The 456,664-nt window shown below is 75.9% G+C and carries 430 protein-coding genes, 1 tRNA gene, 6 pseudogenes and 2 riboswitches (2 of these 439 only partly in view); of the genes and pseudogenes, 200 read left to right on the plus strand and 237 right to left on the minus strand.

Features of this window, described 5'->3' with window-relative positions:
- The 8 genes from CHB98_RS03780 to CHB98_RS03815 form a co-directional block, all read left to right on the plus strand.
- Window positions 1–250, plus strand: partial view of a pyruvate, water dikinase regulatory protein gene (locus CHB98_RS03780; RefSeq protein WP_089304773.1) — the final stretch only. It extends 644 nt beyond the left edge of the window; 250 of the gene's 894 nt are visible here — the last part of the coding sequence; its start codon lies beyond the left edge, outside the window; its stop codon occupies window positions 248–250.
- Entirely contained in the window at window positions 247–2,667 is a 2,421-nt protein-coding gene (gene ppsA, locus CHB98_RS03785) for a phosphoenolpyruvate synthase (RefSeq protein WP_089304287.1), read from the plus strand. Before CHB98_RS03780 ends, ppsA begins: the two co-directional genes overlap by 4 nt.
- Before the next feature lie 207 nt (window positions 2,668–2,874).
- Window positions 2,875–3,642: a TVP38/TMEM64 family protein gene (locus CHB98_RS03790; RefSeq protein ID WP_089304288.1), complete on the plus strand. Its 768-nt coding sequence runs from the start codon at window positions 2,875–2,877 to the stop codon at window positions 3,640–3,642.
- Window positions 3,615–5,141, plus strand: coding sequence for an L-piperidine-6-carboxylate dehydrogenase (gene amaB, locus CHB98_RS03795; protein ID WP_089304289.1), 1,527 nt, complete (start codon window positions 3,615–3,617; stop codon window positions 5,139–5,141). The genes CHB98_RS03790 and amaB overlap by 28 nt, the downstream gene beginning before the upstream one ends.
- A gap of 89 nt (window positions 5,142–5,230) precedes the next feature.
- On the plus strand, window positions 5,231–5,725 hold the full coding sequence (locus CHB98_RS03800) for a DUF2975 domain-containing protein (RefSeq protein ID WP_089304290.1): 495 nt from the start codon (window positions 5,231–5,233) through the stop codon (window positions 5,723–5,725).
- Entirely contained in the window at window positions 5,725–5,970 is a 246-nt protein-coding gene (locus CHB98_RS03805) for a helix-turn-helix domain-containing protein (RefSeq protein WP_089304291.1), read from the plus strand. Before CHB98_RS03800 ends, CHB98_RS03805 begins: the two co-directional genes overlap by 1 nt.
- Window positions 5,971–6,122: 152 nt before the next feature.
- Window positions 6,123–7,283 carry an FAD-dependent oxidoreductase gene (locus tag CHB98_RS03810; protein ID WP_089304292.1) on the plus strand — a complete coding sequence of 387 codons (1,161 nt, stop codon included), beginning with the start codon at window positions 6,123–6,125 and terminating at the stop codon, window positions 7,281–7,283.
- Window positions 7,284–7,381: 98 nt separating this feature from the next.
- Complete coding sequence (locus CHB98_RS03815) at window positions 7,382–8,704, plus strand: ATP-dependent 6-phosphofructokinase (RefSeq protein ID WP_089304293.1); 1,323 nt, start codon at window positions 7,382–7,384, stop codon at window positions 8,702–8,704.
- A gap of 13 nt (window positions 8,705–8,717) precedes the next feature.
- On the opposite strand, the gene CHB98_RS21370 is transcribed toward CHB98_RS03815, so the two are convergent.
- Entirely contained in the window at window positions 8,718–8,894 is a 177-nt protein-coding gene (locus CHB98_RS21370) for a hypothetical protein (protein ID WP_179224164.1), read from the minus strand.
- A 132-nt stretch (window positions 8,895–9,026) separates the two neighbouring features.
- Here CHB98_RS21370 and CHB98_RS03820 point away from each other — a divergent pair, with 132 nt between their 5' ends.
- Window positions 9,027–9,407, plus strand: coding sequence for a hypothetical protein (locus CHB98_RS03820; RefSeq protein WP_089304294.1), 381 nt, complete (start codon window positions 9,027–9,029; stop codon window positions 9,405–9,407).
- Between the two features lie 15 nt (window positions 9,408–9,422).
- Here the strand turns inward: CHB98_RS03820 and CHB98_RS03825 are convergent, their stop codons facing one another.
- Window positions 9,423–9,806 (minus strand): PGPGW domain-containing protein, encoded by a 384-nt coding sequence (locus tag CHB98_RS03825; protein WP_089304774.1) that lies wholly within the window; start codon window positions 9,804–9,806, stop codon window positions 9,423–9,425.
- Window positions 9,807–9,902: 96 nt separating this feature from the next.
- Window positions 9,903–11,354 carry an amino acid permease gene (locus CHB98_RS03830; RefSeq protein ID WP_089304295.1) on the minus strand — a complete coding sequence of 484 codons (1,452 nt, stop codon included), beginning with the start codon at window positions 11,352–11,354 and terminating at the stop codon, window positions 9,903–9,905.
- Between CHB98_RS03830 and CHB98_RS03835 the strand changes: the two genes are divergently transcribed.
- The gene (locus CHB98_RS03835) at window positions 11,353–11,805 is read left to right on the plus strand and encodes a BatC protein (RefSeq protein WP_143424931.1); all 453 of its coding nucleotides are present in this window, start codon (window positions 11,353–11,355) and stop codon (window positions 11,803–11,805) included. The genes CHB98_RS03830 and CHB98_RS03835 overlap by 2 nt on opposite strands.
- On the opposite strand, the gene CHB98_RS03840 is transcribed toward CHB98_RS03835, so the two are convergent.
- The 7 genes from CHB98_RS03840 to CHB98_RS03870 form a co-directional block, all read right to left on the minus strand.
- Window positions 11,765–12,529, minus strand: coding sequence for an MBL fold metallo-hydrolase (locus tag CHB98_RS03840; RefSeq protein WP_089304297.1), 765 nt, complete (start codon window positions 12,527–12,529; stop codon window positions 11,765–11,767). The genes CHB98_RS03835 and CHB98_RS03840 overlap by 41 nt on opposite strands.
- A gap of 152 nt (window positions 12,530–12,681) precedes the next feature.
- Window positions 12,682–13,272, minus strand: a complete 591-nt coding sequence (locus CHB98_RS03845) for an Rv1733c family protein (RefSeq protein WP_089304298.1) — start codon at window positions 13,270–13,272, stop codon at window positions 12,682–12,684.
- Between the two features lie 121 nt (window positions 13,273–13,393).
- A complete protein-coding gene (locus CHB98_RS03850) occupies window positions 13,394–14,368 on the minus strand; it encodes an NAD-dependent epimerase/dehydratase family protein (protein WP_089304299.1) in 975 nt (324 codons plus the stop codon).
- A 10-nt stretch (window positions 14,369–14,378) separates the two neighbouring features.
- Complete coding sequence (locus tag CHB98_RS03855; RefSeq protein WP_245820911.1) at window positions 14,379–16,952, minus strand: alpha/beta fold hydrolase; 2,574 nt, start codon at window positions 16,950–16,952, stop codon at window positions 14,379–14,381.
- Window positions 16,949–17,974, minus strand: coding sequence for a 3-oxoacyl-ACP synthase III (locus tag CHB98_RS03860; protein WP_089304300.1), 1,026 nt, complete (start codon window positions 17,972–17,974; stop codon window positions 16,949–16,951). Before CHB98_RS03860 ends, CHB98_RS03855 begins: the two co-directional genes overlap by 4 nt.
- A 286-nt stretch (window positions 17,975–18,260) precedes the next feature.
- A complete protein-coding gene (locus CHB98_RS03865; protein ID WP_089304301.1) occupies window positions 18,261–19,643 on the minus strand; it encodes a CopD family protein in 1,383 nt (460 codons plus the stop codon).
- Window positions 19,640–20,203: a copper resistance CopC family protein gene (locus CHB98_RS03870; RefSeq protein ID WP_089304302.1), complete on the minus strand. Its 564-nt coding sequence runs from the start codon at window positions 20,201–20,203 to the stop codon at window positions 19,640–19,642. The genes CHB98_RS03865 and CHB98_RS03870 overlap by 4 nt, the downstream gene beginning before the upstream one ends.
- Before the next feature lie 272 nt (window positions 20,204–20,475).
- Between CHB98_RS03870 and CHB98_RS03875 the strand changes: the two genes are divergently transcribed.
- Both CHB98_RS03875 and CHB98_RS03880 read left to right on the plus strand, forming a co-directional pair.
- The gene (locus tag CHB98_RS03875; RefSeq protein WP_089304303.1) at window positions 20,476–21,246 is read left to right on the plus strand and encodes a hypothetical protein; all 771 of its coding nucleotides are present in this window, start codon (window positions 20,476–20,478) and stop codon (window positions 21,244–21,246) included.
- 125 nt (window positions 21,247–21,371) lie between these two features.
- A complete protein-coding gene (locus CHB98_RS03880) occupies window positions 21,372–22,076 on the plus strand; it encodes a class F sortase (RefSeq protein ID WP_245820912.1) in 705 nt (234 codons plus the stop codon).
- A gap of 37 nt (window positions 22,077–22,113) precedes the next feature.
- Here the strand turns inward: CHB98_RS03880 and CHB98_RS03885 are convergent, their stop codons facing one another.
- The 3 genes and pseudogenes from CHB98_RS03885 to CHB98_RS03895 all read right to left on the minus strand — a co-directional run bounded on the left by CHB98_RS03885 (window position 22,114) and on the right by CHB98_RS03895 (window position 24,199).
- Window positions 22,114–23,028, minus strand: a complete 915-nt coding sequence (locus CHB98_RS03885; RefSeq protein ID WP_089304304.1) for a LysR family transcriptional regulator — start codon at window positions 23,026–23,028, stop codon at window positions 22,114–22,116.
- A 232-nt stretch (window positions 23,029–23,260) separates the two neighbouring features.
- A pseudogene (locus CHB98_RS22960) lies at window positions 23,261–23,899 on the minus strand (SDR family NAD(P)-dependent oxidoreductase); the annotation flags it as partial.
- 96 nt (window positions 23,900–23,995) lie between these two features.
- Window positions 23,996–24,199, minus strand: a complete 204-nt coding sequence (locus CHB98_RS03895; RefSeq protein WP_089304305.1) for a hypothetical protein — start codon at window positions 24,197–24,199, stop codon at window positions 23,996–23,998.
- A 101-nt stretch (window positions 24,200–24,300) separates the two neighbouring features.
- Between CHB98_RS03895 and CHB98_RS03900 the strand changes: the two genes are divergently transcribed.
- The 12 genes from CHB98_RS03900 (at window position 24,301) to gcvP (ending at window position 36,229) form a co-directional block, all read left to right on the plus strand.
- Window positions 24,301–24,501 (plus strand): DUF1918 domain-containing protein, encoded by a 201-nt coding sequence (locus CHB98_RS03900; protein WP_089304306.1) that lies wholly within the window; start codon window positions 24,301–24,303, stop codon window positions 24,499–24,501.
- 5 nt (window positions 24,502–24,506) lie between these two features.
- Entirely contained in the window at window positions 24,507–26,594 is a 2,088-nt protein-coding gene (locus tag CHB98_RS03905) for an elongation factor G-like protein EF-G2 (protein WP_089304307.1), read from the plus strand.
- A 96-nt stretch (window positions 26,595–26,690) separates the two neighbouring features.
- Window positions 26,691–27,350: a cardiolipin synthase ClsA gene (clsA, locus tag CHB98_RS03910; RefSeq protein ID WP_089304308.1), complete on the plus strand. Its 660-nt coding sequence runs from the start codon at window positions 26,691–26,693 to the stop codon at window positions 27,348–27,350.
- Window positions 27,347–28,267 (plus strand): DUF881 domain-containing protein, encoded by a 921-nt coding sequence (locus CHB98_RS03915; protein WP_089304309.1) that lies wholly within the window; start codon window positions 27,347–27,349, stop codon window positions 28,265–28,267. Before clsA ends, CHB98_RS03915 begins: the two co-directional genes overlap by 4 nt.
- A 3-nt stretch (window positions 28,268–28,270) precedes the next feature.
- Window positions 28,271–28,603, plus strand: coding sequence for a small basic family protein (locus tag CHB98_RS03920; protein ID WP_089304310.1), 333 nt, complete (start codon window positions 28,271–28,273; stop codon window positions 28,601–28,603).
- A 35-nt stretch (window positions 28,604–28,638) separates the two neighbouring features.
- A complete protein-coding gene (locus tag CHB98_RS03925) occupies window positions 28,639–29,454 on the plus strand; it encodes a DUF881 domain-containing protein (RefSeq protein ID WP_245820914.1) in 816 nt (271 codons plus the stop codon).
- 51 nt (window positions 29,455–29,505) lie between these two features.
- Window positions 29,506–29,910: a glycine cleavage system protein GcvH gene (gene gcvH / locus CHB98_RS03930; RefSeq protein WP_089304312.1), complete on the plus strand. Its 405-nt coding sequence runs from the start codon at window positions 29,506–29,508 to the stop codon at window positions 29,908–29,910.
- A 274-nt stretch (window positions 29,911–30,184) separates the two neighbouring features.
- Window positions 30,185–30,697 carry an oxoglutarate dehydrogenase inhibitor Odhl gene (odhI, locus tag CHB98_RS03935; RefSeq protein ID WP_089304313.1) on the plus strand — a complete coding sequence of 171 codons (513 nt, stop codon included), beginning with the start codon at window positions 30,185–30,187 and terminating at the stop codon, window positions 30,695–30,697.
- A 49-nt stretch (window positions 30,698–30,746) separates the two neighbouring features.
- Window positions 30,747–31,490: a transcriptional regulator FtsR gene (gene ftsR, locus CHB98_RS03940; protein WP_245820915.1), complete on the plus strand. Its 744-nt coding sequence runs from the start codon at window positions 30,747–30,749 to the stop codon at window positions 31,488–31,490.
- 130 nt (window positions 31,491–31,620) lie between these two features.
- On the plus strand, window positions 31,621–32,112 hold the full coding sequence (locus CHB98_RS03945) for a bifunctional nuclease family protein (RefSeq protein WP_089304314.1): 492 nt from the start codon (window positions 31,621–31,623) through the stop codon (window positions 32,110–32,112).
- Between the two features lie 315 nt (window positions 32,113–32,427).
- Window positions 32,428–33,000, plus strand: coding sequence for a MerR family transcriptional regulator (locus CHB98_RS03950; RefSeq protein WP_089304315.1), 573 nt, complete (start codon window positions 32,428–32,430; stop codon window positions 32,998–33,000).
- Window positions 33,001–33,217: 217 nt separating this feature from the next.
- Window positions 33,218–36,229, plus strand: coding sequence for an aminomethyl-transferring glycine dehydrogenase (gene gcvP, locus CHB98_RS03955; protein ID WP_089304316.1), 3,012 nt, complete (start codon window positions 33,218–33,220; stop codon window positions 36,227–36,229).
- Between the two features lie 165 nt (window positions 36,230–36,394).
- On the opposite strand, the gene coaA is transcribed toward gcvP, so the two are convergent.
- Window positions 36,395–37,357 (minus strand): type I pantothenate kinase, encoded by a 963-nt coding sequence (coaA, locus tag CHB98_RS03960; RefSeq protein ID WP_089304317.1) that lies wholly within the window; start codon window positions 37,355–37,357, stop codon window positions 36,395–36,397.
- A 123-nt stretch (window positions 37,358–37,480) separates the two neighbouring features.
- On the opposite strand from coaA, the gene CHB98_RS03965 reads away from it, so the two are divergent.
- Window positions 37,481–38,299 (plus strand): GNAT family N-acetyltransferase, encoded by an 819-nt coding sequence (locus tag CHB98_RS03965; RefSeq protein WP_089304318.1) that lies wholly within the window; start codon window positions 37,481–37,483, stop codon window positions 38,297–38,299.
- 6 nt (window positions 38,300–38,305) lie between these two features.
- Here CHB98_RS03965 and CHB98_RS03970 read toward each other — a convergent pair whose 3' ends face one another.
- Window positions 38,306–39,181: a serine hydrolase gene (locus CHB98_RS03970; protein WP_089304319.1), complete on the minus strand. Its 876-nt coding sequence runs from the start codon at window positions 39,179–39,181 to the stop codon at window positions 38,306–38,308.
- A gap of 112 nt (window positions 39,182–39,293) precedes the next feature.
- Window positions 39,294–39,830 carry a YbhB/YbcL family Raf kinase inhibitor-like protein gene (locus CHB98_RS03975; protein WP_089304320.1) on the minus strand — a complete coding sequence of 179 codons (537 nt, stop codon included), beginning with the start codon at window positions 39,828–39,830 and terminating at the stop codon, window positions 39,294–39,296.
- Window positions 39,831–39,971: 141 nt separating this feature from the next.
- Between CHB98_RS03975 and CHB98_RS03980 the strand changes: the two genes are divergently transcribed.
- Window positions 39,972–40,703, plus strand: a complete 732-nt coding sequence (locus CHB98_RS03980) for a beta-phosphoglucomutase family hydrolase (protein WP_089304321.1) — start codon at window positions 39,972–39,974, stop codon at window positions 40,701–40,703.
- Window positions 40,700–43,060, plus strand: coding sequence for a glycoside hydrolase family 65 protein (locus CHB98_RS03985; RefSeq protein WP_089304322.1), 2,361 nt, complete (start codon window positions 40,700–40,702; stop codon window positions 43,058–43,060). The genes CHB98_RS03980 and CHB98_RS03985 overlap by 4 nt, the downstream gene beginning before the upstream one ends.
- A 9-nt stretch (window positions 43,061–43,069) precedes the next feature.
- Here the strand turns inward: CHB98_RS03985 and CHB98_RS03990 are convergent, their stop codons facing one another.
- Window positions 43,070–43,774 carry a M50 family metallopeptidase gene (locus CHB98_RS03990; protein WP_089304323.1) on the minus strand — a complete coding sequence of 235 codons (705 nt, stop codon included), beginning with the start codon at window positions 43,772–43,774 and terminating at the stop codon, window positions 43,070–43,072.
- 373 nt (window positions 43,775–44,147) lie between these two features.
- Between CHB98_RS03990 and CHB98_RS03995 the strand changes: the two genes are divergently transcribed.
- The 3 genes from CHB98_RS03995 to CHB98_RS04005 all read left to right on the plus strand — a co-directional run bounded on the left by CHB98_RS03995 (window position 44,148) and on the right by CHB98_RS04005 (window position 45,818).
- Complete coding sequence (locus CHB98_RS03995) at window positions 44,148–44,549, plus strand: LysE family translocator (RefSeq protein WP_218822235.1); 402 nt, start codon at window positions 44,148–44,150, stop codon at window positions 44,547–44,549.
- 152 nt (window positions 44,550–44,701) lie between these two features.
- Window positions 44,702–44,929, plus strand: a complete 228-nt coding sequence (locus tag CHB98_RS04000; protein ID WP_245820916.1) for a type II toxin-antitoxin system Phd/YefM family antitoxin — start codon at window positions 44,702–44,704, stop codon at window positions 44,927–44,929.
- A gap of 643 nt (window positions 44,930–45,572) precedes the next feature.
- Window positions 45,573–45,818 carry a hypothetical protein gene (locus CHB98_RS04005; protein ID WP_143424933.1) on the plus strand — a complete coding sequence of 82 codons (246 nt, stop codon included), beginning with the start codon at window positions 45,573–45,575 and terminating at the stop codon, window positions 45,816–45,818.
- A gap of 18 nt (window positions 45,819–45,836) precedes the next feature.
- Here the strand turns inward: CHB98_RS04005 and CHB98_RS04010 are convergent, their stop codons facing one another.
- Window positions 45,837–46,256 carry a hypothetical protein gene (locus CHB98_RS04010; protein WP_245820917.1) on the minus strand — a complete coding sequence of 140 codons (420 nt, stop codon included), beginning with the start codon at window positions 46,254–46,256 and terminating at the stop codon, window positions 45,837–45,839.
- Window positions 46,257–46,391: 135 nt separating this feature from the next.
- On the opposite strand from CHB98_RS04010, the gene CHB98_RS04015 reads away from it, so the two are divergent.
- The 3 genes from CHB98_RS04015 (at window position 46,392) to CHB98_RS04025 (ending at window position 49,252) form a co-directional block, all read left to right on the plus strand.
- Window positions 46,392–47,177 carry a glycerophosphodiester phosphodiesterase family protein gene (locus tag CHB98_RS04015; RefSeq protein WP_089304325.1) on the plus strand — a complete coding sequence of 262 codons (786 nt, stop codon included), beginning with the start codon at window positions 46,392–46,394 and terminating at the stop codon, window positions 47,175–47,177.
- 69 nt (window positions 47,178–47,246) lie between these two features.
- Window positions 47,247–48,599: an MFS transporter gene (locus CHB98_RS04020; protein ID WP_089304326.1), complete on the plus strand. Its 1,353-nt coding sequence runs from the start codon at window positions 47,247–47,249 to the stop codon at window positions 48,597–48,599.
- 308 nt (window positions 48,600–48,907) lie between these two features.
- Complete coding sequence (locus tag CHB98_RS04025) at window positions 48,908–49,252, plus strand: RNA polymerase-binding protein RbpA (RefSeq protein WP_089304327.1); 345 nt, start codon at window positions 48,908–48,910, stop codon at window positions 49,250–49,252.
- A 213-nt stretch (window positions 49,253–49,465) separates the two neighbouring features.
- Here the strand turns inward: CHB98_RS04025 and CHB98_RS04030 are convergent, their stop codons facing one another.
- The 4 genes from CHB98_RS04030 to CHB98_RS04045 form a co-directional block, all read right to left on the minus strand.
- On the minus strand, window positions 49,466–50,008 hold the full coding sequence (locus CHB98_RS04030; protein WP_089304328.1) for an FxsA family protein: 543 nt from the start codon (window positions 50,006–50,008) through the stop codon (window positions 49,466–49,468).
- Window positions 50,009–50,052: 44 nt separating this feature from the next.
- Complete coding sequence (locus CHB98_RS04035) at window positions 50,053–50,835, minus strand: polyprenol monophosphomannose synthase (RefSeq protein ID WP_245820918.1); 783 nt, start codon at window positions 50,833–50,835, stop codon at window positions 50,053–50,055.
- Window positions 50,836–50,840: 5 nt separating this feature from the next.
- Entirely contained in the window at window positions 50,841–52,445 is a 1,605-nt protein-coding gene (gene lnt, locus CHB98_RS04040) for an apolipoprotein N-acyltransferase (protein ID WP_089304330.1), read from the minus strand.
- 123 nt (window positions 52,446–52,568) lie between these two features.
- Window positions 52,569–54,086, minus strand: coding sequence for an amidohydrolase (locus CHB98_RS04045; protein ID WP_089304331.1), 1,518 nt, complete (start codon window positions 54,084–54,086; stop codon window positions 52,569–52,571).
- 128 nt (window positions 54,087–54,214) lie between these two features.
- On the opposite strand from CHB98_RS04045, the gene CHB98_RS04050 reads away from it, so the two are divergent.
- A complete protein-coding gene (locus tag CHB98_RS04050; protein WP_089304332.1) occupies window positions 54,215–54,745 on the plus strand; it encodes a GNAT family N-acetyltransferase in 531 nt (176 codons plus the stop codon).
- A gap of 1 nt (window position 54,746) precedes the next feature.
- Here CHB98_RS04050 and CHB98_RS04055 read toward each other — a convergent pair whose 3' ends face one another.
- Both CHB98_RS04055 and CHB98_RS04060 read right to left on the minus strand, forming a co-directional pair.
- Window positions 54,747–55,607 carry a lysophospholipid acyltransferase family protein gene (locus CHB98_RS04055; protein ID WP_089304333.1) on the minus strand — a complete coding sequence of 287 codons (861 nt, stop codon included), beginning with the start codon at window positions 55,605–55,607 and terminating at the stop codon, window positions 54,747–54,749.
- Window positions 55,608–55,642: 35 nt separating this feature from the next.
- Complete coding sequence (locus CHB98_RS04060) at window positions 55,643–56,797, minus strand: glutamate--cysteine ligase (RefSeq protein WP_089304779.1); 1,155 nt, start codon at window positions 56,795–56,797, stop codon at window positions 55,643–55,645.
- A gap of 134 nt (window positions 56,798–56,931) precedes the next feature.
- On the opposite strand from CHB98_RS04060, the gene CHB98_RS04065 reads away from it, so the two are divergent.
- Window positions 56,932–57,789 carry a hypothetical protein gene (locus tag CHB98_RS04065; RefSeq protein ID WP_089304334.1) on the plus strand — a complete coding sequence of 286 codons (858 nt, stop codon included), beginning with the start codon at window positions 56,932–56,934 and terminating at the stop codon, window positions 57,787–57,789.
- Window positions 57,790–57,904: 115 nt separating this feature from the next.
- Here the strand turns inward: CHB98_RS04065 and CHB98_RS04070 are convergent, their stop codons facing one another.
- Together CHB98_RS04070 and CHB98_RS04075 are read right to left on the minus strand one after the other, a co-directional pair.
- Window positions 57,905–59,023 (minus strand): Rv2578c family radical SAM protein, encoded by a 1,119-nt coding sequence (locus CHB98_RS04070; RefSeq protein WP_245820919.1) that lies wholly within the window; start codon window positions 59,021–59,023, stop codon window positions 57,905–57,907.
- A gap of 53 nt (window positions 59,024–59,076) precedes the next feature.
- Window positions 59,077–60,222, minus strand: coding sequence for a M24 family metallopeptidase (locus CHB98_RS04075; RefSeq protein WP_245820920.1), 1,146 nt, complete (start codon window positions 60,220–60,222; stop codon window positions 59,077–59,079).
- A gap of 68 nt (window positions 60,223–60,290) precedes the next feature.
- On the opposite strand from CHB98_RS04075, the gene CHB98_RS04080 reads away from it, so the two are divergent.
- Entirely contained in the window at window positions 60,291–61,208 is a 918-nt protein-coding gene (locus tag CHB98_RS04080; RefSeq protein WP_089304782.1) for a 5'-3' exonuclease, read from the plus strand.
- Between the two features lie 4 nt (window positions 61,209–61,212).
- On the opposite strand, the gene CHB98_RS04085 is transcribed toward CHB98_RS04080, so the two are convergent.
- From CHB98_RS04085 to CHB98_RS04115, 7 genes are all read right to left on the minus strand, one after another.
- Entirely contained in the window at window positions 61,213–61,755 is a 543-nt protein-coding gene (locus CHB98_RS04085; protein ID WP_089304335.1) for a DUF4333 domain-containing protein, read from the minus strand.
- 60 nt (window positions 61,756–61,815) lie between these two features.
- On the minus strand, window positions 61,816–64,674 hold the full coding sequence (locus CHB98_RS04090; RefSeq protein ID WP_089304783.1) for a DEAD/DEAH box helicase: 2,859 nt from the start codon (window positions 64,672–64,674) through the stop codon (window positions 61,816–61,818).
- A 118-nt stretch (window positions 64,675–64,792) separates the two neighbouring features.
- Window positions 64,793–65,680 carry a twin-arginine translocase subunit TatC gene (gene tatC / locus CHB98_RS04095; protein WP_245820921.1) on the minus strand — a complete coding sequence of 296 codons (888 nt, stop codon included), beginning with the start codon at window positions 65,678–65,680 and terminating at the stop codon, window positions 64,793–64,795.
- Window positions 65,681–65,780: 100 nt separating this feature from the next.
- Complete coding sequence (gene tatA / locus CHB98_RS04100) at window positions 65,781–66,107, minus strand: Sec-independent protein translocase subunit TatA (protein ID WP_089304337.1); 327 nt, start codon at window positions 66,105–66,107, stop codon at window positions 65,781–65,783.
- Window positions 66,108–66,185: 78 nt separating this feature from the next.
- Window positions 66,186–66,380, minus strand: coding sequence for a hypothetical protein (locus CHB98_RS04105; RefSeq protein WP_089304338.1), 195 nt, complete (start codon window positions 66,378–66,380; stop codon window positions 66,186–66,188).
- 10 nt (window positions 66,381–66,390) lie between these two features.
- On the minus strand, window positions 66,391–67,386 hold the full coding sequence (locus CHB98_RS04110; protein ID WP_089304339.1) for a helix-turn-helix transcriptional regulator: 996 nt from the start codon (window positions 67,384–67,386) through the stop codon (window positions 66,391–66,393).
- Window positions 67,383–68,366 carry a helix-turn-helix transcriptional regulator gene (locus tag CHB98_RS04115; RefSeq protein WP_089304340.1) on the minus strand — a complete coding sequence of 328 codons (984 nt, stop codon included), beginning with the start codon at window positions 68,364–68,366 and terminating at the stop codon, window positions 67,383–67,385. The genes CHB98_RS04110 and CHB98_RS04115 overlap by 4 nt, the downstream gene beginning before the upstream one ends.
- Before the next feature lie 55 nt (window positions 68,367–68,421).
- Between CHB98_RS04115 and CHB98_RS04120 the strand changes: the two genes are divergently transcribed.
- Window positions 68,422–69,522 carry a DUF3866 family protein gene (locus tag CHB98_RS04120; RefSeq protein WP_089304341.1) on the plus strand — a complete coding sequence of 367 codons (1,101 nt, stop codon included), beginning with the start codon at window positions 68,422–68,424 and terminating at the stop codon, window positions 69,520–69,522.
- A gap of 103 nt (window positions 69,523–69,625) precedes the next feature.
- Here the strand turns inward: CHB98_RS04120 and pafA are convergent, their stop codons facing one another.
- Entirely contained in the window at window positions 69,626–70,984 is a 1,359-nt protein-coding gene (gene pafA / locus CHB98_RS04125; RefSeq protein WP_089304342.1) for a Pup--protein ligase, read from the minus strand.
- Window positions 70,985–71,060: 76 nt separating this feature from the next.
- Here pafA and CHB98_RS04130 point away from each other — a divergent pair, with 76 nt between their 5' ends.
- On the plus strand, window positions 71,061–72,302 hold the full coding sequence (locus CHB98_RS04130; RefSeq protein WP_089304784.1) for an FAD-binding domain-containing protein: 1,242 nt from the start codon (window positions 71,061–71,063) through the stop codon (window positions 72,300–72,302).
- A gap of 36 nt (window positions 72,303–72,338) precedes the next feature.
- Here the strand turns inward: CHB98_RS04130 and prcA are convergent, their stop codons facing one another.
- The 7 genes from prcA to CHB98_RS04165 form a co-directional block, all read right to left on the minus strand.
- On the minus strand, window positions 72,339–73,193 hold the full coding sequence (gene prcA, locus CHB98_RS04135) for a proteasome subunit alpha (protein ID WP_245820962.1): 855 nt from the start codon (window positions 73,191–73,193) through the stop codon (window positions 72,339–72,341).
- 10 nt (window positions 73,194–73,203) lie between these two features.
- On the minus strand, window positions 73,204–74,046 hold the full coding sequence (gene prcB, locus CHB98_RS04140) for a proteasome subunit beta (protein ID WP_089304344.1): 843 nt from the start codon (window positions 74,044–74,046) through the stop codon (window positions 73,204–73,206).
- Between the two features lie 88 nt (window positions 74,047–74,134).
- Window positions 74,135–74,524, minus strand: coding sequence for an endonuclease domain-containing protein (locus CHB98_RS04145; protein WP_143424934.1), 390 nt, complete (start codon window positions 74,522–74,524; stop codon window positions 74,135–74,137).
- Between the two features lie 249 nt (window positions 74,525–74,773).
- Window positions 74,774–74,983 (minus strand): ubiquitin-like protein Pup, encoded by a 210-nt coding sequence (locus CHB98_RS04150; RefSeq protein ID WP_089304346.1) that lies wholly within the window; start codon window positions 74,981–74,983, stop codon window positions 74,774–74,776.
- Between the two features lie 83 nt (window positions 74,984–75,066).
- Window positions 75,067–76,572, minus strand: coding sequence for a depupylase/deamidase Dop (gene dop, locus CHB98_RS04155; protein WP_089304347.1), 1,506 nt, complete (start codon window positions 76,570–76,572; stop codon window positions 75,067–75,069).
- A gap of 123 nt (window positions 76,573–76,695) precedes the next feature.
- The gene (gene arc, locus CHB98_RS04160; protein ID WP_089304348.1) at window positions 76,696–78,477 is read right to left on the minus strand and encodes a proteasome ATPase; all 1,782 of its coding nucleotides are present in this window, start codon (window positions 78,475–78,477) and stop codon (window positions 76,696–76,698) included.
- Window positions 78,478–78,567: 90 nt separating this feature from the next.
- A complete protein-coding gene (locus CHB98_RS04165; protein ID WP_281251829.1) occupies window positions 78,568–79,458 on the minus strand; it encodes a tRNA (adenine-N1)-methyltransferase in 891 nt (296 codons plus the stop codon).
- A 70-nt stretch (window positions 79,459–79,528) separates the two neighbouring features.
- Here CHB98_RS04165 and CHB98_RS04170 point away from each other — a divergent pair, with 70 nt between their 5' ends.
- Together CHB98_RS04170 and CHB98_RS04175 are read left to right on the plus strand one after the other, a co-directional pair.
- On the plus strand, window positions 79,529–80,593 hold the full coding sequence (locus CHB98_RS04170) for a RecB family exonuclease (RefSeq protein WP_281251830.1): 1,065 nt from the start codon (window positions 79,529–79,531) through the stop codon (window positions 80,591–80,593).
- 60 nt (window positions 80,594–80,653) lie between these two features.
- Complete coding sequence (locus CHB98_RS04175) at window positions 80,654–81,835, plus strand: amidohydrolase family protein (protein ID WP_089304349.1); 1,182 nt, start codon at window positions 80,654–80,656, stop codon at window positions 81,833–81,835.
- Here CHB98_RS04175 and CHB98_RS04180 read toward each other — a convergent pair.
- The 3 genes from CHB98_RS04180 to metH all read right to left on the minus strand — a co-directional run bounded on the left by CHB98_RS04180 (window position 81,832) and on the right by metH (window position 87,540).
- A complete protein-coding gene (locus CHB98_RS04180; protein WP_245820922.1) occupies window positions 81,832–82,551 on the minus strand; it encodes an HAD family hydrolase in 720 nt (239 codons plus the stop codon). The two genes, CHB98_RS04175 and CHB98_RS04180, sit on opposite strands and share 4 nt — an antisense overlap.
- Window positions 82,552–82,604: 53 nt before the next feature.
- Window positions 82,605–83,585 (minus strand): patatin-like phospholipase family protein, encoded by a 981-nt coding sequence (locus tag CHB98_RS04185; RefSeq protein ID WP_143424935.1) that lies wholly within the window; start codon window positions 83,583–83,585, stop codon window positions 82,605–82,607.
- Window positions 83,586–83,730: 145 nt separating this feature from the next.
- Window positions 83,731–87,540, minus strand: a complete 3,810-nt coding sequence (gene metH, locus CHB98_RS04190) for a methionine synthase (RefSeq protein WP_089304352.1) — start codon at window positions 87,538–87,540, stop codon at window positions 83,731–83,733.
- 113 nt (window positions 87,541–87,653) lie between these two features.
- On the opposite strand from metH, the gene CHB98_RS04195 reads away from it, so the two are divergent.
- Window positions 87,654–88,517 (plus strand): PAC2 family protein, encoded by an 864-nt coding sequence (locus CHB98_RS04195; RefSeq protein ID WP_089304353.1) that lies wholly within the window; start codon window positions 87,654–87,656, stop codon window positions 88,515–88,517.
- 111 nt (window positions 88,518–88,628) lie between these two features.
- Here CHB98_RS04195 and CHB98_RS04200 read toward each other — a convergent pair whose 3' ends face one another.
- Together CHB98_RS04200 and mshC are read right to left on the minus strand one after the other, a co-directional pair.
- A complete protein-coding gene (locus CHB98_RS04200; RefSeq protein ID WP_089304354.1) occupies window positions 88,629–89,666 on the minus strand; it encodes an HD domain-containing protein in 1,038 nt (345 codons plus the stop codon).
- The gene (gene mshC / locus CHB98_RS04205; RefSeq protein ID WP_089304355.1) at window positions 89,666–90,958 is read right to left on the minus strand and encodes a cysteine--1-D-myo-inosityl 2-amino-2-deoxy-alpha-D-glucopyranoside ligase; all 1,293 of its coding nucleotides are present in this window, start codon (window positions 90,956–90,958) and stop codon (window positions 89,666–89,668) included. Before mshC ends, CHB98_RS04200 begins: the two co-directional genes overlap by 1 nt.
- 91 nt (window positions 90,959–91,049) lie before the next feature.
- On the opposite strand from mshC, the gene CHB98_RS04210 reads away from it, so the two are divergent.
- Window positions 91,050–91,766, plus strand: a complete 717-nt coding sequence (locus CHB98_RS04210) for a maleylpyruvate isomerase family mycothiol-dependent enzyme (RefSeq protein WP_089304356.1) — start codon at window positions 91,050–91,052, stop codon at window positions 91,764–91,766.
- A gap of 38 nt (window positions 91,767–91,804) precedes the next feature.
- Here CHB98_RS04210 and CHB98_RS04215 read toward each other — a convergent pair whose 3' ends face one another.
- From CHB98_RS04215 to CHB98_RS04235, 5 genes are read right to left on the minus strand one after another with little or no spacing between them, the layout of a single operon-like run.
- Window positions 91,805–92,191 carry a VOC family protein gene (locus CHB98_RS04215; protein WP_089304357.1) on the minus strand — a complete coding sequence of 129 codons (387 nt, stop codon included), beginning with the start codon at window positions 92,189–92,191 and terminating at the stop codon, window positions 91,805–91,807.
- A gap of 49 nt (window positions 92,192–92,240) precedes the next feature.
- Window positions 92,241–92,975 (minus strand): SCO1664 family protein, encoded by a 735-nt coding sequence (locus tag CHB98_RS04220; RefSeq protein ID WP_179224168.1) that lies wholly within the window; start codon window positions 92,973–92,975, stop codon window positions 92,241–92,243.
- A gap of 29 nt (window positions 92,976–93,004) precedes the next feature.
- Window positions 93,005–93,556 carry a DUF3090 family protein gene (locus CHB98_RS04225; RefSeq protein ID WP_089304359.1) on the minus strand — a complete coding sequence of 184 codons (552 nt, stop codon included), beginning with the start codon at window positions 93,554–93,556 and terminating at the stop codon, window positions 93,005–93,007.
- 50 nt (window positions 93,557–93,606) lie between these two features.
- Window positions 93,607–94,308: a histidine phosphatase family protein gene (locus tag CHB98_RS04230; protein WP_089304360.1), complete on the minus strand. Its 702-nt coding sequence runs from the start codon at window positions 94,306–94,308 to the stop codon at window positions 93,607–93,609.
- 45 nt (window positions 94,309–94,353) lie between these two features.
- On the minus strand, window positions 94,354–95,187 hold the full coding sequence (locus tag CHB98_RS04235) for an undecaprenyl-diphosphate phosphatase (RefSeq protein ID WP_089304361.1): 834 nt from the start codon (window positions 95,185–95,187) through the stop codon (window positions 94,354–94,356).
- A gap of 168 nt (window positions 95,188–95,355) precedes the next feature.
- Here CHB98_RS04235 and CHB98_RS04240 point away from each other — a divergent pair, with 168 nt between their 5' ends.
- Window positions 95,356–96,336 carry an aldo/keto reductase gene (locus tag CHB98_RS04240; RefSeq protein ID WP_089304362.1) on the plus strand — a complete coding sequence of 327 codons (981 nt, stop codon included), beginning with the start codon at window positions 95,356–95,358 and terminating at the stop codon, window positions 96,334–96,336.
- Complete coding sequence (locus CHB98_RS04245) at window positions 96,333–98,255, plus strand: AAA family ATPase (protein ID WP_089304363.1); 1,923 nt, start codon at window positions 96,333–96,335, stop codon at window positions 98,253–98,255. The genes CHB98_RS04240 and CHB98_RS04245 overlap by 4 nt, the downstream gene beginning before the upstream one ends.
- A 57-nt stretch (window positions 98,256–98,312) precedes the next feature.
- Here CHB98_RS04245 and CHB98_RS04250 read toward each other — a convergent pair whose 3' ends face one another.
- Together CHB98_RS04250 and CHB98_RS04255 are read right to left on the minus strand one after the other, a co-directional pair.
- A complete protein-coding gene (locus CHB98_RS04250) occupies window positions 98,313–99,065 on the minus strand; it encodes a DUF2470 domain-containing protein (RefSeq protein WP_089304364.1) in 753 nt (250 codons plus the stop codon).
- Window positions 99,066–99,298: 233 nt separating this feature from the next.
- The gene (locus CHB98_RS04255; RefSeq protein WP_089304365.1) at window positions 99,299–99,565 is read right to left on the minus strand and encodes a hypothetical protein; all 267 of its coding nucleotides are present in this window, start codon (window positions 99,563–99,565) and stop codon (window positions 99,299–99,301) included.
- Window positions 99,566–99,703: 138 nt separating this feature from the next.
- On the opposite strand from CHB98_RS04255, the gene CHB98_RS04260 reads away from it, so the two are divergent.
- Together CHB98_RS04260 and CHB98_RS04265 are read left to right on the plus strand one after the other, a co-directional pair.
- The gene (locus CHB98_RS04260; protein ID WP_089304366.1) at window positions 99,704–99,910 is read left to right on the plus strand and encodes a DUF5703 family protein; all 207 of its coding nucleotides are present in this window, start codon (window positions 99,704–99,706) and stop codon (window positions 99,908–99,910) included.
- An 81-nt stretch (window positions 99,911–99,991) separates the two neighbouring features.
- On the plus strand, window positions 99,992–100,561 hold the full coding sequence (locus tag CHB98_RS04265) for a class I SAM-dependent methyltransferase (RefSeq protein WP_089304367.1): 570 nt from the start codon (window positions 99,992–99,994) through the stop codon (window positions 100,559–100,561).
- Between the two features lie 3 nt (window positions 100,562–100,564).
- On the opposite strand, the gene CHB98_RS04270 is transcribed toward CHB98_RS04265, so the two are convergent.
- The gene (locus CHB98_RS04270) at window positions 100,565–101,368 is read right to left on the minus strand and encodes an SDR family oxidoreductase (protein WP_089304368.1); all 804 of its coding nucleotides are present in this window, start codon (window positions 101,366–101,368) and stop codon (window positions 100,565–100,567) included.
- Window positions 101,369–101,375: 7 nt separating this feature from the next.
- The gene (locus CHB98_RS04275; RefSeq protein ID WP_089304369.1) at window positions 101,376–102,074 is read right to left on the minus strand and encodes an aspartate/glutamate racemase family protein; all 699 of its coding nucleotides are present in this window, start codon (window positions 102,072–102,074) and stop codon (window positions 101,376–101,378) included.
- Window positions 102,075–102,157: 83 nt separating this feature from the next.
- Between CHB98_RS04275 and CHB98_RS04280 the strand changes: the two genes are divergently transcribed.
- Window positions 102,158–103,030 carry a LysR family transcriptional regulator gene (locus CHB98_RS04280; RefSeq protein ID WP_089304370.1) on the plus strand — a complete coding sequence of 291 codons (873 nt, stop codon included), beginning with the start codon at window positions 102,158–102,160 and terminating at the stop codon, window positions 103,028–103,030.
- A 7-nt stretch (window positions 103,031–103,037) separates the two neighbouring features.
- On the opposite strand, the gene CHB98_RS04285 is transcribed toward CHB98_RS04280, so the two are convergent.
- Window positions 103,038–104,357, minus strand: a complete 1,320-nt coding sequence (locus CHB98_RS04285) for a M20/M25/M40 family metallo-hydrolase (RefSeq protein ID WP_089304371.1) — start codon at window positions 104,355–104,357, stop codon at window positions 103,038–103,040.
- A gap of 123 nt (window positions 104,358–104,480) precedes the next feature.
- On the opposite strand from CHB98_RS04285, the gene CHB98_RS04290 reads away from it, so the two are divergent.
- From CHB98_RS04290 to CHB98_RS04305, 4 genes are all read left to right on the plus strand, one after another.
- On the plus strand, window positions 104,481–105,497 hold the full coding sequence (locus CHB98_RS04290) for a GGDEF domain-containing protein (protein WP_089304372.1): 1,017 nt from the start codon (window positions 104,481–104,483) through the stop codon (window positions 105,495–105,497).
- A gap of 61 nt (window positions 105,498–105,558) precedes the next feature.
- Window positions 105,559–105,646, plus strand: a tRNA-Leu gene (locus tag CHB98_RS04295).
- A 191-nt stretch (window positions 105,647–105,837) separates the two neighbouring features.
- The gene (locus CHB98_RS04300; RefSeq protein WP_089304373.1) at window positions 105,838–106,602 is read left to right on the plus strand and encodes a hypothetical protein; all 765 of its coding nucleotides are present in this window, start codon (window positions 105,838–105,840) and stop codon (window positions 106,600–106,602) included.
- Between the two features lie 62 nt (window positions 106,603–106,664).
- Window positions 106,665–107,978, plus strand: a complete 1,314-nt coding sequence (locus CHB98_RS04305) for a site-specific integrase (protein WP_089304374.1) — start codon at window positions 106,665–106,667, stop codon at window positions 107,976–107,978.
- Window positions 107,979–108,619: 641 nt separating this feature from the next.
- Here the strand turns inward: CHB98_RS04305 and CHB98_RS04310 are convergent.
- The 17 genes and pseudogenes from CHB98_RS04310 to CHB98_RS04385 form a co-directional block, all read right to left on the minus strand.
- Entirely contained in the window at window positions 108,620–110,578 is a 1,959-nt protein-coding gene (locus CHB98_RS04310; RefSeq protein ID WP_425432510.1) for a tetratricopeptide repeat protein, read from the minus strand.
- Window positions 110,567–110,674: pseudogene (locus CHB98_RS22965) on the minus strand (hypothetical protein); the annotation flags it as partial. The pseudogene CHB98_RS22965 and the gene CHB98_RS04310, both read right to left, overlap by 12 nt.
- A 558-nt stretch (window positions 110,675–111,232) precedes the next feature.
- On the minus strand, window positions 111,233–112,138 hold the full coding sequence (locus CHB98_RS04315) for an NB-ARC domain-containing protein (protein ID WP_179224174.1): 906 nt from the start codon (window positions 112,136–112,138) through the stop codon (window positions 111,233–111,235).
- Between the two features lie 7 nt (window positions 112,139–112,145).
- Entirely contained in the window at window positions 112,146–112,703 is a 558-nt protein-coding gene (locus CHB98_RS21380; RefSeq protein WP_179224176.1) for a hypothetical protein, read from the minus strand.
- Window positions 112,704–112,926: 223 nt separating this feature from the next.
- Window positions 112,927–113,535, minus strand: coding sequence for a tetratricopeptide repeat protein (locus CHB98_RS04330; RefSeq protein WP_089304787.1), 609 nt, complete (start codon window positions 113,533–113,535; stop codon window positions 112,927–112,929).
- Window positions 113,532–114,428 carry an IS3 family transposase gene (locus CHB98_RS04335; RefSeq protein WP_089304379.1) on the minus strand — a complete coding sequence of 299 codons (897 nt, stop codon included), beginning with the start codon at window positions 114,426–114,428 and terminating at the stop codon, window positions 113,532–113,534. The genes CHB98_RS04330 and CHB98_RS04335 overlap by 4 nt, the downstream gene beginning before the upstream one ends.
- A gap of 36 nt (window positions 114,429–114,464) precedes the next feature.
- Window positions 114,465–115,568 (minus strand): annotated as a pseudogene (locus tag CHB98_RS04340) (IS30 family transposase).
- Entirely contained in the window at window positions 115,456–115,935 is a 480-nt protein-coding gene (locus CHB98_RS22195; RefSeq protein WP_089304380.1) for a transposase, read from the minus strand. Before CHB98_RS22195 ends, CHB98_RS04340 begins: the two are co-directional and overlap by 113 nt.
- Before the next feature lie 547 nt (window positions 115,936–116,482).
- A complete protein-coding gene (locus tag CHB98_RS04350; protein ID WP_089304381.1) occupies window positions 116,483–117,442 on the minus strand; it encodes a hypothetical protein in 960 nt (319 codons plus the stop codon).
- An 84-nt stretch (window positions 117,443–117,526) separates the two neighbouring features.
- Window positions 117,527–118,471 carry a PGN_0703 family putative restriction endonuclease gene (locus CHB98_RS04355; RefSeq protein WP_089304382.1) on the minus strand — a complete coding sequence of 315 codons (945 nt, stop codon included), beginning with the start codon at window positions 118,469–118,471 and terminating at the stop codon, window positions 117,527–117,529.
- A gap of 195 nt (window positions 118,472–118,666) precedes the next feature.
- On the minus strand, window positions 118,667–119,884 hold the full coding sequence (locus tag CHB98_RS04360; RefSeq protein ID WP_089304383.1) for a response regulator: 1,218 nt from the start codon (window positions 119,882–119,884) through the stop codon (window positions 118,667–118,669).
- Window positions 119,881–122,925: an ATP-binding protein gene (locus tag CHB98_RS04365; protein WP_143424938.1), complete on the minus strand. Its 3,045-nt coding sequence runs from the start codon at window positions 122,923–122,925 to the stop codon at window positions 119,881–119,883. The genes CHB98_RS04360 and CHB98_RS04365 overlap by 4 nt, the downstream gene beginning before the upstream one ends.
- A 309-nt stretch (window positions 122,926–123,234) precedes the next feature.
- Window positions 123,235–123,408, minus strand: coding sequence for a hypothetical protein (locus CHB98_RS21925; protein WP_218822237.1), 174 nt, complete (start codon window positions 123,406–123,408; stop codon window positions 123,235–123,237).
- Between the two features lie 48 nt (window positions 123,409–123,456).
- Window positions 123,457–124,080, minus strand: coding sequence for a metallophosphoesterase (locus CHB98_RS04370; protein WP_218822238.1), 624 nt, complete (start codon window positions 124,078–124,080; stop codon window positions 123,457–123,459).
- A gap of 311 nt (window positions 124,081–124,391) precedes the next feature.
- Entirely contained in the window at window positions 124,392–124,682 is a 291-nt protein-coding gene (locus tag CHB98_RS04375; RefSeq protein WP_218822239.1) for a hypothetical protein, read from the minus strand.
- 31 nt (window positions 124,683–124,713) lie between these two features.
- On the minus strand, window positions 124,714–125,088 hold the full coding sequence (locus CHB98_RS04380) for a DoxX family protein (protein ID WP_089304385.1): 375 nt from the start codon (window positions 125,086–125,088) through the stop codon (window positions 124,714–124,716).
- A gap of 71 nt (window positions 125,089–125,159) precedes the next feature.
- Window positions 125,160–128,069, minus strand: coding sequence for an ATP-binding protein (locus CHB98_RS04385; protein ID WP_089304386.1), 2,910 nt, complete (start codon window positions 128,067–128,069; stop codon window positions 125,160–125,162).
- A 562-nt stretch (window positions 128,070–128,631) separates the two neighbouring features.
- On the opposite strand from CHB98_RS04385, the gene CHB98_RS04390 reads away from it, so the two are divergent.
- Together CHB98_RS04390 and CHB98_RS21385 are read left to right on the plus strand one after the other, a co-directional pair.
- Window positions 128,632–129,996, plus strand: coding sequence for a carotenoid oxygenase family protein (locus CHB98_RS04390; RefSeq protein WP_089304387.1), 1,365 nt, complete (start codon window positions 128,632–128,634; stop codon window positions 129,994–129,996).
- Window positions 129,997–130,326: 330 nt separating this feature from the next.
- Window positions 130,327–130,503 (plus strand): hypothetical protein, encoded by a 177-nt coding sequence (locus tag CHB98_RS21385; protein WP_179224180.1) that lies wholly within the window; start codon window positions 130,327–130,329, stop codon window positions 130,501–130,503.
- On the opposite strand, the gene CHB98_RS22970 is transcribed toward CHB98_RS21385, so the two are convergent.
- On the minus strand, window positions 130,461–130,628 hold the full coding sequence (locus CHB98_RS22970; protein ID WP_179224182.1) for an integrase core domain-containing protein: 168 nt from the start codon (window positions 130,626–130,628) through the stop codon (window positions 130,461–130,463). The two genes, CHB98_RS21385 and CHB98_RS22970, sit on opposite strands and share 43 nt — an antisense overlap.
- Window positions 130,574–130,975: pseudogene (locus tag CHB98_RS21395) on the minus strand (DDE-type integrase/transposase/recombinase); the annotation flags it as partial. The pseudogene CHB98_RS21395 and the gene CHB98_RS22970, both read right to left, overlap by 55 nt.
- Window positions 130,976–131,489: 514 nt before the next feature.
- Here CHB98_RS21395 and CHB98_RS04405 point away from each other — a divergent pair.
- The 3 genes from CHB98_RS04405 to CHB98_RS04415 are packed head-to-tail and all read left to right on the plus strand — an operon-like array spanning window position 131,490 to window position 135,147.
- Window positions 131,490–132,317 carry a hypothetical protein gene (locus CHB98_RS04405; RefSeq protein WP_143424940.1) on the plus strand — a complete coding sequence of 276 codons (828 nt, stop codon included), beginning with the start codon at window positions 131,490–131,492 and terminating at the stop codon, window positions 132,315–132,317.
- Window position 132,318: 1 nt separating this feature from the next.
- Entirely contained in the window at window positions 132,319–133,020 is a 702-nt protein-coding gene (locus CHB98_RS04410) for a hypothetical protein (protein ID WP_089304391.1), read from the plus strand.
- 6 nt (window positions 133,021–133,026) lie between these two features.
- Window positions 133,027–135,147, plus strand: a complete 2,121-nt coding sequence (locus tag CHB98_RS04415; RefSeq protein ID WP_089304392.1) for a glycoside hydrolase family 31 protein — start codon at window positions 133,027–133,029, stop codon at window positions 135,145–135,147.
- Window positions 135,148–135,405: 258 nt separating this feature from the next.
- Here the strand turns inward: CHB98_RS04415 and CHB98_RS21930 are convergent, their stop codons facing one another.
- Both CHB98_RS21930 and CHB98_RS04425 read right to left on the minus strand, forming a co-directional pair.
- The gene (locus CHB98_RS21930) at window positions 135,406–138,705 is read right to left on the minus strand and encodes a M28 family metallopeptidase (RefSeq protein WP_218822240.1); all 3,300 of its coding nucleotides are present in this window, start codon (window positions 138,703–138,705) and stop codon (window positions 135,406–135,408) included.
- Between the two features lie 101 nt (window positions 138,706–138,806).
- Complete coding sequence (locus tag CHB98_RS04425; protein ID WP_089304394.1) at window positions 138,807–139,169, minus strand: hypothetical protein; 363 nt, start codon at window positions 139,167–139,169, stop codon at window positions 138,807–138,809.
- Window positions 139,170–139,400: 231 nt separating this feature from the next.
- Between CHB98_RS04425 and CHB98_RS04430 the strand changes: the two genes are divergently transcribed.
- On the plus strand, window positions 139,401–140,396 hold the full coding sequence (locus tag CHB98_RS04430) for an endonuclease/exonuclease/phosphatase family protein (RefSeq protein ID WP_089304395.1): 996 nt from the start codon (window positions 139,401–139,403) through the stop codon (window positions 140,394–140,396).
- A gap of 211 nt (window positions 140,397–140,607) precedes the next feature.
- Here the strand turns inward: CHB98_RS04430 and CHB98_RS04435 are convergent, their stop codons facing one another.
- The 4 genes from CHB98_RS04435 to CHB98_RS04450 form a co-directional block, all read right to left on the minus strand.
- Window positions 140,608–141,498: a dihydrodipicolinate synthase family protein gene (locus CHB98_RS04435; RefSeq protein ID WP_089304396.1), complete on the minus strand. Its 891-nt coding sequence runs from the start codon at window positions 141,496–141,498 to the stop codon at window positions 140,608–140,610.
- Window positions 141,495–142,475: a sugar kinase gene (locus tag CHB98_RS04440; protein WP_281251832.1), complete on the minus strand. Its 981-nt coding sequence runs from the start codon at window positions 142,473–142,475 to the stop codon at window positions 141,495–141,497. The genes CHB98_RS04435 and CHB98_RS04440 overlap by 4 nt, the downstream gene beginning before the upstream one ends.
- A complete protein-coding gene (locus CHB98_RS04445; protein WP_245820924.1) occupies window positions 142,472–143,878 on the minus strand; it encodes an Nramp family divalent metal transporter in 1,407 nt (468 codons plus the stop codon). Before CHB98_RS04445 ends, CHB98_RS04440 begins: the two co-directional genes overlap by 4 nt.
- Before the next feature lie 125 nt (window positions 143,879–144,003).
- Window positions 144,004–145,242 (minus strand): alpha-hydroxy acid oxidase, encoded by a 1,239-nt coding sequence (locus CHB98_RS04450; protein ID WP_245820925.1) that lies wholly within the window; start codon window positions 145,240–145,242, stop codon window positions 144,004–144,006.
- A 216-nt stretch (window positions 145,243–145,458) separates the two neighbouring features.
- Here CHB98_RS04450 and CHB98_RS04455 point away from each other — a divergent pair, with 216 nt between their 5' ends.
- Window positions 145,459–147,258: an IlvD/Edd family dehydratase gene (locus CHB98_RS04455; protein WP_179224184.1), complete on the plus strand. Its 1,800-nt coding sequence runs from the start codon at window positions 145,459–145,461 to the stop codon at window positions 147,256–147,258.
- A gap of 24 nt (window positions 147,259–147,282) precedes the next feature.
- Here CHB98_RS04455 and eda read toward each other — a convergent pair whose 3' ends face one another.
- Entirely contained in the window at window positions 147,283–147,933 is a 651-nt protein-coding gene (gene eda, locus CHB98_RS04460; RefSeq protein WP_089304791.1) for a bifunctional 4-hydroxy-2-oxoglutarate aldolase/2-dehydro-3-deoxy-phosphogluconate aldolase, read from the minus strand.
- Between the two features lie 364 nt (window positions 147,934–148,297).
- Between eda and CHB98_RS04465 the strand changes: the two genes are divergently transcribed.
- The 4 genes from CHB98_RS04465 (at window position 148,298) to CHB98_RS04480 (ending at window position 152,766) form a co-directional block, all read left to right on the plus strand.
- Window positions 148,298–149,785, plus strand: a complete 1,488-nt coding sequence (locus CHB98_RS04465) for an amidase (protein WP_089304398.1) — start codon at window positions 148,298–148,300, stop codon at window positions 149,783–149,785.
- Between the two features lie 114 nt (window positions 149,786–149,899).
- Entirely contained in the window at window positions 149,900–150,301 is a 402-nt protein-coding gene (locus CHB98_RS04470) for a DoxX family protein (protein WP_089304399.1), read from the plus strand.
- A gap of 88 nt (window positions 150,302–150,389) precedes the next feature.
- Complete coding sequence (locus CHB98_RS04475) at window positions 150,390–151,943, plus strand: FAD-dependent oxidoreductase (RefSeq protein WP_218822241.1); 1,554 nt, start codon at window positions 150,390–150,392, stop codon at window positions 151,941–151,943.
- 310 nt (window positions 151,944–152,253) lie between these two features.
- Window positions 152,254–152,766 carry a hypothetical protein gene (locus tag CHB98_RS04480; protein WP_143424941.1) on the plus strand — a complete coding sequence of 171 codons (513 nt, stop codon included), beginning with the start codon at window positions 152,254–152,256 and terminating at the stop codon, window positions 152,764–152,766.
- Window positions 152,767–152,781: 15 nt separating this feature from the next.
- Here the strand turns inward: CHB98_RS04480 and CHB98_RS04485 are convergent, their stop codons facing one another.
- The 3 genes from CHB98_RS04485 to recD2 all read right to left on the minus strand — a co-directional run bounded on the left by CHB98_RS04485 (window position 152,782) and on the right by recD2 (window position 157,662).
- The gene (locus CHB98_RS04485; RefSeq protein ID WP_089304402.1) at window positions 152,782–153,852 is read right to left on the minus strand and encodes a PD-(D/E)XK nuclease family protein; all 1,071 of its coding nucleotides are present in this window, start codon (window positions 153,850–153,852) and stop codon (window positions 152,782–152,784) included.
- Window positions 153,849–155,282, minus strand: a complete 1,434-nt coding sequence (locus CHB98_RS04490) for a DEAD/DEAH box helicase family protein (RefSeq protein WP_089304403.1) — start codon at window positions 155,280–155,282, stop codon at window positions 153,849–153,851. Before CHB98_RS04490 ends, CHB98_RS04485 begins: the two co-directional genes overlap by 4 nt.
- Before the next feature lie 112 nt (window positions 155,283–155,394).
- The gene (gene recD2 / locus CHB98_RS04495; RefSeq protein ID WP_089304404.1) at window positions 155,395–157,662 is read right to left on the minus strand and encodes an SF1B family DNA helicase RecD2; all 2,268 of its coding nucleotides are present in this window, start codon (window positions 157,660–157,662) and stop codon (window positions 155,395–155,397) included.
- Between the two features lie 143 nt (window positions 157,663–157,805).
- Between recD2 and CHB98_RS04500 the strand changes: the two genes are divergently transcribed.
- The 5 genes from CHB98_RS04500 (at window position 157,806) to CHB98_RS04520 (ending at window position 163,813) form a co-directional block, all read left to right on the plus strand.
- Window positions 157,806–158,309, plus strand: a complete 504-nt coding sequence (locus tag CHB98_RS04500; protein ID WP_089304405.1) for a single-stranded DNA-binding protein — start codon at window positions 157,806–157,808, stop codon at window positions 158,307–158,309.
- 740 nt (window positions 158,310–159,049) lie between these two features.
- Complete coding sequence (locus CHB98_RS04505; protein ID WP_179224186.1) at window positions 159,050–160,432, plus strand: eCIS core domain-containing protein; 1,383 nt, start codon at window positions 159,050–159,052, stop codon at window positions 160,430–160,432.
- An 89-nt stretch (window positions 160,433–160,521) separates the two neighbouring features.
- The gene (locus CHB98_RS04510) at window positions 160,522–160,731 is read left to right on the plus strand and encodes a hypothetical protein (RefSeq protein ID WP_143424942.1); all 210 of its coding nucleotides are present in this window, start codon (window positions 160,522–160,524) and stop codon (window positions 160,729–160,731) included.
- Between the two features lie 756 nt (window positions 160,732–161,487).
- Window positions 161,488–163,344 (plus strand): eCIS core domain-containing protein, encoded by a 1,857-nt coding sequence (locus tag CHB98_RS04515; RefSeq protein ID WP_218822242.1) that lies wholly within the window; start codon window positions 161,488–161,490, stop codon window positions 163,342–163,344.
- 91 nt (window positions 163,345–163,435) lie between these two features.
- On the plus strand, window positions 163,436–163,813 hold the full coding sequence (locus CHB98_RS04520; RefSeq protein ID WP_089304409.1) for a hypothetical protein: 378 nt from the start codon (window positions 163,436–163,438) through the stop codon (window positions 163,811–163,813).
- 267 nt (window positions 163,814–164,080) lie between these two features.
- On the opposite strand, the gene CHB98_RS04525 is transcribed toward CHB98_RS04520, so the two are convergent.
- From CHB98_RS04525 to CHB98_RS04605, 16 genes are all read right to left on the minus strand, one after another.
- Window positions 164,081–166,453 carry a hypothetical protein gene (locus CHB98_RS04525; protein WP_089304410.1) on the minus strand — a complete coding sequence of 791 codons (2,373 nt, stop codon included), beginning with the start codon at window positions 166,451–166,453 and terminating at the stop codon, window positions 164,081–164,083.
- Entirely contained in the window at window positions 166,450–169,281 is a 2,832-nt protein-coding gene (locus CHB98_RS04530) for a baseplate J/gp47 family protein (RefSeq protein WP_143424943.1), read from the minus strand. The genes CHB98_RS04525 and CHB98_RS04530 overlap by 4 nt, the downstream gene beginning before the upstream one ends.
- Before the next feature lie 164 nt (window positions 169,282–169,445).
- Entirely contained in the window at window positions 169,446–172,517 is a 3,072-nt protein-coding gene (locus tag CHB98_RS20985) for a putative baseplate assembly protein (RefSeq protein WP_143424944.1), read from the minus strand.
- Window positions 172,514–172,876, minus strand: coding sequence for a GPW/gp25 family protein (locus tag CHB98_RS04540; protein ID WP_089304413.1), 363 nt, complete (start codon window positions 172,874–172,876; stop codon window positions 172,514–172,516). Before CHB98_RS04540 ends, CHB98_RS20985 begins: the two co-directional genes overlap by 4 nt.
- A 5-nt stretch (window positions 172,877–172,881) precedes the next feature.
- A complete protein-coding gene (locus CHB98_RS04545; RefSeq protein WP_089304414.1) occupies window positions 172,882–173,223 on the minus strand; it encodes a hypothetical protein in 342 nt (113 codons plus the stop codon).
- A gap of 11 nt (window positions 173,224–173,234) precedes the next feature.
- Window positions 173,235–173,783, minus strand: a complete 549-nt coding sequence (locus tag CHB98_RS04550) for a phage baseplate assembly protein V (RefSeq protein WP_089304415.1) — start codon at window positions 173,781–173,783, stop codon at window positions 173,235–173,237.
- Window positions 173,780–174,916: a hypothetical protein gene (locus tag CHB98_RS04555; protein WP_089304416.1), complete on the minus strand. Its 1,137-nt coding sequence runs from the start codon at window positions 174,914–174,916 to the stop codon at window positions 173,780–173,782. Before CHB98_RS04555 ends, CHB98_RS04550 begins: the two co-directional genes overlap by 4 nt.
- A complete protein-coding gene (locus tag CHB98_RS04560) occupies window positions 174,913–175,287 on the minus strand; it encodes a LysM domain-containing protein (protein ID WP_218822243.1) in 375 nt (124 codons plus the stop codon). Before CHB98_RS04560 ends, CHB98_RS04555 begins: the two co-directional genes overlap by 4 nt.
- A complete protein-coding gene (locus CHB98_RS04565) occupies window positions 175,284–175,946 on the minus strand; it encodes a hypothetical protein (RefSeq protein WP_089304793.1) in 663 nt (220 codons plus the stop codon). Before CHB98_RS04565 ends, CHB98_RS04560 begins: the two co-directional genes overlap by 4 nt.
- 265 nt (window positions 175,947–176,211) lie before the next feature.
- Entirely contained in the window at window positions 176,212–176,481 is a 270-nt protein-coding gene (locus CHB98_RS04570; protein WP_089304417.1) for a hypothetical protein, read from the minus strand.
- The gene (locus CHB98_RS04575; protein ID WP_089304418.1) at window positions 176,478–178,586 is read right to left on the minus strand and encodes an ATP-binding protein; all 2,109 of its coding nucleotides are present in this window, start codon (window positions 178,584–178,586) and stop codon (window positions 176,478–176,480) included. Before CHB98_RS04575 ends, CHB98_RS04570 begins: the two co-directional genes overlap by 4 nt.
- Entirely contained in the window at window positions 178,583–179,818 is a 1,236-nt protein-coding gene (locus CHB98_RS04580) for a Pvc16 family protein (RefSeq protein ID WP_089304419.1), read from the minus strand. The genes CHB98_RS04575 and CHB98_RS04580 overlap by 4 nt, the downstream gene beginning before the upstream one ends.
- A gap of 1,249 nt (window positions 179,819–181,067) precedes the next feature.
- Window positions 181,068–181,787 carry a T4 family baseplate hub assembly chaperone gene (locus tag CHB98_RS04590; RefSeq protein ID WP_089304421.1) on the minus strand — a complete coding sequence of 240 codons (720 nt, stop codon included), beginning with the start codon at window positions 181,785–181,787 and terminating at the stop codon, window positions 181,068–181,070.
- Between the two features lie 4 nt (window positions 181,788–181,791).
- Window positions 181,792–182,310, minus strand: a complete 519-nt coding sequence (locus tag CHB98_RS04595; RefSeq protein ID WP_089304422.1) for a phage tail protein — start codon at window positions 182,308–182,310, stop codon at window positions 181,792–181,794.
- Window positions 182,311–182,320: 10 nt separating this feature from the next.
- Window positions 182,321–183,829, minus strand: a complete 1,509-nt coding sequence (locus CHB98_RS04600) for a phage tail sheath family protein (RefSeq protein WP_089304423.1) — start codon at window positions 183,827–183,829, stop codon at window positions 182,321–182,323.
- Window positions 183,830–183,842: 13 nt separating this feature from the next.
- Window positions 183,843–184,736 carry a coiled-coil domain-containing protein gene (locus CHB98_RS04605; RefSeq protein WP_089304424.1) on the minus strand — a complete coding sequence of 298 codons (894 nt, stop codon included), beginning with the start codon at window positions 184,734–184,736 and terminating at the stop codon, window positions 183,843–183,845.
- Window positions 184,737–185,391: 655 nt separating this feature from the next.
- Here CHB98_RS04605 and CHB98_RS04610 point away from each other — a divergent pair.
- The 7 genes from CHB98_RS04610 (at window position 185,392) to CHB98_RS04640 (ending at window position 194,218) form a co-directional block, all read left to right on the plus strand.
- Window positions 185,392–186,747: a cytochrome P450 gene (locus CHB98_RS04610; RefSeq protein ID WP_089304425.1), complete on the plus strand. Its 1,356-nt coding sequence runs from the start codon at window positions 185,392–185,394 to the stop codon at window positions 186,745–186,747.
- A 1-nt stretch (window position 186,748) separates the two neighbouring features.
- Window positions 186,749–188,104: a hypothetical protein gene (locus CHB98_RS04615; RefSeq protein ID WP_089304426.1), complete on the plus strand. Its 1,356-nt coding sequence runs from the start codon at window positions 186,749–186,751 to the stop codon at window positions 188,102–188,104.
- A gap of 14 nt (window positions 188,105–188,118) precedes the next feature.
- Window positions 188,119–189,561, plus strand: coding sequence for a Dyp-type peroxidase (locus tag CHB98_RS04620; protein ID WP_089304427.1), 1,443 nt, complete (start codon window positions 188,119–188,121; stop codon window positions 189,559–189,561).
- Between the two features lie 43 nt (window positions 189,562–189,604).
- On the plus strand, window positions 189,605–190,363 hold the full coding sequence (locus tag CHB98_RS04625) for a glutathione S-transferase C-terminal domain-containing protein (protein ID WP_143424945.1): 759 nt from the start codon (window positions 189,605–189,607) through the stop codon (window positions 190,361–190,363).
- Between the two features lie 532 nt (window positions 190,364–190,895).
- Window positions 190,896–192,176, plus strand: coding sequence for a tyrosinase family protein (locus CHB98_RS04630; protein WP_143424946.1), 1,281 nt, complete (start codon window positions 190,896–190,898; stop codon window positions 192,174–192,176).
- 25 nt (window positions 192,177–192,201) lie between these two features.
- Complete coding sequence (locus tag CHB98_RS04635) at window positions 192,202–193,185, plus strand: HEAT repeat domain-containing protein (RefSeq protein ID WP_089304429.1); 984 nt, start codon at window positions 192,202–192,204, stop codon at window positions 193,183–193,185.
- Complete coding sequence (locus tag CHB98_RS04640; protein WP_089304430.1) at window positions 193,178–194,218, plus strand: SCO family protein; 1,041 nt, start codon at window positions 193,178–193,180, stop codon at window positions 194,216–194,218. The genes CHB98_RS04635 and CHB98_RS04640 overlap by 8 nt, the downstream gene beginning before the upstream one ends.
- 92 nt (window positions 194,219–194,310) lie before the next feature.
- Here the strand turns inward: CHB98_RS04640 and CHB98_RS04645 are convergent, their stop codons facing one another.
- Together CHB98_RS04645 and CHB98_RS04650 are read right to left on the minus strand one after the other, a co-directional pair.
- Complete coding sequence (locus CHB98_RS04645; RefSeq protein WP_089304431.1) at window positions 194,311–194,469, minus strand: LysM peptidoglycan-binding domain-containing protein; 159 nt, start codon at window positions 194,467–194,469, stop codon at window positions 194,311–194,313.
- 204 nt (window positions 194,470–194,673) lie between these two features.
- Window positions 194,674–195,450: a PIG-L family deacetylase gene (locus CHB98_RS04650; protein ID WP_089304432.1), complete on the minus strand. Its 777-nt coding sequence runs from the start codon at window positions 195,448–195,450 to the stop codon at window positions 194,674–194,676.
- A gap of 280 nt (window positions 195,451–195,730) precedes the next feature.
- Here CHB98_RS04650 and CHB98_RS04655 point away from each other — a divergent pair, with 280 nt between their 5' ends.
- Window positions 195,731–197,908, plus strand: a complete 2,178-nt coding sequence (locus CHB98_RS04655) for a N,N-dimethylformamidase beta subunit family domain-containing protein (RefSeq protein WP_089304433.1) — start codon at window positions 195,731–195,733, stop codon at window positions 197,906–197,908.
- A 95-nt stretch (window positions 197,909–198,003) separates the two neighbouring features.
- Here the strand turns inward: CHB98_RS04655 and CHB98_RS21400 are convergent, their stop codons facing one another.
- From CHB98_RS21400 to CHB98_RS04675, 4 genes are all read right to left on the minus strand, one after another.
- A complete protein-coding gene (locus CHB98_RS21400; RefSeq protein WP_089304434.1) occupies window positions 198,004–198,462 on the minus strand; it encodes a hypothetical protein in 459 nt (152 codons plus the stop codon).
- A 250-nt stretch (window positions 198,463–198,712) separates the two neighbouring features.
- Window positions 198,713–199,561, minus strand: a complete 849-nt coding sequence (locus CHB98_RS04665) for an AfsR/SARP family transcriptional regulator (protein WP_218822244.1) — start codon at window positions 199,559–199,561, stop codon at window positions 198,713–198,715.
- Between the two features lie 133 nt (window positions 199,562–199,694).
- Window positions 199,695–199,919 (minus strand): hypothetical protein, encoded by a 225-nt coding sequence (locus CHB98_RS04670; RefSeq protein WP_089304435.1) that lies wholly within the window; start codon window positions 199,917–199,919, stop codon window positions 199,695–199,697.
- A gap of 156 nt (window positions 199,920–200,075) precedes the next feature.
- On the minus strand, window positions 200,076–200,906 hold the full coding sequence (locus CHB98_RS04675; RefSeq protein WP_089304436.1) for an AfsR/SARP family transcriptional regulator: 831 nt from the start codon (window positions 200,904–200,906) through the stop codon (window positions 200,076–200,078).
- A gap of 455 nt (window positions 200,907–201,361) precedes the next feature.
- Between CHB98_RS04675 and CHB98_RS04680 the strand changes: the two genes are divergently transcribed.
- Window positions 201,362–202,291: a helix-turn-helix transcriptional regulator gene (locus CHB98_RS04680; protein ID WP_245820926.1), complete on the plus strand. Its 930-nt coding sequence runs from the start codon at window positions 201,362–201,364 to the stop codon at window positions 202,289–202,291.
- A gap of 55 nt (window positions 202,292–202,346) precedes the next feature.
- Here CHB98_RS04680 and mscL read toward each other — a convergent pair whose 3' ends face one another.
- The 4 genes from mscL to CHB98_RS04700 form a co-directional block, all read right to left on the minus strand.
- The gene (gene mscL, locus CHB98_RS04685; RefSeq protein WP_089304437.1) at window positions 202,347–202,757 is read right to left on the minus strand and encodes a large conductance mechanosensitive channel protein MscL; all 411 of its coding nucleotides are present in this window, start codon (window positions 202,755–202,757) and stop codon (window positions 202,347–202,349) included.
- A 137-nt stretch (window positions 202,758–202,894) separates the two neighbouring features.
- The gene (locus tag CHB98_RS04690) at window positions 202,895–203,992 is read right to left on the minus strand and encodes an NAD-dependent epimerase/dehydratase family protein (protein ID WP_089304438.1); all 1,098 of its coding nucleotides are present in this window, start codon (window positions 203,990–203,992) and stop codon (window positions 202,895–202,897) included.
- Between the two features lie 244 nt (window positions 203,993–204,236).
- Window positions 204,237–205,145: an NAD-dependent epimerase/dehydratase family protein gene (locus CHB98_RS04695; protein WP_089304439.1), complete on the minus strand. Its 909-nt coding sequence runs from the start codon at window positions 205,143–205,145 to the stop codon at window positions 204,237–204,239.
- 64 nt (window positions 205,146–205,209) lie between these two features.
- Window positions 205,210–205,380, minus strand: a complete 171-nt coding sequence (locus CHB98_RS04700) for a DUF1059 domain-containing protein (protein ID WP_089304440.1) — start codon at window positions 205,378–205,380, stop codon at window positions 205,210–205,212.
- A 180-nt stretch (window positions 205,381–205,560) separates the two neighbouring features.
- Between CHB98_RS04700 and CHB98_RS04705 the strand changes: the two genes are divergently transcribed.
- The 7 genes from CHB98_RS04705 (at window position 205,561) to CHB98_RS04730 (ending at window position 210,790) form a co-directional block, all read left to right on the plus strand.
- The gene (locus tag CHB98_RS04705) at window positions 205,561–205,914 is read left to right on the plus strand and encodes a GYD domain-containing protein (RefSeq protein WP_089304441.1); all 354 of its coding nucleotides are present in this window, start codon (window positions 205,561–205,563) and stop codon (window positions 205,912–205,914) included.
- Between the two features lie 65 nt (window positions 205,915–205,979).
- Window positions 205,980–207,407, plus strand: coding sequence for an APC family permease (locus CHB98_RS04710; protein WP_089304442.1), 1,428 nt, complete (start codon window positions 205,980–205,982; stop codon window positions 207,405–207,407).
- A gap of 1 nt (window position 207,408) precedes the next feature.
- Window positions 207,409–207,888, plus strand: a complete 480-nt coding sequence (locus CHB98_RS04715; protein WP_089304443.1) for a universal stress protein — start codon at window positions 207,409–207,411, stop codon at window positions 207,886–207,888.
- A gap of 40 nt (window positions 207,889–207,928) precedes the next feature.
- Window positions 207,929–208,261: a hypothetical protein gene (locus CHB98_RS04720; protein WP_089304444.1), complete on the plus strand. Its 333-nt coding sequence runs from the start codon at window positions 207,929–207,931 to the stop codon at window positions 208,259–208,261.
- Window positions 208,262–208,376: 115 nt separating this feature from the next.
- On the plus strand, window positions 208,377–209,864 hold the full coding sequence (locus CHB98_RS04725; protein WP_089304445.1) for an MFS transporter: 1,488 nt from the start codon (window positions 208,377–208,379) through the stop codon (window positions 209,862–209,864).
- 25 nt (window positions 209,865–209,889) lie between these two features.
- Window positions 209,890–210,057, plus strand: coding sequence for a hypothetical protein (locus CHB98_RS21405; RefSeq protein WP_179224188.1), 168 nt, complete (start codon window positions 209,890–209,892; stop codon window positions 210,055–210,057).
- A 373-nt stretch (window positions 210,058–210,430) separates the two neighbouring features.
- A complete protein-coding gene (locus tag CHB98_RS04730; protein ID WP_089304446.1) occupies window positions 210,431–210,790 on the plus strand; it encodes a carboxymuconolactone decarboxylase family protein in 360 nt (119 codons plus the stop codon).
- Window positions 210,791–210,814: 24 nt separating this feature from the next.
- On the opposite strand, the gene CHB98_RS04735 is transcribed toward CHB98_RS04730, so the two are convergent.
- The 4 genes from CHB98_RS04735 to CHB98_RS04750 all read right to left on the minus strand — a co-directional run bounded on the left by CHB98_RS04735 (window position 210,815) and on the right by CHB98_RS04750 (window position 216,358).
- The gene (locus tag CHB98_RS04735; RefSeq protein ID WP_218822245.1) at window positions 210,815–213,271 is read right to left on the minus strand and encodes a glycoside hydrolase family 3 protein; all 2,457 of its coding nucleotides are present in this window, start codon (window positions 213,269–213,271) and stop codon (window positions 210,815–210,817) included.
- A gap of 45 nt (window positions 213,272–213,316) precedes the next feature.
- On the minus strand, window positions 213,317–213,505 hold the full coding sequence (locus CHB98_RS04740; protein WP_089304447.1) for a hypothetical protein: 189 nt from the start codon (window positions 213,503–213,505) through the stop codon (window positions 213,317–213,319).
- 119 nt (window positions 213,506–213,624) lie between these two features.
- Window positions 213,625–214,158, minus strand: a complete 534-nt coding sequence (locus tag CHB98_RS04745; RefSeq protein ID WP_089304448.1) for a GrpB family protein — start codon at window positions 214,156–214,158, stop codon at window positions 213,625–213,627.
- A gap of 49 nt (window positions 214,159–214,207) precedes the next feature.
- Window positions 214,208–216,358: a DEAD/DEAH box helicase gene (locus CHB98_RS04750; protein ID WP_089304449.1), complete on the minus strand. Its 2,151-nt coding sequence runs from the start codon at window positions 216,356–216,358 to the stop codon at window positions 214,208–214,210.
- Between the two features lie 370 nt (window positions 216,359–216,728).
- On the opposite strand from CHB98_RS04750, the gene CHB98_RS04755 reads away from it, so the two are divergent.
- From CHB98_RS04755 to CHB98_RS04765, 3 genes are all read left to right on the plus strand, one after another.
- Complete coding sequence (locus CHB98_RS04755) at window positions 216,729–218,588, plus strand: glycoside hydrolase family 15 protein (RefSeq protein WP_218822246.1); 1,860 nt, start codon at window positions 216,729–216,731, stop codon at window positions 218,586–218,588.
- Entirely contained in the window at window positions 218,585–219,958 is a 1,374-nt protein-coding gene (locus CHB98_RS04760) for a glucose-6-phosphate dehydrogenase (protein ID WP_089304451.1), read from the plus strand. Before CHB98_RS04755 ends, CHB98_RS04760 begins: the two co-directional genes overlap by 4 nt.
- A gap of 75 nt (window positions 219,959–220,033) precedes the next feature.
- Window positions 220,034–221,413, plus strand: coding sequence for a cytochrome P450 (locus CHB98_RS04765; protein WP_089304452.1), 1,380 nt, complete (start codon window positions 220,034–220,036; stop codon window positions 221,411–221,413).
- A gap of 8 nt (window positions 221,414–221,421) precedes the next feature.
- Here CHB98_RS04765 and CHB98_RS04770 read toward each other — a convergent pair whose 3' ends face one another.
- The 5 genes and pseudogenes from CHB98_RS04770 to CHB98_RS04795 form a co-directional block, all read right to left on the minus strand.
- Entirely contained in the window at window positions 221,422–222,147 is a 726-nt protein-coding gene (locus tag CHB98_RS04770; RefSeq protein ID WP_089304453.1) for an HpcH/HpaI aldolase family protein, read from the minus strand.
- Window positions 222,148–222,230: 83 nt separating this feature from the next.
- Complete coding sequence (locus tag CHB98_RS04775) at window positions 222,231–222,737, minus strand: hypothetical protein (protein ID WP_143424948.1); 507 nt, start codon at window positions 222,735–222,737, stop codon at window positions 222,231–222,233.
- A 70-nt stretch (window positions 222,738–222,807) separates the two neighbouring features.
- Window positions 222,808–224,001: an FAD-dependent monooxygenase gene (locus CHB98_RS04780; RefSeq protein ID WP_089304455.1), complete on the minus strand. Its 1,194-nt coding sequence runs from the start codon at window positions 223,999–224,001 to the stop codon at window positions 222,808–222,810.
- Window positions 223,998–224,558 (minus strand): annotated as a pseudogene (locus CHB98_RS22640) (UGSC family (seleno)protein). Before CHB98_RS22640 ends, CHB98_RS04780 begins: the two are co-directional and overlap by 4 nt.
- Complete coding sequence (locus CHB98_RS04795) at window positions 224,555–225,949, minus strand: thiol reductase thioredoxin (protein WP_089304458.1); 1,395 nt, start codon at window positions 225,947–225,949, stop codon at window positions 224,555–224,557. The pseudogene CHB98_RS22640 and the gene CHB98_RS04795 overlap by 4 nt, the downstream one beginning before the upstream one ends.
- Window positions 225,950–226,051: 102 nt before the next feature.
- On the opposite strand from CHB98_RS04795, the gene CHB98_RS04800 reads away from it, so the two are divergent.
- The 4 genes from CHB98_RS04800 (at window position 226,052) to CHB98_RS04815 (ending at window position 227,630) form a co-directional block, all read left to right on the plus strand.
- Complete coding sequence (locus CHB98_RS04800) at window positions 226,052–226,252, plus strand: hypothetical protein (RefSeq protein ID WP_089304459.1); 201 nt, start codon at window positions 226,052–226,054, stop codon at window positions 226,250–226,252.
- A gap of 57 nt (window positions 226,253–226,309) precedes the next feature.
- On the plus strand, window positions 226,310–226,507 hold the full coding sequence (locus CHB98_RS04805; protein WP_245820927.1) for an OsmC family protein: 198 nt from the start codon (window positions 226,310–226,312) through the stop codon (window positions 226,505–226,507).
- 516 nt (window positions 226,508–227,023) lie between these two features.
- Window positions 227,024–227,368, plus strand: coding sequence for a hypothetical protein (locus CHB98_RS04810; protein ID WP_089304461.1), 345 nt, complete (start codon window positions 227,024–227,026; stop codon window positions 227,366–227,368).
- A 25-nt stretch (window positions 227,369–227,393) separates the two neighbouring features.
- A complete protein-coding gene (locus CHB98_RS04815) occupies window positions 227,394–227,630 on the plus strand; it encodes a hypothetical protein (RefSeq protein WP_089304462.1) in 237 nt (78 codons plus the stop codon).
- A gap of 24 nt (window positions 227,631–227,654) precedes the next feature.
- Here CHB98_RS04815 and CHB98_RS22645 read toward each other — a convergent pair whose 3' ends face one another.
- On the minus strand, window positions 227,655–229,544 hold the full coding sequence (locus CHB98_RS22645; RefSeq protein WP_089304463.1) for a DUF4407 domain-containing protein: 1,890 nt from the start codon (window positions 229,542–229,544) through the stop codon (window positions 227,655–227,657).
- Window positions 229,545–229,768: 224 nt separating this feature from the next.
- Here CHB98_RS22645 and CHB98_RS04825 point away from each other — a divergent pair, with 224 nt between their 5' ends.
- From CHB98_RS04825 to CHB98_RS22655, 8 genes are all read left to right on the plus strand, one after another.
- On the plus strand, window positions 229,769–230,536 hold the full coding sequence (locus CHB98_RS04825) for a ParA family protein (RefSeq protein ID WP_089304464.1): 768 nt from the start codon (window positions 229,769–229,771) through the stop codon (window positions 230,534–230,536).
- Complete coding sequence (locus CHB98_RS21410; RefSeq protein WP_179224190.1) at window positions 230,533–230,829, plus strand: hypothetical protein; 297 nt, start codon at window positions 230,533–230,535, stop codon at window positions 230,827–230,829. The genes CHB98_RS04825 and CHB98_RS21410 overlap by 4 nt, the downstream gene beginning before the upstream one ends.
- A 68-nt stretch (window positions 230,830–230,897) precedes the next feature.
- The gene (locus CHB98_RS04830) at window positions 230,898–232,076 is read left to right on the plus strand and encodes an MFS transporter (RefSeq protein WP_179224192.1); all 1,179 of its coding nucleotides are present in this window, start codon (window positions 230,898–230,900) and stop codon (window positions 232,074–232,076) included.
- 73 nt (window positions 232,077–232,149) lie between these two features.
- A complete protein-coding gene (locus CHB98_RS04835) occupies window positions 232,150–233,865 on the plus strand; it encodes a PHA/PHB synthase family protein (protein WP_179224194.1) in 1,716 nt (571 codons plus the stop codon).
- 123 nt (window positions 233,866–233,988) lie between these two features.
- A complete protein-coding gene (locus tag CHB98_RS04840) occupies window positions 233,989–234,936 on the plus strand; it encodes an ABC transporter substrate-binding protein (RefSeq protein WP_089304466.1) in 948 nt (315 codons plus the stop codon).
- A gap of 27 nt (window positions 234,937–234,963) precedes the next feature.
- Window positions 234,964–235,371, plus strand: a complete 408-nt coding sequence (locus CHB98_RS04845) for a ferric iron reductase (RefSeq protein WP_089304467.1) — start codon at window positions 234,964–234,966, stop codon at window positions 235,369–235,371.
- Window positions 235,368–236,111 carry a type I glutamate--ammonia ligase gene (locus CHB98_RS22650; RefSeq protein WP_218822248.1) on the plus strand — a complete coding sequence of 248 codons (744 nt, stop codon included), beginning with the start codon at window positions 235,368–235,370 and terminating at the stop codon, window positions 236,109–236,111. Before CHB98_RS04845 ends, CHB98_RS22650 begins: the two co-directional genes overlap by 4 nt.
- Window positions 236,089–236,712, plus strand: coding sequence for a type I glutamate--ammonia ligase (locus tag CHB98_RS22655; RefSeq protein ID WP_218822249.1), 624 nt, complete (start codon window positions 236,089–236,091; stop codon window positions 236,710–236,712). The genes CHB98_RS22650 and CHB98_RS22655 overlap by 23 nt, the downstream gene beginning before the upstream one ends.
- A 13-nt stretch (window positions 236,713–236,725) precedes the next feature.
- On the opposite strand, the gene CHB98_RS04855 is transcribed toward CHB98_RS22655, so the two are convergent.
- The 4 genes from CHB98_RS04855 to CHB98_RS04870 form a co-directional block, all read right to left on the minus strand.
- Window positions 236,726–237,523: an alpha/beta fold hydrolase gene (locus tag CHB98_RS04855; protein WP_245820928.1), complete on the minus strand. Its 798-nt coding sequence runs from the start codon at window positions 237,521–237,523 to the stop codon at window positions 236,726–236,728.
- Between the two features lie 71 nt (window positions 237,524–237,594).
- Window positions 237,595–239,553, minus strand: a complete 1,959-nt coding sequence (locus CHB98_RS04860) for a 3-oxoacyl-ACP synthase III family protein (protein WP_179224196.1) — start codon at window positions 239,551–239,553, stop codon at window positions 237,595–237,597.
- On the minus strand, window positions 239,550–245,084 hold the full coding sequence (locus CHB98_RS04865) for an ATP-binding protein (protein ID WP_089304468.1): 5,535 nt from the start codon (window positions 245,082–245,084) through the stop codon (window positions 239,550–239,552). The genes CHB98_RS04860 and CHB98_RS04865 overlap by 4 nt, the downstream gene beginning before the upstream one ends.
- 43 nt (window positions 245,085–245,127) lie before the next feature.
- Window positions 245,128–245,943: a 3-oxoacyl-ACP reductase family protein gene (locus CHB98_RS04870; protein WP_089304469.1), complete on the minus strand. Its 816-nt coding sequence runs from the start codon at window positions 245,941–245,943 to the stop codon at window positions 245,128–245,130.
- A 581-nt stretch (window positions 245,944–246,524) separates the two neighbouring features.
- Between CHB98_RS04870 and CHB98_RS04875 the strand changes: the two genes are divergently transcribed.
- A complete protein-coding gene (locus CHB98_RS04875; RefSeq protein ID WP_089304470.1) occupies window positions 246,525–246,860 on the plus strand; it encodes a WhiB family transcriptional regulator in 336 nt (111 codons plus the stop codon).
- Window positions 246,861–246,877: 17 nt separating this feature from the next.
- On the opposite strand, the gene CHB98_RS04880 is transcribed toward CHB98_RS04875, so the two are convergent.
- Complete coding sequence (locus CHB98_RS04880) at window positions 246,878–247,363, minus strand: acyl-CoA thioesterase (protein ID WP_089304471.1); 486 nt, start codon at window positions 247,361–247,363, stop codon at window positions 246,878–246,880.
- A gap of 326 nt (window positions 247,364–247,689) precedes the next feature.
- Between CHB98_RS04880 and CHB98_RS04885 the strand changes: the two genes are divergently transcribed.
- Window positions 247,690–248,079 (plus strand): universal stress protein, encoded by a 390-nt coding sequence (locus CHB98_RS04885; RefSeq protein WP_089304472.1) that lies wholly within the window; start codon window positions 247,690–247,692, stop codon window positions 248,077–248,079.
- Between the two features lie 93 nt (window positions 248,080–248,172).
- Window positions 248,173–248,433 (plus strand): hypothetical protein, encoded by a 261-nt coding sequence (locus CHB98_RS04890; RefSeq protein WP_089304473.1) that lies wholly within the window; start codon window positions 248,173–248,175, stop codon window positions 248,431–248,433.
- Window positions 248,434–248,441: 8 nt separating this feature from the next.
- On the opposite strand, the gene phaZ is transcribed toward CHB98_RS04890, so the two are convergent.
- From phaZ to CHB98_RS04920, 6 genes are all read right to left on the minus strand, one after another.
- Window positions 248,442–249,320 carry a poly(3-hydroxyalkanoate) depolymerase gene (gene phaZ / locus CHB98_RS04895; RefSeq protein ID WP_089304474.1) on the minus strand — a complete coding sequence of 293 codons (879 nt, stop codon included), beginning with the start codon at window positions 249,318–249,320 and terminating at the stop codon, window positions 248,442–248,444.
- Between the two features lie 10 nt (window positions 249,321–249,330).
- On the minus strand, window positions 249,331–250,593 hold the full coding sequence (locus CHB98_RS04900) for an acyl-CoA dehydrogenase family protein (protein ID WP_245820929.1): 1,263 nt from the start codon (window positions 250,591–250,593) through the stop codon (window positions 249,331–249,333).
- A gap of 28 nt (window positions 250,594–250,621) precedes the next feature.
- Entirely contained in the window at window positions 250,622–252,316 is a 1,695-nt protein-coding gene (locus CHB98_RS04905; RefSeq protein ID WP_089304475.1) for a PHA/PHB synthase family protein, read from the minus strand.
- Between the two features lie 145 nt (window positions 252,317–252,461).
- A complete protein-coding gene (locus tag CHB98_RS04910; protein ID WP_089304476.1) occupies window positions 252,462–254,918 on the minus strand; it encodes a polysaccharide deacetylase family protein in 2,457 nt (818 codons plus the stop codon).
- 108 nt (window positions 254,919–255,026) lie between these two features.
- Window positions 255,027–256,166, minus strand: coding sequence for an acyl-CoA dehydrogenase family protein (locus CHB98_RS04915; RefSeq protein WP_089304477.1), 1,140 nt, complete (start codon window positions 256,164–256,166; stop codon window positions 255,027–255,029).
- A 24-nt stretch (window positions 256,167–256,190) separates the two neighbouring features.
- Entirely contained in the window at window positions 256,191–257,894 is a 1,704-nt protein-coding gene (locus CHB98_RS04920) for an AMP-binding protein (RefSeq protein ID WP_089304478.1), read from the minus strand.
- Window positions 257,895–258,051: 157 nt separating this feature from the next.
- On the opposite strand from CHB98_RS04920, the gene CHB98_RS04925 reads away from it, so the two are divergent.
- Together CHB98_RS04925 and CHB98_RS04930 are read left to right on the plus strand one after the other, a co-directional pair.
- Window positions 258,052–258,969 carry an alpha/beta fold hydrolase gene (locus CHB98_RS04925; protein WP_089304479.1) on the plus strand — a complete coding sequence of 306 codons (918 nt, stop codon included), beginning with the start codon at window positions 258,052–258,054 and terminating at the stop codon, window positions 258,967–258,969.
- Window positions 258,970–259,043: 74 nt separating this feature from the next.
- Window positions 259,044–260,636 carry an acyl-CoA synthetase gene (locus tag CHB98_RS04930; RefSeq protein ID WP_089304480.1) on the plus strand — a complete coding sequence of 531 codons (1,593 nt, stop codon included), beginning with the start codon at window positions 259,044–259,046 and terminating at the stop codon, window positions 260,634–260,636.
- Between the two features lie 12 nt (window positions 260,637–260,648).
- On the opposite strand, the gene CHB98_RS04935 is transcribed toward CHB98_RS04930, so the two are convergent.
- From CHB98_RS04935 to CHB98_RS04950, 4 genes are read right to left on the minus strand one after another with little or no spacing between them, the layout of a single operon-like run.
- Window positions 260,649–261,026: a hypothetical protein gene (locus tag CHB98_RS04935; protein ID WP_089304481.1), complete on the minus strand. Its 378-nt coding sequence runs from the start codon at window positions 261,024–261,026 to the stop codon at window positions 260,649–260,651.
- Window positions 261,027–261,032: 6 nt separating this feature from the next.
- A complete protein-coding gene (locus CHB98_RS04940; protein ID WP_089304482.1) occupies window positions 261,033–261,599 on the minus strand; it encodes a hypothetical protein in 567 nt (188 codons plus the stop codon).
- Window positions 261,596–262,222 (minus strand): class I SAM-dependent methyltransferase, encoded by a 627-nt coding sequence (locus CHB98_RS04945; RefSeq protein ID WP_089304483.1) that lies wholly within the window; start codon window positions 262,220–262,222, stop codon window positions 261,596–261,598. The genes CHB98_RS04940 and CHB98_RS04945 overlap by 4 nt, the downstream gene beginning before the upstream one ends.
- A 58-nt stretch (window positions 262,223–262,280) precedes the next feature.
- Window positions 262,281–263,192 (minus strand): VldE C-terminal domain-containing protein, encoded by a 912-nt coding sequence (locus CHB98_RS04950; protein ID WP_089304484.1) that lies wholly within the window; start codon window positions 263,190–263,192, stop codon window positions 262,281–262,283.
- 288 nt (window positions 263,193–263,480) lie between these two features.
- A riboswitch (cyclic di-AMP (ydaO/yuaA leader) is annotated at window positions 263,481–263,631 on the minus strand.
- 281 nt (window positions 263,632–263,912) lie between these two features.
- Between CHB98_RS04950 and CHB98_RS21415 the strand changes: the two genes are divergently transcribed.
- The gene (locus tag CHB98_RS21415; RefSeq protein WP_179224198.1) at window positions 263,913–264,065 is read left to right on the plus strand and encodes a hypothetical protein; all 153 of its coding nucleotides are present in this window, start codon (window positions 263,913–263,915) and stop codon (window positions 264,063–264,065) included.
- Window positions 264,066–264,074: 9 nt separating this feature from the next.
- Here CHB98_RS21415 and CHB98_RS22660 read toward each other — a convergent pair whose 3' ends face one another.
- Both CHB98_RS22660 and CHB98_RS04970 read right to left on the minus strand, forming a co-directional pair.
- Window positions 264,075–265,289 carry a LysM peptidoglycan-binding domain-containing protein gene (locus CHB98_RS22660; protein ID WP_218822250.1) on the minus strand — a complete coding sequence of 405 codons (1,215 nt, stop codon included), beginning with the start codon at window positions 265,287–265,289 and terminating at the stop codon, window positions 264,075–264,077.
- Between the two features lie 362 nt (window positions 265,290–265,651).
- On the minus strand, window positions 265,652–266,500 hold the full coding sequence (locus tag CHB98_RS04970) for an alpha/beta hydrolase (RefSeq protein ID WP_089304486.1): 849 nt from the start codon (window positions 266,498–266,500) through the stop codon (window positions 265,652–265,654).
- Between the two features lie 93 nt (window positions 266,501–266,593).
- Between CHB98_RS04970 and CHB98_RS04975 the strand changes: the two genes are divergently transcribed.
- Window positions 266,594–267,145, plus strand: coding sequence for a DNA-directed RNA polymerase subunit alpha C-terminal domain-containing protein (locus tag CHB98_RS04975; protein WP_089304487.1), 552 nt, complete (start codon window positions 266,594–266,596; stop codon window positions 267,143–267,145).
- A gap of 29 nt (window positions 267,146–267,174) precedes the next feature.
- The gene (locus CHB98_RS04980) at window positions 267,175–268,143 is read left to right on the plus strand and encodes an NADPH:quinone oxidoreductase family protein (protein ID WP_089304488.1); all 969 of its coding nucleotides are present in this window, start codon (window positions 267,175–267,177) and stop codon (window positions 268,141–268,143) included.
- 76 nt (window positions 268,144–268,219) lie between these two features.
- Here CHB98_RS04980 and CHB98_RS04985 read toward each other — a convergent pair whose 3' ends face one another.
- Window positions 268,220–268,690: a hypothetical protein gene (locus CHB98_RS04985; protein WP_089304489.1), complete on the minus strand. Its 471-nt coding sequence runs from the start codon at window positions 268,688–268,690 to the stop codon at window positions 268,220–268,222.
- Between the two features lie 91 nt (window positions 268,691–268,781).
- Between CHB98_RS04985 and CHB98_RS04990 the strand changes: the two genes are divergently transcribed.
- The 5 genes from CHB98_RS04990 (at window position 268,782) to CHB98_RS05010 (ending at window position 274,807) form a co-directional block, all read left to right on the plus strand.
- Window positions 268,782–271,106 carry an MMPL family transporter gene (locus CHB98_RS04990; RefSeq protein WP_089304490.1) on the plus strand — a complete coding sequence of 775 codons (2,325 nt, stop codon included), beginning with the start codon at window positions 268,782–268,784 and terminating at the stop codon, window positions 271,104–271,106.
- Window positions 271,103–271,846 carry an LmeA family phospholipid-binding protein gene (locus CHB98_RS04995; protein ID WP_179224200.1) on the plus strand — a complete coding sequence of 248 codons (744 nt, stop codon included), beginning with the start codon at window positions 271,103–271,105 and terminating at the stop codon, window positions 271,844–271,846. The genes CHB98_RS04990 and CHB98_RS04995 overlap by 4 nt, the downstream gene beginning before the upstream one ends.
- Before the next feature lie 78 nt (window positions 271,847–271,924).
- On the plus strand, window positions 271,925–272,392 hold the full coding sequence (locus tag CHB98_RS05000) for a hypothetical protein (protein WP_089304491.1): 468 nt from the start codon (window positions 271,925–271,927) through the stop codon (window positions 272,390–272,392).
- A 61-nt stretch (window positions 272,393–272,453) separates the two neighbouring features.
- Complete coding sequence (locus CHB98_RS05005; protein ID WP_089304492.1) at window positions 272,454–273,962, plus strand: flavin-containing monooxygenase; 1,509 nt, start codon at window positions 272,454–272,456, stop codon at window positions 273,960–273,962.
- 5 nt (window positions 273,963–273,967) lie between these two features.
- A complete protein-coding gene (locus CHB98_RS05010; protein WP_245820930.1) occupies window positions 273,968–274,807 on the plus strand; it encodes an SDR family NAD(P)-dependent oxidoreductase in 840 nt (279 codons plus the stop codon).
- A gap of 4 nt (window positions 274,808–274,811) precedes the next feature.
- Here the strand turns inward: CHB98_RS05010 and CHB98_RS05015 are convergent, their stop codons facing one another.
- Window positions 274,812–276,002: a site-2 protease family protein gene (locus tag CHB98_RS05015; protein ID WP_089304494.1), complete on the minus strand. Its 1,191-nt coding sequence runs from the start codon at window positions 276,000–276,002 to the stop codon at window positions 274,812–274,814.
- A gap of 147 nt (window positions 276,003–276,149) precedes the next feature.
- Between CHB98_RS05015 and CHB98_RS05020 the strand changes: the two genes are divergently transcribed.
- The 7 genes from CHB98_RS05020 to CHB98_RS05050 all read left to right on the plus strand — a co-directional run bounded on the left by CHB98_RS05020 (window position 276,150) and on the right by CHB98_RS05050 (window position 283,028).
- Window positions 276,150–276,929 carry a sporulation protein gene (locus CHB98_RS05020; protein ID WP_089304495.1) on the plus strand — a complete coding sequence of 260 codons (780 nt, stop codon included), beginning with the start codon at window positions 276,150–276,152 and terminating at the stop codon, window positions 276,927–276,929.
- A 16-nt stretch (window positions 276,930–276,945) separates the two neighbouring features.
- Window positions 276,946–277,623 (plus strand): response regulator transcription factor, encoded by a 678-nt coding sequence (locus tag CHB98_RS05025; RefSeq protein ID WP_089304496.1) that lies wholly within the window; start codon window positions 276,946–276,948, stop codon window positions 277,621–277,623.
- Complete coding sequence (locus tag CHB98_RS05030; protein WP_089304497.1) at window positions 277,620–279,083, plus strand: sensor histidine kinase; 1,464 nt, start codon at window positions 277,620–277,622, stop codon at window positions 279,081–279,083. Before CHB98_RS05025 ends, CHB98_RS05030 begins: the two co-directional genes overlap by 4 nt.
- Window positions 279,080–279,712 (plus strand): GerMN domain-containing protein, encoded by a 633-nt coding sequence (locus CHB98_RS05035; protein ID WP_089304498.1) that lies wholly within the window; start codon window positions 279,080–279,082, stop codon window positions 279,710–279,712. Before CHB98_RS05030 ends, CHB98_RS05035 begins: the two co-directional genes overlap by 4 nt.
- A 63-nt stretch (window positions 279,713–279,775) precedes the next feature.
- The gene (locus tag CHB98_RS05040) at window positions 279,776–281,251 is read left to right on the plus strand and encodes a phosphatase PAP2 family protein (RefSeq protein ID WP_089304499.1); all 1,476 of its coding nucleotides are present in this window, start codon (window positions 279,776–279,778) and stop codon (window positions 281,249–281,251) included.
- Window positions 281,248–282,162 carry an alpha/beta fold hydrolase gene (locus tag CHB98_RS05045; protein ID WP_143424949.1) on the plus strand — a complete coding sequence of 305 codons (915 nt, stop codon included), beginning with the start codon at window positions 281,248–281,250 and terminating at the stop codon, window positions 282,160–282,162. The genes CHB98_RS05040 and CHB98_RS05045 overlap by 4 nt, the downstream gene beginning before the upstream one ends.
- 53 nt (window positions 282,163–282,215) lie before the next feature.
- Window positions 282,216–283,028, plus strand: coding sequence for a metallophosphoesterase (locus CHB98_RS05050; protein WP_143424950.1), 813 nt, complete (start codon window positions 282,216–282,218; stop codon window positions 283,026–283,028).
- On the opposite strand, the gene CHB98_RS05055 is transcribed toward CHB98_RS05050, so the two are convergent.
- On the minus strand, window positions 283,012–283,983 hold the full coding sequence (locus CHB98_RS05055) for a mechanosensitive ion channel family protein (protein ID WP_089304502.1): 972 nt from the start codon (window positions 283,981–283,983) through the stop codon (window positions 283,012–283,014). The genes CHB98_RS05050 and CHB98_RS05055 overlap by 17 nt on opposite strands.
- A gap of 144 nt (window positions 283,984–284,127) precedes the next feature.
- Between CHB98_RS05055 and CHB98_RS05060 the strand changes: the two genes are divergently transcribed.
- The 5 genes from CHB98_RS05060 (at window position 284,128) to dhaM (ending at window position 287,532) form a co-directional block, all read left to right on the plus strand.
- Window positions 284,128–284,640: a hypothetical protein gene (locus CHB98_RS05060; protein ID WP_089304503.1), complete on the plus strand. Its 513-nt coding sequence runs from the start codon at window positions 284,128–284,130 to the stop codon at window positions 284,638–284,640.
- Between the two features lie 45 nt (window positions 284,641–284,685).
- On the plus strand, window positions 284,686–285,303 hold the full coding sequence (locus tag CHB98_RS05065; RefSeq protein WP_089304504.1) for a copper chaperone PCu(A)C domain-containing protein: 618 nt from the start codon (window positions 284,686–284,688) through the stop codon (window positions 285,301–285,303).
- A 171-nt stretch (window positions 285,304–285,474) separates the two neighbouring features.
- Entirely contained in the window at window positions 285,475–286,476 is a 1,002-nt protein-coding gene (gene dhaK / locus CHB98_RS05070) for a dihydroxyacetone kinase subunit DhaK (RefSeq protein ID WP_089304505.1), read from the plus strand.
- Window positions 286,477–286,478: 2 nt separating this feature from the next.
- The gene (dhaL, locus tag CHB98_RS05075; protein ID WP_089304506.1) at window positions 286,479–287,117 is read left to right on the plus strand and encodes a dihydroxyacetone kinase subunit DhaL; all 639 of its coding nucleotides are present in this window, start codon (window positions 286,479–286,481) and stop codon (window positions 287,115–287,117) included.
- A gap of 4 nt (window positions 287,118–287,121) precedes the next feature.
- Window positions 287,122–287,532: a dihydroxyacetone kinase phosphoryl donor subunit DhaM gene (gene dhaM / locus CHB98_RS05080; RefSeq protein WP_089304507.1), complete on the plus strand. Its 411-nt coding sequence runs from the start codon at window positions 287,122–287,124 to the stop codon at window positions 287,530–287,532.
- An 83-nt stretch (window positions 287,533–287,615) separates the two neighbouring features.
- Here the strand turns inward: dhaM and betT are convergent, their stop codons facing one another.
- Window positions 287,616–289,697, minus strand: a complete 2,082-nt coding sequence (betT, locus tag CHB98_RS05085) for a choline BCCT transporter BetT (protein WP_089304508.1) — start codon at window positions 289,695–289,697, stop codon at window positions 287,616–287,618.
- Window positions 289,698–289,944: 247 nt separating this feature from the next.
- Between betT and CHB98_RS05090 the strand changes: the two genes are divergently transcribed.
- The 4 genes from CHB98_RS05090 to CHB98_RS05105 all read left to right on the plus strand — a co-directional run bounded on the left by CHB98_RS05090 (window position 289,945) and on the right by CHB98_RS05105 (window position 295,624).
- On the plus strand, window positions 289,945–291,489 hold the full coding sequence (locus CHB98_RS05090) for an ATP-dependent DNA ligase (protein ID WP_089304509.1): 1,545 nt from the start codon (window positions 289,945–289,947) through the stop codon (window positions 291,487–291,489).
- A gap of 72 nt (window positions 291,490–291,561) precedes the next feature.
- The gene (locus CHB98_RS05095) at window positions 291,562–292,908 is read left to right on the plus strand and encodes a M20 family metallopeptidase (RefSeq protein ID WP_089304510.1); all 1,347 of its coding nucleotides are present in this window, start codon (window positions 291,562–291,564) and stop codon (window positions 292,906–292,908) included.
- Window positions 292,905–294,470 carry an AbgT family transporter gene (locus tag CHB98_RS05100; RefSeq protein WP_089304511.1) on the plus strand — a complete coding sequence of 522 codons (1,566 nt, stop codon included), beginning with the start codon at window positions 292,905–292,907 and terminating at the stop codon, window positions 294,468–294,470. Before CHB98_RS05095 ends, CHB98_RS05100 begins: the two co-directional genes overlap by 4 nt.
- A gap of 548 nt (window positions 294,471–295,018) precedes the next feature.
- Window positions 295,019–295,624: a maltokinase N-terminal cap-like domain-containing protein gene (locus CHB98_RS05105; RefSeq protein ID WP_089304512.1), complete on the plus strand. Its 606-nt coding sequence runs from the start codon at window positions 295,019–295,021 to the stop codon at window positions 295,622–295,624.
- Here CHB98_RS05105 and CHB98_RS05110 read toward each other — a convergent pair.
- Window positions 295,621–296,649 (minus strand): LLM class flavin-dependent oxidoreductase, encoded by a 1,029-nt coding sequence (locus CHB98_RS05110; RefSeq protein ID WP_089304513.1) that lies wholly within the window; start codon window positions 296,647–296,649, stop codon window positions 295,621–295,623. The genes CHB98_RS05105 and CHB98_RS05110 overlap by 4 nt on opposite strands.
- A 198-nt stretch (window positions 296,650–296,847) precedes the next feature.
- Here CHB98_RS05110 and CHB98_RS21950 point away from each other — a divergent pair, with 198 nt between their 5' ends.
- The 10 genes and pseudogenes from CHB98_RS21950 to CHB98_RS05155 all read left to right on the plus strand — a co-directional run bounded on the left by CHB98_RS21950 (window position 296,848) and on the right by CHB98_RS05155 (window position 305,577).
- A complete protein-coding gene (locus tag CHB98_RS21950) occupies window positions 296,848–299,433 on the plus strand; it encodes an MDR family MFS transporter (protein ID WP_218822251.1) in 2,586 nt (861 codons plus the stop codon).
- Between the two features lie 180 nt (window positions 299,434–299,613).
- Window positions 299,614–300,312: an ABC transporter ATP-binding protein gene (locus tag CHB98_RS05120; RefSeq protein WP_089304514.1), complete on the plus strand. Its 699-nt coding sequence runs from the start codon at window positions 299,614–299,616 to the stop codon at window positions 300,310–300,312.
- Between the two features lie 255 nt (window positions 300,313–300,567).
- Window positions 300,568–301,350 (plus strand): annotated as a pseudogene (locus CHB98_RS22975) (DUF6297 family protein); the annotation flags it as partial.
- A gap of 40 nt (window positions 301,351–301,390) precedes the next feature.
- Window positions 301,391–301,909 carry a hypothetical protein gene (locus CHB98_RS05125; RefSeq protein WP_089304515.1) on the plus strand — a complete coding sequence of 173 codons (519 nt, stop codon included), beginning with the start codon at window positions 301,391–301,393 and terminating at the stop codon, window positions 301,907–301,909.
- Window positions 301,910–301,954: 45 nt separating this feature from the next.
- Window positions 301,955–302,239 carry an SH3-like domain-containing protein gene (locus CHB98_RS22860; RefSeq protein WP_089304516.1) on the plus strand — a complete coding sequence of 95 codons (285 nt, stop codon included), beginning with the start codon at window positions 301,955–301,957 and terminating at the stop codon, window positions 302,237–302,239.
- Window positions 302,232–302,522, plus strand: coding sequence for an SH3-like domain-containing protein (locus CHB98_RS22865; protein ID WP_218822252.1), 291 nt, complete (start codon window positions 302,232–302,234; stop codon window positions 302,520–302,522). Before CHB98_RS22860 ends, CHB98_RS22865 begins: the two co-directional genes overlap by 8 nt.
- Window positions 302,519–303,112, plus strand: a complete 594-nt coding sequence (locus tag CHB98_RS05140; protein ID WP_089304518.1) for a nitrile hydratase subunit alpha — start codon at window positions 302,519–302,521, stop codon at window positions 303,110–303,112. The genes CHB98_RS22865 and CHB98_RS05140 overlap by 4 nt, the downstream gene beginning before the upstream one ends.
- A gap of 78 nt (window positions 303,113–303,190) precedes the next feature.
- Window positions 303,191–304,153 carry an asparaginase gene (locus CHB98_RS05145; RefSeq protein WP_089304519.1) on the plus strand — a complete coding sequence of 321 codons (963 nt, stop codon included), beginning with the start codon at window positions 303,191–303,193 and terminating at the stop codon, window positions 304,151–304,153.
- Between the two features lie 31 nt (window positions 304,154–304,184).
- Window positions 304,185–305,081 carry a polysaccharide deacetylase family protein gene (locus CHB98_RS05150; protein WP_089304520.1) on the plus strand — a complete coding sequence of 299 codons (897 nt, stop codon included), beginning with the start codon at window positions 304,185–304,187 and terminating at the stop codon, window positions 305,079–305,081.
- 4 nt (window positions 305,082–305,085) lie between these two features.
- On the plus strand, window positions 305,086–305,577 hold the full coding sequence (locus CHB98_RS05155; RefSeq protein WP_089304521.1) for a hypothetical protein: 492 nt from the start codon (window positions 305,086–305,088) through the stop codon (window positions 305,575–305,577).
- Between the two features lie 652 nt (window positions 305,578–306,229).
- On the opposite strand, the gene CHB98_RS05160 is transcribed toward CHB98_RS05155, so the two are convergent.
- Window positions 306,230–308,092 carry a DUF7846 domain-containing protein gene (locus CHB98_RS05160; RefSeq protein WP_089304522.1) on the minus strand — a complete coding sequence of 621 codons (1,863 nt, stop codon included), beginning with the start codon at window positions 308,090–308,092 and terminating at the stop codon, window positions 306,230–306,232.
- A gap of 11 nt (window positions 308,093–308,103) precedes the next feature.
- On the minus strand, window positions 308,104–308,832 hold the full coding sequence (locus CHB98_RS05165) for a CPBP family glutamic-type intramembrane protease (protein ID WP_245820931.1): 729 nt from the start codon (window positions 308,830–308,832) through the stop codon (window positions 308,104–308,106).
- Between the two features lie 2 nt (window positions 308,833–308,834).
- On the opposite strand from CHB98_RS05165, the gene CHB98_RS05170 reads away from it, so the two are divergent.
- The 3 genes from CHB98_RS05170 (at window position 308,835) to CHB98_RS05180 (ending at window position 311,054) form a co-directional block, all read left to right on the plus strand.
- The gene (locus CHB98_RS05170; RefSeq protein ID WP_089304524.1) at window positions 308,835–309,215 is read left to right on the plus strand and encodes a hypothetical protein; all 381 of its coding nucleotides are present in this window, start codon (window positions 308,835–308,837) and stop codon (window positions 309,213–309,215) included.
- Window positions 309,212–309,397, plus strand: coding sequence for a DUF6186 family protein (locus CHB98_RS05175; protein WP_089304525.1), 186 nt, complete (start codon window positions 309,212–309,214; stop codon window positions 309,395–309,397). Before CHB98_RS05170 ends, CHB98_RS05175 begins: the two co-directional genes overlap by 4 nt.
- 76 nt (window positions 309,398–309,473) lie before the next feature.
- Window positions 309,474–311,054: an alpha-amylase family glycosyl hydrolase gene (locus CHB98_RS05180; RefSeq protein ID WP_089304526.1), complete on the plus strand. Its 1,581-nt coding sequence runs from the start codon at window positions 309,474–309,476 to the stop codon at window positions 311,052–311,054.
- Between the two features lie 33 nt (window positions 311,055–311,087).
- Here the strand turns inward: CHB98_RS05180 and CHB98_RS05185 are convergent, their stop codons facing one another.
- From CHB98_RS05185 to CHB98_RS05200, 5 genes are all read right to left on the minus strand, one after another.
- Window positions 311,088–311,864 carry an alpha/beta fold hydrolase gene (locus CHB98_RS05185; protein ID WP_245820932.1) on the minus strand — a complete coding sequence of 259 codons (777 nt, stop codon included), beginning with the start codon at window positions 311,862–311,864 and terminating at the stop codon, window positions 311,088–311,090.
- A 158-nt stretch (window positions 311,865–312,022) separates the two neighbouring features.
- The gene (locus CHB98_RS21420) at window positions 312,023–312,190 is read right to left on the minus strand and encodes a hypothetical protein (protein ID WP_179224202.1); all 168 of its coding nucleotides are present in this window, start codon (window positions 312,188–312,190) and stop codon (window positions 312,023–312,025) included.
- A gap of 111 nt (window positions 312,191–312,301) precedes the next feature.
- On the minus strand, window positions 312,302–313,135 hold the full coding sequence (locus CHB98_RS05190) for an ABC transporter permease (RefSeq protein WP_089304527.1): 834 nt from the start codon (window positions 313,133–313,135) through the stop codon (window positions 312,302–312,304).
- Window positions 313,132–314,109, minus strand: a complete 978-nt coding sequence (locus tag CHB98_RS05195; RefSeq protein ID WP_089304528.1) for an ATP-binding cassette domain-containing protein — start codon at window positions 314,107–314,109, stop codon at window positions 313,132–313,134. Before CHB98_RS05195 ends, CHB98_RS05190 begins: the two co-directional genes overlap by 4 nt.
- Before the next feature lie 95 nt (window positions 314,110–314,204).
- Window positions 314,205–315,197, minus strand: coding sequence for a YihY/virulence factor BrkB family protein (locus CHB98_RS05200; protein WP_089304802.1), 993 nt, complete (start codon window positions 315,195–315,197; stop codon window positions 314,205–314,207).
- 107 nt (window positions 315,198–315,304) lie between these two features.
- Between CHB98_RS05200 and CHB98_RS05205 the strand changes: the two genes are divergently transcribed.
- The gene (locus CHB98_RS05205) at window positions 315,305–315,763 is read left to right on the plus strand and encodes a heme-degrading domain-containing protein (RefSeq protein ID WP_245820933.1); all 459 of its coding nucleotides are present in this window, start codon (window positions 315,305–315,307) and stop codon (window positions 315,761–315,763) included.
- Between the two features lie 209 nt (window positions 315,764–315,972).
- Here the strand turns inward: CHB98_RS05205 and CHB98_RS05210 are convergent, their stop codons facing one another.
- The 3 genes from CHB98_RS05210 to CHB98_RS05220 all read right to left on the minus strand — a co-directional run bounded on the left by CHB98_RS05210 (window position 315,973) and on the right by CHB98_RS05220 (window position 322,109).
- On the minus strand, window positions 315,973–320,496 hold the full coding sequence (locus CHB98_RS05210) for a cation-translocating P-type ATPase (protein WP_089304530.1): 4,524 nt from the start codon (window positions 320,494–320,496) through the stop codon (window positions 315,973–315,975).
- A 90-nt stretch (window positions 320,497–320,586) separates the two neighbouring features.
- Entirely contained in the window at window positions 320,587–321,363 is a 777-nt protein-coding gene (locus CHB98_RS05215) for an alpha/beta hydrolase (RefSeq protein WP_245820934.1), read from the minus strand.
- 29 nt (window positions 321,364–321,392) lie between these two features.
- Window positions 321,393–322,109: a GDSL-type esterase/lipase family protein gene (locus tag CHB98_RS05220; RefSeq protein WP_179224204.1), complete on the minus strand. Its 717-nt coding sequence runs from the start codon at window positions 322,107–322,109 to the stop codon at window positions 321,393–321,395.
- Window positions 322,110–322,319: 210 nt separating this feature from the next.
- Between CHB98_RS05220 and CHB98_RS05225 the strand changes: the two genes are divergently transcribed.
- A complete protein-coding gene (locus CHB98_RS05225; protein WP_089304532.1) occupies window positions 322,320–322,589 on the plus strand; it encodes a YciI-like protein in 270 nt (89 codons plus the stop codon).
- A 20-nt stretch (window positions 322,590–322,609) separates the two neighbouring features.
- Here CHB98_RS05225 and CHB98_RS05230 read toward each other — a convergent pair whose 3' ends face one another.
- Complete coding sequence (locus CHB98_RS05230) at window positions 322,610–323,197, minus strand: hypothetical protein (RefSeq protein ID WP_089304804.1); 588 nt, start codon at window positions 323,195–323,197, stop codon at window positions 322,610–322,612.
- A 246-nt stretch (window positions 323,198–323,443) separates the two neighbouring features.
- Here CHB98_RS05230 and CHB98_RS22980 point away from each other — a divergent pair, with 246 nt between their 5' ends.
- On the plus strand, window positions 323,444–324,337 hold the full coding sequence (locus CHB98_RS22980) for a cold-shock protein (RefSeq protein ID WP_089304533.1): 894 nt from the start codon (window positions 323,444–323,446) through the stop codon (window positions 324,335–324,337).
- A 52-nt stretch (window positions 324,338–324,389) separates the two neighbouring features.
- On the opposite strand, the gene CHB98_RS05240 is transcribed toward CHB98_RS22980, so the two are convergent.
- Complete coding sequence (locus CHB98_RS05240) at window positions 324,390–325,766, minus strand: FAD-dependent oxidoreductase (RefSeq protein ID WP_089304534.1); 1,377 nt, start codon at window positions 325,764–325,766, stop codon at window positions 324,390–324,392.
- A 77-nt stretch (window positions 325,767–325,843) separates the two neighbouring features.
- Between CHB98_RS05240 and CHB98_RS21425 the strand changes: the two genes are divergently transcribed.
- The 3 genes from CHB98_RS21425 (at window position 325,844) to CHB98_RS05250 (ending at window position 327,192) form a co-directional block, all read left to right on the plus strand.
- The gene (locus CHB98_RS21425) at window positions 325,844–325,987 is read left to right on the plus strand and encodes a hypothetical protein (RefSeq protein WP_179224206.1); all 144 of its coding nucleotides are present in this window, start codon (window positions 325,844–325,846) and stop codon (window positions 325,985–325,987) included.
- Between the two features lie 219 nt (window positions 325,988–326,206).
- On the plus strand, window positions 326,207–326,875 hold the full coding sequence (locus tag CHB98_RS05245; RefSeq protein ID WP_218822253.1) for an AzlC family ABC transporter permease: 669 nt from the start codon (window positions 326,207–326,209) through the stop codon (window positions 326,873–326,875).
- Entirely contained in the window at window positions 326,872–327,192 is a 321-nt protein-coding gene (locus CHB98_RS05250; RefSeq protein WP_089304536.1) for an AzlD domain-containing protein, read from the plus strand. The genes CHB98_RS05245 and CHB98_RS05250 overlap by 4 nt, the downstream gene beginning before the upstream one ends.
- A 7-nt stretch (window positions 327,193–327,199) precedes the next feature.
- On the opposite strand, the gene mug is transcribed toward CHB98_RS05250, so the two are convergent.
- Window positions 327,200–327,706 (minus strand): G/U mismatch-specific DNA glycosylase, encoded by a 507-nt coding sequence (gene mug, locus CHB98_RS05255; protein ID WP_089304537.1) that lies wholly within the window; start codon window positions 327,704–327,706, stop codon window positions 327,200–327,202.
- A 54-nt stretch (window positions 327,707–327,760) separates the two neighbouring features.
- On the opposite strand from mug, the gene CHB98_RS05260 reads away from it, so the two are divergent.
- Both CHB98_RS05260 and CHB98_RS05265 read left to right on the plus strand, forming a co-directional pair.
- On the plus strand, window positions 327,761–329,377 hold the full coding sequence (locus tag CHB98_RS05260; protein ID WP_089304538.1) for an RNA polymerase sigma factor: 1,617 nt from the start codon (window positions 327,761–327,763) through the stop codon (window positions 329,375–329,377).
- A 75-nt stretch (window positions 329,378–329,452) separates the two neighbouring features.
- Window positions 329,453–330,628, plus strand: coding sequence for an LLM class flavin-dependent oxidoreductase (locus tag CHB98_RS05265; protein ID WP_089304539.1), 1,176 nt, complete (start codon window positions 329,453–329,455; stop codon window positions 330,626–330,628).
- 37 nt (window positions 330,629–330,665) lie between these two features.
- Here CHB98_RS05265 and CHB98_RS05270 read toward each other — a convergent pair whose 3' ends face one another.
- Both CHB98_RS05270 and CHB98_RS05275 read right to left on the minus strand, forming a co-directional pair.
- Window positions 330,666–331,733: a DUF3616 domain-containing protein gene (locus tag CHB98_RS05270; RefSeq protein ID WP_089304540.1), complete on the minus strand. Its 1,068-nt coding sequence runs from the start codon at window positions 331,731–331,733 to the stop codon at window positions 330,666–330,668.
- A gap of 106 nt (window positions 331,734–331,839) precedes the next feature.
- Window positions 331,840–332,805, minus strand: coding sequence for a LysR family transcriptional regulator (locus tag CHB98_RS05275; protein ID WP_089304541.1), 966 nt, complete (start codon window positions 332,803–332,805; stop codon window positions 331,840–331,842).
- Window positions 332,806–332,943: 138 nt separating this feature from the next.
- Here CHB98_RS05275 and CHB98_RS05280 point away from each other — a divergent pair, with 138 nt between their 5' ends.
- From CHB98_RS05280 to CHB98_RS05290, 3 genes are all read left to right on the plus strand, one after another.
- Entirely contained in the window at window positions 332,944–333,351 is a 408-nt protein-coding gene (locus CHB98_RS05280; protein WP_089304542.1) for a hypothetical protein, read from the plus strand.
- A gap of 15 nt (window positions 333,352–333,366) precedes the next feature.
- Window positions 333,367–334,230, plus strand: a complete 864-nt coding sequence (locus CHB98_RS05285) for an alpha/beta fold hydrolase (RefSeq protein WP_089304543.1) — start codon at window positions 333,367–333,369, stop codon at window positions 334,228–334,230.
- A gap of 146 nt (window positions 334,231–334,376) precedes the next feature.
- Window positions 334,377–334,814 carry a VanZ family protein gene (locus tag CHB98_RS05290; RefSeq protein ID WP_089304544.1) on the plus strand — a complete coding sequence of 146 codons (438 nt, stop codon included), beginning with the start codon at window positions 334,377–334,379 and terminating at the stop codon, window positions 334,812–334,814.
- 33 nt (window positions 334,815–334,847) lie between these two features.
- Here the strand turns inward: CHB98_RS05290 and CHB98_RS05295 are convergent, their stop codons facing one another.
- Window positions 334,848–335,054, minus strand: a complete 207-nt coding sequence (locus CHB98_RS05295; RefSeq protein ID WP_143424953.1) for a hypothetical protein — start codon at window positions 335,052–335,054, stop codon at window positions 334,848–334,850.
- A 249-nt stretch (window positions 335,055–335,303) separates the two neighbouring features.
- On the opposite strand from CHB98_RS05295, the gene CHB98_RS05300 reads away from it, so the two are divergent.
- Complete coding sequence (locus CHB98_RS05300; RefSeq protein WP_089304546.1) at window positions 335,304–335,651, plus strand: hypothetical protein; 348 nt, start codon at window positions 335,304–335,306, stop codon at window positions 335,649–335,651.
- A 148-nt stretch (window positions 335,652–335,799) separates the two neighbouring features.
- Here the strand turns inward: CHB98_RS05300 and CHB98_RS05305 are convergent, their stop codons facing one another.
- From CHB98_RS05305 to CHB98_RS05325, 5 genes are all read right to left on the minus strand, one after another.
- The gene (locus CHB98_RS05305; protein ID WP_143424954.1) at window positions 335,800–336,537 is read right to left on the minus strand and encodes a hypothetical protein; all 738 of its coding nucleotides are present in this window, start codon (window positions 336,535–336,537) and stop codon (window positions 335,800–335,802) included.
- 355 nt (window positions 336,538–336,892) lie between these two features.
- Window positions 336,893–337,222, minus strand: a complete 330-nt coding sequence (locus CHB98_RS05310) for a type II toxin-antitoxin system PemK/MazF family toxin (RefSeq protein ID WP_089304548.1) — start codon at window positions 337,220–337,222, stop codon at window positions 336,893–336,895.
- A complete protein-coding gene (locus CHB98_RS05315) occupies window positions 337,219–337,443 on the minus strand; it encodes an antitoxin MazE family protein (protein ID WP_089304549.1) in 225 nt (74 codons plus the stop codon). Before CHB98_RS05315 ends, CHB98_RS05310 begins: the two co-directional genes overlap by 4 nt.
- Before the next feature lie 115 nt (window positions 337,444–337,558).
- Entirely contained in the window at window positions 337,559–338,230 is a 672-nt protein-coding gene (locus CHB98_RS05320; protein WP_089304550.1) for a response regulator, read from the minus strand.
- A complete protein-coding gene (locus CHB98_RS05325; protein ID WP_089304551.1) occupies window positions 338,227–339,852 on the minus strand; it encodes a sensor histidine kinase in 1,626 nt (541 codons plus the stop codon). Before CHB98_RS05325 ends, CHB98_RS05320 begins: the two co-directional genes overlap by 4 nt.
- Before the next feature lie 130 nt (window positions 339,853–339,982).
- On the opposite strand from CHB98_RS05325, the gene CHB98_RS05330 reads away from it, so the two are divergent.
- The gene (locus CHB98_RS05330; RefSeq protein WP_089304552.1) at window positions 339,983–341,419 is read left to right on the plus strand and encodes a cation:dicarboxylate symporter family transporter; all 1,437 of its coding nucleotides are present in this window, start codon (window positions 339,983–339,985) and stop codon (window positions 341,417–341,419) included.
- A 66-nt stretch (window positions 341,420–341,485) separates the two neighbouring features.
- Here CHB98_RS05330 and CHB98_RS05335 read toward each other — a convergent pair whose 3' ends face one another.
- The 4 genes from CHB98_RS05335 to CHB98_RS05350 form a co-directional block, all read right to left on the minus strand.
- Complete coding sequence (locus tag CHB98_RS05335; protein ID WP_089304553.1) at window positions 341,486–342,979, minus strand: MFS transporter; 1,494 nt, start codon at window positions 342,977–342,979, stop codon at window positions 341,486–341,488.
- Between the two features lie 114 nt (window positions 342,980–343,093).
- Window positions 343,094–344,533, minus strand: a complete 1,440-nt coding sequence (locus CHB98_RS05340) for an ATP-binding protein (RefSeq protein WP_089304554.1) — start codon at window positions 344,531–344,533, stop codon at window positions 343,094–343,096.
- Entirely contained in the window at window positions 344,530–346,188 is a 1,659-nt protein-coding gene (locus CHB98_RS05345; RefSeq protein ID WP_089304555.1) for an NAD(P)/FAD-dependent oxidoreductase, read from the minus strand. Before CHB98_RS05345 ends, CHB98_RS05340 begins: the two co-directional genes overlap by 4 nt.
- Window positions 346,189–346,320: 132 nt before the next feature.
- Window positions 346,321–346,689, minus strand: coding sequence for a thioredoxin family protein (locus CHB98_RS05350; RefSeq protein ID WP_089304556.1), 369 nt, complete (start codon window positions 346,687–346,689; stop codon window positions 346,321–346,323).
- A 108-nt stretch (window positions 346,690–346,797) separates the two neighbouring features.
- Here CHB98_RS05350 and CHB98_RS05355 point away from each other — a divergent pair, with 108 nt between their 5' ends.
- Window positions 346,798–347,145 carry a UBP-type zinc finger domain-containing protein gene (locus CHB98_RS05355; RefSeq protein WP_089304557.1) on the plus strand — a complete coding sequence of 116 codons (348 nt, stop codon included), beginning with the start codon at window positions 346,798–346,800 and terminating at the stop codon, window positions 347,143–347,145.
- 9 nt (window positions 347,146–347,154) lie between these two features.
- Here CHB98_RS05355 and CHB98_RS05360 read toward each other — a convergent pair whose 3' ends face one another.
- A complete protein-coding gene (locus CHB98_RS05360; RefSeq protein WP_218822254.1) occupies window positions 347,155–347,841 on the minus strand; it encodes a TetR/AcrR family transcriptional regulator in 687 nt (228 codons plus the stop codon).
- A gap of 107 nt (window positions 347,842–347,948) precedes the next feature.
- Complete coding sequence (locus CHB98_RS05365; protein WP_179224208.1) at window positions 347,949–349,340, minus strand: MFS transporter; 1,392 nt, start codon at window positions 349,338–349,340, stop codon at window positions 347,949–347,951.
- Between the two features lie 245 nt (window positions 349,341–349,585).
- Between CHB98_RS05365 and CHB98_RS05370 the strand changes: the two genes are divergently transcribed.
- Together CHB98_RS05370 and CHB98_RS05375 are read left to right on the plus strand one after the other, a co-directional pair.
- Window positions 349,586–350,464, plus strand: a complete 879-nt coding sequence (locus CHB98_RS05370) for a shikimate dehydrogenase (protein WP_089304559.1) — start codon at window positions 349,586–349,588, stop codon at window positions 350,462–350,464.
- Window positions 350,454–352,388 carry a sugar phosphate isomerase/epimerase and 4-hydroxyphenylpyruvate domain-containing protein gene (locus CHB98_RS05375; protein ID WP_245820935.1) on the plus strand — a complete coding sequence of 645 codons (1,935 nt, stop codon included), beginning with the start codon at window positions 350,454–350,456 and terminating at the stop codon, window positions 352,386–352,388. Before CHB98_RS05370 ends, CHB98_RS05375 begins: the two co-directional genes overlap by 11 nt.
- On the opposite strand, the gene CHB98_RS05380 is transcribed toward CHB98_RS05375, so the two are convergent.
- The 10 genes from CHB98_RS05380 to CHB98_RS05425 form a co-directional block, all read right to left on the minus strand.
- On the minus strand, window positions 352,385–353,098 hold the full coding sequence (locus CHB98_RS05380) for a dienelactone hydrolase family protein (protein WP_089304560.1): 714 nt from the start codon (window positions 353,096–353,098) through the stop codon (window positions 352,385–352,387). The two genes, CHB98_RS05375 and CHB98_RS05380, sit on opposite strands and share 4 nt — an antisense overlap.
- Before the next feature lie 43 nt (window positions 353,099–353,141).
- A complete protein-coding gene (locus CHB98_RS05385; protein ID WP_089304561.1) occupies window positions 353,142–353,927 on the minus strand; it encodes an NAD(P)-dependent oxidoreductase in 786 nt (261 codons plus the stop codon).
- 28 nt (window positions 353,928–353,955) lie between these two features.
- Complete coding sequence (locus CHB98_RS05390; RefSeq protein WP_089304562.1) at window positions 353,956–354,189, minus strand: hypothetical protein; 234 nt, start codon at window positions 354,187–354,189, stop codon at window positions 353,956–353,958.
- A gap of 61 nt (window positions 354,190–354,250) precedes the next feature.
- Window positions 354,251–355,537: a S8 family serine peptidase gene (locus tag CHB98_RS05395; RefSeq protein WP_089304563.1), complete on the minus strand. Its 1,287-nt coding sequence runs from the start codon at window positions 355,535–355,537 to the stop codon at window positions 354,251–354,253.
- Between the two features lie 84 nt (window positions 355,538–355,621).
- Window positions 355,622–357,259, minus strand: a complete 1,638-nt coding sequence (locus tag CHB98_RS05400) for a thiamine pyrophosphate-binding protein (protein WP_089304564.1) — start codon at window positions 357,257–357,259, stop codon at window positions 355,622–355,624.
- A complete protein-coding gene (locus CHB98_RS05405) occupies window positions 357,256–358,032 on the minus strand; it encodes a cyclase family protein (RefSeq protein WP_089304565.1) in 777 nt (258 codons plus the stop codon). Before CHB98_RS05405 ends, CHB98_RS05400 begins: the two co-directional genes overlap by 4 nt.
- Window positions 358,033–358,108: 76 nt before the next feature.
- A complete protein-coding gene (locus CHB98_RS05410; protein ID WP_089304566.1) occupies window positions 358,109–359,755 on the minus strand; it encodes a PP2C family protein-serine/threonine phosphatase in 1,647 nt (548 codons plus the stop codon).
- Between the two features lie 79 nt (window positions 359,756–359,834).
- A complete protein-coding gene (locus CHB98_RS05415; protein ID WP_089304567.1) occupies window positions 359,835–360,434 on the minus strand; it encodes a YceI family protein in 600 nt (199 codons plus the stop codon).
- 87 nt (window positions 360,435–360,521) lie between these two features.
- Window positions 360,522–361,283: a crotonase/enoyl-CoA hydratase family protein gene (locus CHB98_RS05420; RefSeq protein WP_089304568.1), complete on the minus strand. Its 762-nt coding sequence runs from the start codon at window positions 361,281–361,283 to the stop codon at window positions 360,522–360,524.
- Between the two features lie 12 nt (window positions 361,284–361,295).
- Window positions 361,296–362,450: a CaiB/BaiF CoA transferase family protein gene (locus CHB98_RS05425; RefSeq protein ID WP_089304569.1), complete on the minus strand. Its 1,155-nt coding sequence runs from the start codon at window positions 362,448–362,450 to the stop codon at window positions 361,296–361,298.
- Window positions 362,451–362,482: 32 nt separating this feature from the next.
- Between CHB98_RS05425 and CHB98_RS05430 the strand changes: the two genes are divergently transcribed.
- A complete protein-coding gene (locus CHB98_RS05430; RefSeq protein ID WP_089304570.1) occupies window positions 362,483–362,944 on the plus strand; it encodes a MaoC family dehydratase in 462 nt (153 codons plus the stop codon).
- A gap of 17 nt (window positions 362,945–362,961) precedes the next feature.
- Here CHB98_RS05430 and CHB98_RS05435 read toward each other — a convergent pair whose 3' ends face one another.
- The 5 genes from CHB98_RS05435 to CHB98_RS05455 form a co-directional block, all read right to left on the minus strand.
- The gene (locus tag CHB98_RS05435; RefSeq protein WP_089304571.1) at window positions 362,962–363,330 is read right to left on the minus strand and encodes a hypothetical protein; all 369 of its coding nucleotides are present in this window, start codon (window positions 363,328–363,330) and stop codon (window positions 362,962–362,964) included.
- Window positions 363,331–363,371: 41 nt separating this feature from the next.
- Window positions 363,372–364,496 (minus strand): NDMA-dependent alcohol dehydrogenase, encoded by a 1,125-nt coding sequence (locus CHB98_RS05440; protein ID WP_089304572.1) that lies wholly within the window; start codon window positions 364,494–364,496, stop codon window positions 363,372–363,374.
- Between the two features lie 121 nt (window positions 364,497–364,617).
- The gene (locus tag CHB98_RS05445; RefSeq protein WP_089304573.1) at window positions 364,618–365,373 is read right to left on the minus strand and encodes a helical backbone metal receptor; all 756 of its coding nucleotides are present in this window, start codon (window positions 365,371–365,373) and stop codon (window positions 364,618–364,620) included.
- Window positions 365,370–368,606: a fused isobutyryl-CoA mutase/GTPase IcmF gene (gene icmF, locus CHB98_RS05450; RefSeq protein WP_089304574.1), complete on the minus strand. Its 3,237-nt coding sequence runs from the start codon at window positions 368,604–368,606 to the stop codon at window positions 365,370–365,372. The genes CHB98_RS05445 and icmF overlap by 4 nt, the downstream gene beginning before the upstream one ends.
- A 102-nt stretch (window positions 368,607–368,708) precedes the next feature.
- Entirely contained in the window at window positions 368,709–369,236 is a 528-nt protein-coding gene (locus tag CHB98_RS05455) for a GNAT family N-acetyltransferase (RefSeq protein WP_089304807.1), read from the minus strand.
- Window positions 369,237–369,451: 215 nt separating this feature from the next.
- Between CHB98_RS05455 and CHB98_RS05460 the strand changes: the two genes are divergently transcribed.
- Both CHB98_RS05460 and CHB98_RS21430 read left to right on the plus strand, forming a co-directional pair.
- On the plus strand, window positions 369,452–370,072 hold the full coding sequence (locus CHB98_RS05460) for a TVP38/TMEM64 family protein (protein ID WP_089304575.1): 621 nt from the start codon (window positions 369,452–369,454) through the stop codon (window positions 370,070–370,072).
- Between the two features lie 105 nt (window positions 370,073–370,177).
- Window positions 370,178–370,324 carry a hypothetical protein gene (locus CHB98_RS21430; RefSeq protein ID WP_179224210.1) on the plus strand — a complete coding sequence of 49 codons (147 nt, stop codon included), beginning with the start codon at window positions 370,178–370,180 and terminating at the stop codon, window positions 370,322–370,324.
- Between the two features lie 13 nt (window positions 370,325–370,337).
- On the opposite strand, the gene CHB98_RS20990 is transcribed toward CHB98_RS21430, so the two are convergent.
- Both CHB98_RS20990 and CHB98_RS05470 read right to left on the minus strand, forming a co-directional pair.
- Entirely contained in the window at window positions 370,338–370,640 is a 303-nt protein-coding gene (locus CHB98_RS20990; protein WP_143424955.1) for a hypothetical protein, read from the minus strand.
- 145 nt (window positions 370,641–370,785) lie between these two features.
- The gene (locus CHB98_RS05470; RefSeq protein ID WP_089304577.1) at window positions 370,786–371,973 is read right to left on the minus strand and encodes a cysteine--tRNA ligase; all 1,188 of its coding nucleotides are present in this window, start codon (window positions 371,971–371,973) and stop codon (window positions 370,786–370,788) included.
- A 38-nt stretch (window positions 371,974–372,011) separates the two neighbouring features.
- Here CHB98_RS05470 and pdxY point away from each other — a divergent pair, with 38 nt between their 5' ends.
- Window positions 372,012–372,863 (plus strand): pyridoxal kinase PdxY, encoded by an 852-nt coding sequence (pdxY, locus tag CHB98_RS05475; RefSeq protein ID WP_089304578.1) that lies wholly within the window; start codon window positions 372,012–372,014, stop codon window positions 372,861–372,863.
- A gap of 64 nt (window positions 372,864–372,927) precedes the next feature.
- Window positions 372,928–374,418: an APC family permease gene (locus tag CHB98_RS05480; RefSeq protein ID WP_218822256.1), complete on the plus strand. Its 1,491-nt coding sequence runs from the start codon at window positions 372,928–372,930 to the stop codon at window positions 374,416–374,418.
- Window positions 374,419–374,888: 470 nt separating this feature from the next.
- Here CHB98_RS05480 and CHB98_RS05485 read toward each other — a convergent pair whose 3' ends face one another.
- The 4 genes from CHB98_RS05485 to CHB98_RS05500 are packed head-to-tail and all read right to left on the minus strand — an operon-like array spanning window position 374,889 to window position 379,415.
- Window positions 374,889–375,821 carry a quinone oxidoreductase family protein gene (locus tag CHB98_RS05485; RefSeq protein WP_089304580.1) on the minus strand — a complete coding sequence of 311 codons (933 nt, stop codon included), beginning with the start codon at window positions 375,819–375,821 and terminating at the stop codon, window positions 374,889–374,891.
- A complete protein-coding gene (locus CHB98_RS05490) occupies window positions 375,818–377,239 on the minus strand; it encodes an NADP-dependent succinic semialdehyde dehydrogenase (protein WP_089304581.1) in 1,422 nt (473 codons plus the stop codon). Before CHB98_RS05490 ends, CHB98_RS05485 begins: the two co-directional genes overlap by 4 nt.
- 41 nt (window positions 377,240–377,280) lie before the next feature.
- Window positions 377,281–378,354: a glycosyltransferase gene (locus tag CHB98_RS05495; RefSeq protein ID WP_245820936.1), complete on the minus strand. Its 1,074-nt coding sequence runs from the start codon at window positions 378,352–378,354 to the stop codon at window positions 377,281–377,283.
- 5 nt (window positions 378,355–378,359) lie between these two features.
- Complete coding sequence (locus tag CHB98_RS05500) at window positions 378,360–379,415, minus strand: glycosyltransferase family 9 protein (RefSeq protein WP_245820937.1); 1,056 nt, start codon at window positions 379,413–379,415, stop codon at window positions 378,360–378,362.
- An 89-nt stretch (window positions 379,416–379,504) separates the two neighbouring features.
- Here CHB98_RS05500 and CHB98_RS05505 point away from each other — a divergent pair, with 89 nt between their 5' ends.
- The 4 genes from CHB98_RS05505 to CHB98_RS21440 are packed head-to-tail and all read left to right on the plus strand — an operon-like array spanning window position 379,505 to window position 383,717.
- Complete coding sequence (locus CHB98_RS05505) at window positions 379,505–380,692, plus strand: glycosyltransferase family 4 protein (protein ID WP_089304584.1); 1,188 nt, start codon at window positions 379,505–379,507, stop codon at window positions 380,690–380,692.
- Window positions 380,689–382,527: a glycosyltransferase gene (locus CHB98_RS05510; protein WP_089304585.1), complete on the plus strand. Its 1,839-nt coding sequence runs from the start codon at window positions 380,689–380,691 to the stop codon at window positions 382,525–382,527. Before CHB98_RS05505 ends, CHB98_RS05510 begins: the two co-directional genes overlap by 4 nt.
- Window positions 382,528–382,554: 27 nt before the next feature.
- A complete protein-coding gene (locus tag CHB98_RS21435; protein WP_179224212.1) occupies window positions 382,555–383,190 on the plus strand; it encodes a glycosyltransferase family protein in 636 nt (211 codons plus the stop codon).
- Window positions 383,187–383,717, plus strand: coding sequence for a glycosyltransferase (locus CHB98_RS21440; RefSeq protein WP_179224214.1), 531 nt, complete (start codon window positions 383,187–383,189; stop codon window positions 383,715–383,717). The genes CHB98_RS21435 and CHB98_RS21440 overlap by 4 nt, the downstream gene beginning before the upstream one ends.
- Before the next feature lie 78 nt (window positions 383,718–383,795).
- Here CHB98_RS21440 and CHB98_RS05525 read toward each other — a convergent pair whose 3' ends face one another.
- Together CHB98_RS05525 and CHB98_RS05530 are read right to left on the minus strand one after the other, a co-directional pair.
- Window positions 383,796–384,260 carry a hypothetical protein gene (locus tag CHB98_RS05525; protein ID WP_089304588.1) on the minus strand — a complete coding sequence of 155 codons (465 nt, stop codon included), beginning with the start codon at window positions 384,258–384,260 and terminating at the stop codon, window positions 383,796–383,798.
- Window positions 384,261–384,386: 126 nt separating this feature from the next.
- The gene (locus CHB98_RS05530) at window positions 384,387–385,493 is read right to left on the minus strand and encodes a zinc-dependent alcohol dehydrogenase (protein ID WP_089304589.1); all 1,107 of its coding nucleotides are present in this window, start codon (window positions 385,491–385,493) and stop codon (window positions 384,387–384,389) included.
- A gap of 84 nt (window positions 385,494–385,577) precedes the next feature.
- On the opposite strand from CHB98_RS05530, the gene CHB98_RS05535 reads away from it, so the two are divergent.
- The 5 genes from CHB98_RS05535 to CHB98_RS05555 all read left to right on the plus strand — a co-directional run bounded on the left by CHB98_RS05535 (window position 385,578) and on the right by CHB98_RS05555 (window position 388,947).
- Window positions 385,578–386,711: a zinc-binding dehydrogenase gene (locus CHB98_RS05535; RefSeq protein ID WP_089304590.1), complete on the plus strand. Its 1,134-nt coding sequence runs from the start codon at window positions 385,578–385,580 to the stop codon at window positions 386,709–386,711.
- Between the two features lie 91 nt (window positions 386,712–386,802).
- Window positions 386,803–387,342, plus strand: a complete 540-nt coding sequence (locus CHB98_RS05540) for a superoxide dismutase family protein (RefSeq protein ID WP_089304591.1) — start codon at window positions 386,803–386,805, stop codon at window positions 387,340–387,342.
- Window positions 387,343–387,388: 46 nt separating this feature from the next.
- Window positions 387,389–387,571 carry a hypothetical protein gene (locus CHB98_RS05545; RefSeq protein ID WP_089304592.1) on the plus strand — a complete coding sequence of 61 codons (183 nt, stop codon included), beginning with the start codon at window positions 387,389–387,391 and terminating at the stop codon, window positions 387,569–387,571.
- A 12-nt stretch (window positions 387,572–387,583) separates the two neighbouring features.
- Complete coding sequence (locus CHB98_RS05550) at window positions 387,584–388,246, plus strand: phosphoribosyltransferase (RefSeq protein WP_089304593.1); 663 nt, start codon at window positions 387,584–387,586, stop codon at window positions 388,244–388,246.
- A gap of 29 nt (window positions 388,247–388,275) precedes the next feature.
- Window positions 388,276–388,947 (plus strand): haloacid dehalogenase type II, encoded by a 672-nt coding sequence (locus CHB98_RS05555; protein WP_218822258.1) that lies wholly within the window; start codon window positions 388,276–388,278, stop codon window positions 388,945–388,947.
- On the opposite strand, the gene CHB98_RS05560 is transcribed toward CHB98_RS05555, so the two are convergent.
- Window positions 388,875–389,573: a pyridoxamine 5'-phosphate oxidase family protein gene (locus CHB98_RS05560; protein ID WP_342744011.1), complete on the minus strand. Its 699-nt coding sequence runs from the start codon at window positions 389,571–389,573 to the stop codon at window positions 388,875–388,877. The genes CHB98_RS05555 and CHB98_RS05560 overlap by 73 nt on opposite strands.
- Here CHB98_RS05560 and CHB98_RS21970 point away from each other — a divergent pair.
- Complete coding sequence (locus CHB98_RS21970) at window positions 389,506–389,697, plus strand: hypothetical protein (RefSeq protein WP_218822276.1); 192 nt, start codon at window positions 389,506–389,508, stop codon at window positions 389,695–389,697. The genes CHB98_RS05560 and CHB98_RS21970 overlap by 68 nt on opposite strands.
- A 3-nt stretch (window positions 389,698–389,700) precedes the next feature.
- On the opposite strand, the gene CHB98_RS05565 is transcribed toward CHB98_RS21970, so the two are convergent.
- Together CHB98_RS05565 and CHB98_RS05570 are read right to left on the minus strand one after the other, a co-directional pair.
- Window positions 389,701–390,057: an ester cyclase gene (locus CHB98_RS05565; RefSeq protein ID WP_089304596.1), complete on the minus strand. Its 357-nt coding sequence runs from the start codon at window positions 390,055–390,057 to the stop codon at window positions 389,701–389,703.
- Between the two features lie 56 nt (window positions 390,058–390,113).
- Window positions 390,114–390,302: a hypothetical protein gene (locus tag CHB98_RS05570; RefSeq protein WP_143424956.1), complete on the minus strand. Its 189-nt coding sequence runs from the start codon at window positions 390,300–390,302 to the stop codon at window positions 390,114–390,116.
- 96 nt (window positions 390,303–390,398) lie between these two features.
- Between CHB98_RS05570 and CHB98_RS05575 the strand changes: the two genes are divergently transcribed.
- Window positions 390,399–390,812: a pyridoxamine 5'-phosphate oxidase family protein gene (locus CHB98_RS05575; RefSeq protein ID WP_089304598.1), complete on the plus strand. Its 414-nt coding sequence runs from the start codon at window positions 390,399–390,401 to the stop codon at window positions 390,810–390,812.
- A 13-nt stretch (window positions 390,813–390,825) separates the two neighbouring features.
- On the opposite strand, the gene CHB98_RS22870 is transcribed toward CHB98_RS05575, so the two are convergent.
- Complete coding sequence (locus CHB98_RS22870; RefSeq protein ID WP_342744012.1) at window positions 390,826–391,971, minus strand: phosphodiester glycosidase family protein; 1,146 nt, start codon at window positions 391,969–391,971, stop codon at window positions 390,826–390,828.
- Between the two features lie 143 nt (window positions 391,972–392,114).
- Between CHB98_RS22870 and CHB98_RS05585 the strand changes: the two genes are divergently transcribed.
- The 3 genes from CHB98_RS05585 to CHB98_RS05595 all read left to right on the plus strand — a co-directional run bounded on the left by CHB98_RS05585 (window position 392,115) and on the right by CHB98_RS05595 (window position 394,180).
- A complete protein-coding gene (locus CHB98_RS05585; RefSeq protein ID WP_089304599.1) occupies window positions 392,115–392,963 on the plus strand; it encodes a maleate cis-trans isomerase family protein in 849 nt (282 codons plus the stop codon).
- A gap of 159 nt (window positions 392,964–393,122) precedes the next feature.
- Window positions 393,123–393,527, plus strand: coding sequence for a PRC-barrel domain-containing protein (locus tag CHB98_RS05590; protein WP_089304600.1), 405 nt, complete (start codon window positions 393,123–393,125; stop codon window positions 393,525–393,527).
- Between the two features lie 59 nt (window positions 393,528–393,586).
- Complete coding sequence (locus CHB98_RS05595) at window positions 393,587–394,180, plus strand: CAP domain-containing protein (protein WP_245820938.1); 594 nt, start codon at window positions 393,587–393,589, stop codon at window positions 394,178–394,180.
- 15 nt (window positions 394,181–394,195) lie between these two features.
- Here CHB98_RS05595 and CHB98_RS05600 read toward each other — a convergent pair whose 3' ends face one another.
- Genes CHB98_RS05600 through CHB98_RS22220 form a run of 5 tightly spaced genes read right to left on the minus strand, consistent with a single transcriptional unit; the run spans window position 394,196 to window position 399,598 of the window.
- Window positions 394,196–394,711 carry a DUF421 domain-containing protein gene (locus CHB98_RS05600; RefSeq protein ID WP_089304602.1) on the minus strand — a complete coding sequence of 172 codons (516 nt, stop codon included), beginning with the start codon at window positions 394,709–394,711 and terminating at the stop codon, window positions 394,196–394,198.
- Between the two features lie 2 nt (window positions 394,712–394,713).
- On the minus strand, window positions 394,714–395,925 hold the full coding sequence (locus CHB98_RS05605) for a cation:proton antiporter domain-containing protein (protein ID WP_089304603.1): 1,212 nt from the start codon (window positions 395,923–395,925) through the stop codon (window positions 394,714–394,716).
- A gap of 24 nt (window positions 395,926–395,949) precedes the next feature.
- Window positions 395,950–396,666, minus strand: coding sequence for a GPR1/FUN34/YaaH family transporter (locus tag CHB98_RS05610; protein ID WP_179224216.1), 717 nt, complete (start codon window positions 396,664–396,666; stop codon window positions 395,950–395,952).
- A complete protein-coding gene (locus tag CHB98_RS05615) occupies window positions 396,663–397,148 on the minus strand; it encodes a hypothetical protein (RefSeq protein WP_089304605.1) in 486 nt (161 codons plus the stop codon). The genes CHB98_RS05610 and CHB98_RS05615 overlap by 4 nt, the downstream gene beginning before the upstream one ends.
- Window positions 397,145–399,598, minus strand: a complete 2,454-nt coding sequence (locus CHB98_RS22220; RefSeq protein WP_089304606.1) for a molybdopterin oxidoreductase family protein — start codon at window positions 399,596–399,598, stop codon at window positions 397,145–397,147. Before CHB98_RS22220 ends, CHB98_RS05615 begins: the two co-directional genes overlap by 4 nt.
- Before the next feature lie 120 nt (window positions 399,599–399,718).
- Here CHB98_RS22220 and CHB98_RS05625 point away from each other — a divergent pair, with 120 nt between their 5' ends.
- From CHB98_RS05625 to argG, 3 genes are read left to right on the plus strand one after another with little or no spacing between them, the layout of a single operon-like run.
- Window positions 399,719–400,654 (plus strand): helix-turn-helix domain-containing protein, encoded by a 936-nt coding sequence (locus tag CHB98_RS05625; RefSeq protein ID WP_089304607.1) that lies wholly within the window; start codon window positions 399,719–399,721, stop codon window positions 400,652–400,654.
- Entirely contained in the window at window positions 400,651–401,214 is a 564-nt protein-coding gene (locus CHB98_RS05630; protein ID WP_089304608.1) for a dihydrofolate reductase family protein, read from the plus strand. Before CHB98_RS05625 ends, CHB98_RS05630 begins: the two co-directional genes overlap by 4 nt.
- A 28-nt stretch (window positions 401,215–401,242) precedes the next feature.
- Entirely contained in the window at window positions 401,243–402,691 is a 1,449-nt protein-coding gene (gene argG / locus CHB98_RS05635; RefSeq protein WP_089304609.1) for an argininosuccinate synthase, read from the plus strand.
- A gap of 83 nt (window positions 402,692–402,774) precedes the next feature.
- On the opposite strand, the gene CHB98_RS05640 is transcribed toward argG, so the two are convergent.
- Both CHB98_RS05640 and CHB98_RS05645 read right to left on the minus strand, forming a co-directional pair.
- Window positions 402,775–403,566 (minus strand): putative hydro-lyase, encoded by a 792-nt coding sequence (locus tag CHB98_RS05640; protein WP_089304610.1) that lies wholly within the window; start codon window positions 403,564–403,566, stop codon window positions 402,775–402,777.
- Window positions 403,563–404,324: a GntR family transcriptional regulator gene (locus CHB98_RS05645; protein WP_179224218.1), complete on the minus strand. Its 762-nt coding sequence runs from the start codon at window positions 404,322–404,324 to the stop codon at window positions 403,563–403,565. Before CHB98_RS05645 ends, CHB98_RS05640 begins: the two co-directional genes overlap by 4 nt.
- Window positions 404,325–404,490: 166 nt before the next feature.
- On the opposite strand from CHB98_RS05645, the gene CHB98_RS05650 reads away from it, so the two are divergent.
- From CHB98_RS05650 to pgi, 6 genes are all read left to right on the plus strand, one after another.
- Window positions 404,491–405,750, plus strand: coding sequence for an NRAMP family divalent metal transporter (locus CHB98_RS05650; protein WP_245820939.1), 1,260 nt, complete (start codon window positions 404,491–404,493; stop codon window positions 405,748–405,750).
- A 14-nt stretch (window positions 405,751–405,764) separates the two neighbouring features.
- Window positions 405,765–406,532: a LamB/YcsF family protein gene (locus tag CHB98_RS05655; RefSeq protein WP_089304611.1), complete on the plus strand. Its 768-nt coding sequence runs from the start codon at window positions 405,765–405,767 to the stop codon at window positions 406,530–406,532.
- A complete protein-coding gene (locus CHB98_RS05660) occupies window positions 406,532–407,143 on the plus strand; it encodes a 5-oxoprolinase subunit B family protein (RefSeq protein WP_089304612.1) in 612 nt (203 codons plus the stop codon). The genes CHB98_RS05655 and CHB98_RS05660 overlap by 1 nt, the downstream gene beginning before the upstream one ends.
- Window positions 407,143–407,979, plus strand: coding sequence for a 5-oxoprolinase subunit C family protein (locus tag CHB98_RS05665; protein WP_089304613.1), 837 nt, complete (start codon window positions 407,143–407,145; stop codon window positions 407,977–407,979). Before CHB98_RS05660 ends, CHB98_RS05665 begins: the two co-directional genes overlap by 1 nt.
- Window positions 407,976–409,196: an MFS transporter gene (locus CHB98_RS05670; RefSeq protein WP_245820940.1), complete on the plus strand. Its 1,221-nt coding sequence runs from the start codon at window positions 407,976–407,978 to the stop codon at window positions 409,194–409,196. The genes CHB98_RS05665 and CHB98_RS05670 overlap by 4 nt, the downstream gene beginning before the upstream one ends.
- Before the next feature lie 279 nt (window positions 409,197–409,475).
- Complete coding sequence (pgi, locus tag CHB98_RS05675) at window positions 409,476–411,152, plus strand: glucose-6-phosphate isomerase (protein WP_089304614.1); 1,677 nt, start codon at window positions 409,476–409,478, stop codon at window positions 411,150–411,152.
- 10 nt (window positions 411,153–411,162) lie between these two features.
- Here the strand turns inward: pgi and pcaC are convergent, their stop codons facing one another.
- From pcaC to CHB98_RS21445, 7 genes are read right to left on the minus strand one after another with little or no spacing between them, the layout of a single operon-like run.
- Window positions 411,163–411,582 carry a 4-carboxymuconolactone decarboxylase gene (gene pcaC, locus CHB98_RS05680; RefSeq protein WP_089304615.1) on the minus strand — a complete coding sequence of 140 codons (420 nt, stop codon included), beginning with the start codon at window positions 411,580–411,582 and terminating at the stop codon, window positions 411,163–411,165.
- Entirely contained in the window at window positions 411,582–412,361 is a 780-nt protein-coding gene (gene pcaD, locus CHB98_RS05685; protein WP_089304616.1) for a 3-oxoadipate enol-lactonase, read from the minus strand. The genes pcaC and pcaD overlap by 1 nt, the downstream gene beginning before the upstream one ends.
- A complete protein-coding gene (gene pcaB / locus CHB98_RS05690) occupies window positions 412,358–413,683 on the minus strand; it encodes a 3-carboxy-cis,cis-muconate cycloisomerase (RefSeq protein ID WP_089304617.1) in 1,326 nt (441 codons plus the stop codon). The genes pcaD and pcaB overlap by 4 nt, the downstream gene beginning before the upstream one ends.
- On the minus strand, window positions 413,680–414,339 hold the full coding sequence (gene pcaG, locus CHB98_RS05695) for a protocatechuate 3,4-dioxygenase subunit alpha (RefSeq protein ID WP_245820941.1): 660 nt from the start codon (window positions 414,337–414,339) through the stop codon (window positions 413,680–413,682). Before pcaG ends, pcaB begins: the two co-directional genes overlap by 4 nt.
- The gene (gene pcaH, locus CHB98_RS05700; protein WP_089304618.1) at window positions 414,336–415,082 is read right to left on the minus strand and encodes a protocatechuate 3,4-dioxygenase subunit beta; all 747 of its coding nucleotides are present in this window, start codon (window positions 415,080–415,082) and stop codon (window positions 414,336–414,338) included. The genes pcaG and pcaH overlap by 4 nt, the downstream gene beginning before the upstream one ends.
- 29 nt (window positions 415,083–415,111) lie before the next feature.
- Window positions 415,112–416,869 (minus strand): NAD(P)/FAD-dependent oxidoreductase, encoded by a 1,758-nt coding sequence (locus CHB98_RS05705; RefSeq protein ID WP_179224220.1) that lies wholly within the window; start codon window positions 416,867–416,869, stop codon window positions 415,112–415,114.
- Window positions 416,866–417,744 (minus strand): hypothetical protein, encoded by an 879-nt coding sequence (locus CHB98_RS21445; protein ID WP_179224222.1) that lies wholly within the window; start codon window positions 417,742–417,744, stop codon window positions 416,866–416,868. The genes CHB98_RS05705 and CHB98_RS21445 overlap by 4 nt, the downstream gene beginning before the upstream one ends.
- Before the next feature lie 151 nt (window positions 417,745–417,895).
- On the opposite strand from CHB98_RS21445, the gene CHB98_RS05715 reads away from it, so the two are divergent.
- A complete protein-coding gene (locus CHB98_RS05715; protein ID WP_179224224.1) occupies window positions 417,896–420,523 on the plus strand; it encodes an ATP-binding protein in 2,628 nt (875 codons plus the stop codon).
- Here the strand turns inward: CHB98_RS05715 and CHB98_RS05720 are convergent.
- Window positions 420,512–421,339, minus strand: coding sequence for an acetoacetate decarboxylase family protein (locus tag CHB98_RS05720; RefSeq protein WP_089304622.1), 828 nt, complete (start codon window positions 421,337–421,339; stop codon window positions 420,512–420,514). The two genes, CHB98_RS05715 and CHB98_RS05720, sit on opposite strands and share 12 nt — an antisense overlap.
- 119 nt (window positions 421,340–421,458) lie before the next feature.
- On the opposite strand from CHB98_RS05720, the gene CHB98_RS05725 reads away from it, so the two are divergent.
- Entirely contained in the window at window positions 421,459–422,235 is a 777-nt protein-coding gene (locus CHB98_RS05725; protein WP_089304623.1) for an IclR family transcriptional regulator, read from the plus strand.
- A gap of 51 nt (window positions 422,236–422,286) precedes the next feature.
- Window positions 422,287–423,456 carry a 4-hydroxybenzoate 3-monooxygenase gene (locus tag CHB98_RS05730; RefSeq protein WP_089304624.1) on the plus strand — a complete coding sequence of 390 codons (1,170 nt, stop codon included), beginning with the start codon at window positions 422,287–422,289 and terminating at the stop codon, window positions 423,454–423,456.
- A 13-nt stretch (window positions 423,457–423,469) separates the two neighbouring features.
- On the opposite strand, the gene CHB98_RS05735 is transcribed toward CHB98_RS05730, so the two are convergent.
- The 3 genes from CHB98_RS05735 to CHB98_RS05745 form a co-directional block, all read right to left on the minus strand.
- Window positions 423,470–423,772 (minus strand): hypothetical protein, encoded by a 303-nt coding sequence (locus CHB98_RS05735; protein ID WP_089304625.1) that lies wholly within the window; start codon window positions 423,770–423,772, stop codon window positions 423,470–423,472.
- A 72-nt stretch (window positions 423,773–423,844) separates the two neighbouring features.
- The gene (locus CHB98_RS05740) at window positions 423,845–424,663 is read right to left on the minus strand and encodes a hypothetical protein (protein WP_089304626.1); all 819 of its coding nucleotides are present in this window, start codon (window positions 424,661–424,663) and stop codon (window positions 423,845–423,847) included.
- Window positions 424,664–424,689: 26 nt separating this feature from the next.
- On the minus strand, window positions 424,690–425,064 hold the full coding sequence (locus CHB98_RS05745; protein WP_089304627.1) for a TFIIB-type zinc ribbon-containing protein: 375 nt from the start codon (window positions 425,062–425,064) through the stop codon (window positions 424,690–424,692).
- 168 nt (window positions 425,065–425,232) lie between these two features.
- Here CHB98_RS05745 and CHB98_RS05750 point away from each other — a divergent pair, with 168 nt between their 5' ends.
- From CHB98_RS05750 to CHB98_RS05770, 5 genes are all read left to right on the plus strand, one after another.
- A complete protein-coding gene (locus tag CHB98_RS05750) occupies window positions 425,233–426,408 on the plus strand; it encodes an acyl-CoA dehydrogenase family protein (protein WP_089304628.1) in 1,176 nt (391 codons plus the stop codon).
- A 7-nt stretch (window positions 426,409–426,415) separates the two neighbouring features.
- Complete coding sequence (locus CHB98_RS05755; RefSeq protein WP_089304629.1) at window positions 426,416–427,567, plus strand: acyl-CoA dehydrogenase family protein; 1,152 nt, start codon at window positions 426,416–426,418, stop codon at window positions 427,565–427,567.
- A 280-nt stretch (window positions 427,568–427,847) separates the two neighbouring features.
- Complete coding sequence (locus tag CHB98_RS05760; protein WP_089304812.1) at window positions 427,848–429,437, plus strand: Re/Si-specific NAD(P)(+) transhydrogenase subunit alpha; 1,590 nt, start codon at window positions 427,848–427,850, stop codon at window positions 429,435–429,437.
- A gap of 3 nt (window positions 429,438–429,440) precedes the next feature.
- On the plus strand, window positions 429,441–430,847 hold the full coding sequence (gene pntB / locus CHB98_RS05765; RefSeq protein WP_089304630.1) for a Re/Si-specific NAD(P)(+) transhydrogenase subunit beta: 1,407 nt from the start codon (window positions 429,441–429,443) through the stop codon (window positions 430,845–430,847).
- A gap of 42 nt (window positions 430,848–430,889) precedes the next feature.
- On the plus strand, window positions 430,890–431,321 hold the full coding sequence (locus CHB98_RS05770) for a hypothetical protein (RefSeq protein ID WP_089304631.1): 432 nt from the start codon (window positions 430,890–430,892) through the stop codon (window positions 431,319–431,321).
- On the opposite strand, the gene CHB98_RS05775 is transcribed toward CHB98_RS05770, so the two are convergent.
- Both CHB98_RS05775 and CHB98_RS05780 read right to left on the minus strand, forming a co-directional pair.
- A complete protein-coding gene (locus CHB98_RS05775; RefSeq protein ID WP_089304632.1) occupies window positions 431,318–431,860 on the minus strand; it encodes a GXWXG domain-containing protein in 543 nt (180 codons plus the stop codon). The genes CHB98_RS05770 and CHB98_RS05775 overlap by 4 nt on opposite strands.
- A gap of 75 nt (window positions 431,861–431,935) precedes the next feature.
- On the minus strand, window positions 431,936–432,145 hold the full coding sequence (locus CHB98_RS05780) for a DUF4177 domain-containing protein (RefSeq protein WP_089304633.1): 210 nt from the start codon (window positions 432,143–432,145) through the stop codon (window positions 431,936–431,938).
- 48 nt (window positions 432,146–432,193) lie between these two features.
- On the opposite strand from CHB98_RS05780, the gene CHB98_RS05785 reads away from it, so the two are divergent.
- Window positions 432,194–432,577, plus strand: a complete 384-nt coding sequence (locus CHB98_RS05785) for a VOC family protein (RefSeq protein WP_089304634.1) — start codon at window positions 432,194–432,196, stop codon at window positions 432,575–432,577.
- 13 nt (window positions 432,578–432,590) lie between these two features.
- Here CHB98_RS05785 and CHB98_RS05790 read toward each other — a convergent pair whose 3' ends face one another.
- Window positions 432,591–433,016 (minus strand): hypothetical protein, encoded by a 426-nt coding sequence (locus CHB98_RS05790; RefSeq protein ID WP_089304635.1) that lies wholly within the window; start codon window positions 433,014–433,016, stop codon window positions 432,591–432,593.
- Between the two features lie 75 nt (window positions 433,017–433,091).
- Here CHB98_RS05790 and CHB98_RS05795 point away from each other — a divergent pair, with 75 nt between their 5' ends.
- Window positions 433,092–433,505, plus strand: coding sequence for a DUF2784 domain-containing protein (locus CHB98_RS05795; protein WP_089304636.1), 414 nt, complete (start codon window positions 433,092–433,094; stop codon window positions 433,503–433,505).
- Here the strand turns inward: CHB98_RS05795 and CHB98_RS05800 are convergent.
- Window positions 433,438–434,160 (minus strand): DUF72 domain-containing protein, encoded by a 723-nt coding sequence (locus tag CHB98_RS05800; protein WP_218822261.1) that lies wholly within the window; start codon window positions 434,158–434,160, stop codon window positions 433,438–433,440. The two genes, CHB98_RS05795 and CHB98_RS05800, sit on opposite strands and share 68 nt — an antisense overlap.
- Before the next feature lie 2 nt (window positions 434,161–434,162).
- Window positions 434,163–434,807 (minus strand): class I SAM-dependent methyltransferase, encoded by a 645-nt coding sequence (locus CHB98_RS05805; RefSeq protein WP_089304637.1) that lies wholly within the window; start codon window positions 434,805–434,807, stop codon window positions 434,163–434,165.
- Window positions 434,808–434,866: 59 nt separating this feature from the next.
- Here CHB98_RS05805 and CHB98_RS05810 point away from each other — a divergent pair, with 59 nt between their 5' ends.
- Window positions 434,867–435,196 (plus strand): YnfA family protein, encoded by a 330-nt coding sequence (locus tag CHB98_RS05810; RefSeq protein WP_089304638.1) that lies wholly within the window; start codon window positions 434,867–434,869, stop codon window positions 435,194–435,196.
- Between the two features lie 72 nt (window positions 435,197–435,268).
- Here the strand turns inward: CHB98_RS05810 and CHB98_RS05815 are convergent, their stop codons facing one another.
- From CHB98_RS05815 to CHB98_RS05835, 5 genes are all read right to left on the minus strand, one after another.
- Window positions 435,269–436,150, minus strand: a complete 882-nt coding sequence (locus tag CHB98_RS05815; protein WP_089304639.1) for an aggregation-promoting factor C-terminal-like domain-containing protein — start codon at window positions 436,148–436,150, stop codon at window positions 435,269–435,271.
- A 217-nt stretch (window positions 436,151–436,367) separates the two neighbouring features.
- Window positions 436,368–436,526: riboswitch (cyclic di-AMP (ydaO/yuaA leader) on the minus strand.
- A gap of 150 nt (window positions 436,527–436,676) precedes the next feature.
- Entirely contained in the window at window positions 436,677–438,254 is a 1,578-nt protein-coding gene (locus CHB98_RS05820; protein WP_089304640.1) for an FMN-binding glutamate synthase family protein, read from the minus strand.
- Window positions 438,255–438,329: 75 nt separating this feature from the next.
- The gene (locus tag CHB98_RS05825) at window positions 438,330–439,880 is read right to left on the minus strand and encodes a gluconokinase (RefSeq protein WP_089304814.1); all 1,551 of its coding nucleotides are present in this window, start codon (window positions 439,878–439,880) and stop codon (window positions 438,330–438,332) included.
- Window positions 439,881–439,925: 45 nt separating this feature from the next.
- The gene (locus CHB98_RS05830; RefSeq protein WP_089304641.1) at window positions 439,926–440,573 is read right to left on the minus strand and encodes a DivIVA domain-containing protein; all 648 of its coding nucleotides are present in this window, start codon (window positions 440,571–440,573) and stop codon (window positions 439,926–439,928) included.
- A 205-nt stretch (window positions 440,574–440,778) separates the two neighbouring features.
- A complete protein-coding gene (locus CHB98_RS05835; protein ID WP_089304642.1) occupies window positions 440,779–442,107 on the minus strand; it encodes an MFS transporter in 1,329 nt (442 codons plus the stop codon).
- 185 nt (window positions 442,108–442,292) lie between these two features.
- Here CHB98_RS05835 and CHB98_RS05840 point away from each other — a divergent pair, with 185 nt between their 5' ends.
- Complete coding sequence (locus CHB98_RS05840) at window positions 442,293–442,694, plus strand: cupin domain-containing protein (RefSeq protein WP_089304643.1); 402 nt, start codon at window positions 442,293–442,295, stop codon at window positions 442,692–442,694.
- A gap of 55 nt (window positions 442,695–442,749) precedes the next feature.
- Here CHB98_RS05840 and CHB98_RS05845 read toward each other — a convergent pair whose 3' ends face one another.
- Window positions 442,750–443,397, minus strand: coding sequence for a phosphoketolase family protein (locus CHB98_RS05845; protein WP_281251833.1), 648 nt, complete (start codon window positions 443,395–443,397; stop codon window positions 442,750–442,752).
- A 287-nt stretch (window positions 443,398–443,684) separates the two neighbouring features.
- On the opposite strand from CHB98_RS05845, the gene CHB98_RS05850 reads away from it, so the two are divergent.
- The gene (locus tag CHB98_RS05850) at window positions 443,685–444,980 is read left to right on the plus strand and encodes a hydroxyacid-oxoacid transhydrogenase (RefSeq protein ID WP_089304644.1); all 1,296 of its coding nucleotides are present in this window, start codon (window positions 443,685–443,687) and stop codon (window positions 444,978–444,980) included.
- A 105-nt stretch (window positions 444,981–445,085) separates the two neighbouring features.
- Here the strand turns inward: CHB98_RS05850 and CHB98_RS05855 are convergent, their stop codons facing one another.
- Window positions 445,086–446,354 carry a GAF domain-containing protein gene (locus CHB98_RS05855; RefSeq protein ID WP_089304816.1) on the minus strand — a complete coding sequence of 423 codons (1,269 nt, stop codon included), beginning with the start codon at window positions 446,352–446,354 and terminating at the stop codon, window positions 445,086–445,088.
- Window positions 446,355–446,486: 132 nt separating this feature from the next.
- Between CHB98_RS05855 and CHB98_RS05860 the strand changes: the two genes are divergently transcribed.
- A complete protein-coding gene (locus CHB98_RS05860) occupies window positions 446,487–448,310 on the plus strand; it encodes an NAD(P)/FAD-dependent oxidoreductase (protein WP_089304645.1) in 1,824 nt (607 codons plus the stop codon).
- A 100-nt stretch (window positions 448,311–448,410) separates the two neighbouring features.
- Here CHB98_RS05860 and CHB98_RS05865 read toward each other — a convergent pair whose 3' ends face one another.
- The 10 genes from CHB98_RS05865 to CHB98_RS05910 form a co-directional block, all read right to left on the minus strand.
- A complete protein-coding gene (locus CHB98_RS05865) occupies window positions 448,411–449,034 on the minus strand; it encodes an SGNH/GDSL hydrolase family protein (protein WP_089304646.1) in 624 nt (207 codons plus the stop codon).
- A 120-nt stretch (window positions 449,035–449,154) separates the two neighbouring features.
- The gene (fabG, locus tag CHB98_RS05870) at window positions 449,155–449,925 is read right to left on the minus strand and encodes a 3-oxoacyl-ACP reductase FabG (protein WP_089304647.1); all 771 of its coding nucleotides are present in this window, start codon (window positions 449,923–449,925) and stop codon (window positions 449,155–449,157) included.
- A 98-nt stretch (window positions 449,926–450,023) separates the two neighbouring features.
- The gene (locus CHB98_RS05875) at window positions 450,024–450,443 is read right to left on the minus strand and encodes a DUF350 domain-containing protein (RefSeq protein WP_089304648.1); all 420 of its coding nucleotides are present in this window, start codon (window positions 450,441–450,443) and stop codon (window positions 450,024–450,026) included.
- A gap of 113 nt (window positions 450,444–450,556) precedes the next feature.
- The gene (locus CHB98_RS05880; protein WP_089304649.1) at window positions 450,557–450,958 is read right to left on the minus strand and encodes an AAA family ATPase; all 402 of its coding nucleotides are present in this window, start codon (window positions 450,956–450,958) and stop codon (window positions 450,557–450,559) included.
- 35 nt (window positions 450,959–450,993) lie between these two features.
- Window positions 450,994–451,257, minus strand: a complete 264-nt coding sequence (locus CHB98_RS05885; protein WP_089304650.1) for a hypothetical protein — start codon at window positions 451,255–451,257, stop codon at window positions 450,994–450,996.
- An 88-nt stretch (window positions 451,258–451,345) separates the two neighbouring features.
- Window positions 451,346–452,614: an AI-2E family transporter gene (locus CHB98_RS05890; RefSeq protein ID WP_245820942.1), complete on the minus strand. Its 1,269-nt coding sequence runs from the start codon at window positions 452,612–452,614 to the stop codon at window positions 451,346–451,348.
- A 178-nt stretch (window positions 452,615–452,792) separates the two neighbouring features.
- On the minus strand, window positions 452,793–453,206 hold the full coding sequence (locus CHB98_RS05895) for an ankyrin repeat domain-containing protein (protein WP_218822262.1): 414 nt from the start codon (window positions 453,204–453,206) through the stop codon (window positions 452,793–452,795).
- Between the two features lie 59 nt (window positions 453,207–453,265).
- Window positions 453,266–453,808 carry a hypothetical protein gene (locus tag CHB98_RS05900; RefSeq protein WP_089304652.1) on the minus strand — a complete coding sequence of 181 codons (543 nt, stop codon included), beginning with the start codon at window positions 453,806–453,808 and terminating at the stop codon, window positions 453,266–453,268.
- A gap of 92 nt (window positions 453,809–453,900) precedes the next feature.
- Window positions 453,901–454,371, minus strand: a complete 471-nt coding sequence (locus CHB98_RS05905; protein ID WP_179224228.1) for a hypothetical protein — start codon at window positions 454,369–454,371, stop codon at window positions 453,901–453,903.
- Between the two features lie 38 nt (window positions 454,372–454,409).
- The gene (locus CHB98_RS05910) at window positions 454,410–454,877 is read right to left on the minus strand and encodes a PPOX class F420-dependent oxidoreductase (protein WP_089304818.1); all 468 of its coding nucleotides are present in this window, start codon (window positions 454,875–454,877) and stop codon (window positions 454,410–454,412) included.
- Window positions 454,878–454,953: 76 nt separating this feature from the next.
- Between CHB98_RS05910 and CHB98_RS05915 the strand changes: the two genes are divergently transcribed.
- Together CHB98_RS05915 and CHB98_RS05920 are read left to right on the plus strand one after the other, a co-directional pair.
- Window positions 454,954–456,306, plus strand: a complete 1,353-nt coding sequence (locus tag CHB98_RS05915; protein ID WP_179224230.1) for an AI-2E family transporter — start codon at window positions 454,954–454,956, stop codon at window positions 456,304–456,306.
- Between the two features lie 70 nt (window positions 456,307–456,376).
- A protein-coding gene (locus CHB98_RS05920) for a proteasome assembly chaperone family protein (protein ID WP_089304653.1) crosses the window boundary here: on the plus strand, window positions 456,377–456,664 show its start. Its footprint extends 654 nt past the window's final position; only the first 288 of its 942 coding nucleotides appear in the window; the start codon lies at window positions 456,377–456,379; its stop codon lies beyond the right edge, outside the window.

Consider the following 456,664-nt stretch of genomic DNA (forward strand, 5'->3'; position numbering starts at 1 on the left):
CCGGCTCAGCCGGGTGCGGCAGGAGCGGCGCCCGGACTCGCGGTACGCCTCGGAGGACCAGTGCCGGTTCGAGCTGCGGCGGGCGATCGCCATGTACGACCGGCACCACCTGCCCACGGTGGACACCTCCGCGGCGTCCGTGGAGGAGATCGCCGCCGTGGTGATCCAGACCCTGGCCCGGCAACGGCGCCGCCCCGGCGCGCGCCCGCAGTCCGGCCGCGACCCACGGCGAGGAAGGACCCCCCGATGAGCACCGACACCGCACCCGAGGCACCGGCCGGCGGCGCGCAGGGCACCGGCGACACCGTCCGGTGGTTCGCCGAGCTGGGGCTGGCCGACCTGGAGGTGGTCGGCGGCAAGAACGCCTCGCTGGGCGAGATGATCTCCCACCTGGCCGACGCCGGCGTCAGCGTCCCCGACGGCTTCGCCACCACCGCGGCCGCCTACCAGCGCTTCCTGGGCGAGACCGGGCTGGCCGCCCGGATCGCCGAGCAGCTGCGCGCGCTGGACACCGACGACGTCCGCGCGCTGGCCGCGGCCGGCCGGGAGATCCGCCGGGCCGTCGTCGAGCAGCCCTTCCCGGCGGACCTGGAGGCCGACATCCGGGCGGCCTACCAGCGGCTGGCCGGGGACGACGCCGAGGTCTCCTTCGCGGTGCGCTCCAGCGCCACCGCCGAGGACCTGCCCGACGCCTCCTTCGCCGGGCAGCAGGAGACGTTCCTCAACGTGCGGGGCGTCGACGCGGTGCTGCAGGCGGTCCGGGAGGTCTACGCCTCGCTGTACAACGACCGGGCCATCGCCTACCGGGTGCACCACGGCTTCGACCACGAGGCGGTGTCGCTGTCGGCCGGGGTGCAGCGGATGGTCCGCTCGGACGTCGGGGCCTCCGGGGTGCTGTTCACCATGGACACCGAGTCCGGGTTCCGGGACGCGGTGTTCGTGACGTCGGCCTACGGCTTGGGCGAGGGCGTCGTGCAGGGGGCGGTGAACCCCGACGAGTTCTACGTCTACAAGCCCGCCCTGCAGGCCGGCCGCCCGGCGATCCTCAAGCGGGGCGTGGGGGAGAAGGCCACCAAGATGGTCTACACCGACTCCGCCGAGGTCGGCCGCACGACCGCGTTCGTCGACGTCGACCCCGCCGAGCGCCGGCGGCTGTCGCTCACCGACGACGAGGTGACCGAGCTGGCGCGGCAGGCCTGCCGGATCGAGGACCACTACGGCCGGCCCATGGACATCGAGTGGGGCAAGGACGGGCTCACCGGGCAGCTGTACGTCCTGCAGGCCCGCCCGGAGACCGTGCAGTCCCGCTCCGGCACCAGCAGCGAGCGCTACCGGCTCACCGGCACCGGTCCCACCCTGGTCGAGGGGCGCGCCATCGGGCAGAAGATCGGCGCCGGGCCCGTGCGGGTGCTCACCGACATCGACCGGATGGACGCCTTCACCCCCGGCGAGGTGCTCGTCGCCGACATGACCGACCCCGACTGGGAACCGATCATGAAGCGCGCCTCGGCCATCGTCACCGACCGCGGCGGGCGCACCTGCCACGCGGCGATCATCGCCCGCGAGCTGGGCATCCCGGCCGTCGTCGGTACGGGGACCGCCACCCGGGTGCTCACCGACGGCGACCCCGTCACGGTCTCCTGCGCGGAGGGCGACACCGGCGTCGTGTACGCCGGCGAGGTGGGCTTCGAGGTGGAGGAGACCCGGCTGGACGCCATGCCGGACATCCCCACCAAGATCATGATGAACGTGGGCACCCCCGAGCAGGCCTTCGCCTTCTCCCGGCTGCCGCACGCCGGTGTCGGGCTGGCCCGGCTGGAGTTCGTCATCAACCGGCAGATCGGCATCCACCCGCGCGCGCTGCTGGACTTGCCGGAGCTCGACGCGCCGCTGCGGGCGCAGGTCGAGGAGCGGATCGCGGCCTACCCCTCGGCGCGGGACTTCTTCGTGCAGCGGGTCGCCGAGGGGGTCTCGATGATCGCGGCGGCGTTCGCCCCCGAGCCGGTCATCGTGCGGATGAGCGACTTCAAGTCCAACGAGTACGCCAACCTCCTCGGCGGGGAGCTCTACGAGCCGCACGAGGAGAACCCGATGATCGGCTACCGCGGGGCGTCCCGGTACCTGTCGGCCGACTTCGCCGACTGCTTCGCGATGGAGTGCGAGGCGCTGCGGTACGTCCGCGACGAGATGGGTCTGACCAACGTCAAGATCATGATCCCGTTCGTCCGGACGGTCGCGGAGATCGAGGGGGTCGTGCGCCTGCTGGGCGAGCACGGCCTGCGCCGCGGGGACAACGACCTGTCCGTGGTGATGATGTGCGAGCTGCCGTCCAACGCGCTGCTGGCCGACGCCTTCCTCGACCACGTCGACGGGTTCTCCATCGGCTCCAACGACATGACCCAGCTGGCGCTGGGGCTCGACCGCGACTCCGCCCTGGTCGCCGCAGGCTTCGACGAGCGCGACCCCGCGGTGCTCGCGCTGCTCGGGATGGCCATCCGGGCGTGCCGGGAGCGCGGCAAGTACGTCGGCATCTGCGGCCAGGGTCCCAGCGACCACCCCGACCTGGCCGAGTGGCTGGTCGAGCAGGGGATCGAGTCGATGTCGCTGAACCCCGACACCGTCGTGGACACCTGGCTGCACCTGGCCACGGTGCGCCGCCCGGCCTGAGCGGAGGCGCCCCTGCGGCCGGCGACGCCGCACGGGCGCCGGGACGGCGGTCCGCGCGCTCCAGCAGCCAGCCGGGGACGCCGTCGGAGGACGCGCTGCGGTTCCTGGCCGGCTGGGCGGCGGCCGCTGCCCCGGTCGGCACCCACGGGACCTCCCGGCCCTGGGTCGCAGCCCGGCCCCCGGCACCGGGTGGGCCATCATCGGCCCATGTGCAGCACCGCGCCGCCCCGCCTCGCGTGGGCGCGGCTCGCCCTGCTGGTCCTCGCCGTCGCGCTGGCGGCGGTGGTCGCCGCCGTGGTGGGGCTGCCCGACGTCGCGCAGCTGCGCGCCGACGTCGACCGGCTGGGGTCGGCGGCCCCGGCGGTCGTCGCCCTGCTGTACGCCGTGGTCACCCTCACCCCGCTGCCGAAGACGGTGCTGAGCGCGGCCGCCGGCGCGCTGTTCGGGCTGGCGACGGGGGTCGCGGTCGTGCTCGTGGGCGCGGTGCTCGGGGCCGTCGCCGCGTTCGCGCTGGCGCGCGCGCTGGGCCGCGAGGTCGTCGAGCGGGTCACCGGCACCCGGGTGGCGCGGCTGGACGCCCTGCTGGGCCGCCGCGGCCTGGTGGCGGTCCTGGCGGTGCGCCTGGTGCCGGTGCTGCCCTTCACCGCGGTCAACTACCTGGCCGGGCTGACCGCCGTCCGGTTCCGCGACTACCTGGCCGGCACCACCCTCGGCGTCGTCCCCGGCACGGTCGCCTTCGTCGCCCTGGGCGCCTACGGCACGACGCCGGGGTCCTGGCCGTTCGTGCTGGCCGTCCTGGTCCTGGTGGCGCTGAGCGCCGGGGGCGCCGCCGCGGCGCGGCGGCACCGCAGCCGGCAGCCCGAGGCCGGTGCGGCACCCTGCACGGGAGCCGCCGACGCCGTCCCGCAGCCCCGGGGACCCGCCGTCCCCCGACCCGAGGAGCGCCCGTGCCCATCCCCACCGCCGAGGAGCTGAGCCGCCGGGCCCGGGACGCCGCCGCCCGCTGCGGCGTCGACCTGGACGCGCTCGCCGGGGACTCCCCGGTGACCTCGCCGGTCAACGGCCGCCCGCTGCTGTCGGTCCGCCGGCACACCGCGGCCGACGTCGAGCCCGCCGTCGCCCGCGCCGGCGAGGCCTTCGCCGCGTGGCGCACCGTGCCCGCCCCGCTCCGCGGCGGGCTGGTGCGCCGCCTCGGCGAGCTGCTGCGCGCGCACGCCGACGACCTCGCCACCCTGGTCACCCTGGAGGTCGGCAAGACCGCCTCGGAGGCGCGCGGTGAGGTCCAGGAGATGGTCGACGTCTGCGAGTTCGCCGTCGGCCTGTCCCGGCAGCTCTACGGGCGGACGATCAGCTCCGAGCGGCCCGGCCACCGGCTCATGGAGACCTGGCACCCCCTCGGCGTGGTCGGGGTGATCAGCGCCTTCAACTTCCCGGTGGCGGTCTGGTCGTGGAACGCCGCCATCGCGCTGGTCTGCGGCGACCCGGTGGTGTGGAAGCCCTCCGAGCTCACCCCGCTGACCGCGGTGGCCTGCACCGCCCTGCTCGACCGGGCGGTCGCCGACACCGGCGCGCCCGCCGCACTGGGCCAGGTGCTGCTCGGCGGGGCCGACGTCGGGGAGGCCCTGGTCGCCTCCCCGGGGGTGGCGCTGCTGAGTGCCACCGGGTCGACCCGGATGGGGCGGACGGTCGGCCCGCGGGTCGCCGACCGGTTCGGCCGCGCGCTGCTGGAGCTGGGCGGCAACAACGCCGCGATCGTGACGCCGTCGGCCGACCTGGACCTCACCACCCGCGGCGTCGTCTTCTCCGCCGCGGGGACGGCCGGGCAGCGGTGCACCACGATGCGCCGGGTCATCGCTCACGTCGACGTGGTCGACGCGCTGACCGACCGGCTGGTCGAGGCCTACCGGCGGCTGCCCGTCGGCCCGCCGACCGACGAGGGCACGCTCGTCGGCCCGCTGATCCACGCCGGGGCGCACACCGCCATGCAGGAGGCCCTCACCGCCGCCCGGGAGCAGGGCGGGACCGTCGTCGTCGGCGGCGGGCGCCGGCTGGCCGAGGAGGCGCCGGACGCCTGGTACGTCGAGCCGGCGATCGTCCGGATGCCCGGGCAGACCGACGTCGTGCGGCAGGAGACCTTCGCGCCGGTGCTGTACGTGCTGCCCTACCGGACGCTGGAGGAGGCGATCGCGCTGAACAACGACGTCCCGCAGGGGCTGTCGTCGAGCATCTTCACCTCCGACCAGGCCGACGCCGAGCGGTTCCTGGCCGCAGACGGCTCCGACTGCGGCATCGCCAACGTCAACATCGGCACCTCGGGGGCCGAGATAGGCGGGGCGTTCGGCGGGGAGAAGCAGACCGGCGGGGGCCGGGAGTCCGGTTCGGACGCCTGGCGGGGCTACATGCGCCGGGCCACGAACACCGTCAACTACTCCGGCGAGCTGCCGCTGGCCCAGGGGGTGGAGTTCCCCCTCTGACCGGGCGGGCATCACCTGCCAGGGTGGGATGCGTCGATCTGTGATGGATACCTGTTGACTCTCGATAGGTATCGCGCGACGGTCGGTGCATGCAGACAGTGCGCCGGGCCGTCGGCCCGCTCCGGGTCCTCCTCGTGGTGGTCTTCCTGGCCCTGGTGGCCGCCCAGCTGTGGGCGGTGCCGGGGATGGTGCCGGACCTGACCGCCCCGTCCCTGGAGCAGACGGTCGTGCGGGGGACGATGCTCACCGTCTCGGCCCTGGGGCTGGTGTGCGTCCAGGTCGTGGTCGTGTGCACCTGGCAGCTGCTCGCCCTGGTCACGCGGGACCGCATCTTCAGCGCGGACGCGCTGCCCTGGGTGGACGCCATCGTGTGGGCGATGGCCGCCGGCTGGGCGATGCTCCTGGGCACCTTCGTCTGCGCCTACTACTTCGTCATCGACGAGGTCAGCGATGGCCCGGCGCTGCCCGTGCTGCTGCTGGTGCTGCTGCTGGTCGGCGCCGTGGTGGGGCTGCTCATGGTCGTGATGCGGGCGCTGCTGCGGCAGGCCACCAGCCTGCAGACCGACCTGGAGGCGGTCATCTGATGCCGATCGTGGTTCGCATCGACGTCGAGCTGGCCCGGCGCAAGATGAGCGTGGGCGAGTTCGCCGACCGGGTCGGCCTCACGCCGGCGAACGTGGCGGTGCTGAAGAACGGCCGCGCCAAGGCGGTCCGCTTCAGCACCCTGGAGGCGATGTGCCGGGTGCTGGACTGCCAGCCCGGCGACCTGCTCGAGTGGGTCCCCGACGACCGCGACGCGACGCAGGCCCTGCGCGGGGCCCAGCAGTGATCGAGGTCCGCGGGCTGACCAAGCGCCACGGCCGAGTCCTGGCCGTCGACGACCTGAGCTCCGACGTCCCCCCGGGCGAGGTCACCGGCTTCCTCGGGGGCCGGCGGCGCGCTCCTGCTGGGCTGGCTGCGGCTGGTCCGGGACGACGTCCGGTGACCGCCGACGTCCTGGTGGTCGGCGCCGGGCTGGCCGGGCTGCACACCGCCACGCTGCTGGCCCGCCGCGGCCACGACGTGCTGCTGGCCGAGCGGCGCCCCGCGCTCACCGGCGCGATCCGCACCACGGGGATCTTCGTGCGCAAGACGCTCGACGACTTCCCGCTGCCCGAGGACCTGCTCGGGCCGCCGATCCGGCGGGTGGTGCTCTACCCGCCCGGGCTGCGCCGCCCGGTCACCCTGGACAGCGCCCGCGACGAGTACCGGGTGGGCGACATGGCGCCGCTGTACGCCGCGGCCGCCCGCACCGCCGCCGGTGCCGGTGTGCGCCTCGCGCTGGGCACCCGCTGCGCGGGCCGGTGCGACGGCGGCTGGCTGCTGGCCGGCCCGGAGGGGCCGGTGCGGGTCCGGGCGCGGTACGTCGTCGGCGCGGACGGGGCGCGCTCGCGGGTGGCCCGCGACCTCGGCCTGGACCGCAACCGGCACCTGCTCGTGGGCGCCGAGGAGGTGTTCGGGGTCCCCGCCGGGGACCGGACGCCGACGTTCCACTGCGTCCTGGACCCCTCGCTGGCGCCGGGCTACCTGGCCTGGGTGGTGGACGACGGGCGGCACGCCCACGTGGGCGTCGCCGGCTACGCCGACCGGTTCCCCGACGGGCTGCGCCGGGCCCTGGCCCGGTTCCGCGCCGGCGCCCCGGGCCTGCCGCCGGGCGGGGCCCCGGCGGAGGTGGAGCGGCGCGGCGGCCCGATCCCGGTCGGCGGCCTGCTGCGCCGGATCGGCGGCAGCGACGGGCTGCTGGTCGGCGACGCGGCGGGCGCGGTCTCCCCGCTCACCGCCGGCGGCCTGGACCCGTGCCTGCGGCTGTCCGAGCTCGCCGCCGACGTGCTGGACGACGCGCTGCGCGCCGGGCGGCCCGACCCGCTGGCCCACTACGACGGCGCCGCGCTGCGCGCCCGCTTCCGCGGCCGGCTGGCGCTGCGCCACGGGCTGGCGCAGGTGCGCACGCCGGCGGCGGCGCGGGCGGCGTTCGCCGTCCTGCGCACGCCGCCCGGCCGGGCCGCGGCCCGCCGCGTGCTGTTCGGCGACCGGTCCTTCCCCGCGCCCGGCCGGTCCCCCCGGGCGACCGCCTCCGAGGAGGCCGGCGCCGCCCGGCCGTGACCGGCATCGCCCGGCCGTGACCGGCATCGCCCGGCCGTGACCGGCATCGCCCCGGGGGGCCGGTCCGAGGCCGGGCGCGGTGTGGCAGCGTTCCGGGCATGGTCAGCCAGGAGGACCTCGCCGTCCGGACGCTCGGACCCTGCCGGATCGACTCGCCGCTGGCCGCCCGGCTGGGCGAGCGGCAGACGACCCAGCACTCCGTGGTCGAGGAGGACCGGATCCTCTTCGACGACACGATCTCCATGGTGGGCGGCCGGGGCCTGCCGATCGACCAGCTGCCCAGCCTGGAGCCCGGCGGCCCCCGCAAGCAGATCTACTTCGACCCGGCCAAGACCCGGGTCGGCATCGTCACCTGCGGGGGGCTGTGCCCCGGCCTCAACGACGTCATCCGCGGGCTGGTGCTCGAGCTGTCCCGGCACTACGGGGTGCGCCGCATCGTCGGGTTCCGCAACGGCTACCGCGGCTTCATCCCGCGCTACGGGGAGGACGTCCTCGACCTCACCCCGGAGGTCGTGATGGACATCGACGACGAGGGCGGCACGATCCTCGGCACCTCCCGCGGCGAGCAGGACGCCGAGGAGGTGGTCGACGCGCTGGAGCGCCTGGGCATCAACATCCTGTTCGTCATCGGCGGCGACGGCACGATCCGCGGGGCGATGGACGTCGTCCGCGTCATCGGCGAGCGCGGCCTGAAGGTCGCCGTCGTCGGCATCCCCAAGACGATCGACAACGACATCCCCTACATCGACCAGAGCTTCGGCTTCCAGACCGCGATGGCCGAGGCCACCAAGAGCATCCACGCGGCCAGCGTCGAGGCCCGCTCGGCCCCCGGCGGGATCGGGCTGGTCAAGCTGATGGGCCGGCACTCCGGGTTCATCGCCTGCTACTCCACCCTGGCCAAGGACGACGCCGACTACGTGCTCATCCCCGAGGTGCCCTTCGCCCTCGACGGGGAGCGCGGGTTCCTGGAGCACCTGCGCCGCCGTGTCGAGGACCGCGGGCACGCCGTCGTGGTCGTGGCCGAGGGCGCCGGGCAGGAGCACATCCAGGGCGAGGAGCCGGGCCGGGACGCCTCGGGGAACATCCGGTTCGGCGACATCGGCCGGCTGCTGCGCCGGCTCGTCGTCGACCACTTCGACGCCCACGGCACCGAGACGAACGTCCGCTACTTCGACCCCAGCTACGCCATCCGCAGCGTCCCGGCCAACCCGTTCGACAGCGCCTACTGCCTGCGCCTGGCGCACGCCGCGGTGCACGCGGCGATGGCCGGGCGCACCGAGGTGATCGTCGCGCGGCGGCGGCGCCGGTTCGTGCACATGCCGATGCCGCTGGCGGTCAGCCGCCGCAACCACGTCGACCCGATGGGCGACCTGTGGCTGTCGGTGCTGGAGGCCACCGGGCAGCCGGTGCGCTTCGAGTGAGCCGCCGGCGCGGTCACTCCGCCCGCGGGGGCACCGGCTCCTCGATCCGGTCCCAGCTGTGGTGGCTGAACAGCGTCTTGTGGCCGGTGGCGTCGTAGACGACGAGGTGGCCGGTCGCGGTGAAGCTGAACCGGGCGCCCTCGCCGTAGCGGGTGATCTCGCCGCCGGCGCGGTGCAGGTCGAAGGCCATGCCCGGAGCGTGGCACGCCGCCCGCCCGGAGGGGCACCGGCCACCCGGGCTCCCCGTGGTCGCGCTGGGCGGTCGCGGACAGGCGGGGGGCAGGGCGGCGGACCGTCGGACGCGGCGGCGAGGATGGCCGGCGTGGCTGCCTTCTTCCTCCCGCGCGCCGGCGACGCCGAGCAGGCCGAGCGGCTCTACGACGCCCTGGCGGAGTTCGCCGGGTGCGAGCCGGCGCCGCCGGCGCGCCGCGTGCAGGCGATCGGGTTCAGCGCCGACGGGGTCCGCTGGGTGGCCGCAGTGGGGGAGGAGCTCTCCGGCCGGCGGACGACGCAGCGGCTGCGCCGCGGGGAGCTGGTCGAGCACACCGAGGAGCTGTCGTCGTGCACCCGGGTGCTCGCCGTGTACCCGGGCACGCCGTTCACCGTGGTGACCGACGCCCAGCCGATCACCGGCGCGGCCTCGGAGTGGGCCAACCCGTTCACCGCCGCGCCGGACGAGGTCACCTGGTTCGACCCGGCGTGACCCGCCGGCCGCCGGTCAGCGCACGCCGCCGGCGCCCCGGAGGCGGGCGTAGCCGACGGTGCCGAGCAGGAAGACGCCGCTGACCACCAGCAGCACCGCGCTGAAGGCGTTGACCAGGGGCAGGTCCACCCCGGCGAGCGCGGCGACACCCAGGCCGACGAGCACCGCGGCGCACAGCACGGCGCCGACGGCCCGCCAGGGGCTGCGGGCCACCTCCTCGATGCCCTCGCGCGCCTTGTCCTTGGCGTAGTCCAGCGGCCGGCGCGCCCAGGCGAACCGGGTGGACAGCACCGCCAGGCCGGCGGCCACCAGCACGAAGCCGGGCCCGGGGAGCACCAGCAGCGCGATCCCGGCCAGGGTCAGCAGCCCGCCGAGCACGGCGACGACGGCCTGTCGCATCGAGGGGTCCTCCACGGCGTGGGTGCCGGCCGCCGTGCGCACGCGGCCGGTACCGCCAGGCTGCCCCGCCGGTGGGCCCGCCGTCCACCTCCGCGCTCAGGGGGTGGCGGTCGGCCGCCGGTGGTGCGGGCTGTCCGGGTTGAGCAGCGAGTGCCGGCGGCCGTAGGCGACGTAGATGACGAACCCGATGACCAGCCACGCGCCGAAGCGCGCCCAGGTCTCCGGTGACAGCTGCGCCATCAGGAACAGCGAGGAGAGGACCCCGAACGCGGGGACCACCGGCATGAGCGGCAGCCGGAAGGACCGGGGGGCGTCGGGCCGGGTGTGGCGGAACAGGATCACCGCGAGGCACACGACGACGAACGCCGACAGGATGCCGATGTTCGTGAGGTCCGCGACGGCGCGGATCGGGAAGACGCCGGCGAGCAGCGCCGAGCCGATCCCGGCGATCCAGGTCACCCGCTGCGGGGTGCCGTTGCGGTCGACCCCGGCGAACCACCGGGGCAGCAGCCCGTCGCGGCTCATGGAGAACCACACCCGGGTGACCCCGAGCAGGAAGGTCAGCATGACGGTGAGGATGGAGAGCACGGCGAACACCGAGATGATGCCCGCGACCACCGGCAACCCGACGCTGGTGAAGGCCGAGGCGAAGCCGGCGGTGGGGTCGATCTCCCGGTAGTCCTGCATGCCGGTGAGCACCAGGGTGGCCGCCACGTAGAGGACCATCGCGACGACCAGGGACAGGATGATCGCCCGGGGCATGTGCCGGCGGCCGTCCTCGGCCTCCTCGGCCGCGGTGCTCATGGCGTCGTAGCCGAACACCGCGAAGAAGACGGTGGCCGCGCCGGTGAGCACCGGGCCGAAGCCGGCCGGGAGGAACGGGTCGTAGTTCCCCGCGTCGACGTAGAAGACGCCCAGGCCGACGATGAACAGGATCAGCGCGATCTTGACCGCCACGGCCACCAGCTCGAACCGGCCGAAGGTCCGGGTCCCGCGGCTGAGGATGAAGGTCACCAGCAGGCAGATGACGACGGCGGGCACGTTGACCACCCCGCCCTCCTCGGCCGACGCGGTGAGCGCGGCGGGCAGGGCCACGCCGAAGCCGTCGAGGAACGCCTCCAGGTAGCCGGAGATGCCGATCGCCACCACGGCGACGATGGCGATGTACTCCAGCAGCAGGTCCCAGCCGATGAACCACCCGACCACCTCGCCGAGGGCCACGTAGCCGTAGGTGTAGGCCGAGCCGGCGCGCGGCACCATCCCGGCGAACTCCGCGTAGGACAGCGCGGCGGCCGCCGACGCCAGGCCGGCGACGAGGAAGGCGATCAGCACGGCCGGCCCCACGCCGGGGTTCTCGTCGTCCCCGGCGGCCACCAGCCCGGCGAGGGAGAAGATGCCGACGCCGATGATGCCGCCGACGCCTATGGCGGTCAGCTGCCACAGGCCCAGGCTCTTGGCCAGCGTGCCCGCCCCGCCGCCCCCGTCGTCCTCGCTCACCTGCTCGATCGGCATGCGCCGCCAGACGGAGTGCCGTGCCCGATCGCTCATGGTGTCCCCTCGGTGGTCGTGGCCCCCCGGCGGCGTGGTCGGCGGCGTGGTCGGCGGCGTGGTCGACGGCGTGGTCGACGGCGTGGTCGACGGCGTGGTCGACGGCGTGGTCGACGGCGTGGTCGACGGCGTGGTCGACGGCGTGGTCGACGGCGTGGTCGACGGCGTGGTCGACGGCGTGGTCGACGGCGTGGTCGACGGCATGGTCGACGGCGTGGTCGACGGCGTGGTCGACGGCATGGTCGACGGCATGGTCGACGGCATGGTCGACGGCATGGTCGACGGCATGGTCGACGGCATGGTCGACGGCATGGTCGACGGCATGGTCGACGGCATGGTCGACGGCATGGTCGACGGCATGGTCGACGGCATGGTCGACGGCATGGTCCCGGGGGCGGCGGGACCGCGGCTCAGGCGGGCTGCAGGCGGTCGGCGAGCCCGGCGGCGGTGAAGGCGGCCACGACGTCGTCGCGGCCCTCGCTGAAGTGCGCCCAGCTGTCGCAGTGCGCGGCCACGACCCGGCGGGCGCCGAGCAGCGCCGCGGCCTCGGCCGCCCCGCCGCCGTCGACGGTGAGCAGCGCGCCGTCGAACAGGGCGGTGCGGGCGGCGCCGGCGAACAGCACCGCGGTGTCCACCGGACCGACCCGCCCGGCGATCTCCCGGACCACGTCCAGCGAGGCGTTGTCCCCGCTGACGTGCACGGTCGGCAGGCCGTCGGCGGTGAGCAGGAAGCCGACCACCTCGCCGGTGACCGGCTCGCAGCCCTCGGGCCCGTGCCGGGCCGGCGTCGCCGTCACGGTCACCGGGCCGCCGCCGGGGCGCTCCAACTGCACCGACTCCCAGGGCGCCAGCCCGCGGACGCCGCCGCCCAGCCGCCCGGCCGCGCTGCGGGTGGTCAGCACGACGGGGACGTCGGCCAGCAGGGCCCGGCCGGAGGCGTCGAGGTTGTCCGGGTGCTGGTCGTGGGACAGCAGCACCACGTCCAGCGCGCCCAGGTCGGCCGGGTCGGCGGCCGGCGGGGCGGTCTTGGTGAGCACCCGGCCCCCGCCCAGCGGGTACTCGCCCGGGCCGTCGAAGGTGGGGTCGGTGAGCACGCGCAGCCCGCCGTACCCGATGAGCACGGTCGGCCCGCCGAGGACGCGCACGGGGACCTGCTCGTCGGCGGCGTCGGTCACGGGGCACCTCACGGGGGTCGGCGGCGGCTGTGCGCGGGGCGCCGGGCAGTCTGCCAGCCGCGGGCGGTGCCCGCCTGCCCACCGGCCCGGTCCGGCGTCTCGACCGTTATGCCTCACTGCAGGACAGCACCGGTGCGGCTGGCCCCGGCGGCTCAGGGGACCCGCCGGCTCCAGGTGGGCTCGACCCGGGCCCACTCGCGGGTCCAGTACCGGTCGCGCTGCCGCTCCAGCAGCCGGCACAGCGCGGCGTGCAGGAGGACGACGGTGCCGAGGCCGCCGGCCCACCCGACGACGACCAGCACCAGGGTGCTGCGGCGCACCTCCGCCGGGCTGATCGGCTCGTCGGCGCGGCGGCCGTCGGCGGTCGTCCACAGCGTCAGGGTGTCGCCGGCGCGGGTGTGCGGCGAGGCGGGGACGGCGCCGGTCGCCGGGGTCCCGGCGGGGGAGGTCCACCGCGCCGGGACGGGGACGCGCAGCCGGGGCGGGGCGTCCCGGGGGGCCACGGCGTCGGCGGTCGCGACGGCGGTGACCCGGGTGCGCTCCTCCGCCTGCGCCGCGGCCATGGCGGCGAGGTCGGACCGGACGACGGTGCCCACGGTGAGCGCGACCGGCACGGACAGCAGCACGACGAGCAGCACGAGCAGCCGGGACACCCGCTCCACCGTGTCGACCCCGCGGCCGGCCGGGACGCAGCCGAGGGCGAGCCGGCGGACCCGGCGGGCGAGCGGACCGCGGGGTGCCATCGCCTCGCCTCCCCCGTCGCCGGACCGCTGCAGCGTGCGACCGGCCGCGCCGGCCGGGAAGGGTCGCAGGTCCCGGGTTCACCCTCCCCGGTGACGACCGGCGCCGCCCTCGCCCGCGCGCTCAGGCCGGGGCGCCGCCGGCCCAGGCGCGCAGCCGGGCGAACCCCTCGTCCAGGCCCACCCGCGGCACCCAGCCGAGGGCCGCCCGCGTGCGCCGCTGGTCGAACCAGTGCGCGGTGGCCAGCTGCTCGGCCAGGAAGCGGGTCATCGGCGGCGTCGCCCGGCGCCGGGACACCGCCCACACCGCCTCCACCACGGCACCGGCCGCGTACGCCGCGGCGAAGGGGACCCGGCCGCGCGGCCCGGGCACCCCGGCGGCCCGGCACAGCCGGTGCAGCACCTCGGCGACCGGGCGGGGTTCGCCGTTGGACACGACCAGGGCCTCCCCGTGCACCGGCCCGCAGGCGTCGACGGCGGCCACCAGGGCGGCCGCGGCGTTGTCGACGTAGGTGGTGTCGATCAGCGCGGCGCCCGAGCCGATGACCGGCAGCCGCCCGGCCCGGGCCCGCGCGACGATGCGCCCGACCAGCTGGGTGTCGCCCGGGCCCCACACCAGGTGCGGGCGGACGGCGAGCACCGCCAGGGCGGGGGAGTCCGCGGCCAGCGCGTCCTGCTCGGCGACGGCCTTGGAGCGGGCGTAGCGCCCGCGGGCGCGCGCCGGGTCGGCCGGCCCCGCGCCGACCCCGACCAGCGCGGTCCCGGCGTGCGCCACGGACGGGGAGGAGACGTGCACCAGCCGGCCCACCCCCTCGGCCCGGCAGGCGCCGACGACGGCGCGGGTGCCGCCGACGTTGGCCGCCGCGTACTCCGCCCACGGCCCGGTCACGTCGACCTTCGCGGCCAGGTGCAGCACGGCGTCCTGCCCCCGGGCGGCGCGCCGCACGGCGGCCGGGTCGGCGACGTCGCCGAGCACCTCCCGGCACGGCAGGCCGGCCGGCCGGCGCTGCAGCACGGTCACCTCGTCGCCCCGGTCGAGCAGCGCGCTGGCGGTGGCCCGGCCGAGCATCCCGCTCGCCCCGGTGACCAGCACCCTCACGCCGGCGCGCTCACGGCCGGCGGGCTCCGGCCAGCAGCCGCGCGGCGCGGCGGGCGACCTCGGCGCGGTCCACCTTCGACTGGTGGCGGACGTCCACCGGCAGCCGGCCGGTGACCAGCACGGCGGCGACGTCGACGCCGGCGGCGGCGCGCACCGCGTCGGCGAGGTCGGTGCCGGCCGGCCGCAGCCGGCCCGACCGGCCCGTGCCGCCGGCGGGGACCACGACCACGACCACGACCTGCGTGCCCGCGGGGCCCACGCCGACGGCCGCGGCGGACGCGACGCCGGCCACCCGCTCCACCCGCTGCTCGACACCGACGGGGGTGACCGGGCCGGACGCGGTGGTGACGACGTGCGGCAGGCGGCCCTCGACCCACAGCCGGCCCTCGGCGTCCAGGTGCCCGACGTCGCCGGTGCGGTGCCAGCCCGGGTCCCGGGACGAGGCGCGCTCGACCACCCACACGGCGTCGTAGCGGTCCTTGACGTGGGCGGCCCGCACGCACACCTCGCCGGTGGTGCCGGGGGTGCCGGTGAGCGGGCCGTCGGCCGCGCCGGCCGCCGACAGCGGGCTGACCCGGACGTCGACGCCGGGCAGCGGCCGGCCCACGCAGACCCCGTCCCCGTCGCCGGCGGCCTCGATGCCGGCCAGGGACACGTCGGTGACCGGCAGCACCTCGGTCATCCCGTAGGGGGTGTGCGGCTCGGCGGCCGGCAGCACCTGCCGCAGCCCGCGCAGCAGCGCGGCGGGGACCGGCGCCCCGGCCGACATGAGCAGCCGGACCCGCCCGAGGGCGGCCCGCCGGTCGCCGGGGAGGTCCGCGGCGGTGGCCGCGACCCGCCGCAGCGCGGCCGGCGAGGCGAACACCACCGTGGCGTCGACGGCGGCCGCGGCGTCGGCCAGCGCGGCGGCGGTCAGCGAGCCAGGTGCGGTGACGTCGACGTCGGGCACCGCGGAGCCGATGCCGAGGGCGGGGCCGAGGATGGCGAACGGCGCGAAGGCGGCGACCAGCCGGTCGCCGTCGCCCAGGCCGTAGGTGGCCGCCACCAGCTCCAGCTGGGCGGCGGCCTGGCGGTGGGTGTAGACGACGCCCTTGGCCGGGCCCGTGGCCCCGGAGGTGAACAGCACGGCGCAGTCGGCGTCCACCGGTGGCTCGGCCGGCGCGGGGGAGGTGCGGCCGAGCGCCGCCAGCCCGGCCAGGGTGTGCCCGGCCCGCAGCGCCCGCCGCGCGGCCGGTGGCACGTCGCCGGCGGCGATCCACGTCCCGGGCAGGCGCATGAGGCGCGCGGCGGCCAGCCCTCGCGCGCTGCCGACGACGTGGTCGACGGCCGCGCTGTGCAGGGCCCGGCGCATGCCGGCCAGGCCCAGGCCCTTGTCCGCGACGACGACCACCGCGCCGGCCCGCCACACCGCGTACACGGTGGCGGTGAGGTCGGCCGAGGGCTCCACCAGCAGCGCCACCCGCTGCCCCGGGCGCACCCCGGACGCGGCCAGCCCGGCGGCCAGGTCGGCCACCCGGCGGGACAGCGCCGACCAGCTGACCGTCGTCCCGCCGACCTCGACCACGGCCGGCGTGTCGTCGTCCGCCCGCCGGTCCAGGGCCGACCACAGCCGGCGCCCGGCGTCCCCGGCCGGGCGGGCGGCCACCGCGTCGTGCCCGGCGTCGCGCCCGGCCTGCAGGTCCGCGACCCACCGGGCGACCGCGCCGGCGTACTCCGGGGCGTCCTCGGGCAGCAGGTGCGAGGCGCCCTCGTAGCGGTGCAGCCGGGCGTGCGGCAGCCGGCCGCGCAGGTCGGTGAGGTAGCGCTCGCCGAAGACCGGGTCGCGCGGGCCCCACAGCAGCAGCGCCGGGACGTCCAGGGTGCGCACGCCCTCGGCGATCGCCTCCTGCACCGGCCGGGAGGGGTGGTCGGCGGCGAAGGGGATGTCGGCGACGAAGTCCCCGACGGCGTGCCGCCGCGCCGCCGACCGGTAGGGGGCCGCGAAGGCGTCGCGCACGTCGGCGGGCAGCGCCGGCCGGGACAGCGCGGTGGTGGCCCGGACGAACACCGGGGTGCCGACGGTGACCGCCGCCCGCACCCCGGGGGCGGAGGCCAGCCGGATCAGCGCCGGCCCGAGGTCGCCCTCGGGCATGGCGACGGCGGTGTTGGCCAGCACGACGCCGCGCAGCTGCGGGCGGTGCGCCAGCGCCCAGCCCAGGGAGATGACCCCGCCCCAGTCGTGGCCGACGGTGACCACCGGGCCGGTGACGCCCAGGGCCGCGGTGAGGTCGCCGAGGTCGGCCACCCGCTGCGCCAGCGACCGCGGGGCGGGGAGGCGGTCGGAGAAGCCCATGCCGAGGTGGTCGGGGGCGACCACCCGCCAGCCCGGCGGTGCGGCGGCCACCAGCCGGCGCCACAGGTAGGACCAGGTGGGGTTGCCGTGGACGCACAGCAGGGTGCCCACCGGGTCGGCCACCCCGTTGTCGAGGACGTGCCAGCAGTGCTCGGCGCCCCCGGCGTCGGTGACGCGGACGGTGCGCGACCAGGCGGGGTCCAGGCCCGGGAGCGCCGGCGGGACGGCGGTGGGGGTGCCGGCGGCCCTCACCAGGCGATCTCGAGGCAGGAGGCGTTCAGGCCCGAGCCGATGCCCATGAGCAGCACCCGGTCGCCGTCGACCAGGGAGTCCTGCCGGTCGGCCAGCGTGAAGGGCACCGACGCCGGGCCCAGGTTGCCGCGGGTGGGGAAGGTCGTGGGCACCCGTGCCGGGTCGATGCCGAACCGGTCGCACATGGCCTGGGTGTGCACCTTGGAGACCTGGTGGACGATGTAGCGCTCCATGCCGCGGGACCAGTCGAACTCCGCGGCGGCCTCCTCCCAGAGGTCCGCGGACAGGTTCAGCCCGGCGTCCAGCAGCCCCTTGAGGTCGGTGCGCATGAGGTCGTTGTCGCCGATGCACAGCCCGTGGTGCTCGCTGCCCGACCGGCTGGCCGAGCCGACCAGCCGGTGCCCGCCCGGGTGCTCGTCGGCGCGGCCCAGCACCATCGCCGCGGCACCGGAGCCCAGGGTCAGGGTGGCGAACTGCGCGAGCACGTCCTTGGAGGTGGTGTCCGGGCCGTCGAGGCGCTCGAGGGTGCGCTCCTGCACCGGCCGGGAGTCCTCCCCGTTGACGATGAGGGCGTACTCGACCATCCCCGAGTCGATCATCGCGGCGGCCAGCTCCATGCCGTTGACGAACCCCAGGCAGGCGTTCGTGACGTCGAAGTTCTGGCAGGAGCGGGGCAGGCCCAGCGCGTGGTGCACCTCGACCGCGGTCGAGGGCTCCAGGTGCCGGCGGCTCACCGAGGTGTTCACCATCAGGCCGATGGCCGCGGGGTCCACGCCGCTCTCGCTGATGGCCTTGGCGCCGGCGGTGGCCGCGCCGTCGACGAAGGTGACGCCGTCGGCCCACCAGCGCCGCTCCCGGATGCCGGCCAGCCGCTCGAGCAGGCCGGGCCGCAGCCCCACCCGCCGGTAGGTGCCGGCGAGGGCCTCGTCGAACGCGTCGGAGGTCACCACCCGGGAGGCGTCGGCCGTCTGCACGGCCAGGACCGCCGTGTTGGTGAACCGGTGCGTGGCGTTACCGCTCATCTGCTCGTATCAGTCCTCGGAGGGAGTCGTCTGTCGTGCCGGTGGCGCGTCGTCGGGTGGGGCTCGGGTCGGGCGTCGGGTGCGATGGGCCGCCGGTGGCGGGTACCCCGCCCGCGGCCCCGGTACCCGGCGCGCCGCGGTGGCGGTCCGCCAGGGGCGGGCCACCGGTCCGGTGCACGTCGCCGGGGCAACGACGGGCTGCGGATCGGTGTTCCTGGTGCCCGAGCGTCCCACTGCGGTGTGACGGCCGCGTTCCGCACCCGTCGGTCGGCGCCGCGGGTGCCGGTCAGCGGACGACCAGCACGTCCCCGAAGCCGGCCGCGTGCCGGCTGGTGAAGGGGTAGCTCCCGGGGCGGTCGGGCGCCGGGAAGGTCAGCAGGCTCCCGGCCGGGACCACGACGTCGAAGGAGCCGTCGTCCGCGGTGAGCGTGACCCCGGTGTCGGTCGGGTTGTGCACCGACACCTGCGCGCCCGCGGCGACGGGTGCCCCGACGTGGAACCGCGCCGGGTCGACCAGCACGGTCACCGACAGCTCCCCGTGGTCGTGGCCGGCCATGCCCGCCGCCGGGGCCGATGCCGCCGGCGGCGGGCCGGCGGCCGGGACCGGCGCGGCACCCGCGGCCGGGGGAGGGGAGGCCGCCAGCGCCACGGCCACGGCGACGGTGGCCAGCATGACGGCGACCTCGACGGCGGCGAACCGCCGGAAGGCCCCCGGCCGCCCGCTGCGCAGCCGGGGCAGCGTGTGCCGCCGGTGCGCCCGGCCCAGGACGCCGAGGGCCACCAGCGCCGCCGTCTTGGCCAGCAGCAGGACCCCGTAGCCGCTGCCCAGGACGGCCCCCGGCGCGGCACTGCGGCCCAGCACGAGCCAGGCGGCCAGCAGGCCGGAGGCCCCCGTGGCCAGGGAGCAGGCCAGCGCCACGGTGCTGAACCGGCCCGCGGCGGCCACCTGGTCCGGCACGGACCGGCCGTGCAGCAGCAGGGCGAGCAGCCCGCCCACCCAGGCGGCCGCGGCCACCACGTGCACCGCCAGGGTGGCCACCGCCGGCACGTGGTCCGCGGCCGCCGCGGAGTGGCCGGTCAGGACGGCGGGGACGACCAGCCCGCACACCGCGACCGCCAGCAGCAGGCCGGCCGGCAGCGCACCGGTGCACCGCCGGGCGAGCACGGCCACCAGGCCGGCCGCGCCCAGGACCACCGCCGCCGCGCGCCCCGCGGGCAGGTCGGTGAGGAAGACGCCCACGGCCGCCGCCGGGACCGCGGTGGGCGCGGTGCCGAGCACGTCGGCCACGGTGAGCAGGGCGGCGGCCGCGGCGCAGGCGGCCCAGGCCAGCGCCCACGGCGAGGCCGCCCGCACCGCGCGGCGCGACGCCGCGGGCAGCCGGCCGCCGGCGCCGGGGAGCAGCACGGCGGCGAACAGCAGCGACCCGACCGTGCCGACGGCGGCGACCCGCCCGGCCAGCGTGGCCACCGGCAGCCCCCAGGCGACCAGCGGCCCGGCCTGCGCCAGCGCGGGCGGCGGCGTGGCCGGGCGGCCCCCGCCGAGCACGAGGGCCAGCACGAGCACCCCGAGGAGCCCGGCGGCGGCCGCCACGAGGGCCGGCAGCGGGGAGGGCGGCGCGGCGGGAGGGGAGGCCGGCCCGGCGGTCAGCGTCCCGGGCCCGGTGCTCACGCCCGCCGCCGGGACCGCAGCAGGAGCAGCCCAGCCGCCGCGACGACGACCCCGGCCGCGCCGGCCACCAGCGGGCCGGTCCCCGGCGACGGCGCGGGCGGCGGCGGGACCGGCGCGGCGACCGCCCGGCCGGCGTCCGGCGGCCCGCCGGCGGCTGCCGGCGCCCCGGCCACGGTGAACGAGAAGGCGCCCGACACCGGGTGCCCGTCGGCGGAGGTCACCCGCCACGCGACGGTGTGCACCCCGCCGGCCGGGCCGGTCGCCAGCGGCTGGACCACCGTGCGGCCGCGCACCACCACCGCGCCCTGCGACACCACCGCGCCGTCCGGCCCGGTCACCACCACCCGGGTGCCCAGCGCCTGCGCCGGCGCGCCGAGCTCCAGCTCCACCTGTGCCGGCGGCACGGGCACCGTGGCGTCCGCTGCCGGCACCGTGGCGACCAGCTCGTCGTGCGCCCGGGCGGCCGGCGCACCGGCGCCCAGCAGGGCGAGGACGGCGGCGGTGAGCACCACGGCCACGCGGGCGGCCGGGCCGGCGGTGGGGACGGGGTGTCGTGGCATGCCCGGCGTTCGTCCGCGGCGGCCCGCCCGGTTCTCCGGGGTGCGGCGACCGGCCGTCAGTGAACCGTTCGGGACCCGCGCCGCGAAGGTCGGTCACGGACGGCAACGGGCTCCCGGCGGACCAGCCGGGACCCGCCGTCCCAGGGCACTTCCCCGGCCCGGATCCACGGTGGGTGCTCCCCGGCCCACCCGTCCCACCGGTCGCGGTACCGAACCGCGGCCGGGCACCCCGCCGGCCGGCGGCGGTGTCGCACCCGACTCGAGGAGTCCCCATGCGCAAGGCACTCGCACTGCCCGCCGTCGCCCTGGCCGCGGCAGCGTTCCCGCTGCTCACCATGTCCCCGGCCCTCGCCGACCACAACGGCAGCTACCAGGCCGACCTGAGCGCGCTGAACCAGTCCGGCGTCACCGGGACCGGGATGGTCACGCTGAACGAGGACTCGGCCACGGTCGTGATCGAGGCCTCCGGCCTGCTGGCCGGCGCTCCCCACGCCCAGCACTTCCACATCGGCGCCGAGGGCACCTGCCCGACCGACGCCGAGGACGGGGACGGCGACGGCTTCCTGAGCACCACCGAGGGTGCGCCCTTCTACGGGGCGATCGGGACCTCCCTGACCACCGGGGGCGACACCAGCCCGGACAGCGGCCTGGCCGTCGACCGGTTCCCGACGGCCGACGACGGCACGGTCACCTACGAGCGGACCTTCGACATCACCGAGGACGTGCAGGAGGCGTTCGCCGGCGGCACGGCGGTGCTGGTCCTGCACGGTGTCGACGAGGACGGCAGCGGCACCTACGACGGCGACGTCAAGAGCGACCTCGACCCGTCGCTCCCGATGGAGGCCACCGCTCCGGCCGCGTGCGGCGCGCTGGAGATGGCGCAGATGGGCACCACGCCCGTCGGCGGTGCCGAGACCGGTGGTGGCAGCACCACCGGCACCGAGCAGCAGGCCGCGATCGGCATCGGCGCCCTGGCGCTGACCGGTGCCGCTGCGGCCGGTGCGCTGGCCTACCGCCGTCGCCAGGCCGCCGACCGGGCCTGACCGGCGACCCGCGCCGCGCGGGGGTCCCCGGACCCCCGCGCGGCGCGGGCCCCGCACCCCGCGGCCGTGACCCCGCCGCACCCCACGGCCCTGATCCCGCCGTGCCCGAAGCCGGAGGCCCCCCAGTGACCGACCGCCCACCCCGCCGACCGGGCCCGCGCGCCTGGGCAGCGCTGGCCCTCGCCCTCGCCGCCGTGGCCGTCGTGGCCCTCGTGGTCGCGGTCACCGGGCAGCAGCGGGCCCCGCAGCCCCCGGCCGCCGCGGCGACGAGCGCTCCCGCCGCCCCGGACGCCGCGTCCCGGGACGCGGTCCCCGCGCCGGCCCCCGCGCCCGCCGCCCCGACCGGGGCCGCTCCCGCCGGGCCGGTCGCCGCCCCCGTGTCGCTGGAGATCCCGGCCATCGACGTCCGCAGCGACCTGCTGCGCCTGGGCGTGGACGGCGACGGCACCGTGCAGGTGCCGCCGCTGACCGCCGACGACCGGGCCGGGTGGTACGAGCGCGGCCCGGCGCCCGGCGCGGTGGGCCCGGCGGTGGTCCTCGGCCACGTCGACTCCGCCGAGTGGGGCCCCGGGGTGTTCTTCGACCTCGGCGCGCTGCGGCCCGGGGACGAGGTCACGGTCACCGGCGAGGACGGCTCGGTCGCGGTGTTCGCCGTCGACCGCGTCGAGCGGCACCCCAAGGACGACTTCCCGACCATCGCGGTCTACGGCAACACCGACGACGCCCAGCTGCGGCTGATCACCTGCGGCGGGGACTTCGACGGCGGGGCGGGCAGCTACGAGGACAACGTGGTCGCCTTCGCCTCGCTGGTCGACACCCGGCGGGCCTGACCGGCGGCGGCGCGCCGTCTCCCTCCCGGCGGCCGCGTCAGTCGCGGCGGTACGTGGGCCGGGCCCGGCGGGCGTGGTCGACGCAGGCGGCCACGAGGTCGTGCACGGCCGGCCGGGGGTCCCCGGCCCGCCACGCCACCGCGAGCTGCGCGGGGGCCAGGCCCGGCACCGGGCGCACCACGTACTCCGGGCGCCGGTAGATCTCCGCGTTGCCCGCCGCGATGAGGGCCACCCCGGTGCCCCGGCCCAGCGCCTCGACGACCTCCTCCGGCCCGTGGACGACGGCGGCGACCCGGGCCGGCCGCCCGCCCCGCGCGTCCTCGCCCAGCCAGAAGGCGCGCAGCGGGCCCGCGGACTCCGGCAGGGCGAGGAACGGCTCGTCGCGCAGGTCCTCCATCGTCACCTCCGACCGCGCGGCCAGCCGGTGCTGGGTGGGCAGGGCGACCATCCGGGGCTCAGTGAACAGCACCCGGGCCTGCAGCCGAGGGTCCTCGGGCAGCGGCAGCCAGCAGAATCCCACGTCGCTGTCGCCGGCGGCCAGGCCCACGGTGGGGTCGCCGAAGCGGGCCTGCCGCAGCTCCAGGCGCCAGTCCAGGTGACGCTCGCCGAAGGCCTCGCCGACCGCGGCCAGCAGGCCGCGCCCGACGCTGACCGACAGCCCGAGGACCAGCACCCGGGCGTCGGCGGCCACCACCTCGGCCAGGGCGGACCGGCCGGCGTCCCACTCGGCGACGACCGCGCGGGCGTGCGGCAGCAGCGCCCGGCCGGCGGCGGTGAGGGACACCCCGCCGGGGCCCCGGGCGAACGGCGGCGCCCGCACGGCCGCCTCCAGGGCGCGGATCTGCTTGCTCAGCGCCGGCTGGGAGACGAACATCCGCGCGGCCGCCCGGGTGACGTGCAGTTCGTCGGCCACGGCGAGGAAGTAGCGGAGGTCGCGCACGTGGACGTCCATGCGCGCCTGGGTACCACCGCCGCGACCGGGCCGACAGGTGCACGCCGGGGGCGCTCACCAGGGGATGGGCCGCCCGTCGCGGGTCAGGGTGCCGGTGGGCCCGTCGTCGGGCAGGTCGACGGCGTACAGCACGCCGGCCACGCCCTCGGCCACCGGCCGCCCGCCCGCCCGGGCCGCCCATGTCGGTGGCCACCCAGCCCGGGCAGACGGCGTTGACCAGCACGCCCCGGCCGGCCAGGTCGGCGGCCAGCTCGACGGTGAGCATGTCCAGCGCCGCCTTGGACACCGAGTACGCCGGGACGCCGCCGGCCCCGCCGGTCTCCCCGAAGGAGCCCGCGCCGCTGGAGACCTTGACGATCCGCCCGCCGCGGGGCACCAGCGGGGCCAGCGCGATCGCCGTCCGCCACGCCCCGACCAGGTCGGTCTCCAGGGCCTCGCGCACCACGCGCAGGTCCGCCGTCACGGCGGACTGCCCGGTGTCGTAGTGCACGCCGGCGTTGTCCACCAGGACGTCGAGCCGGCCGGGCCCGGCCCGCAGCTCCGCGGCGAGGGCGTCGACGTCGTCCTGGAGGGTGACGTCCAGCCGGCGCACCAGCACGTCGCCGGCCAGGCCGCGGGCGGCCGCCCGCCCCCGCTCCACGTCCCGGGAGCCCAGCACCGTGCGCACCCCGCGCGCGGCCAGGACGCGCACCAGCTCCCGGCCGATGCCCCGGTCGCCGCCGGTCACGACGGCGACGCTGCCCTCGCCCGGGGCGCTCACCGCCGCGTGCCGGACGTCGTGCACCGCACCCGGCCCACCTCCTCCTGCCCCTGCGACCTGCGGCACCCACCGTGACCCCCCGGCGCCGGCGGCGCCGATGACCGCTGCCATGACCGCCGGTCATGAGTGGTCATCGACCGTTATCACCAACTCGGCAACCGACCGGTCACCACCGCCGGACGGCCACGACCGGGGGACCCGGCCGCCTCAGCCGGGCGCGCGGGCGGCGCACTCCGGGCAGGGCGCCGCCGAGCCCAGGCCGCGCCGCCCGGCCCAGCTGCCCTGGACCACGCCCACCGGGGTGCCGCAGACGGCCACCCAGGGCGGCGGCCCGTCGGCGGCCTCCCGGGGGACGGCGTGGGCCGCCCCGCCGTCCTGGTCGCGGCCGGCGGCGTGCTGGGCGGAGCTCACGCGCCCAGCATGGCGGCGGCCCGCGGTCCCTTGATCGGTGCCCCTCCCCGGGAGCAGGCTGTGACCCACGACACACGAACGGACAGGCCCAGGAGGTCGTCGTGCAGGCACGCGTCGGGGATCGGATCGTCGTCCGGTCCACCCACCAGGGGGAAGCCGAGCGCACCGGCAGGGTGCTCGAGGTCAGGGGAGCGGACGGCGGGCCGCCCTACGTGGTCCGGTGGGACCCCGACGGGCACACCGGGGTCTTCCACCCGGCGGCGGGCACCTGCGCCGTCGTCCCCGAGCCGGCGAACGGCTGAGCGGCGTGGGCAGGGAGACCCCCGCCGCACCCGCCCCGCGGCCGGCCGCGCAGGTGCGCAACGTGGCCCTGGTGGGCCACGCGGCCGCGGGGAAGACCACCCTCGCCGAGGCGCTGCTGGTCGCCACCGGCGCCCTGGCCCGCGCCGGCCGGGTCGAGGACGGCACCACCTGCCTGGACAGCGAGGAGGTGGAGGTCCGCCAGCAGCGCTCGGTGTCCCTCGGCGTGGCCACCGTGGAGCACGCCGGCCACCGCATCACCCTGCTGGACACCCCGGGCTCGCCGGACTTCGTCGGCGAGCTGCGGGCCGGCCTGCGCGCCGCGGACGCCGCCCTGTTCGTCGTCTCCGCGGCCGGCGGGGTGGACGCCACCACCGTGCAGCTGTGGGAGGAGTGCGCCGCGGTCGGCATGCCGCGCGCGGTCGTGGTCACCCAGCTGGACCGCCCGCGCGCCGACGTCGAGGACGCCGTCCGCTCCTGCCGCACCGCGCTCGGCGACGGCGTGGCGCCGCTGCACCTGGTCCGGCGCGGCCCGGACGGCGCGGTCACCGGCCTGGTCTCCCTGCTGGAGCCGCACCCGGGCACCGGGTGGGAGGCGGGGGAGCAGGAAGCCGACCGGCTCCGCGCCGAGCTCATCGAGGGGATCATCGGCGAGAGCGAGGACGAGACCCTCATGGACCGCTACCTGGGCGGTGAGGAGCTCTCCGTCGCCGACCTGGTCGCGGACCTGGAGACCGCGGTGGCGCGCGGCCACTTCCACCCCGTGCTGTGCGTGGCCCCGCTGACCGGCGTCGGGGTGCCCGAGCTGCTCGACCTGCTGGTCGCGGCCTTCCCGTGCCCGATGGAGCACGGCTGCCCGCCGGTCACCCGCCCCGACGGGTCGCCCGCGCCCCCGCTGTCCTGCGACCCCGACGGGCCGCTGGTCGCCGAGGTGGTCAAGACCACCACCGACCCCTACGTGGGCCGGGTCTCGCTGGTGCGCGTCTTCTCCGGCACGCTGCGCCCGGACACCCCCGTGCACGTCTCCGGGCACGGCCTGGCCGACCGGGGGCACCCCGACCACGACACCGACGAGCGGATCGGCGCGGTGTCCTCCCCGCTGGGCCCGGTGCTGCGCCCGGTCGCCGCCTGCCCGGCGGGGGACGTCTGCGCCGTCGCCCGGCTGACCACCGCCGAGACCGGGGACACCCTCTCCCCGCCGTCGGACCCGCGGCTGGTGCCGCCCTGGGACCTCCCCACCCCGCAGCTGCCGGTGGCGCTCGAGGCGGTGTCCCGGGCCGACGAGGACCGGCTGGCCACCGCGCTGTCCCGGCTGGTCGCCGAGGACCCCACCGTCCGGCTGGAGCGCCGGCCCGACACCGGGCAGCTGCTGCTGTGGTGCGTCGGCGACGCGCACGCCGAGGTGCTGCTCGAGCGGCTGCGCACCCGGCACGGGGTCGCGGTCACCACCGTGCCGGTGCGGGTGCCCATGGTGGAGACCCTCGCCGGGCCGGCGCGGGTCACCGGCCGGCTGGTCAAGCAGTCCGGCGGGCACGGCCAGTACGCCGTCGTGGTGGTCGAGGCCGAGCCGGGGGAGCCGGGCTCGGGCATCGTCTTCGCCCAGCGCATCGTCGGGGGCACCGTGCCCAGCCAGTACCACGGCAGCGTGGAGAAGGGCATCCGCGCGCAGGCGGCCAAGGGCGTCTCCGGCGACCGGCCGCTGGTCGACGCCCGGTTCACCCTGGTCGACGGCAAGGCGCACTCGGTGGACTCCTCGGACGCGGCGTTCCAGGCCGCGGGCGCGCTCGCCGTCCGCGAGGCCGCCGCCGCGGCCGGCACCCGGGTGCTCGAGCCGTGGTGCGCGGTGGCCGTGGTGGTGCCGGGGGAGTACGTCGGGGCGGTGATGAGCGACCTGTCCGGGCGGCGGGCGCGGGTCACCGGCAGCGACGCCGACCCCGAGCGCGACCGGACGACGGTGCACGCCGAGGTGCCCGAGGTGGAGCTGCTCGCCTACGCCGGGGCGCTGCGCTCGGTCTCCCACGGCACCGGGTCCTTCACCCGCCGCCCGCTGGGCCACGAGCCGGCGCCGGCGTCGCTGGCCGCCGTCCCCGCCTAGCGGCTCGCGCCGGGCTCGCCGCGGGCCGCGACCGGGAGGGCGACGGGGGTCCGTCGACTAGCCTCGGAGGCGGTGTCCAGCGGGTGCGGAGGTGTCGTGACGTCGTCCAACGGGCCGTCGGCCGCGGCCTCGGCCCGGCCAGGGGCGGGCGGGTCCCGCCGGTCGGTCACCGCGGACCGCAACGACCTGCCCGACCGGGTCTGGACGGTGCCCAACGCCCTGTCGGTGCTGCGGCTGCTCGGCGTCCCGCTGTTCCTGTGGCTGCTGCTCGGGCCGGAGGCCGACGGCTGGGCCGTCCTGGTGCTCATGGTCGCCGGCGCCACCGACTGGCTCGACGGCGTGCTGGCCCGCGCCTTCGGCCAGTCCAGCCGGCTCGGGGCGCTGCTCGACCCGGCCGCCGACCGCCTCTACATCGTCGCCACGCTGGTCGCCTTCGTGCTGCGCGACGTCGTCCCGCTGTGGGTGGTCGCCGTCCTGCTCGGCCGCGAGCTGGTGCTCGGCCTGGCCCTGCTGGTGCTGCGCGTGCACGGCTGGCCGCCGCTGCAGGTCCACTACCTGGGCAAGGCGGCCACCTTCGGCCTGCTCTACGCCTTCCCGCTGCTGCTGCTGGCCGACGGCGAGGGCCCGGTGGCCGCCGTGGTCACGCCGATCGGCTACGCCTTCGCCATCTGGGGCGGGGTCCTCTACGTCCTGGCCGGGGTCCTCTACGTCGTGCAGGCCGCCGCCATCGTGAGCGCGGAGCGGGCCGCCCGGTGACGGCCGTGCCGCTCGGGGGAGGACCCCGCTCGCTGGGCGCCTCGCTGCTGGACCAGGTGCTGGCCGAGACCCTCGACCCGGCCTACGCCGCGGCCGCCCGCGACCGGGCGGCGCGCGCCGCGGGGACCGGTCCCGGCCCATCGCCGCGGCGCGGCGGCCAGGTCGCCGTCGCGGCGGTGATGGTCGTCGCCGGCCTGCTCGCCGCGGTCACCTACACCCAGGCCGCCGCCGGCGCCCAGGGCCGCGAGCAGGTGCGCGCGGCGCTGGTCGGGGACATCCAGCGGGAGTCCGAGGCCACCGACGCCCTCGCCGCCGAGCTGGCGGCCGCCCGCGCCGAGCTGACCGCCGCCCGGGACGACGCGCTGGCCGCCAGCGCCGTCGGCACGCGGGCGCTGGACCGGCTCGACGCCGCCGAGGAGGCCGCCGGCGTGCGGCCGGTGACCGGCCCCGGGCTGCTGGTCACCCTCGCCGACGCCGAGCCCGACGCCGACGCCGACCCGGTCGGGGGGACGGCGGAGCCCGACCCGCGCGGCCTGGTGCGCGACGGCGACCTGCAGCTGGTGGTCAACGCCCTGTGGGCCGCCGGCGCCGAGGCGGTCGCCATCGACGGCCAGCGGCTGGGCCCCACCTCGGCGATCCGGTTCGCCGGCGAGGCGGTCCTCGTGGACTTCCGGCCGGTGACCAACCCCTACCTGGTCAGCGCGGTCGGCGACCCCGCGACGCTGCGCGAGCGGTTCCTGACCAGCCCGGAGGTCGGCGCCCTCGCCGCCATCTCGGAGTCCTTCGGACTGCGCTTCGAGTTCGCCCAGGAGGACGAGCTGTCCCTGCCCGCCGCCAGCCCGCCCGAGCTCCGCTCCGCCGCCCCGCCGTCCGGCGCCACGCCCGGCGCCGTCCCCGAGCCGGCACCGGGGGGCTGAGCCGTGATCCCGATCCTCGGCCTGGCCCTGGGCATCGTGCTGGGCCTGGTCCTCGAGCCGACCGTGCCGCTGTGGCTGCAGCCCTACCTGCCGATCGCCGTCGTCGCCGCCCTCGACGCGGTCTTCGGCGGCTTCCGCGCCCGGCTGGACGGGATCTTCGACGCCAAGGTGTTCGTCATCTCGTTCGTGTCCAACGTGGTCGTCGCCGCCCTGGTGGTGTTCCTCGGCGACCAGCTCGGCGTGGGCGCCCAGCTGTCCACCGCGGTCGTCGTCGTCCTCGGCATCCGCATCTTCGGCAACGCCGCGGCCATCCGCCGGCACGTGTTCCGGGCGTGACCGGGCAGCGGCCGGGAGCGGGACCCGGTGAGCCGGTGGCCGGCGACGTCCACCCGGGGGACGACGCCCCCGACCTGCCGGCCGCCGACGCCCCTGCCGCGGACCCCGGCACGCCCGCGGCCGCGGACCCCCCCGCCGCGGAGGGGCCCCGGGCGCGGCGGCGCCGCGGCCGCGACCCGCTGGCCGCCGCCCTGATCGGTGTCCTCACCCTGCTGCTCGGCTTCGCCTTCGCCGTGCAGGTGCGCACCACGGGCACCGGCGAGGACTACTCGACCCTCCGCGAGGAGGACCTCGTCCGCATCCTGGACACCCTCGACGCCCGCGAGGACCGGCTGCGCGAGGAGATCGCCGACCAGCGCTCCCGGCTGCGCGACCTGGCCAGCGACGACGGCCGCTCGGAGGCGGCGCTGGCCGAGACCCGGGAGCGCGCCGAGGCGCTGGGCATCCTCAACGGCACCGTCGCCGCCCAGGGCCCGGGGCTGGTGATGACCGTCCGCGACCCCGAGGGCCGGGTGCGGGTGGCCGACCTGCTGGACGCCGTGCAGGAGCTGCGCGGCGCCGGCGCGGAGACGATGCAGATCGACGACGTCCGGGTCGGGGTGTCCACGGCGATCACCGGCGAGCCCGGGCAGCTGCGCGTCGACGGCGTCGAGGTGGAGAGCCCCTACGAGTACCGGGTGATCGGCTCCCCCCAGGACCTGGCGACGGCGATGGCCATCCCGGGCGGCGTGGTCGACCGGATCGGCCGGCAGGGCGGCAGCGTGGACATCGTGCAGTCCCCGGCCGTCGTCGTGGACGCGTTGCGGCAGCTGGACCGGCCTCAATACGCTGCGCCCGGTGACGGCGACTGACGCCGCACCGCCGCACCCACCCACCCACCCCACCCCAGGAGACGACGCCGCATGAGCACGCCCGACGACCGCCGCTACACCGAGCAGCACGAGTGGGCACAGCTGCAGCCGGGTGGGGGCGAGGGCGCCGTCGTGCGGGTCGGCATCACCGACCACGCCCAGGACGCGCTGGGTGACATCGTCTTCGTGCAGCTGCCCGAGGTCGGCACGGAGGTCTCGCCGGGCAACCCCATCGGCGAGGTGGAGTCGACCAAGTCGGTGTCCGACGTCTACGCCCCGGTCGCCGGTGTCGTGGCCGCGGTCAACGAGGCCCTCACCGACGCGCCGGAGACCATCAACGGCGACCCCTACGGCGCCGGCTGGCTGGTCGAGATCACCGTCCCCGGCGACGGCGCGGACCCCACGCAGGACCTGCTGGACGCCGCCGCCTACCAGGCCCTGGTCGACGCCGGCTGACCGGCGGCGCGGCGCCCGGCAGGGGCCACGACCGGCGCCCCGGGGGTCACTATGCTGCCCGCCGAGGCACCGCCGAGCCTCCCGGGCGACCGCGGAGCCTCACCCTGTACGTTCGGTTGACCCTCGGGTCGGCCGACTGGTTCCATGACCCACGGCCCGCCGTGCACCCTGCGGCGACCGACCCGCGACGGGCCGTCCGGCCCGCCGTCCGGCGGCCGCCCGCAGCCGGACCCCCGTCCGCGGCGGTGCCACCCCTGCACCGGAGGAGACAGACGTGCACTGCACTCGTTGTGGCCACAACAACCCCGAGGGCAGTCGCTTCTGCGCGCAGTGCGGCGCGGCGCTGTCCCAGGAGCGGATCGGCGAGTCGACCAGCGTCATCCCCAAGGTGGGCGGCGAGGACTCCGCGGAGACCCCCGAGGTCACCGAGGCCGACGCGCACGCCGGCGCGGTGGAGTCGCTGCCCGCGGGCTCGGCCCTGCTGGTCGTCAAGCGCGGCCCCAACGCGGGCAGCCGCTTCCTGCTCGACCAGGACGTCACCACCGCCGGCCGGCACCCCGACAGCGACATCTTCCTCGACGACGTCACCGTCAGCCGCCGGCACGTGGAGTTCCACCGCGAGGGCGGCGGCTACTCGGTGCATGACGTCGGCAGCCTCAACGGCACCTACGTCAACCGCGAGCCGGTCGACGTCGCCACGCTGGCCGGCGGCGACGAGGTGCAGATCGGCAAGTTCCGCCTCGTCTACCTGACCGGCCCGCGCACGGGCGAGCCCGCCGGCGCGTGAGCCGGCGGGCACGGGGGTCGGGGCCGGTGCCGGCAGCACGGACGGCGGCGTGAACGCGGTGCCCTCGCGCGCCGACGCGTCCGGCGAGCGCAGCGACACGTCCGGGGGGCCCGACGGCCGGCACGCGCCCCGCCTGACCATCGGCGAGGTGCTCACCGTGCTGCGCGAGGACTTCCCTGACGTGTCGATCAGCAAGATCCGCTACCTGGAGGCCGAGGACCTCGTCCACCCCCAGCGCACGCCGTCGGGGTACCGCAAGTTCTCCTCCGCCGACGTGGCCCGGCTGCGGTACGTGCTGGCCGCCCAGCGCGACCAGTACCTGCCGCTGCGGGTCATCAAGGAGCACCTCGCGGCGCTCGACCGGGGCGAGCCGCTGCCCGGCGGCACCCCGCCGGCCGCGCCGCCGCCGGGCGAGGGCGAGGTCGGGGCCCTGACCGCTGCGGAGTTCGCGCGGGCGTCCGGGCTGGAACTCGGCCAGCTCGCCGACTGCGTGCAGTTCGGGCTGCTGGCCACCGACGCCGACGGCCGGCACCCCGCGGCCGACCTGCCGATCGCCCGGGCGGCCGCCGGGCTGGCCCGGCACGGCATCGAGCCGCGGCACCTGCGCGTCTACCAGAACGGCGCCGAGCGCGAGGCCGGACTGGTCGAGCAGCTGGTCGCCCCGGTGCTGCGGGCCCGCTCCGAGGAGGCCCGCAGCCGGGCGACCGAGAAGCTGCGGGAGCTCGCCGCGCTGTCCGCGCAGCTGCACGGTGCGCTGCTGGAGGCGCGCCTGCGCGATCTCCTGCGCCCCTGACTCCGGCGTACCGTGGTCCCGGTCGGGCCCCGGGTCCAGTCCCGGGTCCGGGCCCCCCGCCGACGCCGTCCACCAGCCGCCCCTACCGATCCACCGCCCGCCCCCGGGCCGCAGCTGAGGGAGTCCCACCGTGCAGGAACTCAGAGTCGTCGGCGTCCGGGTCGAGCTGCCCGGGAACCAGCCGATCCTGCTGCTCAAGGAGACGCAGGGGGAGCGGTACCTGCCCATCTGGATCGGCGCCGTCGAGGCGGCGGCCATCGCCTTCGAGCAGCAGGGCGTGCGCCCGGCCCGGCCGATGACCCACGACCTGCTGCGCGAGGTGGTCAAGGCGCTGGGGGCGACGCTCGAAGCGGTCAACATCACCGAGATGCGCGACGGCATCTACATCGCCGAGCTGGTGTTCGGCGACGAGCGGGTGGTCAGCGCCCGCCCGTCGGACGCCGTCGCCCTCGCCGTCCGCACCGGCGCGCCCATCTACGGCGCCGAGGCGCTGCTCGACGAGGTCGGCATCGAGATCCCCGACGAGCAGGAGGACGAGGTCGAGAAGTTCCGCGAGTTCCTCGACCAGATCTCCCCGGAGGACTTCGGCGCCGGCTCGGGCTCCGGCGGCAACCCCTCCTGAAGCGCAGGCCCCCGCCGGTGCGCGTGGCCGGTGGGGCCGCTGTGACGGCAGGTGCACGAGGGGTGAGCAGGGCCCCGTCGGGCAGCCCGTCGGGTCAAGTCCGGGCCGCGGCGCGCCGATACCCTCCCGATGGGTGAGTGCCGCGACACGCCGCCCGCCTCAGTTGACCCACCCCAGGGCCCGGCTTACGGTCGGCGAACAACAGCGGTGGAAGTCCCGGCACGCGACACGGCAGCCCGCCTGCAGTGACACGAGCCCGGTGCCCCACCGCGGGGGACCGCGGCGACAGCTGCGGGAGCAGAGGAGGACGCTGACGTGAGCGACCAGAGCAAGGGCTCCCAGGGTCAGCTCTTCAGCGACGCTGCCGTGGGTGCGCAGTCCTACGACGAGGTCGACAGCGACCTCGTCGGGTACCGCGGCCCGACGGCGTGTGCCGCTGCCGGCATCACCTACAGGCAACTGGACTACTGGGCCCGTACCGGCCTGGTCGCCCCCTCCGTGCGCAGCGCCACCGGCTCGGGCACCCAGCGGCTCTACTCCTTCCGCGACATCCTGGTGCTCAAGGTCGTCAAGCGGCTGCTGGACACCGGCGTCTCCCTGCAGAACATCCGCAAGGCCGTCGACCACCTCCGCAACCGCGGCACCAGGGACCTCGCCAACGTCACCCTCCTGTCCGACGGCGCCACCGTGTACGAGTGCACCTCCGCCGAGGAGGTCGTCGACCTGCTGGCCGGCGGCCAGGGCGTCTTCGGCATCGCCGTGTCCGGCGCGCTGCGGGAGCTGACCGGCGAGCTCGCCGAGCTGCCCGCCGAGCGCGTCGACGGCGCCCCCCTGCACGCCTCGGACGACGAGCTGTCCCTGCGCCGCCGCCGCCGCGCCGCGGTGTGATCGGTCGGCCTCCGGCCGACACCCGCGGCCAGGTGCCGTCCCCGGCCTGAGCTGAGCCCTCCCCGGCCCTCCTCGGGGAGCCCTGCGGGCCCCGCCTCGTCGGGTCGCCCTCGCGGGGCGGCTCCCGTCCCAGCGTCTTCGTCTCCCGTCCCGTCCCTCCTCGGGGGACCCTCCGGGCCTCCGCTCGTCGGGACGGCACGCTGGTACCGTCCGCGTAATGGCGGACCGTGCCCCTGAGCCCCTGCCCGCACTCGCCGCGCTGGACCCCGCCGGGTCCTTCGCCGCCCGGCACATCGGCCCCCGACCGGACCAGACGCAGGCGATGCTGGCCGCCGTCGGGCACCCGACGCTGGAGTCCCTGGTCGACGCCTGCGTGCCCGAGGCGGTCCGCGACCGGGCGCCGCTGGACCTGCCGCCGGCCGCCGACGAGGCCACCGTGCTGCGCCTGCTGCGCGAGCGCGCCGCCGCCAACGAGGTCCTCACCTCGATGATCGGCCTGGGCTACTCCGGCACGGTCACCCCGGCGGTCGTCCAGCGCACCATCCTGGAGAACCCCTCCTGGTACACCGCCTACACGCCCTACCAGCCCGAGATCAGCCAGGGCCGGCTCGAGGCGCTGATCAACTTCCAGACGGTGGTCGCCGACCTGACCGGCCTGCCCGTCGCCGGCGCCTCCATGCTCGACGAGGCCACCGCCGCCGCCGAGGCGATGACCCTGCTCCGCCGGGCCGGCCGGGCGAAGGCGGACGCGGTGTTCGTCGTCGACGCCGACACCCTGCCCCAGACCCTCGCCGTGCTGCGCACCCGCGCGGAGCCGCTGGGCATCGGGCTGCACGTGGCCGACCTGTCCGCCGGCTGGCCCGCCGACCTGCCCGCGGCCGGCGCGTTCGGCGTGCTGCTGTCCTACCCCGGCGCGAGCGGCGCCGTCCGCGACCACCGCGCGCTCGCCGCGGCCGCGCACGAGGCCGGCGCGGCGGTCGTCGTCGCCGCCGACCTGCTCGCGCTCACCCTGCTCGAGGCGCCGGGGGAGTGGGGCGCCGACGTCGCCTGCGGCAGCTCGCAGCGCTTCGGCGTCCCCCTGGGCTACGGCGGGCCGCACGCCGGCTACCTGTCGGTCCGCGAGGGCCTGGCCCGGCAGCTGCCCGGCCGGCTGGTCGGCGTCTCGGTGGACGCCGACGGCGACGTCGCCTACCGGCTGGCGCTGCAGACCCGCGAGCAGCACATCCGCCGGGAGAAGGCGACCAGCAACATCTGCACCGCGCAGGTGCTGCTCGCCGTCATGGCCGGCGCCTACGCCGTCCACCACGGCGCGGAGGGGCTCACCGCGATCGCCGCCCGCGTCCACCGCAGCGCGCAGACCCTGGCCGGCTGGCTGCGCGCCGGGGGCGTGGACGTCGTCCACGACCGGTTCTTCGACACCGTGCAGGCCCGCGTCCCCGGACGGGCCGCCGAGGTGGTCGCCGCCGCGGTGCAGCGGCGGATCAACCTGCGGCTGGTGGACGCCGACACCGTGGCCGTGGCCTGCGACGAGACGACGACGGTCGAGGTCCTGCGGGCCGTCGCCGGGGCGTTCGGCGTCCCGGCGGACAGCACCGACGAGGGCAGGGCGCTGCTCGACGACGCCGGGCCGGACGCGCTGCCGGCCGGGCTGCGCCGCCGCACGCCCTTCCTCACCCACCCGGTGTTCTCCGCGCACCGCTCGGAGACCGCGCTGCTGCGCTACCTGCGCTCCCTGTCGGACAAGGACCTGGCGCTGGACCGCACGATGATCCCGCTGGGCTCGTGCACGATGAAGCTGAACTCCGCGGTGGAGATGGCCGCTGTCAGCTGGCCGGAGTTCGCCCACCTGCACCCCTTCGCCCCCGTGGAGCAGGCCCGCGGGTACCGGCAGCTGATCGACGAGCTGTGCACCGCGCTGGCCGAGGTCACCGGCTACGCGGCGGTCAGCGTGCAGCCCAACGCCGGCTCGCAGGGGGAGTTCGCGGGGCTGATGGCGATCCGCGGCTACCACCACAGCCGGGGAGAGGCGCACCGCGACGTGTGCCTCATCCCGTCCTCGGCGCACGGCACCAACGCCGCGAGCGCGGTCATGGCCGGCATGCGGGTGGTCGTCGTGGCCTGCGACGAGGCGGGCAACGTCGACGTCGCCGACCTGCACGCCAAGGTCGCGCAGCACGCCGACCGGCTGGCCGCGATCATGATCACCTACCCGTCCACGCACGGGGTGTTCGAGGCCCAGGTGCGCGACATCTGCGCCGCGGTGCACGACGCCGGCGGGCAGGTCTACGTCGACGGCGCCAACCTCAACGCGCTCGTCGGGCTGGCCCGCCCCGGCCGGTTCGGCTCCGACGTCAGCCACCTGAACCTGCACAAGACCTTCTGCATCCCGCACGGCGGCGGCGGCCCCGGCGTCGGGCCGATCGGCGTCCGCGAGCACCTCGTGCCGTTCCTGCCCGGCCACCCGCTGGTGGACACCGGCGCGCAGGGCCCGACGGTGTCGGCGGCACCCTGGGGGTCGGCGGGCATCCTGCCGATCTCCTGGGCGTACGTGCGGCTGATGGGCCCCGACGGGCTCACCCGGGCCACCGAGCACGCGATCCTGGCCGCCAACTACGTGGCCGCCCGGCTGCGCGGGCACTACCCGGTGCTCTACACCGGCGCCGACGGGCTCGTCGCCCACGAGTGCATCCTGGACATCCGGCCGCTGACCAGGGCCACCGGGATCACCAACGACGACATCGCCAAGCGGCTGGTCGACTACGGCTTCCACGCGCCGACCATGAGCTTCCCGGTCGCCGGCACGCTGATGGTCGAGCCCACCGAGAGCGAGGACCAGGCGGAGATCGACCGCTTCGTCGACGCCATGATCGCCATCCGCGGGGAGATCGAGAAGGTCGCCACCGGCGAGTACGACCGCACCGACAACCCGCTGCGCAACGCCCCGCACACGCTGGCCATGGTGGCGGGGGAGTGGGACCGGCCCTACCCGCGGGAGACCGCGGTGTACCCGGTGCCGGCGCTGCGCGGCCGCGGCTACCTCGCGCCGGTGCGCCGGATCGACCAGGCCTACGGCGACCGCAACCTGGTCTGCTCCTGCCCGCCGCTGGAGGCGTTCGCCGAGCCGGAGCCCGCGCCGGGCGCGGTGGCGCACGTGCCGGACCGCTCCGAGGGGGCGCCGGACGACCTGGGGACGACGGCCGACGCCGTCCCCGCGGGCGCCCGGGCCTGACCCGACGACGCCGCGGGCGCGGCGTCCCGAGGGGCCACCCGGCCGACCGTCGGCCGGGTGACCCCTCGTCATCGTCGACCCGTCGGTGCCATACCGCCGTTATCCCCAACAAGGCGCGCACCACTCCACGGCGACGGCACCGGCGCCGACCGGGGGAGGGACCGGTCAGATCTTGCGCAACAGCACGCGGCGGACCTCGTGGTCGGCGGCCTTCTGCAGCACCAGGCGGGCGCGGGAGCGGGTGGGGGCGATGTTGTCGCGCAGGTTGGGGCCGTTGACCGTGGACCAGATGCCCAGCGCCGTCTCGCGCGCCTGCTCGTCGGTGAGGCCGGCGAACCGGTGGAAGTAGGCGCTGCTGTCGGCGAAGGCGGTGCGGCGCAGCGCGAGGAACCGCTCGACGTACCACCGCCGGATGTCGGACTCGGGGGCGTCGACGTACACGGAGTAGTCGAAGAAGTCCGACAGGAAGACCTCCGGGGCGCGGCCGTCGGCCGAGCGCCCGGCCTGCAGCACGTTGAGCCCCTCGAGCACGAGGATGTCCGGGCGGTCGACGACCTGCCGCGCGCCGCGGACGACGTCGTAGGCCTGGTGGTCGTAGAGCGGGGCGCTGACCTCGCCGCGGCCGGACTTCACCTCCGCGAGGAAGCGCAGCAGCGCCCGCCGGTCGTAGCTCTCGGGGAAGCCCTTGCGGCTGAGCAGCCCGCGGGCCTCGAGCTCGGCGTTGGGCAGCAGGAACCCGTCGGTGGTGACCAGGTCGACCCGCGGGTGGCCGGGGCCGGCGGCCAGCAGGGTCTGCAGCAGCCGGGAGGTGGTGCTCTTGCCGACGGCGACGCTGCCGGCGACCGCGATGACGTAGGGCACCTTGGCGGTGGAGTCGCCGAGGAACTCGCTGCGGGCTGCCCACAGCCGCCGGCTGGCCTCCACGTGCAGCCGCAGCAGCCCGGCCAGCGGCAGGTACACCGTGGCCACCTCGTCGAGGTCGATGCGGTCGCCGAGGCTGGCCAGCGACGCCAGGTCCGCGGCGTCCAGGGGGAGGGAGGTGCCCGCCGCCAGCGCCCGCCACGAGTCGCGGTCGAAGACCGCGTAGGGCGTCACCTGGGGCCGCGCCGCTGCCGTCACGCCGCCCATCCCAGTGCCGTCACGGGGCACATCGTGCCGTCCGGTCCCGGGGCCACATCCGACCGGGTGGGCCGGGCGGGCGGCGGACACCGAGCGACGGCCGCCCCGGGCACCGGCGTCTAGGGTGCCCGTGTGTCCCTGCCCCCCGGGCTGCTCGACCGCGTCGAGCGGTACCTCGCCGCGGCGCCGCTGCCCGACGCGCGGATCGAGAGCGCCGGCGGCCTGGACGTGCCGGTGGGCAGCCCGACGTGGCCCTACCCGGCCCGGCCGCGGCCGGGGGAGCGGGTCACCGCCGACGACGTCCGCGCGGCCGTGGCGCTGCAGCAGGCCGCGGGCCTGCCGGCGGCGGTGGAGTGGGTGTGCGAGGACTCGCCCACGACCGAGGCCGCCGTCCGGGCCGCCGGGCTGGTGGTGGACTCCGCACCGCTGCTCGTGGCCGCGGACCCGGTGGAGCTGCTGATGCCGACCGGCGTCCGGCTGTACCTGGTCGGCGCCGACGACCCGCAGCTGCCACGCTACGAGCGGCTGGCGTCGATCGCGTTCGCCCACCCCGGCCCGCACCAGGAGGCCGGCGGGTCGACGGTGGTCCCCGCCGTCGGCACGCCCCTCGGCTCGCCGCGGACCGCCGTGCTGCGCGAGCGGATCGCCACCGGCCGCACGGTCATGATGGTCGCGGTGGAGGGCGGCGAGCCGGTCGCGGTCGGCACGCACCACCCGGTGGACGTCGACGGCGTCGAGGTCACCGAGATCGCCGGCGTCGCCACCCTGCCGCGGCTGCGCGGGCGGGGGCTGGGCGCGGGGCTGGCCTCGGCGCTGACCGCGCACGCCCGCGAGACCGCCGGGCTGGTCTTCCTGGTGGCCGGGGACGACGACGTGGCGCGGGTCTACGAACGCACCGGGTTCGCCCGGCTGGCGACGGTGGGCCTGGCCGACCTGTCCCGCGGCGGCTGAGCCGGGTCAGGGCCCGGCGGGCACCGCGGCAGCGGCGGTGTCCAGGGCGGCGGCCGCAGCGGCCCAGCCGACCGACGAGCGCACCTCGCTGAGCAGGACCACCACCCGGCCGTCGACGACGCCCACCGAGTGCAGGTGCCGCTGCCCGGCGAGGCAGCACATCCAGCCCTGCTTGACCGCGGCCCCGGGCAGTGTGCCGAAGACGCCGAACTCCTGGTCGAAGCCGTCGGAGGCGATCGGGGTGGCCGTGCCCATCCAGCCCAGCAGCGCGGCGGCGTCGTCCGGGTGGGCGACCACCGGCAGGCGGACGAGGAACCAGGCGAGGTCGTTCGCGGTCGTCGTCGTCTCGCCCCACTGCCCCCACCGGCGGGGCGGGTCGGTGCCGGTGAGCCCGTAGCGGGCGGCGACGTCCCGCACGGCCCGGGCTCCGTCGAACCGCACCCAGAGGTCCGAGGCGGCGGGGTCGTCGGAGCTGCGGATCATCACCTCGAGCTGCGCGCGGTCCCCGGGGGTGAGGGTGACCGCACCGGTGCGGGCCCGGTGCAGCGCGTCCTCGGCGAGGTAGAGCTTGACCATGGAGGCGGTCGGGAACGGCCGGTCGGCCAGCTCGCTGCCCGCCCGGGCGGCCAGCACCCGGGCGCTGGCCGCCTCGGCGGCGCGGATGGACAGGTCCCCGAGGCGCTCCTGCTGCCGGGCGACCACCACCGCGAGCGCGCCCACGTTGCCGTAGGCGGCGGTCACCGACGGGACGACGGCCGACGGCGGCAGGGCGTCCTGGGCGGCGGCGACCCGCGGCGTGACCAGGCCGGAGAGGACCAGGGCGAGCAGCACGACGGGCACCAGGACCCGGGGCGTGCGCAGCAGAGCCCGCCCCGTCGACATGCCGTCATCGTCCGCCGGGCCGGTGACGGGGACCTGCCCCCTCCGGGTGACACCGTGTGTCGTGCGCCGACCGCGTCCGGGCCGTCACCGGTCCGTGACGGGACGGGACGGGTCAGTGCTGCTCGTGGGTGCCCACCAGCACCGCGCGGGCCAGGGTGTGGCTGAACAGGGTGAAGCCGAGGACGGCCGGGGTGGTGTCGGGCGTGACCTCGAGCCGGTCGACGTCGACGGCGTGCACCGTGACGAAGTAGCGGTGCGGCCCGTGGCCGGCCGGGGGTGCCGCGCCGACGTACCCGGCGAACCCGGCGTCGTTGCGCAGCTGCACCGCGCCCTCGGGCAGAGCGCCGTCGGAGGCGCCGCCGGGCAGCTCGGTCACCGAGACCGGGACGTTGGCGACCGCCCAGTGCCAGAAACCGCTGTGGGTGGGGGCGTCGGGGTCGTAGACGGTGACCGCGAAGCTGCGGGTGCCCTCCGGGAAGCCCGACCAGGACAGCTGCGGCGAGCGGTCCTCCCCGCCCGCCCCCATGACGCCGCTCACCTGCGGTGTCTGCAGCGGCGCCCCGTCGGTGACGTCGGTGCTCGTGACCTGGAAGTCCGGCACGCGCGGCAGGAAGTCGTAGGGGCTCGGGGGCGTCGGGCGCTCGGCCATGGATGTGCTCTCCTCGCGGGTGGGGTCTGCGTGGCCGACAGTAGGCAGCGCGGCGCCCGGTCGCCCGCCGGGTGCCCCGGCCCGGTGAACTGCGGATTCCCGGCCCGGCGTGGGCGGGCCGGCGCCGGTAGCGTCGCAGCCGTGCTCGGACTCCCCGGCAAGATTTGCGCGTGCCTGTTCGACCTCGACGGCGTCCTCACCCGGACGGCGACGGTCCACATGGCCGCCTGGAAGCGCACCTTCGACGAGGTGCTGCGCCAGGTCGACCCGGCCGCCGGGGAGTTCACGCAGGAGGACTACAACCGGTACGTCGACGGCAAGCCGCGGCTCGACGGCGTCCGCGACTTCCTGGCCGGCCGGGGCATCACCCTGCCGGAGGGGACGCCGGACGACCCGCCGGACGCCGCCACGGTGCACGGCGTCGGCACCCGCAAGAACGACCTGGTGCACGCCCAGCTCGCCGAGCACGGCGTCGAGGTCTACCCCGGCTCGGTGCGCTACCTGCGGGCGGTGAAGGAGGCCGGGCTGGCGACGGCGGTGGTCACCGCGTCCCGCAACGGCGGACAGGTGATCGCGGCCGGCGGCTTCGCGGACCTGATCGACGCCCGGGTGGACGGCGAGGTCGCCGCGGCCGAGGGGCTGCGGGGCAAGCCGGCGCCCGACACCTTCCTGGCCGGCGCCCGCGCGCTGGGGGTGAGCCCGGAGGAGGCGGTGGTCTTCGAGGACGCCCTGGCCGGGGTGGCCGCGGGCCGGGCCGGCGGGTTCGGCCACGTCGTCGGGGTGGACCGGGTCGGGCAGGCCGCGGCGCTGGCGGAGTCCGGCGCGGACGTCGTCGTGCAGGACCTCGCCGAGCTGATGGGGGAAGGGCCGTGACCGAGGGGCGGCCGACCTTCCCGGTCGAGCCGTGGGCGCTGACCGAGACCGGACTGGACCACGCCTCGCTGGCCGTCCACGAGTCGGTGTTCGCGCTGTCCAACGGGCACATCGGGATGCGTGGCTCGTTCGAGGAGGGCGAGCCGGTGGTCGTCGCGGGCACGTACCTCAACGGCTTCTTCGAGGAGCGGCCGCTGCCCTACGCCGAGGCCGGGTACGGGTTCCCGGAGCAGGGGCAGACCGTGGTCAACGTGACCGACGGCAAGCTGGTCCGGCTGCTGGTCGGCGACACCCCGCTGGACCTGGACTACGGCGAGATCGTCGAACACCGGCGCACCCTGGACCTGCGCCGCGGCGTGCTGCGCCGGCACACCGAGTGGCGCTCGCCCAACGGCCGGGTGGTGAACGTGACGAGCACCCGCCTGGTCTCGCTGCGCCGCCGGTCGATCGCCGCGATCGAGTACACCGTCGAGTGCAGCGACGGGCAGGGCGACCTCTACATCGCGCTGCAGTCGGACCTGCTGGCCAACGAGCCGGTGGACAGCACCGGTACCGACGACCCGCGGGTGTCGGCCGCGCTGGACCGCCCGCTGACCGGGGAGATGGCCGTGGCCCGCGGCCAGCGGGCGGTGCTGGTGCACCGCACCCGGCGGTCGCGGCTGCGCATGGCCGCCGGGATGGACCACGCGGTGGAGGTGCCCGACACCTCCACCGCCGACATCGAGGCCACCGGCGACCTCGCCCGCTTCACCCTCGCCGCCCGGCTGCCGCAGGGCTCGTCGGTCAGGCTGGTCAAGTACCTGTCCTACGGCTGGTCGTCGCGGCGCTCGGCGGCGGCGCTGCGCGACCAGGTCGAGGGGGCGCTGGCCACCGCGAAGCTGGCCGGGTTCGAGCGGCTGCTGCGCGAGCAGCGCGAGGTGCTCGACCAGCACTGGCAGCACGCCGACGTGGAGATCGAGGGCGACGAGGAGCTGCAGCAGGCGGTGCGGGTGGGCATGTTCCACCTGCTGCAGGCCGGGCTGCGGGCCGAGCGCCAGCCGATCCCGGCCAAGGGGCTGACCGGTCCCGGCTACGACGGGCACACCTTCTGGGACACCGAGACCTACGTGCTCCCGGTGCTCACCTACATCGCCCCGGTGGCGGCCCGCGACGCGCTGCGCTGGCGGCACTCGACCCTGGAGCTGGCCCGGGAGCGGGCCCGGGTGCTGGGGCTGGCCGGCGCGGCCTTCCCCTGGCGGACGATCCGGGGCGAGGAGACGTCGGGGTACTGGCCGGCCGGGACGGCGGCCTTCCACATCAACGCCGACATCGCCGACGCCGTCGTGCGGTACTGGCACGCCACCGGCGACGAGGAGTTCGACCGCGACCACGGCGCCGAGCTGCTGATCGAGACCGCCCGGCTGTGGGCGTCGCTGGGCCACTTCGACGACGAGCACGGCTTCCGCATCGACGGCGTCACCGGCCCGGACGAGTACACCGCGGTGGTGGACAACAACGTGTACACCAACCTCATGGCGCAGCGGAACCTGCGCGAGGCGATCGCCGCGGTGCACCGGCAGCCCGACGTCGCCGGCCGGCTGGACGTCGCCGAGGACGAGACCGCGCTGTGGGAGCGGGCGGCGGCGCTGATGGCGGTGCCCTACGACACCCGGCGCGGGGTGCACATGCAGTCCGACGCCTTCACCCACCACGAGGAGTGGGACTTCGCGAGCACGCCGCCGGACTGCTACCCGCTGCTGCTGCACTACCCGTACTTCGACATCTACCGCAAGCAGGTGGTCAAGCAGGCCGACCTGGTGATGGCGCTGCACCTGCGCGGGGACGCCTTCACCCCCGAGGAGAAGGCCGCCGACTTCGCCTACTACGAGGCCCGGACGGTGCGAGACTCCTCGCTGTCGGCGACCCAGCAGGCGGTGGTGGCGGCCGAGACCGGCCACCTGGCGCTGGCCTACGACTACTGGGGGGAGGCCACCCTCACCGACCTGCAGAACCTGCACGGCAACTCCGGGCACGGCCTGCACCTGGCCTCGCTGGCCGGCGGCTGGACCGTCGCCGTCGCCGGGTTCGGCGGGATGCGGGACCACGACGGGCAGCTGACGTTCGCCCCGCGGCTGCCCGAGCGCATCAGCCGGCTGCGCTTCCGGCTCAACTACCTGGGCCGGCTGCTCGTGGTCACCGTGACGCCGACCCGCGCCACCTACCGGCTGGCCGACGGCGAGCCGCTCGACGTCCACCACCACGGCCGGCGGCTAACCGTGGGGGAGCAGGAGGTCGGCGCGGACATCCCGCCGGCGCCCGAGGTGACGCCGGTGCACCAGCCGCACGGCGTGGCCCCCCGGCGGCGCGGCCGCGGTTGAGGGAGGGCCTCAGCCGAGGATCCACCAGCCGCCGAGCAGCAGCGCGCCCACGTCGACCAGCAGGAAGACCGCCACCCACAGCAGGGCGGGCAGTCGGGTGAGGCGGGCCAGCTGGTCGGCGTCGGAGTCCGGCGCGGCCCGACGGCGGCGGGTGCGGTGCAGCTCGAGCACGGTCTTCGGGGCGGCCAGGAGCAGGAACCAGGTGCCCGCGGCGGCGAAGGCGGCCTGCCCGGCCGGCGGCAGCCACCCGGTCACGGCGAGGACGACGGCGCCGGTGGCCAGCACCGTCCACAGCCCGTACCAGTTGCGGATCTGCACCAGCAGCAGCGCGAGCAGGGCCAGCAGCGCCCACAGCAGGAGTGCGGCGTGCCCGGCGGCCAGCAGCGCCGCGGCGCCGAGCCCGAACAGCGCCGGGCCGGTGTAGCCCGCGGCGCAGGTCAGCACCATCCCGATGCCGGTGGGGCGCCCGGCGGAGACGGTCAGCCCGGAGGTGTCCGAGTGCAACCGGATGCCGGCCAGCCGGCGTCCGGCGGCCAGGGCCACCAGCCCGTGCGCGCCCTCGTGGGCGATGGTCACCACGGTGCGCGCCGGCCGCCACAGGGCGGGGGAGAGGACGACGGCGACGGCCGCGACCAGGGCGCCGAGCAGGACGGCCGTCGGCAACGGGGGCAGGGGAGTGCTGACCCGGGCCCAGAGCTGCGCGACGAGGTCCACGAGCGGAGTCAACCCCAGCCGGCTGTGAACGCCGGTCCACCCGGTCGTACGGGCTGCCGATGTCGGGAGGACACCGTGGTCCCCTGCCGTGCTTATCCGTTATCCCGAACACATCAACTAACGAATTCGGCGGGAAAGCACAAGACGACGACCACCGGAGGCCGGCCGGCGAAACCCGTCGGCCACACGGGGGAGGGGGGGCCACCATCCCCGTCATCGACGTCGTCACCTCGCTGCCCGCGTTCGTGCTGGCGGTGCTGCTCATCTCGGTCTCACCCGGGCCGGCGATGGCGCTCGTCATCCGGCGGGCGGCGCTGCGCGAGTTGCCGGCCGCCGTCCCGACCGTCCTGGGCCTGGAGGCCGGGCTGTACGTGTGGGCGCGGCGGTGCTGCTGGTCCTCGGCGTCCGCGCCTGGTGCGCCGCCTGGCGGGACCGCGGCGAGGTCGTCGTCGCGCCCGAGCCGGTGGCGCGACGCGGCTGGTGGAGGGCCTTCGGCGAGGGCCGGCTGGTGCAACTGGCGAACCCGAAGGCCGCCGTCTCCATGATGGCCTTCCACCCGCAGTTCGTGCCGGCCGACGGGTCGGTGTTCGCGACGACCGCGCTGCTGGGCCTGCTGCAGGTCACCCTGGAGACCGGGCTCTACCTGACCCTGGCCGCCGGCGTCGCGCGGGCAGGGGACTGGTTCCGCCGGCCGCGGACCCGCCGCCGGCTGGAGGCGGTCAGCGGGACGGTGCTCGTCGCGCTCGGGTTGCGCGTGGCCGTCTCCAGCCGCTGAGTCGGAGGCGCGGACGCGCGTCAGGTGCGGGACCAGGTCCCGGCCCGTCCGTCTCGGTGCAGGGCATCTCGTCACGTGACGAAGAAGAGGTGAGGGGGGTGGTCCGCCGCTCGACGTGCTGACCTGGTCCGACTTGGTCATAGGCTGGTCACGTGTCCACGACCGTCGACGTCCACGAGGCGAAGACCCACCTCTCCCGGCTGTTCGAGGCGGTCGCGGCAGGGGAGGACGTCGTCATCGCCCGTGCCGGCAGACCGGTCGCTCGGCTCGTCCCGGTCGGCATCCGCACGCAGCCGCCCGGGGGCATGGCGGGGTCAGGGCTGGATGGCGGACGACTTCGACGAGACGCCCGAGGAGCTGATCGCCGCCTTCAGCGGTGACGCGGACACGTGACCCTGCTGCTGGACACGCACGTCCCAGGCGGTGCGCCGAGGCTGGTGATCGTCACGGCCGACCGGCGCTTCGCGGCCTACGGCGTGCGCACGCTCGGCTGACGGAGGAGTGGTTTTGCCCTCCACTACCTGACATAATGTGCATTATCGGCGTTGGAGGTCCGGAGGTGCCGAGCGGGGCTCGAGGCCTACCGGACGGTCGTCCTGGTGTCATGCCGACTCGCCGACACGTCGACCTGTTCGTGCGCTGATCCGGTGCGCCGATCGGTCGACGTCGGAGCCGCGTCGGCCGCCGTGCACCGACGGCGACCCGGCGACGGTGACCCTGGAACCGCCGCCGCCGCCGCACGTCGTCCCGGCGCGGCCGGCGCCGGCCGGAGGTGCCGGCGCCGTCCGGCGCCGGCACCTCCGGCACCTCCGGCCGTCGTCGCCGACCCGGCCGACACGTCGGTCAGCCACCATCCCACCCCGGGGACGGTCCGGCGGCACGTGTGGATGACGCGGACGGCACCGGGGTCGTCCTCCCCCGGACCCGCTCACACCAGGCCACTTACGTCACTGTGACGTTATACCGGGAGGATCGGTGTCCTTCGACGGGCACGCGGCACGGCTGCTGCATAGGGTCGATGCCATGCAACTCCGACGCCCGACCGCCGCGCTCCTGACCGCCCTGGCGTTGTTCGGAGGTGGCACGACGATGACGGCCTGCTCGGCTGCTGGCAGCGGCGAGCAGAGCGACGGCACCACTGACGGGACCGCTCCCAACACCGAGAACAACGACGAGAACGACCCGTCGCGGGACAACCTGCCCGACAACAACGACCAGGAGGACGGCGTCGAGCAGGGCAACGGCAACGACGACTCCGACGACGGCTGAGCCCGGCTGCGGGCCCGCTCAGCCGGCGGCGCGCTCGCTGACCCAGAGCCGGTCGAGCCGGCCGGTGGCGCGCACCAGGTCGTGCAGGGACCGCTCCAGCTCCGCCTTGGTGTGCCGCTCCCCGAGCAGGGTCTGCACGTCCTCGATGGCACAGCGCAGCTGGTAGAGCCTGTCCTGCAGGCCGTCGAGCTCGGCACGGGTGACCAGGACGACGTCACCGGACAGCCCGGCGCGGGTGGTCGCGGCGCGCTGCTCGTAGGCCCGCTGGCGGCAGGCCTGGCCGCAGTACTGGCGCGGCCGCCCCACCGACCCCTGCTGGGGCAGCACCCGGCGGCACCAGCCGCAGCGGCGCTCGCCGCCGGCCCCCCGGTCCGCGGCGGGCGGGACCGCTCCGGGGGACGCCTCGTGGATCGCCCGGACCCCGTCTCGCTGTGCCACGCTGCGCACGGTAGACGCCGGTACCGACAGGACCGCAGGACACGCCGGGTCGGTGCTCCCGGCACACCTCCGCACCAGCGCGCGATGGGTCGAGGCCGCGGCCGGCGCCCGGACCTGCGGCGTTAGCGTGTCGGGGTGGTCCCGGCCCGGTACGCCTTCCTGGACGGGCCGACGCCCCTGGCGATGGCCCACCGCGGCGGGGCCATCGAACACCTGGAGAACACCCTGCCGGCCTTCGAGGCCTGCGTGGCGATGGGGTACCGGTACCTGGAGACCGACGTCCGGGTGACCGCCGACGGCGTGCCGGTGGTCTTCCACGACGCCGTCCTCGACCGGGTCACCGACCGCACCGGCCGGGTCGACCAGCTGACCTGGGCGGAGCTCTGCGCGGCCCGCATCGGCGGGCGCGAGCCGGTGCTGCGCCTGGAGGACCTGCTCGGCGCCTGGTCCGACGTCCGCTTCAACCTCGACGTCAAGGCACCCGGCGTGGTGGCGCCCCTCGCCCGGACGGTCCGCCGGCTGGGCGTCGCCGACCGCATCTGCGTGGGGTCCTTCTCCGACGCCCGGGTGGCCGCGGCACGGCGGGTGTTCGGCCCGGAGGTGTGCACCTCGCTGGGCCCGCGGGGGGTCGCGGCCCTGCGGCTGTCCTCCTACTCCCCCCGGGCCGCGGGCCTGGTGCGCATCCCGGCCGGCTGCGCGCAGGTGCCGCTGCAGCTCGGTGGCCGGGCGCTGGTGGACGAGCGGTTCATCGCCGCGGCGCACGCGCAGGGCCTGCAGGTGCACGTGTGGACCGTCGACACCGAGGAGGAGGCGACGCGGATGCTGGACCTCGGGGTGGACGGCGTCATGACCGACCGGCCCGCGATGCTGCGCGACCTGCTGCTGCGCCGCGGGCAGTGGACCGGGCGGCCGGCCGCGTGACCGGCGGCGACATCCCGGCGTGACCAGCCCCTGCTGGACGGCCCCCACCCCGGCTGACACCCTGCGGCCGTGACGACCGCCGCCACCACCGGGCACCCGCCGCCCCCGGCCGACCAGGCCCTCCGCCGCGAGCGCTTCGGCTGGTACTCCTACGACTGGGCGATGTCGGTGTTCAACACCAGCGTCACCACGGTCTTCCTGGGCCCGTACCTCACCGCGGTGGCCGAGGACGCGGCCGGCCCCGACGGGAGGCTGGGGTTCCTCGGGCTGGGCATCCCCCCGGGGAGCTGGTTCTCCTACGTGCTGTCGGCGTCGGTGCTGCTGCAGGTGCTGGTGCTGCCGCTGACCGGGGCGGTCGCCGACCGCACCGGGCGCAAGCGCCAGCTGCTGGCCGGCTTCGCCACCCTGGGGGCGCTGGCCACGACCGGGCTGTTCTTCGTCGCCGACGGCCGCTACGTGCTCGGCGCGGTGCTGTTCGTCGTGGCCAACATCAGCTTCGGCGCGGCCACCGTCGTCTACTACTCGTGGCTGCCCGACCTGGCCGGCCCCGAGGAGCGCGACGTGGTGTCCAGCCGCGGGTGGGCGTTCGGCTACGTCGGCGGCGCGCTGCTGCTCGCCGTCCACCTGGGCCTGGTCCTCGGGGCGCCGTCCCTGGGCCTGAGCACCGGGGAGGCGGTGCGGATCTGCCTGGCCACCGCCGGCCTGTGGTGGGGGGCGTTCACCGTCTTCACCGTCTCCCGGCTGCGCAACCGGCCGGTGCGCGGCGCCGCCGGGCGCCCGCGCAGCGGGTTCCACCAGCTGGCGACGACGATGCGCGAGATGCGGGCCTTCCCGCTGACCCTGTGGTTCCTCGGCGCCTACCTGCTCTACAACGACGGCGTCCAGACGGTGATCTCGCTGTCGGCCACCTACGCCGTCGAGGAGCTGGACCTGGAGCAGTCGGTGCTGACCGGCGCGCTCCTCATGGTCCAGGTGGTGGCGATCGCCGGTGCGCTGGGGCTGGGCCGGCTGGCCGCCCGCTACGGCGCCAAGCGGGTCGTGCTCGGCGCGCTGCTGGCCTGGATCGGCGTGCTGGTCGCCGCCTTCTCCCTGCAGGCCGGCGCGGTCGGGCAGTTCTACGCGCTGGCCGCCGTCATCGGCCTGGTGCAGGGCGGCACCCAGGCGCTGTCCCGGTCGCTGTTCAGCCACCTCATCCCGGCCGGCAAGGAGGCCGAGTACTACGGCTTCTACGAGATCAGCGACCGCGGCACAAGCTGGCTGGGCCCGCTGGCGTTCGGGCTGACCTACCAGCTGACCGGCTCCTACCGGCTGGCCATCGTCAGCCTGGTGGTGTTCTTCGTGGCCGGCTTCGCCGCGCTGGCCGCGCTGCCGGTCCGCCGCGCCGTGCTCGCCGCCGGCAACACCCCGCCGGAGCGCCTGTGACGGCCCTGCCCCTGGACCCGGCGCCACCCTGCTGTCCGTCGTCCCCGCCGCGGGAGGACCGGACCGTCGTGGTGGCCGGTCCGCGGCAGCTGCCCCTCCCCTGAGCGGCGCCGGGAGGCCCGGGACTCCCCCGTCAGGGGGGGCGTCGGCGGTCGCAATACCACCCCATGCGATGATTCGGGACCGATTGCGCGGAATCTCTTCGCGAACTCTGTCGTTGGTCCTCGTGATCCCGCCGCTCAGTGGGTAGTGACCTGCTGCGACGGTGCGTACGGACCACCACCATCAGCACGAGAGGACGGTGTGCCATGGGCGAGCGTTCCCTGCGGGGCAGCCGACTGGGCAGCGTGAGCTACGAGACCGAGCGGAACACCGCGCCGATCGAGCGGCAGTACGCGGAGTACCGGTGCCCCTCGGGCCACCTGTTCACCGTGCCCTTCGCGGACGACGCCGAGCTCCCCGACACCTGGGAGTGCAAGTTCGACGGGTCGGCCGCCAAGCTCGTCGGGGGCACCGAGCCGGCCCCCAAGAAGGTCAAGCCCCCGCGGACGCACTGGGACATGCTCCTGGAGCGCCGCTCGGTGGAGGACCTCGAGGAGGTCCTGGCCGAGCGCCTCGAGGTGCTCCGCGGCCGGCGCACCCGCGCCAGCTGAGCGACCCGCACGACGCAGGACGGCCCCGGTGGGATCCCCACCGGGGCCGTTCCGCGTCTCGGGTCCGGAGCCCGTCCCCTCGCCCGGCCGAGCGGTCCTCGCCCGTTGGTCATGGAGTTGTTGCGGGAGACACGCGCGGTGACACGCCGTCCGGTCGGGCACCCACCCCATGACCAACTCAGCGAGACGGGCGGGGGCGACCCCCCGGCCCGGTCAGGCGCGGTCGTCGCGGACCGGTTCGTCCCGCACGACCTCGCCCTCGATGACCAGCGGCCGCCCGAGCCCCGAGGCGTGCGACCCCGAGGCCCGCGGCCCGGCGCCGGGCGGGCCGCCCGGGTACCGGGCCCACTCGGCGCGGGCGCTGCGCACCCGGACCGGGCCGCGCAGCTCGACCGGCAACCGGGACACGACGGCCCGCGCCAGCAGCCCGCGCACGAGGAACCGCGTCGGCGGCAGCAGGCACAGCAGCCCGACGACGTCCCCGATGAAGCCCGGCAGCACCATGAGCAGGCCGCCGGCGGCGATCAGCCCGGCGTCGCCCAGGGCGCGCCCCGGCGGGCGCCGCTCGCGGGCCCGTTCGCGCAGCTCGGCCAGTGCCCGGGTGCCCTGCCGGGCCAGCAGCGCCCAGCCCAGGGCGGTCGTGCCCAGGGCGGCCAGCAGGGTCCAGCCCACGCCGATCCAGGAGGACACCAGGACGAGGACGACGACCTCGGCCACGACCCACAGGGCGGCCAGCACGCGCACGCGGTGTCCCACGGCTCTCCCTCTCCCCCGCACCGGCCCGCGGCCGCCGGGTCCGCTCACCGGACCCCGGTCGACCGCCCGCCGTCGCGGACGCGTCCGGGCACGGGACGGCGGACCCGGCCCGGCAGCCGGTCGGCCAGCCGGTCCTGCAGGCCCCACCAGGTGACCCGTACCAACGCCTCTTGAACGATCGAACGGCTCATCTTGCTCCTGCCGTACGCCCGCTCGGTGAAGGTGATGGGCACCTCGACCACTCGGGCGCCGGCCCGGACCGCCCGCCAGGCCCAGTCCACCTGGAAGCAGTAGCCCTGGCTGGCCACGTCGTCGAACGGCAGCCGGTCGACCAGCTCGCCGCGGACCGCGCGGAAGCCGCCGGTCGCGTCGGCCAGCGGCAGCCGCAGTGACCAGCGCGTCCAGGTGTTGCCGGCCCGGGAGAGCAGCAGCCGGTGCAGCGGCCAGTCCTCCACCGCGCCGCCGGGGACGTACCGGGAGCCCAGCACCAGGTCGGCGTCGGCGAGGGCGGCCAGCAGGCCGGGGAGCTGCTCGGGGTGGTGCGAGCCGTCGGCGTCCATCTCCACCAGGACGTCGTAGCCGCGCTCCCGGCCCCAGCGGAAGCCGGCCACGTACGCCGGGCCCAGGCCGGTCTTCGCGGCCCGCCGCAGCGCGTGCACCCGGGGGTCGCGGGCGGCCAGCTTCTCGGCGAGCTCCCCGGTGCCGTCCGGCGAGCCGTCGTCCACCACGAGCGCGTGCGCGTCCGGGACGCTGGCGTGCAGCCGCTCCAGAGTGGGCTCGAGGTTCTCCACCTCGTCGTAGGTGGGGACGACGACGAGTACCCGCATGCCGCTCATGCCGCCGCCCGCCCGGCCCGCCGGCGGCGCAGCCCCGGCCCGGCCACCGCGAGCAGCGCGCCGGCGCCCAGAGCCGCCAGCAGCCACTCGGGACCGGCCCCCAGCCACTCGGCGGGGGTGGCGGTGTCCCGCTGCGCGATCTCCTCGACGAACACCGCGGACTCGAACAACCTCGAGGAGGCGGCCAGCGAGCCGTCGGGGGCGATGACCGCGGAGATGCCGCTGGTGGAGGCCAGAGCGACCGGGCGGCCGAACTCGACCGCCCGCACCCGGGCGGCGGCGACCTGCTGCTCGCTCTCGGCGGTGTAGCCGAAGGTGGCGTTGTTGGTCTGGACGACGATCATCCCGGCGCCGGCCCGGACGCCGTCGCGCACCAGGCCGTCGTAGACGACCTCGAAGCAGATGACGTCGGCGACCCGCGCCCCGCCGAGCTCGAGCAGGCCCACCTCGTCGCCGGCGGCGAAGTCCCGGCGGACCAGGTCGACCTTGTCGCTGAACAGCCGGAAGAAGTCCCGGTGCGGGATGTACTCGGCGAACGGGACGGGGTGCCGCTTGACGTAGGTGTCCCCCGGCCCGGTCTCTGGGTCCCAGACGACCGCGGTGTTGCTGACATACTCCCCCGGCCCGCCGACGACCGCCCCGACCAGGATCGGTGCGCCGATCGCCCGCGCGGCGGTGGTGATCTGGGCGGCCGCGTCGGCGTTGCGGTAGGGGTCGATGTCGGAACTGTTCTCCGGCCAGACGACGAGGTCCGGCCGGGGCTGCTCGCCGGCGGCGACGGCCTCGGCGAGCGCGACCGTCTGCCCGACGTGGTTGTCCAGCACCGCCCGGCGGCGGGCGTTGAACTCCAGGCCCGGCTGGGGGACGTCGCCCTGGACCACCGCGACCGTCCGCACCGGCCCGCCCTCGGTGAGCGAGGACCCGGGCAGCGGCAGCCAGGCCAGCCCGCCGAGCGCCGGGACGGCCAGCGCGCCGGCCAGCGCCAGCGCGGCACCCCTGCGCGCGCCGCGGGCCGACGACCGGGCGGCGGCGGCCAGCAGCGTGCCGGTGAGGGCGATCGCGAAGCCGACGAGGGGCACCCCGCCGTAGGCGGCGAACGCGAGGAACGGGCCCTCGGTCTGACTCAGCCCCAGCCGGCCCCAGGGGAACCCGCCGAACGGCACCCGCCCGCGCAATGCCTCCTGGGCCACCCACAGCGCGGCCGCCCACAGCGGCCACAGCGGCAGCCGGGACGTGGCCGCCGTCGCCGCGCCGAGCAGCGCCAGGAAGACCGCCTGCGCGCCGGCCAGCGCCAGCCACGGGACGGCGCCGACGAAGATGCCGCTCCACGACAGCAGCGGCACGAACCAGCACAGCCCGCAGACCAGGCCCAGCCAGGCGCCGGCGCGGGCACGCTGCCCGGAGACGGCCAGCGTCAGCGCTGCCGGCCCCAGCGGCGCCAGCCACCACAGCGACCACCCGGGGAAGGCCAGCAGGAGCAGCAGCCCGGCGGCGGCGGCCAGCGCGGTGCGCCAGGGCAGCCGCCGGGGGGTCCGCGCCCGGGCCGGCCCGGCGGCCCCGGCAGGCCGCGGCAGGGTGCCGGTCGGTGTCGCTGACGGCACCCGCGCCTCCCTGCACCCGTGCGGCCGGGGACCCCCGGCCACTGACCTGACCCAGCATCCCATCCCGATCACCGCGCGTGGCTCCCGCGCGCGGGAGGGCACGCGGGAACACCGTCCGCGCCGCTACAGCGGCTGTAGCGAGTGACCACCGACGACCAGCAGTCGGCAGGCGGGGCGGCTGCGGCCGGCGAGGACGGCCGACAGCGTCTCCCCCGTCGCCCACAGCGCCAGGTCGGCCGGCGCGCCCACGGCGAGCGGCCCCTGCGGGTGCTCGGCGCGGGCGGCGTACCAGCCGCCGTGGGTCGCGGCGTCGAACGCGTCGAAGGGCCGCAGCCCCGACGCCGGCGTGCGGTGGTCGACCGCGGCGTGCACCCCGCCCCACGGGTCCAGCGGGGTGACCGGGGCGTCGCTGCCCAGGGCGAGCGGCACACCGGCGTCGGCGAGGTCGGCGAAGGGGTTGGCGGCCAGCGCGCGGTCGACGCCGAGCCGCTCGGCGTACATGCCGGCGTCCCCGCCCCAGGCGGCGTCGAAGGCCGGCTGCACGCTGGCGACCATCCCCCACTCCCGCATCCGCCCGACGGCGTCGGGACCGGTCAGCTCGACGTGCTCCAGGCGGTGCCGGCAGGCGCGCACCGCGGCCGCGCCGAGCTCCTCGACGACGGCGCCGACGGCGGCGAGCACCTGGTCGACCGCGGCGTCCCCGATGACGTGGAAGCCGGCCTGCACGCCGGCGCGGGTGCAGGCGCGGACGTGGTCGACCAGCGACGACGCGTCGAACCTCAGGTGCCCGGCGGTGTCGGGCCGGTCGCTGTAGGGCCGGTGCAGCGCCGCGGTGTGCGAGCCCAGCGCGCCGTCGCAGAACAGGTCGCCCCCGGCGCCGGCCAGGCCCAGCTCGCGCACCACGTCCAGCCCGCCGCGCTCGGCGAGCTCGCCCCAGTAGCCGAGCACCCGGGGCCCGGGCTCGGCGGCGGCGAGGGCCAGCAGCCCGGCGAGGTCGTCGGCGCCGGACACCTCCGGGCCGGCCATCTCGTGCAGGCTGCCGACGCCCAGGGCCGCGGCCGCCGCGCGGGCCGCCCGCTGGGCGGCGCGGCGCTGCCCGGGGTCCACCGCGCCGTAGGCGGCCCGGCGGGCGGCGTGGTGGGCGTCCAGGCGCAGCTGCCCGCCGGGGTCGGAGCCGGGCATCCCGGCGATGCCCGGCACCCGGTCCAGCAGCGCCGTGGAGACCGCCGCGGAGTGGACGTCGACCCGCGCCAGGTAGGCCGGCCGGTCGCCGACGGCGGCGTCCACGTCGTGCCGGGTGAGGCCGCGGCCCTCCGGCCAGCCGGTCTCGTCCCAGCCGGTGCCCAGCAGGATCCCGGACGGCGTGGCAGCGGCGTGCGCCCGGAGCGCCGCCACGGCGTCCCGGAGGCTCAGGCTCGAGTGGAGGTCGAGGCCGGTGAGGGCCAGGCCGGTCGCAGTGGCGTGCACGTGGGCGTCGACGAACGCCGGGGTGAGCAGCGCCCCCTCCCCCGCGACCCGCCGGTCGGCGGCCGGTGCACCGGCGGCGTCGCCCAGCCAGGCGACCCGGCCGTCCCGCACCAGCAGCGCCCGGCCGGCGCGATCGCCCACCGTCACGTCGGTGACCAGCAGGCTCTCGGTCACAGGCCGCCCCTCCGTCGCGGGCGCCGTCCGCGCCCGGGGAGGAAGGACACCACGGCCCCGTCCGCGGCCGGTGGGCGGGGTCCGGCGTCCGGTGGCCGCCGCGGGGTCCCGGCGGTAGGCAGGACGGCGTGGGGGCCGACGGTCCGGAGCTGCGCACCGCCCGGCTGCGGCTGCGCGCCTGGACGACCGGCCGGGCGGACCTGGCGCGCCTGCTGGACCTCTACGGCCGCGACGAGGTCACCCGCTGGCTGGGCGGCCCGCCGTCGGTGCCGCCGCTGGAGCTGGTCGCCCGCTGGCGTGCGGTCGGCCGGGCCGACGGCCGCTCCGGCGTGTGGGCGCTGGAGGTCGCGGGGCACGGGACGGTGGCCGGCACGGTGCTGCTCAAGCCGCTGCCCCGCGGGGTGGGCGAGGTGGAGGTCGGCTGGCACCTGCACCCGGACAGCTGGGGCCGCGGCTACGCCACCGAGGCCGCGCGGGCGGTGGTCGACCGGGCCTTCGCCGCGGGACTGCCGGAGGTCTACGCCGTCGTCCGGCCCGGCAACACCGCCTCGGCGGCCGTCTGCGCGCGGCTGGACATGACCCCGTTGGGCCGGGTGCGCCGGTGGTACGACGTCGAGCTCGACGCCTTCCGGCTGGTGGCCCCGGCGGTGGTGGAGTAGCTCAGCGGGTCGGGCGGCGGCGCACCAGGGCCCTGATCCGGCCCAGCGGGCTCGTCCGGGGGCGGGTGCCGCGCACGTCGCCGTGGTCCAGCCGCGCGGCCTCCTCCATCGTCGGCGCCGTGCCGCCCAGGTGCGCCGGCTGCCACCACCGGTCCTCCGGGCCGGCCGGCTGCTGTGGGTAGGTCCGCTGCGCGTGGTCCACGAGCTCCTCCATCGCCGCGCGGATGCGCTGCAGCAGCCGGCGCGGCTCCTCCCCCGGCTCGGGGTGGATCGGCTCGCCCAGGACCACCGTGACCGCGACGCCGCGCCGCAGCTCGATCGGGTGGTGCTTGGTGAACACCCGCTGGCCGCCCCACACCGCCGCGGGGAGCACCGGGACGCCCGCGTCGATCGCCATGCGCGCCGCCCCCGCCTTGAGGTCCTTCACGCGGAAGCTGCTGCTGATCGTCGCCTCCGGGAAGACGCCGACCACCTCGCCGTCCTTGAGCGCGCGGACGGCGAGGTCGAAGGCCGCCGCCCCGGCCCGGCGGTCGACCGGGATGTGGTGCATCGACCGCATGAGCGGCCCGGAGACGCCGTGACGGAACACCGACTCCTTGGCCATGAACCGCACCAGCCGCTGCCGCGGCAGCGCGGCCAGCCCGAGGAAGGTGAAGTCCAGGTAGCTGACGTGGTTGCTGCAGACCACCGCGCCGCCGGTCGCCGGCACGTGCTCGGCGCCGCGGACGTCGAAGCGGAAGCCGAGCAGCCGGAACGCGACGAGCACCAGCCGGATGACCGTCCGGTAGGCGCGGTCGCGGGGGTCCGGGCGGCGGCCGAAGAGGTCCCGGCGGACGGCGTCGCGCCAGCGGGCGGTGTGCATGGCGGGACAGTAGCCGCCGTCCCCCGGCGCCGCCCTCAGGAGTGGGTCGCCTCCACCGCGGCGCGCACGACCGCGGTCAGGTCCCCGGTCTGCGCGAACACCCGCCGCTGCAGGTCCGCGCCGGTGCCCCGGTCGAGGACGGCGGCGACCCCGTCGGCCACCCGCCGCTCGTCGCCGGCGGTCGCCAGCGCGGGCCGCACGTGCCCCAGCAGCGCGGTCACCACCTCCACCGCCGGTGCGGGCCGGCCGGTGGCCGGGTGCACGAGGTCCCCGCCCAGGCCGGAGCGGCTGGCCCGCCAGGCGGCCATGCGCACCACCTCGCTGCGGACGGCGGGCGCCGGAAGCCCGGCCCGCCACTCCCCCGCCGCGGTCTCCACCAGCCCGCGCACCAGGCCGGCGAGGGTGACCGCGTCCTCGGCGTGCAGCGCGACGTCGGCGACCCGCACCTCCACCGTGGGCCACCGCTCGGACAGCCGGGCGTCGAAGTAGACCATCCCGGCGTCCACGATCGTCTCCGTCGCGAGCAGGTCCGCGACCAGCCGGTGGTAGCCGGCCGCGTCGCCGAACAGCTCGTTGGGGCCCGAGGACGGCCAGCGGCCCCACGCCTGGGCCCGGTAGCTGGCGTGGCCGCTGTCCTCGCCCAGCCAGAACGGCGAGTTGGCGGTGAGCGCGGTCAGCACCGGCAGCCAGACGCGGACCCGGTCGAGCACCGCCACGCCCTCCTCGTCGTCCTCGACCGAGACGTGCACGTGGCAGCCGCAGGTCAGCTGGTCGGCGGCGGTGAGGCCGAAGGTGTCGGCCATCCGCGCGTACCGCCGCCCGGGGGTGTCCAGGGGTTCCACGCGCACCGGGGAGCTGGCCAGCGCCGCCACCCGGGCGCCCGCGCCGCGGGCCGCTGCGTCCGCCCGGTCCCGCCAGTGCCGCAGGTCGCCGGCGACGTCGTCCAGGGCGGTGCAGACGCGGGTGCCGAACTCCAGCTGCTGGGCCTTCAGCTCGGGCACCAGCCTGCCGACCGGGTCCGCCGCCGCGTCGTCCTGCTCCTCGGCGCGGTCGTGCTCGGACACGGTCTCGCCCTCCCCCCGGCCGGCCGCCACCTCGAGCGCGGCCGGACCCAGCGGTACCGGCCGCCCCGCGGGGTCGACGACCAGCAGCTCCTCCTCGACGCCCACCGTCCGCACGGCGACCAGCATCGTCACCGGGCGGGATCGCCGCGCGCCGGCGCCCACCACCGGGTCGGTCGTCGCGGTGGCTTTCCCTGTCGGTGTTGGTCTTCCTCCTGTGTGTATTTTGCTCACTTGTTCGGCATAACGGTAGTGTGCACGGCATGGTCGCCCGTTGGACGCCGCCCCTGCCCGCGATGCCGGCCCCGCCACCGGAGCGGGCCTGGCAGCGCCTCCCCGTCCCGCCGGGCTACGAGGTGCAGTGGCGCCGGCTGGTGGACGCCGCCCTCGAGGTGGGCATGGGCCCCGACGCCCTCGCCGAGGAGGGCATGGACCCGGTCGCGGCGGCGCGCGGCTGGAAGCCGGCCACCGTGGCCCTCTACAGCAAGGTGGCCCGGTACGGCGGCATCGCGCTGCCGACGGTCCGGACGCCGGAGCCCGACCCGCTCACCCTGGAGCTGCGGCCGCTGTCCCAGGTGCGCAGTGAGGACCCCGAGCACCTGCGCACCGTCGCGTGGTGCGCGCTGGCCCTGGGCTGGCCGGCGACCGTGGGCCAGTTCCGCACGCTGCGCCGCGACCAGGTGTCCCCCACCGCCCGGCGGGTCGTCGTCCGCACCGACGACGGCGAGTGGTCGGTGCCCGGCGCGCTCACCGCCTGGCACGCCTGGGAGGACTGCCGGGCCCGCTTCCCCGCCCTCGCCGACAGCCCGTGGGTGCTGCCCGCACTGCGCCGCGGACCCGGCCCGGCCTCGGCGGTCGGCGCCCGGCTGTCCAGCCAGGCGCTGCAGGTCACCTTCGCCAAGCACGCCGTCCGGACCGCCCACCACCTCCGGCTCACCGCCCCCCCGTCCCGGCGCGAGGAGGTCGACGCGCTCGCCGTGCAGTACCTGACGCTCTCCTACGACTCCTACCGGCGCCTGGCCCTCGCGGCGGGAGCCGAGCCGGTCGCCCCCCGCGGGGCCGTCCGCGCCCGGCGCAGCATCGCGCGGGCCGCCCGGGAGGCCATCGGCCGCCGGGCCTGACCTGCGGCCGTTCTCCCCGTCGTTGCGTGTGCCGTCTTCCCGGTGATGGTGACGCGTCAGTTGGGGATAACGGCAGTACGCCGCGCGGGGCCCGCCCGTGCTGCCACCACCGGCCTCAGAGCAGCGTCAGCTGCTCGACGGCGGGCGGCGGCGCCGGCCGCGACCGCGGGGCCGCCGGGCGGGTCGCCGGCAGGCTGCCGGCCGGGAAGTCGCTGTCCCCGTCGCCGGGGATGCCCGCCGGTGTGCCGCCGGCGCCGCGGGCCGCTCCCCCGGCCTGCCGGTCCAGGCCGTGCCGGGCCAGCAGCGGGGCGACCCGCTCGGTCAGCCGGCTGCGGTACTCCGGCGCCGCGAGCGCCCCGCGGCGGTAGAGCTGCCGGTAGCGCGGGACGAGCTGCGGGTGCTCGCGGGCCAGCCAGGCGGAGAACCACTCCCGGGCGCCGGGGCGCAGGTGCAGCGGGACGACGGTGACACCGGTCGCGCCGGCCTCGGCGATGTCCCGCAGGGTGGCGTCCAGGTCGGCCGGCCCGTCGGTGAGCCCGGGCAGCACCGGGGCGAGGAAGACCCCGCAGGGCAGGCCGGCGTCGGTGATCGCCCGCACCAGCTCCAGGCGGGCCCGCGGGCTGGGCACCCCGGGCTCGAGCGAGGCGTGCAGCGCGTCGTCCCGGACCGCCAGCGAGACGCCGAGCCCGACCGGGACGTCGCGGGCCGCGGCGGCCAGCAGCGGCAGGTCGCGCCGCAGCAGGGTGCCCTTCGTCAGGATCGAGAACGGCGTGCCCGAGCCGGCCAGCGCGGAGACGATGCCGGGCATCAGCCGGTAGCGGCCCTCGGCGCGCTGGTAGGGGTCGGTGTTGGTGCCCAGCGCCACGTGCTCACGCCGCCAGGAGGGCCGGGCCAGCTCGCGGCGCAGCACGTCGGCCAGGTTGGTCTTGACGACGACCTGGGTGTCGAAGTCCCGGCCGGTGTCCAGCTCCAGCCACTGGTGGGTGCTGCGGGAGAAGCAGTACACACACGAGTGACTGCATCCGCGGTAGGGGTTGATCGTCCAGCGGAACGGCATGGGCGAGTCGCCGGGCACCTCGTTGAGCGCGCTGCGGCTGCGCACCTCGTGGAAGGTCAGCCCGGGGAACTCCGGCACCTGGACGCTGCGCAGCAGCCCGCGCACCGACGGCATGCCGGGCAGCGTCCCCGGCTCGTCGGCGTCCAGCCGCTGCGCGTCCCACCGCATGCCGGCCATCCGAACACATGTTCGACCAGGTGTCCAGCCGGGCCCGCGCGGGCTCCCCGGGGTCAGCCGGGGAGGACGGCGAGCTCGCGGGGCCCCACGTTGAGTGCGGTGACGCCGTCGTCCGTGCAGACGACGATGTCCTCGATGCGGGCCCCGCAGCGGCCGGGCAGGTAGATGCCCGGCTCCACGGAGAAGGCCATCCCGGGCTCCAGCGGCAGGTCGTTGCCCGCGACGATGTAGGGCGCCTCGTGGGTGTCCAGCCCGATGCCGTGCCCGGTGCGGTGGATGAAGTACTGCCCCCACCCGGCGGCGGCGATCACGTCGCGCGCCGCGGCGTCCACCTGCTCGGCGGTCACGCCGGGGCGGACGGCGGCGGTCGAGGCGGCCTGGGCCTGCTGCAGGACGGCGTACCACTCCGCGACCTCGGCCCCGGGCGCCCGGCCGACGGCGTAGGTGCGGGTGCAGTCCGACCGGTAGCCGGTGGCGGTCTGCCCGCCGATGTCGACGACCACGACGTCGCCCTCGGCCACCTGCCGCCCGGAGAGCTCGTGGTGCGGGCTGGCCCCGTTGGGCCCGGACCCGACGATCGTGAAGTCCACCGCCACGTGGCCCTCGGCGAGGATCGCCGCGGCGATGTCCGCGCCCACCTCCGCCTCGGTGCGGCCCACCCGCAGCCACTCGCCCATCCGGGCGTGCACCCGGTCGATGGCCGCGCCGGCCGCGGCGAGCTCGGCCACCTCCGCCGGCGTCTTCACCCTCCGCAGCCGGTCGAGCACCGGGCTCGCCAGCTCCAGCCGCGCGCCGGGCAGCGCGCCGGCCACCCCGAGGGCGTGCAGCGCCCAGGTGCGGTCCCCGACGGCGACCCGCGCCGGTGCGGACCCCAGGCGGGCCGTGGCCACGTGCGCCAGCAGGGCGAACGGGTCGTCGGTCTCGTCCCAGGCCAGCACCTCCAGGCCGAGCCCGCCGGCCGGGCTGGCCCGCACCATCGGCGCCTCGAGCCGGGGGACGACGAGGAACGGCTCGCCCTGCCGCGGGACCGCCAGCGCGGTGAGCCGCTCCATCGCGTGGGCGTCGTAGCCGCACAGGTAGCGCAGGTCCGAGCCCGGGGTCGTGACGAGCAGGTCGACGCCTGCCGCGGCGGCCAGGTCGCGCGCGGCGGACACGCGGTCGGGGGTCACCAGCGGCGCGGCGGCGATCGGCGTGGGCACACTGCGCAGCGTAACCAGGGGCTGGGACCGCGGGCGCCGGGTCGTTACCGTCCCGGGTCGTGACCACGATGCTGCTGGACGCCGCGAGCCTCTACTTCCGGGCCTTCCACGGCGTCCCCACCAGCGTCACCTCCCCCGACGGGCGCCCGGTCAACGCCGTCCGCGGCTTCCTGGACATGACCGCCCGGCTGGTCGGCGCGCACGCCCCCGGCCGGCTGGTGGCCTGCTGGGACGACGACTGGCGGCCGGCGTTCCGGGTCGCGGCGCTGCCGTCCTACAAGGCGCACCGGCTGTCCCCCGACGGCGGCGAGGAGGCGCCCGACGAGCTCGCCCCGCAGGTGCCGGTGCTGGTCGAGGTGCTCGCCGCGGCCGGCATCGCGCGGGTCGGCGCCCCCGGCTACGAGGCCGACGACGTGATCGGCACGCTGGCCACCCGCGCCCGGGGCCCGGTGGACGTGGTCACCGGCGACCGGGACCTGTTCCAGCTGGTGGACGACGAGCGCGGCGTGCGGGTGCTCTACACCGCCCGCGGGATCGGCGACATCGAGCTGGTCGACGAGGCTGCGGTGACCGCGAGGTACGGCATCCCCGGGCGGTCCTACGCGGACTTCGCGGTGCTCCGCGGGGACCCAAGCGACGGCCTGCCCGGCGTGGCCGGCATCGGCGCCAAGACCGCCGCCGCGCTGGTCACGGAGTTCGGCGACCTGGCCGGCGTGCGGGCGGCCGCCGCGCGCACCGTCGTCCCGAAGCCGCCCCTGACGGCCGCGGTGCTCAAGCGGCTGCACGCGGGCGCGGACTACCTCGACGCCGCCCCCGTGGTCGTGGCCGTGGCCCGGGACGTCGACCTGCCGGCGGTGGACGGTGCGCTCCCCCGCCGTCCGGCCGACCCCGGCGCGCTCGCCGGCCTGGCCGCCGCGCACGGCATCGGGTCCTCGCTGCGCCGGCTGGGGGCCGCCCTGGGCTGGCCGGCCGACGCGCTCGGCTAGGCGCTCAGACCTCCTCCCAGGTGTAGGCCGCGGTGTCCTCGTCGGTGATGACGATGCGCAGGGTGACCGGCTCGTCGTCGGCGGTGGTGCCGGTGCACTCGTAGGCCGCGCCCTGCTCGACCTGCATCTCGTCGTCGCAGCTGAGCTCCACCGCCACGCCCTCGCGCCGTTCGAACTGCTCGGCGACGGCCTCCTCGACCGCGCCGGTGTCCAGCACGGTGTCGCCGAGCAGCCGGGCGGCCACGACGGCGACCAGCAGCAGCACCGCCGGCACGACGATGCCGGTGACCAGGCCGCGGCGCGGCGGGCGCGGGCCGGCCGGCGGCGCCGTTCCCCGTGGCGGCCCGTCCGGCTGCCAGGGGTACGGCTGCTGGGGGTGGCCGGGGCCGGGACCCGGCGGGCCGTACGGACCCGGTGCCGGCGGGCCCCAGCCCGGCTGGGGGGCCGCCGGCTGCTGACCCCACGGCGGGGCCGGCCACGGCGGCGGCTGCGCCCCCGCTGGGCCGGGCTCGCCCGGCGGGGGGCCGCCGTGCGGCGGGTGGGTCATCGTCGCTCCCGTCGGGGGTCCGCAGGGCACCGGAGCCGGGCCGATGGTGCCACGCCGGCCTCAGCCGCCCACCGCGACGGCGACCACGCCGCGCCGGACCCGCTCCACCGCCGTCCGGGCGGTGGCGGCCAGCGGCCTGTCGGCGACCTTCGCCAGCTGGTCCAGCAGGTCCAGCAGCTGCCGGGCCCAGCGCACGAAGTCCCCGCCGGACAGCTCCGTGCCGGCCTGCTCGGCGCCGGCCAGCACCCGGTCCAGGCTCTGCCCGTCGGTCCAGCGGTAGGCCGCCCAGGCGAAGCCCAGGTCCAGGTCGCGGGTGGGCGGGACGCCGTGGTCGAGCTCGACGTCCTGCAGCCGGGAGCGGATCCGCCGCATCTCCCCGATCGCCGCACCGGCGCGGCCGCTGGGGACGGCGGGTTGGCCCGGGGTCTCCCGCCGGGCCTCGAAGACGACCGTGGACACCGCCGCGGCCAGCTCGGCGGGGGTCAGCCCGCGCCACACCCCCGAGCGCAGGCACTCCGCGACCAGCAGGTCCGCCTCCGACCAGATCCGCGCCAGCCGCCGGCCGTCCTCGGTGGCCACCGGGGACTCGTCGGCGACCTCGTGGTCCACCGGGTCGGCGCCCTCCACCAGCGACGGCGCCGCGGGGTCGGGCACCAGGTAGCCCAGCTCCTCGAGGACGTCGCAGGTGCGGTCGAACTGGCGGGTCAGCGAGCCGGTGCGCTCGGCCATCCGGCGGTGGGTCGCCTCGGCCTCCCGCGTCGCGCGCAGCCAGCGCTCGGCGGCGCGTACCCGCTCCTCCCGGTCGGGCAGGGCGTGCACGGGGTGCGCCCGCAGCGCCCGGCGCAGGTCGTGCAGCACCGGGTCGTCTGCGGCCGCCGACCGCTGCCGGACCCGCCGGGCGCCCAGGTCGTTCTCCACCCGGGCGTTGCGCAGCGTCGCGGCCAGGTCGCGGCGGGCGTGCGGGCTGCGGTGGTTGAAGTTCCTCGGCACGCGCACCCGGGCCAGCGCGGACACCGGCGTCGGGAAGTCGACGGTGCCCAGCCGGCCGGCCCACTTGTCCTCGGTGAGCACCAGCGGGCGCGGCTCGCCGAGGTCGGTGACGCCGGGGTCCAGGACGACGGCCAACCCCTGCCGCCGTCCCGACGGCACCCGGATGACGTCCCCGGGGCGCAGCGCGGCCAGCGCGTCGGAGGCCTCCAGCCGGCGCTTGGCGGCCGAGTCGCGGGACAGCTCCTTCTCCCGGTCGGCGATCTCCTGGCGCAGCCGCGCGTACCCGGCGACGTCACCGCCCGCGGACTGCATCTCGGCGGCCCAGCGCCCGGCGTCCTGCTCGTGCCGCGCCGCGGCGCGGGCCAGCCCGACGACCGACCGGTCGGCCTGGAACTGGGCGAAGGAGGAGGCCAGCAGCTCGCGCGCGCGGGCCCGGCCGAACGAGCTGACCAGGTTGACCGCCATGTTGTAGCTCGGCCGGAAGCTCGACCGCAGCGGATAGGTGCGGGTGCTGGCCAGCCCGGCGACCACCGCCGGGTCCGTGCCCGGCGCCCAGACGACGACGGCGTGCCCCTCCACGTCGATGCCCCGCCGGCCGGCCCGGCCGGTGAGCTGGGTGTACTCCCCCGGCGTCACGTCGACGTGCGCCTCGCCGTTCCACTTGACCAGCCGCTCCAGGACGACGGTGCGCGCCGGCATGTTGATCCCCAGCGCCAGGGTCTCGGTGGCGAAGACCGCCTTGACCAGGCCGCGGACGAAGCACTCCTCGACGGTCTCCTTGAACGCGGGCACCAGGCCGGCGTGGTGCGCGGCGATCCCGGCCAGCAGGCCCTCGCGCCACTCCCAGAAGCCGAGGACGTGCAGGTCCTCCTCGGGCAGCGAGCCGGTGCGCTCGTCGACGATCGCGGCGATCTCCGCGCGCTCGTGCTCGTCGGTGAGCCGCAGCCCGGCCCGCAGGCACTGGTCGACCGCGGCGTCGCAGCCGTTGCGGCTGAACACGAAGGTGATCGCCGGCAGCAGGCCGTCGCGGTCCAGCCGCTCGATGACGTCGGGGCGCGCCGGCGGCCGGTACCGCGGCTTGTGCCAGTCGCCCCGGTCGCGGCGGGCCCCGCCGTTCCCGCCGCCCCAGGAGTCGATCCGCCGCTCGTACTCGCGCACGTAGCGCACCAGCTCGGGGTCCACGACGCTGGCGCCGCGCTCCCGGGTGGACTGCCCGCGCGGGGTGTCGCCCTGCTCGGCGGCGTGCGCGGCCGGGCGGAGGCTGAACAGGTCGAACACCCGGTTGCCGACCAGCATGTGCTGCCACAGCGGGATCGGCCGGATCTCGCTGACCACCACCTCGGTGTGGCCGCGGACGGTGACCAGCCAGTCGGCGAACTCCTCGGCGTTGCTCACCGTCGCCGACAGCGACACCAGGGTCACCGAGGCCGGGAGGTGGATGATCACCTCCTCCCACACCGCGCCGCGGAAGCGGTCGGCCAGGTAGTGCACCTCGTCCATGACGACGTAGCCCAGCCCGTCGATCGCCGGGGACTCCGCGTAGAGCATGTTGCGCAGCACCTCGGTGGTCATCACCACCACGGGCGCGTCGCCGTTGATCGCGTTGTCGCCGGTCAGCAGGCCGACCCGGGCCTCGCCGTAGCGGCCGACGAGGTCGTTGTACTTCTGGTTGGACAGCGCCTTGATCGGGGTCGTGTAGAACGCCTTGCGCCCCTCGGCGAGGGCCTTGTGGACGGCGAACTCCCCCACCACCGTCTTGCCGGCGCCGGTCGGGGCGCAGACCAGGACGCCGGCGCCCCCGTCGAGGGCCTCGCAGGCCTGCACCTGGAACGGGTCGAGGGAGAAGCCGAGCTCCGCGGTGAAGTCGGCCAGCGCGGGATGGGCGCTCCGCCGCCGGGCAGCCGCGTAGCGCTCAGCGGGGCTGGACATGCCCTCCACGTTAGGCGTGTCGCCGCCGCACGGCGCGTCCGGTGCATCCCGCGCCCTAGTTGGGGATAACGGTCGTGGCGGCAGTAGGGGCCGCCGGCTGACCGCCGGGCGCCCGGGCTCAGCGGCCGCCGGACCCCAGCCGCGGCACGTCGTCGGCCCGCTCCCGGTCGCCGTACGCCGTCGGCGCCACGTCCAGCTCCGACGGCGCGGCGTCCAGCGGCGAGGCGGCGTCGTCGTCCAGCTCGTGGAAGTGCTCCGCGGCGTCCCGCCGGGCCCGCCGGCGGTCGACGAACCGCGCCAGCTGGATGGCCAGCTCGAAGAGCACGATCATCGGGCAGGCCATGAGGATCATGGTGAACGGGTCCTGCGTCGGGGTGACGAAGGCGGCGAACACGACCGTGAGGAAGAAGATCCACCGCCGGGCGGCGCGCAGCGCCTCGTAGCTCAGGACGCCGACGAGGTTGAGGGCCACCGCCACCAGCGGCACCTCGAAGCTGACCCCGAAGGCCACCAGCAGGGAGAGCATGAACCCGATGTAGTCGGGGGCGGTGAGCGCGATCACCGTGCCTTCGCCGGCGAGGCCCAGCAGCAGCTCCAGGCCGGCCGACAGCGAGACGTAGGCCAGCACCGCGCCCAGCGCGAACAGCGTCGTGGACACGGCGGCGAAGGCGACCCCGTAGCGCTTCTCGTTGCGCTTGAGGCCGGGGGTGATGAAGGCCCAGAGCTGGTAGAGCCAGACCGGCGCGGACAGCACCGCCCCGGCCAGGAAGCTGACCTTGAGCCGGATGAACACGCCGCCGAACACGTCGGTGATCAGCAGCCCGCACCCGCCGTCGGCCGTCCCGCCGTAGCGCAGGTCGGGCGGCAGGCCGCAGTACGGCGCGCGGATGAAGTCGCCCAGGCCGTGCTCGTACCACCAGAACGCGACGGCGGTGGCGAGCAGCAGCGCCAGCAGCGCCTTGGCGATGCGGTTGCGCAGCTCGGTGAGGTGCGCGATCAGGGTCATCGTCGCGGCCTCGTCCCGGGGGGCGCGGCGCCGCCGCCGGCCCGCCCGGCGGGCACCGCCCCCCGGGGTGCTGTCGCTCATGGTGCTGCCGCCAGCGGCGTCAGCGGGTGCTGTCGGCCGGGCCGCCCTGGGTGGCGCGGGCGCGCAGCTCGGCGGCCCGGGCCTCCGCGGCGCGCGCCTCGGCCTCGAGGGCCTCCCGCTCGCGGTCGGCGGCGGTCACCGGCGGGAGCACCTCGCCGCGCACCGGGGAGGTCGTCGCGGCGTCCTTGGTGCGGACGTCGTCGTCCTTCATGCCCTTCATCTCGCCCTTGAAGATGCGCAGCGAGCGGCCCAGCGAGCGCGAGGCGTCCGGGAGCTTCTTGTAGCCGAAGAGCAGCAGGATGGCCAGGATGATCAGGCCGATCTCCAGCGGTCCGAGACTGGGCATGGCTGGTCCTCCGTAGGTGGGTGACGACGACGATGCTACGTCCCGGGCGCGGCCGCGCCGTCCCCCGGAACGGGCGGGTCAGGAGGGTTGCTGCACCTGCGCGGCCCGGGCGGCGGTGGCCTGCGCCTCGGTGAGCAGCGGCCGCAGCTCCCGCTCCAGCGCCGCGACCTCCCGGCGCAGCCGGCCGGCGGCGCCGAGGACCCCGTACACCAGCGAGCCGAGCACGACCACGGCCAGCACGGCGACGGCGGTGAACACGACGGTCAGCAGCACGGCCGCGACCCTAGTGCCCGGAGGTGGCCGGGAGCTGTCCGGCAGCCGGATAGCGGGTGAGGGCGGCCCGGGCGTCGGCGGCCACGGCCGCGGCCAGCGCGGCCGGCTCGTCGACGGTGACGGCCCCGCCCAGGGAGGCGACCAGCCGGCGGGCCCACGCCACGTCGGCGGTGCGGACCGCGACGGCCAGCCCGCCGGGCGGGTCGTCGACCTCGCGCACCTCCTCCACCGGGTAGTACTCGGCCACCCAGCGCGCGGTGCGGGACAGCCGCAGGCGCACCACGGGCGCGCCCGGCTCGGGCTGGTAGAGCCCGGCGTCGACGTCGCGCAGGGGCACCCCGGGCGGCGGGGCGGAGGGCTCGTCGAGGACGCGGACGTCGTCGATGCGGTCCAGCCGGAACATCCGGACGGCGGCGACCTCGCGCGACCACGCCTCCAGGTACCAGCGGCCGTCGACCAGGTGCAGGCGCAGCGGGTCGACGGTGCGCTCGGTGCGCTCGTCGCGGGTGGGCACGTAGTAGTGCAGGTGCAGCGCGCGGCCGCGCTCCAGGCCCTCGCGGACGACGGCCAGCGCCTGCTCCTTGGCGTCGACCGACAGCGTCACCGGCGTCCCGCGGTCCGCGGCGTGCCCGGCGGCGGCGGACACCTTGGCCAGCGCCCGGCCGACCGCCTCCCGCTCGGCCAGTCCCGGCAGCTCGAGCAGGGCGCGCAGCGCGACGACGAGGGCCACCGCCTCGTCGGTGGTCAGCCGCAGCGGGCGCACCAGGCCCGCGGTGGAGGTGACCCGCACCCGGTCGCCCTCGAAGGCGAGGTCGATGAGGTCGCCGGGCCCGTAGCCGGGCAGCCCGCACATCCACAGCAGCTCCAGGTCGCGGCGCAGCTGCCGCTCGGGGACGCCGAAGTCGCGGGCCACCTCGGCCAGCGGCACCCCCTCGGGGCGCGCGGTGAGGTAGGGCACCAGGGAGAGCAGCCGGGTCATCCGCTCGGTGGTGGTGGGCGCGCTCACGCGACACCCTCCGGGGACATGGCGGCCAGCCGGGTGAGCCGCTCGACGACCGCCTCGCGGACCGCGGCCGGGGCCTCGACGACGACGTCCGCCCCGTAGGAGGCGATCTCGCCGGCCAGCCGCATCGGCTCGGTGGTGCGCAGCTGCAGCCGGTCGTCCCCGTCGTCGGCCGCCCCCAGCGGGACGGCGTGCCGGCGCAGGCCGACCGCGGTGCCGGGCCGGGCGCGCACCACCACGAGCTGCTCCTCCCCGCGGACCTGCCCCGCGACCATGGCCGCGAGGTCCACGTCGGTCGGCGGCTCGAAGGCGCCGGCGGGTCCGGACGCCCGCGGCGTCCCGACGACGCGGGACAGCCGGAACACCCGCGGCGCCCGGCGGTCGAGGTCCAGCCCGCCGAGGTACCAGCGGCCGTGCCAGGCGACGACCCCCCAGGGCTGCACGCGGCGGCGGGCGGGGGCGTCCTCGTCGGGGCGGCGGTAGTCGAAGTGCAGCTCCCGGCGGTCGCGGGCCGCGGCGTAGCTGGGCTCGAAGGCCGGTTCGTCGGAGTCCAGCCGGGGCCGCAGCGGGATCGCGCGGGAGGTGTCGACGTCCACCCCGGCGGCCTTGAGCTTGACCAGCGCGCTCTGCGCGGCGCCGGCCAGCTGCGCGGACTCCCACAGCCGCAGCGCCAGGCCGACCGCGGCGGCCTCCTCGCCGGTCAGGGTGATCTCGGGCAGCTCGTAGTCCGCGCGGGCGATGCGGTAGCCGTCCTCGGTGTCGAAGACGCTGGTGCGGCCGGTCTCCAGCGGCACGCCCATCTCGCGCAGCTCGGCCTTGTCCCGCTCGAACATCCGCTTGAAGGCCTCGTCGGCGCGGGCGGTGCCGTCGTCGGGCTCGTAGCCGGGCACGGTGGCGCGGATCTTCGCCGCCGTGACGTACTGCCGGGTGCCGAGCAGCGCGAAGACCAGGTTCACCAGCCGCTCCGCCCGCTTCGCCGCCACAGGCCCAGGCTAGTCAGGAGCGGCAGCGCGTGAGGGTGCTGGCTAGCCTGCCCGGGTGGGGGATGCAGAGGCGGCACGGCAGCGGATCCGGTGGCGCCGGGGCACGGTGACGGCGCTGGGCCGGGCCTGGCGCGACGCGCAGGAGCTCACGGCCCGGGTCGAGGGCGACGGCGAGGTGCGGGCGCTGGCGCACCCCTCGCTGGTCGGCGTCCCGGAGGTCGGCGACACGGTGCTGCTCAACACCACCGCGTGGGCGCAGGGCCTGGGCACCGGCGGGTACGCGCTGGTGGTCGCCGTCCCCGACCGGCTGCCGCCGGACCCCACCGGCCCCGGCCACCTGGTCAAGGCCCGGTACACGCCGCTGCAGGTGAGCGTGCAGGGCGTCGACGAGCAGGGCACCGAGCACCACCGCACGATCGCCGACGCCGAGGACGTCGCCGGGATGCCGGTCGTGGTCGCCGACCTGCACTCCGCGCTGCCGGCCGCGCTGATCGGCGTCCTGGCCACCGACCCGGACCTGCGGGTGGCCTACGTCATGACCGACGGCGGCGCGCTGGTGGCCGGCTTCTCGCGGACGTTGTCGGCGCTGGCGCCCTCGCTGGCCGGCGTGGTGACCGTGGGCCAGGCGTTCGGCGGCGACCTGGAGGCGGTCACCCTGCACACCGGGCTGCTGGCCGCCCGGCACGTGCTCGGCGCGGACGTGGCGATCGTCAGCCAGGGCCCGGGCAACCTGGGCACCGGGACGTCGTGGGGGTTCTCCGGGGTGGCCGCCGGCGAGGCGTGCAACGCGGTGACCGTGCTCGGCGGGGAGCCGGTGGGGGCGCTGCGCATCTCCGACGGCGACCCGCGGCCGCGGCACCGCGGGGTGTCCCACCACTCGCTGACCGCGTTCGGCCGGGTGGCCCTCGGCGGGGTGACGTTGGTGGCGCCGCGCGGGCTGGGCTCGGAGCTGGGCAGCCAGGTCGAGGAGGACCTCGCCGGCCAGCCGCAGCGCAACCGGGTGGTGTGGATGGACGTCGACGGCCTCGAGGACGCCCTCGGGCTGTCCCCGGTGCCGCTGTCGACGATGGGCCGCAGCTTCCCCGAGGAGCGCGCCTACTTCCTGGCCGCGGCCGCCGCCGGCCGCTACGCCGCCCTCCAGGTGCCGCTGGACTGATCGTCGGCCCACCGGCCGACACCGCGCGGTGCCACGGCGACATCGGCGATCTCGCACGCCGTAGACGTCCTGAGCGTGCGAGATCGCCGATCTCGCCCACGGCTCACATGCTGGCGATGAGCTTGTCCACGCGCTCGTCGACGGCCTTGAACGGGTCCTTGCACAGCACGGTGCGCTGGGCCTGGTCGTTGAGCTTGAGGTGCACCCAGTCGACGGTGAAGTCGCGGCGCTTCTCCTGCGCCTTGCGGATGAACTCCCCGCGCAGCCGGGCGCGGGTGGTCTGCGGGGGCACGTTCTTGGCCTCGAACACCCGCGGCTCGTGGGCCACCCGGTCGACCTGGTCGTTGCGCTCGAGCAGGTAGTACAGCCCGCGGGTGCGGCTGATGTCGTGGTAGGCGAGGTCCATCTGGGCGATCCGCGGGTGGCTCATCGGCAGGTCCCGCTTGGCCCGGTAGCGCTCGATGAGCTGGTACTTGGTGGCCCAGTCGATCTCCCGCTCGATGAGCGACAGGTCGCCGGTGTCGACGGCCTTGAGCACCCGCCCCCACAGCTCGAGCATCTGCCGGTGCACCGGGCCGAAACCCTCGCGGTCGACGAACTCCGCCGCCCGGGAGTGGTACTCCGACTGGATCTCCAGCGCCGACATCTCCTTGCCGTTGGCCAGCCGCACCCGGCGCCGTCCGGTCATGTCGTGGCTGATCTCGCGGATGGCGCGGATCGGGTTCTCCAGCGTCATGTCCCGGATGGGGACCCCGGCCTCGATCATGCGCAGCACCAGGTCGGTGACGGCGACCTTGAGCAGCGTCGTCGTCTCGTTCATGTTCGAGTCGCCGACGATGACGTGCAGCCGCCGGTAGCGCTCGGCGTCGGCGTGCGGCTCGTCGCGGGTGTTGATGATCGGCCGGGAGCGGGTGGTGGCGGAGGAGACGCCCTCCCAGATGTGCTCGGCGCGCTGGCTGATGCAGTAGATCGCCCCGCGCGGGGTCTGCAGCACCTTGCCCGCGCCGACGACGATCTGACGGCTGACCAGGAAGGGGATGAGCACGTCGGCCAGCCGGCTGAACTCCCCGTGCCGGCCCACCAGGTAGTTCTCGTGGCAGCCGTAGCTGTTGCCGGCGGAGTCGGTGTTGTTCTTGAACAGGTAGATGTCGCCGGTGACGCCCTCCTCGGCCAGCCGCTGCTCGGCGTCGACCAGCAGCCCCTCCAGGATCCGCTCGCCGGCCTTGTCGTGGACCACGAGCTCGGTGAGGTCGTCGCACTCCGCGGTGGCGTACTCCGGGTGGCTGCCCACGTCGAGGTACAGCCGCGAGCCGTTGCGCAGGAAGACGTTGGAGCTGCGCCCCCACGACACCACGCGGCGGAACAGGTAGCGCGCCACCTCGTCCGGGGACAGCCGGCGCTGGCCGCGGAAGGTGCACGTCACCCCGTACTCGGTCTCGATGCCGAAGATGCGTCGCTCCACGTCCCGAGCCTAGGCGCCGCGACCGACATCAGCGTGCCGCGACGTCCCGTCACACCCCACCGGCACAGTGGGCCGGGTGCCCCTCCTGCCCGCGCCCCCCTCCCCCGCCGACGGCGCGACGCCCGCCGACACCGCCGCGTGGGTGTCCGCCCACCTCGGGGACCTCACCCTGGAGGGCCCGGACGGCGTCGCGCCCGGTGCGTTCCGCGGCGGGCAGTCGGCGGCCGACGCGGCGCTGGCCGCGCTGGACGTCACCGGCTACGCCCGCGACCGCAGCACGGTGCTGCCCGTGCGGCGGCGCGGTGCGAGCCGGGTGTCGCCGTACGTGCGGCACGGCCTGCTGCCGCTGCCGCGGGTGTGGGACGCCGTGGCCGGCGCCCCGCCGCGCGACCGCGCCAAGTACCGCGACGAGCTGCTCTGGCAGGAGTACGCGCGGCACCTGTACGCGCGGGTCGGGCGTGGCCTGCGCGACCACCTGCGCTTCGACCAGCCACCCGCGGCGCGCTGGGACGACGAGCCGTGGCCGGAGCGGATGAACTGCATGGCGACCGTGGTGGAGGAGCTGCACCGCGACGGGTGGCTGGTCAACCAGACGCGCATGTGGCTGGCCTCGCAGTGGGCGGTGCGGGCCGGGGCGGACTGGCGCGACGGCGAGGCGGAGACCTATCGGCACCTGCTGGACGGGTCGCGGGCGGCCAACGGGCTGGGCTGGCAGTGGACGGTGGGCACCGGCAGCGGCAAGCCCTACGGGTTCAGCCGGTGGCAGGTGGAGAAGCGGGCGCCGGAGCTGTGCGCCGGGTGCGCGCTGCGCCGGGCGTGCCCGATCGAGCAGTGGCCGGAGGCCTCCCCCGGCCGGCGGGTGGACGGGCCCGAGCTCGGCCGGGGCCCGGTGCCCGGCGGGCCGCCGGCGGCCGAGGGCGCCGGGGCGGGCGAGTGGGTGTGGCTGACCGCGGAGTCCCTCGGCGACGAGGACCCGGCGCTGGCCGCCGACGCGACGCGCCCGGCGGTGTTCGTGTTCGACGAGCCGCTCCTGGCGCGGCTGCGGCTGTCGGGCAAGCGGCTGGTGTTCCTCGCCGAGACGCTGGGCGAGCTGGCCGCGCACCGGCCGGTGGAGGTGCGGCGCGGCCCGGTGACCGGTGAGCTGGCCGGCCGGCGGCTGGCCGCCACGTGGGCGCCGGTGCCCGGCTGGGGCCGGCGGGCCGCGGGACTGGACGTCGCCGAGGTGCACCCGTGGCCGTGGCTGGTGCGGCCGGGCACGACGTCGGTGAATTCGTTCAGCGCCTGGCGGCGGGACGCCGGCCGCGCCGTGCCCCGCTGACGCGCGCGGGGCCGGGCGGTCCCCCCGGCGGTGCGGTCAGCCGGCGTCCGGTGCGGTGGCCTCGCCGGTGCCGCCCGCGGTGTCCGGCACGTCCGGGTCACCGAGCCCGGCCGGGGTGCCGGGCTGGGGCACGCTCGGGGCGTGGGCGGCGGTGTGCGGCTCCTCGGCGGCGACGGTCCCGCCCTCGTCGGACCGGTCCAGCAGGGTGCGCAGCGCGGCGCCGGTGATCCGCCGGAAGGCCCGCTTGGGGCGGCGCCGGTCGAGGACGGCGACCTCCAGCAGCTCGCCGGACAGCAGTCCGGGGCCGCCGTTGCCGGCGGTGGCCGGGCTGACCGCGGACAGCGCCTGGACGCCGACCCGCAACGCCTCGGCCAGGCCCATGCCGGGGAGGAAGTGCTCGCGCAGGTTGGCGCTGACCGCGTCGGCCTGGCCGCCCATGACGATGAAGTCCGGCTCGTCGACGACCGAGCCGTCGAAGGTCAGCCGGTAGAGCTGGTCGGACTCCGGGGTCTCCCCGACCTCGGCGACGCACAGCTCGACCTCGAAGGGCTTGGTCTGCTGGGTGAAGATCTCGCCGAGGGTCTGCGCGTAGGCGTTGGCGATGACCCGGCCGGTGACGTCGCGGCGGTTGTAGCTGTAGCCGCGGACGTCGGCCAGCCGGACGCCGGCCACCCGCAGGCTCTCGAACTCGCTGTACCGGCCGACGGCGGCGAAGCCGATGCGGTCGTAGAGCTCGCCGACCTTGTGCAGCGTGGAGCTGGGGTTCTCGGCGATGAACAGCACGCCGTCGGCGTAGGTGACGACGGCGACGCTGCGGCCGCGGGAGATGCCCTTGCGGGCGTACTCCGAGCGGTCGCGCATGACCTGCTCGGGCGAGGCGTAGTACGGCATGGTCACGTCGTCAGCCCTGCCCGTCCGCGGCGGCCCGCTCGTCGGTGATGCCGGAGGCGACCGCGGCGACCTCGTCGTCGGCCAGCCGGACCGCCCCCTCGGCGTCCACCCGGTAGACGATCGGGTACAGCCGGCGCACCGGGTCCGGACCGCCGGTGGCGGAGTCGTCGTCGGCCGCGTCGTACAGGGCCTCGACCAGGCTGCGCGTGGCCGCGTCGCCGCCCAGGCCGGGCCGCCAGGTCTTCTTGAGGGAGTTGCGGGCGAACAGCGAGCCGGAGCCCACCGAGGCGTAGCCGCGCTCCTCGTAGTTCCCGCCGGTGACGTCGTAGCTGAAGATGCGGCCCGGGCTGGTGCCCGGTGCGGCGTCGAGGTCGAAGCCGGCGAACAGCGGGACGACGGCCAGGCCCTGCAGCGCGGCGCCGAGGTTGCCGCGGATCATCTGGGCCAGCCGGTTGGCCTTGCCGTCCAGGGAGAGGGTGAGGCCCTCGATCTTCTCGTAGTGCTCGAGCTCGACCTGGTAGAGCCGGACCATCTCGATGGCGATGCCCGCGGCGCCGGCGATGCCGATGACCGACCAGGCGTCGGCCGGGTAGACCTTCTCGATGTCCCGGCTGGAGATCAGGTTGCCCATGGTGGCCCGCCGGTCGCCGCCCATGAGGACGCCGCCGTCGTAGGTGACCGCGACGATCGTGGTGCCGTGCGGGGCCAGCTCACCGACCGGCAGCTGCGGCACCGGACGCCGGCTGGGCAGCAGGTCGGGGCTGGTCGCCGCCAGGAAGTCGGTGAAGGAGGACCCCACCCGGTCCAGGTAGGCGGGCGGGAACCCGCTCCGGCCAGCTGACGTCTCGCTCACCCATCCGCCTCTCTCGCCGCCGGAGACCGGCGGCCTCCGCTCGTTCCGACACCGCGCCGAGGCCCGCACGGGGCCGGTCAGGACGTCGTCACGACCCTACCGGCGGGTGCCCGTCCGGGCGCTCGGGAGCCGGACCGACGCACGTCTGCCGGATCCGGGCCAGGAGCTGGCGGTCCCGGTGGGCGTCGACGTGGAGCGCGGCCGCGTACAGCAGGCCCGGCTCGTCGCGGAACAGCCCCAGGCCCTGGTTGCACCGCTGGCACAGCAACTGGCGCGTCGCCCCGGTCGCGTGGTCGTGGTCCAGGTGCTGCGCCGGGTCCCCGCAGATGGCACAGCGGCCGCCCTGGGCCACGTGCATGTCAAGGACCTGCTTCTTGATCAGCTGGTGTCCACGGCGGAAGTAGTACTCGCTGTTGGCGGCGTTGTGACACGACGTGCAGCGGCTCCCGAAGCCGGACGCCGTGCGGCTGCTCCGCATGTAGGCGTCGTGCGCGACCGGCTGCCGGCACGACGGGCACCAGCGGAAACCTCGGGTACCCACGAGTGATCGCGGATCTTCTCGCCCATCGCTCCTCGCGATACCAGGCGTTGTTGCGGGACCGGTTGCACGCGAGGCAGTAGAACGAGAGCCCGTCCTTCAGCGTGCGGTTCTGGCCGAACTCCGACGCCGGCTTCGACTCCTCGCACGAGGGGCACCGCTCTATGATCACTCTTCGGAGTCAGATGGTCACTCTCCGCCCTTCTGTACGTAGCTCCGAACGAACTCTTCACTGTTCTCCTCGAGGACCTCGTCGATCTCGTCCAGGATCGAGTCGAGGTCCTCGGTGACCTCCTTGTGGCGCTCGGCGACCTCGGCGTCGACCGACGCCTCGACCTCCTCGGTCTCCTCGCGGTTGCGCGTGGAGCGCTGCTGACCGCCGCTGTCCCTCGTGGCCATGGGTCCTCCCGGTGCAGGTCGTGGCTGGTGCCTGCTGCTGAAGCTACCCGCGGGGTGCGACGCGGGGGACCCGACCGACCGGGTCAGCCACCCGTGATGGTGTCCACCAGCTCCTGCGCCGAGGACGTCGACTCGAACAGCTCGCCCACGTGGTCGCGGGTGCCGCGCAGCGGCTCCATGGTGGGGATGCGCACCAGGTTCTCCCGGCCGAGGTCGAAGACCACCGAGTCCCAGGAGGCGGCCGCCACCTGGGCCGGGTACCGGCGCAGGCACTCCCCGCGGAAGAACGCCCGGGTGTCCGACGGCGGGCTCAGCACCGCGCGCGCCACCTCCTCGTCGGTGAGCAGCCGCTGCATCGAGCCGCGGGACACCAGCCGGTGGTACAGCCCCTTCTCCGGCCGGACGTCGGAGTACTGCAGGTCCACCAGGCGCAGCCGGGAGTCGCCCCAGGCCAGGTCGTCGCGGGAGCGGTAGCCCTCCAGCAGCCGCAGCTTGGCCGGCCAGTCCAGCCGGTCCGCGCAGCGCATCGGGTCCGCGGCGAGGTCCTCGAGCACCTCGGCCCACCGGCGGAGCACGTCGGCGGTCTGCGCGTCGCCGTCCCCCCGCCGGTCGACGTGCCGCTGCGCCATCTCCAGGTAGGACTGCTGCACCTCCAGGGCGGTCATCCGGCGCCCGTCGCGCAGCCGCACCCGGTGGGTGAGCGACGGGTCGTGGCTGACCGCCTGCAACTCGGCCACCGGTTCCTCCAGCGACAGGTCGCGGGTGAGGGTGCGGGCCTCGATCATGTCCAGCACCAGCGCCGTCGTCCCGACCTTGAGGTAGGTCGACAGCTCGGCGAGGTTCGCGTCCCCGATGATCACGTGCAGCCGGCGGTACTTGTCGGCATCGGCGTGCGGCTCGTCGCGGGTGTTGATGATCGGCCGCTTGAGCGTGGTCTCCAGCCCCACCTCGACCTCGAAGAAGTCCGCGCGCTGGGACAGCTGGAAGCCCTGCGTGCGGCTCTCGGTGCCGATGCCCACCCGGCCGGAGCCGGCGAACACCTGTCGGGTGGCGAAGAACGGGATGAGCCCGCGGATGATGTCCAGGAACGGCGTCCGCCGGTCCATGAGGTAGTTCTCGTGGGCGCCGTAGGACGCGCCCTTGCCGTCGGTGTTGTTCTTGTACAGCTGGATCGCACTCGTGCCGGGGACGCGCGCGGCCCGCCGGGCGGCCTCGGCCATCACCTGCTCACCGGCCTTGTCCCACAGGACGACGTCGCGCGGGTTGGTGACCTCCGGCGTCGAGTACTCCGGGTGCGCGTGGTCGACGTAGAGGCGGGCCCCGTTGGTGAGGATGACGTTGGCCATCCCCGAGTCCTCGTCGAGGTCGTTGTGGTCCAGCGCCTGGGCCGGGGAGAGGTCGAACCCGCGGGCGTCGCGCAGCGGCGACTCCTCCTCGAAGTCCCAGCGCGGGCGGCGCGGCGAGGGCGCCTCGGCCACCGACCAGGCGTTCACCACCTGGCTGGACAGCGTCGTCGGGTTCGCCGTCGGCTGCCCGGGCACCGAGATGCCGTACTCGACCTCGGTGCCCATGACCCGCCTGACGCTCATGCGGCCAACCCTAGGCGTCCGGCGCGACCCGGCCGGGGACGGGCCGCGGGGCCGTCCGGGGACGGCCGGACGCCGGCGGCCCGGCCCCGCGACGGGGCCGGGCCGCCGGACGGCGTCCGCCTGTTACAGGTACTGGCCGGTGTTGGTCGCGGTGTCGATCGCCCGGCCGCTCTCGGTGCCCTTGCCGCTGATGAGCGTGCGGATGTAGACGATCCGCTCGCCCTTCTTCCCCGAGATGCGTGCCCAGTCGTCGGGGTTGGTGGTGTTGGGCAGGTCCTCGTTCTCCTTGAACTCGTCGACGCAGGCCTGCATCAGGTGGCCGACCCGCAGGCCGGCGGCGCCGGTCTCCAGCCGCTCCTTGATGGCCATCTTCTTGGCGCGGTCGACGATGTTCTGCAGCATCGCGCCGGAGTTGAAGTCCTTGAAGTACAGGACCTCCTTGTCACCGTTGGCGTAGGTCACCTCGAGGAAGCGGTTCTCCTCGCTCTCGGTGTACATCCGCTCGACGGTGCGCTGGATCATCCCGGCGACGGTGGCCTCCCGGCTGCCGCCGTGCTCGGCCAGGTCGTCGGGGTGCAGCGGCAGCGTGGTGGTCAGGTACTTGCTGAAGATGTCGCGGGCGGCCTCCGCGTCCGGCCGTTCGATCTTGATCTTCACGTCCAGCCGGCCGGGCCGCAGGATCGCCGGGTCGATCATGTCCTCCCGGTTGGAGGCGCCGATGACGATGACGTTCTCCAGCCCCTCCACGCCGTCGATCTCGCTGAGCAGCTGGGGGACGATCGTGCTCTCGACGTCGGAGGACACCCCGGACCCGCGGGTGCGGAAGATCGAGTCCATCTCGTCGAAGAAGACGATGACCGGCGTGCCCTCGCTGGCCTTCTCCCGGGCCCGCTGGAACACCAGCCGGATGTGCCGCTCGGTCTCCCCGACGTACTTGTTGAGCAGCTCGGGGCCCTTGATGTTGAGGAAGTAGGACTTCGCCTGCCCCTCCCCCTTCACCGCGGACACCTTCTTGGCCAGCGAGTTGGCCACCGCCTTGGCGATCAGCGTCTTGCCGCAGCCGGGCGGGCCGTAGAGCAGGATGCCCTTGGGCGGGCGCAGCTCGTACTCGCGGAACAGGTCGGCGTGCAGGAACGGCAGCTCGACGGCGTCGCGGATCTGCTCGATCTGCCGGGCCAGCCCGCCGATGTCGGTGTAGTCGATGTCGGGGACCTCCTCGAGCACCAGCTCCTCGACCTCGCTCTTGGGGATCCGCTCGTAGGCGTAGCCCGAGCGGGTCTCCAGCAGCAGCGAGTCCCCGCTGCGCAGCGGCGAGTCGGCGAGGGACTCGGCGAGGTGCACCACCCGCTCCTCGTCGGTGTGCCCGATGACCAGCGCCCGCGGCGCCTCGCCCTCGACCGGCTCGAGGAGCTCCTTGAGCATGACGACGTCGCCGGCGCGCTCGAAGCCGCACGCCTCCACGACGTTCATCGCCTCGTTGAGCATGACCTCCTGGCCGCGCCGGAGCTCGTCGAGCTCCACCGCCGGGGACACCGAGACGCGCAGCTTGCGGCCGCCGGTGAAGACGTCGACCGTGCCGTCGTCGTGCCGGGTCAGGAAGACGCCGTAGCCCGACGGGGGCTGGCCGAGCCGGTCCACCTCCTCCTTGAGCGTGACCAGCTGGTCACGCGCGTCGCGCAGGGTGGTGGCGAGCTTGTCGTTGCGCTCGGACAGGAAGGCCGCCCGGCCCTCCGCCTCCGCGACCCGCTCCTCGAGCAGCCGCAGCTGGCGGGGGCTGTCGGCCACCTTGCGGCGCAGCAGGCCGATCTCCTCCTCCAGGTAGGAGATCTGGCTGAGCAGCGCGGTCGCGTCACGCTCGCGCCGTGCCCTGAACTCGTCGGGACCATTGCCAAGACCGGGGCCCATCGCGCACCTCCGACACATCGGGAGAGCCAGGAGGCAAATCTATACACGCCCGGCGACGCCCTGCCGGGGGCTCGCGGGGCAGCGCGGCGGCTACGCCTTGTGGGCGCGGCGCTGCCGCACCGGCGCCACCACGCCCTGCGCCAGCCGCCGCGCGGTGACCAGGAAGGCGGTGTGCGCCACCATCCGGTGCTCGGGGCGGACGGCGAGGCCGACGGCGTGCCAGGGCCGCACCAGAGTCTCCCATGCGTACGGCTCGGTCCACACGCCCTGCGCCCGCAGCGCCTCGACGTAGGTGGACAGCTGGGTGGTGGTGGCCACGTAGCCGACGAGCACGCCCCCGGGGCGCAGCGCGGCGGCCACGGTGGGCAGCACCGCCCACGGCTCCAGCATGTCCAGCGTCACCCGGTCCACCACCTCGGTGGCCGGGTGCTGGTCGAGGTCGCCCAGCCGCAGCGACCAGGTCCCGGGGACCTCGCCGAAGAAGGCGGCCACGTTGGCGCGGGCCACGTCGGCGAAGTCCTCCCGCCGCTCGTAGCTGGTCACGCTGCCGCGCTCCCCCACCGCCCGCAGCAGCGAGCAGGTCAGCGCCCCGGACCCGGCGCCGGCCTCGAGCACCCGCATGCCGGGGCCGATGTCGCCGGCGCCGACGATCTGCGCGGCGTCCTTGGGGTAGATGACCTGGGCGCCGCGCGGCATGGACAGCACGAAGTCGGCCAGCAGCGGGCGGAACGCCAGGTAGCCGGTGTTGGCCGTGGAGTGGACGACGGAGCCCTCCGGGGCGCCGATGAGGTCGTCGTGCGCGATCGCGCCGCGGTGGGTGTGGAACTGCTTGCCGGGGGTGAGGACGACGGTGTGCAACCGGCCCTTGGGATCGGTGAGCTGCACCCGGTCCCCGGCGACGAAGGCCCCGGGCACCGGTCCCCCGGACGGCGCCTCGGCGGCGGGGTCGGTCGTCCCGGGGGTGTGCTGGTGGTCGTCCACGGGCGGCCAGCCTACGGACGCCCGGCGCGGGCTCCCGGGACTGTCGGTGCCCCCGCCTAGCCTCGTGGGCATGACGGCGACGGCGCAGGACTCGGCGCAATCGAGCTCGGCGCAGGACCCGGCGCGGCTGAGCACCGCGCAGGACCCGGCGCGGCTGGGCACCGCGCAGGACCCGGCGCGGTCGGGCCCGGTCAGCGGCCGGACCGCCAGCGGCGGCGAGGAGCGGGGCCCGCGCCGCCCGTCGCTGTCGCCGAGCCGGGCGGCCGACTTCAAGACCTGCCCCCTGCTCTACCGGTTCCGCACGATCGACCGGCTGCCCGAGCGCCGGAGCCCGGCGGCGGTGCGCGGCACGCTGGTGCACGCGGTGCTCGAGCGGCTCTACGACCTGCCCGCCTGCGAGCGCACCGCCGAGGCCGCCCGCGAGCTGGTCGCCCCGGCGTGGGAGGAGCTGCGGGCCGACCCGGAGGTCGCCGCCCTCTTCACCTCCGACGGCGCGGCCGGGGGCGCACCCGGCGCCGCGGCACCGGACGGCCCCTCCCCCGAGGTCCCCGCCGCGGAGGTCACGTCCCTGGAGGAGTGGCTGGCCTCGGCCGGGGAGCTGGTGCAGACCTACTTCTCCCTCGAGGACCCGTCCCGCATCGAGCCGCACGGCCGCGAGGAGCTGGTCGAGGTCACCCTGCCCGACGGGCTGCTGCTGCGCGGCTACGTCGACCGGCTGGACGTGGCGCCCAACGGCGCGCTGCGGGTGGTCGACTACAAGACCGGGTCGGTGCCGCGCGAGGCGTTCGAGGGCAAGGCCCTGTTCCAGATGAAGTTCTACGCGCTGGTGCTGTGGCGCACCCGCGGCGTGGTGGCCAGCCAGCTCAAGCTGCTCTACCTCGGCAACGGCGACGCGCTCACCTACTCCCCCGACGAGGCGGAGCTGGTCCGCTTCGAGCGCACGCTGCAGGCGATCTGGGCGGCCATCGAGCGGGCGGTGGCCACCGGCGACTTCCGGCCCAACCGCACCCGGCTGTGCGGCTGGTGCGACCACCAGGCGCTGTGCCCCTCGTTCGGCGGCACGCCCCCGCCGTTCCCCGCGGAGGCCGCGGCCGCCGCCGGCTGGGCGACGCTCCCGGTCGTCGATCGGGACTGACGGGGCCGCGCCGGTCGTGACCCCCTGGACCGGCCCGGTCCGCCCGCGGGAGCATCGCCCATGCGCGCCTACCGGGCCCCGCGGGCCTTCGACGGTGAGCGCTTCGTCCCCGGCGGGGCTCTCGTGCTGGTCGAGGGCCGCACGGTGGTCGGCGTCGAGCCCGCCTCGGCCGCCGTCCCGGACGGGTGCCCGGTCACCGACGTCCCGGGCGGGACGCTGCTGCCCGGGCTGATCGACACCCACGTCCACCTGTGCGGCGACGGTGGCCCACGGGCGCTGGAGCAGATCCCGGAGCTGGACGCGGCCGCCCTGGACGCGGTCGTCACCGCCGCCGAGCAGGAGACGCTGCGCGCAGGGGTCACCACCGTCCGGGACCTCGGCGACCACCACTGGACGGTCCTCGACCGCGCGAGGCGGGACGGCGAGCGTCCGACCGTCGTCGCCGCTGGGCCGCCGATCACCTCGCCGGGCGGGCACTGCTGGTCGATGGGCGGCGAGACCAGCGGGGTGGACGCGTTGCGCCGTGCCGTCCGCGAGCGGGCCGAGCGGGGCGCGGGCGTCGTGAAGGTGATGGCCAGCGGCGGCGTCCTCACGCCCGGCACCGACCTGACCGCCTGCCAGTTCGGCCTCGGCGAGCTGCGGGCGGTGGTCGACGAGGCGCACCGGCTGGGCCTCCCGGTCGCCGCGCACGCACACGGCCTGGCTGCGGTCGAGCGCGCGCTGGCCGCAGGCGTCGACGCCATCGAGCACTGCAGCTGCTCCACCGCCGACGGCCCGCACCTGCCGGCCCGGCTCGGTGCGGCACTGGCCGCGGCCGGCACACTGGTGTGCCCGACCGTGGGTTCCCTGCCCGGCGTCGACCCGCCGCCGCACGTGCGCGCCCGGCTGGCCGCGGTGGGCGCGACGATCGAGCAGCACCTGCCGCACGTCGCCCGGCTGCACGAGGCGGGGGTGACCCTGCTGGCCGGCACCGACGCCGGCATCGGCCCGACCAAGCGGCACGGGCAGGTGGCGTACGCGGTGGCCGACCTGGCCGGCCCCTGTGGTGTGCCGCTGGACCAGGCGCTGACCGCGGCGACCGCCCGGGCAGCCCGGGCCTGTGGGCTGGGCGGCACCGCCGGGCGGCTGGCGGCCGGGTACGACGCCGACCTGCTGGTGGTCGACGGTGACGTCAGGGCCGACGTCAGCGCCCTGCAGCGCCCGCGGGTCGTCCTCTCCCGCGGCCGGGAGGTACCGCTCTAGGCCCGGGCGTCCGCCGCGGCGCGGGCGGCGAGCAGCCCGTCCAGGTCGGCCAGCCGCACGCCGGCCAGGGTGTCCCGGCGGACCAGGCCGGGCAGCTCCGGCAGCGGCTGCAGGGAGGGGATGCCGAGCACCGCCAGCCCGGCGGCCAGCCCGGCCGTCGCACCGACCAGGGAGTCCTCGAGGGCCACGCAGCCGCCGGCGTCCACCCCGAGGGCCGCCACGGCCTGCCGGTAGGGCGCCGGGTCCGGCTTGCGGGCGGGCACCTCGTCGCCGCAGACGGTGACGTCGAACGGCGGGCCGCCCAGGTCGCGTCCGACCTTGGCCAGCACCACGTCGGTCAGCCGCCGCGGGGTCGTCGTGACCAGCGCGGTCGGCAGCGCGGCGTCGCGGGCCTCGGCGAGCAGCTCCCGGGCGCCGGGCCGCCAGTGCAGCGGACCGGCCAGCATCTCGGCGACGGCGTCCACGACCCACCGGGAGTCCGCGGCGAGCTCGGCCTCGGTGCGGCTGATCCCCAGGTCGGCGTACAGCACGCCCATCGACGTCCGCATGCTCGTGCCGACCGTGCGCTCGCGGGCCGCGGCGGACATCTCCCCGCCGAGCCGGCGGGCGAGGGCGAACAACGCCTCCCCCCAGTGCTGCTCGGTCTCCACCAGCGTGCCGTCCATGTCGAACAGGACGGCCTGCAGCAGGCAGCGGGGTCGCACGTCGACGCTCACCACCACCATGGTGCCCCGGTGGCCGCCGTCACCCGGAGGCGGCCCGCGGGTGCTCAGCCCCGGCTGACGGCGGCCGGCACCAGCTCGGGCCGGGCGTCCAGCCACTGCCGGGTGACCTCGCGGCCGGCCCGCACCAGGTCGGCGGTGCGGCTGACGTCGCGCGGGCCCAGCGGCAGGGCGTCGAGCAGCCCGGCGGCCCAGGCGTCCGCGACGTGCGGGACGACGTGCACCCGCGGGTCGGCCAGGGCGTCGCGGACGGCCGCCCGGTTGGCCACGGCCCGCGCCACGGTGAAGGCCTGCAGGACCGCGTCCAGCGCCCCGACGCCGCCCTCGACCGGCGGGACGTAGCGGGTCCGCCCCACGGCGACCGGCACGCCGCAGGCCTGGGCGGGCAGCACGTCGGAGGCGGCCGCGCAGACGTCGATGGGCCCGGTCACCGGCGCCAGGCCGCAGTCCAGCACCAGCACCCGGTCCCCCGGGCCCGCCGCCTCCAGCGCCGAGGCGATCGGCACGCCGTCGACGATGCCGCCGTCCACGTGCCGGTGGCCGTCGGGCAGGACGACGGTGCGGAACAGCCCGGGCAGCGCGCAGCTGGCGGCGAGGGTGTCGGCGACGTCCCCGGAGTCGTGCCGGTGCGCGCTGCCGCAGTCCAGGCAGGTGGTGGTGACCGTGACCGGGACGGCGAGGCCGGCCAGGTCGGGGACGGGCACGTGCCGGGTGACCACCCGGCGCAGCGGCCGGTCGTCGAGCAGGGCGCCGCCGGGCCGCAGCGAGCGGGCGAGCCCGCGGGCCCGCGCCGGCCAGCCCGGCCGCAGCACCCGGGCCATCAGCGGGTCGCCCCACAGCCGGGCCAGCTCGGCGGCGCGCTCCCGGTCCGGGCGGACGGCGAGGAACGCGGCGTTGACCGCGCCGACCGAGCTGCCGTGCAGCGCGTCGACGGGCACGCCGGCCTCCAGCAGGGCCAGCAGGCCGCCGGCCTGGAAGGCCCCCATCGCGGCACCGCCGCCGAGCACGACGTGGGTCCGCGGGAGCACGCCCCCAGCGTGCCAGGTGCTGAACCCGCGGTGAACGAACGGACGCCGGGTGACGTGCCGGAACGGTCCCCTCGCAGGGTCCCGCCGCGAGCGTCAGCGAGGGGCGAGGGGCGAGGGGCGAGGGGCGGGGGGCGAGGGGGTCCCCTCATTCGTCGTCGGTGCGGTACCCCAGGTTCGGCGACAGCCACCGCTCCGCCTCGGCGAGCGTCCAGCCCTTGCGCCGCGCGTAGTCCTCGACCTGGTCGCGGCCCAGCCGGCCCAGCACGAAGTAGCGCGACTGCGGGTGGGAGAAGTACAGCCCGCTGACCGCGGCGCCGGGCCACATGGCCATGCTCTCGGTGAGCGAGATGCCGGTGGTCGCCTCCACGTCGAGCAGCTCCCAGATGGTGCGCTTCTCCGTGTGCTCCGGGCAGGCCGGGTAGCCCGGGGCCGGGCGGATGCCGACGTACCGCTCGGCGATCAGCGCCTCGCTGTCGAGGTGCTCGTCGGGCGCGTAGCCCCAGAACTCGGTGCGCACCCGCTGGTGCAGCCGCTCGGCGAACGCCTCGGCGAGCCGGTCGGCCAGCGCCTCCAGCATGATCGCGGCGTAGTCGTCGTGGGCCGCCTTGAAGGCCGCCACCCGCTCGGCCGAGCCCAGCCCCGCGGTGACGGCGAACGCGCCGACGTGGTCGCGCAGCCCGGTCCCCTCCGGTGCCACGAAGTCGGCCAGGGACTTCCGCGGCGACCCGTCGCGGCCCCGGGTCTGCTGGCGCAGCTGGTGCAGCGTGGCGCGGACGGCGGTGCGCGACTCGTCGGTGTAGACGCGGATGTCCTCGCCGTCGACGCGGGCGGCCGGGAACAGGCCGAGCACGCCGGAGGCCCGCAGCCAGCGCTCGGCGACGATCCGGTCGAGCATCTCCTGCGCGTCGGCGTACAGCCGGCGGGCGGCCTCGCCGGTCGCCGGGTTGTGCAGGATGTCGGGGAACCGGCCGCGCATCTCCCAGGCGTTGAAGAACGGCTGCCAGTCGATGTAGCCGCGCAGCTCCTCCAGCGGGTAGTCGTCGAGCACCCGGGTGAACCGGGTGGCCGTGCCGTGCCGGTGGTCGCAGCCCGGCCCGGTGCACAGGTCCCGCGCCTGCTGCAGCAGCATCCGGGGCCGCGGCGGCGTGTAGCCCGACCAGTCGATCGGCGGCGCCGCGGCCCGGGCGTCGGCCAGGGACAGCAGCGGGCGGGTGTCCTGGCGGGCGGCGTGCCGCTCCCGCAGCCCGGCGTACTCGGTCCCCACGTCGGCGAGCAGCTTCGGCCGCTGCTCGTTGGACAGCAGCGCGGCCACGACCGGCACCGACCGGGAGGCGTCCTTCACCCAGATGACCGGCCCGTGGTAGCGCGGGGCCACCTTGACCGCGGTGTGCGCGCGCGACGTGGTCGCCCCGCCGATGAGCAGCGGGATGTCGAAGCCCTGCCGCTCCATCTCCGCGGCCAGGTTGCTCATCTCGTCCAGCGACGGGGTGATCAGCCCGGACAGGCCGATGACGTCGGCACCCTCGGCCTTGGCGGCGTCCAGCACCTTCTGCGCCGGCACCATGACGCCGAGGTCGACGACGTCGTAGTTGTTGCACTGCAGGACGACGCCGACGATGTTCTTGCCGATGTCGTGGACGTCGCCCTTCACGGTGGCCATCACGACCCGCCCGTTGCTGCGGTCGGCGTCCCCGGGCTGCTTCTCCGCCTCGATGTACGGGATGAGGTGGGCGACGGCCTTCTTCATCACGCGGGCGGACTTGACCACCTGCGGCAGGAACATCTTCCCGGCGCCGAACAGGTCGCCGACGACGTTCATCCCGCCCATGAGCGGGCCCTCGATGACCTCGATCGGCCGGCCGCCGCGCCCGGCGATCTCCAGGCGCAGCTCCTCGGTGTCGGCCTCGACGAACTCGTCGAGGCCCTTCACCAGCGCGTGGGTGATCCGCTCGCCCACCGGCAGCGACCGCCACTCCTCGTCAGCGGCCTCGGCGACCGCGCCGCTCGCCGCGTACTCGCCGGCGACCTCCAGGAGGCGCTCGGTGGCGTCCGGCCGGCGGGCCAGGACGACGTCCTCGATGCGCTCGCGCAGCTCCGCCGGGACCTCGTCGTAGACCTCCAGCGCCCCGGCGTTGACGATGCCCATGTCCATGCCGGCGGCGACGGCGTGGTAGAGGAACACCGCGTGGATCGACTCGCGGACGCGGTTGTTGCCGCGGAAGGAGAACGACACGTTGGAGACCCCGCCGGACACCAGCGCGTGCGGCAGGGCCTGCTTGATCCAGCGGGTGGCCTCGATGAAGTCCAGCCCGTAGCGGGCGTGCTCCTCGATGCCGGTGGCGACGGCGAAGACGTTGGGGTCGAAGATGACGTCCTCGGCCGGGAGGCCGACCTGCTCGACCAGGATGTCGTAGGCCCGGCGGCAGATCTCCTGGCGGCGCTGCAGGGTGTCGGCCTGGCCCTGCTCGTCGAAGGCCATGACGACGACGGCGGCGCCGTGCTTCCGGCACAGCCGCGCGTGCCGGACGAACTCCTCCTCGCCGGCCTTGAGCGAGATGGAGTTGACGATCGACTTGCCCTGCACGCACTTCAGGCCGGCCTCGATGACCTCCCACTTCGAGGAGTCGACCATCACCGGCACGCGGCAGATGTCGGGCTCGGCGGCGACCAGCTTGAGGAAGCGGTCCATGGCCGCGACGCCGTCGATCATCCCCTCGTCCATGTTGACGTCGATGACCTGAGCGCCGGCCTCCACCTGCTGGCGGGCCACGGCGAGCGCGGTGGTGTGGTCGCCCTCGCGGATCAGCCGGCGGAAGCGGGCCGAGCCGGTGATGTTGGTGCGCTCGCCGACGTTGACGAACAGCGAGTCCGCGTCGACGGTCAGCGGCTCCAGGCCCGACAGCCGCAGCGCCGGGCGCACCTGCGGCGGGGTCCGCGGTGCCCGTCCCTCGACGCCCGCGGCGATCGCCGCGACGTGCGCCGGCGTCGTCCCGCAGCAGCCGCCCACCAGGTTGACGAAGCCGGCCTCGGCGAACTCGGCGAGGACCGCCGCGGTCTCCTCCGGTGACTCGTCGTACTCCCCGAAGGCGTTGGGCAGCCCGGCGTTCGGGTAGCAGGAGATGAACGTGTCGGCGACCCGCGACAGCTCGGCCAGGTAGGGCCGCATCTCCGCCGCGCCCAGCGCGCAGTTCAGCCCCACCATCAGCGGGCGCGCGTGCCGCACCGAGTTCCAGAACGCCTCGGTGGTCTGCCCGGACAGGGTGCGGCCGGAGGCGTCGGTGATCGTGCCGGAGACCATCACCGGCCACCGCCGGCCGCGCTGCTCGAACAGCGTCTCCAGCGCGAACACCGCCGCCTTGGCGTTGAGCGTGTCGAAGACCGTCTCGACCAGCAGCAGGTCGACCCCGCCGTCGACCAGCCCGTCGGCCTGCTCCAGGTAGGCCTCGGCGAGCTCGTCGAACGTGACGTTGCGGGCGCCGGGGTCGTTGACGTCCGGGGAGATGGACGCCGTCCGGCTGGTCGGCCCCAGCGCCCCGGCGACGTACCGCGGCCGGTCCGGCGTCCGGGCGGTCGCCGCGTCGGCCTCCCGGCGGGCCAGCCGCGCGGCGGCCACGTTGATCTCGTAGGCGAGGTCGGACATGCCGTAGTCGCGCAGCGAGATGGCGGTGGCGTTGAACGTGTTGGTCTCGATGACGTCCGCGCCGGCGTCGAGGTACTCGCGGTGGATGCCGGCCACCAGCTCGGGCCGGGTCAGGACGAGCAGGTCGTTGTTGCCCTGGACGTCGCTGGGCCAGTCGGCGAACCGCTCGCCGCGGTAGCCGGCCTCGTCGGGCCGGTCGCGCTGGATCGCCGTCCCCATGGCGCCGTCGAGGACCAGGATCCGCTGCCGCAGCGCCGCCGTCAGGTCCGCGGTCGCGTCCGGTCGGAGGTCGGGCGACGGGATGGGGGACGGCACCCGGTCAGGGTAGCCGCCGGTCGGGGCGCCCCGGTCGCTCCCGGGGGGATGCGGCCCGCACCGTCGGGCCGACCGGCAGGGGCGCGGCGGCCGACCGACGTAGGCTCGCAGGGGTGATCGACCCGAAGTCCACCCCTGAGGACCTGCCCCGGCTGAACGACCCGGTGGTGGTCGTCGCCTTCGAGGGCTGGAACGACGCCGGGGACGCGGCCACCGGGGCGCTGGAGCACCTCGAGCTGACGTGGGACGCCACCCCGCTCGCCGCGCTGGACCCCGAGGACTACTACGACTTCCAGGTCAACCGCCCCACCGTCTCCCTCGTCGGCGGGCTGAGCCGGCGCATCGAGTGGCCCACCACGCGCATCTCCGTGGCCCGCCCGCCCGGCTCCGAGCGCGACGTCGTGCTGATCCGGGGCATCGAGCCGAACATGCGCTGGCGCGGGTTCTGCCAGGAGCTCATCGACCTGTGCCACGAGCTCGAGGTGGGCACCGTCGTCGGCCTGGGCGCGCTGCTCGCCGACACCCCGCACACCCGGCCCACGCCGGTGAGCGGCTCGGCGTACGACCCGGAGTCCGCCGAGCACTGGGGGTTGCAGACCTCCAGCTACGAGGGGCCCACCGGCATCCTCGGCGTCTTCCAGGACGCCTGCGTGCAGGCCGGGCTCCCGGCGATCAGCTTCTGGGCCGCCGTCCCGCACTACGTCTCCCAGCCGCCGTCGCCGCGGGCGACCGTCGCGCTGCTGCAGCGGGTCGAGGAGGTCCTGGAACTCACCGTGCCGCTGGGCGAGCTGCCCCGGCAGGCCGACGAGTGGGTGAAGACCGTCGACGAGATGGCCCAGGAGGACGCCGAGGTCGTGGAGTACGTGCGGTCGCTGGAGGAGCGGGCCACCGAGACCGACCTGTCCGAGGCCGACGGCGACCAGATCGCCCGCGAGTTCGAGCGCTACCTCCGCCGCCGGGGCTCCTCCCCCAACTGAAGGAGGACCCTGCAGCCTTTCGCGCGCGGAAGGCGGTTGCGGCGTCGCGCCGAGAGTTGGGGATAACGGTCGCGCTGGGACCGTGGCGGGTCCGCGGCGGGACGGCGGGGGTCAGCGGCTGCGCAGCAGCGGGAGCATGCGGGCGGTCGCGTCGTCGTCGAACAGCCGGTCGTGCGTGGCCAGCGCGTACCGGTCGGTCATGCCCGACACGTAGTCGACGACCTGGGTGACCGGGTCGGCGGAGGTGTCCCGGTAGGTCGCCGGGATGAGCCCGGGGTGGGCCAGGTGGTGGTCGACCAGCCGGCGGGTGACGTCGATGGCCAGTTGCTTCTGCCCCGCCGCGGTCTGCGACAGGTACACCCGCTCGAACATGAAGGCCCGCAGCTCCTGCATGGCCGCCAGCGGCTCGGCCGCCATGACCACCGCTCCCCCGTCGGCGAGCGAGCCGGCGACGACGGCGTCGATCATCGCGCCGACCATCCGGCTGCCCGGGTCGCCGAACACCGCCCGCGCCCGGGCGGGCAGGTCGCGCACCTGCAGCACGCCGGCGCGGACGGCGTCCAGCGCGTCGTGGGACAGGTAGCCGATCCGGTCGGCGTAGCGCACGCACTCCGCCTCGCGGGTGGTCGGCGGCGGGGTGATCTTCCAGCTGTGCGCGCGGATGCCGTCGCGCACCTCCCAGGTGAGGTTGAGGTGCTCGAGCACCTCGACGATGCGCACGCCCTGCGCCGCGTGGTGCCACCCGCCGCGGACGTAGGGGCCCAGCGCGTCCTCGCCGATGTGGCCGAACGGCGAGTGGCCCAGGTCGTGGCCGAGCGCGACGGCCTCGGCGAGGGTCTCGTTGAGGCCGAGCGCGCGGGCCAGCGACCGGGCCACCTGGGTGACCTGCAGCGTGTGGGTCAGCCGGGTGACGAAGTGGTCGCCGTCGGGGTTGAGGAAGACCTGCGTCTTGTGCTTGAGCCGGCGGAAGGCCTTGGCGTGCAGGATGCGGTCGCGGTCGCGCTCGAAGGCGGTGCGCAGGCGGTCCTCGGGCTCCGGGACGGCGCGGCCGCGAGACGCCGTGGAGCGGGTCGCCGCGGGGGCGAGGGCCGCGGCCTCGGCGCGCTCCCGGGCGGCCCGGTCGACCAGGGAGAAGCCCTCGGCGCGCATCAGCGCCGGGTGCCCGCGTCCACGGTCACGCCGAGCAGCGCGTCCACCGCGTCGGCGACCACCGTCGGGGCGCAGTCCTCCTGCTCGTCGCCGGTGTCGCGGCCGGAGCCGGCGGCCAGGGTGCGGGCGGCCCAGGCGTCGACCAGCGCGATCGCCGCCGGGGTGTCCAGGTCGTCGGCCAGCCGCTCGCGCAGGCCCTGCAGCACCGGGGCGGCCGGCGCGCCGGCGTCCCGGGCCACGGCGCGGCGCCAGGTGTCCAGCCGCCGCTCGGCGTCGGCGAGCAGCGCGGGGGTCCACGCCCGGTCGGTGCGGTAGTGCCCGGCCAGCAGGGCCAGCCGGATGGCCATCGGGTCGACGCCCTCGCCGCGCAGCTTGGACACGAAGACCAGGTTGCCGCGGCTCTTGCTCATCTTCTCGCCGTCCAGGCCGATCATCGCCGCGTGCACGTAGGCCCTGGCGAAGGGCTGCTTGACCCCGGTCGCCACCGCGGTCAGCGCCTCGGCGTGCACGGCGGAGAACTCGTGGTGCGGGAAGACCAGGTCGCTGCCGCCGCCCTGGACGTCGAAGCCGGTCCCGATGGTCTCCAGGGCGATGGTGGCGCACTCGATGTGCCAGCCGGGGCGCCCGTCGATGCCGCGCGGCCCGGGCCAGGACGGCTCCCCCGGCCGGCGGGCGCGCCACAGCACCGGGTCCAGCCGGTTGCGCTTGCCGGGGCGGTCGGGGTCGCCGCCGCGCTCGGCGGACAGCCGCAGCATGGTCGCCTCGTCGTAGCCGGACTCGCTGCCGAACCCGGGGGCCTGCGCGACGTCGTGGTAGACGTCGCCGGTGCCGTCGTCGAGGACGTAGGCCAGGCCCTCGTCGAGCAGGGTCTCCACGTGCGCGACGATCCGCGGCACCGACTCCACCGCGCCCACGTAGTCGTCCGGCGGCAGCACCCGCAGCGCGGTCATGTCCTCCCGGAACAGCGCCGTCTCCCGCATGCCGAGCACCACCCAGTCCTCGCCGTCCCGCTGCGCCCGCTCCAGCAGCGGGTCGTCGACGTCGGTGACGTTCTGCACGTAGTGGACGGCGTGCCCGGCGTCCCGCCACACCCGGTTGACCAGGTCGAAGGCCAGGTAGGTGGCCGCGTGGCCGAGGTGCGTGGCGTCGTAGGGGGTGATCCCGCAGACGTACATCCGCGCCACCGTGCCCGGATGGGTGGCGGCGACCTCGCCTCGTGCGGTGTCGTACAGCCGCAGGACCGGGCCGGGGCCCGGGAGGGTCGGCAGGAGCGGGGCGGGCCAGGCGAGCACGCCTGCGAGCCTAGAGGCGGGTGCCCCCGCACCCGGACGGCCCTCGTCCTGCGGGGAGACCGCGGCACCGGCCGCGGGGAGGGGGGACGGGATGCAGCCCGACGAGTACCTGCCGGCCCTGCGGCGGACCGACGCGCGGTTCGCCGACGCCGCCGCGGCGGCGGTGCTGGCCTCCGGGTGGCGGGCCCCGGTGGCCGGCTGCCCCGGGTGGACGCTGGCCGACCTGGTCTGGCACCTGGCCGAGGTGCAGCACTTCTGGGCGTGGGTGGTGCGCACCCGCGCCCCCGACCCGGGCGCCTACACCGCGCCGCCCCGGCACCCCGACGACGAGCTGCTCGGCTTCGGCCTGGCGCAGTCCGCGGAGCTGGAGACGGTCCTCGCCGGCGCCGACCCCGCCGAACGGGTGTGGACCTGGGCGCCGCGGCGCGACGTCGGGTTCGTGCTGCGCCGCCAGCTGGCCGAGGCGGTGGTGCACACCGCCGACGTCGAGCAGGTGCTCGGCGACCCGCGGCCCATCCCGCCCGACGTCGGCCTGGACGGGCTGGACGAGTGGCTGGAGGTGGTGGTCCCCGGCGTGCTGCCGCACGGGCCGCCGGACGGCGCGCACCCCGTCGTCCTGCACGCCGTGGACGCCGGTGTCGAGCGCACGCTGTTCCCCGGGACGCGGCCGGTGCCGGTCGCCCGGCTGACCGGCACCGCCGGGGACCTGCTGCTCGCCGTCTGGCGCCGCGTGCCGCTGGAGGTGCTCACCGTGCACGGCGACGGCCCGCAGGCCGCGGCGGTGATCGGCCTGGTCCGCGTGGAGTAGCCCCGGTGCCTCCCGCGCGCGGGAGGCACCTCGCTGGCTCAGGGCCAGGTGGTGGCGTGCCGGTCGAAGTCCTCGCCGGTCTGCACGCCGACGACGTCGAACACCAGCCCGGCGGGGTCGCGCATCTGCCAGAAGCCGCCCATGTCCTGCAGCGGGGTGGCGCCGAGCTCCACCAGCCGGGCGACCTCCGCGTCGACGTCGTCGGTCTCGACGTCGACGTGCCACCTCGGCGGCGTCCCGTGCCCGGTGCGCTGCACCTCCAGGTGGAAGCCGCCGGCGAAGGAGCCCAGCGAGGACCAGTTGTCGTCCATCCGGTCCGGTGCCACCCGGTGGCCGGTCGCGGCCGCCCAGAAGGCCTGCCCGGCGCCGTGCACCTCCGGCGGCAGGTCGAGCATCAGGACGGCCAGGCGGCTGCGGTGCGGCACGGCGGCAACCTAGCCGGGGACGGTGCCCATCGGTAGGCCGACGGGTGACTCAGAACGGCGGCCAGGGCAGTGCGGGCCACTCGCCGCTGGGCTGCGGGTGCCGGCCGCTGCGCAGCAGGTCGGCCACCCGCTGCTGGGTGCGGCGCACCTCGCGGCGGGTGAGGTGCTCGTGCAGCTGCTCGCCGAGGTCGCCGAGCAGGTCGCCGGTGAGCTCCTCCAGCACCTCGACGGCCTCGGCGGTGAGCGGCTGCCCGGCCCAGCGCCACAGCAGGGTGCGCAGCTTGGGGTCCACGGAGAAGCAGATGCCGTGGTCGACGCCGTACACGTGGCCGGCCGAGGTCGGGATGATGTGCCCGCCCTTGCGGTCGGCGTTGTTGACGACCGCGTCGAAGACGGCCATGCGGCGCAGGCCGGGGTGGTCCGACCGCACGAACGCGGCGAGGTCGACGTCGGGGTCGCCGTCGACCCACAGCTGCACCATGCCCGGGCCGAAGGGCCCCTCGCGCAGCACGGTGGGGGGCACGACCCGCCAGCCGGTCGCCTCGCTGACCAGCGCCGCGGCCACCTCACGGCCGGCGAGGGTGCCGTCGGGGAAGTCCCACAGCGGCCGCTCGCCGGCGACCGGCTTGTAGACGCACTCGGCGACCAGCTCGCCGCACTGCACCGCGCCGACCAGGGTGACGTTGGACGCGTCGAGCATCCGGCCCTCGAGGTCGATCTCCCCCTCGCGCAGGAGCAGCAGCGCCTCCGCGTCGTCGGCCGGCGGGCGCAGGTCCGGCTGCACGGGCCGCCCGCTCGCCGGGCCGGTGCCGCTCAGCGGCGGTAGCCGTTCTGCCGCGGGCACACGTGCCCGGCCGGGTCCAGCGGGAGGGAGCACAGCGGGCAGGCCGGGCGGCCGGCGGCCACCACGCGGCGGGCGCGGACGACGAAGGCGCGGGCTGCGGCGGGGGTGATGGTCACCCGCAGCGCGTCGGGGCCCTCGTCGCTGTCGGAGAGGATCACGTCCTCCTCCACCGGCTCGTCGCCGGCGGCCACGGCCTCGACCACGACGGCCTGCGCGTCGCCGTCCCAGGCCAGGCCCATCGCCGCGACCCGGAACTCCTCGTCGACCGGCGCGGTGAGCGGCTCGAGGTCGTCGACCTCGGCGTCCGGCGGGACGACGGTGTTCGGCCGGCTGGCGATCTCGTCGAGCAGCTCGTTCATCCGGTCGGCGAGCACCTGCACCTGGGCCTTCTCCAGCGCGACGCTGACCACGCGGCCCGCGGCGTCGGCGGCCTGCAGGTAGAAGGTGCGGTCGCCGGGCTGGCCCACCGTGCCGGCGACGAACCGGGACGGGCGGTCGAAGAGGAAGACCTGGCGGGGCACGGGCCCAGGTTACGCGGGCGGCCCGGGCCTTCGCCCCGGCGACGCGGAGGTCAGGCGGGCGCGCCCGCGCCGCCGCCGACGACCGCGTCGGAGTCCCGTCCCCGCCGGCGCCGGGGCCGCTTCCTCGGGGGGACGAGCGGCGCGACGTCCCCGCCGGTGTCGTTCATCCGCACCACGAACGGCCGGGTGTCGGTGTAGGTGACCACCGACACCGAGGCGGGGTCGACGACGATCCGCTGGAACTGGTCGAGGTGCAGGCCGAGGGCGTCGGCGAGGATCGCCTTGATCACGTCGCCGTGGCTGCAGGCCAGCCAGACGGCGTCCGGGCCGAGCCGGGTGTTCCACTCCCGGACGGCGGCGACCGCGCGGGCCTGGGTCTGCGCCAGCCCCTCCCCCTCCGGGCCGGGGAAGACCGCGGCGGAGGGGTGCTGCTGCACGACCTTCCACAGCGGGTCCTTGACCAGCTCCTTGAGCGGGCGGCCGGTCCAGTCGCCGTAGCGGGCCTCGCCGAGCCGGTCGTCGGTGCCGAGCTCGAGGTCCCGGCCGGCCAGCACGGCGGCGGCGGTCTGCCGGCAGCGCTCCAGCGGGCTGCTGACGACGGCCGCCAGCGGCACCGGCGCCAGCCGCTCCCCCACCGCCCGCACCTGCTGCTCGCCGGTCTCGTCGAGCTGCACGCCCGGGGTCCAGCCGGCCAGGACGCCGCCGGCGTTGGCCGTCGTCCGGCCGTGCCGCAGGAGGAGAACGGTGGTCACGACGTCCGAGCGTATGCGGCGTCGGGCCAGGTCACCCGGGCCGAGTCACTGGGGCGCGAGCACCCCGGCGCCGACGAGGGCGAGCAGCAGCAGGCCCAGCACCACCCGGTAGACGACGAACGGCGTGAAGCTGCCGCGGTCCAGGTAGCGCAGCAGCCAGGCGATGACGGCCAGCCCGACGCCGAAGGCCAGCACGGTGGCCAGCACCGTCTGCGGCCAGGACACCGCCTCCCCCGCCACCCCGCCGGTGAGCGCCTCGTAGACCTGGAAGAACCCCGAGGCCAGGACGGCGGGGACGGCGAGCAGGAAGGAGTAGCGGGCCGCGGCCGCCCGCGAGTAGCCGAGGAACAGGCCCATGGTGATCGTGCCGCCGGAGCGGGAGACCCCGGGCACCAGCGCCATGGCCTGGGCGAACCCGAAGGCGACGCCGTGCCCGACGGTGAGCTGGTCCAGCTCGCGCACCTTGGCCCCCACCCGGTCGGCCCAGTAGAGGACGACGGAGAAGGCGACCAGCGCGACCGCCACGATCCGCAGGTCGCGGAAGGTGGTCTCGATGCTGTCCTGGAACAGCAGCCCGAGGACGCCGATCGGCAGGGTGCCCACGATGATCAGCCAGCCCATCCGGGCGTCCGGGTCGCTCCACCGCGAGCGGTCGGCCAGCGACCGGACCCAGGCGGTGAGGATCCGGCCGATGTCGCGGCGGAAGTACAGCAGCACCGCGGCCTCGGTGCCGATCTGGGTGATCGCGGTGAACGCCGCGCCGGGGTCGCCCCAGCCGAAGGCCTCCCCCACCACCCGCAGGTGCGCGCTGGAGGAGATCGGCAGGAACTCCGTCAGCCCCTGCACCAGCCCCAGGACGACGGCCTCGAGCCAGCTCATCGGCCGCTGCGCCCCCGTCGGGCGGCGGGCGTCGGGCGGGGGGCGCGGGCGGGCAGCAGGAGCACGGGAGGCCACCCTAGGCGCGCCCGTCCGGGCCCCCGGCGCGGCACGCAGGGACCGGCCGCGGTCCCCGGCCGGCACCCCGACCCGCCGGTAGGTTGGCCCCCCGTGGAACAACGCGCACTCGGGCGCAGCGGGCTGGTCGTCTCGCGGCTGGCCCTGGGCACCATGACCTGGGGGCGGGACACCGACGAGGACGACGCCGCGGTGCAGCTGGCCGCGTTCGTCGACGCCGGCGGCACGCTGGTCGACACCGCCGACGTCTACTGCGACGGGGAGAGCGAGCGCACCCTGGGCCGGCTGCTGGCCGACGTCGTCCCCCGCTCGGACGTGCTGGTGGCCACCAAGGCCGTCGGGCGCACCGGGCCCGGGCCGATGGGCCGCGGCGCCTCCCGCGGGCACCTGCTCGCCGCGCTGGACGCCTCCCTGGACCGGCTGGGCACCGACCACGTGGACCTCTGGCAGCTGCACAGCTGGGACGACACCACGCCGCTGGAGGAGACCCTCGCCGCCTGCGACGCGGCCGTCTCCTCCGGCCGGGTGCGCTACGTGGGGGTCAGCAACTACACCGGCTGGCAGACCGCCCAGGCCGTCACCTGGCAGCGGGCCTGGCCGGGGCGGGTGCCGGTGGTGAGCACCCAGGTGGAGTACTCGCTGCTGCAGCGCGGCGTGGAGCGCGAGGTGCTGCCGGCCGCGGAGGCGCTGGGCGCCGGCGTGCTGGCCTGGTCCCCGCTGGGCCGCGGGCTGCTCACCGGCAAGTACCGGCAGGGCCCGCCGGCGGACTCCCGGGGCGCGTCCCCGCAGTGGCAGGCGTTCCTCGACGGGCTGCGCTCGGCCACCGCCGACCGGATCGTGCAGGCCGTGGTCACCGCCGCCGACGGGCTGGGCACCACCCCGCTGGCGGTGGCGCTGGCCTGGGTGCGGGACCGCCCCGGGGTCACCGCGCCCGTGGTCGGGGCGCGCACCGCGCAGCAGCTGCAGGCCTCGCTGGACGCCGAGGCGGTGCGGCTGCCGGCGGCGATCCGCACCGCGCTCGAGGACGTCTCCGCGCCCCACTTCGGTTACCCCGAGCGGCGGTACGACCGGTGAGCGCCCCCGACCCGGTCTTCGCCGCCTTCTGCGCGGCCGGCCTGTGGCCCGGCCTGGGCAGGCGGGCGGCCGCCGAGCTGCCCGCCGCCGGCATCACCTCCCCCGACGACGTCACCGCCGACCGGCTCCTGAAGCTGCCGCGGGTGGGCCGGCAGCGCGCCGAGCGGCTGTTCTCCGGTTTCCTGTCCGCCGCGCCCACCTACGAGGTCGTGGGGCTGCTGGTCGGGGCCGGCCTGGAGGCGAGGCTGGCCGCGACCGCCGCCGACGCCCTGGGCAGCGACGCCGCCCGCCGGCTGCGCGACGACCCGTGGGCGCTGCTCGGCCTGACCGGGGTCACCCTCGCCGACGCCGACCGGCTGGCGGTCTCCGTCCTGCCCGGCGCGGACAAGCAGGACGCCCGGCGCGGGCGGGCCGTCGTCGCGCACACCCTGCGGACGGCGACCCGCGACGGGCACACCGTGCTGCCGGCCGACCTGGTCGTCGCCGCGCTGCGCGCCGAGGGGGTGGCCGACCCGGTGGCGGCGATCGTCGCGGCCGTGGAGTCCGGCGAGGTCCTCGACCACGAGCCGCCCGAGCCGGAGGACCCCGACGCCGAACCGGACCCGGCGCTGCGCACGCTGTCGCTGGCCCGCTACGGGATGGCCGAGGAGGCGCTCGCGGAGAACGTGGCCCGGCTGGCCGCCACCGCCGGGCGGATCGCCGACCCCGCCGCCGTCCGCAGCGTGGCCACGGGCCTCGACGACGCGCAGAGGCAGGCGGTGGCCCAGGTGCTCGGCGCCGGCGTCTCGCTGCTCACCGGCGGCCCGGGCACCGGCAAGAGCCGCACCGTCGCCGCCGTCGTCGCGCTGCTGCGCAGCCGCGGCACCGACGTGGCGCTGGCCGCCCCCACCGGCCGGGCGGCCAAGCGGCTGGAGGAGCTGACCGACCACCCGGCGGTCACCGTGCACCGGCTGCTCGGCGCCCAGGGCACCTCCGGCGGGTTCGCCCGCAACGAGGAGTGGCCCCTCGACGCCGACGTCGTCGTGGTCGACGAGGCCTCGATGCTCGACGTCGAGCTCGCCGCGGCGCTGCTGGAGGCCTGCCCGGACGGCACCCACCTGCTGCTGGTCGGCGACCCGGCGCAGCTGCCCTCGATCGGCCCGGGCCACGTGCTCGGCGACCTCATCGACTCCGGGGTCGTGCCGGTCACCGAGCTGACCACCCTCTACCGGCAGGCCGAGGGCGGGGCGATCGCCCGGCTGGCCAACGCCGTCCGGGCCGGGCAGCTGCCCCCGGTGGACTCCCCCGACCGCGAGGTCGTCGTCGTCCCGGCCGCCGGCAGCGCGGAGGCCGCCAAGCGGGTGGTGCAGCTGGTCACCGACTCGATCCCGCGGGCGCTGGGCATCGACCCGGCCACCGTGCAGGTCGTGACGCCGGTGCACCGCGGCCCGGCCGGGACGATCGAGCTGAACCGGGCGCTCAAGGCGCGGCTGAACCCCGGCGACGGCACGGTGTGGGGCTTCGACGTCGGCGACCGGGTGGTGGCCACCGCCAACCACCTGGACCTGGAGCCCGTCGGCTTCGCCAACGGGGAGACCGGCGTGGTCACCGGCACCGGCGACGGCAGCCTGGACGTCGACTTCGCCTCCGGGCCGGTGACGGTCAGCGGGTCGGCGATGGGCGACCTGCGCCACGGCTGGGCGATCACCGTGCACCGGGCGCAGGGCTCGGAGTGGCCCGGCGTGGTCGTCGTGCTGCCGCCGGAGGCCGGCGGGATGCTGTCGCGGCCGCTGGTCTACACCGCGCTGACCCGCGCGCAGCGGCACCTGTCGGTCGTGCACGCCAGCGGGGCGGCGCTGGCCCGGGCGGTCAGCCAGGTCGACGTCCGGCCGCGGCGCACCCGGCTGGCCCGGCTGCTCGCCGAGTCCCTCGGGGCATAGGAGGCTCTGCCCCCGTCCGGAGGGCCGAGGACGGGAGCACGGCCTCCTGTGCCTGCGTCAGCCGCGGGCGGCGCAGACCAGCCGGCGGGTCGCGGCCGCCAGCTGCCCGGGGCAGGTGAGCGGCCGCGGGAAGGGCACCCGGACGTCGCGGTGGCCGGTGGGCCGCTCGATCCGCAGCCGGTAGCCCAGCCGGTCCACGCCCAGGGGGCGGACGACGTCCCGCGGGCCGAGCTCGCCGGCCGGTAGACGGGCACCCAGCAGGTCGAGCACCTCGGGGTGGGTGCGGTCCAGGTGCTGCAGCACCCGCGCCTCGACGGCGGCCAGCGGGTCGGGCCGCGCCTGCGCGTACGCCTGCGGGCCCACCTCGGTGCACCGCGACCCCTCCCGCAGCACCACCTCGGCCACGTCCAGCCGCAGCAGGGTGGCGCCGCGGCCGACGTCGAGCAGCGCGCCCACCGGGCGGACGGCGGCGACCTCGAGGGCCGCGGCGCGCCGGTCGGCCGGGCGCAGCGGGGTGAGCCAGCCGGACAGCCACAGCTGGGCCCGCACCGGGTCGCGCAGCGGAACCGGCGCCCGGTCGCTGACCATGAGGACGGCGGTGACGTCCTCGCGGCCGGCCAACGCGGCGTCCACCTCGCCGCCGGTGGGCACCAGCACGTGGGTGGCACCCGTCGCGGTGGTCGCGGCGGCCAGCGGCCGGACGGCGTCCAGCCCGCGCACGCACAGCGCGGCCGACGGGCGGCTGCCGACGGTGCGGGCGCGCTCGGCCGGCTCGGCGCGGAGGGCCGGCGCGGCGGGGCTCGTCGTCACGGGGCTCCCTCGGGTCGTCGGTCGACGCGGTATCGACTTAGGCGAGCCTAACCTGACCGGGGCGCGGACGGTAGCGGCCGGGGTGGGACGGAGGGGTCCGGTCCGGGCGGGTCTGCGCTGGTCACAGCTCCGGCCCGACCGAGGCCACCGCCGATGCCGCCGCGGCGACCGAGCGGCCGGCCCGGACGGCCGCGGTGGCGGCGGCGCTGCTCGCCGGCCGACCCGGCGCCGCCCTACAGCGGGGCGTCGTCCTCGTCGACGGGCACGTCGGCCTCCTGCTCGAGCACGTCGGCGGGGTCGGCCTCCCGGTCGCCGACCGACCCCCGCGGCCCGCCGGCCTCCCCGGGCCGGGCGGCCAGCTGCTGCTCCAGCGCGTCGGCCTCCGGGACGTCGGCCGGTAGGGGGGCGGCGTCACCGGCGGAGGCGACGGCCGGCGGGTCCAGCGGTGCCTGCTGCTCGGCGCGGTCGGCGTCGGGCACGTCGTTGCCGGGGGCGGTCACGTCGTCCTCCGTGTCGTCGGGGCCAGTGGTCCGGTGCGGTGGTGCGGCGTCCCCATCCTGCCGCCCGGGACGTCGCCTGCGGGGCGGGGGTCCGCGGCGGGCGTGACCGGCGGGCCCCTGGCGTGCACAATCGGGCGGATGGAGGCGGTCGCCGGGGAGTACGAGTTCGCGCCGCTGCGGATCCCGCCGGGCACGTCCCGGTCCGCGGCGGCGACCATGCTGAGCCTGCAGGCGGACACCGGTGGCTGGGAGCTGGCCCGGCTGCAGCTGCACGCCGACGGCACGCGCAAGGCGGTCCTGCGCCGGCGGGCGCGGCTGTCCTACCTGCCCAAGCCGCACATCTGAGGCCCGCCCCGCTCGACGCCCCGGCCCGGGCGTGCCAGGGTCGACGCGGCCAGCCGCTCCCGGACGGCCGGGGAGGACGGCATGCGCGACACCCTGAGCGACCGGTTCCGCTTCCTGCGCGCCTTCGTGGCGCACCCGCGGCAGGTGGGCGCGGTGCTGCCCACCTCCCGGTGGGCGGTGCGGGACATGCTGGACCTGGCCGACCTCGGCCGCGCCGGGCTGGTGGTGGAGCTGGGCGCCGGCACCGGGGTGCAGACCGGGGAGGTCCTCGCCCGGCTGGGCCCGGGGGCGCGGCTGGTGTCCCTGGAGATCGACCCCGGCCTGGCCGCGCTGCTCGAGGGCCGCTACGACGACCCGCGGCTGACCGTCGTCTGCGACTCCGCGGAGAAGCTCGCCGCCCACCTGGGCGGCGAGCGCGCCGACGTGCTGGTCTGCGTGCTGCCGTTCACCTCGTTCGACGCCGGGCTGCGCCGCCGGGTGCTGGACCTGCTGCCGGCCGCCCTCGCGCCCGGCGGGGTGCTCCTGGTGCTGCAGTACTCGCCGTTCATCCGGGGCGAGCTGCGCCGCCGCTTCGCGTCGGTGCAGCAGACGATCACCCCGTGGAACGTGCCCCCGGCGTTCGTGTACGCCTGCCGCGCCGACCCCGCCTGACGCTCACCTCATCGACGGGGGCCGCAGCGCCTCGGGGACGACGGCGGTCTCCCCGGCGGCGGTCCTCGCGCTGGGCACGCCCTTGAACCGGTAGGGCACCGTGCCCACCCCCGGCTGGACGACGTAGGCCGCGCCGGGCTCCCCCGACGTCCAGGCCGCGACCATCGCGTCGGCGACCTCCGCGGCGGTGAGCACCGGGAAACCGGCCTGCGTGAACTGGTCGCGGATGCGGTCTATGATCGCGGTGTCGGCGAAGCCGGGGCAGATTGCGGTGATCGTCGTCCCCTCGCGGGCCAGCCGCGGGGCCATCGACCGCACGAAGGCGACCGCGCCGCCCTTGGCGACGCTGTAGCCGGGGTCGGTGGCCATCGGGGACAGGCCGGCCAGGGACGCCGTGACGACGATGGCCCCGCCGCCGGCCCGCCGGATCGCCGGGCGGGCGGCGACCGTGCCGTAGACCACGCCGAACAGGTCGACGTCGACGACGTGCAGGAACTCGTCGAGGTCGAGCTCGTCCTCGCTCTTGGCCGCGGAGATGCCCGCGTTGAGGAAGGCGGCGTCCAGCCGGCCGTGCCGGGCCTCGACCCGCTCGACGACGGCGGCGTTGGCCGCGCGGTCGGTGACGTCGAGGGCCTCGAAGTCCGCGCCGAGCTCGGCGGCCGTCGCGCGCGCCCGCTCGCCGTCCAGGTCGGCCAGCACGACCCGGACGTCGCCGGCGAGCAGCGTGGCGGCGAGGGCGCGGCCGAAGCCGCCGGTGCCCCCGGTGATCAGGGCGACGGAACCGGGACGGGGTGCAGGCGCGGTCACCGGCCCATCAGACCACGGCCGGCCGCGGGGCGAGCGCGGCGTCGACGGCCGCGGTGACGTGCAGCCGGGCCGAGGGCAGCAGCGGCACCGGGCTGTCGCCGGGGCCGAGCAGCAGCTCCAGCTCGGTGCAGCACAGCGCCACGGCGTCGGCCCCCCGGTCGGCCAGCCGGCGGACGACGGCGCGCAGGTCGGCGCGGGTGGCGTCGGAGAGCACCCCGCGGCACAGCTCGCCGAAGATCGCGGCGTCCACGCGGTCGACGTCGTCGTCCGGCGGCACCAGCACGGTGAGCCCGGCGCCGGCCAGCCGCTCGCGGAGGAAGGGGCCGCGCACGGTGCCGGCCGTGCCCAGCAGGCCGACCGTAAGCCCGGGCGCGGCGGCGGCCACCGGGTCGGCGATGTGCAGGAAGGGCACGGTCAGGGCGGCCTCGACGGCCGGCGCGACGCGGTGCATGTAGTTGGTGCACAGCAGCACCAGGTCGGCACCGGCGTCCTGCAGGGTGCGGGCCTCGGTGGCCAGCAGCGCGGCGGCGTCGTCCCAGCGGTCCTGGACCTGGAGCTCGCGGACGGCGCGGAAGTCCAGGCTGCGCACCAGCACCGACGCGCTGGCCAGCCCGCCGAGCCGCTCGCGCACCAGCTCGTTGGCGGTGCGGTAGTACAGCGCCGTCGACTCCCAGCTCATCCCGCCCAGCAGGCCGATCGTCCTCATGGGTCCAGGCTGGCGCCCCGGAAGGGTGCCGTCGAGACCGCGGGGTCGACGTGCTGACCCAAGCGCTGCTTGGATGTCGCACCGTGGACCCCCGCCGGCTGCTGGTCTTCCGCGAGGTGGCCCGCGCCGGGTCGCTGGCCGGCGCGGCCCGCGCGCTGGGCTGGACGCAGCCGGCGGTCAGCCAGCAGGTGCGGGCCCTGGAGCGGGAGGCCGGCACGGCGCTGGTGCTGCGCCAGGGCCGCGGGGTGGCGCTGACCGAGGCCGGCCGGGTGCTGCTGCGGCACGCCGAGGGGGTTGCCGACCGGCTGGCCGCGGCCGAGCAGGACATCGCGGCGCTCACCGGCCTGGCGGCGGGCACGGTGCGGCTGGCCGCCTTCCCGACGGCCGCGGCGGTGCTGCTGCCGCCGGCGCTGGTCGCGCTGCGGGAGCGGGCGCCGGCGCTGCGGGTGCACTTCACCGAGCAGGAGCCGCCGGAGGCCGAGGAGGCGGTGCGCAGCGGCGCGGCCGACCTCGCGCTGGTGTTCCGCCACGAGGACGACGAGGACGCCGTGCCCGGCGACCTGCTGCGCGAGCCGCTCACCCGCCACCCGGTGCACGCCGTCGTCCCGGCGGGGCGTGCCCGGCCGGCGGCGCTGGCCGACCTGCGCGACGAGCCGTGGATTGCCGGCTGCGCGCGCTGCCGCGGTCACCTGCTGCGCTGCGCGCGGCGGGCCGGGTTCACCCCCGACGTCCGGTACGCCACCGACGACCACGTCGTCGTCCAGCGGCTGGTGGGCCGGGGGCTCGGCGTGGCGCTGCTGCCCGGCTGGGCGCTGGCGGCCAGCAGCCAGCCCGGGGTGGTGGCGGTCGACCTGCCCGACGTCGACGGCCGGGTGGTCGAGACGCTGGCCCGCCCGGACGCCCGCGGGGTGCCCGGCGTCGCGGCCCTGCTGGCCGCGCTGCGCGCCGCGGCCTGAGCCGGCCTCAGCAGGCGCGGAGGAACCGGTCCAGCACGCGGATGCCGAAGCGCAGGGCCTCCACCGGCACCCGCTCGTCGATGCCGTGGAACAGCGAGGCGAAGTCCAGGTCCGGCGGCAGCCGCAGCGGGGAGAACCCGAAGCAGCGCATGCCCAGCCGCTCGAAGCTCTTGGCGTCGGTGCCGCCGGGCATGGTGAACGGGACCGGGCGGGCGCCGTCGTCCTCGGCCTTCAGCGCGGCGACCATGGCGTCGACGAGCGGGCCGTCGAACGTCGTCTGCACGGCCTGGTCGTGCACCAGCCACTCGCGCCGCACGCCCTCGCCGATCAGGCCGGCGAGCTGGCGCTCGAACTCCTCCTCCTGGCCGTACAGGAAGCGGCCGTCGACGGTGGCGCTGGCGGTGCCGGGGATGACGTTGGCCTTGTAGCCGGCCTCGAGCATCGTCGGGTTGACCGTGTTGCGCAGGGCCGCGCCGACCATCCGGCTGATGCTGCCCAGGCGGGCCAGGGCCTGCTCGGGCTCGTCGGGGTCGATCTCGATGCCGTAGGCGTCCTCGACCGCGGCGAGGAACTCGCGCATGGGCGGGGTGAGCGCCGTCGGCAGCCGGGCCTCGCCCAGCCGGGCGACGGCCTGGCACAGCCGGGTGACGGCGTTGTCGTCGTGCACCATCGAGCCGTGGCCGGGCCGGCCGCCGGCGGTCAGCCGCATCCAGGCCAGGCCCTTCTCGGCGGTCTGCACCAGGTAGAGACGCAGGTCGTCGCGGACGGTGATGCTGAACCCGCCGACCTCGCTGATGGCCTCGGTGCAGCCCTCGAACAGGTCGGGGTGCTCGTCGACGAGGTAGCGGGCGCCGAGCTTCCCGCCGGCCTCCTCGTCGGCGACGAAGGCCAGGACGACGTCCCGCGGGGGCTGCACGCCGGTGCGCGCCCAGTCGCGGACGAGGGCGAGGGTCATGGCGTCCATGTCCTTCATGTCCACCGCGCCGCGGCCCCAGACGTAGCCGTCGCGCTCCTCGCCGGAGAACGGGTGCACGCTCCACTCGGCCGGGTCGGCGGGGACGACGTCGAGGTGGCCGTGCACCAGCAGGGCCGGTCGGGTGCGGTCGCTGCCCTCGATGCGGGCGACCAGGCTGGCCCGGCCGGGCTCGGACTCGTGGATGACGCTGTCGATGCCGACCTCGTCCAGCCTGCCGGCGACCCACTCCGCCGCCGCCCGCTCGCCCCTGCCGGTGGCGGTGTCGCCGGTGTTGGTCGTGTCGATGCGGATGAGGTCGCTCAGCAGCTCGGCGACCTCGTCCTGGGCCTGGCGCAGCGGGGTGGTCTCCACCCGGGGAGCGTAGGCGGCAGGTCCGTCCTGCACCTGGGCGGGCGGGCCGGCGGTGTGCCATCCTGCCCGGCGGACCGGGGCGCGGCGTGGCGGCCCCGGGGCGACACCGGAGGTCCGCTGCCCATGACCGTCAGGTCCCGGGACCCGTTGGCGGCTGCCCGCAGCGCGGTGCTGATCCTGCTGTTCTGCTCGGTGGCGGTCGCCGCGTGGACGGTGGTCGAGGCCCCCGGGCTGGGCCCCGCGACCGAGGCGGTGTCCTGGATCGTCGTGCTGCTGCTGGCCACCGCGGCCGCGGTGCACCACCTGGTGCCGCCGGGCCGGCTGGACCGGCTGGGCGCGGGGGCGGTCACCGCGCTGGGCGGGGTGCTGCTGGTCTGCCTGCTGCGGGTGCTCACCGACGACACGTCGGCGGCCGCGCACGCCTTCCTCACCTTCCCGGTGCTCTGGGCGGCGTCCCACCTGTGCGGCGGCGGGGTGGTGCTGGTGACCGGGGTGGCGCTGGCGGTCGACGCCGGCACGGTGCTGCTGCTGGTGCCGGTGGAGCAGGCGCTCACCGACGCGGTGTTCTCCGGCGCGGTGCTGGTCGTGTTGGCGGTGGTGCTGCACCGGGCGGCCGACCGGCAGGCCCGCCTGGTCGCCGCGCTGCGGGAGCAGGCGGGCGTGGACGCGCTGACCGGCCTGGTCAACCGGCGGGTGTTCACCGAGGCGCTGTGCAGCGCGCCGGCCGGCCCGGGGACGGCGCTGGTGCTCATCGACGTCGACGCGTTCAAGGCCATCAACGACGTGCACGGGCACCCGGTGGGCGACGAGGTGCTGGTGCACCTGACCGCGGTGCTGCGCGAGCAGGTGCGCTGCGAGGACGCGGTGCTGTCCCGGCTCGGCGGTGACGAGCTGGCCGTGCTGCTGCGCCGGTGCAGCGCCGAGGTCGCCGCACGGCGGGCGGGCGCGCTGCTCGACGCCGTCCGGTCGGCTCCGCTGACCCTGCCCGACGGCACCCGGCTGCCGGTGTCGATCAGCGTCGGGGTGGCGCACCTGCCCGCGCGGGCCGGTGGGGGGCACAGCCTGTACACCGCCGCGGACGCCGCCCTCTACGACGCCAAGCGGGCGGGGCGGGGCCGCGTGGCGGTCGCGCCGGCCTGACCTCCCCGGCCCGGGGGTGCCCGGGCCGGGAGGGGCGGTCGGGTAGTCTGGGCGCGCACTCGTCCGGGTGGCGGAATGGCAGACGCGCTAGCTTGAGGTGCTAGTGCCCTTTATCGGGCGTGGGGGTTCAAGTCCCCCCTCGGACACCAGGAAGTGGGAATCTTCCCACCTGCTAGAGCCGGAGCCACGCTCGGCGCCCACGACCGACACGGTCCCCGCCGACCCGCGGTCGGCAACCATCCCCCGCGTTCCGCCGGCCACGGCCGACACCGATCTGACGGCGCTGCAGCGCGTCCTGGGCGCGACTGCCGTGCAGGCGGCGGCACGGACGGTCCGGGCAATGCCGAACGCTGCTCCCCCGAAGCCGGCGGCCGCGCGCCGCCGGGCCGCGGCGCCGCCGACGGTCCCGACGGCCTCCGCGCCGGACGCGCCGCCGCATGCCTCGTCCGCAGCGCCTTCCCGCGCACCGGCCGGGCTGCCGTCCTCCTGGGCCGGGTTCGGCGCGCTGCTGGACGACGCGGGCGAGCGGGTGCCCGTCGACGCGCTGACCCTCACCGCGGTCGCCTCCGCGGCTGGAAAAGGCGCCGAGGTGGACCTGTCGGGCATCTGGTCGCTGCCGGCCGAGATGGCGGCCGCGCGCAGCCACACTGTGCTGCGCGCTCTCGACGTCAAGGGCCGGCTGATGCTGCCGCTCGAGGTCGCCGCCGCGGCCCGCGTGCCGGCCGAACGCGACGGCGCGGTGCTCACCGTGTTCCTGCCGGGCTCTGCCGACAGGCCGCGGCCGAACTTCGCCGTCGCCCCACTGCCGCTGGACGCCCGTGGCCGGCTCACGCTCACCGCCGGGGTGCGGCGGGCGGCCGGCATCCCCGACGGTGCCGACGTCTACGCCCGGATTGATCCCGACCGGAAGACGGTCATCTTCACCGCCGCCAGCCGCCTCGACGCCGCCCTCGCCGACGCCCTCGACGGGTTGCGCGCCCCCTCCCCCGCGGCCGACCGCTCCGACACCGACCCCGCCGACGGCATGCCCGCCGAGACGCTGCCCGCCACGGGTGCGCGGGCCGATGAGCCCCGTCCCGACCGGCGACTGCGCAGCGTCGGCTGACCCGCACCGTCGCCTGCGTCCCGCGGCATGACCGGTGCCGCCCACCGAACGGGGAAACGACCATGACCACCGTCCCGTCCCTCGGCGACGACGCCAAGCGTGAGGCGATGCGCGCCGCGCTGCTCGCGCAGGGCTGGAATCAGGCGGACATCGACGCGGCGTTCCTCCCGCCGCCGCCGGTGTCGGTGTACCGGATGCGCCAGGGCGTCGCCGACGCCCTGAAGGAGATGCGCCGGGACCTGCCGCGCAGCGTCAAGACCTGGGAGCCGTACCTGCAGGTCTACCTCGACGGGTTCCCCGGTATGTGCCCGTGCCCGTGCGTCGCCTGCGCCACCGGCCCGTGCCCGTGCCCCGGCGGGACCGCCGGTCACCACGGAACCTGTGCGATGCCTGACGACGACCGGCACACCGACTGCGCCGAGCGCTACACCGGCATCGCGGACCTGCCGGCCGCCGAGGCCACCTTCAGCGAGGTCGCCGAGGCGGCCTGGTGGGCCGAGCGGCACGGCCTCAAGCGCACCGTCGCCCGCAACGTCAAGCGTGAGGCGAAGGGCCGCAACCCACTGCACAGCGACGGCCGCGGGGCCCGCGAGCAGCTGATCCAGGCCAGCCGCTGGATGTTCGCCTGGCTGGAACGGAAGAAAAAGATCGACGGCAACCCGGCCCTGGAGGTCAAGCTGCCCCCGCGGCAGGAGGCCACGGCCCGCTCGCTGACCCCCGAGGAGTTCGGTGAGGTCTACGGCGTCGCGGTCAGCACCGGCCAGGACCCGACGCTGGACGGGCTGATCCTGCGCCACCTGCTCATCCAGGGCGTGCGCCGAGGCGCGCTGCTGGACAGCACCTGCGAGGGTCTCGACGTCGCCAACTGCCGGATCCGCTACTGGGACCAGAAGAAGACCTGGCGGTGGCGGCCCACCACCCGCACGCACCTGGCCGATCTGATCACCCACGCGATCGTCCGGGGCCCGCGGGTGGCCGCCCCGCCGGACGCCTCGGAGGCCGAGCGGCGGCACGGCATCGCGGCGCTGACCGCCACCTCGCCGGTCTTCTACGGTCGGCCGGTCGACACCTTCGACGAGCACGGCTACTTCGTCTCCCGCACCGTGCGGCCGATCACCCGCAAGCGCATCGAGCTGATCTTCGCCCGGATCCGCCGCAACCTCCCCTGGACCGAGAACGTCGAGCTGCGCTGCCACGACATCCGCCACACCAGCGGCCGCCTGATCTACAAGGCCGCCGACCAGCAGATGGCCAAGCTGCACCTGGCCCACGACGGCGGTAGCACCACCGACCACTACCTCAAGGAGCGGCTCGACGAGCTCGCCAAGCTCAAGGAGCAGCTCTTCGAGCCCCGGCGGGACGACGAGCAATCGTAGTCCCGCAGGCCATTCCGCAGGCCCACCGGATGCCCCGGTGGGCCTGCGGTGTTGCGCCCCAACTCTTCCTAAGCCCGGGGCTGGGGAGCCGGGTGCCGGGTGCCGGGAGCAGGGACGGCTACAGCCCGGCCGACCGCTGAACCATCGCGGTCGTCCATCCCGATGCCGAATCCTCCGGCCGCAGGCAGGAAGCGGTCGTGCTCCCCCGACGCCCACCCCCGGACGGCCCCAGAGGAACCGACTGCCTGTCCTACAACAGCGGAATCGCAAGTCCGCGTAGTAGCGGGGGAACCGGCCGGACCACCGCTCTCGCTGTTGGACCTCGTCCGTTTCCGCAGGTCACTAGCCGTTGCATAGGCATCTGTACACCCCCGTTCTGGTCCGTTTTCTGACCCGGCTTACTGGCCCGCCGGGATACGCAAGTGATCTTGGCACCTGCCTGGGACAGATCGATCGGAACTGCGGACAGGTCCGGTCACCACCAGCTCGGCCCGAGCCTGTGGGAAGCCCACGATCTCCTTGAACGTGTCCTGCCTACTGGACGCGGTGACATAGCGGCGGCCGTGCGACTCAGGTCGCTCGAGGCTGCGCTCGTCGCTCCTGCGCGATCGCTGAAGCCCGCCGGTGTATGGGCTGCTGGCTCACCCCGCAGCGGGCGGGGACGACTGGTGCAGGTCGCGGATGCGCTGGGCCCGCGCCCGGGTAGCAGCCGCGGCTTCGGCGTTGCCCTGCTGCTCCTGCACGCTCGCGAGGGCGTCGAGGTCGGTGGCGACCTCCGGGTGGTTCGGCCCGTAGGCGGCGGTGTCGACCTCGACCACCCGGCCGAACGCGGCGGCTGCAGAAGTTAGATCCCCGATCGCGACCTTCGCCCGTCCGAGCCGAAGCAGCCGCCCCGAAATGTGCGGATGCACCGGTCCCAGCACCCGCTCGGTGTCCGCGACCAACCGCTCGTACAACGCTCTCGCCTCGGCCAGCCGCCCAGTGGCCTGGTACGCGAAGGCGAGGTTGTCCCGGCTGGTCAGGGTGTCGGGGTGATCAGTACCGAGGATTCGCTGAGCGTCGGTGGCGGTGCGCTCCAACAGCGCCACCGCCTCTGCCAGCCGCCCGGCCGCCTGATAGGCGGAGGCGAGGTTGTTCCGGCTGGCCAGCGTGGCGGGGTGGTCGGCACCCAGCAGCCGCTCAGTGTCGGCGAGGGTGCGCTCGAGCAGCGGCAGCGCCTGCTCCAGCCGCCCGGCGTCGTAGTAGACGCCGGCGAGATTGTTCCGGCTGGCCAGCGTGTCGGGATGGTCCGGCCCCAGCAGCCGCTCCCGCTCGGCCAGGGTGCGTTCCAACAGCGGCAGTGCCTGCTCGAGCCGCCCGACGGCCTGGTAGGCGGCGGCGAGGTTGCTCCGGCTGGTCAGGGTGTTCGGGTGGTCCGAGCCGAGGACCCGCTCGGCGTCGGTCAGCGTCCGCTCGAACTGCGGCACCGTCGCCGCTAGCCGCCCGGCGTCCCGATAGGCGAGGGCGAGGTTATTCCGGCCGATCAGCGTGACCGGATGGTCGGGTCCGAGGATCCGCTCGCGGTCGGCGAGGATGCGCTCGAATAGGGACACCGCGTCGGTCAGCCGCCCGGCGGCCCGGTAGGCGACGGCAAGGTTATCCCGGCCAATCAACGTGTCCGGATGGTCTGGGCCCAGGAGCCGCTCAGCGTCGACCAGCGTCCGCTCGAACTGCGGCACCGCCGCCGCTAGCCGCCCGGCGTCCCGATAGGCAAGGGCGAGGTTATTCCGGCCGATCAGCGTGTCCCGATGGTCAGGTCCGAGGATCCGCTCGCGGTCGGCGAGGGTCTGCTCGAGTAGCGGTACAGCCTCGGCCGGCCGGCCGGCGGCCCGATAGGCGAGGGCGAGGTTGCCCCGGCCGATCAGCGTGACCGGATGGTCGGGTCCGAGAATCTGCTCGGCGTCGGCGAGAGTGCGCTCGAACAGCGGCAGCGCGTCGGTCAGCCGCCCGGCGGCCCGATAGGCGGAGGCGAGGTTGCCCCGGCTGCCCAGCGTGTCCGGATGCTCGGGGCCGAGGATCCGCTCCCGGTCGGCCAGCGTGCACTCGAAAAGCGGCAGCGCCTCGGCTAGCCGACCGGCCGCCCGGTAGGCGGAGGCGAGGTTGTTCCGGCTGGTCAGCGTGGCGGGGTGGTCGGGGCCGAGGATCCGCTCGCGGTCGGCGAGGATCCGCTCGAGCAGCGGCACTGCCTCCGCCGGCCGCCCGGCGTCCTCGTAGGTCGAGGCGAGGTTGTTCCGGCTGGTCAGGGTGTCCGGATGGTCAGGGCCCAGGAGCCGCTCGGCGTCGACCAGCGTCCGCTCGAACAACGTCACAGCCTCGGCCAGCCGCCCTGCGGCCGAATAGGCGAGGGCGAGGTTATTCCGACTGCCCAGTGTGGTGGGATGGTTGGAGCCGAGCAGCCGCTCGGCGTCGGTAAGGGCGCGCTCGAACAGCGGCAGCGCCTCGGCCAGCCGCCCTGCCGCCCGGTAGGCGTCGGCGAGGTTGCCCCGACTGGTCAGGGTGTCAGTGTGGTCGGGGCCCAGCAGCCGCTCGGCGTCGGCAAGGGTGCGCTCGAACAGCGGCAGCGCCTCGGCCAGCCGCCCGGCGGCCCGATAGGCAAGTGCGAGGTTGCCCCGGCCGCCCCAGGGTACTGGGGTGGTCCGGGCCGAGGCGCTGTTCAGCGGTGGAGCTCAAGATGGCCCAGTAGGGGACGGCCAGGGCGAGCAGTCCACCATCCGTTCGACTGCGGCCAGCGCGGAACAGCACCAGGTGGGCGTCCGGGGTCCACAGTGGACCGGGGGCGGTGGCGGCCAGGGCATCGGTGTTGTTCCGCAGGCTCTGGGCGAGCAGCGCCTGCTCCGGCTGGTAGTCCTGCTGCGGCCATGCCTGTAGCAGCGCATCCGCAGCGACCCGGGCCGCAGTCTCTGTCACGGCCGGGGCGGCCTGCTCGCGGGTGGCCCGCTGCACCAGCGCATGCACCCCCACCGAGCCACTCCCGCCGCCGTCTTGATCGGGGGTCAAGGTGATCAAGCTGAGCCGGTGCAGGTTGCGTAGCGCATCCTCCACGTCCTCAGCAAGCACCTGATCGAGAGGCGAGTCGGCCGTGCTTGAGCCCGGTTCGGACGCCGCTTCGGTGAGATGCGCGCGGACAGGATCGGTGATGAACACGGCGGTGGGGATGCCGTTGGAGTCAAGCTGGGCGGCCAGGTTCAGCAACGGGCTACTCAGCCCCACCGGGTTCATTCGGTCGGCCGCCTCGATTGATAGCGACCAGGTGGTGGCCACCGTGGCGGCGTAGTCGTCGGCGGCCGCGTCCGGCGGAGAGCCAGCTCCAGGCGGCGCCGGGCCAAGCGTTGCCGGTAGGCGGCGCAGGTCAGGTCGCGGTCCTGCATGTAGGCGGCGGCCTGGGCCAGGGCCAGCGGCAACCGGCCCAGGTCCTCGGCCAGCTCGCCGGCCTCGACCAGCCGCTCGGGGCACCGCCCCCCGGGGTCCAGCCGGCCGGTCAGGTACGCCACCGCCTCGCCGGGTGTGAACAGCCCGACGTCAATGACGGTGCCGCGATCGGCCAGCGCGGCGTCCCGGCGCCGCGTCGTCACCAGCGCCCGCCCGCTGCGGCCCTGCGGCCACAGCCCCCGGAGGTCCGCCGGGTCGGCCAGGTCGTCAAGCACCACCAGCCACCGCCTGTCGGTGGCCGCCAGCCAGGCCAGGAACCGCTGCGCCACCTGGTCGGTGTCCTCCCCCTCGACCGGCGATGCAACGTCGGCGCCGGCCTGGGCGTAGCCGGTCAGCACCGCGTCCCGGCCGCTGGCGGTCAGCCACACCAGCAGATCCACTCCACCGGCGTCCCACAACCGGTGGGCGTAGGCGGCGGCCAGCTGGGTCTTGCCGACCCCGCCCATCCCCGACACCACGCCGGTCAGCACCGCCGCCCCCGACGCCGCCCCGAACACCCGGTCCAGCTCCGCGGCCGGGTCCGTGCGCGCCTGGTAGCCGGCCGCCACCGGCGGCACCACCCCCACCCGATGCGGCCACGACACCGCCGGCCGCCCCGCGTAGCTGACGTGGGTCGTGATGGGGGCGTAGTTACTGCCACCGATAGCAACCGCGCCCGCTCCGACGGCGGTGATCTGCACTGGCCCGGTCACCGGCGGCTCAGCCGCCCGGCGAAGCACCCGGTGCGGGCGACGGCGGCGGGGCGTAGGAGGTGGTGGTGATGTTGCCGGTGTTGTCCCGGCCGACCGCCACCGCGCCCGGCCCGTTGGCGGTCACGTTCGCCACGTAGCTGGACACCTGCGCCGGCGTCCCCGCCTGCAGCGGGCTCCCGGTTGCCGGGCGCTGCTCACCGCGGAAGGTCACATGCTGCCCGTAGGCCAGCTCCAGCAGCCCCCGCAGCGCCGCCACCCGCTCCAACAGCCGCTCATCGGCCGGATCCGGCCGGACCAGCCCGTCGGCGTAGTCCGCCAGCTCCCGGCGCAGCTCCAACAGCCGCGCCTCGTTACCGGCCACCACCTCCAGGTCCACCGGCCGCGCCACCAACGACCCGTCCAGCACCTCCACCGGGCCCGCCGGCACCACCGGCGCCGCCGCGGCGGCCTGCTCGGCCCGGTCCCGCCGGCGCTTGAGCAGCTCGGTGACCTGCCCGTAGAGGAACGTGATCCCCCCGGTAAGCGCCGCCCCACCCAGCGCCGCAAGCGACAACGGATCCACCACGGCCGACCTCCCCCACGCCACGGCACAGATGCGGGTCAGCCTGGCAGGTCTCCCGTCACCCACGCATCACCATCGGCCACGGCCATCGCAGAACCACCGGACCAGCCCCGACTGGCCTTCGACCAGCGAGGATGATCAGGTGCAGCGAGGACTCGAATGCACGACTTCACCGACGCCGCTACGCAGTGACGTAGCGAAAGATGTGCAACTCCAGGATTCGTGCTCACTCTCCGGCAGAGCCGGGCGGCGATTTCTGCTCGCGAATGCGCTGGGCATGCGCGCGGCTAGCAGCCGCGTCGTCGGCGTTGCCCTGCTGCTCCTGCACGACCGCGAGGAGTTCGAGGTCGGCGACGATCTGTGCATGGGCGGGCCCGTAGATGGCGGTGTCTACGTCGACCGCACGGCCCAGCGCGGCCGCCGCCGCGGCTAGATCACCCGACTCGCCCTTTCCCTGACCGAGCCGGCGCAGCGACTCCGCCAGCCGCGGATGCGACGACCCGAGCACCCTCTCAGCGGTCGAAACGTTCCGTTGGAGCAAGACCACGGCCTCCTCCAAACGGCCCGCGGCCCGATAGGCGAGCGCGAGGTTGCTCTCGCTGATCAAGGTGCCCACATGGTCGGGACCGAGGACCCGCTCGCAATCAGCGAGCGCCTTCTCGGACAAGGACACCGCCTCGTCCAGCCGCCCGGCCTCCCGGTACGCGAGTGCCAGGTTGTTACGGGTGAGAAGAGTGTCGGGATCGTCGGCTCCGAGCACCCTCTCGCGGTCGCCCAGAGTGCGCTCATACAACAACAGCGCTTCCGCCCGCCCCCCTGAAGTGACCCCCGTCAGGCGGACACCTCGTTCTGTGTCAGCTGGATGTTCTCGTAGTCGGTGGGGCTGAGGTTGCCGAGCCGGGAGTGCCGGCGGCGGGTGTTGTAGAAGCCTTCGAGGTAGGAGAAGACCTCCATCTCCAGCTCGTGTCGGGTAGGCCAGGAGCGGCGGTAGATCAGTTCGGTCTTCAGGGTGGCGAACACCGATTCGGCCATTGCGTTGTCGAACGCCGAGCCGACCCGGCCCATCGAGGCCAGCAGGCCCGACGCGCGCAGCGCCTTGCCGAATTCGTAGGAGGTGTACTGGCTGCCGCGGTCGGTGTGATGCACCGTGCCCGCCGCGGGCTTGCGGGTGGTGATGGCCATCCCGACGGCGTCGAGGACCAGCTCGGTGCGCAGGTGGTCGGCCATCGCCCAGCCCACGACCTTGCGGGAGAAGGCGTCGACGACGACCGCCAGGTAGACGAAGCCCTCCCAGGTCCGCAGGTAGGTGATGTCGGCGACCCACAGCTGATTGGGCGCGGTGGCGGTGAAGTTCCGTTCGACCCGGTCCGGCGCGGTCGCGGTGGAGGAACTGCGGCGGCCGTACTTGCCGCGCCTGCGGCGGTGGATTCCTTCGATACCGCCGGCGCGCATGAGTCGGGCGACCCGCTTGCGGTTCCAGGCGTGGCCGCGGTCGCGGACCTCGGCGGTCAGCCGGCGGACGCCGTAGATCCGGCGGTGCTCGGCCCAGGCTGTCCGGGCGGCCTCGATGGCGTAGGCGTCGTCGAGTTCAGCGGCGGTCGGGCCGCCGGCGCGGGCGGCCCAGGCGTAGAAGCTGGTGGGGCTGATGCCGAACACCCGGCAGAGACGGCGCACGCCGTAGCTGGTCTTCTCCGCGGCGATGAACTCGCAGAGCACTCCGCGGTTCACCGGCCCGTCTCCCGAGCGAAGAAGACCGCGGTGAAGTCAACCGGTCAGCGCAACAGTGCGGCGAGCCTATCGGCGGGAGTGTCGAAGCTAAGGGTCTTGCGGGGCCGGGCGTTCAGCTTCGCGGCGATCGCGTCCAGGTCGTCCTGGGTCAGGTGAGCCATGCTCTGACCTTTGGGCAGGTATTGGCGCAGCAGCCGATTGGTGTTCTCGTTCGTGCCGCGCTGCCAGGGGCTTCGTGGGTCGGCGAAGTAGACGTCCAAGCCGGTAGTGACCGTGACGGTCTTGTGGTCGGCCAGCTCCATGCCGCGGTCCCAGGTCAGGGACTTGCGGAGCTGTTCGGGCAGCCGGGTCATCTCCCGGGACAGGCCGGCGGTCACGGTGGTCATGTCCCGGCCGTCGAGGGCAACCAGCACGGTGAAGCGGGTCGCCCGCTCGACCACGGTCGCCACCTGGCTCCAGTGCCGGCCCAGCAGCAGGTCGCCTTCCCAGTGCCCGGGAATGGCCCGGTCCTCGACCTCGGCGGGGCGCTCACTAATCGACACCGCGTCCTTGATCTGTGAGCGCCACTGGCCGGTCACGGTGTTGTGGATGTTGCGGCGGGTCGGACGCCCGCTGCGCAGGTGTTTCTGCAGCTCCTTGGCCAGCACGCCGCGGGACTGCACGAACAGCGACTTGTAGATCGTCTCGTGCGACACCCGGACTCCGGTCCCGATCGGGGGCGTCCCTGGCGAGCACGCCGGCGATCTGCTCGGGCGACCAGTCCTCGCCGAGTCTGGCAGCGACGTAGGCCCGCAGCACCGGGTCGCGCGCCAGCAGGCAGGCCTTCGGCCGGCGGGCCCGCCGCCAGGCCCGGTCATCGGCATCCACCGCCCGGTACTTGCGCCGGCCGCGGTTACCGGCGATCTCCCGGCTGACCGTCGAGGCAGCCCGCCCCAGCGTGCGGGCGATCTGACGCACCGACTCCTTCCGGGCCAGCCCGCGGGAGATCTCCTCACGCTCCACCAACGTCAACGCACCCGACCGGCGCTTACGCGGCGCCGGAACGTAGCCTCCAATTTGTTTGATCACCGTGAAGATCGAGCCCGGCGGATAACCGATCGCCCTCGAGATCTCGCTGAACGACTCCCCTGCAGACCACATCGCCCATAACTGCGCGCGGGACTGGTCGCTCATGCCCGGCCGGCCCAGCTTCGCCACCGCACACCTCCAAGATCGTGAAGGTGTTGCGCTGACCGGTTGACTTCACCGCGGCTTTTTTCAGGATCTCCCGCTCGAGCTCCAGCTCGGCGACCTTGCGCCGCAGCCGGGCCAGCTCGAACCGCTCATCGGCACTGAGCGCGGCCGGCCCTTCGGCCCGCTGACGGCGCTCGGCCGCGACCCAGTTCCGCAGCGTCTCGTGGTTGACCCCCAGCTCGCCGGCCACGTCACGGACGCTGCGCCGGCTGTCCAGGACCAGCTGCGCGGCTCGCTGCCGAAACTCCTCGGGGTACTTGCTCCGTCGGCCCAACGGGCCCTCCCTCCTCGGCTTGCGCCAAGTCTGGAGGTGTTCAGCCGACGGGGGTCACTTCACTCGCCGCGATCGACGATTGACACAGCAGCTGATTAGCAACGGGCTGGCGCGGCACCAGTCCTGGAATGACCGCTGGCATCCCGCTCCGGGCGTCAGCGCGCCTCGGTGAGCTCGTCACCGCTGAGAACCTCAGTCCCGGGCAGTTCATCCATACCCGGCCGCTGGCCCGAACCGGCATGGAGTGGTGTGGGGTCCGTGAAGGCAAACGCGGACCCGGGAGCTCCGCTGGCTGCACTACACCGCCCGGGTCACACCCGGTGGCGCGAATGGGGGCTTGGGCTACTCGTGCGCCGCGTCGTGAAAGCGCTAGGCCCCCCACGCGTGGCTGGACCGCCTCCGGCACTGTGCGGCCTGAGCAGTCGTCGCACGCTTGGTCGGCAGGATTGGGGCTGCTCGGGGACGGCTGCCTGATCTTCGGCCGACCAGGCGGCGCGCGGCACCAGCGCCTTCGCCGGCGGCCGCACGCGCGCGTGCGTGCGGTGACCTACTTGCGCTTCCAGTCGAGTGCGGCAATCGAAGCACGTGCCTGCGGCGTCACCGACGTCCGAAAGCCACGGCGCCGCCACCCGGGCTGCGCCGCCATGATCGCGGCGTCGACCCTGTTTCTCCGGAGCTGCTTGAGGTCTCCGCGCATCCGGTAGACGATTCCGGCGCGCTGGTGATGGGCCGGGCGCAGCACCTCGACGATGACTGCCGGCGGGTCCGTCCAGTCATCATCCGGGTTCGAGAACAGCAGGATGTCCCCCATCCGCAACGGTCGCAGTTCATCAGGGTTTGCGAAGCGCAAGTCCTGCAGGTAGTCGGCGCGGTGCAGCTCGTCGGCGTGCTGCTGCTGCACGGCGGTCAGCTGAGTGAGCTCGCGCCTTGTTCGACGGTTGTCCTCCTCCCACTGGATCACCCACAGGCGTCCCCCGTCCGGGATTGCAGGCGCTACCCGGGCGGCGCCGGGCCAGCGTGGCTCGCGCACCGGGAGCTTCGCCAGCCGCTGCAGCGCCGCGTCGTCTAGCACGAGGCTCGGTAAGGTCATCAGGGACTGCACGTAGCGCCGCAGCGCGGTGACGACGCCAGAGTCGGAAGTGACGAGGGTTTCCTCATCGCGGTCTCCGGCCGAGCGTTGGCTGACGTTGGCGGAGCCGATGAACGCACGCCGGCCGACGACGCCGGCCTTCGCGTGGAGCCCGTCCCGGCTGAACAGGCGCACCCCGGTCGTATGCCATCGGCGCAGCTGATCCACGCTCGTCAGGCCGAGCCGGACCGCCTCCTCGGACGCGTCGCAGACCAGCACGTCGTCCTTCCGCAGCGGCAGCCAGGTGTCGGCAGTCGAGCCGATGTAGGCGACGGCGACATACGCCGGCGAGGACCCGGTCCGGCCCGCGCCGGTCAGCGTCGCCGCGAGCCGCGGCCACACTCCGACCCCGTGCAGCAGCTGCTGCCCCGTCGGCATGCGAGCACGGTACCGACCGGCCGATGTCGTCCGCGCCGACAGACATCACCCCCTCGCCGCAGCGGTGCGCGGCCCGCGTGCGGCTCAGCCGGGGTGAACGCCCAGGTAGCGCTCCCCCAGGGCGCCAACCCAGTCGGCATCGGTGACGGCGGCTACCACGGCCAGGTACTCCTCCAGCGCCACAAGCCGCACCCGCGCCGGGGCGATCAGCGCGTTGTACGCGGCGACCGCCGAGGCGCACGGCGTGTTGCCTCCCGGGGCCAGCACCACGAAGTCGCCGTGCCGGTACTGGCGGCTGGTGACCATCGAGCGCGCGAGGAGGTCGTCGAGCCACAACTGCCAGACCGGCGCCCGCCACAGCGCGTCGACGTCGGCGCCGGCGAGCACCTCACCAGTCAGCTCGACGCAGCGCGCGTCCGGGCGTGAACCCCGCTTCGGTGGCTGCTTGAGATCTTCGTGATACTTGACCTCGATGCCGGTGAACCCGCGGGTGCCGTCGGGCAGCCGGTAATCGACGAAGACGTCGAACGCCGACCGCGTGCCGGTGTACCGGGGATCACCACGGCCCGGGGAGAACTCGAAACGCACATCGACGACCGTCACGCCCGGATGGACGAGGCGACGCCAGACGGCGGTGGCGAGAGCGTGGTCGGCGGCGAGTTCGCCGAATGCGTTGAACGCCAGCGGCTGGCTGGACAGCAGATCGCCGTACAGCCGGTCCTCCTGTATCAGGGCGCCGCGCTGACGCTCTACGAGCGCCCGGTCGACCTGCGCCGCGATCGTCGTCGTCAGAAAGTTCCACTGGTGACCGCGCGCGTCCGGCAGCGGGAGCCTCGACCCGAGCACGCGGCCGTCACCGTCGCGGGCCGGCCACGGGCCGATCGGGAGCGTCCGGCGCTCCCGCCACCGCGCCTGCATAAGCCGCGCCCGCTGCTGCCACTCCCCTGTCTCCCCGGGCACGAAGACATGGTGGGCCTTCAGCTCCTCGACGCTCGGAGCGGGCGCGGCCGACGGTGTGACGGACTTCACCAGAGCCAGTCTCCTGAGTGGGAGCCGCTGTTGTGGGATGCGGGCGAACGTGTCATGACGCCGGAGCGCCACTGCGGCGTCCAACTCCTGGGCATGCGCGTACGCCTGCCTGTCCGCGGCCGGCGACCATCGGCCGACCGCGCCGTCACCGCCGCTTTCGCGGGAGTGCCGGCCGACGTCGGAGGGCTCGGGCCATCAAGGCGCTTCCGCACCATGCAGCTCATCAACTACACGTTCCTGCGACGTCAGACGCTCCCCCGTCTGACAGTCCACGTACTTCAACCGATCCGTAGAACTCGTCTTGCCACGGCGGGTCTCATGAAAGCCATCCAAGACCCGGACATTCCAGTCCCCGGCCGGTCCCGCGCCCGCCAAGATCAACGGCCATATGTCCACATAGTCGTTGGCGGATGCCAGATAAACTCGGCCCGAGACGAGCGGCGTCGCCACCTCCGTCCGAGCCACTCCCACGGAGCGGGCCGCGCCGGACAGAGGTGACAACTCCGTGTTGTAGGCAGTCCCCGTAAACGTCATGGCTCCGGCGACCACAAGGTCGACCGGGATGCCGGATCGGACAGTCAGAACGAAGAAGTCGAGCCACCCGAGTACATCCGTAAGGGCCTGATCCACGCCCCCCGCCGGGACGCCGCCCCCGTGCACCGAATCGTTCCGGTGGCGGACGATGACGTCCATCTCCGGAACGCACACGGCCTCGATCCACCTGCCAAGCCCATGCTCACGAACTGTCGGGAGGAGATGACGGCAGATCCCCCGCCAGGTCCCGAAGCTCGGCCGCGCCATCTGGCTCAACAACGACTCGTCCAGTCGTCCACGGGCACGAGCGACTGCGATCGCGGCGAGCGCAGAGAACCGAACGGCGGCCTCCGCGGCCGCTAGACCAGCACGAAACCGGGCCTCGCCGTCCTGGGGCACCTGCATACGCTGGTACGGCAAGGCGACAGGTGCTGGGAGTCGGCTGGCCGCGAAATCGGACCGAGCCTTCGCGGCCGCAACCAACGTCTCGCGAACGCGAGCCGCGAGCTCTACCGATGCTTTGTCCTTGACGACGAAATCGTGCGCTCCGAGGCGGATGGCTTCGATGGTCTCGGACTGTCCCGCCTCTCCGGACAGGACAAGGGTGTCAACGAGAAGACCGCGCTGAGACAGTTCGCGAAGCACCCAAAGCCCTCCCCAGTCGCCCGGAGGCATCCGAAGATCCAGAATCGCCAGGTCGAAGACCTCGGCGAGGAGCCGCTCCAGGCCCGCCTCCCCGTTATCGGCGAAACGGCATTCCACGCCCTCGCTTGCCAGCAACCCGGATAGCGTCGTGGCCACTTCCCTCTGGTCGTCAACGAAGAGGACGCGAGGCCGGCGACGTCGAGGACCATTTCCTGGCACGTTTCCATCCATCATGCAGCCTCAGTGAGCTCGGTGGCCGTAGCCAGCGGCAAGGTGATCAGCCAGCCGGTTCCACGCGCTCGAGGCACGGACTCGAGGTCTCCCCCGGCGCGACGGAGAATGCGACGCACACCAAGAAGGCCGAGACCGCTGCCCTCTCGCTTGCTGCTGGAGACCGGCTTGCCCGCCGCGAGAGCCTCGATGACCGCCACCGGGATACCGTCGCCGGTATCAGCGATGTCTATGAGCAGGACATCGTCAGCCGGTGATGCCGTATACTCGAATGTGATCTCGCCACCAGCGCTCATCGCCTGCTCCGCATTCTTGACCAGGTTATCGAGAACTGCGCGCAACGCGCGCTGGTCAACGGCCGCCACGGCTGGGACCAGTGTCGGCGGCACGACGCGGATGTGCGTGGGCAGTTGCCGCATGAGGTCACTGACGTACCCCTGCATGAAGGCGGCGACATCCGTGCTGCCGACGAGGTCTGCGGCCGCGTACAGCATGTCAGCGTCCCGCAGGCGCGACGCTAACGCGGCTGCGGCGTCCACGTGCCGACTGGACGCCAGCTGCGCTTCCAGTCTCTCTGTCCGCGTACCGGCGTTCCGCTCGGACGCCACCTTCGCCCCAGTCACCTCGTTCTTCAGGTCGTGAATGAGGCGCGCCAACTCAGCGTCGTAGTCGTCAGCCGCGGGCTCACCGTATGCGGCCGCAGTCAGCCAGTCGGCGTTCGACGAGCGGAGTGAGTTCTTCACCCTGAGCTCAATCGAATGCGCATCGGGCGCATCCACGACCAGTCGCCGAGACGACTCACCAAGAAGCCGCATCATGAGGGATGACCTCAACGCACTCAGAACACTCCCCACGCAACCGACAACAACGGTCGCTCCGTCCGCTGTTGTACGACCGCGCACCGAAACGTGAGGCTGATCTAGCCGGGAGACGTGATCCGCGCAATCCTGCAGAGCCTTGAGCAGCGCGGACGTGGTCCGGGCGTCCACGACAGCACCGTCCAGTGCGACATCGCACTCGGCGTTCAGTCTGCGCCGGTTGAGGAGAATCCAGTCGTCGATGATCTGCCGCACCGCTTGATCCTCCCCCGAGGACAACCACACACTCTGCGCGGCCGATAGCGGGACGAGCCTCCGCATGGGCTCGTCGAACGATGTGGGTAGCTCATCGCTCCGTCCCGCTTCGGCTATCCAGTCCGTCACCTCGGTGAGGGTGGCCGTGAACAGGGCGCGCGCGTGAGGGGCTTGCAGCACTTGCCCGAAGTAGTCGGTCAGTGAGGCCTCAACAGCCGGGTCCGGCCGCCAGCGCGAACCCGTGACCTCGAGCACCCGGGCAGCCCATCGGCCGAACGACTCGAAGTCCTCCCGCGCCAGCATGTGGGCACCGAGTCGCCCGAGACGCTGCCACCGCGGCCAACGAGCCCGCGACGCCGGGAGGACCTCCAACTGCCGCACGAGGAGCAGTCGTGCGATCGACGCATCCGGCACGTCCGCCGACCGATCGGTCAAGACATCCGCCGACGCCAGGAAGTCAGCCGCAGCGGCCTGACGGGCCGCGGTTCGGGACGCGCCCGCGCCCTCCACAGCGATTGGCTGCGCTAGCCCTCGGACGTTCATTCGCACACGGAACGTGGTGTTGTGGTCGGGACCTTCCCGCTTGTCCTTCTCATCAAGCTCAAAGTGCAACTCGGCGGCGAGTTGCTCAAGGCGAGTGATGGGACTGAGGAGACTGATGCTGGCCTTCCGGACCAGGAACCGCGACACCTCATCCGGCAGTTTAGTCTCGAAAGTCGCGTGGTCCGGCCACTGGAGGTGTGATGCTGCGAGAGTCGCCCGCACCATGCTCGCGACTATCTCGTCTGTAAGAGGTTGCCCTCTGAGGCCGGCGCCGACCCGGGCAAGTCTCCGTAAACCGAGATCCTCGAAGAGGGAACGGAGGGCCGCGTCGGGAATGGTGAGCGCCACCGCGACCTCTGGGTCTGGATCGGTCGTCTGACTCAGCAGGATCGCAGCTCGATGGCGCATCGCCGTGGCTGTCAAGACCGAGCTCCCGAGGCTGGCCAGCAGCGCATTGCTGTGACGCTCCACGTCGCCCCCGACGACGTTCTCGTACGTCCAGGATCGGTGCGTCAGGGCGCGGGTAAATGGTTCCGAGTTCCGACAGTGGAACCGGTCCGCCAGAGTGACATAGCGCTCGTCTGTGACGGGATACTCGGGTCGACGAGCTATCTGGCGCGGACCCTTCACCGGGACGCCTGTATCGGCAAGGATGTGGGGGGCATGTCGCGACAAATAATCGTGACATGCCAGGCGTTGCGCTTCCTTCTTGGACCGGGCTTCAGCCTTCCCCGTCCGGCCGTCCCTTGTTGTGACCGTCACAACGAATACGAGATCATGGTCCGGTCCTGACGATGTTATGTCGAACGCCGGAGCCAGCCCTGCGGTGTGCTGTTGAAACCTGAGTCGCACGTCCTCGATAGCAGCGCCGAGTGACGACGCAGCCTGCGCGTATAGCGCCTCCACGAAGGTCCTCAGCCCAGCGCCTGACAGCGCTAAGGACCACCAACCCACGACTTGTAACGCGACATTCTCGAATGCCCGCACCTTTAAACCTCTGGCGACCATGCCAGCAGCCTGGGCGGCTTCTCCCCGGCCCAGGCCAGCACGGCCCCTGATGCCGAGTGCGAGCGTGGCCAGTTCACGGACCGTAGGGTTGATACGACGCACCTGTTCATGCGTTCGCTTCAGATCGAAGTTGGGGGCCGCCTTCGCTATGGCGCGCCGCAGTTCGACCTCGATCGTCGCGGCGCCCACGCGCTCCAGCAGCGTGAGACACACCGGGCTGATGTTGGGATACGAGTTCTTGTTCTCGTACAGCGCGGAACTATGAAGCGTGGCGATAGTCAGCCACTGACGTTCTCTCGCAGGCAGCTCCTTGAGGGCGCGCCCTGCCGCATGCTCAAGCTCAGGCCACTCCAGCAGCTCGGGGATCGTCGTCGGTAGAGCAACCAGCCGAGGAAGCGAAGAGTGCACCTGCTGGCTCACGAGACCAACCTCGGCGGCCAAACCGGAAGTCGCTTCGGCAGCAGAGTCATTGCCCAGCACTGCGCTCGCTCCTCGAGGTCGAGTAGGTGGTTGCTGATCCTCTTAGCCTGCACAGACAGTCAGTTCTCCCCCGTCGTTCAGGCGCAGCCGTGCCCGGCCACGTTAGCCCGACAGTGCCGCCTCGCCATCGTCCCGACGCAGACAGGCACCCCGACGACTGCGACGGTTCCTCAAGCGCCACGTGCTCGGCCAGCTCCTCGTTGCCGAAATCGTGGCGCCGCCTGCGTCATGCGGCCGGCGCACCTCAATCTACGGCGCATCAGCTCCGCCGGGCAGGAAGGCTTCGGCCGCCTGGTAGTAGGCCCGCTTGGCCACGACGCTGACGAGCTCGCGTTCCGGATAGCGCAACGCGGTGAGCCGACCACCGAACACGCAGCCGGTGTCCAGGCACAGGGTGTTGTTGACCCACTCTGGCGCCGGCACCGGGGTATGCCCGTAAAGAACCATCGCGCGGCCGCGGTACTCCTTCGCTCACGGGTAGCGCACTGGCAGTCCGAACTCGTCGGTCTCGCCCGTCGTCTCCCCGTAGAGCGCAAAGGCCCGCACCCGAGCGCTGGAACGGCCCTGCAGCGACTCCTTGAGCCCGGCATGGGCGACGACCAGCGCTCCGCCGTCGAGAACGTAGTGGCTGACCAGGCCCGAGCAGAAGTCCTGAACCCGCCGGCGAAACGCATCGTCCTCCGCCTCGAGTTGGGCCAGCGTGCGCCCGAGGCCGTGGGTGATCTGCACGTTGCGGCCGCCCAGGGCGCGCGCCAGCTTGTTCTCGTGATTGCCGGAGACGCAGAGTGCGTGGTCGGCGGCGACCATGCCCATGACCAAACGCAGGACGCCGGGTGAGTCTGGACCGCGGTCGACGAGGTCCCCGACGAAGAGCGCCCGGCGGCCGGCCGGGTGCTCGGCGTCCACGGCGCGGCCTTGCTCATCCCGGGCTAGGTCGTAGCCGAGTTCGCCCAGCAACTCCTCGAGCTCAGCCCGGCAGCCATGCACGTCGCCGATGACGTCAAACGGGCCGGCGTCCGCCCACCAGCCGCCGTGATCGTGCTCGTAGTTGATGACCGCGCGCTCCACTTCTCCGGCGCTGCTGAGCAGTCGCACCTTACGGAACCCCATGCGCAAGGCGGCTCAGGTCGCGTCGATGTCGGCCGGCTCCCCCGCAATCGGGGCGGTGACGTCAGCCTCTTCGTGAGCAGACGCTGCAGCCGCAGCTGCGAACGATCTTGTCCGACAGGCCCGCTACGTTCCGACCATGTCCACGAAGCCGCGCGTACCGCGCTCCTCCCCCACCGGGACGGTCGCTGGTGGGACGGCTCCCACTTCGCGGTGCCCAAGTCCTCCCTCGGACACACAGCAGAACCCCCACGGCCGGTGGCCGTGGGGGTTCCGTCGCTCCCGGCCTCGCCGTCCCGTTAGCCGCCGGCTGCCGCAGCGAGACCGCGCTGCAGATCGTCGGCGTTCATCACCGGGATGAATTCGACCGTGGCGCCCATCCGTTGGAAGAGGGGTTCCGCGATGACCGGGATCTGCGCCGAGTCAACCATGTCGAACACCAGGTAGCCGGTACGCCGGCCGTGGTCCGTCGCGAAGTAGGCGGCCTCCGGCTTGGTGCTGTCCATGAGCTGCCGGTTGAGCTCGTCCGACTCCCCTGTGCGGTTCAACTCGTTGGCCGCGGCCAGCCCCATCTCGAACCGCAGCAGCATTCTCATGACGTCCTTCTCTCCTATGGATGGATCAGAACGCGTAGGGGCCGAATCGGCCCCAGGCGACGAACACGGCGGCTCCGAACAGGACCCCGACGACACCGATGAAGGCGAACTCGCCCCGTCGGAAGTGGACGACGCCGGCGCCGGCCATCAGCACCCCGATGCCGGCCGCGGCCAGTGGTGTCAGCACCGGCGCGATGCCCGTGAGCGCAGGAAGGACCAGCCCGACGGCGGCCACTATCTCGAGGACGCCGATCGCCTTCACAGCCGCTTCTGGGAAGTCCTCGACCCACGTGATGCCGTCGTCGAAGAGACGTTTCCGATCCCGGGTCGCCTTCACGATGCCGCTCCCACCGAAGACGAGAGCCAGCAGCCCCTGGACGATCCACAATGCGACGAGCACAGGTCCTCCGATGCCGTACCGACCGTGCGCATCGACCGTAGGAAGCCGTCATCGGGGCGTCGTCCGCTGAACTACCCAGCCGACCTACTCACCTTCGATGTGGCCACCCACACGGCGATCTGGCCGCGGTTCGGCAGGTCCAGCTTGGTGAGGATGTGCTGCACGTGGTTCTGCGCGGTGCGCTCGGAGAGATACAGCCGAGCGGCGATCTGGCGGTTGGTGAGCCCCTCCCCCACCAGGACGGCGACCTCCCGCTCGCGCGGCGTGAGCGGGTTGCCGCGCTCGTCGTCGAGCCGGTCCACGAGGCGTCGGGCACGGCCGGCCCACGGAACCATCCCAAGTGCCGACGCCTGCTCGATGACCCAGACGCCCAGGCGCCGCGCCCACACCAGGTCCCCTGGACGAGCGCGCCGGATCAGGACGGTGGCCAGCTCGAATCGGCACTGGACGTCGAAGCCGGCCGCCCCGTTCGCCGCGCAGGCTCGTGACGCCGTCTCCAGATCGGCCACGGCGTCGTCGAGCAGGCCCAGATGTGCCTCGGCGGACCCCAGGTAGAGCTCGACCGGGCCGTTGTAGGCGACTGCCCCAGCCCCGTCTGCGACGTGGCGTCCGCGGAAGCGGGCGAGTCGCCCGTGCAGTACGGCCACGTCGTCGGACGCGTCCAGCGCTATAGCGGCGCCGATCCCGAGCGCGAAGCAGGACGTCGTCGCATGGGGGGTCGGCCGCCAGCTTCCTGGGGGCCCGAGACGGCGGTACACGGTCGCCGCCTGGGTCAGCAGACCGCTGTGCGCGAGGAAGAAGGCCGCTGCGATCGAGAAGATGACCCCTTCGATGGGGAAGTCCAGCCCGTCGCCGTCCTCGTGGCCGGGTCCGTAGTCCAGCAGGCCGGTGAGGTCGGATGCATCACCGGTGTGCAGCCCGATCAGGGACAGCAGCGCCGTCCGGTTGATCTGCGCCGACTCCCGACCGGCCGCGGACGGTGGGATCGCGCCCACCGCACGATCAGCCAGCAGCCGTGCGTCGGCGAATCTGCCCGATGCCTGCGCGAGGACCGCCCGCGCCTGCAGCAGGTGCCAGCGCGTCACCGGGGTGCGCAGTTCGGCCACGCATTGCGCGAGCGGTTCCAGTTCCCGGCTGACGGCAGCGAGCTCGCCACGCTCGAACGCCACATCGATCCGCCACAGGTGCCCCCACATCCGCAGGGCCGGGTCCCGGCCCTCCCGACCGAGGGCGAGCATCCGATCGGCGAGCGCCGCGCGATCCTCCGTCTCCTCGGGACCCGCCGCGACCAGCTGACGGGCCCGCAACGCCGCGGCCAGGGAGGCGGGGTCGGCGGAGCGGTCGGCCATCTCCAGCGCGTGCGCGCTCGCACGGCCTGCCGCCTCGAGATCGCCGAGGTACATGCACGCGTCCGAGAGGTTCGCGGCCACCCGGGCCCTCAGAGCGCAGGCCGACGAAGGCAAGGCTGCCAGGGCCTCTTCGCAGGACGCTCGCACCGACGCCTCGGCCTCGAGGTCCGATTCGCCACCCTCCATGGCCAGCGCCGCCTCGGCGAGCAGGTCCGGGCGTCGCAGCCCGCGAGCCAGGGCCGCTGCTTCGCGACAGGCCGGTAGGCGTCCCGAGAGCTCACCCGCCGCTTTCAGCGCACCGGCGATACCCAGCAGGAGCCGGCAACGACGACCGTCGTCGATGTCGACGGCACCGACTGCCAGTGCGAGCCGGTAGAGGCGGGCGGCCTCCTCGTAGCCGAGACGACGCATCGCCTCGTCCGCGGCACGCGTGATCCAGTCAGCTGCCTGTTCCCTCTCCCCGAGGACGGCCGCCGCGGCCCAGTGGCGGGCCAGGTCGGACAGATGCGGTTCGAGCCGTCCGATGTGCAGCCGTTCGACGGCGTCAGCGGCGCTGCGGTGCAACCGCACGCGCTCGTCCGCAGCCAGGCCGGCCTCGATCGCCTCCCGGATCAGGTCGTGCACGAAGCGGTGGTGACCAGGTGCACGAGTCGTGATCAGCCCCGCGGCGGTGGCCTCCTCGATGAGAGGCAGGCACGTCAGTTCCGACGCCTCCAGCATGTCGGCGACCGCCGTCGACGCGAACTCGCGGCCGACGACGGAGGCGGCGTGGAGCAGCCGGACCGTCTCAGGGGAGAGCCTCGCCAGCCGCGTTCGGATGGCCTCCCGAACACCGGCGGGCACCGGCCACCCGACGAGCGCGCCGGGTCGGTCCACGAGCGCCCGGCCAACCTCCGCGACGTAGAAGGGATTGCCCCCGGTGCGTGCGTGGATCTGCTCGACATCCTGGTCGGACAGCTGCCCGTCGAGGACTGCCCTCAGCTGCGTACCGACCTCGGGAAGCGAGAGCCCGCCGATCTCCACCACTCGCGTCGCCGGGCTGCGGGTCAATCCGGCCAGCAGCACGGAGCTCAGCGGTTCGGTGTCTCGGTGATTCACGACGAGCAGAAGTCGCGCAGCACTCATGGAGTCCGCGAGATGCTGCAGGAGGAGCAGCGACGAGTCATCGGCCCAGTGCACGTCGTCGAGCACGATCAGCAGGGGCTGATCCTGCGACAGCAGATGCAGCAGCCGGTCGACCGCGTCGAAGAGCCGGAAGCGGTCCTCCACCGTGCCGGGGCCCTGTGCGCCCTCCGGCTCACCCGGGAACAAGTCGGGCGCGAGCCGCGCGAGCTCGGCGGTCAGCCCGTGGTCTCGAGCGCGGGCTCTCAGATCGATGCCCTCTCCTACTGCGCGCAGGACCTGCCGCCACGGCCAGTAAGGAGGGGCCCCGGCGGTCTCTGGCGACCGTCCCCACACGACCACGGCGCCTGCCGCGGCGGCCACGGCGGACAGCTCCTCTGCCAGCCGGGTCTTCCCGATACCGGGTTGCCCACGGCACAGCACCAGACGCGGGTGCGCGGCGAGCGCCGACCCGAGCGACTCCTCGAGGACGGCGAGCTCCCGGTCGCGGCCCACGAATGACGTGCGCATGAACCCTCTCCTCCAACCCGCCTGCACCGGACCCCCACATGTGCAGGTCCTCTCGGCCTGATGGCCGTGTGCCCTGACGGCGTCAGCGATCCTCCACCGTCTCCCTGCCTGAGGACACGCATACCGGCGCAGCGATCGGCGGCTCGCGGTGCGCGCTACGGCGGTTCGGCGGAGCTACCGCCGCGACAACCCGATTCGTTGGGCTATGTGCCAAGTCGCCCCTCGGACACCGAGTTGAACCCCCACGGCTCTCGAGCCGTGTGGGTTTCGTCATCCGTGGGGTGATCGGAGCGGTGACGCCTTCGCTTGAGCGCAGCTGCGTCGGACCCCGTTCCGGGGGCCGGGCGACCCTGGGGATCGGACCCCGGCGCACCCGGATCCCGTGCCGCTCTGCGGGTCCCAGCAGGCACCTTCCGACCGCGCCGACCGGGAGCGCGATGCCCTCGGGCGCCGGGTGCCCTCGAGTCGCGTCCGCCCGAGCAGTCCGACCCTGGTGGCGTGCTCCGCCGGAGGGCACGCTGGGGCCGCGCCCTCGGCCTCGGGAGCGCCGGAGGAGACGGCCATGACCCACAGCGCGTTCCATGACGGCCCGTTCGCTCCGGTCACCGAGGAGATCACAGCGTTCGACCTCCCCGTCACGGGCAGCCTGCCGGTGGAGCTCAGCGGCCGCTATCTGCGCAACGGCCCCAACCCGATCGGTCTCGACGACGCCGAAGCACACTGGTTCCTGGGCGCAGGCATGGTGCACGGCGTCCGGCTGCGTGATGGCCGGGCCGAGTGGTACCGCAATCGCTGGGTGCGGTCGCGGGACGTGGCCGCGGCACTGGGCGAGACCTGGGCGGGCGGCCCGGAGCACGACGGGATGGATTTCCCGGCCAACACACACGTCCTCTCGCACGGTGGACGGACCCTCGCCACCGTGGAGTCCGGTCCGCTGCCCTACGAGCTGACCGACGAGCTGGACACGGTCGGGCCGTGCGACTTCGGCGGCACCCTGCCGGGCGGCTACGCCGCGCACACCAAACTCGACCGGCGGACCGGCGACCTGCACGCGATCGCCTACTACTGGGCCTGGCCCCACATCCAGCACATCGTCGTCGGCCCCGACGGCACAGTCGGATCAACCACCGACATCCCGGTCAGCGACGGCCCGATGATCCATGACTTCGCCCTGACCGAGCGCTACGTCGTCCTGTTCGATCTGCCGGTCACCTTCAGCATGGACGCGGTCGCCGCGGGAAGCCGGCTGCCCTACACGTGGAACCCGACGCACCAGGCCCGGATCGGCCTCCTGCCCCGCGCCGGGACCGCGCGCGAGGTGCAGTGGATCGAGGTGGAGCCGTGCTGGGTCTTCCACACCCTCAACGCCTACGACGACGGCGACCGGGTCGTGGTGGACATGTGCCGGTACCAGGGCTCCTACGACGTCTCCATCCTCTCCGGCCGAGGGCCGCTCACCCTCGACCGGTGGATCGTCGACCCCGCCGCCGGGAAAGTCGTCCAGCAGCGACTCGACGACCGCACCCAGGAGTTCCCGCGAGCCGACGAACGGGTGATCTCCCGCCCCTACCGCTACGGCTACAGCGCGCAGATCGCAGAGGTCAGCCGTGCGATGGTCGACGGGAACGGCGACCTCACCGACGCCGCGTTCGCCAACACGCTCATCAAGCACGACCTGATGGCCGGGACGACGCAGGTCCACGCGTTCGGCAGGGATGCCACCGCCGGGGAGGCGGTGTTCGCCCCCTCGTCCCCCGATGCAGCCGAGGACGACGGCTACGTCATGGCCTTCGTGCACGACCCCGACCGCGGAGCCACCGACCTGGTGCTGCTCGCCGGCCAGGACTTCACCGGCGAACCGGTGACCCGGGTGCACCTGCCGGTGCGGGTCCCCCTGGGCTTCCACGGCAACTGGATCGGCGATTAGCCCCGGAGAGGCCGACAGCCGGCGTCAGCGCCTGGCGCCGGTATGCCCCCTCGGTTGGGTGCCCACCCGAGACGGCGCGCCCGTGCGCAACCGACCGCTTGCGTCTACCGGCTGCGGCCGCCATCGAGGACCGGGGCCGGAGGTTGCGACGCCAGGCGTGTGCGTATGTAGCGTGTCGCCCCTCGGACACCACTGCGATGTCCCGAGACACCGTTCACAGGTGTCTCGGGACATCGTTCACGTTGGGGCCTGTGGTTGGTTGCGGCTCGGGTCGAGGGTCAGGTCCCGGAGTAGTCCCCCGCTGGTGCTGAACACGCGGATGTGCAGGTCGTGGACGAGGACGAGCACGGTGGTGCCGGCGTATCGGCGGCCCAGACCGATGTGGTGCAGGCGGCTGTTGTAGCGCAGCGTCAGCTTGCCGTTGGTGTCGATCTCGTCGTGGCGGATCCGGAAGTGGCCGTCGGTCAGCGGAATGCCCGAAGCAGTGGCCTCGGGCGGGCGGTGTAGGCCTCGGCCGGGGTGCGGCGGCCCAGGGCGCGGTGGGGCCGGACGGTGTTGTAGTAGTCGCGGGAGTCGATCAGTCGGGCTTGGAGCCCAGCGAGGGTGGCCGCGGCAGGCTGGCGGGCAGCCACCTCTCGAGGGTCTGGTGGAAGCGTTCGACCTTGCCGCAGGTCTGCGGGTGGTGGGGCCGGGAGTGGGCCAGCAGCACGCCGCGGGCGTGCAGGGTGACCTCCAGGGCGACGCGGCCATGGCCGCGCCAGCGGCCGGTGAAGACCGCCCCGTTGTCGGTGAGCACGCCGGCCGGGTCGCCGTGGGCGGCGGCGAGGGCGGTGTGGAGCCCGTCGATGGCGAGGGCAGTACACCGGCGCAGCGGTGCTGGCCAGCAGTAGCGGGAGTGGGCGTCGAGCCAGTCGCAAATCTCGGTGTCGGTGTCGGTGCCGTCGGCCAGCGGCCAGTGGGTGACGTCGGTCCGCCGGCATTCGTCGGGCTGGACCGCCTCGAACCGGGTGTGGGAACTCGTGGGCCGCTCGGTGTGGCTGCGGGGTGACGAAGCCGCGGGTGGCGAGGATCCGCCAGATCGTGGACACCGCCGGGCTGGTGCCGTGCCGGCGGGTCACGTGCGCAGCGATCGTTGCTGCGCCGGCCTCGTGGCCGGCCCGATCGAGGTCCTCGCGCAGCGCGACGATCCCGTCCTTGAGATCTTGGCTCGTGCGACCGAGGCTGCTGCGCGGTGGGCGGGAGCGTGGTTGCAGCCCGGGGGGACCACCGTGACCCCGCATGCACACCGTCCAGCAGCGCCGCGAGCGGCCAGCCGCCTGACGGCCCCACCTGCCTGGTGAGCACGTGTGACTGCACGGGCTCCCGTGCTGCACGTCGCGCCGAGGACGTCCATGCGGCGGGATGACGGCATGGTGACGTCGCTGTGACGCGGGTGGACGACCCTGGGCTGGCCTGCGGCTGAACGCCGTCGACACCCGGACGGGAGTGCCGTGATGGCAGACCCTCGCAGTCGTCCGACCGTCGTCGTCCGCGACGTCAGTCCGAGCACCGACTGCTCCACCATCGTGTCGCGATCCCACCTGCAGGTCCTGCTCGCCCGGAGCCCGATACCGCCGGAGGTCCTCCTCGACAACCTGGCTCTGTACATGCCTCGGACCGCCATCGTGGATGCGATCGCCATGGGAGACCTCTACCGGCGGATCCTCTGCGTCCCGGGAACGGTCATGGAGTTCGGCACGCGGTGGGGTCGCCGCCTCCCGTTGTTCGTGGCCCTCAGAGAGTTGTACGAGCCCTACGACTACACCCGCAGGATCGTCGGATTCGACACGTTCTCGGGTTTCCCGCGGGTCCACGTCAACGACGGAGGTCACCCCGAGATCCACGCCGGCTCCATGTCGACCGCTACGGGCTACGCGGAACACCTGTCCCGAGTGCTCGAGGCCCATGAGGAGCAGACGGCGTTGCCCCACATCCGTCGCGTGGAGGTCAGGGCCGGGGACGTGGTCGACACGGTTCCGGATTACCTGCGGGACTACCCGGAGACGCTCGTCAGCCTGGCGTACTTCGACCTGGACCTGTACGAGCCGACACGCGCCTGCATGAGCGCGATCCGATCGCGCCTGGTGCCCGGGAGCATCCTCGCGTTCGACGAACTGGCGCACCACAACTTCCCCGGCGAGACGCTGGCAGTGCTCGACGAGCTCGGACTCCGGTGGGGCGCAGTGGAGAAGCTGCCGCACCACCGGGGTCCGACGATCGTGACGGTGGCGACTCCCCCGTCCCGTCCGACCTGCCGAGCGGAGCACGAGAGGTCGGTCTGACATGGCGTCCCCGTTGGAGGCCCACGTCAAGGAGTACGAGCAACTACGTCAAGAGATCCTTGCTCGCATCAACCTGGCGTACGCCCTCATCGCCCTCGACCTGACCGTCCTGGGCGCCGGACTGACGGTGTTCGACACGTTGCCCGACGTCGTCGCCGGACTCGCGGTCGCGTCGAGTTTCCTGTGGCTCATCTTCATCGACCACGCCGCGCAGGTGTACAAGCTGGCGGCGTACATCGCGCTGTGGCTGGCACCGGAGATCAGGACAGCCGCGCCAGGTTCGCTGCGCTGGGAGGAGTTCCTGCGCCAGGTCGACCAGGGTGGTGCAAAGACCGCCCACGCCCTGTTCGGACGGCAGGACGCTCCTCAGCCCGTCGGGTGGATCAAGTCCGGAGGCCCGAGCCCCTTCCTCGCTGCTCTGTTCGGCGGGTCGCCGCCCGTGCTCCTCGCCGCCTACGCGGCGTCGTCGGGGTTGTCCGGATCACTCGGGGAGCAGGCGGTACGGGGTGGGGTCCTCTTCGCGAGTCTGGGGTTCTGGCTGCTCGCGATGAGCCGTTACAGGTCCTTCCGCTGGACCGTCAAGTACATCAACGAGGCAATCGCCGAGAGCCGGGAGCGCCCAGGCGGCGGCACGTCCGACGTCTCCGCTCACCGGGCGGCGGCCGACGCTCCACACTCGACCAGTTCCCCCCGAGGGTCGTGAGGACTCGTGCCGATCCACCGGCTCCTCGGTTCACCGTCCTTCAGGGTCTCGGAGGAGGAGGCCGCGGCCACCGGCGTGCGGGTGACCCCCGTCCCCGGACGGGCGGGCTGCGCGGTGCTCAGCAGAGACGACGGCCGGGAGCACCACCTGTCGCTGACCGTGCCCACGGCCGGCGTGCTGCACCTCAGGGTCGACGGGCACGGCGGTGCTGTCCGCCACACCGCCGCTGTCACCGACGGGATCGACGAGCCTCCGATCGAGTTCCGCGCGGCGCCGGACGGCCTCACCTTCGCGTCGTGGGGCTACGAGGGCTTCTGGAGTGCAGACGGCGCGCAGTTCGCATGGGGCTCCCTGTCCGCCTCTGTGTTGCCGTGGCGGCACCACGCCCCCGGCCTCGCCCCCGCGCCCCGCGGTTGGGGTGAACTCATCCCGCGATGGACGACGCACGCTCACCTGCCACCGGGCGCGTCTGTCTTCGGAGGGGGCGCCAGCGCCCAGGGACCTGGCCTCCGCGGCCGGACGAGAGAGTGCGTCAACACGAACACCAGCGGGGTCGCTGGGGTCGACGCCGCGTACCTCAACGTGCCCCTGTTCTGGTCGACGACGGGCTGGGGGCTCTACATCGACACCGGGAGCCCGGTCATCGCGGATCTCGGTGACCGCCACAGTGAGATCGCAGCGCTCACCACGTATGACACCGAGCTCGACCTGTTCGTCCTCTCGGGGTCCCCTGCGGAGATGCTGGCCCAGTACGCCCGACTGACCGGCCTGCCGGTCCAGCCCCCCGGCTGGGCCCTGGGTGTCTGGACGAGCCGCGACTCGTACTTCTCGGCCAGCGAGGTGGCCGCGGTGCTCGATCGATACGAGGCGGAGGACTGCCCGGTCGACGTGGTGCACGTCGACGCGTGGCAGGAGGGCAATCTCTTCCTCGAGCAGAGCAGCAACTGGCAGCCGGACCGTGCCCGTTGGCCCTCCGGTTGGCACCGGAGGCTGGAGCGGTCCGACGTGCACCTCAGTCTCTGGACCAATCCGTTGCTGCGGCCCGACACCCCGGCCGGTGTGGACGCTGTCCGACGGAACATCGTCCTCCGAGCGGTCGACGGCCGGCCCGCGCAGTTGCCGGACGGGTCCTCCCGCCTCGTCCTGGACTTCAGCGCTCCAGGTGCAGCGGCATGGTGGGAGGACAAGATCGCCCTGCTGCTCACCGAGGGTGCCGAGGTGGTGAAGGCGGACTTCGGCGAGGACGTGCCCCTGGACGCCCGTCTCCACGATGGCGCGGCGGGATGGCAGGTGCGCAACAGCTACTCCAGGGACTACCAGGCCGCCACCCATGCCGCGCTGAGGGCACGGGCGGTCGACCATCCGGCGGCGGTGTTCTGTCGGTCGGGAACGGCCGGGTCGCAGCGCTTCGCCTTCCACTGGGTCGGCGACACACCGTCGTCCTGGATGGGCATGACGACGGCTCTGCGCGCATGCCTCTCGATGTCGTTGTCCGGTTGTGCGTTCGTCGGCTCCGATGTGGGGGGGTTCTGGGCTCCTGGCAGCATGGGACGATGCGCGCGAGCGTTCGCGTCGTTCGATCCGACCCTCCTCGAGGCCGACGTCGATCCCGAGCTCTACGTCCGCTGGGCACAGTGGGGCGCGCTGTCCCCGCTCATGCGCTTCCACGGCACGGGGAGGAGGGAACCCTGGGCCTACCCGCAGCCCTACGGTGACATCGCCGTCGACGCATGCCGCCTCCGCCGACGACTCGTGCCACACCTGGTCCGCTCTGCCCGGCAGGCGGCCGTCGGTGGCCCTCCCGTGATGCGGCCCATGGTGCTGGCCTTCCCTGACGAGCGGGACGCACGGCAGGCCGACCTGCAGTACCTCCTCGGGGACCGGCTGCTCGTCGCCCCGATCCTCGTGCCCGGCGGACACGTGGACGTGTGGGTCCCCAGCGGCAGGTGGTGGCCGCTGGTACCCGACGTCGGCGCCGTCGAGCTCATCGGGCCCGGTTGGCGTTCGCTGGAGCTGCCCTTGTCAGCGGTCCCCGCATGGATCCTCGTCCCGCCCGATCACGGAGGCGGGTCTGCTGACGAGACGAGGTCGAGGTTCTTCGAGGCGGCCGATCCCGACCCCGGGTGAAGGCGGGACGGCTGTCCCGGGTGGCGGGCGCCCTGCGACGACGGGGGCATGACCGGGCATCGGCGCCGGGCTCCGACCCGGGCACTGCCGGTCACCGGGAGAGCTCCCCGCGGTGTGGCGGGCTGCCGCGGACGGCAGTCGACGCCGGACCCCGCCCAGCGCGGGGAGGTGGGCCGAGACCTGGGGAGCTCATCCGCCGAGGCGACCGTCCCGGCGGATGGCCCCGGCCCCCGTCGACCGCGGGCGCCGCGGAGTCGCTCACGTCAGCTCGTGCAGCCGAGCCTCCACCTTGGCGATGACCGGTTCGACCACCCGGCGAGCCTGGAACAGCTTGAGCATGTCGTCCTGCGCCGAACGCGCATCGGCCCGCTTGCCCACCTCGACGGCGCAGGTGCTGTAGACGTCGGCCACGCGCTCGTACTGGATGTGGCCCAGGGCGTCGGCCGCCGCCTCGAACTGCTCCACGACAGGTGCCAGCTCCCGCTCCACGACGTCGGGCTCGGGGGCGAGCACCCGGACCTCGGCCGAGTCGGCGGTCAGCGCCTTGAAGGGCTGGGCCAGCGGGACGGTCCGCGCCGTCCTGAGGTAGAGCGACGCCGGGTGCTGGACGCCGAGGTCGCCGGCGACCTCGCCGAGCAGCTCGTTGACCTCGTCGATCGTGCGGGTGCCACCGATGGCGAGGACCCGCCCCACCGGGGCGGTGAACAGCCTCTCGGCCGCCCGACGGTCCCGGTCGGAGCGCGGTGGCCGCACGCTGAGGGTGGTGATCGCCGGCGCCGTCGAGCCGTCCCGGTTGACCCAGCAGGCCTCGATCCGGTAGCGGCCCGGCTCCTTGAACGGGAACCCGAACTGCCCCATCGTCAGGTTCACCGACTCGTAGCGGGACTCCTGCGGGGCCAGGACCTCCATCCGCGGCCGCGCGCAGGCGCGGTGGAACGGCAGGAAGGGACGCCGTTCGCCGGACGGGCCGGTGACCGCCAGCTCCACCGTGCCCTCGGCCGGGTCGAGGTTGGTGCGCGCCAGCACCGGCTCGTCCGCGACGTTGCGCAGCCGCAGCTCGCAGAACACGGACTCGCCGTACTCGACCGCGCCGGTCGGCAGGCGGAGCGCCAGCTGCAGCCGCGTGTCGAGCGTCCCCCGGCCGGCTCGCCCGTGGTTGTGGAACCACGCCTCGTTGCCCATCTGCACGAACCGCGCCGGGGCGTGGCGGAGGAAGAGGTTCTCTCCGTCGTCGAAGCGGAAGCGGAACCGGTCGTAGAACCAGGTGGCGTTCGACCCCGCGCCCGGACTGGCCTCGTCGGGGTAGTTCATCCAGGACAGCGACTGGGGCGCGTCGACGAGCGGCATCCAGGAGGGCGCGGGCCACGGGCCGCTGCCCGGCTCCGTCAGCACGGCCTGCTTCTGGAACGAGTGCGCGAGGTTGAACGCGTGCCCGGTCTCGTGCACCAGGTCGAAGAACAGCTCGCGCCGCGCCGCCTGCGCCGCGGGCGGGTTGGCCTGCGGGTAGGCACCGGCCTCGGTGTGGAAGTGCGGGCTGCGGGTGAACAGAGCGGTGCCCTGCCGGTCGACGCCGCCCGGCTCGTTGATGTCACCGTCGAACATGACGCCACCGAGGGTGTCACTGTCGGCGAGCTCGGCGTGGAAGACCCACATCTTCCACTGGGGCACGTTGGCGTAGGCGCTCCAGTGCGAGGCCATCGCGTCGTGGAGCTCCTGGTAGTTCCACCGCCCGTTGCCGCCTGCGGACGACGTGTCGATGGTGTTCGATCCGCTCGACCGGGTGATCCGGATGCCGGCGCGGGCGAAGGCACCTTCGAGGGTGAGGCTCTCCCGCGGCAGGTCGGCGGGGCGGTCGGGGTGCAGGTGGGTGTCGTAGGGCTCCGCGCCGACCGCGCCGTCCTCGACGTCGACCTCCACCTCGACGTCGCGGAACCACCGGGACACGTGACGGGCGCGGTAGGGGCCGAGCCTCGTTCCGGTGGCGGCCACGAAGACCACCTCCGCCACGGGTGCTGCCGCCGGCCAGTGCCGGAGCAGACCGATCTCGAGGCGGTTGACGGTCAGGGAACCCCAGGGCAGGACGAGGTCGGTCACCACGAGGTCGTGGCGGTGCAGGCCCGGGGTCTCCGCGGTGACCCGGCCGATGAAGTGGGCGGCTGGCCACGGCGCCGCGGCGCTGACGAGCACGTCCCCACTGACGACCCCCAGCGGGTCGGTGCCGTCGACGTCGACGTGCAGCGTGAACCGCGGCCGGCGCAGCTGCTGCCGGCTCTCGCCGTCGAGCGCGAGGTCGGTGAGCACCGGCTCGGTGTCGTCCTCGTGTCCAACGCGACCCGGGACGCCGCCGTTGAACACGTAGCGGCCCGACAACTGACGCAACGGTGGCCCGGCCGGTGACGACTCGAGCAGCCCGAGGTCCTCGAGCTCGGTGGATGCGGTCATGGCTGGTCCTCCCTGGTTGCCCAGCTCGGTGGCGATCGTGGCGACGTTCATGCGCAGGATCTCGGTGGCGAGTGCGACGTCGATGCGGTCGTCGGTGTCGGTGGCCGTGTGCACGGCCGCGTTGGCCCGGTCGGAGGCCTCGATGGTGAGGACGGCGGGCATGCCCGCCTCGAGGAAGGGCACGTGGTCGCTGGCGAACGGGTGCAGCGACGTCCGTACCGTCAGCCCGGTGTAGGTGGCGGCCGCCTCGGCCAGCCGGTCGATCAGGGATCGCGCCGGCGCGGAGCCCTCGAGCAGCACTCCCGGCTCCGCGGTGTTGCGGCAGCCGATCATGTCCATGTTCACGACCGCGGCGATGCGGGAGCGCTCAGCCGCGTCGAGCGAGTCGACGTAGGCGGTGCTGCCGTGCAGGCCCTGCTCCTCGCCGCCGAACAGGATCAGCCGCAGGTCGTGGGTCGCCGGGTGGTCCCGCAGGACGCGCGCGATCTCCAGGACCCCGGCGCTGCCGCTCGCGTTGTCGTCGGCTCCGGGCGCCGGCGCGGCGGGGCCTCCACGGGTGTTGACCGAGTCGAGGTGCGCGGTGGCCAACACGGCCCGCCGCGGCGCCGGGCCCGTCCCGTCGCGCTCCGCGAGGACCGAGACGGTCCCGCCGCCGCCCGGCAGCGGCACGGGGACCACGGCCGAGCGGTAGCCCAGGGCGTCGAGGCGGGCCCGCACCCAGCGGACCGCCTCAGCGAGGTGTGGGCTCGTCGAGTGCCGGGTGGGGAGGGCCGAGAGGGTCCGGATGTCGGCGGCGAGGGCGGCCGGCTGGACGCGTTGCACGAGGTCGGAGACCCATGGCAGCGGAGCAGACCGCGCGGCCGGTACCGCGGGCGGGGTGACGACCGCGGCGTCGACCGGCAGGGGCTGCACGCGGTAGCCGCAGGTACGGTCGAATCCGTCACGCAGGTCCGCGGCCACGTCTACGACCAGGTACCGGCCGGCGTCGAGCACCACCGGCACGTCCGGGTGGTCGTCGACGAACGAGCTGCCGACCTGGGTGACGAGTCGCAGCTCACCGGACGCCTGCTGCGCCCCGCCCTCGCCGAGCGCCCCGTCGGGTCCCCATGACAGCACGCGGTCGCCGAACGTCGTCCGGTGCACTCCGGAGCGCCCCGCAGGTGCTGGATCCACCGCTGCGGCACTGACCTGGTACTCCATGGCCTCCCCCGCTGGGGTCAGGTGTCGAGCAGGTGGGTGACGGCATCGCGCGCCGAGGACCGGGTGGCGGCGTCCAGCCGCACCGACCTCCCGCCCGCCGAGCACGTCAAGGTCGCCGCGGGTGTCTGGTCGAGGTACCTGCCGACCCACTCGCCGAGGTCGACGCCGGCGCCCCGGTCGTCGAGCGCGACGATGACGACCGGAGGGGATGTCGGTGCCATCCGGGCCTCCGGCCGGACGGCGGGTACCGGCACGAACACCGTCGCCCGGCCCTCCAACGCAACGGCGAGACCCGTGACGGCGCGCGTCAGGTCCTGTTCCGACGACTCGAGTACGACGAGGAGCTGGTCCATGGCCACCTGAGCGATCTGCGTGGTCACCGCAGGACGCGGTGTGCCACGGATGATCGCGGGGACCGCGTCACGGTCGCGTCACCGGTCGCACACCTCCGCCGGACCCACCGCCCGGACCCCGTGCCGCAGTGCCGACCGCGGTCGACGGTCCCACGGGTCGTGGTCGGCTGGGCCCGGACGGTGTCGATCCGCCCGGTGACGGGGCGGTGACGGCTCACCACCGAGGATCCGGGCGCGCCGGGTGAGGGGTGGTCGGACATGGACGTCAAGGTCGCAACGTTCAACCTGCTCAACCTGGCCCGTCCGGGGGAGCGCTTCTACCCCGACGAGAGGCCGTACTCGGCCGCCGAGTACGAGCAGAAGGCCACCTGGATCGCCGGCCAGCTGCGCCTCATGGACGCGGACCTGGTCGGCTTCCAGGAGGTCTTCCACGAGCAGGCCCTGCGCGACGTCTGCGACCGGTCCGTGCAGTCCGCCGAGGGCACCGTCGTGGCGCCCGGCGCCGACGGCGCCAGCGGTCCACGACTCGGCCTGGCCAGCCGGCTGCCTCTCGACGGTCCGGTCACGGCCATCACCGACTTCCCGCCCGGCACGGACGTCGCGGTCGACGGGGTCGGCCTGCCGGTCGGGACCTTCAGTCGTCCTGTCCTGCGGGCCCGGGTCGTCCTCGACCCGGCAGCGGGCACGACCGCGACGGTCTTCGTGGCCCACCTGAAGTCCAAGCGCCCGATCCGCGATCCGCAGTCACCCGAGCACGACCCGCGCGAGGAGGCCCTGGGCAAGGCCCGGGCGCTGATCCGTCGGGCCGCCGAGGCGGCGGCCCTACGCTTCCTCGTGCTCGAGGAGATCGTCGGCAACGCGCAACCGGCGATCGTGCTCGGCGACCTCAACGACGCCGCCCGCGCGGTCACCACCGACGTCATCACGGGCGACTCCCCCTCACGGTTCTGGCCCCGTGACCCCGAGGACCGGCAGGCCTACTGGGACCGGCTGCTCTACTCGGCACACGAGCTCACCGTCCGCCGGACCGGACGCGACGTCAGCTACACGCACATCTTCAACGGGCACTACGACAACCTCGACCACATCCTGGTGAGCCAGGAGTTCTACGAGCGCAATCCGCGACGCATCGCAGAGGTCCGCTACCTGCGCCACCTCAACGACCACCTGGTCGACAGCCAGCTCAGCAACGACCGCCGCGACCGGATCGCCTCCGATCACGCGCAGCTGGTCGCCGAGATCCACCTCCGCTGACGTCGATCGCACGATCGAGGGCGGGCGCAGCGTCGGGGTGGGGACGTACTGGACGATGAGGGCGTCGACGTCCTGAGCGGCCGCGATGACGTCCGCGGCGGTCCGGCACCGGGCGGTGAGCAGGTCGTGGCCGGCGGCGGCGAGGACGTCGGCCTCGATGTCGAGGGCCCCGTACTCGGCGTCGGTGACGAGCACCCGCATCACGGCCTCCTCAGCCGACGGGGACCGCCACGGCGCGCTCGGCCGCGGCCGCGGCGTCGAACGACGGCGGGACGGGGACCAGCGGCGGCCGCACGACCCCCATCGGGTGCCCGTGGCGCTGCTCGGCGATGCGCTTGAGCATCCCGGGGGCGACGAACTCCTTGGTCATCGCCCGAACCTGCTGGAGGTGGGCGGACAACGACGCGGCCTCCTCCGACCGGCCGCTGCGGACGTGCTCGTAGAGGGCGACGACCTGGTCGGGGACGATGTTGGCCAGCGCCGAGATCGAGCCGTGGGCGGTGAGCAGGCGGGCCGGCAGGTCGTCCTCGGTGCCGACGAGCACGCCCTTCCCCGCCGCGTGCACGGTCTCGGCGTAGCCGGCCTCGCCGCCGGAGTCCTTCACGCCCCACACGGGCAGGCTCGTCACGAGCTCCGCGGGGACGGGCACCGCGTACTTGGGGATGTGGTAGACGACGACGGGGTGCCGGGTGGCGGCCAGCACGCGCTCGTAGAAGACCCGCAGGCCGTCGGTCGGCACCGGCCGGAAGTAGTAGGGCGGCAGCACCATGACCGCCCGCACGGGCAGGTCCTCCAGCTCGGCCAGCAGGTCGAGGGTGTCGGGCAGGTTCCCCTCGACGACCGTCGGGACGACGTGCAACGCCCCCGCCACCGGGAGGAGGGCCTCGAGCACGGCCCGCTTCTCCCGCGTCGAGACGGAGGGGCCCTCGCCGTTCGTGCCGAACGGGATGACGCCGGTGACCCCGTGCTCGGCGAGCCACCCGACGTGGGCGAGATAGGAGTCGACGTCGATGCTGAAGCGCTCGTCGTCGCGGAAGGGCGTCACGTTGGCCACGTAGACGCCCTCGAGGACACCGGCGGGGTGGTTCGACTGCACCGTCATCTCCCGAGGTCGACGGTCCGGTCCAGGAACGCGGTCAGTTCACGGCGACTCGGCAGGCCCTCGTAGTCGCCCAGGTTCTGCACGCAGAAGGCCCCCATGGCGTTGGCCGTCCGCAGGCGGTCCGCCGGGTCGAGCCCCCACAGGGTGGCGGCGAGGTAGCCCGCGGCGAACGCGTCCCCCGCCCCGATGGGATCGAGCTGGCGGGCCGGGAAGCCGGGGGAGGTCAGCCGCTCGCCGTCCACCACCGCTGCACAGCCCCGCGCGCCGAGCTTCACGACGACGTCACCGGTCCCCGCGTCGGCGAGGCGCTCCAGGCAGGCCTCGTCGTCCCAGCCCCACAGGGCGCGGGCCTCCTCGTCCCCGACGAGCAGGACGTCGACGTGCGGCAGCAGGGCCTCGGTGGCGGCACGGGCGGCCGCGGGCTCCCACAGCCGGCTGCGGTAGTTGACGTCGAAGCTCACCCGCACGCCCGCCTCGCGGGCCGTCCGCGCCGCCCAGGTCAGGAACTCCCGGGACTCCGGGGACAGCGCCCCGGTGATGCCGGTGAGGTGCAGGAAGGCGGCGCCCTCGAGGACCGCCGGGTCGAAGGCGCCCGGCGCCAGGGTGGAGGCCGCCGACCCGCGGCGGTAGTAGTACACCCGCAGTGCGCCGGCGACCTCCTCACGCAGGTAGAGCCCGGTCGGCCGGTCCGGGACCCGACGCACGGCGCTGGTGTCCACGCCCTCGGCGCGCACCCGGTGCAGCACGAGTTCGCCGAGCTCGTCCTCGCCGAGGGCGCTCACCCAGCCGGCCGGGACGCCGAGGCGCGACAACCCGATGGCGACGTTGCTCTCCGCACCGCCGATCGAGAGGGTCACCGCGCCGGCGTGCCGCAACCGGCCGGGGGGCCGTGGGAACGATGAGCACCATCGTCTCCCCCGCGGTGACCACCCGCGGGACCGCGTCCGCCCCCGGTGCCGCCATCTCCCCCGGCTCACCCCCCGAGGAGGTTCTGGAACTGCTGGCTGAAGACGATCACGGACAGGATCCCGAAGAGCAGGAAGGCCCAGACCAGGGCGGCGGCCCGGCCGACGCCCGGGCGGATCTCCTCCGGCAGCGTCCGCCGGTTCACCAGCAGCAGCAGCGCCGAGTAGATGAACATCATCAGCCCGCCGGTGACCGCCGAGATGACCAGCAGCACCAGCGGCTGGCTCAGCCCGGACAGGATCACCACGACGCCGATCACGACCAGGCCCCACACCAGCGCGAAGTAGATCTTGCTCTCGTTCGCGTCCTTCAGGTAGGCGGTCTTGAGGACGTCGGCGCCGAGCCGGCTCGTGTAGTCGACGATGCCCAGGGCGGCGGCGAACAACGAGAACGCCCCGATGATCCAGAAGAAGGTGCCGAACCAGCCGCCGACGGTCTCGTTGAGCACCTCGCCCTCGACCTGGAGGAACGAGATGTCGCTGGCCAGGCCCTCCCGGCCGAACACGGTGGCGTAGGCGAGCAGCGAGGTGAACAGGATGGTCAGGAAGCTGATCAGCACGAACGTGGTCAGCTGCTCGATGTTGGCCAAGCGCCACCAGCGCCGCCACCGGCCCAGGTTCTCCGGGGTCGGCTCGAACGCGAAGCCGGTCGAGGGCGCGGCCTCCGGGTGCCCGGTCACCGGGCTGACGATCCGCGGGACGTACGCGCCCATGCCGAACCGCTTGTCCCGGATCCAGTTGCTCTGGCACAGGTTCTGCCCGCCACCGGCGCCGGCGAACGCCAGCGCGCCGAGCAGCAGGGCGAAGCCGAGCTCCTGGTGGGGCAGCCCCGCGTCGGTGACGATCTGCGGCACGTCCGCCCAGGCCGAGGCGCCGATCGCGGCCACCGCGGCGACGATGATGAGCAGCAGGACGGCCGCCACCTTGACCATCTCGATCTTCTCGAGCGCCTGGTAGACCACCGGGGCCATGGTCAGGATGACGCCGATCAGGAGCAGGATGCCGATCGCGATCGGCGCCACGCTGCCGCCGACGAGGTAGGTGATCAGGGTCGCCGAGCTCGTCGCCCAGCCCGGCCAGATGTTGGCGAAGTAGGCCATGATCGCGAATACCAGGCCCCAGTGTCGCCAGTACCGGCTGAAGCCGGTGAGCGCGGTCTCCCCCGTGGCGAGCGTGTAGCGCTCGATCTCCATGTTGAGGAAGTACTGGGTGGCCAGGCCCACGAAGGCCGCCCAGACGAACACCAGCCCCACCTGCGAGGCGATGTAGGGGTAGAGGATGAACTCGCCGCTGGCCATGCCGACGCCGGCGGCGATGATCCCCGGCCCGATGACGTGCCGGAAGTGGGACGGCGGCTCCGGCATGTCCCGGACCGACGGTGCGGCCAGGTGCTTGGTCGGGAACAGGTCCACCACCGAGGTGGGCCGACCTCCCGGACGGGTCGAGACCATCACGCCCCCTGTGTGAGCTGCGTCACTGCAGGCTCCGTACCCTGCTGCACGTCCCGGGGCAGGGGCAACCCCGGGTCGCGCGACCGCGATCAGACCGAGACGTTCGGGTACTCGCCCGCGCCGTGCGGTGCGAAGGCGACGTGCCGCTCGGCGAGGTCCTCGCTGCGCCGCACGCCGAGCAGCTGCATGGAGCGCTGGTACTCCTGGGCGAGGATCTCGTAGGCGCGCAGGACGCCGTCCCGACCGCCGGCCATGAGCCCGTAGAGGTAGGCCCGGCCGATCATCACGGCGTCCGCGCCGAGGGCTCGCGCGGCCACGACGTCCTGACCGTGCAGGACGCCACCGTCGATGAGCACGGTGGCCTGCCGGCCCACGGCCGCGCGGATGGCAGGGAGCACGTCCAGGGTCGCGGCCGAGCGGTCGAGCTGGCGCCCGCCGTGGTTGGACACGACCACGCCGTCGGCCCCGCGCTCCACGATCTCGGCGGCCGAGGCGGGCGTCGTCACGCCCTTGACCAGGAGGTTGCCCCGCCACCGCCGGCGCAGCCAGTCCAGGGCGGTCAGGCCCAGGCCCGGGTCGAACACCATGCTCGCCACCTCGCCCGGCGTCGGGTTGCCCGGCACGTCGGCGAGCGAGGCGAACGTCAGCCCGCCGGTGGTCAGCTTGTTGAACCACCACACCGGGAAGCGCGACATGTCGAGCACGGTCCTGGCCGTCAGCGTCGGCGGGATGGTGAGGCCGTTGACGACGTCCCGGTAGCGCATCCCGGAGACCGTGGTGTCCACGGTCAGCACGAGCGTCGAGTAGCCCGCCGCCTCTGCTCGTGACAGGAGGTCCTCGTTCACCGCGGGGTCGGCGGTGAAGTACAACTGGAACCACAGGTCACCGCCCGGCGCCGCGGCCCGCACGTCCTCGATCGAGGTGGAGCCCACCGTGGACAGGGCGTAGGGGACGCCGACGTGCTCGGCCACGCCGGCCACGGCCGCCTCCCCGTGGTGGTGCATCATCCGGGTGTAGCCGGTGGGGGCGAAGACCAGCGGCATCGCGACGCGCGACCCGAACAGCTCGACGCTCGTGTCGGGGTCGGCGACCGGGCGCAGCGCATCCGGGAGGAACGTGACCCGCCGGTAGGCGGCGACGTTGCGCGCCGCGGTGATCTCCTCCTCGGCGGCGCCGTCCACGTAGTCGAAGACCGCGCGGGGGGTCGTGCGCCTGGCCGCCGCACGGAGGTCGCGGACGGTGAGCGCGTGCTCCAGGCGTCGAGCCGTCCGGCCGAGCCGCGGCCTCCGGAACTGCACGACCTCGCGGAGCTCGGACCACCTGGGCACCTGCCGAGCGGTCGGGACGGGTCCGAGCGGCGCCTTGCTCGCCATCTTCTCGCCTCCCTGCGTACCGGACGCCCGCGACCAGCCGCCGGATCGCGGCGTCGTCCAGGGTCGCAGGGTCCACGGGGGCGCGCTCGTCGCCCGCCGGACCCACAATCGCGCCGGAGGCTGAGCCGTCACGGTGGACGGCCCGGCTCCGACCGGCGATGGGAGGGTCCGGTGGACGACGTGGCGCCCGGGCGACGGCTGCGCAGCCAGGCGTGGTTCGACAACCCGCAGAACCCCGGGATGACGGCGCTCTACGTCGAGCGGTACCTGAACTGGGGGCTGACCCGGGAGGAACTGCAGTCGAGCCGACCGGTCATCGGCATCGCGCAGACCGGCTCGGACCTCGCCCCGTGCAACCGGCACCACCTGGTACTGGCCGAGCGGGTGCGTGAGGGCATCAGGGACTCGGGCGGACTGGCCCTCGAGTTCCCGGTGCACCCGATCCAGGAGACCGGGCGGCGCCCGACGGCGGCCCTCGACCGGAACCTCGCCTACCTCGGGCTGGTCGAGGTGCTGCACGGCTACCCGCTGGACGGCGTCGTGCTGACGACCGGCTGCGACAAGACGACCCCCGCCTGCCTGATGGCCGCGGCCACCGTGGACATCCCGGCGATCGTGCTGTCCGGGGGGCCGATGCTCAACGGCTGGTTCAACGGTGAGCGGACCGGCTCGGGGACCATCGTCTGGAAGGCCCGCGAGATGCTGGCCGCGGGCGAGATCGACGAGGCGGGTTTCGTCGACCTCGTCGCATCGTCGGCCCCCTCCCCCGGCCACTGCAACACGATGGGGACGGCGTCGACCATGAACGCCGTCGCCGAGGTCCTCGGCATGAGCCTGCCCGGCTCCGCCGCCATCCCCGCTCCGCACCGAGACCGCGGCCGGGTGGCGTACCTGACCGGCCGGCGGATCGTGGAGATGGTGCGCGAGGACCTCAGGCCGTCGGACGTCCTGACCCGGGAGGCGTTCGAGAACGCGATCGTCGTGACCTCCGCCATCGGGGGCTCCACCAACGCGCCGATCCACGTGAATGCCATCGCGCAGCACGTCGGCGTCCCGCTGGACGTGGCGGACTGGCAGGACCTGGGGCTGACCGTCCCACTCATCGTGGACCTCCAGCCGGCCGGCAGGTACCTCGGTGAGGAGTTCCACCGGGCCGGTGGCGTGCCCGCCGTCGTGCACGAGCTGATGGCGCACGGGCTGATCCACGAGGACGCCCGCACCGTCAACGGCCGGACGATCGGGGAGAACTGCCGGGCCAGCGCGGCGACCGACCGCGACGTCATCCGCAGCTTCGACCAGGCGCTGCTGCCCGACGCCGGCTTCCTCGTCCTGCGCGGCAACCTGTTCGACAGCGCGATCATGAAGACCAGCGTCATCTCCCCGGAGTTCCGGGAGCGCTACCTGTCCGACCCCGAGCACCCGGGCGTGCTCGAGGGCCGCGCCGTGGTCTTCGACGGCCCGGAGGACTACCACGCCCGCATCGACGACCCGGCGCTCGACATCGACGAGACGTGCCTGCTGTTCATCCGCGGGGTCGGCCCGCTGGGATACCCGGGCGCCGCCGAGGTCGTCAACATGCAGCCACCGGCGGCGCTGATCAGGCGAGGTGTGCACGCGCTGCCCTGCATCGGGGACGGCCGCCAGTCCGGGACGTCGGGGTCGCCGTCGATCCTCAACGCCTCGCCCGAGGCCGCGGCCGGCGGCGGACTGGCGCTGCTGCAGACGGGCGACGTCGTCCGGATCGACCTCGTCGCCGGCCGGGCCGACGTCCTGCTCCCCGACGAGCAGCTGATCGAGCGCCGGCGCCGGCTGGAGGAGTCCGGCGGGTATCCCGTGCCGGCCTCGCAGACGCCGTGGCAGGAGATCCAACGCTCGCTGGTCACCCAGTTGTGCGACGGCATGGTCCTCCGCCCGGCGGTGGGCTACCAGCGCGTCGCGCAGACCACGGGCGTCCCGCGCGACAACCACTGAGGCCCGTCGCGGCGCTCCTCCTGGTCAGTGGCCGGGCGAGGTCGTCGGCGAGGCCCGTCGCACCAGCGCCACCGCGTCGGTGGTGAGTCGGCGGACGGCCTCGAAGTCACGGGCGGCCACGCGGTCGCGAGGGACCATCCACGAGCCGCCGACCGCCACGACGGCATCGATGCGCAGGTACCCCTCGAGGTTCGCGGGGCCGACGCCGCCGGTGGGGATGAAGCGAACGTCGCCGAAGGGCGCGGCGAGGGCGGCGATCGCCGGTGCCCCGCCGGACGTGCCGGCGGGGAAGAACTTGACGGTCGTGAGGCCGAGCTCCAGAGCCGCCTGGACCTCGGTCGCCGTGACGGCACCGGGCAGCGCGAGGACGCCGTGCTCGGCACAGCGCTCGACGACGGCGCGGCTCAGGCCGGGCGAGACGACGTAGCCGGCGCCGGCGGCGACCGCCTGGTCCACCTGGGCAGGAGTCAGGACGGTCCCCGCGCCGAGGAGGATGTCCCCGCGATCGGACATGGCGCGGATCGCGTCCGGAGCGGCCGGGGTGCGGAAGGTGACCTCGGCGACCGGCAGGCCCCCGGCGACGAGTGCGCCGGCCAGGGCATCGGCGTCGCGGGCGTCGTCGAGCACGACGACGGGGACGAGTCGGGCGCTGCGCAGGGCTGACGCGATGTCCATGACGGTTCCCTCCTGGTCTGCGGCGGTGCACGACGTCGTGCGGCTCCCGGCCTTCCGGCACCGCCAGCTTGGCGGAGAGGAGGTCGTCGGCGCCCACCCGACCGCGTGCGGTGCGCGCTCGAGCTCGGCGCCGGCGAGGCGCCCCTCCGCCGGGGCCGCGACGAGCGCGGGCCCGTCGACGGTCGAGCCGCGGCCGACGTCGACCCCCCGGCCCGGCCGCTCTGTGCCGCGATCGCTGCTGCAGCGGCCGATGCGGCCGGCGTCCTGACCCATGACTGGTGAACGCACCGTCCCGTCCCGCTTGCCGGGGCCATGTCTCCCCCGGCACACTCCGAGTCTCACGGGGACACCGGACGAGGGACGGATGGTGACCGTGTCCGACGACCTCGCCTACGCGACCGCCACCGAACTGGCCGCCCGCATCCGGCGTCGCGACCTGTCCCCCGTCGAGCTCCTCGACGCGGTCATCGACCGGATCGAGACGCGTGACCCCAGCCTCAACGCGGTCGTCTACACCGCCTTCGACGAGGCCCGCGACCGAGCGCGGCAGGCCGAGGACGCCCTGGTGTCCGGCGCCGCGCTGGGTCCGCTGCACGGGGTGCCGACCGCGATCAAGGACCTATTCGACTTCAAGCCGGGATGGCCGGCCACGTTCGGCGGGATCCGCGCGATGAAGGACTTCAGCGTACCCGCGTACTGCACGTACGGGGAGCGGATGGAGGCGGCGGGCGCCATCCTCGTCGGCAAGACCAACAGCCCGGTCATGGGTTTCCGCGGCACGTGCGACAACTACCTGTTCGGGCCGTCCCGCAATCCCTTCGACACCACGAAGAACACCGGCGGCTCCTCCGGCGGCAGCGCCGCCGCGGTCGCGGACGGGCTGCTTCCCCTCGCCGAGGGCACGGACGGCGGCGGCTCCATCCGCATCCCGGCCGCGTGGTGCGGTGTGTACGGCTACAAGGCCTCGTTCGGCCGCGTGCCGTACACCGGGCGGCCGAACGCCTTCGGGTCCCTCAACCCCTTCCTGTTCGAGGGCCCGCTGACGCGCACGGTGGACGACGCTGCGCTCGCGCTCGACGTGCTCGCCGGTTACGACGACCGCGACCCGTTCGCCCTGGACGACCCGACCACCTTCGCGGGAGCCACGCGCCGCTCGATCAGCGGCTGGCGGATCGCCTACAGCCCCGACTTCGGCGTCTACCCCGTCGACCGCCGGGTCGCCGCCGTCGTGCGGCAGGCCGTGCGTGCCTTCGAGGAAGCCGGTGCCACCGTGGAGGAGGTCGACCTGACGTTCGACTACGACCAGCGCGAGCTGAGCGACCTGTGGTGCCGGTTGATCATGCCCCTCAACATCGAGGGGCTCGAGGGGCTCAAGTCACAGGGTGTCGACCTGCTCGGCGGACACCGCGAGGACTTCCCGCCGGAGTACCTGCGCTGGATCGACGAGGGCTACCGGCTCAGCGCCCTCGACGTGCTGAGCGACCAGCGCATGCGCACCCACGTCCACGACCGGATCCAGCAGGTGATGCGCAGCCACGACGTGCTCGTGACGCCGACGCTGGCCGCGTTGCCCGTGGACAACGCCGAGGACGGCAACACGGTCGGGCCGCGGAGCATCGAGGGCGTGGAGGTCGACCCGCTCATCGGCTGGTGCCTCACCTACGTCGTCAACTTCTCCGGACATCCGGCTGCCTCCGTCCCGGCCGGCGACGTCGACGGGCTGCCGGTCGGCATGCAGCTGATCGGCCGGCGCTACGGCGACGCCGACGTGCTCGCCGCGAGCGCGGCATACGAACGACTCCGCCCCTGGCACGACGCCTATGCCAGGTGTGCCGACCGCGCCCTCGGCTGACCTGCGGGTGAGTGCTCAGCCGGCCGACTCCCCGGACACCGGTGGGGTCACGGGCCGGTCGCGCCTCCGCACGACCACCGGCTCGACGGCAGCACGGCCGCCTACCGTGCGGTCATGGCCCCCGTCGCCCGCACCGCCGTCCGCCTCCTGCTCGGCGCGGCGATGGTGGGCGCCGGCGTCCTCCACCTCACCACCCAGCGGGAGCAGTTCCGGGCCCAGGTGCCCGGGTGGTTCCCCGTCGACGAGGACCTGACGGTGCTCGTGTCAGGCGTCGTCGAGATCGCCCTGGGCGTGGCCTTCGTCGCGCTGCCGCGGAGGAGACGGCTCGTCGGGGCGCTGCTGGCGGCGTTCTTCGTGGTGGTCTTCCCGGGCAACGTCGCCCAGTACGTGGAGGGCACCGACGCCTTCGGGCTCGACACCGACGGGGAGCGACTCGTCCGGCTGTTCCTCCAGCCCGTGCTCGTGCTCCTGGCGCTGTTCGGCGGCGGCTGGTTGCAGCGCACCCGGCGACGCTGAGATCCGCCACCGCCACCCGCGGCCCTCAGCCGCCCGCCGCCCGTACGGCCTCCTCGCCTCCAGCGCGTCGGCGATGATCGGCCGCTGCGTGAGGCAGTCGCGCCGCGACCGCGACGACGAGGAGAACGAACAGCCACCGCAGGGTCGCTGGCGAGATCCGCCGCAGCAGTCGTCTGCCGATCACCGCACCGCTGAACTCACGCTGTCGGTGCTCTGCGCCGGCACGTCGACGGCGAGGCTCCCTGCACCCCTGTGGTGCACGACCCCGGTCGCTCTGACGCAGAAGACGTCGGGCAGCGTGACGGCCCTCGAGCGCGAGCGTGGTGCCGGCGTGATCGAACCGCGCGTACCCGCTGGAGCCTGGTGGTCCGCCAGGCCGGGACCGGTGGACCTGGCAGCCCGGCAGCGCCAAGGTGGCCCCATGCGCGTGGAGCGGACGACGTGCTGCGTGGTCGGCGGAGGGCCGGCGGGGATGATGGCCGGCCTGCTGCTGGCGCGCTCGGGCGTGGACGTCACCGTGCTGGAGAAGCACGAGGACTTCTTCCGTGACTTCCGTGGCGACACGATCCACCCGGCAACGCTCCGGATCCTCGCGGAGCTGGGCATCGCCGAGGAGTTCCTCGACCTGCCACACACCCGGATGCCGCGAGTCTCCATGGAGACGGCCTCCGGACCGTTGACCATCGCGGAGTTCAGCCGGTTGCGGCCGTACGGGTTCATCGCCTTCCTGCCGCAGTGGGACTTCCTCGACTTCCTCTACGACCGGGCGCGGGCCCACCCGACGTTCCGCCTCATCCGGCAGGCTGAGGTCACGGAACTGGTCCTCGATGGCGGGCGGATCGCCGGCGTGCGAGCCGAGACGGTGGAGGGGCCGCTCGAGGTCCGCGCTGACCTCGTCCTCGCCGCAGACGGGCGCGATTCCGTCGTCCGCGAGCGCGCGGGTCTCGCGGTGATCCCGAAGTCACCACCGATCGACGTCCTCTGGTTCCGGCTGTCCCGAGCGGCTGACGAAGAGGTCCCGTTCTTCCGGAGCGAGGGCGACGGCGTTCTCGTCTCGATCAACCGGGGCACGTACTGGCAGCTCGCCTACGTCATCCCGCACCAGGGCTTCGACCGGGTCCAGGAGCGCGGGCTGCCGACCTTCCGTTCGGCCATCGCCGCCCTGGTGCCGACGTTCGCCGACCGGCTCGAGGGCGTCACGACCTGGGAGCAGGTCAAACTGCTCAGCGTGCGGGTCGACCGGTTGCGCACGTGGTGGCGCCCGGGCCTGCTGTGCATCGGGGACGCAGCGCACGCCATGTCACCTGCGGGCGGCGTCGGCATCAACCTCGCCATCCAGGACGCCGTCGCCGCCGCCAACGTCCTGGCACCTGCCCTCCGCGCCGGTGGTGTGACGACCGGCGCCCTGCGGGCCGTCCAGCGGCGGAGGGAACTGCCCACCCGCATCACCCAGGCGTTCCAGATCCGGGTGGTCGGCAATCTCTATCCGCGATCAGGAGGGACGGATGCCGACCGGCCGGATCCGCTCCCGATCCGCCTCATCCGCCGGCTGCCCGCACTGAGACACCTGACCGGACGGTTCATCGGCATGGGTGTCCGGCCGGAGCACGTGCACACCGCTGTGGGAACGCCGGTCGGCTGATCCCGCGACGTGCAGCCTCACGCCTGTCCCCGGGACGGCCGTGCGGCGGGCTTGCTGTCTGACCGGAGGCCCAGGACGAGCGCATCGCTCCGCGCCGTACCGCATGCGGCGTGGAGGCCTCGCTCGCGCTCGGCCTGCGGTCATCGCGAAGCCGGGGCAGCCGTGTGCGTGTGGCGTGTCGCCCCCCGGACACCGAGTGGAACCCCCGAGGCTGCGGCCGGCGGGGCTCCTGTCGCTCCCGGCCCGCGCGCTGGTGTCCCGCTCCGTGGCCGCCCGGCACCTGTCGGCAGAGGGTCTAACGTTCCTCGGCGTGACCGACCAGCTCGACGCCGACGACGTGCCCGGCGCCCTCGCCGAGCTCACCGGGTACCAGCTGTGGGAGCGCACCCGCCGGGCCCAGCACGAACTGACCGCGGCGTACGAGCACCTGGTCGAGGCCGCACCCGCGCGGGCCCGGGCCGCCGTGGCCCCGGACTTCTTGCGGCGGGTGCGCCACCTGCTGGCGCTGCGACTCGTGGCGGTGGTCCGGGATCGGCGCCGCGCCTTTCCGCAGTCGGCCCCGGTGGCCGGCGGCGTAGGCGTCGCCGCACTGTGGGCGGAGGTGTTCTGGGCGGCGCGGGCACGGTCGGAGGACGATGGGCCCGGTGTGCTCGAGGCGACCGACGCGTCGATCCGTGGGCTGTTGACCCTGCAGCCGTCCGACCTGACCGACCCGGGCGCGGTGCAGTCCTGGTGGGACCGGTTGGCGCTGGTGGAGGAGACCTTCGGGGGCCTGGAGGTGGAGGCCCAGGTGACGCTGGACGGGCTGCGGGAAGCGCAGTGACCGGCCCGCGTCGTGTCAGGCCGCCGCGTCCGAGCGCCCCTCCGCTCGCGCACCGGTCCGGGTGACCCGGATCGTCTGCGGGCTGCGCGCCCGCCTCGTCGGCACCTCCTCGCCCAGGTCGACCAGCCGCTCGACCGCGGCGTCCTTGTCCACCTGGGTGCGCAGGCTGCCCCCCGACCACTCGCAGTGCAGATCGTCCGCCGGCCCGGACCGGCCACGCAGCCGTTCCCGCGCGTACTCCTTGTTCCGCCGGGCCTCGCTCTCGGCCGCCCGCCAGGTGTCGTAGTCGTGCACGGCCTGGACATAGTCCTGGTCGGTGACCGTCAGGCGGGACTGGCGGGAGACGTCGCCCTCCGTCTCCGCTTCGACCGGTGGCCCCCAGCACAGGTCGAGGAACGGGCACCAGTCGCACATGCCGTCCACGCCGGGCCCGAAACCGTCGCGCGGAACAGCCTCGGGCCCGTTTGCGTCGACGGTCGCGTAGACGTCCGAGAGCCACATGATGGCCTCCGCGGCCAGGGCCGGGTCGTGGTCGGCCTCGAACACGACGTCCTCGCCCGAGTCGCGGGACAGGTACCGGATCCGCAGCCCCTCGACGTCCTGGCCGACCCCGGGCGGGAGCCGCCGGTCGGACGTCTGCCCGGTGCGCAGCAGCCAGGCGTAGACGGCGACCTGGAACCAGTGCTTGGTCGGCACCCCCCGCGTGAGCACCCGCTCGAAGCCGAACCGGGACGCGGTCTTGAGGTCCTCGACCACCGGGGCGTGCCACCAGTCGCACCGACCCTTGACCTGGTCGCCTCTGAGCCCGACCTCGGTCAGTCCGCCGTACTGACGGCGGAGGGTGCGCAACACCCCGCGGTGCAGCTCCGTCCCGAGGAACGCCTGCAGCCCGGTCCGGGTGTTGGTGGGCCGGCGCCGGGCGACCCGGTAGGCCGCCCGACGCCGGCACTCCCCGAGCTCCGAGGCGCCGATCATCCGCTGCCGGGAGCGTGCCCGCCGGCGGTCGAGCTCGCGGACCGCCGCCGCGAGGCTGGGCGCGGCGCGCCGCTCGGCCGCGCTGGGGCGGGCAGGCAGGACCGCGGTCATGCCGAGATGTCCTGCTGCCCGACCGACCGCCCGGACCGCTGGATGGCGATCACCTCGCGGACCAGCGCGGTCAGCCGCTTGGTCGCCACGTGCTCGGTCGGCCGGCCGAACCGCTCGGCGATCTGCTCGTCGGTCACGCCGAGGCTCTCCAGGCTGGCCAGCACGCCCTTGCGCGCGGCGGTGAGCCGGCGCTCGTGCGCGTCGTCCGGGGTCGGCGAGGCCGCCAGCAGCGGGTTGCCCGTCGGCAGGTCCTCCTGGGGGCGCGCCGCGGCCGCGGCGGCCCGGGCGGCCTCGACCACCGCGGCGGGCGTCGTAGGCGCCGGCGGCGCCGCCGGCGCCCGGCGGCGTCCGGCCGGGTGAGCGTCCACCGCCGCCTCGAGGAACTCCTGGTGCCGCGCCTGGATCAGCTCGGCGACGGTGTACGTACCGCCGGGGGCCGGGACGTCGACCTGCAGCAGCCCGGCACGGTTGGCCTGGCCCCAGACCTCGCGGAGGTCGTCGTCGTCCGCGGCGTCCTGGATCCGGGCGACCAGGTCGGCGGCATCGGGCTCGCTCGCCGTACGGATCCGGGCCTCCTGCTCCCGCTCGTGCTCGAGCAGCCCTCCGCCGTGGAAGGGGACGAGGTCGCGGACGTGCGCAGTGCCCGGATCGCACTTCAGGGCGTCGAAGACCAGCCACTCGAGCAGCCGGCCGTCCGCCCTCTGGTCGGTGACCTCCTGGGCGGGGTCGGTGTTCGGCTTGATGCCGACGTGGACGCTGCGCGCGCCGACGATCAGCGGCCGCCGGCCGCGACGCAGCCGCACCCACAGGCTGGCCGCGTAGGGGAACTCCCGGTGCGTTTGCACCGACCAGGTCTTCTGCCCCTCGATCGGGCGGCCGTTGGTGTCGACCTCGGTGACCTCCTTGCCACGGGCGGTCACCACGACGATGCCCGGGAAGGTGAGCAGCTCGGTCTGCAGCTTGCGCCAGCGGGTGCCGGCGTCGTTCCAGAGGTTCTGGCTGATGGTGATCTCGGCGTTCGGGTCGCGCTTGAGCAGCTCGCGGTTGCGCGTGGACTGGGCGGCGCGGGCGCTCGCCCAGTCCTTGAGCCCGTCCCAGATCGCCGAGCCGGTGTCGATGGCGAGGACCACCGGCGGCTCGCCGGCGTCGGCCGCGCGGCGCGCCTCGGCCTTGACCGCCTGGACGGCGGCCAGCACCTGACCGTAGGAGCCGTCGTGCTCGACCAGCTCGTAGGTGGCGCCGGGGATGGCGCCGTACTCGTCGCCGGCGCCCTCGTTCAGGTCGATCCAGTACAGGGCGCCGATCCGGTCGCTGGTGCTGAACTGGGCGAGAGCCCAGCTCTTCCCGGCCTTCTCCTCACCCTCGAGGAGGATGCAGGGCCACGGGACGCGGCCGGTGGGCTTGCGGGTCTTGAGGCCATCCATGGCCATGATGTGCTCCTTGCCGACATGGGGAAGATGTCGACCCGAAAGCTACGAGCGGGCTCTGACACAAACCGACGCTCGCCACAAGCACATCCGCGGGCGACGTCGACGTCGCAGGTCAGGCGGCAGGCTCCGCGTGTCGGCGTTCGCTCTGGGCGCAATCGACCGGGATCCGTGGCCCGCCGCGGAGCCGCCGGGCGAGACCGGTGTGCCGGCGACCGGACCCGGTGGCGCGCACGGCCTGGGTCAGCGCCCTCGACGAGCCGACGAGGACGACGAGCTGCTTGGCGCGGGTGACGGCGGTGTAGAGCAGGTTGCGCTGCAGCATCATCCAGGCGCTGGTGGTCAGCGGGACGACGACGCACGGGTACTCGCTGCCCTGCGAGCGGTGCACGGTGACGGCGTAGGCGTGCACCAGCTCGTCGAGCTCGCCGAAGTCGTACTCGATGGTCTCGTCCTCATCGGTGACGACGGTGACGGTCTGCTGGACCGCGTCGATGGCGGTGACGACACCTTGAGTGCCGTTGAAGACCCCGTTCGTCCCCTTGTCGTAGTCGTTGCGGACCTGGCTGACCTTGTCCCCGACGCGGAACACCCGTCCGCCGAAGCGCTTCTCCGCACGGTCGGGCCGGGCGGGGGTGAGCGCCTCCTGCAGCAGCTCGTTCAGGGCGGCGGCCCCGGCCGGCCCGCGGTGCACGGGCGTCAGCACCTGGACGTCGCGCCGCGGGTCCAGGCCGAACCGGGCCGGGATCCGGCGGACGACCACGTCGACGGTGAGCCGCGCGGCCTCCTCGGCGTCCTCGGTGCCGAACAGGAAGAAGTCCTCCAGGCCGCGGACCTGGGGCGGGCTGCCGGCGTTGATCCGGTGGGCGTTGGTCACCACCCCCGACCGGCTGGCCTGCCGGAACACCTGTGTCAGGCGTACGTGCGGGACCGGGCTGCCGTCGGCCAGCACGTCGCGGAGCACCTCGCCCGCGCCGACCGAGGGCAGCTGGTCGACGTCACCGACCAGCAGCAGGTGCGCTCCGGGAGGGACGGCCCGCACCAGCTTGTTGGCCAGCAGCAGGTCCAGCATCGACGACTCGTCGACGACGACCAGGTCGGCCGGCAACGGCCGTTCCCGGTCGAACCCGGCGTCGCCGCCCGGTCGCAGCTGCAGCAGCCGGTGGACGGTCACCGCCTCGACCCCGGTCAGCTCGGTGAGCCGCTTCGCCGCCCGGCCCGTTGGGGCGGCGAGGACCACCCGGGCGCCCGTGGCCGCCGCCAGCGTGACGATCGAGCGGATCGTGAAGCTCTTCCCGCACCCGGGGCCACCGGTGAGGACGGCGACCTTCTCGGTCAGGGCCAGGCGCACCGCCTCGCGCTGACCGGGTGCCAGCTCCACCCCGGTGCGCCGGTGCAGCGAGGACAGCGCGGCGTCCCAGTCCTCGTCGGCGAAGGCGGGCATCCGGTCGTCGTCGGCGGTCGCCAGCCTCCGCAGGGCCGCGGCCAGAGCGACCTCGGCCCGGTGGAAGGGCACGAGGTAGTAGGCCACCGTGGGCGGCTCGCCGTCGGTACCAGGGAACTCCTCGCGGACGACGTTGGCGTCGGCGACCAGCAGGGCGAGGCAGTGACCGACCAGGACGGCGGGGACCTGCAGCATCTGGACCGCCCGCGCCACCAGGTCGCTCTCGGGCAGGAAGCAGTGACCCTGCCCGGTGGCCTCGGAGAGCACGTGCTGCAGTCCGGCCTCGACGCGCTCCGTGCTGTCGTGCGGGATGCCGACCGCGGCCGCGATCGTGTCCGCCGTCCTGAACCCGATGCCCCAGACCTCGGCGGCCAGCCGGTAGGGCTCCTCCCGGACCACGCGGACCGAGGCGTCGCCGTACTGCTTGAAGATGCGCACGGCCAAGGAGGTGGACACGCCCATCCCCTGCAGGACGACCATGACCTCCTTGACCGCCCGCTGCTCCTCCCAGGCCGCGGTGATGAGGCGCGTGCGCTTGGGCCCGAGGCTGGGCACCTCCGCCAGCCGCCGTGGCTCCTCGTCGATGACCCGCAGCGCGTCGGCGCCGAAGTGCTCGACGATCCGCTCGGCCAGCTTGGGCCCGATGCCCTTCACCAGACCGGAGCCCAGGTAGCGGCGGATGCCCTGCGCCGTGGCCGGCAGCACCGTGGTGTAGTCCTCGACCAGGAACTGCCGGCCGAACTGGGGGTGCGCTCCCCACCGTCCCCGCAGCCGCAGGGTCTCCCCCGGATGCGCGCCCAGCAGGGAGCCGACGACGGTGACCAGGTCCCCGCCGCGCCCGGTGTCGACCCGGGCCACGGTGTAGCCGGTCTGCGGGTTGGCGAACGTGACCCGCTCGAGCGTCGCCTCGAGCACCGCCGCCGTCCGCGCCTCCGCCACCGCCGTCCCCTCGCTCCCCCGGTCCGTCCCCCCGATGGTCACATGGCCCGGGGACAGCCTGGTGAGGCCGGAACTGTCAGCGGGTCCGCCTAGCCTCCGGGTGCTCAACTGAGCGATGCACCGACAACACGGAGGACCGGATCATGGCCGGCGACACTGTCATCACCGTCATCGGGAACCTGACCAGCGACCCCGAGCTGCGCTGGACGCCGTCCGGCGCGGCGGTCGCGAACTTCACCATCGCCTCGACCCCGCGCAGCCTGGACCGCGAGACCCAGGAGTGGAAGGACGGCGAGGCGCTCTTCCTGCGCTGCAGCGTGTGGCGCGAGGCCGCGGAGAACGTCGCCGAGTCACTTGCCCGGGGGGCACGGGTGATGGCGCAGGGCCGCCTCAAGCAGCGCTCCTTCGAGACCAAGGAGGGCGAGAAGCGCACCGTCGTCGAGTTGGAGGTCGACGAGATCGGCCCGTCGCTCCGCTACGCGACGGCGACCGTCTCCAGGGGCGCCCGTTCGGGGTCGCAGGGTTCCGGCCGGGGAACGGGCGGCGCGCCCGGCCCCGGCACCGTGCGGGCCGCGAACGGGCGGGGCGGCTCCCCGGATCCCTGGGCGACTCCGGTCGGGGTCGCCGCTGAGGAGCCGCCCTTCTGAGCCGCCCGCGGCCGTGCCGAGCACCGCCCCGGCCGTCGACTCCCATGACGACCCGGTCGACCACGGAAGGCGCACCGGTCCCAGCTCCGACCAGCCCGCCACGTCCGCTCCTCAGCTCCGGGCGTAGCCGAGTGCCACGACGCGGCGACGTCCTCGTGATGCCTCCGTGACGACGGGTGGACGATCATGCAGTGACGGGGACCTCCAGCCCGGCAACGATCCGTGGGGAGGACGGACCCTCGCTGTCTCTGGAACGGAGTCCGCATCGACGCGGGCCTCCGCTCGTCCTCCTCGATCCCCCATCGGAGGCGACACACATGCGGACCCTGGCGGAGAAGCCGACCCTCGGGGCCAGGCAGGATGCTCGCCGTGTCAGCGTGCCCATGCGCGGGCGGCCGTTGACCGACGTCGGTCACCGTGGCACCGAGACGAACGGTCGTACGGTGACATCCGCTCCCGCTACCGGTGAGTGGAGCCAGATCCCCGTTGACGTCGGCTCACCGGCGCATGTCCCGGGAGGACGGGCGGTCGACTCGCCCGGAGACGCATCCGGGGGATCGGTCCGTGAGCGACGACACCGGCACACCGGAAGCGCTGGACCCGTCGAGTCTCCGGAGCGATCACTGCCGCCGATCGGACGGACGGAGCCGGGCGGGGCGGCACCGGCACCGGCACCGGCACCGGCATCAGCGATGGCGGTGAGCGCTCCTACCGACTCGCTCGAGCGGGAAGCCGATCGGGTGGCCGACGAGGTGATGGGCTCAGGAAGGGGCCAGCGGAGGACGGACAGCGCCGGCGGGAAGGCCTTCCGCCCGGAGATCGGGCCGACGGTCGCGCACGGCCTCGCGGGTGGCGGGGAGGTCCTCCCGCGTTCCACGCGCGAGCACTTCGAGCCGCGCTTCGGGCACGACTTCTCCACTGTCAGGGTCCACGCGGACGCCGAGGCAGCCTCGAGCGCGGCCGCTCTCCAGGCGAGTGCCTTCACGTTCGGGAGCCACATCGTCTTCGGCGCCGGGCGCTACCGGCCCGGGAACGCGGACACGCAACGGCTCCTCGCGCACGAACTGACCCACGTCGCGCAGCAGGACCGGCTGGGGCTGACGGGCGTGGTCCATCGCGACTTCGCGGTCGCACCGCGGACGCCGGCCGGTGTCGCAGCTGCGCTGACGCCCACGCAGATCGCCTCGGCGATCACGTTCAACGGAGCGACCATCACGCAGGCCGCCGAGATCCAGCTCCTCCGCGACATCGTCGGACTGGACCCGGCGCCGGCCGTCGTCGACGGCGCGTTCGTGCAGGCCGTGGCCGACTTCCAGGCTCAACACGGCCTCACGGCAGACGGGAAGATCGGACCCTCCACCCGGCGCCGGCTCAGCCTGGAGATCCTCGCGGAGGCCCGATCCCTCGGCTCCACCGGGCTGGGAGGTCTGCACGTCGGTCTCGAGCTGCGGAGTCAGATCGAGACGCTGATCGGTGCCGGCAACAGGACCTACGCAGATTGGAGGACGCGCATCCGGGCCGCCACCGTCCTGCAGCGAGACGTCGTCCTGGCGGAGCCTGCCTTCCTCATCCGCATGCGGAACCACCTCTCCACCTTCAACGATCTCGCCAGGTGCATCGAATTGCTGGGCCGGCGAGCACCGACGCACGGAGAGCTGATCGCGGATCCGATCGTCATCGCCGAACTCCGCGCCGTGTGGGCGGCGTCGAGTCCGACGCTGAATCCTCCCGGCGGAACACAGCACGAGGAGGGCGGATGGGTGTACATGAACATCATCACGAACGAGATCACGGTCCGCAGAGCACCTGCCGGCCAAGGCGCGATCATCGATCTGACCGGACCTCCGGTCGTGGCGGACAGCATCGTCGTGGGTACCTACCACACGCACCCGAACCTCGGCCCTGCCTGGACTGCCGGTCCCAGCGGGCCGGACGGCGTCGCGGATGCCGCGGACGCGGTGCCCGGGATCGTGGTGGGTTCGACCGGCTTGACGGCCGCAGACCCGGTCACGTTCTTCGCCAGCGGCCCCAACCGACGCGCCCACCTGGCCGGCAGTCAGGGTCTGCCCTCGGCACCGGTCGCACCGCAGGCGAAGGCGGATGGCACATACGATGAACGCTGATGTGGCGCCAGTGTCCGCAGAGGCAATGTGGGCGGTCACGTGCGGCACGGAGCGCCCCGCAGGAGAGGGACCGAGGAGCGGGTATGCAAGTGGGCCGCGATCATGCATTGCGCATCGCCCGAGAAGACGCACTCACTGCCTATCGTGACCTCGATGCATACGACGTGACCTGCGAGATGCAGGGCGAGGGTTGGAAGATCGACTACACACCGAAGGACCAGCGCGCCCGCGGCGGCGGTCCGCACTATGTCATCTCCGGTGATTCGGGGGACATCGTCTCGAAACGCTACGAGCAGTAGGTCGGCCACTCCGCCGCGGTGTGCGCGCGGAGGGTGCGCCGGCTCGAGAACCGCGGTGGCGACTACCGCGTTGACAAGGCAGCGGCGCCTGCCCCGTCATCTCCGGACAGGTCCCCTCGCGCATCTCCACGCTCCCCTCCGCGCCCGTCGTGGAGGCTGCTGCGCGTCGGTCGGGCACGCTCGCGGCGGCGACAGGACCCGCAGGTGACGTCGCGGTGACGCGGGGCCGCCAGTCTCGCAGTCACGAATCGACGTCGGACACACGCGCGAGTGTCCGCGTGAGCTCGTCCGCCGGGGAGTGCCGCCATGTACGCCAGCGTCGTGCGGACTCGGGCGACACCGGCTCCGGGGACCGCGGGGACCCCCGCTCCCCTTGGCGCCCGTCACCGGGGGGTGACCCCGTCGACCGTCCTCGACCGGCAGAGCTCGGGACCGGCTGCGACGGCAGGCTCGGAGTGGTCGACGGAGCCCTCCGGGCACGCCCTGGCACACGACTGGCCCGGCTCCGACTTCAGTCTCGTCCCGGTCTCCACCCCGGCAGCGGACCTCGCGGACCGGGTCCTCGCCGATCGGCCCGCCCACCCGCTCCCTCCACTGCGCCTGGCCCCGGTCGCGGGTGCCGCGGAGCGACAGGCCACCGACCGAGCCGCCCGACAGACAGCCGGCGGACCCGCCGACTCCTCCCCCTGTCTCCCGGCCGGTCGCGTACCTGCGCTCCGGGGAGCCGGCAGCAGCGGTGACGTGCTCCCACCGTCCGTGTCCACGGCCGTCGAGCGGGTGACCCGGGACGTCGGGACGCCGCTGCCCGCATCCGTCCGCGGTTGGGCGGAGGTGGCGGTCGGCGCCGACCTCGGCCGGGTCCGCCTGCACACCGACGCGGCAGCGGTGGCCTCGGCGCGGGCCGTCGGTGCCGCTGCCTTCACCGTCGGGCCGCACGTCGTGTTCGGGGCCGGACGGTATGCGCCCGCAACCCGGGCCGGTAGCCGGCTGCTGGCGCACGAGCTGACGCACGTGGCGCAGCAGGCCGCAACCGGACACGAGGTGTTGGCCCGCCAGCCGGAGAACGATCCGGACGCCGACGTCTCGCTCGGCCCGCTGGACTCCCGGGTGGCCAACGCGGTGGCCGGAGAACTCATGGGCGAGACCCAGTGGGCCGTTCTGCGTGAGTTTCTGCGTGGCCTGTGGGGCGGCATGCAGGACGCTCCACCCGAGCAGCAGGCCCGCATCGAGGCGAAGTTCTCGGACTTCGACGTCGTCGATGCCGGGAAGTACATCGGGGGTTACGCGCTCGGCGTCGGTGAGGGCCTGTGGGCCTCGATCATGGACATCGTCGACGCGGTCACCACCCTCGTCCAGCTGCCCTCCACCATCAGCGACTTCCTGCAGGAACAGGCGCCGGAGCTGTGGGCTCGGTACGGCCCCCGGCTCGCCGAGCTGCTGACCGACCTCCGAGGTCTCGACGAGCAGCTGGGCGCGGCACTGAGCTACGTCATCGAGCACCCGAGGGAGAGCCTCGACCAGCTCACCGCGCTGCTGGAGTCGCTGGAGAGCCTCGCTCTGGCCCAGGTCCGCGCTCTCGGTCGGGGTGCCGCCGGCGAGATCCTGGCGTTCGTCGAGCAACCGTGGTTCGAGTTCGGCCGGAGCATCGGCAAGGTCGTCGGCCGGATCACCTTCGAGGTCGCCCTGGCGCTGGCATCCGGCGCCATCGGCAACCTCGTGAAGGGCGCGGCGAGGATCGCCGGACGACTCGCCGCCCGGGTGATCACCGAGGCGGTGGAGTTGCTCCGCGGCGCCGGCCGGTTGATCGGCCAGGCCGTGGAGTGGATCCGCGGGCTCGCGCGCAAGCTGGTCGGTGAACTGGGCGAACTCCTCGACGCGCTCGGTGAGCTCCTGTCCCGGCTGGGCGAGCTGGTGGACGACGTGGCCGGCGAGGGTGCACTGGCCGACACGGGGCTCGGCGTCAGACTGCCCGTGCCGGAGAGCAGAGGTCTGAGCAACGTCCTCGAGGCCCGAGGGTTGCCGCCGAGGAGATCGCCGGCGACCGTCGCCGACCTGAGCCCACCCAGGGTGCACCCCTCCGGTCCGGAGGTCGCCCCCTCGACGCAAGGGCCTCCTACCACGAAGACGACGGCATCCGAGGCCACCCCCGTGTCCGCCGAGGACATCCCGACACGGCACCCCGAGCCGCCTGGCGGACCGAAGCGAGGCCCAGCACCGAAAATCCGTGAAGAAGACGTGACTACTGGCCCACACGGTCCCGAGCGGCCGCTGGAGGACGTGATCTCGCGTGCTCTTAGTCGCAATCCCCGGACGGGTAGGATCGCAGGAGCTCAGGGCCGTTGGCTCTCCCGTGCCGAGGCCGAGCGAGCCATCGCTGACTTGGCGGTTGACCAGATGGTTCCAGGTCGGGCCTATTCGGTCCCCATCCCCGAAGGTGCCGGGCAGGTCGTCCGTCCCTACAACGAGTACCCGATCACTGGAACATCACCGACCGAGCGGATAATGCTGGAGCCGGCGGATCGGGCCGTTGTAATTCGCAAGGAAGACGGGATTCACACGTTTCCCATCGGTCCAGAACACGCGGCCTACGACAACCCCGCCCCGACGCGATAGGCAATAGAGGATGAAGGAACGAATTGCAGTCCTACGCGCCACCCTCCAACCCGGAGACGCCGCGTCCTCCGGTGGTACGAGCCCGCGTCAAGTGAAGACCACGCTGCTACAGATGGGTTACGCGCAATTAGACCTCAGGGGCGCCCTGCTCGACGACGCACGGATGGATGCGGTGCTCTTCGTGGAAGACGACGCCGAGTTCCTTGCCGCCGCTGCCTCCGACGTGGAACTACTTCATCAAGCAGGCGGCCCCTACCACCACGAGGTGACGCTCGGCGATGGTCAGCTGACGATCGCGGCATCGTCTGACGCTGGCCAGGTGGCCGTGAAGTTCGCGCTGTTCCCACAGCTGAATGCTGCTAACCGGGTCGAACATGAAGTGGTTCTCAGTAGAGATCAGTACGTTTGGTGGTGGCGTAGCCTGGCTCGCCAGTTAGAGGTACTTGCGGGAATTGGACGAGCCCGCTGAATATCCGACGCGAGTCACACGGTGCCATCCCGACCGTGCTGGCGATGCGCGTCATCGAGTCGTCTGCACATGCCACCCCGGGCGAGGGTGGAATGAGCATTCCCACAGAATCTTGCAGGGCACAGGCTGATACACATCAGCGGTATGCTCATACTTTGCGGCCTACGAGAGGCCGCTGCCGAGAGCCGTTCTAACGGCTTGCCCCCCAACGCGCAGTTGGTGACGACAGTTAGGCCCGCACGTATTTCGCTGACCACAGGACAAGAGTCAGGACCGCCGCCGCTTGCGCGACTGCGCGGCCGATGCCGGCGAGGGTTCGAACTCCACCTCGAGGCCCCACCCGAGCGGGAGGTGCTCGGAGAGCGCGGCCTCGAGGTTGCGCCGGCGCAGCGCCTCGTGGAGGTCGTGGTACACGCCCATCTCGGAGTCGTCGTCCGCCCCCTCGCGGATCTCCTCGGCGCAGTCGTCGGCGAGCCGGCAGTAGTCCGGCCGGCCGTACCGCAGGCTCGCGAACCTCGGCTCCACCGCAGCGGTCCTGTCCTCGGCGGTCCCGTCACCCGGTGCGGCGAGGGCCAGGTCGGGCTGGCAGGCGTACCGCCTGGGCGTGCGCGAGTCGGCCGGCACGGAGCAGTACCGCAGGCAGCCCACCTGACGTCGCTGGACGTCCATCCTCGCCGTGAAGATCGAGTTCTCGCCCAGTTCGACGGCGTGCGCGCACGTGCGGCCGATGACCGTGGAGTCGACGACGGTGAGCATGGCATGCGCGCGGCGTCCATTGGGCGCCGCGATGGCGTCCCCCTCCGAGGTCGTGGAGTCGACGATGCTCGTGCTGACGTGCAGCCGTACCGGGTCGGCGTTGACCTCGTCGCGCTGGACGACGATGGTCCCGACGATGCTGTGGTCCACGTCCACACAGGTCGTCTGGAGCTGCACCGGGGGCTCCTCGGGCGCCGGGTACCCGCGGCGCCCGTGCCGGTTCCTCGGGCGGTGGGTGAGGACGAGGCTCGCCTCCTCACCGTTGGACGGCTCGCAGGCCGCGTCGATCTCCCAGCCGGGGACGAACGTGCAGTGCCGGACCACGACCTCGGCCGGGTCACCCGACACCCGGACGGCGTGCCCGGCGACCATCAGCCCGTCGAGGACCACCCGACTCCGGGTGCCGCAGCGCACCTGCATGTCGTCGATGTCCTCGCTGCGGGCCGGCAGGAGGATGGTCGGCCGGCAGCCGACGGCGGCGCGGATCTCCAGGGTGTGGTCGGCGGCGACGTCGACGTCGACCGGCTCGACGTACAACCCGCTGTCGCCGAGCTCGACGACGGCGTGCAGCGGCGGCCGGTCGGACCGCTGCAGGGCGCGGACGGCGTCCGTGACGACGGTCCCGCCACCACCGGCGTGGATCCGGACGACCGCGTGGGAGCGGCCGATGTCGTCGGGGTACTGCGCCTCGAGGACGAGACGGTTGAGTCGGATGCGTCCGGCCCCGGCAGCCGCCGTGTCGAGCAGCTGGAGGGCCTCGTCGTCCAGGGCGCCGAGGTCCACCGGTCCCTCCCACAGGTCGTGTGCCTGGATGACCCGGTTGAGCGCTGCGCACAGGCGGGCCCTGGGGCTCTCGGGCTCGGCGAGCGCCGCGACCACGTCCGGCCCCAGGAGCCCGCGGAGGAACTCGCTGAAGTCGCCGACGTCGGTCAGCAGGAGGCGGGGGAACCCCGCGCTGACGTGGTGTGACCGGAACAGGGAGGCGGCGACAGGGACCCCGGGAGCGGGACGGGGGTACTCGCCGCCGCCGATGGCCATGGGGAAGCCGTGGCAGTACGAGGCGGTCAGCTGTCCGACGTCGTACTGCTCGGGGAACATCACGCGCCCCCGCCCGGGGTCGACCGCGACCTCGTCGCCGAACACCTCCTCCCAGGTGTCGAGGTCCCTGACGACGATCCGCTCCGCGGCGACGGGGACGCCGTCCTCGTACAGGTGCAGGCTCCTGCCCTCCCCGTAGTAGCGCGTCACCTCCCCTTGGAAGGCGGTGGTCGCCAGCGGGCGCACCACGGCCGGCCGGGTCGAGCCGTCCTCGTCGACCGGAGGGTCGGCGCAGGTGAACAGCGGTGCGTCGTTGCCGAGCACGCTGAGCCGGTAGGCGTTGGCGGGCCGCCCCCGCCGCACACGGTCGGGACGGACGTAGGTCAGGGGCCACGACGGCAGTCGCCACGCGCGGACCGTCACGGAGTGCTCCGTGGCCCCGGCGCACTCCCCGGCGTCGGGTCCGTCGCAGACGACCGCGGACCAGCCGCTGACGGTCGCCACCAGGTCGTCCAGGACCCCGCGGGTGCCCTTGCGACGGCGCAGCCGGAGCGCGTCGGCCACGGCCCGGCGGGGCACCAGCGGGGCGGGCTCGGCGCCGTCCCGGTCCGGGCGCCCCTCGGGGACGGGCAGCCACCGGTAGCCGACGAGGTCGCCGAGGTACGGGACGACCCAGGGTCGGCAGGTCTCGATGAACAGATCGGCGTACATGCGCCGGACGTCGTCCTCGACCAGGTCCGCCTCCTCACCCAGGACCCGCAGGAGGTCGCGCAGCGGGTACCCCTGATCGGCGTCGTGCGTGCGGATCACGGCGGGGAGGAGCTCGACGAAGCGGTCGGCCGTCACGGTCGTACCTCCTCCGGGACCTGCTCGAGCAGGAGGGTGGCGGGGGCGTCGGACAGGTACGCGATCTGCGAGGCATCGACCGACGGAGGGGCCGGCAGCCCGACGGCCCCGGCAGGGCCGACGTCGAGCAGCGCGAGCGCCTCGGCGGCCACGTCGGCCGGCAGGTTCGGTGCATCCGGGGTCCCCGGGTCGATGGTGCCGAAGGCGAGGAGGTCCACCCAGGCCACCCCGCGGACGCCCTGGAGGACGGCCACCGCCTCCCCTGGGTAGGGCACCTGCCCGATCTCGCGCGCGGCGAACCCGAACACCGCGAACAGCGCCTCCCGGAGCCGGGGCTGCACGGTCTCCCAGAGGTGGTCGGGTGCCAGCCGGATGCGGGCCCGCATCGCCAGGAGGAGCGCCGTGCGGACCGCGATGGTGACCGTGGCCTCGGGAGCACCGCGCGTGCGGAGTGGCCCGCCCTCCGGCGGGTCCTCCAGGCCGCCGAGGCGCGCCAGCGCCCGGCGCAGGTCCGCGAGCACCGACGATCCGGTCAACGGTGCGTCGTCCACCCCGGCGACGGTGAGCGTGTAGGCGCTGGCCGGTCCGTGCGAGGGATCGATGCGTGCCTTGCCGATGCCGGCGAAGGCGCGAGCGAAGTCCTCGAGGTCGACCGCGGAGACCAGCCGGTCGAGGGCGATCAGACCGGTGGCAGCGCGCTGCCGGATCGCCTCGAGCTCGTCCGGGTCCGCTCCGCCGGCTGCGGGGGCCGGGTTGGTCACGCCCGTGACACCGGTGGGGCGGGAGGCCAGCACGCTGATCTGCCCCGCCCGGACGTTCCCGGCCGCCCCGAGCCCGGTCCGGTAGAGAGCACGGACGTCGTTCTGACCCGTGGGCAGCCGCGCGCCCAGGCCGAACGTGACCGCCGTACCGCCCTCGTCGGTCCGCGTCACGTAGCGGCGCTCACCCGGCAGGACCGCCGCGGCGTTCGGGGCCTCCTGCCAGCGCAGGTCCTGGACGCGGACCTCGAGGGTGGAGCGCACGCCGCTCGACGAGGGGGCGGAGACGTGGGTGAGCGGCGCGTGCGCGAGCGGGAAGGTCTGCAGACGTCGGCTGGCGTCCCCGCCGCCGAGCGCCTCCGCGCGGCTCTCCCCGTGGGTGGCCGGCACGACGTTGCCGAGGACCTGCACGCTCTGCCGCCGGTACCGGTAGGCCAGCCCCGTCCCGGCGAAGGTGAGCACCGTGTGCACCGTGTCCTGCGTCGCCTGACCGGCGACGTCCTCGGCGACCCGGTGCTCGACGGCGGACACCATGACCACCTCGGTGCCGGACACGCCGGTGACCCCGGCCCCGGGATCACCGTCCTCCGGCCCCAGGTCGGTGCGCTCTCCGGTGACGACGAGCCGTCGGCCCGGCAGCAGGCCCGGGTGGTACCCGTCGAGCTCCATCTGCGCACCCGAGACCGCAGCCTCCTCGGGGACGTCGGCGAGGTCGAGTGGCTCGCTGTGGGCGAGGACCACCGTCCGGCGCGCCGGCCCGTGCGTGGACACCGACTCACGCCACGCCCGGTCGAGGGTGAGCACGGTGACCCGCACCGGCAGGTTGAAGGCCACCCGCGACTCCGTCCGGACCTCTCGCACCTCGTAGGTCTGCACCCCGGGGAGGCTGGTGTCACCGTTGCCGTCCCCGGACGCGGCCTCCCCCGGTGGCGGCAGGATGACGACGAAACTGCCGGGCAGGACGGTGTCGTAGACGGCGTCGAGGGCGATCTCCTCCGGGTCCAGCGGGACGACGGCGCCGCTGAGCAGGGGAACCGGCGCTCCATCAGCCGCCACTCCGCCATCACCGCCGACCGCGGGCTCGGCGTCGGCCACACCGGTGCCGTCGACGTCCCACTCCCTGTACTGGGACACCACCTGCCGCTCGGGGTCGAAGACCCACGGGAGCAGCGACGCGCTGTGCCCGTGCAGGGCCGTCCTCACCCGCATGGCGTGGACGCTGACGGCTGCGGGCGGGTCGTCACCGACGGTCCCGCCGAGAGCGGCGGCGAGACTCCCGCGCAGCGCCGGATAGGCGCTCTCCAGCATGCCGTAGCCCGCGTAGGAGTCCTTCCCGAGGATGGCCGAGGGGTCGAGCTCCAGCTCCTCCCGCGCGGCCGCGAAGACGGCGGGCTCCTTGAGCAGTGCCTGCAGGACGGCGGCGCTGAGGGTGGTCGGCACGCGGCGCTGGGTGACCGTCGCCGACTCCTCCAGGACCACCCGGGTGCGGTCCTCGGTGGCCGGGGATGCGGCCCGCACTGCCTCGACAGCGGCCACGGTCCGGAGGTGGCAGGTGTCGTCGATCCTGACGACGAGGGGGCTGCCCTTCACCAGGCCGGTCGCGGTTCCCCGGAGGTGGAGCTCGGCGACGTCCGGGGTGACGCGCTGCGGCGCGGTCAGCCGGGGTCGCAGCACGTTCCAGCGCGGACGCCCGGTCAGCGCCTCGCCGGTCTCGAACGCCTGCATCGTCTCCCCGGGCCCCGGCTGGCTGTAGGCACGGGTACCGGCCGGCACCTCGAGCACCGCCTCCGGGTCGACGTCGGCGAGGGTGAAGGCCAGGTGGACGTCGGCGGCCACCCCCGGCCGGGGGGTGTAGCCCACGAGTCGGCTCAGCTCGACGGCCGAGCGGTGCTGCCGGCAGGTGCGCAGGTAGTGCTCGTTGACCAGGCGGTCGGTGTAGAAGCCCAGGACGTGGCCCACGCAGGCCCACCCGTCGAGCAGAGCGAGCGCCGGGTCGAGAGGCACGTCGGTGTGCCGGGCGGTGAGGGAGCTCAGCGCCGGCAGGTCCGCGGCCGAGAGCCGCAGGCGCATCCGATCGAGCGCGACCGGATGCGCCGACCGGGCGACCGTCAGCGCCGTCCGACCGGGTGGCGGCACGCTCTGCGTCGCGGCGGCCGGGCAGCGGCCGCAGTGGGTCACCGGCCCGCTCGCTCCGCCGCAGCCGCACCCGGTGCCGCCAACTCCGCCGGAGGTGTTCACGGGGCCACCTCCACGTGGATCGTCAGGGAGCCGTTCTCGGGGAGGTCGGGGTCGTCGTCCAGCCGGGCGATCTCCGTCTCGGCCATGGCCAGGACGTCGCCCTCGGGGAGCTCCGGTTGGGGGGCTGCCCCGTCCGGCTCGTCGGCGGTGCGGCGGGCCAGGTGCGTGATCCGTCCCCAGGCGATCCCGGGAACGGCGTGCACGACCCCGAGGAGCGCGCTGATCGCCACCGGCTGGCCGAACGTCAGGGCATCGGGGTGGAAGAAGCCGCGGGTCCCGTCGGGCAGCACCCGGTTGCTCAACCGGTCCAGCAGTGCGGTGCGCAGCGCACCGGGCTGGTGACCGGGGAGCGGACCCACCTCGACGGTGAGGTCGAGTGGCACGTAGCGGGGAGGCTCCACCCGGACGGTGTGGCCGATCCGCCGGTAGCGCTCGAGGTGCTCCGCGACGCGACTGCACAGGGCCGGCGCGTCCGCCGACGTGCCCAACGGGTCGACACGGACGGTGACGACCGTCGGCATCGCCCCCGCCGTCGCCTTCCGCGCGGCACCCCTCCGCCCCCCTGCTCTCTCGGCCGGTGCGGCCTCGACCGCCACGGTGGCGACCGCCCGCTGCACCGAGTCGGCGAAGTCGCGGAGGACGATGGCCGCGTAGTCCTCGGCCACGACGGCCCGCTCCAGCCGGGTCCGGAAGGCGTGCGGCGCCAGCAGCCGCACCTCGTCCACCGGCTCGGGGTCCGTACCGCCGTGGGCCGGCAGCGGGTTGGACACGCCGGTGATAGCGCCGCCGCTGATCTCCCCGCGGAGGACGACGTGCGCGATGGCGCCGTGCCCCACGTTGCCGGCCAGGCCGCCGCCGCTGCGGTAGGACAGCAGCATCCGCGCGCCCGGCTCGGGCCGGGCGCCGAACTGCCCGTCGCCGAAGCGCAGGTGCGCCGCGCCGTCGTCGTCCGGCTCGACGACGACGTGGCGGTCGGCCGGCCCGCTGCCGAGCAGGTCACGACGAGCCTCCCACCGCTCGTAGCGCAGGGTGACCGGCCACGTCATCGTCGGGTCGGGCGGTCGCTCGACGAGGTCCTGACCCGGCCGTGGCCAGGACACCGGGCCGTAGACCGCGAGGGCCGGGACGGCCCGCCGGGGGTCCTGGCGGAGCGCGGCGCCGGCCGGGACACCGTCGCTCAGCGGCTCCCGGAAGACGACCGGACCGCGGTCCAGCACCGGTTCGTACGCCGGGCCGCGGACCGGCCGCTCGGCCACCGTCCCCTCCCTGGTGCAGCACAGCTCCACGTCGTCGGCCGGGACCACCGCGTACCGGGCGGGGAAGGGCACTGCGACGGTCGAGCGCCCGCCGTGCCGCAGCTCGACCGGCCCGGGCTGGCGGATGGTGCGTCCGTGGTCGGCGAGGACGACGTTGCCACGCACCACCGTGACGTCGGTCAGCGGCGCGCACTCCGGGGGCGGGCCGGGGGCCGAGAGGACCAGGGGGAACGGCAGGGCGTCAGCCGGATCCCACCTCACCTCCACGACGGGCACCTCCCGGAGCCGGTCCCATCCCGGCTGCACGTCGGTGAGGCGCACGGCGTGCCGGTGTGCCGGGTCGGCGTCGGCGGCCACGCCGGTCCGGGGCCCGAGCACCTCCTCGAACACGAGGACGTCCCCGGGACGGAGGTGGCGCAGGTCGCGCCGGGACGACTCGGCGTCCCACCCGTCCTGGAGGGTGGCGGTGGTCGCGCCGGCGGGCAGGCAGCAGTCGAGCAGCCCCCACGTGTAGCAGGAGATGGCGTTGTGCGCCTCGTGCAGTCGCAGGCGCATCGGCCCACCGAGTTCCTCGGGGAACAGGTGCTCCAGCTGTTCCCGGTTGCCCGCGGCCAGCCGCGCACCGGTCAGCGCGGTCAGGGCGCCGTACCGCTCGAGGGCCTCCCGGGCCGCCTCCTGCGTCCGGACGAGGAAGCCGGGCGCCCGCAGGAGCTGACCCAGCCGGTCGGCCAGGGTGCCGACGAGCCCGGGGAGGTCCTCGTCGTCGAGGTCCTCACGGTCGAGCAGCCGCCGGTCCGCCTCGGTCAGCGTCGAGCGGATGTAGTCCGTGCGGGGGTCGTCGTCGTGCAGCAGCCTGTACCGGAGCCGGTCCGGGTCGACGACGTCTCCCGGGGTCACGGCGGCGGGGCCGGCGGGGAGCAGCGGCTCGAAGACCTCGTAGCTCCCCCGCGCGACGCGGTCGAGGTCGCGTGGGAGCAGCACGACCTGACCGGGCGCGACCCCCTTCGGCCGGGTGACGAAGGACAGGGCGTCGGTGCTCACCACGGGATCGCCCTGCGCGGTGAGGCACACCCAGGTCCGGGCGTTGCACCCCTCGTGCATCGCGTGGTCGACGAGCCGGACGTGGCGCCGGACGGAGGTCCGCAGCCGGGCGGTGTCGAGGTAGGCCTCCGTGGACACCGCGTCCTGGGCGTAGCTGAGCCGGTCGGCCTCGTAGGCGAGGACCTCGACGAGGGCGAGGTACAGGTCGGGGCTGTGCCGTTCCCGCCACCCCGGCAGCGTGGTGGCGAGGCGGTCGAGCAGCAGCTGGCGGAAGCTGCCGTAGTCCTTCGCGAGGTAGCTCAGCTCCGGGGTCGCCGCCGGGGGTCGGGCGCTCCCCGCGGTGGGGAGGCAGTCGACGTCCGTCGGCGTCCCGGCCACGAAGTGGAAGCCGGCCGACCGGTAGCGGGGATCGACGTCCCGGAGCGGGTGCCCCTCGGCGTCGACCAGCCGCACCGTGTACCGGGACTGGTCGCCGGGCTTGGTCAGGCGCACGACGACGACGTCGTCGCGGGCGGGGTCGGGCGCGGGGACGGGACGGAAGCCCGCGGCCCGCACGTCCCGGATCCGCGTCCCTCCCTCGATCCGGACGTTCTCCTCCGAGAACAGCGGCGGCTCTCCCGCCGGTGGCAGGGACCGCAGCAGGTGCAGGTGCAGCTCGCACTCCTCGCCGTTCTGCTCGACCTCCACGAAGTCGATGCCGTTGGTCCGCTCGGACCTGCGGACGTCGCGCCGCCGGTGGTCCTCGTGGCAGCGCAGCCCGGGCTCGCTCACGGCAGGCCCTCCCTCTCGACGGGGACCGACCCCGCGTGCCCGGTGGCGAGGACGACGTAGGTCACGCTGACGGGCAGGGCCGCGTCCTCGCTGGTGGCCTCGGATCTCTCGAGGACGAGGACGTCGCCGAGCTCCCGTTGGACGGCGGCCTGCATCGTGAACTGCAGGGCGGCCGCGAGCTCGGGGCTGTTGGGCCCGAACACCAGCTGGCGCACCCCGCACCCGAAGCCGGGCCGGTTCACCCGCTCGCCGGGGTCGGTGAGGACCAACTGGAGCAGCATGTCGCGGACGTGGTCGTCCTCGGTGGTCTGCGCGGTCGCCCCGCGGCCGTCGTAGCGCCAGGGGAAGTCGACGTGCACCGGCCTCACATCCCGAAGACCCGCGTCTGGACGGCAGCGACGACCGGCGGCCCCTGGGGGACCTGCTCGACGCTCTGGCACAGTCCCTGCCCCGGGCCGGGCACCTGCACCACGGCCGGCTGCCCGTTGATGAACACGCGGGTGGCGGGCGACCACCGGACCGTCACGCACGGCTGCGGTTTGGGGCCGGGGATGGTGAACGGGCACCCGGTCACGGTGTGCAGGTCGGCGGCGGTGAGGGCGGGGCCGGTCGTGCTGAGGACCCGCGTGTTGCCGGTCTGGGCCGTCGCGGGGGCGGCGTGGGTGCACTGGACGGTCGAACCGGCGGTGAGCAGGAAGCCGGGCACGTCGTCCTCCCTCACTTCACGACGAGGGCGCCGGTGTTGACCGTGACGACCCCCCCGGTGATGGTGATCGAGCCGCCCTTGCCGTCGGACAGGTAGACCCCCGAGTCGTTGACGACGACCGAGGCGCCGGTGCCGCTGCGGAGCACCACCCCGCCGGTCGCCGGGGTCGGGGGGGCGTCGCTGACCTGGATGGCGTTCTGCAGGGGCGTCTGCAGGGTCACGGCCGGGACCGGCGGGGGGACGAGCTGGACCATCGGGGGGACTTCCGCCCGGGTGCTGTAGTAGCACCCCGTCCAGATGGGCTGGTCGGGGTCGCCGCGCTCGAACTCGACCCACACGCCCGCACCCAGCGGGGGCACGGCGACGGCACCGGTCTGGGCGCCGGCCACGGGGAAGGACGGCATCGCCCAGCTCGACGCGAGCGTGAACACGCCGATGACCTGGACCTGGATCCGTCCGATCCCCTGGGGGTCGACGTTCTGGACGACGACGCCCCGGTACTTGCCGAGGTACTGCCTGGTACGCCGGGCTGGAGCGCCCGCGGCCGTCGTGGCGCTCACACCGGGATCCTCCCCACGGTCGAGATCAGGCCGTTCCGGACCAGCGTGAAGGCCTGGGTGAACTCCCCTGCCTTGAGCGTGCTCGTCACCTGTTGGGTGTAGTAGAGCCCGTCGAAGGCCGTGCCGACCCCGCGCAGCCCCACGAGGCGGCGGGGCTTGAGCGCCTGGCCGTACCGCAGGGCGTCGACGGTGCCCTGGGCCGTGACGGCGCGGTTGCTCGCCGCCTGGTCGGCCCACGCCTGCATCAGCGCGCGCGGGAAGCTCTCGATCGCGGCGTCGGGGTCGATGTCGACCCGCTTCGGGAGCGGCGGGACGAGCCCCAGGGGCGGGTCGAGGGGGTTGACCAGGCCCACCGGGACGGGGATCGCGGGCACCCGGGACAGGGGGTTCTCGATGCTGATGACCGGCGTGGTGGCGGAGTCGTGGTCGAAGGTGCAGCTGACCGACTCGACGTTGGTCTCGGCGTCCATGTCGACGTTGAGGGCCTTCTGCACCGGCCCGATCCGGAGGGTGGGCCCCCAGTAGCCGATGCTGGCGCCGACGGCCGGGCCGGGCTCGACGTAGAAGGTGTAGCCGGCCATGGCGGCCAGCTCCCGGAGGTAGGCCAGGTCGGTGCCCCAGTGCTGCTCGATCCGCTCGAGCGGGTTGTTCACGTCGACCGTCGGGGTCGGGACGACGAGCGGGACGACGCCCAGCACGACGTACTTGGCGAGGACGAGGGCGACGCGGGCCTCGAGGGGCATCGCGGGGTAGGGGAAGAGACCGCTGAGGTCGACGTAGTCCATCGCCTGGCTCAGGTCGCGACCCTTGACGACCAGCTGGGGAGGACCCGAACCGGTGTCGGGAGCCACCTGGGTCTGCGTGACCACGCCGTCCATGAGGACGTCGGTCGTGCCGCGGACGGTGACGGCGACGACCACGCGGATGAGGGGCGGCACTGCGCCGCCGGAGAGGAGGAAGACCGTCTGGAGCAGCGTGGCGTCGTCGCTGAGGGAGAGCTTCAGCTCGAACCCGTCGTCCTGGCCGCTGCCCGCGGTGACGGTGACCTCGGTCAGGGCCTCGACGACGGCCCGGGGCGCGGGCAGCGGCAGGAGCGGGCCCACGTGGAGGGAGAGGGTGACCGCGCTGTTCACGACACGCTCCCCGTTCCGGCCTCCGGGGCCGTGATCCGCAGCCGCCGGCCGGGGTCCCGGACCAGGTCCTCGGCGAACACGGCGCGGTTGCCGTCGCACAGCCGCCAGAACAGCTCGGGGTCGCCCAGCTTGGCAGCGGCGACGTGGTCGGTGCGTTCGCCGGGGACGACCACGTGCTCGCCGACCGTGGTCAGCCGCTCGGGGTGGGGGACGAAGCGACGCTGGAGGTAGCGGATCGGCCTGTCCCCCTCGGAGTCGTACACCGCGGTCCCGATTCCCGCGTACCGGCTGCTGGGGGGGAAGAGGGTGGTGCCGAAGGGCAGCGGCTGGAGGAGCGCCTGCAGGCGCCGTGCCTGGTCCTCGATGCTCATGAGGGCACCTCCCGCAGTCCGAGCGCCGACGGCGAGGCGCCGGGGACGGTGGCCGCGAGGCGTTCCTTCTCCTGCTGGTAGCGCAGGTAGAGCGCGCCCCCGCGGTGGTCGTAGCCGAGGTCGCTGACGCTGAGCACACGCATCCCGAGGCTGACCTTGGCCCGGATGGGGTTGAGCCGGGTGTCGAAGAACTCCTCGTTGACGCCGAAGTCCGTGATCCGGACGGGGGCGACGCGGCTGGTGCTCCAGATGAAGAGGGCCAGGGGGGCCTCGACGGGAGCGATCTGGAGCTCACCGCGGCCGGCGGCGGCGTGGTGCTCCTGCAGCTGGGCACTGGTCGGGTAGACGAGCAGCTCCAGCGCGGCCAGGTGCGGCTGGATCCCGTACCGCCCGACGAGCTCGTCACCGTCGTCGAGCTGGTCGGCAGCGTCGATCTCGGCGTCGAGCTTGTAGGACTCGATCGGAGGGCCCTTGAGCCGGAGGGCCTGCGAGCGGTCGGCTCCCCCGTCGGCGCCCACCGCCTGGGCCTGGAGGGTGCGGCTGAGCGTCTCCGGGTTGTACTGCAGCGCGATGATGCGGACGACCCGCCCGGTCTCCGGGTCGATCAGGGCGACCCCGCCCTTGAGGATGCGCGGTGAGACGTGCGGGAAGGCGGTCATGGCGAGCCACCACACGACGCCTGCAGCGGGCAGCACGACCACCGCCGCCGACCAGAGATCGGACAGCTGCGGCGAGCGCCGGTCACGGCGAGCGGGCCGGCGACACCTCCCGCCCCGGTGAGCCCGGGCCCTGCGTGCAGGACGAGCCGAGGACGTGGTCGGTCCCATCGCGATCCGCCTCCAGCTGGGCTGTGCCGACGGGGTCGGTCCTTCGGCCGGTCCGTGCTCGCGCGCACGCGACGAGCCGTGCGGCGATGGCGCTCGGTCATGCCGTCCCCCCGCCCGGGGCGCTGAGGCCCGCGTGCAGAGCGGTCGCGATCTGGGCCCCGAGAATCGACGGCTGCTCGTCCGGCGACCTCACGTCGGCACCGCGCAGCTCGGCCGCTCCCCCCGCCGCGACGAGCCCGGGACCGACGCCCCGGTGCAGCAGCAAGCGGGTGAGCTCCTCCTCCACCGCCCGGGCCAGCAGGCGGCGGTCGATCCCCCGCCATCGGCTGTCGAGGACCAGCTGCTCGACGTGGACGCGGATGTTCACGACGGCACCTCCGCCGGGGCCGCCCCGTCCGGCGTGACCCAGGCCGCGAAGTCCGCGCCGACGAAGGGCCGGCCGCCCTTGCGCAGCTCCTCGCGCGCGGCCGCCCTGAGCAGCTCCATCGTGAGGACGCCGTCCCCGGCCGCGGCCAGGAACGCGGCGTCGAGCGCGATGTTGCGGATCTGCCCGCCGGTGAGGCCGGGCCGGGCCAGCGCGGCCGTGTCGATCCGGTGCACCCCGGCGATGCGGTACCTGCGCGGCTCCCCAGCGCCGCCGGGCTCGGTGGGGAAGACGCCCCGCCAGATCCGCTCCCGCTCATCCGGGCCGGGGAACGGGAACGGGACGACGAAGCGCAGCCGCCGCAGGAAGGCCGGGTCCAGTGCGCTCCTCATGTTCGTGGTCAGGATGGCCAGGCCCCGGTAGGCCTCCATCCGCTGCAGGAGGTAGCTGACCTCGATGTTCGCGTAGCGGTCGTGGCTGTCCTGGACCTCGCTGCGCCGACCGAACAGCGCATCGGCCTCGTCGAAGAGGAGGACGGCGCCACTCTGCTCGGCGGCGTCGAAGACCTGCCGCAGGTTCTTCTCGGTCTCACCGATGTACTTGCTCACCACGCTGGCGAGGTCGACCCGGTAGAGGTCGAGACGCAGCTCGTCGGCCAGGCCCTCGGCGGCCATCGTCTTGCCCGTGCCACTCTCCCCCGAGAACAGGGCGGTGATGCCGAGGCCTCGGGGGAGCTTGCCGCGGAAGCCGTACTCGTCGTAGACCCGCACGCGGTACCGGGTCTGGTCCGCGATCTGCCGGAGCAGGCCCCGCTCACGGTCGGGCAGCTGGACGTCGTCCAGGCGCGTGTCGGCGGTGACCCGTTGGGCGAGCCCCTCGAGCCGGGGGCGTGCCCGCGCCCGCTGGGCGTCCCAGGTCCGCGCCGCCACCTCCCCCGGGGACAGCTCGTCGCCGCCCACCGAGGCGGCCGTCTCGACGATCTCGCCCAGGTTGAGGTCGAACTGGCCGGCGAGGCGGGCCGGCCACTCCCCCGCTCCGTCAGGGAGGACCTGACCCCACATCGACCGCTGCTCGGCGGCCTCGGGACGGGCGACGTCGAGGACGAGGGCCGTGTCCACGCGGGGCACCGCGTCCTGCACGTCGAGGAACACCAGCCCGGTGAGCCCGTCGAGCAGCCGCGCCAGCGTCTGCGTGGCGTCGGGGGCCGTCGAGCCGGCGTCCACCAGCAGGGCGACGTCCTGCAGGTGGACCTCCCGGTTCCACAGATCGACGACGGCGGACAGGTCGGCGCCGGGCGGTAGCTGGGGCAGGGACACCCGGTGCAGCCGCCGGCCGACAGCTCCCGAGATGCACTGGGCCATCAGGCGTTTCGTGGTCGGGTCACCGCCGGGCAGCTGGACGAGCAGTCGCTGACGGCGGCGCGACACGTGGTCCAGGCGCTCGAGCGCCCCCACCAGCCGGGCCCGCTGCGTGGCGCTCGCGAGCGTGTCGAGGTGGTCGGGCGGGACCGGCACGACGAGTGGCAGCAGCCGGTCGTCCAGGTGGTCCAGACCCCGGAGGTGGTTCACGACGCGCTCGTCCATCCGCAGCGCGCCGCTGATGAGCGCGGAACCCGGCGGCTGGCAGACCTCGAGGAGGCGCCAGTGGCGCAGGGGACGGTCCGGCGACAGGGCGTTCCACTCGGCGGCGGCACAGACCCGGGTCATGCCGGCCTGCCGGTCGGGCGCCGCGGCGTCGAACTCCTCGTCCACTGCCAGTGCCATGGCCAGGGCGAACGTCGGGGCGCCGCCCCGGCTCTCCGGCATCGCCGCACAGAGTCGGGCGACCTCGGTGCTGAGCGCGTGCGCGAGGCAGAGCAGCGCCACGTCCCTCTCGAAGGCGCCCATCCCGAGGGAGTCGCAGAGCCGCGTGAAGCGAGGGGCGGGGTCCGCGGCCAGGGCCTCCTCCAGGCGGCGCCGGGCCTGCCGCGCCGACTCGTGGTCGCTGGAGGGCGGGCGGGACGCCGGCTCCGCCGTGCCGGCGGGCGGGACGAGGACCGCCCGGAGCCAGGTCATGGTGGTCTCCATGAGGCGGTCGTCGGCGCGCTCCTGGACGGCGGTGGCGGTCATGGCACGGTCACCCGCGGGCCGGGCGGGCCCTCGCCGCCCTGCAGGTCCAGGAGGCTCTCGGCGCCGTCCACCTGGGCGCGGACCAGGTAGGTCCCGGGCTCCACGGCGTCGGCGGGGAAGCGCGACGTCGTCGCGCCTGCGGCGGGCTCGGCCGCGGGCTCCAGCCGGTGGAAGCGCAGCGGCCGGTCGGTCGGCGCCGGGTCGGTGCGCTCGTTGAGCAGCAGACGGACTCGCTGCCCCGCGGCCAGCGGCGGGGTGAAGCCGACGTCCACCGCGTTGCCCGGAGGGTCCGGCGGCACGCCGCCGCCGGCGACGAAGCGGGGGTCGACCACGGGGCGCAGGACGAAGGGGACGGCAGCGGACTCGACCACCCGGTGCGGGACGGGCGGGTCGCCGATCGGCACCTCGTGGACCACCTGGACGCGGTGGACCCCGGCCGGGACGTCGCCGAGCGGGACGAGGACCCGGGTGGCCGTGGCCGTGGTCGCCCCCCGCGGCTCGTCGTCGTCGAAGCGGACGGTGGTGACGGCAGCGCGCAGGTCGCGGCCGAGGATCTCCAGGTACGGCCCGTCGTCGGGAGCCTGGTCGGCCGCCGCGACACGGACCAGGTGGATCACCGGCTGCCGCACGGGGAGGGCGTCGACGGCCTCCTGCCGGACGGGGAGTGGCTCGCTGGTCGGGATGTCGGCCTCGATGAGCACGACGCTCGCCTCGTAGCCGACCGAGAGGCGATAGGGGGTCTGGAAGAACACCGACCAGACCTTCGACATGTCGTCGAGGGACAGGTCGCCCAGGGTGAAGACCACCGACTCCAGTTCGGAGTCGATGTCGGAGCCGGCCAGCGAGGGGTCGCCCTCGGTGGCGGTGGCCAGTTCGGCCCTGCTCAGGCCGGGTTCGCTGTGCAGCGACGCCATAGAGGAACCGAGCATGCGTTGGGGGACGAACCCCCCCTCGTCGCCGGAGAAGCTGAGCAGGTAGTGCAGGTCGAGGGCGATCCGCGGGCGCCGGCGTGCCACGCCGTCCGTGCCGCGGGTGGGCAGGTCGGAGTTGCGCAGCGCCCCGTTGGGCAGGACGCGGTACAGGAAGACGGTGACCTGGCTCGTGGCCTTGTCGTCCGCTGCGTCGGGCCGCCGCGCCACGACCTGGACGTCGGGGACCACGGGGCTGATGTCCCTGGTGAGGCGCAGCCGGAGAGCCGCCGTCACGGTGGCGATGGCGAGGTGGTTGGCCATCAGCGGCCGCCCTTGCGACGCACGAGGTACTCCGCGAGCGGCAGCACCCCTGGCCGTGGAGCGGGCGGTCGGCGCGCGGATGCCGGAGGAGGATCGACCCGCACGTCCACCCGGCCGATGGTCACCTCGATCGTCGGCCCGGCGTCCGGCGCGCCACGGCCCGGGGCGCGGACGGGGACGTCCGCGGTCACCAACGGGCGCAGCAGCCCGAGCAGCGGGAACTCCTCCGGGCGGGGGCGCGCCCGGGGGGGTCCTGCGGCCGCGCGGGCGTCGGCGGTCCCCGGTGCCCCGGGCGGGCGGAGCACGTCCGGCGTGGGGACCGGCAGGGGCCACGGCATCGGGTCGTCCCGGAGGTGGAGCTGCCGTGCCCGGTCCACCGGCGCCGTGCTGGGGCGGGCCGCGGGGGCCGGAGCGTCGCCCCCGCCCGACGAGGGTGTCTCCTCGCGGGAGGGCGCCGGCCGCGGGTGTCCGGCACCGGCAGGGCGCGGCCCCGTGAGGGACCGGGTGGAGCCGCCGTCGGTCGAGCGGGTGGGCTCACCCCGCCCCGGCACCGGGGGCGGTCCCACGAGGCGTGGTGCCGGAGGCCCGGACGGCATCGAGCCGGCGGGCGCGGGAGCCGGGTCCCCCGGGTCGGCGGGGACGGCGACCGGGGGCGTGGGCCGGAGCTGGCGGCCGGCCGGCACCGGTCGGCCGTCCTGTGCGTCCCCGTCCCAGGTCCGGTCCCTGTTCCCGTGCCTCCGCTCCTCGGCTGTGACCGGGACTGGTTCCGGTCCGGTGGGCGGGGCGTCCGTCGACGCGGCCCCTCGGCGCGCCCCCGGGCGACGGCCGGTTCCGGGTGACCGGGCGGGGGCGTGCCCGGCCGTGGTCGACGGCCCGGACGGTGGCGCTCCGGGCTCGGTGGACCGGCCCGTTGCCGGCGGTGGCAGCGAGCCCGAGGAGAGGAGGGTGTCCGGCGCTCCGGGGGCCAGGGAGACCGGTGATGCGGGCGTCGGGCGCACGGGGGCAGCGGGGGCCGGCGGACCGGGTGATGCGGAGGTCGGGGCCACGCCGACCACCGGGGGCGAGCCCGGGTCACCGGCGCGGGCAGCGCCGGACGCCGACTCCACTCCCGCGCTGTCCTCGGCCGAGACCTCGAGGAACGGGGAGTGCTCGATCGGCCCCGGGGCCGACTCGAACGGCGAGCGGGGCCGGGGCGTCAGCTGTCCGGCCGCGCCCGTGCTGCGCGCGACCAGGTGTCCCAGGAAGCCGCTCACCGCCGGACCAGCTCGAGGTAGAGGGACCGTCGGTGCGGGCTCATGGCGAGGATGTCGGCCTCGGACCACCCGTACACCGAGGCGAGGTCGTGCACCGCGACGAGGAGGCCCCGCGCCCGGGCGTCGAGTTCCTGCCAGAGGAAGGACACGATGTCGAACAGCGCGCCCCAGGTCCCGCCGCAGCCCGGACAGCCGAGGACGACCTGGACGTCGGCCTGGGGGTCGGCCTCCGCGAGCCGGGCCTCCACCCGGACCCGCACGACCTCCGGCAGCTCGCCGACCGCGACCTCGCGGCCGTCGCGCCGGGCGCCCAGGACGCAGCGCTCGAGCAGCCACCGGGTGGCGTCGGGCCAGGGCGCCGTGGTGTCCAGCGCCGCGAGGTCCCCGGCGGTGGGCGGCCGGGCGCGCACGGTGTAGCCCTCGACCTCGACCTCGACCGGGTCGGTGGGATCGCCGGGCGGGCGAGCACGCACGTCGTCGAGGTGGAAGGAGACCTCGAGCCTCTCGCTGCAGGCCGGGCACGTGGCCAGCGCGGTGACCTCCGTGCCGAACAGCCGCCCGTGCAGGTCCATCAGCAGCGCGTCGCGCTGGCCGACGCTCAGACCACACCCGCGGACCGGGTCGATGCCGACCGTGTCGAGAAGGCACTCGCCGCGACCGGCGGGCGTGCGGTCGGAACCCTGTTCCCAGGCGGCGACGAGGTCGGCGGCGTGCACGTCGTCACGAGTTCAGGGTCGGCTCGGTGGGCTCGGTGACGTCGAGGTCGCGTTCCCAGCCCTCGTTCTCGAGCTTGATGGTCTCGATCGCCACCGCATTGGCGTTGGCGTCCAGGTCGGGCAGCGTCTGGAACTCGGACACCCAGCAGCGGTAGACCTTGAAGGTCTTCACCACCTGTCCCGCCTCGTTGTAGAGGTCGATGAGGATGTCCCGGCGGAAGTCCTGCAGCGACATCTCCTGGCCGAGCCCGTTGCCGTAGTGCCAGACCTTGTTGGCCCACGCCTCGAACTCCTCGTCGTGGGTGATGCCGCGTTCCAGGGTGATGGCCTCGTACTTCGAGCGCCCGGGCGACCGGCGGCTCGTGCTCGGGTCCCCGCCCTCCCGGTGCTCGACCACCTCTGTCGTGCGCTTGAGGGCCCCGACCTTGCTGATGCCGGCGACGTCCCGGCCCTCCCACCGGACCCGGAACTTGAAGTTCTTGTACGGGTCGAAGCGGGTCACGTTGACGTTGAACTGGGCCACCGCCGCCTCCTCAGGCCTGGACCTGGCCGGCCATCTGCTGGAGCTTGAGCACGACGAACTCGGCTGGCTTCAGCGGGGCGAAGCCGACGACGACGTTGACGATGCCCAGGTTCCGGTCGTTCTGGGTCGTCGTCTCCCCGTCGCACTTGACGAAGTAGGCCTCCCGGGGGCTGGCCCCCTGGAAGGCGCCCTTGCGGAACTGGTCGTGCATGAAGGCGCCGACGTTGAGCCGGATCTGTGCCCACAGCGGCGCGTCGTTGGGTTCGAAGACGACCCACTTCAGGCTGCGGCGAAGCGTCTCCTCGATGAACAGGGCCGTCCGCCGCACCGGGACGTACTTCCACTCGGAGCCGATCTCGTCGTTGCCGCGGCAGGTGCGCGCGCCCCAGACGACAGGGCCGTAGACCGGGAAGGTCCGCAGGGCGTTGACGCCCTTCTTGTTCAGCAGTCCCAACTCCGTGTCGGTCAGCTTGTTGAGCAGGTCCCGGACGGGCGCGAGGCTCGCGTCGATCCCGGCCGGCGCCTTCCAGACGCCTCGGGTGGTGTCCGTCCGGGCGTAGACGCCCGCGACGATGCCGCTCGGCGGGAAGTCGCGCAGGCGTCCCTCCTGCAGCGGGTCGGCGAGGCGCACCCACGGGTAGTAGAGGGCGGCGTTGATGCCGGAGTCGTCGGTGATCGGCTCGACGGCGCCCTCGTTCAGGGTCTTCTCCCCGTCGGCGATCAGGAAGGCGCGGTGCTCCCGGCAGAAGCCCGCCAGCGTCGCCAGCTGGGTCCGGTCGGTGAGCCCGGGCACGACCAGCAGGTTGAACAGGTCGACCCGGTCGAGGTGCCGCACGCCGCCCAGGTGGCCGTCGTCGTCGGGCTCGGTCGGCCACGCCTGGGCGAAGAACTCGGGGAGGGCGGGGTCCAGGACGGCCCCGTCGTCGCCGCCGTCGAGCATCGCGCCGTCCTCGTCGGTGGCGCTGATGGAGGTACCGCCGTCGGCGACGGTGGCGTTGAGGACCTCGGACTGCTCGTTGACCACGCTCTCGACGAACCGCGCGTCCACGGGGTCCAGGGAGAGGTTCTCGAAGACCTCGGCCACCTGCCTGCCCGTGGTCCCCGGTGGGCGGCGGAAGACCGTGAGCCCGAACCGCTGCCCACCGTCGACGTCGCGGGTCGTGATGTCCACCCCGTAGTCCCTCGCCCACGTCCCCGGGCCGGTGGCCACCAGGGTGAGGTCGCCCACGGTGAGCGTCGCCGGCGTGGCCGCGGGGTCGGCCACCCGGATGACGTAGGCCTCGTGCCCGCCTCCGGCGAAGAAGTGCGAGACGGCGTAGCTCATCAGGCTGTCGCGGTGCAGCCCGCCGAACAGCCGGTCGTAGTCGCCCCAGCTCAACACATGACCCGCCTGGTCGACCGGGCCGCGGGGGGCCCAGCCGACGAACGCGGCGATCGACGTCGCCACGCCGGTGATGGCCCGGACGCCGCTCGGGATCTCCTCGACGTAGACGCCGGGGTACGTCAGTTGGGAGGGCATGGGTCCGAGCTCCTCAGGCTGCGGGAGCGGCCTGGGCCGCGTACGGGGATGCGGTGGTGTACAGCTTCTGGACCTCGCCGGAGCGGGCGTCCTGCTTCGCCTTGAGCTCTGCCGAGCGGGTGGCGAGCACCTCGCGCTGTCGCTCCAGGGCCGCCTTCCCCGTCGCGAGAGCGTCGAGCGCATCGGCCAGGTCCTTCGCGGCCGACCGGACGTGCGAGACGAGCTGGGCCTCGTAGTCGGCGCTGAGCACCTCCTCCAGCCGTGCCCGCTGCGCGGAGACCTCGGCGGCCAGCACGCACGCCTTGAGCGGTTGCCTCGCGGTGCACGCGGCGTCGAGTTCGGCACGTAGGCCCTTCACGGTCGACATCTGCTGCTTCAGGGCCGTGGGCAGGCCGGTGAGCCAGGACAGGCCCTGGTCGTACGCCGTCTGCCGCGCCGCGGCATCGGCCTGCAGTCGGTCGTGGTCCTGCTGCAGCCGGTCGGCCGTCGCCTGCTCGGTCTCCACCGCATCGGCAGCGTCGCGGATCGTCTGATCGATCTCCCCCAGCCTCCGGTCGATCTCGGCCCTGGCCTGCTCGTCCAGCTTCTGGATGAGGGGCTCGGCTGCTGACAGCGACGTGTCGACCTGGGCCAGGAGCGCCTGCCCTTCGGTCCGCTGCTGGCCGAGGTCGGTCGCCGTTCGGTCCACCTCGCTCAGCTGCTTCTTCACCTTCTGCTGCTGACCCTCCTGATCGGCCAACGTCGCCTTGCCCTGCTTGATGCTGGTGGCCAGCGCGGTGTTCCGGTCCTGGAGCTCGGCGAGGAGGTCCTGGAGGGTCTGCTCCTCCGTGGTGCTCCCGTACCCCTCCTGCTCGGGAGCTCCCGCGCCGGCCGCTCCGTGCTCGTGGCCATCCGCCTGGGTGCTCATCGCCGCTCCTCATCGCACGTGCCGTTGCCCGTCGGGGTCGGTGGCCTCGTGCGAACCGGGCCGGTGACCCCGCGGGTAGCCGGGAGCACACATGCTGGGGCTCTGCTGTCACTGGAGCGTCACCGTCCCGTCACGTGCGCGGGTGTGGCCCCACCGGTCCTCCCAGGGACGGCGGATCGGGCGCTCCACGGGTTGCGGGCGGACCGGCGGGCTCCACTGGTCGGATCGACGGCAGTGGCCGTGGGAGGAGGAACCGGACCTGGCGGGGTCACCGGGCGGTCGTCCCGGCGTGTCCCCGTGTCGGCACGGAACGCCTCGATGAACCGCTGCATCGCGTCGAGAGGCATCGCTGGACCGGCGACGTGCTGCTCCCCGTCGGTGGCGTCGCGCCAGATGTCCCGGGTGAAGAGCAACGAGACGAGCAGCCGGGGGTCCCCGCGCGCTCGCGCGCAGGACGCGGAGCGCGACCGGTGGCGGGCAGTGGGACACCCACCGGATGGTGCACAGCCGGCGCCACCGGACCGTGGACGTGGCGTCGCCGGCCGACTCGGTGACGCCGCCGTGACGGGGACCCCGGAGCATCGGCGGCGCCGCCGTGACGCGGCCGCTGGAACACCGCGCACCGCGCACCGGACGGCGCGCGCAGGGAGGGCGGATGCCTGGGTCAAGGGGACGCACGACGGCGCCCAGCCGGTCGGCCGCGGCCGACGACGGACCGATCGCTCGACCGGGCGGGTCCCCCTCCCCCGCTGAGCCGCGCCGGGCGCTGTCGGGGTCTGCGACCCGCCTCGGGCAGCTCGCCAACGACGCGGCGCTGCTGCGCCTCCTCGGCCGGCCGCTGCTGCGCTTCCTCCCGGTGCTGTCGGTCGGGCGGGTCGTCGTCGTCAGCCGGCACGCCGACGTGCTCGACGTCCTGGAGCGGGACGAGGACTTCACCATCGCCGAGGTCAACGCGGCCACCATGGACCGCATCAACGGGCCGTTCGTCCTGGGCATGGACCGCTCGGAGCTCTACACCCGGGAGCGGTCGATCCTGGACCGGTGCGTGCACCCCGACGACCCGGCCCGGATCCGTCGGGACGTGGCGTCCACCGCGGCCGACCTGCTGGCGGCCGCGGCGCCCCGGGGCCGCATCGACGTGGTGCAGGAGCTGGCCCGCCCGGCGGCGACCCGGCTGGCCGCCTCCTACCTCGGCGTCCCCGGGCCCGACGAGGCCACGATGATGCGGTGGATGCGGCTGCTGTTCTGGGAGGCGTTCCTCAACACCGGCGGCGACCGGGAGGTGCGGCGGGCCGGTGAACGGGCCGCCGCCGAGTTCCACGCCCACGTCGACGGGCTGGTCGTCGACCGCCGCGCGGAGCCCGCGGGCACCCCCCACGACGACCTGCTGCGGCGGCTGGCGCACCTACGGACCGACGGCGCCCGGCTCAGCGACGAGGCCGTGCGCCGCTGCGTCTCCGGCGTGGTCGTGGGCGCCGTCGAGACCACCACGAAGGCCACGGCCCACGCCGTCGACCAGCTGCTCCGCCGCCCGGAGGCACTCCAGGGGGCTGCGCGGGCGGCCCGGGAGGGCGACGTCGCCGTGGTCGCGCAGTACGTCGTCGAGGCCCTGCGGTTCAACCCGCTCACCCCGGTCCTCGTGCGGCACGCCGCCCGGCCCGCCGTCGTCGCGGCCGGCACCCCGCACGAGCGGCACGTGCCCGCCGGCCGGACGGTGTACGCGGCCGCGCTGCCGGCGATGTTCGACCCGCGGACCTTCGACGACCCGCACACCTTCCGCCACGACCGGCAGCCCGCCGCCGACCTGCTGTTCGGGTACGGGATGCACGCCTGCTTCGGCCGGTACGTCAACCTGGTGTCCATCCCCGAGCTGGTGACCGCGCTGCTGCGCTGCGGTGGGGTGCGTCGCGCACCCGGCCCGGCGGGCCGGATGCGCTACGAGGGCCCGTTCCCCGACCGGCTGCTGGTCGACCTCGACCCGGCGGGGACCCCGGACGGCGGGCGGGCCTGAGATGCGCCAGTCTGCGTTCACCGTGGTGACCCCGGTGCTGCCGGGCGCCGACGCCGCGCTGTCCGGCCTGCTGCGCCGCATCGGCGACGACGTCGTCCGGGACACCCGGCTGGGGCTGGCCGGGTTCGACCGGCTGCACTACGCCAGCTTCTCGGTCGTCCCGGCCGCCGACGACGGGCACTCCCTGGTGTTCGAGGGCAACGTCGACGGGACGCCGGCCGCCTTCCTGGAGCGACTGCTCGCCACCTCGGCTCCGGGGGTGGACGAGGTCTACCGGCACTGCGCGGGCTACCCGCCCGTGGACGGCGGCGGCGCGGGCGCGGCCCTGCGCTACCTGCGCGGGCACGACGTCGGCGCGAGCGCCTTCCACGTCGCCTGGCCGGGGCACACCGTGGACCTGGTCCGGCGCGAGGACCGGCTGCGGCGCTTCATCCAGGACCTGCTCGACCGACCCGACCAGCGGCACCTCCGCGAGGCCGACGCCGCGACCGTCCACCGGGCCGTGGTCGAGGCCGTCCGCGGCGAGCCGGCGCTGGGCTGGGCGCTCCGGGAGGAGCCGCTGCCGTTCGGCGTCCGGCGGCCGTGGACGGTGATCACCCTCCTCGCGGCCCCGCTCGTGGCCGGCGCCGTCACCGTGGCGGCGGCCGCGGCCGGGACGGGTCCCCACCGGCGCGCCGCCCGGCTCGCCCTGGCCGCCCTGGGCACCGTGACCGCCGGCGCGGCGGTCGAGCTGCGCCGGGCCGAACGCGCCGACGACCGGCGGGAACGCGACCGCCCCACGGACTGGCAGACCGTCTACGCGGCGTGGAGCCGCAACCTCGACCAGTTCCAGCACCGCGAGGACACCAAGGGCCAGAACCACCTGTCCAGCGTCGCCACCATCAAGCCAGGGCTCCTCCGGCAGCTGACGCTGCGCGCCGTCCTCACGGCGGTCCGGCTGGTCGCCGCCCTGAGCCCCGCCCGCGGCCAGCTCGGCGGCATCCGGTCGATCCACTTCGCCCGGTGGGCGATCACCCGGGATCGACGGCACCTGCTGTTCCTGAGCAACTTCGACGGGAGCTGGGAGAGCTACCTGGGCGACTTCATCGACCTCGCCGCCGTCGGGCTGACCGCGGTCTGGACCAACACCGACAACGCGGTCGGCTTCCCCCGGACCGAGTGGCTGGTCCGCCTGGGCGCGCGTGACGAGGCACGGTTCAAGGCCTTCGCCCGCTACGGGATGGTGCCGACCCTCCTCTGGTACAGCGCCTACCCGGACCTCAGCGTGGCCAACATCGCCAACAACCGGGCCATCCGCACCGGGCTCCTGCGCCCCGGGGACGGCGACGGCCCCCAGGCCTGGCTGCGCCGGCTGTGACGAGGGGGAACGGCATGCCGGAGCTGGAGCGCGACGACGTGCAGGGTCTGGTGCTCAGCGGCTACGCGCGGATGCACGAGGCGCGCTACGTCCTCCTCGAGGTCGCCGACCCGCCCGGCGCCCGCCGCTGGCTGGGCCGCGTGGCCGACCGGGTGACGACCGCACGGGCTCCCGGGACCGCGCACTGCGTCCAGGTGGCCCTGACCAGCCGGGGGCTGACCGCACTCGGCGTCGGCGACGGGGACCTGGAGACCTTCCCGCCGCCCTTCCGGGAGGGCATGACGACGCCCTACCGGCAGCGGGTCCTCGGTGACGTCGGGCCGAGCGCGCCGCAGCGGTGGGCGTGGGGCTCGCCCTCCGGCTCCGGCGGCGCCGACGGGGGGTACCGGTCGTCGGTCCCGGAGGACCGTCTGCACGCGCTCCTGCTGCTGTACGGCCGGGACGCCGACGTCATGGACGAGCTGCTGGGGACGGAGACGGCGCAGGCGACCGAGCGGGGCGCCCTCCGGGTGCTGCACGTGGTGGAGCCCGAGCCGCTGCCCGGCCAGGTGGCGAACGGCAAGTTCGGCGTCGAGCACTTCGGCTTCGCCGACGGGATGTCCCAGCCGGTGATCCGCGGCAGCGGGCAGGACGAGCGGCTCGGCGGCGAGGAGGCCCGCCGGCACGTGGTCGCGCCGGGGGAGTTCGTCCTCGGCTACCCGAACGGCTACGGCAAGCTCACCCCCGTGCCCCGGATCACGCCGGCCGGCGGCGCACCCGTCGAGATCGGCCGCAACGGCAGCTACCTCGTCGCCCGGCAGCTCGCGCAGGACGTGCTCGGCTTCCGCCGCTTCCTGCACCGTGCCGCCTCGGCCCTCGACGGCGACGCGGACCCCGACGCCGAGGAGCGGCTCGCGGCCAAGCTGGTGGGCCGCTGGCGCAGCGGCGCGCCGCTCGTCCGCAGCCCCCACCGCGACGACACCGACCTGACGACCGACAACGCCTTCGGTTACGCAGCGGTCGACCCGCACGGCGAGCGGTGCCCGCTCGGGGCCCACATCCGGCGGGCCAACCCCCGCGACGCCATCTCGCCGGAACCGGCGCGGGCGCTGGAGATCACGAACCTGCACCGGATCCTCCGGCGCGGCCGGGTCTACGGCAGGGGGCTCCCGGAGCACGCCACGGAGGACGACGGGGTCGAGCGCGGGCTGTTCTTCCTGTGCGTCAACGCCAGCATCGAGCGGCAGTTCGAGTTCGTCCAGCAGACGTGGCTGAACAACCGCAAGTTCGCCGAGCTCTACGACGACCAGGACCCGATCATGGGCACTCCGCCCGAGGAGGGCGGGGTGTTCACGGTGCAGCGCTCCCCGTACGCCACCCGGGTGCACGAGCTGCCCAACTTCGTCACCGTGCGCGGGGGCGCCTACTTCTTCCTGCCCGGTGTCCGCGCGCTGCGCGCCCTGGCAGCGCTCGACTGAACCGCCGGGCGGACGGCGGGTCGTGCCCCCGGAGGTGGCGCCGGTGTCCCCGCTGACGGTGGTGACCTTCCCACCCAGCCTCGACGGCGAGCTGGCCCGCTTCCTCCTGGACCACCACCGCGTGCCGTACCGGGAGGACCGGCACGCGCTGGGCTTCTCCTCGCTGGTCACGCTGGCCCGTGCCGGCACGGTCCGCTTCCCGGTCGTCCTCGGCCAGGGGCTGCGCATCACCAGCGTCGTCGACCTGGCCGCGCACCTGGAGCGGACCGCTGCCCCCGGACGGCGGCTGCTCCCGCCGGGCACCGACCTGCAGCGGGCCCGCGCGGACTGGCCGCTGTTCCACGTCACGCTGGGGACGGCGACCACCCGGCTGGCCTACGCCCACCTCCTCCCGCTCCGTGAGGTCATGACCGGCCCGCTGAGCGACGGCGTGCCGCGGCTGGAGAGAGCGGCCGTCGAGCGCGGCTACCCGGCGTTCGCCGCCGCCCTCCGGCTGCTGCTGCTGCTGACCCCGCAGCGGGTGCGGGCCGCCCGGGCCGCCCTCGACGAGGTGATGGCGGCCGTCGACGACCGGCTCGCCGACGGCCGGCCCCACCTGCTGGGCGACGTCCTGACCCTCTCGGACGTCGTCTTCGCGGTGGCGGCGGCCCCCGCCGTGTGGCCCGAGCAGTACGGCGGGGCGGTCCCGCCCCTCGAGCTGACCCCACCCGCACTGCGGGACGTCGTCGCGCGCACCCGCGCGCGAGTCTCCGGGGACCACGCACTGCGCGTGTACCGGGAGCACCGCGCGCCGGGCCGCTGAGGCGGGCGGCCCGGTGCCGCCCGACCCGGGTGTACCCGGCCAGCTCGGTGGAGACCGTGGCCTGCGCGCCCTGACCGGCCAGCCGGACCGGACGCTCGTGGTCCAGCCGGCCGTCGAGGAGGTCCGGATCGTCGGCGCGTCGCCGTCGGGGGTCGTCGACCGGCGCCACGCGCAGCGCCCACCAGGTGGTCCGCCGGGCGTCGTTGCGCATCTCCGACCCGTTCACGGCGACCTGGTCCCACACACCCACGTGCGCGGCCTGGGCCGCCCGCGCGGGTGACCTCCGCGTCGACGGTCGTGCCGGCGCACTCGGGCACCGCCCCCCTCCGGACGGCCCTGCGCGCTCCGCGAGCCGCAGGCCGGGCCCGCGCACCGGGACGCTGGGAGGGCGCCGTCATGCCGCCGTCACCACGCGGTCACCGCGGCCGGCCCCCCGTGCAGCGGAGCGGAAGCCGGGCGCCCGCGGTGACGCGCCCGTGACGGGCGCGTGCTCTGCTCGGCGGGAGGGCGTGCACCGGCGCGAGGCGGCACCATGGCGATCTCCCTGCGGCTGAGCGTCAACGGGGCCGAGGACGGCGCCGGGCGCTACCTGACGTGGTCCCCTCGGCCGGCCTCGCTCGCGGTCGTCGACGCCGACGGCGCCCGCGGCCCCGTCGAGGTGCGGCTGACCGGTCCGACGGCGGGCGACGGGGGCCGGCTCGACCTGCGGCCCGGAGGCTCCGACCCCCCCTCGGGCCACCTGGACCTGGCCCTGGACCCGGACGGCACCCCGGTGCCGTTCTGGCTGAGCGGCCGGTTCGGCTTCCCCAGCCGGGAGGACGGCGACGCGCCGCTCGAGGTGCGGGCCCGGGGAACCGACCCGCGGGCGCTCGCGTCCTTCCCGCTGATGGTGCGGATCCGGAAGGACGCCGACACGCTCACCGACGGGGAGCGCAGCCGGTTGCTGCTGGCCCTGGCCCGACTCAACGACCAGGGCCGGGGCGCCTTCCGGGCCTTCCGCGACACGCACCGGGAGAGCACCCGGGCGGAGGCGCACGGCCGTGACGGCTTCCCGCCGTGGCACCGGGCGTTCGTCCTCGACCTGGAACGGGCCCTCCAGCAGATCGACCCCGGCGTCACGCTCCCCTACTGGCGCTTCGACGTGCCGGCTCCGCGGCTGTTCGACGAGACGTACCTGGGCGCACCCGACCCGCCGTCCCGGCTGCCCCGCTTCGCCGCGTCCAACCCGCTGCGCGTCTGGTCCACCGACGGTCAGCCCGGCATCGTGCGCGCCCCGTTCTTCGACCCACGGCGCAGCGGCGCGCACGACCGCAACGGGCAGGCGGTCCGGCGGGAGGCGGTGGTGACCGGCTTCCCCGAGGGCTTCACCCGGTGGCGAGGTCCCACGGAGGTCGACCCCCACGGCAGCGCGCACGTCAGCTTCACCGGCCACGTCCGCGTCATCGACACCGCGGCCCGCGACCCGCTGTTCTTCCTGCTGCACTGCAACGTCGACCGGCTGTGGGCGAAGTGGCAGTGGCTGCACCGGCGGTTCGACCCGGACGAGGCCGACACCTACCGGTTCGCCGGGGAGGCGGGCGATCCGGGCAGCACCCGGGTGGGTCACAACCTGGCCGACTCGATGTGGCCCTGGAACGGGGTGCGCACCGCCCCGCGGCCGCCGACGGCGCCCCGGATGCCCTTCCCGCCGTCCCCCGTGACCGGGACGCCGGGAGACGCGCCGACGGTGCGCTCGATGATCGACTACCAGGGGGTGCACGACGCCGGCGCCTGGCTGGGGTTCGACTACGACGACGTGCCCTACGAGCCGTGAGCACCGGTACACCGGGAGGAACGAGATGAGCGTCGACGAGCCCGGGGGCGGCGGCCACCGCGCGCGCTACGCGGCCGAGGTGGCCGCGGCCCTCGCCGAGGTGGCCGACGACCCCCTGGTCAGGGAGGCGGGACGGGCCGCCCGGGCGGCACCGGGGACCGGGGACGCACCGGGGGCCGAGGCCGGGGGCGACCGGCCGCCCACCGCCGTCGCGTCGGCCGCGGACCGGGGCGCCGGCACGGCCGAGCGGGTCGCCGCCGTCGACGTGGCGCGTCGCGACGCGGTCGGCCGGCCGGACGTCGTCGACGCGCTGATCGCCGTCCTCGGGGACCGCGACGACGACCCGGCCGTCCGGCGAGCCGCGCTGGGGGCTCTCGGGGAGCTCAGCTTCGCCGTCGCCGCGTTCGCGCCGCACAGCGCCGCCTACCGCGAGGCGCTGCGGACCGCGGTGACGGCCGGCGACCCCGCGCTCCGCGAGGACGCGCTGGAGGTCCTCGCGCTCACCCACGACGAGCTCGCCCAGGAACGGCTGGTGGCGGGCCTGCGGGACCCCGCCGCCGCCCTGGTCGACCCGGTGGTCGCGATCGAGCTGCTGGGCTACGACCTGCACGCCGGCCACTACGACCTGCTGCGCGGGATCGTCACCTCGTCGACAGACCCGGCCGTGCGCAGCGCCGCGATCCGGCTGCTCGGCGGTGACAGCGGGTCCGCCGACCTGCTGCGCCGGGTCGTGCTCGACCGCGGGGAGGACGTCGGCGTGCGGGCCATGGGCGCGACGGCGCTCAACGCGCTGGCGCCGGACGAGTTCGCGCCCATCGCACGCGGCCTCGCGCTCGACCCGGACGAGGACGACGAGCTGCGCGCCACGAGCCTGACCGCGCTGGCCGTGGGCCCCGGGGAGGCCGGCCCGGAGCTCGCCGACCAGGTCGTCGCCGCCGGCCCCGAACCGTCGGCGGACCTGGTCCGCGCCGCCGAGCAGTACCGGGAGGTGCGGGGCTCCGGTGGGTGAGGACCGCGAACCGACCGGGCTGCTGGGACTCCTCGACGAGGCCTCACCCGCGCACGCCGGCCGCAGCGCGGCCGAGACCGCCCGGCTCCGAGCCGAGGCGCTGCTCTCCCTGGGCGCCTCCGGCCTGCCCGACGCCGCCCTCCCGTTCGTGGTGGAGGAGCTGGAGAGCGGCAGCGAACCCCTCCTGGTCGCCGCCGCGGCGCGGGCCGCGCGTGGCCGCCGGCCGGTGGACCCCCGGCTGACCCGGCCGCTGCTGCAGGCCCTGCGCAACCTGGCCGAGCGCGACGACACAGTGTCCTTCGGCAGCCCCCGGCCGGCGCCGGGCACGAGCGGGACGACCCCGCTGTCGGAGATCCTGGCCACTCTGCGGGAGCTGGAGCTGTCCAGCGCGGCGCGGGACGAGCTCCGGGACCTCGCCCGCCGGGAGGGCCCGCTGTTCGCCGGGGCGGTCCGGACGGCACTCGAGGACGTCGCCGGGCCGGCCGGGCACTGCTGCGGCGGCGGGATGCCGGCCACGCCCGCCCTCGACGACGGCCGGCAGGCCGCCGTGGGGCCGGTACCCCGGGAGGTGGAGGTCGAGGACCAGGACGGCCGGCGGCTGGCGCTCGCCGACTTCTTCGGGCATGCGCCGACGGTCGTCGCGTTCTTCTACACCCGCTGCGACAACCCGCGGAAGTGCTCCCTGACGATCACCTCGCTGGCCGAGCTCTGCCGGGACCTCGCCGACCGGCTGGGGTCCGTGCAGGTCGCCGCCGTCACGTACGACCCCGGCTTCGACATCCCGGCCCGGCTGCGGCGTTACGGGAGCGACCGCGGCCTGCCGTTCGGACCGGCCGTCCGGATGTTCCGGACCGTGGCCGGGTGGGACCTCCTGCGAGCCCACTTCGGGCTACGGGTCGGGTACACCGCTTCGGTGGTCAACCGGCACGGCATCGAGCTGTTCCTGCTGGACGGCGGACGGGTGGTCCGCATCTGGTCGCGGACCCGCTGGGCACCGGCGGACGTCGCGCGGCAGCTCGGTGGGGCGCGGTGAACCGGTGGGGCACGGTGACCCGGTGGGGCGCGGCGCCCGACAGGGGGACCCCGAGCAGCCCCGGCGGCCGGGCGTGGTGCGCCCCACCCGGCTCACTCCTGGGGGACGCGGAGGACCCGGCCCACCAGGATCCGGTCCGGGTCCGGCAGCTCGTCCGCCGCGGTCAGCCGGCGCACGTCGGTGCCGTACTCCCGGGCGACGGCACGGAGGGTGTCCCCGCGGACGACCTGGTGGGCCAGGTGTCCCCGCATCCCGGCGATGGCACTGACGATAACGATGACGATGACGATGACGATGACGATGACGGGCGCGGTCTGGGTGTCCAGGCCCGGCGGCCGCTCCCCGGAGCGCGCCCGACGCTGGAAGCGGGTCCGTCACCACGACGTCGACGGTCCTCGGCGCCCAGGGGTGTGACGCACCGGGCGACGCAGGAGACAGCAGCTCGTCGGTGCCCGTCAGCCGGCGTGCTCGGTGCGCGAGTAGCTCCGCGCCCCCCACCAGTCCCACTCCTGCTGGTTGGGCGGCGTGTCCATCAGCTCGTGCATCCTCCAGCCGTAGAGGCGGAACAGGAACCACTTGATGTCGAGGGGGTAGCCGGCGAGGTTGGCCGGCCGGCCACTGACGTCGTAGGAGACCCACCACAGTCGGTCGAGGTCGTCGGCGGCGGCGAACGAGAGAACGGCGTCCGCAACCGCGTGGTGGTCGGGGTGGTCTCCGGGGTTGAGACCGCGGTCGTGGTCGGCGGTGTTGACCCACGGGCGCACCGACCCCCGCTCCGAGGCGACGATCGCGCGGACGGTGGTCACCAGGTCCTCCCAGCCGTCGTAGGTGGTCGACCCGTCGACGGCCGGCAGCGTGGGGGTGTCCCCGCGCTGCAGCTTGCCGAGGGTGCGGAAGCCGGTGGACTCGTAACCCTCTCCGCTGGTGTTGCCGTCGGGGAGCCGGAGTGCGTAGAGCGCCCACGTCGGCCCGGTGTGGCGCTGGATCGGGTGCCCGTCGACGGTGACCCGGTCCGACGTCGGCGTACCGGGGGTGAGCGTGCCGGCCATCGACTCGATGCAGGCCACCTCGTGCGCCTCCCACCAGCCGTCGGTCCGGCCCGCATCGTCGGCCGTGACCACGATCTGCACCGTCCGCACGTCCTGGATGTGCAGGTCGGTGAACAGGCCCTCGCCGCGGAACAGGAGGGCGTCGTCGGTGTGGGCGGTGACGTAGAACACCACGTCGGACACGGCTGCCTCCTCTGCTCGAGCCTCCCCCGGGAGGTCACCCGTGGAGCCTGCTCCCGTCATCGGCGACACGCCCGGACCCGGCGCGCGGCACCACCCGGGAGACTGCGGCACCGGCGTCCCGTCAGCCACGAGACACGGGTCAGGGCTGCGCTGGAGCCCCGGACCACGCACGTGGGACCAGCACCGCTTCGGCACGCAGTCGACCGGACGGCTGTGCTGCGCATGGGTGACCGTCGCACGCCACCGGACGGCGCCTGCCTTCCCCCGAGAGGAGAGCCGGGTGTCCGAGCTGACGTGGGACCAGTGGGCGTCGCTCACACCGCCCGCCGGGTGGGTGGTCGACGTGGGACGCTTCACCGACGGGGTCGGGGACGACCTCTTCGGCTACCACCCGGGCAACGGGACCCTGTGGGTCGCCGAGAACCGCGGTGACCGGTTCGTGTTCTCGCGTCCGTGGGCCACCGTGGACCCCGCGGACGGATGGCAGTTCGTCGTCGCCGACGTCACCGGGAGCGGCCCGGCCGACGTCGTCGGATACCACCCGGGAAACGGCGCCGTCTGGGTCGGCGAGAACCGCGGGGACGGCTTCGCCTTCACGCGGTGGGCGGACCTGGCGCCGGCGGCCGGGTGGAGCATCCACTGCGGCCTGTTCACGGGCCGGCCGCGAGCCGACCTGCTCGCCCACCACCGCGACAGCGGCTCGCTGTGGGTCGGGGAGAACACCGGCTCCGGGTTCGCCTTTCGGGGCACCTGGGCCACGGTCGCGCCGGACGAGGACTGGCGGTTCACGGCTGCGGACGTCATCGGCAACGGGACGACCGACGTGGTGGGGTACCGGCCGGACGACGGATCGGTGTGGGTCGGGGAGAACCGTGGCTCCTCCTTCAGCATGACCCGGTGGGCGTCCCTGACGCCGGCGCGGGACTGGTCCATCCGCACCGGCCTGTTCACGGGACGGGGCAAGGCCGACCTGCTCGGCCACCACCCCGGCAACGGCACGTTGTGGGTCGGGGAGAACGCCGGCGACCGCTTCGCCCTCACGGAGCTGTCGCCGCGCCTGCGCCCGGCCGAGGGTTGGCAGGTCGTCGCCGGCAGCGTGAACGGCGACCTGTGGCACGACGTCGTCGCGTACCACCCGGGCAACGGGTCGGTCTGGGTCGGGGTCTCGCCCACCCGCCCGGTCGAGGGGTACTGCTGGCCGCTCTCGGCAGGCCCGGGCGAGTCCATCTCGTTCCACCTCTCCCACGAGGGCGAGGTGCTCGCCTCGATCCAGCGGCACAGCTCCACGTCGGACACGGTCGACTCCTCCGAGGTCCAGTCGGTGGCGCTCACGGCGGAACACCAGGTGACCCCGACGACGGCGTGGCGTCAGGGGTGCGGCTGGGACGAGACCCTCCGTCTGACCGTGCGGCCGGAGTGGACCTCGGGCATCTACTCGGCCGCCTGCACCGACTCCACGGGTGGCCGCTGCGATGTGACGTTCGTGGTGAAGCCGGGACACGACCGGCGCTCGCGCATCGCGGTGCTGGCGAACGTGAACACCTGGCTGGCCTACAACGGGTGGGGCGGCCGGTCGAAGTACTCCGGGGCGGCCCGCACGAGCTTCCTGCGCCCCATGCCGCAATCGGCGCCTGGCGGGGACACCCACCTCACCCGTGGCGAGCTGTGGGTCCTCGGCTGGCTGGAGAGCCAGGGGCACTCCCCGGACGTCTTCACCGACGTCGACTTCCACGAGGACGGCTGCGATCCGGGGCAGTACCCCCTCCTGGTCGTGAGCACCCACCCCGAGTACTGGACGCCGCGGATGTACGACCGGCTGGCGTCCTACCTGGGTGCCGGTGGGAGCCTCGCCTACCTCGGTGGCAACGGCGTCTTCGAGGCTGGGGAGTACGACGACGACGGGACGGCGATGGTCTTCCGACTGGGCGAAGAGGGCGGGGACCGGGAGCTCGCCCTCTTCCGGGTGCGGGACAGGCCGGAACGCTCGCTCCTCGGCGTCGCCACCGAGCGCTGCGAGGTGCCGGGGTCGGCCTACGTGGTGCGGTCCGCCGGTCACCCGCTGTTCGAGGGGACCGGGCTGTCGGACGGCGACTCCGTCGGCGCGGTGGGCCTCAACCGGGGACACAGCGGCGGCAGGGGCAACGGCGCGGCGAGCGGGTGGGAGGTCGACACCAGCCGCGGCCCCGGCGCGACCGGCGTCCCGTCGAGCTGCGAGCTGAGGCCGGCGGTGCTGCAACCGGGCGGAGTGCCGCCGTCGGCCCTGCCGGGCGGCCTTGTCGTCCTCGCCCAGGGCATACCGGACGGGACCGGCCCCGGAGCGGACATGACGTACTACGACCACCCCGGCGGCGGTTTCGTCTTCTCCGCCGGCTCGCTGACGTTCGGCGGCAGCCTCGTCGTCGACGCCGCGCTCAGCACGCTGGTCGCGAACGTGGTGCACCGGGCAGGCGCCGGCTGACACCGCGCCCGGCACGCGCGTGACGTCCGCACGCGCCGGGTCACCAGGTGTCGAGGTCCGGCTGGCAGCCCGGGCACGGACCCACGGTCGGCGCGTCACCGCAGGGCGATCCCGGCGCAGAGCCCGACGAGTGCTCCGGACAGCGCGGCCGCCCCCGCCCCGGGCCCGCGCCGCCCGGCCAGGGCGAGTGCGTTCAGCACACCCAGGGCGACCAGTGCGACGGTCGCCGTGCGCACGGTCGGCCGGTCGAAGACGGCCACGGTGACGACCAGCGCCAACAGGGTCACGCCGGCCAGCGCCAGGGTCACCCAGCGCCACTGCCACTGCCACCGCCGCGTGGCTCTCCGGCCGCGCCGCGACCGCTGCCGTCGCACCAGGAGCCACCAGAGGAGCAGGCCCAGGCAGGTCCCGACGGTCAGCCGCTGCAGACCGGTGAGGGCCTTCACCGCCTCCAGCACCAGGGAGCTCAACAGGCCGGGTACCGCCGGCAGCAGCAGGTCCTCCGCGGACGGCTCCTCCCTGTGGCGTCTCGTCGTCCGGCTGCCTGCGACCACTGCAGACCTCCTCGTTCCGTCCGGTCCGTGCTCGTGACGGAGCCGGTCACCACCCGGCCTGCTCGCGCGGCTGTCCCGCGGTCCACGCCGCGTCCGGACCTCCGGCACCAGCAGGCTGTCGGCCGCCCGCCGTGCGTCCGGGGAGCCCGGGTCGGACCCGCTCCCGGCCGTGCCCCTCAGCCCCGCCGGCCATCCGCCGGACCGCGTCCTCGGGCACCGTCTGCGGACGCGCGTCGGTCATGGCCCCATCTCACGCCCCGGTCGTCACCGGGCCATCACCGGCGGGTCCACGCTCCCCGGCCCCGTCAGACCTCCGGTCCCGTCCGCCGGGCACCGGGTCGGCCGCCGGACGGGGTCGCGGGACTCCGCCCGGACCCCTGTCACCGGCGGTGGCGGGCACCCGGCCCCGGGCGGCGAGATCCTCCATCCGACCGGTCGGCGCGACGCCGAGCTCCCGGGCCAGGGCGTCCCGGAAGGTCTCGTAGACGCGCACGGCCCTGGCCGGGTCGCCCTGGGCCAGGCACACCCGTATGACCGCCCGGTGCGCGCTCTCCCGCAGCGGCTCGTGGCGGGCCGCCGCGTCGGCGACCTGCAGCGCCTCGGCGTACCGGCCGCCCAGCAGCAGCCGGTCGGCCAGCACCTCCAGGGCGTGCATGCGCAACTGGCGAAGCCGCTCGCGCTCCAGCACCACCCAGTCGTCGTACCACCCCGGGAGCAGCTCACCCGCGAGCGCCGCCGCCGGCGGATCCACGACGCCCGCCGGGGCTTCCGGGGCGAGGACGGCGCGGGCCCAGTGGGTGAACTCCCGGGCGTCGACGCGCACCCCCTCGGCCAGGGTCAACGCACCCCCGGACACCTCGACCAGCCCGGGCACCGCCCGCTGGACGCGCCACAGTGCCGAGCGCAGGCTGCCCTGCGCGTGCGACTCCGAGACCTCCGGCCAGAGCCGGCCGGCGACCGCTCCGCGGGCCGGACGTCCGGACAGGCTCAGGTGGGCGATCAGTCGCTGGGCGCAGTGCGGCAGCTCCGCCGCGGGGACGTCGTCCACCGACACCCGGAACCCGTCGAGCAGGCAGACGTGTGCGGTCCTGATGTCCATGGGCCCCCTCTCGGGCGTGACCGAGGCATGCGTCGGGCCGGGCGGGCAGGGCTGACTGGAGGTGATCGTCCCGACACGCACCGGGGGCGTCAATGGACGAAGGACCCTGGGACGCGACCGGCCGGGTCGCTCCTCAGCGGTGACCGTCGGTCGGGTCGGTGGCCCCCCCGGCGAAGCCGTCGAGCCAGTCCCGGACGGCAGCGAGCACGTCCTCGGGCGTCGACGCCACGGCGACGGTCACCTCCTCCGCCGGCGTGTCGGCGGTGGCGTCCCGCAGGGACAGCAGCCGCGCCCGGAAGTCGCTGCCGCCCTCCAGCCAGACGCGGACGAGGAGCGCGGCACTCGGGTCCTCGACCACGTCGTCTCTCCTACGGGGTGTCGCGCAGCGTCCCGGAGCCGCACACTCCCGGAGCTCCGCGACGCGGCCGGCGTGGGACGACCCATCCTCCGAGATCACGGTGCGTGACACAGTCCCCCGTACGGATGACCACCGGCGCGGACGGCACAGCCGCCGTCAGGTGCTGCGGACGAGCTCGGACGTCGCCATGCCTCCCCGGACGAGCACGTCGCGGACCCGCTCGCGCCCCTCCGGCCCGGTCGCGTGGTCGGCGGAGCACGCCCGACGGACCCGCGGGACGTGCTCGACGAGCCGGGTCATCTGCTCGGTCGGGAGCACGCCCAGTTCGTCCCGCAGCATGGTCCGGAAGAGCTCGTAGGCGCGGACCGCCTCGGCCACGTTGCCCTCGGCCAGGTGGACGCGGACCACCGTCCGGTGCGCGCTCTCCCGCAGCGGTTCCGCGCGGATCGCCGCATGTGCGGCCTCCAGTGCCTCCCACGGACGCCCGGAGGAGGCGAGCCTGTCCGCCACCACCTCCAGCGCCTGCGTGCGGAGCTGGCGCAGCTGTTCCCGCTCGAGGAGGACCCAGTCGTCGTACCAGCCGGGCAGCAGGTCACCGAGCAGCGCAGCATCCGGGACGGCGAGGTCCTCGGGACCTGCGTGCGCCGCGATCACCCGGCGCGCCCAGTCGTCGAGGTCCCGGACGTCGACCCGGACGTCCGTCGCGAGACCGATCGCGCTGCCGGACGCCTCGACCAGGCCGGGCGCGGCCTTGTTCAGCCGCCACAGCGCCGACCGCAGACTCCCGTGCGCGCGGTCCTCGGGGACGTCGGGCCACAGCCGGCCGGCCGTCCCGGTCCGGGTCGACCGGGGGGACAGGCACAGGTGGGCCACCAGCCGCTGGACCGCGTGGGGCAGGTCCCCGGCGGCCGGCCGCCGTCCGCGACCGGGGAGCGCCAGGCCGAAGCCGTCGAGCAGCGAGACCCGGGGAAGGGGTGGACGGTCCACGAGACGGTCCTTCCTGAGAGGACGAGCGACCGGACCGGGGCGCCGGAGGCACCCGTGATCCGGCTCCAGAGGTGGGCAGCCAGCCGACGATGCCGGGCCGCTGCGGGAGGGGCGTCACCGTCCCGGGACGCCGGGTGCCGGTCGGGGCCGCGCCACCGCGGTCCCGGCCGGCGGTCAACTCCTCAGGTGGTGCCGCTCGGTGGCACCGAGCCAGGTTGACCACGGCCGATGGCGCGGGTGGGACACGGATCCAGGTCTAGGGCTGTGTCCGTCATGGTCCCCCCAGGACGCACGCGCACGGATGCGGCAGCGCGAAGCTAATCACGTCCGGGCGTGGAGGCTCTACGCAGTTGTGCGTACGGGGCGGACGGGAGGGTCACAGCGGGCTCACCGGACGTTCCCGTACGCGCCTGAACGCCCCCACGGTGCGACGCCGTCCGACTACCCTCAGCGCCGTGCCGCGCACCACCAGGCGTCATGCAGCGTGGCTGGAGCTCGTCGGCGACATCCTGCAGGGTCAACCCACGGCGCGGCAGTTCCCCCATGCGCAGGTGGCGGACCTGCTCCTCGAGTCCTTCGACGCGGCCTGCTGCTCGCTCAACGTGGTGGACGACGCGTGGGTGGACCACGTCGTCGGGGGCTGGCCGGTCGGATTCCTGCCGACGACGCCACCGTCCGGTGCCCTCATCGATGCCTCCACGCACCCGCTCATCCGCTGGTACGCCGTCACGGGCGACTCGGCACCGCAGGTCCTGGGCCGGGTGCCGCGCGCGGTGGCCGGGCCGAGGATGCGCGCGGCGTGGTCGGCGTTCGCCCGTCCCTTCGGCATCACCCACCAGCTGGCGCTGCCGGTGCGCGTGGGCCGCGGGGTGGAGGCCTACGTGGTCAGCCGTCCCGACGACGACTACGACGACGCCGATGCCGACCTGGCCGCCCTGGTCCGGCCGGCACTGGCCGCGCTGGTCGGCCAGCACCGGGTGCTGCACGACGTGCCGGAGCGCCGGTACGACCGCGTCCGGGACCGCCACCTGACCGAGCGGGAGTTCGCCGTGCTCACGCTCCTCGGGGCGGGCCACACCGCCCAGGCGATCGCCCGCCGCCTGGACACGTCCCCCCGGACGGTGCACAAGCACCTCGAGCACCTCTACCGCAAGCTGGGGGTGCGCGACCGGCTGATGGCGGTGCAGCGAGCCCGGGACGCCGGCCTCCTCGCCACGCCCGCCGCGCCGATCGGACGGGACACCGCGACGACATCCGGACGCTGCACCCGTCGCCCTGAGCGGGCACCACCCAGCGGTGCGCCGACGCCCGAGAGCCAGCACACCCGATGCGCCGGTGGACGACCGCGATCGGCCGACGCGGGAACCGCCGCACCGTGGCGCTGACCCGGACCAATCGCGTGGACGTCGATCCCGCGGTGTGCCGGGGAGCCGGCCGGTGTCAGGACACGATCGGTTCGACGTCGCGCGTGCAGAACATGCACACCGAGGCGTCGACCGGGATGAAGCTCTTGCAGTGATCGCACTCGCGACTGCCCTGCGCGCCGGCCGCCTCGCGTCCGGTCGCGCGACGGATCGCCTGGACCAGCAGCATGATGGTGAACGCCAGCAGGAGGAAGGACACGAAGGCCGTGAGGAACGCCCCGTAGCGGATCTGGGCACCGTTCACGGTCAGGACCAGGGCGTCGAAGTTCGGTGCACCGAAGATGGCGGCGACCAACGGCAGGATCACGTCCCCGACCAGGGACTCCACGACCGTCGCGAAGGCGGCTCCGATCGCCACACCGACCGCGAGGTCGACCAGGCTGCCGGAGAAGGCGAAGTTCTTGAAGCTGACCAGCAACGTGCGCACGGCGCCTCCTCGCAGGGGTAGTCAGGACCGCAGACCCTAGCCAGGCCCGCGGGTGCACGTGGCCGGGGGCCTGGCCGTGGCCGCACGGGGCTCCGCTGCCCCGTGCCGCCCAAACCCGTCCGGTACCGACACCGAGGTCAGCCCGGAGCCGTGCCGGGCGACGGACGGTGCCCGGACCGACGGTCAGGACCGAGGCCTCCTGCCGCCGAGGGCCCGCCGTCGGACCCGACCGTCGGGGCCTCTCGTCCGCTGCCACGCAGAGCAGCCAGGGTCTGGCGCACGCCCTGTTCGTACGGGGTGGGCGTGATCGCGAACGCCCGGGCCGCCGGAGCGCCGTCGACCACGAACGGCTGCTCGAACTGGTAGACCATCTCGGCTCCCTCCCGTGCCAGCGGCAGGACGTGGCCCAGCAGGCGCACCCGGGCGCTCCCGTGCGACACGAGCCGCAACCGGGTGCCCGCCTGCCGGCACGCCTCGGCGGCCAGTGCCCGGCCGGTGGTCGCCGGGGGGTGGGGCACGTGCCACACGCTCGCGTCGGAGCTGTCCCTCGTCCCGACGGCGGCCAGGGTCGCGGCGAAGTCGCCGATGAAGGTGGGCGTCAGGGGCAGGTCCGGGTCCCCGACCCACTGCACGGGCCATCCCCGGAGTGCTGGACGGAACACGTTGCCGGCGACGAGCGACCGGACGCCGGGCCCGTAGAGCTCCCCCGCACGCACGACACTGACCTGCAGCCGGCCGGCAGCGGCGGCGTGGAGCACCCGCTCGGCGACCCATGCCCTCAGCACGCCCTTGGCACTCACCGGCCGCCACGGGCTGTCCTCGGTCATCGGGCCGTCGACCCGCCCGTACATCCACGTGTCGTCGGCGTACACCAGCCGGGCACCGGCGCGCGACGCGGCGTCGACCAGGGCGTCGGTGACCACCGGGAAGTCACTCGTCCAGCGGGCCAGCACCGGCATGACGCAGTGGTGGACGGCGGCCGCGCCGCGGCAGGCAGCCGCCAGCCCGACGCCGTCGGTGGCGTCGGCCGCCGCCGTCTCCACCCCCGGCGTGCCGACGTCCCGCCCGTCGCGGGTGACCGCCCGCACACGACACCCGGCGGCGTGCAGGTGTGCGACGAGCCGCCGACCGGTCGCTCCCCCGGCTCCCACCACCACGTGGACGCCCGCGCCGTCGGCGGTCGGCGCCGCCCGCTCGACAGGGGCTCCGGTGGGTGGCTGCGCGCCTGCGTCCATCGGGCGCCTCCCTCGTGGTGACGTCCCTCGCCACCCCGACAGCAGTCGATCCCCTGCCGGCCTCCGCTCGCCCCGGTGACCGGTGACCGGGCCCGGTCCCCGGGTCCCCGGGTCCGGCCGCGGCGGAGCAGCGGCGGGGTGCGGCGCAACGTACGCCGGAGACCACCCCGCAGCAACGGACCCGTACGCCGGTGTCCGGTGGAGGCACCGGCCGCGCCGGAGGTGGCGGGCGGCCTGGTCGCCGTCACGACCCCGTCGTGAGGCCCTGCCGCAGCTCGTCCAGGGCCCGCGCGAGGTCCACCCGCGGCGCCCAGCCCCACCGGCGCGCGCGGCCGGTGCGCAGCCGCCCCGTCCACACCGGCTCGTCGGTCCACTCCGGCGCGACGCCCAGCGCGTCGGTCACCGTGCCGAGGTAGTCCCGCCACGTCGCCGGCTCGCCCGCGACGATGACCGGGGTCGTGCCACCGGCGACGGGTCCTCGCTCCGCGTCGTCGGCGGTCGCGACGGCGCCCGTCGCGACGTCCGCGATCAGGGCCGCCAGGTCCTCGACGTGCACCCAGCCCCACGTCTCGGCCGGGTTCGCCCGGCGCGCACCGTCGCGGACCGCCTGCGGCCGCAGCGTGTTCCAGACCGACGTCCCGCCGGCACCCATGACCGCCGGCGGGCGCACCAGCACGGTCGTGAGACCGCCGACCTGCGCCAGCGCGGCGTCGGTGGCGTTCTTGGTGTCGGGGTAGTCGCCGCTCCCCTCGGGCAGCAGGGCGCCGTCCTCGGCGACGTCGCCGACGCCGGCCGAGCGGTCGTAGACCCCCGCCGTGGACACGTGCACGAGCCGGGCGACGCCGGCGTCCCGGGCGGCCCGCGCGAGGACCGGCGTGCCCTCGACGGCCACCCGGTGCTGCACCTCCCGGGACGAGCCCATCGGGTGGACCGTCGTGACGACGGCGTCGGCGCCCCGGGTCACCACGCGGGCGTGGCCCGCGTCGGCGAAGTCGCCGACGTGCTCGGTGACCCCCTCGAGCACCGGCCCGCTGCCGGCGCGGCGGACGACGGCGCGCACCCGCGCCGACCGCTCGACGAGCGCCCGGCACACGGCGGTGCCCACGAGTCCGTTCGCACCGGTCACCACGACCACGGGAGAGGAGTCGGCCACGCCGTCCACCCTGCCAGCGAGCGCACGACGGCGCCCCCTGCCGAGGACCCGGGGACCCGGCCCGTCACCGGTCCCTGATCAGCGTCCTGAGCTGCCCGGCCATCTCCGGGGTCACGTCGACGCCGTGCGCGTCCTCCGCGTGCGGCCCGGCCTGGGCCATGACCTCGTCGACGGACTGCCCCTGGACGACGGCGTCGCAGTCGAACCCGGCGTCGCGGCACCTCAGTTCCTTCACGGCCGGCCTCCTCCGGTGGCACGCCCCCGTGTGACGCGGACAGCGTGCCCGACGCCCCTCCGCGAGACCAGGCACCCCGGCACGGCGGCAGGGACCGATTCGTGGCGCGCACGTCCCTGCCGGCCGTCCCCCGCGGCTACCGTCACGGCGCGGGGGCCGACGCCGCGGAGGTGGCCAGACATGCCGCTCTACCTGACCAGGTTCAGCTACACGCCGGAGACCTGGGCCCGGCTGATCCACGACCCGGAGGACCGCCGGGAGGCCGCCCGGGCCTACATCGAGTCGGTCGGCGGACAGCTGCACGGGTTCTGGTACGCGTTCGGGCCCCGTGACGGCTACACGCTGTGGGAGGCGCCCGACAACGTGTCCATGGCCGCGGTGGCCCTGGCGCTCGGCGCCGGGGGTGCGCTCAGCCCCCTGGAGACGACGGTGCTGCTCACGGTCGACGAGACCATGGAGGCGATGCGCCGGGCGCGACAGGTCGCCTACCGGCCGCCCGGGTCTCCCGAGGGTGGTGCGTCCGGCCCGAATTGACGGGGGTGCCCGGTGGCGCTTCGGTGAACGGACCAGAGACCAGCGCTCGACGAAGAGGGGACCTCGTGGCCGGCACCAGCACCAGCACCCTCGGCGAGGAGGCCAGCGGTCTGCGGAGGTCCATCACCGGCAGGCAGCTGTTCTTCTACACCCTCGGTGACGTCCTCGGGTCCGGGATCTACGTCCTGATCGGCCTGGTCGCCGCCGCCGTCGGCGGGGCCTTCTGGATCGCCTTCGCCCTCGGCGTCACCGTCGCGGCCATCACCGGGTCGGCCTACGCCGAGCTGGTGACCAAGTACCCGCAGGCGGCCGGCGCCGCGCTCTACGTCAAGAAGGCCTTCGGCAGCACCGCCCTGACCTTCCTGGTCACCGTGTCGTTCCTGTCGGCGAGCTTCGCGGCGACCGGCTCGCTGGCGACCGGCTTCGCCTCCTACTTCGCCACCCTCTGGGACGGCGCGCCGGCGCTGCTGGTGTCGCTGGTCTTCCTGCTCTTCCTGGTGGTCGTCAACTTCATCGGCATCACCGAGTCGGTGGTGATGAACATGCTGATGACCTTCGTCGAGGTCGCCGGCCTGCTCATCGTGATGGTCATCGGCGTCTGGTACGTCGCGCAGGGGAACGCCGACTTCGGCGTCCTGACCGACATCAGCGTCTCGGGCAACCCGGCGCTCGCGGTCCTCGCCGGCATCGCGTTCTCCTTCTTCGCGATGACCGGCTTCGAGAACACCGCGAACGTCGCGGAGGAGACGATCGAGCCCCACCGCGCCTTCCCGCGGTCCCTGGTCGGCGGCATGGTCGTCGCGGGCACGGTCTACGTGCTGGTTTCGATGGCCGCCGCGCTCACCGTGCCCACGGACGTGCTCGCGGACTCCGACGCGGCGCTGCTCGAGGTCGTCCGGCAGGGCATCCTGCCCTTCTCCACCGACGTCATGACCACGCTGTTCTCGGTCATCGCGCTGATCGCGATCACCAACACCACGCTGGTCACGATCGTCACCCAGCCGCGGATCCTCTACGGCATGGCCAAGGAGGACGTCGTCCCGGCCGTCTTCGCCCGGATCCACGCCACCCGCCGCAGCCCGTGGGTCGGCCTGCTCTTCAGCGGAGCGGTGGTCGCGGCCCTGCTGATCACCGGCAGCCTCGTGGTCAACGCCGGCGGCATCGACCTGGTCAACACGCTCGCCCTGGTCACCGTCGTCCTCCTGTTGGCCATCTACGCCCTCGTGATCGTCGCCTGCCTCAAGTTGCGCGGGCAGGACGAGGACGCGCGCACCTTCCGGGCCAACACCCCCCTGCTCGTCGTCGGCCTGATCGGGAACCTGGCCATCCTCGGCTTCTCGATCTACGACGACCCGTCGTCGCTGCTCTGGTGCGCCGGGCTGATCGCCATCGGCGTGGTGCTGTTCCTCATCGAGTACGCGGTCGGCTCGCGGAGCCGTCCGGCGGGTGTCGAGCGCGGCGATCCGGAGGCCGCCGCACGGAGGGACGCCTGAGATGCACGTCGTCGTCGCCACCGACGGGTCACCGCAGTCCCTGGCCGCGGCCCGCCACCTGACGTCCTTCGCCGATCCCGGCAAGATCACCGGGATCTCGGTGGTCGCGGTGCTCCGCCCGCTGGCCTCGGTCGCCTTCGCCGACGAGATCTCCGACGCCGAGCAGGGCGGGGCCGGCGAGTGGACCGGCAGCTTCACCGAGGCGGCGCAGCGTGCCGTCGACGCGGTCGCGGCCGTCTTCGACGGCTGGGGACCGCCGGTCGACAGGCAGGTCCGCAGCGGGTCGCCGGCCGCCGAGATCATCGAGGCGGCGCAGGAACGCGACGCCGGCCTGCTCGTGGTGGCGGCCGGAGGTCGCGGGATCAGCGACGTGATCCTGCTCGGCAGCACCGCCCAGCGGGTGCAGCACTACGCGCCGTGCCCGGTCCTCGTCGTCCGCCCCGCCCCGCGGTCGAGGAGGGCCCCCGACCGCAGGGGCTGAGCCTGTCCGGCGGTGCCGGGGGCACTGGGACACTGCGTCGGTGCCGAGTACGCAGATCGAGGTCCGTCGCCCGTACAGCCGGGCCGACGAGGTGGCCGTCATCGACGCGGTCCACGACTCCCTGGTCGCGGCGTTCGCGATCCCACCGGGCGACGAGCACGTGCGCCTGGTCGTGCACGACCCCCACCGCTGCGCCACCGCACCCGACACGAAGCGCAGCCTCCACCGCGGCATCGTCGACGGGCTCGCCCGCGTCGGGAGCCCGGGGGACCACGTCACGACCGTGCTGCGGGAGAGCGCGACCGAGGACAGGGGCACCAGGGGTGGACGGGCCGCGTGCGACGTCGACCTGGGGTTCGACGTCCACGTGTGAGGCCTCGACGGGTCCGTGGCCCCGGGCACACCGCCGCGGTGGCGGACTCGTCAGCGTGGCGCGGGTGTCCGAGGCCGGGGACCGGGGCGGGCCCGGGCACTGTCATGCTGCGCGGGTGCCCGGCTCCCGCTCCCCCGCCGAGCGCCCCGCCAGCCCGCCGTCCCCCGAGCCCGACCCCGGGGAGTGCAGCGAGGACGCCGCCCGGCTGGCCGGGCCCGCGGCCGGCGCACCGTGCCGTCCGGCCCTGCCGGCGGCCGGTGCCCCGGGCAGTGCTCCGGGCGAGGCACCGGCGGGGTCGGCGCCACGGCTGGCCCTGGCGCTGGGTGTCCTGTTCGCCCTGGCCGGCAGCGGCTCCTCCGCCGCGGCGGTGGCGCTGCCGGGGCTCGGTACCGCACTCGACGTGCCGGCGAGCGCGACGGCGTGGGTCCTCAGCGTCTACGTGCTGGCGCTGGCGGTCACCACGGCGGTCTACGGCCGGCTGGCCGACCTGGCCGGGGTCCGGTGGCCGCTGGTGGCCGGGGTCGTCCTCATGGCCGGTGGCGCACTGCTGGGCGCGGTGGCGCCCACCCTGCCGGTCCTCCTGGTCGGCCGGGTGCTGCAGGGCGCCGGTGCGGGCGCGGTGCCGGTCCTGGCGACCGCGCTGCTCAGCGCCCGGTACTCCGGCGAGGTGCGGGCCGCGGCGCTCACCCGGGTGGCCGGGGTGGCCGCCGCCGGCGGCGCGCTGGGCCCCTTCGCCGGCGGCCTGCTGCAGACCTGGGTGGGATGGCGTGTCGTCCTCGCGCTGCCCGCCGTCGGGCTGCTCCTGCTCCCCCTCATCGCACCCGCCGCCGCCCGGCGGGGCCGCGGCGGGCCGTTCGACGTGCCGGGGGCCGTGCTGGTCACCGCCTGCGCCGCCGGCCTGGTGCTGCTCGTGCAGTCCCCCGCGGCCGGCGTGACCGTCGCGCTCGCCGGGGCCGCGCTGCTCGCGGTCGGCGGCTCGGCCGCGGCGGTGCACCTGGCCAGGACCCCGCTGGGCTTCCTGCCCCGCCGGGTGCTCACGTCGGGTGCCGCGGTGACGGCCGCCGGCTGCGCGGCCGTCGTGCCGGCGGGGTGGTTCGGGCTGCTCCTGGCCGTGCCCGACGTGCTCACCGCACGCGGCTGGTCGCCGCTGCTCACCGGGGCCAGCCTGGTGCCGGCCGCGGCCGTGGGCCTGTTCGCCTCCCGCTACGCCGGGCGGCTGCTCGCCCGTGCCGGTGCCGTCCGCACGCTCGCGCTGGCCACCGCCCTGACGGTGTTCGCGCTGCTCGACGCCGCCGTGGCGGCCGCCGCCGGGATACCCGCGCTGCTGTGCCTGGCGGTCGCGGTGGTGTCGGCCGCGTTCAGCGTGGGGCAGCCCGCCCTCGTCGAGATCGTCGGCGCGGCGGTCCCGGTCGCCGACCGCGGGGTGGCGCTGGGTGCGGCGACGCTGCTGTTCCTGCTGGGCGGCGGTGTCGGCACCGCGGCCGTGGCCGGGGTGGGCGCGCTCACCGGCACGGCCGTCGCGCTCGTCGTGCTGGCCGCGCTGCCCGCCGCGGCCACCCTGGTGGCCGGGGTGTGGTCGGTGCGGGCGGCACGCGCCGGCTGAGCCCCTGCTGCCGGAGGATGGCGGGGTGAAGCCGCTCCTCGCCGTCGTCGCGGTCCTCCTCGTCATCGGCCTCGGCGTCGCCGCCGTCGTGCTCGGGGAGGCCGACGACTCCCCCGGTCTCCAGGGCCTGGGGGTCCTGCTCGTCGTGGGCGCGGTCGTGGCCGGGGTGCGGACGCTGCGCCGCGCCCGGTGACCGCACGGCCGCGGCCTCCGCCGGGGGACCCGGGCCGGATCGACGGAGGCGTCCTCGGCGGCCCGGCACACGCGTCGTCCCGGTGCCCGGGCGTCCGCAGCCGTCGACTCCGCCGACGTCGTGCGCCGGCGCGCAGCCTCCACCCGTCCCCGACCGCGCTGCCGTCCACCGCTGGCAGCGAGGTCGCCGGGACCGTCGAGGCGCTCGGCCCGGACGTCCCCGGCCCGCCGCTGGGCACGCCGGTGTCCACGCTGGTCGGGGCGACGGTCCACCGGTCGGACTCCGACCCGGGGCCGGCGCTCCGGGTTCCGGGTTACGCGGACACTGCCGCCGCCGGCGCGCCCCGCGTCCCGGCAGCTGCCACCATCACGTCATGGGTCACGCCCACGACGTCCAGGAGGAACTCCGCGAGCCGGCCCGCGCGCTGCGCCGCGCGATCCCGGAGGTCTACGACGGCTACCGCGCGCTGCACGCCGCCGCCTACGCCGCGGGTGCGCTGGACCAGAGGACCAAGGAGCTGATCGCGCTGGCCATCGCGGTCAGCGAGGAGTGCGACGGCTGCATCGCGTCGCACGCCCGGGGTGCCGCCCGCACCGGCGCCACCGAGGCGGAGGTCGCCGAGGCGCTCGGCGTGGCCATCGCGATGACCGGCGGACCGGGCACCGTGTACGGCCCGCGCGCCTTCGCGGCGTTCCGGGAGTTCGCCGGGGAGGACGCCGGCCCGACGGGGTGACCCGGCCGGACGGCGGCCGGCGGCTCACCCGCCGTCGTCCAGGGCCAGGGTGGCGCGGACGTCGCCCAGCCCGCGGGCGACCAGCAGCCGGCCGCTGACCGGCAGCCTGGCCCAGCCGCCCGCGTCGGCGTCCCACCGGCGCCACATCCGGGCGTCGGTGGCCACCTCGACCGGGACGCTCTCCCCCGGCCCGGCGGTCACCGCGGACCACCCGGCCAGGCGCACCGGCTGCCGCGGGTCCGCCGGGTGCAGGTAGACCTGCACGACCTCCCGGCTCGGCCGGTCACCGGTGTTGGTCACGGTCACCGCGACGCCGGGCACGTCCGGGCCCGGGACCACCCGGGCGTCGGCGTAGTCCCACGTGGCGTAACCGAGGCCGGCGCCGAACCAGAAGGCGGGCGCGGGGGCCCGGCCGGCGTGGTGGCCGCGGTGGCCGAGGAACGGGCCCTCGCCGTAGACCAGCCGCCCCTCCACGGGGGTCACCGACCAGGCCGGCGCGGCGCCGTCCGCGGCGGGGAACGTGGTCACCAGGCGCCCCGCCGGCTCGATGTCGCCGAGCAGCGCGGCGGCGACCGCGTGCCCGCCCTCCTGACCGGGCAGCCCGGCCCAGAGGACGGCGTCGACCTCGTCCCGCCACGGCATGAGCACCGGCGTCGCCGCGTTGACGACCACCACCGTCCGCCGGGCGGCCGCGGCGACGGCGCGGACGAGATCGTCCTGGCCGCCGGGCAGGGCGATCGTCGTCTTGTCGGCCGACTCGGTCTCCTGCTCCTCGGTGAGGCCGACGACGACCACGGCGACGTCGGCCGCCCGCGCCGCGCCGGCCGCCTCGCGCAGGACCTCCGCCGGGTCCCGGGTGGCCGGCCGGGCCACCAGCCCGAACAGGCCGGCCCCGGTCGTCCGGCCGTCGCGGCCCGGCCCGGGGGCGCCCCGCAGGTCCACCGTGGCCGCGACGAGGTCCCCGTCCGCGACGTCGGCGTCCACCGTGCGGGCCGGCGGCCGGAGCACCGCCTCGCCGACGTCGGACCCGGTGAGCCGCAGCTCGAACCGCGCCACCTCCCGGCCGGCGACCCGGAGCTCCCAGCGGCCCACGCCGAGGGCACCGAGCTGCAGCCGCCCGCCCTGCGGCACCCGCGCCCGCAGCCGGACCAGCTCGGCCGGCTCCGGGAGGTCGTCGTCGACCCCGACCACCGTGCTCGCCGCGGCCGCGTGCCGCTCCTCGACCACCGCGCCGTCCGCGCGGAGCAGCGTGGCCTGCACACCAGGCCCACCTGTCCCCGGGTGCAGCACCGAGCCGAACCGGGCCGGCACCGGGCGGCTGCGCACCTCGACGCCGTCCACGACGGTGACCGCCGGCCCGAGCAGCGCGGTGAGCCCCTCGGCCACGCTGACCTGGTACGGCGGGGTGACCTGCGCCGACCCGCCGCCCATGTCGACCGTCTCGGCGGCGTGCCGGCCGACGAGGGCCACGGTCGCCCCCCGGGACAGCGGCAGGGTCCCGCGCTCGTTGCGCAGCACGGTCATCCCCTGCGCCGCCAGGCGGGTGAGCTGCCCGCGGCGCACGGCGCTGTCCGGGGCGGGCGGGTCCTCCCGCGATCCCTCCCGGGGCGGCCCGAGGGCGCCGACCCGCCTGGCCAGCCGCAGCAGACGGCGCAGGTGGTCGTCGACGACGTCCTCGGCGACCTCGCCGGCGGTGACCGCCGCGACGAGCGCGTCGCCCCAGGGGCCGACCGGCCCGGGCATCACCAGGTCCAGGCCGCCGTTCGCGGACGGAGCGGTGGTCCGCGTGGCCCACCAGTCGGACACCACCAGGCCGGCCCAGCCCCACTCGCCCTTGACGACGCCGTTGAGCAGGGCGTCGTGCTCGGTGCACGCGACGCCGTTGACGCGGTTGTAGGCGGCCATGACCGTCCACGGGTCGGCGTCGGCGACCGCGATCTCGAACGGCAGCAGGTAGACCTCCCGCAGGGTGGCCTCGTCGACCACGCTGTCGACGGTGTGCCGGTCGGTCTCGGACTCGTTGGCGACCAGGTGCTTGAGGCAGGCGCCGACGCCCTGCTCCTGCAGCCCGCGGACGTAGGCGGCGGCCAGCCGGCCGGTGAGGTACGGGTCCTCGGAGTACGCCTCGAACAGCCGCCCGCCCAGGACGCTGCGGTGCAGGTTGACCGTCGGGCCGAGGACGACGTGCACCGACCGGGCCCGGGCCTCCTCGGCGAGCAGGCCGCCGGCCTCTGCGGCCACCTCCTCGCTCCAGGACGAGGCGAGCAGCGTGGCGTTCGGGAGCAGGGCGGCCGTCCGGCCGCCGGAGAACCGCAGCCCGCGGACGCCGGTCGGCCCGTCGGACAGGCGCAGCGCGGCCAGCCCGATGGACTCCTCGGCCGCGAGGGTGAACATGCCGGCGCCGGTCAGCAGCGACACCTTGGCCGGCAGGTCCAGCGCGCCGACCAGCCCGGCGGGGCCGGGCGGGGGGTCCAGGGTCACGGTCCGGCTCCCGTCGGTCGGTGGCGGTCCGGGCACGGCCGCCGGTCAGCCGGGCGGCGGCCGACGCAGCCCGCCGGCCGCGACCAGCACGGCCGCGACGGCGACCTGCGGCCCGACGGAGAGCAGGGCGGGGCGCCAGTCGCCGCCGGCCGCCGGCAGCGGCACGCCGGAGAGGTCCAGTGTGGCGTGCGGGACGACGGCCGGCAGGACCGAGCCGCCGGTGTGCAGGAACACCCAGGTGCAGCCGACGGCGCAGGCCGGGAGCGGGACGAGCGGCAGCCAGACCGGCCGCCCCTCGAGCGCCGCCCCGCCGGCGGGCGCCCGGCGTCCATGCCGCGGGTCGCGGGGCGGCGCTACGCCGGCGGCCGGCCGAGGACGGCGTCGACGAACTCCGCCTTGCCCCTGGTGTAGGCCTCCCGGTCGTCCGCGTGCTCGGCGGCCAGCTCCCGCTTGAGGGCGGCGTACCGCCGCGCCAGCGCGGGGTCGCGGCGCAGCGCGTCCCGGAAGGCCAGCTGCTCGGCCCACCGGGGGTCGCCGGCGAGCAGCAGGTGCAGGTGGACCGCCCGCGCACCGTCGACGACCCGGACCAGCAGCCGCCGCCACGGCCGGGCGTCGAGCACCGGGGGCACCAGGTGCCACCCGTCGCCGAGGGCCGCGGCGACCGCCGGCGCGCTCTCGAGGTCGGCGACGGCGGCCTGCAGGTCCAGGACCGGCTTGGCGTCCAGGCCGGGGACCGCCGTGGACCCGACGTGCTCCACCGGGGCGACGAGCCACCGGGCGAGCGTCCCGTCCAGCTCCCGGCACAGCCGCTCCCCGCGCTGCTGCCACGCCGGGTCCGCGGGGCGCACCTCCACCCGCTCGGTCGCCCACGCGGGCCACTGCGTCATGCCGCGGATCGTCCCCGGCGGCGGTGCCCGCGCGCACCCCGGGCCCCGGTCAGGAGGCGGCGGCGGCCCCCTGGCCGGCGGGCGCCCCGAGCGCATCGGTCAGCAGCGCGACCAGCGCCCCGAGCCGCACGTCGGCCGTCGCGGACGCCTCCTCGTCGGAGCCGTCCAGCGCCCGCGCGGCGAGCCCGGCCTTGCCCTCGACCAGCTCGGCGATCCGGGCGTCGATGGTCTGGGCGGCGATGATGCGCCACGCGGTGACCGGCTCGGTCTGCCCGATGCGGTGGCTGCGGTCGATGGCCTGCGTCTGCTCCGCGTCGGTCCAGGACAGCTCGGCCAGCACCACGTTGGAGGCGACCTGCAGGTTCAGGCCCACCCCGGCCGCGGTCAGCGAGCACACGGCCACGGCGACGTCCGGGTCCTCGACGAAGGCGTCGACGTTGGCCTGCCGCACGGTGGGCGTCTGGTCCCCGCGGATCGACGAGTACCGCACCCCCTGCCGGGCGAACGCCTCCTCGGCGGCGTCCATCACGTCGACGTGCTTGGCGAAGAACACCACCTTGCCGGCGCTGCGGGCCAGCTGGGCGGCGTAGTCCGCGGCCAGCCCGGCCTTGGCCAGGCCGATGCGCCGCATCATGCTGAACACGTTCTCGCCGGACTGCGCGGTGCTCGCCTCCTTGAGCTCCGCGCGGGCCACCCGGCGCACCAGCTCGGTGTCGATGCCGCCGTCGGGGACCCCCGCGGACCGGTTGGCCAGCGCGGTCTCGTAGCGCGCCACCATCCGGCGGGCGAGGTCGCGCTCGGCCGCGCGGATCGACCGGCCCGCCGGTCCGTCCAGCTCGACGGGGAGGTCGGCGATGCGGCGGGCGGGGATGTCGGCGGCCACGTCGACCTTGCGGCGGCGCACGATGCCGAGGTCGATCACGCACCGGCGGGCGGCGGCGGAGAAGCCGGGGTCCGCGGGCGTCAGCCCGGTCGCCTCGAGGGTCTCCATGAGCTCGCCGCGGGGCGTGCCGCCGTCGGTCCAGCCGAGGAACTGCCAGATCGCCCGGAAGTCGTCGACGTCGTTGATGAGCGGGGTGCCGGTCAGCGCCATCAGCAGCGGCCGCGCGGTGCGCGTCCGGATGCGGTCGGCGAGCGCGAGGACGTGCTGCGAGCGCTGGGAGGTCGGGTTCTTGATGAAGTGCGCCTCGTCCACGACCATGCCGCGGAACCCCAGGTCACCGAGCCACCGGGCGTGCCGGTCGAGCACGTCGTAGTTGACGACGACGACGTCGGCGAAGCCGTCGACGGTCTCGCCGTCGCCCTGCACCACGGTGGCCGCGCGGTGCGGCGTCCACCGGGCCGCCTCGCGCGCCCAGTTGGTCTTGACCACGTTGGGCACGACGACGAGCAGCGGGTAGGCGTCCGCGGCCTCGGCGGCCAGCAGTGCCTGGGCGGTCTTGCCCAGGCCCGGCTCGTCGGCGAGCAGGAAGGTGCGGTGGCCGGCAGCGGCCGCGGCGACCAGCTGCCCCTGGTGCGGCATCAGCTCGTGGCCCGCCGGGGTGAACCGGGCCGTCGGCACCGGCAGCGCCATGCAGGCCGGCGCTCCCCCGCCGGCGCGCTCGAAGGAGGCCAGCAGCGGGCCGAGCAGCTCCCAGCCGGCCAGCCGCTGGGGGCGGGCCGCGCGCTGCGGGGCGGCGGAGAAGTCGGGGGCGAGGAAGGGGTTGGCCAGCTGCCGGGACACCACCGACTGCGGCACGACCTGCCGGCCGGTGCCGGCCGGCGCGGTCGCGACCTGCGCCGGCGCGGCCTGCTCGGGCTCGGGCTCGACGCCGAGCTCGCGCAGCAGCTCCCGCCGGCGCGACCGGGCGGCGTCGGAGACGACGGCGTCGTCGGCGAGCAGCGCCAGCAGCCCGGCGTCGCGGACGGCGGTCGTCGCCAGCACGGTCGCGATGCCGTCCAGGCGCTTGAGCTGCTCCGCGCGGTGGCCGTCGGCGCCGCCGGCGCCCGCCAGGACGCGGGCGCGCTCCTCGCGCAGCATCAGGGCGACGGCCTGGAACGTGGCGCGCACGCCGGGCGTCACCCGGCCGCGGCGGGCGGCCGCCTCCACCTCGCGGGCGGCGGCGGTGAGCACCGAGACCAGGTCGCGGCGACGGGTCCGTCGCTGCTCCCGGGGGGTGGTGCGGCGAGCGCCCGTCTGGCGCCGGCCGGGTCGAGCCACGGACTCCTCCTCTGGGCTGCCGGCCGGGGTGGCCGTGGCAGCAGGTCGCACGGTCGCGCGGGCACGTCCCGGGCGGGGGGCCCGGCGCTCGGGACGCCGAGCCGGCCGGCGGTCCCCGGGGCGACGACGCCACCGGGCCCCGGCAGGTTCTCACAGGGCCGGGCGGGCCGCCGGTGGACGGGCCGGTGACCGTGACACGAGGGCACCGCCGCGCGACCGGCCGGCCCCTCCCTCAGCCCAACGCATCCGTGCGCGCATGATTCCCGGCCGGTGCGCGCCGTGCGCCGCCGGGCCGGCAACGCAGGGTTCACCACGGCGGACGGAGGGCAGGCACGTCCCGACCGACCGACGTCCGGAGGAGCGGTGGACCGTGCCGACCCGACCCCTGACCCGCACCGACGGGTACCTGCCGATCGAGGACCACGGCCTGATCGGGGACGGCAGCACGTGCGCGCTGGTCGCGCGCGACGGCTCCATCCCGTGGCTGTGCCTCCCCGACTTCGACAGCCGGCCGTTCCTCGCCGGGCTGCTGGACCCCCGACGTGGCGGCAGCCTGGTCCTCACACCCACGGGGCTCCGGGCGGCCGCCCAGCGCTACGTCGAGGACACCGGCGTGCTGGTCACCGAGCTGCACGGCCCGGACGGCGTGCTGGAGGTGACCGACTGCCTGACCCTGCGCGCCGGTGCGGACCTCGACGAGCTGGTGCCCCACGGGCGCGGCGAGCTGCTGCGGCTGGCCCGGGTGGTGAGCGGCACGGTCGACGTCGACGTGCGGCTGGCCCCGATGGACCCCGTGCAGGTCAGCCAGGAGGGCGGGGCCTGGCGGATCCGGTGGGCCGCCCGGCCGGACCTGGACCTGCTGCTGTGGTGCTCCTCCCCGCTCGAGCCCGCCCGTGACGGCTCGATCGGCGGCCGGGTGACGCTGCACGCCGGCGAGCAGCTGAGCGTCGTGCTGCACTGGTCGGGCCACACCCGCGTGCTGTACCGCACCGACCCGGCCCAGCTGGTGGACCGCACCGTCGCCGCCTGGCGCCGCTGGGCCGCCCGGCTGCGCTACGAGGGGCCGCAGCGGGCGCTGGTCCGCCGCTCGGCGCTGACGCTGAAGCTGCTCGACCACCACCCGACCGGCGCGCTGGTGGCGGCGGCGACCTCGTCGCTGCCGGAGCACGTCGGCGGCGTGCGCAACTGGGACTACCGCTACACCTGGGTCCGCGACGCGGCGTTCTCCACCTACGCGCTGCGCCGCATCGGCATGACCAGCGAGTCGTCGTCCTTCCTGGCCTGGACGCTCGCCAACGCCGAGCGGGACGGCCGGATCAGCGTCATGTACACCCTCGCGGGCGGGCAGCCGGCCACCGAGTGGGAGGACATCGCCCTGGCCGGCTACCGCGGCTCGGCACCGGTGCGCTGGGGCAACGGCGCGGCCGGGCAGCGGCAGCACGACGTCTACGGCGAGCTGCTCGACGTGGCCTGGCAGTGGGTCGGCTCCGGCGGCGAGGTCACCGCGCACCTGTGGCGGCTGCTGTGCCGGCTCACCGACGAGGCCACCGAGCGGTGGGACACCCCGGACGCCGGGCCGTGGGAGATCCGCGACACCGGCCGGCCGTTCACCTACTCGGTCGCGCTGTGCTCGGTGGCCGTCGACCGGGCGCTGCGGATCGCGCAGGCCCGTGGCCTGCCGCACCCGCGGGACCGCTGGCGCGCCGAGCTGGACCGGATGCGCGCCGCGCTGCTCGACCGGGCCTGGGACCCCGGGCGGCGCACCTTCACCGAGCACCTCGCCGACGCGCAGGGACGGGGCCGCGGCGGCCTGGACGGGTCCCTGCTGGCCCTCCCGCTGCGCCGGGTGGTCGCCGCGGACGACCCGCGGATGGTCGCCACCGTCGAGGCGGTCCGCCGGGAGCTCGGCGCCGGGGACGGGCTGCTGTACCGCTACCTGCACGCCGAGTCCCCCGACGGCCTGCCCGGGCAGGAGGGGGCCTTCCTGCTGTGCAGCTTCTGGCTGGTGGACAACCTCACCGGGCAGGGCCGGCTGCAGGAGGCCCACGACCTGTACGACTCGCTGTGCGGCCGGGCCACCGAGCTGGGGCTGCTCGCCGAGGAGGTCGACCCCGGCACCGGCGCGTTCCTCGGCAACTTCCCGCAGGCCTTCAGCCACGTCGGGGTGGTGTCCAGCGGCTGGGCACTGGCCCGCGCCGAAGCGGACGCCCGGGAGGGGGTGCGCCGGTGAGCCGCACGCTGGTGGTGCTCGGCGGCTCCGGGGACCTGACCGGCCGGCTGCTGCTGCCCTCGCTGGCCCAGCTGACCGCCCTCGGCGGGCCGGGCGGGGACGTCGCGGTGCTGGCGGTCAGCCGGCAGGACTGGGACGACGACGCCTACCGCGGCTGGGCCCGCGACCGGCTGGCCGCCCACGCGCCGGAGGTCGACGACGGCGCCCGGGAGCGGCTGCTCGCCCGGCTGGGGCACGTCCGCGCCGACGTCACCTCCCCCGCCCAGCTGGGCGTCGCGCTCGGGCGGGCCGCCGGGACCCCGGTCGTGTACCTGGCGCTGCCCAACACCGCGTTCCTGCCGACGCTGGAGGCGCTGGCGGTCATCGGGCTGCCCGCGGGCGCGCAGGTCGTCGTCGAGAAGCCCTTCGGCCGCGACCGGGCCGACGCGCGCGCCCTCAACGAGGTGCTGCACCGCCTCGTCCCGGAGCGGTCGGTGTTCCGCATCGACCACTTCCTGGCCCTGCAGACGGCGCTCGACGTCCTGGGGCTGCGCTTCGCCAACCGGATGGTGGAACCGGTCTGGCACGCCGGGCACGTCGAGCGGGTGGACATCGTCTTCGACGAGGCGCTCGCGCTGGAGGGCCGGGCCGGCTACTACGACACCGCGGGCGCCCTGCGCGACATGCTGCAGAACCACCTGCTGCAGCTGCTCGCCCTGGTCGCCATGGAACCGCCGCACGCGCTGGACGACACCACCCTGCCGGCACGGAAGGCCGACGTGCTGCGCGCCGTCCGCCCGCCCGCCGACGTCGCCCGCGACACGCTGCGCGGCCGCTACACCGCCGGCACCGTCCACGGACGCCGGCTGCCGGGCTACGCCGAGGAGGCGGGCGTCGACCCGTCCCGGGCCACCGAGACCTACGCGGAGTTCACCGTCACCGTCGACGACCCGCGCTGGGCGGGCGTGCCGTTCCGGCTGCGCACCGGCAAGGCCCTGGGCACCGACCGCCGGGAGATCGCCGTCCACTTCCGGCCGGCGCCCGGGCTGCCCTTCGCCGGCCGGCCGCCGGAGCCGGACGTGCTGCGGCTGCGGTTCGACCCGGACGGCATCGCGCTCGAGCTCAACCTCAACGGCGCCGGGGACCCCTACGACCTGGAACGCCACGTGCTGGAGGCGCCGCTGCCGCCGCGGCCGCTGCCCGCCTACGGCATCCTGCTGCGCGAGCTGCTGGCCGGGGACAGCACCCTGTCGATCAGCGACGCCGAGGCGGAGGAGAGCTGGCGGATCGTCGAGCCGGTGCTCGCCGCGTGGGCGGCCGGCGAGGTGCCGCTGCTGGAGTACCCGGCCGGCTCCGCCGGTCCCACCCGGCCGGGGACCGCGGACCGCTGACGCCCGCCCCTGGCCCCGGCGGACCGCGTCGCGGAGGATGGGGGCACACCACCGCGGAGGGGACCGGTGAGGGCGATGGAGGAGTGGGCGCGCAGCGCGCTGCGCTGGGCCACGACACAGGCGGCGATGCGCGCGGCCATCCGGGTCCGCGCCCACGCGGGCAACGCGGACGCCCAGCTCCTGGCCGACCCGGCGCTGCGCGAGGACCCGTACCCGCGCTACGAGCGGCTGCGGACGCCGGCCCCGTTCGCCGACGGCGCCCTGGCGCGGATCAGCGTCCACCACGACGTGTGCACCGACGTCCTGCGCAGCGAGGACCTCGGGCAGATCGGCGGGTTCACCACCGAGCGGCTGCCCCGGGTCCTGCGGCTGGTGCTGCGGGTGGCCGGCCCCCGGCCGGGGGTGAGCCCGATCGACCCGCCGTCGATGGTGGCCGTCGACCCGCCGGACCACACCCGCTACCGCCGGCTCGTCAGCCGGGCGTTCAGCGCCCGGGCCGTCACCGGCCTGCGCGAGCGCACCCGGGAGATCGCCGACGAGCTGCTCGACGGGCTGGAGCGCGAGGCCGCGGCGAACGGCGGCCAGGTCGACCTGGTCGCCCGCTACGCCAGCCTGCTGCCGGTCACGGTGGTCTCCGAGGTGCTCGGCGTCCCGGTCGCGATGCGCGAGCAGTTCCTCGCCTGGGGGGACCGGGCCGCGCCGGTCCTGGACCTGGGCCTGGACTGGTCCACCCACCGCGACGTCGAGCGCAGCCTGGTCGAGCTGGACGACTGGTGGCGCGGGCACCTGCAGCGGCTGCGCCGGGACCCGGGTCCGGACCTGCTGTCCCGCCTGGTCACCATGGTCGACGAGGACGGCGGCGGCCTGACCGAGACCGAGCTGCGCGCGACCGCGGCTCTGGTCGTCGGCGCCGGGTTCGAGACCACCGTCAACCTCATCGGCAACGCGGTGGCGCTGCTGTTCGCCCACCCCGACCAGCGCCGGCTGCTGGCCGAGGACCCGTCGCTGTGGCCCAACGCGGTCGACGAGGTGCTCCGCGTCGACCCGCCGGTGCAGCGGACCGGGCGCCGGGCCCGGCGGGACACGACCGTGCACGGGGTGCCCGTCGCCGAGGGCGAGTGGCTGATCCTGCTGCTCGCCGCGGCCAACCGGGACCCGCGGGTGTTCCCCGACCCGCACGTCTTCGACGTGACCCGGCCGAACGCGCGCGACCACCTCGCCTTCGCCAGCGGCATCCACTTCTGCCTGGGCGCCGCGCTGGCCCGGATGGAGGGCGAGGTCGCGCTGCAGGCGCTGTTCGAGCGCTTCCCCGGCCTCGCCCCGGCGGGTCCCGGGCGCCGCCGCCGCACGGTGATCCTGCGCGGCCACGAGTCCCTGCCCGTCGTCCTCGGCGCCCCGGCGCGGCGGGCCCGGGCGGCCCCCGGCCGGGAGCCGGCCGGCACCGGTCCGGCCTGACCCCGGGGTCAGCCCCGGGCGACGCCGAGGTGGTGGGCCAGCGCCTCGCGCAGGCAGACCGTGTCGACGGCGACCGTGGCGATGGTGGCCCCCTCGGCGACGTAGCCGGCGGCCTCCTCGCCGCTGTAGGCGTGCACCCCGACCGGCACCCCGGCGGCCACGGCGCGGGCGATGACCGACGACAGCACGCCGCGCAGCTCCGCCCGGCGCTCGGGGCCGGTGAGCTGCAGGGCCAGCGACAGGTCGCCGGGGCCGACGTACACGCCGTCCAGTCCGTCGACGGCGAGCACGGCGTCCAGGTCGTCGAGCGCGCTCGCGGTCTCCACCATCACCACCACCAGCGGCTCGTCGGCCCCGCCGGACAGCCGCCCGATGGACCGGCCCCCCGCCGGGGCGTACCGGGCGGCGGCGACGACCTCGCGGGCGTGCGCGGCGTCCCGCACGTTGGGCACGACGACGCCGCGGGCGCCGAGGTCCAGGGGCCGGCCGACGTCGGGGAACAGCGGGCTGCGGGTGCGCACCAGCGGCACCGATCCCGCCGCGGTGACCGCCGCCGCGATGCCCGGCAGGTCGGCCTCGGCGGCCGCCCCGTGCTGCAGGTCGACGACGACGAAGTCCGCGCCGGTCCCCGCCACGACCTCGCCGGTGACCGCCCCGGGCAGCTGGCTCCACAGGCCGTGGCAGGCCGTGCCCCCCGCCCAGCGCCGCCGCAGCCCGGTCTCCCTGGTCTCCATCGCCGTCCCCGCCTCCCGCCTCGGCGTCGCGGGCACCGACCGGCGGCCGCACCGGCAATCCTGCCGCAGCGGGCCGGCCCCGGTCAGCCGGCCGGGCGGACGGCCCCCGCCACCGCCGGCTCGACCATCGCCTGCTCGTAGCAGCCGTGCAGCAGGACCAGCCGGTCCAGCAGCCGGTCCACCCAGGCCGCCGAGGTGCGCACCGGCTCCGGCTCGGACATCAGCGACCAGAACAGCCGGTCGACGTCCCGGCCGGACCGGCAGGCCCGCCACAGCGCCGGGGCCGGGCGGACGCCCAGGGCGTCGGTGAGGTGCCGGGCGGCCGCCCGCCGCAGCCGGGCGACGGCCGCGGCCTGGCCGCCCTCTCCCGCGGGGACGGCCAGGCCGATCGCCCGGCCGAGCAGGGGCACCAGCCGGGGCCGGTCGGCCGCGGACAGCACGTCGTTGGCGTGCCGGAGGACGGCGGCCAGCTCCGCGTCCACGCAGGCCGGCGCGTCGCCGAACGGCTCGCCCGCCAGCAGCGCCGTGTACTCCAGGAAGCAGGCGCCGCGCTCGGGGCGCCGGTGGCGGCCCCGGGCCAGGACGGGCATCGACGCCGGGCCCTCGGACGTCGCGGTCCTCGCGCTCACCCCGGCGCGCGCCGCGGGCGGGCGGCGCACCTCAGGCCGCCCCGGTCACGGGGGCGTCCCAGTCGACGTGGTGCGCGCGCACCCAGGACTGCGGGTCGCGGCCGCGGGCGACGGCGCGGCGCAGCAGCACCGGCATCACCAGGTCGCGGACCACCCGGCCGACCGGCGGGGGCGACTTGGCGCTGCTCACCCCGAAGCCCTGGGCGACGACCCGCTCGACCCGCTCCCGGCGCAGCCCCTCGAACACCGTGAAGGCCTGCGGCACCGGCAGGTCGCGCAGGCAGCGGGCGAGGACGACGGCGTCCTCGATGGCCAGCGAGGAGCCCTGCCCGGAGGCCGGGGAGGTGGCGTGCACCGCGTCCCCGATGAGCACCGTGTGCCCGCGGTGCCACCGCGCCACGCGGGGCACGTCGTGGGTCGCCCAGCCGCGCAGCGGGGCGCGGGTGGCCTCGACCAGGGCCAGCGCCGGGGACCGGTCGTCGCGGTAGAGCTCGTGCAGCCGGCGGCGCCACTCGGCGTCCGACGTCCCGGCGACCTCGGCCTGCGCCGGCTCCCGCGACACCGGCGGGTTGGCGAACCACCAGGTGTCGCCGGACGGCATGCGCAGGTAGCCGAAGAAGGCCCGCCGGCCGAAGACCATGGTCAGCCGGCCGACCTCGGCGCCGGGCGGCACGTGCTCGGAGACCCCGGCGGTGTTGAGCACCGGGACGAACCGGGGCGGCGGGGCGCCCGGGTCGACCAGCGTGCGGAGGGCGGAGCGCACGCCGTCGGCGCCGATGAGCACGTCGGCGGAGTCGGTGCTGCCGTCGGCGAACACGGCGGTCACGCCGTCGCCGGTGTCGTGCGCGTCGACCAGCCGGGCGCCGTAGCGGATGTCGACGCCGCGGCGGAGGGCCTCCTCGTGCAGCGCCCGGTACAGGTCGGCGCGCCGCAGGGACACGCCCGCCGCGCCCCCCGTGCCCGTCGGCACCTCACCGAGCACCCGGCCGGTCCCGCTGCGGAACTCGATCACCGGTGTCGGGAAGCCCACGTCGAGGACGGCCTGCTCGGCGTCGATCGCCCGCAGCGCGTCCAGTCCGTTGACCTGCACGCCGAGCCACGCGCCGACGTCGTCGGCCGCGGCCGGCCGCATCTCGTGCACGGTCGCCTCGATCCCCGCCCGCTGCAGGGCCATGGCCGCCACGGGTCCGGCGACCCCGCCGCCGATGACGAGCGCGCGCGTCATCCCCCCGACCTCCTCGTCCGGTCGTCCCCCGCCGCACCGGGCGGCGCGGCGGTCACTGCGGCCACCACCGCGGGGTGCACCCGCTCGGCGACCTCCCGCAGCTCCGCGTCCGTGCGGTCCTGCACCGGGTGCGGCACCAGCACGTGCGGGGCCGGGAACCCCAGGGCAGCGCCCTGGGCGCGGGCGGCCTCGGCGAACACCTCGCTGGCGAGGAAGACCCCCACCACGCCGCGGCGTTCCAGGTCGGCGATGTCGTGCACACTGCACGACGTGCAGGAGCCCTAGTCGGCCAGCGCCTCGACGACTACCTCGCACTGCTCGGTGATCCGCTGTCGCAGGTCCAGCGGGGCGACCCGGGCGAAGGTCGGCTTGCGGTAGCGGCGCACGGTCGCGCCGTCCGCGGCGAGCAGCTCGGCCAGCCGGTCGAGGACGACGTCGCCGCGGGCCTTGCCGATGTCGAGCAGCCCCACCGTGCGCCCGCGCAGCGACGCCGGCCGGGGCAGCGGCGCGCGCTCCGCCGGCCGCCGCTCGCCGGTGGGGTCGAGGACCGTCGTCACACCCGCACCTCCCGCGTCACCGGGGCGCTGCCGGTCTCACCGGCGACCCACCCGCCGACGATCGCACTGAACAGCCCGGCGTCGCCACCGGCGTGCGCCACCAGCAGGCCGCCGGGCCGGAACTTGGGCACGTCACCGTCGCCGGCCCCGGGCGGCAGGCCCTCGGCCATCCCCCCGGCCCCCCGCACCAGCTCGCCGGCCGGCAGCCGCAGCAGCCCGTCCAGCTCGGCCAGCAGCCGGGTGCGGTCCCAGCCGGCCTCCCGCAGCACCCGGCCGTGCTCCGGGGAGACGACCAGCATCGCGTCGAAGGCCAGCGGCAGCTTGGGGTGGGCGTTCACCCGCAGGCAGGCGGCGAACGTCCGGGCCAGGGACTCCGCGTCCCGGCTGAGCTGGTCGACCACCGGCTGCACCCCGGCCCCGGCGAAGACGGTGACCGCGTCGCCGGGCACCCCGCGGTCGGCGGCCAGCGGCGCGAACGGGCTACCCTCCTCGCGCTCGGCGAAGCAGAAGGTGAGCTTGCCCGGGTTGCCCAGGGTGGCCCGGTCCACCTCGCCGGGGCGGCCGCCGCCGACGTTGCGCACCACCAGTTGCAGCGCCCGGCCGATGGTGGCGTTCGCCCGGTTGCCCTGACCCAGGGCGTTGACGCCGCTGTTCATGCCGACCCGGGCGGCCACCGGGCCGTTGACGACGACGACGGGTCCGGAGAAGTAGGTGGTGGCCAGCAGCCCGTGCAGCGCGAACTCCTCGGCGCACGCCGCCTCCACCGCCGCGAGGACGACCGGCAGGTGCTCGGGCCGGCAGCCGGCCATGACCGCGTTGACCGCGACCTTCTCCACCGTGCACGGCACCAGGTCCGGCGGGACGACGGCGACCACCTCGCCGGGGTCGCAGGTGGTGCCGCGCAGCATCCGCACCACCCGTTCCGGGGTCGGGGGGACGACGGGCAGCCCGTCGGTCCAGCCGCGGTCGAACAGCGCCTCGTGCTCGTCCTCCAGGTCGGCCAGCTGCACCCGCCGGCTGGCCAGCCGGCCGCCGTGGCGGGCCTCCAGCGCGTCGGCGCGGGACGGGTCCACCGACAGCGACCCGCAGCCGGGCCGGTGGTCGGGCAGGCCCTCGCCCAGTCCGGGGACGCCGGTCAGCTCGGCCCACTGCTCCCGGCTCCAGCCGACCGTGCGCGCGGTCTCCCGGCCGCCGTCCACCCGGAGCAGCGTCGGCACCGTCTCCACGCCCAGCCGGTGGGACAGCTCCAGGGAGGTGTCGTCGCCGTCGAACCAGTCGGGGTCGTCCTGGCACCACACCGCGGCGCCGAGCTCCCGCAGCACCGGCTCGACCAGCAGGCAGGTGGGGCAGTCCCGCTTGACGACGGCGACCAGCCCGTCCGGCAGCTGCACGAGCCGGACCCTAGCCCACGCACGGGCGCACCGGCCGGTGTGCGGTTCCCCGGGGCGGGCACTGGGCATGGCGGTCAGGACCGACGAGGAGAGGGAGGGCGAGTGTCCGATATCGCGTACGTGTCCGAGGTCCGCGTCGAGCGCCTGGGCGGGCCGCTGCGCGCGGCCCACCTGCCGGGCGAGGAGCAGCCGACCGTGTACGGCATGCACGGGGCCGTCGCCGAGCACTACGGCATGGAGCCGGGTTCGGCCCCCAGCCACGCCAGCACGATCGACCACCTCGTCGGCGCCGCCCTCGGTTAGCTCACCGGGACGTTCGCCGGGGCCCTCGCGGCCCGGCGGATCGACCCCACCGGTCTGGTGGGGCACGCGCGCGGTGAGGTGGTGCTCGAGGGCCGGGTCCTGGTGGTCAAGCGGATCGCGGTCACCTACACGGGGCTGGACGTCGCCGACGAGGACGCGGAGAAGGTGCAGCGGGTGCTCGCCGTCCACGCGGACGGGTGCCCGGTGGCTCGCAGCATCCGGGGGTCGATCGACATCACCACCCGGCTCGGCTGACGGGCCGGCGCTGCCCACCGGAGCCCAGGTCGGGGGCGCAGCACCTGCAGGCCCACCCGGGTGGCCTCCGGGTCGACGGTGGCGACCGCTCCCCCGGTGCCCACGGCGAGCGGCGCCTCGACCGGCACCGGGACCGGCACCGGCTCGCCGGCGGCGGCCCCGCCGGGCCCGGCGGCGGCGAGCAGCCCGGTCGACAGACCGGCCAGGGCGAGCAGCGTGGTGCGTCGACGGGTCATGACGTCCCCTCCGGCGGAGTCGACCTGCCGGCCCATCGCACACCCGGCCGGCGGCCGGCGCCGCCGCGGTCGCGGGCCCGGCGGACCGACCCGGACGGGTGGCGGACCCCGTGCCGGGGGCCGCGGGCGCGTAGCGTGGCCGGTGCGGGACCGTCCGGTGCCCGCACCACCGACCCGGCGCCGACGGCAGCGCCGCCCGCCCGGGTCCGCGGCGCCGATCCGGCGCCCACCACCGCGGAGCGGCCCCCGGCCCCCGCCCGTCCCCGTTGGGAACCCCTGCATGAGCGCACCCGCTCTCACCTTCCTCGCACCGCCGCCCACCGGCTACGACCCGGCCGACGACCTGGCCGACGACCCGGCGGACGACCCGGCGGAGGGTGCCGCCGCCGTCCGGCCGGCCCTCCGGCGCGGACCGGCTCCGGCGCTGCGGATGACCCGCGGCGCCCGGGAGGCCGCCGCCGGTGCCCGCATCAGCGACGCCGACGTGCGGCGCTGCCTGGACTCCCCCGACGAGGTGTCCCCCGACGCGGACACCCCCTCTCGCACGCACGTCCGCCGCGGCACCCTCGTGGTGCTGACCGCCGCCGACGGCACCGTCCTGCGGGTCAGCCGCCGCGGCCGCTGACCGGCACCCCGCCGAGAGGAGCCCCATGACCACCCACCGCGGCCGCTGCGCCGAGGCCCACCTCGGCTGCCCCTGCCGGGGCGACGTGGCCGTCCACGAGGAACGCGCCCGCGTGGTCGCCGAGGCCCGCACCCGGGCCGGCGAGTCCGTCGACTGCCCCGAGTGCGGCTCCCCCACCTCGCCGCTGTCCCTCGTCACCTGGGGGAACTGCCGGGCCTGCCGCACCGCGCAGTCCCGTCGCGTGGACCCGCTGCGCTGGTGACCGCGGGCGGCCGCCGCCCGGGCGTCAGACCGACGTCGGGACGCGCCCGCCGCGGCCGGTGACCGTCCGGACGGTCCGCACCGCGGCGTCGCGGGCCAGCCCCAGCGGGTTCAGGTCCCACGGCCAGCGCGGGCCCGCCGCGGCCGCGGCGTCCCGCGCCGCCTGCTGCTCCAGCTCCACCCGCGCGGCCTCCAGCTCTGCCCGCGCCGCCTCCAGCGCCTCGGCCGCCCGGTGTGCCTCGGCCGCCTCCCGGGCCTCGGCGGCCCGCCGCGCCGCGGCCGCCCGCCGCGCCTCGGCCGCCCGCCGCGCCTCCGCGGCCGCCCGCGCCGCGGCCGCCTCCTGCGCCTCGGCCGCCCGCCGCGCCTCGGCGGCCTCCTGACGGGCGAGGATCACCTGCTTCTGGCGCTCCACCCGCCGCCCCTCGGCCGCCTCGGTCGCCTCGGCCGCCCGCCGGGCGTCGGCCGCCTTCCGCGCCTCGGCCGCGGCGGTCGCCTGCCGGGCCTCGGCCGCCCGCCGCGCGCCGGCCTCGCGCCGGGCCTCGGCCGCCCGGCGTGCCTCCGCGGCCTCCCGGGCCTCGGCCGCCCGGCGTGCCTCGGTCGCCTGCTGGCGGGCGAGGATCAGCTGCTTCTGGCGCTCGACCCGCCGCACCTCGGCGGCCTCCGCCGCCGCGCGCTCCTCGGCCGCCCTCGCCGCCTCGACGGCGTGCTGGCGCGCCAGCAGCTCCTGCCTCCGGGTCTCCACCCGTTCGGACTCCGCCATGAGCAGCAGCTCGACCTGCGCCCGCTCCACCCCCAGCCGCACCCGCTGCTGCAGCCGCATGGTCTCCACGTCGTCGTGGTCGCGCAGCGCGGTGACCTCGTCGTAGGCGCTCGGCGGGGCCAGGTTGAGCAGCACCTTCACCAGCACCGGCATCAGCTCGACGCAGACGAAGAGCAGCGACAGCACCAGGTGGGCCAGCTGCAGCGTGGTGTCGCGGTCGCCCAGCCGGCTCAGCGCCTGCAGCCGGATGAGGATGCCGTCGGCGTCGTCGTTGGTGGCCTCGAACGCGGCCTGCAGGCGGTCCTGCTCCGCGGTGAGGGCGGCGAGCGTGGCCTCGTCGGCGACGAGGTCGGCCTGCGCCTGCGCGGCGCTGCGCGCCCCGGCACCCTCGGCGGCCGCCACCGCGGCGTCCAGCCGGGCCCGGGCGGCGGTCACGACGGCGGCCTGCGTGTCGGCCGCCGCCCGCGCACTCCGGTAGGCCCCGCCGTCCCCGGCGTCCCCCGTGCCGCAGGTGCCGTCCATCTCGCACTGCGCCTTCGCCACCAGCTGCTGGTGGGTGCCGACCGCCTCGTCGTACGCGTCCTGCTCGGCCGCCAGCCGGCGGGTGACCGGCTCCAGTGCCGGGTCGGCCTGCCCGCCGCTGGCGACGACCGCCTGCTGCGCGGCGATCCGCTCGCGCAGCGCCGGGAGCTGCCGGAAGCGGGCGTCGGCGTCCAGGCCGGCCCGGTAGGCGTCCGCCGCCTCGGCCTGGATCGACGCGACCTCCGTGTCGATCTCCGGGGCGAACACCCGCAGGGTGAGCGGCGTGGCGATGACCGCGCCCAGCACCAGCGCCAGCCCGACCCGCGGCACGGCCAGGACGACGGTGCGGCGGACGGAGGCGTCGTGCGCCATCCCGACCAGCAGCATCCGGTCGAGGTTGACGATCACCGCGCCCCAGCCCAGCCCGACGAGCAGCGCCACCGGCCACGAGGCGCCCAGCGCCATGTGCACCGCGAACGACGCCGACAGCACGGCCAGCGCGCCGGTGCTCAGCAGCACGCCGCCCAGGGCGACGAACCGCGCGCGGGCACGGGGCGCGGCCGCGAGGACGTCGGGGTGGGCGCCGGCGAGCGCGGCCAGCGCGTCGCCGGTGCGCCGGCACGGGGCAGTCATCGCGGCACTCCTCCCTGGCGACCGGGGTCGGCCGTCGCCTCGGCTGCCTCATCGGCGGGCGGGGCGGGCGGCGTGATCGCGCAGGGGCGGTGTCCGGGCGGCCGGCCCCGGTGCAGGACACCGTGGGTGGTGACACCGAGCCCGGTGCGTCGGCTGTGGCGCCCGACACGGCCGCGGCGGCCCGGCGGCGGCAGGATGCGGCGGGTCGTCCGCACACTGTGCCCATGCGCCTGGCTGTCAGTTCCTCCAAGGGGGGTGTGGGCAAGACGGCGGTGGCCGCCAACCTGGCCGTCGCCCTCGGCCGCCACGGCCGGGTGCTCGCCGTGGACGTCGACCCGCAGGACAGCCTGGGCCGGGCCTTCGGGGTGGTCGCCACGTCCGGCGACGACAGCCTGGCCGCCCTCCTCGAGGACCCCTCCCGCGACGCGCGGGCCGTGGTGCGGCACGACGTCGCGCCCGGGCTGGACCTGCTGCCGTCGCACCCGTCGCTGGAGACGGCGGCCACCCACCTGGCCACGACCGGCGGGCTGGTGACCAGCGTCCGGCGGGTGCTGCGGCCGCTGGTGGGTGCCTACGACCACGTCGTCCTGGACACCCGCGGGGACCTCGGCGGGCTCACCCTCGCCGCCGTCTGCGCGGTCGACGCGGTGCTCACCGTCTACACCAGCGACCCGGGCTCGGCCCTCGGCGTCGCGCGCGTCGCGGCGTTCCTGGAGCAGCAGCGCACCTACGAGAACACCTCGGCGGTGCTGGTCGGGGTCGCCTGCGCGGTCTGGGACCAGCACGGCCGCGCGGCGCGCGAGGTCGCCGGCGCGCTCGACGGCACGGACCTCCCCCTGCTCCTGACCCGCGTGCCGCTGTCCCGCCGCGTGCCGACCAGCACGCTGGCCAAGCGCCCGGTCGTCCTGTCCCACCCCACGAGCCCCGTGGCGGTCGCGTACTGCGCGCTCGCCGACGAGGTCCTCACCGCCTCCGAGAGGGTCCCGCGATGACGACTCCCGACCGACCGCGCCCCCGAGCGACCCGCTCCAGCGCCCTGCGGGACGACCTGCTCGACGACCTGCGCCAGGCCGCGCCGGTCCCGGCGGCGCACCCGGTGCGCCCGGCGGCCGCGCCGCCGGAGGAGCGCCGCGGCACGGCGTGGGTGCGCACGGCGATGCCGCGGCCGACGCTGGAGCTGCGCGTGACGCTGTGGCAGTGGTCCGCGCCCGACGTGCGGCGGCTGCGCGGCGGCGTGGTCCTCAGCGCCGGGCCGGTGCGGCTCTCCCTGACCGGCCTGGGCTGACCCCGCGCCCGGCCGGGCGCCGCAGCACCCCGGCTCGGGCGCGGCGGGGAGCCGGTAGCGTCCGGCGGGTGCCGGACGCCACGCTGCCGCGCGAGGGCACGCGGCGGCGGCTGGACGCGCTCACCCTCGGGCTGTTCACCGTGGCCCTGGGCACCAACATCCCCACCCCGCTGCTGCTGGTCTACCGGCGCACGCTCGGCCTGTCCGACGCCGACCTCACCGCCGTCTTCGGCTGCTACGCCCTCGGCCTGATCGCCGCGCTGAGCGTGTCCGGCGCGCTGTCCGACCGGTTCGGCCGGCGGGCGCTGGTGCTGCCGTTCGCGGTGCTCGCGGGCCTGGTGTCGCTGCTGTTCCTGCCCGCCGCGGGCGACCTGTCCCTGCTGTTCACCGGCCGGCTGCTGCAGGGGGTCGTGTCCGGTGTGGTGTTCTCCGTGGCCAACGCCTGGCTGCAGGAGCTCGCCGGGCCCGACGGCCAGCAGTCGGCGGCCACCCGCGGTGCGGTGTCGACGTCCCTGGGGTTCGCCGTCGCCCCGGCGATGAGCGGGGTGCTCGCCCAGTACGGCCCGGCGCCGACGACGCTGCCCTACCTGGTGCACGTCGCCGTCCTGGTCGTCGGGCTCGGCGCGCTGCTGACCGTCCCGGAGACCGTGCACGTCCGGAGCCGGGGCCGGCTCATGACGCTCGGCCTGCCGGCGGACGCGCGGCGGCCGTTCTGGGCGGTGCTGGCGCCCACCGCCGTCGGCGTGTTCGCCTTCCCCGCCGTGGCGGCGACCCTGCTGCCGCTGCTCGTGGTCCGCGACGGCGTCGGCGTCGCCTACGCCGGCCTGATCGCCGGGCTGGCCCTGGCGGCCAGCGCGGTGACCGCCCGCCTCGGACGCCGGGCGCCGCGCGGGGCCGCGCCGCTGGGCATGGTGCTCGGGGCGCTGGGCCTGGCGACCGGGGTGGCCGCGGTGGTGGCCGGCTCGGGGCCGCTGCTGCTCCCGGCGACGCTGGTGCTCGGCGCGGGTGGCGGGCTGTGCCTCACCGCCGGGCTCACCCTCACCGCCCGGCTGGCGCCGCCGCAGGCGCGGGGTGCGATGAACAGCGCCTTCTACGCGTTCGCCTACACCGGCTTCGGCACCCCCCTGCTGCTGGCCTGGCTCGGGTCGCTCCTCGGCGCCGTCCCGGCGCTGTCCGCGTTCGTCGCCGTGCCGGCCGCGCTGGCCGCCTGGCTGTGGCGGGAGCTGCGGCCCCGCGCGGGCGGCTGACGGGGGTACACCGGGCCCGCGAACGGCTACCGTCACCCCCGTGCAGTGACGCACGTCACAGAGGGAGACCGCGGTGACCACCACGACAGCACGGACGCCGGACCGGCAGGAGCCGCGACCGCAGGACGAGCCCGAGGCGCTGGCCTCCGTCGAGGGGGCCGAGGCCCCCGGCCTGCCCTCCCCGCGCGGCATGGCGCGGGGCCTGCTGGCCACGCTGACCCAGCCCCGGCCGGTGGCCCGCGAGGCCCTGCGGCTGACCCGGGACGCCGCCCGCATCCTGCGCGGCACCGGCGAGATCGCCCCCTCGCCGAAGGACGCGCGGTTCGCTGACCCCGCCTGGTCCACCCACCCCGGGTACCGCCGGCTGCTGCAGTCCTACCTGGCCACGACGGCGTCGCTGGACCGCCTGGTCGCCGACTTCGAGGCCGGCGGCGCGGACTGGCGCGAGGTCGAGCAGGTGCGGTTCGTGCTCACCGCGCTGACCAGCGCGATGGCGCCCACGAACACGCTGCTCGGCAACCCGGCCGCGCTCAAGCGGGCGTTCGACACCGCCGGGCTCAGCCTGGCCCGCGGCACCCGCAACGCGCTGCGCGACCTGGTGCGCAACGGTGGCATGCCCGCTCAGGTCGACCGCAGCGCCTTCACCGTGGGCACGGACCTCGGGGTCACCCCGGGCGCGGTCGTGCACCGCGACGAGGTCATCGAGCTCGTCCAGTACACGCCGGCGACGGACACGGTGCGGCAGCGGCCGCTGGTCATCGTGCCGCCGCCCATCGGCCGCTTCTACTTCCTGGACCTGCGGCCGGGGCGCAGCCTGGTCGAGTACCTGGTCAGCCGCGGGCTGCAGGTGTTCATGGTCAGCTGGCGCAACCCGACCCCCGAGCAGGCCGAGTGGGGTTTGGACACCTACGCCGGTGCCGTCGTCACCGCCGTCGACGTCGCCCGGGAGGTCACCGGCTCCGAGGACGTCACCACCCTCGGCCTGTGCGCCGGCGGCCAGGTGATGACGACGGCGCTCAACCACCTCGCGGCGACCGGCGACGACCGGGTCCGCGCCGCCGGCTACGCGGTGACCCTGCTGGACTTCTCCGGGCGGGCGCCGCTGGGCGCCTTCTCCGGCCCGCGGCTGCTGGACCTCGCCGGGCGCAACTCCCGCCGCCGCGGGGTCATCACCGCCCGGCAGATGGGCTCGGTGTTCACCTGGATGCGCCCCGACGACCTGGTCTTCCCCTACCTGGTGCGCCAGTGGCTGATGGGCGAGGACCCGCCGGCGTTCGACATCCTCGCCTGGAACGCCGACGGCACCAACCTGCCCGCCCGGCTGCACGAGCAGTTCCTGGAGATCTTCGCCGGCAACGCGCTGGTCCGGCCAGGAGCGATGCGGGTGCTCGGCACGCCGGTGCACCTGAGCCGGATCACCGTCCCCACCTTCGTCACCGGCGCGCTCACCGACCACCTCACCCCGTGGGACGGCTGCTACCGCACCACCCAGCTGCTGTCCGGCCCGAGCACCTTCGTGCTCAGCAGCAGCGGGCACATCCAGAGCCTGGTCAACCCCCCGGGCAACCCCCGCTCGCGCTACTGGACCGGCGGGGAGCCCGGCCCGGACCCGCACGCCTGGCGGGCGGCGGCGCAGGAGCACACCGGCAGCTGGTGGGAGCCGTGGTCGGAGTGGGCGATCGGGCACTCCGGCGCGGAGGTGCCCGCGCCCGCGGCCCTGGGCAGCGCGGCCCACCCGCCGCTGGAGCCGGCCCCCGGCTCCTACGTCCGGGACCGCGTCCCGGGCTGACCCGGCCGGCGGGTGCCGGCGGCCGGGGTGCACCGGTCGGCGGGCGGGCCGGGACGTCTGCTTAGGTGAGGCTGCCCTAAGCCACGCGGGCCGGCCGGTCCGCCCCTGCCCGGAGGAGACACCGTGCGCCTGCGCTCGCTCACCACCGCCCTCATCGCCGCGACGGCCCTCTCCGCCTGCGGCACCGCCGCCGAGGACACCGCCGACGACACCTCGGAGGCCGCCCAGGCGACCACCGCCCCGGAGACCCGGTCGGTCACCCACGTCCTCGGGACCACCGAGGTCCCGGCCGACCCCCAGCGGGTGGTCACCCTGGACACCCCGCACCTGGACACCGCGCTCTCCCTCGGCCTCACCCCGGTCGGCTCGGTGCAGTCCGACGTCGCCACCGGCCTGCCGGCCTACCTGGGCGACCGCGCGCAGGGCATCGAGCTCGTCGGGACCATCGAGGAGCCCGAGCTGGAGGCCGTCGCCGCGCTGGAGCCGGACCTGATCCTGTCCTCGAGCGTGCGGCACGAGCAGATCTACGACCAGCTCAGCGCGATCGCACCCACCGTCTTCACCGACTACACCGACGGCTGGCGGGCGATGTTCACCACCACCGCGGACACCCTCGGCCGGGCCGCCGACGGCGAGGAGGCGCTGGCCGGCTACGACGCGCGCGCCGAGGAGGTCGGCGCGGCCGTGGGCGCCGCGGGCGCGACCGCGTCGATCGTGCGCTTCCTGCCCGACGAGACGCGGATCTACGGGCCGGAGACCTTCTCCGGCAGCGTGCTCACCGACGTCGGGTTCGGCCTGCCGGAGCTGGCCTACGACGAGTACTCGATGGCCTACGTCAGCGCCGAGCAGATCGACCAGGCCGACGCCGACGTGGTCTTCTCCACCGCCTACGGCGACCCCGCCGCCACCACCCAGGCCAGCGTGACCGCCGTCTGGGACTTCCTCGAGGCCGTCCCGGACTGCGCCTTCGCGGTGGACGACGACGAGTGGATGCTCGGCATCGGCCTGATCGGCGCGGAGAACGTCCTGTCCGACGTCGAGACGCTGCTGGCCGACGGCACCTGCCTCTGAGCGCCCCGGTCCGGGCGCGGCCACCCCCTGGACCCAGGACCCCGGCGCACGCCTCGGCTGCCGGAGCGCGCCGACGCGGTGCTGGTCCGCTGGCCGGCGGCCCAGATGGCGCACAGCATCACCAGCGCCGTCCTCGCCGGGCACTCCCGGTTCCTCGCCGGCGTCGCCGAGGAGCACCTGGGCGTCCCGGAGGACGACTTCTGGGCGCTGGTGCGCGACGCGCTGCTCGGCTGGCGGGCCGGCCACCCCGACCGCGCCGCGGAGTTCGACGCGCTGGGCCTGCTGGCGCCGGAGGTCGGGCGGGTGGCGCTGAACCGGGAGCACCGGACCGGCGGCGGGTTCCACGACCGCGCCGAGCGCGACGCCGCGCCGGACGTCGTGCACGGCTCGGTGCCCAACCCGGTGGCCGCCGTCCCCGCGGGGGTGCCGGCGTGACCACCCTCGCGGAGCTGCGCGCCGAGGTCGACGCGGGCCACGTCGAGGAGGTCGTCCTGGCCATGCCGGACCTCGCCGGCCGGCTGCAGGGCACCCGGCTGTCGGCCCGGCACTTCCTGGACAGCACGGTGACCGAGGGGTTCGGCGCCTGCACCTACCTGCTGACCACCGACGTCGACACGGCCGTCACCGCGCCGTCGCCCGGGCCGGACCCGGAGGGCACCGGCTTCGGGGACATGGTGCTCGTGCCGGACCTGGCCACGGTGCGGCCGCTGCCGTGGGACCCGGGCACCGTGCTGGTGCTCGCCGACCCGCGGCACCCCGGCGGCGGCCCGGTGGCGGTCGCGCCGCGGCAGGTGCTGCGGGGCCAGGTGGACGCGCTGGCCGGGCACGGCCTGGTGCCGTTCGCCGGGGTGGAGCCGGAGTCCCGGGTGTTCACCGGGTCCTACGCCGACGCAGCGGCGGCCGGCTGGTCCCGGCTCACCCCGGCCACCCGCACCGGGGTGGACTACGCGCTGGTGGGCCTGGAGGGGATGGCGGCGCTGACCCGCCGGCTGCGCCGGGAGACCGTCGCGGCCGGGCTGCGGCTGGAGTCCGCCCGCGGCGAGTGCGCCCCCGGCCAGTACGAGATCGTGTTCCGCTACGACGAGGCGCTGGCCGCGGCCGACGCGGCGGCGTTCTACCGGACCCTGCCAGGCAGATCGCCCGCAGGAGGGCATGGCGCTGACCTCCATGCCTGAGTACGACGGCGCGGAGGGCAACTCCTGCCAGCTGCACGTCAGCCTCCGCAGCCCCGACGGCACCCCGGTGCTCGCCGGGGACGGCGCGCACGGCGAGTCGGCCCTGCTGCGCCGGGTGCTGGCCGGCCAGCTGGCCTGCCTGCGCGAGCTGACGCTGCTGTTCGCGCCGACGGTCAACGCCTACAAGCGGCTGCGCCCGGGCGCCTCCGCCCCCATCTCGGTCGCCTGGGGGCCGGACGACCGGCTGGCCGCGCTGCGCCTGGTCGGCTCCGGTGCGTCGCTGCGCCTGGAGCACCGGGTCCCCGGCGGCGACGCCGACCCGCACCTGGCGCTGGCCGCGGTGCTGCTCGCCGCGCGGCACGGCATCGAGCACGACCTGCCGCTGCCCGACCCGGTGCGCGGGGCGCCCGGGCCGGACGCGGCGACGCTGCCGGCCTCCGTGGCCGAGGCCGCCGACCTGCTCGACGGCAGCGCCGTCGCCCGCGAGGGGCTGGGCGACGCGCTCGTCGACGCGCTGGTCGCGGCGGCGCGCGCGGAGTGGGCCGGGTACACGGGGTCGGTGTCGGAGTGGGAGCGGGCCCGCTACTTCGAGCGCCGCTGACCCGCGCCGCCGGTCAGGGGACGCCGGGCGCCCGGGCGAGCAGCGCGCGCAGCTCGGCGGCCATCGCCTGCGGGTACTGCAGCGGCACGAAGTGGGTGCCGGCCAGCACCCGCAGCCGGGAGCCGGGGACCGCGCGCGCCGCCGCGCGCACGTCGGCGACGTCGATGAGGGTGTCGTGGCTGCCCGCCACGAAGGTCACCGGGCAGCGCACCGGCGCGATGTCGAGCGGGGGGTGCTCGGCGACGGCCAGCGCCAGGTGCCGGTACCAGTGCCAGTCGTGCCGGGAGAACTCCTGCAGCACCTGGTAGAGCGCGGCCGGGTGGGCGGCCTCGCGGGCCGGGCCGAGCAGCCCGGACAGCGAGGCCAGCTGCTGCCAGGGCGGCAGGCCGGCGACGAGCACCGGCACCAGCGGGCCGACCACCGGCAGCAGCCGGCTGCCCAGCCGCCCGGCGGACGGCCGCCACCGCCGCGGCACCCCGTAGGGGGCGAAGACCGACGCCGAGCTGCCGCCCGGGACGCCGGCGACGGCCAGCACGGCGCGCACCCGGTCGGGTTGCTCGAGGGCCAGCTCGAAGGCCACGTTGACGCCCAGCGACCAGCCGACGACCGCGGCCGACGGCAGGTCGAAGGCGTCGAGCACCGCGCGGGCGTCGTCGGCGTGGTCCTCCACCCGCACCCGGGTGGGGTCGGCCGGCCGCTCGGAGCCGCCCAGGCCGCGGTGCGACCAGCTGACCACCCGGAACCCGCCGTCCGGCGCGGTGACCTGCGGCCAGGCCGCGGGCGGCGCGCCCAGCCCGTTGCACAGCAGCACCGCCGGGCCGCTGCCCCCGTTGCACCAGGCGCGCAGCCGCGTCCCGTCCGCGCTCCGGACCGTCCGGCTGCTCAGCCGAAGGCCTCCTGCACGCCGTCGGAGCCCTGCGCGGACCCGTTCGGCTCCCGCACGGCCGGCGCCGACGCGCCGTCCTGCGGCACCGGGGCGGACTGCACCGCGACGACGGCCGGGTCCACGCGCATCACCGCGTAGCCGGCCACGGCGCCCGCGCCGAAGCCGGGCGCGAACACCCGCAGCGGCGCGGTGATGACGCCGTCGCGCACCGCGTCGTGGATGGCCAGCGGGATGCTCGCCGAGGAGGTGTTGCCGACCCGCTCGATGTTGAAGTAGAGCTGGTCGGCGGTCAGCCCGGCCCGCTCGGCCAGGCCGATCACCATCGTCTTGTTCGCCTGGTGCGGCACGATCAGCTCGACGCTGTCCAGCAGCGAGCCCTCCCCGCCGTCGGGGTGCGGCAGCGCGGAGATCTCCTCGATCATCTGGGTCAGGTAGCGGCCGGCCAGCGCCTTCACCTGCGGCCCGAACACGGTGATGTTGTTGTCGAACTCCGGGTTGGGCCACAGGATCGAGTTGACCTCGCTGGCCGGGCCGCTGGCGTAGGTCTTCATCACGTCGAAGTCGGTGCCGGCGCCCTCCGGGGCCGGGCCGACCACCAGGCCCGCGGCGCCGTCCCCGAAGATCATCCGCGACGTCCGGACGTTGCCGATCTTGTCGGAGAACTTCTCCACGCAGACGACCAGCACCGGCCGCTCCACCTCCTGCAGCAGCCGGGTGGCCTCGGCGACGCCGTAGGGCATGCCCGCGCAGGCGGCGATGATGTCGTAGGCGGCGTAGACCTGGTGCATGCCGAGCTGGCCGCACAGGTAGGTGGCCAGCGACGGGATGAGCCGGGAGCTGGTGCAGGTGGCGACCAGCACCGCGCCGATCTCCTCGGGCTCCCGGCCGGCCTTGGCCAGCGCCGCCTCCGCGGCCTGCAGGGCCAGCTCCTCCAGCGGCAGCGAGCTGTAGCGGCGCTGCTCGATGCCGGTCTTGCTGCTGATCTCCTCGGCGCTCATCGGCGACCAGTTGTAGGCGGTGTTGCGGATCAGGTCCTCGTTGCTGCAGGCCTGGTCGCCGTGCACCGCCGCCAGCGCCTCCAGCCGCGGCAGCACGTCGAACCGCTGCCGCACGTCGACCGCCGGGTAGGGCCGCACCGGCGGGCGGGACTCCCGGGCGGTGGGCGCGTGCCGCGGCGCGGCCTGCGCGCGCAGCCGGCGCAGGAACGCCCGCACCTCCTTGTCCCGCGGGTGGAAGGCGACCACCCAGTCGTCGTCCCTGAGGTCACCGGCCGCGGCCAGCTCCACCTTGGACCGCTCCCACGGGTACTGGTTGTGCAGCACCATCGCCCAGCGGTGCAGCGCGGTCAGCTCGGGCACGTCCTCGTCGACGTCGAGGATGTCGTCGTAGTCGTAGACCGGGTAGTCCGGGTCGTAGTCGGGCAGCCGGAAGGTCAGGTTGCCGGGCTGCTCGAGGAACTCCGCGACCGTGGGCTTGACGGCCGGCAGCGTGGAGGCGTGGTGCCGGCGGTTGGCGAAGACGTCGAAGAGGACCTCGAAGACCCGGTCCTCGCACGGGCTGTCCCACCGCGACGGCAGCTGCGGGTAGGCCTGCTGCACGCCGGAGACCTTGGCCTCGCCGTCCTCCCACGGCTCCAGCACGGGCAGGAACACGTCGGAGCGGCTGCGCGGCAGGTCGCGCCAGCGGGTCGGCCGCTTCTCGTACATGGTGATCGAGAAGCGGTTGGCCCAGAACAGGTTGAGCGCCATGTCGCGCATCAGGTCGTACCGGGTGGCGTAGCCGCCGGTGCGGACGCGCTCGAGGATCTCGGTGCCGCTGGGGGCCTTGGTCTCGAAGTCCCGACGGATGACGCTGTCGAGCTGCTCGAGGGTCTCCATGGTGGAGAAGTCCAGCTCCGGGATGATGTTCGAGGGGAACACCATGCGGCCGTGCCGGTTCAGGACGAAGGCGTTCACGACGGGTCCTTCCTGGCTGACGGTGCTTCGGGGACGGCGCGGTCCATGCCGCGCTCGACGGCGGCGATGAGCCGGGGGCGCAGTTCGGCGGCGGGGATGATGGCGTGCACGGAGCCCGTCCGACGGGCCCGCTCGATGTCGTGGACCGCCTCGAACTCGGCGGCGACCTCGCCGAGCTTCTCCGACCGGACGGCACTGCGCACGCCGGCCAGCTGGGCGCGCAGGTGCGCCTGGCCGGCGCTGTCGGCCGCGGCGATCTGCGCCTCGAGGTCGCGCACCCGCGGGTCGGCGCCGGTGCGCTTGTCGACCTCGCGGGCGAACACGACCGCGGCGGCCGGGGCCCCGCCGATGACCGACGCGTAGGAGCCCTCGACGGCGAGGACCTCCATGTTGTCGTTGAGGACGCCGGAGAACACGACGAAGGCGCCGCCGTGGTAGCGGGACACCACGCAGAAGACGATCGGGCCGTCGAAGTTGGTGATGGCCCGGCCGATCTCCGCGCCGTACTCCAGCTGCCACTTGCGCAGCGACTCCGGGGACCCGTCGAAGCCGGACAGGTTGGCCAGCACGACCAGCGGCCGGTTGCCGCTGGCGGCGTTGATCGCCCGCGCGGTCTTCCACGACGAGCGGGGGAACAGCGTGCCCGCGGTGAACTGGTCCGGCCCGTCGGCAGGGTGGCTGCCCCGCCGCGGGATCGGCCGGGACTCCACACCCAGCACGGTGACCGGGTGCCCACCGAGGTGGGCGTCGAGGACGACGGCCGTGTCCGCGTCGGCCATCCCGGCCCACCGCTCGAGCACCGGGTGGTCCTGGTCGGTCACCGCCCGCATGACGGTGCGGATGTCGAACGCCTTCTTGCGCTCGGGGTTCCTCTCGGCGGAGAACACGTCGCCGACGCGGGTGAACTCGCTGTCCGGGTGGGTGTGCGGGTGGTCGCGGACGTCCCGGTCGCGGGGGTCGGTGGTCACCGCCGGCCGGGGGAAGCGCTCCCCGGGGGCCCGGTAGGCGTGGTCGTAGTGGCGGAACAGCACGTCGAGGGCGCCGGTGAGGTCCGGCGCCCAGTACTGCGCCTGGCCGTTGGGCCCCATGACGCGGTCGTAGCCGCCGATGCCGAAGTTGTCCTCCGCGGACACCCCGCCGGAGTAGTCCAGGGAGTGCTTGCCGGTGAGCACCATCGCGCTGTCCGGCGTCATCACCAGGATGCCCCTGGTGTGCATGAGCATCGTGGCCTCGGCGTTCCAGTACGGCTGGGCGCCGACGTTGATGCCGGTGACGACGACGTTGACCTCCCCGCCGGCCTGGGTGTACTCGATGATCCGGCGCAGCGCCCGGGACACCCAGTCCATGTTCTCGGTGCCGCTGTCCATGGAGATCCGCGCGCCGGAGGACAGCGCGAACCACTCCACCGGGATGCCGCGCTCCTCGGCGAGGTCCAGCGCGGCGACCACCCGGGCGCACTCGGGCTCGGCGACGGTGCCCAGCGCCCGGGTTGGGTCGCCGAACAGCGCCACCCGGGTCATGCCCTCGGGGTAGCGCTCGGTCGGCGTGGTGACCAGGCCGGCGACGATGCCCGCCTTGTTCTGCCCCGGCGGGCGCTGCACCGGGACCAGCCGGCCCTCGGCGTCCAGGTCGTGCTCGACGAAGGAGCCGTCCGGGCCGGCCAGCAGCGGGGCCAGCTCGTAGGGGTAGGGGGCGCCGCGGGCCCGCGAGCTGAGCACCTTGGCGGTGTAGTCGTCCAGCGGGCGCATGGGCGCGGTGGGCCGGTCGGTGACCTCCATGCGCACCCCGGCGCCGGGCCGGTAGGAGAACCGCAGCGCGACGTCGCGCGGCGGGTGGCCGTCGGCCTCCTGCAGCCGGGCCAGCAGCACGATCTGGTCCAGGCCGGCGCCCACGGTCAGCGGCGCCGACGTGCGCGCGAACTGGGCCACCTGCTGCAGCGGCACCTCGATCGACGGCCAGGCGTACAGGTGCACCCGGTTGTGCTCCAGCGGCCGGGCGGACCGGCCCTGCGACCGGCGCTGGGTCTGGGCCCGCCGCAGGCTGTCCAGGCAGGCGGTGAGCTGGCGCTCGATGGTCGGGAAGCCGGTGACCTCGCCGTGCTCGTCGCGCACCGGGGTCAGGTCGCGGACCTCGGCCATGGCGACGAACCGCTCGTCGTTCGGGTTCTCCTTGGCCCGGACGTGCAGCAGGTAGGTGTCCTCCGCCGAGGGCAGCCGCTCGCCGTCGAACTCCTTGAGCCGCCAGATCTGGAAGCGCTGCGCGGTGAGCGGGTGCAGGCCGCGGATCACCCGCTCCTCGGCCAGTCCCTCCTCCTCCGACGGCCGGTAGGTGAGCGTCTCCACGCCGCCGTCCCGGGTGCACACGGTGACCGTCACCCGGCGGCCGGTGCGCAGTGCCGGGACGCCGGCCAGCACGGCGCGCAGCCGGTCGGACAGCGCGTCGGCGTCGGCCGGGCGGTCGGGCCAGTCGACGTAGAGGTCGACGACCACCTGGCTGGGGTCGGCGACCTCGGCCAGCACGCCGGCCAGGGCGCTGAGGGCCCGGGACAGCCGCGGCTGCTCGGTCATCAGCGCGACCAGGTGCAGCCGGGCGCCGGCCAGGTCGTACTCCGCGGTGACGCAGGTGTCCCCGTCGAGCAGGGTGGCGCGCACGCCCTCCAGGTCGCGGCTGCGGTAGTAGCGGCGGGTGAGCACCTCCAGCACCGGGTCCGGGACGGCGGTGGACCGGCCGAAGCGCTCGGCCAGCAGCCGCACCAGCGGCTCGGGGCTGGCGACCAGCGCCTCCGTGCGCCGGATGGACTCCGCGGTGTCCCCGCGGGCGGCGGCCTCGTCGAGCTCCCCGAGCAGCCGCCGCGCGTCCTCGAGCACCTGCCGGCGGGCCTCGAGCAGCAGCGGCTCCTCGAACCAGCGGTACCGGACGGCGCGGGCCAGGTCCCCGAGGGTGGGGTGGCGCAGCTGGGTGGCGACGACGAGCCGGTCGAGCACCTCGGCGACCTCGGCGGCGGCCGGGCCCTCGGGCGGGCGGTCGGCGGACAGCCAGCGGTCCAGCAGCGCGGAGACGGCGGGCAGCTGCTCGCCGACGCGCTGCTGGGCGAGGAACACCCGGTGCACCGCCTCGGTGAGCGCGGCGCTCGGCTCCAGGTCGTGGACGCCGTAGTGGGCGAGCACCCGCTGCAGCCGGGCGCGGAAGGCCTCCGGCAGGCCCTCCCGCTCGGCGTCGAGGGAGTGCAGGTAGGCGTGGAAGTACTCCCGCGGGCTGTGGACCTGGGTGTCGGCCTCCTCCTCCTCGCTGGCCGGCCGGTTGCGGGACAGCTCGGAGACGTCGGCGAAGGTGATCAGCACGTCGAGCTCGGCGGCCAGCAGGTCGGCGTCGTCGACGGGCAGCTCCTCGCGGGCCGCGGCGTACTCGGCCACCAGCTGCCGGGCGTGCCGGCCGCTGACGTCGTAGCCGGTGACCAGCGCCCGCAGCGCCGCCAGCCGCGCCAGCGCCCGCGCCCGCGGGTCGTCGTCGGGTGCCCGGTCCACGCCGGGCAGCGCCACCCGCTCGCCCTCGGCCTCCTCGACGTCGCCGCCGGCCCGGTCCAGGGCCAGCAGCGGGGCGCCGGCGTCGACCTGGCTGTTCACCACGGCCCGCACCTCGCGCACCCGGCCGGCGAACGGCGCCCGCACGGCCGTCTCCATCTTCATGCTCTCCAGCACCGCGACCGGCTGGCCGGCCTCCACCTCGTCGCCCGGCGCGACGCGGACGGCGACGACCACGGCCGGCGCGGGCGCGCGCACCACGCCGCCGACGTCCCGGGACACCCGGTGGGTCTCGCCGTCCACCTCGACCAGGGAGGAGCCGGGGGCCTCGGCGGCGACCACGGAGTACCGCCGTCCGCCGGTGGTCAGGCGGCTCTCCAGCCGGTTGAGCCGGTCGACCTCGACGTCGACGTCCCGCCCGTCGAGCCCGACCCGGTACTGGTCGCGGTCCACGGTGGCGACGGTCAGCCGGTACACCTGCCCGCGCATGCCGAGCTCCACGGTGCGGCCCACCTCGTGCGGCGCGCGGGGGCGCCCGCCGCGGGCGGAGGCCAGGAAGGCCAGCCGTTCCTGCTCGACCTCGGCCTCGGCCAGGTCGACGGCCACCTGCACGAGGGCCACCCACGCGTTCTCGGCCGGCCGGGGGCCCGCGGTGCCCGCGCGGTCCAGCCAGGCGGTGTCGGCGGTGCCGTCGACCACCTCCGGGCGGTCGAGCAGGTCCAGCAGGAAGGACTTGGTGGTGGTGCCGCCGGAGAGCACCACGGTGGTCTCCCGCAGCGCGCAGCGCAGCCGGGCGAGAGCCTCCGGGCGGTCCCGGCCCCAGGCGATGACCTTGGCGACCATCGAGTCGTACTGCGGCGGGATGACGTCGCCGACGCCGATGCCGGTGTCGACGCGCACGCCGGGCCCGGTGGGCAGGCGCATCAGCTCGACCCGCCCGGGGGCGGGGGCGAAGCCGGCCTCGGCGTCCTCGGCGGTGAGCCGGGCCTCGACGGCGTGCCCGACGGCCGGGGGCGGGTCGCCCTCCAGCCGGCCGCCGGCGGCCACGTGCAGCTGCAGCTTGACCAGGTCCAGCCCGGTGGTCTCCTCGGTGACCGGGTGCTCCACCTGCAGCCGGGTGTTGACCTCCAGGAAGGTGAACAGCTGCTCGGCGGGCTGGTACAGGAACTCCACGGTGCCCGCGCCGACGTACCCGGCGGCGGCGACCAGCGCGGTGGCCGAGGCGCGCAGGGCGGCGTCCTGCTCGGCGGTCAGGGCGGTGGAGGCGGACTCCTCCAGCACCTTCTGGTTGCGCCGCTGCACCGAGCAGTCCCGCACCCCCGGTGCCCACACGGTGCCGTGCTGGTCGGCGATGACCTGGACCTCGACGTGCCGGCCGCCCTCGACCAGCCGCTCCATGAACACGACCGGGTCGCCGAAGGTGCGCTCGGCCTCCGCACGGGTGCGGGTCAGGGCCTCGTCGAGCTCGGCCTCCGAGCGCACCACCCGGATGCCGCGCCCGCCGCCGCCGCTGCGGGACTTGACGATGAGTGGGTAGCCGATGGCCGCCGCGTGCCGGCGGCCGTCCTCGGCGTCCTCGACCGGGCCGCTGCTCCACGGGGCGACCGGGACGCCGGTCTTCTCGGCCAGCACCTTGGCCTCGATCTTGGCGCCGAGCAGCCGCATCGCCTCCGGCGGCGGCCCGATGAAGGTCACGCCGAGGTCGGCGCACAGCTCGGCGAAGGCGGGGTCCTCGGCGACGAACCCCCAGCCGACCCAGGCCGCGTCGGCGCCGCTGGCACGCAGGGCGCGGGCCAGCTCGGCGTGGTCGAGGTAGGGGCTCACGGCACCGCCGCCGCGCAGGACGACGGCCTCGTCGGCGGCGCGGACGAACGTGGCCCGGCGCTCCTCCTCGGTGTGCAGCGCCACGACGCGGGTGTGCGTGCCGTGCTCGGCGTCGAGCTCCCGCACCGCACGGATCAGCCGGAGGGCCGGCTCCCCACGGTTCACGACGGCGATGCGGTGGAACACCCGAGCTCTCCTCACGTCCGGTGGATCGGTGCTGGCGGCGCGGCTACATGTCCAGGCCGCCGTTGACCCCCCACACCTGGCCGGTGATGTAGCCGGAGGCGTCGGCAGCCAGGAAGTGCACGACGCGGGCGACCTCCTCGGGCTCGCCGAGCCGGCCGATGGGGGTCTTGGCCTTGAGGCCCTCGAGCACCTTCTCGGGCACCGTGCCGAGCATGTCGGTGGCGGTGTAGCCGGGCGTCACGGCGTTGACGGTGATGCCCAGCCCGTCGGCCTTGCCGGCGCGCTGCACCTGCATCGCCGACTCCCGGGCCAGGGTCTTGGTCAGGCCCAGCAGGCCGGCCTTGGCCGACGAGTAGTTGGACTGCCCGATGCCGCCCATCTCGCCGATGACCGAGGAGATCATCACGATCCGGCCGCTGCCCCGCTCCAGCATGTGCTTGAGCGCGGCCTGGGACAGGTAGAAGGCGCCGGAGAGGTTGACGTCGATGACCCGGCGCCAGTCGTCGTCGGTCATCTTCAGCACCGTGCGGTCGACGGTGATGCCGGCGTTGTTGACCAGGATGTCCAGCCGGCCGTGCTGCTCGATGACCTCGGCGACGGTGCGCCGGCAGTCGTCGGGGTTGGCGATGTCGCCGCGGTGCACGCTCACGCTGCTGTCCGGGTAGGTCTCGGCGTACTCGGTGGCGAACGCCTCGGCGCGCTCGGTGTTGCCGCTGTAGCCGGCCGCGACGGTCGCCCCCTGGGCGGCGAAGCTGCGGCAGATCGCCGCGCCGATCCCGCGGGTGCCTCCGGTCACGAAGGCCACCCGGCCGACGAGCTTGTCACCGGTCCTGCTGGTGCGGGTCTGGGTCGCTGTCACCGGAGTCCTCCTCGGCACTGGGGAGTGCGCCTCGTTCCTGGGCCGGGCGGGCGACGACCAGGCCACCCCGTCCCGGCATCGGGTAGGGGCAGCATGGTGGGCCGGGGGCAGCACGGCAACAAGAGAACGGGACCGTCCGCGCCGGTGCGCCCCCCCGTGCCGCCGGACGGCCGGTCCGCTGCCGGGACCGGCCTCCGGCAGCGGCCCGGCGGCCGTTCCGCCCGCGTCCCGCCTCGTGGGACGGGGCGACCCACGGCCCGCCCGCAGACGGTCGGCGGACACCCGCTCCGCCGGCGCGTCCCCGCGGGGACGTCTCCCCGGGGACGCCGGCCGGTCCCCCGGTCCGGCCGCGGGACGGGCCCCGTGGGACGGCTGCGACGCGAGTGGCCCGGTCGGGCCGGCTGCCGTGCCCGGACGCGCCGGCCGGCACGGGGGAGGGACAGATGACGCCAAGACCCGGCCCGGTTTCCTTCCACCTTGTGCCAGTGCGCTCGGGGACTCGTCTCCGTAACGTCACCTGCAGCAACCAGTTCGTACCGGTCCGTCACGGCCGGTGCGCCCCCTCCCCGAGGAGCCCCCCGGTGTCCGCCTTCTCCCGCCCCCACCTCTCCCTGGTCAGCGACCACTCGCCGGCCGCCGGCCGCGACGGCTCGCCGTGGACGGACCTGTCCCCCGTCGGCGACGCCTCGTGGCGCCTGGACGCGCTGTGCGCGGAGACCGACCCGGAGGCGTTCTTCCCCGAGAAGGGCGGCTCGACCCGCGACGCCAAGCGCGTGTGCAACGGCTGCGCCGTCCGCGCGGAGTGCCTCCAGTTCGCCCTCGCCAACGACGAGCGCTTCGGCATCTGGGGCGGCCTCTCCGAGCGCGAGCGGCGCCGGCTGCGCCTGGAGCAGCGCGGCAGCCGCATCAGCGCCTGACCCGACCGCCCCTGCGGTCAGGACCCGCCGACGCCCCCGCCGTCGTCGGGCACCGCCCTCCGGATCTCCCGGGTGGCCCGGTCCACGTCGCGCCGCAGCTGGCTGCGCCGCTCGGCGGCGAGGTGCCGGCGGCGCTCCTCCGCGCTCCGCGGCTCCCAGCGGGGAACCGGGACGGGTCTGCCGTCGGGGCCGACGGCGACCATCGTGAAGTAGCAGCTGTTGGTGTGCCGGACCGTCTGGGCGACCAGGTCCTGCGTGGTGACCCGTACGCCGACCTCCATCGAGGTGCGACCGGTCCGGTTCACACTGGCGTCGAAGGTGACCAGCTCCCCGACGTGGATGGGCTCGCGGAAGACGACCTGGTCGACCGACAGCGTCACCGCGTAGGCCCGGGCCCAGCGGGTCGCGCAGGTGTAGGCCACCTGGTCGAGGTACTTGAGCAGCGTGCCGCCGTGCACGTTGCCCGCGAAGTTCGACATGTCCGGCGTCATGAGGATCGTCATCGACAGCCGCCGCCGGTCGTCTCCGGGGCCACCTGCTCCTGACGTCCCGCCCACCGCCGCGCTCCTCCGACCGACCGTGTCGCCCGCGCCGCGCGGGACCACCGACGACCCGGTGCCGCCGGACGGGCGGCGGGGGCCGCCCGCCGGGTCACGGTAGCCACCGGACGCCCTGGGCGCAGGGTCGCCGGTCGGCCGGCGTCCTCCGGTTTCCTGACCGGCCCGCTCACCGGGAGACTGGTCGCCTGGCCGCTCGGCACCACCGCCCTCGGCACCGCCGGCGCGGCCAGCGCCCCGTCCACCACCGCACCGACACCGAGGAGCCCCGTGTGACCGTCCTCGTCGCCTACGTCCCGACGCCCGAGGGGGACGCGGCCTTCTCCGCGGCCGTCGACGAGGCGGCCCGCCGCCGCGAGCGGCTGGTGCTGCTCAACACCCCGCGCGAGGGGGCACCGGTGAGCGCGGCCCTGGCCGGGGAGGACGCCGTCCGGGCCCTCACCGAGCGGGCCGCGACGTCCGGTGTCGAGCTCGAGGTGCACCAGGAGACGCACACGGGCGACACCGCCGACGCCGTCGTGCGGGTGGCCGGCGAGCTGGGCGCCTCGGTGATCGTCATCGGCCTGCGCCGCCGCTCCCCGGTCGGGAAGCTGCTCCTGGGCAGCACCGCCCAGCGGATCCTGCTCGACGCCGACCGCCCGGTGCTCGCCGTCAAGCCCTGAGCGCGCCGGACAGGGACCTGCGCCCCTGACCCGGCACCGCGGGTCCGGCGGAGACTGGCCGCGCCGGTCCGGAGCCGGGGCAGGGAGGTCGCCGTGTACGTGGGTGTCGTCCACACCATCAAGGACGCCGAGGCCTGGGACCGGCTGGCGCACGGCACCGGCACGCCGGCCCTGCCGGAGGGCCTGGAGCTGCTCGCCACCGGGCGGGCGGCCGGCTCCGACCGCGTCATCTGCCTGTGGCGCGCGCCGAGCGTGGCGCACCTGCGGGCCGCCCTCGACGGCATGACCGGCACCTTCGTGGTGGACGACTGCTTCGCGGTCTCCGGCGGACCGGCCCCCGCGGCGGTCGGCTGACCCGCCGCTCAGCGGGGGGCGGGGGTCTCGTCGCGCCGCACGCCGCGCCACCTGCTCGCGCCGGACCGGGCGGCGTCCCGGTCGAGGAACGCGGTGACCAGGTCGGCGATCTCGGCCGGGCGCTCGAGGATGAACAGGTGCCCCCCGCCACGGACGACGTGCAGCCGGGCGTCCGGGATGCGCCAGGCGAGGATCCGCCCGTTGACCAGCGGCACGATCGGGTCGTCGTCGCCGGCCAGGACCAGCGCGGGCTGCCGGACGGTGTGCAGCCACGGCATGCTGCTCCACCCGGTGACCGCGTAGAGCTGCCCGGCGTAGCCGATCGCCGACGGCGGCCGCACCCGGCCGAGGGTCGAGCGCAGCAGCCGCCGCGGGTCGGTGCGGGCCATCCCGCCGTAGATCCGCCCGGCGATCTGCAGGTAGTGCTCGGGGTCGCGGTACCGGCGCGGGGTGGCCAGCGCCAGCAGCGCCGACGGGGCGCCGGGCATGCCGCCCATCCCCGGCGCGGTGGCCGCCAGCACCAGGCGCCGGACGCGGCCGGGCGCCTGGTGGGCCAGCTGCTGGGCCACGACGCCGCCGAGGGAGACGCCGAAGACGTCGACCTCGTCCAGCCCCAGGGCGTCGAGCAGGGCGGTCACCGTCCGCGCCAGGCCGGGCATCCGGCGCGGCCGGCGGTAGGGCGTGGAGCCCCCGATGCCGGGGGCGTCGAAGCTGACCACCCGCCGCCCGCGGGCGGCCAGCTCCCGCTCGAACGGCTCGGCCAGCTCCAGGCTGGCGCCCAGGCCGGTGACCAGCAGCAGCGGGCGGCCCGTGCCGCGGACCGACGTCCGCAGCCGCACCTCGCCCAGGTCGACCGTGGAGACCTCCGCCGGGGCGGAGCGGGTCACGCGGACGCCGTCACGTGAACGCCGAGGCGCCGGTGATGTCCCGGCCGACGATCAGCGACTGGATGGTCTCGGTGCCCTCGAAGGTGTGGATGGACTCGATGTCGGCCATGTGCCGGATGACGTGGAACTCCAGCAGGATGCCGTTGCCGCCGAGCAGGTCGCGGGCCTCGGCCAGCACCTCGCGGGCGGTGCCGGTGTTGTGCGCCTTGGCCAGCCCGGCCAGCGTCGGCGCGATCCGGTCGCCCAGGGCCAGGTCGGCCAGCCGGCGGCAGTACAGCTGCATGGCGGTCACCTTGGCCAGCATGTGCACCAGTCGCTGCTGGATCAGCTGGAACTCCACCAGCGGCCGGCCGAACTGCTTGCGCCGCCCGGCGTAGGTCAGCGCGGCCTCGTACCCGGCGACGGCGTGCCCCAGGGCCATCCAGGCGCACGAGCCGCGGGTGGTGGCCAGCACCGCCCCGGTGTCCTTGAAGCTGCGCCCGCCGGGCAGCCGGTCCTCCGCCGGGACGCGCACGCCCTCGAGCTCGATCTCGGCCTGCCACACCGCGCGCAGCGAGCCCTTGCCCTCCATCCGCCGCGCCCGGTAGCCCGGCGTCCCCTTCTCCACGAGGAAGCCCTTGACCTGGCCGTCCTCGGTGTCCCGGGCCCAGACGACGACGACGTCGGCGATGCTGCCGTTACCGATCCACTTCTTGGACCCGTCGAGCACCCAGGAGTCGCCGTCGCGCCGGGCGGAGGTCTCCAGGGCGATGGAGTCCGACCCGTGGTCGGGCTCGGTGAGCGCGAACGCGCCGAGCGCCTCGCAGCGGGCCATGGGGGGCAGCCAGCGCTGCTTCTGCTCCTCGGAGCCGAGCATGGCGATCGACTTCATCGCCAGCCCCGCCTGGACGCCGAGGAAGGTGCCCAGGCTGCCGTCGCCGCGGTTGAGCTCCATGTGCACCAGCCCGGCGGACAGCGCGTCCATCGGCGGGCAGCCGTAGCCCTCGATGCCGTCGCCGACGAGCCCCGCCGCGCCCAGCTTCTCGGCCAGCTCCCGGGGGAACTCCGCGCGCTCCCAGTAGCCGTTGATGACCGGCAGCACCTCGTCCTCGACGAAGGCGCGGGTGCGCAGCAGGTGGTCCATCTGCTCGTGCGAGAGGTCCTCGCGCAGCAGGAAGTAGTCCGTCGACAGGGCGTGGCCGATGCCCTCGGCGAGCGGGTCCCCCGTGCTCGGCCCGAGCGTGTCGCCTGCGCCCTCGGCGCGCGTGTCCCTGCTGCCCTCGGTGAGTGTCACGTCCGCCCCTCCTGCGTCCGGTGCCGGCTCACGAGTCCCGCACGTAGCTGCCCGGCGCGGCCTCGCGGACACGGAACCGGGGGCTGCCGAGCTCCTCGGGCGCCGGCTTGTCCGGCCCGGAGCGCTCGCCCAGCCAGGCGGCGTGGTCCGGCCACCAGGAGCCCTTCTCGGTGCGGGCGGTGTCGGTCCAGTCCTCGGCCGGGACGGCGTTGTCGTCGGTGACCCGGAAGCTGGACTTGGGGTTGCCCGGCGGGTTGACCAGCGCGGCGATGTGCCCGTTGGTCGACTGCACGAAGCGCACCTTGCCGCCGAGCAGCTGGCTGCTGCGGTAGCAGGACTGCCACGGGCAGATGTGGTCCGCGGAGCCGGCCAGCACGTAGGAGTCCAGGGTGACCTGGCCGAGGTCGACCTCGGTGCCCAGCACGGTGACCGCCCCCGGGTGGGTCAGCAGGTTCCGCGAGGTCATGGTCACGAAGTCCGCGTGCAGCCGGGCGGTCATCCGGGTGGTGTCGGAGTTCCAGAACAGGATGTCGAACTTCGGCGGCTGCTTGCCCTGCAGGTAGTTGTTGATCCAGTAGTTCCAGATCAGGTCGTTGGGCCGCAGCCAGGCGAACACCTCGGCCAGCTTGCGCCCGTCGAGGTAGCCCTGGCGCTGCGAGGCGGCCACGGCCTCCGCGGCGGCGTCCTCGTCGATCGTCGCGCCGAGCAGGCCGGCCCGGGTCTGGTCCAGCACGGTGACCAGCAGGCTCAGGCTGGCCAGCCGCTCCTGCCGGCCGGTGGCGGCCAGCACGGCGGCGGTGATGGCCGACAGGATGCCGCCGGAGCACACGCCCATGAGGTGGACGGAGTCCTCGCCGGTGATCTCCGACACCGCGTCGATCGCCTCGATGATGGCGGTGGCGTAGGTGTCGAAGCCCCAGTCGCGGTGCCGGGCGTCGGGGTTGCGCCAGGAGATCATGAACACCTGCTGGCCCTGGCCGACCAGGTGCTCGACCATGCTGCGCCCCGGCGCGAGGTCGAGCACGTAGAACTTGTTGATCGTCGGCGGCGCGATGACCACCGGCACGCTGCGCACCGTCTTCGTCGTCGGCCGGTACTGGATGAGCTCGAACACCGGCGTCCGCAGCACCACCGACCCGGGGGTGACGGCCAGGTCCCGGCCGACCTCGTAGGCGTCCGGGTCGACCATGGTCGGCACCCGCGGGGTGCTGGCCAGGTCGCGCACCAGGTTGCGCGGGCCGCGGACGACGTTGGCGCCGGCGGTGTCGATGAACGCCTTCCACGCGACCGGGCTGACCAGGGGGTTGTTGCTCGGCGACAGCGCGTCGACGAGGTTGGTGCCCGCGAAGCGGACCCGCTCGGCGTCGGCCCACTCCAGGGGGACGTCGTGCAGCAGCCCCAGCGCGGTCTCCCCGGTGGCCAGGTAGGCCTGCACCAGCCGGCGCAGCACGGGGTTCTCCTTCCACGCCGGGTCGGCGAAGCGCTTGTCCCGGCTGGAGGGGGCCAGCTCGGAGGTGCCGGCGGCGATCTGCGCCAGCTGCCCGGCCAGCGACCGGGCCCGCGCGGCCACCCGGTCCGGTCGGCGGGCCAGCCCGCTCAGGAACCGCAGCCCGGGCTTGCCCGGGGAGAAGCGACGCACCGTGCTGCTGGCCGCCTGGGTCAGCAGCAGGTCCAGCGGCGCGGTGGCCCCGGGCACCTCGCGCGAGTCGTCGACCGATGTCATGGCCAGCTCCCTCCGGGAACGGTGTCGCTCCTCGATGACCTCCCGCCCGGTGCTGGGCACCGGGTGACGTCCGTCCGCATCATGCCCGCGCGGGCGGCAGCCATGCGCCCCGGGCACCGATCGACCGGGTCGCCGGTGGCCGCGGTCAGTCCGTGGCGGCGGCGCCGGTGGGCTGCTGCTCCGTCCCCGCGGCGCCGTCCGTCCCCGCGGGGACCCCCGACCCGACGAGGGTGCCGGCCGGGGCCGGGGGGGTGCCCTCACCCGGCGTCTCCTCGACCGGGGCGCCCCGCACCTGGGCCGGAGCCGACGTGGCCGGCTCGTCCACCGCGGCGTCCGCGGCCTGCGGCTGCGGCGCGACCCCCTCCGCGGGGTCGACGGCCACCGCGGCGGACCCGACCGCGGCGGCGGTGGTCGCCTGGGGGGCGACCGTGCCGTCCGGGCCCTGCTCCAGGACCCCGCCGGCGAACTCCTGCCGGAGGACGCCGTCGCTGCCCGCGGCAGCCGCCGACAGCGGCCGGCCGATGCCGGCGTCGCCCCCCTCGGCCCGCCACGCGGCCGCGAACCCGCCGAGGACGGGGACCGGGCCCTCCGGCGTCGTGTAGAGCACGCCGCCGGTGAACGACGTCCACGTGGTGCCGGCTGCCGCGCCGGTGTGCTGCCCGCTGGTGGGCAGGCCGAGGGCACCGCTCTCGCGGCCCAGCCGGATCCACGCGTCGCGCGCGCCGCCGCGCAGCACCTGCGCGCCCGCGGACGCGGTCCAGGCGACGCTGCCCCCCACGAAGTCCTGCACGGAGCCGGCACCCGTCGTGACGACGCCCGCCCGCGGGTGGCCCAGCACGCCGTCCTCCGCGCCGAGGGACACCCACCGGTCGCGGATCGGACCGTTCAGGACGGCCTGGGACCCGGTGGCCGGGCTCCAGTGGACGTGGCCGCCCTGGAAGGACTGCACGGCCCCCCCGCTCCCGGGGAGCGCGCGCTGCTCCCCGACCGGGTAGCCCAGCACACCGCCCGCCGCGCCCAGCGACACCCACCGGTCGTGGATCGTCCCGGGGCGCACGACGTGCGCCCCGGAGCCCGGCGACCAGTAGACGAGGCCCCGCTGGAAGGTCTGCGCGACGCCGCCACCGGGGAGGAGGCGCTCGGCGCCCGTCGGGTAGCCGAGCGAGCCGGTCTCCCGTCCGGCGCGGACCCACCTGTCCCGGATCGCGCCGCGCAGCTCCCGGGCACCGGTCGCGGGGCTCCAGTAGACCGCGCCGCGCTGGAACTGCTGGTACACGCCCCTGCCGTCGGCGGTGCGCCGCTCGCTGCCCGTCGGGTAGCCCAGGCCGCGCTCGGCACCGAGCCGGCCCCAGCGGGTCCGGATCGCGCCGCGCACCTCGTGGGCGCCCGTCGCGGGGCTCCAGTAGACCGTCCCCCGCTCGAACACGGTGAAGCGTCCGACCCCGTCCGCGGTGGCGGTCTCCCCGGACACCGGGTAGCCCAGACCGCGCTCCCGGCCTAGTTCGGCCCAGCGGCGCCGGATGCCGCCGAACACCTCCCAGGCGCCCGTCCTCGCCGTCCAGTAGATCGAGCCGCCCTGGAAGTGCTGGTACACGCCCCGCCGGTCGGCGGTGAGGGCCTCGTCGGCGACCGGCATGCCCAGGGGACCGGTGGCGTGCCCGAGCTGCTGGTGGCGCTCCCAGATGGCGCCCCGGACGGTGCGGACGCCGGTGGCTCGGCCGTGGTGGATGCTGCCGCGCTGGTACGTCGTGACCCAGCCCCGGCCGCCCGGCAGCCGGACCTCCCCGGAGACCGGGGCCCCCAGGGTCCACTCGCCGTTGGTGCGCTCGTAGTGGTCGGAGATCCACGTCCCCGACCACCGTCCGGTCACGTCGGTGAAGTAGTACCCGTGCCGCCGGTAGTGGTCGATGATCGGCTGGACGGCGTCGACGGTGTTCTGCCGGAAGCCGCCGTCGGAGCCGTCGTGCATCAGGACGTCGGCGTGGTCGTGCCACGGCACGGTGGCCCGCGCGACGAGCTGCTGCCGGAACCCCGCCGAGCGGTGCCCCGGCGTGTCGTAGTCCGCGGTGTCGTGCGTCCAGTTGGCCACGTTCATCCCCCGCTCGCGGGCCACGGACAGCGTGACGTCGGAGGCCTGGCCGTAGGGCGCGCGGAACGAGCACGGCGTGACGCCCGTGGTCCGGCGGATGACCTCCGTGGTGCGGTCCATCTGCCAGGCCTGGTCCTGCCGGGACGACCCCGCGAAGTGGGGGTGGTCCCAGGAGTGGTTGCCGATGGTGTGCCCCTCCGCGGCGATCCGCCGGGCGAGCTCCGGGAACCTCTCGACCTGGGCCCCGACCAGGTAGAACGTGGCCTTGACCCGGTTCCGGCGCAGGACGTCCAGCACCTGCGGCGTCCACCGGGGGCTGGGGCCGTCGTCGAAGGTGAGCGCCACCGTCCGCGGGGCGGTGGCCGGCGTGCCGGTCAGGACGTGGTCGTACGTCGGCCCGCAGGGGGCGGTCCGAGGAGCGGCGGCGGCAGCCGAGGGGACGGCCACCACTGACCCGGCCAGGACGGCGAGCACCAGGGTGCGGACGGCCCCGGAGGGCTTCCTGGGGTTCATGCGGCCTCCTGTGGTGAGGGTGACTTCCTACACCGACAGTGCCTGTTCAGTTCCCCAGCGTTGCCGTGTCCCGCGTGTCGTCGATCGCCGCACGCCCGGCAGGCGGACTCAGCGGGCGAGGGAGCGGCTGATCACCAGCCGCTGGATCTGGTTGGTGCCCTCGAAGATCTGCATGACCTTGGCCTCGCGCATGTACCGCTCCACCGGGAAGTCGCGGGTGTAGCCGTAGCCGCCGAGCACCTGGACGGCGTCGGTGGTCACCCGCATCGCGGCGTCGGTGGCGACCAGCTTGGCCACGCTGGCCTGCCGGCCGTAGGGGCGCCCGGCGTCCCGGCGGCGGGCGGCGTCGAGGTAGGTGGCCCGGGAGGTGTCGACGGCGGCGGCCATGTCGGCGAGCAGGAAGCCCAGCCCCTGGTGGTCGATGATCCGGCGGCCGAAGGTGCTGCGCTCGTGGGCGTAGTCGACGGCGGTGTCCAGCGCGGCCTGGGCCAGCCCGGTGGCCACCGCGGCGATGCCGAGCCGGCCGGAGTCCAGCGCGGAGAACGCGATGGACAGCCCCTGGCCCTCCGCGCCGAGCAGCCGGTCGGCCTCCAGCAGCGCGCCGTCCCAGTTGGCCATCGCGGTGGGGATCGCGGACAGGCCCATCTTGTCCTCGGGCCGGCCGAAGGACAGCCCGTCGACGTGGCCGGGTGCCAGGAAGCAGGAGATGCCGCGGGAGCCCTCGCCGGTGCGGGCGAACAGCGCGTAGAAGTCCGCCCTGCCCGCGTGGGTGATCCAGGACTTGGTGCCGGTCACCCGGTAGCCGCCCTCGGTGCGCTCGGCCCGGCAGGCCAGCGCGGCGGCGTCGGACCCGGCCTGCGGCTCGGACAGCGAGTACCCGCCGACCACCTCCCCGGCCAGCATCGCGGGCAGCCAGCGCTCCCGCTGGGCGTCCGTGCCGAACGCGGCCAGCGGGTGGCAGGCCAGCCCGTGCACCGACACCGCGACCGCCACCGCCGCCCAGCGGGCGCCGAACTCCTCCAGCACCTGCAGGTACACCTCGTAGGGCTGCCCGCCGCCGCCGAGCTCCTCGGGGTAGGGCAGGCCGAGCAGGCCGAGCTCGCCGAGGGTCGCGAACAGGCCCTCGGGGTAGGTCTCGGCGCGCTCGTGCTCGTCCACCCGCGGGGCCAGCTCCTTGTCCGCGACGTCGCGGGCGAGGGCGAGCAGGTCGTGCGCCTCCTCGCTGGGCAGCAGGCGGTCGACGGTCACGGCGGGTCCTCCGGGGGTCGCAGGTCAGCTCTTGAGCTCGGGGAACTGGTCGTCGCGCCACTCCACGCCGGGGCGGGTGCCGCCGGCGGCCAGCTGCTCCTCGCGGGCCCGCAGCTCGACCCGCCGGATCTTCCCCGAGACGGTCTTGGGCAGCTCGGCGAACTCGATCCGACGCACGCGCTGGTAGGGGTTCAGGTGCGCGCGGGCGTGCCGCAGGATGGACAGCGCCGTCTCCTCCGTCGCCTCGTGCCCGGCCACCAGCGTGACATAGGCCTTGGGCACCGCCAGCCGCAGCGGGTCCGGCGCCGGGACGACGGCGGCCTCGGCGACCGCCGGGTGCTCGATGAGCACCGACTCCAGTTCGAACGGGCTGATCTTGTAGTCGCTGGCCTTGAAGACGTCGTCGGTGCGGCCGATGTAGGTGATGTAGCCGTCGGCGTCCACGCTGGCGACGTCCCCGGTGTGGTAGTAGCCGCCGGCCTTGGCCTCGGTGTCCCGCTCGGGGTCGCCCCGGTAGCCGGTCATCAGCGGGAGCGGGCGCTCCGCGAGGTCCAGGCAGATCTCCCCCTCGCCGGGCCCCTCGACCGGCCGGCCGCCGACCGGGTCGACCAGCACCACGGGCACCCCGGGCAGCGGGCGGCCCATCGACCCCGGCACGACGCGCGACCCCGGGGTGTTGCCGACCTGGGCGGTGGTCTCGGTCTGCCCGTAGCCGTCGCGGACGGTCAGCCCCCAGGCGCGGCGGACCTGCTCGATGACCTCCGGGTTGAGCGGCTCGCCGGCCGCGAGGACCTCGCGCAGCGTGCCCGGCCCGGCGGACAGGTCGGCGTTGACCAGCATCCGCCACACCGTGGGCGGGGCGCAGAAGGAGGTGACGCCGTGGGTGCGGAGCAGGCCGAGCAGCACGGCGGGGTCGAAGCGCCGGTAGTCGTGGACGACGGCGGTCGCCTCGGCGGTCCACGGGGCGAAGAAGCAGGACCAGGCGTGCTTGGCCCAGCCGGGCGAGGAGATGTTGAGGTGCACGTCCCCGGGCTGCAGGCCCAGCCAGTACACCGTGGACAGGTGCCCGACCGGGTAGGAGACCTGGGTGTGCTCCACGAGCTTGGGCCGCGACGTCGTCCCGGAGGTGAAGTACAGCAGCAGCGGGTCGCCGGGCGCGGTGCCCGGGTGCGGCACGGGCGCGTGCTCGAGGTCGGCGGCCGCGCGCAGGTCGGCCCACCCCGGCGCCTCGCCGACGCTGATCCGCGCGTAGTCGCCGGCGACGCCGTCGAAGCGGCCGACGTCGGAGGCGTTGCAGACGACGTGCCGGGCCCCGGTCCGGGCGATCCGGTCGGCCAGGTCGGCCGGCCCGAGGGCGGTGGTGGCCGGCATGATCACCGCGCCGAGCTTCATCACCGCCAGCATCGACTCCCACAGCTCGACCTGGTTGCCCAGCATGAGCAGCACCGGGTCGCCGCGGCGCACGCCGCGGCCGGCCAGCCAGGCGGCCAGCCGGTCGGAGGCCCGGGACAGCTCCGCGTAGCTGCGCCGGGTCGCCGTCCCGTCCTCCCCCACCACCACCAGGGCCGGGCGGTCGCTGTCCCGGGCCACCGCGTCGAACCAGTCGACCGCCCAGTTGAACCGCTCCCCCAGCTCCGGCCAGCGGAACTCCGCCACCGCCCGGGGGTGGTCGCCGCGCAGCGCCAGCAGCTGGTCCCGGGCGGCCCGGTAGGCCTCGGTGACGTCCATCCGGTGGTCTCCCTCCTCGGCGGCCCGGCACCGGCGCGGCGGCGCCGTCGCGTGACCCCCGCCACTGTGCCCCGCGGGGCCGACCGGGCGCCAGCGACCCTCCGCTGCAGGTCACGGCGGTGGGCGCCGGCCGGGGTGCCGACGTATCGTCCGCCAGGTGACCGGGGACGGCGTCGACGCGGCCGGGCCGGGGCTGTCCGCCGCGGCCCCGCCCGCCGTCCCGTGGCCGCCGGAGTACTCCCGGGTCCGGGTCGGCCCGGCCAGCGTGCGGGTGGCGGTGGCCGGCGAGGGGCCGCCGCTGCTGCTGCTCAACGGCATCGGCGCCAACATCGAGATGTGGGAGCCGGCGGTGCGCCGGCTGCCCGGCCGGCAGCTGGTGATGCTCGACGTCCCGGGCACCGGCGGGTCCCCGGCCCTGCGCAGTGGGCTGCGGATGTCGGGCTACGGGCGGCTGGTGACCGGGGTGCTCGACGCGCTGGGGCACGTCCGGGTGGACGTGCTCGGCTACTCGTGGGGCGGCGCGCTGGCCCAGCAGGTGGCCCACCAGGCGCCGGCGCGGGTGCGCAACCTGGTGCTGGCCGCGACCACCCCCGGCCTGGGCGGGCAGCCGCCGGCGCCGTGGGTGCTGGCGATGATGGCCTCCCCGACGCGGTACTACTCGCGCCGCTACCTGCGGCTGACCGCGCCGCTGCTGTTCGGCAGCGACCCGCGGGCCGCCGCCGACTCCGCCCACGGCGAGGCGCGGCTGCGCCGTCCGCCGAGCCTGCTCGGCTACACCCAGCAGCTGTACGCCATCTCCGGCTGGTCCAGCCGCTGGTGGCTGGACCGGGTGCAGCACCCGACCCTGGTCATCGGCGCACGGCGGGACCCGCTGGCGCCGCCGCGCAACGCGCGGATCATGGCGACCGCGCTGCCGCACGCCCAGCTGCGGATGGTCGACGGCGGGCACCTGTTCCTCTTCGAGGACCCGGAGGCCGGCTGCGCCCTGGTCGAGCAGTTCCTGCGGCGGCAGGAGGACGAGCTGGCCGGCGCGCGCGGGCCGCGCCGGGCCGAGGGCGTCCGGCGCGGGACGTAGCCGGCGGCCCCCGGCGGGGCGGGGCGCACTACCTTTGTGCGCCGGCTCACCCACCGCCGCACCAGGAGCACCCCGTGTTCGACGAGGCACTGACCCAGACCGTCGCCCGGGCCCGCGGGCACGCCCTCGGCGACCTGCTGCGGCGCTCGGCGGCCCGTGTCCCGGACCGGACGGCGCTGCGCTTCCGCGACCGGTCGCACACCTACGCCGAGCTGGACGCCGCCGTGGACCGGACCGCCAACGCGCTCACCGCGCGCGGGGTGGCGCGCGGCGACCGGGTGGCCCTGCTGTCGCACAACGACGACGGGTACGTGGTGCTCACCTTCGCCCTGGCCCGACTGGGCGCCGTCGCCGTCCCGGTGAACTTCATGCTGACCGCCGGCGAGGTGGCCTACATCCTCGAGCACTGCGGGGCGACCGGCGTCGTCGCGGAGGCGGCGCTGGTGCCGGTGGCGCAGGAGGCGCTGCGGCTGGCCGGGCGGGAGGAGGCCGTCGCCGTCCGAGGGGTCCTCGGCGGCGGGCCGGACGGCGGGCCCGCGGGCTGGGAGGCGTACGAGACCTGGGCGGCGCACCCGGACGGCGCACCGCCGGAGGTGGACGTGGCCGACGACGACGTGCTGCAGCTGATGTACACCAGCGGCACCGAGTCCCGGCCCAAGGGCGTGATGATGACCAGCCGCAGCCTGGTCACCCAGTACGTCAGCTGCATCGTCGACGGCCGGTACGCCGCCGACGACGTCGCCCTGCACGCGCTGCCGCTGTTCCACGTCGCCGCCCAGCACGTGTTCCTCGTGCCCAACCTCTACCTGGGCGGCACGAACGTGGTGCTGGACGGGCCGGACCCGGCCACCGTGCTGGCGACCGTGGAGCGGGAGCGGATCACCAGCCTGTTCTGCCCGCCGACGGTGTGGATCGGCCTGCTGCGGCACCCCGACTTCGACCGCCGGGACCTGTCCTCGCTGGCCAAGGGCTACTACGGCGCGTCCATCATGCCGGTGGCCACCGTGGAGGAGCTGAGCCGCCGGCTGCCCGGGATGGCGCTGTTCAACTGCTACGGGCAGACCGAGATGTCCGCGCTGGCGCTGGTGCTCTCCCCGGAGGACCAGCTGCGCAAGCTCGGCTCGGCCGGCACCCCGGCGCTGAACAGCCAGACCCGCCTGGTCGACGACCTCGACCGCCCGGTCGGCCCCGGCGTCGAGGGCGAGATCGTGCACCGCAGCCCGCACGCCACCGTCGGCTACTGGAACGACCCGGCGAAGACCGCGGAGGCCTTCCGCGGCGGCTGGTTCCACAGCGGCGACCTGGGCGTGATGGACGAGGACGGCTACATCACCGTCGTCGACCGCAAGAAGGACGTGATCAAGACCGGCGGGGAGAACGTGGCCAGCCGGGAGGTGGAGGAGGTGCTCTACCAGCACCCGGCGGTCGCGGAGACCGCCGTCTTCGGCATCCCGCACCCCCGGTGGATCGAGGCGGTCGCCGCCGTCGTCGTCCCCCGGGACGGGCAGCGGGTGGACCCCGACGAGCTGGTCGGCTTCTGCCGGGAGCGGCTGGCCGGCTACAAGACGCCGCGGTACGTCGCCGTCGTCGACGGGCTGCCGAAGAACGCCAGCGGCAAGATCCTCAAGCGCGAGCTGCGCACCACCTTCGCGCACCTGGCCGGCTGACCGGCCCGGGGGTCAGCGGCGGTGCCAGCGGACCGCCCCGGCCGCGGCGGTGCCCAGCACCACGAGCGAGGTGACGGCGCTGCGCGGCGCCACCTCGCCGCCGCGGCGGGCGGCGAGCACGGCCGCGGCGTCCAGGGCGGTCAGCAGCAGCGTCACCTCGGTGGTGCGGCGGGCCTGCGGGGCGGGGGTCACGAGCAGCGCCGCCCCCATCGCGATGTTGCGCGCGGCGGCCAGGCGCACCAGCAGCGGGAGGAGGACGTCGGTCCGCGTCGCCCGCTCCGCGGCCCCGAGCAGCCGGGGCAGCGCCCGCGGGGCGAACAGCGCCGCGGTCCCGACCCAGATCGACAGCGTCCCGACGGTCTTGCGGGTGACGTCCCAGTCCCTGGCCATGGCCGGTCACTGCCCGCCCGGGCGCGCGGCGAACCGGTCGCCCGCCGCGACGACCAGCACGAACGCCAGGAAGGGCAGGGTGACCACGCTGGCCACCACGTCGCTGGCGGTGGCGACGGCGAAGGCCCCGGCGCCCGGGGAGCCCAGCGGCCCCAGCACGCCGTCCGCGCCGAGGGCGGCCACCGACGCCGGCACGGTGAGCAGCGCGGACACCACCCCCCCGAGCACCACGCCCGCGGCGACCGCGGCCGGCGCCCGCCGCAGCGCCCCCCCGGCCAGCGCGGTCCCGCGGCGCAGCGCCCCGGACCAGGACGGCGCCCCGCGCGCGGCCAGGCCGGCCACCGCGCCGGTCACCCACAGCTGGGCGAGCAGGCCGGTCGCGAACCCCACGGCGTCGACGGCGAGCGCGGCGCCCACCCGCGGGTCGTCGAGGACCAGCAGCTGCCGGGCGACGTCGGGCACGCTGTTGACCAACGTGGCGGCCAGCGCGGCCAGGTAGGCCGGGCGCCGGTGCCGGGCCAGCAGCGCCAGGGCCGCGCGGACGGTGGCGCCCGGGGGGTGCCCGGCGCTCACGGCCGGGTCGCGACCAGCGCCGTCCAGCAGCCGGCCAGCCGGGTCTCCTGGTCGGTCACGGTGAGCCCGGCCGCCCGGCAGGCCTCCGCCAGGCCGTCCGGCGTCGGCCGGTCGCCGTCGGCGGGGTGGTGGGAGACCGCGCGCAGCGGGCGGCTGTCCACGATGCGAGCCGTCATCTCGCAGGAGTAGAACCGCCCGCCCGGGCGCAGCACGCGAGCGGCCTCCCGGACGGCGGCCCGCCACGCCGGGCTGTGGTGCAGCACGTGGTGGGCGAACACCGCGTCGTAGGACGCCGACGCCGCGGCCAGCGCGGTCGCGTCGCCCTCCTGCACGTCGACCCGGTCGCCCAGGTCGCGCAGCGCGGCCCGGCAGGCCGCCACGCTCGCCGGGAACCGCTCCACGCCGTCGGCGCGCCCGGCGCCGAAGACCTCCAGCGCCAGGCGCAGGCCGGTGCCGCGGCGCCCGGTGCCCAGCTCCAGCACCCGCCCGCCGGTCACCGGCCCGCCCAGCCGCAGCAGGACGGGCGCCTCGACACGGCGCTGCACCAGCGCCCGGACGCGGGAGTCGACCCAGAGCCGGTTGGCGTCGACGAGGGTCGGCGGGACGGGGCGGCTGCTCGGCACCCTGCCCTCCTGCCCCGGCCGGACCCGCCGTAACCGGGCTGGCCGGGGACCGGGCGGATCAGCCGAGGTAGTTCACGTGCGGGTGGTCCATGTGGTTGGCCGTGGCGCTGCCGCGGTCGGCCATCGCCTTCCACGCGCCGGTCGGCGAGGACAGCATCCGCTGCTCCCAGATGACGTAGTCCACGCCGAGCTCGTCCCAGTGCTCGACGTGGTAGGCGACGATCGCGTCCCCGAGCGCGGAGTTCGAGCCGACCATGTAGTCCAGCGCCAGGCCCGAGGGGTGACCGCCCGGGTCGGCCGCGCTGGCGCGGGTGCCGCCGAGGGTGATCCCGGCCGCGCCGGGCACGTTGCTCACCACCGCGTTCGCGGCGGCCTGCACGACCGGCTTGACCGGCCCGGCGTTGTTGGTGATCTCCGCGACCGCGCCGGACGCCGCCGGTGCCGCGGCCCGCGCGGCGGCCGGCGCGGGTGCGGCCGCGGACGGGGCCGCCGCCCGGCTCTGCTCGGCGGCGGCCTGGGCGGCCTGCGCGGCCTGCGCCGCCTGCGCGGCCTGGGCCTCGGCGGCGGCGCGGGCGGCGGCCTCCGCGGCGGCCGCGGCCTCGGCGGCCGCGCGCGCCTCGGCCTCGCGGCGGTCCAGCTCGGCCCGGTCGGCGGCGGCCTGGACCTGCTGGGCGGCGGTCTCGGCGGCCTCGCGGCTGCTGCGGCTGGCCGCGAGGTCCTGCAGCGGCTGCAGCTCCTGCACCGCGTCGACGGGGGCCGGCGCGCCGGTCAGCCCCAGCGCCCGGGCGACGCTGACCGTCTCCGCGGGGGCGGGGCGGGCGGCCTCGGCCTGTGCCGCCGGCTCGGCGCCGAGGACGACGCCGACCAGGACGGCGCCCGCGGTGGCCATCCCCAGGTAGACGGCGGGGCGGCGGACGGGTGCGGGCGGGCGGCGGGCGGCGCGGCCGGGGGGCGGGGTGCGTCGGTCCATGGGGGTGCGGGTTCTCCGGGGGTCGGGCGCCGCGGCGCCGTGCGGGCGCACGGGAGCTGCGGGCAGCGGGGACCGCGGCCGGGCGGGGACGCCGGGGCGCGCCGGGGGGCAGCGGCGGGGTGCCGGTCGAGCCGGGGTGCTCGGACCCGGGGCGCGGCGCGCCGGCCGCGGGCGGCGGCGGGCGGTCGGGCGCGGGCGGTCGGGTGCGCGAGGTCAGGTGCGGTCGGGCACCCGGGTGCGCAGCCGGTGGGGTGGTGCAGGGCAGCGGCACGCCATCCGGCGGCTCTCCGTTTCTCCCGATGGCCGCCTACCGGGTTAGCTGACGGGTTCGGGCGGGAAGCGGCCCTACCCCTCCCGGACACGGGTCCAGGAGCGGATTCACCCCAGTGCTGCGGTGGGTCCCCGGCTCGCCCGGAGGGCGACTCGGCGGCGTCCGCTCGGGCCTCCTGGTGGAGGTGACGACCGACCGGACCGGGCCACCATAAGGGCGTCACCCGACCGTGACAATCCGCCGCCGACCCGCCGTGACCAGGGACACGTCGCCGCACCCCGCCGGGGACGGCGGGGGTGCGGGCGACGGGAGCTGGCGGGCGGGGCTGCGCCCGGGTCGACTCCCAGGGCCCCGCCCGCAGGGAGCATGCGGCGGACCGGCCGGTCCCGCAACCGGTGGACGTGCGCCCCCGGGCGGTTCCCCGGGCCCGGGCCGGGCACTGGGCACCCATGACCGAGACCGACCCGCGCGACCCGGACACCCTGTACGCCGAGGGGCCGGTCGAGCCGGAGCCACCCGCCGACGACGTGCCCGAGACCTCGCCGCTGCGGGACTCCGGGGGCACCGGCCCGGGACCGGACGACCTCGACCGGCTGCTCTGAGCGTCGGGCTCAGCCCAGGTAGTTCACGTGCGGGTGGTCCATGTGGTTGGCCGTCGGGCTGCCGCGGTCGGCCATCGCCTTCCACGCGCCGGTCGGCGAGGACAGGATCTGCTGCTCCCAGATGACGTAGTCCACGCCGAGCTCCTCCCAGTGCTCGACGTGGAAGGCGACGATCGCGTCACCGAGGGCGGCGTCGGAGCCGACCATGTAGTCCAGCGCCAGGCCGGCCGGGTGGCCGTTCGGGTCGGTGGCGCTGGCCCGGGTACCGCCGATGGGGATGAGGCTGGCGCCGCGCACCTCGCTGACCACGCGGTCCGCGGCGGCCTGCACCTGCGGCCGGACCGGGCCGGCGGAGTTGGTGATGATCGCGGTGGCCGTGGGCGCCGCGGCGGGCGCAGCGGCCGGGGCCACAGCAGGGGCGACAGCCGGGGCCGCGGCGGGCGCCGCGACGACGGCCGCGGTGGCACCGGCCGGGGCGGCGGCCTGCTGGGCGGCCGGGGTGGACGTCCCGGTGCTCCGCCAGCCACCGGTGCCCGTGCCGGCGTCCCGCCAGCCGCCGGAGGCGTGCCGGCCCCGGGTGTCCGCCGCGTCGTCGGACCCGGCGGTGCGCAGCACCTGGCCCGGCCGGATGCGGTCGGGGTCGGCGCCGATGACGGCTGCGTTGCGCTGGTAGAGCTCCCGCCACGACTGGCCGTGGGCGGCCGCGATGCGCGCCACCGTGTCACCGCGCGCGACGGTGTAGTCGGCCTCGTCGGCGGCGGCCGTGGTGGCGGCGTCGGTGGCGGCGTCGGTGGCGGCGTCGGGGGCGGCCGGGGCCGCGGCGGCGGCCGCCGGCGCCCCGGCGGCGGCCGGGGTGGTGCCGTCGGCCAGCTGCGCACCGCAGGTCGGCCAGGCCCCGATGCCCTGGCCGACCAGGACCTTCTCCGCGATCTCGATCTGCTGCGCGGGGGTCGCCAGGTCCGCGCGGGGCGCCAGCGCGGTGCCCCCGAAGGCGGCCCAGGTGGACTGGCTGAACTGCAGCCCGCCGTAGTAGCCGTTGCCGGTGTTGATGCTCCAGTCGCCGCCGGACTCGCACTGGGCCACGCCGGTCCAGTCGTGGGTGGCGGCGGCCTGGGCCGGGGAGCCGAGGACGCCGATGCCGACGACGGTGGCGCCGGCGGCCACGGGCGCCTTGGCGAGGACCTGGCGGGTGCGGACGTAGCGGGGTGCGCGGTGCTTGGGCATGGGTTCTCCGATCACCGCCGGCGAGGTGAGCTGTCGGGTTCGGGCGATCGGTGCCCGGCCGCGGTCCGCGGCTCCACCCCGAGGCGGCCTGCGCGCCCGGGTGCTGCCCGGGTGCGGAGCGCGCCGTGGTCGTGGGTCCCCCACCCCTGCCCTCGGGAAGTGGGTAGGCGGCCGGTGGGCAGGGTTTGGCGGTCCGGCGCCGCGTCCTCTCGTTTAGCTGAACGCACACGAAACGCTACTGCCAGTGATGTGAACTGTCGCCGTGACGGCCGTCACATCTCGTCGCCGGGACGGCGGGTCGCAGGTCGGCACGGCGTGTCCGGGGGCGGCGGGCGCCCCACCCGTCACACCCGTCCCACCGGTCAGTCGGTCGTGCGGTGCGCCTCCAGCCAGGCGACGACCTCGCCCAGGACCTGGTCGCGCTCGGGCTCGTTGTGCGGCTCGTGGAAGAGGCCGGGGTAGGTGCGCACCGTGAGATCCGGCGAGCCGGCGTGCGCGCGCACCACCTCGCTGGCCGCCGGCGGCACCAGCCGGTCGGCGGTGCCGTGCAGCACGAGCAGCGGCAGGGTCAGCGCGGGCAGCCGGCGCGGCATGGCCAGCGCGGTGGCCATGAGCTCCGCGCCGGTGCGGGCGACCATCTTCCCGGCGTGGTTGAGCGGGTCGGTGCGGTAGGCGCGCACCACCTCCGGGTCCCGGCTGATCGCGTCGGCGTCCAGCTGCAGCACGCCCAGGCCGGGGAGCAGGCGGGACAGCAGCGGCACCACGGCGCGCTGGACCGGGCTCGCGGCACTGGTGTCCAGCGCCGCCGCGGACAGCACCGCGCCGGCGACCCGGGCGTCCGGCGTCCCGGTCAGGTACTGCAGCGCGATCAGCCCGCCCAGGCTGTGCCCGTAGACGAACAGCGGGACGCCGGGGTGCTGCTCCCCCGCGTGCCGCACCAGCTCGGCGGCCCCCGCGACGGTGGCGGCCATGCTGCCGATGTCGCCGCGGCGGCCCGGGGAGCGGCCGTGCCCGGGGTGGTCGGCGGCGTGCACCGCGTACCCGGCGCCGGCCAGCCGCCCGGCGACGTGGGCGTACCGGCCGCCGTGCTCGTGCGCGCCGTGCACCAGGACGACGGCGCCCACCGGGTCCGCGACCGTCCAGGCCTGGCGGTACTGGCCGGAGGCCAGCGTGCCCTCGGCGTGCGCGGGCTGGGGACGGGCGGCGGTCATCGGCGGGCCTCCGGGTCGGGTGCGGTGCCCTGCGCATCCTGCAGCAGGGGCCTGGGCCGGTGCCCTCCGGCGGCGCGTCCTAGGTTGGACGCCATGCCGACCACGTCGCCGGGCACCGGGCCCGGGGGGACCATCAGCGAGCTGGGCCTGCCCACGCGCGCGGTGACCGCGCTGACCCGGGCCGGGATCACCACGACCGCGCAGCTGGCCGCCCTGACCCGGGCGGAGCTGGCCGCGGTGGACGGGCTGGGGCCGGGCAGCGTGGCCGCGATCCGGCGCGTCGTCCCCGAGCCGCCCGGCCGCCTGCCCGCGGCACCGCCGCTGCCGGAGGAGGAGCGGGAGTCCCCGGCGGCGCCGGCCATCCCGTCCTTCGCGTCGCTGCGCTCCCCCCGCCGCCGGACGGCGGTCGACCTGATCGTCCCGGCCACGCCGCCCCCGCAGGACCCCCCGTCCCAGGCACCCCGGCCCGACGCACCCTGGCCCGACGCACCCCGGCCCGCGGCGCCCCGTCCCCCGGACTACGCGGACCTGTGGCGCCTCGGCGTCCGGGTGGGGTCGGCCGTCGCGACCCTGCCGCTGCGGCTGACGCTGCACGTCGTGCGGGCACCGGCGCGCCGGCTGCGGCAGCTGCTCACCCGGCCCTGACCCCCGCCCCCACCGCTGCAGGAGGACCCGTGCGCGCCGCCCAGATCGCCAGCCTCGACGGCCCCTCGGCCATCTCCGTCGTCGACGTCCCCGAGCCCACCGGCGCCGACGGCGAGGTGCTGGTCGACGTGCACGTCGCCGGCGTGACCTTCCCCGAGGTGCTGCTCAGCCGCGGCCAGTACCAGCTCAAGCCGCAGCTGCCGTTCGTACCGGGCAGCGAGGTCGCCGGGACGGTGCGCAGCGCCCCGGAGGGCAGCGGCCTGCGCCCCGGCCAGCGGGTGGCGGCCTTCCCCGGCTTCGGCGGGTTCGCCGAGGCGGTGGCCGTCGACCCCGGCCTCGTCTTCCCGCTCCCCGACGGCCTCTCCCTCGAGCAGGGCGCGGCGCTGCCGATGAACTACCTGACCATGCACTTCGCGCTGGCCCGCCGCGGCCGGCTGCAGCCGGGCGAGACCGTGCTGGTGCACGGCGCCGCCGGCGGCCTGGGGACGGCGGGCGTCCAGCTGGCCAAGGCGTACGGCGCCCGGGTGCTCGCGGTGGTGTCCGGCGAGGCCAAGGGCGAGGCGGCGCGGGCCGCCGGCGCCGACGAGGTCGTGCTCGCCGACGGCTTCCTGCAGCGGGTCCGGGAGCTCACCGGGGGCCGCGGCGTGGACGTGGTGGCCGACCCGGTGGGTGGGGACCGGTTCACCGACTCGCTGCGCAGCCTGGCCCGCGAGGGGCGGCTGCTGGTGCTCGGCTTCACCGGGGGGGAGATCCCCACGGTCCGGGTGAACCGGCTGCTGCTGAACAACGTCTCGGTGGTCGGCGTCGGCTGGGGCGCCTTCTGGTCCGGCGAGCCCGGGTACGTGCAGGAGCAGTGGCGGGACCTGGCGCCGCTGCTGGAGCGGGGCGCGCTGCAGCCGGTGCTCGGCTCGGTGCACGACCTCGCCGACGCCGCCGCGGCGGTCACCGAGCTCGACGAGCGCCGCGCCACCGGCAAGGTGCTGATCCGCGTCCGCTGACGGAGGACCCCGCTGCCCCCGCCGCTCGCACACTCGCGGCGGGACCCTGCAGCGGGGCCACCGGGGTGGCCGCGGGTCAGTCGGTGGGCGGGGCGGGCCGGGCCTCCTCGGTGGGCACGGCCTCCCCGGTCGGGGCGACGCTCCCGGTGGGCAGCGCACCGGTCGCCTCGCACTGGGCCGTGCCGTCCTGGAGACGCTGCTGCAGCGGCTGCAGCCGGCGGACCACCTCGTCGAGCCGGGCCGCGTCCAGGGCCGCCGCCGCGGCACCCAGGTCGTCGGCGGTCGCCGCGATGTCCTGCGCGGCGTTGATCGCCCGCAGGCACGCGGTGTTCAGCTCGACGCCGCCGGTCGTCGCGTCCGGACCCGCCGGTGCGGCCGTCCCGGGCGCCGTCGCCTCCCGCGCGGTCGGCGCGGGCGGGTCCTGACCCAGCAGCCCCAGCAGCAGCACGCCGCAGAGCAGGCCGACGACGAAGGTCCCGGTGGCCAGCCAGCGCTCCCAGCCGCGGTCCCGCCGGCCCCCCTGCTCCCGGGGACGGGGTCGTGTCATCGGTCGTCCTCCCACCCGGCGGTCCGGCGGGTGCGGACGTACCCTGCGCAGATCGCGGTACGCACGAGACCAGGCAGGGCAGGAGGCCGCCTTGTCCCCACGGCGCCGGGTCGGTCCGCTGGTCCGCGCGCCGGCCGCCGCTCTCCGTGCGGCGGGCAGGCTCGCCCGGAGCGCCGTGGTGGCCGGGCGGTGGGTGGTCGTGGCCGGGTGGCTCGCCCTCGCCGTGGCGGCGCTCCTGGTGCCGGCCCCGAGCGGCGGGGGCGGCGGGGACGACGTCGGCGGGCTGCTGCCGCCGGGCAGCGAGGCGGTGGCCGTCCAGGCGCGCAGCCTGGAGCTGTTCCGGGTGCCGGTGCTCTCCGAGACGACGGTCGTCGTGCACGACCCCGCGGGGCTGGACCCGCTCACCAGGGCCGACGTCGCCCTGTGGGCGCTGGCGCACACCCAGGCCACCCTGGAGGGCGGCGTGTCGCCGACCGGCGAGCAGGTGGTGGCGGCGGTCCCCATCCCCACCTCGACGCCCGACACCGCGGTCACCTACCTGTACGTCACCCGGGGGACGTCGCTGGCGGAGGCCACCGCGCTGGGCCGCCAGTACGCCAGCCACTTCGACAACCAGGCCTCGGTGCAGACCCACGTCACCGGGCTCACGCCGGCCCGCGTGGCCCAGGCGGAGTACCTGGAGTCCCGGCTGCTGGTGTTCGAGCTGGCGACCCTCGTCCTGATCGCGGTCGTGGTGGGCTTCACCTTCCGGTCGGTCGTCGCGCCCGTCGCCGTCCTGTTCGTCGCCGGACTGGGCTATCTGGTGGCGGTGTACGTCCTGGCCGTCGCCGCCGGTGCGCTGGGCTTCGCACTGCCCGAGCAGCTGCGGCCGCTGACCGCCGCGCTGCTCATCGGGGTGGTCACCGACTACTGCGTGCTGTTCTTCTCCGGGTTCCGGCGGCAGCTGGACCGGGGCCTGCACCGGCACGAGGCGGCCCGCCGGGTCGTGCTCACCGAGGGCCCGATCGTGGCGGTCGCCGGGGTGACCGTCGCGGCGGGCACGGCAGCCCTGCTGGTCGCCGACTTCGCCCTGTTCCGCGCGTTCGGGCCGGCCCTGGCCCTGACCGTGGTGGTGGGCCTGCTGGTGTCGCTCACCCTCGTCCCGGCCCTGCTGGCCGTCCTCGGCGCGTGGCTGTTCGCGCCGTCCCGGGTCAGCGGCGGGCGGGCACTGGAGGAGAGCGCGGGGCGGGGCACGCGCTGGCTGGCGCGGGTGCTCGCCGGCCGGCGGGGGGCCCTCGCCGGGCTGGTGCTGGGCGTCGCCGTCCTGCTGCCGGCGGTGGTCCCCCTCTCCGACATGCGGCTGGGCGTGTCCTTCGCCGGCGCGCTGCCGGGCGACGACCCGGTGCAGCGCGGCGCGCAGGTCCTCGAGGACACCGGCGTGCGCGGCATCACCGCGCCGACCGAGGTGGTGCTGGAGGGCGAGGGCGTCGCCGCGCAACGGGACGCGCTGATCCGGCTCCAGGGGCTGCTGGCCGCGCAGCCCGGGGTCGCGGAGGTGCTCGGGCCGGCCCAGAACCCGCTCCCCGAGGGGTACGGCATCGTCTTCTCCCAGGACGGGGACGCCGCCCGGTTCGTCGTCGTCCTCGACAGCGACCCGCTGGCGGCCACCGCCGTCGCGGACCTCCGGTCGCTGCAGGAGCGGCTGGCCGGGCTGGTCGCCGAGGCCGGCGTCGAGGACGTGACCGTCGGGGTGACCGGCCAGACCGCGATCGCCGGCGAGCTGGACCGGATCACGCGGGAGGAGCTGACGCGCACGCTGCTCGCGGTGCTGCTGGTCGAGCTGCTCATCCTGGTGCTGTTCCTCCGCGCGCTGCTCGCCCCGGTGGCGCTGCTCGCGCTCAGCGCGCTCTCGGTGGCGGCCACCCTGGGCCTGACGGTGTTCGTCTTCCAGGGCCTGCTCGGGGAGCCGGGCCTGACCTTCTACGTGCCCTTCGCCACCGCCGTCCTGCTGCTGGCGCTCGGCGCCGACTACAACGTCTTCGCGGTCGGCGCGATCTGGGACCAGGCCGCCCGCCACCCGCTGGCCCGGGCCATCGCGGTCGCCATGCCCGCGACGGCGCGGGCGATCAGCGCCGCCGGCGTGATCCTGGCCGCCACCTTCGCCATGGTGGCGATCATCCCGCTGTCCACCTTCCGGCAGATCGCCTTCACCATGGCGGTCGGTCTGCTCGTCGACACCTTCCTCGTCCGGCCGGTGCTCACCCCCGCCGCGCTCACCCTCCTCGGCCGGGCCGGGGGCTGGCCCGGCCGGCGGATCCGGACCACCGAGGACCGCCCCGGCGCCGAGGAGCAGCGCGGCCTGCTGGCGGAGGAGTCCCGGCGGCAGCGCAGCGACGCGACGCCACCCGCCGCCGTGGGGACCGGCGGGCCGCCGTGAGCACCGGCGCGCCCGCCGCCGGTCCGGACCGGCGGCCCACCGCCGTGCTCGCGGTGGTCGTCGTCGCGGGGACCGCGCTGCTGCTGTGGGGGGCGGAGTGGCTGGCCCGCACCGGCGCGGAGTCGGTACTGGCCCGCACCGTGCAGGAGCGGACCGGCGTCCTGGAGGCCCCCCCGGTGGACGTGGGCGACGGGCCGGTCCTGCTGCAGGCCCTGCGGGGCCGCTACGACGACGTCACGGTCGACCTGGAGGTCGTGTCGTCCGGACCGGTGCGGCTGCGGGACCTCTCGGCCGACCTCGGCGGCGTGTACCTCGCCTTCCCCGACCTGCTCGACGGCACCACCAGCGGCGTGTACGTGGAGCGGTCCGCCGAGCAGGCCCTGCTCACCCACGACGACCTGGACCGCTACCTGCGCTTCACCGGCCGGCCCCTCGACGCCGAGCCGGCCGGCGACGGGCAGCTGCGCCTCACCGGGAGCGTCGACGTGGGCGGTGCGGTCCGGCCGGTGTCCGCCCTGGTCGGCGTCGCCGCCGAGGACGGCGCGCTGCTGCTCGAACCCACCCGGCTGGACACCCCCGACCCGCTGGAGGGGGTCGAGGAGCTGCTGGTCCGCCAGCGGTTCACCGTCCCGGTGCCCCTGGACCCCCTGCTGTTCGAGGGCCGCGGCGTCGACGTCGCCACGCGGCCGGACGGCCTGGCGGTCGGGGCCTCCGGGGAGGGCGTCGTCCTGGGCTCCTGACCCGGCCGCCGCATGACGAGACGATGACGATCCCGCGCCCGCGGCATGGGCGGCGGCCGGCCTGCCTACCGACAGGACATGGGAACACAGACCACCCCCACCCGCCGGGTCGCCGCCGGCGTGTTCGCCGCCGGGCTGCTGCTGGCCGGCTGCGGGGGCACCGCCGACGAGATCGACGCCGCCCCCGAGGCCACCGCGACCGAGTCCTCCCCCGCGGACGGCACGGCCGACCCCACCGCGACCGCCGGGGCGGAGGACACCACCGCGACGGAGACCGGGGCCGCGGGGACCGACGGCGGCACGGACGCCGGAGTCAACTGCTCGGGCACCTCCTGCGAGGTGACCCTGACCGGGGACGGCGCGGAGGCGGACATCCTGGGGACGCCGATCACCCTGGGCACCGTCGCGGACGGCCGGGCGAGCATCCAGGTCGGCGACCAGGAGCTCGCCTGCAGCCAGGGCGAGAGCGTCTCGGCCGGCCCGCTCACCGTCGAGTGCACGACCGTCACCGAGGACTCCGTCACCATGACGGCCTCCCTGGGCTGAGAGAGGACCACCCTCCCCCCACGGTGGCGCCACCCGGCCGTGGTCACGGAGAGTGGGTCGGGTGACCACCGAGCAGCCACCCGTGGAGCACCTCGACGTCATCGTCGTCGGGGCCGGGATCTCCGGCATCGGCGCCGGGCGGTACCTGGCCACGGAGCTGCCCGGGAAGACCTCCGCCATCCTGGAGGCGCGGGCGACGTCCGGCGGCACCTGGGACCTGTTCCGCTACCCCGGCATCCGGTCGGACTCAGACCTGCACACCTTCGGCTACGCGTTCAAGCCGTGGCGCGACGAGCAGTCCATCGCCGACGCGCCGCGGATCCTCGCCTACCTGCGCGAGACGATCACCGAGAACGGCCTCGACGACCGGATCCGCTACTCCCACCGGGTGCTGTCCGCCGCCTGGTCCACCGCGGAGGCCCGCTGGCTGGTCGACGTGGAGCGCACCGACACCGGCGAGCGGCTGCAGCTGTCCGCGGGCTGGCTGTTCTGCGCCGGCGGCTACTACCGCTACGACGAGGGCTTCACCCCGGCCTTCCCCGGCCGTGACCGCTTCCGCGGCCCGGTGGTGCACCCGCAGCACTGGCCGGAGGACCTGGAGTACGCCGGCCGGCGGGTGCTGGTGATCGGCAGCGGCGCCACCGCCGTCACGCTGGTGCCCGCGATGGCCGGGACCGCCGGCTCCGTGACGATGCTGCAGCGGACGCCGTCCTACGTCGTGCCGGTGCCGCGCTCCGACGCCCTCGCGGCGCGGCTGTGCGCCCTGTTCGGCGAGGAGCGCGGGTACGCGCTCGCCCGGCGCAAGAACATCGCCGTGGGCACGGCGACCTGGCGGTTCTGCCGGCGGTACCCCCGCGCGGCACGGCGGCTGATCCGCTGGGTCACCGCCCGGCAGCTGCCCGCGGGCTATCCGGTCGACGAGCACTTCAACCCGCCGTACGACCCGTGGGACCAGCGGCTGTGCGCCGTCCCCGACGGCGACCTGTTCCGCGCCATCCGGGAGGGCCGGGCCGAGGTCGTCACCGACCGGGTCGCCACCTTCACCGAGGACGGGGTGCTGCTGGAGTCCGGCCGGGAGCTGGCCGCCGACGTCGTCGTCACCGCCACCGGCCTGGACGTGCAGGCGATCGGCGGCATCGCGCTGACCGTCGACGGCGAGCCGGTGCACCTGCCCGACACCGTCGTCTACAAGGGGATGATGCTGTCCGGCGTCCCCAACCTCGTGCTGGCCATCGGGTACACGAACTCGTCCTGGACGCTCAAGACCGGCCTGGTCTGCGAGCACTTCTGCCGGCTGCTGGCGCACCTGGACGCGCACGGGTACGACGTCGCCCGGCCGGAGCCCGCCGACCCGGACATGCCGACCCGGCCGCTGCTCGACCTCGCCGCCGGCTACGTCCGGCGCGCCGCCGACCGGCTGCCCCGCCAGGGCGACCGGGCGCCGTGGCTGACCTCGACGAGCTACCCCGCCGACGTCCGGCTGCTGCGCGCCGGCAGCGTCACCGACCCCGAGCTGCACCTGTCCCGCGCGGCCAGCCCCGCGGCGGTCCCGGCGGGCGCGGCCCGGTGAGCGGCGTGCGCGGCAAGGTCGCCGTGGTCACCGGCGCCGCCTCCGGCATCGGCCGGGCCCTGGCCCTCGAGCTGGCCCGCCGCGGCGCGCGCCTGGCGCTGTCCGACGTCGACGAGCCCGGCCTCGGCGAGACCGCCGGCCGGGCCCGGTCGCTGGGCGCCCAGGTGCACACCGCCCGACTCGACGTCAGCGACCGCGCCGCCGTCGAGGCGTACGCGGCCGCGGTGGCCGAGCACTCCGGCGTCGTCCACCAGGTCTACAACAACGCCGGGGTCGCCGGCGGCGGCACCGTGCTGGAGACCGACTGGGCCGAGTACGACCGCGTCCTGTCGGTCAACCTGTTCGGCGTCATCCACGGCACCAAGGCGTTCCTGCCGCACCTGGTCGCCTCCGGCGACGGGCACGTCGTCAACGTCTCCAGCCTCAACGGGATCATGGGCCAGGGCCGGATGACGGCCTACTGCACCAGCAAGTTCGCCGTCCGCGGCTTCACCGAGAGCCTGCGCGCGGAGCTGCTGGCCGCCGGGCACCCGGTGCGGGTGACCGTCGTGCACCCCGGCGGGGTGCGCACGAACATCGCGACGGCGGCGCTGGAGCACGCGCGGGCGTCCGGCCGGGAGGTCACCGCGGACGAGGAGGCCCGCACCCGGACCTACACCGAGAAGCTGCTGCGGATGCCGCCCGAGCGGGCCGCCCGGACCGTCGTCGACGGCGTGGAGGCCGGCCGCCCGCGCATCCTCGTCGGCACCGACGCCCGGGTCGTGGACCTGCTGGTGCGGCTCGCGCCCCGGCTCTACCCGGTGCTGGCCGCGCGCGCCGAGCGCCGGTTCACCGGCGGCGGCTGACCGGTCAGGGCCGGCCGCCGTCCGGCAGCCGGGACACGTCGGCCCCGCCGCCGGCCGACGGGTACCGGTCGAAGGCGGCCAGGTCGGCCAGCTGCAGGGTGCGGGCCACGTCGCTCGGCGACACCACGCCGACGACCCGGCCGCCGTCGAGCACGACCGCGCGCCCGTCGCTGCAGCCCTGCAGGCGCGGCAGCAGCTCGGTCAGCGGCTCGCCGGGCGCGGCGACCGGCACCTCCGGCAGCGGGCAGGCGACCTCCCGCAGCCGCGTGGTCGCCCGCGCCGCCGGGGGCACGGTGCGCAGCCGGTTGAGCGTCACCAGGCCCACGAGCGCCCCGGAGCGGTCGACGAGCGGGTAGGTGCTGAACCGCCGCACCAGGGCCACCTCGTGCAGGAAGGTCTCGACGGTCGCCTCCGGGTCGGCGACCAGCGCCGGGCTGCTCATGACCGCCCCGACGGGCAGCCCGCCCAGCCGGCCGGACACCCGCGCGTGCTGCTCCTCGGCGGTCGCGGCGTTGACCACGAACAGCCCGACCAGCGCCAGCCACAGCCCGCCGAACCCGGAGCCGGTGACCAGCTGCAGGAACCCCAGCGCGATCAGCGCGAAGCCGAACAGCCGCCCGGCGCGGGCCGCGGTCACCGCCGAGGACCACGCGTCGCCGCGGAGCCGCCAGAGCAGCGCGCGCAGCAGCCGCCCGCCGTCCAGCGGCGCGGCCGGGACGAGGTTGAACACGGCCAGCGCCACGTTGATGCCGGCGAGGTAGTCCAGCACGGCGACCGGCAGCCCGTCGGCCCCGGCCAGCCGCGCGGCGAGCGCGGCGGCGCCGAACAGGACGCCGAGGACCAGGCTGGTCAGCGGGCCCACGCCGGCGATGCGGAACTCCGCGCCCGGGGTGCGGGCCCCGCCGCGGAGCCGAGCCACGCCGCCGAGCAGCCACAGGGTGATGCCCTCCACCTCGACGCCGTTGCGCCGGGCCACCAGCGCGTGCGCCAGCTCGTGGGCCAGCAGCGAGGCGAGGAAGGCCACCGCGGCCGCCACGGCGGCGGTCAGGTACGCCGCCGCGCCCCGGCCGGGCAGCACGAGCGGGAACCGGCCGAACGCCAGCCCCCCGGCGATGATCGCCACGATCACCAGCACGCTGGCGTTGACGCCGACGCGGATGCCGGCGATCCGGCCCAGGCTGAAGGTCTCGCTCACGGTCCTCCTCGAGGACGGGCCCCGCGGCCGGCGTCCTCAGCAGCGGGGGTCTCCACCGTCGGGGTGCCCGGCCGGCGGGCCGGTGACACGTGCTCGGCGGCCGTGCCAGGCTGCCTGCACCGACCCCACCCGCGAACAGGAGGAGCGATGGCCTTCCGCGGCATCATGGCGCGCCTGGGCCCCGGCGGCGCCGCCGTCGAGACCGTGCTGGACCGGCCGGACACGACCCCCGGCGGCACGGTCACCGGCACCGTGCACGTCACCGGCGGGACGGTCGCCCAGGACGTCGCCGAGGTGCGGGTCGCGCTGCAGGCCACCGTCGAGGTGGAGAGCGGCGACTCCTCGTGGCGCGAGGAGGTCACCTTCGGCACGGTCGCCGTCGCCGGGGCCGCGCGGGTCGATCCCCGCGCCCGGCACGCGCTGCCCTTCCGCCTGCCGGTGCCCTGGCAGTGCCCGGTCACCGCGATCGACGGCTGGCACCTGCGGGGCATGCGGGTGGGGCTGCGCACCCGGGTGGTCATCCCCGGCTCGGTCGACCCCGGGGACCTGGACCCGGTGACGGTGCTGCCGCTGCCGGTGCAGCGCACCGTGCTGCAGGCGCTGGACGGTCTGGGCTTCGCCTTCCGCGGCGCGGACGTGGAGAAGGGCCGCATCCGCGGCAGCGAGCTGCCCTTCTACCAGGAGGTCGAGTTCGCCCCGCCGCCCGGCCTGCGTGGCCGGGTCCGCGAGCTGGAGGTCACCTTCCTCGCCGACCCGCAGGGGGTGGACGTCGTCCTCGAGGTGGACCGGCGCGGCGGGCTGCTCAGCGAGGGCCGCGACGTCGGCGGCCGGCTGCGGCTGGCGCACACCGACACCGACGTCCGCGCGGTCGCGGCGCAGCTGGACGCCGCCGTCCGGCAGCTCGGCGCCCGCCGCGGCTGGTTCTGACCCGGCGCCGTCCGGCATGCGGCGCTCGGTGCTGTTCATCGAGGACGACGAGCGCATCCGGCGTGTCGTCTCGCTGGCCCTGCGCCGGGAGGGCCTCGAGGTGGCCGAGGCCGGCTCGGGCGAGGAGGGCCTGGCCCGGCTCGCCGAGCGGCCCTACGACGTGGTGCTGCTGGACCTGGTGCTGCCCGGCCGCGACGGGTTCGAGGTCTGCCGGGAGATCCGCCGGGTCTCCACCACCCCGGTGATCATGGTGACCGCCCGCGCCGACAGCCGCGACGTGGTCGCCGGGCTGGAGGCCGGGGCCGACGACTACGTCACCAAGCCGTTCGTCGCCGAGGAGCTCTCCGCCCGCATCCGCGCCCTGGCCCGCCGCACGCGGTCCCCCGGTGCCCGCCCGCGCGTCGTCGTCGGCGACCTGGAGATCGCCCCGGCCGACGGCGTGGTCACCCGCGGCGGGGAGGTCGTGCCGCTGACCCGGACGGAGTTCAAGCTGCTCGCCGAGCTGGCCGCCGAGCGCGGCCGGGTGCTCAGCCGCGAGGAGCTGCTGGAGCGGGTGTGGGGCTACGACTACTTCGGCGACTCCCGGCTGGTGGACGTGCACGTGCGCCGGCTGCGGGTGAAGGTGGAGGCCGACCCGGCCAACCCGACGATCGTGACGACGGTGCGCGGCATGGGCTACCGTCTGCCCGGGTGAGCCTGACGGCCGTCCCGGCCGCGCCCTCCGCCGACGGCCCGGCCGTCGAGGGTCCCCGTCGGCGGCGGGCTCCCCGGACCCCCTCGCTGCGGGGGCGGGCCACCCTGGCGCTGACCGCCGTCGCGGTCGCGCTGACCGTCGCGCTCGCGGTCGGCGTCTGGGTCGCCGCCACCCAGTACCTCCTGTACACCCGGCAGAACGTCACGCTCGCGCAGGCGGTCGCCAACGCGGCGCAGGTGCAGCGGGGGCTGTCGGCCGAGGGGCTCCCGCCCGCGGAGCTGCTGTCGCAGCTGCCGCGGGAGACCGGGTCGGTGTCCCTGCTGGCCGACGACGGCGAGTGGAGCACCACCTCGCTGCGGATCGGCCGGGAGGAGCTGCCCGAGGCGCTGCGCGGCGCCGTGGCCGGCGGCCAGCCGTCCCGGCAGCGCATCGCCGTCGACGGCGAGCCCTACCTGGCCGTCGGCGTGCCGCTGGCCGGGCTGCAGGACGCCTACTTCGAGGTGTTCCCCCTGCACGAGCTCGACGACACGTTCCGGGTGCTCGGCGTGGTGCTCACGTCGTCGGTGCTGGCCGTCGCGCCGCTGTCGGCCGCCGTGGGGTGGTGGGTCACCCGGCCGGCGCTGCGACCGCTGGAGCGCATCTCGGCCGCGGCGGCCGCCATCGCCGGCGGGGACCTCGGCGCGCGCATCGACCCGCGCGGCGACCCGTCGCTGGTGCCGATCGCCGCGTCGTTCAACGCCACCGCGGCCGCGCTGGAGCAGCGGGTGCGCGCCGACGCACGGTTCGCCTCCGACGTCAGCCACGAGCTGCGCAGCCCGCTGACCACCATGACCACGGCGATGAGCCTGGTGGGGTCCTGCGCCGACGCGCTCCCCCCGGACGGCCGCGAGGCGCTGGAGCTGCTGCGCTCGGAGGTGCGGGACTTCGAGCAGCTGGTCGACGACCTCCTGGAGATCTCCCGCGCCGACGCGGGCAGCACCGACCTGGCGCTGGAGGACGTGCGGCCGGCCGCGCTGGTCCGCGAGGCGCTCGCCCGGCGGACGGCGGCGGGCGGGGGCACCGTCGAGGTCACCGTGCGCGCGGACGCCTCCGACGTCGTCGTGCGGGCCGACAAGCGGCGGCTGGAGCGGGTGCTGCGCAACCTGATCGACAACGCCGACACCCACGGCGGCGGGCTGACCGCCGTCACCGTGGAGCGCTCACCGGACCACGCCTGCATCGTCGTCGACGACTCCGGCCCGGGCGTCCCGGAGGCCGAGCGCGGCACGGTCTTCGAGCGCTTCGCCCGGGGCAGCGGCAGCACCCGGAGCAGGACCCCGGGCAGCGGGCTGGGCCTGGCACTGGTCAGCCGGCACGTGCAGCTGATGGGCGGCAGCGTCGTCGTGACCGACGCCTCCGGCGGCGGCGCCCGGTTCGTCGTCCGGCTGCCGGTGGCCGGCGGGACGGACGGCGGCGCGTGAGGCGGGTCGTGCTCGCCCTGGCCGCCGTCCTGGCGCTGACCGGCTGCGGGGTGGACCCGCAGGACGCCCCGGAGCCGGTCAGCATCCCGCCGCCGCCGGCGCCGGCGCCGGACCCCAGCGCCGCGCCGGGCGGGCCGAGGGTGACCGTCTGGTTCGTCCGCGGCACCGGGCTGGAGGCGGCCGAGCGGGTCACCGCCCGCCCCGGCGTCGACGCCGCGCTGGAGGCCCTGCTGGGCGGGCCGACCCGGGCCGAGGTGCTGGGCGGGCTGCGCACCGCGCTGGCCCCGCAGAGCGTGCTGCCCGGCCCGCCCACCCCGGCCGGGCCGGTGGTCACCGTCGAGGTCGCCCGCGGGTTCACCGAGGTGGCCGGCGGCGACCAGCTGCTGGCCACCGCGCAGGTGGTCTTCACGGTGACCGGGTACCCCGGCGTGCAGGCGGTGCGGATCACCAGCGAGGGCGCGCCGGTGGAGGTGCCCACCGACGCGGGGCTGACCGCCGGGCCCGTCGACCGGGACGACTACGCGTCGGTGGCGCCCGACCCGCCCCCGCCTCCGGCCGGCCCCCCGGCGGCACCGACGCCGGGCAGCACCGCGCCGTCCACCCCCGGCCGGCGGCCCGCGCGCCGGTGATGTCACGGGACCGCAAGGCGTCCGCGCGTCGCCCCGCCGCCCGCCGCGGGTAACCCGATCCCGATGACACGGGACAGCGCAGTGCGCACGCCGGCCCCCGGCGGGGTGGGCACGGACACCACCGGGGTGGGCCGCTTCGGCCTGCGGGCCCTGCTCGGCTGGGTCGCGCTGCTCGCCGGCGCGGTGCCCTTCCTGCTGCTCTGGCTGCTCGTGCAGCGCTCCTGGTCGCCGCTCGGCTCGCTGGACGGGGAGGTGGCCGCGGCGCTCAACGCGGAGGTCAGCGGCTCCCCCGTGCTGGTGTCGGTGCTGCGCTGGGTGACCGACCTGGGGGGTGCCGGCGCCGCCGTGCTCGCGATGGTCCTGGCCACGGCGTTCCTGCTGGTCCGGGGACAGCGGCGGCTGGCGGCGTTCGTGGCCACGACCGGGATCGGGCTGGCCGTCCTCGGTCCGCTGGCCAAGGCCGTCGTCGACCGGGCCCGCCCGGTGGTCGCCTCCCCCGTCGTCGAGACGCCGTCGAACGCCAGCTTCCCCAGCGGGCACGCGATGACGGCGGTCGTCGTGTACGGCGCGCTGCTGCTGGTCGCGCTGCCGTCGGTGCGCCGCCGCGCCCGGCCGTGGCTGGTGGCGGCGACGGCGCTGCTGGTGGTCGTCGTCGGGGCCACCCGGCTGGCGCTGGGCGTGCACTTCGTCTCCGACGTGCTCGCCGGGTGGGCGCTGGGCGCCGGCTGGCTGGCGGTGACCGCGGCGGCGTTCCGGGGCTGGCAGCACGACCGCGCCGGGCCGGTCGAGGAGCCGCTGGACCCGCTGGACGTGCCGCCCGCGGAGGTGGTGCCCCTGGCGCCGTCCGCCGACCCGGCCCTGCCCCGCGGCCGGGCCACGGCGCTGCGGCTGGTGGCCGTCGCCGCCGGCCTGTTCGCCGTGCTCGCCGCGCTGGGGCTGGTCGTCACCGCGGTGCTCCCCGACACCCTGCTGGGCCGCCTCGACCGGTCCGTCGTCGGGTGGGCCGCCGAGCTGCGCACCCGGTGGCTCACCACGGTCATGGAGACGGTGGGCCTGCTGGGCGGCACCCGGACGGTCATCGCGGTCGGCGTGTCGCTGGCCGTGCTGGGGCTGGCGGTCGCGGCGAGCTGGCGACCGGTGGCCTTCGTGGTGGTCACCCTGCTCGGCGAGGTCGCCCTCTACTACCTGACCTCCCAGGTGGTGTCACGGGCCCGGCCGGCGGTGGCCGACCTGACCTCCGGGCTGCCGGTCGCGGCGAGCTGGCCGTCGGGGCACGCGGCGGCCGCGGCCGCCCTGTACGGCGCGCTGGCCGCGCTGGTGGTGGTGTACGCCCGCGTGCCGCGGCGCTGGCTGGTCCTCGCCGTCGCGCTGCTGCTGGCGGCGGCGACCGGCGCCTCGCGGGTCTACGTCGCGGCGCACCACCCGACCGACGTGCTGGCGGGCCTGGCGCTGGGCGGCCTGTGGGTGTGGGCCTGCGCCCGGTGGCTGCTCCCCCCGCCGGGGCAGGGCGTGCGCGCCGGGACGGCGGCCGGCCGGTGAGCGCGCTGCGGGCGGGGGCCGCCGTCCTCGGCGGGGCGCTCGCGCTCCGGCTGTGGGCGGCCCGGCGCGCCGCACGGGCGCGCCCCGGCGACCCCGCCGGGCTGCGCACCGACGACGGCGTGTCCCTGCACGTCGAGGTCACCGGCCCCACGGACGCGCGGGTGACCGTCGTCCTGGTGCACGGGTTCGCGGCCCGGTCGGCGATGTGGGACCGCCAGTGGGCGGCGCTGCGCGAGCACGCCCGGGACCTCGCGCTGGTCGTGGACCGGTGCGCCGGGCCGGGGCCGGTCGTGCTGGTCGGCCACTCGATGGGCGGCATGGCCGTGCTCGCGCTCGCCGGTGCACGGCCGGACCTGTTCGGCAGCCGGGCGACCGGCGTCGGGCTGCTGTCCACGCTGGCCGGCCCGCTGGCCGTCGCCGGCACCGGCGGTCGCGCTCCCCTGCGGCGGGCGCTGACGCGCGCCGCGGCCTGGGCCGTGTGGCTGGCGGCGCCGCTGGCGCACGCCGTGCATCCCTTCCGCACCGGCCCGGTGCAACGGCTGCTGCGCCGCCGGCTGTTCGCCGACGACCCGCCGCCCGACGCCGTCCGCCGGATGACCGATGCCTGGATCGGCACACCGGCCGCGGTCATGACGGCGCACCTGCCGGGGCTGGCGCGCTACGACCGGCGCGGCACGCTCGACCCGCTGCGCGGCGTGCCGGTGCTGGTGCTCGTCGGCACCGACGACGCCACCGTCCCGCCCACCGCCGCCGAGCGCCTGGCCCGGCGGATCGGCCCGCGGGCACGGCTCCACCTGGTGCCGGGGGCCGGGCACGTGGTGCCGCTGACCCACGCCGGGACCGTCACGTCAGCGCTGCTGGACCTGCTGGCCCGGTCCCGGGCCGGGGGCGACGGAGGGAGGGTCTCGTGAGGCACTGGCTCGCCCGCACCGGCATCGCGCTCGGCGTCCTGTAGGTGCTCCTGGTGGTCTACGGCGTGTTCGTCGAGCCGCGGTTCGTCCTGGACGAGGAGCGCGCCGAGGTGGCGATGCCCCGGCTCGGCGAGGAGCTGGCCGGCACCGAGGTCGCCGTGGTCAGCGACCTGCAGATCGGCATGTGGTTCGCCAACGAGGGCATGGTGCGCACCGCGGTGGAGACCATCGTGGCCGCCGAGCCGGACGTGGTGCTGCTGGGCGGGGACTTCGTGTACAGCACCGACCCGGACGTCGAGACCCAGGTGGACACGCTGCTGGAGCTGCTGCAGCCGGTGCTCGACTCCGGCATCCCCACCTACGCCGTCCTGGGCAACCACGACCACGCCGTCGACGCGGCCGAGGAGCTCCGCACCGCGCTCGAGGACGCCGGGGTCCCGGTGCTGCGCAACGAGGCGGTGACCGTCCCGGGGCTGGGCGGCGAGCTGTACGTCATCGGCGTCGGGCCGGAGACCCCCGGCCTGGCCGACGTCGACGAAGCGCTGGCCGACGTCCCGGACGAGGCGCCCCGGGTGGTGCTCATGCACAACCCGACGGTGTTCGACCGGTTCCCGGCCGGGACCGCCCCGCTCACCGTGGCCGGGCACACCCACTGCGGGCAGGTGGCCCTGCCGGGGACCCCGGACTGGGCCTACCTCGCGCTCACCGCGGAGGAGCGGATCGTCGCCGACGGGTGGGCGCCCGAGGGTTACGGGGCCGAGGGCAACCGGATGTTCGTCACCTGCGGGATCGGCTTCAGCGTCGCCCCGATCCGGGTCAACGCGCCGCCGCAGGTCGCCTTCTTCGAGCTCATCCCGGGCGGCTGACCCCGTCGGGCGAGGTGACCAGCAGCGGTGGCAGCCCGACCACCTCGAAGGTGGCCGAGGCCAGCCCGATGCCGGCGGCGTCGAGCCCGGCGAGGACCTCGCGGGACATGGCGTCCTTGACGTCCCGGACGCCGTACACGCCGGTGAGGAACCGCACGGTCAGCTCCAGCCAGTTGTCGGTCAGCCGCCAGTACACCCGCGGCTCCAGGTCGGCGCCGCGGACGAAGTAGCGCTGCTTCATCCGCTCCAGCGCGGCGGCCGGCATCTCGTCGGCGGCGACGCTGTGCCGCCGCGCGGCGGCCAGCAGGACCTGCTCGGCGCGGGCCCGGTCGTCGGTGTACTTGACCGGCAGCGTCATCTCCTCCCAGAGGTACGGGAAGTCCCGGGTGTAGTTGTAGACCGGCTCGTCGAACACCTTGTCGTTGGTCACGGTCACGACCCGGCCGGTGTACTGCCGGCTGCGCACCCACTGCGCCGGGTCGGCGGGCAGGACGGCCGGCGGCTGGCCCATCTCCATGATGGTGGTGCGCACGAAGCCGAGCGCGATCACGTCCCCGCGGACGCCGCCCATGGTGATCCGGTCCCCCACGTTGAACGTGTCCCCGCGCAGGATCACCACGTAGCCGGCGAGCGCGGTGATCACCTTCTGCAGGGCGAACGCCAGACCGGCGGTGACCAGGCCGATGCCGGTCGCCAGCCGCGCCGGGTCGTCGAACCAGATGGACAGGACGCCGAGCAGCAGCACGACGGCGACGACCAGGTTGATCCCCTGCCGGGTCCAGAACCGGGTGCGCTCGTTGTGCAGGCCGCGCAGCACCAGCCGGGACAACCCGCGGGCCAGCCACCGCAGCAGGAGGAGGGCGAGCACCAGCCCCGCCGTGAGCAGGAGCTTGAGCCCGTTCTCCTCGGAGAGGAACAGCAGGCGGATCTCCTGGCCGAGGACCTCGATCGTCATTCCCGCCAGTGTGCCGACGCCGCGCGGGCGGCGAGATGACGGTCCCGTGACGAACCGTCCGGCGGCGGGTCGGTCCCGGCGTCGCGGGCAGGAGACGCTGAGCGGGGCCGCGCCCGGCCCGCCCGGAGGAGAGGGGATCCCGTCGTGCGCGCGTACCGCCGCCGGCCGCTGGCCGGGACCACACTGGCTGCCGTCCTGGCGCTGGCCGGCGTCGGCCTGTCCGGCTGCTTCGTGACGGCGGAGGAGGCGCGGGAGCCCACCACCCCCGTGGAGGTCCCCGACATCCGCGGGGAGTCCGACCTCGCCGACCCGTACAGCGGCGTGTTCGACGCGGACTTCGCCGACGACCTGCCCGCCTACACGGGGACCGAGGTCACCCTGCGGGCCGAGGTCGCCGAGGTGGTCTCGCCGCGGGTCTTCACCATCACCTCCCCCGACGGCGGGGAGGTGGGCCCGGTGCTCGTGGTCGCCACCGAGGAGGCCGGGGACGTCGACCCGCAGCCCGGCACACCCCTGGTCGTCGCCGCCACGCCCGTCGCCTCCTTCGACGCCGGGGTGGTGGCCGAGGAGCTCGCCCTCGACGTGGGGCCCGAGCAGCTCGCGGAGTGGGACGGGCAGACCTTCCTCGTCGCCGAGGTGCTCGCACCCGCGCCCTGACGCCGGCGCTCCTCCCCCACCCGACCGCACCCCCAGGAGTCCCCGATGACCGACCGCACGACGACCCGCTCCCCTGCCCGCCGGGCCCTGGCCGCCGTCGGCGCGGTGCTGCTGCTCACCGCCTGCAGCGACACCGACCTGCAGGAGGCCGCGCCCCTGGAGGACCCCGGTCCCGAGGTCGACGGCGGCGCGGTCGGCCCGAGCGTGCGGATCAACGACGACGTCGAGCTCCAGCAGGTGCAGCTGGCCTACCCGCCGGACGGCGTCTATGCGGTCGGCGAGGACGCCCGGCTGTACATGGCGATCACCAACACCGGCACCGACCCGGTCACGCTGACCGACATCTCCGGTCCCGACTTCGGCGGGGTGGACGTCGAGACCGAGGGCGGCGGGGGGCTGCCGCTGGTCGTCGACCCGGACGGCAACCTCTACCTGGGCGCGGAGGGTCCGCCGGTCGTGACGCTGCAGGACCTGGGCCGGGACCTGCGCTCGTCGCAGTCCATCCCGGTGACCTTCACCTTCGCCGGGACCGACGAGGTGACGGTCGACGCGATGGTCTCCGCGGAGGAGGACCCGGGCACGCCGTTCGACTTCCCGAACGAGGACCCCGAGGTGCGGCCCGAGGAGCAGGGAGCCACCGAGGGCGCCCCGGCGACCGGCTGAGCCGGCGGTGCGGCACGGGACCCGGGGTGTCGGCGGCCGGGTGCCTGCGGCGGCCGGCGGGGACAGCCGGACGGGAGAACGCCCGCCGCACGCTTGTGTGCGCCGGTGGGCCCCTCCTAGCCTCCAGACCAGTGACCCCCGTCACCAGGTACGCCGAGGTCAGGAGCCAGTGTGAAGAAGCTGATCAACGACCCCGCGGACGTCGTCGCGGACGCACTCCGCGGCATGGCCGCCGCCCACCCCGACCTGCGGGTGGACCACGAGAACCGGGTCGTCTTCCGCGGCGACGCGCCGCGGCAGGGCAAGGTCGGTCTGGTCTCCGGCGGCGGGTCCGGGCACGAGCCGATGCACGCCGGGTTCGTCGGCCTCGGCATGCTCGACGCCGCGTGCGCCGGGGAGGTGTTCACCTCGCCGGTGCCCGACCAGGTGGCGGCCGCGACCCGCGGCGTCGACGGCGGCGCCGGGGTGCTGCACATCGTGAAGAACTACACCGGCGACGTCATGAACTTCGAGATGGCCGCCGAGCTGGCGGCCGCCGAGACCGACACCGAGGTCGTCGCGGTGGTCACCGACGACGACGTCGCCGTGAAGGACAGCCTCTACACGGCGGGACGGCGGGGCGTCGGCGTCACCGTGCTGGTCGAGAAGCTGGCCGGCGCCGCCGCCGAGGAGGGCCGCCCGCTGGCCGAGGTCGCCGACGTCGCCCGGCGGGTCAACGCCGCCGGCCGCAGCATGGGCATGGCGCTGACCTCCTGCACCGTCCCCGCGGCGGGCCGCCCCACGTTCGACCTGCCGGACGACGAGATGGAGATCGGCATCGGCATCCACGGCGAGCCCGGGCGCCGCCGGGTGCCGCTGGCGCCGGCCCGGGAGGTCGCCGAGATGCTCCTCGAGCCCGTGCTGTCCGACCTGGACATGACCGGCGGCGACGGTGTCATCGCCTTCGTCAACGGCATGGGCGGCACGCCGCTGATCGAGCTCTACCTGATGTACGCCGAGGTGGTCGCCGTCCTGGAGAAGGCCGGCATCGGCGTGGCCCGCAACCTCGTCGGGTCCTACATGACCAGCCTGGACATGGCCGGCTGCTCGGTCACCCTGCTCAAGGCCGACGACGAGCTGCTGCGGCTGTGGGACGCACCCGTCCGCACCCCCTCGCTGCGCTGGGGCGTCTGACGGTGGTCGACGCCGAGGCGCTCACCGCCTGGGTGCGCGAGTTCGCCCGCCTCGTCCACGAGCAGCGCGACGAGCTCACCCGGCTCGACTCCGCCATCGGGGACGCAGACCACGGTGCCAACCTCGACCGCGGCATGACCGCCGCCGTCGCCGCGCTGGACGCCCAGTCGGCCGCCGGGCCGGCGGCGGTCCTGAAGACCACCGCGACGACGCTGATCAAGACGGTCGGCGGGGCCAGCGGCCCGCTGTACGGCACCTTCTTCCTGCGCGCGGCCGGCGCCCTCGACGGTGTCCCCGACCCGACCGACCCTGCCGCGCTGGCCCGGGCGGTGCGCGCCGGGCTGGACGGCGTGGTCGCCCGCGGCAAGGCCGAGCGCGGGGACAAGACGATGCTCGACGCGCTCGGCCCGGCGTGCGACGCCCTCGACGAGGCCCTCGCCGCCGGCAAGCCGCTGGACGAGGCCCTGGGCGCGGCGGCGCAGGCGGCCGCGGACGGGCGGGACGCCACCGAGCCGCTGGTCGCCCGCAAGGGCCGGGCCAGCTACCTGGGCGAGCGCAGCGCCGGCCACGTCGACCCGGGCGCGGCCTCGGCGACGCTGCTCGTGCAGGCCGCCGCGACCGCGCTGGCCGGCAGGGGCTGACGGCGTGCCCGTCGGGCTGGTGGTCGTGTCGCACAGCCGCGCCCTCGCCGACGCCGCGGTCGAGCTGGCCCGCGGCATGCTGCCCGGCCGGGAGCAGGTGATCGAGGTGGCGGCCGGCGACGTGGACGGCGGCCTGGGCACCGACGCCACCGCGATCGCCGATGCGGTCACCGCGGCCGACAGCGGGGACGGCGTCGTCGTGCTCATGGACCTCGGCAGCGCCGTGCTGTCCGCCGAGACCGCCCTGGAGCTGCTGGACGACGACGTCCGCGAGCGGGTGGTGCTGTCCCCCGCGCCGCTGGTCGAGGGGCTGGTCGGCGCGGCGGTCACCGCGGCGGCGGGCGCGGACCGCGACCGGGTCGCCGCCGAGGCGCTGCGCGGGCTGGCGCCCAAGCAGGCGCACCTCGGCGGCTGACCGGCCCTCCTGCAGGCAGCGGGCGGCCCCGTCCAGGGCACCGCCCCCGAGCCTGCGAGGGGTGGGGAGGACGGGGTCCTTCCTCAGTCGCGGGTCCGCCGCTCGGCGCTCGGCCGGCGGGACGCGGGGATCGACTCCTGGAGCCCGAGGAGCTCGAGGTGCCGCCCGTACTGGTGCAGGACGTCGTCGATCAGCTGTGAGTGGGTGTAGCCCAGGACGTCGTGGCTCAGCGCTCCCTCCCCGACCTGGACCTGCAGGCGCGGGTACGTGTCGCCGTGCGCCCGCGCCCGACTCCCGTGGCCGAGGACCGGCAGGGCCCGCAGGCGCAGCCGGTAGTGGAACGGGTGCTCGCCACCGAGGTCCGCCGTGAGCTCGACACTCGACTCGTCCGGGGCGCCGTCCGACCGCCGCACCTGGGCGCCGATGCCCTGGCCGCGCAACTCGCCGGCGACCTCGCGGAGCGCCGGCACCGCCACCTCCTCGAGGTACTCCTCGGCGGAGTTCTCACCGGCGAACGCCATGGCCCGCCCCCGCCGCACCCGCCGCCCCGACGGTCGGCGCCCTGCCGCAGGCGCGCCCAGCACCCGGTTCGACAGTCCGGGGAGGGCCTGCAGGCGACCGGGCCCCAGGAGGGACTCCAGCCGCAGGGCCCGGTGGAGGCCGACCATGACCAGCACCATCACGAACGCGAACGGCAGCCCCATGATGATCGTGGCGTTCTGCAGGGCGGGGACACCGCCCACGACGAGCATCGCGGCGGTGAGCAGTCCGGTCGCCACTGCCCAGAAGATGCGCAGGCCCGGGCCGGCGTCGTCCTTCGGCCTGGCCAGGTGGGACGAGAGGTTGGCCATCACCAGGGCGCCGGAGTCGGCAGAGGTGACGTAGAAGAGCAGGCCGATGAAGGTGGCGACCGCGCCGATGAACGGGAAGGCCGGGTAGTCCATGAGGAGGGTGTAGAAGCCCTGCTCAGGGGTGTTCGCGGCCAGCTGACCGAAGGCCGCGTCCCCGCTGCGCACCCGGTCGATGGCGCTGTTCCCGAAGATCGAGATCCACATGACGATGTAGCTGAAGGGGATGAGCATCGTCCCGGCCACGAACTGTCGGATCGTCCGCCCCCGGGAGATGCGGGCGAGGAACAGGCCGACGAAGGCCGCCCACGCGGTCCACCAGGCCCAGAAGAACAACGTCCAGCCGTTCAGCCACTCGACGGGGCGGTCGAAGGCGAAGGTCTGCATCGTCAGGCTCGGGAAGGTGCTGACGAAGTCCCCGATGTTGAGGACGAGCGCGTCGAGCAGGAAGGTCGTCCTCCCGGCCACGAGGACGAAGAGGGCCAGGCCGATGGCCAGCAGGACGTTCAGCTGCGACAGCCGCTTGATCCCCCTGTCGATGCCGCTCACCGCCGACACCGTGGCCGCCCCGACGGCCAGGACGATGAGCCCGATCTGTGCCGCACGCCCCTCGGGGATGCCGAAGAGCACACTCAGGCCGAAGTTGAGCTGGACGACGCCGATGCCCAGCGACGTGGCCACCCCGAAGATCGTGCCCAGGATCGCGGCGAGGTCGACGCCGTGCCCGAGGGCGCCGTGGATCCGTTTGCCGAAGACGGGGTAGAGCGCGGACCGGATCGCCAACGGCAGGTTCCGGCGGTAGGCGGCGTAGGCCAGCGCCATCCCCATCAGGGCGTACATCCCCCACCCGGTGATGCCGTAGTGGAAGAGCGTCCAGACGGTCGCCTCGCGCGCCGCTGCCACGGTCTCCCCCTCGCCGACCGGCGGAGCGAGGTACTGCGTCACCGGCTCGGCGACCGCGAAGAACATCAGGTCGGTGCCGATGCCGGCGGCGAAGAGCATGGCGGCCCAGGCGAAGGTGCTGTACTCCGGGGTGGAGTGCTCCGGCCCCAGCTTGGTCGTGCCGTAGCGGGAGACGCCCAGGAACAGCACGAACACCAGGACGGCGGTCGCGAACAGGATGTAGAACCAGCCGAACCACTCCGAGGTCCAGCCCACCAGCGTGCCGATGGTGTCCCCCGCCGCGGCCGGGGACACCACCGCCCAGAGTGCGATCGCCACCACACCGGTCGCCGCACCGTAGAAGACCGGGCCCTTGATCCGGGTCGGCGGCTCGGGCTCGGTGGTGGCCTCCGGGGAGGCCGCTGGTTCACTCATGAAGGAACTCCAGGGCAGGTCGTGCGGCACGGGCGGATGGAGTGGCGGGCGGTCGGCGGACGGCGTCCGGACGTCGAGGACGTCAACTGCTCGTCACCGAGGACCGGTCGGCATCCTCTCCCGACGGACGGCAGCCGGGCCACCAGGGGGACGTCGGGGCCGGACCGGCCACCGCCTGGACGCCGGGGTCGCCGCCGGGTCCCCCGTTCGGCCGCTGACCGTCGGACCCGGCTGCGATCATGGCGCCGTGCTGCTCGCCGACGTCGTCGCCGCCTCCGCCGGGGTGGCGGCCACCCGCTCGCGCACGGCCAAGGCCGCGGCGATCGCCGGACTGCTGCGCCGGGCCCGGGACGACGAGGTGCCCGCGGTGACCGCCTGGCTGGCCGGCGACACCCTGCAGGGCCGGGTCGGCGTGGGCTGGCGGACCCTCACCCGGCCGGCGCCCGACCCCGCCGGGGAGCCGCGGCTGGCCGTCGGCGACGTCGACCGGGCGCTCGGCGAGCTGGCGGGCACCACGGGCACCGGGTCGGCGGGCCGGCGGGAGGCGCTGCTCGCCGGGCTGCTCGGCGCGGCCACCGCCGACGAGCAGCGGTTCCTCGGCCGGCTGCTGACCGGGGAGCTGCGGCAGGGGGCGCTGGAGGGCGTCGTCCTCGACGCGATCGCCGCCGCCGCCGAGGTCCCGGCCGCCGCCGTGCGGCGGGCCTTCATGCTGGCCGGCAGCCTGCCGGCCACGGCCGCCACCGCGCTGACCGGGGGCGTCCCGGCCCTGCAGGCCGTGCGGCTGCGGGTCGGCCGGCCGGTGCGGCCGATGCTCGCCGCTCCCGGCTCCTCGCTGGACGCCGCGCTGGCCGACCTGGGCGCGGAGGTCACCGTCGAGCACAAGTTCGACGGCGCCCGCATCCAGGTGCACCGCGACGGCGACGCCGTCCGCGTCTGGACCCGCACGCTGCGCGAGGTCACCGACGGGGTGCCCGAGGTGGTCGCGCGGGTGCGGTCGCTGCCGTGCCGCACCGCCGTCCTCGACGGGGAGACCCTCGCCCTGGACGACGACGGCCGCCCGCGCGCCTTCCAGGACACCATGAGCCGCTTCGGCAGCCAGCTGATCGAGGGCCGGGCCGACGAGACCGTGCTGCTCAGCCCGTTCTTCTTCGACCTGCTGCACCTGGACGGCCGGGACCTGCTCGACGAGCCGCTGGCGGCCCGTCTCGACGCGCTGGCGGGCCTGCTCGCCGACGGGGAGCACGCCGCGCTGCGGATGCCCGGCGTGCGCCGGCCGACGCCGGAGCAGGCGGCCGGCGTGCTGGCCGACGCGCTCACCGCCGGCCACGAGGGCGTCGTGGTCAAGGCGCTCGGCTCGCCCTACGCCGCCGGCCGGCGCGGGCGGGCGTGGCAGAAGGTCAAGCCGGTGCACACCCTGGACCTGGTGGTGCTCGGCGCGGAGTGGGGGTACGGGCGCCGGGCCGGGAAGCTCTCCACCATCCACCTCGGCGCGCGGGACCCCGACGGCGGGGAGCCGGTGATGGTCGGCAAGACCTTCAAGGGCATGACCGACGAGCTGCTGGACTGGCAGACGCGCACCTTCCCGGCGCTGGCCCGGGAGCGGCCCGACTGGGGCGTCGAGCTGCGGCCGGAGCTGGTCGTGGAGGTGGCCCTGGACGGCGCCCAGCGCAGCCCCCGCTACCCCGGCGGCCTGGCGCTGCGCTTCGCCCGGGTGCTGCGCTACCGGCCGGACCGCTCGCCGGCCGACGCGGACATCCTGGACGCCGTCCGCGCGCTGCTCGCCGGCTCCTGACCCCCGCGGCGGCGCGCGGCGCGACCTCGCGCAGCCGGTGCGCGGGCACCCCGGCGGGAGTAGACACGTCGCATGACGGACCAGGCTGCCGGCGCCGACCACCGCACCCCCCGCCCCGCCGACCCGCACCACCTCGACGGACTGCGGGCGGCGACGGACCGCGCGGCCGCGACCGCCGAGCCGCTGTCCTCCCCGCACGACGGTGCGCCCGAGGAGCTGCTGGCCCGGGCCGAGCAGGCGGTCGAGGCGGTCGGGCAGGACCTGCTGGCGCTCAGCCGCGACCTGCACGCCCACCCCGAGGTGGGCTACGAGGAGCACCGCTCGGTGCGCGCCGTCGCCGACCTGCTCGCCCGGCACGGGGTGCCGGCCGAGGTCGGGGTGCACGGCCTGGACACCGCGCTGCGGGCCGGCACCGGCAGCGGCGGGCCGACGGTGGCGGTGCTGGCCGAGTACGACGCGCTGCCCGGCATCGGGCACGGCTGCGGGCACAACGTCATCTGCGCCTCCGCCGTCGGGGCCTTCCTCGGGCTGCACGCCGTCCTGTCCGCCGGCGGGGTGCCCGGCACGGTGCTGCTGCTCGGCACCCCGGCCGAGGAGGGCGGCGGCGGCAAGGAGCTGATGGCCCGCGACGGCGCCCTCGACGGGGTCGACGCCGTGGTGATGCTGCACCCGTTCACCTACGACGCCGCGGTGCAGCCCTTCCTGGGCCGCCGCCAGCTGCAGGTGACCTACACCGGCATCGCCGCGCACGCCTCGGCGCAGCCGTTCATGGGGCGCAACGCCCTGGACGCGGTGGTGGCCGGCTACCAGGGGGTGGCGATGCTGCGCCAGCACGTCCCCGACACCGACCGCGTGCACGGGGTGATCACCGACGGCGGGCAGCGCCCGAACGTCGTCCCGGAGACGGCCTCGGCGCTGTACTACGTGCGCTCGGCGACGCCGGAGACCCTCGCCGACCTCTGCTCGCGGGTGGAGGCGATCGCCGTGGCCGCCGCGGCGATGACCGGCTGCGGCTACGAGCTGCGCTGGGACGAGCAGCCGGCCTACCTGCCGGTGCGGGCCAACCTGGAGCTCGCGGCCCGGTGGACCCGCCACCAGGCCCGCCGCGGGCGCACCGCGCTCCCGCCCGGGGTGACACCGGCGTCGCTGGCCGGGTCCACCGACCTGGGCAACGTGAGCGTCCGGGTGCCGGCCATCCACCCGATGATCGCCATCGCCGGCCCGGACACCTCCCTGCACACCACGGAGTTCGCCGCCGCGGCCGCGTCGGCGGCCGGCGACGCGGCGGTGCTGGACGGGGCGGTCGGCCTCGCCCTCACCGCGCTGGACGTCCTGTGCGACGAGGCCGTGCTGCAGGCGGTCAGGGCGGAGTTCGAGGCGGCCGGCGGCGTGCTGGACCTCGCGGGGGTCCTGCGGTGACCGACACGGGCAGCCGCACCCGCACCGACCGGGTGCTCGGCGGCATCGAGCGGGTGGGCAACAAGATCCCCGAGCCGTTCGTGCTGTTCGTGGGGCTGTTCGCGGTGCTGGCGGTCATCTCCACCGGGATGGCGCTGGCCGGGGTGCAGGCGCAGGTGGAGGGGGCCGACGAGCCCACCGTCGTCCGCGGCCTGTTCACCGTCGAGGGGCTGCGCTGGCTGACCACCACGCTGGTCGACAACTTCGTCGGCTTCCCGCCGCTGGGCACCGTCGTGGTCATCCTGCTGGCGGTCGGCATCGCGCAGAGCAGCGGCCTGCTGTCGACGCTGATCAAGCGGTCGTTCTCCGGCTGGCCGTCCTGGGCGCTGCCCTACGCCGTCGCGCTGGTCGGCACGATCGGCAGCGTCATGGCCGACTCGGTGATGATCGTGCTGCCGCCGCTGGCCGCGATGGTCTTCGCCGCCGCCGGGCGGCACCCCGTCGCCGGGCTGCTCGGCGCCTTCGCCGCCGCGGGCGCCGGCTACTCGACCTCGATGGTCGTGACCAGCCTGGACGCGCTGTTCGCCGGCATCACCTCGGCGGTGACCGGCTCGCTGCCCGACCCGGGGACGCCGGTCACCCCGGTGTCCAACTGGTACTTCAACATCGCCAGCTCCCTGGTCCTCACCGTGGTCTGCGGGCTGCTGATCACCCGGGTGCTGGAGCCCCGGCTGCAGCGGCTGGGCGTGCCCCGGCACCAGAGCGAGAGCGACGACGGCGACACCCTCGGCGCGGTGGAGGACGTCGACGACCTCACCGTGGACGACACGGCCCGCCGCGGCCTGCGCCTGGCCGGCATCGCGGCCCTGCTGACCGCCGTCGCGCTGCTGCTGCTGACGCTGCCGCCGGGCGCGCCGCTGCGCAACGAGGACGGCGGCTACCTGCCGGAGTCCCCGCTGCTGGACTCCGTGGTCTTCATCGTCGTGGCGATGCTGGCCGTGCCCGGCCTGGTCTACGGCCGGGTGACCGGCACCTTCCGCCGGGTGCGGGACGTGCCGCGGGCGATGGCCGACGCGGTCAAGGACATGAGCTCGTTCATCGTGCTGGCCTTCGTGCTGGGCCAGTTCATCGCACTCTTCAACTGGTCCGGCGTGGGCACCTGGCTGGCGGTCACCGGCGCCGCGGGGCTGACCGCGCTGGACTTCACCGGCTTCGGCGCCATCCTGGCCTTCGTCCTGCTGTGCTCGCTGCTGAACCTGTTCATCGTCTCCGGGTCGTCGATGTGGACGATCATGGGCGCGGTGTTCGTGCCGCTGTTCGCCCTGGTCGGCTACGAGCCCGGGTTCACCCAGGCGGCGTTCCGCATCGGCGACTCGGCCACCCAGATCCTGACCCCGCTCAACCCCTACCTGGTGATCGTCCTGGCGATGCTGCGCCGCTACGAGCCGTCCGCCGGGTTCGGCACGCTGATCTCCCGGTTCCTGCCGTTCACCGTCTGCTTCTGGCTGGCCTGGGCCGGCGTGCTGGCCGTGTGGTTCTTCCTCGACCTGCCCTTCGGCCCCGGCCAGTACGCCCGGCTCTAGTCCGCGTGCTCCGGGGCGTGCGGGTGCCCGGTCACCGGGACGACGATCGCCTCCTGGGTGCTGCGCACGGACGTCGTCCAGCCGGTCGCCCACCCACCACCGGGTCACCCCGCTGATGACGTGGATCGCCGTCTCGGACTCGCCGTGGTGGTGGACGCCGGTCGTGCCGCCCGGCTCGAGGACGGCGTAGCCCCTCCACATCCGCTGCGAGCCGGTGATGCCGGCGGAGACCGCCGCGAACCGCTGCAGCCCAGGCGTCTGCGCCGTCCCCGGGCCGCGCTCGTCGGGGCCGACGACCCGCACGTCGAGGGGGCAGGTCTCCGGTCGACGTAGTCCTCCTCCCGGCTGGTCGGCTCGACCAGCGCGGTCAGGGCGTCCCGCAGCCCGTCCTCCTGGCCGGGCCCGGCCCGCATGTGGGGATGACCGTCAGCAGGTCCCGGCGGTCGTCGGCGGGGGTGGGCATCCGCGTCTCCTGTCGACGGGCGGCGTCCCGGCCGGGGCACCGCCATCAGACGGACAGACGTGCACCACTGCCCTAGCGTCGACGCATGGCGATCATCCACCGGGCCGACCTGCGACCGTCCAAGCTGGAGCTGCTGGCCGGGTGGGTGCCCGGCCGCCCGTGGGGCACCCCGGCCGGGCTGGCGCAGGCCGGCGCCTACCGGTTCGACGACCCGGCCGGCGAGGTCGGCGTCGAGACGATCGTGCTGCGGGCCGGGGAGGCGCTGCTGCACGTGCCCCTGACCTACCGCGGCGCCCCGGCGCCGGCGCAGGAGGCGCACCTGGTCGGCACGCTCGAGCACTCGGTGCTCGGCCGGCGGTGGGTCTACGACGCCTGCGGCGACCCGGTGTACGTGGCCGCGGTGCTCGCCGGCGCGGCGCAGGCCGAGGAGCTCGTCGTCACCGGCGGCGGGCAGGAGCGGCGCGAGCCGACCGCCCGGGTGACCGGCCAGGGGGTCACCGGGGACGCCGGGCCGCTCGGCGGGCTCACCGTCACCGACTCCGCCGAGGCCACGACCGTCCGCGCCGGGGACCTGGAGCTGGTCGTGCACCGGGTGCTGGACCCGGCGGCGACGGTGGACGGCGCGACGCTCACCGGCACCTGGGCCGGGCAGGACCGGTCGGTCCCGCTGGCGGCCGCGCGCCGGCTCTAGGCGTCCGCGACGCGGGGGGCCACCTCGGTGCCCAGCAGCTCGATGCCGCGCAGCAGGTCCTCGTGCGCCAGCCGCGGGTTGGTCATCTGCAGCGAGATCCGGTCGACCCCGCCGAGCTGCCCGGACACCCGCACCAGCTTCTCGGCGACGGTGTCCGGGTCGCCCATGAAGAAGGCGCCGTCCGGGCCGCTGGTGGCGTCGAACTGCGCCCGGGTGGGTGGGGCGAAGCCGCGCTCCCGGGAGATCGACGCGAACATCTCGTGCCAGCCGGGGTAGATGGTGTCCGCCGCGGCCTCCGTGCTCTCCGCGACGAACCCGAAGACGTGCAGCCCCACCTGCAGCCGTTCGGGGGCGTGGCCGGCCTGCGCCCCGGCCTGCCGGTAGAGGTCGACCAGCGGCCCGAAGCGGCGCGGCTCGCCACCGATGATCGCCACCATGAGCGGCAGGCCCAGCAGCCCGGCGCGGACGAAGGACTGCGGCGTCCCGCCGACACCCACCCACACCGGCAGCGGGTCCTGCAGCGGCCGCGGGTACACGCCCTGCCCGCGCAGCGCCGAGCGGTGCCGGCCGGACCAGGTGACGCGCTCGGACTCGCGCAGCCGCAGCAGCAGGTCCAACTTCTCCTCGAACAACTCGTCGTAGTCGGCGAGGTCCAGGCCGAACAGCGGGAACGCCTCGACGAACGAGCCGCGGCCGACCACCAGGTCGACCCGGCCCCGCGAGATCAGGTCCAGGGTGGCGAACTGCTGGAAGACCCGGACCGGGTCGGCGGCGGACAGCACGGTGACCGCACTGCCCAGCCGGATGCGCTCGGTGCGCGCGGCCGCGGCGCCGAGGATCACCGGCGGGGCCGAGTCGTAGTACTCCGGGCGGTGGTGCTCCCCGATGCCGAAGGAGTACAGCCCGACCCGGTCGGCCAGGGCGATCTCCTCCAGCAGGTGCGCCATCCGCTCCTCGGGGCCGATCCGGCGTCCGGTCGTGGGGTCGGTCACCGCCGCGACGAAGCTGTCCACACCGACGTGCACGGCTGTCCTCCTCGATCCGGTTGCGCGTTCAACCACCAGTGAACCACCCCGCCACCCCGCTCACGCCCCGGGGCGGGTCGCCGACCCCTGCGTCACGGCACGCACGGTCGGTCACCCGGTCGGTCCGCGGGACCTCGCGCCGTCACGGGTCCCCGGCACGATCGGCCCCCGACCCCCGACCCCGGACCTGGAGGCCGCATGCCGCACCCCCACCGGCCCGACCGGACCGCCGGTGCTGCCGGCGTCCCGACCGCCGAGGACGGCGTGTTCACGCACCGCCAGGTGATGACCGTGATGGCCGGGCTGATGGTCGCCATGTTCCTGGCCGCCCTCGACCAGACGGTGGTCACCACCGCCACCCGGACGATCGCCGACGACCTCGACGGCTTCTCCCTGCAGGCCTGGGCGACGACGGCCTTCCTGGTCACCTCCACGATCTCCACCCCGCTGTACGGCAAGCTCTCCGACGTCCACGGGCGCCGGCCGTTCTACCTGTTCGCGATCACCGTGTTCGTCGTCGGCTCGGTGCTCTGCGGCACCGCGGACTCGATGTACCAGCTGGCCGCCTACCGGGCGGTGCAGGGCGTGGGCGCCGGCGGGCTCATGTCGCTGGCGCTGGCGATCATCGCCGACATGGTGCCGCCGCGGGAACGCGCGCGCTACCAGGGCTACACGATGGCGGTCTGGGGCAGCTCCAGCGTGCTGGGCCCGGTCCTCGGCGGGTTCCTCGCCGGCCAGACCTCGCTGCTGGGCATCGACGGGTGGCGCTGGATCTTCCTGGTCAACGTCCCGCTGGGCGCGCTGGCCTTCGCCGTCGTCCACCGCGTGCTGCACCTGCCGCACGAGCGGCGCGAGCACCGCATCGACTGGCCGGGCGCCCTGGCGCTGGCCACCTGCGTGGTGCCGCTGCTGGTCGTCGCCGAGCAGGGCCGCGGGTGGGGCTGGACGTCGCCGGCCGCGCTGGCCTGCCTCGCGGTCGCCGCCGCCGGCCTGGTCCTGTTCGTGCTGGCCGAGCGCGCCCACGGCGACGACGCGCTGCTGCCGCTGCGGCTGTTCGGCACCCGCAGCTTCACCGTCACCGCGCTGGGCAGCGTCGTCCTGGGCGCGGGCATGTTCGGCGGGCTGCTGCTCATCCCGCAGTACCTGCAGATCGTGCAGGACTCCAGCGCCACGGTCGCCGGCCTGCAGATGCTCCCGCTGGTCGCCGGCATCATGGCCGGGGCCGGCGGCTCGGGCGCCACCATCGCCAAGACCGGCCGGTACGCGGTGTTCCCGCTGGTCGGCACGGGGTGCATGACCGTCGCGCTGCTGGGCCTGTCCGCCGTCCTCGGCCCGGCCACCCCCTACGCCCTGCTCGTGCCGTTCCTGGTGCTGTTCGGCGTGGGTGTCGGCTGCACGTTCCAGCCGGTCGTCGTGGCGGTGCAGAACGCGGTCTCCCCCACCGAGATGGGCGTGGCCACCTCCTCGGTGGCCTTCGCCCGCCAGATGGGCGCCACCGCGGGCGCGGCCGCCTTCCTCGCGCTGCTGTTCAGCCGGCTGCCCGGCGAGGTCGACGGCGCGGTGCGCGACGCCGTCCGTGCCGACCCCGCGCTCGCCCCCCGCCTGGCGCCGCTCGACGGCATCGGCTCCGACCTCTCCGACACCTCGTTCGTGCAGCAGCTGCCCGACGCGGTCGCCCAGCCGTTCCGGACCGGCTTCGCCGGCTCCGTCGACCTGGTGCTGCTCGCCGTGGCCGCGGCGACGGCGGTCGGGGCGGCCGTGTTCCTGTTCCTGCCGCAGCTGACGCTGTCCGCCGAGTCCGGGATCCAGGCCCGCCGGAACGCCGCCCAGGCGGCCGGCGCCGCCGTCGCCGCTGCACCCGCGCCCGCCGTCCGGACGCCGGTGCTCGCGCCGCGGCCCGCGCTGCCGCTCCGGGCACGCCTGGTGGCCGGGGTCGCCGTCCTCGGGGTCCTGCTGGGGCTCGGCGGGATCGTGCTCGACCCGGTCGCCCCGGCCCCCCACGAGGCGGCTGCGCTGGCGGCCGGTCCCGGCGCGGGGGCGCTGCCGGGCGCGGCCCTGCCCGGCCCCGCGCCCCAGGGCGACACGGGCCTCCCGGCGCCCGGCGAGCCGGAGCCCGCGGGGGCCGTGCAGCCCGCGGCGGAGCGGTCCGACGCCGAGCCGGCCGGCGAGGTGGCCGGGCTGCCGGCGCCTCCGTCGGGGGCGGCACCGTCCGCGGACGAGAGCGAGGTCCCGGCGACGACCGGCCCCACCCCCTCGGGCACCGGGACCACCGCCACCGTGCCCACCACGACCACCGCCGCCGTGCCCACCACGACCACCGCCGCCGTGCCCACCACGACCACCGCCGCCGTGCCCACCACGACCACCGCCACGGGGACCACGAGCCCCTCTGCCACCCCGCCGGGCACCACGGCTCCCTCCACGCCGGCCGCGACGGCCGGCGCGGCGTCGAGCCCCTCGCCGACGCCCACCCCGACGCCGACGCCCAGCCCGACCCCGACGCCGACCCCGACGCCGACGCCGAGCCCGACGCCGAGCCCGACGCCCACGCCCACCCCGACGCCCACCCCGACGCCCACCCCGACGCCCACCCCGACGCCCACCCCCACCCCGAGTGCGACCGCGACCGCCACCGCGGAGCCGACGGTGACCGCCGAACCCACCGTGACCGCCGAACCGACCCTCACCGCCGAACCGACCCTCACCGCCGAACCCACCGTGACCACCGAGCCGACCCTCACCGCGGAGCCGACCGTGAGCGGCACGGTCACGGTCACTCCCTGACCGGTCCCCCGGCCGAGCCGTCGCTGTCAGGTCCTGGTCGCGCACTGCGCCGGGACGATCCACGGCTCCCCCGCCACGGGCGCTGCGTCACCGGCCGCGCGGGCCGCCGTCGAGGAGCGCCGCACCCGTTCCGGAAGCTGCCGGGTCACTGGTCGGGGGCGGCACTACGGTGGACCGGCCATGCGGAACCCCACCGGCTCGCTCGCCCTGCTCGTCGCCGAGGACCTCGCCGTCGGATACGGCGACGCACCGGTGTGCGCCCCTGTCGACGTGCGCCTGGCCGCGGGCCGCGCCCTGGCCGTCGTCGGCCCGAACGGATCGGGCAAGTCCACGCTGCTGCGCACGCTGGTCGGGCTGCTGGAGCCACTGGCCGGTGCCGTGACGTTCGACGGCCTGCCGGTCGACGAGCGGTCGGCCGGGTTCCGCCGCGACGTCGCAGCCGTCCTGGACGACGACGCCTTCTTCGCCTCGCTCACCGGCCGCGAGCACCTGCTGCTGGCCGCGCTCGGGCACGGTGTACCCGCGGCCGCGGACGTCGTGGACGCCGAGGTGGCGGCGTTCGGGCTCGGTGACCGGGCCGACGCCCTGCCCTCGGCGTTGTCGTCCGGTCAGCGGCGCCGGCTGGCGCTGGCCGCCGCCTTCGTCCGACCCGCGCGGCTCCTGGTCCTCGACGAACCCGAGCGCCGCCTCGACGCCGGCATGCGCGTCCGGCTGGCCACCCGGCTGGCCGCGCTGCGCGACGCCGGCACGGCGGTGCTGTTCGCCAGCCACGACGCCGAGGTGGTCGGGTCGGTCGCCGACCAGGTGCTCGTCGTGGACGACGACGCATGCCGGCTGCTGGCCCCCGCCGAGGCCGCCGGCCGGATCCCGGAGCTCTGAACGGTGGCGTCTCCCGCGGTGACGCCACTGGACGGCGCCGCGGTGCGCCGGCTGACCCGCCGGGCGACCGCGGCCCGGGCGCGGACCACGCTGGCCGCCCGCATCGGCGACGCCTGGGGCGTGCTGGTCTCGGTGGCGACCGGTGTCGCGGTCGCCGGGAGCGGCCTGGTGTCGCTGCGCGAGGAGATCGCGCTGGCAGGGGCGCCGGTGACCGAGCCGGCGCTGTCGCCGGCGCTCGCCTCGGCCGCGCTGGCCGTGGTCGCGGTGGCGGGCACCGTCGTCGTCCTGGCCCGCCTCGGTCCGGTGAGCGCCACCCCGGCGGTCGCCGCGTGGTGGCTGCCGCTGCCGGCCGACCGGCGCCGACTGCTGCGTGCGGAGCTGCTGCGGCTGACCGCCGTGGTCGCCGCTGGCGCCGCGCTGCTGACCCTCCCGCTGACGCTCGGTGGTGCGTCGAGCCCCACCCTGGGGCTGGTCCTGCAGGGAGTGGGCTGGGCCACGTCGCTGTCCGGCGCCGCAGTCGGCGGCACCGCGCTGCTGCAGACACGCCGCCGAGGCGCCGTGGGCCGCACCGCGCAGCCACCGAGTCGACGCCGCGGCCCGGGCGTGGTGGCCGGGACGGCCGGCGCGGTGGCAGCCGCCGCGGCGGTGCTCCCGGCGGTCGCCGGCACGCTCGCGGCCGCAGGCGGCGGTCGGCTCGACGTCCCGGTCACCGCTGCGCCGCCGGCGTGGGTGCTCGGCGCGGCGGCGGCCGCGGCGCTGGTGTTGCTCGTGCGGGCCGACCGGGGCCTGGGCCGGCTGCACGCCGGGAGGCTGCTCGCCCACGGCACCACGGCCGGGCACGCCGGCGCCTCGCTGCTGTCGCTGGACACGCGGCAGCTGGGGCGGGCGCTGTCGGAGCAGGACCGGGCGCCGCGGCGCAGCCGGCGTTTCGGCCGGGTGCGGCGTCCGTGGCGAGCGGTGGTGGCCGGTGACCTCGCCGTCCTGGCCCGGAGCCGGTGGCAGCTCGGGCAGCTCGCGGTCGCGGTGGCCGTCCCGGTGGTCGTCGCCCGGACGGAGGGACTCGGCGCGCTGCCCGGCGGTGTGGGCCGGCTGCCTGCTCGGATGGGGTCTGGCGGCCACCGCGGCGGGCCGCCCGGCCCGGGAGGCGTACGCGGCCCCGGAGGTGGACCGGTCCTTCGCCCTGTCGGCGGCGGCCGTGGTGCGCAGCCGGGCCGTGCTGCCGCTGGCGGCCGCCGCGCTCGTGTGCCCGCTGAGCGCGCTGCTGCTCGGCGTGGGCACCGGGGCGGCGGGCACCTGGGCGCTGTTCGGCCTGGCCGTGGCGCCGGCGTGGGCGGCCGCCGTGCTGCGGGGGGCGTACCGCCCGGAGGTGGACTGGGCAGGGCCGGTGGTCTCCACCCCGATGGGCGTGGTGCCGGCAGGGGTGGGCGCCACACTCCTGCAAGGGCCGGACGTCGGCGTCGTGGGCAGCCTGCCGCTGCTGGCCGCGCTGGTGACCGGCGGACCGACGCTGCTGCTGGCCGCCGTCCAGGCCGGCTGGTCGCTGCTGCTCGCTGCGGCGGTCCTGGCGCACCTGGGCGGGCGGCGACCCCGGCGATGAGCGGGCGCGCTGGACCGCGCGGCCGGGACGGGACAGGATCGCGGGGTGAGCCGCATCAACGACGTCGGCGGCATGGTGGGGTTCCCCGCGATCGTGGAGGAGCCGGACGAGCCGGCCTTCCACGCCGACTGGGAGGCGCACGTGCTCGCCCTCAACGCCGCCCTCATCCGGCGCGGCGTCTACAACCTCGACGAGTTCCGCGACGCCATCGAGCGGATGCCGCCGGAGGCCTACCTCGCCAGCTCGTACTACGAGAAGTGGTTCACGGCGATCACCACGCTGCTGGCCGAGAAGGGTGTGGCGACGCCGGAGGAGCTCGCCGGTGCCTGACCGCTTCGCGCCCGGCGACGCGGTGCGCACCAGCACCGCCGACCCGGCCTGGCACACGCGGCTGCCGCGGTACGCCCGCGGCGCCGTCGGGCGGGTGGTCGAGCTGGCCGGGCACCACCCCCTCGCCGACGACCGGGCGCGCGGCCGGGCGGGGACGACGCAGGCCGTCTACCACGTGCGGTTCGCCGCGGCGGACCTGTTCGGCGACGGCGACCACGACGTGACCGTGGAGCTCTGGGAGGACTACCTGGAGCCGGCAGACCAGCAGGGAGGCACACCGTGAGCGGGGACCACCACGGCAGCTCGGCGATCTCCGAGCGGGTCCGGCACGTCGAGGCGCTCCTGGAGGAGCGCGGCCTCGTCGACGCCGGCGAGATCGACCGCCGCATCGACGAGTTCCTCGCCGGGGGCTCCCCGGCCAACGGCGCCCGGATCGCCGCCCGCGCCTGGGTGGACGACGGCTTCCGCGACCGGCTGCTCGCCGACGCCAACGCGGCGATCAGGGGGGTCGGCCTGTCGATGGCCGGCGGGCTGCAGGAGCAGCGGCTGAAGGTGGTCGCCAACACCGACGACGAGCACAACGTGGTGGTCTGCACGCTGTGCTCCTGCTACCCGATCGCGCTGCTCGGCCCGTCCCCGGCCTGGTACAAGAGCGAGGCCTACCGGTCCCGGGTCGTCCGGGACCCGCGCGGGGTGCTCGCGGAGTTCGGCCTCGAGCTGCCGGCGGACGTGCGCATCAGCGTCTGGGACGCCAGCGCCGAGTCGCGCTACATGGTCGTCCCGCGGCGGCCCGACGGCACCGACGGGATGTCCGAGGAGGAGCTCGCCGGCCTGGTGACCCGCAAGGGCCTGATCGGGACCGCCGCCGTCTGACCCACCCCGCGGGACACCGAGGTGCGCCGCCCGCACCGCCGTGGTCACCTGTGCTCGACGGGAGCGCGAGGAGGTGTCGTGGCACGGGTCCACCTGCTGGCGACCGGCGGCACCATCGCCAGCCGGCGCACGGACGGCGGGCTGTCGGCCACCACGCCGGCGGCCGAGCTGCTCACCGCGGCCGGGCCGCTGCCGGGTCTCGAGGTCACCGTCAGCGACCTGACGACGGTGCCGAGCTTCGCGCTCACCGAGGCCGACGCCCGCGCGCTGGTCCGCGCGGTGCGCGAGCAACTGGCCGGCGGCGTGGACGGCGTCGTCGTCACCCACGGCACCGACACCATGGAGGAGTCGGCGTTCCTCGCCGACCTGGTGCACGACGACCCGCGGCCGGTCGTGTTCACCGGCGCCCAGCGGCCCTTCGACGCGCCGGCCCCCGACGGCCCGGCCAACCTCGCCGACGCGCTGCGGGTGGCCGCCGACCCCGCGGCGCGCGACCTCGGCGCGCTGCTCGCCTTCGACGGGCTGGCCTTCGCCGCCCGCGGGGTGCGCAAGCTGGACACGCTGCGCAGCGCGGCCTTCGGCGCGCCCGGGCGCGGACCGGTGCTGCGGGTCGCCGCCGGCGCCGTCCTCCCCCTGGCCCGCCCGCCGCGACCGCCGGCCCTGCCGCTGGACCTGGGTGCCGCCCTGCCGCGCGTCGACGTCGTCGCCTGCCACCAGGGGTCGGACGACGCCCTGCTGCGCGCCGCGGCCGCGGCCGGCGCGGCCGGGGTCGTGCTGGAGGCGCTCGGCGTCGGCAACGTGCCGCCGCCGGTGGCCACGGCGGCCGCCGAGCTGGTCGCCGGGGGCGTCCCGGTGCTGGTCTGCTCGCGGGTGCCCGCCGGCCCAGTCGCGCCGCTCTACGCCGGCGGCGGGGCGCGCCTGGCCGGCGACGGCGCCCTGTTCGGCGGCGACCTGAGCCCCTGGCAGGGCCGGCTGCTGCTGTCCGCCGCGCTCGCGCTGGACCCGCGCGACCCGGCCGGGGTGCTCGCCGGCCGGCTGTGACCGGCGACCGTTCGAGAGAGGGGAACGCAGCGTGGCCAGCTCGTCAGGGAACAAGGAGATCTTCGTGTCCTTCGGCGTCGACATCGACGCCGTCGCCGGGTGGCTGGGGTCCTACGGCGGTGAGGACTCCCCCGACGACATCTCCCGCGGGCTGTTCGCCGGCGAGGTCGGGGTGCCGCGGATCCTGGAGCTGTTCCGCCGCGAGGGGCTGACCCAGACGTTCTTCTGGCCGGGGCACTCGGTCGAGACGTTCCCCGAGCAGTTCGACGCGTGCGTGGCCGCCGGCCACGAGATCGGCGTGCACGGCTACAGCCACGAGAACCCGATCGCGATGAGCCGCGAGCAGGAGTCCGCGGTCCTCGACCGCTGCATCGACCTCATCGGCGAGCGGGCGGGCCGACGTCCCACCGGCTACGTCGCGCCGTGGTGGGAGTTCTCACCCGTCACGAACGAGCTGCTGCTCGAGCGGGGCATCACCTACGACCACTCGCTCATGCACCGGGACTTCGAGCCCTACTACGTCCGCGTCGGCGACAGCTGGACGAAGATCGACTACTCGCAGCCGGCCGAGACGTGGATGCAGCCGCTGGTGCGCGGCCGGGAGACCGAGCTGGTGGAGATCCCGGCGAACTGGTACCTCGACGACCTGCCGCCGATGATGTTCGTCAAGACCAGCCCGAACAGCCACGGGTTCGTCAACCCGCGCGACATCGAGCAGATGTGGACCGACCAGTTCGACTGGGTGTACCGCGAGCAGGACTACGCGGCCTTCACGATGACCATCCACCCCGACGTGTCCGGCCGGCCGCAGGTCCTCATGGCGCTGGAGCGGGTCATCGCGCACATCAAGGCGCACGACGGCGTGCAGTGGGTGACCTTCGACGAGATCGCCCAGGACTTCCTGCGCCGCTCGCCCCGCCCGGCCTGACCCGGTGTGCGGCGCCTGCGGCGGCGCCCGGGGTCCCGCGGCCTGGGAGGACGTGCTGGCCGGCGCCGGCCCGGCGCAGCGGGCCGCCCGGGCCGCGGCGACCGGCCGGCTGCTGACCGGCGGGCGGCTGCGGGTCACGCCCTGGCGCGGGGGCTACCTGTTGACCACCGCGACCGGCGCCGCCCGCCCGGTGGCCTCGCTCGGCGAGCTGTGGGCGGCCGCCCGGCCACCGGTGCCGGCGCCCGGCGGGCGGCGGTGGTGCCGGGCGCCCGCGCCCGCAGTCTGGGACCCGCAGGCGGCGGCCGCCTGGCTGGCCGCCGCCGCACGGGCCGGCACGGTGACCGCGGCCGAGCTGCCCGCCGGCGGGGTGGTGGAGTTCGCGCCGGAGGGGACGGCGCGCGCCGTGCCCGCCCCGGAGCTGGCGCGGGTCGGCGTCCGCGGGCCGGACCCGGAGGCCGCGCTGGCCGGCCTGCTGGCCTTCGCCGCCCGGCCCTGAGGACGACGCCCCGCCGGCCCCACCGTGAGGACGACTGCGTGGGCCGGCACCAGCGCCACCGGCAGCGACCGCACCGCCAAGACCGTCGACCAGGCCACGTCCCCCGCGGCCGGGTGCTTCGCCGCCGTCGAGACGGGACTCGCAGGAGTCCTCCTCGAGTGGGTCCTCGCGGTGCCCGACTCGCGGCGCCATCACAGGAACTCGGACCACGCACCGCCCGCCGCCCTGAAGGCGGCTCCGGACCGGATGCAGCCCCATCAGGGACGGTCCTGCGAGACGACCTGGTACATCGGCGCGGTCGGCTACGGCTGGAATCGCCACGGCTCCGCCACTGTCCCCCAGTGGGCCACTCAGAGACACGCGCCGCCGCGGTCGGACGACGTTCCCGCGGGAACGTCTCTCCCGTGTCTCCCGGAGTGGCCGCTTGGGGACGCCACCGCCAGCCCGCCCCCGAAGGCGGCCTCAGGGCCACCTCTGTCCGGAAGAGTGTGCGCTGAGGATCAGTTCTCAAGGGGGAGATCGGTCCTCGGCGCACACTGTTCGGCCGCTCTCCAGGTCCACTCACCTGCTGCTCCGAACGCCTCGACCCATGGCCTGACGTTCCCGCGGGAACGTCCTCGCAGCTGTCCTCGAGTGGGCCGCTCCGGGACGGTCAGGGGAGTTCCTCGACCGGGCTGCCCACCGCGTCGGGCGCCCAGCCGCCGCCGTCCACCCGCGCCCAGGCCTGCCCCGGCCGCAACAGCTCCACCCGGGTCCCGCCGTCCACGCTGCGGTGCACGACCCGCCGCTCCCAGCTGTCGCCGGGCCCGTCGTCCCCCGGCGAGCGCACGGTCAGGCCGACGGCGAGCACCCCGTCGGCGGCCGGCACCACCGCCCCGGGGCCGGCCGCCGAGCCGGGCGCGGCCACCGTCCAGGTCACCTCGCCCGAGCCGTCCAGCGGCTGCCGGTACGTGCGGTCCCCCGCCCGCAGGTACGCGACGGCGGAGGACGCGCCGGCCGGGACGGTCAGCCGCAGCCGCAGGCTGACCTGCGCACCGGCGTCCACCCGCAGCGGCTGGACCACCGGCGGGGCCTCGCCGTCCTCGGCCAGCCGGTGCAGGGAGCGCCCGGGGAAGCGCGCGGCCAGCGCGAGGTCGGCCGCCCCGCGCTCCGCGGCGTAGAGCACCGGCTGCCGCAGCGCCGGGTCGTTCTGCAGGAACGGGCTGTCGCTGAGGAAGCCCAGGTCGCCGCGGCGCGGGAGGAACAGCAGCGCGTCGTCGAGGCCGGCGTCCTGCACCACCCGCTGCACCGCCCGGTACTCCGCGGTCACCTCCCGGTGGCCGGCGACCGGGCCGGGCACGGCGAGCGCGGTCAGGGCGACCATCGCGGCGGCGACCAGGACGGCGGCCGGCCCGCGCCGGCGCGCGAGCCGCACCAGGCCCGCCGCGCCGAACACCGCCAGCGGGACGACGACCGGCAGCCAGTAGAACGGCCCGAACAGCACCAGGCCCTCCCACTGGGTGCCCATCGCCCACGGCCCCCAGAACGGCAGGTAGCCCAGCGGGACGACGACGGCCAGCGCGGCGACCGCCCACCGCGCGGCACCGGCGGTCCGGCCCAGCCCGAGGGCAGCGAGCGCCACGAGCACCAGCCCGCCGGCCACCCAGCCCGGCGTCCCCCGCAGGTTGGCCAGCAGGCCGGAGGCGGCGTCGGCCGGGGTGAACGGCGACGTGTGCTGCGGGAAGACGCCCCGGTCGCCGAAGCCGAAGGTGTCCTGGGGGCCGGTGACGGTGAACGGCAGCCGCAACGGCCCCCCGACCACGAGGGCGTTGTAGACCAGCGTCAGCGCCAGCACCGGCAGCGCGCCGGCCGCCACCCGCACGACCACCCCGGGCCGCGACAGCCCGCCCCGCTCGCGGGCCAGCAGGACGGCGATGCCGAACGGGGCCACGGTGAGCAGCGCGTCGAAGGGGCGGGCGAAGGCGGCCACCCCGGCGACGACGCCGGCCGCGACCAGCCGCGGCGTCGACCCCAGCCGCGCCCCGGACAGCAGCAGCAGCGCCGCGGCCAGGCCCAGCGCCAGGGCGGGCAGGTAGGGCAGGTAGGTGCCGCTCTGCACCACCACGACCGGCGAGAGCGCGAACAGCGCGCCGGCGGTGACCGCGGCGACCCGGTCGCGCAGCACCTCGGCGGCCAACAGCGCGACCAGCACCGCGGCAGCCGCGGCACTGACCGCCAGCGCCGCCCGCGGTGAGCCGGTGAGCAGGTCGGCGGCCGCGATGACCGCCGGCCAGGGCGGGGTGTACTTCAGCACGACCCGGTCGCCGACCACCGCCGACGCCCAGGGCCGGAAGGCGTCGGCGTCGGCGGGTAGGGTGACCGCGCCGGTCTGCAGCAGCTCGGCCATGGCGACGTAGACGGAGTCGTCGCGGTTGAGCGAGTAGAGCGGGAAGAGCGCTGCGTTGGTCAGCACGGCCGCCGCGCCGGCGAGCAGGGCCAGGACGGCGAGCGCTGCCCGCCACCTCGCCGTCGTCATCGGCGGCGAGTCTAGGGAACCGGCTGCCCGAGCCGGTGAGCAGTCGCCGCCGCCAGCAGGCCCAGCGAGTTCGTGGCCAGGTGCAGCAGGGCCGGGGCGAGCAGGCTGCCGCTGCGCTCCCGCAGTGCGGCGAACAGCACGCCGGCCGCCGCGGTGGCCAGGCAGGCCAGCAGGACGGCCCCGGCGCGGGCCAGGGGCGGCCCGGCGAGGTCGTTGGCCGCCAGCGCGCCGAGCGTGGGCCGCACGTGCCACAGCCCGAACACCGCGGCGGACACCCCCACCGCGCCGGCCCGCGGCAGCAGCCGGGCCAGCGCGGCCAGCAGCACCCCGCGGAAGGCGACCTCCTCCCACAGCACGGTGCCGAGCGGGATCCGGACCAGCGCCTGGCCGGCCAGCTCCGCGGCGTCGAGCCGGGCGACGCGGCCGTCGGCGAGCAGCGGCCGCAGGGCGGGCAGCGCGAGCGCCACCGCGTACCCCGCGGCGACGGCCGCGGCGCAGCCGCCGCCCCACCGCGCGCCCGGGGCCAGCCGGCGGCGGTCCAGGCCCAGCTCGGCCCAGGACAGCCCGGCGGCCCGGGCCGCCGCGAGCAGCACGCCCGCCGCGGCGACGTTGGCCACGACGTAGGACCCCGGCCGGCCGGGCAGCCGGTGCACGAGCAGGTTGTTCCAGGCGAGCAGCACGGGCAGCAGGACGCCGGTGAGCACCAGCACCCTGCGGCGGTCGGCTGCGCCAGCATGCACGGGTGGGGTGTGCCCGGGGACGACGCCGGCTCACCCTCGTCGCGGCCGCCCTCGGCTGCGCCGCCGTGGTCGCCGTCTCCGGCCAGCTGTCCGCGGGCGCGCTGGTCGCCGTGGCCGCCGCCGGTGCCGCCGTCACCGCCACCGGCCTGGCCCGGCGCGCCGGGGCGGGCGCGCCGCCGGTCGGGCGGCGCGGGCTGCCGTGGCTGGTCTGGCTGGCGGCGGCCCTCGGCTGGGAGCTGGTCACCCTGGCCGACGCCGACCTGCCGACGCTCAGCGACCTGGCCGACCCGGTGCTCGCCGTCCCGCTGGTGCGCGGCGCGGCCACCCTGGCCTGGCTGGCGGCCGGCGCCTGGCTGCTCACCCGTCCGCGGCGGCCCTCGTGACCGCCGCCGCGGGGTTCGCCGTCCTGCTGGTCGCGGCGCTGCTGCTGGAGACCGCCGCCCGCCGCGGCGCCGGGCCGGCCACGGCCGCGGAGGCGGTCGGCGCCGCGATGCGGACGACGCCCGGCCGGCTGGCCGTGCTGTTCGCCTGGGTGTGGCTGGGCGTGCACTTCCTGGCCCGCTGACCGGCACGCCGGTGACTCGCCGGCGGGGAGGCGGGGTAGGGCCGCGCGGTCCGTCCGTCCCACCCTGGAGGTCGCCGTGGACCACCGCACCGACGAGGAGGCGCCGCCGTGGTGGCAGCGCGGCGCGGTCTACCAGGTCTACCCGCGGTCGTTCGCCGACTCCGGCGGCGACGGCATCGGCGACCTGCGGGGCCTGCGCGCGCACCTGGACCACCTCGCCGGGCTGTCCGTCGCCGCGGTGTGGCTGTCCCCGATCTACCCCTCCCCCATGGCCGACTTCGGCTACGACGTCGCCGACCACTGCGACGTCGACCCGCTGTTCGGGACCCTGGCCGACCTCGACGACCTGGTCGCCGACTGCCACGCGCGGGGCATCCGGGTGGTGCTGGACTGGGTGCCCAACCACACCTCCGACCGGCACCCGTGGTTCCTCGCCTCCCGGTCCTCGCGGACCGACCCGAAGCGCGACTGGTACGTGTGGCGGGACGGCGCCCCCGACGGCGGCCCGCCCAACGACTGGCGCTCGGAGTTCGCCGCGGTCGGCCCGGCCTGGTCCTTCGACGAGGGCACCGGCCAGTGGTACCTGCACTCGTACACGCCGCAGCAGCCCGACCTGGACTGGGAGAACCCGGAGGTCGTGGCGGCGATGCACGACACGGTCCGGTTCTGGCTGCGCCGCGGGGTCGACGGGCTGCGCATCGACGCCCTGCAGCGGCTGGCCAAGGACCCGCTGCTGCGCAGCAACGCCGGCTCCGACCGCCGCCACGACCAGGACTGGGAGACCGCCCACGAGCGGCTGCGCGGCATCCGGCGGGTGGTCGACGAATTCCCCGACCGCATGATCGTCGGCGAGGTGTACCTGCTCGACCTGCGCCGCGTGCTGGCCTACCTGGCCGGCGGCGACCAGCTGCACCTGGCGCACAACTTCGTGTTCGTCCACCTGCCCTGGGACGCCGGCGCCTTCCGCACCGCGATCGAGGAGTTCGAGGCGCAGGCCGAGCCGGAGGCCTGGCCGGCCTGGTTCCTCGGCAACCACGACCACCCCCGCATCGCCACCCGGTACGACGCCGCCGCGGGCGAGGGCGGGCACGGACCGGCGCGGGCGCGGGCGGTCGCGCTGCTGCTGACCGCCCTGCGCGGCACGCCGTTCCTGTACCAGGGCGACGAGCTGGGCCTGCCGGACGCCGTCGTCCCCCCGGACCGGGTGGTCGACGTGGACGGCCGCGACCCCGAGCGGGCGCCGATCCCCTGGCGGCCGCCGTCGGTCGCCGGCCCGGGCGCGGGGTTCACCACCGGGGAGCCCTGGCTGCCGCTGGTCGATGACGCGGAGCGGCTGTGCGTCGAGCGGCAGTCCGCCGACCCGTCGTCCACGCTGTCGCTGGTGCGCCGGCTGACCGCGCTGCGGGCCACCTCGCGGACGCTGCAGACCGGCCGGCAGCAGATGGTCGACGCCGGGCCGGGCGTGCTGGCGTGGCTGCGCGAGGGGGACGGCGAGCGGCTGCTGGCGGCGGTGAACTTCACCGCCGAGCCGCGGGTGGCCCCCGTCGGCGCGGACGCCACGCTGCTGGTGTCCACCGACCCGGAGCGGACGGCGGACCCGGCCGGGGAGGTCCACCTGGGGCCGGACGAGGCCGTGCTCGTCCGGCTGGCGGGGTGACCCGCACCGGCGCACCCCGGGCGGGCGGGCCGGTCACGGGCGCAGCGCGGCGTGGACCTCCGCGGCGTGGTCGAAGACCGCGAAGTGGCCCTCGCCGGGCAGCCAGTGCGGCGTGCAGCGCGGCAGCATCGCCGCCAGCACCCGGCCCAGGGCCACCGGCACCTGCCAGTCCTGCGTGCCGTGCCAGAGGTGCACCTGCTGGCGCACCTCGGTCAGCGGGAACCCCCAGGGGCGGAACAGCAGTGCCCGGTCCTCCGCCACCGGGCCGGTCCCGTTGCGCAGCGCCTCGGTGAACATCTCGACCAGCACCCTTCGCACGCCGGGCCGGCCGAGCACCCGCCGGTCGGCCGCGTTGAGCCGGGTCTGCAGGTAGCGCGGGATCGCCTCCGGACGCCGGACCGCCGGGGCGAACACCGGCCGCAGCAGCGAGGCCACCGGCGAGGGCCGGTGCGCCACCGCCCGCAGCCGCCGGGGCACCCACCCCGGCCAGGCCCACGGGACGTCCGGCGGCGGCGCCCCGCCGAGGACGCCGACGCCGACCACCCGGGTGTCGAAGGCGTGCGCGCAGGCCAGCGCGTAGGCGGCGCCGCCGGACAGGCTGAGGACGGCGAACTCGCCGATCCCCAGGTGGTCCACCAGCCGGGCGACGTCCTCGGGCCAGTCGGCCACCCGCCGGCCCGGCTGCGGGTCGGAGCCGCCGAAGCCGGGCCGGTCGGGCACCACGAGGCGCACGCCCCAGCGCCGGTAGTCCTCCGGGTCCTCGGCGTGGCGCTCCCGCCGCGAGCTCGGCGAGCCGTGGCAGCCCAGCACCGGCCGCCCGGCGGGGTCCCCGTACTCGGCTCAGGCCAGGGTCCGCCCGTCCGGCAGCCGCAGCTCCCCGTCGCGGGGTCCGGCGGACGCGGGGTGACCTGGCTGCTCCGGCATGACCGCCCGCTACCCCGCCCCGGGGCCGCCGCACCCGGCCGCGGTCAGAAGTCGTGCGCCTCGTCGTAGCCGAGGTCCCCGCCGGTGGCGCCGTCCCCGCCGGCCGGCTCCGCCGGGGGTGCGGCCCCCGCGGGCGGCGGGGTGGCCGCGGCCAGGTCCGCGTGCACCGTGTCGTACCCGTGGTCACCGGACTCGTCGCGCGGTTCGTGCACCGTGTCCGACCTCCCGTCCGCGCCCGCCCGGGCGCGGGGTGCCCGGCCCGCCGGCGGCGTACGAGCAGGGTCCCACCGCCGGCCTCCGGCGGCCTCCCGGACGGCGACGGCTCAGCGGCTGCGGTACAGGCGCGTGGTGACCGGCAGGAACACCGCGGCCAGCCCCGCCGCCACGGCCAGGGAGACGGTGATCGCGGTGCCGTCGGGGGTGCCGGCCATGAGCGATCGGGCCGCCGTGGCCAGCACCGAGATCGGGTTGACGTCGACGAAGGCCCGCAGCGGCCGGGGCAGCGTGCCGGGGTCGACGAAGACGTTGGACAGGAAGGTCAGCGGGAACAGCACCATGAAGCCCCCGTTGAGGACCGCGCTGGGCGAGCGCAGCACCAGCCCGACCGCGGAGTACACCCAGGACAGCCCGAAGGAGAAGACGACGACCAGGGCGAGCGCCGCCAGGGCGCCGACCGCCCCGCCCTCGGGCCGGTAGCCCAGCACGACGCCGAGCACCAGGATCACCGTGCCGGCGAGCACGTACCGGACGCTGTCGCCGAGCAGGGCCCCCAGCAGCGGCGCCGGCCGCCAGATCGGCAGCGAGCGGAACCGGTCGACGACGCCCTTGGTGAGGTCGGTGTTCAGCGCCACGCCGGAGTAGACGGTCGTGAACACCACCGACATGACCAGGATCCCGGGCAGCACGTACTGCAGGTAGGCGCTGGTCGACCCGGCCAGCGCACCGCCGAACAGGTAGGTGAACATCAGCACGAACAGCACCGGCGTGATGGTGACGTCGATCAGCTGCTCGGGCACGTGCTTGATCTTCAGCATGCCGCGCCAGCCGAAGGTCAGCGCCGTCGACAGCGGGCCGGGGCGTGGCGGGCGCGCCGTGGAGGCGATGGCGCGGCGGACGGCGGCGGTGTCGGCGTCGGTCGCGGGTGCGGTGGCGGTCATGACGCCTTCCCGGAGGTGGGTGCCGGCTCCTCGGCGAGGTGACCGGTGAGCGACAGGAACACCTCGTCCAGGCTGGGCTGGTCGAGGGAGAAGTCGGCGAGGCCGACGCCGGCCCGCCCCAGCTCGCCGACCGCGGTCGCCGCGCGGTCGGCGTCGCTGCAGGCTGCCGACAGCGCGGCCGGGTCCGGCTCCAGGGTCACCGTGCCGACGACGGCCTCCAGGAGCCGCGCGGCCTCGGCGCGGCGGGCCGGGTCGAGCAGCCGCACGTGCAGCGCCCCGGTGCCGATGGACGCCTTGAGCTGGCCCGGCGTGCCCTCGGCGATCACCCGGCCGCGGTCGATGACCACGATGCCGTCGGCGAGCTGGTCGGCCTCCTCCAGGTACTGGGTGCACAGCAGCACCGTCGTCCCCTCGGCCACCAGCGCCCGGACGATCTCCCAGACCTGGTTGCGCGAGCGCGGGTCCAGCCCGGTGGTCGGCTCGTCGAGGAAGGCCAACCGCGGGGTGACGACGATGCTCGCGGCGATGTCCAGCCGCCGGCGCATGCCGCCGGAGTAGTGCTTGACCAGCTTCCCGGCGGCGCCGGCGATGCCGAAGGCCTCCAGCAGCTCGTCGGCGCGGGCGCGCGCGGCGGCCCGGCGGTGGCCGAGCAGCCGGCCGATGAGCACGAGGTTCTCCCGGCCGGTGAGCTCCTCGTCGACCGAGGCCAGCTGGCCGGTGAGGCTGACCAGCCCGCGGACCGCGTCGGCCTCGGCGACGACGTCGTGGCCGAGCACCCGGGCGGTGCCGGCGTCGGGCGGGACGATCGTGGCCAGCATGCGGATGGTCGTCGTCTTCCCGGCGCCGTTGGGCCCCAGGACGCCGTAGATGGCCCCGGCCGGGACGGCGAGGTCGACGCCGGCCACGGCGCGGGTCTCCCCGTACGACTTGGCCAGGCCGGTCGCCTCGATGGCGAGCGTGCTCCCTGATGTCATCCCGACTCCCTCGAGCGGCGGTGTCGCGCAGCGTCCTCCACCCCTACGACGGACTGTGCGCGCCGGGCTCATCGGTGCGCCACCGCTTTTCCGGCTCAGGGGCGCGGCGCCGCGTCGTCCCCCGTCTCGAAGCGGACGTCGATCTCCTGGTGCTTCACGGCGCGCTGGGCCCGCGCGGCGTCGGTGAACACCCGCTCGTCGCCCTCGGTCAGGTCGGTGTGGTCGACGAAGGGGGTGAGCAGCGACCGCGGGTGGAGCCGGTCGACGCGGACGGCGTCGATCTCGACGCAGAGCACCAGCCCGACCGCGGCCAGGTAGACGAAGGCGATGAGGCCGAGCACCAGGGCGAAGACGGCGTCCACGGCGCTGGCGTTGGCGACCACGCGGGCCACGTAGATGCCGCCGAAGGACTGCAGCAGCTGCCAGAGCACCGCGGCGGTGAGCGCGCCGGGGAGCACCTGCCGGGTGGTGAGCCGGCGGGCCGTGGTGATGCGGAAGCCGAGCACGAACACCGCGGCGTTGGCGACCACGGAGGCGGCGGTGACCAGCACCGTGAACCACCCGGTGGAGCCCCCGCTGTAGGCCGCGACGCCCGTGCCCACCGCGGACAGGACGGTGCTGGCGAGCAGCAGCAGGCCGAGGGTGAACAGGAGCAGCAGGCTGCGGCCGCGGGAGGTGACCGGGTCGGGGCGGCTGTGCCGGGGCACCGCCCAGATGTTGTTCATGGCGTGCTGCATCGCCTGGCCGAGGCCGGTGGCCCCGTAGAGGGCGACCAGCCCGCCGACCACGATCCCGGTGAACCCGCCGCCGAGCCCCTCCGGGCGGGCCAGCTGCGGGCCGATCACCGGGAACTCGCCCAGCGCGGAGTCCAGCAGCTGCTGCTGCAGCTGCGGGTCCCCGGCCAGCAGCAGGCCGAGCACGGTGGCCAGCAGCAGCAGCGTCGGGAACAGCGCGAGGAAGCCGTAGTAGGTGATCAGCGCGGCGAGGAAGTGGCCGTCGTCGTCCAGGAACTTGTAGACCACCGCGATCGGGAACCCCGCTCCCGGGTGCCGCCGCTGGTACCGGTCCAGCCGCTCGGTCCACCTCATGGCCACCCCTGTCGCCTGCCCGCCCTGCCCGGTGCCCGGGTACCCCGCCCGGTAGGAAGGGCGCCATGACCGATGCCCCGTCGTCCGGTGCCCTACCGTCCCGTGCAGTGCCCACTGTGGCCCAGCTCGCCACCGAGGAGGCGGAGCTGGTCCTCGACGGCTTCACCAACGACGACGCCTGGGACCTCGGTTCGGCGCTGGTGGCGGCCGCCCGGCGCGACGGCGCCGCGGTGACCGTCGACGTCACCCGGCACGGCCACCAGCTCTTCCACGCCGCCCTGCCCGGCACCAGCCCGGACAACGACTCCTGGGTGCGGCGCAAGACCCGCGTCGTCGACCGGTTCGGGCACAGCAGCCTCCACGTCCGGCAGGCCAGCATCGAGCGGGGCACCACGTTCGAGGCGGAGTTCGGCCTGGACCCGGCGCGCTACGCGGCCCACGGCGGGGCGTTCCCCGTCCTCGTCCGCTCCGTGGGCCCGGTCGGCGCGGTCGTCGTCTCCGGGCTGCCGCAGCTGGACGACCACCGGATGGTCGTCGCGGCCCTGCGGGCGCACCTGCGCCGGTGACCGCCGTCCCCCCGGCGGCCGTACCCCGGCCAGCCGGATCGGGTGCGGCGGACCCGGTCGCGCCGCCCACGGGCGGGGCCGGCCGCCCCAGACCGCCGTAGCCGCGGCGCCGGCCTGGCACGGGACGGGCCGGCTGCCCTCGACCCGGACCCGCAGCACCCCTGCCACGCGCCGCCGGGGGCGCTGTCCGCCACCCCGACGACGCTGGATCAGGGTGCCGCCTCGACCTCGCCGGAGCGGGAGCGCGCGACCAGCACCGGCACCACCTCGGCGCCCGCCGTGCCGGCAGCCGCGCAGCCGAGCACGACCAGCCAGGCCAGGGGGTCCAGCGGCGTGCAGCCGAAGAAGTGGCTGAGCCCCGGCGTCTGGACGACGGTGGCGAGGACGGCCAGCGAGCCGGCGACGGTGACCAGCACCAGCGGGCTGCGCCGGCCGGCCCACGCGGTCTGCCCCAGCTGGGTGGTGATCAGCGCGGCCAGGCCCATCGTCCCGGCCCGCCCGCGGAACCCGGTGAGCCGCCCGGTGGCCCAGGCGGCGGTCGCCCCGGCGGTGGTGGCCGCCCCGCGGACGAGCACCATCCGCCGCACCTCCCGGGTGAAGCCCCGCTGCGGCCCGCCCTCGAGCACCGCGGCCAGCGGGTGCCCGGCCAGCGGGCCGTCGTCCCCGCCGGGCGCGGGGCGGGCGGGACCGCGACGAGGCGCCGCCACGGCGACGGCCAGCGCCGGGAACATGTCGGTGAGCAGGTTGACCAGCAGCAGCTGCCGGGTGTTCACCGGCGCCCGCCCGCCGAACGCGGTGCCGAGCACGGTGAACGTCACCTCGCCGGCGTTGCCCCCGACCAGCACCGAGACCGCGTCCCGCACCCGCGACCACATCGCGCGGCCCTCGCCGATCGCGTCGACCAGCCGGGTCAGGTCCAGGTCGGTGAGCACCAGGTCGGCCGCGGCGCGAGCGGCGGGCGACTCGGCACCGGAGACCCCCACCCCGACGTCGGCCAGCCGGATCGCCGCGGCGTCGTTCACGCCGTCCCCGGTCATCGCGAGCGTCGCCCCGGCGCGGCGCAGCGCGGCCACCAGGGACACCTTGTGCTCCGGCGACAGCCGCGCGAACACCGTCGTCTCCCGCACCATGCGGGTCCGCTCGGCGTCCGAGGCGCGGACGAACTGCGCACCGGTCACGACCCGGTCGGCACCGGGGACGCCGGCCTGCGCGGCGATGGCGCGGGCGGTCCCGGGGTGGTCGCCGGTGGCCACGACCACCCGGACGCCGGCGGCCCGCAGCTGCTCGACCGCCGCGACCGAGGAGTCGCGCACCGTGTCGGCCAGTCCGACCAGGCCGCGCAGGGTGAGGTCCCGGGCACCGTCCTCCAGGTCGCCGCCGTCCCACTCCCGCTCGGCGACGGCGAGCACCCGCAGCCCCGCGGCGGCGAGCTCCTGCACCTGCGCGGTGAGGTCCCCGGCGCCCCGGCAGCGACCGGCGACCACCTCGGGAGCCCCCTTCACCACCAGCCGGCCGTCGCGCACCGCCGCCGAGAAGCCGCGTCCGGCGGCGAACGGCAGGCTCTCCCCGGCCTCGCCGTCGGGGCACACGCCGCGCTCCTGGGCGGCCTCCACGACCGCCCGGTCGGTCTCGTGCGCCCGGTCGTCGCCGTTGCCGACGCCGGCCGCGATCAGCCGCAGCAGCCCGTCGTCGTCCAGGTCGCCGTCCAGCGGCAGGAGGCGGGCCACCCGCAGCCGGTTCTCGGTCAGGGTGCCGGTCTTGTCGAAGCAGACGGTGTCGACCCGGCCGAGGGCCTCGAGCACCCGGGCGCTGCGGACGACGGCGCCGCGCCGCGAGAGCCGCCGGGCCGCGGCCTGCTGCGCGACCGTGGCGACCAGCGGCAGCCCCTCGGGCACGGCGGCGACGGCGACGGCCACGCCGTCCCGGACGGCGTCGCGCAGCGGGCGGCGCCACAGCACGCCCAGCGCGGTGACCGCCGCGCCACCGGCCAGGGTCAGCGGGAGCACCGCGCGGGTCAGCTCGCCCAGCCGCGCCTGCACGCCGGCCGGTGGCGCCGCGCCGCCGGCCGCCCGGGCGGCGCGGCCGGCCTGGGTGGCGTCGCCCACCGCGACGACGACGGCCCGCCCGCGCCCGGCGACCACGGTGGTCCCGTCGAAGAGCACGCAGGTGCGGTCGGCCACCTCGGCGCCGGGGGTGGCCGGCACCGACTTGCCCACCGACAGCGACTCGCCGGTCAGGTTCGACTCGTCGACCTCGAGGTCCACGGCCTCCAGCAGCCGGGCGTCGCAGGCGAGCACGTCACCCGGCTCGACCTGCACGACGTCACCCAGCCGCAGCGCGCTGCCGGGCACGTCCTCGCGGCCGCCGTCGGCCTCGCGGTGGACGACGACGTCCTGCTGGAGCAGCAGCGACTCCAGCGCGGTCTCCGCCCGCAGCCGCTGCAGCCCGCTCACCAGGGCGTTGGCGACGGTGACGCTGCCGACGAGGACGGCGTCGGTGGCCTCGCCGAGGACCGCGGTCGCCGCCGCGCCGGTGCCGAGGACCGGGGTCAGCGGGTCGGCCAGCTCGGCGGCGACGGTGCGGGCGAACCGGGCCGGCCCCTGCACCACCGGGAGCGCCCGGACCCGGCCGGAGCGGACCGGCCGCGCGCCGTCGGCGGCCGGCAGCTCGGCCACGCGGCGCAGCACCTCGTCGGGGTCGAGCGCGTGCCAGGGTGTGTGCACCGCCGGCGGGGGGACCGGGCGGCCGGCGGCCCGGACCGCGGCCCAGGTGCCACCCACCATCGCGACGATCGTGGCCGTCTTGCCCGGCGAGGTGGCCCGCTGCTGCCCGTACCCCTCGCTGCCGACGGCGGCGAGCAGCGCGCCGAGGACGTTGCCGGTGAGCGCCGCCTGCACCGAGCGCCGGCTCACCGTGCGGGCCACCGCGGTGGCCGCGACCACCCGGCAGGCGTCGGCCAACCCGGGGCGGGTGACCAGGTCGGCGCCCCACGCCGGCGCGCGGCCGGGCCGGACGGGAGTGACGGAGACGTCGGCGGCCTGCAGACCGGGGCCGTCGGTGTCGCTGACCAGCAGGACACCGCACCCGTCGCGCTGCAGCCGGCGCACCGTCTCCACGAGGGTCTCGTCGGCCGGGGCCACCTCGTCGGCGGCCGCGGCCACCTCCCGGGTGCCGGCGTGCGCGGTGAGCACCAGCCTGGCACCGGTCGCGGCGGCCGCCGCCAGCAGCGCCTCGGCGTGCGGGTCCAGCTCGCGGGCGACGGTCACCGTGCCCACCCGGCGGCGGCCCTCGTGCACGGCGCGCACCTCCGCGCCGGGTGCGTCCTCGGCGGCCCGGGACGGCCCGAGCCGCACGCCGCCGCCCGGCTCGTCACCCTCCAGCGCGCCGACCAGCCGGGCGGCGGCCGACCACACCCGGGCGTCGTCCCACCCCTCGGCCTGCCCGGTGGCCTCGAGGACCACCGGGCGGCCGGTGCACAGCGCGGACCCGTCGACCACGACGGCGTCCACCCGGTCCAGCCGCTCGTACGCCGAGCCGTCCATCGGCAGCACGTCGCGGCGGCACAGCAGCAGGTCCAGCGTCGTGGCGAACGCCGCCCGCCCGTGGGAGGCGGCCTTCGGGTTCAGTGCCCTGAGGAGGTCGGCCGAGCGCCCGGGGCGGCCGGTGAGCGCCAGCAGGCCCAGTGCGGCGGCCAGCTCGGTGGGGGCCAGCCGCTCGGTGTAGCTCTCGACCGGGCCGGGCGGCAGCGGGCGCGGCCGGGGCCCCGGTGGCGTCAGCGGCTCGCGCTCGTCGTCCGGGTCCGGGTGGCACAGCTCCCACTCCCGGCGCCGCCACACCTGCCGGTGGGCGCGCATCTCCAGGACCTCCTGGAGCGCGGCGGCGGCGTTGAGCGCGGGGACCGTGGGGCTCTGGGTGAGCGCGTGCAGCAGGGCGCTGACGCCGGAGAGCGCCAGTTCGGTGCCGTGGGGGCCCACCCTGCGGTACAGCTCCCGCTTGAGCCAGGCCTGGGACTCCAGCAGCGCGACGGCGAGGGTGGCGTGGCGGGTGAGCGCCGGGAGAGGCAGCGCCCGCGCCACGACGGCCACCCCGACGGCGGTGAGGTCGACGGCCGCGGCAGTGGCGGCCGCCAGCAGCGGCTCGAGGTCGGCGGGGTGGTCGGCGTGGTCCGGCGAGAGCGTCGTCCCGCCCCGGGCCCGCTCGATCGCGGTGACCGTGCCGACGACGTCCTCCGCGGTGACCCGGCGCTCGTCGAAGGCCACCAGCACCCGGCCGACGACGTCGTTGACCGCGGCCCAGTCCACACCCTCGAGGCGCTCGAGGCGGTGGCGCAGCGCGCGGCGGACCTCGGGCGTCTCGTCCGCGGCCGGGGCGCACAGCTCGACCTGGACCCGGCCGCGGTCGGCCCAGACCCGGCGGGTGTGCCGCGCGGGCGGGGGCTCGACCATGCCGCGGGCGACGTCGACCAGGCTGTGCAGCCGACCGTCCGGCAGCGGGTCGGCGCCGGTGACGAGGGTGCCGACGGCCCGGGTGCCGCTGACCGCGGCCGCGTGGGCCAGCGACAGCGAGGCGCGGGCGCCCCGGCGGGCGACGGACGCGGTCTCCCCCACCAGTGCCGCCGTGCCGCCGACGAGCCCGACGGTCACGGCGGCCCCGGCCACGACCCCGGCAGCGGCGAGCCCGGCGGCCGCGTCGAGCACGCCGCGGGCCGCACCGATCCGGCGCAGCAGGGCCATCGGCTCTCCCGGAACTCGATCCCCCGGAACGGGGTGGACGGGGACGCTACGCCGGTCGGGGCCCGCGTGCGCCCCGAGGCGTCGCCACCCTCACCACTCGAGCCAGTCGACGGCCTCCCTCGCCACCTCCGGCGGGACGGCGTGCCCCCCGGCGAACTCGCGGTAGGTGACGTGGTGGCCGTCGTCGCGGAGGGCCGGGACGATGCGCCGGCTGGTCCGCTCGACGGGCAGGACCTCGTCGGCGTCGCCGTGCGACACCCACACCGCCGGCTGCCCCACGCGCGACTCCCCGGCGACGGAGCCCGGCGAGAAGGCGACCACGCGGCCGAACAGGTCCCCGTTGGCCAGACCGAGGCCCAGCGCGTACGAGGCGCCGTCGGAGAACCCCGCCACGGCGACGCGCCCCGGGTCCACCGGCACGGTCGCGAACACGCGGGTCAGGGCCTCGTCCAGCAGCGCGGCGTCCTCGCCGTGCCGGCCGGTGACGGCGTCCCAGGTCGACCCGCGGGAGGCCGGCGCGAGGACGAGCAGCCCCCGCTCGTCGGCCAGGCCGCCGAGGACACCGAGGCCGGCCCGGGCGTCGCCGCCGGCGCCGTGCAGGGCGACCACCAGCGGCACCGCGCTGCCCGGGGTGAGTCCGGGCGGCACGTGCAGCAGCGGCGGCCGCTCGACACCCAGGTCCAGCGGTTGCGTCCCGGGCGCCGGGAGCCCGGCGGTCGGTCCCGGCTGCGGACGAGCAGTGAGTCCCGCCGCGTCGCCGTCGCCGCTCCCACCAGGGGCCACGTCCGGTCGCTGCACACCGCAGCCGGCGAGGGCACCCGCCCCGGCGAGCGCCCCTGCGGCGGCCAGCAGGCGCCGGCGCGTCACCACGGGGACCCGGTCCGGGACGTCCACCGTCAGCCGCCGTGCAGGGCAGCCCAGAAGGCCGCCCGGACGCCACCGGCACCCCAGGCGTTGGGCTCGATCAGGGAGCAGAACCACAGGTCCCGCTGCTCCGGCCGGGCCTCGGGCCGCCGGGGGTCGCCGGCCGTGAGCCCGTGGCCGTGGAAGTGCTCGGCGATCTCGGCCACCGCGGCGCCGTGCCGGGCGGCGGTCCGGCGCAGCGCGTCGTTCAGCTCCGCGATCAGGGCGACGGCGTCCGGCCAGGGCGGCAGGCCGAGCCGCACGGCGTCGCCGGTGCCGTCGCTGGGGTCGTAGACGGTGCCGACGACGACCCGGCCGCCGGGGACCAGGACGGCGCTCACCGCGGCCAGCGCCCGGTCGAGGGCCGCCGACACGTGCGCGACGACCGCACGGGCGGCTGCGGTGTGCCCGTAGGCGCCCAGGAGGTCGTTGCCGCCGATCGTCACCGTGACCAGCCCGGGCCGCGACGGGAGCGCCGCGAGCCGGGGCAGCTGCCCGTCCAGGAGGGTGCGGGTGGTCGCGCCGTCGGTCGCCAGGAGCGCGAACGTCGTCCCGGGCGACGTGCTGCGCAGGTCGCGCCCGCGCCACTCCGGGAAGTCGTCGTCCCGGTTGGCGAACAGCAGGCTGGCCCCGCCGCGGCCCGGGCCGCCGGAGTAGTCGTCGATCGAGATGGAGTCACCGAGCGCGACGTACCCCGGGGTGCCGGCCACCCCGCCATCGTCCCCCGGGGCGGTCGGCCGCGCCGGGGTGCGCCGCCGGTGGCCTGCGGCCGTGGACGTCGGCCGAGCGGGTCGTCTGCGCGGACACCGAGCCCGCGCCGGGCCGGTCGATGTGTTCGCCGGCCACGGTCCCGGGCACGGCCAGGACCTCGCCCGCGGCGCCATGGGCTGTGCTGAGCCCTCCTCTGCCAGGGTGTCGGCGTGCACCTGCTCCTGGAGTACACGCTGGCCGACGACTACCTGCAGCGCCGGGAGGCCCTCCGCGCCGACCACCTGGCCCTCGTCCGGGCCGCACACGAGCGCGGCGAGGTGCTGCTGGCCGGCGCCCTGCCCGACCCCTACGACCGCGCGCTGATGGTGTGGACGGCGCCGCGCGAGGTGGTCGAGCGGTTCGCCGCGGCCGACCCGTACGTCGTCCACGGCCTGGTGACGTCGTGGACCGTGCGCCCGTGGAACGTGGTCGTCCCGTAGCGCCCGGGGTGCCGCGACGATCAGCCGGGCAGCAGCCGCCCCAGCACGCCCCGGGCCGTGGCGACCGGGCGGTAGGACTGCACCAGCCAGGCGTTGCAGACGATGTTGGCGCCGGCCAGCGCGGGGACGAGGAACTGCGTCACCCGCTGGCGGCGCTGCCACGTCCGGATCTCCGCCGGGGTGCGGTCGGTGGGCAGGCTGGCGTCGTGGACCTCGACGGTCTCCCCGCGCCGCTGCGCCTCCTCGGCCAGCCGGGCGATCCGGCTGCCGCTGTAGGCGGCGTAGGCGGTCGCGCCCGCGCCGGCCACGGCCAGCCCGGCCTTGACCGCGCCGACCCGGGCGAAGCCCTGCTGCAGGGCCAGCCGGCGGCCGCCGACCTGGGTCAGCCGCAGTCCGGCGAGCAGCGTGGCCGCGATACCGCCGAACTGGGCGGGCTGGAAGCGCTGCCACGCCGACCCGGCCACCCGGATGCGGTCGATGCCCTGGGACAGGTCGGCGCCGGACTTGTTGACGCCGGCGATGCCCATCACCGCCCCGCCGAACCACAGGGCCGAGCCGAGGTCGTGCACCGCCTGGGCCAGCACGTGGTCGTCGCTGTCGCTGCTCATCGGGTCCTCCACCGGTCGGCCGTCCCCGTCTGGGAGGCCGCCCCTACCCCGGGTGGCGCGCGGGTAACGGGACACGCCGGAGGGGGGCGGCCGCGGCGCCGGGACGGCCGCGGCACCCGGGTGCCCGCCCACGCGCGCGGCCGGTGGGGGACGCTGGTGTCCGCGGCCGCGCCCCCGAGGGGGGAGGGCGGCCGGAGGACAGCCGGCGGGACCGACCCGCCGGCGACGAGCAGCAGGAGCACGTGGATGCCGCAGGGCACGGTGAAGTGGTTCAACGCCGAGAAGGGCTTCGGGTTCATCGCCCCCGACGACGGGGGGCGTGACGTCTTCGTCCACTTCTCCGCCATCGCCGACGAGGGCGGGTTCCGCTCCCTCGACGAGGGCCAGCAGGTGGAGTTCGAGGCGAGCGAGGGGCAGCGCGGGCCGCAGGCGGACTCGGTGCGGCCGCTGGGGGGCGCCCCGCGGCGCCCGGACGCCGGGTACGGCCGGGACCGCGACCGCGACCGCGACGGCGGCCGTGGCCGGGAGGGTGGCCGGGACGGCGACCGGGACCGGCGGCCGCCGTCGCGCGGCGGGCGCAGCACCGGGACGGTGACCTGGTTCGACGACGGCAAGGGCTTCGGGTTCATCACGCCCGACGACGGCGGGGCGGACGTGTTCGTGCACTTCTCCGCGATCGCCGACCGCGGCGGCTACCGCAGCCTGGAGGAGGGCCAGCAGGTCGAGTTCGACCTCACCCAGGGGCAGCGCGGCCCGCAGGCCGAGGACGTGCGCCCGGCCGGGCGCGGCGGCGGTGGCGGCGGCCGGGACGCGGGCCCGCGGGGCGGCGGGTACCGCGACGCCGGCCGCGAGCGCAGCGGCGGCGGCCACCGTGACGCCGGCCGGGACGCCGGCCCGCGGGCCGGCGGCGGTCGCCGCCCCTCGGGCGGCGGTCAGGCCAACGGCACGGTGAAGTGGTTCAACGCGGAGAAGGGCTTCGGCTTCATCGAGCCCGACGACGGCGGGCCGGACGTGTTCGTGCACTACTCGGCGATCTCCGACCGGGGCGGCTACCGCAGCCTGGACGAGGGCCAGCGGGTGGAGTTCGAGGCCAGCGAGGGGCAGCGGGGCCCGCAGGCCGACCGGGTCGACCCCGCCTGAGCAGCATCGGCCGCCGGCACCGCCACCCCGCGGTGCCGGCGGCCGGCGCGGGTCACAGCAGCCGGACGTCGGCCTCCACGGCCTCGAACGCCTTGCGGGCGGCGATGAGCACCGGGTCCCAGACAGGGGCGAACGGCGGGGCGTAGGACAGGTCCAGGGAGAGGATCTCGTCGACGCCCATCTCGTTCCAGATGCAGATGGCCAGCGCGTCGACCCGCTTGGCGGCGGCCTCCTTGCCGACGACCTGGGCGCCGAGCAGCCGGCCGCTGCGCCGCTCCGCGATCATCTTCAGCCGGATCGGCTGGGCGCCCGGGAAGTAACCGGCCTTGGTGGTGGAGTCGACGACGGCGGTGACGAACTCGAACCCGGCCGCCTCCGCCTCGGTGGTGGACAGCCCGGTGCGCGCGGCCTCCAGCTCGCAGATGCGGGTGATGGCGGTGCCGATGACGCCGGGGAAGGTCGCGTAGCCGCCGCCGATGTTGATCCCGGCCACCCGGCCCTGCTTGTTGGCGTGCGTGCCGAGGGCGACGACGACCCGCTGCCCGGACAGCCGGTGCACCGACTCGACGCAGTCCCCGGCCGCCCACACGCCCTCGGCCTCGGTGCGCATCCGCACGTCGACGGCGATGCCGCCGGAGGTGCCGAGCGGGATGCCGGCCTCCTGCGCCAGCCGCACGGCCGGCCGGACGCCGAGGCCGAGCACCACCAGGTCCGCGGGCAGCTCCCGGCCGCTGGCGGTGACCACCGCGCAGGCCCGGCCGGAGGCGTCGGTCTCCACCGCCGCGACCGCGTCGGAGAGGACCAGCTCGATGCCCTCCCGGCGGACCGCGTCGGCGATGTGCTCCCCGACGTCGGGGTCGAAGGTGCCGACGGGGGTGGCCGACATGTCGACGACGGTCACGTCCAGCCCGCGCACCCGGCAGGCCTCGGCGATCTCCAGGCCGATGTAGCCGCCGCCGACGACGACCACCCGCTGCACGTCGCCGTCCTCCAGCTCGGCCCGCAGCGCCGCGCCGTCGTCCAGGGTCTGGACGCCGTAGACGCCGGCCGCGTCGACGCCGGGCACCGGCGGGCGCATGGGCACGCTGCCGGTGGCGTACACCAGCTCGTCGAACGGCTCGGTGCCGCTGCCGCCGTCGGTCAGGCCGCGCCAGTGGACGACGCGGCGGTCCAGGTCGATGCCGGTGACCTCGGTGCGCATCCGCACGTCGATGCCGTTGGCGCGGTGCTGCTCCGGCGTCCGGGCGATCAGGTCGGCCTCGGAGTCGACGGCGCCGCTGATCCAGAACGGGATGCCGCACGCGGAGTACGACGTCGCCCGGCCGCGCTCGAACATCACCACGTCGAGGTCCGGCTGCCGCTTCCTCGCCTGCGACGCGGCGCTCCCGCCCGCGGCGTCCCCACCGATCACGACCACGCGTCTGCCCACGTCCCGGGACGGTAGGTCGTCCGGGGCGCGGCCGCTCGCCCGCGGTCCGGAGCCGCCCCGGGGTCTAGCGTCGGTGCATGACCGTGCCACCCACCCCGGGCCCGCCGTCGCCGTCGCCGTCCCCCGTGGACCCCGTGCCGCCGCCGGAGCCGGCCCCCTACCCGGTGCCCGGCCCGGCCGACCCGACCGCCCCGCCGCCGTCCGGCCCCCAGCCGGTCTGATCCGCCGCGCCGCCTGGTGGGGGCACCGTTCCCGGAGTCGATCACGGGCTTGCTGCCGGTCGGGGCGGCGTGTCCGCGCATGTCCCGTGCACCAGGCCCATGATCATCGAGCGGCGGGTCCGCCCCGGCGCGTCGGGCCCGCCGCGCCGCCTGGCAGGGTCGCCCGTGCCGCCCGGCGTCCTGGGCCGGCGGCGGGGAGGACTGCGGGCGGAGGCGGGCGTGGCGGGGTCGACGGGAGCCGACCGGGGGTGGCGCGAGGGGGTGCGCGACGGCACGCCCTACGCCGCGGCGACGTTCGTGCTCGCCGTGTCCTTCGGGGTGGTCGCCGTCGACCTCGGCGTGCCGGCGGTCGCCGCGGTGGTGATGTCGGCGGTGGTCTACTCCGGCTCGGCCCAGTTCGCCGCGGTGGGCATCGCCGCGGCCGGCGGCGGGCTCGCCGCCGCCGTGGGCGCCGCGGCGCTGGTCAGCTCCCGCTTCCTGCCCATGGGGTTCGCGCTGGGGCCCTCGCTGCACGGCAGCCGGCTGCGCCGGGCCGTCGAGGGCCAGGCGACCGTGGACTCCGCGTGGGCGATGGCCGCCCGCGGTGACGGCCGCTTCGACCGCCGGTACCTGTTCGGCCACTCCGGCACCCAGTACGGGGCCTGGGTGCTGGGCACCGCCGTGGGCGTGTTCGTACCCGGCCTGGACAGCCGGGCCCTCGGCCTGGACGCCGTGTTCCCGGTCTTCTTCCTCGCCATCCTGGTCGCCGAGGTGCGCGACCGGCTGCGGTTCGGGGTGGCGCTGGCCGGCGCGGCGATCGCCCTGGCACTGGTGCCGGTGTCCCCGCCGGGACTGCCGGTGCTCGCCGCGACCGCCGCGGCACTGGCCGGGCTGCGGGCCGGCCGGTGAGCACCGCGACCGTGTGGGCGCTGGTGGTGCTGTGCGCGCTGGGCACCGCGCTGATCCGCGGCGTGGGCCCGGCGGCCACCGGCGACCGGGCCCTGCCGGCGCCGGTCGTGCGAGTGGTGGTGCTGCTGTCCGCGGCGCTGCTGGCGGCCCTGGTCGTGACCACCGCCCTGGCCGACGGCGACCGGCTGGCCGTCGGCGCCGACACCGCCGGCGTGGCCGTCGCCGGGCTGCTGCTGTGGCGCCGCGCCCCGGTGCTGCTCGCCGTCCTCGCCGCGGTGGTGGTGACGGCGGGGCTGCGCGCCGCCGGGGTGCCCTGACCGCCCGCTACGGCTCCTCGCGCAGCCGCCGGTAGACCCGGGCGAGGTCGGGCAGCTGGTAGTGGGCGTTGAGCCCGCTGGGGTTGGGCACCACCCAGGTCCGGGCGCCTCCGACCCGCTCGTCCTGGCGGCCGAGCACCGCGCGGGGGCGGCCGAAGCCGGTGCGGTACGCGGTGACGCCGAGGACGGCGAGCACCCGCGGCCGGTAGCGCGCCACCAGCGCGTCGAGGGCGGCGGCGCCCTCGCGCAGCTCCTCGGTGGTGAGCTCGGCGGCGGTGCGGGTCGGGCGGTCGGCCAGGTTGGTCACTCCCAGGCCGTGGGCCAGCAGCTCGAGGTCCTCCTCGGGGGCCAGCCGCCGGGGGGTGAAGCCGGCCAGGTGGATGGCCGGCCAGAACCGGTTGCCCGGCCGGGCGAAGTGGTGGCCGCGGGCGGCCGAGGTCAGCGACGGGTTGATCCCGCAGAACAGCACGTCCAGGTCCGGGGCGATGACGTCGCGCAGCGGCTTGCCCGGCACCCCGGCGAGGGTAGCCACGGCGCCGGCCGGGGCGCGCGGCGCACACTGGCCGGCATGACCGACGGCCCCGACGCGGCCTTCCGCCGCTTCGTCGCCGCCGAGCGCGACACGCTGCTCGCCGAGGCGCTGCGGCTGACCGGCGACCCGGACCGGGCCGAGGACGCCGTCCAGCGCGCGCTGGCCCGCACCCGGCTGCACTGGGGGCGGCGCGGCGCCGACCCCGCGGCCACCGCCGCCGACGCGCTGCCCGCCGCCGCCGACCGCGGCGGGCAGCTGCTGGAGTCCCTCGACGACCGGCCGCCGCCGGTCCGCGGCCCGGCGGCCGGCTGGCGGCTGGACGCCGACGCGGCCGCCACCGACGCCCTCGGCCGGGCCCGGCGGCAGCGCCGGCTGCGCACCGGCGGCCTGGCCGGCGCCGCGCTGGCCACCCTGGTGGCCGCCGTCCTGGTCGTGCCGGAGGCGCCCGGCGGGCCGCCTGCGGCACCGGCCGGCCGGGCGGCGCCGGAGCGGCCGGCCGAGGTGGAGGTGCTCACCGGGCCCACCCGCGGCTCGCTGGCCGGGGACGCGGCGGTCGTCGGGGCCGCCCGCAGCGCCGACTGGGGGCCGCTGACCCCGCCGCCGGTGGCCGAGCGCCAAGTCGTCCTCGCCACCGACACGCCGCACGGCCGGGTGGTCCTGGTGGCCGGCACGGTGGAGGGCGACGTGCGCGGCGTGTGGCTGACCGGCCCGGCCGGCGCCCCGGTCGAGCAGCTGCGCCCGTACGTGCCGCAGACCCTGGGTCCCCACCGGCCGGCGGCGCTGCTGGTCGGCGGGCCCGGGTCGGCGTCCCTCGTCGTGGTCACCGCCCCCGGCGACGAGGTGCAGGTCTCCCCGCGGCTGCAGGTGGGCCCGCGCGGCACGGTGGGCCGCACCTACGACCCGGTCCCCTCCGACGGCGGCCTCGCGGTGACCGCCGTCCCGACCACCGCGGCCGGCACCGGCACCAGCGTCCGGGTGCTGCGCGGCGGCGCGACCGTGTACCGCGCCGCGGTGGCCGCCGCCGACCTCCCCGCCGGCCCCGCCCAGGTGCCCCCGCTGGACCCGCTGGACCCGCTGCGGCCGGCGGCCGTCCGGCCGGCGGACCGGCTGGTGACCGAGGCGCTGACCGCGATCGCCGTCCCGCTCGGCGCGGAGCCCGCCGCGCTGGAGCCGCAGCTGCTGTGGTCCGGGGTCCTGCCGATGCCCGAGGTCCCGGGCAGCGTGGCGGTCGTGGTGGGCCGCAGCCCCGGCGGCGGACTGGTCGTCACCACCCGCGCCGGGCAGCTCGGCTCCGGGGGCGCCGGGCGGACGGTCGGGTGCGGGGTGTCCACGCCGCCGGGGGCGACGGAGGTGGCCGGCCTCGTCGTGGCGCGGGTGTGCGACCTGTCCTCCCCGGAGGCCGAGCCGTCCGCGGAGGGCCGCTGGCTGGTCGTCACCGCGCCGGCGCCGGCCACCGCCGCCGCCGTCCTCGACGCCCGCGGCGGCGTGCTGGCCACCGTGCCGCTGCCCGACGGCGGCGGGGCGGTGCTGCTGCCGCCCGGGGCGCGCGGGGTGCGCACCCTCGACGCGGCCGGCGCGGCGCTGGCCGAGGTGCCGGTGAGCGCCGTCGCCACCGAGCCGTTCGGCGACTACGGCTCCGGCGAGGTGCGCTGACCACCCCCAGGGACTCCCCTCGCCGGTGTGACCGGGGTCACGTTCTGGGCCCGACGTCCCAGCTCAGGAGGACCCATGGACCGGCTCCGCTTCGGCACCTTCCTCGCCCCGTTCCACCCCGCCGGCGAGAACCCCACCCTCGCCCTGCAGCGGGACCTCGAGCTGGTCGAGCACCTGGACCGGCTGGGCTACGACGAGGCCTGGATCGGCGAACACCACTCCGCGGGCACCGAGATCATCGCCTCGCCGGAGATCTTCATCGCCGCCGCCGCCGAGCGGACCCGGCACATCAGGCTGGGCACCGGCGTCACCTCGATCGCCTACCACAACCCGCTGTGGGTGGCCGAGCGCATGGTGCTGCTGGACCACCTGACCCGCGGCCGGGTCATGCTCGGCTGCGGCCCGGGCTCGCTGCCCACCGACTCGATGATGCTGGGCCTGACGCCGACCGACACCCGCGAGCTGCTCGAGGTGGACCTCGACATCATCATGCGGCTGCTGCGCGGTGAGACGGTCACCGAGCAGACCAAGACGCACACCTTGGTCGACGCCCGGCTGCACCTGCGGCCCTACACCCAGCCGCGCTTCGACGTCGCGGTCGCCGCCGTCGCCTCCCCCACCGGCCCGCGGATGGCCGGCCGGCACGGGGTCGGGCTGCTCTCGATCGGCGCGACCCTGTCCAAGGAGGGCTTCGACGCCCTGGCCCAACACTGGAACGTGGTCCAGGAGCGGGCCGAGGCCCACGGGCAGACGGTCTCCCGCCGGGACTGGCGGCTCGTGGGGCTCATGCACATCGCGGAGACCCGGGAGCAGGCCTACGCCGACGTGCAGTACGGCATCGAGGCGTGGTTCCGGTACTTCCAGAAGACGGCCGCCTTCCCGCAGATGGCCGTCGAGGGCGGCGACGCCAAGGAGATGATCGACTTCATCAACGAGGCCGGGATCGGCGCCATCGGCACGGTCGAGGACGCCCGCGCCCAGGTGCAGAAGCTGTGGGACCAGTCCGGCGGCTTCGGCTGCATGCTGCTGCTCGGCCACGAGTGGGCCAACCCGCAGGCGACCCGGCGCTCCTGGGAGCTCATCGCCCAGCACGTCATGCCGCACTTCCAGGGCGGCGAGGTCTCGCACGCCCAGCGGTCGCTGGACGCCAAGGAGCTGGCGATGGGCAAGCGGGAGGACTACGCCGCCGCGCAGCTGCAGGCGGTCGCCACGATGACCGAGCGGTACGAGAAGGAGAAGGCCGGCCGCTGACCCGCGCGGCCCGCGGCGGCGCGGACACCCCGGCGGCTCAGGCCGGCGCCCGCTCCGGGAGCCGGACGACGTCGGCGGTGACCGCGCCGTCCGGGGACAGCCGGCCGGGCGCGGGGCTGTCGTAGACGACCAGCAGCCGCGGGTCCGCCGGCGGACCCACCAGGCCGATGCCCTCGGCGTGGTCGTCGCCCTCGCCGTGGGGGAGGTCGAGCTCCCGGGTGAGCCGCTCGCCGCGGACCACCCGCGGCGGGTCGCCGGCGAGGGCGCCGTGCCACCGGTACAGGTGCACCGGGCCGTCGAGGTCCATGGTGGGGCCGGCCAGCACGAGCAGGTCGTCGCCGTGCGGGCACAGGTCGCGGACGCCCAGGCCGCGCATGCGCAGGACGAACGTGCGGTACGGGCGGCCGTCGGCGAAGCTCCGCAGCCGCAACCGCCCGGGCGCGTCCTCGTCGGGCTCGGGCTGCACCTGCAGGACGACGGCCCAGCCGCGCAGCACCGGGCCGCGCAGCCCCAGGAACACCCGTGGGCCGGCCACGGCGATGCCCTCGACGTCCAGGCCGTTGTCCTTGCCGGGGATGGGCAGGAACGGGGCCAGGAGCTCGTCGTCGGCGAGCAGGTCGCGCAGGTCGGGGCCGGCGGCGCCGAAGACCGCGGCGCCCTCGGCCACCGGCGTGGGCAGCCCGTGCACGTCCTGGACCGGGATGCGGAGCAGGACCTGCCGGTTGGGCTGGCCGCTCACCCTGGCCAGCCGGCGCAGCGCCCGCTCGTCGTCGTGCTTCTCCTTGACCTTGCGGCGGCGCAGGCTGTGCGAGCCCACCGCCCAGAGGAAGGGCCCGTTGCGGGCCAGGCCCTCGATGTCGGCCTCCTCCTCGTCGTCCGCGGAGCCGGGCAGGTCGACCAGGTCGGCGAGCCGGAACGTGGTGTGGCCGCCGAACCCGGCCGGCTCGCGGGGGTCGTCGGCGACCAGGCGCTCGATCGTCGCGGTCTCGTCGCCGGCCACCCAGAGCACCGGGCCGTCGCTGCGGACCGCCGAGAGGTTCGTGTGCGTCCCGGCTGCCCGCGCCGTGTCCCCGAAGTGCAGCTGCACCGTCCGCTCCACCGTCACGGCCGACAGCCTGGCACGGCGGCGCCTCGCGTCCCCCGAGGCGTCCAGGCGACCCGCCGCCCCCTGGAGGCGGTACGCGGAGGCCGGACGCCACGGCGTCCCCCGGTCAGCGGGCGACGGCCGCGATGGTCGTCGCCGCCAGGGAGGCACCGGCCGCCGGGGTGGACGACGGGACGAGGTCCAGCGCGGCGAGCGCCCGGGTGGTGTCGACGAAGTCCCGCACCGGCTGCGCGTCCATGTCGTTGCGCCAGGCGATCGCCACTGCGGACGGCGGCAATCCGTCGACCGGCACGAAGGCCAGACCGGGCCGGTCGTAGAAGCGCTGGGTGGAGGCCTGCGTGAAGGCCACGCCCCGCCGGGACAGGATCGCCTCGAAGCACTCGTCCACGCTCGCCACCTCCGCGCCCAGGCGGACCGTGTGCGGGCCACGGGTGTCGACGGCGAGCCAGAAGTCCCGCCAGTACTCCGGGGCCCGGCGGCCGACGAACGGCTCGTCGACGACGTCCTCCACGGTGACGCGGCCGCGAGCCGCGAGCGGGGAGTCGCTCGAGGTCACCAGCACGCGCGGCTCGACGAAGAGAATCTCCATCGACAACCAGCCCTGCACCACGACGGGCGGACGGACGAACGCCACGTCGACACTGCCCGTGGACAGGCCGACGTAGGGGTCGGCGAAGTCGTGCGAGCGCATCTCCACCTGCACCCGGGGGCAGCGGGCCTGGAACGCCGCGAGGATCTTCGGGGTCAGCTCCGCTGCCGCGTTGGCCTGGAAGCCGACGACCAGGCTGCCCGCCCCGCCGTCGGCGGCCCTGCGCGTCGCGGCGGTCAGGCGCTCGACGCCGGCCAGCAGTCGGTGCGCCTCCTCCAGGAGCACCACGCCCGCCGGGGTCAGCTCGACGTGGCGGCTGGTGCGCGCCAGCAGCCGCGCGCCGAGAGTGTGCTCGAGCTTGCGGATCTGCACGCTCAGCGAGGGCTGGCTGATGTGCAGGCGTGTGGCCGCTCGGCCGAAGTGGAGCTCCTCCGCGACCGCGACGAAGTAGCGCAGGACGCGGATCTCGGGCGCGTCCGTCACCCGGCCAGCCTAGGAGTGGTGGTCGCCGTCACACCAATAGTCGACGGCTATCGACGGGGAGCCGACAGGTATTGGACGCCTCCGCACCGCACGGCTGTCATGGCGGTCGTCACACCCTGCTCGGAGAGGAGTACGACGATGACCGCAGCGACCCGAGCGCCATCGGCTCAGGCGTGGGCCGAGGCCTTCGCCGAGGCCAGCAACACCGACCCCGAGATCGAGGCCCACGGCAAGTACTTCACCTGCTCGTGGCTGCTCGACGCCGACGAGCGCAGTTACGTGGTGCAGGTGCAGTCCGGACGGGTCACCCACGTCACGGTGGACTCCGGTCCGCTCGACGTGCCCTACGACTTCGCCATCCGGGCCGGCGTGGAGACGTGGCGCGGTTTCGGTGAGCCTATGCCCGCGCCGATGTTCCACGGCATCTGGGCGGCCAGCTTCCGGCGGGACATGCGCCTGGAGGGTCAGGTGCTCGTCCTCATGCAGAACCTGCGCTGCATCACCCGCCAGATCGAACTGTTGCGCGTCGTCGGCACCCCCGTCTGAGGAGGACGAACAGCCATGAGCAGGATCTCCCCGGTCACCGGTCACTACGTGACGCTCGAGGTCGACGGCCTGGAGTACAAGGTCTTCTACCTGGAGAACGGCAGCGGACAGCCCCTGGTGTGCCAGCACACCGCCGGCTGCCACAACCACCAGTGGCGCGGCCTGCTGGAGGACGACGAGATCACCGCGAAGCACCGGGTCATCGCCTACGACCTGCCGCGGCACGGCAAGTCCGACCCGCCGGAGAACACCGAGTGGTGGAAGGAGGAGTACCAGCTCACCGCCGACCACTACGTCAACTTCATCGTCGCCCTCTGCGATGCCCTGGAGCTCGAGGACCCGATCTTCATGGGTTCCTCCTTCGGCGGGAACGTCGCACTGCAGCTTGCCCTGCGCCGTCCCGATCGGTTCGCCGGCGTCCTGTCGGTGGAGGGCGCCGACTACTCCCCCGGCTTCTACCTCGACTGGTGGCAGCACCCGCACGCGAACGCCGCGCAGGTGTGCGCGAGCGGGGTGTGGGACCTGATGGCGCCCCAGTCCCCCGAGGCCGACCGCTGGAAGACGTGGTTCTACTACTCGCAGGGCTCAGAGGCCTTCAAGGGTGACCTGTACTTCTACTCGGTCGACCACGACCTTCGGGGACGGCTCGGGGAGATCGACGGCGATCGGTGTCCGGTGGTGATGCTGACCGGGGAGTACGACTACCTCACCACGCCCGAGGACAGCGCCCGCACCGCCGGTGAGATCAAGAACGGCACGTTCATCGCCATGCCCGAGATCGGGCACTTCCCGATGAGCGAGAACCACGCCACCTTCCGCCGCTACCTCCTCCAGGCGCTCGAGACGCTGCAGAACGCCAAGGCGGCGACGTCCGGCTGACCCTTCCGCCGATCCGGTGGGCCGGCACCCGCCGTCCCACCGGATCGGCACCGGCGCTCGGGGCGCCGGCTGGCAGCCGCCTCGCTCCCAGCCGGCGTCCAGCCGTCTCGCAGGGTCCGTCGGGGCGCGCGCCTCATCGTGGGGGCATGGACGCCGATGCCCGCCGACCCCTGGACGCCGCCCTGCTGCTCGCCGCGCTCGCGGTGGCGTGGCTGACCCTCACGCCGGCGGGCGGCTCGGGCTGGGAGTGGGGCGCGCCGCTGACCGAGCTGCGCTGGTACGCCACCGGGCTGGACTCCGAGGCGACGCGCCTGCAGTTGCTGGGCAACCTGCTGCTGCTCGTGCCGCTGTCCGTCCTCGCCGTCCTGCGGTGGCCGGCGCTCGGCACCCCCGGGCGCCTGCTCCCGCTCGCCCTCGCCGCCGGGGCCGGCATCGAGTTGCTGCAGTGGGCGCTGCCGCTGGGGCGGGTGGTCTCCCCGGTGGATGCCGCCCTCAACGCGACCGGCGCGGTGGTCACCGCGGCGGTCGTCGCCCTGGTTGCCGGGCCGGGTCGGCGGCGGGTGGCCCGGCTGGGCGGGTGCTGAGGACGCCGGACGGCTGCGTCGGACGGCCCCCGCTCACAGCAGGTCGCGGCGACCCATCTCCTCCTCCACCAGCTCGCGGTTGCGCCGCCAGAGCCGCCTCCCCCTGGCCGAGCGCCCCATCCCCGGGGCATCTGCGCGCGCTTCCCACTCCCGAGCCTGCGTGAGTCGGGCCCGGAGCTCCTCCTCGGACAGGGCCTGCACCTCCCTCGCCGTCCAGTCCACGTGCGGCCGCTTGGTCATGCCGGCATGATCGCGCCGTGTCGCACGCCGGTCTCTACCACGGACCTTCGAGAGAGCCCTGCGGCGCCGTGCGGCAGTCCGCAGCCTTGACCGCGTTCCCGCGGAGACGGCGCGACGTCCGAGTGGTGTCACCGCCCAGCGGCCCTGCGGACACGAGGCGGTCCGGCTTCCGTCCTCGGTGCGACAGCTCCCCCTCCCGGCGGGGACAGCCGCCGGGGGACGGCACCGGTCAGGGCTGACGTCCCGGACATGCGCCACGACCTGTCCGGCGAGCAGTGGCGGTCCGTCGACGAAGGCCGCCTGACCGGGCCGGACGGCGTCATCTACAGCCGGCGCAGCACGCGCACGAAGCGCCGGGACGCCGCCGCGCTGGTGGCATCGGGGTGTCCCGTGGTCACGTACTGGCCGGGTGGCCTGCCGGCGAAGACGGAGCTCGTCTGGCACGACGCCGAGGACGCACGGGTCGCCTGGACCGATGCGGCCGGGCTGGTCAGCAGCGAGGGTCCCCGTCCGCCCCGGCGAGGACCGGTGGTCACCGCCGGCCGCTGGGAATCACCCGACGGCGAGGTCCTGCTGGTGCTCAGCTGGCACCACTGACCGGCGCGTCAGCCCTCGGACCGGCCCGGCCCGGCCCGAGGGTGAGCCCGGGACCACCACGCACCGGCGACTGCCCAGCGGCATGTCGGGACGACCCTCAGCGCGTGCTGACCGCGCGTGCCCGCTCTCGAGGGCGCCCTTCGAGTCGTCACGCCCCGCGCCGGCGACGGACGGCGTTCGTCGCCGCGCGCACGCCCACCCCGGCGGCCGCGGCCACCGTGGTGCCCAGGGCCGGCCCGACGGCCAGCATCACCGCGCCCACGGCGAACAACCCGCTGTCGTCCCGGGACGCGGCATCGACGGTCCACACCAGCCAGAACCCGGACCCGACGCCGGCCGCACCGGGCACCGGGTGCCACCGTGCGGCCAGCACGGCGGTCACCGCCCCCACGGTCAGCGCGCAGCCGAGCACCTGCAGTGTCACGTACGGCGTCTGGACCGTGCCGGTGACCACGTCGTACGAGGCCGTGCGATCCCACCCCAGCCACGCACCCCACGTCACCGCACCGAGGAGGACGCCGGCCGCGAACACCGGGCGGCGCGGACGACGATGCCCGGGAACGGTTCCGCCGTGGACCGCGGCGACCCGCCGCGCACGCACGGCCCGGAGCACCGCGACGTGGACGGCCAGGTTGACGAGCAGCGGCACGGTGACGACCAGCGCCTCGCCCACCGGACCGGACGGGACGACCGGGAAGCCGACGACCAGCCACCACGGCATGCCCAGCAGCAACCGGGCCGTGGAGACCACGGCGAACACGGCCGCCGGGGTGCCGGGTCCCAGCAGCGGCGTGACGACCGCGACCACGAACACGACGGCCGCGTGGGCGACCAGGCCGCTGACCACCACCGCCGACGGGGGCACGGCCGGCGTCCCTGGCTCCACCCGGTGATCATGGAGGCCGCACAGCGCGGGGCACCATCCCCCGGGGGTGTCGAGCCTCGTCAGCGCCAGCGGTACTCCAGCTCCGGGCGGCCGGTGCCGCCGTAGCGGGGGGCCCGGTCGACCAGTCCCGTGTCGGCGAGGTACTCAGGTAGCGGCGGGCGGTGATCCGCGGAGCGCCGGTCGGCGCGGCAGGGACGCCGTGGCCGAACGCCCGGTGACCTCGATCTGGAGGTGCTGCCGTGGAACTCGGCGACCGACGGGCCGACACCGCATGATCGGGGCCAGCCGTCGCCCGGTGACTTGCAGTCCTCCATCGCGGGTGGGATCGAGCGTCACCGAGTGCGGGCGGAGCTCGTCACTCGGCAAGCCCGAGAGACACCAGAAGTGCGCGGTTGAGCCGAACGATGTCCGAATCGGCGAGTCGGCCGACATGACTGCGCACATTGGCGCGCGGCATCGTCACGATCTTGTCGACCATGATGTGGCTCGCTTGCTCGATCCCGGTGGCAGCCGTCGGTTCTACCGCGAGCCGGATCAATGGCGCCTCGACCAGATCGGTGGTCAGCGGACAGACCGTGACGGAGGCGCTTGCATCGAACCGGTCGTCCTGGACGATGACGACGGGCCTCGGCTTGCCGCTGTAGGCGCCACGCGCAGCTGCGATGCAGATGTCGCCTCGCCTCACTCGGCGGGCTCCGCCTCGTCGTCCCAATCGACGGAGATGGCGTCGACGAAGGCCTGGTCGTCAGCTTCGTGCTCGCTGACCGCGATGACAGCCGACTGACGGTGGGCTTCCGCGACGAACTCCGGAGCTCGCACGTCCGGCACCCAGATCTGGACAGGCCTGAGGCCCTGCTCGCGCAAGCGCTGTCGGTGTTCACGTACCCGATCCCGCGTACTCGCCATGGGACGATGTTACATGTAACGACACGGGGCGGCAATGGCCTGGCATTGGCCTGCCCCACTGGACATCGGCGTGGGCAACCGGCCGGGCGCTCGCGCACGTCTCCACGGGAACGCGTCAGCGCCAGCGGTACTCCAGCTCCGGGCGGCCGGTGCCGCCGTAGCGGGGGGCCCGGTCGACCAGGCCGGTGTCGGCGAGGTACTCCAGGTAACGGCGGGCGGTGATCCGCGAGGCGCCGATCAGCTCGGCGGTCTCCGCGGCCGACAGCGCCGCACCGGCGGCCCGGACGGCGGCGACGACGGCGTCCAGGGTCTCCCGGCCCATCCCCTTGGGCAGCGGCGCCGGCCGGCCGGCGCGCACCGCGCCGAGCACCCGGTCGACGTCGTCCTGCCCGGCCGCGTCACCGCCTCCCTGCAGCCTCGACCGGTACTCGGCGTAGGCGGCCAGCCGGTCGCGCAGCGCGGGGTAGGTGAACGGCTTGAGCAGGTAGCCGACGACGCCGTGCGCGGCGGCCGCCCGCACGACGGCGAGCTCCCGGGCGGAGGTGACGGCGAGGACGTCGACCTGCGCGCCGGCGCCGCGGATGCGGCGGCACAGGTCGATGCCGTGCGCGTCGGGCAGGTTCATGTCCAGCAGCACCAGGTCGACCGGCACTCGCGCCAGTGCGTCGAGGGCGGCCGCGCCGGTGCCGGCGACCGCCGCGGTGGCGAAGCCGGGCGTGCGGTCGACGTAGGCGCGGTGCGCCTCGGCGGCGAGCGGCTCGTCCTCGACCACCAGCACGCGGATCACCGCGCCGTCCCCACCGGCGAGAGGACGGGCAGGGTGACGGTGAACAGCGCGCCGGGGCCGGGCCGGACGGTCAGCGTGCCGCCGAGCCGCGCCACGGTCTGCGCGACCAGCGCCAGGCCCAGGCCACGGCCGAGCCCGGACGGCGCGCCGGTGGTGTCCTTGGTGCTCCAGCCGCGCTCGAACAGGTGCGGCAGGTCCGCCTCCCGCACGCCCGGGCCGGTGTCCTCGACGCGGATCTCCAGCCGCCCGCCGCAGACCTCCGCGGCGACCTGCACCTCCCGCGGCGGGTCCCCCGCCAGGGCGGCGTCGATCGCGTTGTCCAGCAGGTTGCCCACGACGGTGACCAGGTCGCCGCCGGGGATGCCGGTCTCCCCCACCGCGGTCGCCGGGTCCACCTCCAGCAGCACGCCACGCTCGTGCGCGGTCGCGGCCTTGCCCAGCAGCAGCGCGGCCAGCACCGGGTCGCCGACGGCGTCCACCACCCGGTCGGTGAGCCGCTGGGCCGAGGCAAGCTGGGCGGTCGCGAAGTCGACCGCCTCCCGGGTGCGGCCCAGCTCCACCAGGGAGACCGTGGTGTGCAGCCGGTTGGCCGCCTCGTGCGCCTGGGCGCGCAGCGACTCGGCGAACGCCCGGATGCCGTCCAGCTCGCCGGTCAGGGCCTGCAGCTCGGTGTGGTCGCGCAGGGTGACCACCGCGCCCGCCGCCCGGCCCCCCGGCCGCGGCGGTGCCTGGTTGACCACCACCACCCGGGTGCCGGTCACGTGCACCTCGTCGACGGCGGTGCGCTGCTGGCCGAGGACCGCGGTCAGCCCCGCCGGCAGGCCCAGCTCGGCGACGTGCCGGCCGGTGGGGTCGCCGGGGAGCCCGAGCAGCCGCCGCGCCTCGTCGTTGACCAGCTGCACCCGGCCCTCGTCGTCCACCAGGAGCACGCCCTCGCGGACGGCGCGCAGCACGGCGTGGTGGTAGTCGACCATCCGCGCCAGCTGCTCCGGGGACAGCCCGTGGGTCTGCCGCCGCAGCCGCCGGGACAGCGCCACGCTGCCCAGCGCGCCGACGGCGAGGGTCACCGCGCCGGTGCCGGCGATCCCGGGGACGGCGGCGGCGAGGTCCTCCCCGATCTCCTCGACGGTGACCCCGGCGGAGACCAGCGCGACGACGTCCCCGTCGCCGTCCAGCACCGGGCCGGTCGCCCGCACCGAGGGGCCCAGCGTGCCGGTGTAGGTCTCGGTGAAGGTGTCCCCGGCCAGCGCCGGCTCCACCGTGCCGATGTAGGGCCGGCCGATCTGCGCCGGGTCGGGGTGGGTGAAGCGGGTGCGGTCGGTCGCCAGCACGGTGATGAACGACGTGCCGGTGTCGGCACGCACCGCTTCCACGTAGGGCTGCAGCACCGCGGTCGGGTCGGGGCCGGTCACCGCCTGCACCACCAGCGGGGAGTCGGCGATCGACTCGACGATCGCCGTGGTCTCCTCCTCCGCCGCGGCCCGGACCGCCGCGCGGGCGTCGCGGTAGGCGATGGCGGTCGCGGTCAGCACGACGGCGACCACGACGAGGGCCTGCAGGAGCAGCAGCCGCCGGGCCAGGCTCGCCTCGCCCCGGCGCTCGGGGAGCTCGGGCGCGGGCACGCCGCGAGTGTGCCGCGTCCGTGTACGCAATGAACGAATGCGTGACCGCGGTCACCCCCCACCCGCACCGTGGACGTGCCGGCCCGGGACGGGCGGCGCCCCTCCCCCTCGGACTCCCCCAGGAGCAGTCATGACCTCAGGCACGGTCGCCGAACAGCCGCCGCCCGCGACGCGGCGGGACCGCACGCACTGGCTCTACATCGCGGTCATCGCCGCGGTGCTCGGCGGCATCACGGTGGGCTTCGCCGCCCCCGAGTTCGCCGTCTCGCTCAAGTGGCTCGGCACCGCGTTCGTCGCGCTGATCAAGATGCTGATCGCGCCGGTCATCTTCTGCACCATCGTGCTCGGCATCGGCGCCATCCGGCAGGCGGCCAAGGTCGGCCGGATCGGCGGCCTGGCGATGGGCTACTTCCTGCTCATGTCCACCGTCGCCCTGGCGATCGGCCTGGTCGTGGGCAACGTGCTCAGCCCGGGTGAGGGGCTGCAGCTGTCCGAGGAGCTGCGCGGCGAGGGCGCCGAGCTGGCCGGCACGGCCGAGGAGTCCGGGGGGACGACGGACTTCCTGCTCGGCCTCATCCCGACCACCCTGGTCTCCGCGCTGACCGAGGGCTCGGTGCTGCAGGCGTTGCTGGTCGCGCTGCTCACCGGCTTCGCCATCCAGGCCATGGGCCGCGGCGGCGAGCCGATCCTGCGCGGCATCGGGCACTTCCAGAAGCTGGTCTTCCGCATCCTGGCGATGGTCATGTGGGTCGCCCCGATCGGCGCCTTCGGGGCGATCGCCGCGGTCGTCGGCGAGACCGGCGTCGACGCCCTGACCAGCCTCGCGGTGATCATGCTGGGCTTCTACGCCACCTGCGCGGTGTTCGTCCTGGTGGTCCTCGGCCTGCTCCTGCGCCTGGTCGCCGGGGTCAACGTGCTCTCGCTGCTGAAGTACCTGGGCCGGGAGTTCCTGCTGATCGTCTCCACCTCGTCGTCGGAGACCGCGCTGCCCCGCCTGATCGCCAAGATGGAGCACGCCGGGGTCAGCCAGCCGGTCGCCGGGATCGTCGTCCCGACCGGGTACTCCTTCAACCTCGACGGCACCGCCATCTACCTGACGATGGCCTCGCTGTTCATCGCCGAGGCGCTGGGCGACCCGCTGAGCGTCGGCGAGCAGATCGGGCTGCTGGCCTTCATGATCATCGCCTCGAAGGGCGCGGCCGGGGTCACCGGCGCCGGCCTGGCCACGCTGGCCGGCGGGCTGTCGGCGCACCGCCCGGACCTGCTCGACGGCGTCGGCCTGATCGTCGGCATCGACCGGTTCATGTCCGAGGCGCGCGCGGTGACCAACTTCGCGGGCAACGCCGTCGCCACCGTGCTCATCGCCACCTGGACCAAGGAGCTGGACCGCGGGCAGCTGACCGCGGCGCTGTCCGGCGACAGCCCGTTCGACGAGACCACGATGCTCGACGACGGCCACGGCAGCCCCGCCGACGCCGAGCCGCCGTCCTCGGCGACGAACGCCGGTCCCGGCCAGCGGGACGCCGAGGCCGAGCAGCGCCGGCTGGCGGAGGCCGCGCTGCGCTGACCCGCCCCCTGTCGGCCACGGCCGCACACCCCCACGGGGGGTGTGCGGCCGTGGCGCGTCCGGGCCTCAGTGGTGGACGGCGTGCCAGTGCCGGTCGTCGTGGTCGTCGGCCTCCCGCTCGGCGGCCGCCTCCCGGCGGGTGCGGCGCAGGTCGACGACGGCCAGCGCGAGCGCGCCGGCGATGCCCACCAGCGCGACGCCCAGCCCGGCCGCCGCGGCGAGCGGGTAGTCCTGCCCGGTCGCGGCGAGGACGACGTAGAACAGGCCCGGCAGCGCGGCGGTGCCGATGGTGGCCCCGAAGCGCTGCGCGGTCTGCAGCCCGCCGCCGGCCGCCCCGGCCATCCGGACCGGGATGTCCCGCAGCGTCATGGTGATGTTCGGCGAGATGACGAACCCGCCGCCCAGCCCGCCCACCAGCAGCGCCGGCGCCACGGCCCACGGGACGGCGTCCTGCGGTACGAGCAGCAGGACGGCGACCGTCGCGCCCAGGCCGGCCAGCACGCCGAGCAGGCCCAGGACGGTGAGCAGCCGCCCGACGCGCTCCACCAGCCGCCCGGCCACCACCGCGGCGACGGCCGAGCCGAGGGCGAACGGGGTCACGGCCAGCCCGCTCTCCAGCGGGGTGAGCCCCAGGCCGGTCTGGAAGAACAGCGCGAAGACCAGCCAGATGCCGCTGAAGCCGACGAAGTAGACGGTGCCCAGCGCCGCGCCCAGGCCGTAGCCGCGGGTCCGGGTCACCAGCCGGGGGTCGAACACCGGGTCGCGGCCGCGGCGCACCTCCCACCACTCCCAGGCGACGAAGGCGGCCAGCACCAGCGCGCCGGCCGGGAACAGCCACCACAGCCGGGTCAGCCCGCCGGACTCCGCCTGCACCAGCGGCAGCAGCAGGGCCAGCGAGCCGGCGCCCAGCAGCAGCACCCCGCCGCCGTCGATGCCCCCGCGCCGGCCGGAGCCGCTGCGCGGCAGCAGCCGCCAGGCGAGCACGAACGCGACCACGCCGATCGGCACGTTGACCCAGAAGATCCACCGCCAGTCGGCCACCTGCAGCAGCAGCCCGCCGAGGACCGGGCCCACCGCGGTGGAGATCCCGACCACCGCGCCGAACGCGCCGAAGGCCCGGCCGCGCTCGCCGCCGCGGAACAGCTGCTGGATCAGCCCGGAGTTCTGCGGGGCGAGCACGCCGGCGGCCAGCCCCTGGGCCAGCCGGGCGGTGATGAGCAGGCCCACCGACGGCGCCGCCCCGGCGGCCGCGCTGAACAGCACGAACGCGGCCATCCCGATGAGGAACATCCGGCGCCGGCCGAGCGCGTCACCGAGCCGGCCGGCGGGGACCAGCATGAGCGCGAAGGTGAGCGCGTAGCCGGAGACCACCCACTGCACCGCGGCCGGCGAGGCGCCCAGGTCGCGCTGCAGCGTGGGCAGGGCGACCGACACGATGCTGACGTCGAGCAGGCTCATGAAGCCGGCGACGAGGGTGACCCCCAGGGCGTGCCAGCGCCGCGGGTCCGGCTGGTCGCCCTCCTCCCCGGCGGTCCGGTCGACGTCGGGCCGGGCCGTCACGGGCGCCTCCGGGGTGCTCGGGCCAGGCGCCGGGGTGCGCGTCGCCGTCCGCAGCGATCCTCCGCCGTGCCGGGCGGGGCTGCAGGGCGACCGGCGCGCCGCGCGGCGACGTCCTCAGGCCGGCGGCAGGGCCGGCTCGGTCAGCGGGAGACGCACCTGGAAGCGGGTGTCCCCCGGCTCGGACTGCACCCGCAGGTCGCCGCCGTGCCGGGTGACCACGACGCGGTAGGAGACGTCCAGCCCCAGGCCGGTGCCCTGGCCGACCGGCTTGGTGGTGAAGAACGGCTCGAAGACCCGCTGCCGCAGCTCCGGGGGGATGCCCGGGCCGGTGTCGGCCACCTCCACCAGCACCCGGTCGCCGTCCCTGGCGGTGCGCAGGGTGAGCGTGCCGGTGCCGGCCATGGCGTCGAGGGCGTTGACGATCAGGTTGGTCCACACCTGGTTGAGCTCGCCGGGGTAGCCGGGCACCGGCGGCAGCGTCCGGTCGTAGTCCTTGACCACGCACACCCCGGGCGGGGTCTTGGCGCCGAGCATGACCAGCGTGGCGTCCAGGCCGGCGTGCAGGTCGGTGGGCTGGTGCGGGGCCCGGTCGAGCTGGGAGTACTGCCGGGCGGCGTCGACCAGGCCGGAGATGCGGCCGGTGCTGTCGGCGATCTCGGCCAGCAGCGACTCGGTCTCCACGGCGTACGCCAGCCAGCGCAGCGCGGGCTCCAGCGCGGCCGGCTCCACGGCGTCCTCGACCCGGTCCAGGTCCTCGGGCGCCAGGCCCGCCGCGACGAAGATCCCGGCCAGGTCCCACGCGCCACCGACGTCCCGCTCGTCGAGCCAGTCGCCGAGGGCGTCCTCGCGGTCGCCGCGCTCCAGCGCCGACGGCTCCGGGGTCGTGCCCACGCGCGCGACCAGCTCCTCCTGCAGCCCGGTGAGCGCCCGCAGCACCGCGCCGTCGAGCCGGCCCTCGGACAGCAGGGCCAGCTTGTGCCGCATCCCGGCGAACCGCTCACGCAGCGCCGAGGCGGCCCGCGTCGCGGCGGCGGCGGGGTTGTTCAGCTCGTGGGTGAGGCCGGCGGTCAGCTTGCCCAGGGCCAGCAGCCGCTCCCGCTGACCCACCAGCTCCGCGGCGTTGCGCTGCCCGACGAACATGCCCTCCAGCAGGTGCACCGCCATCGGGTACCACCGGCGGAAGGTCGCGGCGAACTCGCCGGCGGGCAGCTGCAGGAACCGGCAGTCGGTCACCGCGTGCACCGACGCCGGGTACTTCTGGTCGATCCGGTCGCCGACGTAGAACTGCACCGCGCCGGAGTACACGCCGCGGTGCGACGACCGGGTGATCTCCACCTCGCTGCCGCCCACCAGCCGGGTCATCCGCAGCGTCCCGTCGAGCAGCACCGAGAAGCACCGGGCCGGCTCCCCCTCGACCGACACCGCCGCCCCGGCGGGGTGGGAGACCACGTCGCCGTGCTCGGCGACCCAGGCCAGCTGGTCGTCGTCGAGGTCGGCGAAGAGGAACAGCTCACGCAGCTCGGCCGCGGTCAGCCGCTCGGTCGCCGTCGTCACCGCTCCTCCAGGTACCGGTGCACGAGCGTGACGGCCATGGCCCCCTCGCCGACGGCCGAGGCGACCCGCTTCACGGAGTCCGCGCGCACGTCGCCGGCCACGAAGACGCCGGGCACGCTGGTCTCCAGCAGGTACGGGTCGCGGTCCAGCGGCCAGCCGGGCGGGCGGCGGCCGTCGCGCACCAGCGCCGGACCGGTGGGGATGAACCCGCGCTCGTCCCGGACGACGGCGCCGTCCAGCCAGCCGGTGCGCGGGGCACCGCCGATGAAGACGAACAGGTGGCTGGCCGGCAGCGTCTCCAGCTCCCCGGTCTGCGCGTCCTGCACGGTGATCGCCTCCAGGTGCCCGTCGCCCTGCACGCCGGCCAGGGTGGTGCAGGTGCGCACGCTGATCGACGGGATCTGCGCGATCTGCTCGATGAGGTAGTGCGACATCGACGCCTCCAGCGACGGGCCGCGCACCAGCAGGCACACCGAGCGGGCGTGGCGGGAGAAGAACACGGCCGCCTGGCCGGCGGAGTTGGCGCCGCCGACGACGTACACGTCCCGGCCGGCGCACTCGGCGGCCTCGGTGGTCGCCGAGCCGTAGTAGACGCCGCGCCCGGTCAGGTCGTCGCAGCCGGGCACGCCCAGGCTGCGGTAGGAGACACCGGTGGCCAGGACGACCGCGCCGGCGGCGACCGTGCGCCCGTCGTCCAGGCGCAGCACCCGCTTGGGCCCGTGCACCTCCAGGGCGACCACGTCGCGGGTGAGCAGCAGCTCGGTGCCGAACTTGACCGCCTGCCGGCGCGCCCGCTCGGCCAGGTCCGCGCCGGAGACGCCGCCGGGGAAGCCCAGGTAGTTCTCGATCCGGCTGCTCTGCCCGGCCTGCCCGCCGGTGGCCTCCCGCTCCACCAGCACCGTGCGCAGCCCCTCGGAGGTGCCGTACACCGCCGCGCCCAGCCCGGCCGGCCCGCCGCCGACGACGACCAGGTCGTAGAACTCCTCCTGCGGGTCGACCGTGAGCCCGACGGCCGCGGCGAGCTCCGCCTCCCCCGGGTGCCTGAGCACCTGGCCGTCGGCGGTGACGACCACCGGCACGTCGTCCGGCCCCGCGCCGGCGGCGGCGAGGACCCGCTGCCCCTCCGGGTCCTCGACGCTGTACCACCGGTGGGGGACGGCGTTGCGGGTCAGCAGGGTGCGCGCCCCGAAGGACGGCCCCGACCAGCGGTGGCCGACGAGCTTGACGCCCACCACCTCCGGGTCCGGGGTCGCGTGCCAGGCGCTGAGCATCTCGTCGATCTTCGGGTAGAGCTTGTCCTCCGGTGGGTCCCACGGCTTGAGCAGGTAGGCGTCCACGTCGACGTCGTTGATGGCGGCGATGGCGGCGTCGGTGTCGGCGTAGGCGGTGAGCAGCGCGCGGCGGGCCCGCGGCACGATGTCCATCGCCTGCTCGAGGAACTCCACGCCGGTCATGTCCGGCATCCGGTGGTCCGCCAGCAGCACCGCCACCGGGTCGCCGCGGAGCTTCAGCTCGCGCAGCGCCTCGAGCGCCTCGGGGCCGGAGCCGGCGCGCAGCACGCGGTACTCCTCGCCGTACTCCCGGCGCAGGTCACGGGCGACGGCTCGGGAGACCGCCGGGTCGTCGTCGACGGTGAGCAGCACGGGTCGGGCCATCGCGGCCTCCTGGCCGGCCCCACCGGGCAGACCGGTCGGTGTGCGGGGAGCACGGCGTGCTCGCCGGCCGCCGCCCACGGTAACCCCCGGCCGCCACCCGGTCGACGGCCCCGACGGTGGCCCGGCGGCTGCTCAGCGGCGGCGGACCGGCTCCGGGAACGTCGCCCGCACCGCGGCCATGTCCAGCTGCCGGACCGTGGCGATGAGCAGCTCCACGGAGTCCGCGGGCAGCCAGCCCGGCTCGGCGAACACCGGCACGCCGTCGCGGAAGACCATGAGGCTCGGCGCCCGCTGCACGCCCACGGCCTCGGCCAGCTCCGGCTCGGCGCGGACGTCGACGCGGGCGAAGCGCAGGTCGGGGTGCCGCCGGGCCGCGTCGTCGAAGACCGCGGCGAACGCGCGGCTGGAGCCGGAGGCCTCGTCGCGGAAGTCGACCAGCACGATGCCGGCGGCCGCCGTCACCGCCGCGAAGTCCCGTCCGGAGAGCTCCTCGGTGCCCATGCCGCCTCCCGTCCGCCGGTCACCGAGTGTCCCCCGCCCGGCCCGGGACGGCTTCCCGGACGGCGTGCCCGCCCCTACCGTGGACACCCCGGACCGGAGGAGACCGCCGTGGACGTCCGCACCGCGATCGACCCCACGGTCCCGCCCAGCGGGACCGGCTGCGTGGAGTGCGAGGCCACCGGCGGGTGGTGGTTCCACCTGCGCCGGTGCGCCCGGTGCGGGCACGTCGGCTGCTGCGACTCCTCCCCCTCACGGCACGCGCGCCAGCACGCGGCCGAGACCGGGCACCCGGTCATCCGCAGCTACGAGCCGGGCGAGACCTGGTTCTGGGACTTCACCCGCGAGGAGCCGCTGCAGGGCCCGGACCTGGCCCCGCCGGAGCACCGGCCCCGGGACCAGGCCGCACCCGGCCCGCGCGGCCGGGTGCCCGCCGACTGGCTGGACCAGCTGCACTGAGGGGTGGCCTCAGCGGGCGGTGAGGTGGGCGACGACGAGGTCGCCGAGCAGCCGGCGCTGGTGGTCGCGCCGCTCGCCGTCGAGCATGTCCCGGCCGAACAGCACCCGCCAGGTGTGCCGGTTCGCCGTCCGGAAGACGCAGTAGGAGCTGATCACCTGGTGCACGTCGAGCGCGTCGACGTCCTCCCGGAACACCCCGGCGTCCCGGCCGCGCTCCAGGATCCGGCCGAGCACGTCCAGGGCGGGGTTGGCCATGCCGGACAGCGCCTCGGACCCGGCGATGTGCTCGGCGCGGTGGATGTTCTCGATGCTGACCAGCCGGATGAACTCCGGGTGCGCCTCGTGGTGGTCGAAGGTGAGCCCGGCGAGCTCGCGGACGGCCTGCACCGGGTCGCGGTGCTCGACGTCGAGCTGCCGCTCGAGGCTGCGGATCCGGCTGTAGGCCCGCTCCAGGACCGCGACGTAGAGCTGCTGCTTGCCGCCGAAGTAGTAGTAGATCATCCGCTTGGTGGTGCTGGTCTTGGCGGCGATCTCGTCGACGCGGGCCCCGGCGTAGCCCCGGTCGGCGAACTCGCTGGTGGCCACGTCGAGGATCTCGGCGCGGGTGCGCTCGGCGTCGCGCGACCGCGGCGGGGCGGGGACGCGGCCGGCCGGCCCGTCGTCGTCGGGCAGCGGCTGGGCGGCGGACGGCGGCACGGCGGAGGTCCTCCCGGTGCGGACGTGGGGCCTGCGAGCGTAGGTGGCCGGGCCGACACGGCGTCGGCCCGGCCACCTACGGCCCCTGCCGGAGCAGGGGTCCTGCCTCACACGGAGGCGCGGATGCGCTCGTACTCCTCGCGCGGCACCACCGGGGCGTCGTCGCGGCCCAGGTCGTTCATGTGCACCCGGTGGGTCTCCCGGGCCGACCAGGCGGCCGTGGCCGCGATGATCCCGATGCCGAAGGTGATGCTGCCGACGATGAGCGGCACGTTGGCGTCGCCCGGGGCCACGATCGCGTAGACGGTGGGGAGGAACGCGGTGATCATCGTGCCCAGGTTCTGGGAGACCGCGAAGGCCGTGACGCGGGTCCGGGTGGGGAACAGCTCCTGGTAGAAGGCGGGGAAGACCGCGTTGTAGCCCTGGTAGACCACGCCCCACATGAGGATCGCGAGGGCGAAGGCCCCGAGCACCGAGCCCTGGCTGATCGCGTAGAGGTACGCGAAGGACAGCAGCGTGGACCCCAGCGCGCCGACGATGATGCAGGGCCGCCGGCCGATGCGGTCGGACAGGTTGCCGACGAAGGGGATCAGCAGCACGGCGACCGCGTTGCCGACCACGGAGATCCACAGGTAGGTGGCGGTGTCGAACTCGATGCCGTACGCCTCGCTGGTGGCGTACGTGGCGCCGAAGACGGTGGTGGCCACCGGGACGGCGTTCATCAGCGCCATGCAGATCACCCGCAGCATGTCCGGGCCGCTCTCCCGGACCGCCTGGACGATCGGGGCCTTGGGCACCTCGCCGTGCACGGCCTCCTCCTGGAAGACCGGGGTCTCGTCGACCCGGCGGCGGATGACGATGCCGGCGAGCACCACGAGCGCGGACAGCAGGAACGGGATGCGCCAGCCCCACGACTCGAACTGCGCGTCGGGCAGGAGGGACGCCAGCGGCAGGAAGACCGCGGCGGCCAGGATCTGCCCGGCCTGCACGCCCTGCAGGGTGTAGCTGGCGTAGTAGCCGCGCCGGCCGAAGGGGGCGTGCTCGACGATCATCGCGCTGGCCCCGGAGATCTCGCCGCCCACGGCGAAGCCCTGCACCAGCCGCAGCACCACGAGCAGCGCCGGGGCCAGCAGGCCCACCTGCTGGTAGGTGGGCAGCAGGGCGACGAGGAACGTGGACACGCCCATCAGCAGCATGCAGAGCACCAGGACGTTCTTGCGCCCGCGGGTGTCCCCCCAGTGGCCCAGCACGAAGGCGCCGATCGGGCGGGCGACGTAGCCGACGCCGAAGGTGGCCAGCGAGACGATGATCCCGATCTGCGGGTCGGACTCGGGGAAGAAGATCGTCGGGAAGACCAGGGCGGCGGCCTGGGCGTAGATGAAGAAGTCGTAGTACTCGAGGGCGCTGCCCATCCAGCCGCTGGCCGCGGCCTTCTTGGGCGTCTTCGCGAACTCGCCGGGCTCGTGCGAGCCGGGCGGCTCGACCACTGCGTCGCGCATCGGGTCCTCCAGGGGCGGGGTGCGCCGGTCGGCGCGGGGACGGCGGGGCTCTGCACTGCGGGGTGCTGCTCGGTGCCGGGAACGGGCGCGGTGACCGGCACCACGTCCGTAATGAACTACTTGGTACATTAGCGTGGCGCGGAACACAAGCCCCCGTCCCGACCGACCTGCCGGGCTGGCGCCGGGGACGCCGGTGTGGTCTGCTGCACAGCAACTCACCAACTGGTACATAGGGGGCGGTCCGGGTGACGGACGACGCGCACGGGTTCCTGGTCGGTCTGGTCGGCAGCGGCATCGGCCCCTCGCTGAGCCCGCCGCTGCACGAGCGGGAGGCCGACGAGCTGGGCCTGCGCTACCTCTACCGGCGGCTGGACCTCGACGTCCTGGCCCGCCCGGCATCGGCGGTCGGCGAGGTCCTGGCCGCCGCCCGACTGGCCGGCTACGACGGGCTCAACGTCACCCACCCGTGCAAGCAGCTGGTCCTCGGCCACCTCGACGAGCTCTCCCCCGACGCCGCCGCCCTGGGCGCGGTGAACACCGTCGTCCTGCGCGGCGGGCGGGCGGTCGGGCACAACACCGACTGGTCCGGCTTCGCCCGGGCCTTCGACCGCGGCCTGCCCGAGGCCGCGCTGGACCGCGTGGTGCTGCTCGGGGCCGGCGGCGCCGGCGCCGCGGTCGCCCACGCGCTGCTCACCCTGGGTGCTGCGCGGCTGACCGTCCTGGACGTGGACGGGCAGCGGGCCGGCGCGCTGGCCGGGTCGCTGGCCGAGCGGTTCGGCGCCGGCCGGGCAGTCGGCGGCGACCTCGCCGGGCTGCCCGCGGCCCTGGCCGGCGCCGACGGGCTGGTGCACGCCACCCCCACCGGCATGGCCGCGCACCCCGGCCTGCCGCTGGACGCCGCGCTGCTGCGCCCGGAGCTGTGGGTGGCCGACATCGTCTACCGGCCGCTGCGGACCGCGCTCGTGCGCACCGCCCGCGAGCGCGGCTGCCGGGTGCTCGACGGCGGCGGCATGGCGGTGTTCCAGGCCGTCGACTCCTTCCGGCTGTTCACCGGCGTCGAGCCGGACGCCGGACGGATGCTGGCCCACTTCACCGAGCTGGTCTCCGGCGCCCGTGTGGCGTGAAGGACCTCGTCCCCCCCACCCCTCGCGAGCTCGGGGCGGGGCCCTGGACGAGGCCGTTGCAGCCCCTCACCGGGGCCTGGCCACGGTCTGCCTGTCCGGCACCCTCGAGGACAAGGTCGCCGCGGCCGCCGCCGCCGGGTTCGACGGCATCGAGGTCTTCGAGCCCGACCTGGTCGCCTCCCCCTGGCCGCCGGCCGAGCTGGCCGCCCGGTGCGCCGACCTCGGCCTCTCGGTCGACCTCTACCAGCCCTTCCGCGACCTGGACTCCACCGACCCCGCGCGGTTTACCCGCACCCTGCGCCGGCTGGACCGCAAGCTCGACGTGATGGCCGCGCTCGGCGCCGACACCGTGCTGGTCTGCTCCTCGGTCGCCCCGGACGCCGTCGACGACCCCGACCAGCTGGCCGGGCAGCTGGCCACGGCCGCCGCGCGCGCCGCCGAGCGCGGGCTGCGGATCGCCTACGAGGCGCTGGCCTGGGGTCGGCACGTGTCCACCTGGGAACGCTCCTGGGACGCCGTCCGCCGCGCGGACTCCCCCGCCCTCGGGCTGTGCCTGGACAGCTTCCACGTGCTCTCCCGCGGCGGGGACCCGGCCGGCTTCGCCGCCGTCCCCGGGGAGAAGCTGTTCTTCTTGCAGCTGGCCGACGCCCCGCAGCTGGCCATGGACGTGCTGCAGTGGAGCCGCCACCACCGGCTCTTCCCCGGCCAGGGCGCCTTCGACCTGCCCGGCTTCGTCGCCGCCGTGCTCGCCACCGGCTACGCCGGGCCGCTGTCGCTGGAGGTCTTCAACGACGTCTACCGGCAGGCCGACCCGGCCCGGACGGCGGTCGACGCGATGCGCTCGCTGCAGTGGCTGGAGGAGGCGCTGGCGCTGCGCTCCCCGGGTGCCGGCCCGCCCCCGCCGCCGGCCGCGCCGGCCCTGTCCGGGTGGTCGTTCACCGAGCTCGCCGTGGACGGCGTCTCCGGGCCGCGGGCGGCCGACGTGCTCGCCGCGCTGGGCTTCGCGCACACCGGCCAGCACCGCTCCAAGCCGGTGCAGCTGTGGGAGCAGGGCCGCGACCCGGCCCGTCGCGCCCGCGTGCTGCTCAACGCCTCCGTCGTCCGTCCGGCCTCGGCCGGCGTCGCCTCGGTCGCCGCGCTCGGCCTGGAGAGCGCCGACCCGGCGCGCTCCGCCGCGCGCGCGGAGGCGATGAGCGCCCCGGTCCTGGCCCGCACGAGGGGCGCGGCCGAGGCCGAGCTGTCCGCGGTCGAGGCCCCCGACGGCACCCAGGTGTTCTTCACCCGCACCGTGCCCGGCGGGTGGCCGGCGGACTTCCTGCCCACCGGCGAGCAGCCCGGGACCGGGGCCGGCGTGACCGGCGTGGACCACGTGGGGCTGACCCAGCCGTTCGACTCCTTCGACGAGGCCGGGCTGTTCTACCGCGCCGTCCTCGGCCTGGAGCCGCAGGAGCTGACCGAGGCCGCCGCGCCGTTCGGGCTGGTGCGCACCCGCGCGGTCACCGACCCCGGCCGGTCGGTGCGCCTGGCCCTGTCGGCGGCCACGCTGCGCCGCGGCGGCTGGGCGCCGGGCGTGCCGGAGCCGCAGTACGTGGCGCTGGCCACCGACGACCTCGTGGCCACCGCCCGGGCCCTGCGGGACGGCGGCGCGCCGGTGCTGCCGCTGCCGGCGAACTACGCCGACGACCTCGAGGCCCGCCTGGACCTGCCCGCCGACGTGCTGGCGGCCGTCCGGGAGCACGGGCTCATGTACGAGGAGGACGGGACGGGGGGCTACCTGCACCTGGCCACCGAGGTGCTCGGCGACCGGGTGTTCTTCGAGGTGGTGCAGCGCCTCGGCGGCTACGACGGCTACGGCACCGCCGATGCCCCGGTGCGGATGGCCGCGCACCGCCGCCGGCGCCAGGCGGCCGACGGCGGGGGCTAGCCGGCGCGCAGGTGGGTGTCGAGAAAGCGCAGGATGCGCGTCCAGGCGTCCTCGGCCGAGGGGTGGTGGTAGCTGGAGCCGGCCACCCGCTCCAGGACGGCGAGCGGGCCGCTGTTGTGCCGGTTCATGAACGAGTGCCCTGCGTCGGGGTACTCGTGCACGTCGTGCGGCACCCCGTGCCCGGTCAGCACCGTCTCCAGCCGCTGCGCCGCCCCGCGGAACGCCCGGTCGCGGCGGCCGTAGCTGCCCACGACCGGGCAGGCGCCGGCCAGCACCTCCTCGGCGTTCTCCGGCACCAACCCGTAGTTGGGCGCCGAGACGTCGAAGCCGCGGGTGGCGCCGAGCAGCGCGAAGCCGCCGCCCATGCAGAAGCCCAGGACGCCGACCCGGCCGGTGCAGTCCGGGCGCCCGGCCAGCCAGCCGCGGGTCGCCTCCAGGTCGCCGAACGCCGTCCCCTGCTGGCGGAGCAGGTCGCGGAAGGTGCGCCGGAGGCAGCGCGCGGCGCCGCCGGCGCTGAACAGGTCGGGGGCGACGGCCAGGTAGCCGGCGGCGGCCAGCCGGTCGGCCTGCTGGCGGGTGTCGTCGGTGAGCCCGAACGCCTCGTGGACGACCACCACCCCCGGCCACGGGGCCTCCCCCACCGGCGGGACGGCGAGGTGGGCGCGCAGCTGCGGGGCGCTGGCACCGCCGGGGATGGTCGTCGCGGGCACGGGCGGCTCCCGTCGTCGTCGGGCGGGGGGCAGGTCCCGGACGCTACCCAGCGCACCCCGGGTCGGCGAGGGCGGCGAGCTGGTCGCGGGCGGCCCCGGCGACCCGCGGCGGCACGCCCAGGTCGCGCAGCTGCTCGGCGGCGGCCGCCATCTCCGCGGACCGGCGGCGGGCGTGCCGGTGCGACCCGGCGACGAGGGCGTCGACGTCGGCGGCACCGAACCGGTCCAGCTCCGCGCCGATGTCGGCGCGCAGCCAGTCGGCGACCCCGGCGGCCTCCGCACCCTCCATCGCCTCGACGACCGCGGCGGCCACGCCCTTCCAGAAGACGCTGCGCAGCAGCTTGCGGGAGATGGCCGCACCCGGCGGGCCGTCCAGCACGTCCACGGTGACGCCGAGGCCGGCCAGCACCCGCGCGTAGGCGGCCGCACCGTCACCGGAGACCAGCATCGGGGTCCGCAGCCCCTTGCCGGGGACCGTCGACAGCAGCGCGACGTCGGCCACCGGCACGTCCCGGCCGGCCAGGGCCGCGGCCAGGCCGCGCTTGACGCCCGGTGCGGCGGTGTTCAGGTCGGCCCACACGGTGCCCGCGCGCAGGGCCGGCAGCGCGTTGCGCAGCGCGACGGGGGCATCGGCGGCGCTGTTCACGCTCAGCACCAGGTCCGCGTCGGCGACCGCGGCGGCCTCGCCGTCCCGCGGCCGCACGCCGGGCGGCGCGGCCACCCGCGGGTCGTAGCCCCGGACGTCGGCACCGGCGGCCACCAGGTCGCGGGCGAGCTCGCCGCCCGCCTCACCGAGCCCGAGCAGCGCGATCGCCGGCGGTCGGTCCACGGTCCCCCTCCTCCTCTCCCCGCGCCGGCTACTGGACCGGCGAGTCCGGGGGCGACAGCTGCACCCGGCGGGCCTCCTCCACGGCCGCCACCCCGGCGACCCGCAGCTCGGCCAGCGGCCGGCCGGCGGGCAGCTGCCCGGAGATGACCCCGATCTCGGTGAGCACCTGGTCGACCTGCATCCCGCGCTCGCGCAGCGACGCGGCGACCGCGCCCAGGTCGGCCAGGTGCGCGTCGTCGACGGTCACGATCACGGTGGTCACCGGCGCACCGTAGCCGCGGGCGGCCCTCCGCGGGGGTGGTGCCCCCGCGGGCGGCGGTGCGTCACCGCGGTGCGAGCGGCAGCCCGGCGCCGACGTCCACCGACGGGAGCGGCAGCCGCCGGGCGGCCCGGTCCAGGGCCCACCACAGGTCCCGCCCGCGCAGGCCGGTCTGCTCGGCCCACAGCGCGGCCAGCCCGGCGACGTGCGGCGTGGCCATGCTGGTGCCGCTGATCGTGTCGTAGCGGTCCGGCAGCGGCCAGGAGGAGTAGACGTCCACGCCGGGCGCGGCCAGGTCGACCTGCCCGCCGGGCACGGTGGTGCTGCGCGCGGAGAACCAGGCGACCTCGAGGGCGGCGTCCAGCGCGCCGACGGCCAGGATGTCCGGGCTGTTCGCCGGCGCCCCCACGAAGCCGACCTGGCCGTTGCCGCGGTCGGCGTTGTTGCCGGCCGCCGCGACGATGAGCGACCCCTGGTCCAGCGCCCGCCGCCCGGCGGCGGTGTAGGCCGGGCTGGGCTCGGGGGTGTCCGCGCCCAGGGACATGGACACCACCTGGCAGCCGTTGCGCACCGCCCAGGCGATGCCGGCGAGGATCTCCGCGTCGGTGCCCGAACCCTCGTCGCTGAGCACCTTGCCGACGAACACCTCCGTCTCCGGCGCGACCCCGTAGCCGCGGGACCCCTCCAGCGTGCGCGGCCCGCAGGCGGTGCCCACGCAGTGCGTGCCGTGCCCGTGCCCGTCCTGCGCGGGCTGTCCGGGGACGAACGAGGTCGCGGTGAGCGCCCGCCCGGCGAGGTCGGGGTGGGCGAGGTCCACCCCGGTGTCGAGCACCGCCACCCGGATCCCGCGCCCGGTGCGCGGCGAGGTGGCGGCCTCGGTGGCCTGCAGGCCCCAGGTGTACTGCGGGGTGTCCGCGTACAGCGGGGCGCCCGGCGCCGGGGCCGCGGTCGCGCCGAGCAGCCGCCCGGTGAGGTCGGCGACGGCGTCCCGGTAGCCGGCCAGGTAGCCCTCGGGGACCTCCGGCAGCACGTGGTGCACCAGCTCCGGGGTGACCGCGAGCACCGACGGGTCGCCGGCCAGCCGCTGCGGGTCCACGGCGGCCACGGCCAGCCCGAGGCCGGGGAAGACGACCCCCTCGGCCTGCCGCAGCCGGCCGGCGTCCGCGTCGCCGGGCTCCACGTCGCGGGAGTCGGCGACGTCGGACAGCCCGGCGATCCGGCGCAGCGCGGCGGCGGCGTCCTCGGCGGGGTCGGCGAAGACCACCACCGACCGGCCGGTGGTCGGGGCCGGCGGCACGGCGCCGACCCGGTCGCGGCCGGGGCGTGCCCCGGGCGTCGGTCGTCCGATCACGGCTGCCTCCTGCGTCCGGTGGGGGCACCCCGGGAGCCCGCGGTGCCGCCCCCATCGTGTCGGACTGCCACCGACCCCGCACCCTCAGTGGCCGCGGAAGGCCTCCGCCAGCCACCACGACGGTTCCTCGGCGGCCACCTTGGCGTCCACGAGCAGCGGCGTCGCGCGCGGCCCGGCCAGCCACGCGGCCACCCCGGCCAGGTCCCCGGGCGCCCGCACGGTGACCGCCGTGAAGCCGTGGCCGCGGGCGATCGCCGCGAAGTCGGTCTCCGGGAAGCGGACGGTGTCCAGCGGGTGCCCGTCCGGGCCGAAGTGGTGCACCTCGGCGCCGTACGCGGCGTCGTCGTAGACCACGACCACCATGGGCAGGCCCAGCCGGACGACGGTCTCCAGCTCGGCGGCCCCCATGAGCGCGCCGCCGTCGCCGAGCGCGGCGACCGGCAGCCGGTCGGGCCGGGCCAGCGCCGCGCCGATCGCCGTGGCCAGCCCCAGGCCGACGGACTGGAAGGCCTGGGTGAAGCAGGACCCGCCCTCGTCGGGCACGTCGAGGAACGCGCTCGGGTAGCCCATGAAGTTGCCGGAGTCGACCGCCACCACCCGCTCGGCCGGCAGCAGGTCGTCCAGCCCGATGGTCAGCGTGCGCGGGTCGATCCGGCCCGGGACGGCGGCGGGGGTGAACGGCACGTCGCGCCAGCGCCCGCGCTCGGCGATCGCCGTCCGCACCCGCTCGGAGCGGTAGCCGGGGACGGCGCCGCCGCCCAGCGCGGCCGCGACGGCCCGCGCGGTCAGCCCGACGTCCCCGACCACCCCGACGGCGACCGGGCGGTGCGCGCCGACGGCCGCCGGGTCGTCGTCGACCTGGGCGACGACGGCGTCGTCGGCGATCAGCCGGCCGTGCCGCATCGTCCACATGTTCAGCGCGCAGCCCCAGCCGACCACCAGGTCCGCGCCGGTGACCAGCTCGGCGGCCAGCGGGGAGGCGAAGCCGCCGGAGACGCCCAGCGACCACGGGTCGCCGGCGAACAGGCCACGCACCACCGCGGACGTGGCCAGCAGCGCGCCGCACCGCTCGGCCAGCGCCGCCAGCTCCGCCCGCGCCCCGCGGGCACCCCGGCCGGCCACGAACACCGGGCGGCGCGCGGCGCGCAGCGCGGCCGCCAGCCGCTCGACCGCCTCCGCGTCCGGCGCGACCGGGGCGGGTGCGGGCAGCGGCGGGTAGGCGGCCGGCCCGCGGAGCTCCTGGGCCTGCACGTCCAGCGGCAGGTTGAGCAGCACGGTGCGCCGCCCGGAGACGGCGGTGCCCACGGCGGCGGCGACCGCGTCGAGCGCGCCGGCGGCGGAGGTGACCCGCATGGGCACCGCGCCCACGGCGGCGGCCAGCGCGCTCTGGTCGACGGCGAAGTTGGACAGCGGCGAGCCCGCCTCGGCGGCCAGCACCACCAGCGGGGTGCGGCTCTTGGCCGCCTCGGTGATGCCGGTCAGCGCGTTGGTCAGCCCGCAGCCCTGGTGCAGCGTCAGTGCGGTGGGCCGGCCGGTCACCCGCGCGTGCGCGTCGGCCATGGTCGCGGCCCCGCCCTCGTGCCGGGCGGCGACGAACCGCGCCCCGGCGGCGACCATCGCGTTGGTCACCAGGAAGTTGCCCGACCCGACGACACCGAACGCGGTGTCCACGCCGCAGCCGGCCAGGGCCGCGCCGACCGCCTCCGCGACGGTGCCGCTCACCCGCGCTCGACCAGGGCCAGCACCCGCGCCGGGGAGCCCGAGCCGGAGACGATCGGCAGCGGCGCGGCCACCAGCACCGCGCCGGTGGGCGGCAGCCGGTCCAGGTTCTGCAGCTGGGTCAGCCCGTACTTGCCGCTGCCCATGAGCGCCGCGTGGCAGGGGAACGGCGGGTCGAAGGAGTGCGCGGCGCCGGCGTCGGTGCCGACGGTCTCCACGCCCAGGCCGAGCACCGGTGCCTCCTCGGCCAGCCAGCGGGCGCACTCCGGGGACAGGCCCGGGGTGTGCGGTCCGGTGTCGTCGGCGTTGAGGAACTCCTCCTGCGACGCGCTGCGGGCGTCCCAGCCGGTGCGGTACAGCAGCCAGCCGCCGGCGGGCAGCGGGCCGTGCTCGGCCTCCCAGGCGCGCACGTGGTCGACCTCGAGCAGGAAGTCCGGGTCGGCCGCGGCCTCGGCGGAGAAGTCCAGGACGGCGGCCGGCGCGACCAGCCGGGCGGCCGGCACGGAGGCGACGTCGTCCCCGTCCGCGCCGGTGACCCAGTGGTTGGGGGCGTCGAAGTGCGTGCCGGTGTGCTCGCCGGTGCGGAAGTTGTTCCAGTACCAGGCCGGGCCGCGGTCGTCGTACCGGCTGAGCTCCTCCAGCTCGAAGCGCGCGGTCTGCGCGAACTGCGGCGGCAGGGCGATGACCGGGGTCTGCGCCGACAGCGGGGCGGTGAGGTCGACGACCTCGATCCCCCCGCCGGCCAGCGCGGCGGCGAACGCGGACAGGGCGGACATCGGCGGGGGCCTCCACGGGCTGGCGGGGTGCGGCCCGGAGAGCATGCCGCACGCCCGGGGCGGGGTGCCGGGGTGCCTAGCCGTCCTGCGCGCCGCAGCGGACGGCGACGACGGCCACGTCGTCCTCGGGGTGGGTGCCGACGATCCGCGCGATCAGCGCGTCGCACAGCCGCTCCGGCGGGACCGGGCCGAGCTCGCGGACCGCGGCGACCAGCCGCTCGGTGCCCTCGTCGATGCCGGTGCGGCCCTGCTCGACCAGCCCGTCGGTGTGGAACAGCAGCGTGTCCCCGGCGCCGACCTCGACGACGGAGTCCGAGCGCGGCCGCGTCGACTCCGCTCCCAGCAGGGTCTGCGGGTCGGCCTCCAGCAGCTCCACGCGGCCGTCGGCGTGCAGCAGCAGCGGCGGCAGGTGGCCGGCCGAGGACCAGCGCAGCAGCCGCCGCCCGGTACCCGCCAGCCCTGCGGGTTGCTCGATGCGGGCGATCAGCGCGGTCGCCAGGGTGCCGATGCGCAGGCCGGTGAGCGCGGCGTCGACCCGGGTGAGCACCTGCGCCGGCTGCTCCTGCCGGTCGTAGGCGATGCCGCGCAGGATGCTGCGCACCTGGCCCATGGCGGCCGCGGCGTCCACGTTGTGGCCGACGACGTCGCCGATGACCAGCAGGGTCGCGCCGTCGGGCTGCTGGAAGGCGTCGTACCAGTCGCCGCCGACGTGCAGCGTGCTCGACGCCGGCAGGTAGCGGACGGCGATCTCCAGGTCGTCGGGCTGCGGCGGCGGGGTCAGCAGGCTGCGCTGCAGCGTCTCGGCCACCGCCAGCTGCCGGTCGTAGAGGCGGGCGTTGTCGATGGCCGGCGCCGCGCGGCGGGCGACCTCGACCGCGGTGGCGATCTCCATCTCGCCGTGCCCCGGGCGGCCGACGCCGTTGACCAGGGCGATGACGCCGATGGTCTCGGTGCGGGCCCGCAGCGGGACGACGGTCATGGAGCCCGCGCCCAGCCGCTCCCAGGCCGCGCGCACGTCGGGCCGGCCGCCCAGGCTGGGCTCCACGATCGACGGCGGGATGGTGGGCAGGTGGATGGGCTCGCCGGTGAGCAGCGCGGTCACCAGCGGGTTGTCCGCGGCTGCGCCGCGGACCCGGTTGTCCAGGTAGGAGTCCAGGTCGGCCCGCCCGGCCGGGTCGCGGTGCGCCCGGCCCTCCGCGACCGGCGCGCCGTCCTCGCCGAGCACGCTGACCATCGCCCAGTCGGCCAGCCGGGGGACGACCAGCTCGGCCAGCGTGGTCACCGACTGGACGGGGTCCAGGGTGCTGGACATGGCCTCGCTGACCTCGGCGAGGAAGCGCAACCGGTCGTACTCGGCCGCGTCGGCCGCGGGGTCGACCGCGCCGTCGGGCGCCGGGCCGACACTGCGCCGCAGCCAGACGTGCAGCGCGTCGCCGTCCCGCCGCGCCGTGGCGTCGATCCAGGTGGCCGCCGGCGGGTAGTACCCCCGCCAGGTCACCCCGGCGCCCGCGGTGCGCGCGTGCAGCAGGAAGCTGTGGAAGATCGTGCCGGCCAGCTCGGGCAGGGCGATCCAGATGTTGCGGCCGGTCATCTCCGCGCGCCGGCGGCCGAGCAGGTCGGCGGTGGCCTGGTCGACCGATACCAGCGTCCAGTCACCGTCGAAGACCGCGACGGCCTGCTGCCCGCGCACGGCCGCCGCCCCGGGGACGCGCGCCGCGGGCACTGCCGCATCCGTCACGTCGTCCCGCGCCTCCGGTCCGGTGCACCTGCCGTCGTCGGGGGGAGGGTACGCCCCGGTGCCGCTAGGAGACCCGGACGGCGGAGACGTCGAACTCGATCTGGATGCGGTCGCTGACCAGCACGCCGCCGGTGTCCAGCGGGGTGTTCCAGGTCAGGCCCCACTCGCTGCGCCGGATGGCCAGCGCGCCCTCGAAGCCGACCCGCAGGGCGCCGAACGGGTCCCGGGCCGACCCGGTCAGCGTGAAGTCGACCGACACCGGGCGGGTGGTGTCGCGGATGGTGAGGTCGCCGTTGACCGCGTAGGTCTGCGCGTCGACCTGCTCCACGTCGGTGGAGCGGAAGACGATCTCGGGGTGGGCCTCGACGTCGAGGAAGTCCGCCGAGCGCAGGTGGGCGTCCCGGTCGGGGACGCCGGTGTCGATGCTGGCCGCCGCGATCCGCAGCTGAACCGAGCTGGCCGGCGGGTCGGCGACGTCGAGGTGCGCGGTGCCGGAGAACTCGCCGAAGGACCCGCGCACGGTGGTCACCATGGCGTGCCGGGCGCGGATCCCGATGCGGGTGTGCGCGGCGTCGACCTCGTAGTCCCCGGTGACGTCGGCGAGCGCGCTGGTGGCGGCGTCGAAGTCGGTGGGGTCCGCGTCGGGTGCCCGGTGCTTGCCCACGGTGGACCTCCTCCTCCTGGATCGCCGACCATCCTGACGGATGCGCGGCCACCCGACGCGCCAGGGTCCGGGGCCGCAGGCCCGTCCCTACCGGCCCCGCCAGACCGGCGGCCGCTTCTCCGCGAAGGCCGCCGCCCCCTCCCGGGCGTCCTCGCTGGCGAACACGGGGGCGACCAGCTCGGCCTGCCGGGCCCAGCCCTCGGCGGTGCCCCAGTCGGCGCTGCCGCGGACCACCTCCTTGGTCGCGGCCAGGGCCAGCGGCCCGTTCGCGGCGACGGTCGCGGCCAGCGCGAGCGCGCCGTCCAGCGCGCCGCCCTCGGGGGTGAGCCGGTTGACCAGCCCGATCTGCGCGGCCCGCCGGGCGTCGATCGGGTCGCCGGTCAGCAGCATCTCCATCGCCACATTGGCCGGCACGCGGCGCGGCAGCAGCAGCGCGCCCCCGGCGGCGGCCACCAGCGAGCGCTTGACCTCCGGCACCCCGAAGCGGGCGGTCTCGGCGGCCACGACGAGGTCGCAGGCGAGCACCAGCTCGAAGCCGCCGGCCAGCGCCCAGCCCTCGACCGCGGCGACCAGCGGCTTGCGCGGCGGGGTGCGGGTGATGCCGCCGATGCCCCGGCCCTCGATGACCGGGGACTCGCCGCGCAGGAACGCCTTGAGGTCCATGCCGGCGGAGAACGTGCCGCCGGCGCCGGTGAGCACCCCGGCCCGCAGGTCGTCGTCGGCGTCCAGCTCGTCGGCCGCCGCGGCCATCGCCTCGGCGACGGCCCGGTCCAGCGCGTTGCGCGCCTGCGGCCGGTTGATCGTGACGAGCAGCACGCCGTCGCGCCGCTCGACCAGCACCTCGTCCACCCGACCCCTCCCTCAGTCCGCCTGGACGACGGCGCCGGCCTCGAGCAGGCCGGCCACCTCGTCCGCGCCGAAGCCCCACGCGGTCAGCGCCGCTCGGGTGTCCTGCCCGGGGGTGCGCGGCCCGCCGCGGACCGCGCCCGGGGTGCGGGAGAAGCGCGGCGCCGGCGCCGGCTCGGGGTGCCCGCCGCGGTCGGTGAAGGTGCCGCGGGCGGCCAGGTGCGGGTGGTGCGGCGCCTCGGTGAGCCCGAGCACCGGGGTGACGCAGGCGTCCGTGCCGGCGAACGCCTCGGCCCACTCGTCACGGCTGCGGGTGGCGAACCGGGCGGCGATCCGCGCGCGCTGCTCCGGCCAGCGGGCGGTGTCCAGCTGGCCGCCGTGGGCCTCCTCGTCGAGGTCCAGGCCGGCGAGCAGCTGCGCGTGGAACTGCGGCTCGATGGCGCCGACGGCGACGTGCCGGCCGTCGGCGCAGGCGTAGGTGCCGTAGAAGGGGGCCGCCCCGTCGAGCAGGTTGGCCGCGCGGCGGTCGGTCCAGCGGCCGGCCGCCAGCAGTCCGTGGACCATGGTGACCAGGGAACTGGCGCCGTCGACCATGGCCGCGTCGACCACCTGGCCGCGGCCGCTGGTGCCCCGCTCCAGCAGCGCGGCGAGCACGCCGACGACGAGGAACATCGCCCCGCCGCCGAAGTCCGCGCCGATGTTCAACGGCGGCACCGGCGTCTCCGCCGTCCCGATGGCGTGCAGCGCGCCGGTGAGGCCCAGGTAGTTGATGTCGTGCCCGGCCCGGCCGGCCAGCGGGCCGTCCTGCCCCCAGCCGGTCATCCGCGCGTAGACCAGCCGCGGGTTGCGGGCCCAGCACGCGTCCGGCCCGACGCCGAGCCGCTCGGTGACCCCGGGGCGCAGCCCCTCGACCAGCACGTCGGCGGACTCCACCAGGCGCAGGACGACGTCCCGGCCGGCGGGGCTCTTCAGGTCGACGGCGACCGACGGGCGGCTGCGGCCCAGGGCGTCCTGCTCGGCCGGCAGCAGCTGCGTGCCGCCGCCGGGGCGGTCCACCCGGACGACGTCGGCGCCGAGCTCGGCCAGCAGCAGGCAGGCGTAGGGCGCCGGCCCGAGCCCGGCCAGCTCGACGACGCGGGTCCCCGCGAGGGGACCGGTGGGCGGCAGCACGCCGCCGACCGTAACGCCCTACCGTCGGCCCCGTGTCACGGAGCGAGGACCGCTGGTTCGAGGACTACCTGCCGGGGACGACCGCCGTCCACGGCCCGCTGCGGGTGACGGAGGACGACGTCGTCGACTTCGGCCGCCGGTTCGACCCGCAGCCCTTCCACGTCGACGCGGAGGCCGCGGCGGCCGGGCCGTTCGGCGGGCTGATCGCCAGCGGCTGGCACACCTGCGCGCTGATGATGCGGCTGCTCGCCGAGGAGTACCTGTCCCCCGCCTCCAGCCTGGGCTCGCCGGGCATCGACGAGCTGCGCTGGCTGGCCCCGGTGCGCCCGGGCGACGAGCTGACGCTGCGGACCACGGTCGCCGAGGCCCGGCCGTCGCGGTCCCGGCCCGACCGGGGGCTGGTGCGCACCGGCATCGAGCTGGTCCGCGGGGACGGCACCGTCGTGCTCACCATGACCGCGATGAACCTGGTCCTCCGCCGCCCGGGCGGCTGAGCCCGCGGGCGCAGGCCTCAGCGCAGGCGCCGCAGCACCTGCCCGGCCACCGCGGCGGCCGCCGCCCGGGCGCCGTCCGCGACCCGCCGCCCGGGCGGGGCGGCCAGCCGGGCTTCCAGCCCGGCCAGCCGGTCCTCGACGGCGGCCAGCCGGGCGGCGTCCGGCGCCGGGGGCCCGGCGAGCCGGGCCAGGCCCTCGGTGAGGGCGCCCACCAGCTCCGCGGCCTCGTCCGGCCGCAGCTTGACCGTGCCCACGCACACGTCGTCCCGCCACACGCTCAGGTTGAGCAGGCCGGCCGCGCCGTGGGTGGACACGCGCACCGCTCGGGTCCGGTCCCGGGCGTCCCACACCCACCGTCCGCGGTCCGGGAGGGGCAGCACCGTCATCGGCACAGGGTGGCCGCCCCGCCCCGGACCGTCAACGGGGCTCAATCGAAGAGGACGACTCCCCGGATGTTCCGGCCGGCCTTCATGTCGTCGAAGCCCTCGGCGACCTGGTCCAGCGTGTAGGTGCGGGTGATGAGCTCGTCGAGCTTGAGCGTGCCGGCCGTGTACTGGCTGAGCAGCTGGGGGATGTCCCACCGGGGGTTGCAGCCGCCGAACAGCGCGCCCTGCAGCCGCTTCTGGAACACGGTGAACATGGTGTGGTTGACGGGGAGTCCGCCGCCGTGGCGCATGCTCCCGGTGCCGGTGAGGACGACCGTGCCGGCCTTGCGGATGGAGTTCACCGCCTCGCCGACGTGCTCGCCGGTGACGACGCCGACGGCCACGACGGTCGCGTCGGCGCCCTGGCCCTGGGTCAGGGACCGGGCGATCTCGGTGGCCTCGGCCATCGTCCCGGCGGCGTGCGTGGCCCCGAGGTCGAGGGCGGCTTTCTGCTTGAACTCGACCGGGTCGACGGCGATGACGGCGCGGGCGCCGATGGCCCGGGCGGCCTGCACGCTGTTGATCCCGATCCCGCCGACGCCCATGACGATGACCACGTCGCCGTCGCGGGCGTCGGACATGTGGGTGATCGACCCCCACCCGGTCGGCACCCCGCAGCCGACGAGCGCGGCCTTGTCCAGCGGCACGGCGGGGTCGATCTTCACGGCCGACCGGGCGTCGACGACGGTGTGCTCGCTGAGCGCGGACAGGCCGTAGGCCTGGCCCACCGGCCTGCCCTGGTAGGACATCCGGAAGCTGGTCGGGTCCTCGATCCGCGCGCCGCTGAACAGCCGCGCACCGAGGTCGCAGAGGTTCTGCCGGCCGGTGGAGCACATCCGGCACCGCCCGCAGACCGCGACGAAGCTGAGCACCACGTGGTCGCCCTCGGCCCACCCGGGGGTGTGCGGGCCGACGCCGACGACCACGCCGGAGCCCTCGTGGCCACCGGCCCAAGGCAGCCGCAGGGGCGGGGCGCTGCCCGGCGGGACGTCGTGGTCGTCGGTGTGGCACAGCCCGACGGCGGCCATCTTGACGAGCAGCTCGCCCTCGCGGGGCCCGTCGAGGTCGACCTCGGTCACCTCGTAGCGGCCGGGCTGGGTGTGCAGTACTGCGCTGCGTGTCCTCACGGTGGCTCCGTCCGTCCCGGTCCCGGCACGGACTGCCGGGGACAACGGGACCGGAGGCTAGCGGCGAACCTGTGAGTTTGCTGCACGCGCCGACCCGGGAGTCCACGTCCCGTGTACCGCGTCAGGAGTCGATCACGGCCAGTAGTCGCCGCCGGGCCGGACCGAGCGAGGGGCCGTACCAGGTGAGGTCCCGGCCGGACACCAGCGCGGTGCGGGTGCCGGCGGGGAACGTCTCGGGGCCGTCGTCGGCGGTGAAGGGGTAGGGCTCGTCGGGGAGGACGACGACGTCCGGGGCCCTGCCTGCGATGGCGGTGACGTCGACCCGCGGGTACCGGTCCGGCCCCTCGTCGAAGACGTTGACCCAGCCGAGGCGGGCCAGCACGTCGCCGGTGAAGGTGCGCGCGCCGACGACCATCCACGGGTCACGCCAGACCGGGACGGCGACCCGCAGCGCGGTCGGGTGCGGGGGCGGCGCCCACACCGCGGCGGCCTCGGCCAGCCAGTCCGGCGTGCCGACGTCGAGGACCTCGCCGAACAGCCGGCGCAGCGAGGCCAGCGCCTCGTCGACGGACTCGATGACGGTCACCCACACCGGGACGCCGGCGGCGCGCAGCCGGTCGACGTCCAGCCGTCGGTTCTCCTCCCGGTTGCAGACGACCAGGTCGGGCGCCAGGGCGGCGATCGCGGCCCGGTCGGGGTTCTTCGTGCCCCGGACGCGCACGACGTCCAGGCCGGCGGGGTGGGTGCACCAGTCGGTGGCGCCGACCAGCCGGTCGGGGACGGTGACCGCCAGTGCCTCGGTGAGCGACGGGACCAGTGAGACGACGCGCCGGGGCGGTCGCGGCAGGTCGACGTCCGTGCCGAGGTCGTCCCTCACACGCCGCGGCGGTACTGGCCGCCCACCTCGAAGAAGGCGTCGCTGATCTGGCCCAGCGAGCACACCCGGACGGCGTCCATCAGGGCGGCGAAGACGTTGCCGCCCTCGGTCGCGGCCCGCTGCAGCTCCGCCAGCGCGGCGGGGGCCTCGTGGGCGTGCCGGGTGTGGAAGTCGGCCAGCCGCTGCAGCTGGGACTGCTTCTCCGCCTCGGTGGCCCGGGCCAGCTCCACCGCCTTGGGCGGGGCCTCGTCGCGGTGCGGGTCGAGGAAGGTGTTGACGCCGACGATCGGCAGGCTGCCGTCGTGCTTGCGGTGCTCGTAGAGCATCGACTCGTCCTGGATCCTGCCGCGCTGGTAGCCGGTCTCCATGGCACCGAGCACGCCGCCGCGCTCGGCGATCCGGTCGAACTCGGCGAGCACCGCCTCCTCGACCAGGTCGGTGAGCTCCTCGACGACGAAGGAGCCCTGCAGCGGGTTCTCGTTGCCAGCCAGCCCCCACTCCCTGTCGATGATCATCTGGATGGCCAGCGCCCGGCGGACCGAGTGCTCCGACGGCGTCGTCACCGCCTCGTCGTAGGCGTTGGTGTGCAGGCTGTTGGCGTTGTCGTAGACGGCGCACAGCGCCTGCAGCGTGGTGCGGATGTCGTTGAAGTCCATCTCCTGCGCGTGCAGCGACCGGCCGGAGGTCTGCACGTGGTACTTCAGCTGCTGGCTGCGCGGGCCGGCGCCGTAGCGCTCCCGCATGGCCACCGCCCAGATGCGGCGGGCGACCCGGCCGATCACGGAGTACTCGGCGTCCATGCCGTTGGAGAAGAAGAAGGACAGGTTCGGCGCGAAGTCGTCGATGGCCATGCCGCGGGCCAGGTAGGACTCCACGTAGGTGAAGCCGTTGGCCAGGGTGAAGGCCAGCTGGCTGATCGGGTTCGCCCCGGCCTCGGCGATGTGGTAGCCGGAGATCGACACCGAGTAGAAGTTGCGCACCCGGTGCTCGATGAACCACTGCTGGATGTCGGCCATGCAGCGCAGCGCGAACTCGGTGGAGAAGATGCAGGTGTTCTGGCCCTGGTCCTCCTTGAGGATGTCGGCCTGCACCGTGCCGCGCACCGTCGAGAGCACGTAGGCCCGGATCTCCTCGGCCTCCGCCGCGTCCGGCTCGCGGCCCTCCTCGGCGCGGAACCGGTCCAGCCGCTGGTCGATCGCGGTGTTCAGGAACATCGCCAGGATCGCCGGCGCCGGTCCGTTGATCGTCATCGACACCGACGTGGTGGGGTCGCAGAGGTCGAAGCCGGAGTACAGGACCTCCATGTCGTCGAGCGTGGCGATGGAGACCCCGGAGGTGCCGACCTTGCCGTAGACGTCCGGGCGCGGGTCGGGGTCGCGGCCGTAGAGGGTGACCGAGTCGAACGCCGTCGACAGCCGGGTCGCCTCGTTGCCGGCGCTGAGCAGTGTGAAGCGGCGGTTGGTGCGGAAGGCGTCGCCCTCGCCGGCGAACATCCGCGCCGGGGCCTCGCCGGTCCGCTTGAACGGGAAGACGCCGGCGGTGAACGGGTAGGCCCCGGGCAGGTTCTCCCGGCGCAGGAACCGCAGCAGCTCCGCCTCGTCCCGCGTGCGGGGCAGGGACACCCGGCGCACCCGGCTGCCCGACAGGGTCTCGCGGGTGAGCGGCGTGCGGACCTCCTTCCCGCGGACGGTGTAGACGTACTCCTCCCCCGAGTACGCCTCCACGCGGGCCGGCCACTCCTCCAGCAGCTCGTGCACCTCGGGCAGGAGCTCCCGGTCGGCGGCCTCGAGCAGCTCGCGCACGCGCGCGGCGGCCGAGTCCTCCCCCAGCAGCTCGGCGGTCGTGCGCAGGTGCTGCCGGCGGCGGACGACGTCGGCCTGCGCCTCGGTCTGCGCGTGGTGGCCGCGGACCGCCTCGGCGATCTCGGCCAGGTACCGCGACCGCTGGGCGGGGACGACGCTGGTCAGCCCGGAGGACGCCTGCACGTCGACCCGCGGCAGGACGCCGGAGCCCGCCGGCAGTCCCTCCTGGACCAGCAGGCCGAGCAGGTGCTGGTAGAGCGCGGTCACGCCGTCGTCGTTGAACCGGGCCGCGCTGGTGCCGAAGACCGGCATGTCCTCCCACCGCTGCCCGAACGCCTCGCGGTTGCGCACCATCTGCCGGGCGACGTCCCGGCGGGCGTCCTCGGCCCCGCGCCGCTCGTACTTGTTGATCGCCACGACGTCGGCGAAGTCGAGCATGTCGATCTTCTCCAGCTGCGACGCGGCGCCGAACTCCGGCGTCATCACGTACAGCGCGACGTCGCTGAACGGCACGATGCCGGCGTCACCCTGCCCGATGCCCGGCGTCTCCACGACGACCAGGTCGAAGCCGGCCGCCTTCACCGCGCACAGCACGTCGTCCAGGTGCTCGGGGGTCTCCGCGCCGGCCGAGCGGGTGGCCATCGAGCGGAAGAACGTGTGCCCCCCGTCGCCGGTGTCCAGGGCGTTCATCCGGATCCGGTCGCCGAGCAGCGCGCCGCCGCCGCGGCGCCGGGTCGGGTCGATCGCCAGGACGGCGACCCGCAGCTTGTCCTCCTGGTCCAGCCGGAGCCGGCGCAGCAGCTCGTCGGTGAGCGAGGACTTGCCCGACCCGCCGGTGCCGGTGATGCCCAGCACCGGCACGGCGCGCCCGGCGGCGGCCTCGCGCACGCGGGCGGCCAGCGCGTCGTCCCGGCCGGACTCGAGCACGGTGATCGCGCGGGCCAGCGCGGCGGGGTCGCCGGTGAGCAGCGCGTCCACGTCCGGCCCGGCGGCGGTCAGGTCGACGTCGCACTCGCGGATCAGCTCGTTGATCATCCCGGGCAGGCCGAGGCGCTGGCCGTCCTCCGGGGAGAAGATGCGCACGCCCCGCTCGCGCAGCAGCGCGATCTCCGCGGGCACGATCACGCCCCCGCCGCCGCCGAACACCTTGACGTGCCCGGCGCCGGCCTCGGCCAGCCGTTCCACCAGGTAGCCGAAGTACTCGACGTGCCCGCCCTGGTAGGAGGAGATCGCCACCCCCTGCACGTCCTCCTCCAGCGCCGCCCGCACCACGCTGTCGACGCTGCGGTCGTGGCCGAGGTGGACGACCTCCGCGCCCTGGCTCTGCAGCAGCCGGCGCATCACGTTGATCGCGGCGTCGTGGCCGTCGAACAGGCTGGCAGCGGTGACGAACCGGACCGGGTGGGTCGGGACGTGCAGGTCGGACGGCATGCCGCTCCCGGGGGTCGGACGCCGGCTCTGCTGCCCGCGCCGATTTAGTTGGACGTCCTAGTATCTCCCCGCCCGGGCCCGCTGTCCACGGCGCCTCCGGGGTCAGTGCGGGAGCGCCGGGGGGGCGCTCTGGTCGGCCGGGTGGTCACCGAGCGGGCGCTGGTACCAGGCCACGTCGTGCCAGCGGCCGAGCTTCCAGGCCACCCGGCGGTAGGTGCCGACCGGCTCGAAGCCCATGGCGACGTGCAGCCCGGCGCTGGCCTCGTTGGGCAGCGCCACGCCGGCGAGCGCGGTCCGGTAGCCGCGGGCGGCGAGCCGGTCCAGCAGGCCGGTGTAGAGAGCCCGGCCGGCGCCGGTGCGGCGGCGGCCGGCCTCGGTGTAGACGCTGACCGACGTCGACCAGCGGTAGCCGCCGCGGGCGTTGAAGGTGGCGCCGTAGGCGTAGCCGACGACCCGGCCGGCCTCCTCGACGACCACCCAGGCGTGCGTGGCCAGCGCGGCCTCGACGCGTGCGGCCATCTCGGCGGCCGTGGGCGGTTCGGTCTCGAAGGAGACGGCCGTGTCGCGCACGTAGGGGGCGTAGATCTCCGCGCAGCACGCCGCGTCCTCGAGCCGAGCGTCCCTGACCAACCGACCGGTGTGCACCCGGTCATCCAACCCGCTGGCGCGCCGTCGGCGCGTCCGGGATCGACCGACCTGATGACAGCCGTGTCCCCCGCACGGGCGGTGGGCGCCCGCCCGGACGGTCCGGCCGGCTCGCCGCCGGTGGCCCGCGTCCGGCGTGCGGGACCGCCGCGCGGCCGTAGCGTGGGAGCCGTGCGCCCCCGTCCCGGACACCGCCGGCCGTGCCGGTAGAGCCGGTCGGGCCGGTCGAGCCGGTCGGGCCGGTCGGGCCGGCCGAGCCGCGGGACGCGCCCGCCGGGCGCCGGGCGTGGCTGCGGTTCGCGCTGCTCGGCCTGCTGCTGGCCGCCGCCGCCGTGGTGGCGCTGACGGTGGACCGGCCCGGGGTGCCGGCGCTGCGCGGCTGGCTGGACGGCGCCGGGCCGCTGGGCTGGACCGCCGTCGTGCTCGGGGTGTCCGGGGCGCTGCTCACCCCGGTGCCGCGCACCGCGCTGTCGGTCCTGCTCGGTGCCGCGGCCGGGTTCCCCGCGGGCCTGGCGGTGGCCGTCGCCGCCGGCTGGCTCGGCGGGATGGGCGGGTTCCTGCTCGGCCGCCACCTGGGCCGGGACGCCGTGGCCCGCTTCGCCGGTCGGCGGCTGGCCCGCGCCGACCGGCTGTTCCGCGACCGCGGGTTCCTGGCCGTCGTGCTCGCCCGGATGAGCCCGGTGCCGTTCTGGGTGGTCAGCTACGCCGCGGGCCTGTCCAGCATCCGCTGGCTCCCGGCGGTCCTGGGCACCCTCGTCGGCGTCGTGCCCGGCGCGGTGCTGCACGTGGGCATCGGCGCCTCCCTCATCACCTGGCTGTAGTTCCCGGCCGTGGCCCCCCGTTCGGGTCGTCCCGGTCCCGCGACGAGCGCAGGCAGACCTCCGGTGTCACAATGGTGAACGGAAGGTTAACGAGAGGTGTCTGCGATGCGTACGAAGACGTGCCCACAGGCCCGCTGGGTCCCCGTCGTCGACGGTGCCGGCCACCGGCACCTGGAGATGCGGTGGAGCGTCCCCGGGGAGGCCGTCCCCGCGGCCCGGCCGGTCGCCCCGGCCGGGCCGCGCGCCGCCTGACCCCCGCGCTCAGTCACGGGCCGGCCTCGTAGCCGGACCCCAGCCAGGCGGGGTGTGCCTCCAGCTCCCGCTGGGTCAGCCGCACCGGCCGCCGCTGCTCCAGCAGCCAGCGGTGGGTGCCCACACCGGCGGCCGGGGTGCGGTCGTGCGACCACGCGGCGCACTCCGGTGACAGCGAGGGGAACTCCCGCACGCTGGACCAGTCGCCGTGCACCACGATCGCCGCGGCCGACTGGTGCGCGGGCACCAGCCGGCGCAGCAGCTCCACGGCGTCCCGCCGGGCCCGGTTGGCCGCGGCCGCGAACTCCTCGTCCACGGCGTCCGGGTCGGTGGTCAGCGCCGGTCGCCTCGGCCATCGCGCCTCCCTCGTCGCCGACCAAACCGGCCCGGCTCGGGGCCTGCCGGCATCCCACTGCCCCCGTCGGGGGGAGCACGACCCCGACGGGCACGGGGCGGGCGGGTCACCCCAGGGACAGCACGCGGACCAGCTGCCGGGCGGCGTCCCCGCCGTCGGTGAGGGCGACGTCGAGCGCACCGGGCACGTCGAGGTCGTCGAGCAGCCGGTCGGCCACCGCGCCGCTGGCCGCGGGCGACGACCCGGGCCGGCCGGCGGCGGCGTACAGCGCGTCCAGCCGGACGCCGGCCTCCTCGACCAGCCCGGGCCGGTACTCCCACGGCCGCGACCACGGCCGGTCGAGCACCAGGAGCCGCAGCACCGGCCCGGTGGTCACCCGCAGCAGGTCGGACACCAGTGTCAGGTTGCCCGTCGACTTCGCCATCCTGGCGCCGTCCTGGGACACCGCGCCCACGTGCACCCGGCTGCGCGCGAACGGCGCCACGCCCGACGCGGCCTCCGCCATCGCCGCCTGGTGCGCGTGGTGCGGGAAGGCGAGGTCGGCCCCGCCGACGAGGACGTCGATGCCGCGGCCCAGGGTGGCCGTCGCCATCGCCGCGCACTCCGCGTGCCAGCCCGGCCGCCCCCAGCCCCACGGCGAGGGCCAGGCCGGGTCCCGCTCGCCGGAGGGCCGCCACACCGGCACGTCGAACGGGTGGTCGCGCAGCGGGTCGGCGGGGTCCTCACCGGCGAGGTCGCCGAACTCGGCGGCCAGCGCCCGGGCCCGCTCCCCCGGCAGGCCGGAGGCGGCGACCACCCCGTCGCCGCGGAACAGCACGTGCCCCTCGCGCTCGTAGGCCCGGCCCGCCCGCAGCAGCGCCGCGGCCAGCTGCTGCACGTGCGGCACGTGGTGGCGGGCGCGCGGCGCGTGCGTCGGCGGCCGGACGCCGAGGGCCCGCATGTCCTGCTCGAAGGCGAACTCCTGGGCGAGGGCGAACTCGTCGAAGTGCCGGCCGCGGGCGTCGGCGGCCCGGGTCAGCACGTCGTCCACGTCGGTGACGTTGCGGCTGGTGACCACGTCGGCCCCGGCCATCCGCAGCACCGACCCGAGGACGTCGGCCCACACGAACGTCGCCGCGTGCCCCAGGTGGGTCACGTCGTAGGGCGTGATGCCGCAGACGTACACGCGGGCGGGGCTGCCCACCGGCAGCGGGCGCCCGGCCAGCCGCAGGTCGGCGGTGCGCACCTCGACCGGCTCGGGAGTGCGGCCAGTGGTGCCGACGACACCGGAGGAGCGGGCGGGGTGCAGGGCCATGGCCCCATCCTGCCGGGCCGCTGTGCGACCGTTCCCCCATGGTCGCCGTCCTCTCGATCCAGTCGCACGTGGCCTACGGCCACGTCGGCAACTCCTCGGCCGTCTTCCCGCTGCAGCGCCTCGGCATCGAGGTGTGGCCGGTGCACACCGTGCAGTTCTCCAACCACACCGGCTACGGCGAGTGGCGCGGGCGGGTGTTCGACGGCCAGGCGATCGAGGAGGTCGTCGACGGCATCGCCGACCGCGGCGTGCTGGGCGGCTGCGACGCCGTGCTGTCCGGCTACCTGGGCTCGGCCGACATCGGCCACGCCGTCGTCGCCACCGCGCAGCGGGTGCGCCGGGCCAACCCGGCGGCGGTCTACTGCTGCGACCCGGTCATCGGCGACGTCGGCCGCGGCGTGTTCGTCCGCCCCGGCATCCCCGAGTTCATGCGGGAGGTCGCCGTCCCCGCCGCCGACCTGGTCACCCCCAACCACTTCGAGCTGGACTCCTTGGCCGGGACGGCGACGAGGACCCTCGACGCGGTGAAGGACGCCGTCGCGGCCGTCCAGGCGATGGGCCCGCGGGTGGTGCTCACCACCTCGCTGGACACCGACGACACCCCCGCGGACGCCGTGGACCTGCTGGCCTCCGAGGGCGGCCGGCACGTGCGGGTGCGCACCCCGCGGCTGGACGTCGCGGTCAACGGTGCCGGTGACGCGATCGCCGCGCTGTTCCTGGCCCACTGGCTGGCCTCGCGGGACGCCGGCGCCGCACTGGGTGCGGCCGCCGCCACGGTGCACGGGCTGCTCGCCGCGACCGAGCGGGCCCGGTCGCGGGAGATCGTGCTGGTCGCCGCGCAGGACGAGGTGGTGGCGCCCAGCCGCACCTTCCCCGCCGAGGAGGTCTGAGCGGGAGGTGTGACGTGCGTCAGCCGCCGGGCGTGCCGGGCCGGCCGCGTTCAGCATGGAGCGGGTGCACCTGTTCCGTACCAAGCCGGTCGAGCACCTCGGGGACGACACCAGCGGGGAGGTCGGCTCCCTCCGCCGGCGGCTGACCGCCCGGCACCTGGTGGGCTTCGGCATCGGCGTGGTGATCGGCACCGGCATCTTCACCCTCACCGGCGTCGCCGCCCGGGACACCGCGGGCCCGGCGGTCGTGGTCTCCTTCGCCCTCGCCGGCGTGGTCGCCCTGCTGGCCGCCCTCTGCTACGCCGAGCTGGCCTCCTCCGCCCCGACCGCCGGCAGCGCCTACTCCTACGCCTACGCCACGGCCGGCGAGCTGGTCGCCTGGGTGATCGGCTGGGACCTGTTCCTGGAGTTCGCCCTCGGCGCGGCGGTGGTGGCCCGCGGCTGGTCGGGCTACGTGGGCGCCCTGCTGGACCTGCCGCCGTCGCTGTTCGGCGAGGAGGCGCCGGTCAACGTCGGCGCGGCGCTGATCGTGCTGGTGCTCACCGCGGTGGCGGTCATCGGCATCCGCGAGTCCGCCCGGGTCACCGCGCTGCTGGTGGTGGTGAAGGTCGCCGTGTGCGTCTTCGTCATCGTGGCCGGGGCGTGGTTCGTCCGCGGCGCGAACCTGACCCCGTTCGTCCCGCCGGGGCGGCCGGCCGAGGACGGCGGCGGCGGGCTGTCCCAGCCGCTCATCCAGGCGGTCCTCGGCATCGACCCGGTGGTGTTCGGCGTCGGCGGGGTGCTCACCGCGGCCGCGGTGGTCTTCTTCTCCTACACCGGCTTCGAGGCGGTGGCGAACCTGTCGGAGGAGACCCGCAACCCCGGCCGGGACCTGCCGCTGGGCCTGTTCGGCACCCTCGGGCTGGCCACCGTCCTCTACGTCGGCGTCTCGCTGGTGGTGGTCGGGATGGTCCCCTACGACCGGATCGACCCGGGCGCCCCGATCGCCGACGCCTTCGACCAGGTGGGTCTGGGCTGGGCGTCCGCGCTGGTGTCGCTGGCCGCGGTGGCCGGGTTGACCTCGGTGATCCTGGTCGACCTGATCACCGTGGGGCGGATCGGCTTCGCGATGGGCCGCGACGGGCTGCTGCCGCAGTCGGTGGCCCGGGTCAGCCCGCGCACCGGCACCCCGGCGCGGGTCACCCTGCTGTTCGCCGTCCTGGTGCTGGTGCTCGCCACGTTCGTGCCGCTGGAGGCGCTGGCGGAGCTGGTCAGCATCGGCACGCTGTTCGCCTTCCTGCTCGTCTCGCTGGCCGTGGTCGTGCTGCGCCGCACCCGGCCGGACATGCGCCGCCCGTTCCGCGTGCCGTTCTCGCCCGTGCTGCCGGTCGTCTCCGCGGTGGCGTGCCTGTACCTGATGACCAACCTGGCCATCGAGACCTGGCTGCGCTTCCTCGCCTGGCTGGCCGTCGGGCTGGTCGTCTACGCGGGCTACGGCTACCGGAACTCCCGGCTGCGCCGCCTGGAGCCGGTCGGCGGCCAGGGTCCGCTGGCCGGTGTCCCCGGCCGGGAGTGACCGGTCAGGAGCGTCGGTGCGCGAACGGGACGGACAGCCGCACCGGGCTGCGCACGCCCGCCCGTCGCCGCGGTCCCCGTGAGGGGCGGGGCACGCGCGCCGCTGGTGGCCACCGTGCCCGCCGTGACCGAGCCTCGAGGGGCTGAGCGGCGACCGGACGAGGTGCTCCCGCGGCGACGCGGTCGAGGCAGGCACGACGGCGTTCCCGCGGGAACGTCCCCAGCAGTGAGTGGTGGCCCGGTGACGACCGGAGCCCGCCCGCCCCGCGTCACAACGGCCGTCTCGCGTCCTCGAGCCCGTGGTCGCCGGTGGACCGGTGGTCATCGACTCCGCCTCAGGTCCCGGGACGGACGCTGAGCAGCTGGCCGACGGAAGCGACGGAGGAGTGCTGTCCGCGGGCACCTGGTCCGTCGCCGCTCACCTGCCTCGGGAGCCGGACCATCCAGAGCTGTGGCCGGCTCGACGGGCGACTAGGGGACGAGCACCAGCTTGCCGTGGGTGTGCCCGGCCATCCCCTGCCGATGGGCGGCGGCGACGTCGGCCAGCGGGAAGACGCCGGCGACGACGACCTCCAGCCGTCCGGACCCGGCCAGGTCGAGCAGCTCCGCGCGGGCGGCGTCCCGCAGCTCCGTGCCCGGGTCGGCCCCCGGGCCGCCGCCCAGTGCGCTGATGCCGTCGGCGGCGGCCCGGCCGAAGGCGGCGATCGTGGCGATGCGCTGCCGGTCGGCGACCAGATCCAGCGAGACGTCGACGGCCTCGTCGGTGCCGACGAGGTCCAGCGCCGCGGTCACGCCGTCCGGGGCCAGCTCGCGCACCCGGTCGGCCAGCCCGTCGCCGTAGCGCACCGGCTCGCCGCCGAGGCGGCGCACCAGGTCCGCGCCCTCGCCGCCGACCGTGCCGACGACGCGCGCCCCGCGCAGAGCCGCGAGCTGTACCGCCATCAGCCCCACCCCGCCGGCCGCGCCGTGCACCAGCACGGTGTCCCCCTCACCGACGCCGGTCGTGGTCAGCGCGTGCACCGCGGTGGCGCCGGCGAGCAGCAGCCCGGCCGCCGGCTCCCAGCCCAGCGACACGGGCTTGGGCAGCAGCGCCGAGGCCGGGACGACGAGCTCGTCGGCGTACCCGCCGGACACCCGGAACCCGACCACCTCGTCACCGACCGAGACGCCGGCGTCCGGCCCGGCCGCCGTGACCACACCGGACACCTCGAACCCCAGCCGCCGGGGCAGCTGCGCCGGGTCGGTGCCGAACGCCCCGGTGTAGACCTTCCAGTCCGCGGGGTTGACCCCGGCGGCGCGCACGGCCACCCGCGCCTGCCCCGGGCCGGGGTCGCCCACCGTCTCCTCGACGACGGTCAACACCTCGGGCCCGCCGTAGGCGGTCGCCAGGACGACGCAGCTCACTCCGACGCGGTGGCCGTGTCGCCCTCGTCCTGCCGGCTGCTGGGCGGGCCGATCCACACGGTCTTGGCGTTCATGAACTCGTACATGCCGAGCTCGGTCAGCTCCCGGCCGTAGCCGCTCTGCTTGACCCCGCCGAAGGGCAGCTCCGGGTAGCTGGTGGTCATCCCGTTGACGAACGCCATCCCGGACTGGATGTCGCGGATGAACCGCAGCCGCTCGCCCTGGTCCTCGCTCCACAGGTTGGAGCCCAGGCCGTAGACGTGCTCGTTGGCCAGCCGGACCGCCTCGTCGAGGTCCGCGACGGTGCGCAGCGCGGCCACCGGGCCGAACACCTCGTCGGTCCACAGCTCCATCTCCGGGGTCACGTCGGTCACCAGCGTCGGCTCGTAGAACCAGCCGGGCCGGTCCACCCGCTTGCCGCCGGTGACGACGGTGGCGCCCTTCTCCACCGCGTCGGAGACGAACCGCTCGACGTCCTCCCGGCCGGACTCGGTGGCCAGCGGGCCGACCTTGGTGTCGGCGTCCATCGGGTCGCCGACGGGCAACGCGGCCAGCTTCTCGGCGAACAGCCGGGTGAACTCCTCGGCGACGTCGGCGTGCACGAAGAACCGCTTGGCGGCGATGCAGCTCTGCCCGTTGTTCTGGCAGCGCGCGGTCACCGCGACCTCGGCGGCGCGGTCCAGGTCGGCCGAGGGCATGACGATGAACGGGTCGGAGCCGCCCAGCTCCAGCACCGTCTTCTTGATGACGTCGCCGGCGGTCCGGGCCACCGCCTGGCCGGCGGCGTTGGACCCGGTCAGCGTGGCGGCGGCCACCCGCTCGTCGCGCAGCACCGCCTCCACCTGGCCGGAGCCGATGAGCAGGGTCTGGAAGACGTCGTCGGGGAAGCCCGCCTTCCGGAAGAGCTCCTCCAGGTACAGCGCGGTCTGCGGCACGTTGCTGGCGTGCTTGAGCAGGCCGACGTTGCCGGCCATCAGCGCCGGGGCGGCGAAGCGCATCGCCTGCCACAGCGGGAAGTTCCACGGCATGACCGCCAGGACGGCGCCGATCGGCTGGTGCACGACGTAGGCCTCGACCGCACCGACCGCGTCGGCGTCCGCCGGCCGGGGCTGCAGCATCTGCTCGCCGTGCTCGGCGTAGTGCCGCAGCGCCTTGACGCACTTGCCGACCTCGGCCTCGGCGGCGGCCAGCGTCTTGCCCATCTCGGTGGTCATCAGCTCGGCGACGGCCTTGGTGTCGGCCTCCAGCACGTCCGCGGCGCTGCGCAGCCAGCCGGCGCGCTGCTGGGCGGTGGTCAGCCGGTAACCCGCGAAGGCGGCGGCCGCGCGGGCCAGGCGCTCCTCGACGGCCTCGTCGGACAGGGGCTCGAAGGTCCGGAGCGTCTCGCCGGTGGCGGGGTTGATCGTGGCGATGGCCATGGGCGCCGTCCTCTCTCGGTGCGGGGCCGGTGCCCCGCGCGTCAACTGTCCCGCTCCGGGCCCTTCCCCGCGTCCCGCCGGAGCACACCCGCGAGGACGGCGGACGTCCGCCCGGCCGTCAGGTCCGCGTCCAGGTCGGCGATCGCGCGGGCGCGCGCCCGCCGGCCGAGGTCCGCCCGGCGGGCCGGGTCGGCGAGCAGCCCGGCCAGCGCGGCGGCCAGCCCGCCGGCGTCCCCCGCCGGGACGACGACGACGTCCCCGCCGAGCCGCGCCGCGACGTCGCCCACGGCGGTGGACACGCAGGGCAGCCCCTCGGCCATCGCCTCCATCAGCACCAGCGGCCCGGCCTCGGCGCGCGAGGACACCACGAAGACGTCCAGCCCGGCGAGGAAGCCGCGGACGTCGTCGACGAACCCGGGGAACGTGACCGGCAGCCCCGCCGCCGCCGCCCGCAGCGCGGCGCCGTCCCGCCCCTCGCCGCCGACCACCACCTCCAGCGCGGTGCCGGACGCGACCAGCCGCCGCACCGCCTCGAGGAGCAGGTCGAAGCCCTTCTGCGCGGTGAGCCGGCCCAGCGCGCCGACCCGCGGCACCGGGTGGCCGGCCGGCCCGGCCGGGTCCGGCGGCACGTCGACGCCGTTGGGGACGACGTGCACGTGCCCGGCGGGCAGGCCCAGGTCCGCGGACAGCTGCGCAGCGATGTCCGACGACGGGGTGAGCACCGCCGCCAGCCGCCGGTAGCGGGCCGCCAGCTCCGCCCGCCGCCCCCCCTGCAGCGTGTCGCCGCCCAGGTGCAGGGTGCCGGTCGCCGGCGCCACCGCCAGGGCGGCGTCCACCGCGGCCGCGTTGGACGCCGGGTCGACCAGGTTGACCGCCACCACGTCCGGCCGGGAGGCGGCCAGCGCGGCGCGCACGGCCGGTGCCTCCGCGGCGTGCCGGGCCACCGGGACCACCGCGAGGGCGCCGCCCGGGGGGACGAACGGGGCCAGCCGCGCGGCGACCGGCTCGGCGGCGACGAGGGACGCCGTCCAGCCCAGCCCCGCGGCCCGCCGCAGCAGGTGGGTGAGGTGGACCTCGGCGCCGCCCCAGGCGTCGGAGTCGGCGACGAAGGTCACCCGCCTCACGGGACGAGCTCGCGGGCGGCGGCCAGCACGTCGGCCGGGCGCACCGAGTCCGCGCAGCGGAAGTCGATGGGGCAGACCAGGTGCGGGCACGGGGCGCAGGGCACGTCGGCCGCCAGCGCCCGGTGCCGCGGCCCCCCGTGCGCCCAGCGCACCGGGTCGCCGGGCAGGAACACGGTGACGCTGCGCCCGCCGACCGCGGCGGCCAGGTGCGCCGACCCGGTGTCGTTGCCGACCAGCACCGCCGCGTCGCGCAGCAGCGCGGCCAGCCCGCCCAGCCCGGTGGCGCCGGTGAGGTCGACGGCCGGCGTCCGCATGGCCGCCACCACCGCGGCGGCGACGTCCCGCTCGCCGGCCACCCCGGTGACCACGACGGCCAGCCCGTCGGCGGCCAGCGCGTCGCCGACGGCGGCGTAGCGCGCGGCCGGCCAGCGCCGGGTGGCCGCCGAGGCGCCCGGGTGCAGGACGGCATAGTGGCCGGGCACCAGGCCGTGCCGGGCCAGCAGCGCGGCCGCGGCGGCCTCGTCGTCGACGCCGATCGGGAAGTGCAGCGGCGGGGCGGCGGCCTCCGAGAGGCCGAGGTGGGCGAACAGCCGCAGGTGCCGCTGCGCCTCGTGCAGGTGCACCGGGTAGCGCAGGTGCAGGTGCCCGGTGCCGGCCGGCGGGTCCCAGCCGGTGGGCGCGAACCCGCCGACCAGCCGCGCGCCGAGCGCCGCGGTGACCCGGTTGGCCGCCGGCCGGTCGCCGTAGACCTGCAGCGCCAGGTCGAAGCGCCGGGCGGTGGCCGCGGCGACGAACGGCGCCCACCCGGCCGGGTCCGGCGGGCGCTCGGGCACCCCCTCGGCGCCGGGGAAGGCCAGCAGCTCGTCGACCCCGCCCAGCCGCTCGACGACCGGGGCCATCTCCGCCCAGGTGACCAGCGTGACGTGCAGGTCGGGGCGGGCGGCGCGCAGCAGCCGCAGCGCGGGCCCGGAGCACAGCAGGTCGCCGAGCCCCACCCGCAGCCGGACGAGCGCGACCCGGCGCACGGAGGGGTCCAGGAGGGGTGCGCTCACCCGCGCCCCGTTCCCGGGGGCGGGGCGTCCGACACTCTGCTTCACTGCGGTCCCCCGAGCCCGTTCGAGCCACGCCACCCGGAGGCCCCGTGCCGCGCGTCCACGTGCTGCGCCTGTGCAGCGTGTTCGAGCCGGTCGCCGTCGACGGGCGGTCGGCGCGGTACGACCCGATCGGCGGCATGCAGAACCACACCGCGGCGCTGACCCGCTGCCTGGACGCGCTGGGCCTGGCCCAGACGGTGGTCACCTCACGGCTGGCCGGCCGGCGGGGCACGTCGCGGCTGGGCGGCGCGGCGGCCGTGCACCGCACCGGCCTGCCGGTGCCGGCGCTGCGCCAGCTGTGGGCGCTGGACGCCCTGCGCGTCGTCCTGCGGCCGCCCGCCGGGCCGGTCGACGTGGTGCACGCCCACCAGGGCGAGGACCTCGCCACCCTGCTGCTCGCCCGGCTGGCCGTCCGGCGGCACCGCTGCCCGCTGGTGGTGACCGTGCACTGCAGCGTCAGGCACACGCTGCGCGGGCGCGGCCTGCGCACCCGGCTGCTGCGCGCCGTCGGCGGCGCCGTCGAGCGCGCCGCGCTGCGCCGGGCCGACGCGGTCGTCGTCCTGACCGACCGGACGGCGGCGGCGCTGCGCGGGGACGGCGTCCCGGCGGCGCGGGTCGCCACCATCCCGTCGGGGTTCGACCCCGACCTGTTCGCCGCCCCGCACGACGACGTCCTCCCGGGTGCCGGCCGGCCGCGGATCGGCTACGTCGGCCGGCTGGCCCCGCAGAAGCGGGTGGACCGGCTGGTCGCGGCGGTCGGGCGGATGCGCGAGCCGGCGTCCCTGGTCGTGGTCGGCGACGGCCCGGACCGCGAGCGGGTGCACGCGCTGGCCGCCGGGCTGCCGCGGGTGCACCTCACCGGCTTCGTCGAGCACGCCGCCGTCCCGGCCGTGCTGGCCGCCCTCGACGTGCTGGTGCTGCCCTCGGACTACGAGGAGATGGGCTCCGTGCTCACCGAGGCCCTGGCCTCGGGCCTGCCGGTCGTGGCCAGCGACGTCGGCGGCATCCCGGAGGTGGTGCGCGACGGCGAGACCGGCCTGCTCGTGCCGGCCGGGGACGTCGCCGCGCTGGCCGCCGCGCTGGACCGGCTGGCCGCCGACCCCGCGCTGCGCGCCCGCCTGGCGGCCGGGGCCCGCGCCCGCGCCGCCGACTACGCCTGGCCGGCGCTGGCCGCCCGGGTGGCGGCCGTCTACGCGCGGGTGCGGGGGGAGGCGCCGGTCGGGGTCGCCGCGTGAGCGAGCTCGCGAGCTCACGTCGGGGCACCAGCAGCGCCCCCGTCGGCGTCTTGCTGCCGGTGCACGACCAGGCCGCCTTCCTGCCTCGCGCGGTGGAGTCGCTGCTCGCCCAGACCGTCACCGACTGGACGGCGCTGGTCCTCGACGACGGCTCGCCGGACCCGGCGGAGGTCGCCGCGGTGCTCGCCGCGCTGCCCGACCCGCGGGTGCGGGGGGTGCGCTGGGCGGACAACCGCGGCCTGGGCGCCACCCTCAACGCCGGCCTGGACGCGCTGGACACCCCGCTGGTGGCCCACCTGCCCGCCGACGACGCGTGGTCGCCGGACCACCTCGCCGCGCTGCTGGGCGCCCTGGCCGACCCGGGCGTCGTCCTCGCGTCCTCCCGGCTCGCCGGGCCGGCGGACGCCGGCTACGCGCAGCTGGTGCAGGTCGCCCACCGGCGGACCGTCGACCGGTGGACCGAGCGGGCCGAGCTGGAGACCGACGACCTCGACCGGCTCATGTGGGACCGGCTGCGCGCCCGCGGGCGGACGGCGGACACCGGCCGGGTCACCTGCACCTGGACCCGGCACCCCGGCCAGCGCTCCGCGGCGCTGCGCGAGTCGCGCGACGGCGGGCTGAACGTCTTCCGCAGCCGCTACCGGGTGCCCGGGCCGCTGCGCTTCGCCTCCTCCGACGGCGGGGACGTCGACGAGGTGGCCCGCTACGCCCGGTTCCGGTCCCGGGCGTACCCGCCGTCGCCGGACGGGCTGCGGGTGCTGGTGGTCGGGGAGCTGGCGTTCAACCCCGAGCGGGTGCTGGCGCTGGCCGAGCGCGGGCACCGGCTCACCGGCCTGTGGACCCCCGACGGCCTGGGCGATTCCACCGTCGGGCCGCTGCCGTTCGGGCACGTCCCGGACCTCCGCCGCGACGACTGGCGCTCCGCCGTGCGGGAGCTGGCGCCCGACGTGGTGTGGGCGCAGCTGAACTGGCGCGCGGTGCCCTTCGCGCGCGAGGTGCAGCGCGCGTTCCCGGGGCTGCCGTTCGTGTGGACGTTCAAGGAGGCCCCGCAGCGCAGCACGCTCCGCGGGGAGTGGCCGCTGCTGGCCGACCTGGTGACCGGCGCGTCGGCGTCCCTGTTCGCCACCGAGGAGGAGCGCGACTGGTTCGCCCTGGCGCTGGCCGGCCGGGTCGACCCCGCCCGGCTCGGCGTGCTCGACGGCGACCTGCCCAAGCGGGACTGGCTGGACGCCCCGCCGTCGCCGCGGCTGTCCGACGCCGACGGGCAGGCGCACACCGTCGTCGCCGGCCGGCCGGCCGGGCTGGACCTCCCGTTCGTGCTGGAGCTCGCCCGCCGCCGGGTGCACGTGCACCTGCACGGGCAGGTGCGGGCGCCGGGGCCGACCGGGTCGTGGACCGGCTGGCTGGACGCCGCGCTCGCCGCCGCGCCGGGGTTCGTGCACGTGCACCCGCCGGTCGGCCCGCAGGAGTGGGTGAGCGTGCTGTCGCGCTACGACGCCGGGTGGCTGCACCGCTTCGACAGCGCCAACGGCGGCGACCTGCGGCGGGCGACCTGGGACGACCTCAACTCCCCCGCCCGGCTGCCGGTGTACCTGGCCGCCGGGCTGCCGGTGCTGCAGCAGGCCAGCCCGGGGTCGCTGGTGGCGGTGGAGCGGGTGCTGCGCCGCGACGGCACCGGCCTGCCCTACCGGTCGGCCGACGACGTGGCCGGCGCCCTGGCGGGGGAGCTCGCCTCGCGGCGGGGTGCCGCGGCGGCGCTCGCGGCCCGCGAGCGGCACACCTTCGACGCGCACGCCGACCGCCTCGTGGAGCTGTTCCGCGCCGTCGCCCGCTGACCGGCCCGGCGGGCTACGGTCCACCGGGTGCGGGTCCTCGTCGCCGCGCTGCCGGCGTTCGGTCACCTCTATCCGCTGATGCCGCTCGCGGCCGCGCTGCGGGACGCCGGTGACGACGTCGTGCTGGCGACGGGCGACCCGCTGGCACCGGCCGTGCGGGACGCGGGCTGGCAGGTCGAGGACGTGCCCTGCGACGTGGCCGGGGCCCGCGCGGAGCTGCTCCGGACCCGGCCCCGGCTGGCCACGCTGCCACCGGCGCAGCGGTGGCAGCTGGGCGCCGCGCTGTTCGCCGAGGTGGTGCCGGCGGTCACGGCGCCGCGGCTGCTCGACGTCCTGGCACGGGTGCGACCGGACCTGGTGGTGTACGACGACGCCCACCTGGGCGCCGCCGCGGCCGGCGCCGCAGCGGGGATCCCCGTCGTCCGCCACGGTCTGGGCCCGCTGCCCCGCGCCGTGCAGGAACGCCTGGCCGGCACCCTGTCCGGCCACTGGCCCGTCCCCGGGACGCGGCCTCCCGGGGGGAGCAGCCGTGCTGGGCGCCCTCTACCTCGACGTCTACCCCCCCCGGCCTGCACCGCAGCCCCGGGACGGCGCCCATCCCCGCCGTCCCGCTGCGGCCGGTGCCCTGGGGCGACGCCGGCCCCCCGCTCCCGGCCTGGGTGACCGCCGCGCGCACCCGTCCGCTGGTGTACCTCACCTTCGGGACGGTGCCCTTCGTGGCCCTGCCGGTCCTCCGCGAGGCCGCCCGGGGACTGGCCGGGCTGGACGCCGACGTGCTGGTCGCCGTCGGTCCGGGCAGCGACCCCGCCGCGGTGGGACCCCTGCCCGCGCACGTCCGCGTCGAGCGGTTCGTCCCGCAGGCGGCGGTGCTCGGGCACGCGGACCTCGTCGTGCACCACGGGGGCAGCGGGACGACGCTCGCCTGCCTGGCCCGCGGGCTGCCCCAGCTCGTGCTGCCGCAGGCCCTCCCGGACCAGGCCCTCAACGCCGCGAACGTGTCCGGTGCCGGGGCCGGGCTCCTGCTCGAGCCCCATGAGGTGACCGCCGGCGCCGTGGCCGACCGCGCACGGGCGTTGCTGGCCGACCCGGGCTACGCCGAGCGGGCCGGTCGGATCAGGCGGTCGATCGCCCGGATGCCCGGTCCCGCCCAGACCGTCCCGGTCCTCCGCGCGCTCGTCACCGGCCGCTGACCGGCCACGCCGGGCGCCGCCGGGCGCCACGCGGAGCAGGGGTCCGCGGGCGTCCCCAGCACCGCCGTCCGCGGATGGTCACGACCGCGGGCCGGACGGTGGCTCCTCGTCGGCGGTGAGCACCGGGGGGCCGGCGCGGCGTCGCGTCCGGTGCCGCAGGTGAGGGTGCGGCAGGTGGAGGTGCGGCAGGTGCAGGTGCGGGTGCCGGAGGTGCAGCGCCCCGCGGGCGACCCGGTCGGCGATCCGCGCGGGCAGGTGCACGTGCGGCAGGTGCAGGTGCGGTCGGTGCAGGTGCGGGAGGGGCGTCCCGCGCGGGTGCGGCAGCCGCCGGGCCACCGGCGCCAGCCGGCGGGTCACCGGCGCCAGGCGCCGTGCCGCGACGGCCGCCGCCCGTGCCCGCCGCGACGACTCCTGCGGGACCGGGACGGGCGCCCGGGCGGCGCGGTGGTCGCGCTCCCACCGGGCGGTGCTGCTGCGCGCCAGACCGACGACCACCCCGGTGACCAGCACGAACCCGACCACGCTGACGATCGCCCAGACCATGACGACCCACTCCCCGAGCCCCCGCGACAGCCCGGCCCACCCGGCGTCCGCGGCGGTGCGGTCAGGGTCCCGCCACCGCCGGTCACGGGCAAGGGGGGTCCGCGCCGGGCCGGGTCGGCGCGCCGGTCAGAACCGCAGCACGGCCTGCAGCGGCGGGGCGGGCAGCCGGCGGCCGGCGAGGTCGGCCAGCAGCCGGGGCCCGTCGTCGAACGGCAGGACGTCGGTGACCACGTGCCGGCGGATCTCCGGCCCGCGCTCGCGCAGCAGGTCGAGGGTCACCCGCGCCAGCGCCGTCCGCGGCCAGGTGCCGGCCATGCCACGCGGCACCCGGCTGATCTGGGCGCAGACCACCGCCAGGCCGTTGTGGTGGAACTCCTCGCCGAGCCGCACCGCCTCCGCGCCGGCCTGGTAGAAGCCCAGGTCGACGACGGTGCCCTGCGGGCGCAGCGCCTTGAGCGCGGTGGCCAGCGCGGCGTCGTGGCCGCGGCACTGCAGGACGACGTCCGCGCCGGCGTCCCCCGGCCCGTGCCGCCAGCGCTCCTTGACCGCGCGCCAGGCCGCGCCGTCCTCGGGCAGGGTGGCCAGTCCCAGCGCCTCGGCGACGGCGCGCCGCTCGGCCGACGGCTCGGCGACGACGACGTCCGCGGCGCCGTGCTGCACGGCGAGCAGCGCGGTGAGCAGCCCGATGACGCCGGCACCGGTGACCAGCACGTGCCGGTCGCGCACCCCGGCGTCGACGCCCGCGCCCGGCCCGGCCGCGTCGGCCGCGGCGTGCAGCAGCCCGTTGACACAGATCGGCCCCATCTGGGCGAGGTACACCCCGAGCAGCGGGTCGAGGTCGTCGGGCACCGGGATCACGGCCGTCACCGACGGGTCGGCGCAGGTGCCGGTGCGGTGCCCGCAGGCCATGGCCACCAGTGCACCCTCCGCGAGGTCGGAGGTGCGGCTCCCCGTGACCCGGCCGACCTCCATGTAGCCCAGCCTGGTGACCGGGTAGCCGGCGGGCGGGCGGGCGCCGTCGCCGTCGTGGTCGAAGGAGCGCAGGTCGGGGTCCCAGTGCAGCGTGTGGTGCGGGTCGGTGCCGCGGACGATGGCCACCTCGGTGCCGGCGCTGACCCCGCTCCACTCGGTCTGCACCCACGCCTGGCCGGGGCCGGGCTCGGGCTCCTCGACGTCCAGGACGGCGGGCCGCCCCGGCGCGACCACGCCGATGGTCCGCACCGGCCGGGTCACGGCTGCAGCGTCCCGCTGTCGGTGTCCCTGACCAGGGGCCGGTGCCCGGGGGACCCGGCCCCGACCGGACCGGCCGTCGTCGTCATGCCGGGCCCCGTGCCCGGCCCTGCCGCGCGGCAACCCTCACGGCAGCACGTACCCGGACACGGTGACCGACAGCTCGCCGGTGCCGGGGTCGTCGGTGAACAGCAGGGCGTCGTCCGCGAGACCGGCCCCGGCGTGCGCAACCTGCGTCCCGGCGACCGGGTGGTCATCCCCTCCACCATCGGCTGCGGGTACTGCTCCTACTGCCGCGCCGGGTACTTCGCGCAGTGCGACAACGCCAACCCCAACGGGCCCGCGGCCGGCACCTGCTTCTTCGGCGGTCCGCAGACGACCGGCCCGGTCGACGGCCTGCAGGCGCAGTACGCGCGCATCCCGTTCGCCAACGTCGGCCCGGTGTGGCTGCCCGGGGAGGTCGGCGACGACGCGGCGATCATGCTCTCGGACATCTACCCCACCGCCTGGTTCGGCGCCCGGCTGGCCGAGGTCGGCCAGGGGGACACGGTGCTCGTCCTCGGCGCCGGCCCGGTCGGCCAGTTCGCCGTCACCAGCGCCTTCCAGCAGGGCGCCGGCCGCGTCCTCGTCGTCGACGGCGTGCGCACCCGGCTGGACCAGGCCCGGGCCCGTGGCGCCGAGGCGGTCGACTTCTCCGCCGAGGACCCGGTCGCCGTCGTCCGGGAACTGACCGGCGGCACCGGCGTGGACCGGGTCATCGAGGCCGTCGGCATCGACGCCCAGCGGCCGCGCAGCGGCCCGGCCGCCGCGGCCGCCGAGCAGCAGGCGGAGCAGTTCGCGGCCGAGCGCACGCAGGTCGCCCCCGAGCAGCGCCCGCAGGGCGACACCTGGGTGCCCGGCGACGCGCCCAGCCAGGCGCTGCAGTGGGCGGTGGAGGCCGTCGCCAAGGCCGGCACGATCGGGGTCATCGGCGTCCACCCGCCGCAGGCGACGAGCTTCCCCATCGGGGCGGCGATGAACAAGAACCTCACCGTGGAGATGGGCAACTGCAACCACCGCCGGTACGTCCCCGAGCTGCTCACCCTGGTCCGCACCGGTGCGGTGGACCCCGCCACGGTGCTCACCCAGGTCGGTGACCTGCCCTCGGTGCTGGACGCCTACGAGACCTTCGACCGGCGCGAGTCCGGGTGGACGAAGGTGGTCCTCGACCCGTCGACGTGACGGGTCCGTGACATCCGGGCCGGCCGCGGTGCGCCGCGGCCGGCCCGGGGCACGCCAGGGGTGCCGCCCGCGACCCCGAGGAGTCCCCGCCATGCGCCGCACCCTGCTGCCGGCAGCCGCCGTCCTGCTCGCCCTGACCGCGTGCACGACCGACGACGGGCAGGAGCAGCTGCGCAGCGACCTGGCCGAGGTCACCGCCGAGGAGGAGCCGGAGAGCCCGGTCCTGGAGCCGGCAGAGGCCACCACCGAGCTCGTCGACCCCGAGGGGTCGGTGCTCGGCGGGGCGACGGTGAGCACCGTCGAGCAGGGCACCGAGGTCACCGTCGACGTCGCCGGCCTGACGCCCGGGTTCCACCCGATGGGCCTGTACGCCGTCGGGGACTGCACGCCCGGGGACGCGGCCGCCGGCGCGCCGTTCCCCTCCGTCGGGGAGCTCCTCGCCGTCCTGCCCCCGGTGCTGGTCCTGGACGACGGGGTGGGGTCACTGACCGCCCTGGTCGAGTCGACGCCCGCGCTGGAGGAGCTGGTCGTGGCGGACGGGAGCGCGCTGGTCCTGCAGGAGGCCGTCCCGGACCTCGCCGCCGTCGAGCCGACCGGGTCGGCGCTGGCCTGCGGCGCGTTCAGCGGCTGACCCCCGTGGGTAGACCGCCGGACCGTCCGAGCACCGGGGAGGCACCGTGCTGATCGACCGCGAGCACGTCGTCCAGGCGCTGCGCTCCGGAGGCCGCCCGGAGCAGGCCGAACGCGCCCGGGAGGTGCTCGGCGTCCAGGTCGACACCGTGCGCGACGCCGACCTGCTGCGCCGGCTCGGCCTCGACCCGGACAGCCGCGCGCAGGGCGGCGGGCTCGGCCTGCGCTGAGCGGCCGCCCCGATGTCCCCGGGCGCCCCGCCGTTCGCCGACCGGACCGGGGCCGGCCGCGCCCTGGCGGCCCGGCTGGCCGGCCACGCCGCGCCGGCCCTGCTGGTGCTCGGCCTGCCCCGCGGCGGGGTGGTGGTCGCCGCGGAGGTCGCCCGCGCCCTGGGTGCCGCGCTGGACCTCGTCGTCGTCCGCAAGGTCGGCGCTCCCGGGCAGCCGGAGCTGGCCATGGGCGCGATCGCGGCCGTCGACGGGGGCGTCGAGACCGTGCGGGAGGAGCGCGTGCTCGACCGGGTCGACGTGGACGAGTCCGCGTTCGACCGCGCCCGGGAGCGCGAGCTCGCCGAGCTGCGCCGCCGGGAGTCCGCCTACCGGCAGGGCCGCCCGGCCGTGTCGCCGGCCGGGCGGCCGGTCGTGCTGGTGGACGACGGCCTGGCCACGGGCTCGACCATGCGGGCCGCCGTCGCCGCGGTCCGCCGGCAGGGCCCGGCCCGGCTGACCGTCGCGGCGCCGGTGGGGGCGCCGAGCGCCTGCGACCGGCTCGCCGCCGACGTCGACGACGTGGTCTGCCTGTGGACGCCGACGCCGTTCCGCTCCGTCGGCCAGGGGTACGCGGACTTCCGCGCCACCACCGACGACGAGGTCCGCCAGGCGCTGGCCGGCTCGCCCGGGGGATGATCGCCGCCCGTGCCGACCCAGGAGGACCCGTGGCCGACCGACTCCCCGTGATCGTGTTCGACGTCAACGAGACGCTGTCCGACATGACGCCCATGGCCCGGCGCTTCGCCGACGTCGGGGCGCCGGAGCACCTCGCGCCGCTGTGGTTCACCTCGGTGCTCCGGGACGGCTTCGGGCTCACCGCGGCGGGCGCCCAGCAGCCGTTCGCGGCGATCGCGGCGGGCGTGCTGCGGACGCTGTTCAGCGGCCTGGACCTGACGCGGGACACCGACGCGGCGATCGAGCACGTGATGGAGGGCTTCGGCGGCCTGGGCACGCACCCCGACGTCCCGGACGGCGTATGGGCGCTGCACGACGCCGGGTTCCGGCTGGTGACGCTGAGCAACGGGGCGGCGCGGGTGGCCGAGGGGCTGCTCACCCGGGCCGGCATCCGGGACCGTTTCGAGCGACTGCTGTCGGTGGAGGACGCCGGGGCGTGGAAGCCCGCCCGCGCCGCGTACGCCCACGCCGCCGAGGCCTGCGGGGTCGACCTGGCGGACACGCTGCTGGTCGCCGTCCACCCGTGGGACCTCGACGGCGCCGCCCGCGCCGGCATGGCGACCGCGTACATCGACCGCACCGGCGCGCCCTACCCGGACCACCTCACCGCGCCGACGCACACCGTCACGGCGCTGCCCGGCCTCGCCCAGCGGCTGTCCTGAGGGTGTCGCGGGCTGGCGTGGTCGGTCTGGACGGCCCGCCGCAGCCGGAAGCGGACCACCCGCTCCGCGCCGGGCCGCTCGTCCGAGGCGCCCCAGTCGACGGTGGCGGTGCCGGTCAGCTGCAGCGTCGACCCGTCGCGCCGGTCCACGAACAGCAGACCCGCGGCCGGGTCCTGCCGCAGGTTGCCCAGCGTCATCATCATCGCGTTGCCGGTGTAGTCCGGCCAGCGCAGCTCGGTGTCGCCGAGGACCTGCACGAAGCCCGGGTTGCCGCCGCGGTGGGAGGCGTCGGCGTCCCCGGCGGCGGACCGGGTGGCGACGAAGAAGGTGTCGGCCGAGCGGATCCACGCCTGCCGGTAGGGGGTGAGCCCTCGCCGGCCGCGCGGAGGTCGCCTTCCCCGACCTGCTCGACGAGTCGTTCCTCGCGCTGCCCGACAGCGCCGGTGCGCTGCGCGACCAATGGCCCGCCGTCGACTCCCGCGGCGGCCGGCCCCGGGTCGTCGGCGGCGTCGTGACCACCGGCGAGGAGACGCTCGAGGCGGTCGCCGGCGGGCGGGGGTGGCGCTGCTCAGCGCCGGCAACGCGGAGACCCGCCGGCACTCCGGCGTGGTCACCCGCCCCGCCACCGGCCTGGGCCCCAGCCGGCTGGCCGTCGCCTGGCGCCGCGACGACGACCGCCCGGTCACGGCCGGCTCCGTGCGCGCCTGCACGGCCGTCGTGCGATCGGGCGGGGCCCCGGTCGCCCCGTGACGGTCACGAGCCGCCGGACGAGGCCACCCAGTACTCGACGAACCGGCCGCCGGCCACCCGGAGGATGTCGTTGCCGGAGAAGGACGTGCTGCCACCCGGCGTCACGCCGCGGCCGGTCCAGCGGGCGGCGACCAGGTCGCCGTCGACGATCGGTCCCACCTGCAGCTCGAAGGTGAGCTCGGTGAACATGCCCCGGGTCCGGGCGACGAGGGCCGCCAGCTCACCGGGCCCACGGACGTCCCGGTCCGGCCAGTGCCCGACGAAGTCCGCGGCGACCAGCTCCTCGGCCGCGTCGGGCCGGCCGGCCCAGAGCTCGCCCAGCCACCGGCGGTAGAGGTCCCGGGGAGAGGTGGACGTCATGCGGTCAGCGCACCGGAACGGCGCGCGCCGTGCAAGCCAGCGGCGGGGGCGGACGCTCAGGTGGTGGCGTAGATGTCGTTGTACGGGCGCAGCGCGTCGGCGGTGAGGTCGCGCTCGGACCGGCTGGCGGAGCGGTCCGGGCGCAGGGCGTCCAGGCCGGCGACGGCCGCGTCCCGCCCGGTCATGGACCGGGCCAGGCAGCGCGCGGCCCCGGCAGCGTGCGTGACCCACGGGGCCTGGGCCACCCACATCCCAACACGGCCGGCTCGGCCGCCCACCGGGCTCCGGTGCGGACGAGCCGGCCCCCGCGTGGCGGTCGGCGCAGCGGGTGGGGCCCGGCCATGGCTGACACCCAGGACGGTCCCGGGCTGCACCCGGTCACCCGCGAGCTGGCCGAGGGGCGGAACTCCGCCGCGATCAGCACGCTGCTGCCCAGCGGCCGCATCCAGACCCAGTACATCCGGGTGGGCGTCGAGGACGGCGTGCTGTTCGTGGACACCGAGGTGCACCGGCAGGAGTACGAGGACCTCGAGCGCGACCCGCGGGTCACCCTGGCCATCCGCGACGAGGCGGACCCCTACCGGTACGCCGAGGTGCGCGGACACGTCGTGCGCAGCGAGCGCGGGCCGCGCGCCCGCGCCCAGATCGACGAGCTGTCCCAGGAGTACGAGGGGCAGCCCTACCCGGCCGAGGACATCTCCTCCGAGCGCGTCACCCTCTACATCGAGCCGGAGCGCCAGACCACCGCCGGGTGACCGTCGGCCGGGGTCAGCCCGCGGTGACCACGACCGCGTCACCCACCGGGCGCTCGCCGGCGGTGTCCGACGGGCTGGAGGCCAGCTCCCCGTCGACGGCGAGGGTGGTCGAGCCGCCGCCGTCGAGGTCGACCGCCCCGACCATGCCGAGGCCCCGGGCCACCGCCACGGTCTCCGGGACCGACAGGCCCAGGTGGTCGACCTGCCGGCCGTCGGCGACGACCAGCAGCAGCCGGCCGTCGGCGTCCCAGCAGGTCGCGGGAGACCAGCTCGCCCCGCCAGTCCGGGCGCCGCACGTCCGCCTCGCCGGTCGCCTCGTCGACGACGAGCGCCGGGCGGGCGCCGACCCGGCTCGCTCTCCAGCGACCCGTCGTAGACGCCCACCCCGGCCGGGTCGCCCTCGGCGCCGGCCTGCGGGTCGAGCACGAAGAAGCCGCCGTTGACCGCGACCGAGGCGTCGGCGACCGCGGCCAGCCCCGTGGTCGGCTCGCGCCGTTCCAGGTCCGGGCCGTGGGTGGCGCGCACCTCGCCGTCGAACTGAGCCGGGTCCACGGTGACGACGTCGACCGTCCACGGCCCGCCCGCCGCCGTGCCGCCGTCCCAGCCGGTGTACCCGGACCGCCCGCCGGACCCCGCCGCGGTCAGCCGGGCCACCGCGTCGTCGGCGGCCTGCTGGGTGGCGAACCGCTCGGTCAGCCGCACCCGGTACCCGATCGTGCCGCCGGGGACGTCGGCCATCTCGGGTCGGCCCACCGGCTGCACCTCGGCGGGCAGCCCGGCGGCGGCGAGGACGTCCGCGTGCGCCCGCGCGGCGGCCTCGTCCTGCACCGCCCGCGGCGCGGCGGCCGGGTCCGGGCTGGTCGGCGCGGAGGGGACTGCCACCTCGACCACCCGGTGCAGCGCCGGGTCGGGCGCGCCGCGGACGATCCGGGTCAGCGTCACCCCCGGCTGCAGGGTCGTGGTGGAGCGGGTCTCGGCCAGCCCGGGCGCGCCCAGCGGCAGCGCCTCCGGGGCGGGCACGGGACCGGCGGCGGGCGCCGGCAGGGTGGACGTGCCGGTCAGGACGAGCACCGAGGTGCCCACCAGCGCGGCGCGCCGCAGGGTCGACGAGGTCACGGGCGCGGACGCCAGGGCCGCCGGCGCGCCCCCGGGTGGCCACCGGGTGAGCGGTGGGCAGGGGTCGCGGGAACCGCGGCGGCCCCGCGGGACGGCGTCACCGTCCGGCACCGGGCGGGCGCCCCGCGGGTGAGGCGCCCTCCCGGCGGGTAGCCCGGGGGTCCTGACACCCCCGGGGAGGCCCCCGTGCGCGACCACCGCATCGGCATGATCGTGCCGAGCTCCAACCTGACCATGGAGACCGAGCTGCCGCGGATGCTGCACGCCCGCGAGCAGGTCGTGCCCGGTGAGCGGTTCACCTTCCACTCCAGCCGGATGCGCATGAAGCACGTGACGCCGGAGGAGCTGGTGCGGATGAACGCGCAGACCGAGCGCGCCTCGCTGGAGCTGGCCGACGCCCGCCCCGACGTCGTCGCCTCGGCCTGCCTGGTGGCGATCATGGCCCAGGGCCCGGGATACCACTGCTCGGCGGAGGCGCAGATCAGCGGCGTGCTGCAGGGCGAGGGGCTGGACGTCCCCGTCGTCTCCAGCGCCGGCGCCCTGCTGCGCGCGCTGGACGCGATGGGCGCGCGCCGGATCGCCATGGTCACCCCGTACATGAAGCCGCTGACCCGGCTGGTCGCCGGCTACGTCGAGGACGCCGGCATCGAGGTGTGCGACGCGCTGAGCCTGGAGGTGTCGGACAACCTCGCCGTCGCCGCGCTGGACCCCGACGACCTGCGCGAGCACTGGCGGCGGGTCGACGTCGGCGACGCCGACGCCCTGGTGCTGTCCGCGTGCGTGCAGATGCCCTCGCTGGCCGCCGTCCAGCCGGTGGAGGACGCCGCGGGCCTGCCGGTCCTGTCGGCGGCCACCGCGACCGTCTTCACCCTCCTCACCGAGCTGGGCCTGGAGCCGGTGGTGCCCGGCGCCGGCCGGCTGCTCGGCGGGGAGGTGCGCATGGCGCCGGCGCCGCGGCCGGCCCCCGAACCGGTGGACGCCGGGGCCGCGCCCGCCCCGCCGCTGCCCGAGCCCTACCCGGCCGCCGCGCAGTAGCCGGCGCGGGGCGGGCCGCCGTCGGCGGGACCCGTGGTGGGCACGGCGCACCCCGGCCGTGCGTTGCGATCCGGTGACGTCCGCTGCCCTCTCGGCTCGGGTGGGCCCCACCCGGGTAGGAGGACGAGGGACCACACCCGACGCGGGAGGGGGCCCGACATGGCGGCGGGCACGCTGTACCGGCTGAGCGAGACCGACCGGACCGTCGCGGACCCGGACGCCGACGTGCGCGGCCGCGCCGTCGTCGACCGCCACGGCGAGGAGGCCGGGCGGGTGGACGACCTGCTGGTCGACGACCGGGAGGGCCGGGTGCGCTTCCTGAGCGTGGGCGAGGGCGGTCTCCTCGGCCTGGGGAAGACCCACTACCTGGTCCCGGTCGACGCCGTCGTGGCGGTCGACGCGGACCGGGTCCGCATCGACCGGGACCGCGCTGGGATGGGTGGCGTCCCCGTCTACGACCCCGAGCTCGCCGACCGCCCCGACTACTACGAGAGCGTCTACGGGTGGTGGGGCACCGCGCCGTTCTGGGGTCCGGGCTACGCGTACCCGCCCTTCCCCCGCTGAGCACGTCGATGGTCCGCGCCGGCCGCCCGCACGGGCAGCGTCGTGGATCGCCGCCGGTCGTGGTGGTCCTGCTCGCCGCGCTGTGCGTCGTCCTGTCCGGGTGCGTGGTGGTCGGCAGCGGTGCGGGCCGGACGACCGCGCCCCCGTCCGCTCCTCCCCCGGCGGCGGGCAGCGCGGCGCCGGCAGAGGAGCGCATGGCCCGGGAGGTCTTCGACCGGGTCGACGACGAGCGCCGCAACCGGGGACTGCCCCCGGTCGGCTGGAGCGACCAGCTGGCCGCGGTGGCCCGCGACTGGAGCGCCACGATGGCGGAGACCGGCCGGTTCGAGCACCAGGACCTCGGCGCGGTGCTGGGCAGCGCGGAGGTCGAGGGGCTGCGCGCCATGGGGGAGAACATCGCCACCACGTCGGCGCCGGTCCCGGCGGGGGTGCTGCACACCGGGTGGATGCGCTCGGACGAGCACCGGGCCAACGTCCTCAACCCGGGTTTCGACCGGCTCGGGGTCGGCGTGGTGTGCGCCGCGGACGGCTCGGTGTGGGCCACCCAGGAGTTCGGCCGCACGGTGTCCGCCGACCTGCCGGCGATCGCCTCGGAGCCCCCGCCGCAGGAGCCGATCGCCCGAGCCGGGGAGGACGGACCCCGCTGCCCCTGACCCGTCCCGGGGCGCTCAGCCCTCCGCCTCCCGGACGCCCTCGAGCGCGGAGCGGTCGCCCGCCTTCTCCCGCGGGATGACGCTCAGCGAGCCGTCGGTCTCCAGCACCACCGCGGCGATCGACGACAGGTCGCCCGAGCCGGTGGCGCGCACGGCCTGCCGCACCTCGTCGAGCGTCATCCGCTGCTGGCGCAGGGCCTCCGGCAGGGCGGCGCCGTCCCGGAGCAGCAGGGTCGGGCGCGCCGTGGCCGCCGCCCGCGCGGCCGGCCACCGGGCGGTGACCGAGGCGACGACGAACTGCAGCAGCGCGAGCAGGCCCAGCGCCGTGGCGCCCTCGGCCCACGAGACGTCGCTGCTGAGCAGGATGGTCGCCAGCGTCGAGCCCAGCGCCACGGTGACGACGAGGTCGAAGGCGTTCAGCTTGGCCAGCGTGCGCTTGCCGGACAGCCGCAGCACCACGACCAGCGTCAGGTAGGCGGCGGCGCCCACGGCGAGGATGCGGCCCAGGTCGCCCCAGGAGTCGAACCACACGGTCAGCTCCGTCCTGTCGTCGCTCGGCGGTACAGCACCCGGCCGGGTGCCGCGCTGGTGCCGTGCACCACGGTGCTGGCGGCCACCACGAGGCTGCCAGCCGCCAGGACGACCGGGTCGACCTCGAGCCGCTCGGCCTCCAGTGCCAGGTAGAACAGCGCGGACACCCCGACGGGGCCGAACCAGCCCAGGTAGACCGCGTCGGGCCGGCCCAGCCGCAGGGGACGGCGCAGCAGCCACAGCACCGGCAGCCGCCGGAGCAGCAGGACGCCGGCGGCGAGGGCGACCCCCCGCCAGCCCAGCTCGCCCCAGGCGGCCCACGGCAGCACGAGGCCCAGGCCGACGAACAGCGGGAGGACCAGGAACCGGTTGACCGCCTCGTCGATGGGCAGGTCGTCGGTGCGGTCCGGTCCGGTCGCCACGGCGTTGAAGGCCAGCCCGGCGACGAAGACCGCGAGGATCCCGTCGACGTGCAGCAGCCCGGCCGCGCCCAGCACGGCGAACGCCAGGACGGCGGTGAACAGCAGCCGGGGTGCGGAGTCGGTGGAGCCGTGCTCCTCACCGGCCCGCAGCGCCCGCGCCCCCAGCCAGCCGGCGGCCGCGCCCAGCAGGACGGCGCCGGCCACCTGCCACAGCGACTCGGCCAGCGCGCCGGGGACGCTCGCGGCGCCGGCGATCGCGACGGCGAGCAGCACGAGCGGCAGGGCGAGACCGTCGTTGGCCCCGGACTCCAGGGACAGCAGTTGCCGGTCCCGGTCGGGCAGGTCCTGCTCCGCGGGCGTCCCGGTGACCACGCTGGAGGCCAGCACCGGGTCGGTGGGGCACAGCGCCGCCCCCAGCAGGGCGGCGGCGCCGACGCCCACCCCGAGGGTCCAGGCGGCCAGCCCGGCGGTCACCAGGGCCATCGCCGGCATCACGACCGCCAGCAGGAGCAGCACCGGTCGCCACCGGGCCCGCGCCTGCCCGACCGGGTAGCGCAGCGCCACCGCCATCACCGACACGGCCAGGAGCAGCCGGGTGACGGTGTGCAGCCAGGTGGTGTCCTCGGTCAGCGGTGGCGGGGCGAGCACGCCGAGCAGCTCCGGGCCCACGAGCACCCCGACGGCCAGGCCCAGGACCGGCTCGGACACCGGCAGGCGGCGCAGCCGTTCCGACAGCGCCGCCACGAGCAGGCCGAGGACGCCCGCGACGACCAGCAGGACGTCGATCAGCACGTCAGTGCCCCTCCTCCCGGCCGGTCACAGCTGGGGGCGCACGCCGGCCTCGGGCGCGAGCTCCCGCGGGTCCAGCGGGCCGTCGCCGGCGACCGCCGCCCGGCCGGGGCCACGCCGGCCGACCGGCAGCACGGTGCGCCCGGTGGTGCCCTCCAGCTCCAGGGCGAGCGCGGCGTAGACCGCGACCGCAGCCAGCAGCAGCCCCACCCACCCGGCCGCGGACTGCCAGGCGGCCGACCCGGTGAGCTCGGCGGCGCCCGTGACCGCGAAGCGGGTGGCGGCGGTGGCCATGACCACGGCCGGGACCAGCTCGGCCGGCGCGGCCGCGGCCGCGGGCACCAGCAGCGCCACCGCGGCGGCGAGCAGCAGCACGCCCAGGCCCGCGCTGGCGGTGCCCGACGGGGAGGTCAGCGTGGCGAGCCCCGCGACGGTCCACGTCCCCGCCAGCACCCCCATCCCGGTGGCCGCGACCGGGTCGCGGGTCAGGAAGCCGACGACCGCGGCGGCGAACTGCAGCGGGGCGGTGGCGCCGAGGGCGACCAGCGCGGCGACGCGCCCCTGGTCGGCCGGCACCCAGCCCAGCTGCACCGCGCTGAACACCGTGGTGGCCAGGGCGAGAGCGAGGAACCCCAGGGGCAGCGGGGTGGCCAGCGGCCGCAACACCACCCGGGTGGCCGGGTGGCCCTGCTGCAGGGTCCCGCCGCGAGCCTGCGAGTGGTGGGGGGCAGAAGGGTCCTTCACCAGCCGACGATGACCTGCGGCGAGGCGACCTTGAGGTGCGCGTTGGCCCACCGGGCCAGGCGCAGGGACTGCGGGTGGCACCGCCGGGCGAGGTCGAGCAGCTCCCGCTCCTTGGCGCCCTGGGCCGACTGGGCCAGGATCTCCCAGTCCAGCGAGACCCCGGCCGCCTCCCGGTACAGGTGGCGCAGGTCGGCGAGCAGCAGCAGGCCCGGCGTCGAGCGCCGGCCGACGAGCTCGGAGGCGCGCTGGCGCACGCTCGCCAGCAGGGCCGGGTCCTCCGACGCCTCGGGGTCGAGGTCCACGCCGAAGTCGCGGCCGGCGCGCGCGAGCTCGACGACGTGCCGGCGTGACCAGCCGGCCATGTCGCGGCAGACGTGGAAGACCTCGTGGTCGGCCTTGTGCTTGTCCGACATGGACATCAGGACGGTGACCAGGTGGTTCTCCGAGCGGTGCAGTTCCTCGATCGCCAGGTCCAGCTTCACGGCTGTCCTCCCACGAGCTCGTGCGCGAGCGCGTCGTCCCCGCCCGTCGTGGGCGGTACCTGCCCGGTCACCGGCGCGGAGCCGGTGGTGGTCGGGGCCGGGGCGGGGCCGTCGGCCGGGGCGACCCGCTGCACCTGTGCGGCCGCGGTCTTGAAGATGGGCTGCTTGGACACCGGGTCCCAGTCGGTGAGGGTCAGCTCGTTGGCCGCGCGTCCCTCGCCGGTCCCCGGCTCCGACCCGGACCCGGTGTCCCAGTAGCCGTAGTGGAACGGCAGGAACAGCACGCCCGGCCGGATGCCGCTGATCCGCAGCCCCGCCTGCACCCGGCCGCGCGGCGTCGAGACGTCGAGCAGGTCGCCCTCGACGAATCCGCGGTCGGCGGCGTCGCTCGCCGACATCTCCACCCACACCTCCGGGGCGGCGTCCTGCAGCTGCGGCGCACGGCCGGTCTTGGTGCGGGTGTGGAAGTGGTAGAGCGTCCGCCCGGTGATCAGCTGGAACGGGAAGTCCTGGCCGGGGAGTTCGTGCGGCGGCACGTACTCGGCGGCCTTGAGCACCGCCCGGCCGGTGGGGTTGAGCGCCCGGTACTCGGTCTCCTCCACCGGGGCGCCGGTGACCATGTCGCGGCCGTAGCTCTCGCACTGGTCGGGTCGCGCCCAGAACTGCCCGTCGACGTAGATGCGCTCGGTGCCGTCCGGGTGCTCGTCGTCGCACGGCCACTGGACGCCGCTGCCGCCGCGCAGCTTGTCGTAGGAGAGCCCCGTGTAGTCGCAGGGCCGCCCGCGCGAGCACTCCTTCCAGGCCTCGAAGGCGCTCTCGGGGTCCGACCACTTCACCAGCGGGGCGCCGTCCCTGTCCCGCAGGTCCAGCCGGCGCGCGAGGTCGACGAGGATGTCGAGGTCCGGCCGCGCCTCGCCGGGCGGGTCGACGGCCTTCTCCGACAGGTGCACGGTGCGGTCGACGTTGGTGAAGGTGCCGGTCTTCTCCCCCCAGGTGGCCGCGGGCAGGACGACGTCGGCCAGCTGCGCGGTCTCGGACAGGAAGATGTCCTGGACGACCAGGAACAGGCGGTCCTGGGCGAGGATCGACCGGATCCGCGCCAGCTCGGGCAGGGAGACGGCGGGGTTGGTCGCCGTCACGTACAGGAAGCGGATCGAGCCCTCCTCCATGTAGCGCAGCTGCTGCATGACGTGCGTCGGCGGCGAGTAGTGCGGGATCTGCATCGGGTCGACGTTCCAGACGCGCGCCAGGTCCTGGACGTGCGCGTCGTTGGACCAGTTGCGGAAGGCCGGGAGGTCGCCGTCGGCCCCGCACTCGCGGGTGTTCTGCGCGGTGGGCTGGCCGTTCATCTGCAGGATCCCGCAGCCGGGCCGGCCGAGCATGCCCCGCAGCACGTGGATGTTGTTGATCTGCACGGCGGCGGCCGTGGCCTGGTGGGACTGGTAGAAGCCCTGCAGCGCGGTGGAGAGCAGCCGCTGCGCGGAACCGATCACGCGGGCGGCCTCGCGGACCTGCCCGGCGGGGACGTCGCAGACCTCCTCCGCGACCTCGGGCGTGTACGCCCGCACCTGCCGCTCGAGCTCGTCGAACCCGACGCTGTGCGCCTCGACGTAGTCCCGGTCGATCCAGCCGTTGCCGATGATCTCGTGCAGCAGCGCGTTCATCAGCACCACGTTGGTGCCCGGCCGCGGGGCCAGGTGCACGGTCGCCGCCCGGGCGACGGGCGTCTCGCGCGGGTCGACGCAGACCACCTGCGGCGGGTTCGGCCCCGCCAGCCGGTCGAGCACCCGCGTCCACAGCACGGTCTGCGTCTCGGCCATGTTGTGCCCGTACAGGGCGATGACGTCGGCGGAGTCGACGTCGGTGTAGGAGCCGGGCTGGCCGTCGCAGCCGAAGGTCTCCTTGAGCGCCGCGGCGGCGGTGGCGGTGCACAGCCGGGTGTTGCCGTCGACGTGGTTGGTGCCGATGCCGCCGTGAGCGATCAGGCCGAGCGTGTAGTACTCCTCGAGGAACAGCTGGCCGGTCGTGTAGAAGCTGATCGCGCTGGGCCCCTGCTCCTGGAGCAGCTCCCTGCACCGGCCGGCGACGGCGTCCATGGCGGTGTCCCAGTCGGTCTCCACCAGCTCGCCGTCGCGCCGGACCAGCGGCCGGGTGAGCCGGTCCGGGGAGTTGTTCGCCTGCCAGCCGAACAGGTCCTTGGGGCCGAGCCGGCCGTGGTTGACCCGGTCGACCGCCCGCCCCCGGACGCCGACGATCCGCCCGTCCGTGACCGCGATGTCCAGCCCGTCGCCGTTGCTGTGCAGGATGCTCGCCGACTGCACCCAGCGGTCGACGTCGTCCTCGGTCAGCCCGTCGGCGAGGTACTGGTCGACCCGGGTGGGCCAGGTCTCCCCCGGCCCGTACGGGGTCCGGCTCCCCCAGGGTTCGGCGATGCGGTCGGTCCGAGGCATGGCGCACGCCGTACCCCCGACCCGTGGCAGCCCGAACGCGGGTCGCATGACGAAACGGTGACACCCGCGAGCGCAAGAACGGTCGGGCGCGGGGCCGCCGTCCCCGGCCAGGATCGACCCGTGCCCGACGACGACCCCCTCCCGGGACGGGACCGCCTGCGCGAGCTGCTCGACGCCGTCCTGGACGAGGACAACCGCACGCTGCCCGACATGGCCGGCGACGCGTACGCCAGCCCCTGGCACTTCGCCCGGCAGGTCAGCCGGGGCGCCGGCGAGCCGCCGGTGGCGCTGCGCCGCCGGGTGCTGATGGAGCGCGCGGCGTGGCAGCTGCGCGAGGGAGCCGGCGTCACCGAGGTCGCCTTCGCCTCCGGCTACGAGTCGGTCGAGGGCTTCGCCCGCGCCTTCGCCCGCGCCTACGGCCGCTCCCCCGGCTCGCCGGACGACGGCCCGCGGACCCGCGATGCGCACTGGCTGCCCGCGCCGAACGGCGTGCACTTCCACCCGCCGACCTCGCTGTGGGTGGCCGATGAGGGCCGGCGCGGCGCCCCGGACGAGGTGACCGCGCTGCTGGTGCACCACGACGTCGAGGACACCCGCGCGCTGCTGGAGGCGGCCGCGGGCCTCCCGGACGGCGAGTACCGGCGGGCCCGGCTGCCCGGGCTGAGGGTGCTGCCCTGGGAGGGCGCGGAGGAGTCGGTGGCCGCCGTGCTGGACGCGCTGGTGTGGACCAAGGAGGTGTGGCTGGCCGCCGTCGAGGGCGCCGGGCACCCCGCCCGCGGCGCCGACGACGCGGCCGCCCTGCTGGCCCGGCACGACGCCGTGGCGCCGCGGTGGCTGGCCGCCGTCCGCGACGTCGCTCGGCGCGGCGCCTGGGGCGACCGGCTGGTCGACGCGCTGTGCGAGCCGCCGCAGAGCTTCGTCCTCGGCAGCGTGGTGGCCCACGTCCTCACGTTCTCCGCGCACCGGCGGCTGCTGGTGCGCGCCCTGCTCCGGGACGCCGGCCTCGCCGTGGACACCGGGGACCCCATCGACTGGCTGACGAGGAGAGCGACGTGACCCGCACCGTCTACTACACGGCCACCAGCCTGGACGGCTTCATCGCCACGGCGGACCACTCGCTGGACTGGCTGCTGTCCCGGCGGTCCGACCCCGACGGGCCGATGGGCTGGACCGGGTTCGAGCAGCGGGTCGGTGCGCTGGCGATGGGCGCGACGACCTACGAGTGGATGCAGGCGCACGACCCGGGCGGCTGGGCCCACTCCGTGCCGGCCTGGGTGTTCACCCACCGGAGGCTCACCGGGTACCCGGGCGCGGACATCCGCTTCACGCGGGCCGACGTCGGCGACGTGCACGCGGAGATGGTGGCGGCGGCCGGGGACCGGGACGTGTGGGTCGTGGGCGGCGGCGACCTGGCCGGGCAGTTCGCCGACCGCGGCCTGCTCGACGAGCTGGTCGTCTCCGTGGCGCCGGTGACGCTCGGCGGCGGGGCGCCGCTGCTGCCCCGGCGGCTGGAGCTGGTGCGCACCGAGCACGCGGTCAACGGCGAGTTCGTCTGCGTCCGCTACGACGTCGTCCGGACCCGACCGGGGAGCGCGACCGACCCCGCCGACGCATGACCATGCACGAGCGTGCATACTTCTCCGCATGTCCAAGGTGCTCACGTCCCTGCCCGTCGGCGAGCGCGTCGGGATCGCCTTCTCCGGCGGGCTGGACACCTCGGTGGCGGTCGCCTGGATGCGGGACCGGGGCGCGGTGCCCTGCACGTACACCGCCGACATCGGCCAGTACGACGAGCCCGACATCGACTCGGTGCCCGGGCGCGCGACCGCCTACGGGGCGGAGGTCGCCCGGCTGGTCGACGGGCGCGCGGCGCTGGTCGAGGAGGGCCTGGCGGCGTTGACCTGCGGGGCGTTCCACATCCGCTCCGGGGGGCGCAGCTACTTCAACACCACCCCGCTGGGCCGGGCGGTCACCGGCACCCTGCTGGTGCGCGCCATGCTCGAGGACGACGTGCAGATCTGGGGCGACGGCTCCACCTTCAAGGGCAACGACATCGAGCGGTTCTACCGGTACGGCCTGCTGGCCAACCCCTCGCTGCGGGTCTACAAGCCGTGGCTGGACGCCGACTTCGTCACCGAGCTCGGCGGCCGCCGGGAGATGTCGGAGTGGCTGGCCGCGCACGGCCTGCCCTACCGGGACAGCACCGAGAAGGCCTACTCCACCGACGCCAACATCTGGGGCGCCACCCACGAGGCCAAGGCGCTGGAGCACCTGGACGCCGGCATCGAGGTCGTGCAGCCGATCATGGGGGTGCGGTTCTGGGACCCGGCCGTGGAGATCGAGCCCGAGGACGTGACCGTCGGCTTCGAGCAGGGCCGGCCGGTGTCGATCGACGGGAAGACCTTCGGCAGCGCCGTCGAGCTGGTGCTGGCGGCCAACGCCATCGGCGGCCGGCACGGGCTGGGCATGTCCGACCAGATCGAGAACCGCATCATCGAGGCCAAGAGCCGCGGCATCTACGAGGCGCCGGGCATGGCGCTGCTGCACGTGGCCTACGAGCGGCTGGTCAACGCCATCCACAACGAGGACACCCTGGCCACCTACCACAGCGAGGGCCGGCGGCTGGGCCGGCTGATGTACGAGGGCCGCTGGCTGGACCCGCAGGCGCTCATGCTGCGGGAGGCGCTGCAGCGCTGGGTGGGCACCGCGGTCACCGGCGAGGTGACCCTGCGGCTGCGGCGGGGGGAGGACTACTCGGTCCTCGACACCGCCGGCCCGGCGTTCAGCTACCACCCGGACAAGCTGTCGATGGAGCGCACCGAGGACTCCGCCTTCGGCCCGTCGGACCGGATCGGCCAGCTGACCATGCGCAACCTCGACATCGCCGACTCCCGCGCCAAGCTGGAGCAGTACGCGGCGCTGGGCATGGTCGGCAGCGGGCACCCGCGGCTGATCGGGGTGGCGCAGGCGGCCTCGACCGGGCTCATCGGGGCGATGGACGCCGGGGGCGCGCAGGCGATCGCCTCCCGCGGGGCGGTCTCCGGCGTCGAGGAGCTGCTCGACCGCGCCGCGATGGAGGCCGGCACGGACTAGCAGGAGGACCCCTCTGCCCCCACGCCTCGCAGGCTCGGTGCGGGCCCCTGCAGAGGAGCCGACGGGGCAGGGTGGTCCTCTCCCTAGAGCTGGCGGTAGGCGACGTCGGGGACGTCGGTGACGAACATGTGCCCCGGCGCGTGGGTGATCGCGAACGGCGGCCGCGAGGCCATCAGCGCCGCCTGCGGGGTGACCCCGCAGGCCCAGAACACCGGGACGTCGCCGTCGGCGGGCACGACCGGGTCGCCGAAGTCGGGGGCGGCCAGGTCGGCGATGCCCAGTGCCCCGGGCGCGCCGACGTGCACCGGCGCCCCGTGCACCTGCGGCATCCGGGCGGTCACCTGCACCGCGGTGGGCACCAGCGCGCCGGGCACCGGCCGCATGGACACCACCAGCGGCCCGGACAGCCGGCCGGCGGGGCGGCAGGGCCGGTCGGTGCGGTACATGGACACGTTGCGGCCCTGCTCGATGTTGCGCACCGGCACGCCCGCGTCGAGCAGCGCGGTCTCGAAGCTGAAGCTGCAGCCGATCAGGAAGGCGACCAGGTCCGGGCGCCACAGGTCGGCGACGTCGGTGGGCTCGTCGACGAGCTCCCCGTCCCGCCACACCCGGTAGCGCGGCAGGTCGGTGCGCAGGTCGGCGCCCGGCGCCAGCGCGGTGGACGGCGACCCGGCGTCGGTGACGTCGAGCAGCGGCACCGGCTGCGGGTTGCGCTGCGCGAACAGCAGCATGTCGTAGGCCCAGTCCCGGGGCAGGACGACGAGGTTGGCCTGGGTGTACCCCGGCGCCCAGCCCGAGGACGGGACGGCCAGGCCGGCGCGGTAGTGCGCGCGGGCGGCCGCGGGGTCGGCGGCGGGCGTGAGGGTGGTGGTCACGGGGTCCTCCTCGGTCGGTCGCCGGACCGTTCGCCGGCCCGGTCCCGGAGGGCCGCCAGCAGCTCGGCCTCCGAGTCCTGCAGGTAGTCCTCGAGCTCCTTGGCCGCGCGCTCGGACTCCCCGTCGACCAGCAGCTCGAGCAGCGCCCGGTTGCGGCGGACGTAGGGCTCGTGCAGCCGCTGCGGCGACCCCACCGCCGAGAACGCCAGCCGCACCTCGGCGAGCAGCCGGGCGGCCGTCTCGTCGATGCGCCGGCTGCCGGCGAGCGCGACGAGGTGCTGGTGGAAGCGCATGTTGGCCGTGCCGACAGCACCCCAGTCACCGCGCCGCGCGGCGTCCTCCGCGGCGGCGACGTCGTCGTGCAGCGGCCGCAGCCGCACCGGGTCGAGCCGGCCCAGCCGCCGGACGACGTCGCACTCGATGGTGCGGCGCAGCCGGTAGAGGTCGACCAGCTCCTCCTCGTCGAGCTCGGGCACGAACACCCCGCGGTGCAGCCGGTGCACCAGCAGCCCCTCGTGGGTGAGCAGCCGAAACGCCTCCCGCAGCGTGTTCCGCGAGACGTGCAGGACGTCGACGAGCTGCTCCTCCGACAGCCGGCGCCCCGGGGGCAGGTCGCCCTCGATGACCCGGCGGCGCAGCAGGTCGGCCACCCGCTCGGCGGTGCTGGAGCGGTCGAAGGCGCGCACCTCGTCGGCCATCGCGCGCAGCCAGCCGGCGTCGGGGCCGGGGACACCGTCCGCGCCGGAGGGGGCTGCCATGCCCCCATCCTGCCCACCCGTGACGGCGATGTGAACAGTCCGCCGATCCCCTTGTCGGATTGTTCAACAACTGTCTAGGTTGTCCGGCCAGGGACCCCGGGCCGCGCCGCGGGTGTCCGCACCCCGCAGCGGGTACCCCGACCCCACCTCCCCGGGAGCACGCGCCATGGCATCGGACCCCAGCAGCGCCGGCACCGCCCCCGCCGCCCCACCGCCCGGAGCGGCCGGCGGCCGGATGGCCTCGAGCACCCGCTCGACCCTGCTCGGCGCGATGTTCCTCATGGCCACCTCGGCCATCGGGCCGGGCTTCATCACCCAGACGACGACGTTCACCGTGCAGCTGGGTGCGGCGTTCGCCTTCGCCATCGCCGTCTCGATCGTCATCGACATCGCCCTGCAGCTGAACGTGTGGCGGGTGATCGGCGTCAGCGGCCGGCGGGCGCAGGAGCTGGGCAACCTGGTGCTCCCCGGGCTGGGCTGGGTGATGGCCGGGTTCCTGCTCGCCGGCGGGCTGGTGTTCAACATCGGCAACGTCGCCGGCGCGGGTCTCGGCACCGACGCGATGCTGGGGCTGGACCCGAGGATCGGCGGCGCCGTCTCCGCCGTCGTCGCCATCGGCATCTTCCTCAGCAGGAGGGCCGGGGTCGCCGTCGACCGGATCGTCGTCGTCCTCGGCCTGCTGATGATCGTCCTGACCGCCTACATCGCGATCACGTCGGGGCCGCCGGTCGGGCGGGCACTGCGCAACGTCGTCCTCCCCGAGGACGTCTCCTTCCTGGCGATCACCACGCTGGTCGGTGGGACGATCGGCGGCTACATCGTCTACGCCGGTGCCCACCGGCTGCTCGACTCCAGCATCACCGGCACCGAGCACGTCCGCGACATCACCCGGGGCTCGGTCACCGGCATCGTGATCACCGGGATCATGCGGGTCGTGCTGTTCCTCGCCATCCTCGGCGTGGTGGCCGGCGGCGCCGACCTGGGGACGGAGAACCAGGCGGCCACCGCGTTCCAGACGGCCGCCGGCGAGGTCGGGCTGCGGGTCTTCGGCATCGTGCTGTGGGCCGCCGCCATCACCAGCGTCATCGGCGCCTCCTACACCTCGGTCTCCTTCGTCACCTCGCGGACCCGCACCAGCGACCGCACCCGGACCCTGCTCGTCATCGGCTTCATCGCGGTCACCACGCTGGCCTTCCTCCTCATCGGGGCGGCTCCGACCACGCTGCTGGTGTTCGCGGGGGCGTTCAACGGGCTGCTGCTGCCGATCGGCATCGCCGTCCTGCTGTGGGTCGCCACCCGCCGCACCGACCTGCTGAACGGCTACCGCTACCCCCGCTGGCTGCTCGCCGTCGGCTGGACGGCGTGGCTGCTCACCCTCTACCTGGCCGCGCGCTCGGTGCAGCCGGTCATCGCCCTCTTCGCGTGAGGCAGGCTGACACCATGACCCAGGGGCGTGTGGACCTCAACTCCGACCTCGGCGAGGGCTTCGGGCAGTGGCCGCTCGGGGACGACGACGCGCTGCTGGGCATCGTCACCAGCGCCAACGTGGCCTGCGGCTTCCACGCCGGCGACCCCTCGATCATGCGGCGGGTGTGCGCGCGGGCCGTCGAGACCGGGGTGGCCATCGGCGCCCAGGTCGGCTACCGCGACCTGGCCGGCTTCGGCCGCCGGTTCATCGACGTGGAGCCTGCCGAGCTGACCGCCGACGTGCTCTACCAGCTCGGCGCCCTGGAGGCGTTCGCGCGGGTGGCCGGCTCGCGGGTGCGCTACGTCAAGCCGCACGGCGCGCTCTACAACACCATCGTGGCCCACGAGGAGCAGGCGGCCGCGGTCGTCGGAGCCGTGGTCGCCTACGACCGGGACCTGCCGGTGCTGGGCCTGCCCGGGTCGGCGTGGCTGCGGCTGGCCGAGGAGGCCGGCCTGACCACGGTGGCCGAGGCCTTCGCCGACCGCGAGTACACCCCGCAGGGCACGCTGGTCTCCCGGCGGCTGCCCGGCGCGGTGCTGCACGACGCCGGCGAGATCGCCCGCCGCTGCGTGGCCATGGCCACCGGCGAGCCGGTCACCGACGTCGAGGGCGGGCTGCTGCGGCTGACGCCGGGGTCGATCTGCGTGCACGGCGACACCCCGGGCGCGGTGGCGATCGCCGGCCGGGTGCGCGAGGCGCTGACCGCGGCCGGGGTCGACCTGGCGCCGTTCGCACCCTGATGCGCGTCCTGCCCAGCGGCTCGACCGCGCTGCTGGTCGAGCTCGACGGCCTCGACGACGTCCTCGGGCTGTACGCCGCGCTCACCGCCGAGCCGATCGAGGGCGTCGTGGACGTCGTCCCGGCGGCGCGCACCGTGCTGCTCGTGACCGACCCGGCGGTGACCGGCCTGGCCGCCGTCGAGGACGCGGTGCGGCGGACCACCCCCCGCGCCGGCGAGCGGGGCGGCGGCGAGACCGTCGAGCTGCCGGTCGTCTACGACGGCGCGGACCTGGCCGACGTCGCCGCGCACCTCGGCGTGGACACCGCCGAGGTCGTGCGCCGGCACACCGGCGCGGAGTGGACGGTGGCCTTCTGCGGGTTCGCCCCCGGGTTCGGCTACCTGGTCCCGGACGGCGAGCCGTGGGACGTGCCGCGCCGGCCCTCCCCGCGGACGAGGGTGCCCCCCGGGTCGGTCGCGCTGGCCGGGGAGTTCAGCGGCGTCTACCCGCGGGAGTCCCCGGGCGGGTGGCAGCTGGTCGGCCGCACCGACGTGCCCGTGTTCGACGTCGACCGCGAACCCGCCGCGCTGCTGCGCCCAGGGGTGCGGGTGCGGTTCACCGAGGCCGGCTGATGCGCACGCTGACCGTGCTGGCCCCCGGGCCGCTGACCACCGTGCAGGACGGCGGCCGCCCCGGGCAGGGCGCGCTGGGCATCGGCCGCTCCGGCGCCTGCGACCGGGCCGCGGCCGCGCTGGCCAACCGGCTCCTCGGCAACGCCCCGGACGCCGCGGTGCTGGAGGCCACCCTGGGTGGGCTGGTGCTGCGGGCCGACGTGCACCTGGTGGTGACCACGACCGGGGCCCGCTGCTCGGCGGCGCACAACGCCCCGCTGACCCTGCGGGCGGGCGACGAGCTGCGGCTGGGCCAGCCGGCCGCCGGGCTGCGCACCTACGTCGCCGTCCGCGGCGGCCTCGCCGTCGAGCCGGTGCTGGGCAGCCGCGCCACCGACCTGCTGTCCGGGCTGGGCCCGCCGGTGCTGTCGGCCGGTGACGTGCTGCCGGTGGGGTCCGCGGCCGGGCCGATGCCCGGGGTGGACGTCGCGCCGGTGCCCGACCCGCCCGGCGGCGAGGTGACCGTGCGGGTGCTGCCCGGCCCGCGCACCGACTGGTTCACCGACCCGGCCGCCCTGACCGGCGCCGCGTGGGAGGTCACCGGCGAGAGCAACCGGATCGGGCTGCGGCTGGCCGGCACCCCGCTGGAGCGCGCGCGCACCGGGGAGCTGGCCAGCGAGGGCATGGTCCGCGGCGCGCTGCAGGTGCCGCCGTCCGGCCAGCCGGTGCTGTTCCTGGCCGACGCCCCGGTGACCGGCGGCTACCCGGTCGTCGGCTACGTCGAGGACGCCGACGTCGACCGCTGCGGCCAGCTGCGCCCCGGGCAGACGCTGCGCTTCCGCGCCGCCGCCCGGTGACCCCGCCCCGCACCGGCCGGTCCCGGCCGCGGTGGGGAGCGCTCGTCCCGGCCGCGGTCCTCGTGCTCGTCGCGCTGTGCCTGCGCGGCCCGTTCACCGGCGTGGGCCCCGTGCTGACCGAGCTGTCCGCGGAGCTGTCGGTGCCGCGGGCGGCGCTGGCCGCGCTCACCTCGGTGCCGCTGGTCTGCTTCGGGCTGGTCGCCCCCGCCGCCCCGGCGCTGGCCGCCCGGCTCGGCGTGCACCGCGCCGTCCTCGCCGGGGTGCTCGCCCTGGCCGTGGGCATCGCGCTGCGGCCGGCCGGTGTCGTGGGCCTGTGCGCGGGCACCGCGCTGCTGACCGCGGGGATCGCGGTGGCCAACGTGCTGGTGCCCGCCGCGGCCCGGGCGGAGTACGGCGACCGCAGCGCCGCGGCGGTCGGGGCCGCGGTGGCGTCGATGGGGGCGTCGGCCAGCCTCGGGGCGGGGCTGGCCCAGCCGCTGGCGACGGCGACCGGCAGCGCGCTCACCGGGCTCACGCTGTGGCTCGCCCCGGTGCTGCTCGCCGTCGCCGCGATCGCGCTGCTCGCCCGGCGCCGGCCGGCCGCGCCCGGCGCCGCGGCGGCCCGGCCGCCGGTGGCCGCCGTCCTCCGCGACCGGGTCGCGCTGGCGGTGACGCTGTTCTTCGGCCTGCAGTCGCTGTCCTTCTACACGATGCTCAGCTGGCTGGCCGACGTCCTGGAGACCGAGGCCGGCGTGGCCCCGGTGACCGCGGGCGGGCTGGTGGCCGCGGCCGCCGCGCTCGGCGTCCCGTGCGCGCTGCTCGTCCCACCCCTGGCGGCACGGCGGGCCGGGCAGGCCGGGTGGATCGTGGGCGTGGGCGTGCCGTCGACCGTCGCGATCGCCGGCCTGCTGCTCGCCCCGGCCGCCGCGCCGGCGGTGTGGGCGCTGCTGTGGGGGCTGGGCACCGGGGCGGCGTTCCCGCTGGCCATGACGCTGGTGCTGGTGCGCACCCGGGACGTGGCGCAGACCGGCCGGCTGTCCGCGGCCGCGCAGAGCGCCGGGTACCTGCTGGCCGCGACCGGCCCGCTGGCCGTCGGGCTGCTGTACGACACCGTCGGTGGGTGGCGACCGGGGCTGGTGCTGCTGCTGGTCCTGCAGGCCGGCCAGTTCGCCGCGGGCCTGGTCGCCGCCCGGCCCCGGCTGGTCACCGAGGCCCGCCGCCCGGAGCGGGTGCGCTGAGGCCCCGCTCGCGGGCCCGGAGCGGGGCCCGGGCGCACACGCGCTCGGGGAGTGACGGCCGGCCGGCCCGACGGGATGCCGGTGGAACAGCTCCTCGTAGGTGCCGCCGGTGCGCAGCGTCGCCCCGCCGTCCACGCTGGCGGTGACGCCGTCGTCCAGCAGGGCCATGCCGCTGCCCCTCGTCGCCGGTCCGCGCGCCCCGAGGTCGCCCCCGGCGCCGCCTCCCGGCAGGGTAGGTGGGCAGGCAGCCGATCCGTCGGCCCGGAGCGGGAGGGGTCCATGACCAGCGACACGAGGGCCATCAGCGAGACCCCGGAGTGGCAGGCACTGGCGCAGCACCACCGGGAGGTGGGCGACCGCCACCTCCGGGACCTGTTCGCCGAGGACCCGCAGCGCGGCACCGACCTCGTGGTCACCGCCGGCGACCTGTACCTGGACTACTCCAAGAACCGGCTCACCCGCGAGACCGTCCGGCTGCTCGCCGCGCTGGCCGAGCGGGCCGGGCTGCGCGAGCGCACCGAGGCGATGGTCCGCGGCGAGCACGTCAACCCGACCGAGGACCGCGCGGTCCTGCACGTGGCGCTGCGCGACCCGGCCACCGGTGGCCTCGTCGTCGACGGGCAGGACGTCCGCGCCGACGTGCACGAGGTGCTCGGCCGGATGGCCGACTTCGCCGACCGGGTGCGCGGCGGGGCGTGGACCGGGCACACCGGCGAGCGGATCCGCGCCGTGGTGAACGTCGGCATCGGCGGCTCCGACCTCGGCCCGGCCATGGCCCACCAGGCGCTGCGCGACTCCACCGACCGGTCGCTCACGTTCCGGTTCGTCTCCAACATCGACCCCACCGACCTGGCCGAGGCCACCCGCGACCTCGACCCGGCGAGCACGCTGTTCGTCGTCGCGTCCAAGACCTTCACCACCCAGGAGACGCTGACCAACGCCCGGGAGGCGCGCCGCTGGCTGGTCGAGGGCCTGGCAGCCCAGGGGCACGGCGGGGACTCCGAGGCCGTCGCCAGGCACTTCGTCGCCGTGTCCACCAACGCCGAGAAGGTGGCGGAGTTCGGCATCGACACCGCCAACATGTTCGGCTTCTGGGACTGGGTGGGCGGCCGGTACTCGTTCACCTCGGCGGTCGGGCTGTCCCTCATGGTGGCGATCGGCCCGGAGCGGTACCGGGAGATGCTCGACGGCTTCCACACCATCGACGAGCACTTCCGCACCGCCCCGTACGAGGAGAACCTGCCGGCCCTGCTGGGGCTGATCTCGGTCTGGTACGTCGACTTCTTCGGCGCGCAGAGCCAGGCGGTGCTGCCCTACTCGCAGTACCTGGCACGGTTCCCGGCCTACCTGCAGCAGCTGTGCATGGAGTCCAACGGCAAGTCCGTGCGGGTGGACGGCTCGCCGGTCGACGTCCCCACCGGCGAGGTCGTGTGGGGCGAGCCGGGCACCAACGGCCAGCACGCCTTCCACCAGCTGCTGCACCAGGGCACCGTGCTGGTGCCCGCGGACTTCATCGGCTTCGCGCAGCCGAACGACCTCGCCCGGGACAGGGACCTGGACGGCATGCACGACCTGTTCCTGGCCAACTTCCTGGCCCAGCCGCGGGCGCTGGCCTTCGGCCGCACGGCCGAGGAGGTGGCGGCCGAGGGGACGGCGGAGGCGGTCGTGCCGCACCGGGTGATGCCGGGCAACCGCCCGTCCAACGCGATCGTGGCGCCGAAGCTGACGCCGTCGGTCCTCGGCCAGCTGGTCGCCGCCTACGAGCACCGGGTCTTCACCCAGGGCGTCGTGTGGGGCATCAACTCCTTCGACCAGTGGGGCGTGGAGCTCGGCAAGGTCATGGCCAGCCAGCTCGCGCCCCAGCTGCAGAGCGAGGCCGCGCCGGAGTACGACGCCGACTCCTCGACCGACGCGCTGGTGCGGCTGCTGCGGGAGGGCCGCGGCCGGCCCGCGTGAGGCTGGGCGCTCAGCCCTGCCCGCGCAGCTCCTCGAGGATCGGGCCGGCGACCTTGAACGCGTGGTTGGCCGCGGGGACGCCGGCGTAGACCGCGGCGTGCTGGAGCACCTCGGCGATCTCCTCGTCGGTCAGCCCGTTGTTCCTCGCCGCCCGCACGTGCAGCGCGAACTCGTCCCAGTGCCGCAGCGCGACGGTGATCGACAGCGTCATCAGGCTGCGGTCGCGGCGGGACAGGCCCGGCCGCTGCCACACGTCCCCCCAGGCGACCCGGGTGATGAAGTCCTGGAAGTCGGCGGTGAACGGCGTCGTGCCGGCGACCGCGCGGTCCACCCAGGCGTCGCCGAGCACCTCGCGCCGGGTGGCCGTGCCGGCAGCACGGCGCTCGTCGTCCGTGCTGGGGGGCAGAGTCCGGCGCTCCCGGTCGTCCATCAGGCGTGCCCGCCGGCGGCGTCGAGGTGGCCGAGCAGCGCGCCGGTGACCTCCAGCGGCTGCTCCAGGTTCGGCAGGTGCGCACCCGGGCTGACCGAGACCAGCGAGGCGCCCGCGATGCCGTCCGCGATGGCCTGCTGGTGCGCCGGCGGCAGCGCCGGGTCCTCCGCACCGGACACCACCAGCGTCGGCGCGGTGATCCGCCCGAGGTCGGCCACCAGGTCGACGGCGGCGACCACCTCCGCGCACAGCGCGTAGCCCTCGTCGTCCGCCGCGGCGACCATCCCCTCCAGCCGGGCCACCAGCTCGGGGTGCCCGGCCGCGTACTGCGGCGTCAGCCAGCGGGCGACCACGGCCGGCGCGATGCTCGCGGTGCCGTCGGCGCGCACGGCGGCGGCCCGGTCCAGGAAGCCCTGCGGGTCCGGCCTCGCCGACGTGGCCAGCAGCGCCAGCCGGTCCACCCGGTCCGGCTCGCGGGCGGCCAGCCGCATCGCCGTCATCCCGCCCAGCGACAGCCCCGCCACGTGCGCCCGCCGCGCGCCGAGCCGGTCGAGCAGCGCGACGAGGTCGTCCACCAGGTCGTCGAGGCCGTACGGCCCGGCCGGGGACGGCGACTCCCCGTGCCCGCGGGTGTCGTAGGTGACCACCCGGTAGCGCTCGGCCAGCGCGGGCACCTGCGGGTCCCACATGCCGCGGGTCGCGCCCAGCGAGTTGGACAGGACGACGACCGGCGCGCCGGCCGGCCCGTCCTCGGTGTACGACACCTCGACAGCCGTCATGCCTCTCCCTCGGTCAGCCGGTGGTGCTCGGCCAACGCGGCATCGACCTGCGCGCCGGCCTCCCCGACGTCCGGTCTACCGGCGGCGAGCACGGCGCGCACGTCGACGTCGGTGCGCGCGGCGACCACCTCGGCCAGCGGGCGGCTGCCGTCGCGGGCCTCGCGGACGGCGTCGGCGGCCGCGTCGTGGGCCGCGCCCTTCCCGAGGGACGGCGCCAGCGCCTCGGCCAGCGCGCCGGCCAGCGGGCCCTCGGCGGCGGCCGCGGCGGTGGCGGCCATCCGGGCGGGGTCCGGCCGCAGCCCGCGCAGGCTCTCGGCCAGCCAGGACGCCGCCGACCCCACCGTGCCGAGCAGGTCCGTGAGCGTGGGCCACTCGCTCTGCCAGGCGCCGGCGGCCCGCTCGTGCTCCTGCTCCATGGCCGCCAGCAGCGTGGCCACCAGCCCCGGGGCGCGCCGGGCGCAGGCCCGGGCGGAGATCGCGGCCACCGGGTTGCGCTTGTGCGGCATCGCCGAGCTCCCGCCGCGCCCCTCGGCCACCTCGGCCACCTCGGCGACCTCGGTCTGGGCGAGCAGCACGACGTCGACGGCCACGGTGGCGACCACCCCGGCCGCGGCTCCGAGCGCGCCGGCCAGGTCGGCGACCGGCAGGCGGACGGTCGACCACGGGACGGCGGTGGTGGCCAGCCCCAGCTCCCCGGCCAGCGCCGCCCGCAGCGCCAGCCCCGAGCCGCCGGACGCCGCCAGCGTGCCCACCGCGCCGCCGTACTGCACCGGCAGCGTGGCGACCGCCTCGGCCAGCCGCAGCCGGGCACCGTCCAGCCCGGACAGCCAGCCGGCGGCCTTGAGCCCGAACGTCGTGGGCAGCGCCTGCTGCATGAGCGTGCGGCCGGCGACCACGTCGTCCCGGTGGGTGCGGGCGAGGCCTGCGGCGAGGTCCGCGGCGGCGGCCAGGTCGGCGTCGATCGCCGCGACGGCGTCCCGCGCCAGCAGCACCAGCGCGGTGTCCAGCACGTCCTGGCTGGTCGCCCCGACGTGGACGGCGGCCGCGCCGCGCTCCCCCACCGCGTCCAGCAACACCCGCACCAGCGCGGGCACCGGGTTGCCGGCGTCCGCGGCCCGGGCGGCCACGGCGGCCAGGTCCAGCCGCTCGGGGTGCGCGCAGGCGGCGGCGACCGCGTCGGCGGCGTCGGCCGGCACCAGCCCGGCCCGGGCCGCGGCGCGGGCGAGGGCGGCCTCGACGGCGAGGAGCGCAGGCGCCCAGGCGTCGTCGGAGACGGCGGCCGCGGCGCCGCCGCGGGCGAAGGTCCCGCCGAACAGGCTCATACCGCGAAGAACACCGTCTCCCGGTCGCCCTGCAGGTGGACGTCGAAGCGGTAGCCGTCCCCGGTCGGCTCCGCGAGCAGGGTGCGCCGCTGGTCGGCGGTCAGCCCCCGCAGGACGGCGTCCTCGGCGTTGGCGTCGGCCTCGTCGGCGAAGTAGATCCGGGTGACGACGCGGTCGAGCAGGCCGCGGGCGAAGACCGACACGTCGAGGTGCGGCGCCTGCAGGCCGCCCTCGCCGTCGGGCACCCGCCCCGGCTTGAGGGTGTGGACGGCGAACTCCCCCGGCGGGGACACCGTCTGCACGCGCGCGTAGCCGCGGAAGCCGGGGGTGGACGACGGGCCGCGCGGGTCCTCGGGCGAGGGGAAGCGGCCGTCCGGGTCGGCCTGCCAGGTCTCGACCATCGCGTCGGCAACGAGGTCGCCGGCGCCGTCGACCACCCGGCCGCGCACCCAGATGCCGCCCGGGGTGCCCTCGGCGGCGGCCCAGGCGCCGTCCGGCCAGGTCAGGCCGATCGCCAGGTAGGGGCCCACCGTGGCGCTCGGGGTGGGCCCCAGCCGGAACGGCTCGGTGAGGAAGCCGGTGCCGCGCCGCCCCGTCCGGGGCTGGTACGGCTCCGTGACGCCGGGGACCTCCAGCGGGTCCACGGGGCGACTCACGCGACGTCCCCGTCGTCGTCGGCCTCGAACGGCGTCTGGTCGGTCCCGCGCAGCACGATGTGCCACTCGAAGGCCAGCGCCCAGTCGGCCTGCGTGCGCTCCAGGGAGAACCGGCTGATCGCCCGGTGCCGCGCGGCCGCGGGGATGGCGGCGAAGATCGGGTCCTGGCCGAACAGCGGGTCGTCCGGGAAGTACATCTGGGTGACCAGCCGCTGGGTGAAGGCCCGGCCGAACAGGCTGAAGTGGATGTGCGCCGGCCGCCAGGCGTTGTGGTGGTTGCCCCACGGGTAGGCGCCGGGCTTGACGGTCAGGAACTCGTACCGGCCCAGGCTGTCGGTGACCACCCGGCCCAGCCCGTCGAAGTGCGGGTCCAGGGGTGCGGGGAAGCTGTCGCCGACGTGCCGGTAGCGGCCGGCCGCGTTGGCCTGCCACACCTCGACCAGGGCGTCGGGCACCGGGCGGCCGTCGCTGTCGAGGACCCGGCCGTACACGACGATCCGCTGACCCACGGCCTCGCCGCCGCCCCGCAGCGTCAGGTCGGCGTCCTCCGGTCGGACCCGGTCCTCCCCGAGCACCGGGCCGGTGACCTCGGTCAGCCGGTGCGGGAGGTCGACCGGCGTCCGCAGCGGCGCCCGCAGCCCGGTGCTCCGGTAGTCGGGTGAGCCGACGGGCGTCCGCCGCTCGGCCGGTTCGCGGAGGTACCGCGGCAGCACGAGGCCGCGGTGCGATGTGATGCCGGTCATGGCGGGCAACGTACGGCCCGGGGGCTACGTCACCCAAGCCGTTCCTCCCGGCCAGCGGAAGCCGGCGCGCCGGCGCGGCCACCCGGCCGGCCCTCGTCCGCGACTGCCGCCTCCTGGGCGGCGAGGTGGGCGTGCACCAGGGTCACCGCGAGCGCCCCCTCGCCGACGGCGGACGCCACCCGCTTGACCGAGCCCTCGCGGACGTCGCCGGCGGCGAACACGCCCGGCGTGCTGGTCTCCAGCAGCGCCGGCGGGCGGTCCAGCGGCCACGGCGGGTCCACCCCGTCGGCCAGGAGCGCCGGGCCGGTGAGCAGGAAGCCCCACCGGTCGCGGGCCAGCACGCCGTCGACCCAGTCCGTGCGCGGCTGGCTGCCGATCATGACGAAGAGCATGCCGGCCTCCTCGGTCTCCGCACCGGTGTCCAGGTCGCGCAGCCGGACGGTCTCCAGGACGTCGGCGCCGCTGCCGCCGACGACCTGGACCCGGTACCGGACGTCGACGTTCGGCAGGGCCACCAGCTCGCGGACCAGGTAGTCCGACATCGACTGGACCAGCGAGTCCCGGCGCACCAGCAGGGACACCCGGTCGGCGTGCCGGGACAGGTACACGGCGGCCTGCCCCGCGGAGTTGCCGCCGCCGACGACGAACACGTGCCGGCCGCGCATGGCGGGCGCCTCGCTGACCGCCGCGCCGTGGAAGACGCCGCGGCCGGTGAACTCCTCCAGCTCCGGCACGCCGATCCGCCGCCACACCGCACCGGTCGCCACCACGACGGCCCGGGCCCGCACCGAGGAGCCGTCGCTGAGGGCCAGCCGGTGCAGGCCGTCCTCGGTGCTCAGCGCCTGCACGGTGCGCATGAAGGAGAAGCGGGTGCCGAACGCCCACGCCTGCTGGTAGGCGGCGAAGGCCAGCCGGCTGCCGCTGACGCCGGTCGGGAAGCCGAGGTAGTTGCGGATCAGCGAGCTGGTGCCGGCCTGCCCGCCCACCGCCTCGCGCTCCAGCTGCAGCGTGTCCAGCCCCTCGGAGGCGGCGTACACGCTGGCCCCCAGCCCGGCCGGTCCCGCCCCGACGACGGCGACGTCGTGGACGGCGCCGGGGTCCAGCGGGTCGAACAGGCCGAAGGACTCGGCCAGCTCCAGGTCGGTCGGGGCCTGCAGCACCGCCTGCTGGGGCCGGAAGCGGACCACGACGACGGGCAGCCGCGGCTGCGGGATGCCGAGGTCGGCCAGCAGCGCCCGGCCGTCGGCGGAGCCGGCCTCGTAGAAGCCCAGCGGGATCCGGTTGCGGGTCAGCTGGTCGCGCAGGTGCTGGGCGTGCGGGTCCCACCGGTCGCCGACGACCCGCACCGCCTCGAAACCGCCGCCCTGCTGGGAGGCCCACTCGTCGAGCGCCTCGGTGACCGAGCGGTGGAACTCCTCGTCCGACCGGCCCTGCGGGGCGTACACCCAGCGGTCCAGCTGGCCGACCGTGATCGCCTCGAAGATCGGCTGGGCGGTCTCCCAGGCCCCCCACCGGACCACGGCCACCGCCAGCGCGCCGGGGTGCGCGCCGTGCAGCCGGCGCAGCACGGCCAGCCCGTCGGGGTCGGCGTCCCCCAGCCCGCCGAGCAGGACCGCCACCGGGGGGTCGCCGCCGGCGGCCAGCAGCCCGGCCACCCGTCCGGGGTCGGCGGCCGGCACGACCAGGTAGTCGGCGCCGTAGCGGCGCTCCAGCTCGCGCGTCGTCGCCAGCCGGACGCCGCCGTCGCGGGCGACGACCACCAGCGCCGCCCGGTGCTCCCCGGTCACGCCGTCCCCCGGTCCGGCGCCGGGGCCAGGCGCCACCCGGCCGCCCCCGTGGCGACGATCGCCGCCGTCATCGCCAGGAAGGCCCACGCCGCCGGGCCGCCCCAGGCGACCGTGCCCGGGTAGCGCAGCACGGCCAGCGCGACGAGGACGCCGAAGACGGTGTAGGCGACCGCCGCCGTGCGCAGCCTGCGGAGGTCGCCGGCGACGGCGGCCAGCGCGGTCGCCGCGCCGAAGGCGACCAGCCAGGCGGCCAGCACGCGCGCGGTCAGCGGGGTCAGCGGCCAGGGCCACAGGGCCGTGGCCGTGGACGGTGCGGCGTACAGCGCGACGCCCACCACCAGGAGCACGGCCGACTCGGCGGCCAGCGCCCAGCGCAGCGGGAGCGGCACTGGGTCGCGGGGCGGGGGGTCGCTCCCGGGCGCGCGCTCCTGCGGCACCAGGAGCACGAGCATGAGGCCGGGGACGACGACGTAGACGGCCAGCCAGAACCAGGCCGCGGCCCGCGCCAGCAGCGGCCGGTCGAGGAACTCCGCCTGCAGGTGGAAGCGGTCCAGGTGCAGCAGCGTGGCGGCCAGCGTGGCGATGGTGAACAGCAGGATGGTGAGGACCGGGACGCGGCTGTGCGCCCAGACCGGGTCCCGCAGGGAGAGCACCACCAGGACGCAGCCGGCCGCGTAGCCCGCGCCCAGGAAGGCGGCGGTCAGCGGCGGCTGGATGGTCCAGGCGAACGAGCGGTCGGTCCGGTCGGCCAGCACGTACAGCGTCAGCACCGCGAGCGCGGTGAGCACGCTGAAGGCGACCAGCAGGGCGGCCATGGCCGGCAGCAGCCGCCGGACGCCGGTCGCGGTGTCGACGGTGGTGGGAGGACGGTCCACGGCACTCCCCGAGTGCGTCTGCCCCCGCGCTGTCGTCATCGAACCACCGGCCCCCGTCCGCTGTCACCGGCTTCTCCCGGCGCGGCCGGGGTTCCTAGACTCCGCGGCACCGGCCCCTCCGGGCGGGGCGGCCGGCGCCGGGAGGTGGCGCGTGGCCGCAGCACCGGCCGGTGAGGTCCCCACCGGCATCGCGACCCCCGACCAGCGCCTGCGGGTCTTCGTCTCCTCGACGCTCGAGGAGCTGGCCGCCGAGCGGCGCGCGGTACGGGCCGCGGTCACCCGGCTGCGGCTCACCCCGGTGCTCTTCGAGCTCGGTGCCCGGCCGCACCCGCCGCGCGACCTCTACCGCGCCTACCTCGCGCAGAGCGACGTCTTCGTGGGCGTCTACGGCGACCGCTACGGGTGGGTGGGCCCGGGCATGGCCGTGTCCGGCATCGAGGACGAGCTCGACCTGTCCGCCGGCATGCCGCGGCTGCTCTACGTCCGGACCCCCGCCCCGGACCGCGACCCGCGGCTGGCCCGGCTGGTGGAGCGGGTGCAGGCGGAGGGCGGCGCCTCCACCACCCCGTTCCGGGACGCCGCCGAGCTCGGCCGGCTGGTCGCCGACGACCTCGCCGTCCTGCTGAGCGAGCGCTTCGGCCGCGCGGCGCCGGCGCCGCCGGGGCTGGCGACCGGGTGGCTGCCCACCCCGGCCACCCCGATGGTCGACCGCCGCGCGGAGCTGGCCGCGGTCACGGCGCTGCTGCGCGACCCCGGCGTGCGGCTGGTGACGCTCACCGGCCCCGGGGGCATCGGCAAGACGCGGCTGGCGCTGGCCGCGGCCGCCGAGGCGGCGCCCGGGCGGGACGGCACCTGGTTCGTGGACCTCGCCGGGGTGCGCGACCCGGCCGACGTCCCCGCGGCCGTCGCCGCCGCGGTCGGGGTGTCCGCGGAGGGACGCCGCCCCCTGCTGGACCTGGTCGCCGACCGGCTGGCCGGACGGCGGGCGCTGCTCGTGGTGGACAACGCCGAGCAGGTCGCCGGCGCCGCCCCCGACCTCGCCCGGCTGCTCTCCCGCTGCCCCGGCACCCAGCTGCTGGTGACCAGCCGCCGCGTGCTCCGGCTGCGCGGCGAGCACGACGTGCCGACCGGGCCGCTGGGGACCCCCGCGCCCGGGGAGACGACGCCCGGGGCGGTGACCGGCAGCCCGGCCGTCCAGCTGTTCGTGGCCCGCGCCCGGCAGCGCGACCCCGCCTTCGCCGTCACCCCCGCCACGGCGGGCGCGGTCGCCGAGCTGGTCCGCCGGCTCGACGGCCTGCCGCTCGCCGTCGAGCTGGCCGCCGCCCGGGTCCGGATGCTGCCGCCGCCGCTGCTGCTCGCCCGGCTGGACCGCGCCCTGGACGGCGTGCCGGCCGCCGCCCTCGACCTGGCCGACCCCGACGTCGACGCCCCGGCCCGGCAGCGCACGCTGCGGGCCACGATCTCCTGGAGCCACGACCTGCTGGACGGGGCGGGGCGCGCGCTGCTGGCCCGGCTGTCGGTCTGCGCCGACGGCTGCACGCTGGACACCGCCGAGGCGGTCGGTGCCGCCGACGGGGACCTGGACGTCGTGGAGACGCTGTCGGACCTGGTCGGCCACAGCCTGGTGACCCCCACCGACACCGGGCGGGGCGAGCCGCGCTTCCGCATGCTGGACCTGGTCCGCGTGTTCGCCGCCGAGCGGCTGCGCGACCGCGGCGAGGAGGAGGCCACCCGGGAGCGCTGGGCGCGGCACCTGGCCGGGGTGAGCGCGCGGGCCGGCGCCGGGCTGTCCGGCCCGGACGCCCGGCTGTGGCGGGTGCGGCTGGACGACGAGGCCGCCGACCTGCAGGCGGCGCTGCGCTGGGCGGTGGACACCGACCGCGCCGAGCTCGCCGTCCGGCTGGCCGCGCCGCTGGCCCGCTGGTGGTGGGCGCGGGGGCTGCTCGCCCCCATGGCCGAGCTGGCCGAACGGACCGCGGCGCTGCCCTCGGCCGCGTCGCTGCCGGCCGACCTGGCCGGCCGGCTGCTGTGGGCGCGCGGCGCCATGCGGGTGACCACGGGCTCCCCCGCGGCGGCAACGCCCCTGCTGGAGCGGGTGGTGGCCGACGCCCGGGCGCGGGACGACCCGTGGCTGCTGGGGCACGGCCTGGCCGCCCTGGCGGTGACCATGCCCCCGGGCGGCCCCGCCGTGGTGGCCGCCCTCGACGAGGCCCTGGCGGCCCTGCGCCGCAGCGGGGACACCTGGTCGGTGGTCCTGTCCGCGACCGTCCGCGGCTCGGTCGCCCTCGCCGCCGGGGACCCGGTGACGGCGGCGCGGGTGCACGGGGAGGCGCTGGAGCTGGCCCGCTCGATCGGCGACGACCAGCTGACCGCGCTGCTGTCGGACCACCTGGCCCTCGGCGCGCTGCTCGCCGGCGACCTGGCCGCGGCCCGCTCCCGGCTGGCCGAGGCCGTGGACCTGCACCGCCGGGTCCGGGACCAGGAGGGCGCGGCGGCCTGCCTCGACGTCCTGGCCGGGCTGGCCGCCGTCCTCGGCCGGCCCGCGGCCGCCGCCCGGCTCGCCGGCGCGGCGGACGCCGCCCGCGCCGCGCTCGGGGTCGCGCGGTGGCCGACCCACCAGCCCCTGGCCGACCGGCTCGCCGACGGGCTGCGGGCCACGCTGGGGCCGGACGCCGAGCAGCGCGAGCGGGCGGCCGGCGCGGCGCTCGGCCCGTGGGCGGCGCTGGAGGAGGGGCTCGCGGCCGTCGGCACGTCGGCCGGCACGGCGCTAGACCCGTGACGCCGCCGGCGCGTACTGGTCCAGCGGTGCGGTGCCGGGGTGGGCCACGGTGAACCGGCCGAACTCGCGGTCCTCGCCGACGTGGCCGGGGTGCTCCCCCGCGGGGCCGACCGGCCGCCCGGCCGGCAGGGTGCTGCGGTACTCCAGCGCCCGGAACGCGGCCAGCGGCGCCGGCGAGACGTCCAGCCGGCGCAGCTCGTCGGCCAGCGGGTGCGTCCCCAGCGCCAGGTGCCCGGCGCCGCGCCCGGGCCGGGCCTGCCAGCGCGCGTGCACCTCCACCACCGTCTCCAGCAGCTGCCCGCGCCGCGCGGACCACAGCGTCCGCGACCGGCTGCCGCGCACCGCCGGGCCGCGCGCGTCCACCGTGTGGGTGAGCACCTCGGCCCCGCCCTCGGACAGCCGCACCCGCTGGCGCCCGGGCGCGTCCAGGAAGTCCAGGTCGGCGACGAACTTGGGCAGGCCCCACAGCTCCCGCCCCGCGTCGCGCGCCTCCCGGGAGGTCACCGGCAGGTGCAGCACGAAGCCGCCCACCGCGCGCCCCGGCCGGCGCCGGCCACGCAGCACCACCCCCGCCGTCACCCCCACCTCGCCGTACGGCGCCAGCGTGCGGGTGCCACCGTCCGCGGCGGTCCAGGTGACCGTCCGGTAGCGGAAGGCGTGCACGGCGACGACCGTCCGGCCGTCCCCCCACGTCAGCGGCCGCAGCAGGTCGCTGGGCAGCGCCGCCGCCACCGCCGCGGCGGACGCCGGGTGGTACGAGGACGCCACCGCGGCGTCGTGGTAGGCCAGCGGCAGGCGGACCGGGGTGTCGGCCATCCGGTCCTCCCGGGGTCGCGGCGCCCAGGGCGGGCACCGCGGCCAGCACACCGGTCCGGCGGGGCGGGGCGGGAGAGTCCGAGGTCCCCGGTCCGCCCGCGGGCTGGGAGGCTGGGGCGGTGGCGGGCGGGGCCGGGACGGGCGGGCGGTCGGTCACCTCGCGCGCGCTGGCCGTCCTCGGCGCCTTCGACAGCGGCGCCCCGCGGCTGTCGCTGTCGGAGATCGCCGAGCGCGCCGGGATGCCGCTGACCACGGCGCACCGGCTGCTCGCCGAGCTCACCGCGTGGGGCGCGCTGACCCGCCGCCCCGACGGGCGCTACGAGATCGGCCGCCGGCTGTGGGACCTCGGCCTGCTCGCGCCCGTGCAGCTCGAACTGCGCCAGGTCGCCGCGCCGTTCCTGCTCGACGTGCACACCGCCACCCGCGACACCGTGCACCTCGCCGTCCGCGAGGGCCGCTCGGCGCTGTACGTCGAGCGGGTCTCCGGCCGCGAGTCGGTGCCGGTGGTCAGCCAGGTGGGCAGCCGGCTGCCCCTGCACGCCACCGGGGTGGGCAAGGTGCTGCTGGCCGCCGCGCCCGACGAGGTGGTGGACGCCGTGCTGCGCGCGCCCACCCGGGCCACCCGGCACACCATCGTCGACCCCGGGCGGCTGCGGCGGGAGCTGGCCGAGGCCCGCCGCCGCGGGTACGCGCGCACCGCCGAGGAGATGTCGCTGGGCACCCTGTCCGTCGCCGTCCCGGTGCACGCCGAGCGGCCCGCCGGCCCGGGCGTCGTCGCGGCCCTCGGCATCGTCGTCCCCAGCCACCGGCGGGACCTGCTGCGCCTGGTCCCGGTGCTCGAGGTCGCCGCGCGGGGCATCGGGCGGGAGCTGTCGCGGGTGCAGTCCTTCCGCTGAGCGGCAGCTACCGGTTCCCCTGCCGGCGTAGCGGCGGTCACACTCGGTCGCGTGCGCACTCAGGTGGGGATCATCGGCGCCGGCCCGGCCGGCCTGCTCCTGTCGCGGCTGCTGACGCTGCAGGGCATCGACTCCGTCGTCCTGGAGAACCGGTCGCGGGACTACGTGCAGGCCCGCATCCGCGCCGGCGTGCTGGAGCAGCACACCGTCGACACGCTGACCGCCGCCGGCCTGGGGATGCGGCTGCACCGCGAGGGGCTGGAGCACACCGGCATCCACCTGCAGTACCCCGGGGTGCGCCACACGCTGGACTTCCCGTCCCTGTGCGGGCGCACGGTGTGGGTCTACGGGCAGACCGAGGTGGTCAAGGACCTCATCGCCGCGCAGCTGGACGGCGGCCCGCCGCTGCTGTTCGGGGTGTCCGACGTGACGCCCGAGGACGTCGACACCGACTCCCCGCGCATCCGGTTCACCGACGCCGACGGCGTCCCCCGGGTGCTCGAGTGCGACGCGGTCGCCGGCACCGACGGCTTCCACGGCCCCTCGCGCGCGCTGGTGCAGGCCGCCGGCGGGCGGGTGTGGGAGCGCACCTACCCCTACGCCTGGCTGGGCATCCTGGCCGACGCCGCCCCGGCCACCGACGAGCTGATCTACGCCTGGCACCGCGACGGGTTCGCGCTGTACTCGATGCGCTCGCCGTCGGTGTCGCGGCTGTACCTGCAGGTCGACCCGGCCGAGCGGGTCGAGGACTGGTCCGACGAGCGGGTCTGGGACGCCCTGGACACCCGCATGGCCCTGGACGGGTGGTCGGTCAACCGCGGGCCGGTGACGGAGAAGTCGGTGCTGCCGATGCGCTCGTTCGTCAGCTCCCCGATGCGCCGCGGCCGGCTGTTCCTCGCCGGGGACGCCGCGCACATCGTGCCGCCCACCGGTGCCAAGGGGCTCAACCTGGCCGTCGCCGACGTCACCCTGCTCGCACAGGCGCTGGTGCGGCTGCTGCAGGACAAGGAGACCGACCTGGCCGACTCCTACTCCGACCGGGCGCTGGCCCGCGTGTGGCGGTGCACCCACTTCTCCTGGTGGATGACCTCGATGCTGCACACCTCCGGCGACGACTTCGACGCCGAGCTGCAGCTGTCCCAGCTGCGCCGGGTCTGCTCCTCGGAGCCCGCCGCCCGGGAGCTGGCCGAGAACTACACCGGCCTGCCGCTGGACCTCTGAGGCCCGCGCCGGGTCAGGAGGGCCAGCGGATCTCCACCCGGGTGATGGTGAGCTCGAAGCCGCCGGGGAGACCCGGCCCGGGCGCACCGGTGCGCGGCCGGGCCATCCGGCCGGCCAGCTCGACGGCGGTGACCGCCGCGGCCGCGGTGAGCGCCACCGCCGACGCGGCGAGCAGCGGCCCAGCCAGGACCACCCGGGCGAGCGCCGGCAGCAGCGACGGGGACACCGGCTGGGGCACCCCGCCGTGACCGCGCGGGACCGCGGTCCCGTCCCGCCCGAGGATCGCGTCCGGCTCGATCGGCTGCTGTCCGGTCATGCGTCCTCCGTCCGCCGGGACCCGGCGCCCGGGCCCCCGGCGTCCATCGTGACGGACGGGACCGGCGCCCGCCTAGCGGCCGGCGTCGAGCAGGCCGAGGACGGCGTCCGCGGTGCCCGGCGCCAGCGGCAGGTGCGGCAGGACGGCGGGCAGCTCGTCGGGCTCGATGCCCTCGGCCAGCAGCGCGGCGAGCACCCGGTCGGCGTGCGCGGGCGGCACCGGCCCGTCGAGGTCCGCGACCGCGGCCCGGGCGAGGAACACCGCGCCGGAGGCGGCCGGGTCCTCGGCCGGGGGGGACGGCGGCGGGGCGGCGTCGCGGGCCAGCGCCTCGGCCGCGCGCACCAGCGACAGCGGCAACCCCTCGGCCTCGACCTCCAGCAGCGGCTGGTCGGCCAGCGCGGCGAGCACCAGGTGCTCGGCCTCGGTGCGCAGCGCGGCCTCCCACTCCCCCGCGCGGACGACGCGGGCCAGGTCGCGGCCGTCCTCCCCGAGGTCGTCGAGCAGCTCCGCCCACGCCCCCGGCCGGGTCGCGCGGGCCCGCTCGGCGGCCAGCACGCAGGTGGCCAGCACGAACGGCTCGAGCACCTCGCGGTCGAACCGGTCGGCGAACAGCTGGCCGCCGGCGTCGACCGCGTTGAGCACGTCGCGGAAGCTGCCCGGGCGGGCGTCGCCGAGGTCGAGCCGGCCGTCCTCCTCGCCGGACACCGGCTGGCCGCGGGCGATCCGGTCGCCGATCGTCCCGCCGGTCCCGGTCAGCCGGCCGCGGCGCCGCTCGTGGTGCGGCCGGTCGGACAGGCCCACGCTCCACGCGCATGCCTCGGCGATGAGCGCGGGCAGCCGCTCGCGGAGCACCTCGCGGCCCAGCCGGCCCATCCAGTCGACCTCGAACACGACCCCCTGCGTGCCCCGTGGGCGGTCTAGCCGAACAGCTCGCCCAAGAAGGACTGCTTGCGCTTGCCCGAGTGCCCGTACCCGGAGGAGTGCCCCTGCTTCTTCGACACCTGGCTGAGCACCTCCCCGACGACGGCGCCCAGCCCGCCCGCGCCGTGGCCGGTCGAACCGTGCCCCGACCCGTGCCCCGAGCCGCCGTAGCCGGCCGGCGCCGTCCCGGAGGCGGCCGACGGCGCCCCGGCCGGCCGGCCGCCGTGCCAGGCCTGCTCCGCGTCGACCAGCCGCTCCAGCTCCCCGCGGTCGAGGAAGATGCCGCGGCACTCGGTGCACTGGTCGACGTGCACCCCGTTGCGCTCGTAGGTGCGCATCGTGCCGTGACACTTGGGACAGGTCAGCTCCATGCCCGGACGAACGGGCGGCCCGGGGCGGCCGTTCCCCTGGGCCTGCCCCCCACGGGGGACACGTCGCCGGGACCGCCGGGCCCGGGGGCTACCCGCGAGTAGCAAGTGTGGGATCGTCGGGGCACCACCCCGCGAGACGGCACTGTCGGCCGTCAGGAGAGAGGTCCCATGCGGTTGCAACTGTCCCCGGAGCTGGAGGCGTTCCGGGAGGAGATGCGGACGTTCTTCACCACCCAGGTGCCGCAGGAGATCCGCGACACCGTCGCGTCCCGCCGGGACCTGTCCAAGGCGCAGCTGGTCGAGTCCATGCGGACGCTCAACGCCGCCGGGCTGGCCGTGCCGCACTGGCCGGCCGAGTGGGGCGGCCGCGGCTGGACCCCGCTGCAGATGCACATCTGGCGCGAGGAGATGCAGCTGGCCTGCGTGCCCGAGCCGCTGCCGTTCAACGCCAGCATGATCGGCCCGGTCATCGCCACCTTCGGCAGCCAGGAGCAGAAGGAGCGCTTCCTGCCGGCGACGGCGAACATCGACATCTGGTGGTGCCAGGGCTTCTCCGAGCCCGACGCCGGGTCCGACCTGGCCAGCCTGCGCACCACTGCCGTCCGCGACGGCGACGACTGGGTCGTCAACGGCCAGAAGACGTGGACGACGCTGGGCCAGCACGCCGACTGGATCTTCTGCCTGGTGCGCACCGACCCGACGGCGGAGAAGAAGCAGCGCGGCATCTCCATGCTGGTCTTCCCGATGGACTCCCCCGGGGTCACGCTGCGCCCGATCGAGCTCATCGACGGCGGCCACGAGGTCAACGAGGTCTTCTTCGAGGACGTCCGCGTGCCGGCCGAGAACCTCGTCGGCGAGGAGAACCGCGGCTGGGACTACGCGAAGTTCCTGCTCGGCAACGAGCGCGTGGGCATCGCCCGCATCGGCGCCACCAAGCGGCTGCTGGCCCAGGCCAAGTCCTACGCCCGCGAGGTCACCGTCGACGGCCGCCCCCTGGCCGCCGAGCCGCGGATGGCCGCCCGCATCGCGGAGCTGGAGAACGAGCTGATGGCCCTGGAGCTCACCGCGCTCCGGGTCGTGGCGCACTCCACCGACGGCAAGCCGCACCCGGCGTCGTCGGTGCTCAAGCTGCGCGGCTCGGAGCTGCAGCAGGCCGCCACCGAGCTGGTCGTCGACATCGCCGGCCCGCTGTCGGTGTCGTCGTTCGCCGACGGCGGCTCCGCGGTGCCCGACTGGGCCCGCGTGGCCACGCCGGAGTACCTGAACTACCGCAAGGTCTCCATCTACGGAGGCTCCAACGAGGTGCAGCGCACCATCATAGCCGGCACGATCCTGGGGCTCTGAGGCAACCGTGGACTTCACCTTCGACAGCGAGCAGCACGACCTGCGCGAGGCCGTGCGCGGCCTGCTCGAGCGCGCGTACGGCGACGCCGAGCAGCGCCGCCGGGTGACCGGCACCGACCCCGGCTTCGACGAGAAGACCTGGGCGCGGATGGCGGAGATGGGCCTGCTCGGCCTGCCCTTCGCCGAGGAGCACGGCGGCATGGGCGCCGGCCCGATCGAGGTGGCCGTCGTCGCCGAGGAGATCGGCCGGGTGCTGGCACCCGAGCCGTTCGTCGAGGCGGTCGTGCTGGCCGGGGGCCTGGTCGCCGCGGCCGGCACCGACGAGCAGCGGACCGAGGTCCTGGGCGGCATCGCCGAGGGCACCACGCTGGCCGCCGTGGCGCACGCCGAGCCGGGCACCCGCTGGAGCCCGTCGGCCTCGGCCGTCACCGCCACGCGGGACGGCGACTCCTGGTCGCTGTCCGGCGTCAAGGAGCCGGTCCTGAACGGCGCGCGGGCCGACGTCCTCGTCGTGTCCGCGGTCGTCGACGGCGGCACGGCGCTGTTCCTCGTCCGCGGGGACGCCGCGGGCCTGACCCGCACCGGCTACCGCACCCACGACGGCGGCCGTGCGGCGCACGTCCGGTTCGACGGCACCCCCGCCGACCTGCTCGGCACCGACCTGGCCGACCGGACGTCGGTGGTCGAGCGGGTGCTGGCCGAGGCGCGCATCGGCTACGCCCACGAGGCGATCGGCTCCATGGACACCGCGCTGCGCACCACCGCGGAGTACCTCAAGACCCGCAAGCAGTTCGGCGTGACGCTCAACCGGTTCCAGGCGCTCACCTTCCGCGCCGCGGACATGTACGTGTCCCTGGAGCTGGCCCGCAGCACCGCGCTGTGGGCCTCGATGGTGCAGGACGCCGGCGGGGACGTCGTCGCCGCCGCCGACCGCGCCCGGCTGCAGACCAGCCGCGCCGGCCGGCACATCGGCAAGGAGGCGATCCAGCTGCACGGCGGCATCGGGGTGACCGCCGAGTACACCATCGGGCACCACACCAGCCGGCTCACCGCGATCGACCACCTGCTCGGCGACGGCGAGTGGGCGCTGTCCCGGCTGGCCGCCGGCGTCGACGGCCACGAGACGGTCGACCCCCTCGGGGCGCCCTACACCGGCTGAGGGTGTGCGCCGGCGCCCCGTTCCCCGCCCGGGGACGGGGCGCCGGCGCACCCGGTCCCGCCCGCGGTCCCTCACCCGCCAGGAGGCACCGGGGACCCGTCGCGCGGCCGCCCGCCGCCGGCACTGCGGAGGGTGAGCGTTCCCATCCGGCCCGCCGCACGGCACACTCCGCGGGGACGGCAGGACCGGCCCGGCTGCGCCCCCGTGCCCGCCGTCCCCCGACCGCCTGCCCCGTCACCGGTGACGGGCGGCGACCCCACCCGTGCAGGAGGGACCGGACGTGCTCATCGGAGTGCCCAGGGAGACGCGGCCCGGCGAGACCCGCGTCGCCGCGACCCCGGCCACCGTGCGCCGGCTGACGGCACTCGGCCACGAGGTGCTCGTGGAGACCGGCGCCGGGGCCGGCGCCAGCTTCCCCGACGACACCTACCTGGAGGCCGGCGCCCGGCTGGGCACCCGCGCGGAGGCCTGGGGCGCGGACCTCGTGCTGCACGTGGCCAAACCGATCCCGGAGGAGGTCGGCCTGCTGCGCGACGGCGGCGTGCTGGTCAGCACCCTGGCGCCCGCGTTCGACCCCGACCTGCTGGCCGCGCTGGCCGCTCGGCCGGTCACCGCGCTGGCCATGGACGCCGTGCCGCGCATCTCCCGCGCGCAGTCGCTGGACGTGCTGTCCTCGATGGCCAACATCGCCGGCTACCGGGCGGTCATCGAGGCCGCGCACGCGTTCGGCCGCTCCTTCACCGGCCAGGTCACCGCCGCGGGGAAGGTGCCTCCCGCGACCGTGCTGGTCGTCGGCGCCGGCGTGGCCGGGCTGGCCGCGATCGGGGCGGCCAGCAGCCTGGGCGCCGTCGTCCGGGCCACCGACGTCCGCCCCGAGGTCGCCGAGCAGATCGCCTCGATGGGCGGCGAGTACGTCGGGGTGCCCGCCGACGAGCCGCAGGCCGGCGGCGGCACCGGCTACGCCAGCGTCACCTCCGCGGACTACGACCGGCGGGCTGCGGTGATGTACGCCCAGCAGGTGCGGGAGGTCGACATCGTCATCACCACCGCGCTGATCCCCGGCCGGCCCGCCCCGCGGCTGATCACCGAGGAGATGGTCGCCTCGATGAGCCCGGGCAGCGTGGTCCTGGACATGGCCGCCGCGCAGGGCGGCAACGTGGCCGGGTCGGTGCCCGACCAGGTGGTCCGCACCGCGAACGGGGTCACCATCATCGGCTACACCGACCTGCCCGCCCGGCTGCCCGGGCAGGCCTCGCAGCTGTTCGGCACCAACCTGGTCAACCTCGTCACCCTGCTCACCCCCGGCAAGGACGGCCGGCTGGTGCTCGACCTCGACGACGTCGTGCAGCGGTCGATGACCGTGGTGCGCGACGGCGAGCTGCTGTGGCCCCCACCGCCGGTGCAGGTGTCGGCGGCCCCGCCCCCCGGGGCCTCGGCCGCGCCGGCGCCCCGGCCGACGGCGCAGGCACCCGCCGCGAGGGCGCCGCGCTCCCCCGCCCGCACCGCCGCCGTCGTCGGTGCCGCGGCGCTCGCGCTGTTCCTGCTCGCCGCCGCCTCGCCGAGCCAGCTGATCGGCAACCTCACGGTGTTCGCGCTGGCCGTCGTCGTCGGGTTCTACGTCATCGGCAACGTGCACCACGCGCTGCACACGCCGCTGATGAGCGTCACCAACGCCATCTCCGGGATCATCGTGGTCGGCGCCCTGCTGCAGGTGGGCCACACCAGCGCCCTGGTCACCGTGCTCGCGTTCGTCGCGGTGCTGGTGGCCAGCATCAACGTGTTCGGCGGCTTCGCGGTGACCCGCCGCATGCTCGGCATGTTCACCCGCGGGCCGGCCCGCGCCACCCCCGTCGCCCGCACGGAGCGCTGACCCATGACCACCACGTCCGCCGCGGCCGCCGCCTACGTCGTCGCCGCGCTGCTGTTCGTCCTCAGCCTGGCCGGCCTGTCCCGCCACGAGACGGCGAAGTCCGGCAACGCCGCCGGCATCGCCGGCATGGCGATCGCCCTGGCCGCCACCGTCGGGCTGGCCGCCCAGAGCATCTCGGCCGCCGCCGTCGGGCTGATCGTCGTGGCCATGGCCGGGGGTGCGGCGATCGGGCTGTGGCGGGCCCGCAGCGTCGAGATGACCGGCATGCCGGAGCTGATCGCCCTGCTGCACAGCTTCGTCGGCCTGGCCGCGGTCCTCGTCGGGTGGAACGGCTACCTGTCGGTGGAGGCCCGCGGAGCCGAGCAGGAGGAGGTGCCCGCCGAGCTGCTCGGCATCCACTCCGCCGAGGTGGCGATCGGCGTCTTCATCGGCGCGGTCACCCTCACCGGCTCGGTCGTCGCCTTCCTCAAGCTGTCCGCCCGGATCAAGAGCAACCCGCTCGTGCTGCCCGGGCGCACCTGGCTCAATCTGGGCGCGCTGGTCGCCTTCGCCGCGCTCACCGTCGCCTTCGTCGCCACGCCGTCGCTCGGCCTGCTGCTCGCGGTGACGGTGCTGGCCCTGGCGCTGGGCTGGCACCTGGTCGCCTCCATCGGCGGGGGCGACATGCCGGTCGTCGTGTCGATGCTGAACAGCTACTCGGGCTGGGCCGCGGCCGCGTCGGGCTTCCTGCTGGACAACGACCTGCTGATCATCACCGGAGCCCTGGTCGGTTCCTCCGGTGCCTACCTGTCCTGGATCATGTGCCGGGCGATGAACCGCTCCTTCCTGTCGGTCATCGCCGGCGGCTTCGGCAACGAGGGCAGCACCGCCTCCGGCACCGAGGACGGCGTGCACACCGAGACCACCGCCGAGGAGGTCGCCGAGCTGCTGCGCGAGGCGCAGTCCGTCGTCATCACCCCCGGCTACGGGATGGCGGTCGCCCATGCGCAGTACCCGGTTGCCGAGCTCACCCGCACGCTCACGGAGAAGGGCATCGAGGTGCGGTTCGGCATCCACCCGGTCGCCGGCCGGCTGCCCGGGCACATGAACGTGCTGCTGGCCGAGGCGAAGGTCCCCTATGACGTCGTCCTGGAGATGGACGAGATCAACGACGACCTGGCCAAGACCTCCGTCGTGCTGGTGATCGGCGCCAACGACACCGTGAACCCGGCCGCCCTGGACGACCCGGGCAGCCCGATCGCCGGCATGCCCGTGCTGCAGGTGTGGGAGGCCGAGCACGTCGTCGTCTTCAAGCGGTCGATGAGCACCGGCTACGCGGGCGTCCAGAACCCGCTGTTCTTCCGGGAGAACACCCGCATGCTCTTCGGCGACGCCCGCGAACGGGTGGAGGACATCCTCAAGGCACTCTGACCGCCCTCCGCGGCCCTGCGGTCGGCACCCTATCGTCGAGAGATGGACCCCTTCCGCGGCCTGGGCCTGCCCCGCATCCCCGGGCTGTCCGAGCTGGTCGACGTCCTGCGGGAGCAGACCGAGGCGCTGGCCCAGCTGCCGCGCACGATGGCCGAGCTGAACACCGCCGTCCGGGAGCTGATCGCGGCCACCCGGGTGGCCACCGAGACCGTCGCCTCTGCGCAGCGCACCGCCGAGCGGCTGGAGGGCCTGGTCGAGGAGCTGGAGGAGCCGGTGCGGGCGCTGCGGCCCGGCCTGGAGCGGGTGGGCCGGGTGCTCGACGACCCGGTCGTCGACAGCGTGCCCGACGTGCTGCGCACCGTCACCGAGGACCTGCTGCCACTGGTGCACGGGCTGCGGCAGGCCACCGACCGGGTCGGCTCGGTGGCCGGCCTGCTGAGGCGCCGCGCCCGCCCGGAGGACGACGCGCCCTAGGACTCCCGCTCGAGGAGGAACGCGAACGTGTCGCGCAGGCCGCGCACGTCCATCAGCCCGAGCAGCAGGTCGGGCGTGACGGCGCGGAAGACGTCGACCACCGGCAGCCGGTCGTAGACCAGCGCGGTGGTGGGCACGCCGCGGTGCACCACCGGCCGCAGCCGGGCGCCGGGGCGGCGGGTGGTCAACAGCGGGCGGACGGCGCGGGACGCCAGCCGGGCCGGCCGGCTGCGGAGCAGGCCAGGAGCGCGGCGCAGCAGGGACAGCGGCGCGGCGGCCGGCTGCACCGGGCGCGGTCGGCCCGCGCGGCCGTCCACCAGCAGCGGGTGCACGGTGTCGGCGTCGAGCACCTCCTTGCCCCACCAGCCGTGGGCGGTCAGCAGCCCGTCCAGCGGGGAGCCGGTGGGCAGCTCGGTGCCCCGCCAGCGGCCGGCCATCTCCTCGACCGCGACGCCGGGCAGCCGGTCGGCGAAGGCCAGGACGTCGGCCGCCACCGCGCCGCCGCGGTGCCGCTGGACCCACCGTTCGGCGTCGTTCACCGGGCGCCCCCGTGCGGCGGGTGCTCCAGCCCCGCCGGCAGCACGGTCGCGGCGTCGGGCACGGCGCTCCTCGGGTCAGGCGGTCGGGCGCTCCAGGGTGACCAGCACGCCCTCGACGCCGCCCGGGCCGATGCGCCCCTTGACCTCGACGGAGGTGATCGCCGTGAGCTGCCAGCCCTCCCGGGCGTGCTGGTTGAGCACCTTCTCCAGCTTGTCACCCGACATCTTCCCGCCGATCAGCCCCTCGCGGAGCTCGACCACCCGGTACTCGTAGCGCTGCGCCACGGCGTCCTCCTCGCGTCGGTGTCACGGGCCTGCCGCGATGATGCCCCGGTGGACGTGCTGAGCAGCCGCATCCTCCTCCGGCCGGTCGACCCCGCGCGGTCGCAGGCCTTCTACCGCGACGTGCTCGGGCTGGCCGTGTACCGGGAGTTCGGCCCGCCGGAGCACCCGGGGGTGGTGTTCTTCCTCGGCAACGGGCTGCTGGAGGTCTCCGGGCCCGGCGACGAGCCGCCCCGCGGGATGGCGCTGTGGCTGCAGGTGCGCGACGTCGCCGCCGAGGTCGGCCGGCTGGCCACGGCCGGGACGGCGGTGCTGCGCGAGCCGCGGACCGAGCCGTGGGGCCTGGTCGAGGCGTGGGTGGCCGACCCGGACGGCGTCCGCATCGTGCTGGTGCAGGTGCCCGCCGACCACCCGTTGCGCCGCGACCAGCGGTAGCCACCGTCCCCGCTCAGGCGGTGCCGGACGGCGGCGTCCCGGGCGGTCCGGGCGGCGGGGTGTCGCCGGGACGGCGCACCAGGTCGGCCACCGACTCCTCCAGCCGGGCCCAGGTCGCGCTCCACTCCACCAGCGGGTCGAGGATCCGCTCGAACACGGCCAGCTGCTCGTCGAAGGCCTCCAGCTGGGCGGTCATCGCCGCGATCTGCTGCCGCTGGCTGCGCACCGCCCGGTCGATGGCGCGCAGCTGGGCCGCCGACAGCGCGCCGGGCGGCGAGGGCAGCCGCGGCAGCGACAGGGGCACGGCCCCGGCCGCGCCGGCGGCGAGGCCGCGCGCCCGGTCGCTGAAGGCGCGCAGCTGGCCGACGAACTCCTCGACCGACCGGCCCACCCGGTGGCCCGGGCCGTGCTCCCGGCCGGTGACGTCGTCCTCAGTCATGGCCCCATCCTGGCGCGCGGGCGGCCTCCCGCGCGCGGGCGGCACCCGGGGTCCCCGGCGTGCCACCCTGGGGGTGTGCTGTGGGCGCACGTGGTCGCGGTGGTGCACGGGCTGGCCGTCGTCGTCATGGTGACCGGCTCGTTGGTCGCCCTGCGCCGGCCGCGGGTGCTGCTGCTGCACGCGCCGGTGGCCGCGGCGATCCTCGCGGTGCACCTGGCCGGGGCGCCCTGCCCGCTCACCGAGCTGGAGCTGGCGCTGCGCGAGCGGGCCGGCGCCGTGCCCTACACCGGTGGCTTCCTGGGCCACTACGTGTGCGCCCCGCTCGGGCTGGACGTGGCCGCCCCCGCCGTCCAGGCGGGCGTCTACACCGTCGCCCTGGTGCCCAACCTGGTCGGCCACGGGCTGCTGGCCGCGCGGTGGGTCAGCTCCCGGTCATCGCCCGCAGCGCCTCCGCGTCCCGCACGGCGTGCCCGTGCCCGTCGTTGTTGAAGTAGGCGTACACGTCCCGGCCGCCGCCGGCCCACTCCCCGATCCGGTCGGCCCACCAGCGCAGGTCGGCGTGGGCGTAGGAGCCGGCGTAGAGGTGGGTGTCGTCCGGGCCGTGCAGCCGGACGTAGACGAACGGCGCGGTCGCCCGCAGCACGCACGGCAGGCCGGCGCCGCTCACCACGCAGTACGCCGCGCCGTGCCGCTCCAGCAGGGCGTACACGGCCTCGTCGTGCCAGCTGGGGTGCCGGAACTCCACCGCGACCCGCATCCAGCCCGGCAGCAGGCCGAGGAAGAAGTCCAGCCGGGCGTCGTCGCGGGCCTGGGTGGGTGGCAGCTGCACCAGCAGGACGGCGCGCCGGTCCCCGAGCTCGTGCCAGCACTCGGTGAGCCGGCCGACCCAGGTCTCCGGCGCGTACAGCCGCTTGGCGTGGGTCAGCCCGCGCGGCGCCTTGACCGACAGCTGGAAGCCGGGGGGCAGCCGGCGGCGCCACGAGGCGAAGGTCGCCGTCCGCGGCCAGCGGTAGAAGCTGGCGTTCAGCTCGACGGTGCCGAACCGCCGCACGTAGTGCGCCAGCCGGTCGCGCGGCGGCGTGCCCGGCGGGTAGAGGACGCCGTCCCAGTGGTCGTAGCTCCAGCCGGACGTCCCGACGTGCACGCTCAGGGCAGCCGCCAGACCGTCGTCCGCCGCCGGCCGGGGCCCTCGGTCTCCGGGACCTCGTACACCGCGACCTGCTCCAGCCGGTCGTGCGGCAGGTACGGGCGGCCCGGGTCGCCGACGTACACCGCGCAGCCGCGGGCCCGCGCCCGGTCCAGGAAGGGCAGCACCCGCTCGGTCATCTCCCGGTCGTAGCAGACGTCCCCAGCCAGGACGACGTCGATGCCCGCCGGGTCCCGGCCGAGCACGTCGCCGGTGACGCTCACCCCCGTGACGCCGTTGAGGCCGGCGTTGACACCGACCGCGGTACGGCTGAACGGGTCGACGTCGCTGGCCAGCACCGAGCGGGCGCCGGCGAGGCGGGCGGCCAGCGCCACCAGTCCGCTGCCGGAGCCGAGGTCGAGGACGGCCCGCCCGGCCACCGCGGCCGGGGTGTCGAGGACGTACCTGGCCAGCGCCTGCCCGCCGGGCCAGGCGGCCGCCCAGAACGGCGGGGCCTCCCCCGCCCCGCCGTCGGCGGCCTCCATCGCCTCCCACAGCGCGACGACGTCGTCGGCGACGTGCAGCCGGACCTCGGGCACCGCCGAGGGCCGCCGCACCTGGGTGTGCGCGCGGACGAAGCCGGACGGGACGGGGCGGGCGGTCACGCCGGGCAGTCCACCACGCGCGGACACCCGGACGGCGACCCGCCTGGGAGCATGCGGCCGTGCTGGTCGCCCGCTCCGTCGCCCTGTTCCTCGCCGCCGCCCTGCTCGAGATCGGCGGCGCCTGGCTGGTCTGGCAGGGCGTGCGGGAGCACCGCGGCTGGCTGTGGATCGGCCTGGGCGTGCTGGCGCTCGGCGCCTACGGGTTCGTCGCCACCCTGCAGCCGGACGCGGCCTTCGGCCGGGTCCTGGCCGCCTACGGCGGGGTGTTCGTCGCCGGCAGCCTGGCCTGGGGGATGGCGCTGGACGGCTACCGGCCCGACCGCTTCGACGTCGCGGGCGCCCTGCTCTGCCTGGCCGGCGTCGCCCTGATCATGTACGCCCCCCGGTGACGCGCTGGAACGGCCCCCCGCGGGGTCCCGCGCCGAGCGGAGCGAGGGTCGGGGGGCGAGGGGGTCCTCCCCCTAGTACCAGCCCTTGGACTGCGAGTGCGACCAGGCGCCGCACGGGCTGCCGTAGCGGTTCTCGATGTAGATCAGGCCGGCGTCGATCTGCCGGTAGCCGTCCGACGTCTTGGCGATGCCGGTGCTCTTCCAGGTCGAGTCGAGGAACTGCGGGATGCCGTAGGCGGTGCTGGTGGGGTTCTGCGCGTTGGGGTTCCAGCCGCTCTCCTTGCCCCACAGCTTCTCCAGGCAGGAGAACTGCTCGGCGCTGCCGACCTCGGCCATCGCGTAGTCCTTGAAGGAGCCCTTCGGCGCGGGCGCGGACGAGCTCTTGGGCGCGGGGGCTGCGGGGGCGGCCGCGGCGGGCGTGGGAGCGGCCGCGCGCTCGGCGGCCGCACGCTCGGCGGCCTCGGCCGCGGCCTGCTCGCGGGCGGCGGCCTCGCGGGCGGCGGCCTCGGCGGCGGCCCGCTCCGCGGCCTCCCGGGCGGCGGCCTCGGCGGCGGCCCGCTCGGCGGCCAGGCGGTCCCGCTCGGCCTGCTCGGCGGCGGCCTGGACCTGGGCGGCCTGCGCCTCGGCCGCGGCGCGGTCGCTGCGGGAGGCGGCGAGGTCCTCCAGCGGGGCCAGCTCGGTGGGCGCCGGGGCGGCCAGCGGCCGGTCCGCCGCCTCGGCGGTGATGCCCAGCTGCTCGGCGACGCTCACCGAGGCGGTGACCGTCTCGGCCGGGCGCTCGGCCTCGGCCGCGGGCGGGCCGCCGAGCAGGGTGTGGACGACGACGGCGCCCGCGGCGGCGGTGGCCAGCAGGACGGCCGGGCGCCGGCCGCGGCCGGGCAGCAACGCGCGACGGCGGGCGGCGCGGGGGGCGGGCAGGTCGGCCGGGACGGCCGGGAGGTGCTCGGTGTCCATCAGGGGGGTGTGCTCCGGGGCGGGGAGGGCGCGCGGGGGCCGGTCCTCCCGGGGGAGGGCAGCCGGGTGCGGCGGTCTACGGGGCCGCCGGCAGGCGGGGCCTGCCGGCGGGCGCGGTCAGGTGCCGGTCAGCGGGCCGGGATGGGGACGCGGGGTGCGTGCGGCCGGGTGCACCGGCGGGCCGCGGAGGCCCGGGGGCGGGGCATGCGGAGAGCTCCGTTCTTCCGTGAGCCGCCTACCGGGTTAGCTGACGGGTTCGGGCGGGAAGCAGCCCTACCGGCCCGCGCGGAGTGCGCGCGGGCTGGATTCACCCCAGTCCTGCGGTGGGTCCCCGGCTCGCGTCCGCGGGACGGACGCGACTCGGCGGCGTCCGGACGGGCTCCCCCAGCGGGGAGGACACGACCGACCGGACGGGAGCCACCGTAAGGGGCGTTACCGGCCCGTGACAATCCCGCGAACCCCAGCCGTCCCGTGAGGAACGTCGCAGCGCGGCCCCGGGTGCAGCGAGCGGGGTGGGCGGGGGAGGTCAGCCGGCGGCGTCCTCCGAGGGTTCGGCCGACCCGCCCTGCGGCGTCGTCCCCGCCGTCATGAATCGGACGACCTCCGCCCGGTCGGCGGCCGAGGGCAGCCCCCACTCCGGCTCGTAGCCGTAGACCTCCCCCAGCGGCGTGGACGCGGTGCGCCCGGTGAGCACCTCGACCGAGCCGACGTCGATCAGGCCCGGGTGCTCGACCCCGCAGGCCTCGGCCACCTTGACCAGGTCGCGGCGCAGCGTCCGGACGTAGTTGGCCGCGCGCACCGCCTTGCGCCGCGGGTCCAGGCCGTGCGCCAGCCACGGGTCCTGGGTGGCGACGCCGGTCGGGCAGGTGTCGGTGTGGCACTTCTGCGCCTGGATGCAGCCGATCGCCAGCATCGCCTCGCGGCCCACGTTGATCAGGTCGCAGCCCAGCGCGAAGGCGACGATCGCGTTGTCGGGCAGCCCCAGCTTGCCCGCGCCGACGAAGGTGACCTGCTCGGCCAGCCCGGCGCGGGCGAAGGCCGCGTACACCCGGGCGAAGCCGAGCTGGAAGGGCAGGGACACCGAGTCGGTGAAGATCAGCGGCGCGGCGCCGGTGCCGCCCTCGCCGCCGTCGACGGTCACGAAGTCCACGCCGCGGCCGGTGGTGGCCATCAGCCCGGTGAGCTCGTGCCAGAACGCCATGTCGCCGACGGCGGACTTGATGCCGACCGGCAGGCCGGTCTCGGCGGCGAGCAGCTCGACCCAGTCGAGCATGCTGTCGGTGTCGGAGAACTCCGCGTGCCGCGACGGGCTGATGCAGTCCACCCCCTCCGGGACGCCGCGGGCGGCGGCGATCTCCGCGGACACCTTGGCCCCCGGCAGCACCCCGCCGAGCCCGGGTTTGGCGCCCTGGCTGAGCTTGACCTCCAGCGCCCGCACCGGCGCGCCGGCGACCAGGTCCTTCAGCCGCGCCAGGTCGAAGCGGCCGCGCCCGTCGCGGCAGCCGAAGTAGGCGGTGCCGAGCTGGAAGACCAGCTCCCCGCCGTGCCGGTGGTGGACGGCGATGCCGCCCTCGCCGGTGTTCTGCAGGCAGCCGGCCAGCGCCGCACCGCGGTTGAGCGCCTCGACCGCGGCGCCGGACAGCGAGCCGAAGCTCATCGCCGAGACGTTGACCACCGAGGCCGGCCGGAAGGCGCGCGCCCGGCCGCGGGGGCCGCCGACCACCTTGGCCGAGGGCAGCCGCACGTCGTGCGCGGAGCCCGGTGACGACGGGGGGACGGCGCGGCCGAAGGTGCGGTGGTTGATGACCGGGTACCCGGCGGTGTACTCGAGGTCGTTGTCGGTGCCGAAGCCGAAGTAGTTGTTCTCCCCCTTCGCCGAGGCGTAGACCCAGCGCCGCTGGTCGCGGGTGAAGGGCCGCTCCTCGTTGTTGCCCGCGACCAGGTACTGGCGCAGCTCGGGGCCGATGGACTCCAGCCAGTAGCGGGCGTGGCCGACGACCGGGAAGTTGCGCAGCAGGGTGTGCTCGCGCTGGAGCAGGTCGCGGGCGGCGACCGCGGCCAGGGCGGTGAGCCCGGCGCCCGCGAGACGTGACGTGCGTCCCATCGCGCCAGGGTGGCACCGCCGGCCCCGTTGCGGCGGGTCCGCCGTCGCGGGGTCTCCGCCGCGGCGGGCCGCCGGTCAGAGCGGATCGACCGGGGTGTCGTCGAGGGCGTCCAGCGCGGTGAGGACGCCGGTCAGCGCCTCGGTCGAGCGCTCCACCAGGGACCGCAGCTCCCGGTAGACCGCGGCCTCGGCGGGGTCGGGCTCCACCGGGTCGTGCACCCTGACCAGCGCCGTGGCCTCGTCCAGGTCGGGCAGCGCCCCCAGCGCGTGCAGGCCGAGCAGGCAGGCGCCCAGGCCGGTGCCCTCCGGGGAGTCGGCGACCCGCACCGGCAGGTCGAGGGCGGCGGCGAGGGTGCGCACCCACAGCGGGGAGGCGACCGCGCCGCCGGTGGCCCGCACCTCGCACACCGGCACGTCGGTGGCGGCGAACGCGTCGCGGACCAGCGCCAGCTGCTGGCACACGCCCTCCACGGCGGCGCGCACCAGGTGCGCCCGGCGGTGCTCGCGGCGCAGCCCGATGTAGGCCCCGCGCAGGCCCGAGCGCCACCACGGCGCCCGCTCGCCGAGCAGGTAGGGCAGGCACAGCAGCCCGGCGCTGCCCGCGGGCACCGTCGCGGCCTCCTCGAGCAGCCGGGCGTCGAGCGCGTCGGCCTCCTCGCCCTGCGGCTCGGGGTGCCCGGGCTCGACGGCGAGGGCGTGCGAGGCCCAGCGGACCACCGAGCCGCCGTTGTTGACCGCGCCCCCGACCACCCACTGCTCGTCGGTGAGCGCGTAGCAGAACAGCCGGCGGCCGGGGTCCACGGTGGGCGCGGGGACGACGACCCGCATCGCCCCGCTGGTGCCCAGCGACACCGCGGCGACCTCCGGGCGCACCGCGCCGATGCCCAGGTTGGCCAGCACGCCGTCGGCGGCGCCGATGACGACGGGGGTGCCGGCCGGCAGCCCGGTGGCCGCGGCCACCTCCGGGCGCAGGCCGGGCAGCACGGCGGTCGTGGGCAGCACCTCGCCGAGCTGGCCGGCCCGCACGCCGGCGATGGCCAGCGCCTCGTCGTCCCAGCGGCCGGCGCGGACGTCGTAGAGGCCCGTGGTCGAGGCGACCGACCGGTCGACCACCGGCGGGCCGCCGCACAGGACGGCGAGGACCAGCTCCTTGACCCCACCCCAGCGCGGGGTGGACGCCACCCTCGCGGGGTCCTGCGCGCGCTCCCAGGACAGCTTGACCAGCGGCGACATGGCGTGCACCGGGGTGCCGGTGCGGGCGTGCAGCGCCGCCGCCCGCCCGTCGGCCACCAGGGCGTTGGCCCACTCGGCGGCCCGCGCGTCGGCCCAGGTGAGCAGCGGGCCCAGCGGGGCCCCGTCGCCGTCCATCGGCACCAGGCCGTGCATGGCGGCGGACAGGGCCACCCCGACGACGCGGTCGCCGCGGTCGCGGGCCAGCGCGGTGATGGCGGTGAGCGCCTCGACCGCGGCCCGCTGCAGCCGGGCGGCGTCCAGCTCGGCCCGGCCGGGTGCCGGCACCAGCAGCGGGTAGCCGACGCTGGCCAGGTCGCGCACCCGGGCGTCGACGCCCGCCGTGACCGCCTTGGTCGCCGTCGTCCCGGAGTCGAGCCCGACGACGACGTCCACGTGCACCTCCGGCTCGGACCTGCGGTGGGGCCCGAACCTAACCGGTCACGCGGCCGGCGGCGTGGGTCCCGGCTCCTCCCCCACCGCGGCCAGGGTCCGCAGCGCCTCGTCCAGCCGCCCGGTCAGCCGGCGGACCTCGGCGTGCGCCGCGGCCAGCTCCTCGGCCGCCTCGGCGCAGGCGTGCTCGGCCTCGTCCCGCATCCGGGCGCAGTCGGCGACGGCGGCGTCCCGGACCTCGCGGGCGCGGCGCAGCAGCGCGTCGGCCTCCCCGCGCGCCGTCGCGCGCAGCCGGTCGGCGTCGGCGGCGCCGGCCTCGGTCAGCCGCGCGGCCTCGTCGGCGGCCAGCTGCAGGATCTCCCCGAGCCGCTCGGAGGCGCGCAGCTGCTCGCGCCCGGCCGGCGAGCAGGCCAGCAGCCGCCGTGAGATCTCCAGCTCCGCGGAGCACGTGCCGTAGCGGGTCAGCAGGTCCTCGTTGGCCCGGCGTACCGCGTGCAGCTCGGTCTCGGCCCAGGCGACGTAGTTGTCGACCTGCAGGCGGTCGTAGCCGCGCAGCGCGGTGCGGAACAGCGGCAGCTCGCCCAGCAGCGCGTCGAGGTCGCCGGCGCTGTGCCGCCCGGGCTGCTCCGCGGGCGGGGCCGGCGGGCCGGCCGCCCCGCTGCCGCCGCCGATGAGGACGTCGTTGCGTCGGAACACCGTGCACCCCCTGCTGCGCCCTGCCGGCCGCCGCGCCCTGGCGGCCGACCGGACGGTCCCAGACCGCGGGCGCCCGGTGGCGGGCTCGCGCACCGGTGCCACCGGCCCCCGTGGCGTCGCCCGCCTGCGTGCGTGATCCGCCACGCCGCGTGTCGGCGGCCCCGTCCCGGGCACCGTCCCGGGCTGGGGCGGACGGGGTCCTCCCTCAGTAGACGGAGCGGCCGCGCAGCCGGGCGCCGACGGCGGCGACCAGCGGGGCCAGGACGACGCCGTCGCGGGCCAGCCTCGCGCGCAGCTGTCGGCGGTGGCGCAGCACGCCGACCAGGCCGACCGCCCAGAACACGTACTGGACGGCGAACGCGGCCCGGAAGGCGTCCAGCGGGTAGTCGGTGGAGCTGCCCGGGGTGAGCAGGTCGAGGACCGCGCCCACCGCCAGGACGGTCAGCAGCGAGGCGACGAAGCCGCCGACGTTGACCACGCCGCTGGCGCTGCCCTGCCGCTCGGCGGGGTTCCAGGTGCGGGCGTAGTCGAAGCCGATCATCGAGCCGGGGCCGTTGGTGCCCAGGACGACGACCAGCACCACGAGCAGCCACAGCGGTGCCGGCCCCGGCCACAGCAGCACGACGGTCCACGCCGTGACGGTCGCGGCGAGGATGCCGAAGACCAGGTCCGAGCGGCGCAGCGGCCAGCGCCCGCACAGCCGGCCCAGCAGCGGGCCGACGCCGATCCCGACGACCACCAGCAGGGTGAGCAGGCCGGCCGCGGTCGCCGGGCTCAGCCCCTGGCCGAGCACCAGGAACGGGTAGCCCCAGAGCAGCGCGAAGACGGTGCCGGAGAACTGGGTGACCAGGTGGGTGTAGAGGCCGATGCGGGTGCCCGGCTCCCGCCAGGTCAGCGCCAGGCTGCGCCGCACCTCCGCCAGCCCGGCCGGTGGTCTCAGCACGGTGCCCGGTGGGGCGTCGCGCAGCGCGACGGACACGAGGACGGCGACGAGCACGCTCACCGCGGCGGCGCCGAGGAAGGTGCTCTCCCAGGACGTCGACTCCAGCAGCGTCACCAGGGGGTAGGCGGCGGCGATCTGGCCGAACTGGCCCAGGATGCCGGTGAGCTGGGTGACCAGCGGGACGGTCGGGCCGGGGAACCAGAAGCCGACCACCCGCAGCACGCTGACGAACGTCATCGCGTCCCCGGCGCCGACCAGCACCCGGGCGGCGACCGCCGTCGGCACGTCGCCGGCCAGCGCCAGCGTGGCCTGCCCGGCGGCCATGGTCAGCGCCCCGGCCAGCACCAGCCGCCGCGAGCCGTACCGGTCCAGCGCCACCCCCACCGGCACCTGCATGGCGGCGTAGACGACCAGCTGCAGCACCAGGAACAGCGAGACCGCCGAGGCGCCGGCGTCGAAGCGCTCCTGGGCCTCCACCCCGGCGACGCCGAGGGAGGCGCGGTGGAAGACGGCGACGGTGTAGGCGCCCAGCGCCACCAGCCACACGGCGTAGGTGCGGGCCGTCGGGCGGGCGGTGGTCGGCGTGCTCACTGGGAGGACATCGTCACGGACGCCGCCGTCCGTTCCCGATCCGCCGGTGAGGTCGCTCACCCCGCCGGTGGCGCCGGTGACCAGGCATGACCGGCGCGGGCCGCGGGCAGGAGGGACGTCGTCCGCCCGGCCCGCAGGGCCGCGGCCGCACGGACCCGTGCCCGACTGCAGGAGAGGAGCCCGCGATGGCGTCCGTCATCCACTACACGATCGCGACGGAGGCGGAGAAGTACGCCGACTTCCGCCGCGTGCTGTGGACCGGCAAGCACACCCAGCTGGTCATCATGACGATCCCGCCGGACGGCGAGATCGGCGAGGAGGTGCACGAGGACATCGACCAGATCCTCACCTTCGTCAGCGGCACCGGCGAGGCGCGGATCGACGGGTCGACGAAGGCGGTGGCGCAGGGCGACCTGGTCGTCGTGCCGGCCGGGGCGAAGCACAACTTCGTCAACACCGGCCCGAACCCGCTGGTCCTCTACACCGTCTACGGCCCGCCGGAGCACGCCGACGGCGCGGTGCACCGGACCAGGGAGGAGGCCGACGCCGCCGAGGAGTCCGGCGAGGACGAGCCGCCGACCGGGTGAGGCCCCCAGGGTGGGTCCGCCGGCGTGCGTCGCCGGCGGACCGGCCCCGGTGCCGCTAGTTCTCCGGCTCGTGCAGCGGGCTGCCGCCGGAGGTGGTCGGGCCGGCGACCCCTGACCACTGCCAGTCCCGGATCTCGGGCAGGTCCTCGCCGTGGGTGCGCACGTACTGCCGGTGCTCGATGATCCGGTTCCGCAGCCGCTCGCGGTGGTGCCCGCCGGCCCGCTGCAGCCGCGGGACCCGGTCGATCACGTCGATGGCCAGGTCGAAGCGGTCGATGCGGTTCATGACGCACATGTCGAACGGCGTGGTCGTCGTCCCCTCCTCCACGTGGCCGCGCACGTGCAGGTGGCCGTGGTTGGCGCGCCGGTAGGTCAGCCGGTGGATCAACCAGAACAGCGCGTCGAACTCGCGGTCGGACAGGCCGTGCGGGTGCTCCCGGTCGTCCTGCAGCCGCATCAGGTCGACCACGTTGACCACCCGGACCCGCAGGTCGGGGAACCAGCCCCGCAGGATCTCCACCGCCGCGAGGGTCTCCATGGTCGGCACGTCGCCGGCGCAGGCGTAGCCGAAGTTCAGGCCCGGCGTGGTGCCCCAGTGCCCCAGCAACCGCGGCTTCACGTGCTCGGGGGCCGGCGGCTCGCGCAGCAGGGGTTCCCCATCAGGTGGATCTGGCCGACCGACAGGTGGTTCGCCGCCCGCCACCAGGCGTCGAGGGCCGCCAGCTCCCGGCGTCGAGGGGGCCCTCGTCCGTCGTCCCGGTCGGGCTGGTCGTGGTCGTCGTCATGCGGCGTGCTCCCTCGCGGTTCGGCTCGGCCGGGACGACGAGGAGGTACCCCTGGCGGCAGGCGGTGTGCGCGGCGAGGCGGACCACTTCCGTCCGCTCCGCTCCGCGGGCGGGTGCCGGCCGGATCGTCCCGTGGGCGGCGAGCGGGCAGACTCTCGGCAACCGCACCCGGCCGTCCAGCGCCGCACGAGGAGGGGCCACCCCCATGGCAGCGTCCAGCTACACCCCCGCGAACCCCGAGAGCGTGTTCACCTACGGGGCGCCCCAGCTGAAGTTCGGCCCCGGCGCCTCCGACGAGATCGGCTACGACCTCGCCCAGACGGGCGCGGAGCGGGTGCTGGTGGTCACCGACCCCGGCGTGGCCGCGACCGGCCACCCGCAGCGGGTCGCCGACCAGATGACGGCGTTCGGCATCGAGGCGCGGGTCTTCGACGGCGCCCACGTGGAGCCGACCGACGAGAGCATGCGGCACGCCGTCGAGTGGGCCCGCGAGCACGGCCCCTGGGACGCGATCGTCGCCGTGGGCGGCGGCTCGAGCATCGACACCGCCAAGGCGGTCAACCTGCTCACCACCAACCCCGGCGACCTGATGGACTACATCAACAAGCCGGTCGGCGAGGGCCGCGCCCCGGTCAACCCGCTCCACCCGCTGGTCGCCGTCCCGACCACCACCGGCACCGGCGCGGAGAGCACCACCATCTGCGTGCTCGACGTGCTCGCGCTCAAGGTGAAGACCGGCATCAGCCACGTCCGGCTGCGGCCCACGCTGGCCGTCGTCGACCCGGTGCTGACCCGCAGCCAGCCGGCCGGCGTCACCGCGGCCGCGGGGATGGACATCCTCTGCCACGCGCTGGAGAGCTACACCGCCCGGCCCTACACCAGCTACGAGCGCAAGCGGCCCGAGCAGCGGGTGCCCTACAACGGCGCCAACCCGATCGGCGACATGTGGTCGGAGAAGGCGATGTCGCTGCTCGCCGGGTCCTTCCGGCGGTCGGTCCACGACGGCTCCGACGAGGCCGCCCGCACCGAGATGGCGATGGCGGCGACCTTCGCCGGGCTGGGTTTCGGCAACGCCGGCGTGCACATCCCGCACGCGAACGCCTACCCGATCGCCGGGCGGGTCAAGGGCTTCCACCCCGACGGCTACCCGGCCGACGAGCCGATGATCCCGCACGGGATGTCGGTGGCCCTGACCGCGCCGGAGGCCTTCCGGTTCACCTTCGACGCCGACCCCGAGCGGCACCTGCGCGCCGCCCGGCTGCTGGACCCGCAGGCCGAGCAGACCCGCGACCCCGCGGAGTTCCTGCCGGCGGTGCTCGCCGCGCTGATGCGCGACATCGGCATCCCGGGCGGCATCGGCGCGGTGGGCTACGACGAGGGCGACGTCCCCGACCTGGTCGAGGGCACGATGAAGCAGCAGCGGCTGCTGGCCACCGCGCCCCGGGACGTCACCGAGGAGGACGTGGCCGGCATCTACACCCGCTCCCTGTCCCTCTGGTGACGTGCTGGAACGGCCCCCCTGCGGTCGAAGGACCCCGTCCTCCTCACGCCTCGCGAGCTCGGCGCGAGCCTCGGGACGGGGCCGGGGGGCAGGGAGGTCCGTCCGTCAACCGCGGCGCAGGCGCTCGACCAGCGGCGCGGTCGAGGCCGGCAGCAGCCGGGCGACCGGCGTGGGCAGCCGCACCTGCACGTCGACGTCCTCGTCGACCCGGTAGGGCTGGGTCAGCAGCACCGACCCGAGCGTGCGGCGTAACCGGGAGACCTCGGCCCGCACGGTGACCGTCCGTCTCGGGTCGCCGAACAGGTCGGCGGCCAGCGCGGCCGCCGAGCGCCCGGCCGGCTGCCCGGTGAGGGCCAGCAGGATCTCGGCGTGCCGCAGGCTCAGCGCCGCCGTCCAGCTGCCGCTGGGCCCGGTCACCTGCACCCGCGGGCGGGGGCCGGCGAGGTCGAGCACCAGCCCGGTGGGCCGGTCGTCGTCGGCCGGGCCCCGCGGGCGCAGCAGCCAGCCGCCGGGCAGCGGCTCGACGGTGCACCGGCCCAGCGCCGGCACCCAGGCCGGGCCGGGGTGCACGTGCTCGGGCAGCACGACGCGGTCGGGGGCGGCCAGGCCGGTCGCCGCGGCGGTGCAGCCGTCGACGCCGACGACCAGCGCCGGGCCGCTGAGCCGGGCCAGCAGCGGGGCGGCCAGCGCCCGGAGCCGCTCGACGTGCCGCACGTGGGCCCGGGACAGCTCCTGGCCGGCCAGTGCGGCGACCGCGTCGACCAGGGCGATCGTGCTCCGGTGCACCGTCGACGCCGGGCCGGACAGGTCGACCACCCCGAGCACCCGGCCGGTCACCGGGTCGCGCAGCGGCGCGGCGGCGCAGGTCCAGGGCTGGTGGCCCTCGGCGTAGTGCTCGGCGGCGTGCACCTGCAGCGGCGCGCGCACCACCACGCTGGTGCCGATGGCGTTGGTGCCGACGACGTCCTCGTCCCACGCCGAGCCCTCGACGAAGCCCAGCCGGTCGGCCCGCCGGCACACCCCGGCGCCGCCCTCGCGCCACAGCACCCGGCAGCCGGCGTCGCCGACGACCAGCACCTGGCCGGCGTCCAGGGCCACCGGCAGCAGCCGCTCGCGCAGCAGCGGCAGCAGCGGGGCCAGGCCGCTCTCCGCCCGGCGGCGCTCCAGCTCCGGCCCGGTGAGCGGCGCGACGTCCGGCGTCCGCGAGGGGTCCAGGCCGCTGCCGCGCAGCCGGCGCCAGGACGCGCCGATCACCGGCCGCGGCGGGGCGGGCGGGGTGCCGCCGGCCAGGGCCGCGGCCCGCACCCGGGCGAGCAGCCGGGTGTGCACCCGCGGGTCGGCTCCGGAGGGCAGCGCGCTCTGGGCGGCGGTCATCGGCAGCTCCTCCCGTGTGACCTGCACCACGACCATAGGCGGTGCAACCCCCTGCAACGCTCCCCCTGCACGGGCCGGGCAGGTCTGCTGGCGGCGACCGGAGCCCGCGACGATGCAGGAGGCACCCTCGCCGTGACGCAGACCATCGACCGGCCGGACACCGCCGGCTCCCCCGCCGAGCGCACCGAGGCCTGGCTCGCCGAGTTCTCCGACGCGCTCACCGCCCGCGACGTCGACCGGGCGGCCGGCATGTTCGCCGCCACGAGCTTCTGGCGCGACCTGGTCGCCTTCACCTGGAACATCACCACCGTCGAGGGCCCCGACGGCGTGCGCGACCTGCTGACCGAGACCCTCGCGGGCACGGACCCGACCGGCTTCCGCACCGGCGAGGAGCCCACCGAGGACGGCGGCGTCGTCAGCGCCTGGATCGAGTTCGAGACCGCCGTCGGGCGCGGCCGCGGCCACCTGCGGCTGACCGAGGGCGGCACGAAGGCGTTCACCCTGCTGACCACCCTCCACGAGCTCAAGGGCCACGAGGAGCCGCTCGGCGGGCGCCGGCCGATGGGCGCCGAGCACGGCGTGAACCGGGAGCGGCTCACCTGGCGGGAGCGCCGGGAGCAGGAGGAGGCCGGCCTGGGCGTGACCACCCAGCCGGAGGTGCTCGTCGTCGGCGGCGGGCAGGGCGGCATCGCGCTCGGCGCGCGGCTGCGGCAGCTCGGCGTCCCGGCGCTCGTCGTCGACAAGCACGCCCGGCCCGGCGACCAGTGGCGCAGCCGGTACAAGTCGCTGTGCCTGCACGACCCGGTCTGGTACGACCACCTGCCCTACCTGAAGTTCCCGGACAACTGGCCGGTGTTCGCCCCCAAGGACAAGATCGGCGACTGGCTCGAGTTCTACGTCACGGTCATGGAGATCCCGTACTGGGGCAGCACGGCGGTGCGCTCGGCGTCCTACGACGAGCAGGCGCAGGAGTGGACCGTCGAGGTCGAGCGCGACGGCCGGCCACTGACCCTGCGGCCCCGGCAGCTGGTGCTGGCCACGGGGATGTCCGGCAAGCCGAACGTCCCCCGGCTGCCCGGCCAGGACGTGTTCCGCGGCGAGCAGCAGCACTCCTCGCAGCACCCGGGCCCGGACGGGTACGCCGGCAAGGAGGTCGTCGTCGTCGGCAGCAACAACTCCGCGTTCGACATCAGCGGGGCCCTGTGGGAGGCCGGCGCCGACGTGACGATGGTGCAGCGCACCTCCACGCACATCGTGCGCAGCGACAGCCTCATGGACATCGGCCTCGGCGCGCTCTACTCCGAGCAGGCCGTCGCCGACGGAGTCACCACGGAGAAGGCCGACCTGGTCTTCGCCTCGATCCCCTACCGGATCATGCACGAGTTCCAGATCCCGCTGTACGAGCAGATGAAGGAGCGCGACGCGGACTTCTACCGCCGGATGGAGGCCGCCGGGTTCTGGCTGGACTGGGGCGACGACGACTCGGGCCTGTTCATGAAGTACCTGCGCCGCGGCTCGGGCTACTACATCGACGTGGGCGCCGCCGACCTGGTCGCCAACGGGGACGTGGAGCTGGCGCACGGGCAGGTCGACCACCTGACCGAGGACGCCGTCGTGCTCGCCGACGGCACGGAGCTGCCCGCCGACCTGGTCGTCTACGCCACCGGCTACGGCTCGATGAACGGCTGGGCGGCGGACCTGATCAGCCAGGAGGTCGCCGACCGGGTGGGCAAGGTCTGGGGCCTGGGCTCGGACACCACCAAGGACCCCGGTCCGTGGGAGGGCGAGCAGCGCAACATGTGGAAGCCCACCCAGCAGCCGGGGCTGTGGTTCCACGGCGGCAACCTGCACCAGTCGCGGCACTACTCGCTGTACCTGGCGCTGCAGCTCAAGGCCCGCTACGAGGGGATCCCCACCCCGGTGTACCGGCTGCAGGAGGTGCACCACACCTCCTGACCCCCGCCCGCCAATGACCAGCTGAGCTGGTCATCGCGGGTCCTGGCTCACTGCCGGAGGTGAGCCAGGACCCGCGACGGTGAGCCCGGACGGCGGCGGGTCATGCCGCGGCGGCGTCGCGGCGGGCGTGGGCGGCGGCCACCACGTGCGGGACGAGGGCCTGTGCGATGTGCGCGTAGCCGGCCGACGACGGGTGGAAGCGGTCGGCGGAGAACAGCGCCGGGTCGGTGCCGAACGCGGCGGTGACGGCCTCGGAGACGGCGGCCACCATCGCGCCGGCGGAGTGGGCGACGGCCGCCTGCGCGCGCTGCAGCTGCGCCGAGGCCGCCTGCACCAGCGGCCGCAGCGCCGGCGGCACCCAGGGCACCGTGGACATGTCCGGGGCGGGGACGACGACCACGTCGGTGCCGGCCGCGCGCAGCTCCTGCAGCGCCCGGCCCAGGGCGGCCGCCGCCTGCGCCGGGGGGACCAGCCGGGCCAGGTCGTTCGCGCCGACTACCACCACGGCGAGGTCCGGCCCCAGCGGCGCGGCCCGGCGGACCTGGGTGGCCAGGTCGCGCGAGACGGCCCCGGGGACGGCGAGCACGGACAGGTCGACGTCGTAGCCGGCGCCGGTCAGGGCCGCGGCCAGGCGCGGGCCGAGGGCGTCCTGGGGGCCGGCGGCACCGGAGCCGTGGGCGAGGGAGTCACCGAGCAGGGCCAGTCGGAGGGGCGTGTGCGTCACGCCCGGTGCAACGGCCGCGCACGCACGGCCATGCCCGGGCGGCCGGGCGGGAGCGGGTGCGCCGAGGCCCCGTCCCCGGTGCGGGGACGGGGCCTCGGTGCACACACCGGACGGGCGCGGTCAGGCGCGCGGGCCGCCCGCGGCGTAGACGACCTGGCCGGAGACGAAGCCGGCGCCCTCGCTGACGAAGAACGAGGCCAGGTGCGCGATGTCCTCGGGCTGGCCGACGCGCTGCACCGGGATCTCCTTGGCCGCGTAGGCGATGAAGTCCTCGAACGCGACGCCCATCCGGTCCGCCGTCGCCTTGGTCATCTCGGTCTGGATGAAGCCGGGGGCGATGGCGTTGGCGGTGACGCCGAACTTGCCGAGCTCGATGGCCAGGGTCTTGGTGAAGCCCTGCAGGCCGGCCTTGGCAGTCGCGTAGTTGGCCTGGCCGCGGTTGCCCAGCGCCGAGGTGCTGGAGAGGTTGACGATCCGGCCCCAGCGGGCGTCGATCATGTGCTTCTGCACCGCGCGGGTCATGAGGAAGGCGCCGCGCAGGTGCACGTTCATGACGACGTCCCAGTCGACCTCGGTCATCTTGAACAGCATGTTGTCGCGGATGACGCCGGCGTTGTTGACCAGCACCGTCGGGGCGCCCAGCTCGGTGGCGACGCGGCTGACCGCGGCCTCGACCTGCTCGGCGTCGCTGACGTCCGCGCCCACCGCCAGGGCCCGGCCGCCGGCGGCCTCGATGGCCTCGACGGTCGCCTTGCCGGCGGCCTCGTCCAGGTCCAGCACACCCACGGCGAACCCGTCCTGGGCCAGCCGGCGGGCGACGGCCGCACCGATGCCACGCGCGGCCCCGGTGACGATCGCCACGCGGGGTCCGGTGCTGTTCGACTCGCTCATCTGTCGTCCTCTCCACATCTGCGCCGTACGGTGCGCTCGACGGACACGGTACGGCCGGCCACCGCGGAGCTACCGGCGGGTAGCCCCGGCGTGGCGGGTCACGGCCAGATGCTGGCGACGACGATGCCGGCCACGGCCAGCTGCACCGCGGCGAGCACGAGGCTGGCCGGGTGGAACCCCACCTCGGTGACGTGGCTGCCGAGCTTGCCGGGGGTGACCAGGTCGAGCACGACGAACGCCACCGCCTGGAGCAGCACGCCGAGCACCCCGAACACCACGGTGTAGAGGAGCGCCTCGCCGAACCCGCTGGTCGCGTTGGTCCAGATGGCGGCGAAGATGACCAGCCCCTGGGCGAGGAACCCGGCGGCCAGGACGACGCCGGCGCTGACCGAGCGCTGCTCGTGGATGTGCCGGCCGAGGTGGCCCGGGGTGAGCAGGTCGAGGGCGAGGAAACCGAGGGTCAGCAGGACGATGCCGACCCCGGTGTAGGCGACGGCGTAACCGATGCTGGCCAGCACAGCAGGACCTCCGGGGGATGCGGGACGGGCGGACGCCGCACGTGTCTACCGCACCCGGGGCCCGTGACCGGCCCCGGCGTACCGGCCCGGTGCCGCGCGCCGGTCGGCCGGCGTCAGCCGGCGACCACGTCCACCCGGTCAAAGCCCTCGGCCGTCGACGGCGGCACGAACCGCGCCGCGGTCCCGTACAGCCCGGCCGGGGGCACCCGCGCCCGGCCCTCCCGGGCGTCGTTGCGCGCGGCGCAGACCAGCAGCGGGGTGTCCAGCCAGACCGCGCGGACGCCGGCCCCGGCGGCCCGCGCCGCGGCGACCAGCGGGGCCCGCTCGGCCGGCGTCGGGTCGGTGTTGTCGACGACCACGCTGCGCCCCGCGGCCAGCAGCTCCCCGACCACCCGCTGCTGGCGGGCCTCCCGACGCCGGGCGTTCGGCCAGTGGTCCTTGCTGACCACGGTGTGGGTGCCGGCCAGGTTCTCCCGCACCCAGGTGGACTTGCCGGCACCCTGCAGGCCCACCATGACGACCAGCTCCGGGGGCGGGACGGCGTCCTCGTTCAGGCGCTGTGGCGCAGCGGGGTCACGCCGGCGTCGTCGTCCAGCGCCGGGCGCGGGGCCGGGTGCTCCACCAGCGCGAGGACCCGGCCGGCCATGAACCGGGCGGTGCGGACGGTGGTGCCGCCGCGGGTGGTCTCGGTGACCTCCACCAGGCCGCGCCCGTGGCGGACGTCGACCCGCCGGCCGGCCCGCGTGGCCTCGATCTCGTAGGTGCGCGTGCTGCCGCCCGCGTCGATCACGACCTCGACTCGATCGCCCTTCATGCCGTCCTCCCGACGTCCCGCCGGGCGGGGTGCCCGACATGGTGACAACGTCCTCCGGGGGTCCGACATTCCGTGCTGACCTGCGCGTTCACCCCTCCGGCGGGCGCCGGTGCGACCGTGGCACGTGCAGCGCGCGGACGGAGGCGAGGGCCGCGCGGCGGGCGTGCGCCCGCTGCCGGGCCCGGCTGGTCCGGGGCGCGCGGGGTTCCTCGCGCAGCAGCGCGTCCAGCCACTGCCCGCGCGGGTCGACGTCCACGAGCAGGGCCTTGAGCAGCAGGGTGAGCGGGATGGCCAGCAGCGCACCGAGCGCGCCGAGCACCCAGCCCCAGAACAGCAGCGCGACGAAGGTGACCGTCATCGACAGGCCCACCGAGTCGCCGACGAAGCGCGGCTGGATCAGCGTCTGCACCACGAAGTTGAGCAGCGCGTAGACGGCGACGACGGTCCAGAAGTCGGCCCACCCGCCGTCGAGCAGGGCGAGGATCGCCGGGGGCACCAGGCCGAGGACGAACCCGATGTTGGGCACGTAGTTGGTGATGAAGGCCAGCAGCCCCCACACCACGGGCAGCGGGATGCCGATGACGGCCAGCGCGACCGTGTCCCCCACCGCGACGACCGCGCCGAAGACGGTGCTCACCCACAGGTAGCTGCGGGTGCCGCGGGCGAACAGCCCGAGGGCGATCGGCAGGTGGGGGCGGTCGGCGGCGACCAGGGCCAGCCGCCGGCCGAACCCGCCGGACTCGATGGACAGGAACACCAGCGCCGCGAGCAGCAGCACCAGGGTGGAGGCGGCGTCGGTGGCCCGGGACAGCACCCCGGTGGCCACGCCGACCAGCTGGCTGTAGTCGAACCGGGCGAGCAGGTCGGAGAGCTGGCCGGAGACGATGCCGCGGTCGTTGAGGTCGTCGACGACGGAGGCGACGAGCGCCTCGGCCTCCACGGCGTAGTCCGGCAGCAGGGCGGCGAACTGGGCGATCGACACCACGAGCAGGCCGACGAAGCCGAGCAGGACGGTGCACACCAGCAGCAGCAGCACCGTGGTGCTGGCCCACCGCGGCCAGCCGTGCCGCTGCAGGAAGCGCTGCACCGGGGCGAGCGCGACGACGACGACGAGGGCGAGCAGCACCGGGCCGACCAGCCACGCGATCGAGCGCACCCCCGCGATGGCGATGGTGGCGGTGGCCGCGCCGATCAGCAGCACCATCCAGCGCGGCATGCCCCCGGTCGCCGGCCCCGGGGCCGTCTCGGGCGGCGGCTCGGTCCCGGCACCGGCGTCCGGGGCGGTCCGCGCCTCGACGGCCGCGGCCTGCACCTCCGCGGCGACGGCCGGCGGCAGGCTGGTCGACCTGTCGGTCACCGGGACGCCGCTCCCCGGCGGCGGGACCTCGCGCTGGACGGCCACGGCCGGCGCGCCTCAGGCCTCGGGGGCGGTGCGGCGCAGGCCGGCCGGGGACGGGTGCTCGCCGGGCATGGGCCCTCCTCCGCGGGACGCCGGGACTGCCGGGGTGCCAGCCTGGCACGCCGGGCCGGCCGGCTCAGGGACGGGCACCGTCCAGCAGCGCGCCCATCGCGGGCAGGTCGAAGAAGGCGGCCGTCTCCCGGGCCGTCGGGCCGCCGGCGTCCGGGTCCGCGCCGGCCCCCAGCAGCGCCCGGACGGCGTCCGCGGACTGCCGGAACACCGCGGCGGCCAGGGCCGTCTGCCCCCGGTCGTTGACCCGGCCGGGGTCGGCGCCGCGGTCCAGCAGCGCGGCCACGGTGCCGGGGTGCCCGTGGTAGGCGGCGAGGATGAGCAGCGTGTCGCCCTTGTCGTTGGTCAGGTCCGCCGGCACCCCGGCGTCGACGTAGGCCACGAGCTGCTCGGTGGCCCCGGCGCGCGCCAGGCCGAACACCCGCCCGGCCAGCTCGACGACGCCCGGGTCGATCCCGCCGGTGCCCTGCTGCTCGGTCACGGCGCGAGCCTAGGAGGTCGGCACGGCGGCGGGGACGGCACCGGGTGCGGCGGCCGGGCTCAGTCCGCAGCCTCCTCGGCCGGCCGCGTGCGGCCGCCGAAGGTGCGCGCGGCGACCTCCCGCCGGGCCTCGGTCAGCCACGCGTGCTGGCGGTTCGCCTGCTCGATCAGCCGGTCCAGCAGCGCCTCGTCGAGGCGGTCCTCGACCTCGGCCACCGCGCGCAGCGTCTCGAAACCGCTGCGCTTGGCGCGGACGGCGGAGGCCAGGAACTCGAACTCCACGACGTCGCTGAGCGGCGAACGGCTGAGCAGGCGCCCGTTGAGCTTGCCGCGGGTGACCTTCTCCCCCACCCAGAGCAGCAGCTGCTTGTAGTGCCGCACCGGGAGGCCGAGGGCGTGCAGCACCGCGGTCAGCGCGTCGTTCTCCTCGTGCAGCTCCGCGCGCAGCTGGTGCAGGGGCGGCTCGTAGGGGGTGCCCCGGTGCACGCCGATCATCCGGCCGACCAGCTCGATCCCGCCGACCGAGGCGGCCAGGTGGTCGTTGCAGTACACGGCCAGCAGGTCGGGGTTGCGGACGCCGCCGGTGGTGGTCGGCTCGGACACGGGTCCTCCCAGGGACGGACGGCGCGGATGCGGAACGCATTCTCCCTCCTCGGGTGATCACCGCGCGACGCCCGGGTGCGTGACCGGCCCGATCACCCCGCCGCGCGGGCGAGCAGCCGGGCGGCCGTGGGCCGCAGCTCGCGCTCCAGCTCCCACAACCCGGCGGCCAGCCGCTGGCCGACCGCCTGACGGGAGATGCCGAGGGCGGCCGCCGCGCCGGCCTGCGTGTGCCCGGCGCCGACCAGCTCGACCGCCTCCCACGCCGGGGCGCTGCGGCGCTGCACGACGACGGCCAGCGCCCCCAGCACCGCCTGCGCGTCGGCGGCCTCGGACGGGACGGCGCCGCGCACCGCGAGCCGGACGGCGCGCTGCGCGGCGGCGTCGGCGGCCCGCAGCGCGTAGAGGTGGGCCGGCCCGCCGCGGGTGCCGTCGGGCAGCGGGCCGGCTCCCACCCCGATGCTGCGGGCGCCCTCGCGGACCAGCCGCAGGACGGCCTCCACGACGGCCGCGGGGTCGGCCAGCACCCCCTCGAGCTCCTCACCGACGCTGAGCACGAAGGGCACCCCGGGAGCGTGCCCCCCTCCCCCGCGCCGGGCAAGCCTCAGGGCTTGTCGGCGAGCTCCGGCGGGAAGCCGCCCGTGGCGATCGGGCCCCAGCGCTCGACGGTGACGCGCAGCAGCGACTTGCCCTGCCGGGTCATCGCCGCGCGGTACTCCCCCCAGTCCGGGTGCTCGCCGCTGATGGCCCGGTAGTAGTCGACCAGCGGCTCGAGCGCCTCGGGCAGGTCGAGCACCTCGGCGGTGCCGTCCACCTGCACCCACGGGCCGTCGAAGTCGTCGGACAGCACGCACAGGGAGACCGCCGGGTCCCGCCGGGCGTTCGCCGTCTTGGCGCGCTGCGGGTAGGTGGACACCACCACCCGGCCCTGCTGGTCCAGGCCGCAGGCGACCGGGGACAGCTGCACCCCGCCGGCGCTGCGGCGGGTGACCAGCACCGCCTTGTGGCGGGGACGGAGGAACTGCTCGAGGGCGGCACGGTCGACCCGCTCGGCGGTCGCGGTTCTCGGCATGGCGGGACGGTACGACGGCCGGCGCATGATCGTCCGGTCCGGGGAGGGGGTAGTCATGACGACTGTGACCAGTCGCATGAGGCCCCGCCTGCCCGGCCGCGCGGGCGCGTCGTCCACCGAACCCCCCGGCGACGTGCCCGCGGCGAGCGCGCGGACCCCCGGCTTCACCAGCATCCCGACCGCCTCGGCGACCTCCAGCCCCGCACCCGGCCCGGACCGCGGGCCCCGGCTGCAGAAGGGCGTCCGGGCGCTGGCCATCGCCTCGGCGCAGCTGCTGCTCATCGCGGCCGGGCTGGTGGTGGTCGGCTGGGTGCTGGGGCAGCTGTGGCCGGTCCTGCTGCCGGTCATCCTGGGCCTGCTCTTCGCCACCGTGCTCTGGCCGCCCACCCGGCTGCTGCGCCAGGTGGGCACGCCCCCGGCGCTGGCCGCCATCGTGGTGCTGCTGGCCTTCCTGGCGGTCATCGTGGGGCTGTTCTCCTGGATCGTGCCCCAGGTCGCCGACCAGGCCGGGGAGCTGGCCGACGCCGCGACCGCCGGGCTGGAGGACCTGCAGGGCTGGGTCACCGGCCCGCCGCTGAACCTCGGCGAGGACCAGATCGGCCAGGCGGTCGACCAGGTGATCAACACCATCCAGGGGAACGCGCAGAACATCGCCGGCTACGCGCTCACCGGCGCCACGGCGGTCGGCGGGCTGCTGCTCAACCTGGTGCTCGCCCTGGTGCTGGTCTTCTTCTTCCTCAAGGACGGCCCCCGCTGGCTGCCCTGGCTGGCCGCCCAGACCGGCCCGAAGGTCGCCCCGCACGTGGCGGCGCTGAGCTACAAGACGTGGAGCACCCTGTCGGAGTTCATCCGCCAGCAGGCCCTGGTCGGCTTCATCGACGCGTTCTTCATCGGCCTGGGGCTGTGGATCCTCGGCGTCCCGCTGGTGCTGCCGCTGGCGGTCCTGACGTTCTTCGGGGCCTTCATCCCGATCATCGGTGCCTTCGTCGCGGGCTTCTTCGCGGTGATCGTCGCCCTGGTCAGCAACGGCTGGCAGACGGCGCTGATCGTGCTGGTCATCGTGTTGGTCGTGCAGCAGGTCGAGGGCAACGTGCTGCAGCCGATCCTGCAGGGCCGCGGGCTGAACCTGCACGCGGCCGTGGTGATCCTGGCGGTCACCCTCGGCGGCAGCCTGTACGGCATCCTCGGCACCTTCCTGGGCGTCCCGGTGGCCGCGCTGATCGCCGTCGTCTACCGCTACCTCCGCGACGAGCTCGACGGCCGGACACCCGAGGTCGCCGACGACGGCACCCGGGTGCAGGTCACCGGCGACGAGACCGGGGCCACCGTCGTCCGGGAGCGGGTCACCTCCCCCGGGCACCGCGACGCCCCGGAGGACGACGGCGGGGACCCGGCCGCGGACGACGGCCCGCCCCGCCCGGCCGGCTGAGCCGTCCGGGGAATGCCGCCGCCGCGGCGGGGGCTGTAGTCGGCAGATCCGGACGACAGGAGGCACCGCCGTGGCGCGACGACTGGAGCAGCTCGTCGAGCTGCTCCCCGAGGCCGAGCCGCTCCTGGCCCGCGCGGGCGAGGACGGCGGGGGTCCCGGGCTGGTCCTGGTGCACGACCTGGCCGGTGAGTTCGACGCGGCGTCGGCCGCGGCACTGGCCGGGGCGCACCTGCTGCGCACGCTGCCGCACCGGCTGGTCGCCCGCTTCGACGTCGACGGCCTGGTCGACTACCGCGCGCACCGGCCGCGGATCACCTTCAACGGCGACCGCTACGAGTCCTTCGCCGCGCCGGAGATC

Origin of the sequence: Geodermatophilus pulveris (assembly GCF_900188375.1) — a bacterium.
GTDB classification, from domain to species: Bacteria; Actinomycetota; Actinomycetes; order Mycobacteriales; family Geodermatophilaceae; genus Geodermatophilus; species Geodermatophilus pulveris.

Coding starts and splice junctions, on each gene's coding strand:
- CHB98_RS04600 (WP_089304423.1), bottom strand. CDS start 183,829: ATGCCCTCCCAACTGACGTACCCCGGCGTCTACGTCGAGGAGATCCCG.
- CHB98_RS04880 (WP_089304471.1), bottom strand. CDS start 247,363: ATGACGATCCTCATGACGCCGGACATGTCGAACTTCGCGGGCAACGTG.
- CHB98_RS04810 (WP_089304461.1), top strand. CDS start 227,024: ATGAGCGCACCCGCTCTCACCTTCCTCGCACCGCCGCCCACCGGCTAC.
- CHB98_RS05315 (WP_089304549.1), bottom strand. CDS start 337,443: ATGGCGAGTACGCGGGATCGGGTACGTGAACACCGACAGCGCTTGCGC.
- CHB98_RS05200 (WP_089304802.1), bottom strand. CDS start 315,197: ATGAGGTGGACCGAGCGGCTGGACCGGTACCAGCGGCGGCACCCGGGA.
- CHB98_RS04825 (WP_089304464.1), top strand. CDS start 229,769: ATGCGCCTGGCTGTCAGTTCCTCCAAGGGGGGTGTGGGCAAGACGGCG.
- CHB98_RS04500 (WP_089304405.1), top strand. CDS start 157,806: ATGGCCGGCGACACTGTCATCACCGTCATCGGGAACCTGACCAGCGAC.
- CHB98_RS04630 (WP_143424946.1), top strand. CDS start 190,896: ATGGCGATCTCCCTGCGGCTGAGCGTCAACGGGGCCGAGGACGGCGCC.
- CHB98_RS05820 (WP_089304640.1), bottom strand. CDS start 438,254: ATGGGACGCACGTCACGTCTCGCGGGCGCCGGGCTCACCGCCCTGGCC.
- CHB98_RS05095 (WP_089304510.1), top strand. CDS start 291,562: ATGACGGACCAGGCTGCCGGCGCCGACCACCGCACCCCCCGCCCCGCC.
- CHB98_RS04300 (WP_089304373.1), top strand. CDS start 105,838: ATGCCGAACGCTGCTCCCCCGAAGCCGGCGGCCGCGCGCCGCCGGGCC.
- CHB98_RS05655 (WP_089304611.1), top strand. CDS start 405,765: ATGACCCAGGGGCGTGTGGACCTCAACTCCGACCTCGGCGAGGGCTTC.
- CHB98_RS04705 (WP_089304441.1), top strand. CDS start 205,561: ATGCCGCTCTACCTGACCAGGTTCAGCTACACGCCGGAGACCTGGGCC.
- CHB98_RS04025 (WP_089304327.1), top strand. CDS start 48,908: ATGGGCGAGCGTTCCCTGCGGGGCAGCCGACTGGGCAGCGTGAGCTAC.
- CHB98_RS03800 (WP_089304290.1), top strand. CDS start 5,231: ATGCAGACAGTGCGCCGGGCCGTCGGCCCGCTCCGGGTCCTCCTCGTG.
- CHB98_RS03970 (WP_089304319.1), bottom strand. CDS start 39,181: ATGTCGACGGGGCGGGCTCTGCTGCGCACGCCCCGGGTCCTGGTGCCC.
- CHB98_RS05850 (WP_089304644.1), top strand. CDS start 443,685: ATGGCAGCGTCCAGCTACACCCCCGCGAACCCCGAGAGCGTGTTCACC.
- CHB98_RS05880 (WP_089304649.1), bottom strand. CDS start 450,958: ATGGTGGGCCTGCAGGGTGCCGGCAAGTCCACCTGGGTGCGGGAGAAC.
- CHB98_RS21410 (WP_179224190.1), top strand. CDS start 230,533: ATGACGACTCCCGACCGACCGCGCCCCCGAGCGACCCGCTCCAGCGCC.
- CHB98_RS04920 (WP_089304478.1), bottom strand. CDS start 257,894: ATGGACGTCACCGAGGCCTACCGGGCCGCCCGGGACCAGCTGCTGGCG.
- CHB98_RS22645 (WP_089304463.1), bottom strand. CDS start 229,544: ATGACTGCCCCGTGCCGGCGCACCGGCGACGCGCTGGCCGCGCTCGCC.
- CHB98_RS21415 (WP_179224198.1), top strand. CDS start 263,913: ATGACCGAGACCGACCCGCGCGACCCGGACACCCTGTACGCCGAGGGG.
- CHB98_RS04815 (WP_089304462.1), top strand. CDS start 227,394: ATGACCACCCACCGCGGCCGCTGCGCCGAGGCCCACCTCGGCTGCCCC.
- CHB98_RS05575 (WP_089304598.1), top strand. CDS start 390,399: ATGGCTGACACCCAGGACGGTCCCGGGCTGCACCCGGTCACCCGCGAG.
- CHB98_RS05550 (WP_089304593.1), top strand. CDS start 387,584: ATGTCCCCGGGCGCCCCGCCGTTCGCCGACCGGACCGGGGCCGGCCGC.
- pcaD (WP_089304616.1), bottom strand. CDS start 412,361: ATGACGGCTGTCGAGGTGTCGTACACCGAGGACGGGCCGGCCGGCGCG.
- CHB98_RS05750 (WP_089304628.1), top strand. CDS start 425,233: ATGCGGTTGCAACTGTCCCCGGAGCTGGAGGCGTTCCGGGAGGAGATG.
- CHB98_RS05285 (WP_089304543.1), top strand. CDS start 333,367: ATGAGCAGGATCTCCCCGGTCACCGGTCACTACGTGACGCTCGAGGTC.
- gcvH (WP_089304312.1), top strand. CDS start 29,506: ATGAGCACGCCCGACGACCGCCGCTACACCGAGCAGCACGAGTGGGCA.
- CHB98_RS05300 (WP_089304546.1), top strand. CDS start 335,304: ATGCGCCACGACCTGTCCGGCGAGCAGTGGCGGTCCGTCGACGAAGGC.
- CHB98_RS05645 (WP_179224218.1), bottom strand. CDS start 404,324: ATGGCAGCCCCCTCCGGCGCGGACGGTGTCCCCGGCCCCGACGCCGGC.
- CHB98_RS04170 (WP_281251830.1), top strand. CDS start 79,529: ATGACGGCGACGGCGCAGGACTCGGCGCAATCGAGCTCGGCGCAGGAC.
- CHB98_RS04070 (WP_245820919.1), bottom strand. CDS start 59,023: ATGGCCGGCATGCGGTGGGACGCGCAGCGGCTGGACGCCGACGAGCCG.
- CHB98_RS05855 (WP_089304816.1), bottom strand. CDS start 446,354: ATGACCGCCGCCCAGAGCGCGCTGCCCTCCGGAGCCGACCCGCGGGTG.
- CHB98_RS05350 (WP_089304556.1), bottom strand. CDS start 346,689: ATGGGCACCGAGGAGCTCTCCGGACGGGACTTCGCGGCGGTGACGGCG.
- CHB98_RS05590 (WP_089304600.1), top strand. CDS start 393,123: ATGGCGGCGGGCACGCTGTACCGGCTGAGCGAGACCGACCGGACCGTC.
- CHB98_RS03830 (WP_089304295.1), bottom strand. CDS start 11,354: ATGAGCGATCGGGCACGGCACTCCGTCTGGCGGCGCATGCCGATCGAG.
- CHB98_RS05365 (WP_179224208.1), bottom strand. CDS start 349,340: ATGCGCGACGCAGTGGTCGAGCCGCCCGGCTCGCACGAGCCCGGCGAG.
- CHB98_RS05535 (WP_089304590.1), top strand. CDS start 385,578: ATGCCGGGCCCCGTGCCCGGCCCTGCCGCGCGGCAACCCTCACGGCAG.
- CHB98_RS05230 (WP_089304804.1), bottom strand. CDS start 323,197: ATGAGCAGCGACAGCGACGACCACGTGCTGGCCCAGGCGGTGCACGAC.
- CHB98_RS04765 (WP_089304452.1), top strand. CDS start 220,034: ATGGAGGAGTGGGCGCGCAGCGCGCTGCGCTGGGCCACGACACAGGCG.
- CHB98_RS04615 (WP_089304426.1), top strand. CDS start 186,749: ATGCGCCAGTCTGCGTTCACCGTGGTGACCCCGGTGCTGCCGGGCGCC.
- eda (WP_089304791.1), bottom strand. CDS start 147,933: ATGGACATCGCGTCAGCCCTGCGCAGCGCCCGACTCGTCCCCGTCGTC.
- CHB98_RS05280 (WP_089304542.1), top strand. CDS start 332,944: ATGACCGCAGCGACCCGAGCGCCATCGGCTCAGGCGTGGGCCGAGGCC.
- CHB98_RS04690 (WP_089304438.1), bottom strand. CDS start 203,992: ATGGACGCAGGCGCGCAGCCACCCACCGGAGCCCCTGTCGAGCGGGCG.
- CHB98_RS03885 (WP_089304304.1), bottom strand. CDS start 23,028: ATGGACGTCCACGTGCGCGACCTCCGCTACTTCCTCGCCGTGGCCGAC.
- pcaC (WP_089304615.1), bottom strand. CDS start 411,582: ATGGACGACCGGGAGCGCCGGACTCTGCCCCCCAGCACGGACGACGAG.
- CHB98_RS05565 (WP_089304596.1), bottom strand. CDS start 390,057: ATGACGTCCACCTCTCCCCGGGACCTCTACCGCCGGTGGCTGGGCGAG.
- CHB98_RS05735 (WP_089304625.1), bottom strand. CDS start 423,772: ATGACCGGACAGCAGCCGATCGAGCCGGACGCGATCCTCGGGCGGGAC.
- CHB98_RS05260 (WP_089304538.1), top strand. CDS start 327,761: ATGACCGACGGCCCCGACGCGGCCTTCCGCCGCTTCGTCGCCGCCGAG.
- CHB98_RS04150 (WP_089304346.1), bottom strand. CDS start 74,983: ATGGCCACGAGGGACAGCGGCGGTCAGCAGCGCTCCACGCGCAACCGC.
- CHB98_RS05720 (WP_089304622.1), bottom strand. CDS start 421,339: ATGGCCGACACCCCGGTCCGCCTGCCGCTGGCCTACCACGACGCCGCG.
- CHB98_RS05160 (WP_089304522.1), bottom strand. CDS start 308,092: ATGACGACGGCGAGGTGGCGGGCAGCGCTCGCCGTCCTGGCCCTGCTC.
- prcA (WP_245820962.1), bottom strand. CDS start 73,193: ATGCCGTACTACGCCTCGCCCGAGCAGGTCATGCGCGACCGCTCGGAG.
- CHB98_RS05040 (WP_089304499.1), top strand. CDS start 279,776: ATGACACGGGACAGCGCAGTGCGCACGCCGGCCCCCGGCGGGGTGGGC.
- CHB98_RS04910 (WP_089304476.1), bottom strand. CDS start 254,918: ATGAACCCCAGGAAGCCCTCCGGGGCCGTCCGCACCCTGGTGCTCGCC.
- CHB98_RS04645 (WP_089304431.1), bottom strand. CDS start 194,469: ATGCGGGGACACCTGGCCCACCAGGTCGTCCGCGGGGACACCCTCCGT.
- CHB98_RS04035 (WP_245820918.1), bottom strand. CDS start 50,835: ATGCGGGTACTCGTCGTCGTCCCCACCTACGACGAGGTGGAGAACCTC.
- CHB98_RS04745 (WP_089304448.1), bottom strand. CDS start 214,158: ATGACGCAGTGGCCCGCGTGGGCGACCGAGCGGGTGGAGGTGCGCCCC.
- icmF (WP_089304574.1), bottom strand. CDS start 368,606: ATGCCGTCCGACCTGCACGTCCCGACCCACCCGGTCCGGTTCGTCACC.
- CHB98_RS04235 (WP_089304361.1), bottom strand. CDS start 95,187: ATGAGCTGGCTCGAGGCCGTCGTCCTGGGGCTGGTGCAGGGGCTGACG.
- pcaH (WP_089304618.1), bottom strand. CDS start 415,082: ATGACCGGCATCACATCGCACCGCGGCCTCGTGCTGCCGCGGTACCTC.
- CHB98_RS04290 (WP_089304372.1), top strand. CDS start 104,481: ATGACCGTCAGGTCCCGGGACCCGTTGGCGGCTGCCCGCAGCGCGGTG.
- CHB98_RS05105 (WP_089304512.1), top strand. CDS start 295,019: ATGGCGATCATCCACCGGGCCGACCTGCGACCGTCCAAGCTGGAGCTG.
- CHB98_RS04730 (WP_089304446.1), top strand. CDS start 210,431: ATGGGTCACGCCCACGACGTCCAGGAGGAACTCCGCGAGCCGGCCCGC.
- pcaB (WP_089304617.1), bottom strand. CDS start 413,683: ATGAGCCTGTTCGGCGGGACCTTCGCCCGCGGCGGCGCCGCGGCCGCC.
- CHB98_RS04350 (WP_089304381.1), bottom strand. CDS start 117,442: ATGCCGACGGGGCAGCAGCTGCTGCACGGGGTCGGAGTGTGGCCGCGG.
- CHB98_RS04385 (WP_089304386.1), bottom strand. CDS start 128,069: ATGCGCACGTCATTCGTGGGCCGCGACCGGGAGCTCGCCGTCCTCGAG.
- CHB98_RS05435 (WP_089304571.1), bottom strand. CDS start 363,330: ATGACGGTGCTGCCCCTCCCGGACCGCGGACGGTGGGTGTGGGACGCC.
- CHB98_RS05745 (WP_089304627.1), bottom strand. CDS start 425,064: ATGGAGCTGACCTGTCCCAAGTGTCACGGCACGATGCGCACCTACGAG.
- CHB98_RS04485 (WP_089304402.1), bottom strand. CDS start 153,852: ATGACCGCGGTCCTGCCTGCCCGCCCCAGCGCGGCCGAGCGGCGCGCC.
- CHB98_RS05065 (WP_089304504.1), top strand. CDS start 284,686: ATGACCGACCGCACGACGACCCGCTCCCCTGCCCGCCGGGCCCTGGCC.
- CHB98_RS05815 (WP_089304639.1), bottom strand. CDS start 436,150: ATGGACACCGAGCACCTCCCGGCCGTCCCGGCCGACCTGCCCGCCCCC.
- CHB98_RS04605 (WP_089304424.1), bottom strand. CDS start 184,736: ATGAGCACCCAGGCGGATGGCCACGAGCACGGAGCGGCCGGCGCGGGA.
- CHB98_RS04275 (WP_089304369.1), bottom strand. CDS start 102,074: ATGAGGACGATCGGCCTGCTGGGCGGGATGAGCTGGGAGTCGACGGCG.
- gcvP (WP_089304316.1), top strand. CDS start 33,218: ATGGCGGACCGTGCCCCTGAGCCCCTGCCCGCACTCGCCGCGCTGGAC.
- CHB98_RS05840 (WP_089304643.1), top strand. CDS start 442,293: ATGGCGTCCGTCATCCACTACACGATCGCGACGGAGGCGGAGAAGTAC.
- CHB98_RS05770 (WP_089304631.1), top strand. CDS start 430,890: ATGGACCCCTTCCGCGGCCTGGGCCTGCCCCGCATCCCCGGGCTGTCC.
- CHB98_RS05055 (WP_089304502.1), bottom strand. CDS start 283,983: ATGACGATCGAGGTCCTCGGCCAGGAGATCCGCCTGCTGTTCCTCTCC.
- arc (WP_089304348.1), bottom strand. CDS start 78,477: ATGGGCCCCGGTCTTGGCAATGGTCCCGACGAGTTCAGGGCACGGCGC.
- CHB98_RS04780 (WP_089304455.1), bottom strand. CDS start 224,001: ATGACGCGCGCGCTCGTCATCGGCGGCGGGGTCGCCGGACCCGTGGCG.
- CHB98_RS04770 (WP_089304453.1), bottom strand. CDS start 222,147: ATGGAGACCAGGGAGACCGGGCTGCGGCGGCGCTGGGCGGGGGGCACG.
- CHB98_RS04935 (WP_089304481.1), bottom strand. CDS start 261,026: ATGGCCAGGGACTGGGACGTCACCCGCAAGACCGTCGGGACGCTGTCG.
- CHB98_RS05915 (WP_179224230.1), top strand. CDS start 454,954: ATGAGGCCCCGCCTGCCCGGCCGCGCGGGCGCGTCGTCCACCGAACCC.
- CHB98_RS04305 (WP_089304374.1), top strand. CDS start 106,665: ATGACCACCGTCCCGTCCCTCGGCGACGACGCCAAGCGTGAGGCGATG.
- CHB98_RS04065 (WP_089304334.1), top strand. CDS start 56,932: ATGGTCGCCCGTTGGACGCCGCCCCTGCCCGCGATGCCGGCCCCGCCA.
- pntB (WP_089304630.1), top strand. CDS start 429,441: ATGACCACCACGTCCGCCGCGGCCGCCGCCTACGTCGTCGCCGCGCTG.
- CHB98_RS04775 (WP_143424948.1), bottom strand. CDS start 222,737: ATGCCCGTCCTGGCCCGGGGCCGCCACCGGCGCCCCGAGCGCGGCGCC.
- CHB98_RS22660 (WP_218822250.1), bottom strand. CDS start 265,289: ATGCCCAAGCACCGCGCACCCCGCTACGTCCGCACCCGCCAGGTCCTC.
- CHB98_RS05025 (WP_089304496.1), top strand. CDS start 276,946: ATGCGGCGCTCGGTGCTGTTCATCGAGGACGACGAGCGCATCCGGCGT.
- CHB98_RS04390 (WP_089304387.1), top strand. CDS start 128,632: ATGACCCACAGCGCGTTCCATGACGGCCCGTTCGCTCCGGTCACCGAG.
- CHB98_RS04060 (WP_089304779.1), bottom strand. CDS start 56,797: ATGCTGGTCGCCGTGCGGACGGTGGGCGTCGAGGAGGAGCTGCTGGTC.
- CHB98_RS05660 (WP_089304612.1), top strand. CDS start 406,532: ATGCGCGTCCTGCCCAGCGGCTCGACCGCGCTGCTGGTCGAGCTCGAC.
- pgi (WP_089304614.1), top strand. CDS start 409,476: ATGACCAGCGACACGAGGGCCATCAGCGAGACCCCGGAGTGGCAGGCA.
- CHB98_RS03860 (WP_089304300.1), bottom strand. CDS start 17,974: ATGAGCGGTAACGCCACGCACCGGTTCACCAACACGGCGGTCCTGGCC.
- CHB98_RS05195 (WP_089304528.1), bottom strand. CDS start 314,109: ATGACATCAGGGAGCACGCTCGCCATCGAGGCGACCGGCCTGGCCAAG.
- ppsA (WP_089304287.1), top strand. CDS start 247: ATGAGCACCGACACCGCACCCGAGGCACCGGCCGGCGGCGCGCAGGGC.
- CHB98_RS04260 (WP_089304366.1), top strand. CDS start 99,704: ATGGAGGCGGTCGCCGGGGAGTACGAGTTCGCGCCGCTGCGGATCCCG.
- CHB98_RS04985 (WP_089304489.1), bottom strand. CDS start 268,690: ATGACACGACCCCGTCCCCGGGAGCAGGGGGGCCGGCGGGACCGCGGC.
- CHB98_RS21370 (WP_179224164.1), bottom strand. CDS start 8,894: ATGGCCTTCGACCTGCACCGCGCCGGCGGCGAGATCACCCGCTACGGC.
- tatA (WP_089304337.1), bottom strand. CDS start 66,107: ATGCCCAGTCTCGGACCGCTGGAGATCGGCCTGATCATCCTGGCCATC.
- CHB98_RS03805 (WP_089304291.1), top strand. CDS start 5,725: ATGCCGATCGTGGTTCGCATCGACGTCGAGCTGGCCCGGCGCAAGATG.
- CHB98_RS05525 (WP_089304588.1), bottom strand. CDS start 384,260: ATGGTCTGGGCGATCGTCAGCGTGGTCGGGTTCGTGCTGGTCACCGGG.
- CHB98_RS04430 (WP_089304395.1), top strand. CDS start 139,401: ATGGACGTCAAGGTCGCAACGTTCAACCTGCTCAACCTGGCCCGTCCG.
- CHB98_RS22655 (WP_218822249.1), top strand. CDS start 236,089: ATGGCGCTGACCTCCATGCCTGAGTACGACGGCGCGGAGGGCAACTCC.
- CHB98_RS04405 (WP_143424940.1), top strand. CDS start 131,490: ATGGCAGACCCTCGCAGTCGTCCGACCGTCGTCGTCCGCGACGTCAGT.
- tatC (WP_245820921.1), bottom strand. CDS start 65,680: ATGACCCTGATCGCGCACCTCACCGAGCTGCGCAACCGCATCGCCAAG.
- CHB98_RS04210 (WP_089304356.1), top strand. CDS start 91,050: ATGCAGCCCGACGAGTACCTGCCGGCCCTGCGGCGGACCGACGCGCGG.
- CHB98_RS04975 (WP_089304487.1), top strand. CDS start 266,594: ATGCCGACCACGTCGCCGGGCACCGGGCCCGGGGGGACCATCAGCGAG.
- CHB98_RS05265 (WP_089304539.1), top strand. CDS start 329,453: ATGGACCGGCTCCGCTTCGGCACCTTCCTCGCCCCGTTCCACCCCGCC.
- CHB98_RS22980 (WP_089304533.1), top strand. CDS start 323,444: ATGCCGCAGGGCACGGTGAAGTGGTTCAACGCCGAGAAGGGCTTCGGG.
- CHB98_RS05790 (WP_089304635.1), bottom strand. CDS start 433,016: ATGACTGAGGACGACGTCACCGGCCGGGAGCACGGCCCGGGCCACCGG.
- CHB98_RS04970 (WP_089304486.1), bottom strand. CDS start 266,500: ATGACCGCCGCCCGTCCCCAGCCCGCGCACGCCGAGGGCACGCTGGCC.
- CHB98_RS04175 (WP_089304349.1), top strand. CDS start 80,654: ATGCGCGCCTACCGGGCCCCGCGGGCCTTCGACGGTGAGCGCTTCGTC.
- CHB98_RS03875 (WP_089304303.1), top strand. CDS start 20,476: ATGCGCAAGGCACTCGCACTGCCCGCCGTCGCCCTGGCCGCGGCAGCG.
- CHB98_RS05490 (WP_089304581.1), bottom strand. CDS start 377,239: ATGGCCATCGCCACGATCAACCCCGCCACCGGCGAGACGCTCCGGACC.
- CHB98_RS04005 (WP_143424933.1), top strand. CDS start 45,573: ATGCAACTCCGACGCCCGACCGCCGCGCTCCTGACCGCCCTGGCGTTG.
- CHB98_RS04635 (WP_089304429.1), top strand. CDS start 192,202: ATGAGCGTCGACGAGCCCGGGGGCGGCGGCCACCGCGCGCGCTACGCG.
- CHB98_RS05000 (WP_089304491.1), top strand. CDS start 271,925: ATGGGAACACAGACCACCCCCACCCGCCGGGTCGCCGCCGGCGTGTTC.
- CHB98_RS04905 (WP_089304475.1), bottom strand. CDS start 252,316: ATGACATCGGTCGACGACTCGCGCGAGGTGCCCGGGGCCACCGCGCCG.
- CHB98_RS04375 (WP_218822239.1), bottom strand. CDS start 124,682: ATGCTGCTGCGGTTCGAGATGGGGCTGGCCGCGGCCAACGAGTTGAAC.
- CHB98_RS05020 (WP_089304495.1), top strand. CDS start 276,150: ATGGCCTTCCGCGGCATCATGGCGCGCCTGGGCCCCGGCGGCGCCGCC.
- fabG (WP_089304647.1), bottom strand. CDS start 449,925: ATGAGCGAGTCGAACAGCACCGGACCCCGCGTGGCGATCGTCACCGGG.
- CHB98_RS21430 (WP_179224210.1), top strand. CDS start 370,178: ATGCGTACGAAGACGTGCCCACAGGCCCGCTGGGTCCCCGTCGTCGAC.
- CHB98_RS04080 (WP_089304782.1), top strand. CDS start 60,291: ATGCTGCTGGACGCCGCGAGCCTCTACTTCCGGGCCTTCCACGGCGTC.
- CHB98_RS04490 (WP_089304403.1), bottom strand. CDS start 155,282: ATGGCCATGGATGGCCTCAAGACCCGCAAGCCCACCGGCCGCGTCCCG.
- CHB98_RS04200 (WP_089304354.1), bottom strand. CDS start 89,666: ATGCGCGCCGAGGGCTTCTCCCTGGTCGACCGGGCCGCCCGGGAGCGC.
- CHB98_RS04530 (WP_143424943.1), bottom strand. CDS start 169,281: ATGCGCCTGCGGCTCTCGGCCGCGGACCTGCCGGCGCTGAGCTCCCTC.
- CHB98_RS05330 (WP_089304552.1), top strand. CDS start 339,983: ATGACCTCAGGCACGGTCGCCGAACAGCCGCCGCCCGCGACGCGGCGG.
- coaA (WP_089304317.1), bottom strand. CDS start 37,357: ATGGGCGGCGTGACGGCAGCGGCGCGGCCCCAGGTGACGCCCTACGCG.
- CHB98_RS04610 (WP_089304425.1), top strand. CDS start 185,392: ATGCCTGGGTCAAGGGGACGCACGACGGCGCCCAGCCGGTCGGCCGCG.
- CHB98_RS04575 (WP_089304418.1), bottom strand. CDS start 178,586: ATGACCGCCACCGCCGTCCAGGAGCGCGCCGACGACCGCCTCATGGAG.
- CHB98_RS04085 (WP_089304335.1), bottom strand. CDS start 61,755: ATGACCCACCCGCCGCACGGCGGCCCCCCGCCGGGCGAGCCCGGCCCA.
- CHB98_RS04410 (WP_089304391.1), top strand. CDS start 132,319: ATGGCGTCCCCGTTGGAGGCCCACGTCAAGGAGTACGAGCAACTACGT.
- CHB98_RS03815 (WP_089304293.1), top strand. CDS start 7,382: ATGGTCAGCCAGGAGGACCTCGCCGTCCGGACGCTCGGACCCTGCCGG.
- CHB98_RS04715 (WP_089304443.1), top strand. CDS start 207,409: ATGCACGTCGTCGTCGCCACCGACGGGTCACCGCAGTCCCTGGCCGCG.
- CHB98_RS04090 (WP_089304783.1), bottom strand. CDS start 64,674: ATGTCCAGCCCCGCTGAGCGCTACGCGGCTGCCCGGCGGCGGAGCGCC.
- CHB98_RS22220 (WP_089304606.1), bottom strand. CDS start 399,598: ATGCCTCGGACCGACCGCATCGCCGAACCCTGGGGGAGCCGGACCCCG.
- CHB98_RS05540 (WP_089304591.1), top strand. CDS start 386,803: ATGCGCCGCACCCTGCTGCCGGCAGCCGCCGTCCTGCTCGCCCTGACC.
- argG (WP_089304609.1), top strand. CDS start 401,243: ATGTCCAAGGTGCTCACGTCCCTGCCCGTCGGCGAGCGCGTCGGGATC.
- CHB98_RS04465 (WP_089304398.1), top strand. CDS start 148,298: ATGGTGACCGTGTCCGACGACCTCGCCTACGCGACCGCCACCGAACTG.
- CHB98_RS05190 (WP_089304527.1), bottom strand. CDS start 313,135: ATGACCGCCACCGCACCCGCGACCGACGCCGACACCGCCGCCGTCCGC.
- CHB98_RS05470 (WP_089304577.1), bottom strand. CDS start 371,973: ATGGCCCTGCACCCCGCCCGCTCCTCCGGTGTCGTCGGCACCACTGGC.
- CHB98_RS04435 (WP_089304396.1), bottom strand. CDS start 141,498: ATGACGGTGCAGTCGAACCACCCCGCCGGTGTCCTCGAGGGCGTCTAC.
- CHB98_RS05885 (WP_089304650.1), bottom strand. CDS start 451,257: ATGAAGGGCGATCGAGTCGAGGTCGTGATCGACGCGGGCGGCAGCACG.
- CHB98_RS05405 (WP_089304565.1), bottom strand. CDS start 358,032: ATGTCCGCCCTGTCCGCGTTCGCCGCCGCGCTGGCCGGCGGGGGGATC.
- betT (WP_089304508.1), bottom strand. CDS start 289,697: ATGAGTGAACCAGCGGCCTCCCCGGAGGCCACCACCGAGCCCGAGCCG.
- CHB98_RS04470 (WP_089304399.1), top strand. CDS start 149,900: ATGGCCCCCGTCGCCCGCACCGCCGTCCGCCTCCTGCTCGGCGCGGCG.
- CHB98_RS04360 (WP_089304383.1), bottom strand. CDS start 119,884: ATGATGGATGGAAACGTGCCAGGAAATGGTCCTCGACGTCGCCGGCCT.
- CHB98_RS05120 (WP_089304514.1), top strand. CDS start 299,614: ATGCGGAACCCCACCGGCTCGCTCGCCCTGCTCGTCGCCGAGGACCTC.
- CHB98_RS04055 (WP_089304333.1), bottom strand. CDS start 55,607: ATGCACACCGCCCGCTGGCGCGACGCCGTCCGCCGGGACCTCTTCGGC.
- CHB98_RS05345 (WP_089304555.1), bottom strand. CDS start 346,188: ATGGCCCGACCCGTGCTGCTCACCGTCGACGACGACCCGGCGGTCTCC.
- CHB98_RS04265 (WP_089304367.1), top strand. CDS start 99,992: ATGCGCGACACCCTGAGCGACCGGTTCCGCTTCCTGCGCGCCTTCGTG.
- CHB98_RS05650 (WP_245820939.1), top strand. CDS start 404,491: ATGGCATCGGACCCCAGCAGCGCCGGCACCGCCCCCGCCGCCCCACCG.
- CHB98_RS03870 (WP_089304302.1), bottom strand. CDS start 20,203: ATGCCACGACACCCCGTCCCCACCGCCGGCCCGGCCGCCCGCGTGGCC.
- CHB98_RS04950 (WP_089304484.1), bottom strand. CDS start 263,192: ATGGACCGACGCACCCCGCCCCCCGGCCGCGCCGCCCGCCGCCCGCCC.
- CHB98_RS05665 (WP_089304613.1), top strand. CDS start 407,143: ATGCGCACGCTGACCGTGCTGGCCCCCGGGCCGCTGACCACCGTGCAG.
- CHB98_RS03790 (WP_089304288.1), top strand. CDS start 2,875: ATGTGCAGCACCGCGCCGCCCCGCCTCGCGTGGGCGCGGCTCGCCCTG.
- CHB98_RS05910 (WP_089304818.1), bottom strand. CDS start 454,877: ATGCCGAGAACCGCGACCGCCGAGCGGGTCGACCGTGCCGCCCTCGAG.
- CHB98_RS03835 (WP_143424931.1), top strand. CDS start 11,353: ATGGTGTCCCCTCGGTGGTCGTGGCCCCCCGGCGGCGTGGTCGGCGGC.
- pdxY (WP_089304578.1), top strand. CDS start 372,012: ATGGTCGCCGTCCTCTCGATCCAGTCGCACGTGGCCTACGGCCACGTC.
- CHB98_RS03975 (WP_089304320.1), bottom strand. CDS start 39,830: ATGGCCGAGCGCCCGACGCCCCCGAGCCCCTACGACTTCCTGCCGCGC.
- CHB98_RS03825 (WP_089304774.1), bottom strand. CDS start 9,806: ATGCGACAGGCCGTCGTCGCCGTGCTCGGCGGGCTGCTGACCCTGGCC.
- CHB98_RS04145 (WP_143424934.1), bottom strand. CDS start 74,524: ATGCGGAGCAGCCGCACGGCGTCCGGCTTCGGGAGCCGCTGCACGTCG.
- CHB98_RS21950 (WP_218822251.1), top strand. CDS start 296,848: ATGCCGCACCCCCACCGGCCCGACCGGACCGCCGGTGCTGCCGGCGTC.
- CHB98_RS04620 (WP_089304427.1), top strand. CDS start 188,119: ATGCCGGAGCTGGAGCGCGACGACGTGCAGGGTCTGGTGCTCAGCGGC.
- CHB98_RS03845 (WP_089304298.1), bottom strand. CDS start 13,272: ATGGCACCCCGCGGTCCGCTCGCCCGCCGGGTCCGCCGGCTCGCCCTC.
- CHB98_RS04665 (WP_218822244.1), bottom strand. CDS start 199,561: ATGGACATCAGGACCGCACACGTCTGCCTGCTCGACGGGTTCCGGGTG.
- CHB98_RS05290 (WP_089304544.1), top strand. CDS start 334,377: ATGGACGCCGATGCCCGCCGACCCCTGGACGCCGCCCTGCTGCTCGCC.
- CHB98_RS05295 (WP_143424953.1), bottom strand. CDS start 335,054: ATGACCAAGCGGCCGCACGTGGACTGGACGGCGAGGGAGGTGCAGGCC.
- CHB98_RS04565 (WP_089304793.1), bottom strand. CDS start 175,946: ATGACCGCCTTCCCGCACGTCTCACCGCGCATCCTCAAGGGCGGGGTC.
- dop (WP_089304347.1), bottom strand. CDS start 76,572: ATGAGCGTCAGGCGGGTCATGGGCACCGAGGTCGAGTACGGCATCTCG.
- CHB98_RS05210 (WP_089304530.1), bottom strand. CDS start 320,496: ATGGCCCTGCTGCGCCGGATCGGTGCGGCCCGCGGCGTGCTCGACGCG.
- CHB98_RS04580 (WP_089304419.1), bottom strand. CDS start 179,818: ATGGCCAACCACCTCGCCATCGCCACCGTGACGGCGGCTCTCCGGCTG.
- CHB98_RS21425 (WP_179224206.1), top strand. CDS start 325,844: ATGACCGTGCCACCCACCCCGGGCCCGCCGTCGCCGTCGCCGTCCCCC.
- CHB98_RS04560 (WP_218822243.1), bottom strand. CDS start 175,287: ATGAGCATCGAGGACCAGGCACGGCGCCTGCAGGCGCTCCTCCAGCCG.